The following is a 446,834-nucleotide window of genomic DNA, read 5'->3' as shown; positions in this document are numbered from 1 at the left end:
GGCCAGACGTTGCGGTGCCGTTCGACGTACTCGTCCAGGCGGTCCGGGCGGACCTGGAGGCAGAAGCAGTAGCGATTCACGAAGGAGCCCTCAGAAGTTGAACTTGTCGATGTTGGCGGCGGTGAACTCGGTCGGCGGGCCGAGGACGATCTCACCGTCGGCGCCGACGGTGTACTCGCCGAGCTTTCCGGCCTTGAACTTCTCGCCCTGGGCGCCGGTGATCTGACCGGAGCTCAGTGAGGCGCCGGCATACGCAGCCAGGTACCCGATGTCGGCCGGGTTCCAGAGCGCGAACTTCTTCACCGTGCCGTCCTTGACGAACTTGCGCATCTGGTTCGGCAGGCCGAGACCGGTGATGGCCACCTTGCCCTTGTAGTTCGACGCGCTCACGTAGCGGGAGGCGGCCGCGATACCGACTGTGGTCGGCGAGACGATCACCTTGAGGTTCGGGTACGACTGCAGCAGGCCCTGCGCCTCGGTGAACGACTTCTGGTCGTCGTCGTTGCCGTAGGCGATCTTCACCAGCTTCAGCTTGGCGTTCTCCGGCTTGGCCAGCTCGGTCTTCATCACCTCGATCCAGGAGTTCTGGTTCGTGGCGTTCGGGGTCGCGGACAGGATGGCGATCTCACCAGAACCGCCGGCCAGTTCGCTCGCCATCTTCACCAGGCTCTCGCCGATGCCCTGCGTGGTGGCCTGGTTGATGAACGCGTCCCGGCAGGTCTTGGCCGCGTCCGAGTCGAAGGTGACGACCTTGATCCCGGCCTTGCGGGCCTGGTTCAACGACGGGCAGACCGCGTTCGGGTCGTTGGCCGCGACCACGATCACGTTCTGCTGCTGCTGGATGAGCGTGTTGATGTAGCTGACCTGCGACGACGCGCTGGCGTCGTTCGGGCCGACCAGCTTGTACTCCCCCTTGAGCTCGCCGACCGCGACCTTGCCGCCGCCGACCTCGACGTCGGTGTACGGGTTGTTCAGCTGTTTGGGCAGATAGGCGATCTTCAGGCCCTCTTTGAGCGGGGCGTTCGGATCGGCTTTGGCCGAGGTGTTCGTCGGCGCCGCCGTGTTCTGGCCTTCCGTGCTGGACTTCGTCGTACCACCGCATGCGCTCAGAGCCAGCGCGAGGACGGCCAGCACCGCCAGGTTCTTCCGGTTGGTCATTGGTTCCACCCCTTCAATTACGACGCAGTCGGTTGGCGAGGTTGGGGCCGAGGACCGAGGCGATCAGCAGTACGCCGGTCACCACGTTGAGGGCCTCGTTGGACACGTCGGACAGCCGCAGTGCGTTCTGCAGCGAGCCGAGGAGCACGACACCGGCGACCACACCGGCGAGCGCGCCCTTACCGCCGAAGATCGAGACGCCGCCGAGCAGGACGGCGGCGACCACGGCGAGTTCCAGGCCGGCGCCGTTGTCGGCGCGGGCGCTGGAGTAGCGCAGCGTCCACAACACCCCGGCGAGACCCGAGACGAGGCCGCCGGCGACGTACAGCCAGAACTTCAGCCGACCCGGGCGGACGCCGGCGAACCGCGCGGCCTGCTCACTCGCGCCGACCGCGAACACGGCCCGGCCGACCGGCGTCGCGTGCAGGACCACGCCGAACACGACGGCCAGGACGACGATGATGATCAGCACGTTCGGGAACGGCGTACTGCCGATCGTGCCGGTCACCCAGTCGGTGTACGCCGGCGGAAAGTCGGCGACCGCGCTGTCGCCGAGGACGACGAAGGCCAGGCCGCGGTACAGCGCGAGCGTGCCGATCGTGACCGCGAGCGACGGCAGGCCGAGGACCGTGACGAAGAAGCCGTTCACCGCGCCGAGGACCGCGCCGAGCAGCAGGCAGAGCGGGATGATCGTCTCGATCGGCTGGTTCGCGTTCCACAGGTAGCCCATCACCGCGCTCGACAGGCCGAGTGTGCTGGCGACCGACAGGTCGATCTCGCCGGTGACGATGACCAGCGTCATCGGCAGCGCGATGATCGCGATCGGCAGGACGTCGAGGACCAGGAAGCCGAAGTTCTGCGACGTACCGAAATTGTCGACGGTCACGGCGGCGACGATCAGGACGACGACGGTGATCGCGATGATCGCGACGTTCCAGTTCGCGAACCGCGCCATGCGGGTGGCCGTGAGCTCAGCGGACATGAGAGCTCCGCTTCTTCAGGCTCGCCGCGACCCGGGCGGCGACCAGACGATCGGCGCCGATCGCCAGCAGGATCAGCGCACCGACGATCGCCTGCTGCCAGAACTGGTTGATCTCGAGGACGGCGAGTGCACTGCCGATCGTGGTCAGCAGGAGCGCACCGAGCGCGGCGCCCCAGACGGTGCCGCTGCCGCCGAAGACTGCCACGCCGCCCACCACGACGGCCGCGACGACGTTGAGCTCGTAGCCGGTCCCGGCCGCCGCGTCGATCGTGCCGAACCGCGCGGCGAAGAGCACGCCAGCGAGCCCGGCCAGCCCGCCGCTGACGACAAAGGCACCGACCGTACGGCGGCCGGCCGGGATGCCGGCGAGCCGCGCGGCATGCGGGCTCGAGCCCATCGCGTACAACTCCCGGCCCATCCGGTAGTTGCGCAGGACGACGCCGGTCACCACGAGCACCAGAACCGCCAGCAGTACGAGGTACGGGATCCCGATGGCGGTCGCGTTGCCGAAGTCGAGGAACCCGGACGGCAGTTCGTCGGCGTTGATCTGGCTGCCGCCCGCCCAGAAGTACGTGACACCACGGACGACATACAGGGTGCCGAGGGTGACGACCAGGGCGGGGACGTTGCCGTAGCGGACCAGGACCCCGTTGAGTCCGCCGCACACGACACCGACTCCGGCGCCGACCAGGAGTGCGAGCACCACCGGGAGGTTGTTGCCTTGCAGCAACGTGCCGACGGTGAAGGCACTCAGGCCGAGCACTGAGCCGACGGAGAGGTCGATGTTGCGGGTGATCACCACCACGGCCTGGCCGACCGCCAGAACGGCCAGGATCGCGGTGTTGAGCAGGATGTCGCGGATGCTCTGCCCGGACAGGAAGCGCGAGTTGGACGTCGCCGTCACCGCGACCAGAAGCGCCAGCGCGATGACGATGCCGAGCTCGCGAGCACGCAGTACGGCATCGAGCGAGGAGCGCCGCGGGGCAGGCAGTTCGACAGCGGTCATAAGGCCGCCTCCTGCCCGGTCGCGGCGAACATGACGGCTTCCTCGGTGGCCTCGGCGCGGCTGAGCTCCGCGACCAGGCGGCCCTCGCGCATCACCAGTACGCGGTCCGCCATCCCGAGCACCTCGGGCAGCTCGGACGACACCATCAGCACCGCGACGCCGTCAGCTGCCAGCGACGACATCAGCCGGTGGACCTCGGCCTTGGTGCCGACGTCGATCCCCCGCGTCGGCTCGTCGACGATCAGGACCTTCGGCTTGGTCGCCAACCACTTGGCCAGCACGACCTTCTGCTGATTGCCACCCGAGAGCGTCCCGACCTCGTCGGAGAGCCGTCCGTACTTCGTCTTCAGCCGGTCGGCCCATTCCTTCGCGGACCGTCGTTCCCGGCTGCCGGTGAGGAAGCCGAGCTGCGACAGCGATCGCGACCGGGGCAGCGTGACGTTGCGTTCGATCGAGAGCTCCATCACCAGCCCCTGCTGGCGACGATCCTCTGGTACGAGCGCGACACCGGCCGCCATCGCTCGCTTCGGTGAACCCGGCGGGAGGATCTTCCCGCCCACCTCGACCGTGCCGGAGTCGCGCGGATCGACGCCGAAGATCGACTGCACGACCTCGGACCGGCCGGATCCGACCAGGCCGGCCAGCGCGACGATCTCGCCTGCGCGGACCTCGAACGACACGTCGGCGTACACCGGGTCTCGGGTCAGGTTGCGGACGCTGACGGCGACCGCGCCGGGTTCGACGTCCTGCTTGGGGAAGAGCGCGCCGAGGTCGCGGCCGACCATCTTGCGGACCATCCCGTCGACGGTGAGGTCGCTGAGGAGGTCGGTCGAGACGTGCCGGCCGTCGCGCATGATCGTGACCCGCTGGCAGAGCGCTGTGACCTCCTCGAACCGGTGCGAGATGAACATCACCGCGGCGCCGTCGTCGCGCAGTGACCGCGCGACCGCGAACAGTCGCTCGACCTCGACGCCGGTCAGCGCCGCGGTCGGCTCGTCCATCACGACCACGCGGGCGTCGGCGGACAGCGCCTTGGCGATCTCGACCAGCTGCTGGTCGGCGATCGACAGACCGCGGGCCGGACGGTTCGGATCGATCGACACGCCGAGCCGGGTGAACAGCTGGGCGGCCTGGCGGACCATCGCGGCCCGGTCGATGGTTTTGAAACGACCCAGCGGCTGGCGGCCCATCGCGATGTTCTCCGCGACGGACAGGTCCGGGAAGAGCGTCGGCTCCTGGTAGATGACGGCGATCCCGGCGGCCTTGGCGTCGGCCGGGGTGGTCAGGTCCTGCGGGCGGCCGTCCAGTTCGATCGTCCCGGCGTCCGGGCGGTGCACGCCGGCCAGCATGTTCACGATCGTTGACTTCCCGGCCCCGTTCTCACCGACCAGGGCGTGCGCCTCACCGCCGTACAGGTCGAAGGAGACGTCCCGGACCGCGGCGACCGCTCCGAAGGACTTCGACACCTCTCGCACCCGCAGGATCGGCGAACCGTCGGACATGGTCACCTCCGTCCCGGGCCAGGAGTTTGGATGAAAGGTTTCAAGAGAGTGCCATGACGCTAAGCTCGCGCCCCAGGGGCCGTCAAGAGCCTGCCCGGGATTTGCGGCCGATCCCGGACTGGTACTGCGGAGAATCTGCAGGGAGCGGGTATTCTGCGCCCGCTAAGACGTTTCAAGTGCTTCACGTGCGGAGGGAGGTTCTCGTGTCGGTGGATGACGCGGAAGCCCTGCCCGAGCGCACCCGGCGACGCCGCGCGCCGAAGCCGCACGCGGCCGGGGTGAAGGCGGTCGCCGCGGCCGCCGGCGTCTCGCTGGGGACCGTGTCCAACGTCCTGAACCGTCCCGAGGTGGTCAGCCCGCTGACCCGGGCGAAGGTCGAGGCCGCGATGGCCTCACTTGGCTTCGTCCGGAACGAGTCGGCGCGCCAACTGCGGGCCGGATCCAGCCGGATCCTGGCGTACGTGATGCTCGACGCCGGCAACCCGTTCTTCACCGATGTCGCGAAGGGCGTCGAGGAGGCGGCGCAGGCGGCCGGCCTCTCGGTGTTCCTCTGTACCAGTAGCGAGGACGCCGACCGCGAGGCGGCGTACCTCGATCTTCTCGAGCAGCAACGCGTCCAGGGCATCCTGATCACTCCGATCGATCAGAACTCGTCCCGCCTGCGCAAGCTGCCGTCGCGCGGTACGCCGGTGGTCGTCGTCGACCGCGCGCTCGACGACGCTTCGCACTGCTCGGTCGCGGTGAACGACGTCCTCGGCGGCGAGCTCGCGATCTCGCATCTGCTGGAGCTCGGCCACGAGCGGATCGCGTACGTCGGCGGGCCGAACACGATCGGGCAGGTCATCGACCGCCGCGACGGCGCCCGGCGCGCACTGCGGACCGCCGGGAAGCCGATGTCGAACCTGATCGAGTTGACCACCGGGGCCCTCACGGTCGCCGAAGGTAGGGGCGCTGGGCAACGACTTGCGGGACTGCCGGCGGATCGCCGGCCGACGGCCGCCTTTTGCGCGAACGACCTGCTGGCGTTGGGATTGCTGCAGCAGTGCGTGAGTCTCGGGCTGCGCGTTCCGGAGGATCTCGCGATCGTCGGGTACGACGACATCGAGTTCGCGGAGGCGGCCGCCGTACCGCTGACCTCGGTGCGTCAGCCGCGGCAGCTGCTCGGCCGGACGGCCGCCGAGTTGTTGCTGGACGAGTCGTCGAACCCGGACCACGAGCACCAGCGCGTGACGTTCACGCCCGAGCTGGTGGTTCGCACGTCAACGCGTGGAACCCTCTAGTCCGTAGGCCGCGAGGAACACTTCGGCCGCTTGGTCGGCGAGCTTCTCGAGCTCACCGGGCTTCGGGCGCTGCCGGGTGCCCGCGAACATGGCGCGGTTCATCGGCTTGTACATCACCAGCCCGGCGAACTGGTACGCCGCCAGCGTCGGGTCGTCGAGCCGCTTCAACAGACCGCGGTCGCTCAGGCGGCTCAGCGCCTGCCCGAGCGCGTCGAGGGACTTCTCGAAGCCAGTGTTGAACCAGGCGCCGCATACCTCGGGGAAGCGATCCGCCTCGGCGATCACGAGCCGGCGGAGCTGCAGGACGCTGTCGGCGGTGAGGCTCTGGAGCAGGCGATGCGCCAACGCACGCAGGGCTTCGCGCGCGTCGGCGGCCCCTTCGAGCGTATCGACGTACGCCTGCTGGAGGCCGTCCAGCAGCTGGTCGCTGGTGCCGAGGACGATCTCGGCGAACAGGCGCTCCTTGTTCTCGAACTGCTTGTAGACGGTCTGCTTGGAGACGCCGGCCTTGGCCGCGACCTCGTCCATGCTCGCGCCGAGGTACCCGTGGCTGAGGAAGACCTCTGTCGCCGCGGCGAGGATCGCGCGGCGTTTGCGGGGCGTCCGTCCCTCGATCTCTGCCTGCTCCATGCCGAAAATCATACTAGACAGTCCAGTTCTCTGGCGAGTACTGTACGGTCTAGTTCCCAACCAGTGAGGAGAAGACCATGAGCACCGTGACTTCGGCCGACGGCACCACGATCGACTTCGAGGCGTACGGCGAAGGCAGACCGCTGATCCTGATCGACGGAGCGACCGCGCACCGGGCCGTGAACCCGGTCAACGCCGAGGTCGGGAAGCTGCTGACCGATCGCTACCGGACGTACGCGTACGACCGGCGTGGCCGCGGCGCGAGCACCGACACCGCGCCGTACGCGATCCAGCGCGAGATCGAGGACATCGCCGCTCTCATCGAGACGGCGTCTGTGGAGGGCGGCGGCCAGCCGGCCATCCTGTTCGGCTGGTCGTCGGGCGGTCTGCTGGCGCTGGACGCCGCGGCTGCGGGGCTGCCGATCGCCGGACTGGTGTTGTTCGAGCCGCCGGTCGTGGTCGACGACGTACGGCCGCCGCTGCCGACCGACTACGTGGAGCAGCTCGACGCGTTCGTCGCGGAGGGGCGCCGCGACAAGGCCGCCGAGCTCTTCATGACCGCGGCCGCGATGCTGCCCGCGGAGGCGATCCCGGGCATGAAGCAGTCGCCGTACTGGGCGCCGGTCGAGGAGATCGCGCACACGATCTCGTACGACGGCCGCATCATGGGGACCACCATGTCCGGCGACCCGCTGCCTTCCGACCGCTGGGCCGACGTGAAGGCACCCGTCCTGGTTCTGTACGGCGACAAGACCTGGCCCGCGCTCTCCGCCGGCGCCCAGGCCGTAGCCGCACACCTGCCGACCGCGACGCTGAAGGCGATCCCCGGTGAGAACCACGGAACCGAGCCGGCGACGCTGGCTCCGGTACTGCGGGAGTTCGCGGACTTGACCTAGTCCGCGCTCCAGCTAGTTCGATCTCGTGCATGTTGAATCTTGCGCTGGGCGCGATGGAGTACGGGACGCGGATCGACGAAGAGACCTCGTTCCGGTTACTGGATGCATATATTGACGCCGGCGGTGAGTGGATCGACACCGCGAACTGCTACGCGTTCTGGCAGGACCCGAGCGGACACGGTGGACAGAGCGAGGAGCTGCTCGGGAGGTGGTTCGCGCAGCGGCCCGGCGTACGGGACCGGGTCAAGCTGGCGACCAAGGTCGGGTGCGAACCGCTCTGGCCCGGCAGCTGGCCCGAGCACTCTGAAGGCCTGGGCGCCAAGGCGATCGACGCTGCGCTCGAGACCTCGCTCCGCCGCCTCGGTGTCGATCACATCGACTTGTACTGGGCACACCGCGACGACAGGTCCACACCACTCGAGGAGACCGTCGCCGCGTTCGGCAAGCACGCTGCGGCCGGCACCATCGGGCGCCTCGGCCTGTCGAACTACGCGCTCTGGCGGGTGGAGCGGATGCGCGGTCTGGCGGGTGAGCTGGGCGTAATGGCTCCGAGTGCGCTGCAGCTGCGCTACTCGTACCTGCAGCCCCGGCCGTTCGTCCGCGACCACATCCACGACCACCGCTTCGGCTGGATCACCGACGAGGTCCTCGACTACGCACAGAACAACCCGGAGCAGCAGCTGTTCGCCTACAGCCCGCTGATGTCCGGTGCCTACGAGAACCGCGCCGACCGCCCCATCGACCCAGCGTTCGACCACCCCGGCACCACCCGCCGCCTGGAGGTCCTCACCGACCTCGCCACCAGCCTCAACACCACCCGCTCCGCAGTAGTGCTCGCCTGGCTCACCGGAGGCACCCCCGCCATCACCCCCATCGTCGGCATCAGCACCCCCGCCTACCTCACCACCGCCCTATCCGGCGCCCACCTCTCCCTAACCCCCGACCAACACCAACAACTCGACGAGGTCTGGTAAAGACGCCATCCCTTCACGTTGCGTAACGAGAGGCGTAGGGTGCCGTGCTCAACGGGGTGAACACGGTGACGCGACCTGTGGGGGGTCTGCCGTGGCGAGTTCGTGGGGGATGGCAAATGGCAGAGGAAAGCTGGAATCAGGCACGTCTGATACCGACGTCGGGAATCAACGGCGCCGACGAACAGGAGCGCCGGGCAACCTCCGCTCTGCTCGCCGTGATGTCGTCGGTACGCGAGTTCGGCCGGGTTCTGACGCAGTCGTTGGGGGCACCAGCAGCGCAACTGGAGACGTACATCGAGGTGCCGTTCTACCTGGGCGAGCGGCGCCTGTATCCGGACGGACTTCTGCGTTCGCGGCGCGGCCAGAAAGAATGGACGGCGCTCGTCGAGGTGAAGACCGGCGTCAACGCACTGGACGCGGAACAACTCGAGGCCTACCTCGACATCGCCCGTGAGCAGGGATTCGATGCTGTCATCACGATCTCGAACGAGATTCCGGCCATCGCCGGGGTGCACCCGACCAAGGTCGACAAGCGGAAGCTCAAGCGGGTCGCCTTGCATCACTGGTCCTGGTCGATGGTCCTCGCGCAGGCCGTGCTGCAGAAGGAACATCGGGGCGTCGCCGACCCTGACCAGGCGTGGATCCTCGGCGAGCTGGTCCGCTACCTCGAGCATCCGCGGTCAGGAGCTCTCCAATTCGAAGACATGGGTCCTTCGTGGGTGACGACCCGGGAAGCCGTTGCCTCCGGCACACTCCGCCCCGGAGACAAATGCGCACCCGAGGTCGCTGCTCGGTTCGATGCACTCCTCACGTACGTAAGCCTTCAACTCGGGCGGAAGCTCGGTGACGATGTCACGCCGGCACTGTCCCGAAAGGAACTGGCCGATCCCACACTGCGCTCGCAGTCACTGGTGCACTCGATGAGCACGCACGGGACCCTTCAGGGAGCGATCAACATCCCGAACACGGTGGGACCGCTGGTCGTCACGACGGACCTCCGTGCAGGGGTTGTCACCTGTCACGTCGACATCGCCGCACCGCGGGACGGCCGGGCTACTACGCGGGTCAACTGGCTTCTGCGCCAACTCAGGCACGCACCGGACTCGACGAGGGTCGAAGCCTTCGTGATGCATGGCCGAGGGGCCGGTACGGCGGAGTTGCTGCGTGCTGTCCGTGATCAGCCGGCGTTGCTCATCGAGGACCCGAAGAAGGACCTGCGCTCGTTCCGGATCGCACTCGGATCTCCGATCGGAAGCAAGCGTGGGCGGGGCCGCGGGTCGTTCATCGACTCGGTGGAGAACGCGATCAACTCCTTCTACGGCGACATAGTGCAGGACCTACGGGCCTGGACGGCGGCGCCGCCGCGACTGCGCGAGGTACCGGAGACAGCGGACGAACGACCGTCGCTGACGTCCACCGCGTTGTCCTCACAGGACGGAGCCGAGCCCGAGGACGGTCACGTGCTCCGCCCGGACACTCCTGACGATCCGTTGGACACGGACAGTGCTGGGCAGCCGTCTCCGAGCCTGGCAGGTAGCCGGCCTGGAACGCCTGAGCCATCTATCTGAAGATCATCCTCAATCAACGCTCCCGCTGGACCCGGGGTCGGTGAGATGGTTTGGGGGTGGACAGGGATTCGTTCTGGGGTCTGGTCGAGGATGCGCGAGCCTCGGTGGATGACACCGTGGCTGATCCGGACGGCGTTGCGGACGCGCTGACCAAGGTGCTGGGTACGGCGGAGGCCGAGGAGATCGTCGGGTTCGGGACCGAGCTCGCGCGGTTGCAGGTCGAGTCGTACCGCTGGGATCTGTGGGCGGCGGCGTACCTGATCAACTCCGGCGCCTCGGAGGACGGGTTCGACTCGTTCCGGGGCTGGCTGCTCGCACAGGGGCGGGAGGTGTGGGACGCAGCGCTGGTTGATCCGGACTCGCTCGCGGATGTGGTGGACGAGGACCGGCCGGAGGGGTTCGAGGGCTTCGACGGCGAAGGGATGCTGCACGTCGGCAGTCACGCCTACAAGAACCTGACCGGCGACGAACCGGCGTACTGGAAGGCAGTCGACCGCGACGCCCCGGACACCCCGGACCTCCCGGCCGGCAAGGAGATCGACTTCGACGACGAAGACGCTCTCCAAACCCGCCTCCCGCGACTCGCAGCCCTGTACCTCGACGCCTGACGCCGCGCATCGGCCCCCACCCACCTCAGGGTGGCGTCTGTCATGTCCAGGGCTCTTGTTAGCAACCGCGTTAGTGAGCGCGCTCAGCCGCGATGGTCAGCTTGGAAGTCAGGGGAGCGTAAGCCGACCCGCTGGTCGCGCCGCACCTGCCGTGTGCCTGTGGTCGACCTTGCCGGTGAGTGACCTTGTTGACCGGCGTGTGATCAGCGGCCATTGTCAGCGGATCTCGTTCCAGCGGGCTCCGGTCCAAGGTGGCAAGTCGAGCGAGCGGGATGCCCAGCTGAGGCAGATCACGGCGATACGTTGAAAGACCACGCGGAGCCACTGCGGAGCCTGCGTCTCGTGAGCGGCCCGGCGAGCGCACTGACCGGCGATGTGGGCCGCCCAAGGCCCTCCTTCAGGTAGTACGTCGAACGGATCCGGGCCGCCTTCGAGTGGCAACGTAGCGAGTGCCGAAGCGAGGTCCTGCTGCGGATTCCCACGAATGGCCTGGGCCCAGTCCACCAGCACCACGCGTCGACCGACGAAACACAGATTGTCGCTCCGGACGTCGTTGTGCACCAGCGCATCACCCCCGACTGGGACGTTGCCCTCCGCTTCCACCAGTCCATCGAGCGCAGCGCTGAACCAGGCCTCGCTGCACAGGCCGAGCGCCAGGAAGTCATCCGCCTCGCGCTCGATCAACGGCCACTGCGGCCGGAATCCGTCCCGGGCTGACGGAAGGGATGCCGGCGGGGGCAGCTCACCGACCCGCCGCAGTGCCGCGAACAGGAGATCGAACTGACCGGGCTTCCACGTCACCGGGTCATGGTCGGCCGGCCAATGCGCAGCACGCAGGTCCTCCATCACGAGGACCGGGCGATCTCCGTCCTCGAGCCAGGCCAGCTCCCGAGCGACCAGGTCGCTATCGATACTGGAGACGATCTCATGCTCTGTACGGAGCCCTTTCGCTCCCTGGTCATCGACCGCAGCCTTAACGAAGGCGCTCGAGCCGTCAGCAAAGCCAACCACGAAGGACGCGGCCGACAGCCCGGTGTGCGGTCGATGCCAGTCAATCGGCTCTTTGCCTAGTGCCGACGCAATCAGCGTGTGCAACTCCTGCGTCGGATGCCCGTCCTTTGTCACAGCCATACTGTGCTTCTCCTAGCCGGTTGGATCTTGACTGCTCCGAGTGCGAGGGCCGGTCGCATTCAACGAACGGGATCGCCGGGTCGCGGCGATGCCGGTGTCAGGCAACCGACTCGGCTTGCGGCTTTCGTTCAGCCGACGAAGGCGACTGTGTTGCCGTCTAGCTGGCGCACGGTGAGGTCCGTGCCGCCCCAGGCATGCTTGGTGAGCTTCTGGGCTAGCTCCACGCCTGCCGCGAGATACTCCGCGTACAACTCTTTGACGTTTCGAGCTTCGATGAAGGCCATGATGAGCCCTTCCTCGCGCGCGGTGTCTGCAGCGAGCACCGGCTCATGCACGAACCGCAAGTGCAAGGCAGCGCAGGCACGCGACACCGAGCCATAGAACGGCGGATGCCCGTGCAGAAAGTCGACACGGAGCCCGAGGCGATCGCGGTAGAACTCGGCGGCCGCCCTCAGCGCGGCCCAACTGCCGTAGCCCGCCTCGAGCGCAATGATCTCCTGCGCCTCCGTAAGCTTGAAGTTCAGCGCGAGCGATTCGTGATCCGTCACATCGTGGTATCGCGGCAGCTGGCGGATGCGGCCACCGACCGAGTAGTTGCGGTCGCGGTGCCAGCGCAGGAGTTGCTTGGCCTGCTTCTTGTACGTTTCGAGTATGGGCATGGCGTCCCTCCCAGCGTTGAGCTGGAATAGGTGGGCCTTGCCCTTTCGGCGTCTTGCGCCGTTGCGCCCCGACTAGAGACTAAGCTCGCGCTTTCGCATGAATTTAGCACGGACGATCGCCTTGCAGCGCCCCCACCGCACGCTACCCCCGACCACCCCTCGGAGCGGCATGAAGAGGCCCTAAAGGATGAGCTTGGCCGCCCGATGCACCCAGGGGCACGACCTACATCGGCAACGGCGGACCCGGTGGACCGCGCCCAAACCAGGCCGAAACGTCACCGAAGTCCTGACACATCCATAGTCACCGATGTCCTGATGCAGAATCGTCACCGATGTCCTGAGACATCACACCTCAGGGTGGCGTCGCGGTTTGTCTCAATCGAACAGATGTTCTAATATAGATCCATGACGGCGATGGGGACGGCACAGCCTCCCGGCGAGCGAACACTCGCCGGAATCGAGGCTGCCTGGGCACTGATGCCGCCGGATGACCTGCCCGACCACGCGGACCCACGCCCTCCGCGCTACCTGGGCGAGGAAGACTGGTACGACGACCTGCCGCCGATGTCGCGCGTAGACGGGCTCGAATGGGAGCTGTGGGCTGGGGTGGAGCAGGACGAGGCCGAGCGGGAGATGCTGCGCCGGAAGGCACCGGCGTGGGTGTTCCTGCCGCCGGGTGCCGAGTTGGCGGCGGCGTTGGAGGAGCTGCGGCCACAGTGCGAGTCGCCGATCGCGCTGATCGAGGCGATGAAGGCCGCAGCGCGGATGGAGGCCTGGGCGGCGGCCATCAAAACCTCCGCGATGGCCTCGTTCCACCGCCAACGCAAGGCCCAAGCCACCGAGATCCCCCGCCCCACCCAGATCGACTCCTCCGGGCGGCCTGTCGATCCGGAACGATCCTGGGCCGCCGAAGTCGGCGCCGCACTGCGACTGTCCACTGACACCGCGGCCCGGCACATCGACACGGCACTCCACCTGACCGGGACGCTGCCGGCCACCCACACCGCGCTGCGTTGCGGCGCCCTGAGCTTCGCCAAGGCACTCGCCATCTCTGAGGCCACCCGCACCCTCCCCGACACCGCCGCGCGAGCCGTCGAAGCACACGTGCTGCGCCGCGCCCCAGGCCAAACCCACGCCAACCTCAACGCATCACTGCGCCGCCAGGTCGCCAAACACACCACCCACGACACCACGGAACGGCACCGCGCCGCCGTCACCGAACGCACCTGCAAGATCGTCCCGCTGGCCGATGGCATGGCCGGGCTGTGGGTCGTGCACACCGCCGACAAGATCCAGCAGATGTGGGTCGTCATCCAAGCCATGGCCGACCTCGCCAAACGCGGCACCCCCTCCCCAGCGACGCCCCTCAGGGCACTGCCGACGGCTACGACAGCGACCACACCAGGGCCGGAGCGCCCGCAGCCGCAGACACCGGAACGGCCGCGCACACCACCAGCGAAGCCACGACCACCGAAGCCACTACCGCGGCCGGTGTGACGTCGGGTGGGCGGATCAGGGACGAGCGGACCGCTGAGCAGCGGCGAGCCGACGTCGTGGCTGACGTGTTCGAGCACATGCTGCACAACGGCCTCGACTGGCTCGGCCGCCGGTTACCTGACCATCACCGACGACGGCCCCACATCGAGGTTCTGATTCCGATAACCACCCTCCTCGGGGTGGACGATGACCCCTGCGACCTGAGCGGGTACGGACCTGTTCCGGCGGAAATGGCCCGCCGGATCGCGGGTGACGGCACCTGGCGACGACTCCTCACCGACCCCGTCAATGGCAGCGTGCTCGAGGCTTCTACTCACCGCCATGATCCTGGCGCGTTGGTCACCGAGACGCTGTTGGCGCGTCATCCGGTCTGCGCCTGGCCTGGCTGCAATCGCGCCTCACGCGAATGCGACCGGGACCACGCCACACCTTTCAGGCAATCCGGCCGGACAAGCTTGACCGGGCTGGTGCCCTACTGCGAGTACCACCACGTTGTGAAGGACACCCCGGCCTGGGGCTGGAAGAGCACCGCAAACCCCGACGGCTCGGTGACTCTCACCGCCCCCACCGGTCACCGGTACACCACCGTTCCGCCAGCCCGCGGTCCCATCACCCCACACGCCAGCACGCCCAACTCTGTGAGCCGGTCCCCAGGCGACCCACCACCCTTCTGATCCACACCCGGTTCCTCACCCTTCAAGCGGCCATTCCTTGAAGGTGAGGTCGGCATGGCATCAACCGGGCTGCGCGGCGTGCTGCTCGGTCAGGCGGGCTCGCCACTCAGCCTTTCGATGGCGTTGCGTAGCCGGCGGCGCCACCCGGAGCGGCCGGCCTCTTCGTCTGCGGCGGCGAGGCTGACCAGGTGCTGCGCCGTCTCGAAGCTCTCGTCGGTCTGCGAGTCCACCTCGGTCAGCGCCGACTGCGGCTCGTCGTATTCGTACTCGAGCGATCGACTCGTCCACCCGAAGCCGTCAGGCACGAGCAGTTCGGGTACGAGCGTCTCGTGGCTGAGCGACGTCAGTTCGTTGTCACCGTTTCCGATGCTGAAGATCGTCGTACCGCGTCGCCGTACGTCGCTGATCCGTTCCAGCAGCCTGTCGGCGGGTGCGTCCTCAGCAACGACCAGCAACGACTCACCACGACCTGCGTCGCGCAAGCGATCGAGGCCGATCGACAGGTGCGGGGGTGCGCCCGGCGGCGGCGCCCAGCGGACCAGCGACGGCCGCAGGTCCTCGACGCCCGCCCGGTGCAGCTCGTCGTCCAGGTGTGCGGTCAGGTGCCAGGGCTCGTCGTCGACCGGTCCGAACAGCATGAGCCCGCTGCGCCTGGTGGTGAAGCGTCGCAGCGCATAACCGAACTGCGTGGTCCTGCTACCCAGTTCGGTGCCGCTCAGCATCTCCCGGAGGAGTGAGGCCCTGGTGAGATCCACACATCCAACCTACGCGACCTCAGGTCAGCCGGTCCGCCTTCGACTGCAGGTAGGTCCGCTCCGGCATGCTCGTCGTACGGCGGGCTGCCAGTAGGTAGCTCTCCCGCGCAGCGGCCGCGTCACCGGACATCTCGAGCAGATGCGCACGGACAGCCTCGAGCCGGTGGTTCATGCGGTCGTCCGACTCGAGTGGCTCGAGTATGGCGAGCCCCTCCTTCGGGCCGACCGCCATCCCCACCGCCACCGCGTGGTTGAGCTTCACCATCGGGTTGTCGACCAGTTGCTCGAGTACGTCGTACAGCGCGACGATCTGCCGCCAGTCCGTGTCGTCAGCACGCTCTGCCGTGTCATGTACCGCAGCGATCGCCGCCTGTACCTGGTACGGCCCCAACTGCGTCCGCGACAGCGCATCGCTCACCATCGCCTCCCCCTCGACGATGGCGGCCCGGTTCCACTTGGAGCGGTCCTGCTCGGCCAGCGGGATCAGCGTCCCGTCCGCACCGGTCCGTGCCGCCCGCCGCGCGTCGGTCAGCAGCATCAGCGCCAGCAGACCCGCCACTTCACCGTCGTCCGGCAACAGCTTCCGCACACCGCGCACCAGTCGGATCGCCTCGGTCGTCAGCTCGGCACTGTGCAGCGACGTACCGGACGACGCCGTGTAGCCCTCGTTGAAGATCAGGTAGAGCACATGCAGTACGGCGCCCATCCGCTCGTCCCGCTCCGCCTCCGGCGGCATCTCGAACGAACTCCCCGCCTGCTTGATGCTCCGCTTCGCCCGGCTGATCCGCTGCGCCATGGTTGCCTCCGGCACCAGGAACGCGGCCGCGATCTGCGCGGTGGTGAGACCACCGACCGCACGCAGCGTCAGTGCGATCTGCGACGCCGCCGACAACGCCGGATGGCAGCAGAGGAACAGCAGCGTCAGTGTGTCGTCTCTGCCACCCGGGTCGTCGATCTCCGGGCTTGACGAGACGAACTCCTCCGGAGTGGCAAGCTGTGCCGCGTTCTCCTCACGCCTCCGCCTGGCGGACTCACTCCGAAGCAGATCGGTGAGCCGCCGCGACCCGACGCGGATCAGCCAGCCACGCGGGTTGTCCGGCACGCCCTCCGTCGGCCACTGCTGCGCGGCCGCGAGCAGAGCCTCCTGGACCGCTTCCTCGGCCAGGTCGAAGTGACCGTAGTGGCGGACCAGCGCGCTGAGCACCTGCGGCGTCTGTTCCCGCAGCAGCAGTTCGAAGCTAGTCACATCTCCAGCCCAGACATGTCCATGACCGGTCGCACCTCCACGGCGACGTACTCCGCGTCAGGCATGCGGGCCGCGTACCCGATCGCCTGGTCGATGTCGTCGCACTCCACCAGGTAGAACCCGGCCAGGTGCTCCTTCGCCTCGGCGTACGGCCCGTCCGTCGTGGTCGTGGTGTCGTCACGCACCTGAACGGTCCGTGTGGTGATCGGGTCGGCCAGACCGGCCGAACTGACCAGCAGGCCCTGCTCGGTCAGCTCCCGTGACAGGGCCTCGTGCGCCTCTGACAGGCCATCGCGTTGCTCGGCCGACAGGCCCGCCCAGCTCTCGGCGTTGCTGTAGATCAGCAGCATGTACTTCACAGTCACCATCCTGTACCGAGTGGAGGCCGCTGTGACCCCCAGTTAACAGGTACGTCGAAGCAAGTACGCCGTACTTCGACAGATCCGGAATGTCGAAATGCACCCGGTCGGCGCCGACGTCTCTGCCGAGTGACGCTCAGCCGGGGCGTCCCGCCGTACTGGAGATGCCTGATGGTTTCGCATTCGAAGCGTTGGTTCGCGCTGGCGTTGCTCTGTCTGACCGGATTCATGATCATCCTGGACGCGTCGATCGTGCTGGTCGCCGTACCGTCGATCGAGCGGGAGCTGACGTTCTCGACCGGTGGCGCGCAGTGGGTGCCCAGCGGGTACGGGTTGATGTTCGGCGGCCTCCTGCTGCTCGGCGGCCGGATCTCCGACCTGCTGGGTCGCCGGCGCGTCTTCATCACCGGACTGTTGCTGTTCGCAGGGTCCTCGCTTCTCTGTGGGCTCGCGTGGAGTGGTGACGCTCTGGTCCTCGCACGCGGGCTGCAGGGCGCGGCAGCCGCCGTACTGGCTCCCAGTGCCTTGTCGATCGTCATGACCACGTTCCCGTCCGGGCCGGAACGCAACAAGGCGCTGGGGATCTGGGGCGCGACCAGTGGGGTCGGCGGTACGGCGGGTTCGCTCGTCGGCGGACCTGTCACGGACGGACTCGGCTGGCAGTGGATCTTCTTCATCAACGTGCCGGTCTGCGTGCTGGTCGTCGTACTGGCGCCCGTACTGTTGCTGGACAGCCGCGGACCGGGACGCCGCGGGTTCGACGTGGCCGGTGCCATCACCGTCACCGCTGCACTCATCGTCCTGGTGTACGCCGTCATCGAGGCACCTGAGTCGTCGGCGACGCGGACCGTCCTCCTGGTGCTCGTCTCCGCCGCTCTGTTCGCACTGTTCGTCGCAGTGGAGAGGCGCTCGGCTGCACCGCTCGTACCGCTCCGGATCTTTCACTCACGCGCACTGGTCGGCGGCAACCTCATCACGATCAGCTGGGGCTTGGCGGCGTTCGGACTCAACTTCGTCTACACGCAGTACGCACAGCTCGCACTGGGTGCGTCAGCGATCCGCTACGGCTTCATGTCCGCCGTACTCGCAGCAGCCGCGGTGGTGGCGTCCATGGTCGGTCAGCACCTCGTCACTCGGGTCGGACCACGACGGGTCGCGTTCTTGTCGCTGGTGGTCGCAGGACTGGGGACGACGCTGATGACTCAGCTCACCGCGACCTCTGGGTACTTCGAGCTGGCCTTCTGGGGACTGACGATCTTCGGTGCCGGACTGGGCGCAGGCACGGTCGCCGGATCGATCGCCTCGCTGAGCGACGTCGCGGGCGAAGACGCCGGTGTCGCATCCGGACTCCAGAACGCCAGCTTCCAGATCGGCGGCGCCGTCGGCGTCGCGGCAGTCTCCGCCGTCGCCACGGCCAGTACGTCGGGAGTCACGCCGGTCGCCCTGACCCACGGCTACCGGATCGCGTTCGCGACGGTGTGGATCTTCCTCGCGATCGGCCTGGCCGGCTGCCTCCTTCTCAAACGACTGTTGGAGGTTCGGCCTCCCGAAGGTGGGCACCGGACGTCCGTAGCCGCCACCGTCAGGCGGCCCCGTTGAAGGAGGTTCCATGCTGATCCTCGGACTGATTCTGCTGATCCTCGGGTTCGTGCTGAACATCTCGATCCTGTGGACCATCGGCATCGTGCTGCTCCTCGTCGGAGCGGTTCTGTGGATTCTGGGCTCCACCGGCCGCGCGGTCGGCGGACGAGCACACTGGTACTGATCGCCGAGAGCACGAGAACCCCGCGGCTCGTCCGCGGGGTTCTGTCGGCGCGGGTGACTACCGTGTGGCCATGAAGTACGTCGTGATGATCTTTCGGAGTGTCGACCGGGTGGGGACCGCGGACGACGACGAGGCCCTGAGCCGGTTGATGCGGCTCGAACGGGAGCTCGCCGCCTCCGGTGAACTGGTCAGCTCGGAGGGCCTGCGACCGCCGGAGGACGGCCGGATCGTGCAGATCCGGGAAGGTCAGCAGGTCGTCACCGACGGTCCGTTCGGTGAGGCCAAGGAGCAACTGGCCGGGTTCTTCCTGATCGACGCACCCGACGACAAGCGCGCGCAGGAGATCGCCGGCCGGGTCTCGGCCGCAGTCGGCGACCGGGTCGAGCTCCGCGGCACCCTCATCTCAGCGGGGATGCCAGACGAACTTCGGTGACCGCTTCTGCGTGAAGGCCTCATCCCACGCGCGCAGTCAACCGCAACCACGGCCGCGCTGTGGGTCACACCCACGGACCGCCAGGCCATCACAATTGCTTCTCCAGCGCCGGCCCACGCCTGAAGCGGCGTGCGGTGCGTGATTGTGATGGCCTGGAGGTCCGCGTCAGGCGGCGCGTTTGGCGCGGGACTTCGCGCGGGCCATCCGGAACAGGTACACCGGGGTCGGCGGGACCCAGCCGAGTTGCTTGGCCTGGCCGAGGTCGTCGCGGTTCGCCCAGTGTTCGACGACCATGCCGTCTTCGATCCGGAGCCAGTGCGACTGCGTGACGGCGAAGGTCCTGCCGGTCGGCGGGAACACCGTGTCCACCGAACCGTCGACGGCGTACGCGACGAACGGCGCCACGTGGCGGCCCTTCATGGTGGAGTTCACCGCGACGAGGTTGCCGTCGGCAACCACATGGTCGATCTCGTACGCCAGGCCCTCGAAGGCGGTCCGCAGCCACTGCGCGGTTGCGTAGAAGGCGGCCGGTCCCCGCCCCCGGCCGCCCGCCGGACCCACCACGTCCTCCCGGTTCCTCGCCTCCGGGTGGATCAGTGCGTCGAAGTCGGATCGCTCCCCGTCGGCCATGATCAGGATGCTGCGGACGGCGATGTCTCCGGCCTGTGTTGTCGTACTCATCAGATCCCCCATTAATTAGATACAGTGTGACTGTACTCAAAAGCATCGGATCGGTGATGGCGGAAGTCAAGAGGAACTACGACGCAACCTCGCGCCGCGAGCGCGCCCGGCTGCGGCGGCGCGACGTCGTGGTCGCAGCGCAGGAGCTGTTCGATGCGGACGGCTTTCAGGCGACCACGATCAGTGCCGTCGCCCGGCGCGCCGGCGTCTCACCGGAGAGCATCTACAAGGGCTTCGGCACCAAAGCAGCGCTCGCCAAGGCGGTCTTCGACTTCGTCATCGCCGGCGACGACGAACCCGTCCCGATCGCGGAGCGCCCCGAGGCGCGTGCGATCCAGGACGAACCCGACGTACGGCGGAAGATCCGGAGGTACGTCGACGGTCTCGTGGAGCGGCAGCAGCGGTCGGCCCGCGTACAGATCCTGATCCGCGACGGGCGGCACGGCGACGAGACGCTCCGCGAGACCTGGCAGACGTTGCTCGACGAGCGGCTGACCGGGATGACGATGTTCGGCCGGCACCTGCTCGAGACCGGCGACCTCCGCCCCGGCATCAATCTCGACGAGGTCGCGGATGTCCTGTGGACGTACATCTCGGTCGAGCTCTACGAGTTGCTCGTCCTGCTCCGCGACTGGACCCCGGAGCGGTACGGCGACCACGTGGCGACCGCGATCACGACCGCGATTTGCCGACCAAGCGTTTGATGTCGGGACGGTCACATCCGGATAGCGGGCAGATCACGACTGACGCCAGCCAGTGGATGTTCGTAATGCGTTAAGAGTAGGGGCCGATTCGAACCGGCGCGGCGAAGTGTGCTTGACTCCTCCGGTCGATAACGTTTTGGTCTCGGCAGATTGGGTTCCAGAAGTGGCTGCAGGACGGCATAGACAGGCGCGGCACCGACAATCCCGCGTCAAGATGATCCAGCCAGGTCTCGTGAAGGTAGCGATTCCGGGCGCAGCAGTGGCGATGGTTGCCACCGGTTCGGCCGCCGCACTTCCCAGCCAGAACATTCAGCTCGACGCGTCGATCGCCAGCTCGTCCCTGCAGCTGTCGCGCGACGCCACGATCAGCCGGGACGCTCTGCGTCCGCCGATCAGCACCACGTCGACGACTCCGGCGCCTAAGCCGAAGGCGAGCCCGACCGCCAAGCACCTGAAGAAGCAGGCGCCGATCCCGAAGCCGACCTCGGTGAAGACCCGCGCGGCGCAGGATCTGAACGCGAACGCGACGCCGCCGAAGGTCACCGGCACGAAGTACACCACCACCGACGTGAACCTCTGGTCGCTGCCGCTGACCGGCCTGTTGCTGGACGTGCTGCCGAAGGGCACCAAGGTCTCGGTCACCGGCAAGGTCGACGGCATCTGGGCCGAGGTCGTCAGCGACGGCAAGTCCCGCTGGGTGAAGTCGCAGTACCTGTCCGCCACGAAGCCGGTCGCCAGCGTTGCCGGCGCGATCTCGCAGGCGGCCTGCGAGTCCGGCTCGGCGGTCGAGGACGGCCTGACCCAGGACGCGATCCGGGTGCACCGGGCGGTGTGCGCGAAGTTCCCGGACATCTCGTCGTACGGCGGCCTGCGGGCGGGCGACTCCGGTTCCGAGCACTCCACCGGCCGCGCGCTCGACATCATGGTCAGCGGTTCCGAGGGCCAGGAGGTCGCGGACTGGCTGAAGGTCAACTACAAGAAGCTCGGTATCAGCGAGCTGATTTGGTCGCAGCACATCTGGACGGTCCAGCGCAGCAGCGAGGGCTGGCGCGCGATGGAGGACCGCGGTGGCACGACCGCGAACCACTACGACCACGTGCACGTGAGCGTCTACGGAAACTCCGGCACGGTCTGATCGACACCAAAGAATCGACACAGGAGAAGCGGCCCGGGGCGGGGACCCGGGCCGCTTTTCTATGGGCGGATGTTGGCGTTCAGGTGGAAGAAGTTCGTCGGGTCGTAGGCCCGCTTCACCTCGCGCAGCCGCTCCAGATCCGCCGCGCCGTACGCCGTGTCCGCGCGCCCCGGGTCGCCGAGGAAGTTCACGAACGTCCGCCCCGAGTTCGGGAGACCCACGACCTCGCGGTCGATGATCAGTGAGTACGACGCCTCGCGGTGACCGATCGGACCGGCGCCGGGACCCGGGTGGGCCATCGCGCCGCCCCAGTGACGGATCTCGACCATCGCATCCTCGAGTTCGGTGACCACGTCGATCACCTCGTCGGTCAGCGTGTCCAGGAAGTCGAGGTGGCGAGCGGGCGTACCGCCCATCGCGGCGTCGGCGTACTCGATCGTCTTCAGCTCACCGGCGAGCCGCGGGCCGGCGATCTCGAACAGCGGCTTCAGCAGGTGTTCGGCCAGCTCGGCCGGTCCGGCGTACAGGACCTTGATCGCGACGGCGCGCTGCTCGGTGCCGGGGACGCGGGTCAACACGACCGCGGTGCTGAGTTCGTTGGGGATCGTGGCGGTCCAGTCGCGGTACCGGCGGAGGATCGCGGCGGCGCGGTCGATGCCGTAGTACACGATGCCGGCGTGGACCTCGCGGACCGGGTACAGGCGGAACTCCAGCGAGGTGACGATGCCGAAGTTGCCGGTCCCGCCGCGGATCGCCCAGAACAGGTCCGGGTGCTGCTCGGCGCTCGCGGTGACGGTGCGACCGTCGGCGGTGACGACCTCGGCGCGGATCACGCTGTCGGCCGCGAACCCGTACTTCCGGGCCAGCCACCCCACTCCGCCGCCCAGCGTGTACCCGGTGACGCCGACGTCGCGGTGCGACCCGGACAACGGGGCGAGCCCGAACTGCCGCGCGGCATCCAGCACCGCACCCCACCGAGCACCCGGCGCGACCTTGGCGATCCGGCGCTCGGGGTCGACCAGTACGCCGGTCATCTGTGTTGTCTTGAGCAGGATCCCGCCATCAGCGGGCACCCGGGTGCCGTGGCCCGTCGCCTGCACAGCGATCGGTACGCCGTATTCGCGAGCGGTCCGCACTGCTGCCTGTACGTCGGTCCGCCCGAGCGCCTCAGCGACCACGAGCGGGCGCGAGTCCACCGAGGGGATCACGGAACGCCGCTGCTCGTCGTACTCCGGCTCTCCGGGCAGCCGGACGGCGCCGTTGAAACCTGCCCCCAGCAGTCCCGCCACGAGGTCACTGGCAACCGCTGCAATCGCCTGCGTAGACATCTGATCCCGCTCCTTCGCCGTATCCGCTTCCTGCCCATACGTCGAAGGAGATCGCCGGTGATCGACACGTGCGCCAAACTTTTCTCGATGACTCACTCGGTCGAGATCTCCGGACGCACCCTGACCAAGCGCTACGCGTCGTGGCCGCGCGACGAGCCGGCCCGCGAATGGGCCGCGCTGACCGTGCTGTCCCGCGCAGCACCCGGCCTCGGGCCCACTCCTCTTGAGTTGTTCACAGATCCCCCGCCGTGGCTGAGGATGACGGTCGTCCCCGGCGAACCGCTCGGAGGTTCTCTTACCTCCGCCCAGACCACAGCTCTGGGCGATGCTCTCTCGGCGCTTTGGTCGGTCCCGTCCGAGGGTCTGGCGCCGATCGATCTGCAAGCGCTCGTCGACCGCACCCGATCGGGACTCGTCGCGCTTCGCGACACCGACGGCGTGATCGCCGAGGCGGCCCGTACCTGGCTCGACAACGAGCCGCCCGACCTGACCGCCGTACATGATCCTGTGGTTGCCCACGGCGACCCCAACCTCAGCAACTACCTGTGGGACGGCGCGCGGGTCCGCATCGTCGACTTCGAGGACGCCGGGATGGGTGATCGCACTGTCGAGCTGGCGAACCTGGTCGAGCACCTGGCCTGGCGAGAGACCGACCCGACCCCGTTGGTACGGCGATTCGCCGTGGACCCGGAGCGGTTCCGGGCAGCGCGCGGCCTGTGGGCTGGGTTCTGGCTGACGCTGATCGGGCCGGGCGGGCCGAGCGCCGACCGCAATCCACAGGGGACCGCGGAGGCGCAGGCGCTGCGGATGCTCAGGCTGGTAGCGGGATGACTTCGAGGCGGTCCAGGTCGGCCAGGATGTCGATCTGAGTGATCTTTCCGTCGGTCACGGTGACGGACATGACGCCCATCAAGCGGTCGTTGACCACCGTGATCGCGCCGGGCAGCCCGTTGACCAGAGCGAGCTGGGTGTACGGCGCCATACGGCTGAACATCAGCGCCTGCTCGACGACTGCCTTCGCGCCGCGGACCAGCTTCGATACGGCCGGTCCGGCGAACTCGGCGCTCGCCGTGCCCGCGTCCGCGCGCAGCAGCACGTTCGGATCTAGCAGTGCTAGCAGCGCCTCGAAGTCGCCGCCCCGCGACGCAGCCATGAACGCCTCGACGATGGCCCGCTGCCGGCTGACGTCGCCGTCACTCGCCGGCGCACCCTGGACCCGCCGCCGCGCCCGACTCGCCAGCTGACGCGTCGCGGCCGGCGACTTGTCCACAATCGTGGCGATCTCGTCGAACCCGACCCCGAACATGTCGTGCAGCACGAACGCCAGCCGCTCGGCCGGCGACAGGGTCTCCAGTACGACGAGCAACGCCAGCCCGATCGCGTCCGCCTGGACCGCCTCGTCCTCCGGCCCCAATTCACCGTCCACACGGCCGATGACCGGGTCCGGCACGTACGTGTCGAGTGAGTCCTCCCGCCGGGACTTGCGGCTGCGCAGCATGTCCAGACAGACCCGCGACACCACCGTGGTCAGCCAGCCCGCCAGATTGCCGACATCAGTCACGTCAGTACGGCTCAGCCGCAGCCAGGCCTCCTGTACGGCGTCCTCGGCCTCAGGCAGCGATCCGAGCATCCGGTACGCGACCGCACGCAGGTGCCCACGGTTCTCCTCGAACCGCCGCGCCAGCTGCTCATGCTCGTCCACCGCTACCTCCTCAGTGCCCTGACGGATCAGCCCACCATGATGTGACAAGGCGCCCGATCAGCCGATGATGGGGTCATGACGGACGACTTCGACGCGCCGGCCCTGGACCTGTCGGTCTGGTCGCCGTACTACTTACCGCACTGGAGCTCCCGCGCCGCCTCCGCTGCGACCTACCAGCTGGCCGACTCCTGTCTGACGCTCAGCATCCCTGTAGAGCAGGGTCTCTGGTGCGCTGGCGATCACCAGCCGGACCTGCGGGTCTCTGGGATCCAGTCGGGCAACTACTCGGGTCCTGTCGGCAGCACGGTCGGTCAGCAGCCGTACCGTGACGGTCTGCTCGTTAGAGAGCAGCAGGAGCCGTTCTGGGGCTTGACCTCGGACGGTGGGTACGTCGAGCTCCGGGCCGGCGCCGACATCGCTCCGGGGTCCATGGTGTCTCTCTGGATGGTCGGGCTGGAGGATCAGCCGGATCGCTGTGGCGAGATCTGTGTCATGGAGGTGTTCGGCGACGCGCTCGTTCCCGGTGAGTCCGCTGCGGTCGGCATGGGCCTCAAGACCATCCGCGACCCCGCCGTACCGCAGGACTTCGAGGCGGTGCGGCTGCCGATCGACGTACGGGAGTTCCACACGTACGCGGTCGAGTGGTCCGCCGGTACGGCGACGTTCTCCGTCGACGGCACCGCGATCCGCAGCTGCCAGGGCGCTCCGACGTACCCGCTGCAGCTGATGCTCGCGGTCTTCGACTTCCCGGAGCAATCCGGGCGGGACCATGTTCCGAGCTTTGTCGTCGACCACATCCGGGTGCGCTAAGGTCGGTGGCATGATCCAGCGCGCGAGTATGTGGTGGGCCGTCGACCTGACGGCCTGAATCCGCGCGTACCCACCCGGCCGTCTCCTGCGAGGCGGCCGTTGTCATGTTCTCCTCGTGGGCGACCCAGCACCCTGAGGAATGCCGATGGCAACAACGCTCCGGACGTGGTCCGGTCTGATCTCCGCGCTCCTGGCCGGTTCCGACCTGTCGACGGCGGACACCGGCTGGGCGATGGATCAACTGGTGCTGGGCGAGGTTTCGCCGTCCCAGATCTCCGGGTTCCTGATTGCCCTGCGGGCGAAGGGCGAGACGGCGGATGAGCTGAACGGGCTGGCCGACGTACTGCGTTCGCACGCGACGCCAGTGCGGATCAGTGGACCGTTCGTGGACATCGTCGGCACAGGTGGCGACCGGACCGACGCAGCGAACATCTCCACGATGGCAGCCGTCGTTGTCGCCGCTGCCGGTGTCACCGTGGTCAAGCACGGTGGACGAGCCGCCTCATCATCAGCAGCTGGTTCTGGCGACCTGGTCGAACACCTGGGCGTTCCACTCGACCTGTCCGCAGCCGACGCCGCCCAGATGGCTGCGGAGGTCGGACTGACCTACCTGTTCGCTCCACGCTTCAACCCAGCCCTCCGCCAAGTTGCCGTCGTACGGCGTGAGCTGGCGGTCCCCACCGCGTTCAACGTGCTCGCACCGTTGCTGAACCCGGCCAACCCGCAGTACCAACTCGTTGGCGTAGCAAACCCGCGCATGCTGCCTGTACTTGCCAGTGCGCTCGCCAAACAGGGCCGGTCCGCACTGGTCGCCCGCGGTGACGACGGGCTCGACAAGCTCACGACTACTGGGTACTCGCGGCTCTGGGTGGTGCATGGCGGTTCTGCATCAGAGGTGGTGTTCGACCCGCGTTCACTCGGCTTACGGCCCTCCTCGCTCGCGGAGCTGCGTGGTGGCGATGCTGCGTTTAACGCCGGGCTCTTGCGGGCCCTGGTCGACGGAGAGCACGGTCCGGTGCGGGACGTCGTACTGCTGAACGCTGCGGCCGCGGTGGCGACGCTGTCGCTGGAGTCAGGCCTGGAGCAGCTGGCTGACTGCTTCGAGCGGTGTCGGGAGGCTGTGGACAGCGGCCGAGCAGCAGCAGTACTAGATCGCTGGACTCACCGGTGAGGCTCCTGCGAACCGCAGGATGGTGTCGGTCACCAGCTTCGGTTCGCGGAGGCTCGGGAAGTGGTCCGTGCCAGGTAGCCAAATGAATTCGCAGCCGGGGATTCGCGCGGCAGTGCCGCCGGCCACGGCTGCGAGGATCGGGCGGTCCTTATCCCCGACCATGACGGCGGACGGTACCTGGATCTCGTGCAGCCGGTCGTAGACAGGCGGGTCCGGCTTCAGGTACTCGCCTTGGTCGAACCACGCTGGAACAGCAGCGCGGAGCTGAGCCGCCACAGTGTCGTCAGAGCCCGCTGCAGCCCAGAGCCGCAGGCCGAACTGCACCAGACCTTCCACATCCCGCTCGGCAGCGAGTACGTCGTACTCTGCATCCAGCTCCGGCTCCGCGGGCATCGGGAAGCCGCCGACGCCCGGACACAACAGCACCAAGCCGTGGACTCGTTCTGGGTGGGCCAGCGTGAAGCTGAGCGCCGTACCGCCACCATTCGAGCAGCCGACCAGCAGGACGCGGTCCAGGTCCAGTTGGTCGAGGACTGTCTCGAGGTCGCCGAGCAGTGAGAACTCACCTGTGGGCTGCGGTGAACGCCCGTAGCCGCGGACGTCGTACCGGACGACCCGATGCCCGCTGAGCCCGGGCATCACGAGGTCCCACGAGCGTGAGTCCCCGATCCCCGGGTGCAACAGCACTATCGGCACACCGTCGCCAGCGAGATGCTCAGCCCAGACCGTGTCCTGTCCAACCGGAATCGTCAGTTCCATCTATTCAGCATGCCTGTCCGTGGGTACCAATGCCCGCCAGCCCGCAGGTGCTTGACGAACGCTCTTTGCAGCGTGGTCTCCTGCGGGACGCTGTCGAGGTCCTCGTCGGTCAGCTGATGATCAGGTACTGGGAGGTGCAGTCCTAGCCGCATCAGCTCACGGTCGCCCTCGGTCGGGTCCTCTGGTGTCAGGAGCGGGAGGATGTCGAAGCGACTCTGGAAGCGCATGATGTTCGAGTCCGGGCGCAGGTACTCGGCCAGTTGCGGGTCCAGCAGCCAGGAGTGACAGACAAGCCCCGCGAGCGGCTCCTCCGGGTACCAGCGCTTGAACGACTCGACTGCGGTTGCAATCGACTCCTCCGACCTTTGCGCGTCGAGCGGGCCGCTCGGTGGGATGTGGATGGAGAGCACGTGGCCGGACACTCCATCGCCCAGGCCCATGTGGGTACGGGTGAAGTCATGCCGACCGATCTCGTAGTCAGCACCCCGGAATCTCAGTGGTGGACCCCACAGCGGCATCAGCCCGACGCCCGCACAGCCGAAGATGTGCCGGTGCGTCTGCATCACTCCACCTAGTGCCGCGACTGTTGCGGCAGTCACGGACTCCGGTACGCCCCGCTGCGCGTGGAGCTCGCGCAACCTCGGCAGGTTGGCCAGCAACGCCCACGCCAGCGCGAACAATCCGACCGGCGACGCATTCCGCGGCACTGCCGGCCAGCCCCTGAAGCCTGTGGACGGCAGCGCCAGATCCAGGTCCCGCTCGACCTCTCCGGCAAGCGCCCACGTGATCGCCCACCATTCCGGGTCGCGGTCCGGGTCGGGACGCGCCGCCAGCATCGCGTCACGATCAGCCGGGTGCACACCGCAGTACGCCAGCAACTCCTCGGCGTCCTCGGGCAACTGTGGGTCGGTGCCGACCTCCAGGCCCTCGAACCGCGTCTGGTCCCGCTTGGTGAAGCCCACTCGTTCCGCCGCACTCAGAACGTCCACAACCTGTTCCCTTCGCCGCGCTCGGTCTGTTCCTCGACCCCACCATGGGCCGCCTGTCGCGCGCACGACTTTTGTGTCCTAGGTCACCGTTAAGCTCGCGGCACCGTAAGCGAACCAGGGAGATGGCATGGCGAAGTTCGGGCAGTCCGACGACTTGCAAGGCGCAGAGTTCTTCGAGGCGAACCTGCGCGGGGCTCGGTTCATCGAGTCCGATCTGTCCGGCGCGGTGATGCGCGGAGTCGACATCCAGGGCGCGGACATCGACGCGCCGTGGCTGGCCGAGCCCAGGGCCAGCCTGAAGGTGAACGGTGTCGAAGTCGCGGCGTACGTCGACGCCGAACTGAACCGCCGCTTCCCCGGCCGAGCGGAACGGCGGGCCGAGGACCCCGACGGTCTCCGCGACGCCTGGGCCAAGCTCGAGCAGACCTGGGCGGCGGCGCTCGAACGCGTCGCGGGAATGCCGGCAGGCACCACCGACGTGTCGGTGGACGGCGAGTGGTCGTTCGCGCAGACGCTGCGGCACCTGGTGCACGCGATCGACCTGTGGTTCGGCCGGTCGATCCTCGAACGCGAGGAGTTCCATCCGCTCGGCCTCGGGTACAGCGCCCAGGACGCGCTGACCGACAAGCCGCCGTACGCCGAAGTTGTCGAGGCCCACGCCGGCCGCTTCGCCATGGTCCGCGACTTCATCGCCACCGTCACCCCGGCCGAACTCGACACTCCCCGCAAGAACCCGCACGGCCCCCACCCCGAGACCACACGCTCCTGCCTCCGCGTGATCCTCGGAGAGGGCTGGGAGCACTACCGCTTCGCCACCCGCGACCTCGACACGATCGCGGGTGGCTGACGAACCTAACCGCAGGCAGGCAGGGTCCTGCTGGAGAAGTCACGGACGTTGGTGGTGGAGTACTTCTCGTCGGTGGAGTGGAAGACCCAGAACTTCTCGCTGTCGAACGGCTCGGACCTGATGATCGTGCCCTGGATCTCGATCCGGTCGTCCTTGATGGCGTAGCCGTCGAAGTAGGTCTCCGTCCCGAACATCCTCCACCAGGCTTCCCTGCCGGAGTTGTTCCACACGGAGTACTGGAATCGCGTCGAGCTGTCTTTGCACAGGTACAAGGTGAACCCGACCCTCCACGCCACCGCCTTGCCGTACTTCGCCAGCTTCGCCCAGGTCTGCGGCCCGACCTTGCCGTCGACACCGATCCCGGCGTCGTCCTGGAACGACCGGACGCGACTCTGAGTCCCCGTCCCGTAGATACCGTCCACGCTCAGGCCACCCAGATGCCTCTGGAGCTGTTCCACACAGGTGCCACGGCTACCGACGCTCAGGTAGGTGCTCCTGCATCCGGCGGCATCCGCTTCGGGCGCGGACTTGACGGAAAACACGAACGTGGCAGCAGCAACAGCGAGCGCTCCGGACAATGCCGTCAGCACACGGCCACGGCGACTTGCAGGGACAAGGGACCTGATGGCAATCATGTCGGTGGACTGTAGGGAAACCCATCAACACGCCACTGCCCGTACTCCGCCCGTACCTGCGATATTGCCGCGACGGAATTCGTCACTGCTGGCAAGCTCCAGCAGATGACGCATCTTGGTCCATGGCATCCGCTACAGCCCTCCGAGGTCGCAGAACTGTGGAATCAGCAACAAGAGCGAAAGCCCTGGTGGATCGCCGGCGGCTATGCAATCGAACTGTTCGTCGGCCACAAACTTCGGGACCACGGCGACATCGACGTACTTCTGCTCCGCCAGGATCAACACGTCGTGCACGAGATTCTGCCGGGATGGGACGTGCAGGCAGCGGACCCGCCAGGGCAGCTCCGACCGTGGCCCGCGGGTGAAGTCCTACCGCAGCACGTCCATGACATCTGGTGCCGTGAGAGTCCGTCGGGCCCTTGGCGACTCCAGATCATGCTCGACAACACCGACGGCAACCACTGGTTCTCTCGCCGCGATCCGCGGGTACGCAGGCCGATCTCCGACCTCGCCAGAGAAACCAGCGAGGGATGGCCCTACCTCACTCCGGAAATCCAACTGTTCTACAAGGCCAAGCCCACGAACCAACTACCAAAAGACGAGATCGATTTCAGCGCCGCGCTCCCCCTGCTCGACTCGACGCAGCGCGCCTGGCTCGACAACGCACTCAACCTCACCCTCCCAAACCACCACTGGCGCACCGCACTCCGGTAGGCCGTCGGGTGTCTGCTGGCTGGTTGGTTGGGGACTTCTACTGGTCGTTCCAGGTGTGTAGACCTCCCCGGACCACGCGTCACCCGCGTTCACGGGTGCCGGCCGGAACCACTGGCGCTGGTCGACCGGTGAAAGCTGGGTAACTATTTGTCACTGGGTGACGATTTCTTACCCCGCCGTGGCTTAGTGCGGTCGGCTCGTGCTGGTCAATTGGTGGAGTCGGCTGGGGGCTGCCTTCATGGCACGTATTTGGCACGAGTGGCCGAAACCGCCAGTCTTCAGCCGGACGTAGCCGGAGACCGCCGGACTGTCAGCAGGCAGCTTCCGTGGGTGCGTTTCTGCAGGTCAGCGTCGAGTTGAGCGGAGGGTGTGGGATTCGAACCCACGATGACGGTCACCCGCCATACCGGTTTTCAAGACCAGCGCACTCGGCCACTATGCGAACCCTCCTGGCGGTTGCCGCCGAGGGTTGAGGATACCGGGTGGAAACGGAGTGCGGGGGCGGGGAGCGGCCGGTATGGTCGGCGCAGCGGCGGGTCGCCGCGGTGGGTACGGACGGAGGTGGGAGCAATGTCTCGGTCGTTCGAGGGCATCGCACACGCCGGCCGGTCAGCGCGCTGACGCTCTGACCGGGCGAACCGGCCGGCTGCACAGCCGGCGTCCATCGCTTCGTCATGCCCTCAGGAGTTCCTATGCGTTCCCTCGGTGCGTACGCGTTCCCGTCCGAGCTCGGACCTGATTTCCGCAAGATCTTCCCGGCCGCGATCATCTCCAACCTGGGCGACGGCGCCCTGATCGCCGCCGGCCCGTTGCTCGTCGCCTCCATCACCACTGAACCTGCCGCGGTCGGTGCGGCCGCCTTCGTCCAGCAGCTGCCGTGGCTGCTGTTCGCTCTGTTCAGCGGCGTCCTCGTCGACCGGCTCGACCGCCGGTTGATGATCGTTGCCGCGGACACCTTTCGCGCGATCGTCCTGGCCGCGCTCGGTCTCGCCGTACTGCTCGACACCGCGCCGCTCTGGGCGGTCTACCTCGCACTGTTTCTTCTCGGTACGGCGGAAACGCTGGCAGATAACGCATCCGGTGCATTGCTGGTCAGCGCCGTACCGAAGGACCACCTCGGTAAGGCCAACGCTCGACTGTTCGCCAGCGGCACCGTGCTCCAGCAACTCGGTGGGCCGCCGCTGGGCGCGCTGCTGTTCGCTGCGGGCGCGGGCATTCCACTGGTCTTCGACGCGGTCACCTTTGCCGCCGCAGCGACCCTGATCGCTCGCGTCGCCGTACGTCCTCCGCTACCCGACCACTCCACCCGTGCAGCTCTGTTGCGTGAGGTGCGCGAGGGAGTCCGCTGGCTCTGGCACCACTCCGGTGTACGGACGCTCGCCCTGTCGATCCTGGTCATGAACATCACCTTCTGTGCCGCCTTCGCGACCTGGGTGCTGTTCGCGCGCGAGCAGCTAGGGCTCAGCGAGACGCAGTTCGGTCTGCTCGTGTCGGTCGGCGCCGTGGGCGCTGTGCTCGGTATGCCGACGTACCACTTCCTGGAGCCGCGCGTGGGGTCCGTGACCCTCCTCCGCGCCGGACTGGTGATCGAGACAACGGTCCACCTCGTCCTGGCGCTCACCAGGAACCCGTGGGTCGCCGGCGCGACAATGGCCGTGTTCGGCGTCCACGCGGTGGTGTGGGGCATCGTGTCGACTACAGCGCGTCAGTTGGCCACACCGGACGCTCTGATGGGCAGGGTGAACAGCGTGTACCTGCTGGCCTCAGTGGGCGGTGCCGCGATCGGCTCAGCGCTGGGCGGCGTACTGGCGCAGCAGTACGGTCTGGCCGCGCCGTTCGCGATCGCCTTCATGGCGATGGTGGTGATGACAGCAGTCGCCTGGCGCCCACTGCGGAACGTCTCGGTACGACGAGTGGGCGCGACTGACTGAAATCGGATGGAATGGGCTGGCGAGCGCTTGCTACGGTTCGCCAGCCGCCAAAACACCCGATGGGAGCGCTTTGCCATGCCCGCAGCCGCGTCACTCGGCCTCCCGAACGTCCGCGGTCGGGTCCCACTGCTGGCAGGTCTGGCGATCGACTCGTTCGGTGGCGGCTGCGCCGGGCCGCTGCTGTTGCTGTTCTTCAACAAGGTCGCCGGCATCCCACTCGGGACCGCCGGCGTGATGCTGACCGTCGCAACGCTGTTCTCCATCGCGGCACCGGCCGCTGTGGGTCTGGTCGTCGACCGCGTCGGGGCCCGGAACATTGTCGTGGCTGCGCAGTTCGCTCAGGGCCTGGCGTTCACGGGCTTCTTCTTCGGGCGGTCGATGTGGCTGCTCTTCTTGTGCGCGCTGGTCACGACGACCGGCCAGCGGGTGTTCTGGTCGGCGATCTTCAGCCTGCTTGCGGACGTCGCCGACGAGGGCGAGCGGGACAAGTGGTTCGGCCTGGGCGGGATGATGCAGGCCGGTGGCCTCGCTCTGGGCGCACTGGTGGCCGGCTGGCTGCTGGCGATCGGCGGGGACGCTCCGTACCTGTTCGCGATGGCTCTCAACGCGGTGACGTTCTACCTCGCCGGACTGCTGCTCCTGCGGCTGCACCCGTCGCACCACGAGCGGACCGACCAGGACACCGGTCCGGCGCCGTTGCTGCGCAAGGACAAGACGTTCCTGGCACTGATCGGCGCCAACACGTTGCTAGCGCTCTGCACGATGATGCTCGGCGTCGGCGTACCTGTGTACGTCACTGAAGCGCTGACAGTGCCGAAGTGGCTGGTCGGCGTATTGATCGCGGCGACGGCTGTCGTATTGGCGACCGGGCAGACGCTCGTCGTACGACACACCGAGCAGCGGCGTCGTACGAACGTCATGGTGGTCGCTGGGATCACGTACGCCGTGTGGGCGTTGCTGATGGCGCTGCAAGTACATATCGCGGCCGGATGGGTTGTGCCGGTGCTGGTGCTCGCCACGGCCTGCTACGCGTTCGCCGACGTACTGCACGCGGCGACGAACAACGCTCTCTCGGCCGTGATCTCGCCGGTCGTTGGGCGGGGGAAGTACCTGTCCTACTGGCAGTACTCGTTCACCTTCTCGAGCGTGCTGGCGCCGGCGTTCTTCGCGCAGCTCTTCGAGGTCCAGCACGAGCTGCCGTGGGTGGCGCTCGCGGTGCTCGCGCTGATCGCGAGTCTGACGATCTACGTGCTCGCCCGGGTGGCTCCGCGGTTGAGTTCCGCACGCATCTGAGCGGATCCCTGGGCGGATCTGAGCGACTGATTCCTGACCTGTCAGGATGCGTTGCATCTGATCGAACATCTGTTCTAATGTTGGCTCAGTTCGCGGTTCTCCACCCGGATTGTCCGCCGGACCGAGCCTGCCACCCCCGATGTGGACGGCCCGGAGGACACCGCCGCCCGGGTTGTGAGGACCCGGGCTGTGGAGAGTCCGCACAACCGATTTGGTACAAGCTGGAGCGAGGTGATCACGCGACGAGAGGACAGCAGATGTTGCTGGAACATCGCGGCCGTCGACCGGTCGTGCCCGAATCCGCATATGTCGCTCCATCGGCCGTGCTCTGCGGTGCCGTCGTCCTCGGCGAAGGCAGCAGGGTCCTGCACGGTGCGGTGCTGACGGCGGAGAACGGCGAGATCCGGCTCGGTGAGAACAGTGTGGTGATGGAGAACGCCCTGGTGCGCGGCCGGGCCGACCATCCCGCGCTCATCGGCGACGCGGTCCTGGTAGGTCCCCATGCACATGTCAACGGCGCCACGGTCGAGGACGAAGTCTTCATCGCCACGGGCGCCGCGTTGTTCCCAGGTTCTGTCGCCGGCGCAGGCGCGGAACTCCGGATCAACAGCGTGCTGCACGTGAACTCGCGGCTGGAAGCAGGCGCGGTCCTCCCGATCGGATGGATCGCCGTCGGCGACCCGGCCCAGCTCTTCTCCCCCGACCGGCACGAGGAGCTGTGGCAGATCCAGCGCGACCTGGACTTCCCGGGCACGGTGTACGGCGTGCCTCGCGGTACGTCCATGCGCGACATCATGGCGCGCCAGTCAGCGTTCTACGGCGAACATGCTTCGGACCGCCCGGCAGACCCGGCCTGACCCTTCAGGTGACGGTCAGGCGGTAGTCAGGCTCCGGTCAAGCTGTGGTCAGGCTGTGGAGTTCGAAGTGACGGACCTGGGCGGGAGAGGAACCTGCGCAGGTCAGGCGCGCGTCGACGGTGTCGAGGCGTGCCGAGACTTCGACGGCTATCGGGCCGTTGGTGGATGCGAGGAGGATTCGCCAGCGGTGTTCGCTGAGGACTTCAAAGGATTGCGGGAGGAGGTTGTCGACCACGGGTGAATGACCGGCGGCGCGGGCGAAGTGCTGGGCGGCTTGGACGGGCGGGGCGAACGCACCTGATCCACGGAGGAGATCGGGTACGACGGCACCCTCGTCGTACTGCTTAGCGAGTTCGACGGCGCGGGCTGGTGTGACGTGCCCGTAGAACAGGCCATGCGGCAGCACGACCACGTTCGCGGCGAAGCGGTCACCGCCGATGTGGCTGCATTCCCAGGTGCGTTCTGGGTACGCGGCAGTCAGCATCGCAGCGACCGGGCGTCCGCGTACGGCGCAACATGCGTCGTGTCGGCCGTGCGTACACACGAGGTAGACCGGCGCGTTGCTCACCAGCCCCGAGTCCTTGCCGGCGAGGACGTCCAGCAGGTGTTCGTCCGTCGGCAGGTCGCCCCAGCGAACGAGTTCACGCCCGGGGCGGCAGTCCACCAGTGCCCATCGCCGGGAGCTCGTCGGATCGAGGCGGCCGTACCGGCGGATCAGTACGGGCCGGATCCTCAACTCGCGGCATCGCCGCGCAACCACATCGCCCAGTTCGGCACCGGACGAGCTGTTTCGAAGGGAGGTCAGGGCCTGGCGAGGCCAGGCGGAGCGGGACTCGATCAGGAGCCAGCGCTCGGCGGGCGGGGCGGTCGCGATCAGGGAGTCGCGACGGAGGTCGGCTTGCGCCGCACAGCCGGTCTCCGGTCGGTATCTGATGTCACCGAGGTCCACGCCACCTCACGATACGGTTGCCGACTTCAACTACCAGCTGGTCACCCGCGATTGTCACTGGCCGGTGGCGACCACTACTGCCTCGGTGAGGAGGCGGCGGACCAGGACGAGTTGGTCGGCGTCGTCGAGGCCGGGGAGGTTTCCTACCTTGCAGTCGGCACCCGAGACGAGTTCCGTGACGGCTGCGGTCGTGGCGGGCGGGAAGGTGATGGTTCGGTCGGGGAGTTGGAGGACGAGCGGGTCGCCGGGGACGAGACGGCAGCGGAGGCCGGCGCGGAGGCGGACCGTCGTACCGACAGACAGGGAGGTGATGGACGCGGCGTGTGCCAGCGGTGGGAGCGGAGCTGGGCGGTTGCTGGACCAGGTACGGCGACGGAGGCGGTTGGCCAGTGCGTCCGGCGTCGCCGTACGGAGCTCCTGTGTGAAGAGTTCGACCACCTGCGGCAGTACCTGGGCTAGTTGCTCTGGGTCGCCAGGGTCGAAGCCGAGAGGTAGTGCGGTGCGCAGGGACGCCTGATTCGCAGCTAGTGCGGCCAACTCCTGTACGAGCAGGTAGCGCGTCAGTGTGTGTAGTCCGACGGTCAGGTGTGCGCTCACACCACCCAGTGCCTTGGCCGAGTGCAGGAAGCCGCGGGGTACGTACAGCGCATCGCCAGGCCGCAGGACCTCGTCGATCACCGGTGCCTGGTCGCGTGCCGCTTCTTCAACGGCGAGCGCGTGGTCGGTCCACGGCTGGTTGCGGAGCGGGTCGAGATGCACCGGCTCGTGTACGGTCCAGTGCTTCTCGCCGGCTACTTGCAGTACGAATACGTCGTGTACGTCGTAGTGCGCGGAGAAACCCTGCGACTCGGCTGGGGTGATGTACGCGTTGATCTGCACGGGGTGACCCGCGTCCGCGGACAGCTGGGTGGAGAAGTCGACGAGCGCGGGCCAGGTCCGGTGCAGCGCCTGCAGTACGACGGTGTGCCCGCTGGCGAACAGCGCGGCTACCTTGTCGTCTCGTACCTGGTCCGCGATGTCCGCGCCGACACCGGCCGGTCCGGTGAACTGGCTGTCTCCGACCACCGACCCGTTCTTCGCGATCCGCAGGAACGGCGTCCGTAGGCCGCGGCGGGACAGCAGCTCGTCGACGGCGTCGAGACTGAACAGGTCGTCGTACGGCGCGGGGAGGTCGGGACCTCGGGACAGCAGTGCCCGCGAACCCCAGTAGGAGTTCGCGAACTCGTCCAGATCCCCCGCTACACAGCGCCGGAGTGCCGGGCGCTCGTCTCGCAACTGCTCACCGCCATCGGCCGCCGACTGCGCGGCCGGATGGTTGTTCTGCGGGAACGGCCCGGCCTCCGGCACGGTGTTCACCAGCTTCCGGAGTTCCCGCCGGCGCCGCCGTCCGCGCCTCCATCGGCACCCCCATCAGAACCACCCGCGGCGCCACCCTCGGACTCACCAGACCCCGAGCCTTCGCCGTAGCCGCCGGCGCCGCCGTCTGCGCCACCGTCCTGAGTGCCCTGGGAAGCGCCGCCGTCCGCGGGTCCTTCGCCGCCGGCCCCGCCGTCTGCGCCACCGTCCTGGGTGCCCGGCGCAGCGCCGCCGTCCGCGGTTCCTTCACCGGCCCCGCCGTCAGCGCCACCGTCCTGGGTACCCGGCGAAGCGCCACCGTCGGCCGGCCCCTCGCCGCCGCCCGCGCCACCATCGGCACCACCATCGGCGCCGCCGTCCGAGGACTCCCCGCCGTACCCGCTACCCCCGCCACCGGGTGCAGCGGTCGAGCCGCCGTACTCGCCTTCGCCACCTTCGGACGAGGTGTTCATCTCGTCATCGTTGAGACCCATTGTGCTGCTCCCTTCGCGAACGACCAGAAAGTTGCCCAGGGAATACCAACCGGGGCACTGGTCATCTTGTGCGCAAAGAGGACCTCAGCTAAACCCCCCGTGCGTTACAGCGCCAACTCGATTAGGCGGCAGCAGATCCGACAGCACCTTCACAAACCCGTCGGTCACGTCCTCAGGCCGTACGGCGACCCGCAACCAGTCCGGCCCGAGACCCGGGAACGTATCCCCACGCCGTACCGCAAACCCCTGTGCACGCAGGGATTCCCGCACCTCCACCGCCCCCGGCACGTGAACGAGAACGAACGGCGCCCGTGCCACGCCGTACGTCGAAAGTCCGCTGACCGTTCCGAGACTGTCAAGCAGATGGACACGCTGGCGTTCGATGTCGAGGGCAGCCTGGGCCGCTTCCGCGACGGCGCGCTCGTTGCTGCAGGCAATTGCCGCCGCAAGTGCAGGAGTGGACACCGGCCAGTGCGGCTGTACCGCGGCCAGCTGCTCGATCAGACCCGCGCCGGCGATGACGTACCCGACCCGCAGCCCCGCGAGTCCCCACGTCTTCGTCAGGCTCCGCACCACCACGAGCCCCGGGATCGACGCGCCGGCGAGCGACTCGGGCTCACCGGGTACGGCGTCCATGAACGCCTCGTCGACGACCAGGATCCGGTCGGGTCGCGCCAGCTCGCGCAGGTCGTCGGCGCGGTGCAGCACCGACGTCGGGTTGGTGGGGTTACCAATGACAACGAGATCAGCGTCGGCCGGTACGGCGGACGGGTCCAGCGTGAACCCGTCCTCGGGCCGCAGGATCACCCGGTCGACCAGGTGCCCGGCGGAACGCAACGCCGCCTCGGGCTCGGTGAACTGTGGATGAACCACGACCGGATGCCGCGGCCGGAACGCCCGCGCGATCAGGACGAACGCCTCCGCGGCCCCCGCGGTCAGCAGCACCCGCTCCTCCGCGACACCATGCCGGTGCGCGACCGCAGCAACGGCCGCGTCCTGCCGTGGGTACGCCGCCAGCTCGGTCAGGCTCGCCGTGATCGCGTCGAGCAACCAGGGCGGGGGTGTACCCGCGCGGACGTTGACGGCGAGGTCGACCAGCCCCTCACCGACCTCGAGATCGCCGTGATGCTCCAGATCAAACCCATCCGCCACGCCCAGGAGGCTAACGGGTCAGCGAGTTTCCCGGACCAGCCGGTCCGCGCTCTGGTCAGCGGGGCGTGACCGAGTACCGGCGGTTCTGCAGGGACGGGTTGCGCTTGCGTACGTCGGCCAGTCGCTCGGCTGTGATCTCAGCGAACGCATGTCCGTCCGCCTCACCAACCGACGCCAGCGCGACGCCCTGCGGGTCTATGACCTGGCTGAGACCGCAGTACTTCTTACCGTTCTGTGCTGCCGCTGCGACGTAGCAGGTGTTCTCCACAGCGCGGGCGGTGAGCAGCGTGGTCCAGTGGTGCTCCTTGAGCGGTCCGCGGACCCAGGCGGCCGGAACGACGAGCACCTCGGCGCCGGCGTCGACGAGCGCGCGGGAGAGCTCTGGGAAGCGCAGGTCGTAACAGGTCATCAGACCGAGCGAGTGACCGCCGATCTGGACCACGACCGGGGCAACGTCACCAGGTGTCAGCTGGTCGGACTCCTTGTACCCAAACGCGTCGTACAGATGGATCTTGCGGTAGGCGCCGAGCAGTGCGCCGTCCGCGCCGACAGCCAGGAGTGTGTTGTACGGACGATGCTGGTCGCAGCTGCGTTCGAACATCCCCGCAACAATCGCCACGCCGTTCTCGACCGCAGCCTTCCGGAGCGTCGTGACGAACTCGCCGTCGAGCGCCTCGGCAGCCTCCGCCACCGACTCCCCCTCGACCGCGAAGTCGGACATCATCGCTTCCGGCAGCACCACAAGGTCAGGCCCGCCCTGCGCTGCATCAGCGACCAGACGGCTGACTGCGTCCCGGTTGGCGGCCTTGTCGTAACTGCTGGCGGCCTGCACCACGGCAATCCTCATCTCCCCATGGTGCCGCAGAAGCGGCTGGGAGAAACGGGGCCGGCCGGATGCGAGACTGCTGGGGTGGAGTTCGACGTGGTGGTGCTGGCGGGGGGCGGGTCCACTCGGTTCGGTGGGGTGGACAAGGCGATGCTCGTTCTCGACGGGATGTCGTTGCTGGATCGGGTGTTGACGGCGACGGCGGGGGCCGCCTCGACCGTGGTGGTGGGTCCGGTGCGTACGACGTACCGGGAGGTGAACTGGACGGTGGAGGACCCGCCGTCGGGCGGGCCGGTGGCGGGGCTGGCGGCTGGACTCCAGCACGGGACGGCACCGGTCGTCGTGGTGGTGAGTTGTGACCTACCGTGGATCACCGAGGCCGACGTGACGACGCTCGTCCAAGGGCTCGCGGAGCACGACGGATTCGGGCTGCGCGATACCGACGGCCAGGAGCAGCAGCTCGCGACCGCGTACCGACGTACCGCGTTGGCGCAGGCGATCCACGACGTAGGCGATCCCAGAGACAAGTCGGTACGCCGGACGCTCGCCGGCCTCGACCTCGCCTGGACCGAACCGACCCACGCGGGCGACGACGTCGACACCTGGTCGGACCTGGACGGCTGAAAACCGCTGGACGTCGATCGTAGATTCGACGCATGGATGTCGCGCAACTGGTGAGGGACGTCGTCGGGCTCGACGTCAGCGAGGTTGTGCAGCGCACCGGCGGGCAGTTGAGCACCGTGTACGAGGTGCGCACGTCTGCCGAACCAGTGATCGTGAAGGTCTACGCGCCGGAGTGGCTCTGGAAGCAGGCCAAGGAAGTGCATGTCTACGGGATGCTGGAGCAGGAGCTCGCCGGCTCGATCCCGCGAGTGATGCACGTCGGCGACGGCGTCACGATGCTGTCGAAGGTCGACGGCGTTCCGCTGTCCGAGGCCGAGCCGCCCGACTGGCGGGCGATGTACGCGCAACTCGGCGAGCTGTTGCAGCGCGTTCACCGCATCGAGCAACCGGCGTACGGCTATCTGACCGACCAGATCCTCGACCCGCTGCCGGACAACGATCAGTACATGCGACGGCAGTTCGCGAAGAAGCTGCAGGAGTTCGAGCAGCTCGGCGGTGACCCGAAGCTGCACGCCGAGATCACCACTCATGTCGAACAGCACGCGCACCTGTTCGCAGACAACCCGGCAGCCGTCCTGTGCCACAACGACTTCCACGAAGGCAACATCCTCGTGGACCCCGCGACCTGGCGCGTGAACGGGTTCATCGATGTGGAGAACGCGATCGCCGCCGATCCGCTCATCGATCTGGCGAAGACGATCCAGTACTCCGCCCACGACAACCCCGAGAAGCTCGCCGGCCTCACCGACGGGTACGGCGCCGTACCCGAGGACCGGATCGGCGTCTACCGGCTCTATCACTCGCTCGAACTATGGGACTGGTTCCAGTCGATCGGCGAGACCACTTACCTCGACTCCATCGCGCAGGACCTGGCAAAACTGGTCGAGCGCTGCGGGTAGGTTGGGCAGCATGCGAGCTGTCGTGGTTCATGGTGCCGGCGGAATCGACGTCCTCGGGATCGGCGAGATCCCGGACCCGGAACCGGCGTACGACGAGGTCGTCATCGACGTCGTCGCGGCCGGCGTGAACCGCGCTGACCTGCTCCAGCGGCAGGGCTTCTACCCACCGCCGCCCGGCGCTCCCGGCACGATCGGCCTCGAGGTGTCCGGCCGGATCGCCGCGGTCGGCGCCGAGGTCGAGGACTGGTCGGTCGGCGACGAGTGCTGCGCGCTGCTCGCCGGCGGCGGGTACGCCGAGAAGGTCGTCGTACCCGCTCCGCAGGTGATGCCCGTGCCGGACGGTCTCGACCTGGTCAGTGCGGCCGCGCTGCCCGAGGTCGTCGCGACCGTCTGGTCCAACATCTTCATGACCGCGCATCTCAAGGCGGGCGAGACCCTGCTCGTGCACGGCGGCTCGTCCGGGATCGGCTCGATGGCGATCCAGCTCGGCGTCGCGCACGGCGCGCGGGTGCTGACCACGGTCGGCACCAAGGAGAAGATGGAGTTCTGCACCCGGCTCGGCGCGGACGTCGCGATCAACTACAAGGAAGCCGAGTGGGCGTCCGTGGTGAGCGAGGCGACCAACGGCGCGGGCGCCGACGTGATCCTCGACATCATGGGCGCGAAGTACCTGACCGACAACGTGAAGTCGCTCGCGTACGACGGGCGGCTCGTGGTGATCGGGATGCAGGGCGGGGCGAAGGGCGAACTGGACCTCGGGCGGCTGCTCAGCCGGCGCGGATCGGTGATCGCCACCGGCCTGCGGTTCCGTTCGGTCGCGGACAAGGGCCGGATCATCGCCGAGGTCGTCGGCCACGTCTGGCCGCTGATCGCGGAGCAGAAGGTCCTCCCGGTCGTGCACTCCACGTTCCCCCTCGCCGAGGTCGCGAAGGCGCACGAGACCCTCGAGAAGTCCACCCAGCTGGGCAAGGTCCTCCTCACTCTGTAGGCAGGTTGGCGGCGACCCATTCCGGGTCGGGTTCCACCAGTTGGATCACGTCGATCCAGGTGCCGGCCGGGTCGCGGACGAAGAAGTGGCGTTGGCCGAAGACCTCGGTCTTCGGGTCGCCCTCCAGTTTCACGCCGCCCGCACGCAGCGCGGCGGCGATCTTGTCGGCGTCGTCGACGACGAAGCCGAAAACGTTGGTGCTTTCGGTCTGCGCCGACACCGCTGCCGGGATCGTCGGGTGGCCGCGCTCCATGATCGCGAGCTCCCAGTCCGCCGTGCCGCGGCGAACCGTGATGAACCAGCCGAGATCGATCCCGACCTGCAGGTCGAGGTACTGCGTGTAGAAGGCGGCGACCTCCGAGGGGTGGTCGGTGACGACGGTCGCGCCGAATGCCGCGGGTTGCATAGAGTCTCCTGACTACTACAGCTGTTGTTGTTGTGTACGACAGTTGTAGTGGAACTCTGCTAGCCTTGTCAACATGCCCCGGAATCCGGAACGCCGTACCCAACTGGCCGACGCCGGCCTCGCCGTGCTCGCGGAGGCCGGCGCCCGCGGCCTGACGCACCGAGCCGTCGACGCCGCCGCCGGGCTCCCGGCCGGCACGGCGTCCAACTACTTCAAGACCCGTGACGCGCTCCTCGGCGCGCTCGGCGAGCGGATCTTCGAGCGCCTCGCCCCGGACGAGGCCGTCCTCGAGCCGCTCGCCACTCGGGAGCCGGGCCTCGAACTGATGACGGACTACGTCCACTACATCGTCGAGCGCCTGCTCGGCCGCCCGGAACTCACGCTCGCCCTGCTCGAACTCCGCCTCGAAGCGGCCCGCCGCCCCGGCCTGCACGAGATCCTGTCGCGCACGCTCCGGCAGGGCTTCGACGCTGATGTCGCCTTCAACGCGAATGCCGGACTGCCAGGCGGCGCCGAGGAGATCCGCCTGCTGCATTTCGCCATCGACGGCCTGGTCCTCGACCAGCTGACCCCTGGCACCGGACGCCCGTACGACGTGCAGGCGATCACCGCCCGCCTCGTCCGCCGCCTGACCCACGAGGACTGACAATTTCTTGCCCTTGGCAACCACACACACGGTTGCCAGCCACAACAGTCGCTCTCACCGGCCGGTCGCGGCGACCTCCGGGTAGGCGACGGGGTACGGCGGTGTGCTTGTGATGCGCCATTGACCACAAGCACACCGCTGGTACACGACCAGCCCCTCGCTGACGTGGTGGCTCGAGATCGGGGACCAGCGATGGCGGTGGAGGTCGGTCATGGATCCATCGTGATGTAATGGCATTATGCATCTCAACCCTTACGGCGCGGACGCGGTCCTGCTCGCGGTGAATCTGGTGACCCGCCCGGCGAATACACCGGACGAGCTGGCCGAGCGGTGCGAGGAGAGCGGCGTCGAGAGCCGCCTGGTGCGCGAGCGGCACGTCACCGCCGCGGATCTGGCCGCCGTACGTACGGCGCTCGACGAGTGGCTGCTGGTGGTGGACGCACCGGACGATCAGGCGCGGGTCGACCTGGTGAACGCGATGCTCGCGAAGTACACCGAGCATCCGCGGCTCACCAACCACGCTGGCGACGGCTGGCACATGCACTACCGCCCGGACAACGTGCCCGTCGGGCGGCTGGTCGCGACACTGATCAGCACCGGTACGGCGTTGCACCTGGCCGGCCGTGGCATCACCCGGCTCGGCCGCTGCGCCACCGAAGGCTGCGACAACGTGTACGCCGACCTCTCCCGCACCGGACGCCAGCGCTATTGCAGCCCGGCCTGCGCCAACCGGGACGCCGTACGCCGCCACCGTGCCCGCGCCTCATGACCCCGGCCTAGGATGGGCAGATGAGCGAGAGCAGCAGCGAGGGCCAGGAAGTTCCGATGGCCGGGGCGCGCACCGAAGACGGCAAGGTGCTGATCGTCGGGCCGGACGGCATGGCCGTCGAGGGACCGCCGCGCTCCGACAACGACGACGAGCGCGACGAGGAACCGCGCTCGGTGACCGAGCTGGTCGAACAGCCGGCCAAGGTGATGCGGGTCGCGAACATGATCCGGCAGCTGCTGGAAGAGGTGAAGTCGGCGCCGCTCGACGAAGCCTCCCGAGCGCAGCTGCGTGCAATCCACGAGGCGTCGATCAAGGAACTCGAGAGCGGCCTCGCACCGGAACTGGTCGAGGAGCTGGAGCGTCTCAGCCTCGACTTCACCGACGACAGCACGCCGACCGAGGCCGAACTGCGGATCGCGCAGGCGCAGCTGGTGGGCTGGCTGGAAGGCTTGTTCCACGGCATTCAGACGGCGTTGTTCGCGCAGCAGATGGCGGCGCGTCAGCAGCTGGAGCAGATGCGTCGCGCACTGCCCGGCGGTCAGCAACTGCCCGGCGAAGAGCACCCCGGCTTCCCTGGTGCACCGCAGGCCGGTAACACCGACGGCCCGGGCAGCGGCGGGATGTACTTGTAACGCCTTATTTCAAAGGCTGGAAGAACTCCTCGAGGACGGCGGCGACGCCGTCCTCGTCGTTTGCGGGGGCGATTTTGTCCACCACTGCGAGGACTTCGGGATGTGCGTTCGCGACGCCGTACGACGTTCCGGCCCAGGCGAGCATCGGAAGATCGTTGACCGAGTCACCGAACGCGATCGTCTCAGCAGCCGAGATCCCTTGTGTAGCGGCGAAATCGGCCAGCATCGTGGCCTTCGAGACCCCGCTCGCCGAAATCTCCACCAAACCGTGACCTCCACTGTGACTGGCCGTCACTCGTTGGCCCACCAACGGATTCACCAGCCCGAGCAGCTCGTCGGAGTGCATGCTCGGATGCCGGACGAGCAGCTTCGCGGCCGGCTCCGCGAGCAGTTCCTCCACCGCGGCGATCAAGGTATTGTCCGGTTTCGGCCAGCGATTCAGGTAGACCGGTTCCTGTCCGTAGCGGTCCGGTCGCTCGATGGCGAACTGCACGTCCGGAATCGCCGCGCGAATCGCCTGCGCCACCTCGAGTGCGACCGCGGGGTCGATCAACCGGGTCCGAATCGCCTTACGGCGCAGGACGTCGTACAAAATGGAGCCGTTGGCAACAATCGCGACACCGTGCTCGCCGACCAGGTACGACAGGTCGTGCAGCCAGCGAGGTGGCCGGGCGGTGACCATCACGAAAACACTTCCTGCCTGCTGCGCCGCGAGGACCGCGGCACGGGTCCGGTCGGACACGGTGCCGTCACTGCGGACGAGCGTTCCGTCGAGATCGGTGGCTATCAGGCGGGGGTTTCGCGGGGCCGTCACCGGGTAACGATATCGCCACAGTGCCGTTGCACGAGCCGGTCGCGCACTACCCTTCCAAGTGCCTCGGGCGCAAGCGGTATGGCGTTGGTTTCAGGTCTTTTTGACTTATCTAATTGAGCTTTTGACAACGTCATCAGACCGTTACGGCAGGATGCTGCAAAGGCAGCGAGTTCCCCTGCGCCACCCCGTTGGCGCGTGATTTCATGCGGTGGTCTGGCGGGGAACCGGGGGCTGTTCGTTCGCGTCGTAAGCCTGTTCTGGATCAGCGCGACTGATTCCGCCCCACCTCCGGAAGCACACAGAAGCGTCGAAGAACTGTTGTGGAATTGGCTGCAACCAAAACCGCGGCAGCGACGTCAACAGTTATGGATCGGTGCGTCCCGCGCCCGGGACGACACGGTGGGCAGGCAAGTTGCGCAGGTCCATCAGCTAGCGGATCCGTGCGGACGAACGACGTTCACCGTTCGTTCATTCGGGTCTTGATACTTGGGGAGCCTTGATGATCGTCAACAGCGCCAATCTAGCGGGGCCGGGGGGCAGTAGCTCCCGAGCGGCTGTCGACACATGTTCCAACGGGGAGGGAGCAATGACCGGCTGCATCGCTCGTTCCGACATCTTTCAGCACCGGCTGATGGAGGAGCCGCCGCCGGCGTCCGCCACCCGTCGTACTCGGGAGCGGTACGAGCAGCTTGTCCGCGAGGCCAAGACGCTCTGCGCGTCGTGCCCGCTCTTCACCGACTGCCTGTACAGCGCGGTCGCCGAGCACGACGTGAGCGGCTTCGTCGCCGGAACCACTGCTGTACAACGGCGTTCGATCCGCAACCTGCTCGACGTAGAGGTGCAGGCGGACGACTTCGACCAGCTTGCCGGCGCGCGGGGCACCCGCCGTCCGGTCAGCCACGAAGAAGTTCTGCGGCTGCGCACGCAGTACCCGAACGACAGCCTGGAGTCCCTGGCCATGCGGCTGGGCTGCTCGCTGTCGACGGTCAAGCGGCACCTGCGGCGGGCCCGTCGCGGCCAGAGCCCGGCAGCCAAGACGCCGCGGCCGCGGCCCGAGGTCGGCGCCGTGCTGGACGCGTTCGACACCGTGGTCGACCAGCAGCACCAGCCACGCCGTACGGGCAGCCGGGTCGCCTGATCCGATACTCGGCCCGCCAGCGGACTATCGGACACTGATCGATCGAAGGCCCGGACCCCCTGTAATTACAGGGAGTCCGGGCCTTTCGCTTGCCTCAGAACCAGCGGTTCAGTACCGCGGCGACGCCGTCGTCCTGGACGGACTTGGTGACCTCGTCGGCGGCGACCTTGACCTCGTCCGGGGCGGAGTCCATGGCGATGCCGAGACCGGCGTACGTGAGCATCTCGATGTCGTTGCGTCCGTCACCGATCGCGAGCAGGCCGGCCGGGTCCAGGTCGTACTGGGCGAGCGCGACCTTCAGACCGGTCGACTTGTCCACACCCTCGGGCGCGATGTCCAGCCACGCGGTCCAGCCCACGAAGTAGCTGACCCCGTGCAGGCCGAGGCGTTCCGCCAGGTGGACGAAATCGCTCTCGGACTGGTCCGGGTCCCGGATGATCAACCGAGTCACGGGTTGCGGTGCGAGCTCGTGGTCGCCGACCACGCGGATCTGCGCGTTCGCCCCGAGATCGCCGTCCGGGAACGGCGCGGTGACCAGGTAGCTGCCGTCCTGGTCCTCGACCGCCATCCGCGCGTTCGGCGCGTACCTGCGCACCGAGGTGATCACGGTCGACGGATCGAAGGTCCGCTCGTCGACGACCTCGCCGTCCGGGTAGCGCAGCGTGCGCGCACCGTTGCTGCAGACAACGAATCCGCCGGACCGCAGCCCGAGCCGCTCGGCCACCGGCTTGGTGGTCGACCACGCCCGGCCGGTCGCCAGGATCACAGGCACCTGCTCGGCGGTACGGCGTACGGCGTCGACGACCGCGGGCGACATCCCCTCGTCGTGGTCGATCAGCGTGCCATCGATGTCCAGGGCAACGGCCGTCGGCCGCGGTACTTCGATCATTTGGCGACCGGTTCGAGAACCTCGCGGCCGCCGACGTACGGCTGCAGCGCGGTCGGCACCCGGACCGAGCCGTCGGCGAGCTGGTGCGTCTCGAGGATCGCGACGATCCAGCGGGTGGTCGCCAGCGTCCCGTTCAGCGTCGCGACCGGCTGCGTCTTGCCGTCGGCGTCCCGGTGCCGGATGTTCAGGCGGCGGGCCTGGAAGTCCGTGCAGTTCGACGTCGAGGTCAGCTCGCGGTACCGGCCCTGCGTCGGCACCCACGCCTCGCAGTCGAACTTCCGGTACGCCGAGACGCCCAGGTCACCGGTCGCGGTGTCGATCACCCGGTAGCTCAGCTCCATCTTGTCGAGCATCTCCTTCTCCCAGGCCAGCAGCCGCAGGTGCTCCGCGGCCGCATCCTCCAGGCTGCAGTAGGAGAACATCTCGACCTTGTCGAACTGGTGGACACGGATGATCCCGCGGGTGTCCTTCCCGTGCGACCCTGCTTCCTTGCGGTAGCAGGACGACCAGCCGGCGTACCGGACCGGGCCGTTCGACAGGTCGAGGATCTCGTCCATGTGGTAGCCGGCCAGCGCGACCTCCGACGTACCGGTCAGGTACAGCTCGGGGTCCTCGAGCCGGTAGACGTCGTCGTGCGCCGACAGGTAGCCGGTGCCGCCCATCACCTCGGGCTTGACCAGCGTCGGCGTGATCATCGGGGTGAAGCCGTTCTCCACCGCCTGCTGGACGGCCAGCTGCAGCATGCCGAGCTGGAGCAGCATCCCGACACCCTTGAGGAAGTAGAACCGGGATCCGCTGATCTTCGCGCCGCGTTCCATGTCGATCGCGCCGAGCAGTTCGCCCAGCGCCAGGTGGTCGCGGGGCTCGAAGCCCTCGGCGGCGAAGTCGCGCGGCTTGCCGACCTCCTCCACCACGACGTAGTCGTCCTCGCCGCCGACCGGGGCCTCGTCGGACACCAGGTTCGGCAGGGCGGCGGCGAGCTCGTCGAAGCGGCGGCCGGCGTCGTTCGCGGCGGCCTCGTTGGCCTTCACCTCGGCGGCCAGGGTCTTGGTCCGGTCCAGCAGCGCGGTGCGCTCGTCACCCTTGGCCTGGGCGACCTGCTTGCCGAGCGACTTCTGCTCGGCCCGGAGCGCCTCGAAGGCGGAGATGGACGATCGACGCTCCCCGTCGGCGACCAGGATCTGGTCGACCAGGTCCGTACTCTCGCCGCGCTTGGTCAGGGCGGCGCGCACGACATCAGGGGTCTCACGGAGCAGTTTCGCGTCAATCACACCCTGAGGGTATCGGGGCGTGTCAGAAGCGGCGAAGTCTATTCGGGATGATGGTCTAGGTACACGTGACCATCTAGGGGGATCTGAGCGGGCCATGAACCACCACCCACCCAGTCCGATCGGTCGTGTGCTCACGGTCGTGCTGGGTGCGCTGCCGTTCACGGTGATCACGGTGCTCGTGTTCGGGCAGTGGCCGCCGCTGGCCCGCTGGGATCAGTCGGTTGCCGCTCGAGCTGCGTCGTACGGCGCTGCGCACGAGAGTGTCGTGGACTTCTGGCAGGTGGTCGGGGCGGTCGTGCTGCCCTGGACGTCGCGGGCGGTGATCCTGGTCGTCGCGGCGTACCTGTGGCATCGCCGGGCCCGGTTGCTGACCGTGTGGCTGATCACCTCCGCGGGTGCCGAGCTGGGCCTGGTGCAGGCGGTCAAGGCGATCTTCGAGCGGGAGCGGCCGGCGCTGATGCTGGTCGAGAACGACGGGTTCTCGTACGTGTCCGGTCACGCGACGGCCGCGTTCGTGATGGCCGGCGCGCTCGGCGTCGTCCTGCCGTCGGTGCGGGGCTGGCGTCGGCGGTTCCGGCTGCTGGTGCTGGTGCCGGTGATCGTGGTGGTGTGGATCGCTTCGGCCGACCGGATCGCGCTGAACGTCCACTACGTGTCCGACGTACTCGGCGGCTGGGCGCTCGGGCTGGCGATCCTGACCGCGACGTCGATCGGGTTCGGCCTCCGGCCGGGGCTGCGGCGGCGCCGTCGGCGTACCCCGTCGGACGACGACGGTACGGCGGCTCCGCCACGGGCCGCGGTCATCGTGAACCCGATCAAGGTCGGCGACGGCGTGGCGTTCCGGCGGAAGGTGACGCGGGCGCTCGCGGTCCGCGGGTACGACGATCCGCTCTGGCTGGAGACCCGCGTGGACGACGCCGGAAACGCGATGGCGAAGCTGGCGATCGAGAACGAGTCCGACCTGGTGCTGGTCGCGGGCGGCGACGGTACGGTCCGGGTGGTGTGCTCGGCGCTCGCGCACACCGGGATCCCGGTCGGCGTGATCCCGGCCGGCACCGGGAACCTGCTGGCGCGCAACCTGCACATCCCGCTCGACCTGGACGACGCGCTGGAGCGGATCCTCGAGGGACGCGACCGGCGGATCGACCTGGTCCGGGTCCACGGCGACGAGCTCGACACCGACCGGTTCGCGGTGATGGCCGGGCTCGGCCTGGACGCCGCGATCATGTCCGACGCCCCGCCGCACCTGAAGAAGCAGATCGGCTGGACGGCGTACCTGGTGTCGGCGGCGAAGAACATCAACCACCCGTCGGTCCGCGTCCAGATCACCATCGACGACGCCGAGACCATCGAACGCCGCGTCCGGACGGTCGTGATCGGCAACGTCGGCATGCTGCAGGCCAACATCCCCCTGCTCCCCGACGCCCGCCCCGACGACGGTCTCCTGGATGTCGTCGTGATCGCCCCGCGGCGCGTGACCCAGTGGCCGATCGTCGTGTGGCGGCTCCTGACCCGCACCAACCGCGCCGACATGTACCTGGAACGCTTCACCGGCCGCAAGGTCGAGATCGTCGCCGCCGTAGACGTCCAACGCCAACTGGACGGCGACCCCATCGGCCCCGGCCGCTCCCTGTCCACCGAAATAGAACCCGGAGCCCTCACCGCCCGCGTCCCCAAGCGCCGCTAGGGCTGCTCTGACTCCTTGCGGAGCGTTTCCAGGGCCTCTTCCTCTTCCGGGGAGAGTTTGGATTCGCTGGTGAAGGACTTGATCTCTTTGGCGTAGGTGCGGGCGTCGGCGCGGCTGTTGATCGAGGTGAGGATGACGCCGTCGCCGTGGTCGTCGAGGATTGCCATCGACCAGGAGAGCTTGCCGCCGGTCTCGCCGAAGGCGTCGTACCGGACGACGGCGAGGTGCTGCAGGGTTTCCTTGAGTTCGCCGCGGGTGATTTCGAGGTCCTTGCCCAGCTTGCGCAGCTCTGACTTCACGGTGCCGGGTTTGGCTTCCGGCTGGGCCTGTTGGGGCTCCGGCTCGGGGAGCGCGGCGGGCGGGACCTGATTCGACGAGACCGTCCGGGCCCGGAGGGCCTGGATCGCGAACACCAGGGCAAGCACCGCCACAAAGAGGGCGGTGACCCCGAAGGCACCGGCTAACGTCGAAGACACAGCACGAGAGCCTAAGGCATCGAGTGTTATGCCTGAGTGTTCAGGTGATCGCACAGCGTGCGCGGCCGGGGACGGATGCGGTACCTCGGGCCGGGGCAACGTAGATTCACGGCGTGACACATTTGCCTGATCAGGGCCCACAACCGGGCGTCCACGACCTCGGCTACGCACGGCTCGACACCGACCGGCTCGGACGCACGGGAGACGCCGAAGTTGTCTACGGCGCGGGCAAGACGCCGTCTCAGGTCGTGGAACTGCTGCGGACCCTGCACGCCGCGCACCCCGGTCACGCCGTACTGGCGACCCGGTTGACGGACGAGACCCAGGCGGCCGTGGCCGCGGCGCTGCCGGATGCGGTGGTGGACCCGGTCGGCCGTACGGCGGTGCTCGGCGAACCGCCGGCACTGCGGGGAACTGTCGCCGTCGTGGCGGCTGGTACGTCGGACGCTCCGGTGGCTGCTGAGGCGGCGACGACGGCTCGCGTGTTCGGGGCCGGGGTGGATGTCATCACGGATGTGGGCGTCGCCGGGCTGCACCGGATTCTCGGGGTGCGGGAGCGGCTCGACGGGGCTGACTGCCTGATCGTGGTTGCGGGGATGGAGGGCGCGCTGCCGAGCGTTGTCGGCGGACTGGTCGGGGTGCCGCTGGTGGCGGTGCCTACGTCGGTCGGGTACGGCGCCTCGTTCGGTGGACTGGCGGCGCTGCTCGGGATGCTGAACTCGTGCGCACCTGGGGTGACGGTTGTGAACATCGACAACGGCTTCGGGGCCGGAGTGTTCGCGGCACGCGTCGCGCGGCAGTCGACTCCTCGCGAGACGAAGGAGGCGTGATGAGAGTCGCTTGGATCGACTGCTCGGCCGGCGCCTCCGGTGACATGCTCCTGGGCGCGTTCCTCTCGGCAGGTGCTGACCTGAACGCGGTGAACGCGGCGGTCGCTGCCGTGGACCCGTCGTTGTCCGTCACCGTCACACAAACCGCTCGCCACCAGATCGCCGCCACCAAGGCCAGCGTCGAGGTCAACGGCGAGCCCCACCCGGAAAACATCCCGGACGCTGGTCACGGGCACGGGCACGACGATGCCGGACATGGGCACGGGCACAGTGATGGAGCCGGGCATGGGCCTACTCGGGCTTGGGCTGAGGTTCGGCGGTTGCTCGAGGAGGCGCGGCTCGACGACGCGGTTCGGGCTCGTGCGCTGGATACCTTCGGGCGTCTTGCCCGCGCGGAGGCTGCCGCTCACGGGGTGGAGCCGGACACCGTGCACTTCCATGAGGTCGGCGCCCTGGACGCGATCGCGGACATCGTCGGAGTTGCCGCCGCGTCGGTCTCGCTCGATCTCGATCGCATCGTGGTTTCGACGATCGTGCTGGGCGGCGGCGGTCAGGTGCGCGGTCAGCACGGTGGCATCCCGATCCCAGGTCCCGCGGTCCTCCATCTGGTGTCCGAGGCCGAAGCACCGGTCACCGGCGGCCCAGCGCCGTACGAGATGACGACACCGACCGGCGCGGCCCTGCTGGCGAGCCTGGCGGACGAGTTCGGACCGCTGCCGCCGATGCGGATCGAGCAGACCGGCGTCGGAGCGGGCGGCCGGGACCCGGTGGAGGTGCCGAACATCCTGCGCGTGGTGATCGGTGCGTCAGCCGACGAATTGGCGACTGAGCTCGTGTACGAGACCAACGTCGACGACCTCGACCCGCGGATCTGGCCGCAGGTCCTGGCCCGGCTGATGGAGGCCGGTGCCGCCGACGCGTGGCTGACCCCGATCCTGATGAAGAAGGGCCGTCCGGCGCACACACTGTCGGTCCTGGTCGGCAGTGCGAACGCCGAGACGGTCCGGGCGGTGATCCTGGCCGAGACGTCGGCGATCGGTCTGCGTGAGTTCGGGATCCGGAAGCACGCCGCGGACCGCGAGTTCGCCACCGTGGACGTCGAGGGCCAGTCGATCCACGTGAAGATCGCGCGGTACGGCGGTCAGGTGATCAACGTGCAGCCGGAGTACGACGACGTGGCCGCGGCCGCGAACGTCCTGAAGAAGCCCGTGAAGTCGGTCCTCGCCAAGGCGATCGCAGCGGGCCACGACCTCTGGAGTTAGTGCGCCTCAGCAGCGTTCTCCGGGACGGACTTCTGTTTGCGGCGGGGCCAGTCGTACGGCCACCACTGGGCGCCGTTGCGGCGGGCCCAGACGATCAGGCCGATCAGGACGGCGAGCTCGATCGCCGGGCAGAGGGTGTCGCGGAGGCGCGCGCTGAAGAACTCCAGGGAGTCCGACAGGCTCGCGGCGACCTGGCGTGCGTGCGGATCTCGCCCGGGGACGTACGCGATCGCGAGCATCGTCGTACGGACGACCATCAGGCCGTCGACCTTGGACGCGGCGACCGCGGCGAGGGCGACCCAGGCGATCACGTCGTACCAGGGGAGCGAGTACATCGCGGTCAGCACCCACGCGATCGCGTAGATCGCGGTGTACCGGATCGCGGCCGGTGTCGGGTCGTCCGGATGCGTTTGCGGCACCAGCGACTTCGGGAACACCTGCGTCAGCAGGATCGCGACCACGATCAGGCCGACCCAGGCGAGGATCGCCAGGACGGTCCGCACCAGGCCGTTCGGCAGGAACAGGGTGAAGAAGCTCAGCAGCACCTTGTGCGGCGTACCGGTGGAGATGAACGACGTCTGCGAGCGGGCCTGCTGGAACGCCTGCAGCCCGACGATCGCGTACAGCCCGCCCATCGCGAGCGCGCCGCCACCGCAGAAGTACAGGCACTTACGACGGTCGGCACGTAGCGCCCACAGCATCGCCACGCCGACCAGGCCGATCGACAGCTTGGTGCAGCCCGCGACGCCGATCAGGATGCCGGCCAGGAACACGTGCCGCCGGAACAGCACCAGCGCGATCACCGCGAACATCACCGCGATCGCGTCGTTGTGCGCACCGGCCAGCACCGACCACAGCAGCAGCGGGTTCGCGAGGCTGAGCATGATCACGCGTCGCCTCGCCGGTAGGTCCTTGCCGACCAGCTTGACCAGCAGCAGCCCGGTGACGACCAGGCTGATCGCGACCGACAACTGCAGCATCCACACGGTGAGCTGCGCGGAGTTGCCACCGATCACCGAGGACAGCCACTGGATCCAGGTCGCGATCGGCCCGTACACGCTGCGCGCGCCCTGCCACGGTCGCTCGGTCGCGGTGATGACCGGGTCGTACCCGAGCCGGATGGTGTCCGCCGGCGAGGCCGTGTACGGGTCGCCGCCGAGCGCCATGATCCGCCCGTACGCCGCGTAGATCAGCACATCGCCCGATGCCATGGGTGGCACCACCGTGATCGCCGCCGTCGTACCGATGCCCAAGGCAATCAATCGGTCGACACGCGGCGCCCAGCCGTGCTTCAACGCCTTGGTGGCAAGGAAAACGCCGTACCCGCCGAGTGCGATCGCGACGTAGATCATCACCGACACGAGCCAGTCGTTCGGCTTGGTGTCGAACCAGTACGACGGGAGCCACGCGTGCCGGTTCGTCAGCGTCAGCACGACCACCGACGGACCGAGCAGGCCGACGGCGACGATCAGCGCCGTACAGGCCAGATAGAGAGCGACAGCCCGGCGGCCGTACTTCAGGCCAAGCTCAGTGCTCATTGCGCAGTCTCCGCGGGAACAGACTGCGCAGCGACGGCCCTCCACCGTCCGCGGGCAGCGCACTGCGAGCGGCGAGCGCACGCCGGACGTGCAGGTACTGCTTCGCGCGGTGCAGCTGACCCCGCAGATCCGTCCCGGTCGCGCGGTGCCGGACCTCGATCGGCACCTCCAGGATCCGGAAACCCTTCCGGCCCAGGTCGATCGTCAGCGCGGTCTCGACACCGAACCCGGCAGCCAGCGGTACGGCGGAATCGAACGCGGCCCGGGTGATGCAGCGCTGCCCGGACAACGGCTGCTCCGGCGCCCAGCCGGTCGCCTCCTGGATCCCGGCCCGCGCCAGCCGGACCACGAACCCGTGGCCGCCGGCCTTCGACCCGTCGGCCCGGATCTGCGCCGGCAACGTCCCGATGGTCATGTCCGCGCGGCCGGTCTGCACCGGCTCGATCAGCGGACCCGCTCCGGAGGCGGTGTCGGTCAGGTCGGCGTCGAGGAACAGCAGGTGCCGCGGCCGGGCGCCGTCCCGCTCCGCGACAGCGGCCGCGCCGGTCTCCATCGCGGCAGCCTTCCCGCGGTTGCGCTCATGCCGTACGACGACCGCACCGGCCCGCTCGGCCGCTTCCGTCGTACCGTCCGTGGAGCCGTCGTCGACGACCACGACCAGGTCGACACCGACCATCTTGTGCACCGCGTCGACGGTCGCCGCGATCCGGTCGGCCTCGTCCTTCGCCGGGATCACGCAGGCGACGGCACGCTCGAACGGTTCGGGGGAATGGTCTTCATCGGGCACAGCACCGCAGCCTAGTTCCTCTCCAGCCGATCGACCGCGTCAGCAGCCGCTGCCCGCGGATTTCTCGTCCTTTCGTACGACGGGTCGGCCAGGGCAGGATCGATATCGGCCAGGTGGCAGATGTTCCCGGGTCGCAGCGGCGGCAGGATTTCCGGCGTCAGGGAAAACCGACTGGAAGAGGTAAGAAAATGACCCGCACTGTGACCGCCAACATCTCGCTCTCGCTCGACGGCCGGGTGAACGGCGCCGGTGGCGACTACGACATGAGCTGGATCGTTCCGCACGCGATCACCGAGGGCGCTCGGGACCACATGATCCGGGTGACCGGGCCGGCCACCACGGCACTGCTCGGCCGGAAGAACTACGAGGGCTTCGGCGGCTTCTGGCCGGCGGTGGCCGACGACGAGAACGCGTCGCCGCAGGACCGGGCCTTCTCCCGCTGGCTGAACGAGACCGAGAAGGTGGTCTTCTCGACGACGCTGACCGAGGCGCCGTGGCAGAACTCCCGGATCGCCGACGGCGAGCCCGCGGACGTCGTCAAGCAGCTGCGTGACCAGGACGGCGGCGACATCATCGTGCTGGCCAGCTCGAGCGTGATCCGCGCGCTGCTGGCGGCCGACGAGATCGACCGGCTGAGCATCACCCTCGACCCCGAGCTGGTCGGCGGCGGGTCCCGGCTGTTCGAGGACGGCCTGCCGGCCACGTCGTGGAAGCTCACGGACTCGACCCCCACCGAGTCCGGCGCCCTGTGCCTCCTCTACGACCGGGTCCGCTCCTGACCTCCGATTGGCCATCTCGCGCATATTGTCGGACAATCAGACACATTAGTCAGGTTGTCGTAGCGTGGTGGGCACGGCCAAGCGAAGGGCGGACGGATGACCGAGACGCGACAGGGCAGTACGGCGTACGGCGTCGACAGTGAGGTCGGTCCGCTGCGGACGGTGATGCTGCACCGGCCGGGCAACGAGCTCCGGCGGCTCACCCCGCGCAACAACGACAAGTTGCTGTTCGACGGCATCCCCTGGGTCGGCCGAGCGCAGGACGAGCACGACGCGTTCGCCCAGGCGCTCCGCGACCGCGACGTCGAGGTGCTGTACCTCGGCGAGCTGCTGACGGAGTCGCTCAACAATCCCGAGGCCCGGGCCCAGGCGGTCGCCGGCGCGACCGAGGACCTGCGCCTCGGCGACACCCTGCGCGACTACCTGCGGGCGTCGCTCGGCGATCTGGATGCGGCTGCGCTGGCGGAGGCGCTGATGGCCGGCGTACGCAACGACGAGGTGCACGCAGGCGGGTTGGTCACGTCGCTGCTGGCGCACGAGGACTTCCTGATCGACCCCCTGCCGAACCTGCTCTTCACCCGCGACTCGAGCGTCTGGATCCGGGATTCGGTCGCCGTCACCTCGCTGGCGATGCCGGCCCGGATGCGCGAGACGCAGCTGACCGAGCTGATCTACACGTTCCACCCGCGGTTCGCGGGCGCCGACAAGGTGTACGACCACCAGTTGGAGCATGTGGAGGGCGGGGACGTGCTCGCGCTCGGTCCCGGCGTACTCGCGGTCGGGGTCGGGGAGCGGACCACGCCGGCCGGTGTGGAGCGGCTGGCGCGGCGGGTCTTCACGAAGGGGCTCGCGCACACCGTTCTCGCCGTACCGATCGCTCAGCAGCGGGCGACGATGCACCTGGACACGGTCTGCACGATGGTCGACACCGACGCCGTGCTGATGTACCCGAACATGGCGGAGGAGATGCGGGCGCTCGCGGTCACGACCGACGGCGACCAGCTGCACGTCGCGGAGCCCGAGCCGTTCCTGGTCGCGGCGGCGAAGGCGCTCGGCATCGACACGCTGCGGCGGATCGACACCGGCCTGGACCCGGTGACGGCCGAGCGGGAGCAGTGGGACGACGGGAACAACACCCTGGCCCTGGCACCGCGGGTGTGCATCGCGTACGAGCGGACCGTCGAGACCAATGCGCGGCTGGAGGAGTCCGGGATCGAGGTCATCCGGATCTCCGGCTCCGAGCTCGGCTCCGGGCGGGGCGGGCCACGGTGCATGTCGTGCCCGGTCCTGCGGGCACCGACGGCTACGTGAGCCCTACGACACGCGGAGTGAAATCGGGGCTTGTGGCCGACCACCATCCTGAGTACTCTTCATGCCTAGGCCCAGGCCCTGTTGCTCCCCCGTCAGCAGGACTTGGGCCGTCCACGTTCTGGGCGGATTTTAACGATCATGGCCTAGACCACTCTGAGTGAACAGAACGCCCGGCTGATGATTCAGCCGGGCGTTCTGCTGTTCAGCTGTTCAGCGGATGGTGAGCTGGCGGCTGGCGAGGCCGGCGCGGGCGGCGCGCTCCTCGGTGCTCAGCGGGGCCTCGGTGGCGAGGGCCTTCTCCAGCGCGGTGGCGAAGTCGGCGGCCGGCTTCTCGACGTCGGCGGCCTCCGTACCGGCGGGCAGCTCCCAGACCGGCGCGAGGACGCCGAGGGCGCGGAACGAGCCGATCAGGCGGCTGCCGTCGATGAGCGCGGATCCACCGGCGGCGTGCAGCCGGGCGAGCGCGTCGAGCAGCGTGTCCTCGGTGTGCGGCATGACCCAGCGCAGGTAGATGCGGTCACCGATCTGCGTCCAGTACGCCGCCTCGACCGACTCCAGCCGGACTGTCGGAGCAGCCGCGGCGTTCGCGCGCTCCAGGCCGGCCGCGACCTCACCGGTCGGGTCCTCGACGTTCTCGCCGACCCAGTACTCGAAGCCTTCGTGGACCTTGATCTCGATCGGCCTGCTGGTGTCGATCAGGTCCTGCAGCCGCGGGCCGTCCTTCATCAGGTCGCCGACCTGGACCGGGTGGCCCGGGTCGGTCTGCAGCGCAGTGGTGATTGCGTGGCCGAGGTCGCGGCTCGGGTCGCCGGACGAGGCGTGCGTCTGCATGCCGATCCAGATCGTCTCGTCGTCGCGCACCACGCCCGGCATCGCCATCGGCAGCAGGGTGACGAGGTTGATCACCTTGCCGGCGTTCTCACCGGTGAGCTCGACCTGCACGGTGCCGGACGGGACGATCTCGCGGAACGCGATCAGGTCGCACTCCGACGGCAGCCCCTCGAACGGCCGCACCACGAAGGTGTCGGCGGCCTGTGCCCGGTCCTTGCCGTGGCACTGCTTGAATCGCTTGCCCGAACCGCACGGGCAGGGTTCCCGCGGCCCGACGTCCACCAGATCGGCCGGATCGAGTGTGACGGTCGTCGTCGTGTTCTTCGCGCGCTGCCGCGACTTCTTTCCCATAACCCCGCAGTCTTACAGCCGAGGGTATGTGAGGGCCAACTCGCTAGCTCGGGACGATCGCGTGGACCGTGCGGTGGCGGGCGGCGGTGCGGACGTCCCAGCTGGAGGTGAGGACGTCGACGATGGCCAGGCCGCGGCCGCCGACCGACTCCGGATGCGGGTCGGTGATCCGCTGCGGCTCGGTGTCGCCGCGTCCGTCGGTGACCTCGACATGGATCCCGGCCCGGTCGATCCACCACGCGGCCCGCACCTCACCGGCCGGCAGCGGAGGCGCGTACCGGATCGCGTTGGAGAGCAGCTCCGAGAGCACCAACTGCGCGTCCTCACGCGCGCCTTCGGTGACCCGGTAGCGCTTCAGGTAGGCGGCCAGACGGCGTCGGGCGTCCGCTACCGCGGACACTTCATGCGGCAGTACGACGTCCACAACGCTCACGTCGGCGGGCAGGGTCGCAGAGGACAAGCAGGGTCTCCTCGATGATCGGTTCAGCCACCAGAACTTCTCCCCACGATCCCGGCCCGGAAAACACCCGCGGATATTCCGTTACAAAGACGAGCGAAGATCACGCCTAAACACTCGGAAACCGTGATGAAATCGACGGTATTGAACGTTGCAATAACCGCCCGCATTCGCCTCGCTACGTATCCGGACTGCGTGACACAAGCCACACAATTTTGTCCCGGCGTGTCACAAACCCGCAGGTCAGGTACGGCGTCCTACCTCTTCCGACCCTTCGGCGAGGACCCGCAACGCGACGTCGGGACGGTCGCTGATCACGGCGTCGACGCCGATCTCGTGGCAGTGCCGGATGTCGTTCTCGGCGTTCACGGTCCAAACGTGGACCTGATGTCCGTGCTTGTGCGCGCGATCGACGTACTCAGGGTGTGCGCTGACGATCTCCAGGCTTGGTCCGGCGTACGAAACACCGGTCGGTAGCGAGCCGTCCCGGAAGCGCAGCGGGACGCGGTCCATCAGCAGGACGGTGCGCAGGCCGGGCGCGAGCGTACGCATCCGGCGCAGGGAGAGCCAGGAGAAGCTCATCACCCGGGCCGGCGACTCCGTTCCGACCTTCGGATGCGCCCAGCCGAAGCGGTCGAGGGCCTCGATCAGGCGCCGCTCGACCAGCCCGGCGTACCTGGTCGGGTGCTTGGTCTCGATCGCCAGCTCGACCGGCCGGCCCGCGTCCCGCACGGTCGCGAGCAGCGTGTCGAGCGTGAGCACCTTCCGGACGTCGAGACCGGGCAGTTCGGCCTCGTCGTCGAGCTCGGCCCACGGGCGCTTCCAGGAGCCCCAGTCGTACTTCTCCAGCTCGTCGAGGCTCATCGTGGACAGCACGCCACGGCCGTTCGAGGTGCGCTCGATCCGGCGGTCGTGGACGCAGACCAGATGGCCGTCGGCGGTCAGCCGGACGTCGCACTCCAGCCCGTCCGCGCCGACATCGATCGCTCGTTGGTACGCCGCCAGCGTGTGTTCGGGGTTTACGTCGCTGGCACCGCGGTGCGCGACCACCCGTGGGAGCTTCCCCATGGAAGAAACTCTTTCACACGGCAGGTGATGATTGCCGACATGGACATGCGGGCGATCGTGCTGGACGGGCCGGTGGAGCCGGAAGAACTTCGGGTACGGCGGGTCACGGTGCCTGAGCCGCCGGACGGATGGGTGCGGATCAAGGTGGAGGCGTTCGGCCTGAACCGGTCGGAGTACCACCTCCGCGCGGGGCTCGCGACGAACGCGCGGTTCCCGGTGATCCCCGGGATCGAGGCGGCGGGGACGGTCGACCTGGCGCCGGGCGGCGAGTTCACGGCGGGGCAGCAGGTGGTCGCGATGATGGGCGGGATGGGCCGCGAGTACGACGGCGGGTACGCCGAGTACACCGTCGTACCGGCGTCGTCGGTGGTCCCGGTGACCACCGACCTCGACTGGGCGACCCTTGGCGCGCTGCCGGAGATGTTGCAGACCGCGCACGGCTCGCTCCACACCGGCCTCGGGATCGAGCCGGGGCAGGCGCTGCTGGTCCGCGGCGGTACGTCGTCCGTTGGAGTGGCGGCCGCCGTACTGGCGAAGGAACACGGGCTGACCGTCTTCTCGACGACGCGCAATCCGCAGCGGGTCGACGTACTGCGGGAACTCGGTGTCGACCATCCGATCGTTGACGACGGCAACGTTGCGCAGAAGGTCCGCGAGATTCGTCCGAGCGGCGTTCACGCGGCCCTCGAACTGGTCGGGACGAATGTCCTGCCGGACACGCTCCGGGCAACCGCGGTGCACGGCACGGTGTGTTTCACCGGAATGCTCAGCGACTCCTGGACGATTCCGGACTTCTATCCGATCGGATACCTCCCGAACGGTGTCCGGCTGACGGCGTACGGCGGCGAGAGCTCGGACCTGCCCGCGGCCGCGTTCCAGCGGTACGTCGACCTGGTCGCGGCCGGCAAGCTCCCGATCCGGATCGACCGCGTCTTCACGATGGACGAGATCGGCGAGGCGCACCGCATCATGCAGGACGGCAAGGCGGTCGGGAAGCTCGTCGTACGAGTGAGTTGAGGGTCCCGCCACCTGACGGGACCCTCAACGACGACCTCAGGCAGTCGCTTCCTGCAGCTCAGGAGTCCGGCCGGCGGGCCGCGCCAGGCCGTAGTGCTCGCGCAGTGTCGTGCCGGTGTACTCGGTCCGGAACAGGCCGCGTGCCTGCAGGATCGGGATCACCTTGTCCACGAACGCCGCGAGGCCGGACGGGAGCACCGGCGGCATCACGTTGAAGCCGTCGGCCGCACCGGCCTCGAACCAGTGCTGGATCGCGTCCGCGACCTGCTCCGGCGTACCGGTGAACGTGCGGTGCCCGCGCCCGCCGCCGAGCCGGCCGATCAGCTCGCGGACGGTCAGGTTCTCGCGCCGGGCGAGCGTCACGATCAGCGTGTACCGGCTCTTCGCGCCCTCGATCTCGTCCTCGTCCGGCAGGTCCGCCGGGAGCTGCTGATCGAACGGCAGGTCCTCCGGCGACACCCGCAGCGTCTTCGCCAGCTGCAACCGCGCGTACTCCGGCCGGATCAGCTCGTCCAGCTGCCGCTCCAGGCGCTGGGCCTCCTCGACCGTGGATCCGATCACCGGCACGATTCCCGGCAGGATCTTGATCGTCTCCGGGTCCCGCCCGAGCGCCGCCGTACGCGCCTTCAGGTCCCGGTAGAAGTCCTGCGCGTCCTCCAGCGTCTGCTGAGCGGTGAACACCGCCTCGGCGTACCGCGCCGCCAGCCCCTTGCCGTCCTCGGACGACCCGGCCTGAACGATCAGCGGGTGCCCCTGCGGCGACCGCGGCAGGTTCAGCGGCCCGCGAACCTGGAAGTGCCGGCCGACGTGGTCGATCGGCTGCACCCGGTCCTGGACCGCCCAGACGCCCTCGGCCTTGTCCGCGATCGCGGCATCGTCCTGCCACGAGTCCCAGAGCTTGTACGCGACCTCGAGGAACTCGGCCGCGCGGTCGTACCGCTCCGCATGCGCCGGCTGATCTGCCAGATTGAAGTTGCGCGCCGCCTCCGGACCCGCGGTGGTGACCACGTTCCAGCCCGCACGCCCACCGCTCACGTGGTCCACGCTGGCGAACCGCCGCGCCAGGTTGAACGGCTCGTTGTACGTCGTCGACGCCGTGGCGATCAGCCCGATCCGGGACGTGGCGGCCGCGATCGCGGTAAGCAACACGGTCGGTTCGAGCGAACCGGCCGGGCGCCGCCCGACGTTGCCGAACAGCACCGGCGAGTCCGCGAAGAAGATCGAGTCGAACTTGCCGCGCTCGGCCAGCTGCGCCAGGGCCTGGTAGTGCGCCACCGAGGTATTCGCGAACGGATCGGCCTCCGGCAGCCGCCAGGATGCCTCGTGGTGCCCGGTGCTCATCAGGAACGCGTTCAGGTGCAACTGCCTACTCATACCGAAACTCCCAAAGCGTCGAGAAGCCGCGAACGGACCGCGGCGAATCCTGGATCGGCCGCACTGCGCGGCGCCGGCAACGTGATGGTCTCCTCGGCGACGATCCGGCCGGCGTCGAGCACGATCACCCGATCGGCCAGCACGATCGCCTCGTCGACGTCGTGCGTCACCAGCAGTACGGCGGGTTGATGCGCGGCGCACAACTTCCGCAGCAACACGTGCATCTTCAACCGGGTCAGCGCGTCCAGCGCACCGAACGGCTCGTCGGCGAGCAACAGCTCCGGCTCCCGCACCAGCGACCGCGCCAACGCGACCCGCTGCTGCTCACCACCGGACAACTCGTTCGGCCAAGCCTTCTCGCGGCCGGCCAGCCCGACCTCCTCGAGGCTCTGCCGCCCGCGCTCGTCCGCACCGCTCAGACCGAGCATGACGTTCTCGTGCACTCTTGCCCACGGCAACAACCGGGAGTCCTGGAAGACGACCGAGACGTTCTCCGGTACGGCGAGCTCACCGGATCCTTCGACGTCGTGATCCAGACCGGCCAGGGCCCGCAGCAGCGTGCTCTTACCGGATCCGCTCTTGCCCAGCAGGGCGACGAACTCACCCGGTTCGATGTCCAGGTCCACTCCGTCCAGGACGGCGCGGTCGTCGTACCGGCGTACCAGGTCGCGGACCTGAACGGTTACGAGGCCAACGTTCGTCGCCATGACAAGGCCCTCCTCTGGATCAGGCGGACGACCGCGTCGGACAGCAGGCCGAGGATGCCGTAGACGACCAGGCCGACGATGATGATGTCGGTCTGCCCGTACGTGCGGGCCAGTTCCATCATGTAGCCGATGCCGCTGGTGGAGTTGATCTGCTCGACGACGACCAGCGACAACCACGCGCCGGTCACCGCGAACCGCAGCCCGAGCAGGAACCCGGGCAGTGCGCCCGGCAGGACCACGCGCCGGATGAACTCCCACTGCGACAGGCCGACGGTCTGCGCGAGTTCGACGTACCGGCTGTCGATGGTGCGCAGGCCGTTGTGGGTGTGGATGTAGATCGGCACGAACACCCCGAGCAGGATGGTGACGATCTTCATCGACTCGCCGATGCCGAGCCAGAGGATCAGCAGCGGCAGCAGCGCCAGCGACGGGATCGCGCGCTTGATCTGGATCGGCCCGTCGAGGACCGCCTCACCGAGCCGGGACAGGCCGGAGATCAGCGCGAGGACCACGCCCAGCACGATGCCGAACGCGAGACCGATCAGCGCCCGCTGCGCGGACGTCCACAGGTTCGACTGCAGGCGGCCGTCGGCGATCAGGTCGCCGGCCGTGGTCACCACGGTCCACGGCGCGGACAGTACTCGTTGGTCGATCCAACCGGTGGCGGATCCGATGCTCCAGATCACCAGCAGCAGCACCGGGCCGATCGCGGCCCCGAACCTGATCGGCTTCCCGGGTCCGAGACGCCGGCGCCGTACGACGGGAGCCGAGGCCGTGCGCTGCCGCAGTCCGGGCAGCGTGGTCGCGCTCATTTGGCGCCTCCCTTGATCGCGTCCGCGGCCACGGTCTGGAACCGCAGGTCGTACAGGTCCTTGGCCTGGATCACCTTGTTGCCGGTCTCCTTGGCGAGCAGCTCGATGGTCTGCTGCTGACGCTCGATCGCGTCGCTCCAGTCCGCCGGGATGTCCGGGTGACCGGCGTTGTCGACCAGCCACTGCCCGTCGGCGGCGCTCAGCCCCTGGTCCTTCACGTAGTACCCCTGGATCCATTCCTTGGGGTGCTTGTCGATCCAGTTCTGGGCGACACCCCAGGCAGCGACGTACGCGCGGATCGCGGCGGCTTTCGCCGGGTCCTCGAGGGACTCGACCGGACCGTAGAGGTGGCCTGCGTCGTCGCGCAGGCCGTGGTCGATCGTGCCGGCGCCGTCCTTGCCGTACTTCGCCAGATACCGCTTGATCTGTACGCCGCCGATCGGCGCGACGTCGACCTGCTTGCCGGCGAGGGCCTGCGTGTAGACGTCACCGGTGCTGGGCAGCTCGACCAGCTTGACGTCCTCCTTGGTCAGCCCGGCCTTCTTCAGCACCTTCAGGATCAGCGCGCCCTGCGCCTGCCCAGGGCTGTAGGCGATCTTCTTGTCGCGCAGGTCGCCGAGCGTCTTCACCGAAACCCCCGGCGCGATGCCGAGCTTGTAGATCGGGTGGCCGATCGGGTCCTGCCGGAACTTGGAGGCGACGATCTTGACGTGCAGACCGGTCCAGGTCGCGTGGATCGACGGGATCTCGGCGACCGAGCCGAGGTCGAGCGCATGCGCCCGGAACGCCTCGGTGGTCTGCGGACCGCCGCTCAGGTTGGCGAACTGGACGTACTTCGAGACCTTGTCGTACTGGCCCGAGAGCTTCAGGGCGACCTCGGTGGCGGGATCGCCGACGACGATCTTGGCGCCGTCCGGGACCGTGGTCGGGAGCGGAGCGTCCAGCGAGAGCTTGGCGGCGCCGTCCGCGGCAGCATTACTGCCGCAACCGGTGACGAGCGCGAGCAGGGCGAGGGCGGAGAAGAGGCGTTTTCTAGACATGGTGTGCTTTCGCGTAGCGGCCGTCGTGGTAGAGCAGCGGCTCGTGCTCACGACGTTCGGTATGGGTGGCGAGGCGAGCGACGACCAGGTAGTGGTCGCCGACGGCGAAACGGTGCGCGATCTGCGCGCGGAGGAAGCTCGGGGCGTCGTCGAGCGCGGGCTCGCCGGTGGCCAGCCGCGACCAGCGGGTCGGTTCGGCGAACCGGTCGATCCCGCTGGTGGCGAACCGGCCGGCGATCGCGTGCTGGTCGGCGGACAGGAAGTTGATCACCACGCTGCTCGCCGTACTCACGGTCGGCCAGCTGGAGGCGCTGGTCGCGATCGCGAACGAGACCAGCGGCGGCAGCAGGCTGATCGAGACCAGCGAAGTGGCGGTGAAGCCGACGGGACCGTGCCCGGCGTCCGCGGTGATCACCACGACGCCGGCGGCGTGGCGACGAAACACGGAGCGGTAGACGTCGGCGTCCACCACCCGTTCCTCGGATCGATCGGGTACTACGGCCAGTGCAGGACGATTCAGGGCAGGTACAGACATGTCTCTCCCTCGGAACGGGGCAGGGACCACAGGTGATGTGTGTGAGAGGCGTGATCAGACAGGCCTCATGCAGGCGGCAATGAGAGAACGGGTCACCGACAGGTGGCGCTCGCCGTCCGCAGCAGATCGATGACGCGACGGCGGGTGAGGAGTGTCGTCGTCATGTCAGCTATCTTCGCATCAATGTCTATCGGCTAACTAGACAATCTCGGGATCCGGACTCACACCGGAAAGCCGCGGTGCGTTCTACTTACGTGATGACTCGGGAGAAGGTCGGGTTGCCGCCGTTCCAGGCGCTGATCGACGCACACTGGCGGGATGTCGCCAGGCTGGCGCGGGCGATGGCCGGTCAGGACGGCGACGACGTCGCGCAGCGCGCCTGGGAGAAGGCGTATGCGGCGTACCCGGCGCTGACCTCGGCGAAGAACCTGCGCAGCTGGGTCCTCACCATCACCGCCCGGTGCGCGACCGACGTACACCGGGCGCGGAAACCGCAGCGCCCGCTGGACGAGGCGCCTCCGGTCGCGGTCGACGGACCGGAGGCCGCGGCGTGGCCGGATCCCGACCTGTGGCGGGCGGTCAACGAACTCCCGGAGCGGCAACGCTTCGCGATCACGCTCAAGTACGTCGGCGACCTGGACCACCACGGCGTGGCCGCCGCTCTGGATACCACGCCCGCCGCGTCGCGCCGGCTCGTCAGCGACGCGCTGGCGACCCTGCGCACGAAACTCGGAGTACACGATGACTGATCTCGAGAGCCGGCTGACCCGGCTCAGCACCACTGACCTGAAACCACCCGTCCTGCCCGACGCCGACGTCGCCTACACACTGCACGACACCCCGATCGGGACGATGCTGCTCGCGATCACGCACGGGCTGGTCGTCGCCAGCTCGTTCGACGACGAGGAGACGATGACCACGCGGCTCGCCCGGGCCGTCTCGCCACGGGTACTACGGCAGCCTCGGCCGCTGGACGACGTACGACGGCAACTCGATGAGTACCTGTCCGGCAGTCGTCACGCCTTCGATCTGGAGGTGGACCTCGCGCTGGCGACACCGTTCCAGCGACTTGTGCTCACGGATCTGCCGACACACACCAGGTACGGCGCGACGACGACGTACGGAACTGTTGCCGCCGACATCGACAAGCCCAAGGCGGCGCGCGCGGTCGGTACGGCGCTGGGCGCGAACCCGGTCTGCGTCGTCCTGCCCTGCCACCGGGTCGTCGGCGCGAACGGTGCGCTCACCGGGTACGCCGGGGGCCTCGACGCAAAACGATTCTTGCTGAATCTCGAAGCAAAAAGCTGAGTTTTCCGGAATTGCCGGGAATGGTTTTACACTCGATGAAATAAGGAGCAGATCCCCAATGTGGAGTGGGGATCTGCTCCTGTTGACATGTCAGGAAGTTGCCGGCTGGTGGATCTCCAGGATGAGCCGGCGACGACCGCCCCAGTCACGTTTGTAGACCTTGTAGTCGTCGATTCCGGCGGCCGCGCAGAGCCGGCCGTAGCTGATCTCGTCGTGGATGAAGTGCACGCTGCTGTGGTCGTCGTCGTGCTCGGTGGTGACGATCCGGTGCTCCGGGCCCTGCCGCATCCCGTTGGCGATCTCGGCCGCGGTCGCCGGTCCCCAGACCGGGCCCTCGATGATCGCGATCCCGCCCGGCTTCAGCACCCGGGAGATCTCGCAGATCGTGGAGATCTGCTCGTCCTCGGCGAACAGCTCGTGGAACGCCGTCCACAGGCAGATCACCGCGTCGAACGAGTCCCATTTGTACGGCAGATCGGTCATCGAGCCGATCGCCCAGTCGATCGCGAGCTCCTCCTCGGCGGCCTGCGCGCGGCCGGCCTCGAGCAGGTTGGGCGAGATGTCCAGCCCGCGCACGACCTTGCCGGCGCGGCGCAGCGGCAGCGCGATTCGCCCGTACCCGCAGCACAGGTCGAGCACCGACTCGCGGCCCTCCAGCAGCTCCTGCACCGCCTTGACGATCAGCGCGTCCCGCTCGGGCGACGTACGCGCGGCCAGTCCGTCGGCACCGAGTTCCGCATACTCGGCCCGACTACGCAGTGCGGAGTTCAGCATGACCGCAAGTATCACGGTGATCACGGGTCAGTTCCAGTCACGGTTCGGAAAGCAAGCGGTAATCGCCGTACTCTCGCGCCTCCGCCACGTGCTTACCCACACTCAAAGCATGACGACGTACGACGACCTGCAGGCGCTTTTCCTCAACTGCACACTGAAACGATCACCTGAGCCCAGCAATACCGAGGGCCTGGTGGACGTGAGCCGGAAGATCATGGAGAAACAAGGTGTAGGGGTCGACGTGATCCGCGCCGTGGACCACGACATCGCAACCGGCGTCTGGCCGGACATGACCGAACACGGCTGGCCGACGGACGCCTGGCCGGCGATCCAGGAGAAGGTGATGGCCGCCGACATCCTGGTGATCGCCGGTCCGATCTGGCTGGGCGACAACAGCTCGGTCACCAAGCAGGTGATCGAGCGCCTGTACGGCAACTCGTCGGTCCTCAACGAGCACGGGCAGTACGCGTACTACGGGCGGGTCGGTGGCTGTCTGATCACCGGGAACGAGGACGGCGTGAAGCACTGCGCGATGAACGTCCTCTACTCGCTGCAGCATCTTGGATACACGATCCCGCCGCAGGCGGACGCCGGCTGGATCGGCGCGGCCGGCCCTGGGCCGTCGTACCTCGACGAAGGATCCGGTGGTCCGGAGAACGACTTCACGAACCGGAACACCACGTTCATGACCTGGAACCTGTTGCACCTGGCAAGGATCCTGAAGGACGCCGGCGGGATTCCTGCCTACGGCAACCAGCGCTCCGAGTGGGACGCCGGCTGCCGCTTCGACTTCGAGAACCCCGAGTACCGCTAGGCGGTCGGCCGGCGACCGATCCGGCCGAGGAGAATCGCCGCGACCATCGAGACGATGATCGAGGTGTACGTCGCGCCGAGCCAACCCGGCACCGGTTGGTGATTGAAGAGTGCCTGCTGGATCTTCGTCCAGAACGGGGACCAGCCGGAGACCGTACCGGGGTTCACCAACTGGTAGGCGACGAAGCCGATCAGCCACGCGGCGGTCGGTTGCCAGCGGAACTTCGCCGTACCGGAGACGTCCCACTTCATCTTGCTGACCACGAAGAAGTCCGCGATCGCGACCGCGAACAACGGGATGAAGACCGAGCCGATCAGGTACAGGAACTGGGTGTAGTTGCCCAGGTTGATGAACAGCGCGATGCCGGTGGCAATCACTCCGATCGCAACCGAGATCCAGCGGCGGTCGATGTGGCCGATCAGATTGTGCGCGGACTGCGTGGTCGAGTAGACGTTCGCGTACGCCTCGTCGACCTCGTCCACCAGCAGCACGAGCAGCGCGATCGCACCGGCGGGCAGCGTGACGAGTGCGGTGATCACGTCCTCGCTGTTGGTCTGCAGCGTCGCCACAGCGACGACACCGAGCGCGTAGTACGCGATCGCCGCCAGGCCGTAGCCGAGTGCGGACCCGGAGAACGCGGCCTTGTTGGTCCGCGAGTGCCGCGTGTAGTCCGCGGCCAGCGGCGCGAACGACACGACCCCGGCAGCGGCGAGGTCGACAGCTGGCCAGAAGCCGAACACGCTGTCCTGCGGCAAGGCGTGCGTCGGCTTGCTGAGCACCTGCACGAACAGGTACACCGACGCGAGTAGCACCAGCCAGACCATGAACTTCCGCAGGATTTTCACGCTGCCGAGCGGACGAACCGCCATCGCGGTCGCGATGATTCCGGCGAGTACGACGAACAGCCAGCGCCACCGCTCACTCGTGACCGCAACCGCGGCCTGCGAGATCACGATGATCTCCATCGTCGCCCAGCCGACGTTCTGCGCGATGTTCAGCACGGTCGGCGCGATCGAGCCGCGGCGCCCGAACAGACCGCGCAGGCTCGCCATCGCGGGCGCACCGGTCTGCGACCCGAACACGGCCGCGCCGCCGAGCACCAACGCACCGATGCCACAGCCGACGACGACCGCGAGCAGCCCCTGCCAGAGCGAGCCCGTATACGCCGCCACGAGCGCACCGGTCACCGGACCGAACAGCGAGATGCCGAAGTTGCCCCAGAGCGTGAACTGGTCGAAGAAGCCGAGCGTGCGCGGCGCATCGGTGGTAAGGACGAGCGGCGCCTCGGTGGTACCGGCAGGTCGAACAGCTGTATCGGTCATGAGTGACCCCAATCCCTACGCCGGCATTACCCGGTCAGGTTCAGGCGGTCGGCGACCCAGCTGTCGCCCTCTCAGCCCGCGCATCCTCGGTGCGAGCTCCCGCATAGGTTTGTGTTGCTGCTGAGAGTTTAACTCGTCAGCTACTTTGCGGGAGTGCGGCTGCTCGTTCTATGAGAGCGGCCAGCTCCGGGCCGTTCGTGATGACCGGCATGTGGGCCCCGGAGTCCAGCGTGCGGGCCTCGCCGTGGCTGAGTTCGGCGAGCCGTTCGACCCATTCCGCCGTACACAGCAGGTCGTGCCGGCCGCGGACGAGGACGACCGGCGCTTGGACGTGGGGCATGACCGCAGCTAGGTCGTGGTGCCTCGACGCTTCGCCGGCGCGGGCGATCGACGGCAGCGTCGTACGGGCGTATTGCGGACTGATCCGGACCAGCTTCGGCGCGTCCGGGATGGCCGAGCCGACGAGCCGGACCGCTCGGTCGACCCAGCTCGAGAGCCGGACGTCGCCGGTCGGCGCGGCGAGTACGAGCGCGTGGGCCAGCTCGGGGTAGCGGATCGCCATCTCGACGACAATCTGACAGCTCGCGGAGTGGCCGACCAGCACGGACCGCTCGCGGATCTTCTCGGCCAGCGTTACCGCGAGGGCACGGGGGTGCAGGTCCTCACGGCTGCCCGCTGGTTCGCCGTACCCGGGCAGAGTGACCACGTGGTACGGCGTGACGAGGTGCTCGACCGTCCGCGCATACGACTCCGGGCCGAGGCCCAGGCCGGGCACGAGGACGACAGGTGCGTTCACTCCCAGGGAGCCTTGGCCGGGGCGCCCTTGACGACCGGGTTCGGTACGTCGGGCTTCAGCTCGCGGTACCCGAGGAAGAGGCCGAGGGCGAGGATCAGCAGACCGAACCCACCCCAGCCGTACGCCGTCGGCAGCCGGTGCACCGCGTCGTCGCTGGCACCGAGACCTGTGGACAGCACCATGAGCAGCCAGACCAGGATCGGCACCACGGCGACCGCGACCAGGAGCAGACCGGCCAGCTCGGCCGGGTCGGGCCGACCACCGGCCTTGCGGCGGGCCAGCACGTCGCGGATCCACATCACCAGCCCAGCCGTGCCGACGACCACGAGCAGCAGCTGGCCGATCGCGTCGAGCACGTCGGTGCGGAGCGGGTGGTTGAGCGGCGAGCCCGGCGCCTGCGAGATCTCCCGGAGCGCGACGCGCTGGACGGAGACGACCAGCAGCCCGTAGATCACGGCGATGAACGCGGCGAGGCCGACGACCCGAGCGGCACGCGGGTCACGCGAGTGCTCCCCGCGGCCGTACGTCGGGAGCTCATGCGGCTCCGGGCTCGCGGGAGCGCCGTACGGTGCACCAGGACGGTAGACCGGCGGCTGGTGGTACGCCGGGTTGCCCTGCGCCGGTGGCTGCGTTCCGTAGGCCTGCGGCGGCGCATACGGGAACTGCTCCGGCGGGGCGGACTGACCGGCGCCGTACGTGCCGCCGCCGTACGGCGTGGGTGGCGCGTAGTGCTGCTCCTCGCCAGACCCCTGCTGCTCGGGTTGCTCGTCCCTGCCGTACGTCGGGAAGTCCTGTGACGACATCGAGTGCTCCCTCCCGTCGTACCTAGCTTCTCAGGTCGCCTTGACCGTCGGCCAGGCGTTCGGCAGGCAGCCGGCCAGACCCTTGGTCTGCTGCATCATCACCGGCGCGGGGGTCTTCGGCGTGGTGCAGGTCGAGTGCCCGTGGCCGAGCGCGTGCCCGACCTCGTGGTTGACCAGGTAGCTGCGGTACAGGTCGACCTTCCCGTTGTATGCCGGGATCGCGTAGAGCCACCGCTTCGCGTTGAGCACGACGCGGTCCTCGACGCGGCAGGAGACCTCACCGCCGGTGTCGAGCGGCAGACAGAGCTTGTCGGTCAGGGTCGGCGTGGCGAGGATGATCCGGAGGTCGGCGTCGACGCGGTCCGTGCGCTCGAAACTCACCTCGTGCACCGCCTGCCAGCCGCGCGGGTCCGTCAGCGTCTTGTGGATGGCGGCCGCGACCGCGGCACCGTTCACCGACACCCCTTGCTCGATCTCCACGCGGTACGTCATCTTGTCGCGCACACCGGTCGCCTTGTTGAACCCAGGCACCACGGCCAGCTTCCCGGTCGACACCAGCACGTTCGGCTTCGCACCCTTCGGCTTGCGCGTCAGGGTCGGTGCCGGTCGCAACGGAGTGGTGAACTTCTGCGTCGGCGTGGCAATCGGAACCGGCGTCGTCTTGGGCGTGACCGAGGTCACCGGTGTTTCCTGAGCAACGTCGTTGACTCCCGCAACCGCCTGCGCCGCCAGGCTGTTCCGGTGCGCCACATCCGGATGCGCCACCACCACAGTCCCCAGCACCGCCAACGCAGTCACCACAAGCCACTGCCCCTTGTACGACTTCCGCCGACTGTGCCGCCCACCCCGACGCCGCCCAGACGTGTGTCCGCGCTGGCCGCTCCTCCGGGTGGTCATGACAGTTGACCCTACCGATACGTGCCAGAGCACGAAAGCCCGGTTTCGTTAAGCCGTCCTGGTGCGCAGGAATTTTCCGAAGTGGGGGACGGTGAAGGCGACGGTGCCGCGTTCGGCGGAGAAGACGAGGCCTTTCTTGATCAGGCCGTCACGGGCGGGGGAGAGGGACTGGGGTTTGCGGTTGAGGGTGCTGGCGACCTCGGCGGTGGGGACGGAGCCGTCGTCGACGCCGATGCCGAGCTCGGCCATGGCGCGCATGTACTCGCGTTCCGCGGGGGTGGCGCGTTCGTAGCGGGAGCCGAAGAAGCCGACGGTCAGCTCGGCCGATGCCTCGGGGCCCGCGACGGCGACGTCCTTGATGGTGATGGGCGAGGTCGGCGCGTGGTCCCAGGTCGAGTGCGCGAACGCCTGCACGAAGTACGGGTACCCGTCCGTCTGCGCGTACAGCTCGTCCAGCGCCTCCTCGTCGTACTGCACGCCTTCGCTCTCCGCCGGCACCATGAGCGCCCGGTCGCACGCCTCCCGCGCCAGGCGGTCCACGCGGATGTAGCGGAACAGTCGCTCGGAGTACGACTTGCTGGCCGACAGTACGGCGGGCAGATGCGGCAGGCCCGCGCCGACGACGACCAGCGGCGCGCTCTGCTGCGAGATCTCGTGACAAGCGGCGCACAGTGCGGACAGGTCGTCCGTACTGATGTCCTGCATCTCGTCGATGAACAGCCCGACCCCGACGGTCAGATCACCCGCGAGATCCGCGGCGTCGGTGAACAGCTCGATCAGGTCCATCTCCAGGTCACCGGAGTCGGCCCGGCCCTTCGCAGCGGCCACATCCACCGGCGGGTGCCAGCGGATCCCCTTCCGGTCGTTCGCCGCCGTACGCAACGCGAAGGCCTTCAGTACGGCGCTGAACTGGTCGACCTTCTCGTCGTCGCGGTGCCGGTGCCCCAGCTCCCGCATCGCGGTGTGCAGCGCCTGGGCGATCGGCAACCGGATGCTCTGGTCCGGTCGCGCCTCGATCTTCCCGGTGCCCCACGCCCGCTTGATCGCTTGCGAACGCAGTGTGTTGAGCAGCACCGTCTTACCGACGCCCCGGAGACCGCTGAGCACCAGGCTCCGCTCCGGTCTGCCTGCCGCGACCCGTTCGAGTACCACCTCGAACTGCCGCACCTCGGTGTCGCGTCCGGCCAGCTCAGGCGGCCGCTGACCGGCGCCGGGCGCATAGGGATTCCGGATCGGATCCATGCTTTCACTGTATGAGGCCGTCTAGCGTTTTCCGTAGATTGACCGATCAACGGGCAGAGCGTGTCGCGACAGATCTCTACGGCTTTCTAGTGAAATCACTAGAAACCGATAGACACCACGAGCGACCTCAAGACCACTATGGTTCCGGCATGGTGGAGTGGGTTCCGCAGGCTGGTGCGTTGTACGAGCGGGTGCACCAGCAGTACGTCGGCGGTGCGCGCAAGCTCGAGTCGCTGATCAACGAGCTGATCGGCGAAGAGGAAGGCATCAACTACCTGACCGCCACCGCGCGGGCCAAGGATCCCGAGTCGTTCCTCGCGAAGGCGTCGAAGCCGCATCCCGACGACCCCACGAGACCGAAGTACGACGACCCGCTGAACCAGATCACCGACCTGGTCGCGGCCCGTGTCATCACGTTCCTGGTCGAGGCGGTGGATCGGGTCTGCGAGGTGATCGAGGAAGAGTTCGAGATCGTCGAGCACACCGACATGGGCGCGCACACCCGGGCGCAGGGCGTCTTCGGGTACGCCAGCAAGCACTACCTGGTCCGGCTCAACGATCACCGCCGGGAGCTGCCGGAGTACGCCGTACTGAAGAACCTGGTGATGGAGATCCAGGTCCGGACGGCGGTCCAGCACGCGTGGGCCGAGTTCGAGCACGACATCCGGTACAAGCTGGACATCCCGCCGGACCGCAAGCCCGAGTTCGACCGGCGGTTCCTCCTGGCCGCCGCGTTGATGGAGCTCGCCGACAACGAGTTCACCGAGATCGACCGGCTGTACCGCGAGCTGGCCGCGACCGCGTCGGACAAGGCGCCGCTGGACCTCACGACGGCCACGCTGACGACGTACCTGACCCGCCGGTACCCGGACGCGCCGCATGCGAAGACCACGCACTACGCGTGGATCCTGGGCGTCCTGCTCCGCCTCGGTGTCACCACCGAGGAGCAGCTCACCGAACTCCTCACAGGTATCGACAGCGAAGCAGTGCAGGCAGCAATGACGCACCGAGCCCCGGCCGGCACAGTACGACGCCTCGACGACGACCTGCTCGCCGCCAAGGGCCCTGCCTACCTAGACCTGTTCCCCGACGAGGAACGCCGCCAAAAGATCCTCCGCGGCCGACTGAAAGCACTGGTCCGGGCCGAGATCATCCAGCCCTGACGAGGTCCTCCGCCGTACGACGTGCCCACCGGGACGTGGTGATCAGCCCCAGCACCAGTACCAACGCTCCGCAGCTCGCGATGATGTACCAGCAGAGCAGGGCGGCGTTGACGAAGCCTGTTTCGAAGGAGCCGACCAGGCGGGCTGTGAGAACGGTGCCGGCGACAGCGACGCCCAGTGAGGCGCCGACTTGGCGGCTGGTGGAGGCGATGGCTGCGGCTACACCTGCCTGGGCTCGCGGCATACCGGAGACGGCTGCATTAGTAATAGGTGCGTTCAGCATGCCGAAGCCGAGTCCGAAGACCAGGTAGCTGATCAGCAAATGCACAGTGGCAGTAGTAGTGGTCAACTGCGACAGCAGCAGCCCGGACGCGGTCAGCATGGTGCCGGCCACCACTAGTGGCACCCGTGGACCTCTGTGGCCGACCAGCCAACCGGACACCGGTGCGAACACCACGGTCATCGCAGCCATCGGCAACGTGAGCAGACCGGCGTGCAGCGCAGTGAAACCACGCACCGACTGCAGGTAGAGCGAGTTGAGGAACAGGAACGCCGACAGCGCCGAGAACCCGCACACCGCGATCAGCGTGGCTCCTGAGAACGGTGCACTCCGGAAGAACCGCGGCTCCAGCAGCGGCTGCTCTCGACGACGTTCGTAGTACACGAGCGTCACCAATGCCACCACGCACACCACGAAGCACCCGATGATCAGCGGCGACCCCCACCCGGCGGACCGCCCCTCGATGATCCCGTACGTCAGACCACCCAGCAGCAGTACGACGAGCACCTGCCCGACCGGATCCATCCGCCGCGGCACGGCCGCCCGCGACTCGGGCACGAAGAAAGCAGTCATCAGTACGGCGGCCACCGCGACCGGCACGTTGATCCAGAAGATGAACCGCCACCCGGCCGCGTCCACGAGGGACCCGCCGACGACCGGACCGACTGCCATGCTCAGCCCGACCACACCGCCCCACACACCGATCGCCTGCGCACGCTCGCGCGGGTCCGTGAAGGTGTTGGTGATGATCGACATCGCCACTGGGTTCAGCATCGACCCGCCGACGGCCTGCAGCACCCGGAACGCGATCAGCAGGTCGACGCTCGACGCGACTCCGCACAGCAACGACCCGATCCCGAAGAGCACCAGCCCGACCTGGAACGTCCGCCGCCGCCCGACGCGGTCCGCGGTCGACCCGGAGACCATCAGCAGGCTGGCCAGCACCAGCGTGTAGGCGTCGATCGTCCATTGCAGCTTCGCGACCGAGGCCCCGAACTCGGACCGGATCGCCGGCAGCGCCAGGTTCACGATGGTGGAGTCCAGCCCGACGATGAACAGGCTGGAGCAGCAGATCCCGAGGACCAGCAACCGTCGCCTGCGGCTCAGCTCCTGCACCCGTCTCCCCTCGACGCCCTGCTCTGCACTGTACAAACCGGCAACGTTTCCGGCAGTGTCTCTCACCAGGTGGGAGGACGGTCCGGACCGGTAGCCGAAAACGGTTTGACGGACTGTCGGCGAGGCCGCCTACGCTTGATCCATTCGCCTGGTCAGGTGCCTTCTTTCAACCCTTCTATGCCTCCTTGTGAGACGTCATGTCTTTGCGCCTTGTCCCGTTCGCCGACCCGGGTGTGCCGGACACCCGATCCGGCCTCCGACTCATCCTCTGGCTGGAGCACCAGCAACTGCGTGGGCAGATCCTCGCGGTGTTCTGGGGCCTCGTCTATTTCGGCGGCATCGCAGCCGCTCCGGTCGCCGTCGGTCTCGCCGTTCAGGCGGCGATCGACCTGTCCTGGCCCAAGCTGATGCTGGCCGGTGCGCTCCTGCTCGCCTTCGGCGCGGCCAAGGCCGGCGCCGACTCGTACTTCCACAAGGCCGTGGTCACCAACTGGATCAGTACGGCCTCCCGCCTGCAGCAGCTGTTGTTCCGCAAGGCCGCGGAGCTGGGCTCGCTGCTGACCCGCCGGATCGCCGCCGGCGAGGTGGTCGCCGTGAGCAGCGGCGACGTCGAGAAGATCGGCTGGTTCGTCGAGGTCCTCGGCCGGTTCGTGGCCGCGCTGCTGACCTGTTTCGCCGTCGTGATCGGGCTGCTGTTCTACGAACCGCAGCTCGGTCTGGTGGTCCTGATCGCCGTCCCGGTGCTCGCGTTCTCGATCGTCCCGCTGATGGGTCCCGCGGAGCGCCGCGCGGACGAGCAGCGGGCCAAGGGCGGCCGGGCGACCGAGCTGGCCGCCGACACCGTCGCCGGACTGCGCGTGCTGCGTGGCATCGGCGGTGAGCAGCTGTTCCTGGAGCGGTACCGCGACGCCTCACAGGAGTACCGGAGCAGTGCGGTCCGCAGTGCCCGGATGTGGTCGCTGATCGCGGCCCTGCAGGTGCTGCTGTTCGGTCTGTTCCTGGTGCTCATCGTCTGGATGGGTGTCCGGCTGGTGACGTCCGGCCACATCTCGGTCGGCGAGCTGGTCACGACGTACGGCTTCATCACGTTCATGCTGGTGCCGCTGCAGACGTTCGAGGAGACCGCGAGCGCGTTCATCTTCTCGAAGGTGTCCGCGCGCCGGGCCGCGCGCGTGCTGTCGTTGCAGCGGACGGACGAGACCAAGGGGACCGCTGCGGCCCAGCTGCCGGAGGGCGACGTGCTCGACCCGGTCACCGGGCTGCACGTCCCGGCCGGAAGCTTCACCGCGGTCGTCAGCGGCAACCCGGACGCAGGCGGTCTCCTGGCCGACCGGCTGGGTGGCCACAGCCCGTCAGCCACCGACGAGGCGTCCGTGCTGCTCGACGGTGTCGCACTGGACGACATCCCGCTGGAGTCGGCGCGCACCGTCGTACTCGTGCAGGACAAGGACCCGGTGCTGTTGTCGGGGACGGTGCGCGAGCTGTTCGACGTACCGGCCAGTGGTGCGGTCTCACCCGAGACGGCGCTGGACGCGGCGCAGTGCGCGGACATCCTCGACGTACTGCGGCAGACGCTGCCTGCTGGTGAGTCCGATGCGATGAACGCAGTGCTGACCGAACGCGGGAGGTCTCTGTCCGGTGGCCAGCGGCAGCGAGTGGCATTGGCGCGCTCGCTGTACGTCGACCCGCAGGTGCTGGTGCTCGACGAGCCGACCAGTGCGGTCGACGCGCACACCGAGGCGCGCATCGCGGACGGTCTGCAGTTGCTACGCGCCGGCCGGACCACGGTGGTGTTCACGTCCAGTCCGCTGATGCTGGACCGGGCAGAGCGGGTCGTGTTCGTGCCGGAGGGCCACGTCGACGCGGTCGGCACGCACCACGAGCTGCTGCACACCAACGCGCGGTACCGCGCCGTGGTGACCCGTGAAGAAGAACCGAAGTTCGAGGAGTTCGCGTGAAGCGCCCGGAGTACGACCCGGCAGCCCCGCAGGAGGTAGTGCGGCTCCCGGTGGCCAGCAGCGCGACCGTCCGTGCCTACATCAAGGAGCTGTTCCGCCGGCACCGGCGCCAGTTCCTGTGGCTGACGCTGGTCAACACGGTGGCAGCGCTGAGCGGCATGATCGGCCCGTGGCTGCTCGGCAACGTGGTGCAGAAGCTGTCCGAGGGCCACACCGACGTGGACCTGCCGTACGTCGTGATCGGCTTCGTCATCGCCCTCGCGGTGCAGACGGTGTTCATACGGCTGACCCGCTTGCGCGGTGCGGTGCTCGGCGAGGAGATGCTCGCCGATCTCCGTGAGGACTTCCTGGTCCGTGCGGTCGGGCTGCCGCCGGGCGTGCTGGAGCGCGCCGGGACGGGTGACCTGCTGTCCCGGATCACCACGGACATCGACCGGCTGTCGCACGCGATGCGCGACGCCGTACCGCAGCTGACGATCGCGATCATCTGGGCGTCGCTGCTGATCGGCGCGCTGATCGTGACCGCACCGGCGCTGGCCGTGGCAGTGGTGATCGCGGCGCCGATCCTGATCATCGGCGGCCGGTGGTACTTCCGCCGCGCACCAGCGGGATACCGGTCGGAAGCGGCCGGGTACGCCGCGGTCGCCTCGGCGCTGGCCGAGACGGTCGACGCCGGCCGGACCGTCGAGTCGCACCGGCTCGGTGGCCGCCGGATCGCCGTGGGCGACACCCGGATCGGTCAGTGGGTCGCCTGGGAGCGGTACACGCTGTACCTGCGGATGGTCCTGTTCCCGGTGATCAACATGACCCACACGGTCGCGTTGGCCGCCGTACTGGTCATCGGTGGCGGTTTCGCGATCCAGGGCTGGCTGACAGTCGGTGCGCTGACCACGGGTGCGCTGTACATCCAGATGCTCGTCGAGCCGGTCAACATGATGATCCGCTGGTACGACGAGTTGCAGGTGGCACAGGTGTCGTTGGCACGGCTGGTCGGCGTCCGTGAGGTGGAGACTGCCGCGACGACGAGCGAGGACGAGCCGGACGGGCGGACGGTGCTGGCCGACGACGTGCGGTTCGGGTACCTGGAGGGCCGCGACGTACTGCACGGGGTCACGTTGACGGTCGAGCCAGGTGCTCGCGTGGCGCTTGTCGGGCCGTCTGGTGCAGGTAAGTCGACGCTGGGCCGTTTGCTGGCCGGCATCTACTCGCCACGCGTCGGTGACATCACCTTGGGTGGTGCGGCGCTGGACCGGATGTCTGCCGAGCAGGTCCGTAGTCACGTTGCCCTGGTCAACCAAGAGCACCATGTGTTCGTGGGCAGCGTGCGGGACAACCTGCGGCTGGCCAAGCAGGACGCGTCCGACGCGGATCTGTGGGCGGCACTGCGGTCGGTGGACGCCGACGGCTGGGTGGCCGGGTTCGACAACGGGCTGGACACCGAGGTGGGCTCCGGTGGGGTCTCACTGACGCCGGCCCAGGCGCAACAGGTCGCGCTGGCGCGTCTGGTCCTTGCTGACCCGCACACGCTGGTCCTGGACGAGGCGACCTCGTTGATGGACCCGCGGGCGGCCCGGCACCTGGAGCGGTCTCTGGCGACCGTACTGGAGGGCCGGACCGTGGTGGCGATCGCACACCGGCTGCACACCGCGCACGACGCCGACGTGATCGCGGTCGTCGAGGACGGCAAGATCGTCGAGCTGGGCCCCCACGACGAACTGGTCGACGCCCAGGGCGCGTACGCCGCGCTCTGGCACTCCTGGCACGGCGACCGATGACGGGCGGGGGTGTCCGGCGGAGCACCGTCGGACACCCCCTGGTCGTGTGAGGATGAAGGCGTGCTGCTGACGACGCTCTTCTCTCTGCCCACCACCATGGCCCTGGACGTCGACGACGAGGGCCGCATGCTGGTCCTGTACGACGGCACCGGCACCCGTCAGGTCAACGAGGTCGACCCGGACGGGACCTGGCGTGCACTCACAGATCTCGACGACACCTGCCGCGGCGCCCAGTTCGTTCCGGGCAGCAGCCGCGTGGTCGTCGAGCACGACACCGGCGGCGACGAGCGCGGTCAGCTCTCGCTGCTCGACCTCGACGAACCCGGTCTGCCCACACTGACCCCACTGGTCCACGACGCCGAGTACATCCACCACCTGGTCGCAGCTCGCGCCGGCAGCGTTCTCTACACGACGAACCGCCGCAACGGCGTCGACTTCGACCTCGTCACCCACGACCTGGCCACCGGCCGCGAGACCGTCCTGTACGACGGCGGCGGCTGGGTGATGGGCGTCGACCCGTCGCCGGACGACAAATGGGTCGTGCTCTCGAAGGCCAGCAGCCCGGCCAACTCGATGCAGCTGCTCCTGCTCGACACATCAAGCCGGTCCGTCACCGAGCTCACCGCGGAGGACGCGCACAACGACCAGGGTCCGGTCGCCTGGCTGCCCGACTCATCCGCGTTCCTGGTGTCCAGCAACGCCGACCGCGACCGGATGGCAATCCGCCGGTACGACGTCAGCGCCGCGACCTGGAGCGAGCTACTGGCGGACGACGCCCGCGACCTCGCCGGGTGGCCCTCACCGGACGGCGAGCACCTGTTGGTCGGCGTACTGGAGGACGGGGAGGTCACCCTGGCGTTGCACCGGTTGGAGGACGGGGCGGCGATCGCTCCGCTCGACCTGCCCGCCGGTGGTTGCGCGGGCCTGTTGTACGCCAACCCAGATCCGATCTGGTCGCCGGACGGCTCGTTCGCAGCGATCACCTACAACTCCCCGGTCGTCCCGCCGACCGTGTACCGGTTCGTGCCGGGCGGTGAACTGACGGCGATCCGCACTGTGGAGGTTCCGGCCGAGCTGCAGCACCCGGAGAGCCTGCGCGTTCCGTCGTTCGACGGCGAACAGGTGCCGGTGTTCGTGTTCCGGCCTACCGGTCCGAGCCTGGGGTCCACAGTGGTGCACGTGCACGGCGGTCCAGAAGGCGCCGCGATGCGGATCTGGAGCCCGATCATCTCGGCGCTGGCCGGTGAGGGCCACACCGTCGTCGTACCGAACGTCCGCGGCTCAGCCGGCTACGGCAAGCGCTGGTACTCGCTGGACGACCGCGAGCTGCGACTGGACTCGGTGAAGGACCTGGCCGCGATCAACGCGTGGCTGCCGACGATCGACGGGGACTCGAAGCGCGCTGTGCTCTGGGGCGGTTCGTACGGCGGGTACATGGTGCTGGCCGGTGTCGCGTTCCAGCCCGACCTGTGGGCGGCCGGCGTGGACATCGTCGGAATCGCTTCGCTGGTGACGTTCCTGGAGAACACGTCGGACTACCGGCGGTCGATGCGGGAACGCGAGTACGGGTACCTGGCGACGGACCGGGAGTTCCTGGAGTCGGCGAGTCCGCTCAGCCGCGTCGACGACATCCGGGCGCCGCTGTTCGTCATCCACGGCGCCAACGACCCACGGGTCCCGTTGTCGGAGGCAGAGCAGATCACGGACGCTCTGACGAAGCGCGGCGTACCGTGCCAGCTGCTGGTGTACCCGGACGAGGGCCACGGTCTGGCCAAGCTCACGAACCGCCTGGACGCGTACCCGCAGGCGTTCAGCTTCCTGCGAGACCACTTGGGGTGAGAGTGGCGGCGGTCGCGTCGAGTCGTACCGGCAGTCCCAGCGGTACGGCGAGGTTCAGCGCCTCATGTCCGATCGCCGCACCCTCCACCGTCGGTACGCCGAGTGGCTCGAGCCGCTCGCGGATGGTGTCGCCGAGCCCCTCGCCGCCCTTGCTGAAGTCACCGATGACCAGACCGGTCACCTGCTCGAACCACCCGGCGCGCAGCAGCTGAGTGAGCAGCCGGTCCGCCTGGTACGCCTCCTCGTTGACCTCTTCGAGTACGACGACACCCACCGGTGGCGCGTACGTCGGCGTACCGATGCTTGCCGCCAGCAACGCCAGGTTGCCGCCACGCAGTAGACCCTCGGCAACGCCGTCCACCACAGTGCGTGCCCCAGCTGGTGCCAGCAGGTCAGTGACGGTCTCCGGCTCGAACAGGAGCGCCCGCAGCCGCTCACGCCCCGCATCCGTGTCCAACTGCTCCACAGCAGCAGCCATCGGCCCGTGGAGAGTCACGAGACCACGTGCGTTCAGCGGCTCGTGCAGCGCGGTGATGTCGCTGAACCCGACGAACCACTTCGGTACGGCGACTAGCTCGTCAAAGTCGACGTACTCGAGCAGCCGCTGCACGCCGTACCCGCCCCGTGCGCAGAACACCGCGGCGTACTGCGGATCCAGCCAGGCGTTCCGCAGGTCTTCGGCACGTGCCTTGTCGTCGGCCGCCAGGTACTTGAACCGCTCGTGCCCGGCCAGCACCGACGGCATCACGTCCACCTCGAGTCCCCAGGACCTGAGGTGGACCACTCCAGCGTCGAGCCGCGAAGCATCCACCGGCCCCGACGGCGCCACCACAGCAACCCGGTCCCCATTCCGCAGCCGCTGCGGCACCACCACGTCAGTCACCCCGCCGACGCTACCAACCGACCTGCAACGTCGAGCTCTTGGAGACCCCGTTCACCGTTACACCCAGCTGGGCCGTGCCAGGGCGTAGTGCGGTCAGTACGCCGGTGGACGGATCGTAGGAGGCGACTGCCCAGAACGGGGCGGTCTTTGCCGGGCCGATGTGCAGCGTGGACGAACCCCACCAGTCAGCCGACACCGGGAACGCCACTGGGATCCGCCGGCTCTCCTGTACGACGGTCGCGGCCGCTGCACCAGTCTCGCCGGGGCGCATGGAAGCCGGCGCGGCCAGTTCGAGGGAGTCGACGTGTGGTCGCAGCTCGACCTGGAACCAGGGTTGTGCCGGCGAGGCCACCGTCGCGATGCCGACCAGTGCCCACCCGGTGAAGCCGCCGGCGTCCGGTGCCGCCGCGGGGCTCTTGCCGGAGTTGCCGGTCAGCGGGAGCAGTACGCCGTCGGTCCGGGTCGCGGCGAACGTGCCCGCGTGCGCCGCCATGTAGGCCGCACCCTTGCCGGTCGAGGCGCGGAAGTCGGCGAGCCACTTCACGATCATCGCGGCTTCCTTGCGGTCACCGAGCTGCGAGTTCTGCGTCGGCGACGGGTCGTCGATCGGGTGGTGCGCCATCACCACGACGTTCTTGATCGACTTGTTCGTCGCCGCGTCGGCGAGCTGTTTGCGGAGATCGAGGATCTGGTCGAACCCTCCGGCCCGCAGCGATCCGAGCGACGAGTCCCGCAGTACGAACCGCGTACCCAGGTGGTCGAACGTGCTGGTCGCGTTGCCGAACACCTTCTTCCACTCGGACAGGTCGCCCGGTCCGTAGGTCTCGTGGTTGCCCGGCACGTAGTGCACCGGTACCTTGCCGGCCACCTCCTCGTCGATGATCTGCTTGGCCAGCGCGATGTCCGGACCGAACGCGCGGTCCACGAAGTCGCCGTTGATCACCAGGAACTCGGGCTTCTGCGCGAGCGCCTCGCGGATCGTCCGGCGGGCCTGCTTCACGTAGTCCGAGTTCGGGTCGTCGGAGGTGAACTGCGCGTCGGACATCACCGCGAACCGCCAGCGACCGCTCGTGGTCACGGTCCCGTCGGTGACGACCATCGGGTCGATCACCTTCGCCGGCGGATCCATCGTCACCGGCGGCGCGCTGCGGACGGTCAGGTCGTCGACGACGATCCGGCCCGAGTACTGCCGGGTCGGCGAGGTCTCGACGACGTAGATCCGCCAGAAGCGCAGTGGCATCGTCAGCCCGGACGGGATGTCCGCCTCGACGTACTTCCACCCGGTCCAGTCGACCGTGGGAGCCAGGTTGAGCGTCTGCGCCGAACCACCGGCCGCGTCGTACGCGTTGGCGCGCAACCACGCTCCCTTGCCGTCGCCGTACACCCAGGCGCCGAGCTTTTGCGGCTGCCCCGGCAGTGTCTGCTGCGGAGTCTGCGAGAGGTACGCCGCTCGCGTGGCAGTGCTGCCCGTCAGCGAGTAGTCGAGCGCGATCGCCTGCCCGCCGTCATGCCCTTCCGCAGCGGACCGCGTCGCCGTCGCGGCACCGGCCGGTACGGCGTTCGCTGCCCACTTGGTGACGTCGTCGAGCTCGTCAACCACCGTGCTGGTCAGGCCGGCCGTGATGCTGAGCTGCGTGCTGAGCGTGCCGACGGTCGCGGTCACCACGGCCGAGACGGCCTCGCTGCTCACCGCGGCGACCTCGAAACCATTGCCCTTCGCAACGATCTTCACCAGCGCCGGGTCGTAGCTGAGCTTGACGTCGCGCGGCTCGATCCAGGTGGAGAACCCGTCGGCGTCGTACCCGTCGACCTCGAAGAAGCCCTTGGCGGCGGCGTCGGCGAGCGACACCTGCCGGGTCGAGGGCGCCAGTCGGGTCGGCGTACCGAGGACTGTCATCGGGAACCTTCCGTTCGCCGCACCACGGGTCGCGGTGACGATCGCGTCGCCGGCGCGGCGGCCGATGACCACACCGTGCTGGTCGACGCGGACGTTGCTGCCGGCGTACCAGAACGGCGTACCGGTCGCGGGCGCGTAGGTCTCGTCGTGGCCCGTGGCGCTGAGGACTCGGCTGAGTCCGGTGAGGACGCGGGAGCTGCGGGAGAGGTCGGTGTCGGGGCTCTCCTCGGACGTGCCGACGGCCTCGACGCGGAAGCCCTTGAGCTGACCGGAGCCCTTGACCGGGACCAGGCCCAGTCCGTTCGGGATCAGTCGCTCGCCACCGTCGGACGGGTCGTTCACGACCTCCGGCGCGGCCTTGCCCGGGGTCCGGGCGAGCATCGTCGAGGAACCGCCGCCGTCCAGGTTGAGCGCGTCGTCAGCCCCGAGGCTGATCATCAGCTGGCCCATTTCCTTCAGCGACAGACCCCGCGAACCGGTGGCCCGGCCGTCGACGGTGAGCAGGATCATCCGGCTCCCGTCGGCGTCGAAGCCGATCGCAGTGCGCGGCGCGAGGTCGGCGTCCGGCACGGTGTCCGGGACCTTGCCGTCCTTCGCGAGCTGGTAGTTGCCGCTGACGGCGGCGGCCACCTCACCTGCGTCCGGGCGCAGGCCGTACTCGACGCCGACCTTGTCGCCCACCTCGAACGCGGTGAGCGCCTCGGCGCCGGCCTCGCGGCCGATCAGCGCCTGCTCTCCTGCTGCCAACGGGGTGGTGGCCGGAGTGGTTGCCGAGGAGACGACCACACCGTCGCGAAGGATCACCTCGCGCACGGTCGGCAGGCCGTCCACGGTCCGGGTCCGGGCCGCGTCGCCCCACTCCGGGGTGTAGAGGCCGATCCCGCCGGCGTTGACGGTCGGCGAGTTGAGGTTGGTCAGCTCGAGCTTGGTGGCGTCGTCGTCGGTCGCCGTACCTTGCAGGAACAGCTGGGCGATCCTGCCGAGGCCGTCCTTGCCGATCACCGCGGTGTCGTTGTGGCCGGCGGCGGGCGCGTTGAGCAGCTTGCCGCTCTGCTCGACGCCGACACCGAGCGGCGCGGTGGTGTCGTTGATGTCGAAGAAGTCACCGTTCACGCCGGCGATCGCGCCTTTGCGGGCGAGCTGCTGGCTGAGCGGCTGCCCGCCGGACACCTTCCCGCCGTTGTTGACCAGGTCGACGGTCACGCCGTGCTTGTCCAGGTCGGTGTCGAGGATGTCCCCGCGCTGCCAGCCCTTCGCGTCGAGGCGCTCGAACGACGTGTAGTTCACGCCGGGCGCCACCGGGCTGTCGTCACGTGACGTCAGTACGCCGGTCTCGGCGATCGCGGCATCCGGGATGCCTGTGGTCGTTTCGCCGGCAGCTGGACTGACGAGGACGCCGGCCAACAGGCCACCTACGCCGATCGCTGTGGTCAAGGGACGGATGAGCGACACAGGAGCCTCCCCACGGTGGACGGACGCGGTCATCCGACGCCGCGCGCGCTACCGCCTCATGAGCCGCAGGTGTACGCCGATCAACCGACCGGTGACAAAGTAACCCCTGCGGTCACCGTGTGGAAGGTTTTCTTCTCAGTTCGTGGCGACGGGGCGCCCGGAGGTCTGCCAGGCGTGCATGCCGCCGTCGAGGTTGATCGCCTCGCGGCCGAGCTGGTTCAGGAACTGGGTGGCCATGCCGGAACGGCCGCCGACCGCGCATACGCAGAGCACCTTCTGGTCCAGCGGCACCTCGCCGACCCGCTCCTGCAGCTCGCCGAGCGGGATGTGCGTGGCGCCCTCGATGTGCCCACGGTCCCACTCGTCCGGCTCCCGCACGTCGAGCACGAAGGCCTTCGTCAACAGGTCGTCGTCGAGCTCAGCCACCACGACCGAAGGAATCTCCTGGTTCCGGAACATGCCCCCAAGCATGTCAGACCCGGGGGCAGGCGGCTGCCCGGAGTCCGGATTACACGTTGACAGCGGACGGCGGATTCCTGACTCAGGCGGCTTCGACCTTCTCGGTCTTCTCCTGGGCGTGGAGGCACTTGCCGAGGTTCACGAAGAAGAAGATCAGGCCGAGGGTGATGGTGATGTGGCCCAGGCCGGAGATGCCGTCGAGGGCGGCGCCGGGCTCGTGGCCGAGCACGGTCATGGACCCGCGGACGATCATCAGCCCGACGGTGAGCGCGAGGCCCGCGTTGTAGACCCAGAAGAACGCGGTGAACAGCTTGCCCGCGGTCAGGGTGAAGACCTTCTCGAGCGCGAGCACGACCAGGAAGAACAGCATGCCCAACGCCAGGATGTGGGTGTGGACGACGCTGAGTTGCGTGTCGCCGGTGAAGTCGTTCAGCTTGGTGAACTCGCGGTAGTACAGCCCGCTGAGCAAGCCGAGAATCATGTAGATGTCTGCTGCCACGTAGATCTTCCGCATGAGGAGGGAACCTACTTGAGCAGCTTCGACAACCTCCGGTCGGCCAGCGGTTTGCCGCCGGTCTGGCAGGTCGCGCAGTACTGCAGGGAGGAGTCGGCGAAGCTCACCTCGCGGACGATGTCGCCGCAGATCGGGCACTTCTGGCCCTTGCGGCCGTGCACGCGCAGACCGGACTTCTTCTCCGACTTCAGGTCCTGGACGGCGAGGCCGGCGGAGCGGTCGACCGCGTCCTTGAGGGTTTCGCGCATCGCGTCGTACAGGGTCTGGAGCTCGTCGTCGGACAGGTTCGACGCCGGTTTGAAGGGGCTCATCTTCGCGACGTGCAGGATCTCGTCCGAGTATGCGTTGCCGATGCCGGCGATCACGGACTGGCTCCGCAGGACGCCCTTGAGCTGGACCCGGCCCTGGCGTTTCAGGATCTCGCCGAAGTCCTCGAGCGACAGCGTGAACGGGTCCGGTCCGAGACGGGCAATCCCAGGCACCTCGGCGACGTCGCGCACGACGTACACCGCGAGTTTCTTCTGGGTCCCGGCCTCGGTCAGGTCGAACCCGGAGCCGTCGTCGAGGACCGTCCGGAGCGCGATCGGCCCCTTGCCCGGGCGCACCAGGCCGGTCGACTGCTCGTCCTTCCACCGCAGCCAGCCCGCCCGGGCCAGGTGGATCACCAGATGCACGCCCTGCGCGGAGATGTCCAGGAACTTCCCGTGCCGCTGCACGTCGTCGATCAGCAACCCGACCATCGCCGAGATCGGCGGGTCGTAGGTTTTCAGCGCACTGATCGCCGTGATGTCGGCCCGCACAAAGGCATGCCCAACCGCCCGCTCCCGCAGAAACACGGCCAGCGACTCAACCTCCGGCAACTCAGGCACCCTCCTAGTGTGCCTGACGCCAGGGACAGTTCCGGTGGATCACCCATGGAGGATGGTTGTGCCGGGCGGTAGTTTCGGGGGCAACAGAGTAGGGAGGCCCTGATGGGGTTTGTGAAGACGATGCTCAAGGGAGCTGTCGTGGCCAAGTTGGTTCAGGTCGCGCAGCGCGAACTGAGCAAGCCGGAGAACCAGCAGAAGATCAAGCAGGCGGTTCAGAAGGTGCAGCAGCGCAGGGCTCACTGAGGCTTGTGGGCCTGCAAGGTGTAGGTGGCGGCCAGGCGGTGCGGGTTCTCCGTCAGGCGCCACTCACCTTCGGCGTCCTCGGTCATCAGGCCGGGCAGGGCATTCCACGGTGCGCTGTCGTGCTCGGTGAGTGAGTCGAACACCAGACCGGCCGTCTGGACGGCGGTGATGGTCTCGCCGAGGCCGTGGTTCCACTCGTGCGTCATGGTGCTGTTGAACTCGGCGTCGGTCTCGACGTAGGTCCCACCTTCGTCGACCACGCTCGGGTCCGCGGTCTCGAAATACGGGTACCGCACGTCGGCGTACCGCTCACCCGGCTCCAGGGTGCCCAGCATCGGATGGCCCTCACGGACGAACAGCCGCCCGCCCGGCTTCAGTAACCCGGCGACGACCTGCGCCCATCTGCCAATGTCCGGCAGCCAGCACAGCGCCCCGATCCCGGTGTACACGAAGTCGTACGCCGACGCGCCCAGCACCCGCACCGCGTCGTACGCATCAGCCACGTGGAAGTCGACCGACAACCCGAGCCGTGCGGCCAACGACCGACCGTGCTCGACGGCCGGCTCTGAGAAGTCCAACGCACTCATCCGCGCCCCGAGCCGCGCGAGTGACACGGTGTCAGTGCCGATGTGGCACTGAAGGTGTACGCCGCGCAGCCCACTGACGTCACCGAGCCGCGGCCGGTCGAACCGGACCACTTCGCTGAGGTACGACGGGTCGGCGAGGAAGTCGTCCACGTGGTAGCTGGGCGACGCCACGTGCGCCGGCACCCGCTCGTCCCAGTTCGCCCGGTTGACCTCGCGATAGTCACTCACACGTTTGAGGGTAGAGGTAGCTCTACCTTCGAGGAGGATTCAGCGCGACTGTGCACTCAGGGTTGCCCTGATGTGCTGGAGTGCATGAGCCAGGTACTCGATCGAACGCGGATTCAGGACATCGACGCGCTGCGTGGTTTCGCCCTCCTGGGCATCTTGATCGTGAACATCACCTTCGCCGCCTCCGGGTTCCCGATCCACCTGGCGCAGAATCCGGCGTACGACTCCTGGCTCGACCACGCCGTCCACTGGCTGTCCTCGGCGTTCGTGGACATGAAGTTCTACCTGCTGTTCTCGTTCCTGTTCGGATACAGCTTCCAGTTGCAGATGGAGGCGGCGCAGCGGGCGGGTGCAGCGTTCAGACCGCGCATGCTGCGGCGGCTCGGCGGCCTGTTCGTGCTCGGTGCACTGCACGGTGTCTTCCTGATCACCGGCGACATCCTGAGCGTCTACGCGATCATCGGCCTGGTCCTGCTCGCCATGCGCCGAGTGAAGGACCGTACGGCGCTCCTGGTCGCAGGAGTCATCTACGTGTACCTCTTCATCACCCTGGCTGTCGCTGCGCTTTTCGTCGACAGCACGCAGTTCATGGACCCCACCACGGCAGTAGCAGCCGCACAGGAGACGACTGCGAACCTGGCGGGGTCGTTCAGCGATGTCATCGGCGAGCACGTCCGCGCGCTCCCGACGTACGGCCTCTCGCTGCTGACAGTGCAAGGCCCGACCACGCTGGCAGCGTTCCTGATCGGCATGGTGTCCGGTCGACGGCGACTGCTGCAGAACACGCACGGGGCCGATGCGCTGCTGCGGCTCATCCAGCTGGTCGGCTTCGCGATCGGTATCACCGGCGGGCTCGTCTACGCGTCGGGCGGTAACGGCGATACCAGGGCAGTGCTGATGAGTGTGATGACAGCACCGTTCCTGACTGCGGCGTACGTCGCTTCACTGCTGCGGATCATGCACTCGGACCTCGGGCAGGACATCCGCCAACTACTCGCGCCGGCCGGCCAGATGGCCTTGTCGAACTACCTGGGGCAGTCAGTGGCGACCATGGTGATCTTCACCGGTGTCGGCTTCGGACTGGCGGGTCAGGTGTCTCCATTGGAGACGGTGGGCCTCGCGGTCGGCATCTTCGTCCTGCAGGTGCTGCTGAGCCATGTCTGGCTCAGCAGCTTCCGCTACGGCCGGTCGAAGGGGTGCTGCGGGCGGTCACCAACGCGACCACCCCCAGCTGGCGGCTTCAGGCCGCGTGACGGCCGTGGTGCAAGCGGGTCGTGCGGATGGTGTGCACGGTCCCGGTGGTGGAAGCAGGCTTGTGGTTGAAGGGCTTGGCCGCTGCGCCGAGGGCGAGCAGGTCCAGCTTGGTCCGGGCCACGTCACGATCGTCGGCGATCCAGGCGCCCCGCGGTCCGGCCGCCGGGCCGGTCGAGTTGCGCCTGTTGCTGATCTCCAGAGCCGCGATCACGGCCAGCACGATGACTACGAGAACGATGTATCCGGTCATGGCAGTAATGCTTCCATCTATCAGATCCTGCCACTAGTGGCACTATTGACATAGTCCGACAAATTACTGCCATACTGGCGAGATGCTGCAGAAGATCGCCGTCGTCCTGATGGAGGACGTCGCCCTGTTCGAGTTCGGAGTCCTGGCCGAGGTCTTCGGAATCGACCGCACCGACGACGGTGTGCCGCCGTTCGACTTCAAGGTGTGCTCGACCACGCCGGGCGTGCCGATGGAGACGAGCTCCCACTCCCAGGTGGTCGCGCCGTACGGGCTGGAAGAGCTCGAGGACGCCGACCTGATCGGCATCCCGGCCACGACCTGGCGGCACGCGTACGACGAGCGGATCCTGGACGCGCTCCGGCGGGCCGAGGCGCGCGGCGCGATCCTGCTGACGGTCTGCTCGGGCGCGTTCGTCCTCGGGGCCGCCGGTCTGCTCGAGGGCAGGGCCTGCACGACGCACTGGCGCTACATCGACAAGTTCCACGACCAGTTCCCGGCCGCGAAGCTCGACCCGGACGTGCTGTTCGTCGACGACGGCAACATCATCACCAGCGCCGGCACCGCGGCCGGGATCGACGCCGCCCTGCACCTGGTACGCCGCGAGCTCGGCAGCGCCGTCGCAACCCGGATCGCCCGCCGGATGGTGGTCCCGCCACAGCGCGACGGCGGCCAGCGGCAGTACGTCGACGTACCGGTGCCGGAGTCGTCCGGGGAGAGCCTGCAGCCCGTCCTCGACTGGATGGTCGACAACCTGACCGTCGACCACACCGTGCCCGCACTGGCCCGGCGCGCACAGATGTCGGAGCGCACCTTCGCCCGCCGCTTCGTCGCCGAGACCGGTACGACGCCACTCAAGTGGGTGACCACCCAGCGTGTCCTGCGCGCCCGCACGCTGCTCGAGCAGACCCGGATGGGCATCGAGCAGATCGCCGCCGAGTCAGGATTCGGGACGGCCGCACTGCTGCGGCACCACTTCCGTAGGGTGGTGGGCGTGCCACCACAGGATTACCGCCGCACCTTCCAGACCACCGGCTGATGGTTGCCTACCGCAACGCTTCCGCGACCGACATCGACGCAGTACTGAGGTTCTGGGCGACCGCCGCCGAGGACTCGCACCGCCCGCCGGACTCGGCCGACGCCGTCCGACGGCTGATCGAGCGCGATCCGGAGGCACTGATCCTTGCCGTCGACGGTGACGCGGTCGTCGGCTCGATCATCGTTGGCTGGGACGGCTGGCGCTGCCACCTGTACCGCCTGGCCGTCGCGCCGACCCATCGCCGCCAGGGCATCGGCCGCGAACTCGTCACCCGCGCCGAGGCCCGCTTCCTGACGTACGGCGGTACCCGCGCCGACGCGATGGTGCTCGACGACAACGCGCCCGCGCACCGCGTCTGGTCCACCGCCGGCTACGCGCCGCAGCCCGAGTGGTCGCGGTGGGTCAAACCGCTCTGAGCCGCCCGATGTGAGGTATCCATCACCGTGCGGATTTGCATCGCCACCCCACGCTCTGCCTAAGGTCACAGGGGGGTAACAGCGATGTAGATGGAGTGGTTGTGACGACGCCGGACCGCCCCCCGGGCAGGACCGCACGCCGATTGAGTTGGGACGTGGTGCGTGTCCTGGCGGTACTGGCAGTGATTTTCACGCACACGACGTACATGGGTCCGTTCCTGCACCCTGAGCTCGGCGCACCGCTCGGTCCGTACCCGTTCCAGGTCGGCGCCAGCATCCTGCTGGTGATCAGCGCGTACTTCGTCTGCGTGACGGTCCGGAAGGGCTCGACGTACCGCTGGCTGTGGCGGCGGGTGTGTCGCGTGCTCCCGCCGTACCTGATCGCTGTGCTGTTCACCTACTTGGTCGTGGTGCTGCTCGCGCCCAGCAACTGGATCCTGCCGACGCAGCGCGACCTGTGGAGCAACCTGACGCTGGCCGCCTCGTTCGACCCGGGCGTCCAGCTGATCGACGGCTCGTACTGGACGCTGCCGCTCCAGCTGATGGCGTTCGGCGCCGCGGCACTGCTCTGGCCGCGCGGCCTCGGGCAGCGGATCACCACGCTGCTCTGGATCATGATCATCGCGCCGGTCGTGCTGCAGTGGAACGACCGCATCGGCCACAGCCCGTTCTGGGTGCAGCAGGCGTGGAACGGTCTCGGACTGCATCGCCTGCAACTGTTCGCGATCGGCATCGCGATCTGGCTCTGGGCGCAGCGACGCATCGGTGTGGTGCATCTCGCCGCCCTGCTCGCGGCGACCGTCTTCGCGCAGCACGCGCACACCGCGGACCTGCCGTCGTCGCTGGGCATCGGGGTGTTGCTGGTGATCGTCGCGCTGGCCGCGCGCGGCCCGGACTGGACAGTGCTCTCCAGGTTCCGGCGGCCGATCCAGTTCCTGGCGCGGATCTCGTTCGGGCTGTACCTGCTCAACCAGGTGGTCGGCTACCTGATCGCGTACCGCCTGATGGAGCTCGGCGCGGGCCGGCTCACTCAGATCGCGGGCGCGGTGATCGGTGTGATCGGGCTCGCCTGGCTGCTGACGAAGTACGTCGAGGAGCCGACGTACCGCGCACTCGCCAGCCTCCGCGTCCGCGGCCTCGGGGCGCGGGCGTTCGCCTGGCTGACTACTTGACATCGGATACTCACGAACTAATACTCGATTTCGAGTAATCGAGATCGAGGAGGGCGCATGGCGCGGCGCAAGGTGGCGAACCCGCTGGCGTTCGCGGTGCTCGGGAGTCTGAGCGAGCGGCCGATGCACCCGTACGAGATCTCGACGATGCTCCGGGCCCGCGGCAAGGACCAGAGCATCAAGGTGAACTACGGCTCGCTCTACTCGGTCGTCGCGGCGCTGGAGAAGCACGGCTTCGTCGAAGCGCTGGAGACTGTCCGGGAAGGCAACCGGCCGGAGCGGACCGTCTACCAGATCACCGAGGCCGGCTCTGCCGAGTTCGGCGACTGGCTGGCGGAGCTCGTCGGTACGCCGGCGCGCGAGTTCCACCCGCTGGAGGCCGGTCTCGCGTACCTCCCCGGTCTGCAGCCGGACCGCGCTGTCGAGTTGCTCGAGCAGCGGCTCAAAGCGGTCGACACGGAGATCTCGGAGGTCACAGCGGCTCACGACCACATGGCCTCGTTGGAGTTCCCGCGGATCTTCTGGGTCGAGTCGGAGTTCCGGCTGGCTCTGCTGCAGGCGGAGTCGGCGTACGTGCACCAGCTCGTGGAGGAGATTCGCACGGACACGCTCAGTGGCTCCGGGTTCTGGCGTCAGGCCTGGAAGCTCTACCTGGAGGAGGGCATCAGTCCGGCCGAGCAACTGAAGGACCCCGTCAAGTACTTCGGGCAGGAGTTCGCCTGGATGCAGGCGATACCGCCGGAAGCTCAGTAGAGAGACGGCCCTCGACCCACGGTGCGGCAACACCAGGGTCAAGGGCCGCAGTCCTCGAGTCGGTCCGAAAACCTGGCACCCAAGGGCACAACCATCAGGATAGCCAGCTCGGCCCGGCTCCCAATCCCTTAGGGAGTCATGTGATGGCTACGTATGCCGTCGAAGCGGTCGATCTGGTCAAGACGTACCCGGCCGGCCGCAAGAACCCACCGCTCCGCGCGCTCGACGGCCTGACCGTCAGCGTCGGAGAAGGCGTCGTACTCGGCCTGCTCGGACCGAACGGCGCGGGCAAGTCCACCACCGTCAAGATCCTCACCACGCTGTCCCGGGCCGACTCCGGCAGCGCCCTGGTCGCCGGGTACGACGTGAATCGTTCGCCGGACCGGGTACGGCGCTCGATCGGCTATGTACCGCAGAAGTCCAGCTCGGACCCGATGGCGACCGGTCTCGAGAACCTGGTGCTGAGCGGGCGCATCTTCGGGCTGTCCCGCCAGGAGTCGTTGCAGCGTGCTCGTGAGCTGCTGGATCGTTTCGGCCTCACCGAGCACGGCGACCGTCCGGTGAAGACGTACTCCGGCGGCATGCAGCGCAAGCTGGATGTCGCACTCGGCCTGGTCCATCGGCCGAAGGTGCTGTTCCTCGACGAGCCCACCACCGGACTCGATCCCGAGGCCCGGGCCGACCTGTGGAACGAAGTAGTTCGGCTGTCCGGCCAGGAAGGCCTGACCGTGCTGCTGACCACGCATTACCTGGAAGAGGCCGATCGGCTGGCGGGGCAGCTTGCGATCGTCGACCACGGCCGGATCGTTGCTGAAGGCACACCTGAGGCTCTTAAGGCCTCGTTGCGTGGCGACTCCGTACATGTCGAGCTGGTCGATCCGGACACCGACGGTACGGTCCGGGCGTTGCTCGGGCAGTTGCCCGGCATCGGCGAGATCGTTGTTGAAGGCAACACTTTGCGCGCACGGGTCGATCGCGGCGCAACCGCCGTACCGGCTGTGCTCGGAGCCCTTGAGGACAAGGCGATTCCGGTTGTCGCGGTGACGGTGTCGCGGCCTTCGCTGGACGACGTGTATCTTCAGCACACCGGTCGCTCGTTCCGCGTGGCGGAGGAGGCGGCGTGATTGCGCACACGGGCCTCGTCTTCGGGCGGTGGATGCGGGCGTCGTACCGGCAGCCGGCGTTGATCGCATTCACGTTGGTGCAGCCGGCCATCTGGCTGCTGTTGTTCGGGCAGCTGTTCCAGGGCGTCGTACGGCTCCCGGGGTTCGGCGACTCGTCGTACATCGCGTTCCTGACGCCCGGGATCGTGATGATGACGGCGTTGATGACGAGCGGCTGGAGCGGTACGTCGTTCGTGCAGGACATGGAGCGCGGTGTGATGGACCGGATGCTCGCGTCACCGGTCAGCCGCGGCGGGCTGATGGCGGGGCAGTTGCTCAGCAACGCGACGACCACGTTGATCCAGACGATCCTGGTGTTCGCGATCGGGATCGCCGCGGGCGCGCGGTACGACGGCGGGATCTTCGGGTATCTGGTCACGATCGTCGCGTCGATGCTCGTCGGTACGGCGTTCGGGTCGCTCTCGAACGCGGTCGCGCTGCTCACGCGTCAGCAGGAGGCCCTGATCGGGATCTCGCAGTTCGTGTCGCTGCCGCTGACGTTCATGTCGTCGATCATGATCGACCCGACGGTCGCACCGCACTGGGTGAACGTCGCGGCCCGCTTCAACCCGGTCGACTGGGCCACCATCGCCGCCCGCCAGTCCCTGGCCGCCGCCCCAGACTGGTCCTCGGTGTCCCGCCACTGCCTCTATCTACTGGCCTTCACCCTGATAGTCGGCTGGCTCTCCACCCGAGCCTTCCGTACGTACCAACGGTCAGTTTGACGCATACCAGGGCTTGATCACGTTGTCGATAATCGCGAGGCGTTCGTCGAAGGGGATGAAGGCTGACTTCATCGCGTTGATCGCGAACCAGCGCAGGTCGGGGAGGCCGTAGCCGAACGCTTCCGAGAGCAGGGCGAGCTCGCGGCTCATCGACGTACCGCTCATCAACCGGTTGTCGGTGTTCACGGTCACCCGGAAGCGCAGCTTGGCAAGCAGGCCGATCGGGTGGTTCGCGATCGAGTCGGCCGCGCCGGTCTGCAGGTTGGAGCTCGGGCACATCTCCAGCGGGATCCGCCGGTCCCGCACGTACGCCGCGAGCCGCCCGAGCTCCGCCTTCTCACCTGCATCGTCGTACGTGATGTCGTCGATGATCCGTACGCCGTGACCGAGCCGGTCAGCGCCGCACCACTGGATCGCCTGCCAGATCGACGGCAGCCCGAACGCCTCGCCGGCATGAATGGTGAAGTGCGCGTTCTCGCGCTGCAGGTACTCGAACGCGTCGAGGTGCCGGGTGGGTGGGTAGCCCGCCTCGGCACCGGCGATGTCGAACCCGACCACACCCGCGTCGCGGTACGAGACCGCCAACTCGGCGATCTCCATCGAACGCGCCTTGTGCCGCATCGCGGTCAGCAACTGCCGCGCCACGATCGGCCGCTCGGCAACCGCCATCCCGTGCTCGAACCCTTCCCGAACCGCATCCACGACCTGCTCGAGCGTGAGCCCTTTGGTCAGGTGCTGCTCCGGTGCGTAGCGAACCTCGGCGTACACCACGCCATCCGCCGCAAGATCCTGCACGCACTCACTGGCCACCCGCTTGATCGCCTCAGCGGTCTGCATCACCGCAACCGTGTGATCGAACGTCTCCAGATACCGCTCCAACGACCCCGAGTCCGCCGACTCCACAAACCAGGCCCCAAGCTCCGCCGCATCAGTCCGCGGCAACGCATGCCCAATCTCCCCCGCCAGCTCAACCACAGTCCCCGGCCGCAACCCACCATCCAGATGATCATGCAAAAGAACCTTGGGCGCCGCGTTGAGCTGCTCGGGACTGATCATCCAGCCATCTTCGCAGCCGTCTCGCCGAACTGCGCACCCTCGGTGGGGACTGGGAACAGGCAATTGCGTGTTCCCAGACCCCAGCGGCTATCTCCAGTACCCGGCAAACGTTCAAGACTTGGGGCGGTGGGGGTGTCATCGTGAGGGGATGGTGAGGCGACTGCGGGAGCGGGCCGAGTGGCGGTTCTTTGGGGTGTTGCCGCGGGCGGATCGGGGGCTGGCGACCGCCTGGTGGGTGCTGTTGGTGGCGCGGGGCGTGTTGCCGGCGGTGTTTGCGGTTGCGATGGGGTGGCTGGTGGGCGCGGTGCAGCATGGGGAGTCGTTGGCCGCGCCGTTGGGTTTGATGGGTACGACGTTTGTTCTGCTGCAGGTGCTGACGCCGGTGCATCAGGCCGTCAGCGCCAACCTGGGGAGTCGCGTGTCGGCGTACCTGAACGATGCGCTGGCGAAGGCTTGTGTCGGGCCGCCGGGGATCGGGCATCTCGAGGATCCGGAGCTGAGTGAGGATCTGACGGTGGCGCGGGAGTTCGACCGCGGCCAGACCGGGCCGCCGATGTACCTGAACGTCGACTTCGTCGCGGGGAGTCTGGTCGAGCTGGTCGGCGGGATCGCGTCCGCGGTGGTGCTGTTCGGATTCACCTGGTGGGCGCCGCTGGTGCTCGTCGCCGCCTGGGCCGCGACGCATTGGCTGCTCCGCGAGAGCGGCGTCTGGAAGGACCGGAACACGGCCGAGGTCCGGTCGGCGCAGCGGCATGCGAACTACGCGTACGAGTTGGCCGTTGAGCCGGACGCGGCGAAGGAGCTGCGCCTGTTCGGCCTCGCCGACTGGACCGTACGGCGCTTTACCGAGCGCCGCCGACGCCTGTTCGAACTGCAGTACGCCGCCACGCGCCTGCGTGAACGCCCGATGATCTGGAGTCTGCTGATCGTGGTGGTGGCCAACGGTCTCGTGTTCTGGGCGCTCGGGACGGCAGCGATCGACGGGCGGCTTCCGCTCGACCGGCTGGTGGTGTTCGCCCAGGTCGCGATCGGGGTCGGCATGATCGCCTTCGGCGGGCTGAACTGGGCGTTGGACGGAGCAGCCGCCCCGGTCGCCGCCGTACAGCGTCTGGAGCCCGCGATGGCGCCGGCCGGCGCGTTGAGCATCGGGCACGGTTCGGCCGGCCGGGGTCCGGTCGAGATCGAGCTCCGAGGGCTGAGATTCAGTTATCCACAGGCCGATCGTCAGGTCTTCGACGGGCTGGACCTGACGATCCCGGCCGGCTCGTCGCTCGCGGTCGTCGGTCAGAACGGTGCGGGTAAGACCACGCTGGCCAAGCTGCTCTGCCGGCTGTACGACCCCGATTCCGGAACGATCCGGGTCGACGGCAACGACCTGCGGGAGCTCGACGTCGACGCCTGGCGTACGCGCGTCGCCGCCGTCTTCCAGGACTTCCTCAAGCTCGAGCTGCCGTTGCGGGACAACGTCGCACCAGCCGGTGCGCCCGAGGCCGACATCCGCGCCGCACTGGCAGACGCGGGTGCCGACAACCTGGCCGATCTCGACACCCGGTTGGCTACGGGGTACGGCGATGGAACCGATCTCTCGGGTGGGCAGTGGCAACGCGTCGCGCTGGCGCGGGCACTGTGCGCTGTACGGCAGGGTGCGGGTCTCGTACTGCTCGACGAACCGACCGCCCAGCTGGATGTTCGCGGTGAGGCGGCGATCTTCGACCGGATCCTGACCGCGACCCGCGACGTCACCACGATCCTCATCTCGCACCGGTTCTCCACAGTCCGGCACGCCGACCGGATCTGCGTCCTGGAGCAGGGCCACGTCGTCGAACTCGGAAGCCACGACGAACTGATGGCGCTGGGAGGGCGATACCGGACGATGTTCGACCTTCAGGCGCAGCGCTTCACGGCCGAGGTCGACGAGGAAGGGCTCAGCTATGACACGCTCTGACGACCTGCCGCGCGCACTGCCGGCGATGTGGCGCCTGTGCAAGCTCGGGTACCAACACGAGCCCTGGCTGCTCGTTGCCGCGTTCCTGATGACGCTGCTGGCCGCGGTGCCGGACGCGTTGCTCGCGCTGTGGCTCAAGATCCTCGCCGACGGCGTACTGGACGGCGATCGGCGGGCCGCACTGCTGGCGGCAGGCGGTTTGGCGTTGTCAGTGACGGCGACCTGGCTCCTGCGGACGTTGTCGACACGGATCTCACGACGGTTCCGGGACCGCGTGACGATCATGCTGGAGGCGCACGTCGCCCGGCTACAGGCGTCGGTCGCCACGATCGAGCACCACGAACGCCGTGACTACCTCGATCGGCTGTCCGTACTGCGCAAACAGGTCTTCGTGCTCGACCACATGTACATGTCGTTGTTCTCCACCTGCGGCTGGATCCTGCGGCTCGGCGTGACGGTCGCCCTGCTCATGTCCATCCATCCGGCTCTCGCGCTGCTACTGCTCTTCGCACTGCCAACGGTCGTCAGCTCCAGTTGGCGACCGGGCGTCGAGCGCGAGGTGGAGGAGCAGATGGCACCGCACAGCCGGCTGGCCGATCACCTCTTCAAGACCGCGACCACACCTGCGCCCGGCAAGGAGGTCCGAGTCATCGGCATCGGGCCCGACCTCGTCGCGGGACGTCGCCGCGAGTGGGAGCAGTGGTACGGACCGATCGCCGCCGCCCGCTGGACCAGTGCGGTGTGGCACGGGATCGCGTGGGCGATGTTCGGCGCGGCGTACGTCGGCGCGGTGCTGTTCGTCGCGTCGGGACTGCAGGGTTCGGTCGGTGAAGTGCTGCTCATCCTGGCGGCCGGCGCGCGGCTGTCGGCGTACATCGGAGCGACGGTCGGCGAGATCGGGTTCCTGCGCGGGATCTGGCTGGATGGCTCGCGGCGGCTGGTCTGGCTGGAGAACTACGCGGCCTCGTTCGACAGCACAGCGGATCAGCCTGCACCCGAACGGCTCGTCGACGGCATCCGCCTGGAGCACGTGTCGTTCTCGTACGCCGGAGCTTCGCGTCCCGCTCTGGAGGACGTCGACCTCTGGCTGCCGGCGGGCAGGGTGATCGCGGTCGTCGGTGAGAACGGCGCGGGCAAGTCCACGTTGGTCAAACTGATCTGCAAGCTGTACGAGCCGAGTAGTGGGCGGGTGTTGCTGGACGATCAGCCGTTGGACCGCATCCCCGCGGAGGCGTGGCGCTCGAAGATCGCGGGTGCGTTCCAGGACTTCTTCCGGTTCGAGTTCCGCGCGGCGCATAGCGTCGGACTCGGCGACCTGCCGCGACTGGACGACGTACCGGCTGTCACCACTGCTGTCGGGCGGGCCGGTGCGGAGGATGTACTGGAGCGGCTCGAGTCGGGGTTGGACACCCAGCTCGGTTCGACCTGGCCGGACGGTGCGGAGATCAGCTTCGGGCAGTGGCAGAAGCTCGCGCTGGCCCGCGGGTTCATGCGGGACCGGCCGCTGCTGCTGGTGCTCGACGAGCCGACCGCCGCCTTGGACGCCGAGACCGAGCACGCACTCTTCGAGCGGTACGCAGCGGCGGCGAAGGACAGTTCTGACGGACGGATCACGATCCTCGTCTCACATCGGTTCTCGACGGTGCGGATGGCCGACTTGATCGTCGTACTGGACGGTGCTCACGTCGTCGAGACCGGGACGCACGAGGAACTGATGGCGCTCGACGGTCACTACGCGGACCTGTACCGGATCCAGGCGGCCGCGTATCACTAACTGATCTTGAAAACCGGGACGCCGGGGGCGATGTGGTGGAGGACCTCGTCGGGGGAGTTCTTCGAGACATCGCCGCCGAAGAACGCGCCGACCTCCCAGGCCCACTTCTTCAGGTACAGCCGGAGCGCCGGGATCTTGTCGGCGTCGGCGAGCTCCTCGGCCCGGAACGTCTCGACCTTGCCACCGAGCTGCAGCCTGCCCTCGCCGCTGGCGCGGAGGTTCTTCACCCACTGGGTGTGGCCGCGCGGCGCGACCAGATAGCGCTGGCCGTCGATCACCAGCAGGTTGACCGGCGTACTGCGCCATTCGCCGGACTTGCGCCCCTGGACCGAGAGCACCCGGCTGCCCATCAGGCTGAGACCGAGCTTCGTCAGCCGCGCGACGATCTTGTTGAAGACCCGCATGCTGCCCTCGTTGGCGGTGATCACGCGCTTGCTGTCGTAGGTCTGCTTGTACTCGGTCACGGTGGTTCCTCACTGTTCTTCGAGAGCGGTGCTCTCTGTTGTGATCAGTGAACAGTAGATCGCCGCTCACTGTCAAGAGCACTGCTCTCGTTTCTGTGGCACACTGGCTCCATGAACGCCGGACGTACCGCCCGTGAACGAGCCCGGGCCGAGCTGACCGAGGAGATCAAGACCGCTGCCCGGCAGCAGCTGGCCACCGTCGGCGCCGAGGCGCTGTCGCTGCGGGCGATCTCCCGCGAGCTCGGGATGGTGTCGTCGGCGCTGTACCGGTACTTCGCGAGCCGGGACGAGCTGCTGACCGCGCTCATCATCGACGCGTACGACGCTCTGGGCGCGGCGGCCGAGGCGGCGCCGTCGGGTGGCGATCCGGTGGACGACTGGATCGCGGTTTATGCCGCCGTACGCGATTGGGCGCGGGCCAATCCGCAGGAGTACGCGTTGATCTACGGCTCCCCGATCAGCGGTTACCAGGCGCCGCAGACCACGGTGCAGCCAGCATCCCGGGTGCCGTTGCTGTTGCTGGGGTTGTTGCAGCGCGCCCAGGCGTCCGGGCGACTGGTGACGCCGCCGGACGCACCTTCGCCGTCCGGAGCGCTGGCTCAGCAGACGGAGGTGCTGGTCGCGTTGGCGCCTGACGTGCCGCCGGCGGTGCTGGTGCGGACCGTGATCGTGTGGACGCAGTTGTTCGGGATGCTCAGCTTCGAACTGTTCGGTCAGCTGGTCGGGTCGATGGACCCGGCGGACGAGTTCTTCGCGTCCGCCTCGCGGCAGATGGCGGCGTTCGTAGGGCTCAGCTGAACGCCTTCGGCAGCGGGATCTCGAGCGCCTTCGAGACGCGGCGTACATAGGTCTCCCGCGGGATCGAGACCGCGCCGAGCGTGGCCAGATGATCGGTGACCCACTGGATGTCGAAGACCCGGTCGGCGGCGTACTCGTCGTTCAGCAGCTCGATCGCGCCGGCGACGGCCGCCTTCGAGCCGTCGGTCTTGTGGTGGAACATCGACTCGCCCGCGAACAGTCCGCCGATCGCGACGCCGTACAGCCCGCCGGCCAGCTCGTCGCCGTCCCACGCCTCGACCGAGTGCACCCAGCCGAGCCGGTGCAGCTCGGTGTACGACGCGATGATCTCGGAGTCGATCCACGAACCCGGGCGGCGGGGGTCCGCACACGCGCGGATGACCTGGTCGAACGCGGTGTCGACCCGGATCTCGAACTTCCCGCGAGCCCGCCGCAGCGACCGGGCCGGCCGGTACCCGGCGACCTCGATCACACCGCGGTCGACCGGCGACCACCACAGCACCGAACCGCGATGGTCGGGCATCGGGAACAGCCCCCGCCGGTACGCCGACAGGATCGTCCCCGGCGCCAGGTCGGCGCCGCCCGCGACCACATCACTCGCCCCGGCCACGCCGACCGGCGGGAAGTCCCACTGGGACGGAGCAGGTTCGATCGGCACGACACCATCCTGCACCAGGGCACACCTAGGGTTTGTCCCGAGTGCCGGGGGCCGGGGAGCCACGTACAGTTGAAGCACGTCCGCGTTCTTACGCGTGGGGCCGGGCGGGAAGGAGCACCGTGGCCGGAGTAGCCAGGTTCGTCGCCAGTAGTCTCGCGCCCGCCGCCCAGCGGTTCGCCCCGACGGCAGCGGGCGGTGTGTTGCGCCAGATTCTCGAGATCGCGATCGACGGGTACCAGCGGTTCCCGGGCGCGGAGCGGATCGCGGACACCAAGCTCGAGCGGTGCGACGGCGACGTCACGGACGCGATCGAGGCAGTGATCGACCAGCACATCCGGCTCGCCGGCGTGCAGGGATTCGTCACCAGCATCGGCGGTCTCGTCACACTGCCCGTCGCGCTGCCGGCCAACCTGACGGGTCTCGCGGTCGTTCAGTGCCGGATGGTCGCGGCGATCGCGCACCTGCGCGGGTACGACCTCGACGATCCGCGGGTCCGTACGGCGGTCATCACCTGCCTGCTCGGTGAGGACGGCGTGACGGCTCGGCTACGGAAGTCGAGCCTGGTCTCGTCTCCGTTGGCGATCGCGACAGCGCCGGTCTTCGACCCCGAGCTGGACCGGCAGGTCTCCGGCGAGGTCGTCGCGGAACTGATCGGGCGGATCAGCGGCAAGCGGATGGCGGTGACCTTCACCCGCCGGATCCCGCTGCTCGGTGGTGCCGTGGGCGCCGGCGTCGACGGCTGGACGACGTACCGCGTCGGTCAGTTCGCGGACAAGAGCCTGGTACGGCGCATCCGCCGACCTATCGAGCCGTAGCCTCCCTGCGGGTGAGGTGGAGTTTGGCTCGGGTTTCGTCATCGGCCGGGGTCTCGACATAGAGGACCAGGTCGGGGTGGGCCGACACTGCCAGCTCGGTGACGGTGAGGTGCAGTTCGCCGGCGATCGGGTTGAGGATCCGGCGCAGGCGCGGCGTACACGCTGCCACCTCGTGGCGTGACCACAGCTGGGCGAACTCGGGGCAGATCGACTGCAGGCGCTCGAGGTCGGTCTCCCAGTCCGGGTCGCCGACGTGTTCGCCGTACGCCGAGCGCAGGCGGCCGACGAGATACGGGACCTCGGTGTCGTAGTTCAGCAACTGCTCGCGGGCGGCGGGCTCGGTGATGATGCACCAGAGCAGGTTCTTGTGGATGCAGGGCAGCTGGTGCCAGTCGTGGAACAGGTCGTGGTACGCCTGGTTCGCGCGGACGATGTCGAAACGGGTGTTCGTGATCACGGCGGGCAGCGGGTCGAGCGCCGCCACGATCTCGTCGAACACGGTCTCGCTCGCGCAGTCCGTCGTACGCGGCAGCCGCACCGGCGTCGCCTCGGCCAGCCGGTACAGATGCTCGCGCTCGACCGGCGTCAGCTGTAGCGTCGTCGCGACCGCGTCCAGCACCTGCCCGCTGGCGTTGATCGGCCGGCCCTGCTCGAGCCAGGTGTACCAAGTCACGCCGACACCGGCGAGCAGCGCCAACTCCTCCCGCCGCAACCCCGGCGTCCGCCGCCTCCCGCCGCTCGGCAGGCCAACGTCCTCCGGCGCCACCCGGGCCCGCCGAGCCTTCAAGAACTCGCCAAGCTCAGCTCGCTGCGCACTCACCCGACCAGAGTGACAGGCGCCACCGACACTTTTAGCCGGCCAGGGCCTGGACCACTCGGCTCGGTGACGGTTTGCCGAGTTGTTCGGCCATCCAGGTGCTGGTGGTGACGAGCTTCTCCAGGTCAACGCCGGTTTCGATGCCGAGGCCGTTGAGTTGCCAGAGGAGGTCCTCGGTGGCGAGGTTGCCAGTCGCGCTCTCGGCGTATGGGCAGCCGCCCAGGCCGCCGGCGGAGCTGTCGACCGTGGTCACGCCGTCGCGCAGCGCGGTGAGCGTGTTGGCGAGCGCCTGCCCGTAGGTGTCGTGGAAATGCACCGCCAGCTTGTCCACACCCACCCCGGCCGCTCCGAACCCAGCGATCAGCGCACCCACCTGCCCCGGCGTCGCGACACCGATCGTGTCGCCGAGTGAGAGTTCGTGACACCCGAGATCGACCAGCCGCGCGCCCACCTTGACCACCTGGTCGATCGGTACGTCGCCCTCCCACGGGTCGCCGTAACACATCGACACGTACCCACGCACCGACAGACCCTCGGCGAGCGCACGCTGGATCGTCGGCGTAAACATCGCGAACTGGTCGTCGAGCGTGGAGTTGAGGTTCTTCGCCGCGAACGTCTCGGTCGCGCTCGCGAAGATCGCGATCTCACGGACACCGGCCGCGAGCGCACGGTCGAGACCGCGCTCGTTCGGGACGAGGACCGGGGCGCGTACGCCGTCCGGCAGCTCGAGCTGTTCGAGCAGCTCGGCGGCATCGGCCAGCTGCGGGACCCACTTCGGGTGCACGAAGCTCGTCGTCTCGACCGTCGTCAGACCCGCGTCGAGCAGTCGCCGGATGAACTCGGCCTTGACCGCGACGTCGACGATCGCCGACTCGTTCTGCAGCCCGTCACGGGGCCCGACCTCGTAGATCGTGACCCGGTCGGGCAGTCCGTCGGCCTTCACCAGCTGCGGTTCGCGCATCGTGCTGCCTCCTCGTCGAGCATGACACGGGGTCTCCGTGACAATGCTCGTGATGACATCTCTTGCTGACATTCTGCGGGGCGTCGAGCGCGGCGTGTTCCCGCCCCCGGATCTCGGGCTCACCGTCGTACCCGCGCCGTCGGAGCGGGAGTCGTGCGTGGTCGCGTTCACCGGCCACATCGTGATCGCCGCGGACGTCGATCCGGCCTGGGTCGCGGAGCGGGTCCCGGACGGCGATCCTTTCGCGCCGACGAACCCGCCGTTCCTGGCCGCGCTCGAGGAGTTCACCGACCGCCAGGTCAACGCGATCGACGCGATGCTGCTCGCCCCGGCCCTCACCGACCCGGCCGCGGTTGCAGGCCTGACCGAGCTCACCGACCACAATCATCCGCGGGTCGAGCACGCGTTGCGCTACCGCGACGACGTTCGGGTGTACGGCGACGCGCACGGCGGGCTCGTGGTGATCGGCCGTGGCCTCGCCGGGCGGCTGGAGTGTGCGATCGAGGTGCCACCGGACGCCCGTGGTCAAGGGAACGGCCGTCGGCTGGCGTTGGCGGCCCGGGCGTTGATCCCGCCGGACGCCTCGATCTGGGCGCAGATCACGCCGGGGAACGCGGCATCGCTGCGCACCTTTCTTGCGGTCGGCTACAAGCCGGTCGGATCCGAGGCCCTGCTGGTCAAGTGACCGGCAGGTGAACGCACAGCAGATTGTTGCTGACAGCCCCCAATGCACAGCTGTGGATAACCCTGGGGACAACTGTGATCAGGCGGTACGCCGGTGGTACCGCGGATCCCGGCCGGCGTAGAAGGTCGTGCGGTAGACGCCACGGATGATCTCGGCCTCGTACCCGTCGAGCTCGGGCATCCCGAGGTCGCGGGCGATCGCCAGTTCGGCGTGTGCGTCGTACGGGACATGGACGAACTGGATCGAGTGCGGCGCCGGATCGGGCGAGTCCATGACCCCTTCGAGGATCACGTACCCCGGCGTGGGATCACCGAGACTGTTGCCGACCGAGCCGGTGTTGAAGAGCGTCCGCCCGCGGTCCTCCTCGTAGAACGGGTCGTGAATATCGGCGTGCCCAACGATCGTCGGCACCGGCCCGTCCCCGGTCGCCGGGGTGTTCTCGAAGAAGCTCCCGTACTGCGATTCGTCGTGATCGAACACGATCCGGTGATGAACACTCGTCGACGAGGCGTGGAACAGCCGCACCTGCCGCCCGCTCAACAGGAAGTCGTGGCAGAACGGCAGTCCCCGCAACCACGCCCACTGGTCCTCCCGGAGCTCGTTCTTCCACCACCGCAGACCTTCGCTGTCCTCGGAACGCTCGGGATCGGGCAGGAAGTCGTCCCAGTTCCCGAGGATGTTCACCTCACAGACCTCCCGGCAACGGTCCACCACCGCCTGCCCTCGCGGCCCCTTGCCCACGTAGTCCCCGAGATTGAACACTCGCTCGATCCCGCGCCCCGCAATATCCGCGACCACCGCCTCCAACGCCGTCAGGTTCCCGTGCACATCCGAAATCAACGCAATCCGATCCAGCCCCATGCGGGTCATGCTTCCATCCCGCCAGGTGACTACCAGTTGCCGGAGGGGCCGGTGTCTCCACCGCTCGTGGAACCGGCCGGAACCTTGGGGCTGGGGCTTGGGCCGGTCCGTCCGCCGGCACTCCGGCTGTTCGCGCGACCGCCGCCTGACCGGCTGCCGCTCGACCGAGGCATCGACGCCCCCGAACTGCCACCACCTGCCTCGCCCGCCGAGTGCGCCGCCGCCCCGGCAAACGCACCCGCAGCCTTGCGCGCCGCGGTCGCGGCAATACCCGCCGGCCCAAGCGCCGCCCCACCCGCCGCCTTGACCCCAGTCGTCGCAGCCCCACTCGCCCCCGCACTCGAGGCACCGGCCCCAGATGCCCCACCGGATGCCCCAGCACTACTGCCGCTTCGGGAGGATGGGCCGACGTTGACGGCGCCCGACGCCAATGACCCCATCTCGGGACCAGTGCTCCCCATCCCGGCCGAGCCACCCCCGACGGCCGCTGTTAGTGGCACCGCGAGGCGCAGTAGCGCGGGCAACGCGAAGATCGCGAGCAGCATCATCATCACGCCTGTGAGGGACTGCAGCAGGCCTGAACTCTCCGGGCCGAGCATCTTCTCCTGCTTGAGCTTGATCGCTGCCGCGTAGATCAGGGCCGCTGCAGGCTTGTAGGCGATGAAGCCCAAGCTCCAGGCGCAGTACTTCTTGAACCACGCCTTGCCGACCTCGGTGTTGGTCGCAGCAGCCGCAAGCGGCAGCGTCGAGCCGAGCAGCACCAGCATCGCCGATCGGATCAACATCAACACGATCTGGATCAGCGAAGCCCACGCAGACACCTGTCCGAGAAGCAGCATCATCAGCAATGATTTGTGCACGTTCCCCAGGCCGCCACCGGTATCGGACGGCTCGGTCACCATGTTCTTCATGGCGTCCATGAACGAGTGGCCTCCGATCGCGTCCTGTACGACACTCACGGCGAACGCGTCCGACCACGCGATCAGGAGTTGCATCGCCGCCGTTCCTGCACCGCAGACGAGCAGGAAGGTCAGCATCGCCTTCAGCAGGTCCTGGACCGGCTTGGCTCGTTGCTCCCAGGCCATCCGGATTCCTGCGATGACGATCGCGAGAGTGAAGATCGTCAAGGTCAGCCCGAGGGTCTTCTCATGCACGAACGCGACGGTCTTGCTGTCCGTCCAGGTCTGCCCGCCGTCGGCGGAACTCGCCAGCGTGACTGGTGTGTCCGGCTTGACCCAGAACGTCGCCAGCGAGTTCAGGATCGTCGAGAAGAAGTCCGTCGTAATCCGCTCGAATGTCGCGATTCCGTTGTTGGCGACGGACTGGACGGCGTCCTGAACGTGGCACTTCATGTCCATTGGTGAGCACATCAGATACCACTCCACTTCACGAAGTCGCTCAGGTCGCGGTGCTGGGAGAAGGGGGCTCCGACGGCCTCGCCGGGGGTCGGCGGCTGGAGTCGCCAGTCGCCCTGGTGCCAGACCAGGGTCAGGTTGGCGCTCATGTACACGGACTCGACAGGCATGGCGAGCATGAGGGTCACTCGGTCCGGTCCGGCGTCGATGACCCGGTAGCCCACGACCTGAACCGTCGAGGTGCTGCTCGCAGGGTCTTCGGTGGCGGCTTGGCGGAGCAGGCTGTCGGTCGCCGAACCGGGAACCATGAGCTTCTTGACGGTGGGGACGAGCTTGCTCTGGTCCGCGATCGCCGCGATCGCGCTATACGCCGCGTACACCGCGCCGGTCGGCGAATGCGCGAAACAGTGCCGGAAGCCGTCGGAGTCGGTCGTGCCCGGTCCGTACTTCGAGGACCGCGGTACGACGACCCGTCGGCTGACCTCCCAACCGTCGACCGCCGGCGCCTCGGCAGGAACGGCCTGGTCACCGGCCGGAAGACCGCACGAACCCGTCCGCCGCTCGCCCCCGGAGCTGTTGGTCCGTGCCGGACCACCGTCGGGTGTGGCAGGCGCCGAGGCCGGCTCCTCCGTGGGCTGAACAGAGGCGGCGTCGACCGGCTGCTGGGCCGCGGCGACCGCGTGGGTCGAGCGGCCCCCGCCCGCGAAGATGATGACGATCCCGCAGATCAGGACCGCACCGACGACGATGCACGCCGCGATGAATCCAGCGCCGTACGGCGACTTCTCGTCCGTGTCCTTGCTCATCCGACTCCCCGCTCCGTTGGTCTACAACCTCACGGATCAAGGCTCGCAAAAATCGCCGGACCGCCGCGGAAGTTATCCACAGGCCCGGAAGTTCAGCTCCCGGGGCTCGTGTATCTCGGCATCATCTTGGTGAAGAAGGTGTAGCCGAGGACGAAGACGACAGTGCCGGCGAGTGGGGAGAGGGTGGTCAGCAAGGTGGGGAGCGGGACGTCGGAGGTGCGGCCGAGGAGGACTGTTGCCGGGAGGAAGGAGATGAAGGCCATCGGGAAGAGGGTGCAGAAGGCGTAGAAGGTCGCCCGGCCGAACATGGTCAGCGGGTAGCCGGAGAACTGGGTGATCGAAGTGTCGGCGAAGATGCGAAGGGAGAAGGTGGACGTGGCGACAAACGACAGGCCGCAGAAGAACGTCTGGATGCCGGTTTCGACCAGACCACCGCCGATGACCGCGAGGATGAGGTAGCCGATCTTCGCCGGGGTCCAGTCGACGGGTGCCTGCAAGCCGAAGATGACCAGCGCGCCGAGGCCGAGCAGCGCGTCCCCGAGCGACATCAGCGGGAACATCCGCGTGACCAGTTGCAGGAACGGGTTCACCGGTCGCAACAGGACCCGGTCGAACTCACCGTCGCGGACCATCTCGTCGGTCAACCGCAACGACCCGAACGGGACGACGTACAACGCGTGCGACGCCAGCCGCATCGCGAACACGAACGCGACCTCCGAGAACCCCCAGCCGCCGATCAGGCCGAACTTCCCGAGGAGTACGCCGAGGAACAGCAACTGCGTGCCCTGGTACGCGACCCCGCCCATCAGAGTGGTCCAGAAGTTCACCCGGTACTGCAGCTGCGCCCGCAGTGCAGCGCGTTCGAGGATGACGTACTGACGGAGCCACGTCTGCTCAGCCACCCTGCACCACCACCCGGTACCGCGCCCGTCGCCAGACCAGTTCGAGGAGGACTGTCAGCAGGACCACCCACACCAGCTGTACACCGACCAGCGCGAGCGCCTGACCACCACGCGTCTGACCGAGATAGATCGACACGGGCGTATACACCTGCGCCTGGAACGGCAGCCACTCGACCGACGCCCGCAACCACCCCGGCATGAACCACAACGGAATCAACGACCCCGAGAGGAACGCACTCCCGAACCGGTACACGATCAACGGCCCGCTGACCTCGAACGTCCAGAACGTCACCATCGAAACGATCAGGTTGCACAGCATCGCGACCAGTACGCCGCCGACCGTCGCCACCAGCGAGAGGAGACCTGCAGCCCATCCCGGTGGGAGCGTCAATGCACCGAGGATCGCCGCGGCCGCGAGGCCGATCGCGCCGAGCGGGAGCCGGCCGAGCAGTACGCCGAGGTTCTGCCCGAAGACCTGCCAGATCAGGCCGAGCGGCCGGGTCAGGTCGGTCGCGATCTGCCCGTTGCGGATCCGCATCGGCAACGACGAGAACTGCCACGGAAGGAGCACCGATTGGAGACAGGCCGCGATCGCCGCGTACGCCACGGCGGTACGAGCGTCCACGCCGTCGACCGGCCCACGCCCGGAGTACACGATCCGCCAGACCGCGATCGCGAGGACGACCTGGATCACCAACGTCACCGCGCCGGTGATCAGATCGCCTCGGTAGATGAGGACGGATCGCGTTCCGGCACGGGTCATCCCACGGAACGCCCTGACCTGCTCCGCCGTACTCACGTCAGCAATCCGTCGTACAACTTTGAGATCACGTCGGTCAGCCGTGGATCGACGATCGACAACTCGTCGACCTGGTACACCTGCGACACCCGCGCGATCAGCTCGGGTGTGGTGATCTCCCGTGGGTCGAAACGCAGGACGACGCTGCGGTCCGGGTAGGGCAGGACGGTGCCGACCGCGCTGGTCTCCACCTCGGTCGCGAACGGGATGTCCGCGACGCGGCGGATGCTGCGCTCGGCCAAGGTGAGGACGAGGAAGCGGTACGGCATGAAGCGTTCCTTCAGCCGCGACAGGTCGCCGTCGTACAGGACCGTGCCCGAGTCGATCACGATGATGCGCTGGCAGAGCCGCTCGACGTCTTCCATGTCGTGCGTGGTCAGGACCACCGTCGTACCGGCGGATCGGTTGGTTTCGGCGATGAACTCGGTCAGCCGGGCCTTCGCGACCACGTCCAGGCCAACGGTGGGCTCGTCCAGGAAGAGGATCGACGGTTCGTGCAGCATCGCGGCCACGAGATCGCCCCGCATCCGCTGGCCGAGTGACAGCGAGCGGACGGGCGTGTCCAGGAAGTCGGACAGGTCGAGCAGTTCGGTGAAGAGACCGACGCGGTTGCGGTACGTCGTTCGGTCGAGGTTGTAGAGGTCCGCGAGGACCTCGAACGAGTCGCGGAGCGGGAGGTCGTACCAGAGCTGGGTCCGCTGGCCGAAGACGACGCCGATGTTGCGGGCGTTGCGGGCGCGGTCCCGGGACGGCTCCAGCCCGGCGACCCGGCAGACCCCGGACGTCGGGGTGAGGATCCCGGTCAGCATCTTGATCGTGGTCGACTTGCCGGCGCCGTTCGGGCCGAGGTACCCGACGAGCTCACCGGGCTCGACCTCGAAGTTCACCCCGTTCACCGCGCGGGTGATGTCGCGTTTGGTGCTGAACAGCGCCCGCAGCCGCGGCAGCCTGCCCTCCAGCACGGCCGGCCGGCTGAATTCCTTGACCAGCTCAGCCGCCTCGATCACCGCCATGCGTACCCTCCCCAGCGAGCGCGAACGGTCATCCTCCCACCGATCCACCGTCCCCGCAGTCTGAAATTCACCGTTCTAGACCAGATCTGTCGGAGGTCGCCCGGTTACGCTCAGGGTCTTGCAGTTCTGGGTCGATCTGTAGCCGAAAGGTCACCCCGTGTAGCGAAGTGACCTAGTCAGCTAATAGAGTCCGCGCATGACCATCGCGCCTTCGCTTTGCTCGCCCCTAGCGCTCGCCGATGCAGAACCCACCCGCGCTGCCGAACCCTGGGAAAGCGACGTGCTGACGGCCTACGGCCTGCTGCGAGAAGCAGCAGCCGAGCTGGATCACCTGATGCGTCATTCCCTGAAGCGCAGTGGACTGCAAATGGCAATGTTCGAACTGTTGCTGCGGCTGGCCCGCAGCAACGGGGAGAAGCAGCGTCTTACCTCCCTCGCCCGGGAGTTGACCGTCACCACCGGCGGCATCACCCGGCTGGTCGACCGTGCCGAGAACCTCGGACTGGTCCGCCGGGAGCCTTGTCCTGACGACGCCCGCGGCTCGTTCGCGGTCCTGACCGAGGAGGGAAAGCGGCGGCTGCGCGACGCACTGCCGGACCACCTCCTCGAGATCGACAGCCTCTGGATGTCCCAGTTGGCCGACGAGCAGGACGTCGTTCTCGGCAAGCTCCGTCGAGTGCGGGACAACGCCCGCCGCTGGCCGAACGGCCGCCCGGGGCTCGGGCCCATCACACCCGACCGGATCTGACCAACCTCACAACTACACAAGAGCATTACCCGCGACTAACGGATGGGGCGCCCGACTGGTGTCGGGCGCCCCATCGCGCAATGGTTGAGAAGTGAAGCAAGCCTCGGACCAACTGCCCACCACACGGCGACCTGCGCATCAGGCGATCCGCTGGCGCGCGGCGGCCGGTGGTGTATTCGCCGCCCTCGCCGGACTGGCAGTTGGGAGCGTGGCAGCCGGCATCCTCGGTACGCCGCAGACGCCCGTCGTCGCGATCGGGTCCGCATTCATCGACCGAGTGCCCCCGTGGCTGAAGGACCTGGCAATCTCCTGGTTCGGGACGCACGACAAGACCGCGCTCCGAGCAGGCATCCTGATCGTCGTCGCGGCCGTCGCCGCAGTCGGCGGCATCCTCGCCGTACGACGCTATTGGGCAGGCGCCCTGATCACGATCGCCTTGGCCGGCATCGCCGTCGCCGCAGCCATGACGCGCGCGGACTCCGGACAGACCGGGTTCCTCCCGTCGGCACTCGCCGGCGTGACCGCACTCATCATTCTTCGCCTGTTCAGCCGCCGACTTGAACCGCTACTCGACTTCCCCGATGACGGCGTCAGCCGCCGCGGCTTCCTGCAGTTGTCGGCCGGCGTCGCCCTCGGCTCCGCGGCGATCGGTGCTCTGGGCAAGGTCGTCGGCGGGAACCGCGCCGCCGTGGCGGACGCCCGCAAACAGCTCACCCTTCCACAGCCGCCGACCCTTGACCCGCCCGCCGGCGTCCAGGCCGACGGCGCCGTACCGTGGGCCACGGCGAACGACGACTTCTACCGCATCGACACCGCCCTCTCGGTGCCGCAGATCGTACCTGCGGACTGGAAGCTCCGCATCCACGGCATGGTCGATCACCAGCTCGAACTGTCCTTCGACGATCTCCTGAAACGCCAGGTCATCCACAAGTGGGTCACCCTCACCTGTGTGAGCAACGAGGTCGGCGGCGACCTGATCGGGAACGCGTTGTGGTCCGGCGTACTGCTCAAGGACCTGCTCGAGGAGGCTGGTCCCGCGCAGGACGCGGACGCGATCCAGTCGACGTCGAAGGACGGCTTCACTGCCGGTACGCCGCTGCCTACGCTGCTCGACGACCGGCAGGCGATGCTCGCCTTCGCGATGAACGGGGAGCCGTTGCCGGTGGAGCACGGATTCCCGGTGCGCATCGTCGTACCCGGGCTGTACGGCTACGTGTCGGCGACGAAGTGGCTGGTGGACATCGAGGTGACGCGGTTCGACCGGTTCGAGGGCTATTGGACGCCCCGCGGCTGGTCGGCGCTCGGCCCGATCAAGTTGTCGTCGCGGATCGACACCCCGCTGGGGAAGAAGGTCGAACCGGGACGTGTGACCGTCGCCGGCGTGGCCTGGGACCAGCATGTCGGGGTTTCCAAGGTCGAGGTTCGCGTCGATGGGGGCCCTTGGCAACAAGCCACACTGGCCGCGGATCCGTCGATCGACACCTGGCGGCAGTGGCACTGGGCGTGGGACGCGTCGCGCGGCACGCATGTGTTGCAGGTACGGGCGTTCGACGCCAAGGGCAATCCACAGGTCGAGTCCTCGGCGCCACCCGCTCCGAACGGTTCGACCGGCCTGCACACGGTCAACGTGAAGGTCGGCTGACCGCTTCCAGCACCATCGGCAGGAACGTGTGCTCGAGCGAACCGGCCGGCACCTCGCGAGGCTCGAGCAGGCTCTGTGAGCGCGCGCCCTCGTGCAGCGCCATCACCATGCGCACGAACTGCTCCGCCGGCACCGTGAGCTCCAGCCCGCCGGTCTCGGCGATCTGCTCGACCAGCCGGGTCAGGCTCTCGCGGAACATCGCCCGTTGCTCGTTCAGCGCCTTCGCGGCGTCCGGGTCGCGCAATGCGTGCAGCGTGAACTCGGCCGAGATCAGATGCCATTGCCGCTGGTCCGGTGCGGTCTCGTCAAGCAGACCTAGTACGGCGTCCAGCAGCGTGCCGGGCTGATTCGCCAACTCGGGCAGCAGCGCCTCGATCTGCTCCAGGAGCCGGTCGGTCGTGGCCTGGAACAGGGCGAGGACCAGCTCGTCCTTGGAGCCGAAGTTCGAGTAGAAGGCACCGCGGGTGAACCCGGCCCGCTCGCAGATGTCCTCCACCGACGCGCCGTGGAACCCGCGCTCGGCGAACACCTCCAGTGCCCCCTCGAGAAGTCGGGCCCGGGTGTTGGAGCGGCGGCGCTTGGGCGGTTCCATACGAGTAGGATACAGTTCTGTATTGAATACACAACCGTATTGAACGGGGATGCAGGATGGAGCTCGAGGCCGCCGGGATCAGTGTGCGTGGACCGCACGCACCGATGCTGCACGCCACGTCGGTGTCGGTCGCGGATCATCAGGTGGTGCTCCTGACCGGGTACCCGGGCGCAGGGCACGTCGCCGCGGCGCTGGGCCTGTCCGGGCGGCTGAAGCCCGACACCGGCAGAGTCCGGCTCGACGGCAAGACTGATCCGGCCCTGCTGCGACGCCGCGTCGCCGTGGTCGACGCACCCGGCATCACGGAGCCGGACGACGCACTGCCTGTTCAGACGGTGGTGGGCGAGGAGCTGGCGATCGCCGGCCGCAAGGCGGGGCGCAAGGCCGTGCTGGAGTGGCTGAACGAGCATGACGCGGCAGAGCACGCCGACAAGCGGTTCGAGCACCTGCCGGTCGCCGTACGGACCAGGCTGCTCGCTGAGCTCACTGTGGCGCGTACCGACGTACAGGTGGTCATTCTGACCATGCCGGACCGACATGGTGGCGATCCGCATGGCTGGTTCGAGCTGGGGCGCGGGCTGGCGGCGCAGGGGTACGGCGTGATCATCACGTGTGCTGACGCGTCAGCACGGCTGCTGGACGTCAAGGCCGCTCGGATGGGCGAGACAGATCAGCCCGACCCGGTGCAGGTCGCTCCGATCGCCCCAGTCGAGCCAGTTACTCCCATTGACGAAGAACAGAACGAAGAAGAGGAGACAGAGGCGTGACCGCGCTGCGGATGGCCCTGAGTGAGTTGCGGCGCCTGACGGCCGGGCGGCTACCCAAGCTGGCCGTGGTCGCGCTACTGCTGGTGCCGGTACTGTACGGCGGCCTGTACCTCTACGCGAACCACGACCCGTACGGGCGACTGAACAAGATCCCGACCGCGGTCGTCGTCGAGGACGAGGGTACGACGCTCGCGACCGGCGAGAAGCTCAACGTCGGACCGCAGGTGGCGGACGAGCTGGTGAAGTCGAAGAGCTTCGACTGGCATCAGGTGAACCGCGCGGACGCGACGAAAGGGGTGTCGGACGGGAAGTACGAGTTCGCGCTGGTGCTGCCGAAGTCGTTCTCGTCCGACCTGGCGTCGAGTGCGGACTTCACGCCACGGCAGGCGGAGCTGGAACTCCTGACGAACGACGCCAACAACTACATCGCGCACACGATCGCCAACCAGGTCGTGGCGCAGGTGACAAAGACTGTCGCGTCGCAGGTGAGTGAGACCGCAGCCTCGCAATTGTTGGCCGGCTACAACACCATCCACAAGCAGGTCAGTTCTGCGGCTGCTGGTGCTGCCCAGCTGCAGACCGGGCTGACGTCGGCCGCTACTGGAGTCACCAAGCTGCAGTCCGGTGCTACGCAGCTCAACACTGCGCAGAAGCAGTTGTCAGCAGGAGCGACACAGTTGGCCGCTGGAACTGCACAGGCGTCGCAGGGTGCGTCGTCGTTGGCAACCGGTGCTGCGAAGCTCGACAACGGTCTGGGTACGTTGAAGGAGAAGACTGCGTCGCTGCCGAACCAGACGAAGCAGTTGGCGTCGGGAGCGGATCAGGTTGCTGATGGCAACGAGAAGATCGCCGGCACGGGGCGGCAGGTAGCAACCGCGTCCAGCACGTTGGTGAAGGACCTCAAGACGTTCGACACGCAGCTGGCTGCGCGGTTGAAGCAGCAGGGGCTGAGCCAGCACCAGATCAGGGTGATTCTGCTCGAGACGGCGAAGTTGCGTGCTCCCGTCGTACAGGCGAACACGAAGATCCAGTCGACGTCCAAGCAGCTCAACCAGCTCGCGACCGGTGCGCGGAAGGTGTCGAACGGCGCGTCGGCGCTGGCCAAGGCGACGCCGGCTCTGACGCGTGGAATCAGTACTGCGTCCAGTGGGGCGCATCAGCTCAGCACAGGTGCTGGGCAGCTGAAGACCGGACTGGGCACACTGCAGACCGGCGCGCAGAAGCTTGCTGCGGGCGAGAAGCAGGCTGTCACCGGGCAGGGGCAGTTGCTGACCGGTGTGAACAGCCTCACGACCGGTGTGGGTCAGCTGAAGAGCGGTGCGACGCAGCTGAACACTGGTCTGCAGAACGGCGTGAAGCAGATCCCGAACCCGTCTGCCGACCAGCGCAAGGCGGTCGCCGAGACGCTGGGTGCACCTGTCACGCTGCAGAACATCTCGCAGGCCACGGCCGACAGCTACGGCGCCGGCCTGGCCCCGTTCTTCCTCAGCCTGGCGTGCTGGATCGGCGCGTACGTCCTGTTCCTGCTGGTCCGGCCGTTGTCACCGCGCGCGCTCGCCGCACTACAGTCGCCGTTCCGCGTCGCGCTCGGCGGTTGGTTGCCTCCGGCGCTCTTCGGCGCGATCCAGGCCACGCTCGTCTTCGTCGCGGTCGTCCTGGGGCTAGGTATCCACGCCGCCCACCCGTGGCTGACCGTCGGCTTCCTGATCCTGACATCGTTCACCTTCGTAGCGATCCTGCACGCACTGTCCGCGTGGTTCGGCGCCGTCGGCAAGTTCCTCGGCCTCGTCCTGATGGTCGTCCAACTGGTCAGCGCCGGCGGCACGTTCCCGTGGCAGACCATCCCCGAACCCCTGTACTTCTTCCACCACGCCCTCCCGATGAGCTACGCCATCGACGGCGTCCGCCACCTCATGTACGGCGGCCCCGGCACCTCCCTCGGCCGAGACCTCCTCGCACTGGCAGCCTGGTTCGCAGTCGCCCTGGCCGCCTCCACCCTGGCCGCCCGCAAACAACGGGTCTGGCCGGCCAAGAAGCTCCAACCAGAGCTCGCGCTTTAGCTGTTGACGAAGGTGGCGGTTTCGTGGAGGAGGGTGTTGGTGGCGGGTTGGTCGAAGAAGGTGATGAGGGCTTCGTAGGTGCCGGCTTCGGCTGCGGACGGGTCTACTACGTAGCCGTAGTAGCCGTCGGTGTAGCCGATGACGCGGGTGATGGGGTGTGTGCTGTCGGCCTGGAGACAGGCGCCGTGGACGGCGAAGAGTTCTACCGGGAGGTTGATCCAGCAGACGTCGCCCATGGTGACGGTGCTGACGGGCAGGTCCAGCGCCGGTGGGAGGTCGGCGGCGGCCATCAGCGCCTGGCCGCGGGCACCCTCCAGGAGGGTTTGGGAGATGCGGCCTGAGGGTCCGCCGACGGGCTCGGCGTTGACGCGGCTCTCCACGGCGGACACGAGTTTCTCGGACTCGTCGACGGGTGGGACGGACCGCACTGGCAGGGTCAGAGTGGTACGTCGGATGCTCGGCGCGGACTGAGGTAGTTCCAGGCCAGGGGTGGCCAGCGCCTCACGGACTCGTGAAGCCAGCAGACCGCCCAGCCGGGCGACCTCCGCGGCACCGCGACCTTGGCGAGTGAAGCGAGGGCTGACGTCACCCGCAGCTCCTTGCAGGAAACCGACCACGGCGGGAGCGAGAGCAGCGCGCGCGGCTCCCGGCCAATCGGCCGAGTACTGCAGGTTCTCCGGGCCGTACGTCGTCGGGTGGCACGCGAAGTCCAGCAGCACCGCGTCGAGCGAACCGTCGAGCCCGTGCAGCGCGAGGATGCCGGCGGTGGTGTCGTGCGGACCGTTCTTGCGATGCCGGTTCGTACCGACGCCGATCACCTCGATCGAGTGCCAACTCGCCGTCACCGGGTGCCGCTCGAGCGCGGCCGCCCGTACGGCACCGACCAGCGAGTCGACCAGTGGCCGTTCCCGCTCGGCCGGAATGACGGGATGAATCTCACCGGTCCATCCGGACGGGCCGGAGTGGGTGTGCGACGCGGACACCACGACATGCGACGGCGGGATGCCGGCGGCGGCACCGGCGGCCGCGGCGAGCTCCGATGAGAGCGTGCTCCCGACCGCGATCGCGTCCAGCGTCAGCCACAGGACGCCCAGATCGTCCTCGGTGGACAACCAGATCAGGGTGGCGCGGAGCGGGTCCGCGGCACCGGTCGAGAGCCCGGCGCGGGCGGCGTACCCGTCGAGCCGATGGCCGGGCGGCGGGGTGACGTCGAGGGACGTCGCGGCCAGGAGGAGTTCGTTCACGTGAAGTCTCCAGCTGTCGTACCGGCACTGATCGGACGATGCATGCCAAGATAACGGCCTACACCGTAATTATCGAGGTCGCGCTCGACGGTGCGTGATGATCAGATCGGCATACGTTCCGGCTGGTCCGCTTGCGAGGCGTTCCGCGCCGTCGAGCGAGTTGCCCGCTGCCGGCGTCAGCTTGGCCCGCGACGGCAGCGCCTCGCGGACAGGTGTCAGCAACTGCTCACCGGCACCGTCGAAGAGGCCTCCGACACAAGCGACCGGGACCGGCCCCTCACCGGCCAGTTGGTAGACCGCGGCGCCGATCGTCTCGGCGATGTCGCCGGCCGCGCGGACCAGGAGTTCGAGCGCGACCGGATCACCTTCGGCCGCACACCGCAGTACTTCGGGTGCGAAGCGGGCCACGTCATCGACCAGCGTGGACGACCGGTACAGCGCGACCGGATCGAGCGCGGCGTCCGCGAGCTTCGTCACCGGACCACGGCCGTCCCGAGCCCGCTGTACGGCGACCAGCCCGGCGCGGCCGATCGCGAACGCACTACCGGCATCGCCGAACAGGTACCCGTGCCCGTCGAGCTTGCGCCACGTGCCGTCGCGATCCACGGCGAGACAGACGAGCCCAGTGCCCGCGGCAACAACGACGCCGTACCCGTCCGGCAACGCGCCGGCGTGCGCGGTAACCATGTCCTGGGTGAGACGTACTTCGTCGGCGTTCAGCACCGCACCGACGTCGGCCGCGAACCGTTCCGCGGCACCGTGTGCCTGTGGGTAGCCGGTGAGGCCGAGAGCAACGACCTCGACCGGACCGGTCAGCTCGGCCTCGGACGCGGCAGTGCGAATCGCCTCGAGGAGGTTGGAGACGGCGTCCGGTCCGTGCGTGTAGCCGGGGCCACTCCCGGTACGTCGGGACGGGAGGACACGAAGACGGAGAGCCGACTGGCCGCCGTCGATGGCGATGCGGGTCATTGGGTGGTCCCGGGTGGATAGTCCTGACAATGATGAAAGGCAGCGTACCCACAGGCTCCGGTTAGCGGGGAATGGCTGCCTCGAGGTCGTTCAGGAGGACGTTCAGCGGGACGCCGGTGAGCTGGATGCTCGGCTGCATCCAGTCGTTGAGGATCGGGTCCTCGGTGGCCAGGTGGTCCGAGAACTCGGTCTGGCTCAGTTCGAAGACATGAGCCGGGTTGCCGGTGAGGTCGACGACGGTCTGCATCAGCCGGCCGACCTGGTCCTCCCACAGCACGTCCTCGAACTCGTGCCGGTCCGGACGGATCAGCAGCAGGTCGACGTCACTGTCGAGATCACCGTCACCGCGCGCGATCGCGCCGTACACGCTCGTGTGCACCGGTGGGATCCGCCAGCCGCTGATCTCGTCGGCGAGCCGGGCGACCAACGTACTGCGGAGGTTTGCGAGCTGCTCGACGATCGAGGCGACCAGGTGCTTGCGGTTGAGGCGATAGAGCAACGAGTTGCCCAGATCGTCCACATGCACCAACCCGGTCGCCGCCAGCCGCTGCAGTACGAGCCGCACACCCGCGACGCTTCCGGAGCCGGCGAGCTTGTGAATCTGCCGCCCCGACAGACCGTCCTCGGCCTGGGCCAGCACCTGCAGCACCGGGCCGTCCAACGACGGCACGACCGTGCTGATCGGCGATCCCATATCCACCCACGCACCCTAGTGACGCCCGACCTCCCCCACCCAATCTCCATGACATGTCAGTCACCCCGCCGTCCCCGACCAGTTGGACGCCCACGCAGGCATAAGTCCCGCAACCGCCGGTTTCAGCGGGCAGAACCGCAGTTCTGCCTGCGCGGCGGTCCAGGTCACCAAAAACAAGCACGCTTGATTCTTTTTCCCGGGCGTGGGACGCTCGGCTGCACGAGCCCCTCGCGAGGGAGTGCAGCGTGCAACTGGACGAAGTGCTGGCGGACCTGTGGGCCGAGAGTGCGGAGCTGGATCGGTTGGTCGGTGGGTTGGCCGCCGGGGAGTGGTCGACGCCGACGCCGGCCGAGGGCTGGACGATCGCGCACCAGATCGCCCACCTGGCCTGGACCGACGAGGCGACGCAGCTGGCCGCGACCGATCCCGAGGCGTTCAAGGAGTCCCTCCAGACAGCGGCCGAGAGTCCGACGACGTACGTCGATGACGGCGCAGTGGAGACTGCCGCACTGCCGCCGGACCAGTTGCTGACGTACTGGCGGGAGACCCGGATCGAGGTCGCCGAGGCGCTGAAGAAGGTGCCGGCCGGCGAGAAGGTGCTGTGGTACGGACCGCCGATGAGCCCGACGTCGATGGCGACCGCGCGGCTGATGGAGACCTGGGCGCACGGGCAGGACGTGTTCGACGCTCTCGGCGTACAACGGCAGCCGAGCAACCGTCTGCGGCATGTCGCCCACCTCGCGGTCCGCACGCGCGACTTCGCGTACCTGCTCAACAACCGCAAGCCGCCCACCGAACCGTTCCGTGTCGAACTCACCGGCCCGGACGGCGACGTGTGGACCTGGGGTCCGGACGATGCCGCGCAGCGGGTGACTGCGCCGGCGGTCGACTTCTGTCTGCTCGCCACGCAACGCCGACACCGGGACGACCTGGCGGTGCGGGCCGAAGGCGCGGACGCCGAGGAGTGGCTGGGGATCATCCAGGCCTTCGCCGGCCTGCCCGGGAAGGGTCGTCAGGCAGGACAACATGACTGAGCCGATCCGCATCGGTAACGCGTCCGGCTTCTACGGGGACCGGTTCAGCGCAGTGCAGGAGATGCTGACCGGTGGGCCGCTCGACGTGCTGACCGGGGACTACCTGGCTGAGCTGACGATGCTGATCCTCGGTCGCGATCGCCTGAAGGACCCAGGACTGGGTTATGCGAGAACGTTCCTGAAGCAGCTCGAGACCGGCTTGGGTGAAGCGCTCGATCGGGGTGTGAAGATCGTCAGCAATGCGGGCGGGCTGAACCCGGCTGGTCTCGCGCAGGCGATCCAAGAGTTGGCCGACCGGCTCGGGTTGCATCCGAAGATCGCCTACGTCGAGGGTGATGATCTGCTCGGGCGCGCAAAGGAGCTCGGGCTGGGCGAGCCGCTGACGGCGAACGCCTACCTAGGCGCGTGGGGTATTGCGGAGGCGTTGCAAGCAGGCGCCGATGTGGTGGTGACCGGTCGGGTCACGGACGCCTCCGTGATCGTTGGGCCGGCCGCGGCGCATCACGGGTGGAAGCGGACGCAGTACGACGAACTTGCCGGGGCCGTCGTCGCCGGGCATGTGATCGAGTGCGGGTGCCAGGCGACCGGCGGGAACTACGCGTTCTTCACCGAGATCCGGGACTTCGGGCGCCCCGGGTTCCCGATCGCGGAGATCAACGCGGACGGCAGCAGCGTGATCACCAAGCACGACAACACCGGCGGCGCGGTCACGATCGACACGGTCAAGGCGCAGCTCCTGTACGAGATCACCGACGCCCGGTACGCCGGTCCGGACGTCACCACGCGCCTCGATTCGATCGAGCTGGACGACGACGGTCCCGACCGCGTCAAGATCTCCGGCGTCCGCGGTGAGGCCCCGCCGCCGACGTACAAGGTCTCGCTGAACAGCGTCGGCGGGTTCCGCAACGAGGTCGATTTCGTGCTCACCGGGCTGCAGCTGGAGCAGAAGGCCGAGCTGGTGCAGCGGCAACTCGAGCAGGCGTTGCCGAAGCGGCCGGCCGAGCTGAAGTGGACGCTGGCGTGGACCGAGAAGCCGAACGCCGAGTCCGAGGAGGAGGCGAGCGTCTTCCTCCGGTGCGCGGCGAAGGATCCCGATCCGAAGGTCGTCGGCCGCGCCTTCAGCAACACCGCGGTCGAGCTGGCGCTCGCGAGCTACCCCGGATTCCACGTCACCGCGCCGCCCGGCGACGGTTCGCCGTACGGCGTCTTCCGCGCTGGGTACGTCGACATCCACGAGGTGGAGCACGTCGTCGTACTGCCCGACGGGTCGCGGCAGATCATCGAACCTGCGCGGGAGACGCAACCGCTGCAGCCCGTCGACGACATCGAAGCGCCGATGCCGTTGCTGCAGCTCTCGAGCGGACCGCCGCGGACCCGCGAGGTCCCACTCGGCCGGATCGCCGGCGCCCGCTCGGGCGACAAGGGCGGCGACGCGAACGTCGGCGTGTGGGCACGCGACGAGAAGGCGTGGCGCTGGCTCGCGCACACGCTCACGGTCGAGCTCTTCGAGACGCTCCTCCCGGAGACGCAGCCGCTGATCGTCACGCGGTACCTGCTGCCGAACCTGTGGGCGATGAACTTCGTCGTCGAGGGCCTGCTGGGTGAGGGCGTCGCGGCGCAGGCACGGTTCGATCCGCAGGCGAAGGCGCTCGGCGAGTGGCTGCGGTCGCGGTACGTCGACGTACCGGAGGTGCTGCTGTGAGCGACTTCCGGGAGTCTGTACGGCGATTCATGGCGGCTGAGGTGTTGCCACATCTGGATCAGTGGGAGCGGGACGGCGAGCTGCCGCGGGAGCTGCACAAGAAGGCGGGCGCCCTGGGGTTGCTGGGCGTCGGATTCCCTGAGGCGGTCGGTGGTGGGGGTGGGTCGTTGCTCGACGCGCTCGGCGCAGTTGAGGAAATGCATTACGCGGGCGGGTCCGGCGGGCTGGTCGCGTCACTGCTGACCTGCGGCATCGCCCTTCCACACATCATTGCTGGTGGCAACGAGCAGCACATCGAGCGGTGGGTTCGCCCGACCCTGGACGGTGAGTTGATCGGCGCGCTGGCGATCACGGAGCCTGGTGGTGGGTCCGATGTGGCGTCGATCCGTACGACGGCGCGTCGCGAGGGTGACGTGTTTGTCGTGAACGGCGCGAAGACCTACATCACGTCAGGTTGTCGCGCGGACTTCGTGACGACAGCGGTTCGTACTGGTGAGGCCAGGGCGCACGGGATCAGCTTGCTGGTGATCGAGCGCGGTACGCCGGGGTTCGCGGTGTCGCGGAAGCTGGAGAAGATGGGGTGGCTCTGCTCGGACACGGCTGAGCTGTCGTTCACCGACGTACGGGTTCCGGCCGAGAATCTGGTGGGGGCTCAGGACTCCGGTTTTGTGCAGCTCGCGGTCAACTTCGTGGCCGAGCGGCTGACGTTGGCGGTGCAGGCGTACGCCGGTGCGCAGCGGGCGCTCGACCTGACTGTCGAGTGGTGCCGTCAGCGGGACACGTTCGGGCGGCCGTTGATTTCGCGGCAGGTGGTGCAGCACACGCTGACCGAGATGGCGCGGCGGATCTCCGTGGCGCGGGTCTATGTGCACGATGTGGCGCGGCGGGCTGAGGCGGGCGAGGACGTGATCGCCGAGACGTGTTTCGCCAAGAACACCGCGGTCGAGGCCGGGCAGTGGGTGTGCGATCAGGCGCTGCAGTTGCACGGCGGTCTCGGGTACATGCGGGAGGCCGAGGTGGAACGCCAGTACCGCGACCAGAGGATCCTCGCCATCGGCGGCGGCACCACCGAGATCCTGACCGGCCTCGCCTCCAAACGACTGGGGTTCACTGCATGAGGAACCGTTCGGCGATGTTGGAGAAGCTGGCCGCGCTCGATGCTGAACACGCCAAGGCGCTGGCGGGTGGTGGTCCCAAGTACGTTGAGAGGCATCACAAGCGCGGCAAGTTGCTGGTGCGCGAGCGGATCGAACTGTTGCTCGACCCGGACTCGTACTTCCTCGAACTGTCGCCGCTGGCCGGCTGGGGTTCGGACTTCACCGTCGGCGCCAGCCTGGTGACGGGGATTGGTGTGGTCGAGGGCGTCGAGTGCCTGATCACCGCGAACGACCCCACGGTCAAGGGCGGCGCCAGCAATCCGTGGACCTTGAAGAAGGCGTTGCGGGCCGACGAGATCGCCCGGTCGAACCGGCTGCCGGTGATCAGCCTGGTCGAGTCCGGCGGTGCGGACCTGCCGACGCAGAAGGAGATCTTCATCCCCGGCGGGGCGATGTTCCGGAACCTGACCCGGCTGTCGGCCGAAGGGATCCCGACGATCGCGCTGGTGTTCGGCAACTCGACGGCGGGCGGCGCGTACATCCCGGGCATGAGCGACTACGTGGTGATGGTCGACGGCGGCGCGAAGGTGTTCCTGGCCGGGCCGCCGCTGGTGAAGATGGCGACCGGTGAGGACGCGGACGACGAATCGCTCGGCGGCGCGTCGATGCACGCGCGCAAGTCCGGTCTGGCCGACTACTTCGCGGTCGATGAGCCGGACGCGATCCGGCTCGGGCGGCAGATCGTGTCGCGGCTGAACTGGCGCAAACAGGGTCCGGCCCCCAAGCCGACGTACGACGAACCGCTGCTTGATGCGGATGACCTGCTGGACATCGTGCCGGGGGACCTGAAGATCCCGTTCGATCCGCGGGACGTGGTCGCTCGCGTGGTGGACGGGTCGATGTTCGACGAGTTCAAGCCGCTGTACGGGTCGTCGCTGGCGACCGGGTGGGCGTCGGTGCACGGGTATCCGGTGGGGATCCTCGCGAACGCGCGCGGGGTGCTGTTCAGCGAGGAGTCGCAGAAGGCGGCGCAGTTCATCCAGCTGGCGAACCGTGCCAACACGCCGCTGATCTTTCTGCACAACACGACCGGGTACATGGTCGGGCAGGAGTACGAGCAGGGCGGGATCATCAAGCACGGCGCCCAGATGATCAACGCGGTCTCCAACTCTCGCGTGCCGCACCTCTCGATCCTGATGGGGGCGTCGTACGGCGCCGGGCACTACGGGATGTGCGGGCGGGCGTTCGATCCGCGATTCCTGTTCGCGTGGCCGTCGGCGAAATCGGCGGTGATGGGTCCGCAGCAGTTGGCCGGCGTACTGTCGATCGTCGCGCGGGCGGCGGCCGACGCGAAGGGGCAGCCGTACGACGAGCAGGCCGACCAGCAGATGCGTGCGTACGTCGAGGGGCAGATCGAGGCGGAATCGCTGCCGATGTTCCTGTCCGGCCGCCTGTACGACGACGGCGTGATCGATCCCCGCGACACCCGGACCGTCCTCGGCATCTGCCTGTCCGCCATCCACTCCGCCCCCGTCGAAGGTACGTCGTCCTTCGGCGTCTTCAGGATGTGACTCGAATGATCTCTTCCGTACTGGTCGCGAACCGGGGCGAGATCGCGCGCCGGGTCTTCCGGACTGCTCGTGCGCTCGGCCTGTCCACGGTCGCGGTCTACTCGACGGCCGATGCGCGGATGCCGTTCGTGGACGAGGCGGACGCCGCCGTACATCTGCCCGGGAACACCCCGGGAGACACGTATCTGCGTACCGAGTTGATCGTCGACGCGGCCCGGCGGGCGGGCGCGGACGCCGTACATCCGGGATACGGGTTCCTGTCCGAGAACGCTGCGTTCGCGCAGGCGGTGATCGACGCGGGGCTGACGTGGATCGGGCCGCCCGTCGATGCGATCTCGTCGATGGGGTCGAAGATCGAGGCGAAGAAGCTGATGGCGGCGGCCGGGGTGCCGGTCCTCGCCGAGCTGACTCCGGCCGAGGTGTCGGCGTCCGATCTCCCCGTGCTGGTAAAGGCGTCGGCGGGCGGTGGCGGGCGTGGGATGCGGGTGGTGTCGCGGCTGGAAGATCTTGCCGCCGAGATCGACGCGGCGTCGGCGGAGGCGTTGTCGGCGTTCGGCGACGGGACCGTGTTCTGTGAGCGGTACCTGGCGACCGGGCGGCATATCGAGGTGCAGGTGATGGCCGACCAGCACGGCACGATCTGGGCGGTCGGCGAACGCGAGTGCTCGATCCAGCGCCGCCATCAGAAGGTGGTCGAGGAGGCCCCGTCGCCCCTCGTCGAACGGATCCCGTCGATGCGGGCGGAACTGTTCGACGCGGCACGGAAGGCGGCCGCGGCGATCAACTACGTGGGCGCCGGGACGGTCGAGTTCCTCGCGGACGAGACCGGCAACTTCTACTTTCTCGAGATGAATACGCGTCTCCAGGTGGAGCACCCGGTGACGGAGGAGACGACGGGCCTGGACCTGGTCGAGCTGCAGTTCGCCGTTGCCGCGGGCGAGCGGCTGCCGGTGGATCCGCCTCCGACAGTTGGGCATGCGATCGAGGTGCGGCTGTACGCCGAGGATCCGCTAGCCGACTGGCGTCCGCAAACCGGTACGCTCGCGCGCTTCCGGGTGGTTTCCGGAACATATTCGTCAGCTGGTGGCGGGAATGTTCCGGAAATCCGGGTGGACTCTGGCGTTGAGGACGGCTCGGAGGTTTCGCCGTACTACGACCCGATGCTGGCGAAGGTCATCGCCTACGGCCCCGATCGCACCGCGGTCGCGCGACGACTCGCCGGCGTCCTGGACCGCGCAACGATCCACGGGGTCGGGACGAACCGCGAGTTACTGGCGTGGATCCTCCGGCACCCGGCGTTCCTCGCGGGCGACACCGACACCGCGTTCTTCGACAAGCACGGGGTGGGGCCGGGGACCGATGACGCGATGGTGCGGGTGTCGGCGTTGGCTGCTGCGTTGGCGGATGCGGCCGGGCGAGCTGCTCCGGTGCGGGTGCCGAGCGGGTGGCGAAACTTGGCGTCGCAGCCGCAACGCAAGAGCTATCGCGTGGGCGAGGTGGTGCACGAGGTTGCCTACCGACACACCCGTGACGGCTTGGTTGTCGACGGCAACATCACGCTCCTGGACAGCAGCCCGGAGCGGGTGGTGCTGGAGGTCGACGGCGTACGGCGGTCCTTCGACGTGGCGGCGTACGACGGGATCACGTGTGTGGACTCGTCACTCGGCAGTGTCGCGTTGCACCCGGTGGAACGGTTCGTGGATCCCGCCGATCAGGTCGCCGCCGGGTCGTTGGTGGCGCCAATGCCGGGAACCGTGATCCGGGTCGGCGTCGCGGTCGGGGACGTGGTGAAACAAGGACAGCCGCTGCTGTGGCTGGAGGCGATGAAGATGGAGCACACGATCGCCGCCCCGGCTGACGGGGTCGTCGGTGAGTTGAAGGTGCATGCAGGTCAACAGGTCGAGGTCGGCGCCGTACTGGCCGTGGTTGGGGAGGATGCATGAACGAGCGCAGCGAGTTCATCAGAAAGCACAGCGTGATTCGTGCCTCATCGGCGCCCGGAGCGAAGCGAGGACGCCGATGAGCTTCACCGAGTCCGAAGAGCGCGGGGAGCTGCGGAAAGTCGTCGGCGAGCTCGGCAAGAAGTTTGGCTACGAGTGGTTCAACCGGCAGGCTCGTACTGGCGGTCACACCACCGAGCTGTGGCTGGAGGCGGGCAAGCTCGGGTTCCTCGGCGTGAACCTCCCCGAGCAGTACGGCGGCGGAGGCGGTGGCATGGCCGATCTGTCGATCGTCCTCGAGGAACTCGGCTCGGCGGGCTGCCCGTTGCTGATGATGGTCGTGTCCCCGTCGATCTGCGGCACGGTGATCTCCCGTTTCGGCACCGACGAGCAGAAGCAGCACTGGCTCCCGGGTCTCGCCGACGGTACGACGATCATGGCGTTCGCGATCACCGAACCCGACGCCGGCTCGAACTCGCACCAGATCACCACCACGGCCCGCCGTACCGATGACGGCTGGTCGCTGACCGGGCGCAAGGTGTTCATCTCGGGACTCGACGTCGCGAAGGCGATCCTGGTCGTCGGACGCACCGAGGACGCACGGACCGGGAAGCTCAAGCCGGCGCTCTTCATTGTGCCGGTCGACGCGCCGGGCGTGGAGTTCCGGCAGATCGAGATGGACCTGATCAGCCCGGACAAGCAGTACGCGTTGTTCCTGGACGACGTACAGCTGCCGCGTGAAGCGCTCGTCGGGTCCGAGGACGCGGCGCTGATGCAGTTGTTCGCCGGCCTCAACCCGGAGCGGATCATGGCGTCCGCGTTCGCGATCGGCATCGCACGGCACGCGTTGGACAAGGCAACGGCGTACGTCAAGGAGCGGCAGGTCTGGAAGGCTCCGATCGGCACGCATCAAGGTCTCGCGCACCCGCTCGCGCAGATCAAGATCGAGCTCGAACTGGCCCGCCTGATGATGCAGAAGGCGGCGGCGCTGTACGACGCGGGCGAGGATCTCGCGGCGGGTGAGGCAGCCAACATGGCGAAGTACGCGGCGGGTGAGGTCGCCGTCCGCGCCACCGACCAGGCGGTGCAATCGCTCGGCGGGAACGGCATGACGGTCGAGTACGGCGTGGCTTCGCTCGTCGCCGCGGCCCGGGCGACCCGGATCGCGCCGGTCAGCCGGGAGATGATCCTGAACTTCGTTGCACAGCACAGCCTCGGACTGCCTAAGTCGTACTAGAAGGAGTGGGGCAATGATCATCACCAGTGAGTTCCCGCCTGTCGAGGTGCTCGACGTACCGATCCACGACGCCGTCCTCGGCAGAGCCCAGGAGTACGGCGACCGGCCGGCGATGGTCGACGGTGTCACCGGCAAAGAGCTGAGTTACGCCCAGCTGGACCACCTGACCCGGCGGGTCGCGGCCGGTCTGGCCGAGCTCGGTGTCCGGCACGGCGACGTGATCGCGATCTACAGCCCGAACACGATCCTGTACCCCGTGGTGTTCTACGGCGCCACCCGCGCCGGCGCGACCGTGACCACGGTGAACGCGCTCTACACCGCGGACGAGCTGCACAAGCAGTTGATCGACTCGAAGGCGAAGTTGCTGGTGACGATTTCGCTCTTCCTGCCGGTCGCGACCGCGGCGATCGAGGGCACCGGGGTCGAGCAGATCTTCGTCTGCGACCAGGCCGAGGGGTACCGCTCGGTGCAAGAGCTGTTCGCGTCCACGGGTCCGGAGCCGGTGGTGACGATCGATCCGGCGGTGGACGTCGCGGTGCTTCCCTACTCGAGTGGGACGACCGGCGCGGCGAAGGGCGTGATGCTGACGCACCGGAACATCGCGACGAACATCTCCCAGGCGGAGGTGATGATCCGGCTCGGCGAGGAGGAGCGGATCATCGCGATCCTGCCGTTCTTCCACATCTACGGGCTGTCGGTGTTGATGAACCTGCCGCTGCGACTCGGCGCGACGGTCGTGGTCCTGCCGAAGTTCGACCTGCAGCAGTTCCTGACCACGCTGGACGAGCAGCGGATCACGCGGGCCTTTGTCGCGCCGCCCGTCGTACTGGCGTTGGCGAAACATCCGGCCGTCGACGGGGTGGACCTGTCGCGGCTCAAGTATGTGACGTCGGCCGCGGCGCCGCTCGATGGGGAGCTGGCCGAGGCGTGTGCGAAGCGGCTCGGGTTGCACGCCGTACTGCAGGCCTACGGGATGACGGAGTTGTCGCCGGGTACGCACGCCGTACCGCAGGACGACCAGGATCCGCCGCCGGGTGCGGTCGGGAAGCTGTTCCCGTCGACCGAGATGCGGCTGGTCGGGGCCGACGGCAACGACGCGGACGAGGGCGAGATCTGGATCCGTGGGCCACAGGTGATGAAGGGGTACCTCGGGCGGCAGGCGGAGACGGACGCGACGATCGACGCGGACGGCTGGCTGCACACCGGCGACATCGGCCGGGTTGACGCGCGCGGCTACCTGTACGTCGTGGACCGGGTGAAGGAGCTGATCAAGTACCACGGGTACCAGGTGCCGCCCGCGGAACTGGAGGCCGTGCTGCTCACCGACGACCGGATCGCGGACGCGGCGGTCATCGGGGTCAATGCGGACGGCAACGAAGTGCCGAAGGCGTTCGTGGTGCCGATGCCGGGCGTCACGCTGACGTCGGAGGATGTGATGGAGTACGTCGCCGCGCGGGTGGCGCCGTACAAGAAGATCCGGCAGGTGGAGTTCATCGATGCCGTACCGAAGGCTGCGTCCGGGAAGATCCTGCGGCGGGAGTTGCGGGCGCGTGAGGCCAAGCGTGAGTGAAGTTCTGAAAGCACCTCAGCAGGACCGGTCGCGGGCGACGCGGCAGCGGTTGCTGGAGGCCTCGGTCGAGTCGTTGGCCGAGGTCGGGTACGCCGCGACGACGGTGTCGGTCGTCGCGGCGCGGGCCGGGGTGTCGCGGGGTGCGGCGCAGCATCACTTCCCGACGCGGGCGGACCTGTTCGCGGCGGCGGTCGAGTACATGACCGAGGTGCGGTTGGCGGAGATCCGCGCGCAGGCTGCTGCGTTGCCGAGCGGGGCTGGGCGCACTGAGGCGATCGTGGGGATGCTGGCGGACGTTTACACGGGGCCGCTGTTCCGGGCTGCCCTGCACCTGTGGGTTGCTGCTTCGACCGAGGAGGCGCTGCGGCAGCAGATCGTTCGGCTGGAGTCACATGTGGGTCGGCAGGCGCATCGGGCGCTGCTGGAGGTGCTGGACATCAGTGAGCGGACTCCTGGGGTGCGGGAGACCGTGCAAGGGGTGCTGGATATGGCGCGGGGTCTTGGGTTGGCCGACCTGTTGACGGACGACAGTGCACGCCGGCGCGGCGTCGTGCGCCAGTGGAGCCGAATCCTCGATCAGGCCCTGCGTGAGCCGGGTGTGTGACCGAAGGCGCGCCGAAACGTGTCAATAAACGCACTGGTCGACGCCCAGCCGCATGCGTGCGCTACCCGAGTCACAGAATCCCCCTCCGCGAGCAACCGCAACGCCTCATGCAATCTGAGCTGAGTCCGCCACTGCGGAAACGTCATCCCGAGCTCGACCTTGAACAGCCGACTCAGCGTCCGCTCACTCGCGCCGACCGCTCGCCCCAACTCCGTCAGCGTTCTGGTGTCCGCAGGATCCTCCCGCAACACGTCACAGGCCGCCGCGAGCCTGGCGTCACGTGGTGTGGGCAGATAGGTGGGCCGCTGAGGTGAGCGCCGCAACTGGTCCAGTAGCACTGCACGCAGGCGCTGCGTCTCATCGGGCTGGTTCTCTGCAGGCTCTGTGTACGTGAGGATCAGCTCTCGGAGGAGGGGGCTGACTACCAGGGCTGACGGGGCGTCCAGTTCTAGTGGGTTCTCTTGGAGCCCCACCGTGTGAAGGGTTGTCTCGCCGTACGCACGGTGTTGGTGGAGGGTGCCGGCTGGGATCCAGATGGCTCTGGTGGCGGGGGCTACCCAGCTGCCGGCGTCGGTGGTGACGGAGAGGACGCCGCGGCCGGCGTACACGATCTGGTTCCGGTCGTGCCAGTGCGGCTCGATGCCGCCGCCGGCCTGGATCGGCTGGTGGCCGGTGGTCGCGGGACGTTGGCGGGTTTCCGGCATCAATTGGCATTTTATCGGAAGCCGGACAACCGCCCCGGCCGTGACGATCGAGTGGTGCGGAGACTTCGACCGATCGGACTGATGGCCACCGGCCACGCGTGCGTGGACATCTACCAGGGCTGCGTGCCGGCGCTCGTACCGTTCCTGGTCGCCGAGCGCGGCCTCGGGTACGTCGCGGTGTCGGGCATCACGCTGGCCGCAACTCTGCTCTCCTCGGTCGTCCAGCCCGTGTTCGGCGTACTGACCGATCGCCGTCCGCTCACCTGGCTGATCCCGGTCGCGATGACCACCGCCGGTCTCGGCATCGCCCTCATCGGCGTCGGCCAGACCTACTGGCTCATGTGGTTGGCGGCCGCGCTGTCCGGGCTCGGTGTCGCGGCGTACCACCCAGAGGCCGCCCGGATGGCCCGCGTCGTGAGCGGTGGCAGCCACGTCGGGATGAGCTGGTTCTCGGTCGGCGGGAACGTCGGGTTCGCGCTGGCGCCGGTCCTGGTCACACCGATCATCGCCGCGGGCGGGTTGTCGCTGACGCCGCTGCTCGTCGTACCCGCGCTGGTCGGCGCCGCGATCACCACGTGGGCCGTCCGCTCACGTGCAGCCGTCGCAATCACCCGCAGCGGCGGTGAAGGGACGGACGACTGGCCGTCGTTCCTGCGGTTGTCGCTGATCATGATCTGCCGGTCGATCGTGTTCGTCGGCCTCGGCACCTTCATCGCGCTGTACGCCGGCGAGCGGGTCGGCGGCGGTACGACGACCGGCGGGATCGCGCTGTTCGTCCTCTTCGCCGCGGGCGCACTCGGCACGCTCCTCGGCGGCCGCCTCGCCACCCGCTACGGACGGGTCCGCACGCTTCGGACGTCGTACGCCGTCGCCGTACCCGCGATCGCCTGCCTGGTGTTCGTACCCGGGCCAGCGTTCTTCGGCTTCCTCGCCGCGACCGCGATCGCGATGTCGATCCCGTTCTCGCTGCACGTGACACTCGGCCAGGACTTCCTCCCCGGCCGCGTCGGCACCGCAGGCGGCATGACCCTCGGCCTAGCGGTCAGCATCGGCGGCGTGGCGACGCCGGTCCTCGGCACGATCGCCGAGCACACCTCATTGCGCCTGGCTCTCAGCACACTGATCGCACTCGTCCTGTGCAGCAGCCTGATCGGCTACGCCCTGAACGAACCGGCTTGAACTGAGGCTGAGCGCGATTGGTTGCGGGTACCGGGAGATACAGCGGAAGCGCCGCGGGATGCGGCTGAAGTAGCTGACAGCACACCGTCGGTACAGGCGGTCTTGTCAGGGAGTGACCATGATGCGTCGGCGAGGCGCGGTCCACGGGGACCCCAGAGTCATCGAGGTCGGACTGGACGAGTTGTTGCAGGCCGGCTACGAGCGTACGGAGCAGGATCCCGACCCGGACAGCGATGGGGACGATGCCGATCGGGGCGTCGACGAGTGGCGAGCGGACGAGTCGGGCGTGTCGTTCGGCGTCGCCTTCTTCGGCTGGTTGGTTGCCGGCGGCATCGTCGTACTGCTGCTGGCGTCGGTCGGTGCCGTCGGCACCGTGATCGGCTGGGACAGGCTTGCCGGCTGGGCGGACAGTGAGTGGCTCGCTGTCAGCGCTTGGATCGTCATCGTTGTAGCGCTGGGAATCGGTGCGTTCTCGGGCGGCTACGCCGGCGGACGGATGGTGCCGGCGCATGGTGGACGGCAAGGCCTGGACGTGTGGCTGCTCAGTTGGGGCGCCACCGCCGTGATCGTCGGTCTCGGGTACGTCGCTGTCCACGAATACGACGTCGTCGCGAGGATCGACTGGACGTCCCTACCGATCGCCGAGACCGATCGTACGGCGGCGGCGCTGGTCGGACTCGTCGCGATTGTGCTCGTCACGTTGGTGAGCGCGGTGGTGGGCGGTGCCGTCGGCAGCCACTGTTCCGCGCGGTTGAGTCGGATCAACCAGCAGCACCAAGCTATGCCCTGAACGAGCCGGCTTGAGTGCGGGCTGCGCGTTCTGTGATGCGGCGGTCGACCTTTGCCGCGAGTTCGTCCGGTGTGCACTCGGCCAGGTGGTCGCGGACGAGGAGGTGGATGAACGAGTACTGCGCACGCCCGGTGCGGGCGAGTACGTGGCGGTCGGCGGCGTACTGCAGGAAGGCTCGGCGGTGCCACGGTAGGTACCCGGTCCAGCGGAGTAGCGAGTCGTGCAGCAGCCGGGACAGCGGTCCGGCCAGGACAGGTGGACGACGACGCCACGCCTTTGCTGCGACTGTGCCAACCACGATGCCGGCGACCGCCTCCAGTTGCGGCGACGCCAGGTCGGCTCCAAGGACCAGTGCGACCAGGAACGCGGCAACAGCCCCACCAGCGACCCACGGGTCCATCCGCCACCCCTTGTCGGCTGTGGTGGGGAGGTGGTCGGTCGGCAGCGACTTCACCATCCGGATTGCCTGAGCAACCAGGAGGCCGATCGCCACCCCACAGGCGAAGGCAGTGGTGTCGCCGAGGCTCAGGGTGATCCAGCTCGCCACCACAACCACAGCCAGCCGTACGCCGAGGAGCAGCCGCCGCCGGTTGTCGTGGAACACGAGCAGTTCGACTCCGTAGGCTCCAGCGATCACAACGGCCTCGACAAGGAGCGCGGGCTTGGCGGTGAGCAGCTCGACCAGTCCGAGCGCGGCAACAGTCACAGCGACAGTTATCGCCGTACCTGCGAACAAGATGAGGGCGAAGAGCGGTACGCGATCCTGACCGCTTCCTTCGCGCTTCTGCCACGGGTGCGGCAGGAGATGGACGAGTAGCAGCGCAGCGCCCGCCACAGCCAGTCCGGCGAGTACGCCGTACTGCGCGAGCATCACCAGCGTCACGCCGGCAGTCAGTGCTGCGAACAGTGCGGGCAGGCACACCGCGTGCGTCAGGTAGTCCACCTCCGGCAGCGACAACCCGTACCACCCGTCAGGCACCATCCACCGCGGTACGGCGGTCCGGTCACCGGCACGGCGTCGAGTCCACCAGGCCAGACACCACAGGCGCCGTACGGCGGTCTTCGCGTCGTACTGTCTCGCGGTCTGGCGGTTTCGGGCGAGGACCTCGCAGATGTAGGTGTCGAAGAGCTCCCGGCGTAGGTCCGCGACGCCACGGGCGTTCACGTCCTCCGGTGCTCGACCCTGGTACGCCAGGACCATCACGTTGAGCATCAGCGGCGAGTTGACCAGCTCCCAGAGCGCGTCGTCCTGCTCGATCGCAGCGCGCGCACCGTCGAGTGCCGGTCCGACAGTGGTGAAGTAGTCGAGGACCTGTTCTCTCGTGAGCGGTCTGATGTGCACAGCGCCGAACAGCCTCAGCTTGTGGGGGAGGCGTTCGTAGTCGTTCGTTCGGCACGTGACTGCGAGCTGCCCGATCCGGTAGTTGCGGCGGAGCTCCTCCAGGACCGGTGCGAGCTTTCCACGGTTCGGTTCGGCGATCTCGTCCAGTCCGTCGAGCAGAACTGCCAGCTCGCCGTTGCTCAACCAGGTGCGTCCGACAGCGGGCGGGATGCCGTAGCGGTCGTCCAGCTCGTACAGCAGCCAGCGGACGAAGCCCGCGACCAGTGGGCTGTCAGCAGGGTCGTCGTCGTTCTGGTACGACGACTGTGCGGTCCAGCCGGCCAAGTCGACCACGACAGGGATGGGCTGGTCCTTGTTGGCATGTGCTTGCTTGGCGAGGTTCCGGGCGAGGTCGAGGAGCAGCGTGGTCTTGCCGGCACCAGGTGCGCCGAGGATCAGCATCGAGTCCTGGAGCTCGTCGAAGACACCTGCGATGTCCGCCTCGTTCGGGACGCGCCGCGGTGCGCTGTCGAGCGGCTGGACGACCAGGTCGTACGGGCGGACCACGACGCCGGGGTGCTCGTCGAGGGCCAGGGCGACGCGGGTGCGCGCCGCGAGTGAGCCGGCACGACGTTCGGAGAAGTACCGGTCGATGCGGGCGAGGGCGTTGGGGCGGTTGCGCGGCTGGTCGGCACCGCGGTTGGAGATGATCGGCAGGCGGCGGTCGCGGACCTCGAACAGTGCGGTCAGGACCGCGACGACCCAGAGCACCCCGATCGCCGGCCAGACCCAGCCGACGTACGGCGCGAGAAAGGCCGGTGCGGTGCCGCCGGTGCCGACGTTGATCGCGATCGGCAGCAGCACCAGTGCGAGCGAGACAGTCACCACGAGCACGACACCACGCAGTACGGCCCGCATCCTCACCCCTCGGAGCGTAACCGCCCGTGAGCCCACCGTCCCGGCCGGGCGCGTCGCACCTCCGCCCAGCCTTGCACTCGACCGTCCTGCCTCGTCGTACACAGGGACGTCCAGTGGGCGGGCTACGAGTGGGGAACAGTTGTCGGTTCACATACATTGGTTGGTGATATGACTACGGAACGGATCGACCGGACGGGCGTGGGGCTTCGGTCGGAGCGGGGCCCGATTCTGCTCGCGGTGATGCTGAGCGTCGGGCTGGTCGCGATCGACGCGACGATCCTCGCCACCGCCGTACCGTCCGTCGTCGCCGACCTCGGCGGATTCACCCAGTTCCCCTGGCTGTTCTCGATCTACCTGCTCGCGCAGGCCGTGTCGGTGCCGATCTACGGCAAGCTCGCGGACCAGCGAGGGCGGAAGCCGATCATGCTGCTCGGCGTCGGGCTGTTCCTGCTCGGGTCGGTGCTGTGCGGGTTCGCCTGGAGCATGCCCGCGCTGATCGCGTTCCGGCTGATCCAGGGACTCGGCGCCGGCGCGATCCAGCCGATCGGGATGACGATCGTCGGCGACATCTACACGGTCGCGGAGCGGGCCAAGGTGCAGGGCTACATCGCCAGCGTCTGGGGTATCTCGTCGTTCGTCGGACCGACGCTCGGCGGCGTGTTCTCGGACTTCATCTCCTGGCGGTGGATCTTCTTCGTGAACATCCCGCTCGGGATGGCGGCCGCCTGGGTGCTGGTCCGCCGGTTCGACGAGAAGGTGGCGGAGAAGACCAGCCACCGGATCGACTACGCCGGCGCGATCCTGCTCGCGGTCGGCGGTTCGCTACTGCTGCTCGGGTTGCTCGAGGGCGGCGTGATGTGGGCCTGGGACTCACCGACGAGCATCGTGATCCTGGCCGCGGCCGTCGTACTGCTGATCGCGTTCGTGCTGGTCGAGCGGCGCGCGGCCGAGCCGATCCTGCCGCTGTGGGTGCTCGGCCATCGGGTGCTGAACTCGGCGAACTCGGCCGCGTTGCTGATCGGGTTGCTGATGATCGGGCTGTCGACGTACGTGCCGCTGTTCGCCCAGAGCGTCCTCGGTACGTCGGCCCTCGTCGCCGGGTTCACGCTCGCCGCGATGACGCTGGGCTGGCCGATCGCGGCGTCGCTCGCCGGGCGGATCTACCTGCGCGTGGGCTTCCGTACGACGATGTCGATGGGCGCACTGATCGTCGTACTCGGAGCTGGTGTGCTGCTCACGGTCAGCGCCACGAGCGCCGTACTGCACCTCGCCGCGGCCTGCTTCATCATCGGCATCGGGCTCGGCTTCTCCGCGTCACCGTCGGTCGTGGCGGCGCAGTCGTCCGTCGAATGGCAGACGCGCGGTGTGGTGACCGGGGCGAACATGTTCGCCCGCTCGGTCGGCAGCGCGGTCGGTGTCGCGGTCTTCGGCGCGGTGGCGAACGGCGTTGTCGCAGCTCGGCTGGGAGACGACCACGCGGACCTGGAGAAGGTGCCGGCCGGGATCCTGGCCCCCGCCATCCACGACGTCTACTACGGCGCCGCCGCGGCCGCACTCCTCCTCGTCGTAGCCGTCCTCTTCATGCCCAACCGCATCACCGAACACCCGGTCCGCTAGCTCATCAGCGCCAGCAGTTCGTCGCGACCGCTGACACCACGGGTTAGGTTGGCGGCATGCGTGCGGTCGACTGTGTTGGTGCATTGATCCGGGACGAGCAGCATCGCGTTTATCTGCAGCGGCGTACGGCGGACCGGCGGTTGTTGCCGGGGATCTGGGACATCGTCGGTGGGCATCTGGAGGCGGGGGAGACACCTGAGGAGGCGCTGGCGCGGGAGGTCGAGGAGGAGACCGGCTGGAAGGTCCGCGACATCGTCAGGACCGTCGCGGACTGGGAATGGGAGTGGGAGGGCCGGGTACGGCGGGAGGTCGACTACCTCGTCACCGTCGATGGAGACCTGACCCGGCCGCGCCTCGAGGTCGGAAAGCACGACGCGTCCGCGTGGGCCGGACCGGGCGACCTGGACCTGCTGATGGTGAACCGGACCGACGGCGACCGCCGGCTGCGGGACCTGGTGGCACATGTGGTCCGGACGCGATTCACGGACCGCCTCCGGTTGGAGCCGATCACTGGTCCGAACGGCGTCCTGCCCGGACATTCGGCGGACCTGGTGCGGATGTACGCGGACCCGTGGGTGGCCCGGTGGTACGACGGGTCGTGGTCACCTGAGGAAGCAGCAGCGCGAGCCGTCGAACAGCAGGCGAGCTGGGACCGCGACTCGGTGGGCAAGTGGATCGCGTACGAGCGGGAGAGCGGCGAGCTGGCCGGGCGGGGCGGAATGTCCCGGATCCCCGCCGGTACGCCGACTGCCGAGGCCATCGCCGCACTGGTGGGACCCGAGTGGACAGGCCTTGAACTCGGCTGGGCCCTCGTCGAGTCCGCCCGCGGCCGCGGCCTTGCCACGGAAATCGGCCGCGCCGGCCTGGACTACGCCTTCACCACCCTGAACGCCTCATCCGTGATCGCCTTGACGGAACAGGTCAACACCGCATCCCAAGCCGTGATGATGCGCCTCGGAATGCAATACGCCGGCGAGATCCGCGCAGAGGGCTGGGCCGCTGGCGAACCCGACGTACAGCCGGACGCCCCGTTCGCGGTCTACGTCGAGGTCCGGACCTGAAGCGGACATCTAGCGGTCCAGGGCGGTCACGAAGCGGGTCAGGAGGTTGGCGAAGGTTGCGCGTTCTTCGGGAGTCCAGTCCGCCATCGCGGTCGTGAAACGGGCTTGGCGGTAGACGTGGACTGCTTCTAGCTGGGATCTGCCTGCGGGCGTGAGGGCCAGGTTGGTGCGGCGGCCGTCTGCCTGGTCGGCTTCGCGGCGGAGGAGGCCTGCAGCGACTGCGGTGGCGACCAGCTTGCTGGCGCGGGGCTGGTCTACGCCCAGGGCGGTGGCAATGCCGTTGACGCCGACGGGGTTGGGCTCGGCTGCCTCGATGGCGTCCAGGACCTCCTGGACCGGGTCGGGTCCGCCGGACTGGACGGCGAAGGTACGGCGGGTTTGCCGGCGGCGGATCGCGATCATCGCGGCCTCGACCTCGGCGACCGGGTCGGTCTTGTCCATGCCTGGCTCCAACTATATGCTCATTGACATGTATATGTCAGATGACAACAAGCCTATCGGCTGGTGGCTGAAGGAGGTCGACCGCCTGCTCGAGGAGTCGTTCGAGCGGGTCCTCGCCGACGACGGGCTCACCCGGCGCCAGTGGCAGGCACTCAACGCCGCGGCCGGACCCAGCCCGATCGCCGAGGCGCTGGCCCCGTTCCTGTCCGGCGCGGAAGAGCTCGCTGCCGTGACCGGGCCGCTGGTTGAGCGTGGCTGGCTGACGGGCGAGACACTCACGGCGGACGGTGAGCGCGCGCTGCAGGCGCTGAGCACGAAGGTTCAGGCGCAGCGGCGGCGGGTCACTGCCGGGGTCTCGGACTCGGAGTACCTGGCGACGGTCGGCGTGCTCCGCCGGATGGCCGCCAACCTGGCGTGAAAGGCTCCGAGTGTGACCGCCCAGGCGCGGCGGTCACACTCGGAGCCGGCCACCTCAAGGGGGAGGTTCCCGGTGAGGTGTCGGGAGCCTCCGGTGTCCTACCGCCCAGGACACTCGGCCCTGCCTGGCCCGAGGTGTCGGCCAGGAGGTGGGTTGGAACGGCTGGGCGGCGGCGATACAGGGAACTCAGCCGCCAAGCCCAGCCGGGTCGGGAGGGCGGTGCGGTCCGGAGCTGAGGAGTGCTCCGGACCGCACCTCGGTTTCGTCCGGAACTGAGGAGTGCTCCGGACCTTTCCAAGCGCCGACCCTGAACGTGAGGAGACTCCAGGGTCAGCAGACCGGGTCTGAGGAGGACCCGGAAATCTGCGGTCTTTCAGTCGTTCGAGTCGAGCGGGCCGAGCAGGTCGTTGGTGACCTTGAGACCGGCGAAACGGCGCCGCATCGCCTGCTCGTAGCGGGCCGCCAAGGGCGCCTCCGCGACGTACTGCGCGATCACGTGCTCGCCGAACCAGACCCGGACTCGGCGCCGGTGCTGTCTCGACGTCATTTCCGCGATGGTCACAACCTCTCACCCCGTAACTCTCAGGCCTTGCAACCAGTTGGACTTACTGGTTGTCATGGCAGTAATGGTGCACGAGCCCAACGTGACCGCTCTAGGACCTGGACCGGACCTTTGCCGGACCTCTTCCGGTCCTCTCGCGGACATCTGGGGGACAGCACCTTGTCGTGGGGCACAAGTCGAGACAACGTCTGACTGACGTGAACGGGAGGAACGATGGCGAGTAGGTATGCGCCAAAGACGGTCCTGGCGCACCTGATCCAGCGCCGGAACCAGACCTACTCCGAGATCGTCGCCGAGTTCGTCGAGCTGGGTGGAACCATCACCGAGCGGCACCTGCGTCGCCTCGCATCGGGCGAGCGCGCAGGGACCACTCCTCAGACCCGGCGCACCCTGCAACGTCTGTTCGGCAAGCCGGTCGAGGAACTCCTCGCGCCGTACGTGCCGGAACAGGCCGCCCAGGTGGTGCCGGCACCTGCCGCGAGTGGACGGATCACGACAGGTAATGAGATGGAGGTTCTCGACATGGCTGCCAGCCGCGCGAGGGCATTTGCCCTCGCGGCCCAGTCCGGTCTCGGAAGCGAGGCCATGGAACAGGTGTACGACGACGTACGCCACGCCGCCCAGGCGTACCCGCAGCGTCCACTGCCGGAGATCCTCGGCCAGCTGGTCGAGACGCAGGACCTGGTGTTCGGTCTGCTGGAGAGCCGCCAGCGCCCGGACCACCACCGCCAGCTGTACTTCCTGGCCGGTGTCACCGGCGGTCTGCTCGCCAAGGCTTCCCACGACCTCGGCAACCCGCACGCCGCGCTGACCCAGGCGCGGACCGCGTTCATGTGCGCCGACAACGCCGACCACCACGGCCTGCGCGCCTGGGTGCGCGGCCTGCAGTCCCTGGTCTCCTACTGGGCCGGCAACCCGCACGACTCGGTGCGGTACGCGCAGCTCGGCGCCGGGTACGCCGAGCAGGCCAACAGCACCACCAGCGTCTGGCTCCCGGTCAGCGAGGCCCGCGCCTGGGCCGCGCTCGGTAACCCGGAGGCCACCCGGGCCGCCTTGGAGCGCGCCGAAGAGGCGTGGAACTCGGTCCACAACGACGACCTCGACGACATGGGCGGCCTGTGCACGTTCGGCCGCAACCGTCAGCTGTACTACGCCGCCGACGCGCTCGCTCAGCTTCCCGGTGAGGTCGAGCAGGCCCAGCGGTACTCGAGCCAGGCCGTCGACGCGTACACCGACCAGAACCACCCGGAGTGGGCCTTCGGCGACGCGGCCGGCAGCCACGCCGCGATGGCGATCACCCGGATCGCGAGCGGTGAGCTGGACGGCGCGGCGGACGCGCTGGCCCCGGTGCTGACGCTGCCGACCGAGCGCCGGATCAACGGCGTGGTGCACTCGGCCCGCCGGGTTCACCAGGCATTGCGGCAGTCCGGTCGCGCCGACGACGCGCGCGAGCTCCAGGAGGAGATCGAGACCTTCACCCGGACTCCGATGCAGACCTACCCCCGGTAGCCTGCGCGGATGGAGGCACTCAGCGGACGGCTGACTGTACTGCGGGAATTCCGGACAACGGACCTCGACGACTACCTGGCCATCGCCGGTGACGACCGCGTCACCACCTGGATGGCGTTCGACAGCTACGACCGCGCCAAGGCCGAGCAGAGCCTGGCCGCCATCGTGGCGCGGACCACGCAGGAGAACCGTCCCGACTACATGCTCGCCGTGACCCGGCCGGACGACGATCGCGTGATCGGGTTCGGCCGGATCGCGCCGAGCGGGTCGTGGACCGCCAAGCTCGGCTACGCGATCAGCGCGGACCAGTGGGGCCACGGGTACGCCACGGACGCGGCCCGGGTGCTGCTGGGCTTCGCTTTCGGCGCCCTCGGCCGGCACCGGGTCACGGCCGCGATCGGCCCCGAGAACGAGGCGTCGATCGCGGTCGTCAAGCGCCTCGGCTTCACCTACGAGGGCCACCTCCGCGACCACGTCTTCACCAACGGAGCCTGGCGCGACTCCCTCCTCTACTCCCTCCTCGAACCCGAACATTCACCCAGGAGCCACCCGGAGCCTTGACCTGGTTTGTCAGGACCAGCAAGGTTGCGCGTCATGACGCAACAGGTGCCGGAGTGGGCAGACCCGAAGATTCCGGATCGGGAGCTGGATCCGCAGGGGGTGTCGCGGCGGACCCTGATGCGCGGGGCCGGGCTGCTCGGGGCAGGGTTCGCGGCGGCCGCTGTGACGACCCAGGAGGCGGCTGCGAGTACGGCGTACTCGGAGAGCGATCCTGAGCTCGTCTATCTGGTGGGGGACCATCACGTCCACAGCAGGTACAGCCACGACGCGAAGTACGACTTCAGCCAGCTCGCGCAGCGTGGTGCGCAGTACGGGCTGGACTGGATGGCGTTCACCGAGCACAGCAACTTCGGGCATGCCGACAAGGGTGCGGCGGCCGAGAACGCCGAGGTCCTGAAGGCTCGTGCGGAGAACCCGCGGATGCTGATCTTCCAGGGGCTCGAGTGGTACATCCCCGCCGCCGAGCACGGCACTGTCCTCGTTGCGCCCGGCGCCAACAACGTCTCGTTGCTCCAGCAGTTCGAGCGCGAGTACGACGGCAAGCTGACGGGCCGCTCTGCGGATACACCGGACAACGAACTGCACGCAGTCAAGGCCCTGCAGTGGCTGGCCGCGCAGAAGCAGGCGAAGTACGTCGACGACGTACTGGTGCTCGCCAACCACCCTATGCGCCTCGGCATCGACGCGCCGCACGAGCTGCGCGCCTGGCGGGACAGCGGTGTCTGCATCGGGATGGAAGGCGCACCTGGTTCGCAGGGCGACGCCGACCCGGCGTGGGTCGCGTACCGCGGGTCGACGCGTGCACAGCGCGGTGAGTACGCCAACGCACCAGGCACCGGCAGCTACGTCGGCTACCCGGCTGACGCGTACCGGACGTACGGCGGCTTCGACTGGGCGACCGCGACTGTCGGTGGGCTGTGGGACAGCATGCTCGCCGAGGGCCGGCTGTTCTCGATCACCTCCAACAGCGACAACCACCGGACCATCTGGGACACCTGGAAGGACGGGGAGTTCCCGGCGGGGCAGAACTTCGACAGCCTCGGCTGGAAGCCGTCGCCGACGGACTCCGGCGTACCGCAGCCGGGCAGCGACTTCTGGCCCGGTCAGTTCAGCAGGACCCACGTCGGCGTCACCAGGTACGGCTACCTCGAGGTCATGGCCGCTCTGCGGGCCGGCCGCGTCTGGGTGGACCATGGGCAGCTTGTGGACGGTATCGACGTACGACTCGCACCTGTGGGCTCACGGCAACGCGGTGCGACGCTGGGCGGGCGGTTGCGCGTCCAGAAGTCGCAGGGGCTCGAACTGCGCGTCACCGTGACCAGTGCGTCCCGGCCGAACTACCACGGCCTGTTGCCGAAGCTGGAGCATGTGGACGTCATCCGCGGTGTGGTGACCGGTCCGAGCGTGGACCGGGACAGCTGGAAGGCTCCTGACACCAGAGTGGTCGAGCAGGTCGACGTGCGGCGGAAGTCGGGGACCTATGAGGTCCGCATCCCGCTGGGACGTGCGGAGCGGTCGCACTACATACGGGTGCGCGGCAGCGACGGGAGGCGGAACGGGCCCGGGTACCTGGGCAGCCGCATCGACCCGGCCGGCCCGATTCAGCACCCGGACAACGACGGCGACCCGTGGCTCGATACCTGGCTCTACACCAACCCGATCTTCGTCGACGTGGTCCAGTAGTTGCGTCGTGGGGACACTGGTCGTATGGCTGCCCAGTTGAGCCCGTTGCGCGACGGGCTCGCGCGGATGATTTTGACGAAGGTTGCGGGGCCGGATCCGCAGGCTGAGCGTGGGCGAGTGCATGACACCCCCGGTCCGCGCTGGTTCGCACCGGAGAGCCCGATCCGGCGGGTGCATGGGGACGCGTCGATGTTCGCCGGGGGGCTGCGGGCGTTGCTGCTGCAGTCGTTGCACCCGCTGGCGATGGCTGCCGTGGCGGCGCACTCCGGGTACCGGGGCGATCCGTGGGGACGTCTGCGGCGTACCAGCTACTTCCTGGCGATCACGACGTACGGCGCGATCCCGGACGCCGAGGAGGCGATCGCACGCGTCAGGTCCGTGCACGAGCGTGTGCGCGGGACCAGCCCGGACGGGGTGAAGTACCGGGCGTCGGACCCGCACCTGCTCAAGTGGGTGCACCTGGCCGAGGTGGACAGCTTCCTCACCGCACACCAGCGGTACGGCGCGCATCCGCTCACCGCGGCGGAGCAGGACCAGTACGTCGAGGATGCGGCGCTCGTGGCGGGCAAACTCGGGGTGATCGACCCGCCGACCACGGTGGCCGAGCTGCACCAGCTGCTGAAGGAGTACCAGCCCGAGCTACGCGGTACGACGGAAGCTCGCCAGGCGGCCCGCTTCATGCTGGTGCACCCGCCTGTGCCGTGGGCCGTGCGACCCGCGTACGGCGTACTGACGGCTGCTGCGGTCGGGCTGCTCCCGTGGTGGACCAGACTGCCGCTGCGGCTCCCGTACCTCCCGCTGGCCGAGCAGACCGTCGTACGGGCAGCAGGCGACGGACTCACCAGAACGATCCGCTGGGCCCTCGCCTCACCAACACTGGCAGAAACCGGCGCGGAGGCATGACCGTCCTCTAAGTTGTTCTCGTGCCGCTGCGTCCTCATCGTCCACTCCCGTTGGCCACTCCAGCGGGAGTCGAGGTGCTGACCAAGATCCTGACCCAGGGGCCGATCCCGCGGGTGGAGATCGCGCGCCGGACCGGGCTGTCGCAGGCGGCCGTGACAAAGGCGGTCGCGCCGCTGATCGAGACCGGTTTCGTCACCGACCAGGCGGCCCCGACCGAGGGCGACAGCCAGCTCGGGATCGGGCGGCCGGTGAGCCCGCTGACCGTCGTACCGAGCAGCGTCTCGGTGATCGGGGTCAAGGTCACGCCGACGAGCCTGATCGGCGTCACCACCGACTTCACCGCGGGCATTCTCAACGTGCGGCACGAGGACCTGGACAGCACCGACCCGGAGGCGGTGATCGAGCAGCTCGCCGGGCACGTGAAGGCGCTGATCGCCGCGCTCAAGTCCGGTACGGCGGTGGCCGGTCCGCTGGCCGGGATCGGGATCGCGGTGTCGGGCGATGTCGACGCGGCTCACGGCGTGGTGCGGGACTCACCGCTGATGGGCTGGCGCAGCGTCCCGGTCGCGGAGCTGCTCGGCAAACGGGTCCGCGTACCGATCGTGGTGTCGAACGACGTCCGCGCGCTGACCGTGGCCGAGCACTGGTTCGGGGCCGGCGTGAACGCCGACTCGTTCGCCGTCGTGACGATCGGCTCCGGCATCGGGTGCGGGCTCTACATCAACGGCGAGGTGGTGTCCGGCGCGTACGGCGTCTCGGGCGAGCTCGGCCACCTGCCGCTCGCGCCGGGCGACCTGGTGTGTACCTGCGGCCGCCGTGGTTGCGTGGAGACCGTGGCGTCGTCGGACGCGATCCTGACGCGGACACGGGAGACCACCGGGCAGGCGGACCTGGATCTGGCCGGTGCGATCAAGTTGGCGCACGAGGGCAACGAACACGCGCGCGAGGCGTTCGACCGGGCCGGTGAGGTGATCGGCGCCGCGCTGGCCGCGATGGTCAACCTGGTCGGGCCGGAGCTCGTGATGATCGCCGGCGAGGGCGTCGCGGAGTACGACCTGTACGAGGAGCGGATGCGGCGCGCCTTCGCGGAGCACGCGTTCGGAGCGGCCGGGGACTGCCGGCTGATGCTCCGCTCCCACACCTTCGACGACTGGGCCCGCGGCGCGGCGGCCACAGTGCTCCGCTCGTACGTTCGGGGCGAACCACCCCTGCAACGCTGAACGGAGCACTGCCGACGAAGCCTTAGCTACGGGCCGCGGCGAGGATCTTGCGCCAGACCTTCTTGTAGGACTCGAGGCCGTCGGCCGCGAGCGGTCCCGTCGGCCCGGCGGTGATGGAGACCCGCTCGGGGATGGTGCCCCAGACCGGGATGTTCTCCTCCGCGTACTGCTGCATGGCTTCCTGGTACGACCGCGTGTAGGTCCGCGCCGAGCAGATCACCAGGCCGACCGGGATGTGGTCGGGAACCAGCTCCAGCACCGCCTTGACCCGGGGAGTCTCGACGCCGCCGACCCGCGTCGGAAGGATCACGATCCGGGCCCGTTCGAGCGCCTTGTTGAGCATCCGTTCGTGGGACGGGGGCATGTCGACGATGCCGATACCCTCCGGCGGGACCTTGTCCACCGCCTTGCTCAGCAGGCGCTCGGTCGGCGCCTCCGCGATCTCGATCCTGTTCAGTTGTTCGTCCTCGGACTCCGCGATCCAGTCCGCGGCGCTACCCTGCGGATCGGCGTCGATCAGAGTGGCTGTGCGACGGTTGGAAGATGCCAGCGCGGCCAAGTACACCGACGTGGTTGTCTTCCCGACCCCGCCCTTCAGTGCAGCTGTCACGATGATCATGGGAGAGAATCTACCCGGACAGACCCGAAATCCGGCGTGTCATCGGCGTTGCCCGCCAAGATCGTGATAGTTGCCCCCAGCCCGTGTGTACAAGCTCAACCCCACTTCAGCCTGAATCCTTTCGGCCGGCCGCTGACTCTTACTCCTGAAATCGCATCCGATGAAGGAGCTCCCCATGACCGTCACCCTGATCGTCGCGGCAATCGTCGCCGTCGCGCTGCTCGGCACCTGCAGCGTCGTCGTACTGCGTCGGAGGGCCCGTGGCTGACCTCGACGAACAGCTGATCCGCGCCGCCCAGCACGGCGACGTCGACGCCCTCACCGCGCTGGTCGCGGACTCGCATCCGACCGTACGGCGGTTCGCCCGGACGCTGTGCGCGACGCCGGAGGACGCCGAGGACGCGGCGCAGGAGGCCCTGAAGGCCCTCGGCCTCACGGTCCCCGCCATGAAGTCCCGCCTGCACCGCGCCCGCAGCACCGTGCGCGAATCCCTGGGAGCCCCCACATGACCTTCGCCGGCACCTCCCTGACCCGGCACCTGGTCCGTGGCGTCATCGGCTTCGGCAGCCTGATCGCCGCCTTCGCCTTACTGCTGGCAGTAGGCCCAGCCAGCCTCCTGCTCCTTCCCGTGACCCTCCTTGCCTTCCGCGGCTGCCCCACTTGCTGGGTCATCGGCCTGATCGAAACGATCTCCCGCGGCAAACTCCAACGCGACTGCGTCGACGGCCAGTGCAAGCTGACCACAACGGCCTAGTCGGGCTTCCTGACCAGTTCGACGAGCGCGCTCAGGCCGTCGGCGCCGTACCCCGCGGCGTCTGCACGGGCGAAGGGTGGCCGGCGCGACCGAGGCCTCCGGCCGCGCGATCCCGGACAAGAGCCGGGGTTATCCGCCCGTGTGCAGGGTTCTCCCCTCGCATATCAGTAGAGAACCCACCACGCGAGGGGATAACCCGTCGTCTGCTGGCGGGTGGCGGCCGACCAGGAGAGCCGCTTGAAACTACAGTTGGTTGTTACTTTCCGAGCCAGGCGTTGACCTTGGGCTGGTTGTCCTTGACCCACTTCTCGGCGGCCTGGTCGGGGGTGAGTTTGTCGACGGCGATCATGCGGGCGACGGCGTTCTGGTCCTCGTTGGTCCACTGGAAGTTCTTGACCAGGTCGTACGCCGGGCTGCCGGAGTCGGCGAACTTCTTCGAGACGATCTTGTCGAGGTCGTACGGCGGGTAGTCGCAGGCGATCTTCGCCGGGACCGCGTCGCAGCCGGCCTTGTACGCGGGCAGGTTGATCTTCACCAGCTTGACCTCGTTGAAGAACCACTGCGGCTCGTAGAAGTACGCGAGCAGCGGCCGCTTGTTCTTCTCCGCGTCCCGGAACGCCTGGATCAGCGCGGTCTCGCTGCCGCTCTGCACGACCTTGTAGTTCAGCGCCAGGTTCTTCACCAGCGCCTCGTCGTTCGTCACGTACGACGGGTCGCCGTCGAGCAGCTGCCCCTTGCCGCCGGACTCCGACGTCTTGAACAGGGCGGCGTACTTGTTGAGGTTCTTCCAGTCCGTGATGTCCGGGTACTTGGCGGCCATCCACGGCGGCACGTACCAGCCGATCACGCCCTTGACGCCGGTGGAGCCGGCCTCGACCGCGACCTTGTCGGTGGTGATGTACTTCTTCTTCAGGTCCTCGTGGCCCCAGTTCTCCAGGTTCACGTCCACCTCGCCGGTGGAGAAGCCCTGCCAGGCGATCTCCTCCTTGAGGTTCTTCTTCACCACCTTGCAGCCGAGGTCCTTGGTCGCGACGTACGCCACCACGGCGGCGTTCGCCTCGTACCCGACCCACGGGCTCACGGTCAGGTTGAACGTGCCGCACTCCTTGCCGGCGCTCGGTTGCGGCTGGGAACCGATCTTCTCGCCGCCACACCCGGTCAACGCGAGCGCCACCGCCGTCAGCACACCGGCGTACCGGAGCTTCTTCACCGCTTGTCTCCTCTACTTTGGAAATCCTGGGTACGACGAGCTGCCGCCTGCGTGATGCGGTCGAGCATGACGCCCAGCAGGACGATAGCGAGTCCGGCGGCCAGCCCCTTGCCGTACAGCTCGCTCTGCGCGAAGCCGGCGGCCACGTCGTACCCCAACGCGCCCGCGCCGACCAGTCCGCCGACGACCACCATCGACAACACGTAGATCAGCCCCTGGTTGATCGCGAGCGTGATCGCCCGCCGCGCGACCGGCAGCTGCACCTTGCTGATCACCTGCCAGGCGCTCGATCCGACCGAGTTCGCCGCCTCCACAGTCGCGACCGGCACCGCCCTGATGCCGTCCGCAACGATCTTGGTGGTCACCGGTACGGCGAACACCACCGCGGCCGCGATCGCGGTGAACCGGCTGGTCCCGAACAACGCCAGGAACGGCACCAGGTACACGAACGGCGGCATCGTCTGTCCCGCGTCCAGCACCGGCCGGATCCAGGTGTCGACTCGACGGTTCCGCCCGGCCCACACACCGAGCGCGAGCCCTACGGCCACGACCACGACCGTCGCGAGCAACGTCGACGCCAGCGTGACCATGCTGTCCTGCCACACGCCAGTTGCCACCAGCAACAGGAGGCACACCGCCGCGGGCACAGCGCCCCGCCAACCTCCGAGTACGGCGGCCAACGCCACGACGACCGCGCTGACGAGCCACCAAGGCGAACCGGTCAGGAGCCCCTCGAGCGGGTTCAGCAGACCGATGGTGACCGCGTCCCGCAGGCCGTACGTGAACCCGCCGAAAACGTTCTGCACCCAGTCGGTCACGTCCGAGGCGACCACCGCGATTCGCGAGCCCACGTTGACGTCCGAGGGAAAGTCTGCGGCCCACACGTAGGTGCGGGAGAACCAGACCGCGACGAGCACCGCAAGAGCGCCTGCGCCGAGTAGTACCTTCCGCCGCACACTCGCCGTACGCCAAGGCCGGTCACCCGCCGCCGTCGTCACCCGGTCGAGGACGATCGCGATCACCACGATCGCCAGACCGGCGTTGAACGCGACGCCGACGTCGAGCGTTTGCAGTGCCTTCAGCACGGTCTGGCCGAGGCCCGGTGCGTCGATCAGCGCGGCGACGGTCACCATCGAGAGCGCCGCCATGATGGTCTGGTTGATGCCGACGACAACGGTCGACCGCGACATGGGCAGCAGGACCTTCAGCAGCGTCTGGCCACGGGTCGAGCCGAGCGAGCGCGCGGCCTCGACACTCTCCGGCGGCACCGAGCGGATCGCGTGCGCGGTCAGCCGGACCGCGGGCGGCGCCGCGTAGATCAAGGTGGCGATCGTCGCCGCGGCCGGACCGATCGCGAAGAACAGCGTCAACGGCGCGAGGTACACGAACGTCGGCAGCGTCTGCATCAGGTCGAGCACCAGCGTCGCGACCCGGAACGCGCGGTTCGACAGTCCCGCCCAGATCCCGAGCGGGATCGCGATCAGCAAGGACAGCAACACGGCCGCGACGGTCAGCGCGAGCGTGTCCATGCTCTCCTGCCACAACCCCTGCAACCCGACGAAGCCGAGCCCCGCAGCAGTCAGTACGGCGACCTTCCAGTTGCCGAACGCCCAAGCGCAGTACGCCGAGGTCGCGACCACCCCGAGCCACCCGATCACCGGCACCGGGCGGTCGAACGACGGCTGCGAGATCACGTTCTGCAGCAGTACGACGAAGTGGTCGACCGCGATCCGGATCGCGTCGAAGAAGACGTTGCCCTGACCGACATCGTCGCGGTGTTCGGTCAGCCAGCGATGGAGCGGGGTGGTCTCCTGCCCGCCGAGGACGAGCGTGTCGATGCCGCGCAGGACGAAGTACGCCGCGACCCAGACGACGAGCAGCACGCCGACGACCACGCTGCGCCGCGGCCGACGTACCTCGACTTCCATGTCACTCGTGACGGCGGCCATCAGCTGTCCGCGACGACGGCGAGAATCTCCTCGTCACCGACCACACCGAGCAGTGTGCCGTTCGAGACGACCTTGACCGGCCGGTCGGCCTCCAGCACGAGGCGGGTCGCCTCACGGACCAGGACGTCCGGACCGAGCTCGGGTCCGTCCAACGGCTCGCCGTCGCGCGGTCGCCGGGCGATCCACCGCAGGGTCAGTACGTCGGCTCGCTGGACGTCGCGGACGAACTCGCGCACGTAGTCGTCGGCCGGCGCCCCGACGAGTTCGTCGCCGGTGCCGAGCTGGACCGCGGCGCCGTCGCGCATCAACAGGATCCGGTCGCCCAGCTTCAGGGCCTCGGACAGGTCGTGGGTGATGAACACCATCGTCTTGCCGACCTCGCGGTGCAGCCGGACGACCTCGGTCTGCATCTCGCGCCGAATCAGCGGGTCGAGCGCGGAGAACGGCTCGTCGAACAGCAGTACGTCGGGATCGTTGGCGAGCGCCCGCGCCAGGCCGACTCGCTGCTGCATGCCGCCGGACAGCTGCTCGGGATACAGGTGCTCGTTGCCGGACAGGCCGACCAGGTCGATGACCTCTTGGGCGCGGCGCCGCCGGTCCGGCTTGCTCTCGCCGCGGATCTCCAGGCCGTACGAGACGTTGTCGATCACCTTGCGGTGCGGCAGCAGCCCGAAGTGCTGGAACACCATCGAGAACTTGCTCCGCCGGAGCGCACGCAGCCGCTTCTCGTCGGCTGCGCGCAGGTCCTCGCCCTCGAAGACCAGCCGTCCGGCGGTCGGCTCGATCAGGCGGGTCAGGCACCGGACCAGCGTGGACTTGCCCGAGCCGGAGAGCCCCATCACGACGAACACCTCACCGGGCGCAACGTCGAAACTCAGGTCGCGAACGGCCGCCGTACAGCCGGTCTTCGCGTAAAGCGCGGCGCGGTCCAGAGCAGCGAGCTCGGGCCGGCGCGGGACGCGCTGGGCCTTCGGGCCGAACACTTTCCACAGGCCCTGCACGGACAGCAGCGCGTCAGAATCCTGAATGTCGGGGTATTCGAGCTGAGCGGTCACAGGTAAACCCTCGCATCCCCGCCGGCAGACACAACGTGAACCGGGACTCTACCCAACCCGCAGTTCGCCGAAGCAGCGCCCGTCCGCGACACTGGCACGATCGGACCGACGCAGCCCGAGGAGGCTGATATGCCCGACGAGGAGTCCATCCAGCCCGACGGACCCACTCCGCCCGGTGTTCGGGCGCAGATCCTGTCCACCGAGCACTGGAGCCTGCTGGCCACCCGCAGCCTGGCGTGGAGCGAGAGCTTCAGCCGCGCGAGCTGGTTCGTGACGGTGGTGTCGGCGACGATGGTCGCGCTCGCCCTGGTGGCGCAGAGCACCGACTTCGGCGTCGGGTTCCAGATCTTCGCGCTGCTGGTCATCCCGTTGCTGGTCGTCATCGGCGTGGCCACCGTGATCCGCCTGGTGCAGCTCAACGGCGAGGACGTCGAGCTGGTGATCGGGATGAACCGGTTGCGGCGGGGCTACCTCGCCATCGCGCCCGAGCTCGAGGAGTACTTCATCACCGGGCACCGCGAGGACATCGCTGGGATCATGCGAACCTACGGCACCCGCCGGACCCGGATCCCGGCCACGCAGTACGTGTCGAGTATCGCGCTGCTCGTCAGCGTGATCGTGGCGGTCCTCGTCGGGGCATTGGCCGGCCTCGTCGCGGACACGTTCGGCGCCGGACGCACCGTGGCCGTCATCGTCGGGATCGCTGGGGGCATCGCGGTACTGGCGACCGTCGTCCTGCTGATCGTCCGCCACGCCCGCCGCACCTGGGACCGCAACTAAGGCTGGTACGGCGGTGCCTCGCCCCAGCCCCAGTGCGGGACAGGGGCCTTCGGTGGCGGGGTTGCGCCGGGCTGGGAGTTGGCCAGTGCGATCCGGGTGCCCCACTCGACGTACGCGACGAAGGCGGACCGGAACTCCGGGTCGTCCGGGAGGCCTGCGGGGTCGGCGCTGCTCGCGATCAGGGCGGCCCAGCGGGACCGCTGTTCCTCGGTCAGCTTGAGATTCAGGTGGTGCGACAGCATCGCCGGGTAGCCGCCGAGCTCGTCGGTGTACCGGCTGTGGCCGCGGAACACCTCGCCGAGCCAGATCGCCACGTGCTCGCGGTGGTTCTCGCTCATGTGCGCGAAGACCGGTGCGAGGATCGGGTCCTCGAGCACCTGGTTGTAGAACACCTCGGTCAGCCGGCGCAGCGCCTCGTGCCCGCCGGCCCACTCGTACAGCGTCGGAGTAGTCACGTAATCATGTAATCACACGAGCAGGGCATCGGAGACGGCCTTCAGCTCCGCTTCGATCCGGGTATCGCCGTCGGCGGTGAACCACAGCACGTTCTGCAGGATCCGCCCTGCCGTCCACCCGAGCGCACGGTCCCGGTCGATGCCGGTCACCTCGAGCATGAGGTCGAACCGGTCGCGGATCGCTTGCGAGAGATCGCCGGTCGCCACCAGATCGTCCCACCGGTTCCACACCGCCGGCATGAGTTCGAACGCCGGGTCGCCGGCCAGCGGCTTCGGGTCGATCACCAGCCACGGCTGCCGCTTCGCAGCCATCACGTTGCAGTAGTGCAGGTCCCAGTGCAGGAGGCGGTCGCCGGGTTCCGGCAGCAACTCGGTCACCTGTGCGACGTACCGCCAGGTCAACGCCTGCTCGGCCGGGTCCGCCAGCTTCGGGATCAGGCGAGGAGCGTCCTCGATCATCCCGGCGGCGATGTCCGAGAGGTGGCGGATGCCGGGCGGGGCGGGTACGGCGCTCAGGTGATTCAGGAGCTCGGCGAGGATCTGGGTCGCCTCGACGTGATCGGGAAGGTCGTCGAGCGTTCGCGGTTCGAGCCGTTCCAGCAGCAGCGTCGACGTCTCCGGGTCGTCCTCGAGCACCTCGACGACGTCGTCGTGGTTCCACGTGCGCAGCGCGAGCGCCTCGCCCTCGGACTCGTCGTTGACACTCTGCAGCTTGAGCATCGCCTCGGTCCCGTCACGCCGTACGACGGGGAGGATGAGCGACGCCTCGCCACTCAACGGGTCGCCGGACACGGTCAGCTGCCACTCATCGACGTACCGCTCGACGGCAGCGGGCAATCCGTCCAGCCAGTCCGAGGCCTTCTCGCTGTGGTTCCGGATGAGCTTCGCGGGAATCTCGATCATCCCCCGCAGAGTAGGTGGTTCGGGCAAGGTGTGCTTGGGTTTTGCCGTGGAGAGCAGGCATCGGCGGGTTCAGCGGATCGTGGCGGCGACGTACTTGGGCATTCCCGTGGTGCTGCTGGTGATCGTCGCGTTGATCGCGTCGAGCGGTACGGCGGCGGCGTGGATCGGGTGTGTTGTGCCGGTCGCGATGTTGGTGATCGGGTTCGTGCTGCGGCAGCGGCATCGGTACCAGCCGCGGTGGTGGCTCGGTGTCGCCGGGTTGTTCGGCGGTCTCACCGGTCTGATGGTGACGCTGTTCCCGTTGGCGGTCGGCGTCTGGTGGCCGGCGATCCTCGCGCTGCCCGGCCTGATCCTCGGGATCGTCGCCGGGCTCGCCCTGGCGCGGGCGGCCGACCGTGCGCTGCTGGTCCCGTTCGTGCCCGAGCTCGCCGGTACGCCGTACGAGCTGGTCTTCCGGCTCCGTGGCATCCCGCTCGCCGCCGTCCTCGTCGGCGCGGACTCGGTCACCGTCCAGTCGCACCCGGTCCCGCGCGCCGCGCACCAGTTCCGCACGTATCCGCTGACCGAGATCACCGGCACGTACGAGTTCTCGCTCTCCGGTGCGGAACGGCTCAAGTTCCCGATCGCGGTCACCCACGCGGTCGCGAGCCAGGGCCCGGCCGTGATCCTGCAGGCGAACGGCGAGGACTGGGTCCTCCCGACGAACCAGGCCGGCACGCTCATCGACGTACTCGCCGAACGCCGGGGCAGTTGAGGTCTAGGCAGGTTCTTCGCAGAGTGTCACCCTGCTTGCATGTGGGGGCACAGAGTGGTTGCGGCGCTTCTGGCGTCGGCAGTGGTGGGGACTGGGATCACGGCAGCTGACGCTGCGGTGGATCCCAAATTGACGGTCACGAGCGTCACAGCCGACCGAACGTCGATTGCGGTATCGGGGCTGAACACCGTCCCGGTGAAGCTGACCGTCGCGGCGAAGTACGACACGACCAACCCGGACGACAACAACCTGGTACTGCTCGTGTACATCAAGCGGATCAGTGGGACCGGCCCGATGACCGAGCTGCTCTCGACCGATCTGCCACGCACCTCCGGCACGGTGCAGAACGGGGTCTGGTCCGGCCCGGTGCACATCTCGTCCACCGCGAACGGGACCTACAAGGTGTACGGCGTCTCGTACGGCCCGTACTTCACCTGGCAGGCGGGCGGGATGCTGCCCGACCCGACACCGGTCGACGGCCCGACCCTGACCATCACCGGCACGCATCAGCCGAAGGTCACCGCCAAGGTGACACCGGCAGTCGTGCCGTTCGGCCCGAACTACACGATCACCTGGGCGATCACCGACCGGACCACTGGTAAGCCCTACGGCACTCGCGTCCGGGCGATGCTCGGCGTCGACAACCAGTGCGCCGAGGAAGCCGGCGGGGTCAACGTGCTGACGACGACCGGCGGTCTGATCAGCCAGTCGTACCCGTCCAGTGCCGGCGAGTGGGTCAACTGCCTGCGGATCAAGAGCACCCCGCTCGACATCACCGGTCTCGGTCTCGCCGTCATCCGGCCCGGCGTCGTGTCGGCCGTGCCGTCGAAAGCGAGCGCGACCGTCGGCACGGTCGTGCCGGTCAACGGCAGCGTGCTCGGCCCGGCGGCCTTCTGCCCAGTCCTGCTGCAGCGCTTGTACGGCGCCTCGCAGTGGCGCCAGGTCAGCACCGCGAAGACGCGGCAGAGCGGGCGCTACACGGTGTCCGCGCAACCGGCGTACAAGGGTCTGATCCCGTACCGCGTCTACTTCCCGAAGTGCTACCGCTACCTGGCCGGCGTCAGCAGGGTGTTCTACATCCGAGGGCTCTAGGAAGACCGCTGGCGGGCGGTCTCAGCCTTCTCCGCCTGCCAGCCGTCCTCGTTCTTGCCGAGCCGCCAGTAGCCGGACAGCGAAACCTGGTCCCGGCTGAGTCCACGCTCCTGGAACAGGTTCTTGCGGATCCGGAACACGAATCCGGCCTCGCCGTGCACGAACACCTGCGGCGTACCGTCCGGGAAGTCGAGAGCCTCGACGGCCGCGACCAGACCGTCGCCGCGCTCACCGTCGGCGGTCGCGCGGTGGAACCACTGCACGTCGGCCTCGCCCGAGCCGCCGAACTTCTGCTCCTCGGTCTCGTCCGCCACCTCGAGCAGGACGGTCGCGCGCGCACCCGGCGGCAACTGCTCGACCGCGGCGCCGATCGCCGGCAGCGCACTCTCGTCACCCACGAGCAGATGCCAGTCGGCCGCCTCGTCCGGCGCGTACGCACCGCCGGGGCCGTTGAACCACAGCACGTCACCCGGCTGCGCCGACGCCGCCCACGGACCCGCGATGCCCTCGTCGCCGTGGTGGACGAAGTCGATGGTCAGTTCCCGCGTCGCCTCGTCCCAGCTCCGGACGGTGTAGGTCCGCATGGTCGGCCACTGCTCGGCCGGGTACGTCTCCCGCACCACGCCCATGTCCAGCGGCTCGGGGTACTCGACGCCGTCCTTGCAGAACAGCAGCTTCACGTAGTGATCGGTGAAGCCGTTGTCCGCGAAGTCGTCGGAGGTGAGCACGACCCGGATCATGTGCGGGGTGATCCGCTCGGTCCTCAGAACGACCGCGCGCTTGCAGACGCGATTACGGCGGGGTGCAGGGCTGGTCACTCGACCACGGTCCTCTCGGGCGGATAAGTTAGGGCTACCTAAGTAAGCCTAACTCACCCGCCCGAACAGGTCAGGTTCCGCGGATGTAGAACACCTTGCTGACGCCCGCGACGTACGGACGGCAGGCGGGGAAGTAGACCCGGTACGGGATCGATCCCTTGTACGCCGGTTGCGCGTTGAGCGTGAACCGCCCGGACGCCCGCACCGCGGCGGAGCCGACGGTCCGCCACTGCGAGGCGCCGTACAAGCGCTGCAGGTGCACCGGGCAGTTGAACGGCCCGCCCATGACCGAACCGTTGACACCGACGATCGTGCCGACCGGTGCGCTGGTCTTCGACGGCGCCGCGGACACGATGGCCGGCCGGGCCGGTACGAACGAGAGCCATCCGTTCGCGTCCGGAGTGCCCGGAAGCAGCAGGCAGGTGATGGGTGTGATCGACACACCCGGGTACGCCTTCGTCACGACGCCGTTGGTGTCGGTCGTGTTCGTGTACTTCGGCCCGAAGTACTCGACGCAGCCGCTGTTGGTCTGAAGCGCGACCCGGATCCGGCTGCCGTACGGCTTGCCGGTCTGTGCGTCGCTGACAGCCCACTTGATCGTGTACGGCTGGTTGAACGGCACCACCTTCGGCGTCACCACCGCAGTGATCTTCGGCTGATGCGTCCCGGTGACAGTGATCGACGGACCGGCGTACGGCGTCGGGTCGGTGATCGGCGGGCTGGGCGGGAAGAACGGGCCGGTCATCACGCCGGTGACCTTGAAGGTGCCGTTCGCTGTCGACGGGACGTTGAGCGGTCCGCTCCAGGTGCCGGTCGTCTCGTTGCGGATCAGGTTCGTGGAGAGCAACTGCCGCAGTTGGCCGGTACCGCCGGTGCGTTCGAGGATCACGTTGACCGGGACCTTCTCGTCGGTCGACGAGCCGGTGTCGAAGACGCCCTTGACCGTCACCGTGACCGGCGCCGTGTTGAGCCCGCTGACGGCGACGCTCGTCTTGTTCAGCGCAACCGAGGTGATGTGCAGAGCGGGATCGGGCTCGGCCTGTGCCGCGAGCGGAAAGGCGACCAGCGCCAGCGGCGCCGCGAGCAGGGCGGTGAGTGCTCGGCGCATGATTACAGGCCTCGGATGTAGAAGGCCTTGCTGACGCCTGCCTGGTAGTTGTAGCACCTCGGGAAGTAGACGCGGTACGGGATCAGACCCTTGTACGCCGGCTGCGCGTTGAGCGTGAACTTTCCGCTGTAGGAGCGGATCTTGCCTGCGGGGCTGACCGTCCTCCACTGGGTGGCGCCGTACAGCCGCTGCAGGTACACCTTGCAGGCGGACGGCGCACCCTGGACGACGCCGTTCACCGGGACGATCGTGCCGACCGGTGCGCTGGTCTTCGACGGCGCCGCGGTCACGATGCCGGGCCGGGCGACGTTGAGTCCCTGTCCGCCGATCGACCACGGGTCGCCGGGCAGCAGCAGGCAGTTGACCCATTGGGCATCCGAGGCCGGGTAGGACTTGGTCACCACACCGCTGGTGTCGGTGAGGTTCGTGTAGCCCGGACCCCAGTTTTCGGCGCAGGTGTTGTCGGTCCCGAGGACGACGCGGAGCTTGCTGCCGTACGGCTTGCCGGTCTGCGCGTCGGTGACGGCCCACTTGATCGAGAAGCCGGAGCCGAACGGCACCACCCTCGGGGACACCAACGCGGTGATCTTCGGCTGGTGGGTCCCGGTGACCGCGAGCGACGGACCAGCGTACGGCGTCGGTTCCGTCATGCTCCCGCTACCCGGGAAGAACGGGCCGGTCAGTACGCCGGTCACCTTGAAGGTGCCGTTCGCCGTCGACGGGACCAGCAGCGATCCGCTCCAGGTGCCGTTCGTGAGCCGTGGCAGGTTCGTGGAGAACAGCGTCCGCTCCGAGCCGGTGCCGCCGGTCCGCTCGAGGATCACGTTCACCGGCGTGCTGGTGTCGGCGCCGTAGGTTCCCTTCACCGTCACCGTCACCGGTGCGGTGTTGAGTCCGCTGACGGCGACGCTGGTCTTGTTCAGCGTGATCGAGTCGATCTTGAGGTCGGGGTCGGGGGCGGCCTGGGCCGCGGCCGGGAAGACGGCCAGGACCAGCGGTGCCGCGAGCAGCGCAGCGAGAACTCGGATTCTCATCATCAGATCCCTCGGATGTAGAACGTCTTGCTGACGCCCGCGACGATGTTGTGGCAGGTCGGGAAGTAGGCCCGGTAAGGAATCAGGCCCTTGTACGACGGTTGCGCGTTGACCGTGAACCGGCCGGACTGCCGCACCGTCGCGGAGCTGACGGTCCGCCACTGCGAGGCGCCGTACAGCCGCTGTAGATGCACAGGGCAACTACTCACGCGGTAGACCGAACCGTTGACCGGGACAACGGTCCCGACCGGGGCGCTGGTCTTCGACGGCACCGCCGACACGATCGCCGGGTGCGCGACGAACAGCCACTGGCCGACGATGTAGTACGGGTCGGCGTAGACGTGCGCGCAGTTCATCGCGCCGCCGTCGTACGCCGTGTACGACTTGGTGATCAGGCCGTTCGTCCCGGTCCTGTACATCGGGCTGCCGCCCTCGGCGCACGGCGTGTCGACGCCGAGGCCGATCGGGATCCGGGTGCCGTACGGCTTGCCGGTCGCGGTGTTCGTGACCGCCCAGGTGATCGAGTACGGCGTGTCCCACGGCACCACGCGCGGGTTCACGGACGCGGTGATCTTCGGCAGGTTCGTGCCCTTCACCGTGATCGTCTGGCCCGAGTACGGCGTCGGGTCGACCGGGGTCCCCGGGTCCGGGGCGCCGTACGGGCCGGTCATCACGCCGGTGACCTTGAAGGTGCCGTTCGCCGTGGACGCGACGTTGAGCCGGCCGGTCCAGGTGCCGTTCTGGACCGTTCCGCCGGTCCGCTTCAGGTCGGCGGACACGATGCTGTCCCGCGGTCCGGTGCCGCCGGTGCGCGTCAGGACGACGTTCAGCACCAGGCCGGCGTCCCCGGGCTCACTGGAGTTGTAGCCGCCCTTGACGGTGACGTTGATCGGGTACGTGTTCAGCCCGGAGACCGCGACCGAGGTGCGATCCAGGACGACCTGCGAAATCGTCAGGTTCGGATCCGGGTCGGCCTGCGCAGCACCAGCCGGCAGCAGGCCGGCGAGGAGTACGGCGAGCAGCGCCGCGAGCACTCGTCCGATTCTCATGCACTGAGGGTGACAGCGGTACATGCCGCTTCCAAGCATTTCGGCTCAGGTGTGCGCGATCGGGTCGCGGTGTGTAGACCGGTTGCCGCGAGCCCGTGATTCAACTTCCGGGAGCCGACTGTTAACCGACCGGCCACGCATCGACCGCGTCGGCGACGGCTACGGTCCGCACGCTGGTGCGATGAGCCAGGTCTTCGGAGCAGACGGGCACCCGGCGTACTGGATCACGCGCAGGGACCAGCTCGGTACGCCGCTCTCGTTGAGCGGCGTACTGCCGGAGAGCAAGGCGATCCTCTTCCAGGGCGCGCCCGGCATGGGCAAGACCACCGAACTGAACCGGGTGGAAGATCTGGCCGAGGTCCACGGCTGGACCACGATCAGGGTGACCGCGTCCGAGAACATCCCGCTCGAGCACCACCTGACCACCGCGTTCCGGAAGAAGCTCGACGACCTGCAGGACAGGTTCGGCAAGCGCCAGGTACGCGGCCTCAGCAAGACGGTCCGCGACCTGACCGAGAGCGGCCGCAACACCCGGTGGGGATGGGAAGCGCGGCTCGGCGGCGGTCCCGTACCGGTCGAGTTCGTCGGTAAGCGCGAGAAGGACACCACCGCGCACGACAAGCTCGGCACCACGCTGAACGATTTCGCCGACGAGCTCGGCCGGATCGCCGGCCACGAGAACGAGCCGATCCTGCTGCTGATCGACAAGATCGACGCGGCGTCGGAGCACGACCAGGCGGGCGTGAACGACCTGGCGATCCATCTCGAAGAACTGGATCGTCCCGTCTGGCTGGTCATCGCCGGCGGCACGAAGTCGACGAGCTCGCTGATGCACGCGTCCCGCCGGATGTCCGGCATCGCCACCACGATCACCAACCAGTTCAGTGTCCGCGAGCTCGAGCCGCTGTCCGACGCGGAGCTCGCCGTGTCCCTCACCGAGCCGCTCGACGACGCGCAGATCCCGTACGAGTACGCCGGCATCGACGTACTGGTCCGCGCCGCCAACGGCAACCCGAGCCAGTTGCGGAAGTTCGCCCTGGCCGCTGTCGCGATGCGGGACCCGGAGCGCGGGATCACGGCGGCGGCTGCGGAAGCGGCGACCACCAGGGTCTGGACGGACTCGGAACACAGCTACCAGAGCAAGTGGAACCAGCCGGAGACCACGCACGCCCAGAAGGATCTCCTCGCCAGGGTTGCGGCGCAGGGAACGAACGGTCTGTACATGCCGCCCGAGACCCGGCCAGATCTGTCGGGCGAGTGGCAACAGGTCGACAAGGCGCGCCAGGAACTGGTCGCCCGCGGAATGCTCCGGGAGCACGACGGCCAACTCGTGACGATCCCCGACAAGGGGTTGCGGGACTGGCTCAACCAGCACCTCGACCAGACACCGGCACCGGCCCGCGGGCCCGAAGTCGGCCGGCCTTCCGCCAACCTGGCGCCGGTGCACCTGGCCGGAGACCGGGCTGCGGTCAACCGGGTGTTCGGCACGTCCGATCAGCTCGTCGAGCAGATCGACCGCAAGGACAAGGACGGCCGGCCGATCTCGCTGGACCAGCGACTCCCCATCGGAACAACGGTGTTGTTCACCGGACCCCCCGGCATCGGCACCAGCCAGGAGCTGAACCGGACCAAAGCTCTGGCCGACCGGGAGGGCTGGATCGCGATCCGCTTCAGCGCCTCCCGACGCGAGTCGGTGGAGGCCAGGATCATTCGCGCCGTCCAGTCCGAGCTGGACACCTTCAAGCGGCGGTATCCGGCCGACCAGGTCAAGGAGCTGAAGGAGATCCTGAACCGGATGGCGGTCCGGACCAAGAACTCGATGAACACCGCGCAACTCCGGGCCGGCCTCGCGCCCGGACCGAAGATCGGCGTCCACCGGGCATGGGAAGGCGTCACGAAGGACTCGGTCGGCCGAACCCTGAGCGAGCTCGGCGAACATCTCGGCACGATGGCCGGCCCGCGCCGCGAGCCGATCGTGCTGATGGTCGACAACCTGGACGCCGCCTCGGACAACGATCTGGTCGCGCTGACCGGGCTGTCGGCCACCCTGCACGAGAACCGGAAACCGGCGTTCCTGATCGCGGCGGGCGGCAACCAGATGGAGTCCCGGCTGCTGTCCGCGTCGGGTGGCCGCTCCGGGACGGAGACCGAGCTGAAGCTCGACGTCCGCGAGCTGGTACCGCTGAACGCGGACGAGATGCAAAGGGCACTCGTCCGGCCGCTGTCCAAGTCCGGTGTCCAGTGCGATCCGGGTGCTGTGGACAAACTGGTGGGGGGCGCACAAGGCCACCCGAGCAGGTTGCGGACGCTGGCCGGCGCGGCCCTCGAGCTCGTTCAGGCCGGTGAGAACACCATCACCACCGAGATCGCCGTCACCGCGGCCTCCCGGCTGAACACGCGATCCCAGGCCCTGTACGCCGCTGCCTGGGCCAACTGTTCGAACCACGAGATGGCGTTGCTCGCGAAGACCGCGGCGCACGGGTCTCACGGCGTACCCATCCCGTCCCGGACTACGAGTCCGGATCGGTGGGACCTCGACGACGCGTCCAAGACACTGATCTCACGCGGCCTGCTGACCCGCACCGATTTCCGGATCCACGTCACCGACCCGGGCTTCCAGGACTGGGTACAGACCCGGCTCGGCACGGCCACGGCCCTGACCGGCATCGCCGCACCGGTCAGGTCGCAGGCGCAGCTCACGACGACCGGAGGGCGGACCGTGGACCACCGGCCCGCCCTCGGCGCGAAACACGACGTGCAGCAGAACCGCTGACCCTTACGGCCAGATCGACGCGACCCACTCCGGGTGGTCGATGAACGGGTTCCGGTTGTGCTGGAACTGGCTGTAGATGACCTCGTTGCGGTTCTTCTCGAACGCGTCCGGCGGGTCGGCCGCGGCCCAGGCCTTCAGCACCGAGACCTTGCCGATGTACGGCGCGGTGCCGTTGCCGACCGAGTCGTTCAGCTCGAGGTTCGCGAACCCGTCGTCGCCCTCGTAGCGCACGGCCATGTAGAAGATCATCCGGGCGACGTCACCGCGGACCGCTGCCCGGGGCGCGAACGAGTCCGAGTCCGCCGTACAGCCGGAGCACTGGGCGACCGACGTACCGCCGTTGTCGAAGTCGAGGTTGCCGCGGGCCGAGTTCACCGTCACGTCCTCGGGGCGGAGGTGGTGGACGTCGGTGCCCGGGCCGGTCGCGGTGCCGAAGTCGCCGTGGGACTTGGCCCAGACGTGTTCGCGGTTCCAGTCGTCGGCGTCGCCGCCGTTGAGGGTCTTGCTGATCGAGCGGCCGGAGTAGATCTCGATGACGTTGCTGCTGTTGCTCGGGTCCTGGTCGGTGACCTTCAGCGCGTCCCAGACCTGGTCGTAGCTGAGCTTGGTCTGGCTCGAGATGATCGTGTGCAGCGCGGACTTCAGCGCAGGCCCGGTCTTGCCCTCGGCGCCGGCATAGTAGTCACCCGGATCCGGGCCCGGATCCGTGCCGCCACCGCCGGTGAAGGCGGTCGCGTTCTTCAGGCCGGGGTGCGAGAAGTACGCCGCCAGCGTGCCGGTGACGGTGATCTGCTTGCCGAGCAGGCTCGGGTTGCTCTGCAGTCCGTACGACGCGCGGAACGCGGTCGGGATCTGGACGTAGAGCATCGACGACGTGCTGGTCTGGGACGCCGAGTCGGCGAGCGCCAGCGCGTAGTCGTTCGGGAAGTTGCTACGGACAACGGTGGTGGTGGCGGTCGGCTGACCGACCACGTACCCGGTGACCGAAGCGGTCGAACCGTCTTGACGGCCGATCGCCGTGGCGACCGTGATCGAGGTGGCGGCACTGGACGGCGTGATGCCGAAACCGAGCAGGGCCAGTACGGCGGTGACGAGCAGCGCCGGACGCAAGAGTCGGGACACGGCTACTCCCAGGGGCGGTTGGGGACCGGACGCAGGTCAGTCTGCCCCGGATGCCGAGCCGACGAACCTCCGGCATGCAAACACTTGATGAAGAGTTGAACCGGTGGGGCGATGAACGAGTGAGTGCCGTTCACCACCCCACCTGGGTGAATGGGCCCCCATCAGGCCGAGACGCACAGCCGCAGCCTGCTCTGCCCACGCACCAGCGAGGCGCCACTGGCGGGCGGCACCTCACCGTCGAGGTCGGCGTGGTGCGGACGCCGTTTACGGACCGTACTCATTCCAGCACGCGTTGTCCATGGCTCGTGTGCGCCATCTCACTCTCCGACCGGTAGCATCGCGCGGGTGACCGTGTTGAGGCCGTTGCGGCTGTTCAATTCGCTCGGGCGCCGCGTGGAGGACTTCGCGCCGGCCACGGACGGCGTCGTGCGGCTGTACAGCTGTGGGCCGACGGTCTACAGCTATGCGCACATCGGCAATCTGCGCGCCTACACGTTCGCGGACACCTTGCGCCGGGCCCTGCTCTGGAAGGGCCTCCAGGTCGAGCATGTCATCAACATCACCGACGTCGGCCACGCGGTCGCGGAGGCCGAGCTCGGCGAGGACAAGCTGGAGGTAGCGGCCGCCCGGGAACGCCGGTCGGTCGAGGAGATCGCGGCGATGTACACCGAGGCGTTCTTCGCCGACCTTGCCTCGTTGAACATCCTGCCCGCACACCACTATCCGCGTGCCACGCAGTACGTCGAGCAGATGATCGCGTTTGCGGAACGCCTGGTCGAGCGCGGCTTCACGTACGAGATCGAGTCCGGGCTGTACTTCGACACGTCGAAGGATCCGACGTACGGGCAGCTCGGTCTGATCGACGTGAGCGGTCAGCTCGAGGGCGCTCGGGTCGAGGAGGTGCCCGGCAGGCGGGCCAAGACCGATTTTGCGCTGTGGCGTGCGGAGGCTCCGGGGCAGCTGCGGGCGATGCGCTGGGACTCGCCGTGGGGCTGGGGAGCACCCGGCTGGCATCTCGAGTGCTCGGTGATGAGCATGCTGCTGCTCGGCGAACACTTCGACATCCACACCGGCGGTGTGGACCACCGGCAGTTGCACCACGTCAACGAGATCGCCCAGAGCGAGGCGTACCTCGGCGATGGGCAGCCATGGGTGAAGTTCTGGCTGCACAACGAGTTCCTGCAGCTCGGCTCGGCGAAGATCTCGAAGTCGGCCGGTCACATCCTGACCGTCAGCGACCTGGCCAAGCAGGGATTCCATCCGCTCGCCTATCGGCTGTTCCTGCTCGGCGGTCACTACCGCGCTCAGCTCGAATTCACGATGGCCGGACTCGACAGCGCCCAGTCCACGCTGCGCCGGTTGGTCCGCCGTACGTCGTCGCTCGGTCCGCTGCCGTCCGTGACCACAGCGGACGAGGCTCGTGCGGCGGCTGGTGACGATGCCGCGGCCGTTGCGGTGATCGACCAGATCGACGATGCGATCAGCTCGGACCTCAACACGCCGCGCGTGCTCGCGTTGCTGCAGGACTCGCTGCGTGATCAGGCGCTGTCCGAGGCGGGGCAGCGAGCGGTTGTGGCCGCGTGCGCCGCCGTACTCGGGCTGCCGTTCGGCCAGCTCACCCCGGCGGACGTCGAGCCGACCGCGACCGGGCTGCCGGAGCTCGATGAGACCGCGGTCGAGCAACTGGTCGCTGACCGCGAGACCGCTCGCGCCGCTCGGGACTGGGCCCGCGCCGACGCCCTGCGCGCGGAGCTGACCGAGCTGGGCGTCCAGGTCACCGACACCGCCAACGGCCCGACCTGGACCCGCGTCAGCTGATCACCTTCACCAACGCTTCTCCAGCCAGTCGGACCAGACCGCCAGAGCCTCGTCCGGCCCGCTCCGGCCGAGCCCGACCCGGAAGCGATCCGTCGGGGTCGCGGTCAGCTCCGACGAGTAGATACCCGCCGGAAGCAGCAGCACGCCGGCGTGCTCGACGAGCTCGGCGCACATGGATTCGACCCCGTCAGCGCCGAGGTAGCGCGGATAGCAAACGCATCCGCCGTCCGGGGCGGTGAACTCGAACAACTCCGGATACCGCCCGAAGAACTCCTCGAACAGCGGCAGATTCCGCGCGACAACGCCCCGATTGCGCTCCAGGATGCGGTCCCGGGCGCGCACTGCGATCAGCGCGAGGACCTCACTCGGCCCCGCGTTGCAGATCGTCGTGTAGTGCTTCGCCCGTTCGAGCCGATCCAGGACAGTTCGGTCGCGGCAGACGACCCACCCGATCCGCAGGCCCGGCAACCCGTACGCCTTCGACATCACGTTGAGGGAGATCGCCGTACCTGAAAGATCTGTTGCCTGAGGCAATGGATCCACTTCGAGGCCACGGTAGACCTCGTCGGAGAACAGGATGATGCCGCGCTCGTCGCACAGCTGGACGAGTCGCGACCAGGCGTCCGGCGAAGGAAGCGCCCCGGTGGGGTTGTTGGGGAAGTTGACCGACACCAGCCGGGTGTTCGGGCGCAGGGCGGCTGCTATCGCGTCGACGTCGAGTGTCCAACCGTCGCCTGGCTGCAGCGCCACCCCGGTCACCTCACACACCGACAGCGGGATTGTTTCTGCTGCCTGGTAGTTGGGAGTCAGGACGACGGCGTGATCCGACGGCTCGAGCAGCGTTCGCATCGCCAGGTAGATCGCCTCTTCGGCGCCCGCGAAGCACAGGATGTCGTCGGCCTGCGCCGCGGAGTACGTCGCTGCGATCGCCTCGCGCAACGCCGGCAGACCCCGGGTTTCGGTGTAGCCGAGGGCCAGCGACTCCCACCGCTCGCGGCCGTCGTCGTCGGCCATCGCGAGCAGCTCGGACATCGGCAGCGTCTGCGCGTCGGACGCGGTCAGGTGGTAGCGCGCGCTGAACTCCCACCGTGCGAAGTAGGTCTCCAGGCGGAAATCAGGCAGAGTCGGCATCCGGTTCCTTCCGGGCTTGACCGAGCAGCTGATAGAGCGCGGAGCGCGAGATCCGCAGGGCGCGAGCAACGGCCGGCACCGATCTCCGCTGGCTGAGTACGCCGGCGGCGTCCAGCCGGCCGAGCAGTTCCAGCCGGTCCGCCCTGGTCAGCCGGTCAGCCGCGACCCCACGTTCCCGGACGTAGGAGGCGACGAGCTCGTTCAGCGTCTCGGTCCAGTCGTGCTCGAACAACACCCGCGGCTGCCCAGCCACGGGCGCCGCGAGCGCGGCCAGCAGCCGGCTCGCCTCCTCGAACGCGGTCCGGTCCACGTTCACGCAGAGCACGTACCCCGGTTTGCCATCGTCGTCGCGGACGACCGCGCTCACGCTGGACAACCGCCGGCCGTCGGGGAGGGTCTTCGGGTACGGCCCGTAGACGTCCGGTCCGGTCTCGGTCAGCTCGTCCAGCTCACCGAGCTGCGACGGCTCGCCCGGCTCGCGGCCGGACAGTGGGTTCCAGATCGCGGCGATCTCGTCGGTGCCGGTGTCGTGCAGCACGACCTCGGCGTGCGGCGACAGCAGCCGCGCCAGGGCGTCACCGATGGGCGCCAGATGCTCAGCTTTCATATCTCTGGACATTAAGTCCACACTGGACGATCTGTCTAGATCGTCGCCGGTACCTCGGCCCGCTGCGCGCGCTTGAGGCCGAACAGCAGCAGGCCGATCGAGATCGCGCCGACGACGGCGTACGTGATGCGGCCGCCGATACCGTCCCAGGTGGAGTGCAGCGCGACGGCCAGCGCGTACATGCCGAGGAAGCCGGCGAACCGCTTGCCGGTCGGCTCAAGCACGAACCGCCACAAGCCCCAGCAGGTCAGGCCGGTCCAGGCCGCGTGACCGGCCGGGGAGAGCAGGCCGCGGATGAACAGCGTCTGCTCGGCCGCGCCGACGTTTCCGTTGGACTGCAGCAGCGCGACGAACGCGTAGCCCATCGTTTCCAGTACGGCGAACCCCGTGCCGACCGCGACCCCGATGACGATCCCGCGACCGATCGACGTCCGGTACCGGTGCCCGAAGAACACCACGAGGATCGCCGGTACGACGAGCTTGGCCGCCTCCTCGATCAGCCCGACACCGACCATCGGCAACGTCCCGAGCCGACGCATCGCGTCGTACTCGAGCAGACCGGCGACAACGACCCCGACCACCCCGCCGAACAGCAGGCACCCGCCCAGCGTCGGCCCGTCGATCAGCCACCGCCCGGACCGACCGGCGGCGAACGTCACGAAGGTCAGCGGTACGACGAGCGCGCCGAGCAGGATCATCGTCGGAAACAGATTCGGGTTCCCCGTGTCGGTCAGCACGGCCAGCACGGCCAGATACAGCCCCGCTCCGATCAGGAACGTCCCCGCCCAGGCCCACCGGCGTACCAGCTGTTGTGTCATGCACTGAATGGTGCCGGGTGCTGGCGTCCTTGCGCCATGTCGCAGGGACGGCAGTGATGGACAGGGCGGATTGCTGTGACGTGATTGCAAACTCAGTCGGAAGAAGAGGTGTGCCTGCCCCAAACCTCTCGAAGGAGAATTCCGCCTATGTCCTCCCCCCGACGTGCCGCCGCGCTCACCACAGCGGCGGTGCTTGCCCTCGGCGCGGCAACGGTGATCCCGTCCGCCGCAGCACCACCACCCTCGAACGGCACCACCGGCAAGACGTCCTTGATCACGCTGATCACCGGTGACGTGGTCGAAGTGACCGACGCCGGCGCCGGCAAGAAGGCCGCCACGGTCCGCCCGGCGGCCGGCCGCGAAGGCGTCTCGTTCCACACGGTCGAGGCCGACGGCGGGCTCCGCGTGCTGCCGAGCGACGCCGTACCGTTCGTGTCGAGCGGCGTCCTGGATGTGGACCTGTTCGACGTCGACGAGCTGATCGCTGACGGGTACGGCGAAGCCGCGAGCCTCCCGCTCATCGTCAAGGACGCCCCCGGCGTCCGGTCCGCGCAGGACCTCGCCGGTACGACGACGACGCGGCAACTCCCGTCGATCGGCGGCCGCGCGCTGACCGCCGCGAAGGACCAGCTGCCGGAGCTGTGGAAATCTCTGAAGCCCGGCGTCGGCGCCCGCTCGCTGAACAGCGGCGTCACCAAGATCTGGCTGGACGGCAAGGTCCGTCCGGTGCTCGACAAGAGCGTCCCGCAGATCGGCGCGCCGGACGCCTGGAAGGCGGGGTACGAGGGTTCCGGCGTGCAGGTCGCCGTACTGGACACCGGCGTCGACGCGACGCACCCGGACCTGGACGGCAAGGTCAAGGAGAGCCAAGACTTCTCCGGCAGCCCGAGCGGCACCGAGGACCACTTCGGCCACGGCACGCATGTCGCCGCGACCATCGCCGGGACCGGCGCGGGCGCCGGCGGCACCCGGAAGGGCGTGGCGCCGAAGGCCGACCTGCTGGTCGGGAAGGTGCTCGGCGACGACGGGTACGGGTACGACTCCTGGATCATCGCCGGGATGGAGTGGGCCGCGTCCGAAGGCGCGAAGGTCGTGAACATGAGCCTCGGCGGCGAGGCCACCGACGGCACCGACCCGCTCAGCCAGGCGGTCAACGACATCACGGCGCAGACCGGCACGCTGTTCGTCGTTGCGGCCGGCAACGAGGGCCAGGACGAGACGGTCGGTACGCCGGGCGCCGCGGCGTCCGCGCTGACGGTCGGAGCCGTGGACCGCGAGGACAAGCTCGCCGACTTCTCCAGTCGGGGACCGCGGCTCGGTGACGCGGGCCTGAAGCCGGAGATCACCGCCCCCGGCGTCGGCATCATCGCCGCCCGCGCGACCGGCACGGTCATGGGCGACCCGGTCGACGAGCTCTACACCGCCGCCTCCGGTACGTCGATGGCGACGCCACATGTCGCCGGTGCAGCGGCCCTGCTCGCGCAGCAGCACCCGGATTGGAAGGCCGACCAGCTGAAGAACGCACTGGTCAGCACCGCAAAGACCCAGCCGGAGCAGACCGTGTACGCGCAGGGCGCCGGCCGGGTCGACCTGACCCGGGCCGTCGCGCAGAAGGTGACCGCCAGCGGTGTCGCGGACTTCGGCGTGCAGACGGCGGAGGCGGGCACCCGGACCATTACCTACCGGAACGACTCCGGCAGCGCGGTCACGCTGAACCTGTCCGTCCAGGTGACGAACCTCGACGACAAGCAGCCGGAGACCGACGGCTTCGGCCTGCCGACGACCGTCACGGTCCCGGCCAACGGCACCGCCGACGTACCGCTGACGCTGGACCCGGCCAAGCTCGGCCGCGGCCAGTACAGCGGCTGGATCGTTGCCACCGGCCCCGACGGTGTCGTCACGCACACCGCGGTCGGCGCGCTCCGGGCCGGCCCGAGGCACAAGGTGACGGTTCGTGCGCTCGACCTCAATGGCGAGCCGACCGGCGTCCCGGTGTTCTCGTTGTACGGCGACAACTCGCGGTCCGACGTACTGGCGTGGATCCGGGACGGCGCGTCGTACACCGCCGAGGTCGAGGAAGGCACCTACCTGCTGCACTCGCTGGTGGAGAGCAGCGACCCGCAGAACGAGCAGGCCAGCCTGGTCACCGACCCGAACGTCGTGGTTGACAAGGACACCGAGATCGTCCTCGACGCGCGGAAGGCGGTCCCGATCACCATCGAGACGCCGAAGCCGTCGGAGCAGCAGGCGATCCTGAGCTACTACGTGCACCGTGAGTACGGCAACGGGCGTTCGATCAGCCACGGCGTCATGCACTTCAGCACGGTCAAGCAGGTGAACGTGACGCCGACCAAGCCGGTCAAGGACGGCGCGTTCGAGTTCTCGTCCCGCTGGCAACTGGTCGCTCCGCTGGTCCAGGCGTCGATCCCCGGAGTGTCCGGTCCGCTCGACATCAACCTGCTGCACCGGTCGCCGTCGTACGAGGGCAAGAAGCGCTTCCGGCTCGTGACCTCGCTGCAGGACGCGAAGGGCGCCCTGGTGGTGCTCGACTCCGACGACGAGGACGAGCAGATCAAGGCGGCCGCGGCCGCCGGTGCGGCGGCGGTCATCCTGATCCGGCCGGCCGACTTCTCCGCGTGGACGGTCTGGCGACCGGTCGGTGACCGGGAGCCGATCCCGGCGATGGTGACCACGTTCAAGGACGGTCAGAAGCTCGTCGACCGGGTACGGCGCGGCAACGCGACCATCGACCTCACGCTCACCACGTCCAGCCCGTACCTGTACGACGTACAGCAGGTCTCCACCGGGTTCATCCCGGCGAAGATCCTCTACAAGGTGACGGCGACGAACAGCGCCCGGATCACCACGCGGTACGCCGACAACGGCGGGTTCAACTGGGCCAAGGAGCAGCGGTTCGGGTGGCGCCCGTGGCAGCAGTACTCGTGGAACGACTCCCAGCGGTTCGTCGAGACGCCGAAGGTCCGGGAGGAGTGGGTGACCTCGGGTGACTCACTCTGGCAGCACCGGGTGCACCACCTCTACACGTGGGACACCATGAACCCGCTGGCCGGCGGTATGACGTCCGTACCGCGTAGCTACCGGAACGGTTCGTCGGACGAGACGTGGTTCGGTCCGGTCGTACGTCCCGCGGCTGCGCCTGGCATCCAGTCCACGCGCACCGGTGACCGGCTCTCGCTCCGCATCCCGTCGTTCGTGGACGCAGGCGGTCACTACACGGTCGGTGAGGCCACGAAGGACTCGGCGACGCTGTCTCGCAACGGTCAGGTCGTGGCTGAGCTTCCGGACGCGTGGGAGGACGTGATCACCTCCAGCGACAACGCGGCGTACAAGCTCGACCTGTCCGCCGAGCGCATCGACACGGAAGGCGAGTGGAACTGGGGGACGCGCACGCAGACCTCCTGGGAGTTCCGCTCGGCCAAGCAGGCGGACGACAAGGCAACGCCGCTCGCACTGCAGCAGGTCGACTACAGGGTCCCGGTCGACCTGACCGGCCGGGTGAGCGCCCGGACGCACGTAGTCGGCTTCGAGTCGCCCCGGGCGACCGGACTGCAGGCCTGGTCCTCGTTCGACGAGGGCAAGACCTGGCAGCGCCTCGCGGTAATCGGTGCTGTCGGCCACTACCTGGCCGTCGTCCCCAACGCCCACGACACCGTGTCGCTCAAGGTCGCAGCAACCGGCCCGAACGGCGCGAAGGTCACCCAGACGGTGATCCGCGCGTACGGCGTCAAGTAGTAGTACGGCAACCCACCGGCCTGGCTAGAGCCAGTCGCGTTTTGCGGCTTGGAAGGCCAGGCCGGTGCGGGTGTCGACGCCTGCGAGGGCCATGAGGCGGTCGAGACGGCGTTGGACGGTGCGGCGGCTGATGCCTAGCTGGTTGGCGATCGACTTGTCCGGTACGCCGCCTACGAGCAGAGAGAGCAGGAGCCGCTCGGAGTCGTCCAAGCCCTCGTCATCGTGCTTCTGCTCGGCCTGCAGGCGCACTGGTGTCGCCAGCTCCCAGTAGCTCTCGAAGAGCGCCAGCAGTGCATCGAGGAGCTGGCCGCGGCTGATGATCGCTGCGGACGGCTCTCCGATGCTCTGCTCGTCGTCACGGACCAGGGGGCAGATCGCCGTCGACCGGTCCACGATCGCGATCCGGACCGGCAGTGTCGGCACGACCCGTGCCTCCTCGCCCCAGCTGACGCCTTCGGCGATCGAGTCCAGCTCACCGGGTGTCTCGATCAGTGCGCGCTCGTAGATGGCGCGGTACCGGACGCCGCGGGACAGAGCACCGTACTCCTCGGTGTTGTCGGCGCCCTGCATCGCCAGCGGGTTCGCGCGGCAGAACCAGAGGATCTCCTCGCGGGCCGAGTTCTGCAGGTCACGCAGCCGTTCGCGGAGTGTGGCAGCGCCGACGATCACCTCGACCAGGTGGTGCGCGTCGCGCCGGCTCACGCTGGCCCGGAACTCCTCGCTGAGCGCGCTCACCGTCTTGCGGGCCGCCTCGAGCGACTCCTGGCGGCGGAGCAGCGTCGTACCGAATGCCACGTCCGGCGGCAACGGCCGGAACACCGGATCGTCGGCTGGCTGCGCCGTCACCAGCCCCTTGGCCTGCAACCGCTGCAGCACCTCGTCGGCCTCCGGCTGCGGCAGTTCGGCCACCTCGGCGAGCTCGGCGGCCCGCGCGGCGGACAGGCCGACCAGCAGCCGGTAGGTCTGCTCCTCGCGCGCGTCGAGCAACGAGCCTTCCTGCATCCGCCCCACCTCCGGGCACCACCTAATCAGGGTTCGCGATCCGGAAGCGAGCGCTTTCCCATTGGCACTGGTGAGCCATGGCTCGTCTGTGTCATCACGGAGCCGCTGAGACTCCGTCACTTTCCGGTCAGAAGCCCGCGGAACTCGCCAGCCGCCCAGCGCCACCGCCCTGGAGAAGAGACCCAATGATGAGCTTGACCGACTACGCCGGCATCGCCGGCCTGATCGCCGCGGCCGCCGTCGCGATCTGGATGCTGCGCAACCACCGCACCGTCGCGCCCAACGCGCGGGCCGCGAGACACCGCGGCGCACCCACCCTGCGACTACCGCGCCCGACCCGCCCGGAGCGCGCCTCTTCACGCGCTAGTAGGTAGGCCCCGTACGCGTACATCGACAACCCGATCGCGGCCATCAGCACGATCACGACCCACTGCCACCCCACCCACCCACGTCACCCTGACGGTGTACCCATCCCTCAGCTGCCCGGCTGAGCGGTCATAGGCACGCCAGCGACCGCCGTGTTTTGCGTGGGGAGTTCTACTGGCCATGTCAGGTGCGCTGAATTCCCCAACCGTCGCACCACGAACCACTCGCCGCGGTGCCAGGGCCAGGTCAGGGACCGTAGTGGTACCGGCACGCGATGATGTGGATTCCGTCGTCGGCGATCCGGTAGACGAGCCGGTGCTCCGAGTTGATGCGTCTCGACCAGTAGCCGGCGAACTCGTGCCGCAGTGGCTCCGGCTTGCCGATGCCGTCGTGGCCGTTGCGATCGATGTCCTCGATCAACTGGTTGATCCGCTTGAGGAGCTTGCGATCGTTGGCCTGCCACCACAGGTAGTCCTCCCAACCGCGGTCGAGGAAGACGACCTTCATGCAGCGCCACCCGCCGTGCCTTGGTCATCGGCGGAGTCGGGGTCGGCCAATTCTCGTATGGTGCCGTCACCCGCCCTGTCCTGCTCGATCGCCTCGCGCAACCGCCTCGCGTTGGCCGGCGACCGCATCAGGTAGTCGGTCTCCTTCAGTGACTCGTACTCCGCCAGCGTGACAACGACGACAGGCTCATGCCCGGCGCGGGTGATCACCAACTCCTCCGCGTCATTCTCGACCGCGTCGAGGGCAGCAGCCAGGTTCGCGCGCGTCTCGGTAAAACTCATCGTCTTCACGCTGTACAGAATAACGTACATCGCACAGATTCATGGTCGGAGTCTGGGAACAACCACCGGGGACTGAGCGCCGGCAATACCCTGTTCACCGACCCCAGCGGCTGTCCGCAGACCCGGGCAGGATCCTCCGAAAGGACGAAAGTTGCCCGGGCAACGCAAAAGTCCCGGTCGAGTCGACCGGGACTTCGTTGTGCGCGAGGGGGGAGTTGAACCCCCACGCCCTTTCGGGCACACGGACCTGAACCGTGCGCGTCTGCCTATTCCGCCACCCGCGCGCAGCCGCCTGATACATCTCCTGGCGACGAGAAGGAACAGTAGCACGGGTTCTACCGGTGCTTCACATTGCGGGTTCGGTCGAACCTCCCGATACGATCGATCGTCGTACCCGGTGTGTCCGCCTGACCGGTGGACATCTGTTGGCGTACCGACCGTGGAGGAGGAGGCGTGCGACCGCTACAGCGCTTCGAGCGACGCCTGGAAGGCATTGTGAGCGGTGTCTTCGCGCGCGCTTTCAAGGGTGACGTCGAGCCGATCGAACTGGCCGCCGCCCTCAAGCGTGAGATCGACAACACCGCGCGGATCCTGTCCCGGGACCGCCGGCTGGTGCCGAACCACTTCACCATCGAGCTGGGTCCGGACGACTTCGAGCGACTGAACGCTTATGGCCGGACCCTGAACCACGAGCTCGCCAACGAGCTGCGGGACCACGCCGACATCCAGCGCTACACGTTCTCCGGGCCCATCGACATCGAGCTGGTCCAGCAGGATGATCTCCCGACCGGTAAGTTCCGGGTGGTCAGCGCCACGGTCGGGACGCCCCAGCGGCGCCCGCCCTACGAGCCCCAGCCCTACCAGCAGGAGCCCTACGTGCCGCCGAACGAGCCGGTCGTGCAGACCCCGCCGCCGCCACCGCAGCAGTTCCAGCAGACCCCGCCGCCGCAGCAGCAGGCGCCGCGCCGCGGGCACCCGCAGGTGATGCTCGAGGTGAACGGCCGCCGTCGCCCGGTGAACCCGCCCGGCGTGGTGCTCGGCCGCGGCACCGACGCGGACATCCAGATCAACGACCCAGGTGTCTCCCGGCGGCACGCCGAGATCCGTCTGATGCCGGAGGGCCCGGGCGGTATCCGGGTGGTGATGGTCGACCTCGGCTCCACCAACGGCACGCTGGTGAACGGCCGCCGGACCACCGAGGCCGAACTGGTGGACGGCTCGACGGTCCGGATCGGCAACACCACCATGACGCTGCGTCTCGCGGACGAGCCGATGGCCCAGCCGCCGAGCAGCGGGTGGTGACTGACCTTCCATGTCGGAACTGACCCTGACCCTGATCAAACTGGGGTTCCTGGCCCTGTTGTGGATGTTCGTCCTCGCGGTGCTGTCCGTGATCAGGTCCGACCTGTTCGGCGCGAAGGTGGACAGCCGGGCCGCGGCTGCCGCCGTACCGCAGAACTCCCGTACGCCGAAGGCCGCGAAGCCGGTCAAGAAGCGCAAGGGCCTGCCCGGGTCGGTGACGATCGCGGACGGCCCGCAGGCCGGGGTCGGTGCGTCGCTGGGCGACGAGCCGGTGATCATCGGCCGCGGGTCGGACTGCCAGATCCGGCTCGACGACGACTACTCCTCCACCCGGCACGCCCGGGTGTTCCAGTCCGAAGGCCAGTGGTGGGTCGAGGACCTCGGCTCCACCAACGGCACGTACCTTGACGGCCAGCGGGTCACCCGCCCGGTCCCGGCCGAGATCGGCGGTTCGATCCGGATCGGCCGGACGACGCTGAACATCGCGAAGTAGGCCTGCCTCGATGACCCTGTCGCTCGACTACGCCACTCTCTCCGACGTCGGACGAGTGCGCCGCAACAACGAGGACTCGGCGTACGCCGGTCCGCACCTGCTGCTGCTCGCCGACGGGATGGGCGGCGCGGCGGCCGGTGAGGTGGCCAGCGCGGCGGCGGTCCAGGTGATCCGGCGGCTGGACACCGCGGAGATCAGCGGCGAAGACATGATCGAGGCGCTGGCCGGCGCGGTGCACCGGGCCAACGAGCGCCTGTCCGAGCTGGTCGAGGAAGACCCCGAGCGCGAAGGCATGGGCTCGACGGTCACCGCGCTGATGTTCGACGGCAAGCGGCTCGGCCTGGCACACCTGGGCGACTCCCGCGCGTACCGACTGCGGGACGGGCAGCTGTACCAACTGAGCCACGATCACACCTTTGTGCAGTCGCTGGTCGACGAGGGCCGGATCTCCCAGGAGGAGGCCTTCACCCACCCGCACCGGAACCTGATCCTGCGCGTCCTCGACGGCCGCCCGGACTCCGACCCGGACCTGGAGATGCTCGACGTCCAGGCCGGTGACCGGCTGATGCTGTGCAGCGACGGCCTGCCCGACTACGTGAGCGACGAGGTGATCGCGGCCTCGATGGCCTCCGGTACGCCGGACTCCGTCGTCGTCGACCTGATCACGCACGCGCTCGAGGCGGGCTCGAACGACAACGTCACCGTCCTCGTCGCCGACGTCGTCGAGACCGAGCCCGCGAGCGGCGTGCAGCCGCAACTGGTCGGTGCCGCCGCCGAGCTGGCGCAAGGCAGCACCGGGCGCGGCGAGCCGACGGTCGCGGTCCGCACTGCCGGTGGTGGCGGTCACGGCGGCGGTGGTCACGGCGGCGGGCTCGACCCGGAGGAGCTGCGGTATGCGCCGCGCCCGCCGAAGAGGTTCGCGTGGCTGCGGCGAATCGCCGTACTGCTGGTCGTCCTCGGCCTGATCGGCGGTGGCGGCTGGTTCGCCTACAGCTGGACCCAGAAGCAGTACTACGTCGGCACCGACGGCGACTACGTGGCGATCTTCAAGGGCATCGAGGCGGATCTCCCCGGCTTGTCGCTGTCGAAGGTCTACGAGCGGCAGACGCTGCAGGTCGACAAGCTCCCGACGTACAGCCGGGAGCAGGTCGAGGCCAACATCCAGGCGGACAACCTGCCCGGCGCCCGCTCGATCGTGGCCGAGCTGCAGCACACCGCTGCCGAGTGCGCCGCCAAGCCGACCACGACCCCCAAGCCGTCGACGCCGGTGCCTTCCTCGAAGCCGCCCGTCTCCAAGCCGCCGGTCTCGACACCGCCCGTTTCGAAGCCGCCGGCCTCCTCGCCGCCCCCGTCGACGGCCCCGACCGGTACGGCGTCGCCGAGCACGCCGGTCGACCCCGACGACTGCGACGGGGTCCGATGAGCATCGCCTCCACGTCCGTCATTCAGATCATCCCGCGTACCCGGCGTGGGGTGGAGCTGCTGCTGCTCGTGATCGCGATCGCGGTCTCGGTCGGCGCGTACGTGAACATCGGCATCACCGTGCAGAACGCCGTACCGGCCAGCACCGGGTACTACGCGGCCGGAATCGGACTGCTTGCCCTGATCGCCCACCTCGCGCTCCGCTACCGGGCGCCGTACGCCGACCCGGTGCTGCTGCCCTGCGCCGTGCTGCTGAACGGCCTCGGTGTCGCGATGATCCACCGGGTCGACCTCGGCCTGGCCATCGTCGCCGAGGCGAAGGGGAACACCCCGAAGGCGCCCGCGGCACCGCAACAGATCACCTGGACCGCGGTCGGCATCGTGCTGTTCCTCGTCGTCATCCTCGTGATCAGAGATCACCGCCGGCTGCAGGCGCTCACCTACACCGCCGGCCTGGCCGGTCTGGTGCTGCTCGTGCTGCCGCTGATCCCCGGCCTCGGCGTGAACCTGAACGGCGCCCGGATCTGGATCCGGCTGGCCGGCATGTCCTTCCAGCCCGGTGAGTTCGCGAAGATCTGTCTGGTCGTCTTCTTCGCCGGCTACCTGGTGGTGAAACGCGACGTCCTGACGCTGGCAGGCCATCGCTTCCTCGGCCTCGACCTGCCGCGGGCCCGCGACCTCGGCCCGATCGGGATCGCCTGGGCGGTCAGCCTCGGTGTCCTGGTGTTCGAGAGCGACCTCGGTTCGTCGCTGTTGTTCTTCGGCCTGTTCCTGTTCCTGCTGTACGTGTCCACCGAGCGGGCCGGCTGGCTGATCATCGGTGGCGTGCTGTTCGTCGGCGGCGCGTACTTCGCGTACGCGACGTTCGGCCACGTGCACCGCCGGGTCACCGACTGGCTGGACCCGTGGGCGATCGACGGCGGCCAGGTGAAGCTCGGGCTGATGGGTCAGTCCTGGGGCGGCATCCTCGGCCGCGGTCTCGGCCAGGGCCACCCGGAGGCCACGCTGTACGCCCAGAGCGACATGATCATCTCCTCGTTCGCCGAGGAGCTCGGGCTGACCGGGCTGATCGCGATCCTGCTGGTCTACACGCTGATCATCGAGCGCGGCCTGCGGACCGCGCTCGGCTGCCGGGACATCTTCGGCAAGCTGATCGCGACCGGTCTGGCGATGTCGTTCGCGCTGCAGGTGTTCGTGATCGTCGGCGGCGTCACCGGGCTGATCCCGCTGACCGGTCTGGCCACCCCGTTCATGGCGCTGGGCGGTACGTCGCTGGTCGCCAACTGGGCGATCATCGCGCTGCTGCTGCGGATCAGCGACCAGGCCCGGCGGCCGCAGACCCCGGCCGCTCCGGTTTCCGACGAAACGATCGCGATGGCGGTGCAGAAGGCATGAACTCAGCGATCCGGCGACTGGCCGTGGCGGCGATCATCCTGATGCTCGCGCTGATGGCGAACTCGACGTACCTGCAGGCCTTCCGGGCGAACGAGATCAACGGCCGCAACGACAACAACCGGGTCCGCGACTCGCAGTTCTCGGTGAACCGCGGCCCGATCCTGATCGGCAGTACGCCGGTCGCGCAGAGCAAGGAGTCCGACGACCGCTTCAAGTACCAGCGCACGTACCCCAACGGCCAGGTGTACGCGCCGGTGACCGGGTTCTACTCGTACCTGTTCGGCCGCGGCGGTATCGAGCTGACGATGAACGCCGAGCTGAACGGCTCGGACCCGTCGATGGCGTTCCGGCGGATCATCGACGTGATCAGCAACCGCCCGCAGCAGGGCGGCAGCGTGACCCTGACCCTGAACGCCGCCGCCCAGCAGGCGGCGTACAACGGCCTGGCCGGGAAGACCGGTGCGGTGGTCGCGATCGAGCCGAAGACCGGGCGGATCCTGGCGATGGCCAGCCGGCCGTCGTACGACCCGAACCGGCTCGCCTCGCACGACACCGAGAAGGTCGGCGCGGCCTGGAAGAGCCTGAACGCCGACAAGAGCAAGCCGCTGTCGAACCGCGCGGTGCAGGAGCTGTATCCGCCCGGGTCGACGTTCAAGCTGGTCACCGCTGCGGCCGCGCTGTCCAGCGGCAAGTTCACGCCGGAGAGCAAGGTGAACTCGCCGGCCGAGCTGCCGCTCCCGCAGACCACGGTCCCGCTGGTGAACGAGGACGGCAAGAACTGCGGCGGCAGCAACAATGCGACGCTGACGATCGCGCTGCGCTACTCCTGCAACACCGCGTTCGGCACCGTCGGCATGGAACTCGGCGCGGACGCGCTGAACGAGCAGGCCGCGAAGTTCGGCTTCGGAGCCCGGCCGCTGACCGAGCTGCCGAGCGTGGCCACCAGCCAGTTCCCCGGCGACCCGAACCAGCCGCAGACCGCGCAGTCAGCGATCGGCCAGTTCGACGTCCGCGCCACCCCGCTGCAGATGGCGATGGTGGCGGCCGGGATCGCGAACAAGGGCGAGGTGATGAAGCCGTACCTGGTCCAGAACGTGAAGACCCCGGACCTGAAGACGGTCTCGGAGACCAAGCCGGAGTCGCTGCACCAGGCGGTCACCCCGCAGGTCGCCGCCCAGCTGACCGCGATGATGGTCGACGTCGTCAACAACGGCACCGGCAGGCCGGGCCAGATCAAGGGCGTCCAGGTGGCCGGCAAGACCGGTACGGCGCAGACCACGAAGGAGCGCCCGCCGTTCGCGTGGTTCACCGCGTTCGCGCCGGCCAACGACCCGAAGGTGGCCGTGGCGGTGCTGATCGAGGACGCGAACATCCCGCGCAACGACATCGCGGGCGGCACCTTGGCGGCTCCGATCGCCAAGAAGGTGATGGAGGCGGTGCTGGGCCAATGAACAGCCGATGAGCACCATACGGAATGATGCGATGACAGCGCGTCTTTCCACCGGGGATCCGCGTGTGGCGGCCGCTACCGTGGGCAAGTTGACGGTTTTACTGCAGACAGGTTGGAAGGCTGAGTCATGACATCGCAGGCACGTCTCGTCGGCGGCCGGTACGAAGAAGGCGAACCGCTCGGCCGCGGCGGCATGGCGGAGGTCCGCAGGGGCCTCGACAACCGGCTCGGCCGGAGCGTCGCGATCAAGCGGCTGCGCGTCGACCTCGCGAGTGACGCCACCTTCCAGGCGCGGTTCCGGCGCGAGGCGCAGTCGGCCGCGTCGCTGAACCACCCGACGATCGTCTCGGTCTACGACACCGGCGAGGAGCCGGACCCGAACGGCTCCGGCGTCACCATTCCGTACATCGTGATGGAGCTGGTGACCGGCAAGACGCTGCGGGATCTGATCCGCGAGGGCCGCAAGATCATGCCGGAGCGGGCGCTGGAGATCACCTCCGGCGTGCTCGAGGCGCTCGACTACAGCCACCGGGCCGGCATCGTGCACCGCGACATCAAGCCCGGGAACGTGATGCTGACCCCGCAGGGCCAGGTCAAGGTGATGGACTTCGGCATCGCCCGCGCGGTCGCCGACACGTCCTCCACGATGACCCAGACCGCGGCCGTGATCGGCACCGCGCAGTACTTGTCCCCGGAGCAGGCCCGCGGCGAGACCGTGGACGCCCGTTCCGACCTGTACTCGACCGGCTGCCTGCTGTACGAACTGCTCACCGGCCGCCCGCCGTTCGTCGGTGAGTCGCCAGTGTCGGTGGCCTACCAGCACGTGCGGGAACAGCCGCTGCCGCCGTCGTCGTTCGACCCGGACATTCCGCCGGAGGTTGACGCGGTCGTCCTGAAGGCGCTGGCGAAGGGCCGCGAGGAGCGGTACCAGAGCGCGTCCGAGATGCGCGCCGACATCCACCGGGTGCTGGCCGGCCAGCAGGTGACCGCGCCGATGGCGGCGGTCGCGGAGACCCGGTCGATGGCACCGACCGCGATGGCGCCGACGGCCGCGACCCAGCAGTACCACCAGACCTCGGCGAACGACCTGCTGCCGCCGGGCGGCGACGACCTGGACGAGGCGCAGGACGCGCGGTCCCGCCGCAACCGCGGCCTGGCCTACTTCCTGCTCGGCCTCGCGATCGTCGCGATCGCGGTCGGCGCGTACGCGCTGTTCTCGAACATGAACAAGGACGACAAGGCCGGCGGTCAGACGTCCGCCACCCCGCCCGCCAAGGTCGCCGTACCGGATGTCAGCGGCAAGTCGGTCGCCGCCGCGACCGCGTTGCTCGCCGACAAGGGTCTGAAGTTCGCGCAGGGACCGTCGGAGACCAGCGACACGGTCGGCCGCGGCTCCGCGATCCGGCAGACCCCTCCAGCGGGCACCGAGGCCGAGCAGGGTTCGACGGTCACCGTGGTGTTCTCGTCCGGGCGAAGTGCGTTCCCGGTGCCGGATGTGATCGGCAAGTCGGAGTCCGCGGCCCGCAAGGCGCTCGAAGGCACGTCCGCGAACTTCGAGGTCAAGGACAAGACGATCGAGCAGGACAGCGACCAGAAGAAGGGCATCGTGCTCGCGGTCAGCCCGGACCCGACCGGGCAGTATCCGTCGGGTCAGGAGTTCACCCTGACGATCTCCAGCGGCAAGACGAACGTCGACGTACCGAATGTCGTCACCCAGACGTTCGACGACGCGAAGCTGACGCTCGAGCAGGCCGGCTTCCGGGTCGGGCAGACGTTCGGCAACGACCAGAACCAGGCCGAGGGGACGGTCCTCAACCAGTCCGTGAAGGCCGGCACCAAGGCGCCGAAGGGCTCGCTGATCACCCTCACGGTGAACAAGCTCCAGCCGACCACCACGCCGTCGAGCACTCCGACCGAGTCGGAGTCGCCACCGCCGTCGACACCGACGTCGCCGGCCATCACGATTCCCGGCGGATAGACGACAGAACCCCCGGAGCGACCGCGCTCCGGGGGTTCTTCAGTTCTACGGACTAGCTGACGACCGGGGCCAGGCCGGCGGAGCGGGCGACCGCGTCCGGGTCGCCGCACATCTCGAGCCAGTTCGCGAGCATCCGGTGGCCGCCCTCGGTCAGCACCGACTCCGGGTGGAACTGCACGCCCTCGACCGGGAAGTCACGGTGCCGGGCGGCCATGATCACGCCGGCCTCGGTCCGCGCGGTCACCTGGAGCTCGTCCGGCACGGTGTCCTGCGCGATCGCCAGCGAGTGGTACCGGGTCGCGGTGAACGGCGACGGGAGTCCGGACAGTACGCCGGCACCCTCGTGGAACACCTGGCTGGTCTTGCCGTGCAGCAGCTCGTCCGCGCGGCCGACGACCCCGCCGTACGCGACGCCGATCGCCTGCAGGCCGAGGCACACCCCGAAGATCGGGACCTCGCGGCCCTTCTCCTTCACGATGTCGACGCACGCGCCGGCCTCTTCCGGCGTACCCGGACCGGGGGAGAGCAGCACGCCGTCGTACTCACCGGCCTGCTCAGGGGTGACCTCGTCGTTGCGCAGCACGGTGGTGTCGGCCTGCAGTTGCTGCAGGTACTGCACCAGGTTGTAGACGAAGGAGTCGTAGTTGTCGACGACAAGGATCCGCGGCATGCGGTCCATTATCGCCCGCTGGCGGTCGGGCTTGTCGAGGGAGTCCGCGGGAACCCGGGAACCGTCGCGCTCTGCAGGTCCAGGGTGCCCTCGTACGCCGGCATCGAGATCGACGACTCGTTCTTCACGTCGTACCCGAGCTGGAACTTCACCACGTAGTCCTGCAGGTTCTCGATGTACTGCGAGTCGTCGAGCGCCTTCTGCAACTTCCGCCGGTCCCCGATCGCGGTGATCTTGTACGGCGGGAGGTACGGGACGCCGTGCAGTACGACAGAGTTGCCGACGCACTTGATCCCCGTGGTGGAGATGACCCGGTGGTTCTGGATCGAGATCGCGTCCGCACCGCCGGCCCAGAGCGCGTTCACCACCGCCTGGATGTCCTGCTGGTGGATCACCAGCCAGTCGGCGTCGACGTCCGGGTTCTCCTTGACGACCTCGGACGGCGCGTCCTTCAGCGTCACGGTCAGCCCCGGCCCGGTGACCGGCGTGGTGCCGACCGCGTCGGACAGGTCCTTGAGCTGCTTGGCCAGCGCCGGGTCGATCGACCCCTGCTGCGCCTGAAGCTTCTCGATGTCCTGGGTCAGCGCCGCGTGCTGCCGGACCAGGCTGGCGCTGCGCCGGCTCTGTTCCTCCACGAGACCCGCGAGCGTAGTGTTACGGCTGGGCCGGAGGTCGGTACCCCGGGCGTTGGTGGCGCTGGTCGCGAACAGCAGACCGGCGCACAGCAGCGCCAGCGGCGCGCCTGCACGCCACAGCGAAATCCGCCTCAACCTACGCACCCGTGATCTCCACATTGCTCTCTGCACTACGCTAACCCGGACCGGACCCGCACAGGTCGTAGCGGTCAGCTTATGCGTCCGTCCTTACAAGGAGTTCAGTCGTGCCCGAGTCGAGCAGTCGCCCTAAGAAGAAGACCGAGAAGGTCAAGGCCGAGAAGACCCCGAAGAAGCCCCGTTCCACCAGTCGCGTGTGGGTCGCGCCGCTGATGCTGGCGTGCTGGCTGCTCGGACTCGCCTGGCTGGTCGTCTTCTACGTGGCCGGCCAGGACATCCCGGTGATGAAGGACCTCAACAACTGGAACCTGCTGATCGGCATGGGCCTGATCGCGGTCGGCTTCGTCGTCTCGACCCAGTGGGTCTGACCGAGTTATCCACATCCGTATCCCCAGTTGTGCACACCGATTCCGGTGAGTTATCCCCAGGTTGGGCGATAGTTCTCCACTGAAAGCGACCGAAACTGGCTCGAATCTGTGGATAAGTCAGGTTTGAGCCGGGCAGTTTCCACATCGTTCACGTCGGCAGCGGGCGGTTGTCCACGACCTTCTTCATCACGATCGTGGACGTCAGCCGCTGTACCCCGGGCAGTCGCGCCAGCCGCTCGTCGCGCAGCTTCTGGAATGCGGCGATGTCCGCGGTCACGACCCTGACGAAGTAGTCCGGCTCTCCGAACAGCCGCTCGGCCTGCACCACCTCGGCAATCTCGGCCAGCCCGGCCTCGAACCCGGCGACCGATTCCTCCCGGTCCATCGTCACCGCCAGCAGCACCTCGAACCCGTGCCCGACCGCGGCCCCGTCGACGACCGCGCGGTACCCACGGATCACCCCGGCCCGCTCGAGCTCCCGCAACCGCCGATGACACGGCGCAGCACTCAACCCGACGCGCTGCGCGAGTTCGGTGACGGTCAGCCGGCCGTCTTCCTGGAGCACGGCAAGGATGTTGCGATCAATGGCATCCACAGCAAAGATCTTAGCTCTCAAGGCAGCCAACCGGCATAAAGTCGCACGAAACCGTCGGCGATTCGGCAGTAATCTTGCGCCATGCTCGACCTCCTGCCCGTCATCGCCGCCGCTTTCGGTATCCCGCAGTACCTTCCGCAACTCCTCAAGCTGCGCCGGACCGGTGACACGGCCGGCGTCTCCTGGTCCTGGGCGACGCTGACGAGCATCAACAACGCGGCGTGGTTCGGCTACTTCATGGCGTCGGGCTACTGGACCGCGAGCCTGCCCTCCACCGCCGCGGCAACGCTCGCCGGCACCCTCTCGGTGATGCTGGTACGCCGTGGTGCGCTGAACGCACGCGCCGTCGGCTGGATCGCGTGCTGGGCGGGACTGCTCGCGGTCGGCGCGATCGTCGGCGGCCGCATCGGGCTGGGAACCCTGCTCGCCGCCGCCTCGATCGTCCAGGTGACGCCGTCGCTGTGGACGGCGTACCGAACCGCGCACCCGACCGGGATCTCGCCGGGCACCTGGGCGCTGGTCCTCGGAGAGCTGTCCTGCTGGCTCCTCTTCGGCCTGTCGAACGCCGACGTACGCCTGACCACCCTCGGCGCCACGGGTGTGCTCGCGAGTCTGCTGATGCTCGCTCGGGCACGCACTACCAGCCGTCAGCGGACCGTCACGAATGACCCCATCGACGCCGGGAACGCCCGGGCGTAACGTCGAAATCGCCAGTGAACGATCCGCGAGACAGGGAGGGTTCTCAGATGTTCGTTCAGGTCATTCAGGGGCAGGTCACCGATGCCGAGCAGGCACACACGGCCATGGATCGGTGGATGGAAGAACTGGCGCCCGAGGCGTCCGGCTGGCTGGGGACAACCGCCGGTGTCACCGCGGACGGCAAGTTCATCGCGCTGGCTCGTTTCGACTCCGCCGACGCCGCGCGGCGGAACAGCGACAGCCCGGCACAGGACAAGTGGTGGCACGAGTTCTCGTCGCTGCTCAGCGACGGAGCCACCTTCCACGACACGGAGGACGTGGTCCTCGACACGCACGGCGACCCGGACAGGGCCGGATTCGTCCAGGTGATGCAGGGCGCCGGCAGCAACCCGGACCGCGCGCGGGAGCTGATGGGTCAGCACCGCGACGAATGGGCCGCGTTCCGTCCCGAGCTCCTCGGCAGTGAGGTCGCCATGTACGACAGCGGCGACTACACGATGGCGATGTACTTCACCTCCGAGGCCGAGGCCCGTGAAGGCGAGCAGAAAGAGGTGCCGCCGGAACTGAAGGCGGAGATGGACGAGATGAACAGTCTCTCCTCCGGCCCGCCGGAGTTCTACGACATCGAGCACCCCTGGCTGTACTCACCCAAGTAGACAGCCACCCGAGGCGGCCGCGACGGATCCCGTCGCGGCCGTCTCCTTCTACGTAGGGATATACGTAGACATGTGCGCACCCGTGTGCGTATAGTTCTACGTAGGAGGAGACAAGCGATGCCGAACAAGACGATCTATGTGTCCGATGACGACCTGCCGCTGTACAAGCGGGCCCAGGAGCTGGCCGGGAACCTGTCCTCGGCGATCTCGATCGCACTGCGCAAGTACGTCGAGATGGAGGAAGGCCGGTTCGAGGGGTACGAGGAGATCACCGTGCGGGTGGGCCGGGGCACCGGCCGCAAGCAACGGTTCTCCGGCGTACTGCTCGCGGAAGGCGGCCGGTCGAGCAGTTCCGGGTACGAGGCCTTCAAGGTCTACCGCAGCCGGACCGGCAAGTTCGTCCTGCACGCGGACCGCCGCAGCCAGTTCAAACAGAACGCCGACGACGAGCGCTACCTCACCGGGTGGCGTTCCTGGGTCGGCAACTGGAGCAGCGACCAGTCCTGGAGCATGGCGCAGGGCGAGGCCACGCTGCATGTCGTGGACACGGTCGACGAGCTCCGCGAACTGATCCCCGAGGACCTCTACCAACTCGTCGAGGAGGCCGCCGATCAGCCGGCGGTCGAGGATCTCGACATCTAACTGAACCCACACCACCACTGGACGCCGACCGCCGGCCGTCCGGCTGGTGAGGCACGCCCAAATCCTCCTCCTGCAGACCCGTCAACCACCCCGGGTCAGGTTCACCCTGCCCGAAATCACCCAAGGATCCCTCATGTCAGCAGCGATCGACGTCCGGGGACTGCGCAAGTCCTACGGCGAGAAACTCGTGCTCGACGGCATCGACCTGAACGTTGCCGAAGGCACCATCTTTTCCCTGCTCGGCCCGAACGGCGCCGGCAAGACCACCGCGGTGCAGATCCTGTCCACCCTGGTCGCGGCCGACGCCGGCGAGATCCGGGTGGCCGGCCACGACCTGCACCAGTCGCCCGAAGCGGTCCGCGGCGCGATCGGCGTCACCGGTCAGTTCTCCGCGGTCGACGGCCTGATGACCGGCCGCGAGAACCTCATCCTGATGTCCGATCTGCACCACCTCGGCAAGCAGGAGGCCCGCCGCCGGGCGGACGAACTGCTCGAACAGTTCGACCTGGCGGAGGCCGGCAAGAAGCTCGCGTCGACGTACTCCGGCGGTATGAAGCGTCGGCTCGACCTCGCCATGACGCTGGTCGGCAGCCCGCAGATCATCTTCCTGGACGAGCCGACCACCGGTCTCGACCCGCGCAGCCGGCACCGCATGTGGACGTTGATCCGCGAACTGGTCGCCGGCGGCGTCACGGTCCTGCTCACCACGCAGTACCTGGAGGAGGCCGATCAGCTTGCCGACCGGATCGCGGTCCTCGACCACGGGCGACTGGTCGCGCAAGGTACGGCGGAAGAACTCAAGCGGCTCGCGCCAGGCGGGCACATCCGGCTGCGGTTCACCTCGCCGGAGGAGTTCACGCTCGCCGGTCAGGTGCTGCCGACCGCCGTACCGAATCCCGAAGCACTGGTTCTGCAGGTGCCGAACGACGGCAGCGTGCACGCGCTGCGCGACCTGCTGGCCCGGATCGACGACGCCTCGCTCGAGGTTGACGAACTGACTGTCCACACCCCCGACCTGGACGACGTGTTCTTCGCCGTCACCGGTCAGCCCAAGTCCGAAGAGGTGACCGCACGATGAGCACTACCGCAACCGTCCGCCCGATGGCCGACATCGGCACCATGCTGCGCCGCAACCTGCGGCACGCCCAGCGCTATCCCGGACTGTCGCTCGGTGCCCTCGGGATGCCGGTGATCATGATCCTGCTGTTCGGTCTGGTCTTCGGTGACACCTTCTCCGCTGGGCTCGGCGGTGGCGCGAACGGGTTCGACTACATCGACTTCCTGACCCCGGGCATCCTGCTGATGTCGATCGCGTCCGGGACGATGTCGCCCGCGGTCGCCGTCTGCATGGACATGTCCGAGGGCATCGTGGCCAGGTTCCGGACGATGGCGATCTTCCGGCCGGCCGTGCTCACCGGACACGTGCTGGGCAACGTGCTCGTGACGATTGTCAGCCTGGCCCTGGTGGTCGGCTTCGCGGTCCTGATCGGCTTCCGCCCGAACGCTTCGGTCGGAGACTGGCTCCTGGCGGCCGTCCTGTTGATCGGGTTGACCATCGGCCTGACCTGGTTCGCGATCGCGCTGGGGCTGACCAGCAAGACACCGGAAGGCGCGAGCAACGTCGTACTGCCGATCAGCCTGCTGCTGCCGTTCCTGAGCAACACGTTCATCCCGCTGGAGGCGATGCCGAGCGGCATCCGCTGGTTCGCCGAGTACCAGCCGTTCACCCCGATCATCGACAGCCTGCGCCATCTGTTGCTGGGGACGCCGATGGACACCAGCAGCGGCTGGCTCGCCGCCGCCTGGTGCGTGGCGATCGCGGTGGTCGGGTACTTCTGGGCCCAGTCGAGCTACAACAAGGGGACTGTCGCCTAGGACGGTGCGCCCAGGATGTTCGCGCGGCTGCGGATGTGGGCGGGGACCATCAGGTCGCAGTCCGGGTTGTTCTCCGGTGCCCCGGCGACGAGTTGGAGGGGGATCACGCCTGTCCAGTAGGGCAGGTCGAGGTCCTCCTCGTCGTCGTTGGCGGGTCCGGAGCGGGTCTTCACCGAGGCCTCGGTGAGGGAGAGCGCCAGCACCGAGGTCTTCGCCAGCTCCTTGCGGTTCGGCGGGCGGACGGCGGCCGACCGGCCCGGGACGAGGTGGTCGACGATCCGGTTGAGCGCGTGCAGCTTCTCGTCCGGATCGGTGACCAGCCGCGGTACGCCGAAGATCACCGCGGACCGGTAGTTCACCGAGTGGTGGAACGCGGACCGAGCCAGCACCAGGCCGTCGGTGTGCGTGACGGTCACGCACACGGTCTGCTCCGGAGCCGCGACCACGCTCCTGGCCGCGACCGAGCCGTGCAGGTACAGCTCCCCGTCCGGTCCGCGGTCCAGGTCCACGCCGTACGCCGTCGGCAGCACGAGCGGATCGCCGTCGACCACTACGCCGAGGTGGCAGAACATGCCGTCGAGCAGTACGTCGTACAGCACCTGCCGCTCGGTGGCGGCACGTTCCTTCGAGCGACGCAACGAGGTCCGGGCGGTCGGCTGTAACGGCGTAGTGGTCATGTAACTAGGTTCACCTGCGAGTGGACTGGTGGCACGGGCCATTGCGGCTCGAATCAGCTAGTCCATTCGTGCAGCGGGACGGCTTGGCTGATCACGTGGCGGCGCCGGGTCGGCAGGCCCATCGTCGGGTTCTCTGTGCCCCAGGCGGCGCCCTTGCAGATCAGCTCCTTGTAGACGGCCGCCACGCGTCCGCGCAGAGCCGCGTTGACGGCGCGGTCATCGGTGGTGACGTACTGGATCAGCCCGTCCTTGCGCCCCAGCGAGATGCACTGGTTGAAGTAGAACAGCGGCGCGTGCGAGAACTTGCCACCGGTCAACCGGGCCGCGATGGAGTCGGCGGCCTGCCACGCCATCGGCTGACCCGAGGCGCAGGACATCCGCAGCGGCTTGTTCTTCGAGCCCATCGCGTACGCCGCGTCGCCGACGGCGTACACGTCCGGGTGCGAAACGGATCGCATGGTCTCGTCGACCACGATCCGCCCCGTGTCGCTGACCTCCAGCGAGGTCGCCTCCACGATCGGGTGTACGGCGAACCCGGCCGTCCACACCGTGACTGCGGCCGGGATCGCTCCACCGTCGGCCGTCGTCAGCTGATCCGCGTCGACCCGCGTCACCGCCGCCTTCTCGTGCACGGTGATGCCGAGCCGGTCGACGACCTTGCGGAGGTGCCGGCGTCCCTTGGGCGACAGCCAGTCGCCCAGCTCACCGCGGACGGCGAACGCGACGTCGAGATCCGGCCGCGACTCGGCGAGCTCGGTCACGAACTCCACGCCCGTGAGCCCACCACCGACAACTGTCACGGTCTGTCCGGCGGCCAGTGATGCGAGGCGCTCACGCACCCGAAGTGCACCAGGCCGGCTCGCGATCTCGTAGGCGTTCTCCGCGACACCCGGAACGCCCTGCGGATTCCAGCGACTGCCGAGCGCGTAGACGAGGGTGTCGTACTCCAGCTCCTCCGAGTCCAGCGCGACTGTCTTGCGGTCGACGTCCACCCCGGTGACCTTCGCGAACTTCAGTTCGACGCCGGTCCCGGCGAACATCTCGTCGAACGGACGGAACTTGAGGTCCCGGCCGGTGGCCACCTCGTGCATCCGGACCCGTTCCACGAAGTCGGTCTCGCCGTTCACGAGCGTGATGCTGACCTCGTCGCGGTACACCCGGGCGGCGAGACGGCCGGCGGCGACGGCTCCGGAGTACCCGGCGCCGAGAACTACGATGCGGTGCTTCATATTCGTACTCCTGTCGGATTCGGTGTCTCCCCTTGAACCGGGCAGGCCGCCGATTCATGACAGGTAGGCGATGTGAAGCAGGTCACAGGATCGTCGTCAGCGGTTCCCCGTGATCGGAGGCGGCGAACAGCTCTGTGGCGCGCGCCAGCTTGTCCGGGTTCGCCTGGGTGCGTACGGCGGTCACACCGTCGGCGGTGACCTCGAGGCACATGACTCCGATGACCTCGCCGTTCACGACCACCACGAGCGCGGGTTCGCTGTTGGCCGGCCAGGCGTAGACCTCCGCCGAACCGCCGACGTACAGGCGCTTCGCCTCGGTCGGTTTGAACATTCCGCGCAGGAATCGAGCGACCGCCAGCGCGCCCGCGACCGCGGTGGTCCGGGCCGGGACCTTGCCGCCGCCGTCGCCGATCGAGACGGCGTCGGCGGTGAGCAGCCGCACGATCGAGTCGGTCTGGCCGCTGGTGGCGGCGGCGAGGAACTCGTCCACGATCCGCCGCGCCACGGCCTCGTCGACCTCGGTACGCGCCCGGCCGTCCGCGAGGTGCTGCTTGGCCCGGCGGAAGATCTGCTGGCTGGAGGATTCGCTGATCTCGAGGATCTCGGCGATCTCCCGGTGCGGGTAGTCGAACGCCTCCCGCAGTACGTAGACCGCCCGCTCGTTCGGCGAGAGGCGCTCCATCAGCGTGAGTACGGCGTACGACACCGACTCGCGCTGTTCGACGGTGTCCGCCGGGCCGAGCATGGGATCGCCGTCGAGCAGCGGCTCGGGCAGCCATTGACCGACGTACGTCTCCCGCCGCGCGCGTGCGGAGGCGAGCTGGTTGAGGCAGAGGTTGGTGAGTACCTTCGTCAGCCACGCCTCGGGGACCTCGATGCGGGCGGTGTCGGTGGCCTGCCAGCGCAGGAACGTCTCCTGTACGGCGTCCTCGGCCTCGCTCGCCGAGCCGAGCAACCGGTACGCGATGGCCTCGAGCCGACGCCTCGAGCCCTCAAACCGAGACACGTCCTCTGCGGTCATGGTCATACTGCGATCCTAATGAGGTGCAGAGTTCGCTGCCGCTGACGATCGACCGGGCCGCCGGACTGCCGTTGCACCTGCAGCTCGCGGAACAGTTCCGTGCGGCGGTGCTGGACGGGCGGCTCCAGGCCGGTCATCGGCTGCCGTCCACGCGCGACCTCGCGCGGGAGCTCGGGGTCTCGCGGTCCGTGATGCAGGCGGCGTACGACCAACTGCATGCCGAGGGCTGGATCGAGGGGCGGACCGGCGCCGGCACCTTCGTCACGGACGTCGTCCCGTTGCAACCCGCCGTACGACGACGCACGCAGCACCTGCCCGATGCCGACGCGAAACTCCTGACGCTGCGTCCCGGCATCCCGTACATCGCGCCCACGCCTGATCCGGGCTGGCGGCGAGCGTGGCGGGAGGTGTCCACCCAGTCGCCACCGGGCGGGTACGACGACGCGGCCGGGCTCCCCGCGCTGCGCGCCGCCCTGGCGGACCACGTCGCCCGGGTCCGTGGAATCGCCTGCGGCCCGGAGAACGTACTCGTCACCAACGGAACCGTCCACGGGCTGCGGCTACTGCTCACGGTCACGCGGCAGCCCGGCGACCGGATCGCGATCGAGGACCCCGGGTACCTGAACGCGGTCGTCGCCGCCCGCGACCACCGGCTCGAGATCGTCGACGTCCCGGTCGACGAGGACGGCCTGCAGGTCGACGCACTCACCGAGGCCGCCGCCGTCTACGTCACGCCCTCGCACCAGTACCCGCTCGGCGGCCGGCTGCCCGTTGCCCGACGCAACGAACTCGTCCGCTGGGCACGCCGCACCGGGAGCCTGCTGATCGAGGACGACTACGACAGCGAGTTCCGGTACGACGTCGCGCCGCTGCCCGCCCTCGCCCAGCTGGACCTGGAGCGGGTCGTCCACCTCGGGACACTGTCGAAGACGTTGAGTCCCGCGCTCCGGCTCGGCTGGCTGGTCGCGTCCGAGGCGATGGTGGATCAGCTCGCCACGTTCCGGGCCGACTCCGGCGACTGGCCCGGCTGGCCGATGCAGGCCGCGATGCTCGCCATGCTCCGCGACGGGTACCTCGACCAGGCCGTTCGCCGCGGGCGCCGGCTGTACGCGGACCGTCGTACCCACACATGTGCGGTGCTGTCGCCGTACGGGACGGTCGTCGGCCAGGACGCGGGGCTGCACATCACGCTGCTGCTTCCCGACGACGCCGACGATCTGAAGATCGCGGCCGCGGCGCGTGAGGCCGGCGTCGTGGTCGCACCGTTGTCCGAGTACCGCCGTACCGTGCCGGGACCGCCAGGGCTCGTGATCGGATACGCGACGCCGTCGACGTCCGACCTGCACCGAGCCCTGACGATCCTGACCGAGATCCTCAGTCGCCGTTGAGCGGCTCGTAGGGATTGGTGGCCCACCGGAAGTACGCACGCGGCGGGAACGTGCCGCTGCGGCGGCCGAGGCCGTTGATCACCGTGGACGTGCCGTTCGTGTGGCCGACGGCATACTGATACGCGGTCCGGGTGTCGAAGTCGATCCCGACGAGGAACGTGCCGTACTGGCCGCACTTGGTCGCGACGAGCTTCTCGAACCCTTGCCACGTACGGGTCCGGACCGGCTTCACGACCGGCTTCATCGGCGAGCCGGCCGGGATACGGATCGTGTAGAGCGCGCCGCCGCGGGTGTTGGCCAGGAAGGTGTCGTACGTCGCGGTCTTGCTGATCAACGCCATCGACTTCACCGCGGCGAATCCCGGCGCCGACCCGGTCGCCTTGAACCGCCACGGGACGTTGAGGTCGAAGCTCCACCGCCGCAGGGTCCCGTCGCCGGCCAGTCCGTACGCCGTGTTGCGCGCGGTCGCACCCTTTGCCGCGAACTGCGACACCTCCAGCGCCTTGTACGTCGACCACCCGGAACCGACGGGCTGGGAGCCGCGCGGCAGGCCCGGATCGATCTCAGCCTCGTTGGTGAGCGAGTAGTACCAGTAGGACGCCTTGTCGCCCGACACCGCCCAGCCGGAGAGATCGAGTCCGTACCCGTTCGGCACTTGGGTCGAGGTCGACGCCAGCCGGACCGGACCGAGCCCGGTTGCCGGGTCGCCGTCCGGGCCGAAGGAACTCAGAGCGACGTCGCACGTCGCAGCAGCCCGCTCGGCGGTCGTGCCAGTGGCGTACGCGGGCGACACCGCAGCAGCACCGGCCAGCACCAGCACCGGCAGCGCTCTCCAACTCTTCATGTCAGTCGCCGTTGAGCGGGTCGTAGTAGTCGACCGGGCCCCAGCGGAAGTTCACTGCATCGGCGAACGTCCCGTCGACCTTGCCGAGGTTGTTGATCACCGTCGACGTGCCGTTGGCGTGACCAACGGCGTACAGGTAACCGCTCTTGGAGTCCTTGTCGATGCCGAGCAGGAGCGTGCCGTAGTTGCCGCACTTGTTGGCGACCAGGGTCTCGAAGCTCTGCCAGCCGCTGGTCCGGACCGGCTTGACGATCGGCTTCATCGGCGACGTGATCGGGATCCGCACGGTGTAGAGCGCGCCGCCCCGGGTGTTCATGAGGAACGTGTCGTACGTCGGGGTCTTGGCGATCAGCGCCATCGACTTCACGGCGGAGAACCCGGCGTACGAACCGGTGCTGCGCCACGTATTGCCGCTCGTGGTCCAGCGGAACAGCGTGCCGTCGTTGCGCAACCCGTAGGCGATACTGTGCTCCGGCTTCCCCTGCTCGAGGTGCGCCAGCTGCGCGACCTCCAGGGCAGTGAACTTCGACCAGCCGCTGCCGATCCGGGTGTGCTCGTCCATGCCCAGGTTGAAGTTGTAGAACCGCCAGTACAGGCTGTCGCCCTGCACCACCAAGCCGTACGAGTCCTGCCCCGCGACGCTGGGCTCACTCCGGAACGTCGTGCTGAGGCGTACCGTCCCCGCCTGGAACACGTTCGGAACGGTGTAGGGCTTGCCCGCGGTCGGCGGTGTGCCGGCGGTCACCCCGGTGGCGGTATGCGCACCGGCCGCAGTGACCGACCCCGCACTCAGGCTGCACGCCTCAGCCGCCTTCGTCTCACTCGCCTGCGCTACTGAAGTCACCGCGGTCGCAGCCAACGCCACCGCACCAACCACTCCGACAATGCTCCGTCGCTTCACCATGTCTCCCCAGTCTCGTCGCTTCCACAAACCCCGATGCACGACAGACCGCAAAGGTTGTCCACTAATCGCCGTTGAGGGGGTCGAGGTACCAGACGACGCCCCAGCGGTAGTAGACGGGATCTGGGAAGGTGCCGTTGACCTTGCCGAGGCTGTTGATCACTGTCGACGTGCCGTTGGTGTGACCGACGGCGTACAGGTAGCCGGAGCCGGTGTCCTTGTCGATGCCGAGGAGCAGCGTGCCGTAGTTGCCGCACTTGCTCGCGATCATCGCCTCGAAGCCCTGCCAGGTCTTCGTGCGGACCGGTGTGACGATCGGCTTCATCGGCGACGTGATCGGGATCCGGATGGTGTAGAGCGCACCGCCGCGGGTGTTCGCGAGGAACGTGTCGTACGTCGGGGTCTTGCTGATCAGCGCCATCGACTTGACCGCCGCGAAGCCGGGGGCCGACCCGGCACTGCGCCAGCCGGCACCGACGTTCCAACGGAACAGCGTCCCGTCGCTGCGCAGCCCGTACGCCATCCAGTGCCAGGCCTTGCCGTTGGTCTGCTGGAAGTGCGAAACCTCGAACGCGGTGAAGTTCGACCAGCCGCCGCCGATCCGGTTGGTCTGATCGATACCCGAGTTGAAGTTGTAGGACCGCAAGTACAGTGCGTCACCCACCACTGCGTACCCGGTGTGGTCGAGGCCGGCGATGTTGGGCTCGGCCTCGAACGTGGAGCTCAGACGGACCTGACCGGCCGGGAAAACGGGCGGGCCGGTCGGGCTGGGGGTCGTCATCGTCGGTGGCGTGCCGGCGGTGATTTTGGCGCCGGTCTGCGCGCCCGTCGGTGTGACCGACCCTGGATTCATCGAGCAGGCCTCGCTTGCGGCGCCCGTCGCGGTTTCCGCGGCATTCGCGGATGGCACGAACGCCGCGGCGGTCAACACCACCGCACCGGCCAGACTGAAGACAGCGTTGCGTCGCTTCACGGTCCCTCCCCGGATCTAGTTCTTCCATAGATCTTGATGCGGGAGGGAGCGAGATAGTTACGGATCCAGGGGGTTGTTTGCCAGGGCCGGTTGGACGATCGGGGTGTCGCCGTCCCAGGTCAGGTGCGAGAGCCACATGGTGCGGCCCTTCGGATCGGTGCCGACCTGTGCGGGGTCCCACGCGTGGTAGACGAACCAGTCGCCGAGCACCATGTTGTGTCCTGGCCCGGCAGCATCTGGGCTCGACTTCAGGATTGGGTCGCCGGTCTTCACGCACGGACCGATCGGCGACTCGCACAGTGCGTGGCCGACGGCGTACGTCGCCTTGTCGAAGGCGTTGCCGGAGTAGAACAGATGGAACTTCCCGTTCCGCTCGACCATGTACGGCGCCTCGACCAGGTTGCCCTCCCACGGCAGGTCCTGCTTGATCATCCGATGCACTGGCCCGGTCAGCGTGAGGCCGTCGGCGGACAGCTCGGACACGTAGATCCAGGTGTCGACGCCGATCGCGTTGCCGTCGTTCTTCCAGTACAGCCAGCGCCGGCCGGTCGAGTCCTGGAACGGCGACGCGTCGATCGACCCGCCCTCGTCGGCCTGGCTGATGAGCGGCTTCATCGATTTGTCGACATATGGACCTGTGGGGGTGGACGCCACCGCGACGCCGACGGCCTGCCGGTCCGCCGCGGTATCCCGCGACGTGTAGTACATGACGTACCGATCGGCCGCGTGGACCGCGACCTCCGGCGCCCACACCCGTCCAGGGGACGTCCAATCCGGTACCGACGGCAGCGCGTCACCCACCGCCTCCCACGACACCAGGTCGCGGGAGGTCAGCGTCTGCACGTTGCCCAGCGGACCGTTGGTCGCGAAGGCGTAGTAGTCGTTGCCGACCGCAATGATCTGCGGATCGGCGAAGCTGCCGTCGTACACCGGATTGGAGAAGCCCATTATCTGCTTTCGTAGAACTTCAGGTAGTCGAAGGCGGCGACCGGCGGCGGGTTCGCGCCGGTGAACTCGCCGTGTGCATAGAGACCAATGCGAGCCGCTTCCGGCAGCACCCAGGACGCGCCCCAGGTCCAGTTCTTCCCGTCCACCGACGTACCGGCTCGGTAGACGTGTTCACCGGCGGCGTTCTGGTGGTACGCGAGCCGCATCCACAACGTCGGCGCCGAGCGTCCGATCGCGGCCGCGCCGTACGACGTCGCGCCGTCCGACGGCCGTGCCACGAGTTCCCGCCCGTACTCCGTCTGGCGGGTCTTCCAGATCGCCACGCTGCCGAGCCGGGCGAAGTCGCTGTCGTTCAGATACGCGATCATGCCGGCCTGCTGGTAGTTGCGGACGTCGCCCTCGCCGGTGTCGAGGTGGAGCTTGGTCTCCGCGATCCAGCTGTTCCCGGCCGGTGTGGTGTGGAACAGCAGCCCGGCGTTGTTGGACGAGCCGGTCATATCGGCGTTCTCCAGCGGCCACGACAACTTGCCGTCGGCAACGGTCGCCTTGTCGTCCTGACGGACCCACGACCAGTCCGCACCGAGCGGACCGTTGAATTCGTCGCCGGACAGCAGGTCACCAGTCCGCGGTACGTCGGCCAACTTCGTCACCGGCCGTGCTACCGGGCGGACGGTCAGGTTGTCCACCTCTGCCGACCCGAGCCACCGCACCGGCGCCGCCTTCAGCTGCAATCCGGGCACCTGCAGTTGCGCCTCCGCATAGACATCTCCGAGACCGGCGTCGTTCAGTCGTGCTGTCACGGTTGATCCGGAGACCTGCACGGCCAGCTTGTTCCACTGGGTGCGATCGAAGTCGGGCGGCAGGTTCGCGGAGGTCGTACGGCGGCCAACCGTTAGCGTCACGCGATTGTTCGCGACAGTCGCCACCACCTGATTACCCAGGACCGTGGTGAATGAGCTGCCGAGTCGGACGTCCGCCTCTACTCGGAGCGAGCCGGCGGGTGCCGCGGCGCGCGTTTGGGCTACGCCGTTGATGGTTGCAGTGGGGCCGCCGAGCGAGTCGCCCGGTTGTTTGGTGGCGCCTTGGATACCCGCAGCCGGGTCGGTGGAGTCGATGCCGAGGGACGAGCCGGTGGTCGGCGCCGGGACCGGGCCCTCGGACGGGCCGAGGCCGGCGCGGGTGCGGGGCCAGCCGTTGATCCAGTCGATCTTGTCGATCAGCATCGGCCGCCGGTTGATACCGAACGGGTTGGTCAGCCACGGCGTACCGCGATCGATCGCGTGGTAGACGATGTGATCCTGTCCCGCTGCATCGGTGATGAACGCGTGGTGGCCGGGGCCGATCCACTTGTTGCCGTTCTGCGTGATGACCGTCGTACCGCCGACCCGGGAGTCGGTGAGCGCGGCGCTGTCGGCGTCGACGAACGGGCCGCGTGGAGAGCGCGAGCGGCCGGCGAAGACGGAGTACCCAGTGGTCGGACCGGCGCAGCAGTTCATCGACGAGCCCATGAAGTAATACCAGCCGTCGCGGTAGACGACGTACGAGCCCTCGTAGCGGTCGCCGATCGTGACCTGCGTCGGCTCACCGACCGCGTGCATGCCGTCGGGGCTCAGTTCGGTGACGGAGATGCCGCCGTAGAAGCCGCCGTAGTACAGGTAGCGCTTGCCGTCCGCGGCGGTGAGCATCGCCGGGTCGATAGTGCCGAAGAAGCCGCCGTTGCCGTCCGGCTTCGGAGCGACGACCGGGCCGTCGGTGGCGGTCCACGGTCCCGCTGGGGTCGGGGCGGTGGCCACACCGATCGCGGGATCGCCACCGGGGTTGGCCGCGGTGTCGGTGACGGTGAAGTACATGACGTAGTGACCGTCGAGGTATCGGATGTCCGGCGCCCAGAAGAACGAACCGGGCGCGGCCCAGGCCGGCTTGGTCTGGTCGTTGAAGACCGTGCCGAGGTACTCCCAGGAGCTGAAGTCCTTGGTCCGGGCCGTGTGCATCAGGCCGAACGGGCCGTTGGCAACAAGTGGGTCGGAGGTGGCGTACGCGTACCAGTAGCCGTCGCGGCCCTGGATGATCGACGGGTCGGCGAAGGTGTCGGCGAAGCTGGAGCTGATGGCGTTGGTCGTGGTCACCACTGGTGCGGCGGTCGCAGCGGATGTGCCGGCTGCAACGGCAGCCACAGTCAGGACTGCGGCAAGGAGTCGTTTCGAAGGCACGGGCGGGTCCCCTCTCGAATCAACTGCTGAGCTGGATCACGTGCCACGATGCGGGCGGCAGCGTGGCACGGCAGACACCGTCGACGACTTCGGTGGCGTCGACGGTCCGGGGCTGGACCCGGTCCGGATCGTCCGCTGTGTTCACGGCGGAGCGGTCCTCGTCATAGAGCGCCAGGTGCCGGATCACACTTCCGGTCACCGGGATTTCCAGGTCGATCTTGTCGGTCTCGCTCCGGTTCACCACGAAGATCGCGGTCTCTCCGGTGTTCCCGTCGTACGTCGCTGTGCTCCAGAGGGCCGGGATGCGGCCGAAGGCGGAGGTGTCGAGCTCAGGGCCTCCGGTGATCGCGGTCCGCAGCACGGTCGGACCGGCATACTGCGCGGTCAAGGCGAACGGGTAGAAGATCGTCTGCCGCCATGCGCGCCCACCGGGCTCGGTGCGGATCGGGCCGATCACGTTCACCAGTTGCGCGAGGCAAGCGATCTTCACCCGGTCGGCGTGCCGGAGCAGCGTGATCAGCAGGCTGCCGACGACTACCGCGTCGTCGACCGTGTAAGTGTCCTCGATCAGTGGGCCGACCTCGCGGATCGGCAGGCCTAGCTCGCCGGGGAAGTGCTGCTGGTACCAGACGTTCCACTCGTCGAAGGACAGCGTCAGCTCCTTGTCGCTGCGCTTGAGCGCCTTCACGTGATCGGCGGTCGCGATCACCGCGGAGATCATCCGGTCCATCTCCTCGGCGGCCGCCAGGAAACTCGCCTGGTCGCCATCGTGCGGCTCGTAGTACGCGTGCAGGCTGATGTGGTCGACCAGGTCGTAGGTGCGCTCCAGCACGACGCGTTCCCAGTCGCCGAACGTCGGCATCCCGGCGTTGCTCGATCCGCTGGCGACCAGCTCGAGGCCGGGATCGACGCGGCGCATCGCGTTCGCGGTCTCCTCGGCGAGCCGCGCGTACTCCTCGGCGGTCTTGTGGCCGATCTGCCAGGGACCGTCCATTTCGTTGCCCAGGCACCAGATCCGGATGTCGTGCGGCTCCGGGCTGCCGTTCGCGATCCGGCGATCGCCCAGCGCGGTGCCGGCCGGCAGGTTGCAGTACTCCAGCAGGTCGACGGCTTCGCGGATCCCGCGGGTGCCGAGATTGACCGCCCAGATGGGCTGTACGCCGGCCTTGCGCGACCAGGCGACGAACTCGTCGGTGCCGAACTGGTTGGGCTCGATCGCCCGCCAGGCCAGGTCGAGCCGCCGCGGCCGCTCGTCCTTCGGCCCGACGCCGTCCTCCCAGTCGTAGTTCGAGACGAAGTTGCCGCCGGGGTAGCGGATCGCAGTCACGCCGAGCTCGCGGACCAGCGCGAGCACGTCCTGCCGGAACCCGTCCGCGTCGGCGGTGGGATGCCCCGGCTCGTAGATCCCGGTGTACACGCAACGTCCCATGTGCTCGACGAACGAACCGAACACCCGCCGGTCCAGCGCCCCGACCACGAACGCCGGGTCAACCACGAGCCGAGCCACAGGGCCTCCCCAGAGTCGTTTACAACGTTTAACGTGGATGTCTACAACGATTGACAATCGGTGTAAAGGGCTGAGCAATGGCACACTCGGGCGACGGGACGGCGACAGGAGGTTCTCCGATGGCGACCAGGCTGAGCGACGTGGCCGCACGGGCCGGTGTGTCGGTGAAGACCGTCTCGAACGTGATCAACGACTACCCGCACATCACCGCGCGTACCCGGGCCAAGGTCGAGGCCGCGATCGCCGCCCTGGACTACAAGCCGAACGTCAGCGCCCGGTCGCTGCGCAAGGGCCGCTCGGACTTCATCGCACTGGCCATCCCGGAGATGGGTTCGCCGTACTTCGCCGAACTAGGAGCGGCGATCAGCCGGGCCGCGAAGCGTCGCGGGATCACCGTCCTGATCGACCAGACCGAAGGCGAGTCCGCCGCCGAACGGTTCGTCCTGGACGGCATGCGCGGCCAGTTGATCGACGGCATCATCTTTTCCCCGCTCGCCACCGCCCCGGCCAAGCTCACCTCGGCGGACACCGGGAAGCCGCTGGTCCTGCTCGGCGAACGACCAGCCGGCGGCCAGTTCGACCGCGTCGCAGTCGACTCGGTGCAGGCGTCGTACGACGCGACCATGCATCTGGTCTCGATCGGCCGCCGCCGGATCGCGGCGATCGGGGTCGGCGGGACCAGTACCGGAGCGGTCCGGCGGAAGGGATACCGCAAGGCGCTCAAGGCGGCCGGTCTACCGCACGACCCAACGCTCGAGCTGGCCGGGACCGGGTACCACCGGATCGACGGCGCCACGTCGATGCGCGAGCTGCTCGCGCTGCCGGAGCCGCCGGACGCCGTGTTCTGCTTCAACGACCTCCTGGCCCTGGGCGCGCTGCGAACGCTGGCCGACTCCGGACTGCGAGTTCCGGAGGACGTCGCCGTGGTCGGCTTCGACGACATCGAGGACGGCCGGTACCACTCGCCGACGCTGACTACGATCTCGCAGGACACCGAGTGGCTGGCCGAGAACGCGGTCGACCTGATCCTCCAGCGGATCGCGGGAAACGGCGACGCCGCCCACCGCGACCTCGCCGTCCCCTACACCCTGCAGATCCGTGAGTCGACCGGCGGTTAACGCTCGGGGAAGCCGGCAAGCTGCTTGGCCAGACCGTTCTGGGTCTTGCTGACCCGGCCGACCAGGCTGAGGACGGCGTTGCGCAGCGGGCGGATCGCGCGCGGGACGTTCGCGAGTCGGGTCAGGCGGTGTGCGAGGCCGATCACCCGGACCGCTTCTGCACGGCTGTTCGTGGCGTAGGCGTCGAGGCTCGACTCGTCTCCTGATAGCGCGGTCGACAGGGCGTCCGCCAGGGTGACGGCGTCACGCAGGCCGAGGTTCATGCCCTGGCCGCCGGCCGGGCTGTGCGTGTGGGCAGCGTCGCCGGCCAGCAGCACTCGTCCCGTGCGGTACGCGTCGGCGACCCGCTCGTGGATCCGGAACCGCGAACCCCAGACCACCTCGGTGACCTTCGGGTGCGCCTTCCGCGGACCACGGTCGGCCAGCAACCGCTGCGCGTAGGCGAGATCGGGGTGCTCCGGTGCGTCGTGCACCTCGGCCACCAGACGGAAGCTTCCGTCCGGCAGCGGCGCCACCACGAGCAGCCCGGCGGACGCGAAGTACAGCGCGACCTCGTCGACCGGCAGGCCGCCGTCGACGCGGACATCCACCAGGCTGCACGAGATCTGCAGGGTGTTGCCGGGCATCCGGAGGCCGGCGAGTTCGCGGATCGTGCTGTTCATGCCGTCGGCTGCCACGACGTACTGCGCCTTGATCGCGTCGCCGCTGTCGAGCGTGACCTCGGCGCCGTCGGCGGTCTGGGTCAGGCCGGTCGCGGCGTACGGACGGAGCACCGAACCGCCGAGCTCCTCGAGCCGTTCGAGCAGCACCTGCTCGGTAATCGGCTGGGGGATCATCGTCACGAACGGGTAGTCGGTCGGCAGGTCCGCGAAGCCGACCGGGATCAGCTTGCGGTCGCCGGCGCGGATCGCGAAGTCCTCGAGCTCCAGGCCGAGGTCGACTAGCCGCTTGGTGACGCCGAGCTGCTCCAGCACCTCCAGCGTCCGCGGGTGGATCACGCAGGCCCGTGAGGTGTTCGCCCCCGCGGCCTGCTGGTCGACGACCACTACGTCATGTCCGTGCAGCCGGAGCCCGACCGCCACCGCGAGCCCCACCGGACCCGCACCCACCACCACGATTTCTGCCTGCTTCGGAATCATCGTCGCTCCCTTTGTCAACACCTGTTGACTTTCAAGTTAGGGGTCGGAATGGGAAAAGTCAACAGGTGTTGGCATATGCTGGGGACATGGTGGAGAAGAAGTCCGACCGGACCAGGGCGGCGATCCTCGCGGCGGCCCGCGAGCGGTTCGGCGCGGACGGGTACGAGCGGGCGACGATCCGGGCGATCGCGGCGGACGCGGCGATCGACCCGGCGATGGTGATGCGGTACTACGGCAGCAAGGAGAAGCTGTTCGCGGCGGCAGCCGAGTTCGACATCCGGTTGCCGGACTTCGGCGACGTACCGCTGGAATCGCTGGGGGAGGTGCTCGCGCGGCATTTCCTCGAGCGGTGGGAGGCGGACGACTCACTGCGGGTGTTGCTGCGGACCGCGGTCACCAACGAGGTCGCGGTCGAGCGCATGCGCGGAATCTTCGCGGCGCAGCTCGCGCCGACGCTACGGGTGCAGGCAGTCGACCAACCTGACGTACGGGCCGGTCTGGTCGCGAGTCAGGTGCTCGGCTTCGCGCTCTGCCGGTACATCCTCGGCTTTCCGCCGATCGCGACGATGCCTGACGACGAGGTGGTCGCCTGGCTCGGGCCGACGTTGGCCCGCTACTTGACCGCGCCGGCTCCAAGCCAGGTGTGAACGGCGGGCAGCGTCTCCGCCAGCGACGGGAGCTGCGGGTGCCACTTGAGCTCCCACTCGAGTGAGAGCGGGTAATCGGTGCCGTCGAGCACCGTCAGCAGCTCCTGGATCGGGAAGTCGCCGGCGTCGATCGCGACCGGGCGGTAGTCCTGCTGCGAGTCGGCCTGCTTGAACTGGACCAACGTGAGCCACGGCCGCAGCAGGGCGAACGACTCGGCCAGAGTCTCACCGTGCGACCAGGTGTGCGACGTGTCCCAGAGTGCTTTCACGTTGTGGCCGGGGACGTCGGTGTCGAGCAGCGCACAGAACGCGGCGACCTGCCGGGCCGTCGAGTGAGAGTCGTGCGTCTCCAGCAGGATCGGGACGTCCTTCGGAGCGGTCGTCACGCGGTCGAGCGCGCGGATCTCACCGGCGCTCGGGCCTTCCGGCGTACCCTCACCGGGATCGTCACCGGGGAACACGCGGACGCCGAGGGCGCCGAGGTCCGCGGCGAGTTCGAGGTGGGCCTCGAGCGGCTGCTCCTCGACCGCGCAGAGCTTCACGTAGCTGCTGACCGCGAATATCTCCAGGCCGGCGTCCTCGATCCGGGTCCGCAGCTCACGGCGCTGCGCCGCCGACAGGCCGATGTGCGTGAACTCGTCCGGCGCGGCCCGTAGCTCCAGGCCGGTGAAGTTGTTGCCCTGGGCAAGTTCCAGGACGTCTTCGAGTGCAGCTCCGGGGCAACCGAGGGTGGCGAAACCTAAACGCATGCTGCTATCTGATCAGATCCAGCGGCCACGGCGCGGCTGGGTCCGCGGACTGGTCGGCTGCTCGGGGTCGGTCGGCTGCTGCTGCTCGTAGGCGTACGGCGACTGCTGCTGGTGCTCGGTCTGCTCCGGCTCCGGCGAGTACTGCGACCCGTACGACTCGGTGGCGTAGTTCGGGCTGTAGGTCTCGTAGGACTCGGTGCTGTTGTACTCCGAGCCGCCATTGTTGCCATAGGCGTCGTACTCGTAGTTGCTCGAGTTGTAGGACTCGGAGTTGTACGACGACGCGTAGTCCGAGGTGTACGACGTCTCCTGGTTGGAGTAGCCGTCACCGGACGAGTACGTCGGCTCCGGTCCGTACGACGGCACCGGCGGGAGCGGCTTCGACGGGGTCAGGAAGTCGTCCTGCTCCTGGTAGCTCGGGGCCGGCGTCGGCTCGTAGTACCCGGACGACGCGGTCACGTGCGACGACGGCTGCGTGTGCTCGGACTGTCCGTAGACGTTGTGGTCCGAGTACGACGAGTACGTCTCGTCCTGGGCAGGCTGTGTCGAGTGGCTCGGCACCGCCGGCTGGATCGCCGACGGGCTGTCGACCGCGACCCGAGCGGCCCGGCGGCCGGCGCGCGCAACAGGCGCGGGCTCAGGCTCGGGTGCGGTCTGCGCCTCCGCTGGGGAGGCCGTCGAGGTGTAGTCGGACTCGTACGAGTACGGCTCGGAGTAGCGCGCCGCCCACGGCTCCTCGGCGGGCTGCGGCTGCGGTTCCGGCTGGGGCTGGTAGCCGTACGGGTCGGGCTGTACGACGGTCATCGGGGCGGCCTCGTCACGCCAGTTGCTCGTCGTACCGAGCACGTCCGCGGTGAGCGAGCTGCGGTAGTCCTCCCAGCTCTGCTGCGGCGCCTCGTACGTCGTCTCCTCGACCGGCTTCTCGACAGGCCTCTCGTCCCGCCAGGTCTCGATCGGGTTGAACTGCTCGGTGGCCGGACCGGCCTCGTCGTCCTGCCAGTTCTCGGCGACCGGGGCGAACGGGCTCCACCTCGGCGGTTCGTCGGCCGACGGACCGCCGGCGAACGCGGCCGGAGCGGCAGCGCCGTCACCCGGGAAGCTCTGCGGCGCGAACGGACTCTGTACGGGCGCCTGCGGTGCAGGGGTCGGAGCGAACGGGTTGCCCGCCTGCGGGGCACCGGCCATCTCCAGTTGCGGCTGGCGGACCAGGCCCAGCGCGGGCCCGGCGGCGATCGGCTCGGAGATCGCGGGCTGCTCGTCGGTGTCGTCGTTCGCGTACGACGGAACCTGCGCCACCTCGTACGACGGGACGGCGCTGAGCTTCGGGCCCTGGTCCCACCACGGCACCCACTGGCGCGTGGTCTGCATGTGGTTGATCTTGCGGATCACCATCGTCGCGGCGACCGCGGAGACGACCGTCAGCACGAGGGACGCCGTACCTGCCAGAGCGATACCGCGCAGCGACCCGACGGTGGCTTCCATCCACATCAGGAACCGGCGGACCACCACGTCGAACGCGAGAGCGCCGATCCAGGCGACCCACCACACGGAGGTGAGGGTCGGCGTCCTGAACCGGCGCAGGTCGTCGCTGTACACGGGGGTCTTCGGGTCGCTGGCGAGCCAGACGTCGTCGACGATCTGTTTCGGGTACCAGAGGTTCGGACCGGGGCAGAACCAGCTCGCGAGCACCCAGCCGTGGCTGCGGCGGTGGTCGGCCTGGCAGAACACCTCGGAGTTGACCCGGGCCCGCCAGAGCCAGATGACGAAGACGACCGCGGCGGCGACCGAGATGATCACGTTCGGAATGGCGGTGACCTTGGCGATCGCGTCGGCGCGGTTCAGGTCCGCGTCGTCGACGTTCGGCATCCCGCCGAGGTAGCGGTGCACAACCGAGTACGTGTTCCAGTCGGACCAGGTGGACAGCAGGTGGGTGACCGTTGATGCGCCCAGCAGTCCGATCGCGATCTTGCCGACCGTCCCGACCTGCTGGAACTCTTCAGCCGCGTGCGGCTGCCACTCTTCCTGATCCTCGACAGCAGTCATCAATGCCTGCGGGTGGCTCACGTCTCGCGTCCCTCGCGTTGCTGGAACTCCGTCGTCTGTCCGGCGTCTCTGCCTGGCCCTGCCCCCGCGTGACCGAGCCACATTGATACCACGAAGTAGGTACGCCAGGGCAGTCGGCCCCAGCACAGAGGGTGTCGACTTAACGTGTTCTTTTCGTACGCCCATCACCAGTGGTAACGAGGGAGAAGACGGGGCGTGACGGTTTGGTTTACCGCGCAGGTGGTTGGAAGCCACTGTGCGGTGTCCCGACCGCCCACCACGGCACCCACGGACGCATGCTCTGAAGCTCGTCGATCCGCTGGATCAGGATGACTGCGAGCACAGCCGCGCCGGTGGTGAACAGCGCCGAGACGGAGGACAGTATGACGTTCGTCCGCAGATCTCCGAGCTGCGACGCGCCGACGAGAACACCTCGTTGCACGATGTTCCCGGTGACCAGACCGGCCACCCAGCTCAGCCACCACGCCCAGACCAACTGCGTGCCCGGAACGTCCTTGAGCATCGGGGTCAACGGATCGGTCCGCGGGTCGCTGGCCGCGACGACGTCGTCGACGACCTGCTTCGGGTACCAGAGGTTGACCACCGGCACGAGCCAGCACCCGAGCACCCAGCCGCGGGTGAAGCGGTGCTCGCCGCGGCAGAACATCTCCGCGTTCCAGCGGACCCGCCACAGCCAGACGATGAACACCACCGCGGCCGCGAGCAGCGCCAGTGCGGCGACGATCCCGAGCGAGCCGGAGATCAGGTCGGCCTCGGCCAGTTTGTCCGGGTCGCCGCCGTACACCTTGCGGGTCCGGTACAGGTTCCAGTCCGACCACGCGGTCGACCACGTGGTGACGGTGACGACTCCGATCAGGATCGACGCACCGATACCCATGGCCCGCTCGGAACTGAACCACCGCCCCTGCGGTACTTGCGACGCCCGGCTCGGCATGGATCAGACATAGCACAACAGGGCGTGACCGAGCGAGAACATCACGTTGCGGCCGCTCCGTGGCGCATTCCTGCCAGAAACTGTCGGTGGGGAGAGGAAGGATGGTCGTATGGACTGGTCCGTGGTCGATTCACCGATCGGCGACCTCACGCTCGCGGTCGACGAGACCGGGCTCTGCCGGCTGCACTTCGGCGCGACCGACCGGCCGCTCGGCAGTGATCCGCTGCTGACCGAGGCCGCCGAGCAACTGAAGGCGTACTTCGCCGGCGAGCTCCAGGAGTTCACGCTGCCGCTGTCGGTCCGCAGCGGCTCCGACTTCGAGCGCGCGGTCTGGGCCCAGCTCACCCGGATCCCGTACGGCGAGATGCAGACGTACGGCGACGTCGCGAAGATCGTCGGCGACGCCGGTGCCGCCCGTGCCGTCGGTACGGCGTGCAACCGGAACCCGATCGCGATCGTCGTGCCCTGCCACCGCGTGGTCGGCGCCGGCGGCAAGATGGTCGGCTTCGGCGGCGGCATCCCGACCAAGCGGCACCTGCTCGAACTCGAGGCACGGGTCACCCTCGAGACGCTCTGGACCTGAGACCTGACGAAGATCTGACACTCGGTCTGCGCAGATTCGAGGCGCGGTGGCCACAGAGGGGCACTAACGTTTGAAGCGAGTGATTCAGGCGTCCTCCCACCTGCCTTGGAAGACACATATAAATGAACAAAGCCCGCACCACTGACCACCTCCACTCCGACCTCAGTGCCCTGATGAACAAGAGCGCCGAGGAATGGTCGGCCCCCGAGATCCAGGACGCTGCCCGCGCGGCGCTCCGGATGCACGCCCCCGATCGGGAGCCACTGACCTGGACCAGGCGGCTCAAGGTCGTCCCCTGGCTGCACCGCAACGACGCGGTCTGCCTGAGCTGCGGCGGCACCTACCCGTGCATCACGCACCGGTACGCCACCCAGCTGCTGTCAGCAGGCCGCTACACGATCGCGAAGTCCGACGACCCGGAGCCACAGGTCAACTGACGTCGTTCGCGCAAGGCGACGTCCGGACAGACGAAGGTCCCGAACCCCAGCCGGGGTTCGGGACCTTCGCCGTTGCGGTGGTGTCAGGAGTCGCTGGGCTTGGACTCGCCCGAGCCCGTCGACTTCCTGGTGGTGGTCCTCTTCGTGGCGCCGTTCGAGGCGGCCTTCACCTCGTCCTTGGCCGCATCCGGCTTGGTCTCCGCCTTCGGAGCCTCGGCCTTGGGACCGTCGGCCTTGGAACCGTCCGGCGTCGGGCCGTCGGTCTTGGGCACGTCGGCCTTCGTGGCGTCGGTCTTTGTGGTGTCGGCCTCCGGCTCAGCGTCGGTCTTGCCGTTGGACGACGGGGTGTCGGTCGGGCGCGACGACGTACCCGCCGGGGCGGAACTGTAGTCACGACCGCTGGTCGGGGTGGACTGCCAAGCCGGCTCGGGCGGCGTCAGCAGCTTCTTCACTGCTGCCGCGGCCAGCGCGCCGAAGCCCAGGAACAGCACCACCTTGCGGAGCTTGTGGCTCTTCTTCGGCACGTCGAGCTCGCCCTTCAGCGCGGCCTTGGTGGCCTTGCCCCGGCGGGCGGTCTCCTCGACGACCGGTTCGGCGGCGGCTGCCATGGCCGCCAGCGCGGCGGTCACCTTCGGCAGTACGTCGTCGTTCAGCCGCTCGCGGGCCTTCTCGGCCGCGTGCTCGGTGGCCGGACCGACCTTGGCGAGCGCGTCGTCGAGCACCGGACCGGCTTTCTCCACCGCCTGGTGAGCAAGGTGCGCGCCCCGCTCGACAGCCTTCTCGGCGTACGGCGACACCTTCTCCCGTGCGGTGCCCACAGCCGGCCCGAGGTGGTCACGGACCTGGCCGACGGCCGGTCCGAACTTCTCCGACGCCGACTCGGCGAGTGGCCTGACCCGGTCCTTAGCGACCTCGACCCGGCCCTTGGACTTCCTCAAACCCACGGTTCCCTCCTCGGTGCCGCCCGCCCAGCGGACAGCTCTCCCGCCCATCGGCGACATGGGCTCTTTCTGGTGACGACTCTGGACAAACCCGGCTTCATCTGCATCGTACGACGTTTCCAGCCGATAACCCGGTGCCCCCACGGCACTGTCCGTACACATCCGCGTCGATGCCGGGGTTCTTGGAGTGACATGACAGGATCGAGGGGTAAGCCGTAATCCGACTAGGAGTGACTCCCGTGGCCGAAGAGCTGTACGCGACCCTGCAGACGAACAAGGGCGACGTCGTCATCAGGTTGTTCCCCAACCACGCGCCGAAGACGGTGGACAACTTCGTCGGCCTGGCCGAGGGCACCAAGGAGTGGACAGACCCGGAGACCGGGCAACAGGTCACCAAGCCGTTCTACGACGGCCTCGGTTTCCACCGGGTGATCGACGGGTTCATGATCCAGGGCGGCTGCCCGCTCGGCACCGGCACCGGCACGCCCGGGTACCAGTTCGACGACGAGATCCACCCGGAACTCCAGTTCGACAAGCCGTACCTGCTCGCGATGGCGAACGCCGGCATCCAGTTCGGCCACGGCACCAACGGTTCGCAGTTCTTCGTGACCGTGGTCCCGACGCCGCACCTGAACCGCAAGCACACGATCTTCGGTGAGGTCGCCGACGACGACTCGAAGAAGGTCGTGGACGCGATCGCCACCGCCGACACGGCGCCCGGCGACAAGCCGCTCGAGCCGATCGTGATCAACAAGGTCGTCGTCGAGCGTAAGAACGCCTGATTTTCGGAGCGGGGCCGGGCGCGCGCCCGGTCCCGCTCTCTCATTGGAGGGACGCAACCCGCGTGACCGAGACCGTCTGCTACCGGCACCCGGATCGGCCCGCCGGGGTGCGCTGCCAGCGCTGTGACCGGCCGATCTGCCCGGCGTGCATGAACAGTGCCGCCGTCGGCTTCCAGTGCCCGAACTGTTTCAACGAGGGCGTCCGCTCGGTCCCGCGGACCCGCACGTCGCTCGGCGGCATCCAGCGCGGCGGCAGCCAGCAGGTCATCACCTACACGCTGCTGGCGCTGAACGTCCTCGTCTTCATCGCGGTCCGCACCGGCAGCCCGCAGCTCCTCAGCGACCTGGTGATGGTGCCGGTGCTGACCGAGAGCGAGCCGTGGCGACTGCTCACGTCGGCGTTCACGCACGTGCAGATCTTCCACATCTTCTCGAACCTGTTCATGCTCTGGCAGCTCGGTCCGCCTCTGGAACAGATGCTCGGCCGGCTCCGCTTCACGGTCCTCTACCTGCTGTCCGCGCTCGGCGGCAGTGTCGCGGTCTGGTTCCTGTCGGCCCCCGGCGGCGCGACCCTCGGCGCCTCCGGTGCGGTCCTCGGCCTGGTCGGCGCCCTCCTGGTGATTAGCCGCGCCCGCGGCGGGGACATCACCTGGATCATCATGTACGTCGCCGTCACCGCGTTCCTGTCCTTCGCCATCCCCAACGTCTCCTGGCAAGGCCACCTAGGCGGCTTCGTAGTAGGCGCCGCAGTCGCCTGGATCTACCTACGACTCTCCGACCACCGCCGCAACAAACAATCCGCTTAAATCCCCACGCGGTGCTACGCCCGGCTCCTCCGTCGCCGTTCGACCGATGCGTACACCGGCGGACCGCGCTCGTCGAGCAGACGACGGGTTATCCCCTCGCGTTGTGGGTTCTCTACTGATATGCGAGGGGAGAACCCAGCACGCGAGGGGATAACCCCGGCTGTCCCGATGGCGCTCCTTGGACTCCGGTGTGCAGAACGCCTGCCTTGTCCGGGATCGCGCCGAGTCGTGGCGTTTGGTTGGTCCCAGGACCACGGGGGCCTGCGGCACGGCGGTCGAGAGGTCGCCGGATCAGCCCAACCCACCCTTACATGCATCACAAGAGCTGGTTAATGGTTCGTCTGGTGGGGCAGCTGGGCTGAAGATGAGTGGGATGACTACTACTTCCGCCCGAGCGGTTCGGTTCGTCGAGATGACCAGTACTGCGCTGAGCGCTTTGCTGGCCGACGACCGTCCCGCGGCGCAGACCGAGCTCGGCTTCGAACTCGGCGATGAGTTCCTCAGTGACAGGGCCAAGTGGCTCTGGCAGTACCGCCTCGATCAGCTGGCCCGGGATCCCAGCACCTTCGGGTGGCTCGTCAAGCTCGCCGTGGCCGACGGGATCGTGGTCGGCTACGCCGGTTTCCACGGTCCGCCCGACGAGGCCGGCATGGTGGAGATCGGCTACACCGTCGACCCGCCGTACCGGCGACAGGGTTTCGCCAAGGCGATCGTGACCGCGCTCCTTGAACGTGCGGCGGCCGAACCCGCAGTACGGACCGTCCGGGCCACGATCAGCCCCACCAACCAGGCGTCGCTGGCCACCCTCGCCGGCTTCGGCTTCGTCGAGAATGGCGAACAGTGGGATGAAGAGGACGGCCTGGAGCTCATCTTCGAGCGCCCCAGCCGCTGACCCGAACCTGATGCAACCGGATCCTCCCGCCAGGACTCGTGCAGGCAAAGGGTCTGATCTGGGGAGTGGTGATGGCTGACGGCGACACGGTGCGCGAGCTGTACGAAGGGTGTTACCGGCGGCTGGTCGGGCAACTGTTCGCGATCTGCGGGAACCTGGGCGAGGCCGAGGACGCCGTCCAGGAGGCGTTCGTCCGCGCCGTCGAGAAACCCCAACGGCTCGCCCAGCTCGACAACCCGGAGGCGCGGCTGCGCACGCCAAGAACAGCGGCGTCGGCAACATCTACTGGACCGACGACCGCGGCAAGACCTGGGGCCACTCCGTCATCAGCCCCGGCCGGATGGGTGGCGAACTGGGAGTCAGCTCGGACGGCAAGACGCTGGTGGCGATCCAGGGCAGAAAGCCCGGCAGGATGGATGACCCGGTGCCACTGCGGTTGTCCACCGACCGCGGCGAACACTGGACGACAGTGGCCGCCCGGACCGCCCCGTACCTGTCGTCTCCCGTTGCCTTCGACAACGGCACCGGGCTTGCGCTCTTCCAGGGCAAGAAACGCGAACTCCTCCGGCCCGGTGCCGGTGCGCCGTTCACACCGCCGGCCGACCTGGGCGAGCTGGCAAGGGTCGGCGAGTTCGTCTACGGACCGCAGTACAACGGCGACCAGGCCATCACCAGCACCGATCACGGCAAGACCTGGAAGTACTTCGCGCCGCGCTAGTGAAACTTGGTCGCTAGTGAAACTTGGTCGCTAGAACTCGTGCGTTGGTCTTGAGTCTTGCTTGACGTTGCCCTGCGAGCAGCGGAACCTGTCGTCAAGGCCGCATCTCGCTCCAACCCCTGATGCACAAGGGATCCACGTCGCGTAGGGCGACCGGCCCGGCTCCTCGGGGTCGGGATCTCAGCGCAGTGAGGGTGGCCCGGACAACATGGCCGAGTGACACCGGCGGGGCAGTCGCGTCCGGGACCGGGGCTGCGCCGCAAGTTAGCGTCGTAAGTCCGGCCCGGTGCGATCGCGGCTCCCCGCGCCCAGTCCGCTCAGGCCCTCCACAAGCCTCCCCAAACCGGTTTGGGGAGGCTCTTGCCTCCGACCGGGGAGCGCTACTGCCCGATTCGGGCAGGTAGGTCTCCCCAAACCGGTTTGGGGCCCGGGAGCCAGCGGCTGGCGTGGTCAAGTCCGGCCGACTCCGGACTTAGGGCACGAACTTCGGGCGCGGGACACTAGGCGGCTCCGCCGATTCAAAAAGCAACTAATCGGCCTAGGCCACAATTTCTGCTCAGTTGGATAAAAGGACATGACAGCCGAGGGCTTGTGCTCGTCTAATCAAGTGACGTCCCGACGGGGGACCGAATGGTTAGGACATCGGTATGAGCCCACGTGCAGTGGACAAGCGAGCCCGGCCCGGCAACGAACATCAGGTCGTGCGGCCGTCGGCGCCGGAATCTCCTAGTGCGGTGACGGCGCTTCAGACCACCACCCGCATCTCCCAGCAGAAGCAGCAGCCGGCCAAGGCCTCCTGAGACCTCTGCGGCCGGATGGTCAGCGCAGGATGAGGCAGCTGTCGCCGAACTCGTGCCAGAGGTAGTGCTCTTGGACTGCTGCGTCGTACGCGCGCTGGATCTGGTCGGGGCCGGCTACGGACTCGAGGAGGAGTAGGTGGGACGCCTCGGGGGCGTGCCAGCCGGTGATCAGGCCGTCGACGACGTACGGCTGGCGTTCCGGACCGAGGATCAGATCGGTCCAGCCGTGCGCCGGCGTGACGGTGCCGTCCGGAGTCGTGGCTGATTCGATGGCGCGTACGGCGGTGGTGCCGACTGCGATCACCCGGCCGCCGTTGGCCTTGACCCAGTTGACTAGGCGGGCCGTGTGCGCGGGTACGTCGTACCGCTCGGGCTGAGGCGGCTCGTGGCTCTCCAGTGAGGACACGCCGCAGTGCAGCAGGATCGGTGCGATCAGTACGCCCTGCGACGCCAGGTGGCTCACCAGCTCGAAGCTGAACGGTCTGGCGGCGCTCGGCATCTCCGCACTGCCCGGGTCGCGTGCGAAGACGGTCTGGTACGACGCCAACGGCCACTGCTTGCCGACGTAGTTGTAGGTGATCGGCCGCCCGTGCCGCTGCAGGTACCCGAGTACGTCGGCCGCCGGTGGCTTGGCGATCCACAGGCGATTCGAGCCTTGGTACGGCGCCAGCAACGTCAGTGCACCTTCCGGCAGGTCCACCCGGTCGCCCGCCGTACCGTCGAACATCGGTGCGCCGCCGTTGCGTAACTCGACGACCCAGGTGCCGTCGTCCAGCGGTGTAGAGAAGTGCACGGTGTACGACGAGCTGTCCACAGCTGCGGGCAACGTACTGGAGGTGTTGACCAGCAGCAGGTCACCGGGCCGCAGGTGTTCACCGATGCGGTCGAAGCGGGTGTGCGTGACGGTCGGCCCCTCCGCGACCAGCAGCTTCACGTGGTCCCGCGAGACGCCGCGGGCCTCCGGTGGTTCGCCGGCGTTCAGCGCCTCCGGCAGGTCGAATCTGGTGTGTGGATGCACCATCACGAGGCCACCGCAGGTGCGAAATCAGCCGCCCGGTACCTGCCACTCTCCGGCCGGCTGTCCAGCAACTGCAGGAACGCCGGTACGACGGTTGCGGGCTCAGGCCGGTCGGAGATGTCCTCACCGGGGAAGGCGGCCTGGTGCATCGCAGTACGCAGATCACCCGGGTCAACGGCGTACACCGCCAGTGCTGGGTGCTCAGCGGCCAGGACCCGAGTCGCGTGGTCCAGTGCGGCCTTGGCGGAGCCGTAGCCACCCCAGGTCTCATAGGCCTCCACCGCGGCGTCGGAGCTGATGTTGATCAGCACACCGGACGCTGTAGTGAGTGCGGGAAGCAGGGCCTGTATGAGTGCGATTGGTGCGAGTACGTCGACCTCGTACACGCGACGGAGCTCGTCGAGGTCAGCCGTGGCCAGTGCTTGCAGCGGGCTCTGCCCGAGGTAGCTGGCGTTGTTGATGAGCAGGTCGAGCCGACCGAGCTCGGAGATCGCCTCCACTAGGTCGGCGCGGTGTTCGGGGTCGGTGACGTCGCCGGCCAGCGGTACGACGTCGGTGCGGTCAGCCAGCGCGTCGGCGGTGTCCTTGAGCGCTTCGGCGCCACGCGCGTCGATCACGAGCGCCCAGCCGCGATCGGCCAGCCCGTGCGCGAGTGCGAGCCCGAGCCCGGCGGACGCGCCGGTGATGAGAGCAACAGGACGGTCGGACGGTTCAGGAGTCATGCCGTTACCGTCATACCTCAACTAAACTTGAAGTCAAGCGTTGCCGAGACGGATTCAGTCTTCGGGGATCAGGATGCCTGGGTTCATGACGTTGTCCGGGTCGAGGGTTTGCTTGACCGCGCGCAGGGTTTCGACGGCCAAGGGACCGATCTCGGTGGCGTAGGCGTCGCGGTGGTCGGTGCCGACGCCATGGTGGTGGGAGATCGTGCCGCCGGCGTCGGCGATCGCCTGGTTGGCGGCGAGCTTCGCGGTCCGCCACTGCTCGATCGGATCGTCGGACTGTGCACAGATCACCGTGAAGTAGAGCGATGCGCCGGTCTCGTAGACGTGCGAGATGTGACAGAGGACCAGCGGCGGCGTGGCACCCAGTGCGCCGACGAGCGCTTCGGTGACGGCTGTCTTCAGGGCGGGGATGCGCGACCAGAACGCGGCCGTCTCAAGGGTCTCGACGAGCGCGCCTTCGTCGAGCAGGGGATCGCGGAGGTACGGCGCCCGGTAGCGACCGACCCGCCATGTCTCACCCGGGTCCGCGCCGAGGTTCTTCCCGCCGGCGGCCGTCAGGACGTCGGCGGTCGCCTGGTTGTACGGGCCGTCGAAACCGATGATCGCGAGCACGCCGCCGGATCCGCCACCGAGCACGTCCGGGTCGGCGAGGTTCACCGCAGTCTCGACCTCGTCCGACAGCCGGAGCACCGTCGGCAACGGCCCGTCCTGCGCGAGCCGTCGTACGGCGGCCAGCCCGGTGTCGAAGCTCTCGAACCGCCAGCCCTCGAAGTGCCGCTCGGTCGGTCGCGGCCGGATCCGTACGACGACCGACGTGATGATGCCGAACGCGCCCTCGGACCCGAGCACGAGCTGGCGCAGGTCCGGGCCGGCCGCGGACATCGGCGCGCGTCCGAGCTCGATCGTGCCGCGCGGAGTGGCGAGGGTCAGGCCGACGACCATCTGGTCGAAGCGGCCGTACCCGGCTGACGACTGGCCGCTCGACCGCGCCGCCGCGTAGCCGCCGATCGACGCGCCCTCGTACGACTGCGGGAAATGCCCCAGCGTGTAGCCGCGCTCGGCCAGCAACGCCTCGGCCGCCGGACCGCGGACGCCGGCCTGCAGCGTGGCCGTTCGCGAGACCTCGTCGACGTCGACCAGTTGATCGAGTCGCCGCAGGTCCACGGTGACAAATCGGCGGGACGGCGCGAGGCCGCCGACAACCGACGTACCGCCGGAGTATGGGACGACGACCAGGTCCCGCTCGGCGCAACCGGTCAGCAACTCCTGCACTTCGTCGTGTGAGGCGGGGTAGACGACCGCATCCGGCATGTCCGAAGTGTCGCCTGCGCGGTCCTTGAGCAAGTCCGTCGTCGAGTAGCCGCGGGTGTGCGCCCAGCGCGAGTCCAGGTCCGAGGCCACGTGGTCAGTCCCTACGACCTGACTCAGGAACGACAGTTGGTCAGGCGTGAGCCCTGGCCGGTCGGCCGGAGCGACGGGCTCGGCGGCGGATCGCCGTACGCCGAGGTGCTTCAGGGCGTCGACCGCGGCGGACGGGAGGTCGACCGGGTGGGCGGGGTCGCCCCAGCGGCCGGGCGTGAGTTGCACCACCGGCAGGTCGGATTCGGTCATCTGAGCTCCCGATCAAGAGTCCGGCGAGGTAGCGTCGATGGGAGGTGGAACCCCCTGGCCTCCACCTCCCATCGACAGTTCCGGGATGGCAAAGTCGCTGATACACTCTGACGTGTGATGTCTCAGCGTAGCAGCGAATCCGATCAGGAAACCAGCACCCGTCCCACGCCGGCGAACGCGATCGGCGAGGAGCGGATCCTGGACGCGGCGTACGAGTTGCTGCTCGCGATCGGGATGCGCCGGATGACGATGGCCGACATCGCCCGGCACGCCGAAGTCTCCCGCGCGACGCTGTACCGGCGCTGGCCGAACGTGCAGGCCGTGGTCGCCGCGTTGATGACCCGGGAGTGGACGATCGCGCTGGTGTCCGCGTTCCAGCCGGATGCCGTGGATGGCCGGGCGCGCCTGGTCGAGGGTGTCGTCGAGGTGGTCGCGAAGACCCGGGTGCACCCGTTGATGCGCAAGATCATCGAGCTCGACCCCGAGTTCCTCACGCCGTACCTGATGGAGCGCCGCGGCAGCAGCACCGTCGCCCACCTCGCGCTGGTCGAGGAAGGCATCCGCCAGGGGCAGGCCGACGGCTCGATCCGCGACGGCGATCCGGTGTGGCTGGCGCGGCAGATCATTCTGGTCTCGCTGGCGTCGGCGGTGTCGGGTCCGGTGATGGCGGAGAAGGACGAGTACCCGAAGCTCGACGAGGAGCTGCGGATGATGCTCACCAGGTACCTGACGCCATGATCAGCGTGGGCAACGCGAGCCTGAACGCCGCGCGGCGTTCCCGTGAGCTCGACTCGCTGAGTGCGGTCGACGTGCTCGTCGTCGGCGGCGGGGTCACCGGCGCCGGCGTGGCGCTGGACGCGGCCGCGCGCGGACTGACCGTTGCCCTGGTGGAGAAGCACGACCTGGCGTTCGGGACCAGCCGGTGGAGCTCCAAGCTCGTGCACGGCGGCCTGCGCTACCTGGCGTCCGGGCATGTGGGGATCGCGTACGAGAGCGCCGTCGAGCGCGGCATCCTGATGAAGACCACCGCGCCGCATCTCGTGCACCCGATCCCGCAGATCGCGCCGTGGTTGCCACAGGCAAGGTTCGCGCAGGCGGCGCTGCTGCGGTCGGCGTTCCTCGGCGGCGACGTCCTGCGCACGTTCGCCCGGACGAGCGAGGACTACCTGCCGCACTCCCGCCGGGTCAGCTCGGCCGAGATCCTGCGCTACGCGCCGACGCTCAAGCCCGAGGGGATGCGCGGCGGCTTCCTGACCTGGGACGGACAGTTGTACGACGACGCGCGCCTGGTCGTCGCGATCGCCCGGACTGCCGCGCAGTACGGCGCTCGCATCCTGACCCACGTCGCCGCCACGGAGGTCACCGGCCGCGGTGCGGTCCTGGTCGACCAACTGACCGGGGACCGGCGGTCGGTCGATGCGCGGGTGGTGATCAACGCGGCCGGGATCTGGGCGGATCAAGTTGCCTCCGGCATCAAGCTCCGGCCGAGCCGCGGCACCCACCTGGTGCTGCCGCAGTCCGTGTTCGGCGGGCTGTCCGCCCTGCTGACCGTGCCGGTGCCGGGGGAGCTGCGGCGCGTCGTGATGGCGATCCCGGCGCCCGACGACCGGGTGTACGTCGGCCTCACCGACGAGGACGCGCCGGGCCCGGTGAGCGACGTACCGCAGGCGACCGACGCGGAGATCGACTTCCTGCTGAACACGATCAGCTCCGCGGTGCAGCAGCCGGTGACCCGCGCGGACCTGATCGGCACGTACGCCGGGCTCCGGCCGCTGCTCGACACAGGTCACCACAACGGCGAGAACACGACCGCCGACATTTCCCGGCGGCACGCGGTCATCACCAGCCCGGACGGCGTGGTGACGATCGTCGGCGGCAAGCTCACGACCTATCGCCGGATGGCACAGGACGCGCTCGACAAGGCACTCGCGCAGTCGACGCTCGACGTACGGCGCTCCTGTGAGACACACCGGATCCCGCTCGTGGGCGCGGCCGATCGTGTGCACCTGGCTGCGGTCCGGGCGCCGGCGCGGTTCGTCCAGCGGTACGGCGTGGAGGCGCCGCAGGTGATCGCAGGCCCGCCCGAGTTGCAGCATCCGATCGCGCCGGGGCTGCGGACGACGTACGCCGAGGTGAAGTTCGCCGTCCGACACGAGGGGGCGCTGACCGAGGACGACGTACTGGATCGGCGGACGCGGATCGGGCTGTCGGCGGCGGACCGGGAACTCGCGCTGCCCGCCGTACGGGAGGCCTTCGCCGCGGTGTGACTCCGGTCTTGGGGTTAACTTGGCTGCGGGGAGGTAGAAGGTGACGCAGCCGTACCAAGGGCCGGGGCCGTATCAAGGACCAGGGCCTTACCAGCCGATGCCGTACCAGCCGATGCCGGTGGTGCCGCAGTACCGGCCGTTGCGAGCGCTCGCGATCGTCAGCATCGCGCTGATGGGGGTGACCGCTCTCTGTGCCGTGATCCAGTGCGTGCTGCTCTGGCGGTCGTACTCCGAGGTCAAGCGGTTCGTGTACGGGCTGCTCTCCGACGAGGAGATCCAGCGCGGCGTCGAGTCGATCACCGGCACCGGCCCGCTGCTGAACCTGGTCAGTTACCTGCTGATCGGGACCGGGATCGCGTTCCTGATCTGGCTGTGGCGCGCCCGCGACAACGTCGACTTCCTCTATTCGCCGTTCGCCCCGAACCCGACCGTCCCGACCCACGGCGCGCATCGCCGGGCGCCCGGGTGGGTCGTCGGCTCGTGGATCTGCCCGATCGTGCAGTTCTGGTACCCGCTGCAGGTCGTCGAGGACGTCGCCCGGGCCAGCGAGCCGCGCGACCAACCCGGCATCGCCCGATCCGGCCGGATCCGCGCCCTGCTGTACACGTGGTGGGTGTCCTGGTGCGGCTTCTGGGTCATCATCGTTGGCGGCGGATCGGCCGCGGTGATCGGGTTCGTCATCTGGATCGTCCGGCTGGTCGAGGTGGCGGACAGCGACGCGGAGGGTTCGTACGTCGACATCTACGACCTCCAGGACTACATGGTCCGGGTCGCGCTGGCCGTCGACATCGGGTTCACGGTCGCGACGGTCCTGCTCATCGTCGCGGGGGTCACGGCGTCACTGCTGATGCTCCAGATCGGCAGCTGGCAGCAGTCGCGGCTCGCTCCGCCGCCACCGGTACAGGACTTCGTGCAGCCGCCGCGCCAGACACCGCAGTACGCCCCGCGCCAGCAGCACCCCGGCCCGGGCTTCCCGACCTACGGCCCCTGAAGCAGTACGACGCTCGCATCGTCGTACCGCTTCCAGCCGGGGGTGGTCGACGCGGCGTCGTGTTCCCGCACCAGGTCGATCAGCCGCCGTGGGCCTTCGGCCGTGAGTACGTCGAGGAGCTCCTCCCACGAGTGCCCGTAGCGCTCGGTGAAGCGGGACGCGCCGTCGGAGAGGATCGCGATCACGTCGACGTCGGCCCGGTCCGTCGTCCCGACGACTGCCTCGTACGCCGCTTGGGGTTCGGTGCTCGCCGCCCAGAAGCCGCCTGGCTTGTTGCGCAACCGGCGTACGGACTTGAGGGTCCGCTCCGGGAGAAGCTCGAGCCGGTCGTCGCTGTGGACGGTGACCTGGCCGTCGGATGCGCGCATGACAACAGGTGAGTCGGCCAGGACGAGATGCTCGACGTGGTCCGGGTGGAGCCGAACCATCGAGACTGTGGACGACGGACTGTCGGGATTGCTGACGTCGCAGGTATCAGCATGGGTCGCGCGGACGCCGGCGATCGCCTCGGCGAGCAGGTCGGGAAGAGGTGTGGGCGATCGGGTGAGAAGTGGAGGCGCCAGATGGCTGGCGAGCTGCATGACCAGCCAGGGGACGTCGTGCCGGCAGCCGGACTCGACGCCAGCCGGAGCGGTGGCGCCGTCCAGTACGACGGCGAAGTCGGGCCCGGTCAGGACGAGATCCTCGTTGACGGCCGGCGGTCGCCGATCCGGCGCTGCCTCACTGAGAGCTCGGATTTCCACAGGCCGATTGTGCTAGGTCGGGTCGGCCCAACTGTCGGCGAGGGACTGCTCGAGGGCGATCTTGGGGGACCAGCCGAGCGCGTCTCCGATCAGGGTGGTGTCGGCCTGCTGCCACGGCGCGCCGAGCGCGGTCTCCTGCTCGGTGTCGTCGACGATCGTCGCCGGCTGACCGCTGAGCTCGAACAGCTGCCCGGCGATGTCCCGCGCGAGCGTCGCCCGACCGGTCCCGACGTTCAGCACCGGCGGCAGCTTCCCGTCCGCGAGCGCGACCGCGAGCACCGCCTCGGCCACGTCCCGGACGTCGACGAAGTCGCGCCACACGTCCAGCGACCCGACCTCGATCAGCTGTCGCGCCCGCAGGTCCCGGATCACCCGCCCGGTCAGCGTGCTGTCCGGCGCTCCCGGCCCGATCGCATCGAAGATCCGCAGTACGACGGCGTCCGCGCCGGCCCGCTGCGCCCGAAGCACGAGCTCGGACCCGGCGAGTTTGGTGATGCCGTACGGACCGAGCGGCCGCGGCGCGCTCTCCTCGGACAGGCTGGTGCCGTGCGGGCCCCCGCCGTACTCCGCCGCGGAGCCGAGCTGGACGAACCGGGCATGGCCGGCGTGGTCGCGGACCGAGCCGAGCAGGGCCTCGACGGCGATCACGTTCGCCCGGACCAGGTCGGCCGGCTCGCCGATCGTGGCGCCGACGGCGTTCACGATCACGGTCGGCTTGTACATCCCGATCTGGGTGTCCAGCGCGTACGGGTGCATCGCGGCCAGGTCGCAGCGCCGGTACGGCTCGCTCCGGGTCCGGCTCAGCCCGCGGTACTCGATACCCCGGTCGGCGAGCAGCGCGCAGATCCTGGCGCCGAGGAAACCTCCCGCGCCGAACACCATCACCCGCTCAGTTCCGGTCACCCCTCCATCGTGCGGCCGTTATTTGTCGGTCCGCCGTACGTTCTCCGTCGTCAGCATCACAGTGTCGGCACGGCGTGGCAGTCTGGGGGCTCATCGAGCGAGGGAGAGTCATGGCTGACCGTGTGGGCGGGCGTCCGGCGGCGCAGACCGAGTCGACGATCCGGGAGTGGGACGACGCGGACCCGTCCGGGCAGACGTACCGCCGGGTGCTGTTCCTGGATTCCGACCTGACCGAGGTGGAGAACCGCGCCGGGGTGTTCGAGGAGTGCACGTTCCGCGGGGTCCGGTTCAACGCGTCGACGCACACCGACGCCGCGTTCGTGAACTGCACGTTCGTGCGGTGTTCGCTGTTCGACACGACGTTCACCCGGTGCAAGATGGTCGGCAGCCTGTTCGACGACTGCGCCCACAGCCTGATGAAGGTGACCGGCGGTGACTGGTCGTTCACCGGGCTGCCCGGCGCGGACCTGAAGGGCGCTGAGTTCACCGGCGTGAAGATGCGCGAGGCGGATCTGACCGGTCTGCGGGCCCAGAAGGCCGTGCTCCGGGACCTCGACCTGTCCGGCGCGTCCCTGCAGAAGGCCGACTTCACCGGTGCCGACCTGCGCGGTTCCGACCTGTCGACGCTCGATCCGCTGACCGTCACCCTCAAGGACGCCCGTATCGACGTCAACCAGGCGATGGTCGTAGCCGCCGCGCTCGGCCTCGACGTCCGACCGTGAGCTGTGGATATCCCCAGGTAATCACGCGGTCATCCACGGTCCCATCCACAGCCTGTGGATAACTATCCGGATAACTGTGTATTCGTACTGTGATATCTCGCCGGGCGACCGGCCGGGACCAGGGTTCCGCGCCGATGCCGGGCCGGATGCCGCGGCCGCCGTACGACGAGCATCGCGGCGTGCTCGACCACTGCCGGGCTGACGACCAGGAAGCCCGGCCGGGCGACCAGGCTCCGGGTCAGCGTCTGGAGGCCGGCGGCCAGGCCGACCCCGCAGAAGGCGCCGAGCGAGTTCGCGATCAGGTCGTGCAACTGGCACGACCTGCCGAGTTGCGGCAGCAGGGCCTGCACCGCCTCGACCGCGGCCGACATCCCGATCCCGGCCGCGATGCCGTCGCCCGGGCGGCCGCTGGCCAGCGTGAGCATGCCCGCGGCCGGCACGAACAGCACGACGTTGAGCAGACCTTGGAGCGACGTCAGTCCGCCGGTCGTGGTCAGGTGCGTGCCGCACTCGCCGATCTGGCCGAGGCGATGCGTCGTCGGGCTGAGCGTCGCCGCGATCACCAGCGCGAACGCAGCCGGCAGGCAGAACGCGGCCAGCCGGGGGACGAGGTCGCCCGGGCGGCGAAACGAGGAAAGGGCGATCGGCAGCGTCATGCCGGTCAGTACGAGCCAGGTGTCCAACAGGTGTGGGATTCCGCGATAAGTCTCGAGCACGTGTCCGGACCCTCCCGTGGTCGACCTGACTCGAACTCTTCTGGACTTCGTGTTCCTGAATCGACGATCATCCGGCCGCTCCCACTGCCGCCAGCCCTGTCCGGACATCTGCACGCAGCCGTAAACCGGTCGTGACAGTCTGTGACAGTCCGTGCACAAACTGACACGGAAGAAAGGTGCTCGGGGCAACGATCTTGTGCCTGCCGGTAGTGGGTACCAGTGGATTGGACCCGAGCCGGAAGGAAGAGACGTGGTCGATCCGCAGCTTCGCGCGATGACGTGGAACATCTGGTGGCGATTCGGGCCGCGCTGGCGGGAACGGCAGCCCGGGATCCTCGCCACGATCGAGCGGTTCACGCCCGACGTGATCGCGCTGCAGGAGGTGTGGGGCGCCGACGGCACCACGCAGGCGGACGAGTTCGCCCACGCGCTCGGGTTCCACGCGGTCTTCGCGTCGCCGTCGTACCCGCGGTCCCCAGATCCGGCGTTGGCGCCCGACCACGACGGGGTGGAGCTCGGGGTCGCACTGCTGAGCCGGTGGCCGATCGCCGACCACGAGGCGATCGCCATGCCGGCCCGCCATCGGTCCTGGGATCCGGTCGCCCTGCGCGCCCGGGTCGCTCATCCGGCCGGTCCGGTGCCTGTCGTGGTGGCGTGCCTGGAACATGCGACGACCTTCAGCGACGACCGGCTCGCCCAGGCCGCGCTGCTCGCCGATCTCGGCACCGATCCATCCGCCGACGGCCCGAGTCCGTCCCTGGTGATGGGCGACCTGAACGCTGCGGCGGACAGCGCCGTACTCCGTCCGCTGCGCGAAGTACTGATCGACGCCTGGACGGCGGGCAACGGTGCGCCTGACGTGGTGACGCTGCCGTCGACGCATCCGTCGGCCCCGCTCGAGGCCGGTCCGGAGCTGGTCGATCAGCGGATCGACCACATCTTCTACCGCCCGGGCCACGAGGATCAGCTGGTCAGCGTCGAGTCGGCCGTGATCGCTGGTGACGCCGTCGACGGCATCTACCCGTCCGACCACCGGGCCGTCGTCTGCGATTTCCGGTGGCGCAACCGGACGGATCAACCGATCGGTTGAGGTGGTCTGGCTGAGTGGGCGATGTGCCCACTCGGGACCCGGCGGGACAGTCGGGATATGACTACTTCAGTGAATGTCGGACACCCGCGAAGTACGGCGGCGTTGCGGAGCGTGCAACTGCTGGTGGCCGGCTATCTGGCGGTCAGCGTGCTGACGCTCGTCGCCGTCATCGTCCTGCGCCACCACGCGACCTTGGTCAACGATGCGGTCTGGGTTCGCGGGACGATCGTGGTCGGCAGCGCCCTGCTGACTGTCCTGTTCGCACGCAGCGCGGCGCGAGGTTCCCGGAAGGGCTTCCTGCGGCTGCGGATCGTCTCGGCGGTGATGCTGGTTGCGATCGTGGTCATCATCGCGCTGCCGGGCACGTTCCCGGTGTGGATGAAGGGGGAGCAGGCCATCTGCGGCCTGCTGCTGCTCGGCGTTGCGCTGCTGGTCAACGGCAAACACCTTCGCTCGGTGTTCACTGGGTGACATGGGCGAGCAGGTTTGGCCGCTGCGGGTGACGGTGGTGCCGTACGTGCTGCTCGCGTGCCTCGCGGCCGTCACGATCCCGATCAAGCGCGATCAGCCCGGGTCACTGGCCGTCGACCTGGGGCTGTGCGCGTTGATCGCGCTGTGGACGCTCGGCATGTTCACGCTCCGCCCGGCCCGGCGGACCAACGTTCGTGCGATGGCGATCTTCGTCGCCGGCTTCGTGGTGCTGCTCGCGGTGCTGGTGGTGCGGGATCCGTGGTTCGGCTTCCTCACCCCGGCCGGCTACTTCTACACGTTCATCCTGCTGCCGTGGCCCGGTCAACTGCTCGGCGTCGGGGCGGTCGCGGTCATCGCCGGTACGGCGCAGTCGTACGACATCCCGAAGACGGACGTGCTCGGACTCTTCGGCTACGTGGCCGTGGTCGGGGTGAACGTGGTCGGGATGTGTCTCGCCGCGTGGCTCGGCCACCGCGGCGAGGAGCTCAGCCGGCAACGGAAGGAAGCGGTCGACGCGCTCACCGAGACCAACCGCCGACTCGAAGCCACGCTCGCCGAGAACGCGATCCTGCACGAACAGTTGCTGACCCAGGCCCGCGACGCCGGCGTCATCGACGAGCGGCAGCGGATGGCCCGCGAGATCCACGACACCCTCGCGCAGGGACTGACCGGGATCGTCACCCAACTCCAGGCCGCCGAGAACGCCTCGGATTGGCGTCGGCACGTGACGACCGCGGTCGGGCTCGCCCGCGAGAGTCTGACCGAGGCACGCCGCTCGGTACACGCGCTCCGACCCCAGCCGCTGCAGTCGGCGACGTTGAGCGAGGCGATCGCGGACGTCGTACGGCGGTGGTCGGCGGTGCACGGGATCGACGTACAGCTGACCACGACCGGTACGCCGCGGGTGATGACGCCCGAGGCGGAGTCGACTCTGCTTCGAGCAACTCAGGAGGCGTTGGCGAACGTGGCGAAGTACGCGCAGGCAACTCGCGTGGGGGTGACGCTGTCCTACATGGAGAAGCAGGTCGCGTTGGACGTTCGGGACGACGGTGCCGGCTTCGACCAGGACCGGATCACGTCGTCGGAGACGGGTGGGTTCGGCCTGGTCGCGATGCGGCAGCGGGTCGAGGCGCTCGCCGGGACGCTCGAGGTCGAATCCGAGCCAGGCCTCGGTACGGCGATCTCCGCGACGGTGCCGCTGACGGGACGGCCGGCATGATCCGGTTGGTGATCGCCGACGACCATCCGATCGTCCGCGACGGGCTGAGCGGGATGTTCGCAGCCGATCCCGACTTCGAGGTGGTCGGCGAGGCGGGGGACGGCGCCGAGGCGATCCGGCTGGCCGAGGCGCTGCAGCCGGACGTGATCCTGATGGACCTGCAGATGCCGGGCGTCAACGGTCTCGCAGCGATCGGTCAGCTGGTGGAGCGCGGCGTACGGTCCAGGGTGCTCGTGCTGACGACGTACGACACCGATGGGTACGTCGTACCCGCGATCGAGGCCGGCGCCACCGGCTATCTGCTCAAGGACGCGCCGCGCGACGAGCTCCTCCGCGCCGTTCGGGCCGCCGCCGACGGCCAATCCGTCCTTGCGCCCTCGGTCGCCAACACGCTGATGAACCACGTCCGCACCCCGCCTGTCGCCGACCTGCTCAGCGCGCGGGAACTCGAGGTCCTCCAGTTGGTTGCTGCTGGCAACACCAACCGCGAGGCCGCGCGCCACCTGTTCATCAGCGAGGCCACGGTCAAGACGCACCTGCTCAACATCTACGCCAAACTCGACGTCTCCGACCGCGCCGCAGCCGTGGCGGCGGGCTTCAAACGCGGCCTGCTCTAGACGCGGTAGTCGCTGTCGCGGCGGTCGGTGATGAACATGTAGCCGGGCGCGTGCGTGATCGCGTACGGCGGCCGGGACGCCATCAGCGCTGCCTGCGGAGTCACCCCGCACGCCCAGAACACGGGTACGTCGCCGTCGGCCGCGTCGACCGGATCGCCGAAGTCCGGCTGCGTGAGGTCGGTGATCCCCAACTCGCTCGGGTCCCCGATGTGCACGGGCCCGCCGTGCACCGCCGGCATCGCTCGCGTGATCCGTACGGCGTCGTCGACCCGGTCCGCCGGAATCTGGCGCATCGAAACCACCAGCGGACCGTGCAACCGCCCGGCGGGCTCGCACTCGCGGTCGGTCACGTACATCGCCACGTTCCGCCCCTGATCGACGTGCCGCAGCGGAATACCCTCGGCCGCCAGCGCGGTCTCGAACGTGAAGCTGCACCCGAGCGAGAACGCGACCAGGTCGTCCCGCCACACCTCGCTCGCATCCGCCATCTCGGCCACCAACTCGCCGTCCTGCCAGACCCGGTACTGCGGAAGATCGGTCCGGAGGTCAGCGCCCCGAGCAAGCCGCGTCGTCGGATCGCCCGGATCACTCACATCGAGCACCGGGCAGGCCTGCGGGTTGCGCGTGCAGAACAGCAATACGTCGTACGCCCAGTCCGCGGGGACTGCGATCAGATTGGTCTGCGTATAGCCGCCGGCCCAACCGGTGGTCGGCCCGCTGAAGTCGTCCCGGAACAGTGACCGTGCCTGGACCGGAGTGAGCGATGCAGTCGTCGTCATGAGACCCCCTCTCAGGTGATCTCACGATAGAGATTGTTGAACAATACGACAAGAGGTCAGATGACGATCTCGTGGATCCATTCGGCCGGAGTCTGGGTGTGCAGGCGCCAGTAGTGGTTCGCGATGTCGTCCGGGTCCCAGCCGCTGCCGGGGGAGACGCCGCCGCTGACCGTGACGCTCGCGGCATGGACGCCGGCCGCGCCGTACTGCTGGTGGAGAAGGGTGATGACCGCGCGGACGCCGGCCTTGCCGAGGGAGAGGCTCGCGTAGTCGGGCTTCGGCAGGGGCATGCCGCCGGTGATCAGGAACGACCCGCTGCCACGCTCGGCCATCGCGGGCGCGAGGTGCGCCGCGGTGGTGATCGCGCCGACCACGTTCACCGCTAACGCGTCGAGATGCTGCTGCGCGGTGAGGTCGCCGATCCGGTCCGGCTGGATCAGCGCGGCGTTATAGACGACCGCCTCGGGTACGCCGTACGCCTCGACCACCTGATCGAGCGCCGTTCGGAGGCCGGCTTCGTCCGTCACATCGGCAGTGACCGGCAGTACGCCGGCACTCCCGAGCTCCTCGGCTGCGGCCTTCACCGTCGCCTCCGAGCGCGCGATCAGCCCGGCACTCATCCCCTCCCGGACGAACCGGCGCGCTACCGCGAGCCCGATCCCAGGACCTACTCCCACCACGACAACTCCAGACATGGCGGGAATCGTAAACCTTGCCCTCTAGGTCAAGGTCAAGAAGGGCGGTGCTGGGCGACTGCTGTGGCCGACCGGTCGTCGCCGTCGGCCCGGAGGCCGTCGATCACGCCGTCGACGTCCGCGGCCGGGCGGTTCTGGCTGAGCTTGAACTTGGCCTCGATCCGCTTGATCCCGATCTCCACGCCGACGATCGCCCGCAGTTGCCCGCTGACGTACTTCGCCGGCGCATCGTCCACCGACCACGGCTCCGCCCGACCTGTCTCGTGATGGTCGGACAAGCGCCGTACGACGTTCTCGACCCAGGCAGGGTCGTCGTACACGGTCATCGTTCCGTGCACGTGGGCGGTGATGTAGTTCCAGGTCGGGACGACGCGGCCGTGGTCGCGCTTGGAGGCGTACCAGGTCGGCGAGACGTAGGCGTCCGGTCCGTGCATGATCACCAGCGCGTCGCCGATCACGGGGAGGCGCCAGTGCTCGTTGTTCCGCGCCAGGTGGCCGAGCAGCACGTTCCGCTCGCGGTCGTGGATGAACGGCAACATCGTCGCCGTCAACCCGTCGGGCGTCATCGTCACCAGATCCGCGGCCCCGTGGTGGGCGAGCAACTCCAGAACTGCCTCGTCGTCGGGGGCGAAGTGCGCAGGAACGTACATGAAATCCAGTCTCCCCACCGACGCGAACCCTCGAAAGGTCCAATCCGTGAGGCTTTCGTCAGCCCACTTTCAGCGCGGCGGCCCGGTCGTAGTCGTCGTGCCAGTCACCGGTGGGCGGCAGGATGATGCGCTCGACACCGGCTGCCTCGTACGCGGCGAGCTGCTCGAGCGGATCGCCGTCGAGCTGCGGCGCGACCACGGTCGCCTTCAACTGCTTGCCATCGGCAAGTTCGTTGATCCGCTCCAGGCTCGTCCGCACCTCGTCCGGTGACATCGCGATCGTCGCCCATCCATCGGCGTACGCCGCCGCTCGCCGATGCGCCCGTACACCGTTCCCGGCCACGAAGATCGGCGGCACCGGCGACCCGGGCGCGATCGTCACGTCGAGGTCCGTCCCGAGTGTCGTGGGTTTGCCCGCGATGAGATCCGGGAGTACGGCGAGCGCCTCGTCCGTCAGCCGCCCGCGGTCCGCGAACTCGACACCGGCCGCCCGCCAGCCGACATCACCGTGCGCAGGGTTGCCGGTCCCGACGCCCAGTACGAGCCGGTTGTTCGACACGAGCTGCAACGTGCTGATCTGCTTCGCCGCCCACGCAACCGGCCGCAATGCCAGCAACATCACGTTGTACCCGACCGTGATCCGCTCGGTCACCGCAGCCGCGGTCGCCAGTACGACGGAACTGTCCAGCATCGGCGCACTCGCGACCAGATGATCCGTCGACCACACCGAGTCCAGCCCGACCTCCTCGGCGTACCGCGCACTCTCCCGCACGTCCCCGAGAATCGCCCGCGCCGGATCCGGCGACGACGTCGGCAGAATGACCCCGATCTCAACTGTCATACCCGCCCCAACCTCCCGCCGCACCGAACCTATTCCACATGGGCCTGCCAGTACGGCGCGTTGGCGGCGTACCGTCGGCAACTGGGAGGCTGGAGAATGAAGCTCGGGATTCAGAACGTCGTGTTCGCGTGCCCCGGGAACACGCCTGAGAGTTACGACCATGGGGCCCGGCCGATCGCGAGGTTCTACGCGGAACTGCTGGGAATGCGCGTGATCCGCGAGGACTGGTTCCTGATCGGCGACGATCGACTCAACCTCGGGTTCGGCGACGGGCCGATCGACTACCAGCCGCCACGGTGGCCGGATCCGGCGTACCCACAGCAGATGCACCTCGACATCGCCGTACCCGATCTCGCGCAGGTCGAGGTTCCCGGTGCGACGCTGCTCGACGACTCACAGGCCTGGCAGGTGTACGCCGATCCAATCGGCCACCCGTTCTGCCTGCGCGAATCGGCGACTGACCGGGCGAAGATCGCTCGGATCGTCATCGACTGCCCCGAACCGCAGGCGCTGGCCACGTTCTACAGCGCGCTCCTCGACCTGCCTGAGCGCGAACTCGATAGTCCCGACCGGGTCGTGGTGGCCGACTCGCCGGCGCTTGCCTTCCAGCGTTCCGATGCCGCGGCTCCGCGATGGCCCGACCCGGCGTACCCGCAGCAGGTTCACCTGGATCTCTCCACGGACGATGTGCCTGCTGCGCGCGATCATGCGTTGGCGGTCGGCGCTCAACCGCTTCAAACCACCGGACCGGACCACTACGTGTACGCCGACCCGGCAGGGCACCCGTTCTGCATCTGACGCCGGTTAGGGTCCTGGGATGAGTCGACGGGTGGCGGCGTACGCGGTGTGTGTCGAGGACGGGCGGGTGTTGCTGGCTCGGTATGTCTCGCCGTACGGGGATGGGAGTTGGTGGACTCTGCCGGGTGGTGGTGTCGAGCCTTGTGAGGATCCGTTCGACACTGTGACGCGCGAGGTCGCCGAGGAGACTGGGTACGAGTCGGTCGTCGAGCGGCTGCTGGGGGTCGACTCGCGGATCGTGCCGGCCGCCGTACGTCGTCGTCCCGGGTCCGATGACCATCAGAACATCGGAATCTTCTACGCCGTACGGATCACCGCCGGCACCACGCGCCCCGAACCCAACGGTGAGACCGCCGAATCCGTCTGGACCCCGATCGCCGAGGTCCCGACGCTCCGTCGCGCCGCCCTGGTCGACGTCGGCGTCGCCCTGGCCCAGTCCCGCCCGCTCACCGGTCACGTCCCGCCCGTCGAAGCAGGCGGACTGATCGAGCACTAGACCTGTCGATCTCCGGCCGGCTCAGGCATCGGAGAGGCATGAACGACATCGTGATCGAGAAGATCGTCCGCCACGTCGGTCACGCCGACCTCCTCCGCGAGTCCCTCGACGGCACGACCGGCGAATAGACTCCGGCCCTGCACTCAGCGCAGGTCGCCGTCGCCGCCGAGGACACCGCGGGACGCCCGGTCGGCGAGCTTGGCGATGTTGTGCTCGGCAACGTCCTCGAGCCGGATCTCGAGCCTGGTGCACAGCTCGGACAGGTACCAGAGCACGTCACCCAGCTCGAGCGTCAGCGCTTGCCGATCCGCCTCGGTGATCACGCCTTGCCGATCCCGGAAGATCTTCTTCACCTTGCCGGCGACCTCGCCCGCCTCGTTCACCAGGCCCAAGGTCGGGTACACGATCGGATGATCGGTCGCAACCAGCCCACCGGTCCGCGCCGCCGCCTGCTGATAACCACTGAAATCCATTTCACTCACGCCCACCAGTCTTGCAACACTCGTGACCCATGTACGACCTCCCGGTCCAGAACACCGACGGTTCGGTCCTCCTCACCTTCGACCGCCTCCACGAAGAGGATCTCGGCAGCCTCGAGGCCTCCGTGCCCCTGACCGCCTCACTCGTTGTGCTCTGGTGGGGTCACAAGTGCCTGATGGTCTTCAACCGGTTCCATCAGGCCTGGGAGCTGCCCGGCGGGATGATCGACCCGGGGGAGTCGGCTCGCGAGGCCGCCGTACGGGAACTCGACGAAGAGAGTGGTCAGCGTGCGGACTCCCTCGACTTCGCCGGGGTGGTGAAGATCCGGGTCGCGCCCGACGATCGGCTGGAGTTCCTCGCCATCTACCGCGGGTACGTCGACACGCCCCGGCCGTTCGCGCCGAACGAGGAGATGTCAGAGGCTGTCTGGTGGACCCCAGGCGAGCCGCTGACCGATCTGTACCCGATCGACGCAGCCCTCGCGACCCTGTGCCCACTGGAACGGTGAGATCAATGGGAGAACTCGTCACCGAGACGTTCGAGTACGACGGTGGACGGCAGGTATCCGTCTACTTGCCGGCGGATCCACCGGAAGCCATCGTGTTCGCGGGTGACGGCCAACTGATCACCCAGTGGGGCGGGGATCTCGAGCAGGCCGACGTACCGCCGACGATGGTGGTCGGTGCGTACCGTACGGACGACTCGGACGAGATGGCGCGGATCGAGGAGTACTCGCCGTCGTTCAACGAGGAACGGTTCGCGGCACACGAGAAGTTCTTCGTAGAGGACGTGCGCGACTGGGTGCGCTCCCGCTTCGGCGTCGCGCTGCCGGCCGAACGGACCGCGGTATGTGGCGTATCGGCGAGCGCTGAACTCGCCCTGGCCATGGGCGTTCGACACCCGGACATCTACGGCTCGATCTTCGCCGCCTCACCTGGTGGCGGCTACCGGCCACCGGAGGTCATGCCGAGCCCGCTCCCACGCGCGTACCTGGTCGCCGGCACGCTGGAGCCCTGGTTCATGGAGAACGCCGCCCGCTGGGCCGACGCCTTCCGCGACGCCGAAGCAGACGTGGTCATCACCGAACGCGAGGGAGACCACGGCGATCCCTTCTGGCAGGCCGAGTTCCCGCTGATGGCGTCCTGGGCCTTCACGACCTGAGAGCTATTCGCCCGTCGCGCCGTCGATGCGCTCGCGGAGAAGGTCCGCGTGGCCGTTATGGCGCGCGTACTCCTCGATCATGTGCAGGTAAATCCACCGCAGCGTGTAGTCCTCGCCGGGGCTGACTTCGTCGAGAGCGAGACCTGCGACAGCGGCACGCGACCGGGCGACACTCGCTTGGTAGCTGGCCAGGTCGTCGGCGGCCCGCGTGGGGTCGACATCGAATCCCTTTGCCGCCCCCGGCACGTAGTCCCAGAAGTACAGGTGATCCGGTTGACCGTCGTACTCATGGAACCAGGCCTCGACTCCGGACAGATGCCGAACCAGGCCGAGCAGCGACATCGACGACGGCGGCACCGACCGCAGCACCAACTGCTGCGGCGTCAGCCCACCGCACTTCAGCAGCAACGTCGTCCGCTGGAACTCGAGACGATCTTCGAGCGCGGACCGCTCGTCGATCGGATTATTCGGCGGCTCAACCCGCTCAGGCACACTCCAGATCGACACCCCGGCGAGGCTACCTACGGCCCGATATCTTGACCAGCGAGTTTGTACCTGCCGCGGGGTGGGCGAGCGGGGTAGCTCGCCCATCCGCGCGGGTTCAGATGGTTTCGGTCGGGCGGTTGTGGCGTACGTGGCCGGGGAAGCGGTGGATCTCTTGCGGCCAGTTGAGTACGACGGCCAGGCGGCCGGCCCAGTAGCGGGCCGTCTCGTCGTCCGGTACGTCGACGACGCAGAAACCACCGAGGTGCTCCTTGGTCTCGACGTACGGCCCGTCGCTGAAGATCGGCTCCCCGTCCTTCGCCTCGACGCTGCAGATCGCGGTGGAGGCGTCGATCCCGCCGTTGCTGAAGAGGAAGATTCCGGCCTCCTCCATCTCCGCGATCACTGCCTTCCCAGCGGCGCTCTTGGTGCGCAGGTCCTCCGCCGTCTGGTCAGGCACCCACTCGTCGTTGAACGTGATCAGATATTCAGCCACTGTCATCTCCTCTCGGCGCGGCAACCCGAACGGCCGCCACACCAACTCCACGAACGCCAACACCCCAATCCGACACCATCCCACAACCAATCTGTGCGGCATGCTTGGGAGCGGGGGCGGGAAGTTTCTTCGGGGTCGTGTCGATCCGCGGGCCGCTCGTTCGACCTGGGGGTGCGAGGGCCGAGAGGCGGCCCCGTCGGACAAGGAGTACGTGATGGCGCAGTACATGCTGATCATGCGGGGCACCGACGAGACGAACGCGGCCATGATGGCCAACATCGACGAGATGATGACCACGACGCGCCAGTTCATCGAGGCGATGGACAAGGCCGGGGTGTACGTCGCAGCCGAAGGCCTGGACGATCCGGCCCAGGGCGTCGTCGTGCATTTCACCGACGAGGCGCCGATCGTCACGGACGGACCGTACGGCGAGACCAAGGAACTGTTCGGGGGCTACTTCGTGCTCGACGTCGCCTCGAAGCAGGAGGCGGTCGAGTGGGCCAAGCGGGTCCCGGCGGTGCCCGGATCCAAGATCGAGGTACGGCGGGTGCCCGGCGAGGACGAGGTCCCGCAGGACAGCGCGAAGTTCGTCAAGGAAGACGCCTACCGCCAGAGCAACGGCCAGAGCTGATGGATGCGGCCGGCGTCGAGGCCGTCTGGAGGATCGAGTCAGCGCGGATCGTCGCCGCGCTGACCCGGTTCACCGGTGATTTCGGGTTGGCCGAGGATGCGGCACAGGAGGCGGTGGCCGAGGCACTGGTGTCGTGGCCGGTTGCCGCTCCGGCCAGTCCGGCCGGCTGGCTGATGGCCACGGCCCGGCGGCGGGCGATCGACGCGATCCGCCGCCGTACCGCCCTGAAGGATAGGTACGCGCTGCTGGCGACGGCATCGGTCGTCGACGACGAGATCGACCCGGACAGGATCGACGACGACATCCTGGCGCTGATGTTCATCAGCTGCCACCCGGTGCTTTCCCGCGAGTCCCAGGTGGCGCTGACCCTGCGCGTGGTCGGAGGCCTGTCCAGCGAGGAGATCGCCCGCGCGTTCCTCGTATCCGTGCCGACCGTGCAGGCCCGCATCACCCGGGGCAAGAAGACGATCGCCGCAGCCGGGGTGCCGTTCGAACTGCCTGCGGCGGACGAGCGCCGGGAGCGATTGAGCGGCGTACTGAGCGTGCTCTACGTGATCTTCACCGAGGGGTCGACGGCCACGTCGGGCGAGCGGCTGGTGCGGCATGATGTCGCGTACGAGGCGATCCGGCTGGCCCGCACACTGGCCGCGCTGCAGCCGGACGAGCCGGAGGTGCACGGCCTGCTGGCGTTGTTCGAGCTGACGGCGGCGCGCTTCCCGGCCCGGACCGACTCGGACGGTTCGGCGATCCTCCTGGAGGACCAAGATCGGCGGCGGTGGGACTTGTCGGCGATTCGCCGCGGGCTGGGCGCACTGGTCAAGGCATCGCCCCGCGGCCTCGGCCCCTACGGTCTGCAGGCCGCGATCGCCGCCGCCCACGCATCGGCGCGCTCGGTGGAGGAGACCGACTGGGATCGGATCGTCGTGCTGTACGAAGCGCTCGGCCGGGTCGCGCCCTCGCCGGTGGTCGAACTCAACCGAGCCGTCGCCGTAGCCATGGCCTCAGGTCCGGCCCAGGCCCTCGCGATAGTCGACGAACTGGTCGCCCTGGACCGACTCCCCGGCTCACACCTGGTCCCGACCGTACGAGGTGAACTACTGACCCGCCTCGGCCGACACACTGAGGCCCGCGCCGAACTGGAACTGGCAGCCCGCCTGTGCACCAACCAACCCGAACGCTCAATCCTCCTACGCAAGGCCGCCGCACTGGACTGACTTGTTCACCCCTGTGGGGAAGCCTGTGGACAGGATCACGGGTGATAATCACCCGATGCCTGAAAAGCACTCACGTCCCGTGCCCGGCGGTCGAGCCTTCTACCTGACCGAACGCCTCTGGAAGTTGTCCGAAGGTCTTCCTGTCGAGTCCGTACCGATCGAGGCAATCCCGGACTTCGACGAGGACTGCTGGTTCGGCGGCAGGCCCGTCACCTGCCGAATGGTCGCCCGCCACGCCGCGCTCATTCAGAAAGCCGACCTCAGCTACCCAGTGATTCTGTCCGCAGACGGCCGCCTGATGGACGGCGGCCACAGAATCTCCAAAGCCTGGATCAACGGCCTGACAACCATCAACGCCGTCCGCTTCAAAACCGATCCCGAACCTGACTACTACGAGTGGAACACGCCCACCTGACGCCACGCGAAGGGCGCGGCGCGATGATGAGGCCATGGCCGACGACAACCCGCGAGTCGTGTTCCTCTTCGATGACATGGACCTCTACATGTTTCCGTCACTCGACACCGCCGAAGACTGGATGGAAGCGGTTGACGTTGACGCCGGCGAGTACACCGCCGCGATGACAGAGACCGGACAGGTCATCAGGATGAGGACAGAGGATGGACTCGTCATCCTGGAGTTGACTGCCGAGGCGGACCTGGCGAGGTTGCAGGAGCTCCTGCGCGAGTACGGCGAGCTGATCGGGCAACGAGGGATCGAGCTGGACCCTGACGGCTTCGCCAATCGGTCATGGCAACTCGACTGGGAGAACCGTTGGCCGAAGTGGCCTCGATGGCTGGACAGACGACTCCACCCACACGGCCCGGTCCAGGCATAGAGCCAGGCGTGACTGCGTGAGCTCGTCCAGTTCAATGTCGCTGGTGACTCGCCGAGCCTGTTAACCGGTTTTCGCTAGAGCATGCGGAGGGCGCCATCGAAGAGGCTCTCCGGGTCGTGCAGGATGCGGCAACCGTCGCGAAGAACCTTCGCCGTTCCTGGGTCCAGAGGAGTCGAAAGCCACTCCTCGGTGACCACCCCTAACTCGACAACAAGCCCGCTGCTGAGGCGAACCCTCCGCTCCGTGAGCGGACCCCAGTCCTGGCAGCGAATCAGTCGAGGTCTGCGGTCGATGGAACGTGCCCATTCCATTCCGCTGATGTGGCGGTCCTTGTCTGCGGGAACCAGGACGATGTCCACGTCGCTCGCCATCCGAGGTCGGCCGTATGCGTACGAACCAACCAAGGCGAGCCCCTGTACGTCGGTCTGCACTTGTGCCCAAGCGGTGATGCCGGAGATCGCCGCCTCCGCACAAAGCCGCCTACCTTTGAACCGTGCACTCATCCGGGAAGCCTCGCAGATGGCCCTACCCGACAGGCCGGTCATCGCGGATGAGTCGGGCTCTTAGCGCGTTGGCCTGGTTGTCGCTCAGACCTCCGTGACGAAGGTACGGCTCAACCCCGCCGTACCTGTCTTCGAGGTGCTTTAGTGCTGCGAGCATCGTCTCCGGCCGGGCGGTGAAGGACTCAGCCAGATGGCTCCGCTCGGTGGGATCGTCGATGAGGAGGAGCTGTTCGTCGAGGTGGTCGCGCATGCGGTCGTCCAGGACGGCGTAGTCGGCGGCGACGCATTCAGTCGGTACGCCAGCGAGGCTCAGGGCCAGTGCGACCACGGTCCCGGCACGGTCCTTTCCGGCATGGCAATGGACGACGACTGCACCGCCGGGCGCATCGGCGATCGCCCCGACTGCGGCGGCGAACAGCTCGGGGTGGAGGTCGAGCATCGCCACATACTGCTGGTCGATGCTCTGCGTCGGATCGTAGGGATCGTCTGCGTTGTAGAGCGGCATGTTGCGGTAGAGAGGGTCGGATGCGAAGGGTGACGGGTCACCTTCGCACTCCGGGGGAGTCCGTACGTCGATGATGCGGCTCACAGAAGCGCCCCGCACCGCTTGGACGCCGGCCTCTGTCAACCGTGAAAGGTTGTCGGAACGGATCAACGCGCCAGAACCGATCTGGCGACCGTCACTCGTGGGTAGACCGCTGAGATCGCGGACGTTGAGGCAGTTGGGCCACGTCAGACGCATGGGTGCGGTCACAGTTGTTGAACCTCTTCCTTCCGCCGGCCGAGCGCGGAGTCGTCAGCTGTGCGGACACGAGTCTGCGCCGCTGGACGCCGAAACATAAGTCTTGAAGTTGCGGCCCAAAGCTGCGGAAAAATGGATTGGGAGAACTCACCGTTTCCGCTTGATCATCACGAGGTCGGCGCCGCCTAAGACGGAAGACTTGGTGGGCTCGTCCCCAGGTCGATGGCGACGCGTCAGAGCACGCGGAGGGCACGCCGCCTCTGAACGAGGCAAGGGAGGACGATGGCGTGAGCCGAGAATCGCGCTCTGACCTGCATGAACGCGGTGGTGGAGACGAGGGGACTTGAACCCCTAACCCCTGCCTTGCAAAGGCAGTGCTCTGCCAGTTGAGCTACGCCCCCGTTGGGGTGGTCAGTGGCCCGGGGTTACCGGGTCGGCGACCTCGGCCCAGAGGTCCTTCTCGGCGCGGGACTGCTGGGTCTTCTTGTACACGAAGTATCCACCGACGCCGGCCAGCAGCACCAGCAGGATCTTTCTCAGCACTGGAGACTCCTCGGATGTGGCTGCGAAACAACGTGAGGGTGGGCCTAACTGGACTTGAACCAGTGACCTCTGCCTTATCAGGGCAGCGCTCTAACCGTCTGAGCTATAGGCCCGCATACTGCGGTGTCGAACCCGGGAGAGATTACCGCACCAAGTGCCCTACTCCCAAACCGGTTCCGGCCGGGCCTGGAGCAGGTCCGGCCGGAACGGGAGGTGCCAGGTCAGTCCTCCGACGCCAGCGTGACTTCGAGGCCGCCGAGGAGCGTGGCGGCGATGTTGTAGAGGAACGATCCGAGGGTCGCGAGTGCCGTGATGATCAGCACGTCGGCGCACGCCAGCAGTGTGGTGAAGCCCATCACCTTGCCGGTGTTGACGTAGTTCTCGACCCGGAACGGCTCGCCCGCCGGCGTCCCGAGGACCTCCTGGACGGTCGAGTTGATGTTGTCGAACACCCCGGCCGCACCGATCGCGGACCAGACGATGAAGACCGCGACCCAGGTCACGATCCCGAACGCGATCGCCAGCAGGAACGCCGTCTTCATCACCGACCACGGGTCGATCCGGGACATCCGCAGCCGCGCCTTGCGCGTCTGCGGCCGGCCCGACGCCTTGGCGTCCTTCTCGGCGTGCCGCTCCTGCTTGGCCTCGGCACGCTCAGCCTTGTCGGACTTCACCGCGGCGGCCTTGTCCAGGACGGCCTGACGCGCCGAGCTCATCCGGTCACCGAACGACTCGGTCTTCGCCTCGTTCCCGCCGTACGACGGGGTGCCGCCGACCGGCGTGACGACCGACGGAGGGCTCCACGGCTCCGGGCGACCGGGCGTACTCGGGGCGGGCTGCTGCGGCCGCACCGGTGCGGACCCCGGGGCCTGCGGTCGGTACTCGGACGGCCGCTGGCCGTTCGGTGTACCTGTCCTCTGGCCGTTGGCGCCGGGAACGCCGTTGGAACGACCGTTGGAAGCCGGGTTGGCCGGGGCAGCTGACGGCTTCCCACCCTGCGCGGTGCGCTGGGGGTTGGAGCTGTCGGCCGCACCTTCAGGCCATGTCGGCCTCGCGCGGTTGGTCATCAGTCACCCTCCTGGCCGGCTTCGTCGTCTTCGACGGTAGCCGCGCCGTCCACATCCGTCGAACGCTCGTCACCAGACTGGACGCTCTCAGAGGTGGATTCGGTTGTCGATCCGTCCACATTCTGGGCACCTCCAGCGACGGTACCCTCCTCGGCCGCTTCCGATTCCTCCCCGACGATGGTCAGATCGGTGTTCCGGGCGATCGCGACCACCGCGTCGGACTCGCCGACGCCGGCGAACCGGACGCCCATCGTGTCGCGGCCCTTCACCGGGACGCTGTCGACCCGGCTGCGGACGACCTGACCGCTGGCCTTGATCGCCAGGACCTGGTCCTCGTCGACAACGATGATCGCGCCGACCAGCGAGCCGCGCTCGTCGTTCAGCTTGACCGCCTTGATGCCGAGGCCGCCGCGGCCCTGCTGCCGGTACTCCGAGACCTTCGACCGCTTCGCGTACCCGGCGTCGGTGACCGTGAAGACGAACTGCGTGTCCTCCTCCGAGCCGGCCCGGATCACCGACATCGACAGCACCTCGTCGCCGGACCGGAACTTCATCCCGGTCACGCCGGAGGTGGCCCGGCCCATCGGCCGCAGTTGCTCGTCGTTCGCGGTGAAGCGGATCGACTGACCCTTCCGGGACACCAGCAGCAGGTCGTCCTCGGCGGTGGCCAGGTCGGCGCCGATCAGCTCGTCGTCGTCCTCGCGGAAGTTGACCGCGATGATGCCGCTCTGCCGCGCCGAGTCGTAGTCGCGCAGGGCCGTCTTCTTGACCAGGCCCTTCTTGGTCGCGAGCACCAGGTAGTCGGACTGCTCGTAGTCGCGCAGCGTCAGCACCTGCGCGATCTCCTCGTCCGGCTGGAACGAGAGCAGGCCGGCGACGTGCGAGCCCTTCGCATCCCGCGCGGACTCGGGCAGCTGCCACACCTTGGCGCGGTAGACGCGACCCTTGGTGGTGAAGAACAGCATCCAGTGATGGTTCGTGGTGGCGAAGAAGTGGTTGATCTCGTCCTCGGCCCGCAACTGCGCGCCACGGACGCCCTTGCCGCCCCGGTTCTGCGTCCGGTACAGGTCGGTCTTGGTCCGCTTCGCGTAGCCGCCACGGGAGATCGTGACGACGACCTCCTCGTCCGGCACCAGGTCCTGCACCGACAGGTCTCCGTCGGCCGCGATGATCTCGGTCCGCCGCTCGTTGCCGTACTTGTCGACGATCTCGGCGAGCTCGTCCTTGACGATCGACCGCTGCCGCTCCGGGCTGGCCAGGATGTCCTCGAGGTCGGCGATGACCGCCTCGAGCTCCTGCAACCGCTCGATGATCTTCTGCCGCTCCAGGGCGGCCAGCCGCCGCAGCTGCATGTCCAGGATCGCCTGCGCCTGGATCTCGTCGATCTCCAGCAGCTGGATCAGGCCGGTGCGGGCCTCGTCCACATCCGGGCTGCGCCGGATCAGCGCGATCACCTCGTCGAGGGCGTCGAGCGCCTTCACGTAACCGCGGTAGATGTGCGCGCTCTTCTCCGCCTCGCGCAGACGGAAGCGGGTCCGCCGCTGGATGACCTCGATCTGGTGGTCGATCCAGTGGCTGATGAACAGATCCACGCTGAGCGTGCGCGGTACGCCGTCGACGAGCGCGAGCATGTTGCAGCCGAAGGTGTCCTGCAGCGGCGTGTGCTTGTAGAGGTTGTTCAGTACGACGCGCGGCTGAGCGTCCCGCTTCAGCACGATGACGAGTCGCTGACCGGTCCGCGACGAACTGTCGTCACGGATGTCGGCGATGCCGCTCATCTTGCCGGTGTTCACCAGCTCGGCGATCTTCAGCGCCAGGTTGTCCGGGTTGACCATGTACGGCAGCTCGGTGACGACCAGGCTGGTCCGGCCCTTGGCGTCTTCCTCGATGTCGACGACCGCGCGCATCGTGACCGAGCCACGGCCGGTGCGGTAGGCGTCATCGATGCCCTTGTAGCCGACGATCAGCGCGCCGTTCGGGAAGTCCGGGCCCTTGATGTACTGCAGGCAGGCGTCGAGCAGCTCCTCGCGGGTCGCCTCCGGGTGCTCCAGCGCCCAGTCGACCGCGGCCGCCACCTCACGCAGGTTGTGCGGCGGGATATTCGTCGCCATGCCGACCGCGATACCGGACGAGCCGTTCACCAGCAGGTTCGGGAAGCGGGCCGGCAGGATCACCGGCTCCTGCGACTTGCCGTCGTAGTTGGGCCGGAAGTCGACCGTCTCCTGGTCGATGTCGCGGACCATCTCCATCGCCAGCGGCGCCATCCGGCACTCGGTGTACCGCATGGCGGCGGCCGGGTCGTTGCCCGGTGAACCGAAGTTGCCCTGCCCCTGGATCAGCGGCGCCCGCATCACCCACGGCTGCGCGAGCCGGACCAGGGTGTCGTAGATCGCCGAGTCGCCGTGCGGGTGGTACTGACCCATGACGTCACCGACGACGCGGGAGCACTTGTTGAAGCCGCGATCCGGCCGGTAACCGCCGTCGTACATCGCATAGAGGATGCGGCGGTGCACCGGCTTGAGGCCGTCACGGACCTCGGGCAGCGCGCGGCCGACGATGACCGCCATCGCGTAGTCGAGGTACGACTGCTGCATCTCGGTCTGCAGGTCGAGGGGCTCGACGCGGTCGTGGCCCGGCGTGGTGGGGGTCTCGGTCATGAAAAAGTCCCGTTCAGATCAGTACGTCGGTGAGCAGCGGCGAGATCAGATGTCGAGGAAGCGGACGTCCTTGGCGTTGCGCTGAATGAAACTGCGCCGCGCTTCGATGTCGTCGCCCATCAGCGTCTGGAACGTCTCGTCGGCGCGGATCGCGTCGTCCAGCGTGATCTGCAGCAGCACCCGGTTGGCCGGGTCCATCGTGGTGTCCCACAGCTCGTTCGCGTTCATCTCGCCCAGACCCTTGTAACGCTGGATCGGGTTCTCCTTGGGCAGCTTCTTGCCCGCCTCGTAGCCGGCTTCGAGCAGGCCGTCGCGCTCCCGGTCGGTGTACGCGAGCTCGTCAGGCTGGTTGCTCCAGCGGATCTTGTACAGCGGCGGCTGTGCGGCGTACACGTGGCCGCGCTCGATCAGCGGGCGCATGAAGCGGAACAGCAGGGTCAGCAGCAGCGTGCGGATGTGCTGGCCGTCGACATCGGCGTCGGCCATGATCACGATCTTGTGGTACCGCAGCTTCTCCTCGTCGAAGTCCTCGTGGATCCCGGTGCCGAGCGCGGAGATGATCGCCTGGACCTCGTTGTTCTGCAGGACCTTGTCGATCCGGGCCTTCTCGACGTTCAGGATCTTGCCCCGGATCGGCAGGATGGCCTGGAACTTCGGGTCCCGGCCGCCCTTCGCGGAGCCACCCGCCGAGTCACCCTCGACGATGTAGACCTCGCATTCCTCCGGGTTGGTCGACTGGCAGTCGGCCAGCTTGCCCGGCAGGCCGCCGCCACCCAGCAGGCCCTTGCGGTTGCGGGCCAGGTCGCGGGCCTTGCGGGCCGCGATCCGGGCGCTCGCCGCGGCGGTCGCCTTGCGGATGATCTCGCGGCCCTCGGCCGGGTTCTGCTCGAACCAGGCGCCCAGCCTGTCGTTCACGACCCGCTGGACGAAGCCCTTCACCTCGGTGTTGCCGAGCTTGGTCTTCGTCTGGCCCTCGAACTGCGGCTCGGCGAGCTTGACCGAGATGATCGCGGTCAGGCCCTCCCGGATGTCGTCACCGGTGAGCCGATCCTCTTTCTTCTTGATCATGCCCTGGTCCTCGCCGAACGAGTTGACCAGTGAGGTGAGAGCGGCCCGAAAGCCCTCTTCGTGGGTGCCGCCCTCGTGCGTGTTGATCGCGTTCGCGAAGGTGTGCACGGACTCCTGGAACGAGCCGCTCCACTGCAGCGCGACCTCGAGGCTCATGCTGTTCTCGCCGTTGGCCGCGGCCTCGAACGAGATCACGTCGCGGTGCACGGTCTCGCGAATGCCGGTCAGGTACTTCACGTAGTCGACCAGGCCGTTGTCGGCCTTGAACGCCTGCTCGACCGGGTGACCGTCCTCGGTGTGGTCCGGACGCTCGTCGCGGATCACGATCTCGAGGCCCTTGTTCAGGAAGGCCATCTCGCGGAACCGGGTCGCCAGCGTCTCGTACGAGTACGTCGTGGTCTCGAAGATGTCCTGGTCCGCCCAGAACGTCACGGTGGTCCCGTTCGCCTCCGACGTACCGACCTCGGCGAGGTCCTCGTCCGGGACGCCGTGCGTGAAGGACTGCGTGTACAGCTTGCCCTTCAGTTTCACGTCGACCTTGAGCCGGGTGGACAGCGCGTTCACGACGGACACACCGACGCCGTGCAGACCACCGGACACCTTGTATCCACCGCCGCCGAACTTGCCGCCGGCGTGCAGGACCGTCAGTACGACGGTGACGGCCGGCTTGCCCTCGGACTCGACGATGTCGACCGGGATACCGCGGCCGTTGTCCTCGACGCTGACCGCGCCGTCGGGCAGCAGGGTGACGACGATCCGGTCGCCGTACCCGGCCATCGCCTCGTCGACCGCGTTGTCGACCACCTCGGTGACGAGGTGGTGCAGACCGCGCTCACCGGTGGACCCGATGTACATACCCGGACGCTTGCGCACCGCGTCCAGACCCTCGAGCACCTGGATCGCGCTAGCGTCGTACTCGCGCTCGACGAGGTTCGACGGGATGGTGTCGAGCATCGGGGGGAGTTCCTCGCCGGATGCGGCGGTGCCGATGGGGTCGGCGGACTGGTTGGCGTCGATCTCGGTCGGCTCGTCGGTCACCGGCTGTTGTCCTCCTCGGACCCCGCGTTCGCGAGGCATCGCGGCACAGTTGAGCCGCCCTCTACGGTGATGGCAGAGGCGCGGCTCGCTCTACTCCGTTCATTCTACCCGTCGAGCGAAGCAGAACCTGCCACCAGCCGCCCGAAACTCACCTCAGGGCGTCTTTTCTCCCTCATCTCCATGTCCCCTCTCGCGGGTGGGGGGCCAGAAAGCGCTCACGGGCACTCAGTGGCCTCCGGCTGTTTCGCCACTGACCGTTCCGGCACTCACCGGTCCAGACCGCTCAGGCCCGTTCGAGGCGGCCGGGGACGACGGGTGCCTGGCGCGCACCCACCGCCCCTTAGGATCGCAGCCGTGGAAAGTCTCGACGAGGTCATCGATGCCATGATCGCCGACCGGGTGATTCACCGGCACCGGCGGATCTGGTTGCTGCTGATCGCCCTCATCGTGGCGGCAGCCCTGGTGGTGCTGGCCACCGGCGGCTGGAAAGAGAAGAAAGGCCGCGTCGTCCCGACCATGGAGGCCCCGGCGACGGTGACCGCCGGCCGGTTCGAGTTCAACTTCACCAAGGCTGAGATCGTCCGGAAGCCGAAGACCGACTACAGCGCGGCCGAGACCACGCTGAAGGTGTACTTCACTGCGAAGAACATCGACTCCGAGGAACACACGAGCGACTCGGTGCAGAACAGCCTCCTCGTGTTCGTTCCGGGCAAGGGCGAGGACCTGGTCGACTCCAACGGCGGCGACTGCCATGACGGCCTGAACTGGCAGTTGGTCTACGGGCTGCCGCCGGAAGAGTGCAGCACCAAGTTCAAGGTCGCTCCGGACTTCGCCGCGGACATGGTCGAGATCGGGGTCTTCGAGGAGCACTACGAGGCCGACAACGGCGCACTCGGACTGAGCGAGCAGCCGTACTGGCAGCGCGAGACCCCGGCCGCCGTTGTCCGGCTCAAGCCGACCGTTGTTGTCGATGACGGGAAAGACGGATGAAGCTCTACCGCCCCGCGACCATCCTGGTCGGCCTGCTGTTCGTGCTGCTCGGCGGTGTGACCCGGCTGGCCGGTCCCGACCATGTGTTCGGCGAGGACCAGAACCTGAAGGTCGAGCACGGCACCATCGGTGAGGCGCTTCCGTACGCGGGCAGCGGGTCGACGATGAAGGTCACCCGGATCAAGTTCGCCAAGTCGATCATCCAAGCCGATGCGAGCGACGACGACAAGCCGTTCGAGACCAACGGCGTCTTCGTGGCGGTTGAGTGGGATGCGGTCCGCGGCGTGAAGGACCCGGATTCGTTCACGCCGACGCTGATCACCGACGGCGGCAGCGTGTACACCAAGGTCAGCGACCCGAGCGAGAGCAGGATCGACTTCCCCGACGCCGGCTTCGCGAGTACCGGGTCCGTCGTGTTCGAGGCCAACCCGGCCGATCTGAAGGGCCTCACCCTGAGACTCAAGCCGTCCATGCTCTTCAACGTGTACAACTCCGAGATCCGCGTCGATCTGGGCGTCCCGACCGAGGCCATCGCCCAGCAGATGGTCGACGGCGCCGTCGACCAGTACGTCATCAACGACGACGTCACCCGGGTGGCCTCGTGAACCTCGCGAGCCGGGCCAGCCGGCTGGTCGTTCAGCTCTCGCTGATGGTCGCCCTGCTGGGCCTGGGGGTGTTCACCGTGGTCCATCCCTATCTGAGCGACGACGAGGACCTGTACAAAAGCGGTCGGGTCGACGAGGTCGTCAGCCAGGGCCCGGTGACGGTCCAGGACATCGAGTGGAAGCTGGACTCGATGAAGGTCTATACCTCGATCCTGAACGAGGACGGCGAGGCGATCGAGCTCGACGCACCGGCCGGGTCGACGTTCGTGCTGGCCACGCTCACGGTGACGCCGCGGAAGGGTCTCCAGCTCGACGACCAGGGATTCAGCTGTGACGCGAAGCTGCGGGACAGCAAGGGCAACATCTGGGAGGACACGCAGGCGACCGGCTATCCGCTGCCGACCTTCTGCGGCGACGACGACCACCCGTTCACGATGGACAAGCCGGGCAAGGTCGCCAAGGTCTACATCGTCCCGAAGAGCGTCGTACCGAACCTGATCGGTCTGACCGTCGAGGACTTCTACATCCACCGACGGGTGCTGATCACTCCCTGACGGCGAGCGGGAACCCGTCAGGCGTTGGCGGGAACCGGCTGCTCGGCCGGCGGCGCCTTGGCCTCGGCGATCGCCGCCGCCTCGGCGCGACGCTCGTTGCCGACCGAGATGCACAGGTCGAAGGCTGCGGCCAGGAGCGCGATCCGCAGCGGCTCGAAGAGCAGCGACTGGATCAGGTTGGCGACCTCGTGGTACATCAGGCCCCAGCGCTGCCCGTGGATGCCGAACATCCGCTGGAACACCACGAACGCCCAGTCGTTGCCGAGCAGCCAGAACGTGTAGACGAGGCAGACCACGCCGAGGAACACCGGTCCGACCCGGACCAGGAGGCGGAACGCGTTGATCGCGGGGTAGAACTTCTCCCGCACGCCCGCCAGCAGCAGGTCCGGGGCCTTGTAGGTCAGGCCGGCCAGCCGGCCTCGCTGCGGCGCCTGCTGCTGCTCGGCGTGCGCGCCGAGTCGGCGTTCGAGCCGTGTACCCCGGAAGACACCGCCGCCCGACAGCACGCGGTGACCGAAGACCACGGTGCAGATCGCCAGCCACGTCAGCGGCTCCGCGACGCCCAGCTTGAACAGCGGCCAGAGTGACTCCCAGAAGAAGCCCCAGAGGAACTCGATACCGGCCGGGATCGGGATGTGGATCTTTTCGAAGAAGTCCTTGAGGCCGTCCCACCGGTCCAGCGACCAGTACCAGAAGGTGCGGTCCTTGAACCACTCCTTGCCCTGGGCGATCGCGAACGGCGTGATCACGAACGTGAGCAGCACGAAGAAGGCTTCGGCCCAGACCTGGGCGAACTTCACCGGACGGCTCGGCCACCGGTCGTCGATGGCCTGGAACACCCGGCGCAGCACCAGCAGTACGGCGAGGGCGGGCAGGTAGCCGTGCCAGTTGTGATTGCCGAGCTTGAAGAACGACGAGCCGGCCTGCATCCCGTTCTGGACCAGGTACGTCGCGCTCAGTTGACTGACCTGATCGTCGAAGAAGCCCCACGCCGACCAGACCGCGACCAGTGGCAGCAGCGTGACCGCGAGCAACTCCAGCAGGCCACGCTGCGTCGGGTCGGACGTCTCCTCGGCCTCGTTGCTCGCCGCGTCCCGCCAGCGGTAGAGCGACATCGCACAGGTCCGGATCATGCCGACCGCCGCGGTGATCTGCAGCAGTACGCCGACCGCGAACAGGCCGGTGCCCAGACTCGAGTGCAGGTGCTTGGCCAGCCAGATCGCGCCCTGCGCGCACACCGTGAACCCGACAAAGCCGGCGAGCCACCAGGTGGTCATGGGCAGGAGGTTCTTCCACCAGAGCCGGAAGGTATCTCCGATCAGGTGGACCATCTCGCGAAAGCCGTCAACGAGCGTACGCATCGCGCCTGATCCTAGGGGAGGGCCGGGTCCTCCCAGCAACTCAGGCCGTCATCCGTAAGTATCGCGGGGTCCGCGGCCGCCGCGGACCGTGCGGGGGCCCTTGCGCCAGGTGTAGGTGTTGGGGCCCAGGACCTTCACCAGGGAGACGGTTCCTTCGCCGAGTTCGGCGTTCAGCCGGAAGAGCAGTTGCGGGACCAGCAGATCGAGCTGGACCTTCCACGCGGTCGACGACGTACGGACGGTCAGCACTGTGTCGTCGTACGACTCCGGTTTGCAGTGTTCGGCCATCTCCGGGCCGACGATGGACGGCCAGCGGGCCATCACGCCGTGGACGGCGACATCGACCTCCCAACCCTGGTCGCGCATCAGCCGGCCGAGGGTGTTGGTCAGCTTCTGCGGGTCGCGGTCGTCGGGGCGGGCGCTGCTGATCTGGGCGCCGCCGATCCGCGGCCGTCGGCGGCGTTTGACCGGCATGATGCCGCCCTTCGCCGCCTGCTGCTTCAGCCGGGCCGCCAGCGACTTCGCCAGGTCCAGCCCTTGCTTGTCGTGATCCGGCTCGATCGCTTCGTCGCTCTCGGAGCCGCTCTCAGAGGAATTCGGGGGTTCAGGCACGCTGAACGACCCCCTCACCCACCTCGAAGCGTGCCCCGCTCAGCTCAGTGGGCACGTCAGCGGCGACCGCTGCGGTCACCAGCACCTGCTCGGCCGGCGCGACCAGCTCGGCGAGCCGGTCCCGGCGCTGCGAGTCGAGCTCGGCGAACACATCGTCGAGGATCAGCACCGGTTCACCTCCATCCGCGCGTAACAGGTCGTACGACGCCAGCCGCAGCGCGAGCGCGAACGACCAGGACTCACCGTGACTCGCGTACCCCTTCGCAGGCAAGTCCCCGAGCCCCAGTACGACGTCATCGCGGTGCGGACCGACCAGCGAGACACCACGGTCGAGCTCGTCCTGCCGCTTGTCCCGCACCGCCGCGAGCAGCACCTCGTCGAGTTGCTCCCGCGACACGACACCGGGCTCGAGCAGTACGGATGACTTGTACTCGAGCCGCGCATCACCCTTGCCCCGGGCAACAGCGTCGTACGCGCTGGACACCAACGGGCGCAGCGCCTCCAGCAACTCCAGACGGGTCGCCAGCAGCTCGGACCCGGCGCGCGCGAGGTTCGAGTCCCAGACCTCGAGCGTGCGCAATTGGCTGTCGGCGGCACTCGAGCGGTTCTGCCGGCGTGCCTGCGAGGCGCTCCGGAGCAACGAGTTCCGTTGCTTGAGCACCCGGTCGTAGTCCTGCCGTACGCCGGCCATCCGCGGTGACCGCAGCGTCAGCAGCTCGTCCAGGAACCGCCGCCGCTCGGACGGATCGCCCTTCACCAGCGCGAGATCCTCCGGCGCGAACAGCACCGTGCGGAGCAGTCCGAGCACTTCGCGTGGCCGCGGCACCGGCGAGCGGTTGACCCGAGCCCGATTTGCCTTCCCAGGATTGATTTCCAGCTCGACCACCACGTCGCGGTCGTACTGGCTGCGGATCTCCGTGCGCACGATCGCACGGGTGGCGCCGGCCCGCACCAGCGGTGCGTCGTTCGCCACCCGGTGTGAACCGAGGGTCGCGGTGTAGTGGATCGCCTCGACCAGGTTGGTCTTGCCGTGGCCGTTCGGCCCGACGAAGGACGTCACGCCCGGAGTGAGCTGGACCTCCGCCTGCTGGTAGGACCGGAAGTCGAGCAGACCCAGGGCGGTGACGTACACCTCAGTGCTTGATCGGCGGTGTCGCGTACGACGGGTCGGCTGCCTCGGCGCCCTTCACCGCGTGCCCGCCGAACTGGTTGCGCATCGCGGCGATCGCCTTCATCGCCGGCGAGTCGTCCTGCCGGGACGCGAAGCGGGCGAACAGCGATGCGGCGATGGCCGGCACCGGTACGGCGTTGTCGATCGCGGCCTCGACGGTCCAGCGGCCCTCGCCGGAGTCTTCGGCGTACCCGCGGATCTTGTCCAGGTGGGTGTCGTCCTTGAGCGCGTTCACCATCAGGTCCAGCAGCCAGGACCGGATCACGGTGCCCTCGCGCCAGGACTCGAACGTCTCCGGCACGTTGTCCACGATGTCCGCGGCCTCGAGCAGCTCGAAGCCCTCGGCGTACGCCTGCATGATCGCGTACTCGATGCCGTTGTGGACCATCTTCGAGAAGTGTCCGGCGCCGACCTTGCCGGCGTGCACGAAACCGAAGTCGCCCTCGGGCTTCAGTGCCTCGAAGATCGGCATCACGATGTCGACGGTCTCCTGGTCGCCGCCGCACATCAGCGCGTAGCCGTTCTCCAGGCCCCAGACACCGCCGGAGACACCGCAGTCGACGAAGCGGATGTCCTTCTCGGCGAGCTGGGCGGCACGACGGGTGTCGTCGGTCCAGCGGCTGTTGCCGCCGTCGATGACGATGTCGCCGGGGGAGAGCAGCTCGGCCAGCTCGGTGACGACCGGGTCGATCGCCTGCACCGGGACCATGATCCAGACCACCTTGGGCTGGTCGGTCGCGGTGAGCTTGCCGACCATGTCGGCCAGGTCCTTGGAGTCGGAGATGTCCTGGTTGTGATCGAATCCGACCACGGTGTGGCCCGCGTTCCGGATCCGCTGGCGCATGTTGCCGCCCATCTTGCCGAGACCGACAAGGCCGAGCTCCATCGTGAATCCCCTTGTTCTGTTGGTGTTCAGCTGTTCAGGCGGACCGGCATCAGCACGTAGCGGAACTCACTGATGGGTTCGCCGTCGAAGTCCCTCACACCGGTCAGTTCGGCCGGCTTCGTGGCCTGTGTGAAGGCCAGGTGCGCAACCGGCGTACCGATCGCACCGAGACCGTCGAGCAGGTACGTCGGATTGAAGCCTACGGTCACCGGCTCGCCGACGACCCGCGCCTCGAGCGACTCGGACGCCTGCGCCTCGTCGCCGCTGCCGGCGTCGAGCGTCACGGTGTCCTCCTCGAAGGTCAGCCGGACCGGGGCGTTGCGCTCCGCGACGAGGGCGACGCGCTTGACCGCCTCGACGAGCGTCGCGGTGTCGATCCGGACCCGGGTGGCGATCGCCGCGTCGGTCGGGATGATGCCGCGAACCTTCGGGAACTCGCCGTCCAGCAACCGGGTGGTCGCACGGCGACTGCCACCGGCCACCTCGCCCTCGAAGCCGACGATGCCGTCACCGGTGCCGGGCGCGGCCAGCGAGACGATCACGTCCGAGCCGGTCATCGCCTTCGCGGTCTCCGACAGCACGCGCGCCGGAATCAGCGCGGCAGCCGAAGCATCGGGGGACTGCGGGTTCCACTCCAGCTCACGGATCGCCAACCGGTAGCGGTCGGTGGCCAGCAGGGAGATCGTGGAGCCCTCGATCTCGACCCGGACACCGGTCAGCACCGGCAGCGTGTCCTCGCGGCCGGCCGCGGTCACGACCTGTGAGACGGCCTGGGCGAAGACGTCGGCCTTCACCGTGCCGCTGGCCGCCGGAAGCTCCGGAAGGGCCGGATATTCCTCTGTGGGAAGCGTCTGGAGCGTGAAGCGCGAGCTGCCACAGGTGACCTGGACCTTCGCGCCGTCCACCGCGACGTCCACGGGCTGGTTCGGAAGACTCTTGGAGATGTCGGCGACGAGCCGGCCGGAGATCAGGCACTTGCCGGCATCGGCCACCTGCGCGGGGACCGTGACCCGGACCGAGGTCTCGTAGTCGAAGCCGGACAGGGTGATCTGCCCGTCCTCGGCCTCGACCAGAAGGCCGGCAAGGATCGGAACGCTGGGACGACTGGGCAAACTGCGCGCGGCCCAGGCCACCGACTCGGCCAGTACGTCGCGCTCGACGCGAAACTTCACCGCTGGGTGCCTCCTGTTTCGGCTGTGTGCCAGGCAGATCCTGCCACGGACAAAGGTGCTGTGCGCCCATCGGGCCTGACGTGGCGCTTCGGGCGGGTCGCGTCGGCGTCGTTCCTGTTCGGCCGCGAACTGCTGTTCGCGGTGTTACGGGAACAGCCTGACAGGTCCTGCAAGCCGGCGCGAGATCGGGGTTTTCCCCAGATCGGGCCGCTCGATCGTTTTGTGGCCTTCGATCTCTCTACAGATTCCATAGTGTTCTTCGCACCGGTGGATACTGTGGAAAAGCGCCGAGTTCGCAGGTCAGACCCTGTTTTGGCCTGGGGACGCCGTGTGGACGACGCTCGCTTGTGCTGGGGACGGCCGTGGACGGCGAAATCTGTCCCCACAGGCGATCCACACCCCAACCGGACCTTTCCACGGCGATACCCACAGTTTTCCACAGCTGTGTCCCCAGCCTGTGTGGTTATTGCTGCTTCGCTTGGTGCTTGATTCGGTTGGTCAGTTCGGTGACCTGATTGAAGACGCTGCGCCGTTCCGACATCAGTTGCCGGATCTTCCGTTCGGCGTGCATCACCGTCGTGTGGTCGCGGCCGCCGAACTGCTGACCGATCTTCGGCAGCGACAGATCGGTCAGCTCGCGGCAGAGATACATAGCGATCTGACGGGCCGTCACGAGCACCCGGCTGCGGCTCGAACCGCACAGGTCGTCGATCGAAAGACCGAAGTACGACGCGGTCTGGCCCATGATCATGCTCGCGGTCACCTCGGGCTTGCTGCCTTCGGGGATCAGGTCCTTCAGCACGATCTCGGCGAGGCTCAGGTCGACCGGTTGCCGGTTCAGGCTGGCGAACGCGGTGACCCGGATCAGGGCGCCCTCGAGCTCACGGATGTTCGTCTGCACCTTCGACGCGATGAACTCCAGCACCTCCGGCGGCGCCGTCAGCCGCTCGGTGGCGGCCTTCTTCCGCAGGATCGCGATCCTGGTCTCGAGGTCGGGCGGCTGGATGTCGGTGATCAGGCCCCACTCGAACCGGTTCCGCAGCCGGTCCTCCAACGCCTCCAGCCGTTTCGGCGCACGGTCGGAGCTGATCACGATCTGCTTGTTCGCGTTGTGCAGCGTGTTGAAGGTGTGGAAGAACTCTTCCTGGGTCTGGATCTTGCCTTCCAGGAACTGGATGTCGTCGATCAGCAGTACGTCGACGTCGCGGTACCGGCGCTGGAACTGGGACGCCTTGTCGTCGCGGATCGCGTTGATGAAGTCGTTGGTGAACTCTTCGCTGGAGACGTACCGCACGCGAGCGCCGGTATAGAGACTGCGGACGTAGTGCCCGATCGCGTGCAGCAGGTGGGTCTTGCCCAGACCGGAGTCGCCGTAGATCAGCTGCGGGTTGTACGCCTTGCCCGGTGCCTCGGCGACAGCGACCGCGGCCGCGTGTGCGAAGCGGTTCGAGCTACCGATGACGAACGTCTCGAAGGTGTACTTCGGGTTCAGCCGAGCTTCACCCTGCGCTTCGGTGGCCGACTGCGTCGAGCCGTTCGGCGGCGGGGCGACCGATCCGAGCGGCTGGCCGAACGAGGACTGTTGCGGCTGCTGCTGATAGTGCTGCGGCGCTTGGGCCGGCTGGCTGAACTGGTTGTCCGGGTCGGTCAGGGCGGACTGGATGGTCGGCTGGAACGCGCCGTCGGTACGGAGCGGTTCGCGTACGGCGGGTTGCTGCTGAACCGGCTGCATCGGTTGCTGCTGCATCGGCTGCTGTTGTGGCGCGTGCTGGGAGTGCTGTTGTGGCTGCTGCACCGGCTGCTGGGTGTACTGCGGTTGCTGGGCAGCCTGCTGCTCGCGGAGTTCCGGGTCGAGCGACGGGTCGACGGTGACGGCGATCCGGATGTCGCGACCGAAGCTCTCGGTGAGGATCCGCTCGAGGTCGGGGCGGAGGCGCGTCTCGAGCTGACCGCGGGTGAAGTCGTCGGGTACGGCGACGATCGCGGTGCTCTCGTGCAGCGTCACCGGACGCGAGTTGGTCAGCCAGGCCCGCTGGTTTGGCGGCAAGCCGGCAAGCACCCGAGCCCAAGCGTCCCCAAGATCGGTAACCGCCGCCACCTGCCCCTGCTGCGGCTGCCCCTGCTGGGGTGCGTGTTGCTGAGGGGCTTGCTGTTGCGGCGTCTGCTGTTGCGGGGCCGGCTGCTGTGAGCTGGGCTGCTGCGGAGCTGGCTGCTGGTGACTGGGCTGCTGGGTGTACTGCGGTTGCTGGGCCGGCTGCTGGTATCCGGGCTGCTGCGGCACGTGCTGCTGAGGTGGCTGCTGAGCAGAAGGCTGCGGCACCTGCTGCTGCGGGACCTGCTGCTGAGCCACGTGTTCTTGCTGTGTCACATGCTCTTGCGGTGCGTTGTGCTCAGCCTGCTGCTGGTCAGGCGTGTGCTCGGCGGGCGCCTGCTGAGTCGGCACCTGGAGCTCGGGGACCTGGTGGTCCTGCGGGCGCTGCTCCGGGAGCTGTGCCTCGGGGAAGAGTTGGTCGCTGGCCGGCTCTGGAGCTGCGGGCTCAGGGAGAGTGTTCTCGGCTGGAGGGTGTTCGGCAGTCGGGTGCGCGGCCGCGCTCTCCTGCGTTGGCCGGTTGTCGGGTGACCACTGGTTGGTGGCTGCATCGTCCACACGTGCCTCCCCCTCGATGGGTACCGCGCTTGGTGCATTGCCGCCGCCAGTACCCCAATCCGCCGTACCCCAGGCGTTGCTCGCACCGGGGTACTGGTTGACGGCCGGCGCCGCACCGAAGTACGTCGTACCTGCCGTGGACTGAGGTGGGCCGGACGGAAGATCAGTGGCTGCGCGCTCCAGGTCGGAGCGGTAGCCGTAGGGAGACGTGGGCGGCGCGGGGCGGTACCCCGCGGCCGGCGGCTCGGGCATCGGGATCGGGAGCGACGGGCTCAGATAGTCGCCCGGGTCCATCCGTGGTGTCGGCGTCGGCGTCTGGGCCGGTGCCGGGGTTGGTGCCGGCGGCTGCAGTGGTGTCACCGGTCCGGTCTCGGCGCGAGGCAGCGGCTCCGGCACGGGCCGGACCTCCGTGCGGAAGTTCGCCTCGGGCTCGGGACGGATGTCGGCGTTGGGTTCGGGCCGAAGATCCTGCCGGCCGTCCGCGCCGTACTCCGCCCGGTACTCGGCCGTGAATTCCACCGGTGTGAATTCCGCACTGGCGGAATGGTCCTCGACCACGCGTTGCTCCCCGATTTCGTCGCTGCGGTGGCCGGCGCGATCCGGAGTTGATCCCGAGCTGCGCGACCGTTCGACCCGACCACCGTACGGTCTCTGTCCACACGGTTGTCCACAGTTGTGAACGACCGCCGGAGCAGGTTGGTTACCGATCGCGGGGTGTGGGACCTCTGGTGTGAGGGAGTGACGCTAACAAGTCCGAGCAGGCACCTTCAAGCCGTCATCCACAGGCTATGAACAGCAAATTGGGGGCAACCTGCGGCGTGTCGGGTGGACGCCGGAGCGTAGTCGTGGTTCGAAATCGCTCTCTGTCGTCGTTCCGGTCGGACAGTGACGAACACCGGCCCGATCGGTTGCCCACTATCCTGTCCACAAGCCTGTGGAAAAGTCTGGGGATACCTGGTTTGACCTGTCCACAAGGAGCCACGTACCGTGGATCGGTCGGCTGTTGAGCCGGCCGTTTCGTGCTGCGCTCCCTGCGGGACCTGTTCTCTGGTTCTCCGACGGTGTGCAGGACAGGCACCTTGGACAGATCCAATCAGTGGATTTGTCGACATTTTGTGTTCTCGAGTAACCGGAGTCATTCCAGTGAGCAAGCGGACGTTCCAGCCGAACAACCGTCGTCGGCACAAGAAGCACGGCTTCCGTCTTCGGATGCGTACCCGTGCGGGTCGCGCGATCATCGCCGCCCGCCGTGGCAAGGGTCGTCAGCGCCTCGCGGCCTGAGCGCCCCATTTGACGGTGACCACCTCGTGTTGCCCGCGTCGAACCGGTTGCGCCGGTCCGACGACTTCCGTCGCGCCGTCCGGTCCGGACGGCGCGCGGCGCGACGCGTGGTGGTTCTGCATGTGCTGGCGCAGGCCGGTGAAGCCGGCCCCGCGCGCGTCGGATTCGTTGTGAACAAGGCGGTGGGCAACGCGGTTCTGCGGAACCGGGTCCACCGCCGTCTGCGTGCTGTCATGGCCACGCGGCTGTCCGACCTCCCGGCCGGTAGCTTGACCGTCGTCCGCGCACTCCCGTCGTCCGCTGCGGCGTCGTACGACGAGCTCGCGACCGATGTCGACGGCGCCCTGGGCCGGGTGCTGCGGCCATGATGCGTATCAATCCCGCACGCAGCGGGATCATCGGTTTCCTGAAGTTGTACCGGCTGTTGATCAGTCCGCTGTACGGGCAGGTCTGCAGGTTCTACCCGAGTTGTTCGGCGTATGCCTTGGAAGCGGTCGAACGCCACGGTGCGGTGCGCGGTAGCTGGCTGGCGGGGAGACGACTCCTTCGCTGCCACCCGTGGAACCCCGGAGGCTACGACCCCGTTCCTCCCAGAGATGTCGACCAGCGCGGAGAGTCTCTCTCCGCCAACCAGCCCGGACCGTCAGCCGACGCCGGGCCTGTGCAGCGAGGTGTGTGAGTGACTCTTCTGGCCATCCCCGGGCTCGCGGTGTGGGACGGGATCGTAGACCTGTTCAACACGGTGATGACGCCGCTGTACTGGGCCGTATCGGCACTGCTGGTCGGGTGGCACTGGCTGCTCAGCCAGGTGCTCGACCCGAACGGCGGTTGGGCCTGGGCGCTCTCGATCGCCGGCCTGACGATCGTCATCCGGACCCTGCTGATTCCGCTGTTCGTCCGGCAGATCCGCTCCAGCCGGAACATGCAGCTGCTGCAGCCGAAGATGAAGGAGCTGCAGAAGAAGTACGGCCACGACCGGGAGAAGCTCGGTCAGGAAATGATGAAGCTGTACAAGGAGACCGGGACCAACCCGTTCTCCTCGTGCCTGCCGCTGCTGCTGCAGTCGCCGATCTTCCTGGCCCTGTTCCGCGTGCTCGACTACGCGTCGAAGGGCAAGACGCACAGCAGCATCATGGACCCGCACGTCCAGTCGCTGCAGCACGCGAAGATCTTCGGCGCCGAGATCTCGCAGACCTTCCTGAAGGCGAACGGCGACGGCGCCGGCAACGTCAAGGTCGTCGCGATCGTGCTGATCATCCTGATGACGGCGACGATGTTCACGACGCAGCTTCAGCTGATGCGCAAGAACATGCCGAAGGAGGCCCTCACCGGCCAGGCCGCGCAGATGCAGAAGATCATGCTGTACGTCTTCCCGATCTTCTTCCTCATCGGTGGCTTCAACTTCCCGATCGGTGTGCTGATCTACTGGTTCGTCTCCAACGTGTGGACCATGGGCCAGCAGTTCTACGTGATCCGCCGCAACCCCGCTCCGGGCACTCCGGCGTACGACGCGATGCAGGCCCGCAAGCGCGAGGCGAACGTGCGTCACGGCCGGTCGGCCGACGAGGGCGTTCCGGGTACGGCGGATGCGGAGACCGACACCGACACCACGGACCGTCGTCCGGCGCAGCGGCAGCAGCCGAAGCGGCAGTCGCGCAGCGACCGGAAGACCACCGGTCCGGCGGGAGGTGGCGCGGCGGCGTCGGACAACGGCCAGGCGTCCTCGTCCGCTCCGGAGGACACTCCGCGGCCGCAGGACACTCCGAAGAAGACTCAGGCCGGTGCTGCCAAGAAGCAGCCGGCCGGCAAGAAGGGTACGGGAGCCAAGCGCCAGCCCGCGGCGAAGTCGGCCGCGCAGAAGAAGGCGGCGCAGAAGCGCTCCGGCGGTTCGCGCTGACCGCGTACCCCGAGTCCCCTTTTTGCCTGTGAATGCCCCGGGTCCCCGTGAGGCGGATCCCGACATTGTGAAGGAGTGGCCGTGACTGACGGCATGCAGAACACCGACACGGCGGAGGAGTCCGCCGGTACGAACTCCGGTGACGACCGCCTGAAGGCGCTCGAGGCCGAGAGCGATATCGCTGCGGACTACCTCGAGGAGTTGCTCGACATCGCCGATCTCGACGGCGACATCGACATGGACATCGATGGGGACCGCGCCGCTGTCTCCATCGTCGGCGCCGAACTGAACAACCTGGTCGGCGAGAACGGGAAGGTGCTGGAGGCTCTCCAGGAGCTGACCCGGCTGGCGGTGTACCGGGAGACCGGTGAGCGGTCGCGGCTGATGCTCGACGTGTCGAACTACCGGGCCAACCGGAAGGCCGAACTCGAAGAGGTCGGGCGCAAGGCGGTCGAGGAGGCGAAGGCCACCGGCACCCCGGTGCGGCTGGACCCGATGACGCCGTTCGAGCGCAAGGTCGTCCACGACGTCGTCGCGGCCGCCGGTCTGACGTCGGAGTCCGAGGGTGAAGAGCCCCGGCGCCGCGTGGTGATCCAGCCATGACGATGCCGCAATGAAGGACGTTTCACGTGAAACACCGCCGCTCGTGGACAAGCTGTTTCCACGGGCGGCGGTGCCGCTTTCGGTGTACGCCGAGTTGCTGGCCACCGAGGGGACTCTCCGAGGACTGATCGGCCCGCGGGAGGTGCCGCGGCTCTGGGACCGGCACCTGCTGAACTGTGCCGTCGTCGAGCGCCTGATCCCGGAGGAGTCATCGGTCGCCGACGTCGGCACCGGTGCCGGCCTGCCCGGCATCGTGCTGGCGATCGTCCGTCCGGATCTGCAGGTCGACCTCATCGAGCCGTTGCTGCGACGCACCACCTTCCTCGAGGAAGCAGTCGACACGCTCCAGCTCGAGAATGCGACCGTCGTACGAGCGCGGGCCGAGGATCTGCCGCCGGCGTCGTACGACGTGGTGACCTCTCGAGCGGTCGCTCCGTTGGCAAAATTGGCCAGGTGGTGTCTGCCGCTGTGTGTCGAGGGCGGACTCATGCTGGCGATAAAAGGGGCGTCTGCAGAGGAGGAACTGGACGCCTCAGAGCGCGATTTGATGAAGCTCGGCGCAGAGCTTTGTCATATTCACCAACTCGGCGGCGATGAACTGGCCAACCCCACGACTGTGGTGAGTATTGTGGCCGGACGTGCTGCAGGGGGATCCCGGCACGGAAGACACGGGAGGTGAGCGGGTTGGTGAGTCGTGCCCTCGGATGGCCCGAGAAGAGCACCGGCGTGCCGACGTCCTCACAGGGCATCGGCTGGCCGACCGAACCGGATTCCGCTGTTCGTGTGGTGAGTCAAGAACCCGCTCCCGCCCCGGCACAGACCTCTTCGACACCGGCTGCCGAGCAGCCGCCACTGTCGCCGCCGATCGACACCTCGGGACTTCAGGCCGCTGCGGCAGCCGGTCTCGACAGTCTGGTGAGCGACGATCCGGCGTCCGTTTCACGTGAAACGCCGGACATGCGGGATGATGGTTCCGGGCCCGACTCGGCGTCGCTGGTGGACGTCGAGCCGGACCTTTCGGAGTCTCCACCGCCTGTGGATGACGACCGCATGAAACTGCCCCCGCAGACGGGAATTCGTCCACAGAAGCCTGTGGACGGAGCTGGGGGTAGACCCGCCCCGACCCCTACCGACATCCTCTTCGGGCCAAGTCCCGCACCTATTGGAATGGGCGCTATGACTGCCGCACAGATCGCCGCGCGGGCCACGTCGGACGAGCTTCAGCGACGACTCCTCGAGACTCCGATCGCCGCCGCGACCGAACGGACCCTGCTGGTGAATGAAGGACGCACGATGGGCCGCGAGTTCCCGCTGCCCGACCAGACCCGAGTCTTCGTCGTCGCCAACCAGAAGGGTGGAGTCGGCAAGACCACGACGACGGTCAACGTCGCAGCCGGCCTCGCTCTGTACGGCGCGAAGATCCTGGTCATCGATCTCGACCCGCAGGGCAACGCCTCGACGGCGCTGGGTATCGACCACGCCGAAGGTACGCCGGGGGTGTACGAGGCGGTCATCGAAGGTGAGCCGCTCGGCAAGCTGATCCAGCCGTGCGCGGAACACCCTGGGATCCAGGTGATCCCGGCAACGATCGACCTGGCCGGCGCGGAGATCGAGCTCGTCAGCCTGGTGGCGCGGGAGAGCCGGCTGAAGACCGTGCTCGAGGCCTACCTGGCCGAGACCGAGGCCGCCGGTGAGAAGTACGACTACGTCTTCATCGACTGCCCGCCGTCGCTCGGCCTGCTGACGGTGAACGCGCTGACCGCGGCGCGCGAGGTGCTCGTCCCGATCCAGAGCGAGTACTACGCACTGGAGGGGCTTTCGCAGCTGCTTCGCCACATCAACATGGTGAAGTCGCACCTGAACCCCGGTCTCGACGTGTCGACGATCCTGCTGACCATGTACGACGCCCGCACGAAGCTGGCAGGCGAAGTCGCCGCGGAGGTGCGTGGGCACTTCAAGGACGCCGTACTGCGGACCGCCGTGCCGCGCTCGGTGCGAATCTCGGAAGCTCCGAGCCACGGGCAGACCGTGCTCGCGTACGACCCGGCGTCGGCCGGTGCACTGTCCTATCTCGAGGCGTCCCGCGAGATCGCGATGCGGAACAACGCCTGACGCGCCCGTTTCACGTGAAACGGGACACGGGGGCCGGTACGGGAGTAGCGGAGTCCGGTGTGCGTTGTGGTAGGCCAGCAGTAGCTCAGCAGGATGTCGACCTCGAGGGAGCGCGATGAACACCCGACTCGGACGCGGACTTGGTGCGCTGATCCCCAGCTCGCCGGCGCCTGGCACCACGACTCTGGGCAGCAAGTCGAACTCGATCCCGGGCGCACCCCCGGTGGCGATTTCGACGGAGCCGCAGGGACCGGAGTTGGCCGCGGTCCCCGGTGCCTCGTTCGCGGAGATCGACGTCGACAAGATCACGCCGAACCCGAAGCAGCCGCGGACGGTCTTCGACGAGGAGGCGATGGAGGAGCTCGTCCACTCCGTCAAGGAGATCGGTCTCCTGCAGCCGATCGTCGTACGTCGGCTCGAGGGCGACTCGTACGAGCTCGTCATGGGCGAGCGGCGCTGGCGGGCGACGCAGCAGGCCGGGCTCGCGACGATCCCGGCGATTGTGCGGGACACGTCGGACGACGCGATGCTGCGGGACGCGCTCCTGGAGAACCTGCACCGGAGCCAGCTGAACCCGCTGGAAGAAGCGGCGGCGTACCAGCAGATGCTCGACGACTTCGGGTGCACCCAGGAGGTCCTCGCGACGAGGATCGGGCGGTCGCGGCCACAGATCTCCAACACGCTGCGGCTGCTGAAGTTGCCGGCTTCTGTTCAGCGGCGCGTCGCGGCTGGTGTGCTGTCCGCCGGCCACGCGCGGGCGCTGCTCGGTCTTCCGAGCGGGGACGCGATCGAACGGCTCGCGCAGCGGATCGTTGCCGAGGGACTCTCGGTGCGGACGGTCGAGGAGATCGTTGCGCTCGGCGACATGAACGCCGAGGACCCGACCCCGGCGCGCCGCCGGAACAAGCCGGTCGCGCCGCGGCTGGTCGACTTGGCCGACCGGCTCTCCGATCGCTTCGAGACCCGGGTCAAGGTCGACCTCGGCAAGACCAAGGGCAAGATCACCGTCGAGTTCGCCTCCGTGGACGACCTGGAGCGCATCGTCAGCCTGATGGACCCCAGCAAGTCCACCGACGCCTGACATCCCCCGGGCCTCACAGCTTTGTCGGTGGGCGCTGGTAGACCTTGGTGTCCACCCGTCCAGCGAACCCGGGGGAGGATACAGTGCAGAAGCGACCGCGCGTGGTCGTCAACGTGGGGGCGAGTGTCGACGGCAAGGTCGCGCTCACCCGGAACGCGCTCCTGATGCATCAGCCGAGTTCGGAGCTGTGGGGATCGATGACGCCGGAGGCACCGGATTCGGTCGCGATCGACGTCATCGAGGTGGTCAGGCAGCAGTATGGCTGCAATGCCGTCCTGGAGGGCAGCGGGAGCCTGGTGAGCGAGGAGGAGATCCCCGCTCAGCTGCCCACGTACGACGGCGACCCGATCGGGCTCTACGAGGACTTCCTTCCGGCGGAGGTCATCGAGCAGCGGACGCCGGCGCACATGTGGTTCACGGTCGTCGACAGTCGTGGACGGGTGCGCTGGACGGAACGACATGAGAATTGGGACGCACTGGTCCTGGTGGCGCAGTCGACTCCGGCGGACTATCTCGGGTACCTACGTCGGGAACGGATCTGCTATCTCGTTGTCGGCGAAGAGCGCGTCGATCTGAGCCGAGCGGTGGCCGCGATGGGAACCGAACTTGGCATCACGTGCATTCTGTCGGCGGCGGGCGGTGGCTTGAACGGTGCGCTGTTGCGGGCCGATCTGATCGACGAACTGCACTTGACGCTGGCGCCTGCGCTGGTCGGTGGACTCGGGACTCCGTCGGTGATGGACGGGTCGCCACTCGCGGTCGGTGAGCCTCCGACGCGACTGGAGTTACTCTCGGCGCAGACGGACGCCGCCGGCGCCGTGCGCCTCCACTACGCCGTACGGCGGAGCTGACTTGAGGGCCAACGGGCCGTGATCGGGGTTGCTGGGGGAGCTCTCAGGGGCTTCGGCGTCCGGAATCACAGGGATGTAAGTTCGTCGAAGGCGCTTAGGATCGCGCTCACAGAGCTAGTTCGTAGTGCGAAGTAGTGCAATAGATCGCCAGGGAGATATGTCGACAAATCAATGTCGGCATCGACCAGGCAATGTTTCATGTGAAACATTGCCTGCGGTCCGGACGGACCGCTCGGTGGCTTTAGCGGCCGAGGAGTTCGTGGGTGGTTTTGCGTTCGGCGTAGAACGAGAGGAACGGGATCGTTCCGGCGACGGCCATCAGGACCAGGCGCGGGAAGGACCAGCGGACCCGGCGGAAGAGGTCGAACGTGCCGAGGAGGTACACGACGTACAGGAAGCCGTGCAGCGGGCCGACCACGTTCATCGCGGCGGGGTTGTCGCCCAGGTACTTCAGTGGCATCGCGACGAAGAGCAGTACGAGCAGCATCACGCCGACGACGTACGCGATCACGCGATAGCGGGTCAGCGCGCCGCGGACGGCCGGGGTGAGCGGCTGCGAGCCGGTGGAGGTGGCGGGGTCGGCAGAGGAAGTCACGCTGAAACGGTACCGCTTGACTCCACAGCCTCTCCGGCGCGGTCACCCGAACTCGAATCCTCTTCGTCGGGTTCGCGGTGGGCGTCCAGGACCATGCGGCCCCACATCCAGAGGGTGAAGGCGGCGAAGATCCACCACTGCACGGCGTAGGCGACGTTCCGCAGGCCGGCGTGGTCCGTCGGGGGTGGGGGCGGTACGACGACCGCGGGTGCAGGGGACGGCACGACGCCTGAGTCCACAGCGGACTGCACAACGAACGCGTCGTACACCCGATAGCTCACGAGGTGCACGATCGTCGGGATCCGCAGCGACGACAACACTCGTCCCTTGGCCGCGTCGTCCGACGAGTCCTCGGCCTCGGACGCCACCACGGACCCGCTCAACCGCACCGGGCCGGAGGGCGCCGTGACGGCCGGATCAGAAGGCGAAGCGACCCACCCGCGGACGATCATCACCGCGTCGGTGCCAGACAGCTTCAACGGCGAGACGACCCACAGTCCAGCCCGCCCGTCCTGCAGGCGGTCGGCGATGAGGACCTGGTCCGCGGCCGGACCCCAGGTGCCGTCGACGGTCACTCGGCGACCGACAGCCTTCGACGGAAGCCCTTCGTCGATCGAGAACAACGACTGCAGTGCGACCGGTGGTGCGGCAGCGCGCTGCGCGGTGGCGTCGGCCGTCTTCGAGCGATACACGCCCAGTTGCCACACGCCCATGATGGTCATGACCGATGCGATCGCCAGGGCGAGCAGGAGAAGGCCGGACCACCGAGGTGCCAGAGCCGTCCGCCACAGCGGCCGAGCAGAACCGGGCATGGGTACTTCTCAGCGGGCTGCTGCGGTGGCGAGCAGGTCGCGGCAGAGCACGCCGAGCTCGATCCCGGCTGCCTCGGCGGCCAGCGGGACGAGTGACGTCTCAGTCATTCCGGGCGCCACGTTCACCTCGAGGAACCACGGCACACCGGCCGCGTCCACCACGAGGTCAGTCCTGGACAGGTCGCGCAGCCCCAGCGCCTGGTGCGCCTGCACAGCGGCTGCAGCGCACGCACCGGCGGCCTCAGGCTCCAGTCGCGCAGGAACGATGAACTGCGTCGCTCCAGCCGTGTAGCGCGCCTCGTAGTCGTAGAACCCCGAGTCCGGCCGGATCTCCACAGCAGGCAGCGCCCGCGGTCCGTCGCCGACGTCGACGACCGTCACGGCCACCTCGGTCCCGTCGATGTACTGCTCGATCAACGCGACCGGACCATACGCATAGCAGTTCACCATCGCCGACGGCAGTTCCTCGGCCGATCGCACGATCGACGCACCCAGCGCCGAACCGCCCCGCGCCGGCTTCACGACCAGCGGCAGTCCGACCTGCTGGATCACTGCCTCCATCAGCGCAGCGGCACCCAGTTCGCGGAACGTGTCATGCCCAAGCACAACCGACGCGGGCGTGTGCAGTCCCGCAGCGCCGACGACCGTGGCGGCCACGGGCTTGTCGAACGCCGTACGGCACGCTGCTGCGTCGGCTCCGACGTACGGAACGCCGTACAGGTCGAGGACCTGGCGGAGTGCGCCGTCCTCGCCGGTGACGCCGTGCAGGACGGGGAAGACCGCGTCCGGGGGATCCTGGCGCAGACGATCGACCAGGGACGCGTCGACGTCGCGCTGTTCGACCTCCACGCCGACACTGCGCAGGGCGTCCGCCACTCGGCGGCCGGACCGCAGCGAGACGTCCCGCTCGTGCGACAGTCCACCTGCCAGTACCAGCACTCGACCCAGATCACTCATCACAAATATCCCGATCACTCGTGGGCGACTCCGGCACGGTCGCCGGTCCCGAGGCCCACTGGAACGGTACCCCTACCGATTCACCGACCCCTGATCGCCCGCAGGTCCTTGCGCAACCTTTGCGAACCGGAGCTAGCTCAGTTCTGGCCCTGGGGCGTCGTAGCCGTGGCCGGCGCCTGGTGTGAGCGGGCCGAACGTGTGCCGGAGCTCGAGCTCCTCGTTGATCACCGCGGCGAGCCTGCCGACGCCTTCGGTGATGCGCTCCGGCGTCGGATGACAGTACGACAGCCGCATGCACTGGGAGCCGAAACCGTCGGCGAAGAAGGCCGTTCCGGGCACGTACGCGACCCGCGCCGTGACCGCCCGGGGCAGCATCGCCTTCGCGTCCAGCCCTTCCGGCAACGTCAGCCAGACGTAGAACCCGCCCCGCGGCCGCGTCCAAGTGGTTGCCGCTGGCATCTTCTCCGTCAACGCCGCGAGCATCGCGTCCCGGCGCTCGCGGTACATCTCCCGGAACTGCTTCACCTGGCCCATCCAGTCGTGCCGGACCAGGTACGACGAGATGGCGAGCTGACTGAACGTCGGCGGGCACAGCGTCGCGGACTCCTGCGCCAGCACGAGTTTCTCCCGTACGGCGTGCGGCGCGACGGCCCAGCCGACCCGGAACCCGGGCGCGAACGTCTTCGAGAACGAGCCGAGGTAGATGACGCCTTCGCGATCCGCCGCGCGCAGCGCCTTCTGCGGCTCACCCTCGAACCCGAGCAACCCGTACGGGTTGTCCTCGAGGATCAGCAGCTGGGCCTGCTGGCAGATCTCCAGCACCCGCGCCCGTCGCTCGTCGGACAGCGAAACCCCGGCCGGGTTGTGGAAGTTCGGGATCGTGTAGAAGAACTTGATCCGCTTGCCGGCCGCGCGCACCGACGCGATCGCCTGCTCCAGCGCCTCCGGTACGACGCCGTCGTCGTCCATCGCGACGTGCACGACCTCACACTGGTACGCACGGAAGACGCCGAGCGCGCCGACGTACGACGGAGCCTCGCAGATCACCACGTCGCCGGGATCGCAGAACACCCGCGTCACCAGGTCGACGGCCTGCTGGCTGCCGACCGTGACCACGACATCGTCCGGATGGGCCTCGATACCCTCCAGCCGCATGATGTCGCAGATCTGGTCGCGCAGCGTCGGGTCGCCCTGGCCGGAGCCGTACTGCATCGCGGTGGCGCCGTTGTCGGCCACCAGGTCGCGGACCGCGCCGCCGACCACGTCGAGCGGCAGTCCGCCGATGTTCGGCATGCCGCCGGCGAGGGACACCACCTCCGGCCGGCTGGCGACCGAGAACAGCGCTCTGATCTCCGATGCGGTCATGCCCTTGGTCCGGGCTGCATACGCCTCGACGTAGTTGTCGAGTCGGGTCTGCCGGACATCGGGCACGTCAGCACTCACGGGGGCCACTCCAACGGTGATCGAGGGGGAAGTCACCAGGTTACGTCGACAGACCCCAGTCGGGGCTGGGGATCGGCGTGACCTCTCACTACCATGCCTTATAGGGGCAGGTTCGACCATGCCGGAATCTGGCTGCTGAGACAGCCGGCCCGGCTGGTGCGACCTGAGAGGTGGACTCGGAAGGCGGATCAAGGATGAGCGTGGGCAGGACAGCCGGCTGGACGCTCGGTGGTTTGGTGCTGGGCGTGCTGGCGGGGTTCGCGGGCGAGCTGTTCAGGCGGCAACCCGCAGGGAAGGTGCAGCAGCGGTACGTCGCTCCTGAGGCGACCCGCACCACGGACGCGCGGACTCCGGCCCCCGTCCCCGAACCGGCGGCCGAACCAGCCGCCCGATGAGCGTGCGGGCGACACGCACCGTGACGAAACTAACAGCCTGTACGGCCGATCGGATGCGCTGATGGCCCGACGGGTGGAACCGCTGACGCTCGCCAATCTCGGCGAGCTTCCGGTGCCCTGCCGTGACTGTGTGTTCTGGCAACTGGACCCGGTGTCCGCGCGCCAGGCCGTCCGCAACGGTGACACCGGGCTGGAGAAGGAAGCCTGGCTGTCCCAGCTGCTGCTCGACTGGGGGACCGCCGGGATCGTGCTGTACGTCGACGACGAGCCGGCCGGGTTCGCGGTGTACGCGCCGGGGACGTACCTGCCCCGGATCCAGGCGTTTCCGACCGCACCCGTCAGCTCGGACGCCGTCGTCCTCGCGACGGGCCGGATCCTGCCGCGGTACCTGGGCCTCGGGCTCGGGAAGATCCTGGTCCAGGCGGTCGCCAAGGACGTGCTGAAGCGTGGCTTCCGCGCCGTGGAGGCGTTCGGGGACTCGCGGTGGGACGGGCCGGGATGTGTCTGGCCGACCGAGTTCCTGCGTGCGGTGGGCTTCGCAGTCGTGCGAGAGCACCCGCGCAATCCGCGGCTGCGGCTCGACCTGCGCTCCGCGATCACCTGGCGCAGTGAGATGGAGGCCGCCGTCGAGCGCCTGATGGGCGCGATCCGGCCGGAGCAGGCCCCGTCCGGGCCGGTGACGGTTCGGGACGCCCTGAGATCAGGCCCGGAGTAGCCCGATGGCTGTGCATATGCCGCGACTCCGTCGCGGCGGATCATGGGGCTGGAACTCCCGTCCTTCCCTCGTCGCTCCGGTCGCTTCGCTCCCTCCGCTCCTCAGTCCAGGACGGGAGGCCCCATGATCTGGCGGGCGCTGGCCGACGTAGTGATGATCGTGCACGGCGCCTTGCTGCTGTTCTTCGCAATCGGCGCGTTCCTCGCGTGGCGCTGGCCGAAGCTGATCTGGCTCCACCTCGGCATCGTGGTGTGGAACCTGGTGATCGTGCTGGTCGACTTCGGCTGCCCGGTGACCGCGACCGAGAAGTTCTTCCGCCGGGAGGGCGGCGAGAGCGTGTACACGGGCGGATACATCCAGCACTACCTCGACGGCAGGCTGTGGCCCGACGGTGCGACGCCGATCGCGGAGAAGGTCGGGTTCGTCCTGGTGGTGATCGGGTACGTCGGGTTCTTCGTCGTACGGCGCCGTACGAAGCTCAGGGGTGAGTCAGTGGGACCCCGGACGTGAGGTGGCGGCGGCCTCCTCATACTGGAGACGTGCCCATCGACGAGTACCTGGCTGCCCTGAGCAAGGAGCTCTGGGGGCCTCGGCGCCGCAAGGCGGATCTGCTGGCCGAGGCCCGCGACCACCTGACCGACGCCACCGAGGCCTTCGAGGCGGACGGGCTGGACAGGTACGACGCGGAGAAGCACGCGGTGGCCGAGTTCGGCACGCTCGAAGAGGTCGCGCCGGGCTACCGGGCCGAGCTGGCGGTCAGCCACGGCCGGCGGACTGCACTCCTGCTGTTCATGGCGTTGATCATCCAGCCGATCGTTTGGCGGCAAGGCGTCTGGGCGTGGACCCAGGACACGGCCGCGCCGGACTCGGTGAACCATCTCCTCCAGGTGCTGGTCCGCGCCGTCGGCACCGTGGTGATCGCCGGCTCCGTGCTCGCCGTGGTCGGGACCGGGATCGGATTGCGCCACCCGCTCGTCCGGGACAATGTCAGCCGAATCACAGCGATGTTCTCGCTCGCCGGCGCAGTCTCGGTCGGCCTCATCGGACTCGCGATGCCAGTGACCAGCAACAGCCCGATCGGATCACTTGATTTTGCCGTCGTCGGCGGTGTCGTCGTCCTGCCGATGGCCTTGGTTGCCGTACAGGCCGCCCGCGGCCTACGCCTGGCCCGGGCGTAGAACCCCTTCCACGACAGCGCGGAACGTCACCCACTCCTGCTTGCCTGAGGCAAGCATCTTCGTGCCGGCGCTGGTGAGCTGATACGTACGGCGTTTCCGCCCGCCGACCGTGCTCCACTCGCTGGCCAGGTAACCGGCGCGCTCGAGTCGCCGGAGCGCCGGGTACAGCGTGCCGGTGGGCAGATCGAGCTCGCCGCCGCTGCGCTCCAGCAACGCCTCCATGATCGCGTAGCCGTGCAGCGGTTCGTGCTCGACGACGGCCAGGATCATCGGGTCGAGGTGTCCACGCAGCGCATCCGCCTTCATGTAGCCAGTCTACTCATATGTCTGTTAGTGTCGAGAGGCAACATGTAGCCAATCTACTTATCAAGGATTCGCCATGACCGTGGACACCGAGATCCGACAAGCCAACCGGCCTGGTCTGCTGCACCGGGTCTCCGGGTGGGCGATGCGGCACGCCGGCCTCGCGCTCCTGCTCTGGGTGCTCGTGCTGGCCGCGGTCACCGCCGCGGCGACGGTAGTCGGCGCCAACTACAAGAACGACAACTCGTTGCCGGGCACCGACTCCCAGCGGGTGACGGACATCTTCACGGCGCACCAGCCGAAGGGCGACACAGCCTCGGTGCAGCTCGTCTTCCAGGCCGACGGCGGCCTCGACGCGGAGAAGCCGCGGATCGCGTCGATGCTCGCGGTGGTCCGCGGTCTCCCGCACGTCGCCTCGGTCGCGGACCCGTTCGCCGGTCCGGGCGCCATGTCGACAGATCGACGTACGGCGTATGCGACGGTCGGACTGGATGTCGCGGTGGCGGACATGCCGGTGGACGACGTACGGACGATCATCCATCGGGCGCAGGACTTCGCGCGGCCTGGATTCCAGGTCGAGGCCGGTGGGGATCTGGCGCGGAACGCTGCCGAGAGTTCTGGTGGCGCGTCCGAAGGGGCGGGAATCCTGGCTGCGTTGGTGATCCTGGTGTTCCTCTTCGGATCGTTGCTCGCGGCAACACTTCCGTTGTTGACGGCGGTGTTCGCGGTCGGCAGTACGGTCGCGTTGCTGATGCTCGCCTCGCACTTGTTCACGGTGCCGGAGTACACGACGCCGGTGATGATGCTGGTCGGGCTCGGCGTCGGCATCGACTACGCGTTGCTGATCTTCTCGCGCTATCGCCACGAGTTGCTGAACGGCGAGGCCGACGCGAAGGTCGTTGCCTTGGACACCGCGGGGCGTTCGGTGATGTTCGCTGGCTGCACCGTCGTCATCGCGCTGCTCGGCCTGCTGGCGTTGGGACTCGGATCACTGCAAGGCGTTGCGCTCGGTGTCACGTTGACAGTGCTGATGACGATGCTTGCCGCAGTGACCTTGCTGCCGTCGTTGCTGACGCTGTTCGGGAAGCGGATCGAGCGGAGTGTGCGGAAGCATGCCGCGAAGCAGCGACGTACACCTGGCGATGGTTGGCGGAAACTGGCCGGCGTTGTGCAGCGTGGACCATGGGTGCCGCTGGTGCTGGGCGTGCTCGCGTTGGTGGCGTTGTCGCTGCCGGCGTTGGGGATGCGGCTCGGGTTCGCGGACGCGGGGACGGATGATCCGGCGAAGACGAGCCGGAAGGCGTACGACCTGTTGGCGGAAGGGTTCGGGCCTGGGTTCAACGGTCCGTTGGTCGTGGTGTCGGAGGGGGATCAGGCTGCGGCGCAGGCGCTTGGGCAGACGTTGGCTGCTGATCCTGGGATCGCTGCGGTGACCCCGCCGCAGGTGACGCCGGACGGCAAGATCGCCACGGTGCTGGCGTTCCCGAAGTCGGCGCCGCAGGACGCGGCGACGAGCGACCTCGTGCAGCGGTTGCGCGACGACACCCTGCCTACGCTGGAGTCGCAGACCAAAGCGACGTACCTGGTCGGTGGGTCGACGGCGGCCGCGGACGACTTCGCGGCGGCGGTGAGCAAGCGGCTGCCGATCTTCGTGCTGGTCGTGGTGGGCCTGTCGGCGTTGCTGCTGATGGCCGTGTTCCGGTCGGTGCTGATCCCGTTGAAGGCCGCCGTACTCAATCTGCTCAGCATCGGTGCCTCGCTCGGGGTGATCACGCTGGTCTTCCAGCAGGGCTGGTTCGGTGCGCAGTCCGGGCCGATCGAGGCGTTCGTGCCGGTGATGATCTTCGCGATTGTGTTCGGGTTGTCGATGGACTACGAGGTCTTCCTGGTGTCCCGGATCCATGAGGAGTGGCGGCGTACGGGCGATGCACAGGTCGCGGTGCGGGAGGGGCTGGCGACGACAGGCAGTGTGATCACCGCGGCGGCCGCGATCATGATCGTGGTCTTCGGCGCGTTCCTGCTGAGTCCGGATCGGATGCTGAAGCAGTTCGGCCTCGGCCTGGCGACCGCCGTACTGCTCGACGCGCTTCTGATCCGCTGCATCATCGTGCCGGCCGTACTCCGCCTGCTCGGCAACCACGCCTGGTGGCTACCGAGCAGTCTCGAGCGCGTCCTCCCGAAGATCGCGCTGGAGAAGGAATAGCCCATCACTCGGTGGCGGCCACTCCGATCTTGTGGCCCTGCGCGTCGGCGAACACACCGAAGCTGGTGCCGGGCACGTGCTGAGTCGGCTGGACGATGTGTCCGCCCAGCCCCTCGGCGCGCGCAAGAGTGGCTTCCACGTCCTCGACGGCTACGAAGAACAACACCTCGTCCTCATCGCTCTGCCGCGGGCTGATGGCGACGTACGGGCCGCCCTCGGCTCCGGTGTCGATGAACGTGTACCCCGGAACCGCGCCCTCGGACGCGATCTTCCACCCGAACAACTCCGCGAAGAACTCCCGAGTCTTGTCGGGGTCCGCCGACCTGATCTCGGCATGAACAACTGGATGCGCCATGAACCCTCCCTGAACAGTCCCGGTGCCATCACCGAGCTCATTCAGTTGACGAACAACCCACCCAGGAATCGACTGGCTAGACCGTGAGTTGGCCGAAGCGGAGCATGCCGGTGGCGGCGTCTTGGTCCGGGGGGAGGTAGACGCGCTGGATGGCGACCACGATTGCCTCGGCGATCACGTCGCGGAAGGCTGGGTCGGCGAGGCGGGCGGAGTCGTGCGGGTTCGTGACGTACCCGATCTCGAGGCGCACCGCGGGCATCTTGGTCCGGCGGAGCAGGTCCCACGTCTTCGCGTGGGTGTGGCAGTTCAGCAGGTCGGTGCGGGCGACGATCTCGCGCTGCACCAAGCCGGCGAACTGCTCGCCGACGCTCGACGTGGCGCCGTGCAGGTCGTTGCCGTAGAAGTACGTCGCGACGCCCTGCGCGGCCGGGTTCATCGACCCGTCGGTGTGCAGCGAGACGCACAGGTTCGCGTCCGTCTCGTTCGCGAACGCGGCCCTGGCCAATTCGTCCGGCCCCTGATCGCGGCCACGCGACAAATACGCCCGTACGCCGGTGGCGCCGAGCCGACCCTCGATCCGGGCGGCCAGGTCGTACGCGATGTCGGACTCGCGCAGGCCGTAGCCCTCCCAGCCGTAGTCGAAGCCGCCGTGACCCGGGTCGATCACCACGGTCTTGCCGGACAACCGCGGCCCGGCAGCGCGGACGGCCTCCCGCGCGCGGAGTGCGTCCGGACGGCCGCCAGTCGCCATCGGCCGGATCCGCTGCAGTGCCTTGAACGTCGACGGCCCACAGGTGCCGTCGGCCGGCAGACCCATGTTGCGCTGGAACTCGGTCACCGCGCGCTGCGTGTCCGCGGCGAAGATCCCGTCGATGCGGGCGACCGCGAACCCGAGCTCCTGCAGTTTCGCCTGCAGGCTCAGTACGTCGTCACCACTCATCGGGTGCGACGGGACATACGTCAGCAGCCGGTCGCCCAGCCGCCAGCGCGCGTCGTCGATCGCCCGGTACGTCTGCGGACCGACGACCCCGTCGATCATCAGCCCACGTTCCTGCTGGAATCCCCGGACGGCGTGCGCGGTCGCTTCGTCGTAGACGTCGTGGCCGCCGGTCAGCAGCCCGAGTCGTTGCAGCTTGCCGACGATCTCGGCGACGGCCTCACCGCTGTCGCCGATCCGGTAAACGCCGTGCGGGGATTCCATCAGTCAGTACTCCTTGCCGTGGCGGCGGGGTGGTGCTCAGGCCGTGAAGTCGGAAAGCTCCTTCAGCAGCGCCGCCTTCGGCTTGGCGCCGACGATGGACTTGGCCAGCTCACCGTTTACGTAGACGTTGATGGTAGGGATACCGGTAACGCGGTAGTTGCTCGGGGTAACCGGGTTCTCGTCCACGTTCATCTTCAGGAACGTGAGCTTGTCGCCGTGGTCCTGGGACAGCTCTTCCAGGATCGGGGAAACCTGGCGGCACGGTCCGCACCACTCGGCCCAGAAGTCGACCAGCACGGGCTTGTCGCTCTTCAGGACGGTCTGGTCGAACTCGGCGTCGGTGACGGCCTTCATGTAGGTAGCTCCTTCAGTGATGTGTGAGGTTCAGGTTCAGACAGAGACGGGCTGGGTGGCCGCGGCGGCGGCCGCGGTCTCGGCGTCCTCGAGGGTGGCCAGGAAGCGCTCGGCGTCCAGGGCGGCCGCACAGCCGGTGCCGGCCGCGGTGATCGCCTGCCGGTAGGTGTGGTCCACCAGGTCGCCGGCGGCGAACACGCCGGGCAGGTTGGTCTCGGTGGTGTTCGGCTTGACCAGTACGTACCCCTCGGCGTCCAGGTCGACCTGGCCCTTGACCAGCTCCGAGCGCGGGTCGTGGCCGATCGCGATGAACAGGCCGGTGGCCGGCAGTTCCCGGGTCTCGCCGGTGACGGTGTCCTTCAGGGTCAGGTGGGTGAGCTTGTCGTCACCGTGGATCTTGTCGACCGCGGAGTTCCACTGGAACTCGATCTTGTCGTTGGCGTACGCCCGGTCGGCCATGATCTTCGAGGCCCGCAGCTCGTCGCGGCGGTGCACCAGGTGCACCTTCTTCGCGAACTTGGTCAGGAAGGTGGCCTCCTCGACGGCGGAGTCGCCACCGCCGACGACCGCGATCTCGTGGTCGCGGAAGAAGAAGCCGTCACAGGTCGCACACCAGGACACGCCGTGCCCGGACATCCGGTCCTCGTCGGACAGGCCCAGCTTGCGGTAGCCCGAACCCATCGCGAGGATGACGGTCTTGGCGCGGTGCTCGGTGCCGGCCGAGTCGGTGACGACCTTGATCTCGCCGGTCAGGTCGACCTTGGTCACGTCGTCGGCCACCAGCTCGGCGCCGAAACGCTCGGCCTGGGTGCGCATCTCGTCCATCAGCGCGGGGCCCATGATGCCCTGCGAGAAGCCGGGGAAGTTCTCCACCTCGGTGGTGTTCATCAGCGCGCCACCTGCGGTGACGGAGCCCTCGAAAACCAACGGCTCCAGTGCCGCGCGGGCGGCGTACACCGCAGCGGTATAACCGGCGGGGCCGGAGCCGACGATGATGACGTTGCGGACTGTGGTGGAGTCGCTCATTCAGGCGTTCCTCGTGTCGTCGAGACAGTGACGTCGTACTCAACGGATCCTAGAGGCCGACCATTCCCACGGTACCCATCGCCGGGCCGCCGTACCGCATCGCCGTACGGCGTGTGGACTCATCAGTTGCGCAGCGTGACCGTGGTCTCGAAGAACGAGTTGGGTACGCCGCCGGGGACGCTACATCCGGTGACCGCGTAGACCTGGATCTCATGCGACTTCGCACCCTGCAGCCCGATGATCGTGGATCGCTTGCCGTCGATCTTGGCGGGCTGGACCAGCCGGACGTTCGAATTCGCTCGGCCGGCCGCGAACGACCGGGCGCACGACTGCTCGTCGGTCGAGCCGTGCAGGATCTTCGGGGTGTTGTCGAGCCATCGCTTCGTCGACGAGCCGATGTCCTGGGTGTTGACCGCCACCGCGTCGGCCGGTGGCGTGTTCTGGTCCGCGGATGCGGCACCGTCGTTCGCCTGGTCCTTGGTGGCGATCACCACGCCGACGCCGAGCGCGGCGATCAGCACCACACCGGCTGCGGCGCCGAGCAGCTTCGGCAGGTGCCGGCGCGGCTCCTCGCGGATCTGGGCCAGCGAGTGCACCCCGACGGTCGATGCGCGCAGCACCGACTCGGACACGATCACGGAGTCCAGGTGCTCGGCGACGTCGGCCGGGATCGGGATGTCGCTGCGGCCTTCCTCGGCCAGGTCGGTGGTCAGTTGCAGAAGGGCGTCGTACGTCTGCTGGCACTCGGGGCATGCCTTCACATGCTCACGAGCGCGGTGCGCCTCGGGGGCAGGCAGCAGGTTCTCGATCAGGTCGGCGATCGTGTCCGTGTCCAGGTGCTCGAGGTGCTCACTGGTCGGCAGACCGGGCTCGGTCATCGGGGGCTCGCCTCCTCACGGGAGGTGCGCGGCCGTAGCGGCGTGGTCATAGAAAAACTCCGGTCGAAGGCGTCAGTCGTCCGGTCGCCAGAGGCAGGCGACTTCGCTAGGACGGGGAACCGGGTCATTCGGTTCCCACCGCTTCCGCGGCGGATTTCTCCGGTACGTCGGACTGCCGGGTCGTCTGCCAGTGACGCAGCAGCGGGAGCAGCTTGGCGCGACCGCGGGCGCAGCGCGACTTGACCGTGCCGGGGGCACAGTCGAGGATCGCAGCCGCCTCCTCGATCGAGTAGCCCTCCATGTCGACCAGGACCAGCGCGGCACGCTGGTCCTCGTTGATCTGCTTCAGTGCGTTCAGCACGTCCAGCCGGCGTTCCCGGACCTCGGCCGGGTCGTCCTCGGCCGGCCCGGCCAGCTCGGCGGCGCGATCCTCGTCCTCGGGCAGCGGGTCGGCGGCGCGCACCTGGCGGCGGCGGATCCGGTCCAGGCAGGCGTTCACCACGATCCGGTGCAGCCAGGTGGTCACCTTCGCGTCGCCGCGGAACGAGTCGGCCCGCCGGAACGCCGAGATGAACGCCTCCTGGAGCGCGTCCGCGGCCTCCTCGGGCTCACCTAGGGTGCGGATCGCGACCGCCCACATCCGGTCCCGGTGCCGCTTGACCAGGTACCCGAACGAGTCCGGGTTGCCGGACACGTGCATCCGCAGCAGCTCGTGGTCGTCCAGTTGGTCGTAGTTCACCGGTCCGCTCGCTGGGGCAGGCTGCGCCGCGCCCTGCGGGACCGGCCCGTCCGCGCCGATGCGCGGGACGTCCGGCCGGGGCGGCGGATTGCCCGAGTCCACGTGAGCGGTCATTTCTGGATCGTGACCTCCGAGATCGTGCCCCGGTACTTGCCACCGTCTTCCTTCGGCAGCTTCGTCAGCCAGACGAGCACGTACTGCGTCTCGGTCGGTGCCGAGGGGGTAAGGGTCACCGTACCCTCAGGCTGGTTCTCCTGGGTGGCAACCGGCTTCCAGCCGTCCACCTGCGTCGGCGCGGCGCCGCCGGCAGTCTTCGGGACCATCAGTTGGACGCTGGTGCCGTCGCCCTTCAGCGCGACCTGCACCTTCGACACGTTCGTGGGCGAGCCCAGGTCGTAGTAGATACCGACACCGGGCTTCTCGCCGCCGAGGTTCGGCCGGCTGTACGACATCGTCGTCCAGGTCGTGGTGGCCTTGCCGTCGTAGGTGTTCGCGACGTCGTCCGGATGCTCGTTGCCGTTGCCGTCCGGGTCGAAGTCCTTGGCGGCCGCGATCGCTGCCTTCCCGCCGGTGGGCGCCGACGGGGTGGTGCTGGTCTGCGGCGGGGCACTGCTCTTCGCGCCGCCGTCGCTGCCCTGGTCGTTGTTCATCGCGCCCTTGAGCAGGAACTGCGCCATCGCGATCACCGACAGCAGGGCCAGGATCGCGAGCAGGATCAGGATCCGGCCGCCCCAGCCGCCCTTGGCCTTCGGCTCCTCGTGCCGGCGCCGGCCGTTCCCGTTCGAGGGCGGCGGTGACTGCCGGCGTACCGGACGGGTGTCGGTGGCCGGGTTGTACGCCGCTTGCGGGGGCCGGTAGCCGTTCTGCTCAGCGTCGTACGCCGGTTGCGGGGTCGGGTCGAGCGCCGGCGGCGGGGCCTGCGGCACCACCTGGGTGGCGTCGTCGACGCTGCCGTTCTGCCGGGCGACCTGGACGGTCTCGTCCATCTGGTTCGGCGGCTCGTGCGAGCTGCCGACGACGCCGGACAGCGCCGCGGACAGGCCGGCCGCGCTGGTGATCGGCGGCGCGTGGTGCCGCGGCGGGTCACCGAGCAGGCGGTCGCAGATGTCGTCCAGCGAGCGCGGTACGCCGGCGCGCACCTGGCGCGGGCTCAGCAGCCGGCCGTGCTCGACGGGCGCGGGCTGCATTGCCCAGGCCGGAGCCGGACCGGGCCAGCGGCCGGTCAGCGACGCGTAGAGCAGCTGGCCGAGGGAATGGACGTCCTCTTCCGGCGAACCGGCGCCGGACGACCGCAGGGCCGCCTCGGTGGCGACACCGATGACCTTGATCGCGCCCGCGTCCGTGATCACCACGGTCGCCGGGCTGATCGCTCCGTGCGCGTAGCCGGTGCGGTGCAGGTTCTCGAGGGCCTCGGACACCTCGCGGGCCAGCCAGCCCGCCTGCTGCCCGGTCAGCGGTCCGCTGCCGAGCATCCGCTCCAGCGTCCGGCCGCCTGCCCACTCGCGAACGCAGTACGTCACGCCGTCATGCATGTCGCAGTCGAGCACCCGCAGGAACCGCGGGTCGTTCGCCGCGGCGGCCCGGCGGGCGGCGTCGAAGAGCAGATTGGTCCGGGGATCACCGACCGGCAGGACGTCGACGACGACCGCGCGGCTGAGGACCTCGTCGACGGCACGCCAGACCCGGGCGCCGTCGATCTCCGCGAGCAATTCGGCGATCCGGTACCGCCCGGCCAGGAGAGCACCAGGACTCACGGTCTGGTTCGACACGGTGTCTCTCGCCCTCCTTGATGCCCAGCGGCCTGATCGCAGGCCCCATGTTAGTGCCCCGTTGACCGGACAGGTGGTGCACTAACGCACAAGCGGACCGGATCAGCGGCGGATCGGCAACTTCGATGTGACCATGGACACCACGTCGTTGACCTCGTGGATACGGAGTACCCGTGACACGGCGGCGTACACCGGCAGCATCACGACCGCCGCGGCGGCCAGTTGGACGACGGCGCCGAGGGGTCCGGACCAGTCGATCGCGAGGCTCAGCAGCCAGAGAACCACGCGGCCCGCGCCCGCGCCGGCCACCGCGGCGATCACCATCGCGAGCAGCGGCAGCCCGATCCCGGCGCCCGGGACCCGCGGCACCTTGCGCCGCAGGACCGGCCGGGAGATCAGTACGGCGACCAGGTACGCCAGCGCGAACGCCCCGCCGAGGACCACACCGCTGAACCGCAGGTGCGCCTGGTCCAGCAGCACGCGGACCCCGATCACGGCCGCCGCGATGTTCGTCGCCGCGATCACGCACTGCAGGAAGAATGGCGTACGGGTGTCCTCGAAGGCGTAGAACGTACGGAGCTGGAAGTACTGCACGGTGAACGGCACGATCCCGAGCGCCAGCGTTATCAACGTGTACGACATCAGCGTCAGGTTGTTCTTACCCGAGCCGTACCCGGCGATGATCGTCACGATCGGATAGGCGAACGCGATCATCGCGGCCGCCGCCGGTACGACGATCGCGAGCGTCTGCCGGATCGACCGGGCGGACATCCGCCCCACCTCGGCGGTGTCGCCGTCGGCCGCCAGCGCCGACATCTGCGGCAGGGCCGCGGTCGCGAGCGAGACCGTGACGATGCCGTGCGGCACCAGGATGATCAGCATCGCGGTGCTGTACGCGAACAGACCGGCCTTCGCGCCCGGGTCGCTCGAGGCGCTACCGGCGATCGCGAGCTGGGTGACGACGACCAGCGTCACCTGGTTCACGGCGACGAAAAGTACTGTCCAGATGCCCAATCGGGCAGTGTGTCCCAGACCAGTTCCGCGGAGGCCGAACTTCGGTCGGTAGGTGTGCCCGCTCGCCTTCAGATAAGGCAGCAGCACCAGCAGCTGTACGGCGATGCCCACCGTGTGCCCGAGACCGAGCAGCAGCTCCTCGCCGTGGCTGTACGTCGGCGGGTTGTCGCCGACCCGGTAGATCAGCAGGAAGACCACGATCGACGCGCACGCGACGATGTTGTTCGCGATCGGCGCCCACATCATCGGGCCGAACCGCCGCCGCGCGTTCAGCACCTGCCCGACCAGGACGAACGCGCCGTAGAAGAAGATCTGCGGCAGGCAGAGCCGGACGAACATGATCATGTTCGCCTTCTCGGTCAGCCGGGACGGGTCGTGCAGCTCCTTCGGCAGGTACAGCTCGGCGATCGCCGGCGCCAGCAGCACACAGGCCACCGTGACGATCGCGAGGACGACGAAGCCGAACGTCAGGACCCGGTTCGTGAAGTCCTGGCCGCCGTCGCTGTGGTTCTTGATCGCCCGCACCAGTTGCGGGACCAGCACGGTGTTGAAGACGCCACCGGCCAGCAGGATGTAGAGGCTGTTCGGGATCGTGTTCGCGGCGGTGAAGATGTCGCCGCGCAGCGCCGTACCGATGGCGGCCGCGAGCAGGGCGATCCGGATGAATCCGAGCAGGCGGGACAGCACCGTTCCGGCTGCCATCACCGCCGCGGAGCGCAGGGTGCGGTCAGCCATCCTTCGAACCGACTCCTTCTTTCAGGGACGCATCCGGAGCTTCGGGTACGCCGTTCGCCTCGGGGCGATCGTGGGCGGGATCAAGAGTCGTGTCGGTGGTGCTGTCGGTGGTACCGCCGGTGGTCGCGGCGGCCGTGTTGCGGCGCTCGGTGCGGACGCGGCGGTAGATGCGGACGAACGACGTACCGAACAGCAGGGCGCAGGCGGCGCCGACCAGGATCCAGCCGACGCTGCCGTACTGGCTGGCCTGGATCAGCAGCTCCTGCGGCTTGCCGACCGGCCTTCCGTCCGCGTTGGTCACCTGGGCGTTGGCGCGGATCAGGCCGTTCTGCTCGGCGCTCGCGGTGATCCGCGGCGTCCACTTCTGCCCCGGGGCGAGGACGGCGGTCGGCAGGTCCTTGATCTTCAGGTCGGACCGGTTCGCCGAGCTGACCACGATGCCGACCCGGACCGACCAGTCGGTGTCGTTGGTGATTGTCAGCGGGAACGTGCCCTTGCTCCCGGCCAGGTTGACCTTGATCTCCTTGCGCAGCCCGCGGTCGACGCTCGCGTTGACCAGGTGCACCTTGCCGAGCTGCTGGTTGGCCGAGCCGAGCTCGATCGCAGTGAAGTGGCGGGCCTCTTCCGGGTACCCGCTCCAGCCGGACGAGGTGGACCGCAGCAGCGCCTGCGTCATCACCTCCGGCAACGCGTTCCCGTCGACGAGCAGGTTCTGCATCGTGGTGGTCGCGTCGTCGAGTTGCCTGATGCTGTCCAGCTGCGTTTCGGTCAGTACGCCGTTCGTCTTCGCCGCGGCCGGTGCCTTGGTGGTCAGCGGTCTCGGGTTGGCACCCACCACGCCGGCCACGTCGGTGGCCTTGATCCACGGCAGCGACAGGCTGCCCGCGAGCGCAGCGGTCGCGCGGCCGTCGCTGTCCCAGCCGCGGGGCGGCGCGACGACCACGGACGCGGTGCCCTTGCCGCCGGCCGCGATCAGCGCGGTGACGGCCGCGAACCGTTGCCGGACCTGGAGCGGGCTCTCGGCAGTCTCCGGATCCGGGCCGCCATTGGTCAGGGACGAGTTGGCGATCACCGTGCGGACGATCTGGTCAGGGCCTTCCGGCGTGAGTACGTCGTACACGGGGGTGCTGGTCAGCACCGGGCGGGTCGAGGCCGACCAAGACGAGCTGCTGACCAGGTTCAGGTCCTCGGCGGTGGCACCGGTGAAACCGCCGGATGCCGCGGCGAGGTAGCGGCCAGCGGCGGCGCCGCCCTCGAGCGACAGCCCGTTGGTGAAGCCCGGGGCCAGTTCGCCACCGGACCGCTCGGTCTTCGTGCGGGCCTGCGCGACGAGCTTCTTCAGCGGTTCGCCCGAGTCCAGGAGGCCGGCCACGTCCGGGTCGCCGTACGGCAGCAGCACGACCTGGCTGCCGCGGGTCCGGCTGGCGTCGAACTCCTGAAGCCAGGTGGCCGCGGCGGCCTGTCCGGCGCCGGGTGTGGTCTGGCCGTTCTCGCCAACGACGACGTACCCCTTGGCCAGCTGCCGGACCTCGTCGAGCATCGCCGGGTCGACCAGCCAGGTGACCTGGTGCTGCTTGCCGAGCGCGAGCAGCCGACCGAGTGGTCCGGTCGGAGCCAGCGACGTGGCCAGCGACTCGTTGGCGAAGTTCTTGCCGCCGAGCTGGGTCGGGCGATGCCGCAGCGGTACGACGAGGGCGGTGTTGACCGGACGGGTCAGCGGCTCCTTGCCGAGCACCGGCATCAGGGTCCGGGCCCGGCCGGCCATGATTCGCGAGCTGTTCGGCGGCTGCCCCCGGAATGCGACGCCGATGACGTACACGCCGGTGTGGTCGTCGATCCGCCATTCCTTCCACGGCACCGTGAGCGTGAACTCGACTGATTCCTTCGGCGCGAGCGGCTTGTCGAACGGCTGGAAGGTCTGCTCGTCGTTGGTCAGGTTGCCGCAGCTGTCGCGGTCGTTCATCGGGATGTTCTGCTCGGCTGAGATCGCGTCCAGCGCCGCCGTACTGGCCAGGCGGGTCCGGTCGATACAGGCCAGCGCCTGCGGTTCCTCGAACGTCACCGAGCTGGTGTTCGTCACCCGGCCCTTGATCACGACCTGCTGGCCGGGCTTCGGCGCGGTCGGGCCGAACTGGTCGATGCTGACCTGGACGGCCGGCTCGTCGGCGGGCGCGGCCTCGGCCGGAGCGCCTAGAGTCGCTGCCGAGGCAGCAACCACAAGGCACGCTCCCGCTACCGCGGAGAGCCTCAGTCGCCGTCTGAACACGCCGTCACCGTAACCTAGTTCCCCGTGTCACCCTTTGCCGACCAGTCAGCCTCCGCCGGATCGTTGCCCGCCGCACAGCGGCGAGCCGTCCAGGCCCTGCTGGAACTCGCTCCAGTGGTCGACGAACTGGGCCACCGGTTCGCCGACGCAGGCCACGAGATCGCCCTGGTCGGCGGTCCTGTCCGGGACATTCTCCTCGGCCGGGGGAGCAAGGATCTCGACTTCACCACGTCAGCGCACCCGGACGTGATCGAACGGTTGCTGTCCGGCTGGGCGGACCATGTCTGGGACATCGGCAAGGCGTTCGGCACCATCGGTTCTCGTAAGGGCGAGTGGGTTCTGGAAGTCACGACGTACAGGTCGGAGACCTACGATCCCACCTCGCGCAAGCCGGAGGTGTCGTACGGCGACAGCCTGGAGGGCGACCTGGCCCGCCGGGACTTCGCGATGAACGCGATGGCGGTCCGGCTGCCGTCGCGGCAGTTCGTCGACCCGTACGGCGGGATGGAGGACGTCGCGCACCAGCGGATCCGGACCCCCGGTACGCCGGAGGACTCGTTCTCGGACGACCCGCTGCGGATGATGCGGGCGGCCCGGTTCGCGGCGCAGCTCGGGTTCACGCCCGACCCGGCCGTGGTGACGGCGATGACCGCGATGGCCGACCGGATCACGATCGTGTCCGCCGAGCGGGTCCGCGACGAGCTGGAGAAGCTGATCTGCGCCGACCACCCGCGGATCGGGCTCGACCTGCTGGTCTCGACCGGGCTGGCCGAGCACGTGCTGCCGGAGCTGCCGGCGCTGCAGCTGATGAAGGACGAGCACCATCGGCACAAGGATGTGTACGAGCACTCACTCACCGTCCTCGATCAGGCCATCGATCTGGAATCGCGTCTGACTGTTCCGACGCCCGATTTCGTCGTTCGGTTCGCGGCACTCATCCACGACATCGGGAAACCGAAGACGCTGAAGTTCGAGGGCCCGCGGAAGGTGACGTTCCACCACCACGACGTGGTCGGGGCGAAGCTGGCCCGGAAGCGGATGAAGGCACTGCGGTTCAGCAACGAGCAGATCGAGCAGGTCAGCAAGCTGATCGAGCTGCACCTGCGCTTCCACGGGTACGGCGACGGCGAGTGGACGGACTCCGCCGTACGCCGCTATGTCCGGGACGCCGGCGACCAACTCGCGCGGCTGCACATCCTGACCCGCGCCGACTGCACCACCCGCAACCGCCGCAAGGCAGAGTCCCTCCGCGCCGCGTACGACGACCTGGAATCCCGCATCGAGCGCCTCCAGGAGCAGGAAGAACTGGACGCCCTCCGCCCCGACCTCGACGGCAACCAAATCATGCAGACCCTCGGCATCTCCCCGGGCCGCGAGGTAGGCGAGGCCTACAAGTTCCTGATGGAACTACGCCTCGACCAAGGCCCCCTCGGCGAGGACCAAGCCCGCGAAGCCCTCCTGAACTGGTGGTCCAACCGCTCCTGAGCGGGGTTTTCCACAGGCCTGCGTCTTCGCGTCGATCCGAGGTGCGAAACCCGTATTCTCTTTGTGTGCCGGGGCGTGCTGACCAGCACCCAGAAAGCAGGTATCTCGATGACCGAGTCGCTCTCTCATTTCGGGCCGTGGACCACGGACGATCTCGCCGGCCTGCCCGACGACGGGCAGCGCTACGAGATCATCGATGGGAGTTTGCTTGTGACACCGGCGCCTGCGCCACGACACCAGTTGGTGGCTGGGCGGATTTCCGTCTTCCTGCGCGAATCAGCGCCGGACGAGGCCGACGTTGTGGAAGCGACCAACCTGCAACTGAGCACGGGACGGCTGTTCGTTCCTGACGTGATCGTCGCTCAGTCCTCGGCGCTGCTCACGGACTCCGTCGCGCTGGTGCCGGCGGACGTGCACCTGGTGGTCGAGGTGGTTTCACCGTCGAACGCTGCCATGGACCGGATCTTCAAGCCTCAGCTGTACGCGGCGTCGGGCATCCAGTGGATGTGGCGTGTCGAGTTCGGGCCGGACGGCGTGGAGATCGTCGTTCTCGACCTGAGGTCCGGTTCGCCCGTTGTTCATGCCCGGTCGACCGATGTGCTCCGCGTCGGTCTCCCGTTCACGGTGGAGGTCCCGGTGAACCGGCTGCTGGCTCCACGGCAGTCGTTGAAGGCGGATGAGTCGGCGCGGGCGGACCTTGAGAACTGACCAGCCCGATCAGATGGGTTGGGTGGGAATGCCCGCGTAGGCCTTGGTGATGGTGGTGGCTGAGGATGGGTGTGGGGCGTACGTCGTGGTGCCTGTGGCTGTCGTGATGGATTCGACGGGGAGGGCTGGGTCGATGGAGTTGGTCAGGTAGGCGGCGTCGTACGTCCTGAGGTCGGTGAGGGGGATCGGGGCGGTGTCGAAGGAATTGAGGCCGCGTTGGAGGACCTGCTGGCGGATGCCGGGGAGGATCGGCGCGGTGGGGAAGACGATGCGCGGGCCGCGGGCGAAGCAGATGTTCCAGATGGAGGCTTCGGAGAGCTCGCCCGTTGCGGTGTGGAAGACGGCGTCGTCGTACCCGGCCTGCTTGGCGGCGCGGGCGTAGTACGTGAGGTCGAACGTGCCGGTGTGCTTGAGGTGCGGGGCGGTGCGTTCGTGCTGGTACGCGAGCAGTCGGAGCGGACGGGTGCCGGCAACGACCGGCGGGCCGACTCGGGTCAGTAGGTGGAGTTCGTCGTCGGCGAAGACGTTCACGCGGATCGAGAGGTCGCCGGAGCCTGCCTGATCGAGCGCCGCGCGGAGGTCGGCGCGGACGCGGTCCTCGGGCAGCGGCTGATCGAAGACCTCCCGCGTACTGCGGTCCAGCCGCTCGAAGTGCAGATCGAGCCCGTCGACCTGACCGTCGCGAACCTGCATCGAGGTGAAGTGCCCGTACGACGTTGCTCGCAGCAACACCGGGTCGACCATCGGTAACAGGGCGCCGTCCAGCAACAGGAAATCGCTCACGACGTCTAGTCTCGCGGTGTGGACGTTTGGAGCATCATCGGGTGGGGCGGATCCGCGCTTGTTGTGTGGTCGTTGCTGCAGACCCGGATCCTGCGGTTGCGGCTCCTGAACTTGATCGGGTGCGTGATCCTGGTCGGGTTCAACGCGGTCGTCGGCGTGTGGCCGATGGTCGGTATGAACGCGGTCCTCGCGGTCATCAACGTCGTACATCTCTGGCGACTGCTGCGGCACCGGCACGACGAGGCGGAGTACCAGGTTCTCCCGGTGAACTCGGCTGACGCCTATCTCGGCTACGTCCTGGAGCGGCATCAGAAGGACATCACCCGGTTCAACCCTGGATTCACGCTCGCCGCGAGCCCGTACGCGTTCCTGGTCCAGCACGGCGACCGCACCGTCGGCGTCGTCCTCGCCCACGACGCAGGCACAGGCCGCGCACAGATCGACCTCGACTACGTGGTGCCGAAGTACCGCGACTTCACTCCGGGCGAGTTCGTCTACCGCCGCAGCGACGTCTTCACCGACCAGGGCTTCCACCAGGTCATAGCCCCACCCCGAATGCGCGACTCCACGCCGTACCTCAAAAACCTAGGCTTCCACCGCGAAGGCGAAGACCTGGTCCTGAACCTCTAGAGGTCCTTGGCGTAGCAGACGGAGGCGATCTCGTTCTCGAAGGGTGGGTACGGCGGGGTTGGGTGGTAGCCGTGGTTCGTGTAGAGGGCGATCGCCTCGACCTGCTTGGTGCCGGTCTCGAGGCGGAGTCTGGCGAGGCCTGCTCTTCGGGCCTGCTCCTCGACCACCCCGAGCAGCATGCGGGACAGGCCCCAACCGCGGGCCGACGGTACGACGTACATCCGCTTGATCTCGCCGAGCCCGGGCCCGACCGGCTGTAGTCCGACGCAGCCGACCGGGGTTCCTTCCAGGGTCAGCACCGTGAACGCGATGTCGGGGTGCAGGGCGACGAGCGGCTGGTCCTCGCCGTACATCGCCGCCAGTTCGGCCTGTTGCGCGGTGGTCAGGGCCAGCACTTCCGCGTCGGTCGGCGGCGCCGGCCGCAGTTCCACTCCCTCGATCACCATCCATCGGACGGTAGCAAGATGGCATGACGCTCCTGTTTCCGTTTCCTCTCCGTGGTCTGATGGGCGAGTGAGAACGGTGGAGGAGATCGCGGCCGGGGTACGGGACGGTGCGCTGGATCCGGTGCAGCTGGTCGAGGACGCGCTGGCGCGGGCCGCCGACGCGGCGGACCTGAACGCGATCGTGCACCTGGACGTCGACGGTGCGCGGAAGGCGGCCGCGGCTCACGACCGGACCGGTGCGCTGGCCGGCGTACCCGTGCTGGTGAAGGAGATCATCGAGGTCGAAGGCCTGCCGTACCGCTGCGGGTCCGCGTCCATGAACGAGGTCGGGCAACAGGACGCGGAGGTCGTACGCCGGTTGCGCGCCGCCGGAGCGATCGTGGTCGGGCTGAGCCACACGCACGAGTTCGCCTACGGCTGCACGGGTACGTCGAACCGCGTCGGACCGTGCCGGAATCCGCACGACCCGTCGCGGATGACCGGTGGATCAAGTTCGGGTTCGGCTGCTGCCGTCGCGGCCGGGGTGGTGCCGCTGGCGCTCGGGACGGACACGGCGGGCTCGGTGCGGATCCCGGCGGCGTTGTGCGGGGTCGTCGGCTTCAAACCGTCGTACGACACCTTGCCGACCGATCGCGTCTTCCCGTTGTCCAAGAGCCTCGACCACGTAGGCGTCCTGACCCGCACCGCAGCAGACGCCGCCTACGCCATGACTGTGCTGGCAGGTATGGGATCTGCGACTACCCGCAGCCCTCGCCTCGGAGTGGTAACGAACCCCGAGTACCTGCAACTCACTCCTGAGGCCCGCAGTGCGTGGACTGCTGTATTAACGGGACTCAACGCCGTCGACGTGCGGCTCCCGGACTGGTCGCACAGTTTCTCGACCGCAGCCAACCTCCAAGGACCCGAAGCTGTGGCCAGCCACCGCGGCCGCCCGCAGGACCGGTACCAACCCGACGTCCGTCAGCGTCTGATCGAGGCGGCGCAGGTGAAGCCGGCGGACTATCGACGAGCACAGGAAGACGCCGCCAGGATCACCGCCGAGCTCGACGCGGTCTTCCAGCACGTCGACGCCGTACTCACCCCGACTGTCCTCACCACCGCGCCGCCGTTGACCGCACCCGAGCTCGACGTACGCCGACAGCTCCTCACCAACACGCGCCTCGCGAACCTCACCAGGCACGCGGCCGTCAGCCTGCCGATTCCGGCTGACGGCCTTCCGGTCGGCCTCCAGGTCATTGCTGCGAGCAACGAACAGGCGGCCGCGGTCGCGTGCTGGATCGAGGCTCAGCGGTAGATGCGCAGGTCGGCCAGACTCCACCAGTTGCCTGCGGTGCCGGTCTGTGTGATCCGGACGTAGCGGGCGCTTGTCGGCGGTAGGTCGATCGTCGTCAACTGGCTGCTCGACGTACCGACGGCGACCGTCCGCCAACTGCTCCCGTCGTTGCTGACAGCAACCGACTGACCGTGCGCGTGGTCGCCGAGGTTCCCGCCGCTGTCCAACGCGACCTGCCGGAACGTCTGCGCCTTACCCAGGTCGACCTGCACCCACTGACCAGGCGCCTGCGCCGCCTTGCTCTGCCACACAGTCGACCCGTCCGCGTCGACCAGCAGCCCAGCATCGGCCCCGTTGACGCTCGCCGTCGCGCTCTCAACCGAGAGCTCGTGCGGCACGTCCGCCGAAGTCCGCCCCCAGGTGTACGTCGCGATCGACCCACCCGGCAGCTCGTACTCGAAGGACTGATCGCCGACCGCCACCGCGAACGACCGCGGCTCGTCGTTCTCGTTGTGCACCACGAGCGCCGTCGTACCGTCGGGGTTGCGGAACGCGGCCGACATCAGCTGCCCGTTCCATCCGGTCGTCCCGTACGACGTACTCCCGATCCGCACCGCGCCCGGCTTCACGAACTTCGACAGGTGGCCGATCGTGTAGTACTCCGCATCCGTCGACACCGACCCGTCCGGCTGCAGCGTGACCAGGCCGGTGCAGGTGTCGCAGCCGCCGAGGTGCGGGCCGCCGGTCGAGTCGAGTGCGATGTTCCAGTTGACGACCGACTTCGCCCAGTTGCGCGTCGTACCGAGCATCAACGTGCGCGCGTGCCACGTGAGCGTGCCGCGGAAGATCTGCGGCGGGGTGTCGTTCGGCCCGTGCGAGCCGGAGCACTCGGTGAACCAGATCCCCTTCGACGGGAACGCGTTGTGGAGATCGGTCTGCTTCGACGGGTCGCCGGAGTAGCAGTGGTACGCCGTACCCGCGATCCACTTCGCCGCCGAGGTCTGCAGCAGCTTGTACGGGTAGTCGATCTCCGGGTCCTCACCAGGCGGAGTGGAGGCGACGTCACCGGGGTGCGTGGTCCAGTTGTGGTCGTACCCGAGGATCTTCGTCCGCGGGCTGACCTTCTGCAGCAGTGGACCCAGGGCGGTGATCACTGCTGCTTCCTGCCGGACGGGCAGGTCCGTGCCCGGGTACGCGCTCGGCTTGCGGTTCTGCGGCTCGTTCTGGATCGAGAGGAAGTCGACCGGTACGCCGGCCCGCGTGTACGCCTGGACGAACTTCACCAGGTAGCGCGCGTACGCGTCGTACACCTTGGGGTCGTCCTTCAGCCGCCCGCCGACGAGAGAGTCGCCGGTCTTCATCCACGCCGGCGGACTCCACGGCGTGGCCATCACCTTGAGCGCCGGGTTGAGCTGCTTGGCGCGGCGGAGCAGTGGCAGCACCTGCTGCTCGTCGTGCGCGATGCTGAAGTTCCGCAGCCCGAAGTCGGTCTGGCCGGCGGGTACGTCGTCGTACGTGTAGTGCTCGGCCGCGGCCGTGAAGTCGGACGAGCCGACCGGCTGCCGCAGGAAGCTGACGCCGATGCCCTGCTGCGGGTCGAACAGCTTGCGCAGCGTCTGCTCGCGGTCGGCCGGGCTGAGCCGGTACAGGACACTCGCCGACGAGTCGGTGATCGAGGCGCCGAAGCCGTCCATGGTCTGGTACGTCGTCCGCGGGTCGACCGTGATCGTGGTCCGGTCGCTCGCGCCGTCCTGGAACGAGACGGGCGCGCGCTCGTGAAGCAGCTCGGCGCGGTCGGGCGTGGTGACCCAGACGTTGACCTGAGTCGTCGGGGGATGGGCCTGGGCGGGCCCGGTGAGTGACGCCACCGTGAGAGCAAGGGCGACGCCGAAGGCGGGTGATCTCATCGCACACTCCTCGGGATGAAACAAACGTCCTCAGAGAACGCTCGGCGCTAAGGACTGTCAAGGTCTGGGAGCGTGGAGCTAGAGTGCTGAGTGTGAAACATCAGGATGTAACAAATGCCGCGAGGTAGAGCGACCGTGCGGGACGTCGCTGCCGCGACCGGGGTGTCGATCGCGACGGTGTCCCGCGTGCTCAACCAGCAGGGCAGCGTGGCGCCCGAAACGCGGCAACTCGTCGAGCAGGCGGTCGAGGCCCTGGGCCTGCGTGCGCCCGCACCCCGCGGCGGTACGGCGAAACCCGTCGACGGGGCCGTCTACGTGCGCTGCCCCTACGTGCTGACGGACTACTTCGGACTGATCGTGTCGTCGATCGCCGAGACCCTGGATCGCCACGGCCGGCAGGTCGTCCTCAACGCCGGCGAGGCCACGCAGGAGGATCCCGCGCTCGCGAGCCTGGCGTCCCGCCGGGGGATCGGCGGCGCGATCCTGATCCTTCCGCCGGAGCCGAGCGAGGACCTGGTCCGGCTGAGTTCGCGGCGCTTCCCGTTCGTCGTCGTCGACCCTCGTACGGCGTTGCCTCGGGACATCCCGTCCGTGTCCGCGGCTCACCACTCCGGCGCTCGGCAACTCACGGCGTACCTGACCGGGCTCGGACACACGCGGATCGGTGTGATCGCCGGGCCGCGCGAGTGGCTCGCCGCCGACGCGCGGCTGAGCGGTCATTCTGCTGCGCTCGCGGACGTCGGCATCCTGCCCGATCCGTCGCTGGTCCGGCACGACCAGCCGACCACGCAGCACGGCTACCGAGCCGCCGGCGAGCTGCTCGACCTCGATCCGCGGCCGACCGCGTTGGTCGCGTTCAACGACAAGGCCGCGATCGGCGCGCTGCAGGCCGCTCGTGAACGCGGTCTCTCGGTCCCCGCCGATGTCTCGATCGCCGGCTTCGACGACCTCGACCTTTCGCGTGCGACCAGTCCCCAATTGACTACGGTCCGCCAGCCCTTGCAGGAGATGGGCCGCATGGCCGTCAGCCTGCTGATCCGCCTGCTGGACCGCCACGAGGTCGAGGCCCTCCACGTAGAACTAGCCACCGAGCTCGTCGTCCGGGGGTCGACGGGTCCGCGAGTGTCCACAATCGCCTAGAACACAGTGCGCGAAACGGCTCGGTTGTGGCAGGTTTTAGACATGAACCTTCGGATCGGCATTGCCGGGATCGCTATCGAGTCCAGCACGTTCTCGCCTCACCGGGCCGGCCTTGCCGATTTCGACGTACGGCGTGGGGACCACCTGCTGGAGCGGTACGACTTCCTCGGCAAGGACTGGGCGCAGGGCATCGAGTGGGTGCCGCTCCTGCATGCGCGGTCCCTCCCCGGCGGCGCGGTGCTGCCGGAGGTGTACGACGACCTGTCCGCGGAGATCATCACGCGCCTCGAAGACGCCGGACCGTTGGACGGGTTGTTCTTCGACATCCACGGCGCGATGAGCGTCGTCGGGCGGCAGGACGCGGAGGCTGACCTGGCCACGCGGATCCGGTCCGTGCTCGGTCCCGACGTACTCGTGTCGGCGTCGATGGACCTGCACGGGAACGTGTCCCGCGAGCTCGGTACGGCGGTCGATCTGATCACGTGCTACCGGATGGCGCCGCACGAGGACGCGATGGAGAGCCGCGAGCGGGCGCTGCGCAACCTGGTGGAGCGGCTGCGGTCCGGACTCGGGAAGCCGGGGAAGGCGTGGGTCCAGGTGCCGGTGCTGCTGCCGGGTGAGAAGACGTCGACGCGGCTCGAGCCGGCCAAGTCGATCTATCGGCGCGTGGGCGAGATCGCGGACGAGCCCGGCGTACTGGATGCGGCTGTGTGGGTCGGGTACGCGTGGGCCGACGAGCCGCGGTGTCGTGCGGCCGTGGTTGTTACGGGCGACGACCATGCGCTGATCACCGAGCGCGCCACCGAGTTGGCGAAGGCCTACTGGGATGCCCGCGACGGCTTCGCCTTCGTCGCGCCGACCGGAACGCTGCAGGAGTGCGTCACGGCCGGCCTCGCGAGTGACGCCCGCCCGTTCTTGATCAGCGACTCGGGCGACAACCCGACCGCCGGTGGCGCCGGCGACACGTCCTGGACTCTTGGTCAGCTGCTTACGATCGAGGAACTGACCGCCGGCAAGGCCACCGCGATCCACGCCAGCATCGCCGACGCCGAGGCGGTCGCCGCCTGTGTCGCGGCCGGCGTTGGGAATCCGGTCGAGGTCACCGCCGGCGGCAAGGTCGACTCCGGTCCCGCCGGTCCGGTCGCGCTGTCCGGCACCGTGTTCTCGATCTCCGAGGATCCCGTCGGCGGCACCGTCGCGGTTGTGCAGGTCGGTGGGCTGCACTCGATCCTCACCACCCGCCGCAAGCCGTACCACCACCTCGCCGACTTCACCCTCCTCGGCCTCGACCCAGCGGCCACCGACCTGGTCATCGTCAAGATCGGCTACCTGGAACCGGAGCTCTACAACCTCGCCGCCGACTGGCTCCTGGCCCTGACCCCCGGCGGCGTAGACCAAGACCTCCTCCGCCTAGGCCACCACGGCGTACTCCGCCCCCTCTTCCCCTTCGACCCGAAGATGGCCGACCCGGACCTCCTACCAGAACTCTTGCCCTCGGCCTGATCGCGCCTCGGAGTCAGCGGTTGGGGAGGATTTCCTACCCGGATCGGGCAGTAATCCTCCCCAACCCACCTGCGTCGCGGGCATGCTGCTCGAGCACCCACTCCCAGCGCCGAGAATTCGCCGGCTGGCCTCCGAGGGGTGCAGCGCCTCAGCTGGTTGGGGCGTGGGCGGGCTCGTCGGTAGATGGATGCGCGTGGGAGAGAATTACAGCTTGCGCAGGAGGTACAGGGCCTCGGTCGTGTGGTCGATGAGCTCGCCGGCGGTGTACGGGCGGTCGGACTCGGGGAGGCCGGACCATTCGATCGCCAGGTCCTCGACATACGAGAGCCACGCGTGGATGCGGAGGTACTCGCGGGACGCGGGCTCGTCGGCGACCTCGGGGGTGCCGAGGTAGGTGAGGATGCGCTTCGTCAGGCCCGCGCGCGTCTCGTCGTACACCTTGACCGCGAAGTCGTCGCCGCCGGCGGCACCGCGGACGAACGAGATATAGGCGGCACGGCGGCGTGAGATGAAGGCGACGAACTGGACCAGCATCTCGCGGAGCTGCTGCTCGGGCGCCAGCGTCTCGTCCGGTTTCGTGACCCGGAGCAGGCGGCGGCCGGCCGCGGAGATGACGGCGAGGTAGTAGTCGCGCTTGCTCGGGAAGTAGTGGAACAGCAGCCCGCGGGAGATCCCGGCCTCGCCGGCGATCGCGTCGATGGACAGCTCATGGATCGGTTGGTCGCGAAGCATCATCAGGCCGATTTTGACCAGTTGCTTCTTGCGGTCCTCCGCTGACATCCGGTGATCCATGCCATTGAGCATTGCTTAGGGGCTGAGCTACGGTCAAGGCGAGAGGGAGGAGTCTTGATGGGGTTCGAACCTTCGGCCCGGGCTCAGGATCTTATCGCGCGCGTGGAGACCTTCCTGCGCACCGAGATCGAGCCGGTCGAGGCAGAACTGCACACCGCGATCCGCACCGCCGGTGACCCGTGGCAGCCGCAACCGATGATCAAGGACCTGCAGGCGAAAGCCCGTGACGCAGGCCTGTGGAACCTGTTCCTCCCGCCCGCGGAGCCGGGGAACGAGCAGTACGGCGAAGGCCTCAGCAACCTCGATTACGCCCCGATCGCGGAGCTGACCGGCCGCTCGTTCATCGCGCCGTACATCTTCAACTGCAACGCGCCGGACACTGGGAACATGGAGGTCCTGCTCCGGTACGGCAACGACGACCAGAAGAAGCGCTGGCTCGAACCGTTGCTGGACGGGACGATCCGCTCCGCGTTCTGCATGACCGAGCCGGACGTCGCGTCCTCCGACGCCACCAACATGCAGGCGACCGCCGTCGTGGACGGCGACGAGGTCGTCCTGAACGGCCGCAAGTGGTGGAGTACCGGCGTCGGCCACCCGGACTGCGAGCTCCTCATCTTCATGGGGCTCACCGAGCCGGAGGCGCATCGGTACCAGCGTCACACCATGGTCCTCGTCCCGCGGGACACCCCGGGCGTGAAGGTCGAGCGCCTGCTCCCCGCGATGAGCAGGTACGACGAACCGCACGGCCACGGCGAGGTGTCGTTCACCGAAGTGCGCGTGCCGGCCGCGAACATCCTGGTCGGACCGGGCAAGGCGTTCGAGATCGCCCAGGGCCGGCTCGGACCGGGTCGTGTGCACCACTGCATGCGGCTGATCGGCCTGGCCGAGAAGGCTCTCGAACTCGCCCTGCAGCGCGGAACCAGCCGGACCGCGTTCGGTAAGCCGCTCGTCAACCTCGGCGGCAACCGCGAGCGGATCGCGGACGCGCGGATCGCGATCAACCAGGCACGGCTGCTCGTGCTGCAGACGGCGTACCTGCTGGACACGCAGGGGCTCGTGGGCGCGTTGAGCGAGGTCAGCCAGATCAAGGTCGCCGTACCGCGGATGGCGCAGGACGTCATCGACATGGCGATCCAGTTGCACGGCGGCGGTGGACTGTCCGACGACTTCCCGCTCGCGGCCGCGTGGACGAGCGCCCGCGCGTTGCGGCTGGCCGACGGCCCCGACGAGGTGCATCGTGGGGTGATCGCGAGGATCGAGCTCGCGTCGTACCTCGCAGGCGCTCAGGAGGCCAAGTGAGTCGGGTCCTCGTCACCGGCGCGGCCAGCGGGCTCGGAGCCGCGCTGGTCGCGCGGTTCGTTGCTGAAGGCCACCAGGTGCTCAGCACGGACCTGGCCGAGGACAGTCCCGACGGCGGTACGACGTACCTGAAGCTCGATGTCCGCAGCCCGGACGACTGGGACGCGGCGGTCGCGTGGTGCGAGCAGAACTGGGGCGGCCTGGACATCCTGGTGAACAACGCCGGGATCGCGACCGGCGGGCGGATCGACGTCGAGACGCTCGACGAGTGGGACCGTGTCGTCGACATCAACCTGATGGGCGTGGTCCGCGGCTGCCGCGCGTTCGTGCCGCTCTTCAAACGGCAGCGCTCCGGTCAGATCGTCAACACCGCGTCCGCGGCCGGTCTCGTCCACCCGCCGATGATGAGCTCGTACAACACGGTGAAGGCCGGCGTCGTCGCGCTTTCCGAGACGCTCTCGCACGAGCTGCATCCGTACGGCGTGAGCGTGTCGGTGGCCTGCCCGTCGTTCTTCCGGACCAACCTCGCGGACTCGATCCGCGGCGCGGACAGCGCGATGGGCGCGACCGCGCGCCAGCTGATCGAGAAGTCACCGCGGTCCGCGGACGACATTGCGGCCGCGGTCCTGGATGGAATCAAGAAGAAGCGGTTCTTGATCATCCCCGACCGGCCGGCTGCGTTGGCCTGGCGCACCAAGCGCTTCGCCCGGCCTCTGTACGACCGGCAGATGCGGAAGATCGCGGCGCGGGCACGGCAGCGGGCCGAGGGCAAGGATGGGTGATGGCGCGCGGGCGGTCCGCGAGGAGGACGCGTTCGACGTACCGGCGGTCGACACCTGGCTGCGAGCGCAGACCTCTTTGCCGGATGGGCTTCCCGAGGTCAAGCAGTTCTCCGGCGGAGCGTCGAACCTGACGTATTTGCTGAGATATCCAGGCCATGACCTGATCCTGCGTCGCCCACCGGCGGGGACGAAGGCGAAGAGCGCGCACGACATGGGCCGCGAGTACCGCATCCAGGCCGGCCTCAAGCCCGTGTTCCGGTACGTCCCGGAAATGGTTGCCCACTGCAAGGACGAGACGATCGTCGGCTCCGAGTTCTACGTGATGGAGCGGGTGGTCGGGACGATCCCCGGCCATCACGCGCTGGGCGTCGACCTCACTCCGGTGCAGACCCGACAGCTCGGCTTCACGTTGATCGACACGCTCGCCGAGCTCCATGCGGTCGACCCTGAGGCGGCCGGGCTGTCCGATCTCGGTCGCGGTGCGGGGTACGTCGAACGCCAGGTCACCGGCTGGTCCGAGCGTTATCGCAAGGCGAAGACGTGGAACGTGCCGAGCTACGAGCGCGTGATGGAGTGGCTCGCCGCTCATCAGCCGGCCGACGTACGCACCTGCGTTATCCACAACGACTTTCGGCTCGACAACGTCGTACTGGCGCCGGACGATCCGCTGCGTGTGGTCGGCGTACTCGACTGGGAGCTAGCAACGCTAGGGGATCCGTTGATGGATCTCGGTGGCGCGCTCGCGTACTGGGTGCAGGCCGACGACGACTGGGCGTTCCGCCGGTTCCGGCTGCAACCGTCGGACGCGCCCGGCATGCTCACGCGGGACGAGATCGTGGAGTACTACGTCAAGCGGTCCGGGCTCGAGGCGAAGAACTGGGCGTTCTACGAGGTGTTCGGGCTGTTCCGGCTGGCTGTGATCGCGCAGCAGATCTACTACCGCTACCACCACAAGCAGACCCGCAACCCGCGGTTCAAGAACTTCTGGCTTCCGGTGAATCTCCTCGAGCGGCGCTGCCGCAAGATCATCCGGCAGGCGTGAGTGGCTGTCATCTATCTGATTCGGCACGCGCAGGCGTCGTTCGGTGCACGCAACTACGACAAGCTGTCGGAGCTCGGTGAACAGCAGGCGAAGCGGCTCGGGCAGACGCTCGCTCTTGTGCAGCCCGAGCTGGTGGTGGCCGGCTCGATGCACCGGCACCAGCAGACCGCATCGCTGGCGGGGTTGACTGCGGAGGTGGATCCGGGCTTCGACGAGTTCGACCACCAGGAGGTGCTTGTCGCGCACAAACCGGCGTACAAGCGGCACACGGTGATGGTGGCCCACCTCGCGCGTACCGGGAATCCGAAGCGGGCCTTCCAGGACGTCTTCACCGCGGCAACCCAGCGGTGGATCGACGGTGGCGACGGGTACACCGAGACGTTCCAGGCGTTCTGCGACCGGTCCGAGGCTGCGGTACGGCGGACCGCCGAGCGACTCGGGAAGAGTGAGACGGCGCTCGTCTTCACGTCCGGCGGGCCGATCGCGGCCGTGGTGGGCCGGCTGCTGTCCGGTGGCGACGGGCTGTGGGCGAAGCTGAACCCGGTGACGATCAACACCGCGATCACCAAGGTCGTGTCCGGCCGCGGCGGACTGACTGTGGTGAGCTACAACGAGCATGTCCACGTCGGTGCCGACCTGCTCACGTACAGATAGGACTCCCGATGCGACGGAACATCCTGATCACCGGCGCCAGCTCCGGCCTCGGTGCCGAGATGGCCCGGCAGTTCGCGGCGAAGGGCCACAACCTGGCGCTGACCGCGCGCCGGACCGAGCGGCTCGATGCGCTCAAGGCCGAGCTGACCGAGCGTTATCCACAGGCCACGATCGTTGTCCACAGCCTGGATGTGACCGATCACGACCAGGTGTTCAAGGTGTTCCGGGAGGTCGACGCCGAGCTGCCGCTGGACCGGATCGTCGTGAACGCGGGACTCGGCAAGGGTGCGCCGCTCGGCACCGGCCGATTCGACGCCAACCGCGACACGGCGCTGACCAACTTCGTCGGTGCGCTCGCCCAGGCCGAGGCGGCTCTCGAGCTGTTCCGGGCGCGGAACGCCGGCCACCTAGTGCTGATCGCGTCGATCTCTGCGCTGCGCGGATTCCCGAAGACGGTCACGACGTACGCCGCCACGAAGGCCGGGCTCGCCTCGCTCGGGGAGGGGCTGCGGCTGGAGTTGCTGGGCAAACCGATCAAGGTCAGCACGATCTATCCCGGGTACATCCGGTCCGAGATGAACGAACGGGTGGAGCATGCGCCGTTCATCGTCGACACCGAGCCGGGGGTGCGCGCGATGGTCGCCGCGATCGAGGCGGAGAAGGCGAAGGCGTACGTGCCGGCGCGGCCGTGGTGGCCGCTCGCCCAGGTGATGCGGTTCGCGCCGCTGCCGTTGCTGAAGAGGATGATCTGAATGCGTTGGGGTCTGACCGTCCCGCTGACCGGCGTACCGCTGCGTGATCACCGCGCGCTGATCTCGGAGCTGCACGAGTTGGGGTACACGGATCTGTGGTCGGCGGAGGTGGCTGGCGCGGATGCGTTCACGCCGCTGGTGCTCGCGTCGGAGTGGGACTCTTCCTTGCGGTTGGGGACGGCTGTCGTACCGGTGCACACGCGTGGTCCGGCCGCGCTGGCGATGAGTGCGGCGGCGTTGGCGGATCTCGCGCCGGGGCGGTTCGTGCTCGGGATCGGGGCGTCGTCGGAGACGATCGTGACCGGGTGGAACGGGATCGCGTACGACCCGCCGCTGGCGCGGACCCGCGACGTACTGCGGTTCCTGCGGCAGGCGTTCGCGGGGGAGAAGGTCGACGGGGAGTTCGACAGCTTCACGATCCGGCGGTTCCGGCTGGAGAAGGCGCCCGACGTACCGCCCGCGATCATGCTCGCCGCGCTCCGTCCGCAGATGCTGCGCCTGGCCGCGCGCGAGGCCGACGGCGCGATCACGAACTGGTTGTCGGCCGACGACGTACGCCGGGTTCGCGAGGAGCTCGGCCCGGACAAGGAACTCGCCGCCCGCATCTTCGTCTGCGTCACCGAGGACGCCGAGATGGCCCGCAACATCGGCCGCTTCCTGATCGCGACGTACCTGACCGTGCCCGGGTACGCCGCCTTCCATGACTGGCTCGGCCGCGGCGAGGTCATGAAACCGATGCGCGACGCCTGGGCCGCCGGCGACCGCAACGCCGCCATGGCCGCCATCCCCGAAGACCTCATCGACGCCCTGATAGTCCACGGCACCCCCGCCGAATGCCGATCCCACATCAACCGCTACGTGGAAAACGGCCTCGACACCCCCATCATCGCCACCCTCCCCACCGGCACCAACCTCCTCGAAACCGCCCGCTCCCTGGCACCCAATGCCGCCTGAGACCGCGGATGAGGTCCCCCTGGAGGCGCTGGCGCGGGTTGCGTTGGCGGCCTATGAGCTGGCCGGGCCGGTCGACCTCCGCCTGCACGCCCGCGGCCTCAACACAGTCTTCGATGTGACGGCGGGCAGCGAGCGCTACGCCCTCCGGGTACACCGATCCGGCTACCGCACCAGCGACCAGGTCCGGTCCGAACTGCGGTTCGTCCGATCCGTCGCCGAGGGCTGGGCTGATCAGCCGTTGCTGTTCGTTCCCTGGCCGATCACCGCTCGGAACGGTGACCTTGTAGTCGCGGCCGGGGACGCGGCACTCACGTGCGACCTGATGACCTGGGTAGACGGCGAGGTCCTGGTGCCCGGGCAAGGGCTGACCGAGGACACCGTCCATCGGCTGGGCCAGGCGCTGGCGTCGCTGCACAACCTGTCCGCGCAGTTCCGTCCACCGAGTGGCTTCGCGCTGCCCCGGTGGGATGCCGACGGAATGTTCTTGCCATCGGCATCGCCGTACCAACCGGAGTTCGGGATCGAAGATCTCTTGGATCGGCGGGATCTCCACCTGTACAACGAGATCGCCGATCGCACCCGGGCCGTCTTCACCGCCCTCGACTCCGTTGGCGACTCCTACGGCATCGTCCACGCCGACTACATCCTCGGGAACTGCTTCCTGCAACGGGCCGGCTCTGAGTGGCAGGTCAGTGTCTTCGACTTCGACGACTGCGGCTGGGGCTACTTCCTCTACGACCTGTGCCCACTACTCGGCAACCTCGCTGGGTATCCGGGTGCGATCGCGGACAATCCTGCCTACCCACGGCTCCGAGACGCCTTCCTGGCCGGCTATCGCACCACGCGGCCGCTACCGGCGGGCCTCGAGGAACACCTGCCAACACTCATGGCCGCCCGCAATGCGAATCATTGTCTGCTGACTGCACGCCGCGATGTGTCACCAACGCCCGCCCAGGACGCAACCTGGCGAATGAGCCTGGCCCGCCAATGTCTCGACCTGCCCCACTGACCGGACTGTGCCGGCCAACGAGAGGACGCTGCTTCGCGACGGCTGAGTGGTCCGAGTCGGCGGCGACATCCTCTGGCGTGTACGCTGTGTACACACCACAGGAGGGAGACGGCCATGAGCTCCGGGATCGAGTACCGCAGTGCGCGCGAGGCGCGTGAGCATTTCAAGGAAATCCTCGATGCCGCCGATGACGGTCGTCCGGCCACGGTGACCCGCGACTCGCGCCGGGTTGCTGCCGTCGACGCAGACCGGCTCGTTCACTTCCTGACTCGCGTCCGCCCCGCCGGTGCCGAGGTAGTCGCCGAGAACGACAGTTGGTCGCTCTTCATTCCGGGGCTGCCCGTTGCCGCTGACGGGGTCACCCTCGACGACGCCGTAGCAGAGATGATCGACGCACTCCGCGACTACGCCGAGGAATGGGTCGACCACCTGCGCCTGGCGCCCAACCACGCCGAAAACTGGGGTCTTGTCCAGATCGTCGCGCTCTCTTCGGATCAGCAGCTGCGCGACTGGCTGCTCGCCTGACGTACGTCATGAGCGAGCGACGCCGGCCGGCCACCCGGACGGACCACGAGAACTTCTGCATCACCGAAGGCTGGGCCGAACGCAAACGTGCGACGGGTAAGCGCGGAACCCATCACGTCAACTACGAGTTCGCCCTGCCAGACGGTCGCATCCTCTACACCAGGATCAGTCATCCTGTCGATCGCACCGGCCACGGCCCGTCCATCTGGTCGCACATCCTTCGCGACCAGCTCGCCGTGACCGCCGAAGAGTTCTGGGCGTGCGTCGAGGACAAGGTTCTCCCGGACCGACAGGAGCTTCAGGTCCCTGCCGAGACGATCCCGGTCGGAATCGTCAGAGTACTCATCGTCGAGGCACACGTCCCGGAAGCTCAGGTGCAGGCGATGACGAAGGCAGAAGCCATTCAGCGCCTCGCCGAGTTCTACACCACGGGTCGGTGAGCCTCCGGATCTACGCACCCAACAGTCCGAAGGCATCATTTCTTGAGGTGATGGACGACAAACTCGCACCATGAGCTGATTGCTGCCGGAGCCGCGACTCGATGTGTCCCCGGGAAAGCAATCAGCTGTTTGTCACGCGATCCCAGCAGCTCGAACAATTCGAACTGTCCGACGCGGGGGAAGAGTTCGTCATCCCACTGAACGTGAAACAGAACCGGCACGGTGATCCGGGGTGCGTCCAGGGTGAATCGCGAAGCCATGTTCACCGCGGCGGGCATCGCGGGTGGCTGGCGCATTCCGTACTTGCCGAGTACTGCGCAGCGCAGCTGGCTACCTGCCTCGGCCACAAACGGCAGCCCGAACCGAGTCCCCATCGACAAGCCGAGATAGGCGACGCGGCCGGCATCGATGACGTCCAGGTCGCTGACCGCTTCCAGACATCTGCACCAGTCCTCCACCGTGCTGTCTGTGACCGTGTCGATTCCGACAGCTGCCATCCGCTCCTGGTACGGCGGACCGTCGGCCGGTTCGGTTGCCCGGTCGCCGTGGTACGGACCGTCGATTGCGACGGCTGCGGTCTGTGACTTGCCGGCGAACCACCGACCCAGCAGTAGCTGCCGGTCGGCCCTCTTGTGCCCGCTGCCGCCATGGCCCATGAGGACGAGGGGAACGGGTCGCTCACGGCGCGCGGGCAGCCAGATGATGCCTGGGACAACGCCTTCGTCCCGTATCAAGTTGAACCGGCGCTCGGTGACGCCGTGCTCGGAGACCGGTTCGCCGATCCATTGCAGTACATTCACCCGCCGCTGCTAGCGGGTGGTGGTGATTTGGAAGGCTCGGACGCAGAGGGGGGCTGGGTCGATTTTGTTGATGATCAGAACTCCGGTGACGGCGGCGCCCTTGGAGGTGCCGGACAGGGGGATCACGAACGTCGGTGCCTGACCGGTCGGGGTGCCGGTGGTGAGCTTGGTCGGTGGGCCGACGAGAGTGCGCATCAGCAACGGGATCAGTTGTTCCGAGCCCTCGCAGGCGAAGGCGGCCGCGCCCTTGGCGTTGTTGGCGTTGAGTTGGGTGACGAAACGGCGCGCGAGATCGCTCGCACTCACTGGCCGCGGTGCGCTCGGCCGCGCGGTGGTTGGGCGCACGGCAGTTGGGCGCGCCGCAGTGGGGCGGGTGGTTGTGGTGGGCTTCGGGTTGCCGGCGGTGGAGCGGGGTGCGGCGGCGGCGCTGCCGGGCTCGGGGTCGCTGGTGCGGTGGTCGCTCACGAGGCGGAAGGCGAGTACGCCGACCGCGCCGAGGGCAACCAACACGAAGACGACGATCAGCACGATGATCAGCCCGCCGCGGTTCTTCCGCGGGGGCCGTCCGTACGTCGGCGCCGACTTGTAGTCGCCCGGCTGCGGCTGCCAGCTGTAGTTCGGGCCGGGAGGCGGTGAGCTCACACGCTCAGTGTGGAGCGCGATCAGCTCAATCGGTGCTCTCGCAGCCACATCGTTGCGCGCCTGTTGGAGGCTCGGGACAGCCAGGCGTCCTGGATGACCTCGGTCAGTTCCTGCTTGGTGAGTTCACCCAGCCGGCTGGCTCGGACGAGGACCGACGGGTGGCCGTCGAAGTGCGGGGTGGAGAAGAACGGGTTCGAGTCGTCCGACAGCAGCGCGAGCTTCTCGTTCTCGGACTCGACCCAGATCATGATCACGTCGTCGTACTTGTCCCCGCTCACCGGATCCACCGCGTCGGGTCGCGGCGTACGGAAGAACACGAAGGACTTCCCGCCCACCTGGTACACAGGCCGATCCGTCCCGTCGTCCCGCTCCCACTTGGTGACATGCGGCATCCCCGAGGCGACCTCATGCACATCCCCCACCCGAGCCCTCCGCGCCGCCATCCCCCGAGTCTAGGCGGGGAGCCAGATGGTGAAGGTGGAGCCGGTGTTGGGAGTGCTGGTGACGGATATGTGGCCTTCGTGGGCTTCGGTCAGGTGTTTGGTGATGGCGAGGCCTAGGCCGCTGCCGCCGGTGGTGCGGGTGCGGGAGGCGTCGGCGCGGTAGAAGCGGTCGAACAGGTACGGGAGGTGCTCCGGTGCGATGCCGGTGCCGTTGTCGGTGACCGTGAGGTTGTAACCAGCCTTGCCACCAGACTCCACAGGCCGTACGCCGACCACGACGTGGCCGCCCGTCGGCGTGTAGCGGATCGCGTTCGACACCAGGTTTCCAAGGGCCTGCCGAATACGCGCACCGTCGACGACCGCGGGCGAAGAGCCGGCAACCGAAGCGGTGAGAGTGACCCCGGCCGTGTCCGCGGCGGGCCCGTGGGCGGAGACGACCTGCTGCACCAACTCGGACAGGTCACGTGGTGCCGGGTGCAGGCGGAGCATGCCCGCGTCGGCGAGAGCGAGGTCCTGAAGGTCGGCGACTAGGTGCTCGAGCAGCCCGGTCTCCTCGAGCAGCGACGTGACGAGCGCCTGATCGAGCGGTACGACGCCGTCCTCGGACGCAACCAGGTATCCCTTGATGTTCGCCAGCGGCGTCCGCAGCTCATGCGCCACGTCGCTGACCATCGCCTTCCGCTGGAAGTCGTGCCGCTGGATCGACTCGGCCATGTCGTTGAACGCATGTCCGAGCCGCGCCACCTCGTCCTTTCCGCTCACCGGCACGCGCGCCGCGTGGTCCCCGTTCCGCATCCGCTGGGTCGCACCCGTCAACGCCACGATCGGCCGGACCAGGCGACGTCCGGCGAAGACCATCACCAGCGCAGCGATCAGCAGCACGCCGAGCGCGGTCGCCGCCGTCCGCAACAGTCCCTCACCGGAGAAGACGTTGAACGTGCTCTTCGCCCCGAGGTACAGCTTCGCGGGCGGAGCGACGTACGGCGTCAACGCCTGGACGCGGGCCTGGGTGGTGCAGTCGACGAACTTGTCCGTGAAATCGCCCTTGGCCTTGGGCTCGACCGACTTCAGTCCCTCGAAGTCGTTGATCTGGTACTTGATGCTCGCGGCATCGAGGCAGGCGACCGCGCGCCGGACCTCGTCGTCGTTGACGATCTTGGCCTTGGCGCTCGGGGCGTACAGTCCGGGTGGGTAGCAGCTGTCGTCCTTCGAAGCGGCACCGGGCTTCTCCATCACGCGCGCGCCGGCGAGCGACTGCGTCGACTCGATCATCACCTGCGGGACCGCCGCGCCGGTCTGCGCGACGGTCGCGGGCCTGCCCTTCGCGATGTAGCAGTCGGCTGCCTGCTGGGCGAGCTTTGCCTGGGTCCGCTGCTCCTCCTCGGTCAACCCCCAGTCGGGGGCGCCCACGAACGGCGGGATCGCGTTCGCGGTCGTCACGAACCCGCCTGCCGCGCCGGCCGCCACGGTCTTGCGGGCGGTGTACACGTTCATCACGCTCGAGACCCCGGCCAGCTTCGCGCCACCGGAGTTCCGGACGTCGATGGTTGCCGCCGGCACCGACGGGAGTTCCGGCGCGGCCCCGAGCATCCGGGCCGAGTCCGCGATCACCGAGCCGTCGTCGGCGGTGACCGCGACCCGGCGGCCGAGTTTGTCGGCCAGCTCGTGCACCAGCTTGTCCACACCGGACCAGGTCGGATGATCAGCGGCGTACTTCGACAGCTGGCCGTAGATCTCCCCGTCGACCTGCAATTGCCCCGTGTTCGCGTCGATCTCGCCCTGCAGCTTCTCCGACGTGCTGTACGTCGCGATCACCGCGGTGGCGATCACGGCCCCGAGCGCGACCGCGAGCGACAGCCCGAGGAACCGGACCAGCACGCTACGACGCATGGCTCACCGCCTGGTCCGCGAGTTTGTAGCCCACGCCGTACACGGTCTTCAGGTACGCCGGTGCGCCCGAGGACGGCTCGATCTTCTTCCGCAGGTTCATCACGTGTACGTCGACGGTCCGGTCGAACACGTAGTGGTCGAAGCCGAACGCGTGCTCGAGCAACTGCTGCCGCGAGAACGCCCGCCCCGGCGAGGCCGCGAGACAGGCGAGGATCTTGAACTCGGCCGGGGTCAGCTCGATCAGCTCCCCGGTCAGCCGGACCTCGTGCCGGCTCGGGTCGATCTCGAGCTCACCGACGCGGTACACCTCGCCCTCGGCGCGGCTTCGGGTACGACGTAGTACCGATCGGACCCGTGCCACCAGCTCGCGCGGGTTGTACGGCTTGGTCAGGTAGTCGTCCGCGCCCAGGTCGAGCCCGAGCAGCAGGTCGTCGTCGGTCGAGCGGGCGGTGAGCATGATGATCGGGATATCGCCGTCGGCCCGCAGCACCCGGCAGACGTCCAGGCCGTCGACCTTGGGCATCATCACGTCGAGCACCAACAGGTCCGGGCTGCGCCGGCGGGCCTCGTCGATCGCTTCCCGGCCGTCGTGCACGACGACGGTCAGGTGCCCTTCCCGCTCGAGGTACCGCCGGATCAACTCCGCCTGCTTGAGGTCGTCTTCGGCGACCAGGATCCGCGCTGGCATAGTCCTCAATGTCCCCGAACTTGATGAGAATCCGATGAAGATCGGCTGAGAGCATCAGGTGCAAACGGGACCTTCACAGGTTCTTCACGGCCGCGGCGGCACGCTCCACTGCCATGAAGACCTCACGAACAGCGCTCGCGATGATGGCGGTTCTGGCGCTGGCTGCCTGCGGGAACGACAAGGCGCCGGTCGCGTCCGATCAGCAGAGCGACAAGAGTCCGCTCGCGGAGTACATGGGCGACGGCTTCGTCAGTTCGTCCGGCGGCGGGTTCAAGATGGCGGTGCGGGCCGGGGGCGCTCAGCAACCGAGCGAGGAGGATCTGGCCAAGCAGCGCAAGGTCGAAGACGCCACCGCCGCCTGCATGAAGACGGCCGGCTTCGAGTATGTCGCCGTACCGCCGGAGCAGAACGCGAAGAGCAAGTTCGCGGAGGCGTTCAGCCTGCCACCGGACAAGTTCGCCGAGCAGTACGGGTACGGCGTCAGCACGATCGACTGGTCCAAGGCCGGCGCAGACGACGACTCGAACCCGAACACCAAGATCCGGAGCGCCTTGTCGGCAGCCGCGCAGAAGGCGTACGACAAGGCGCTCAACGGGCCGAACGCGAACGGGAACGGCGCCGTCGTGATCGAGGGCGGCAAGGACGGCCCGAGCTCGAGCGGTCAGCAGGATCTCGGCTGTCGCGGCAAGGCGGTCAAGCAGGTGTACGGCGAGGACCGCGGCATGGACTTCAAGAAGTTCGACAGCCTGTTCAAGGACATCCAGGCGCTGCAGAAGCGGATCGACACCGACCAGCGCGTGGTGGACGCCACCAGCGCCTGGACCGACTGCATGGCCGACGCCGGGCATTCCGGATTCAAGAAGGTCGACGACCCGCGGGAGCAGATCCAGCAGAAACTCGACACGCTGACAGGGAACAAGCCGCCCACGAAGGGTGGTCCGTCCAAGACGGTCACCGGCCCGCCGTCGTTCGACAAGGTCGACTCGGCGAAGCTTTCCGAGCTGCGCAAGTCCGAGATCGCCCTCGCGGTGGCGGACCAGAAGTGCAAGGCCAGTGGGTACGACGACGCGTACAAGAAGGTGCAGTACGCCGCCGAGAAGGAGTTCGTCGACCAGCACAAGGTCGAGCTCGAGGCGTACCGCGACGAGACGGCGAACCGGTGACCGCTTCGCCCAAGTCCCGCCGCCGGGTGCTGGTCGGGGTGTCCGCGGTCGCCACCGTCTCGCTCGGAGTCGGGGTCGCCGCGGGCAGCCGGATCAGCTCACCGGAGGACGCGGCCGCGAAGACCGCGGCACCGAAGGCGTCCCAGATCACCGTGCCGGTGGCGAAGAAGGCGCTGTCCAGCAAGGTGGTCGGCCGGGGTGACGCGTCGTTCGACGGCGCGGTGAACATCCGGGTCGAGACCAGCGGGCTGACGACACCGCCGATCGTCACCGGGAAGGTGCCGGCGGTCGGGTCGACGATCATCGAGGGCAAGGCGCTGCTCGAGATCACCGGGCGGCCGGTGATCGGTCTGGCCGGCGTACTGCCGATGTATCGGACGCTCTCGCCGGGGTCCAAGGGTCCGGACGTGCTGCAGTTGGAGCAGACGCTCGATCGGCTCGGGTACGACCCGGGGACGGTCGACGACGAGTACACGCTGGACACGTCGGCCGCGGTGGAGGAGCTGTACGAGAACGCCGGGTACGAAGCTCCCGAGCCGGACGAGAAGTTCACGCAGGCCGTCGACCAGTCGAAGAAGCAGGTCGACGCGGCGAAGAAGCAACTCCGTCAGGCCCAGTCGCAGCTCAAGGCCGCCAAGGATGCGAAGGCGAAAGACACGTCGGTGCAGCAAGGTGCTGTGGACGACGCGGAAGAGAACCTCGCAGACGCGCAGGAAGCGCAGAACGAGGCCGAGTTCAAGGCCGGTACGCCGCTGCCGGTATCCGAAGTGGTCTACGTGAAGACGCTGCCGCGCCGCGTCGACGACGTGAAGGTCGAGCGCGGCGGAACGGTGAACGGCGTGGTGATGTCGGCCAGCGGTGCGTCGCTGGTCGTCACCGTCAAGGTCGACGCGGAGACCGCTCAGCGGCTGAAGGCCGGCATGGCGGCGACGCTCGATCTCGGTGACAGCGTGTCCGTCGCCGGAAAGGTCCGCCGAGTCACGAAGAACGGGAACCAGTACGACGTGGTGGTCGCGCCGAACGCGTTGACGGCGAGCCAGTTGGCCCTGCTGCGGGACGCGAACGTGCGGGTGACGATCCCGATCAAGAGCACCAGCGGCAAGGTGCTCGCCGTACCGGTGGCTGCCCTGTCGTCCGGATCCGATGGCGCCTCGCGGGTCGAGGTCCTGCGGAACGGGAAGGTTGAGCTGATCCCGGTCACGGTCGGGCTGACCGCGGACGGGTTCGCGCAGGTCACGCCGAAGGGCGACGCGAAGTTGTCCGACGGCGACCAGGTGGTGGTCGGGCGATGAGTACCGCGGTTGCGTTGCCGGCGCCGGTCGTCGAGATGATCGGCGTACGGCGGTTCTTTCCGGGGCCGCCCGAAGTACAGGCGATCAACGGGATCGACCTGATCATCGGGCAGGGGGAGTACCTGTCGATCGTCGGGCCGTCCGGGTCCGGGAAGTCGACGTTGCTGCACCTGCTCGGGTTGTTGGACAACCCAACGGGTGGGGTCTACCGGCTCGACGGCGTGGACACGATGAGCCTGCGCGAGCGTCGGCGCGCCGTACTGCGGGGGGAGCGGATCGGGTTCGTGTTCCAGTCGTTCCATCTGCTCGACCATCGCACCGTCCTGGAGAACGTGGCGCTCTCGATGGTGTACGTCGGAGTGCCGCGACGGCAACGGATGGCGCGGGCGCGGGTGGCGCTGGATCGGGTTGGGCTGTCGCACCGGATGGAGTTCGCGCCGACCACGCTCTCCGGTGGTGAGCGGCAGCGGGTCGCGATCGCGCGGGCGCTCGTCGCGGAACCCAGTCTGCTGCTCGCGGACGAACCGACCGGAAACCTGGACAGTGCGAACGCGGAGGCGATTCTGCAGGTGTTCGACGAACTGCACTCCGAGGGCATGACGCTGGCCGTCATCACCCACGACGACAACGTGAGCCGCCGGGCGCAACGCCAGGTCCGCATCGTCGACGGAACCCTCAAGTGGTAACCCAAGCAGGCCCCCCGGACCCGACCGGCGGGCCGTCCACCTCCCGGCGACGCCGGCTCAGATCTCGTCCCGCTGTGCGGGACCTGCTCGACGAGGCGCTGGCCGGTGTCGCCGCCCGTCCGACCCGACTGATTCTCACCACGCTCGGCACCGTGCTCGGAGTCGCTGCGCTGGTGGGAACGGTCGGGCTCGGGCAGACCGCGGCCGGGCAGATCACGCAGCGGTTCGACCTGGCCGCAGCGACGAGGGTCGTGGTACAGCCGGACGACAAAGGTGGGCAGGAAGGGGAGGCGGCGACGCAACTGCCCTGGGACGCGCCGGACCGGATCAAGCGGCTGAACGGCGTGGAAGCGGTCGGGACCGTCAGCAGCCTGGAGATCGGTGACGACCTGGTCGAGAACGTGACCGGCCTGGACGGCGGTGAGGGCAAGGCTCTCCAGGTGATGGCCGGATCCTCCGGTCTCTGGGACGCCGTACGCGCGGTGCTCAAAACCGGCCGGTTCTTCGACGACGGTCACGACCAGCGTGCCGACAAGGTCGTTGTCCTGGGCAAACATGCGGCGGAGCGGCTCGGTATCAACCGGGTCGACTCGCAACCGGCCGTGTTCATCGGCGACGAGGCCTACACGGTGATCGGCATCCTCGACTCGGTCACCGGCCGCGCCGACCTGAACGACGCGGTGATCATGCCGAACGGTACGGCGAAGCAGGCCTACAAGCTCGAGTCGCCGGACGCGGTCGAGATCCGTACGGCGGTCGGCGCCGCGCAACTGATCGCGGAGCAGGCCCCGATCGCGATCGAGCCGAACAACCCGAGCACCTTGACCGTGGACGCTCCGCCGAAGCAGGGCGCCGTACGCAAGGGTGTGGAGTCCGACCTGAACGCGTTGTTCCTGCTGCTCGGTGCGGTCGCGCTCCTGGTCGGCGGACTCGGCATCGCGAACGTCACGCTGCTGTCGGTCCTGGAACGCATCTCGGAGATCGGTCTGCGCAGAGCACTCGGCGCGGCCCGAAGACACATCGCGGTGCAGTTCCTGGTGGAGAGCGTGATCGTCGGTTTCCTCGGCGGACTGCTCGGTACGGCGGTCGGCGTCATCCTGACCGTCGGCGTGTCCTGGGTCCGCGACTGGACGCCGATCCTGGACAACCGGCTGGCGTTCGGTTCACCCCTGCTGGGTGCGTTCATCGGTCTGGTCGCCGGCACCTATCCCGCCTGGAAAGCCTCCGCCATCCAGCCGATCACCGCGTTGCGCGGCACGTGAACTGAGACGCCCGTACACCAGGGAGCTCACGGCGAAGCCGACCACGATCAGCGCCAGCACCGGGTAGGACTTCCCGCTGTCGGGCAGGATCGCCGCGCCGAGTGCGGCCGCGGAGACCTGCCCGACGTTGAAGATCATGTCGTACAGCGAGAACACCCGGCCGCGGTACACGTCGTCGACACCCGTCTGCACGAGGGTGTCGACGCTGATCTTGATGCCCTGCGCGCAGAACCCGGTCAGGAACCCGCCGACCACCATCGCCGGCTTGGTGTAGAGCCCGATCGGTACGGCGCTCACCACCGCCGCGGCCGCGAACAGCAGCGTGATCCATTGCCGCAGCGCCATCACCCGAGTGCCCCACGGCGTGACCAGCGCGGCGACGAACAACCCGGCACCGACCGCACCGGTTGCGATCGCGAGCCCACCGAACGCTTGATCCAGCTGGCCGGGACCGTAGAAATAGTTGCGGTACAGCAGGATCATCGCGACTGTCATCAGCCCGAAGAGGAACCGCAGCGATCCGATCGCGGCGAGACCGAGCGCGGCCTGCCGGCGCTCCCGGAGGTGCCGGCCGCCGTCGACGAGACCGGACGCGATCGTGCGGAGTGCCTCGGCGATGCCGGGCTCGTCACCGTTCAGGTCTGGGCCGAGCTGGTCGCGCCGCAGTCGGAGGGCGAGGAGAGCGGCGGCCGTGTAGATGACGACGGTCAGCCCGAGGACGACCAGGTCGGAGTCGACGAGCAGCTTCACCCCGGCGCCGATCCCACCGCCGATCAGGAAGGACGCCGTACCGGAGGTCGGGGTGACGGCGTTCGCCATCACCAGTTCGTCGCGCTCGACCACATGCGGGAGACCGGCGGAGAGGCCGGAGAGCAGGAAGCGGTTGACGCCGAGGGTGAGGAGTACGGCGAGGTAGAACAGTGCGCCCGCGTTGCCGGCCGCGACGATCGCGCCGACGCCGATGACGAGCGCGGCCCGGGTCAGGTTCGCGGCGAACAGGATCTGGCGGCGCGACCAGCGGTCCAGCAGTACGCCGGTGAACGGTCCGAGGATCGAGTACGGCAGCAGCGAGACCGCGAACAAGCCGGCGATCGCCGCGGCGTCCGGCGCCCGTTCCGGCGAGAACAGCACGTACGACGCCAGCGCGACCTGGAAGACCCCGTCCCCACACTGAGACGTCAGCCGAACCGCGAACAACCGCCGGAAATCGCGCCGTCGCAACAACGTCCGCAGATCCCGCATGAACCGCACGACTGCACTCTAACCGCAGCCCCCGACGCCCCGGCCAAGCCGCATTTGCTGGGTTGACCAGGCAAATTGCTGGGTCAACCAGGCAAATGAGGGGTCTGTGACCCTGACTCAGGGTCACAAACCCCTCATTTCGGTGGTGGACCCAGCAAATGTGGCGCCGGGGCGAGTTGGGATGCGGTCTGCACTGGGGCTGATTGTGATGGGCTGGAGATCCGTCTAGTCCGCTTGATGCAGGCGTTCAGCGGCGGTGTCTCCGCGTTTGCCGACCGGCTCGACGCCGGTGACCTTGCCGAGGCCGAGGAGGGGCATGTTGCCGTAGATGGTCTCGGTGTTGCCGGCCGGTACGACGTACGTCTCGTGCCAGATGCCGACCGCGCCGCTCTTGAACGAGTTGCGGAAGTACTCGACCCAGGCGGGCCGGTGCGTGCGGCCGGTGTCGTTCGCGAACGCCTGGAGCTTCTCCACCGACTCCCAGTACTGGATCAGCGTGATCCCACGCCACGTCGGCAGCGTCCGGAACCCGAGCAGCCCGCTCTCCTTGTCCTTCATCAGTTCCCGCAGCATCGGCCCCATCGCACGGAATACCGGCATCCACTCGCGCACCTTGGTCAGCGAGTTGACCCGCATCCCGATCAGGAACACGACTACCTCCCCGTCGTACGCCGCCGTCTGCCGCCCCGCAATCACCTCACCCATGCAGACAGTCCACCACGGCAGAACGAGGGCGGGAATTCAATCCTCTGTAAAGGCCAGGGGCGGACGCGCCGGAGCTGGTGGCATGGACGCTCTGGAGCGGTAGTGTTTTTCTGCCCGGTGTCACAGTCCGTTGTGCACCGGTTACGATGGCTACTCAGTTCTGAGCCGCAGCGCGGATGGGAATTTCATGGCTGAATCGCAGGATGCCGACGTCGACCCGCGGATGTACGAGCAGTTGAAGCTCGACCGGCCGCACGGCGCCCGGGTGTACGACTACTTCCTTGGCGGGAAGGACAACTTCGCGATCGACAGGCAGGCCGCCGAGCACTTGCTGCAGGCGTTCCCGGGCTTCCGCACCGCCGCCCTGTCGAACCGGATGTGGATGCACCGCGCCGCGAAGTACGCCGCCGAGCAGGGAATCACGCAGTTCCTCGATGTCGGCACCGGCATCCCGACCAGCCCGAACCTGCACGAGGTCGTCCAGGAGATCACCCCGGCGGCGCACGTGGTGTACGCCGACAACGACCCGATCGTGCTCGCGCACTCCCGGGCGCTGCTGGTGAGCAAGCCGGAGGGCAGGACGGCGTACCTCGAGGCCGACGTCACCGACCCGCAGGCGATCCTGCAGTCCGACGAGGTCAAGGAACTGATCGACTTCAGCAAGCCGGTCGCGCTGAGCATCGTCGGCGTCTTCCACTACCTGCCGGACGCCCTGAAGCCGTACGACCTGGTCCGTCAGCTGGTCGAGCCGCTCGCCTCCGGCTCGCTGCTGATCTTCTCGCACTGCACCCCGGACTTCGCGCCGGAGCTGTGGGAGCGGGCGATGGTCGTCTACAAGGCCGACGGCGGCGACGCGCAGGTCCGCAGCAAGGAAGAGGTCACCGAGTTCTTCGAGGGCACCGAGCTGGTCGAGCCCGGCGTCGTCTCGCCGTTCCGCTGGTACCCCGACGAGGAGACGCAGCGTCTCGTCGACAAGGGCGAGTTCACCGACATCATGTGCAGCCTGTGGGTGGGTGTCGGCCGCAAGCCGTGATCCGCAGCGCGTACCCGCACCACCTCGCGATCACGCTGCGGTGGAAGGACAACGACGTCTACGGGCACGTCAACAACGTCGAGTACTACAGCTTCTTCGACACCGTGATCAACGACTTCCTGATCCGCCTCGGTGGGCTCGACATCCATCGCGGCGACGTGATCGGGTTGTGCGTGGACTCGCAGTGCACGTTCAAGCAACCGCTCGAGTTCCCGGGCGTCGTCGACGCCGGGTTGCGGTGCGGGCAGCTGGGCAACTCCAGCGTGCGCTACGAAATCGCCTTGTTCCGTGAGGGCTCGGACGAACCGGCCGCGACCGGCCGGTTCGTGCACGTCTTCGTCGGACGGCAGGACCTCGTCCCGGTCCCGGTACCGGATGAGATTCGCGCGGCACTCGAGGGGATCACGGGATGATCGTGCGCGGCGCCGTACTGCGGGAGATGGGCCTGCCGGCGCCGTACGCCGAGTCGCGGCCGCTGCACGTGGAAGAGCTGGAGCTCGCGCCACCAGGTCCGGGGGAGTTGCTCGTCCGGATCCGCGCGGCCGGATTGTGTCACTCGGACCTGTCGGTGATCGACGGGTCGCGGCCGCGCGTGATGCCGATGCTCCTCGGTCACGAGGCCACCGGTGAGGTGGTCGCGTCCGAGGCCGCGGGGTTTGCAGTCGGCGACGTGGTTGCTTGTGCTTTTGTGCCCGCGTGTGGTGGTTGCGGTCCTTGTGCTGAGGGCCGAGCAGCGTTGTGTGAACCAGGCGCGGCCGCCAACGCAGCCGGCACGCTGCTGAGCGGCACCCACCGCCTCCACGGCGTACACCATCATCTAGGCGTTTCCGGGTTCGCGGATCATGCGGTGATCTCCGCGCGTTCGGCCGTGAAGATCGATCCGTTGCTCCCGCCAGAGATCGCCGCGCTCTTCGGTTGCGCTGTGATGACCGGCGTCGGCGCGGTGGTGAACACGGCACAGGTCCGGGCCGGACGCAGCGCGGTGGTCTTCGGACTCGGCGGTGTCGGCCTCTCCGCGCTGCTCGGCACCGTTCTCGTCGGAGCGCATCCGATCGTCGCCGTGGACGTCGTACCGTCGAAGCTCGCTCTCGCTCAGGAGCTGGGTGCCACCGCGACCGTGGACGCCCGTTCCTCTGACGCGATCGAACAGGTACGTGAAGCGACGGCCGGCGGCGCCGACTACGCGTTCGAGACGGTCGGGAGCGCGAAAGTCCTCGAGCAAGCGTATGCCGCGACGCGCCGCGGCGGGACCACGGTCACCGTCGGACTGCCGCATCCGTCGCAGACGTTCAGCGTGCCGGCGGTCAGCCTGGTCGCGGAGGAGCGCACGGTGAAGGGCTCGTACCTCGGCTCGTCGGTGCCGTCCCGCGACATCCCGCGGTACGTCGCTCTGTACCGAGCCGGCCGCCTACCCGTCGACCGGCTGCTGACCGCGACGGTCGGGCTCGATGACCTCAATCAGGCCTTCGACGACCTGGCCGCCGGCGCGTCGATCCGTCAGGTGTTGCTCTTCTGAAGGTTCTCGGCGGCCTTCTGGAACGTCTGGTCGTTGCGTTCCCGGGCCTCGTCCGTGTAGTTGTCACCGAAGAATTCGGCGGTGGGAACCGGCCGGATCTCCAGCAGCCCGGAGTTCTCGGGGTCGTCGGTGCCGCGGGCGTCCGCCGCGATACAGCGCCAGCCCCACTCGGCCGCCTCCTCGCGGGACGCGACCTCGATCAGGCAGAACCCGGCGATCAGCTCCTTGGTCTCGGTGAACGGACCGTCGACCACCCGGCGCTTACCGTCGTCCAGCTGCAGCCGGAAGCCGTGCGAGCTCGGCAGCAGCCCGTCGCCCGCGAGCAGAACGCCCTTCTCCGCCATCTCGGCCATCACCAGGCCCATCGCGGTCAGGCCCTCCTCGCTCGGCGGCTGTCCTGCCTCGGACTCTTCGCTGGCCTTGAAAACCATCATGAAGCGCATCGGGACCCTCCCAAGTTGACGTTAAATCCCGAGACGAATCTATACAGCGGAGTGGGCTTTCGGGCAGGCTACGCACAGCGAGTTCGCGTACACCGCTCGTGAGTATGTCAAGTGAGGCACGCCGGAGTACCTGAGGAGTTCCCGCCCCATGCCAAACCGCCCCCGCCCTCGTACCCGCCCCAAGACCCGCCGCATCGCAGGCCTCGCCTGTGCCGGCGCTGTCGTTTTCGGAGCCCTGGCCGTCGTTGTCGGTAACCAGGCCGACGCCCAGCAGCCTGCTCCGCTCCCCATCGACCAACTGCTCGGCCAGGAGCTGCAGGGCAAGGCCGCACTCGGCCGCGTCCAGTCCCGGCTCGCCGAGATCGCCGACCAGAACAAGTTGTCCACAGACCACCTGCGGCAGATCCTGGCGAGCGACCGCACCGCCTGGCTGGACCGCGGCGGCAAGCTGTTCTACCGCGAGCCGGTCGCCACCGCCACCGAGCGGAAGACCGGAGCCGCCGCATCTCCCCGCTGGGCCACGCAGGCGGTCGCCGCCGCGACCGGTCCGGCGTTCGAGCTCCACAGCAAGCCCGGGTCGAACCGGGTGATCTACCTGGACTTCGACGGCCACACGATCACCGGTACGGCGTGGAACACCAACGGCAAGCCGTCCACCGTGAACGTCACGCCGTACGACACCGACGGGAACACCAGTAATTGGAGTACGGCGGAGCAGGACGTCGTACGCGATGTCTGGGCTCGCGTCGCGGAGGACTACGCGCCGTTCGATGTGGACGTGACGACGCAGCAGCCGACCGCGGCGGCGATCACGCGATCCGGTGCGTCCGACCTGCAGTACGGGACGCGGGTGCTGATCGACCCAACCACCTGGTACCAGTCCGGCTGCGGTTGCGGCGGGGTCGCGTACGTCGGGGTGTACGACAACACCAGCAACCACTCGTACTATCAGCCCGCTCTGGTCTTCACCAAGGGCGTCGGGACGGGTGCGAAGAACATCGCCGAGGCCGCGTCGCACGAGGCGGGCCACAACGTCGGCCTCTCGCATGACGGCACCGCGTCCGTCGGGTACTACTCCGGCCACGGCGCCTGGGCGCCGATCATGGGCGTCGGGTACTCGAAGGCGATCAGCCAGTGGAGCAAGGGCGAGTACACCGGCGCGAACAACAAGGAAGACGACTTCGCGGTGGTCGGCCAGAACGGGCTGGCGCTGCGGGCCGACGACCACGGCAACGGCACGTCGGATGCCACCGCGTTGACGCTCGGGACGAGCGTGAAGGGTGTGTACGCCAACGACTCCGACGTCGACACCTTCCGGATCGACCTCGCGGCCGGCACCTTCAACTTCTCAGCCGCCGCAGCCGCGTCCGGTGCGGACCTGGACATCAAGCTCCAGTTGCTGAACTCGTCGGGTGGTGTCGTCGCCACCGCGGACCCGGCCGCCGGGCAGTCCAACTCGGCCACCCCGACCGGGCTGAGCGCGAGCCTCAGCCGCCAGGTCACGGCCGGCCGCTACTACCTCCGGATCGAGAACACCGGGTACGGCAGCCCGCTGAACACCGGCTACTCGACGTACGGCAGCCGCGGCGCCTACACCGTCCGCGTCACCGCCGGCTGACACCTCTCTTGACCACCCGGGGCCGCCGATCCCACCGAGATCGACGGCCCCGGGTCTGAGGGTGTGTCTCCCGGCCCCACGCCTACTGCGCGGCACTCGGCACGGCACCTCGCCGGACCAGTTGCGGCAGACTCTTGCCACCGACAAGACCGCGTGGATCGATGCCGACAGCAAACTGTTCTTCCGCGAGCCCGGTCTGACCGCGGCGCAGAAGGAAGACGACTACGCGGTCGTTGCCTCGAACGACCCGGCGTCCGGACAGAGCGACGCCGGTACGCCGACGGGTCTCGGTGCGAGTGTTAGCGGCAGCCTTCAGCCGGGTAGGTATTACCTGCGGATCGACACGTGGGCTACGGCGACCCGCTGAACACGGGCTACTCGACGTACGGCAGTCGCGGCGCCTACACCCTCGGAGTTTCGCCCTCCTGAACCCTGTGGCTGGTCGGCCTCTGGCGGACCGACCAGCCACAGGCTCCCTCTAGAGCTCGCGGTCGAGTGCCGCGGTCAGTGCGACCGGGCTGACCTCGAGCCGGTCGAAGCGCCAGCCCTTCTCGGTCCGGCGCGCGCCGTAGTGGTGTACGGCGGCTGCGATCGCCTCCGTCTTGTCGTCGAGGACGTAGATCGCGATGTCGTGCGCGCGCACGGTTGCGGTCTCGTCCCTGACCTCGATCACGAGATTCGACTTGTTGTGCAGCGTGCGGGCGTAGTCGTCGTGACGCGCCCGCACCATGTCGACGATCGCCTCGATGCCGATGGCCTCGCCGCCGCGGGACTTGACGACGACGTCCTCGGTGAAGAGGCGGTCGCTCTCGTCGTACCGGTGCTCGTCGATCCACAGGCTGTGGCGGGAGACCAGGTCGGCCAGTTCACTGCGGTCGGCGAGCTCGCGGATCAGGGTTTCGGTGGCGGTCATCTCTGGGCCCCTTGAATAGTTAGTTGGACTAACGTTGGCGATACCAATGAATGTAGATCGTTAGTCCGACTAACGCAAGCGGTATGCTGACGCCATGGAGGACGGCGACGAACTGCGTTTCGACCGTGGCGCGGACACGCCGGAGCGCATCAAGGCGCAGCTGTCACGGTTGGTCGGGCTGACCGCGGCCCAGACCGCCCGCGCCTCCGGCGACGCGCTCCGTGCCGTGGGCGCGCACAAGGACCACTTCGTGGTGCTCGCCGCGCTCGCCGAGTTCGGCCCGGCGAGCCAGTCCGCGCTGGCCGGCCGCGCCCGCGTCTACAAGAGCGATCTCGTCGCCGTTCTCAACGAGCTCGCGGACGGCGGCTGGATCCGCCGTACGCCGGACCCCGCCGACAAACGGCGCAACGTCATCACGATCACGGACACCGGCGTACGGCGGCTTGCCGAGCTGGATCAGGTGCTTGCCGGTGTGAACGCCCACATCACGGCGCCGCTGACCCGCGAGGAGCGCGACCAGTTGTTCGCGCTCCTCAACCGGGTCAACACCCACCTCGCGGGACCTACTTGATCAAGTGCTTGGCGGCCAGCTGGGCCAGAGCGGCCGCCTGGTCACCGAGGACCGCGTCGTCGAACCGGACGAGGCTCGAATGGTTCGACGGAGCGTCCTCCTCCGAGACGTCGTCCGGCCGGGCGCCGACCATCACGAATGTGCCCGGCACCTCCTTCAGCACCATCGAGAAGTCCTCGGCGCCCATCAATGGGTTGTCCAGCTGCTGCACCCGCTCCGCGCCGAACAGGTCGGTGAGGAGGTCCGCGGTTTCCGCCGTACGGCCGGCGTCGTTCACCGTCACCGGGTACTGCCGGTCGAGCCGCGCGTCGACCGTGCATCCGTGCGCCGCCGCGATCCGCTCCGCCAGCGCCGGCAGCTCACGGGTCAGCTGCTCCAGCATCGCGTCCGACAACGTCCGCACGGTCGCGCCGAGCCGGGCCGTGTTCGGGATGACGTTGATCGCGACGCCCGCCTCGAGTTGCGTCACCGTGATCACGACCGGGTCGAACACGTTCACCCGCCGCGTCGCGTAGGTCTGCAACGCGAGCACCAGCTCCGCCACCACCGGCACTGGGTCGATCGTCCGGTCCGGCGACGACCCGTGGCCGCCCTTGCCGTGCACCGCGATGTGCAACTGGTTCGAGCTGGCCATGATCGTGCCCGGACGCAGCTGGAACGTCCCCTTCGCCGCCTGCGACCAGACGTGCAAGGCGTACGCCGCAATCGGCTTGTCGCCCGTGGCGCTCAGCAGACCCTCCCGCAGCATGTACCCGGCACCGCCGAGGCCTTCCTCGCCTGGCTGGAACATGAAGATCACGTTCCCGTTCAGCTCCTCGCGATGCGCACTCAGCAACTGCGCCGCGCCCACCAGTCCCGTGGTGTGCAGATCGTGGCCGCAGGCGTGCATGTTCCCGTTCTCGGCGGCGTACGCGAGCCCGGTCTCCTCCACCACCGGCAACGCATCCATGTCGCCCCGCAGCAGCACCGTCGGCCCGGGCTGGCCGCCGCGCAGTACTCCGACCACGGAGGTCAGCTCCTTGCCGGTGCTGATCTCCAGCGGCAACCCGGCCACCGCGTCGAGCACCAGGGCCTGAGTCTTCGGCAGATCGAGGCCGACCTCGGGAACCTGGTGCAGCTCCCGCCGCAGCTCGATCAGCCCCGGCGCGATCGCGGTGGCTTCCTCGACGAGACTCATCAGTTCGCTCCTTCGAATGCCCATTGGCCGACGTTGGCCACGGTTCCCGGCCAGAACGCGGTCGCTCCGCCCACCGCCACGGACTTGTTGGTCGCGGCGACGGCGTGGTCGGAGTACAGCGTCAGCACCGGCATGTCAGCCTGCCACAGCGCCTGCAACTGGTTGTAGATCTGGTGCCTGGCCTCCGGCTTCGCCGCGGACTTGCCGGCCAGCAGCAGCTTGTCGCTCTCCGGCGAGTTGTACCCGGTCAGGTTGAAGGAACCGGTCGAGGAGTACATGTTCGACACGTCCGGGTCGATGTTGAAGGTCAGGCCCATCAGCACCATGTCGTGGTCCTTCGCCCGCGCCTTGGCCAGCGTGGTCGGGAAGTCGTAGTTGGTCTGCACGACGTTCAGGCCGATCGCCTTGAAGTTCTGCAGCAGGATGTCGGCGGACCGTTCCCGGATCTTGTTCCCGGTCGGTACGACGAAGTTGATCTTCCGGCTGAAGTCCCAGCCCGCCTCGGTGAGCAGCTTCTTGGCCAGGACCGGGTCGTAGCTGAGTGTCTTCAGGTTCTTGTCCAGGAACGGGCTCTGGCTGGTGTACGGGCCGTCGATCACCTCGCCGTTGCCCAGCAGCAGCTCGTCGACGATCTGCTTGCGGTTGATCGCGTGCGCGAGGCCCGCCCGCAGCCGCGGGTCGGCGAAGGTCTTCACGTTGAACTGGATCGTCTGGAACCCGATCGTTGGGTTGACCTTGGTGTTGACGTCCTTGAACGCCTTGACCGTCTTCAGGTCCTGGAACGGGATGTTCCCGATGCCGCCGCCGGAGTTCATCATGATCGACCCGGTCTGCAGCTCACCGGCCAGGTTCGAGGCCGGCATGATCTTCATGATCAGCTTGCCGATCTTCGGAGCACCGCCGTAGTAGTCCGGGTTGGCGGCGTACTCGATACTCGCGTTCTGGGTGTACTTCGTGAACTTGTACGGTCCGCTCGTGACGTCGGGAAGTTGCGCGAACTTGCTGTCGTCGATCTGCGCCGGCGTGCTCTTCGCCAGCACGTGCTCGGGCATGATCACCACCTTGGTGCCGATCATCTCCTTGACGTAGTTCGGGTCCACCGGGGTCTTCGTGGTGAACACGACCGTGGTGTCGTCCGGCGCGGTCAGCCCCGGTACGGCGGCCTGTCCCTTCGGAAGCTTGCCGGTGGCATCGACTCCGGTGAGCGCGGTGACGTTCCCGCCGAGCGTGGTAAGCGAGTCCCGGTTGGCGATCAGGTTGATCGTGTAGACGACGTCCTTCGCGGTGATCGGCTGCCCGTCGCTCCACTTGGCGCCGGCGTGCAGCTTCACCGTGAAGGTCTTGTTGTCCTTGCTCTCGATCGAATCGGCCAGCTTCGGCACGAACTTCAGCGGCTCCGGCTGGTCCAGGAGCGTGTCCATCGCGAACCGTACGGCGAACTGGCCGCCGACGTCGGACTGGTTGATCGGGTTGAAGCTGGCCGGCGGGTTCACCGTGCCGACGTACAGCGTGTCACCTCCACCCCCGCCGCTGCCGGCATTGCCCGTGCACGCAGTCGGTATCAGCAACAGGCCGATCGCGGCCAGTCCGGCGCTGAGCCGGTGTGTGGTCCGTGCAGACATAGCGGGTCCCTTCTCGACAGGATGGGGGTCAGGACTCGGAGCGGGACTCCATGGAGTCACGTAGGCCGTCGCCGACGAAGTTGATCGCGAGTACGGCGAGCAGGATCATCAGGCCCGGCGGGATCCAGATCCACGGCTGGCTGGACAGCACGGTGATCGACTGCGCCTCGCTCAGCATGTTGCCCCAGCTCGCCGCCGGCGGGCGGACACCCATCCCGAGGAAGCTCAGGCCGGACTCGAGGATGATCGCCTGTGCGACGCCGAACGTCGCGTTCACGACGATCGGGGACAACGCGTTCGGCAGGATGTGCCGGAACAGGATCCGCGGCGTGCGGTACCCCAGCGCCACCGCGGCCTGCACGTAGTCGCTGCCCTTGATCGAGAGCACGCTGCCGCGGACCAGCCGGCCGATCATCGGCCAGGCCAGCGCACCGATCACCACGATGATCGTGAGCAGACTCGGCCCGAGCACGCTGACCAGGATCAGGATCACCATGAAGTACGGGAACGACATGAACACGTCGGTGATCCGCATGAGCACCTGGTCCACCCAGCCGCCGTAGTACCCGGCGAGCAGACCGAGCAGGACGCCGATCACGACGTACACAACGACTGCCCCGACGCCGACGCTCATCGACACCCGGGCGCCGTAGATCAGCCGGCTGAGCACGTCACGCCCGACCGAGTCGGTGCCGAGCAGATGTTCACCCGACGGCGACGACTCGAACTTGTCGAAGATCCGGTTCGGGTCGTCAGGTGCCAGAAGCGGCGCCAGCGCTGCCATCAGCACCATCAGGACGACGACCACCAGCCCGACGACTGCCAAGCGGTGCCGCCGGAACCGCCGGATCATCAGCCGGGCGGACGACTGGCCGGTCTCGGGCTCGAGCCGCTTATGCATAGGCAACCCTCGGGTCCACCACCGCGTAGGCGATGTCGGTGAGCAGGTTGGCGGCGAACACGGCGATTGCCGCGATCAGGTTGATTCCCATCAGTACGGCGTAGTCGCGGGCGCCGATCGACTGGATGGTCAGCAGCCCGATCCCGGGCCACTGGAAGATCTGCTCGGTCACGATCGCGCCGCCGATCAGCGCGGACAGATCGATCCCGATCACCGTCACGACCGGGATCAGCGCGTTCCGCAGGGCGTGCTTGTTGGTGATGACCGACGCGCCGAGACCCTTCGCCTTCGCGGTCCGGATGTAGTCCTGGCCGAAGGCGTCGATCATGCTCGACCGGACGTACCGGACCATGCCGGCCGCGACCCCGGTGGCGAGCACGACGACCGGCAGGACGAGATGCGAGACCCGGTCGGCGAACCCGCCTCCGCGTCCCAGGGTCACCATGCCGCCAGTGGGGAACCAGCCCAGGGTGAGCGCGAAGACGTAGATCATCGCCAGGCCGAGGAAGAAGTGCGGCACCGAGATGCCGAGGAACGACGCCCCGACGACGCCGTAGTCGGCCGCAGTGTTGCGCCGGCGAGCCGCGAAGATCCCGATCGGAATCGCGACCAGGTAGGCGATGACGAGCGACGTACCCATCAACAGCAGGGTCGGTCCGATCCGGTCGGCGATCAGCTGGGTGACGGGCTCGCGGTTCTGGAACGAGACGCCGAGGTTGCCGTGCAGCAGTTGAGTGAGCCAGTTGAGGTACTGGACGAAGACGGGCTTGTCCAGACCGAGCGCGGTCTCGGTGCGGGCTACGTCCTCAGGGGTCGCGGTCGGGGAGAGGTACAGGTCGGCGGGGCTACCGGGCGCGAGGTTGATGATCAGGAAGTTGATCAGGGTCACGCCGAGCAGGACCGGGATTCCGATCAGGATGCGCCGGATGAGGTAGGTGACCATCAGCTCGCCTCCTGAGCCAGCGGGAAGTGGCAGGCCACCTGATGCCTGGCACCTCCCGCGGCGTTCAGGGGCGGAGCCTCGGTCCGGCAGATGTCCTGTGCGTAAGGGCAGCGAGTGTGGAACACGCAGCCGGGCGGAGGATTCGCCGGGCTCGGCACGTCGCCCTCGACGATGATCCGCTCCCGGTCGCGCAGCCGCGGGTCGGGTTCGGGATAGGCGTCGAGCAGGATCTCGGTGTACGGATGCCTCGGCCGGGCGAAGATCTCCGCGGTGGTCGCGGTCTCCATCACCTTGCCGAGGTACATCACCACGATCCGGTCGCTGATGTACTTGATCGCGCCGAGCCCGTGGCTGATGAACACGTAGGTCAGGCCGAACTCACCCTGCAGATCCTTGAGCAGATTCAGGACCTGGGCCTGGATCGAGACGTCGAGCGCGGACACCGGCTCGTCGCAGACGATCAGCCTCGGCTCGAGCATCAGCGCCCGCGCGATGCCGACCCGTTGCCGCATCCCGCCGGAGAGCTCGTGCGGGTAGCGGTCCAGGGAGAGCTGCGGGAGCCCGACGGTGGCCAGCATCTCGGCGGCCTTCGCCCGCGCGCCGGCGCGATCGAGGCGCTTGTGCGCGACCAACGGCTCGGCCAGCAGATCGCCGATCCGGATCTGCGGATTCAGCGACGAGTACGGATCCTGGAACACCATCTGCAGTTCGGTCCGCAACCGCCGCATCCTCGCGGTCGACAGCGTCGCGATGTCGGTCCCGTCGAACAGCACCGAGCCCGAGGTCGGCGGCTCCAGCCGTACGACGGCACGCCCGGTGGTGCTCTTCCCGCATCCGGATTCGCCGACGATGCCCACCGTTTCACCGGGGTACACGTCGAAGCTCACGCCGTCGACGGCGCGCACATGTCCGACCGTCCGGGCAATGACGCCTTTGCGGATCGGGTAGTACCGCCGGAGGTCTCGCACCTGCAGCAGGGGGCTGGCGTCTTCCACTGCCGTCATACCGAGACCGCCGTTCCGGTTTCGTCGTACAGCCAGCAGCGGACCGAGTGCGTGCCCTCGCCCTCGCCGAGTGGGCGGAGCGCCGGTAGTTCCGTCGTACAGCGGTCCATTGCGTGTGGACATCGCTCCCGGAAGCGGCAGCCGGTCGGTAGGTGCAGCAAGCTCGGGACGGAACCGGAGATCGGGGTGAGCCGGTCCCCGGCCGGGGTGGTGATGTGCGGGATCGACCTCAGCAGCGCGACCGTGTACGGGTGCTTCGGCTGGTCGAACAGCGTGTAGACGTCGGTCTCCTCGACGACCTGCCCGGCGTACATCACCGCGACCCGGTCCGCCATCTCCGCGACGACGCCGAGGTCGTGGGTGATGAAGATCGTCGCCGTACCGGTTTCCGCGCTCAGCTCCCGCATCAACCGCAGGATCTGCGCCTGGATCGTCACGTCCAGCGCCGTCGTCGGCTCGTCCGCGATGATCAGCTTGGGCCGGCAGCTCAGCGCCATCGCGATCATCACCCGCTGCCGCATCCCGCCGGACAGCCGGTGCGGATGGTCGTCGACGACCGCGCCCGCCCGAGGGATGCCGACCTTCTCCAGCAGTTCGATCGCCCGTTGGCGGGCCTCCGCCTTGGTCAGCCCGAGATGCAGGATCATCGTCTCGGCCAACTGGTCGCCGATGGTCAGCACCGGGTTCAGCGACGTCATCGGCTCCTGGAAGATCATCGCGATCGCGTGCCCGCGGATCCGGCGCAGCTCCGGCTCCGGCAGTCCGGCGAGATCCTGACCCTCGAACATCACGGAGCCCTCGGTGATCCGGCCGTTCCCGGCCAGCAGCCCCATGATCGACAGGGCGGAGACCGACTTCCCGCTGCCGGACTCGCCGACCAGGCACAACGTCTCCCCGGCCGCCACGGTGAAACCGACACCGTCCACCGGCGTGATCGGACCCTGGTCGGTCGTGAACTCGGTCCTCAACCCGTCGACCCGGAGCAGGGTGGACGCGGTGACAGGGGGAGTAACTGACAAGCGATCCTCCGTGGGGCGTCGAAGAACTCACTGTCCGGAGCCGGAATATTGGCTCTGGACATTGGATACTGTCATCCGCGCACTCAGGATGCTCCTCCCTCCGCGCAATCGATCAAATCCTTGTCATGACATCGCAGGGAACTTGCGTGACCGCCGTGACGCATGCGGGGATTTTGAGTTGTGGACGACGTAGATTTCCTGCTGGTTAACGCCTTACAGCACCGCCCGCGCGCGAGCTGGTCCCAGCTCGAGGCGATCGTCGGCGGTGATGCGTCGACCCTGTCGCGCCGCTGGAGCCGGCTCGTCGACAGCGGCCTGGTCTGGAGCTCGTGCTTCGCGGTGAGCCCAGGTGATCCGGACCGCCCGGACGGGCGCTTCGACTCGGTGGTGCACCCGTTGACCGGCGTCCTCGCACTGGTCGAGGTGTACTGCACCGCGGGCAGCCGCGAGAGCGTCATCGCCGGTATCGCGAAGACACCATCGGTGCTGACCGTCGAGTGCACGTCGGGTGGGCCCGACCTGATCCTGACCTTGTCCTGCCCGTCGGTCGCCGAGGTCGATGCCTACGTCGCCACAGAGCTGGCCGCGGATCCCGGCGTACGGCGGACCCGGACCCACTTCACCCGCACGTTCTTCAAGGAAGGAACGAGCTGGCGGCCCGGCATCCTCAGCGAACGTCAGGTCAAGGCGCTGCAGTCGTTTCCGGTGACCGGTATCGACGCACCCGCGATACCGACGCGCCTGCACGAGCTGGTCATCAACGGTCTCGCGGGCGACGTCCGCCGATCCGCGACCTCGATCGCCGACGAGATCGGCCGGAGCGTCGCCACTGTCACGCGGGCGATCGGGCAGATTCTCCATGCGCCGTGGGCGCGGACGCGGGTCGACTTCGCCCACAACCTCGTCGGCTACAACGCGTCTGTGATGGTGTGGTTCAGCGTGCCGCATCATCAGCTGGAGATGGTGGGTGCCGGCCTCGCTCTGATGCCGGAGACCCGGATGTGCTGCTCAGTGGTCAACCGCGCCAACCTGGCCGTCACCTTCTGGCTCCGGAGCCTGCGTGATCTCGACGCCGTCGAAACCAAGATCGCCCGCGCCTTTCCGACGGCGCGAACCGAGGAACGCTGGCTCCTCCCACGCTTCCCCAAGCGCCTGGGCCACACCCTCACCCCCAGCGGTCACCACGCCACCTTCATCCCACCAACCCACCCCCTCACCGCGGGACACTCCTAGCGGACGGCGGGGCCCGTTAGTGGTTCGGGGCGTAGGTCAGGATGACGACACCGTTGCCGACCTCCGTCACGGCGGCGAGGGCCAGTTGGGTTGGCGAGATTCCTGGGAGGAGGCGTTCTCCGGAGCCGGCGACGAAGGGGTGGACCCAGAGCTGGAGTTCGTCGAGCAGGCCTGCGTCAACCAGGGCGCGGCTGAAGGAACCTGTGCCGTACTTCAGAAGCGTCCCCTCGCGGGACTTCTTGAGTTCAGCGACCGCCTCGACGGCGTCGCCGTGCAGGACCTTGGTGTTCCAGGTCGCCTCGGTCAGCGTGCGCGACGCCACGTACTTCGGGAGTGGGTTGATCAGGTCGGCGAGTTCGCCGGGCCGCTCGGGCCACGACACGGAGAAGACGTCGTAGGTCTGCCGGCCGAGCAGCAACGCATCGGCGGTCCCCAGCAACGTCGCGGCGTGCTGGTTGTGAGCGTCGCCCTGGAAACCTTGCTGAGCGCCCCAGAACGCATCGCCGGTCACCATGCCGTCCAGTGAGATGTACGTCGATTCGATGAGTCTCATGGCGACGGAAGCTACCGGCCCGGCTCAGGGACCGTCTTGTACCGAAGCGCAGCGAACCCACGCGTGCCGGCAGCCGCACCTCACAGCCCCAGGATCACGCTGCCTCGCGCCACCTCCGCGGGAGTATGTCCGATGAACCGCCGAAGCGATCGGGTCAGGTGAGGCTGGTCGTAGTAACCCGCCTCCACCGCCACTTCCGCGATCGTCCGGCCCGCGTGCAGCATCCGCACAGCGCGCCTGGCGCGTTCGATGAGTCCCAGCGTGCGCAGCGGTAGGCCGACAGCTCGCACGAACCGGCTCTGCGCCGTCCGCGCCGGCATCGTACGTAGGCCGCCGTACCGCAGCTCTTCGATCATCGGGTCGACCAGTAGCAGTCCCTCCTTCCGGAGCCGATCGATGAACACGTCGATGTTCTGCGGCGTCGGCATTTCCCACGCCCTGCCGTCCAGCAGGATGCGACCGTCCGGCAGCGTCGGCAGCACCGAGTCACGCAGGTTCGTCAACCGCCCTGGCGGGAACATGGGCAGATACGCGCCGACCCGGAAGTCGGCGCCGAAGTACTCCGAGTCCGCCGAACACACCATGGTCGTTGCCTTCGTCGCCGGACCGCGGAGGTGCACGGCCCAGGTCCCCCTGATCCGCGCGAATCCGATCCCTGCCGTCACCGATGCCAGCGAACTGAAGGCCGTCGGACTGTCGCACTCCGCCGACCAGATCTGCGTCAACGGCCCCACCGGTCCACTGACGATGTGACTGTCCAGCCCCATGGACGCCAGTGAAACAGAATTCCCCGCCACGCGTCACCCGGTCACCGCGCTCGCCACCCGCGCGCTGTGACCGCACCGGTGGGTACCGCGTGCAGGCTATCCATGTCTTTCCAGCGATTGCGCGGACCGTGGTGATCTGTGGGTGTGGGCGGGGTGGAGGTGGGTTGCGGATGAAGCGCGGGCAGTTGACGGCAGGGCGGCTGAGGGTAGGGCGGTGCTTGGGGGACTTACTCCGGAGAGGGCTGACTCGTGAGGGGACGGGATGCGGCGTGTGGGAGGTGGGAGGACGCAGGGGTCGGGCTGGCTGAAGGTGTTGTTGGCTTCCGCGATGCGGGTCTCGTGGTCGAGGTGGGCCAGGACTTGGTTGGCAGTGGCGAGGGAGTTGGTGGTGGCCAGGTCCGGCGGAGAGAGCTCGTAGGTTTCTAGGTGGGCGAGGCCGGAGCGGAGGATCGACTCCAGGCGGGATCGGGTATCGGTGCCGGGTGGTTCGAGGTCGGGGAGACGGGCGGCGTTGTAGGTGAGGTCGACCAGGAGCGGGAACTGCCCGGCGGCGGTTTGGCGGTTGAGGAGGCTGAGGCTCTCGCCGGGTGGGAAGCCGTTGCGGGTGTCCAGGTCGGTGGTGATTTCGCGGACGGCGGGGACGAAGGCCGCGTAGTAACCGTTGGAGCGGACGGAATCGATGCCAGGGGCAACCTTGTCGATGCCCAGTCGGTGGATGAAGTCGTCGAGGTGGTCCTGGGCCCAGGCTTCGGTGACACCTTCCTCGAGCTGGCGGCCGCCGAGTTTCGTGAAGGCTTCGCGGGCGGCTTCCTGGGTGGCGTCGGCCGGGCCGAGGAAGTGCGCGTGCTCGTGTAGCAAGGTGGCCAAGGATTCGCGGTAGGCGACGAGTGTCGGAGTCGGACGGCTCGCGCCTGCGTGTTCGTAGAGGTGGCGGAGTGGGTCGACGATCGACTCGCGGTCGAGGTAGAGGGTGCCGTCCCAGTGGGCGAGGCCGAGCATCGCGCTGGAGGACTCGATGATGTGACCGTTCCACGCGGATTGGTCGGCGCCGGCGAGCGCGCGAGCCGTCTCCCCGCTCATCGCCAGCAGTTCGAGGACCGAGGTCGGGTGCGGCGAAACCGCCATCGTCGTCACGGGCGGAACGCGGCCGCGAGCCGGGTGAGGGAGTCGGCGGTGCGGCGAATTCGTACGCGATCGTTCGGGTCCTCGGCCTGCGCCGCGAGCCGGCCGAGTTCGGTGATCAGCCAGTCGGCGCGAGCCTGCCGCGCGGCGCGTGCCTGCGTCGCGGCTCCTGCCTGCGTGGCGGCAGACGGTGGGTCGAGTGGTGCGTGCGGGGTGGCGTTGGTCGGCGTACCGATCGAATGCTCCATGAGATGTCCTCCCGAGTCGTGAAGTCGGCGGAGAACATACGGAGATCAGACCCCGAATCAGCAGGCCACTTTGGAACTGTGGATAACCCCGGACCGGACCGCACCACCCCGACCACAAACACGGGCAGTCCGGCTCTCGTGACGCCAGGTGAGGGTGAGAGCACCGGCGAGACACCGTACGCGCGAACACGATCACGCTCAGGTGCACTACCTAGCCACCCGACATCTCCTGTCCAAAATGCACGCGCCGCCCTGCACGGCAGCACCTCAACCACCCACACATCAGTCAGAAGGGCCGGACAACCGGTCTTGTGCTCGCGGGTTGTCGCGGAGATTAGAAGAGTGTTGGTGGTTCGGATTCGATGGGCTCGGGGAGGGGTGCGAGCGTGGGGACGGCTGCCGCGACGGTTGCGTGGAAGCGGCGGGCGAGGTTGAGGGCCTCGACGTTGTCCGGGGTGTGCAGGAAGATCGTCGGGGAGCGGCCTTCGGAGAGCCAGCCGACGACCAGTTCGACGAGGTACGCCCAGCCGGCGACGGTCTCGTCCACGGAGTCGCGACCGATGTAGCGGACGATCGGGTGGCCGGTCAGGGCGCGGGTCCGGCGGGCGACCCGCGGCTTCTTCATCCAGGCGTCGCGTTCGGCGAGGCTGGTCGGGCGGCGGGCGAAGAGCGTGCCGGTGTCGAACGGGATCCATTCCGCGTTCGCCCGCGCGAGCACGCGTTCGAGGTTGGCTGCGGCGCGAGGATCGTCGAAGAAGTCGCGGTGCCGGACCTCCACGGCGTACCGGTGTTCGCGGGGCGCCTGGTGCAGGAACGCGGCGAGTGCGCCGAGGTCGGTCGGCGCGAACGCGGCCGGAAGCTGGATCCAGACCGCGTGATTGCGCGGGCCGAGCGGCTCGATCGCGGCGAGGAACGCGCGGAGGTCGGCGTCGACGTTGTTGAGCCGGCGCTCATGGGTGATGACCTGCGGCAACTTCACCACGAACCGGAAGTCGGGCGGCGTCTGCGCGGCCCAGGAAGCCACCGTGGACGCGGACGGCGTTGCGTAGAAGGTGGTGTTGCTCTCCACCGCGTTGCACCACGAGGCGTACGAACGCAGCTTGTCCCGCGAAGGCTGCGGCCACGCAGCATGGGTCCACTGCGCGCAACCGACGTACAGCGGCATGCTCACAGCGATCGAACGTACTGCCTGCAGACATGCACACGCGAGAACCGCTCACGCATCGAAGCCTCAGCCGAGATCGGTGCATGCATGAAGGCAGTCACCAGCTGGCCTGGCGCTTCGAAGCCGTCGGCGTCGTCCTGCGAGGACTTGTAGACATGGAGATAACGGAAGTTCTCCGTGAAGCCGGACCGTTGGTACCACTCGTTCGCTGACGCATCCCCGCGCGTCCATGCGTCCAGTACGTCGACCTGAAGCCGAGGAAGAACCGCCTCCAGCAGCCGTGTGGCCAGGCCGTGGCGTTGGTGTTCGGGATGTACGGCGAGTACGTCGATGGTGGCGCGGTCCGTGAAGATCTCGACGTCCATCAGGCCGACCACCATGTCGTCGTCGACGGCCACGAGTCGATGCGCCGGGTTGTCGAACGTCTTACGCTGCACCGCGACGTCGTCGTAGTACTCGGTGCCGAAGAAGCTCAGCAGGCGGCAGCGCAGCCAGCTGGCGGCGTCGGTGTCGCGGTACTCACGGATCTCGGTCATCCGGCGTCATGATGGCACGCCGCCCCGACACCCGGGATGGGTGTCGGGGCGGTCCTTACTGCCTAGGTCAGCGCTCGACCTCGCCGCGGATGAACTTCTCCACCAGGTCGCGGCAGACGTCGTCGGCGTACTGCTCCGGCGGCGACTTCATGAAGTACGACGACGCGGACAGGATCGGGCCGCCGATACCGCGGTCCTTCGCGATCTTCACGGCGCGGATCGCGTCGATGATGATGCCGGCCGAGTTCGGCGAGTCCCAGACCTCGAGCTTGTACTCCAGCGACAGCGGTACGTCGCCGAAGTTGCGGCCCTCGAGCCGGATGAACGCCCACTTGCGGTCGTCGAGCCAGGCCACGTAGTCGGACGGGCCGATGTGCACGTTGCGCGGGTCGATGTCATTGACCAGCTGCGAGGTGACGGACTGGGTCTTGCTGATCTTCTTGGACTCCAGCCGGTCGCGCTCGAGCATGTTCTTGAAGTCCATGTTGCCGCCGACGTTCAGCTGGTACGTCCGGTCGACGGTGACGCCACGGTCCTCGAACAGCTTGGCCAGCACGCGGTGCGTGATGGTGGCGCCGATCTGCGACTTGATGTCGTCGCCGACGATCGGTACGCCGGCCGCGGTGAACTTGTCGGCCCACTCCTTGGTGCCCGCGATGAAGACCGGCAGCGCGTTCACGAACGCGACCTTCGCGTCGATCGCGCACTGGGCGTAGAACTTCGCCGCCTGTTCGGAACCGACCGGCAGATAGCAGACCAGGACGTCGACCTGTGCGTCCTTCAAAGCCTGAACGACATCGACCGGCTCGGCCTCGGACTCGGTGATGGTCTCCCGGTAGTACTTGCCGAGGCCGTCGAGGGTGTGACCGCGCTGGACGGTGACACCGGTCGGCGGCACGTCGCAGATCTTGATCGTGTTGTTCTCACTGGCGCCGATCGCGTCGGCGAGGTCCAGGCCGACCTTCTTGCCGTCGACGTCGAACGCGGCCACGAACTCCACGTCCCGGACGTGGTAGTCACCGAACTGGACGTGCATCAGACCGGGGACGCGCTCGTCGGGCTTCGCGTCACGGTAGTAGTGCACGCCCTGGACGAGCGAGCTTGCGCAGTTGCCGACGCCGACGATCGCTACGCGAATCGAGGTCATCTGGAATCTCCTTGGGTAGGCGGGTAGTGCTGGTCAGGGGGCCGCTGTTGCCGCCGCTCGCCGTCGATCAGCTCGTTCAGCCAGCGGACCTCGCGCTCGGCCGACTCCAGGCCGTGCCGTTGCAGCTCGAGGGTGTAGGCGTCGACCCGCTCCGCCGTCCGGCTCATCGCCGCCCGGAAGTTGGCCAGCCGCTCCTCCATCCGGGCCCTGCGGCCCTCGAGGATGCGCAACCGGGTGGCCGGATCGGTCCGGCCGAAGAACGAGAAGCGGACGCCGAACGTGTCGTCCTCCCAGGCCGACGGACCGGCTTCGTGCATCGCGTGCGCGAAGTAGTCCTTGCCGTCGGCGGTGATCGTGTACACGATCTTGGGCCTGCGACCCGACTCCGGTGTCCCGGGGTCGGCCGTGATCAGCCCGTTGCGGAGCATCGCCTTCAGACACGGGTACAGCGAACCGAACGACAGCACGCGTCCCCAGCCGAACTGGGCGTTGACGCGCTTGCGGAGCTCGTAACCGTGCATCGGCGCTTCGTGCAGCAGACCGAGTACGGCGAGCTCCAGGACCCCACTGCGGTTTCCCATGAGCCACCTCCCTCAGTCTAGTTTGTCATGACGTGATGTATCGGTTCGATACATCGTGCTGCCACTGTAAGCAGACCCGGTGGCTGTGGACAACTCTTGACAAACCCGACCTTTGTCACCTTGGTCGAGCGGCACGCCCAGGAAACCTGTTACGTCAGACGCCGATCTGCGTTAATCGAATGACACCCAGCGTCGTAGCCCGGGAGCGGACGGTAATGACGGCACCAATGCCGCGCCTCCGGCGCGGCGGGTCATTGGGCTTTAACTCCCGGCCTTCCCTCGTCGCTCCGGTCGCTTCGCTCCCTCCACTCCTCAGTCCAGGCCGGGAGGCCCAATGACCGACAGTCATGGGAAGCACGCCAAGTCCGACGTGGAAGCCGAGGGTGCGCTCGCCCGGCTGGCGCTGCGGTTCACCGCGTTCACCGAGAAGTGGTTGCCGGACGCGTTCGGGTTCGTCCTGGTCGGCACGTTCGTGGTGCTGCTGTTCGGGCTTGTCACCGGTGAGCCGCTGCTGAAGCGCCCCGACGACCCGGCCGCGACCAAGGGCTTCGGAATGATCGATGCCTGGGGCATCGGGTTCTGGTCGCTGATCACGTTCACCCTGCAGATGGCGATGATCATCATCGGCGGGTACGCCGTCGCCACGAGCGGACCGATCGCGCGGTTGATCACGCGGCTGGCCCGGATCCCGAAGAGCCCGCGGACCGCGGTCGCGTTCGTCGCCGCGGTCGCGATGCTGGCGTCGTACCTGAACTGGGCCTTCAGTCTGATCTTCGCGGCGATCCTGGCGCGCGAGGTGGCGCGCAATGTGCCGAAGGCGGACTACCGCGCGCTCGGTGCGATGGCGTTCCTCGGGCTCGGAACCGTGTGGGCGCAGGGGTTGTCCGGCTCCGCGGCGCTGCAGGTGGCGAGTGCGAGCAGCAGTCCGGCGCCGGTGCAGGAGGTGATCAAGGCCGGCGGTCACGCCAGCGGCCTGATCCCGCTCAGCGACACGATCTTCACCTGGCAGGCGATCGTGGCGACGTTGATCGTGTACGCCGTCGGTGTCGGGATGGCGTGGTTCATCGCGCCGGGCGAGGGCAATGCGCGGACCGCGGAGCAGATCGGGATCGAACTCAAACCGCTCATCGGCCGCGGGTCGCCGTACAACGGTCAACGGAGCGAGACGAGGAGGCCAGGTGACTGGCTCGAGCATTCACCACTGTTCAGTCTGCTGATCGTCCTGCTCGGTGTGGTCTACCTGGTCCGCTACTTCAGTGGCAAGAGTTTCTTCAACGCGCTGGACCTCAACACGGTCAACCTGATCCTGTTCCTGCTCGCGATGCTCCTGCACTGGCGGCCGTGGCGGATGGCACGTGCGGTGCGCGACGGTGCTCCCGCGGCAGCCGGCGTACTGCTCCAGTTCCCCTTGTACGGCGGGATTTTCGGGATGATCGCCTACACCGGGATCTCCGCGCGCCTCGCCGGGTGGCTGGTGCAGGCGAGCAACCAGTTCCTGTTCCCGCCGCTGGTCGCGATCTACTCGTGCATCCTCGGCATCTTCGTCCCGAGCGGCGGCAGCAAGTGGGTGATCGAGGCGCCGTACGTGCTGCAGGCCGCCAACGAACTGAAGGTCGACGCGGGCTGGATGGTCGTCGTGTACGACCTCGGTGAGGCGAGTGCGAACCTGCTGCAACCGTTCTGGATGTTGCCGACGCTCGCCATCCTCGGCCTCAAGGCCCGCGACATCATGGGCTACACGTTCACGATGTTCCTGGCCTGTTTCCCGGCCGCGCTGATCGCGGTGACATTGCTCGCACCGCACGTCACGGGGTAACCGCTTGCACCGACTTTGGGTGCGGCAGGACCTGCTTGCTAGCATCCGGAGCGGATTCGGGCCTGTTACCACACCCACCGTAGTCTGTGGGGCAATGACTTCAGCGAGATCGTCGAGGATTGCACAGTGAGTGAAGCTCGTAGGAAGGCCGTCCCGCCGCCCCGGCGCAAGAAGCACTGGGCGCTCCGGGTGCTCGGCTGGCTGACCGCACTCCTCTTCCTCGGCATCATCGGTTCGGTCGCGGCCTTCTTCGTCGTCTACCAGACGACCAAGATCCCGGACCCGAACAAGGAGTTCGCCACCAACACGACCACGGTGATGTACGCCGACGGACGCAACCCGCTGGGATCCTTCTACGAGCAGAACCGGCGAACGGTACCGCTGTCGCAGATCCCGAAGCGGGTCCAGGACGCGGTGATCGCGGCCGAGGACCGGACGTTCTGGACCAACCCCGGCATCTCCCCGTCCGGCATGGTCCGGGCGGGAGTGAATATTGCCCGCGGCCAGCAGTTGCAGGGTGGTTCGACGATCACGCAGCAGTACGTCAAGGTCATGTACCTGACGCAGGAGCGGACGGTCTCGCGGAAGCTCAAGGAACTGTTCATCGCCACGAAGCTCGGCCGGCAGCAGGACAAGAGCAAGACCCTCGAGGGCTACCTGAACACGATCTACTTCGGCGAAGGTGCGTACGGCATCGCCGCCGCCGGTGACGCCTACTTCCAGGTGAAGGACCCGAACCTTCTGAGCGTCCAGCAGGCGGCCCTGCTCGCCACCGTGCTGAACAACCCGACTCTGTTCGACGTCAACGACCCGGATCCGCGGACCAAGAAGCGGATCGTCGAGCGGTACCACTACGTCCTCGACGGCATGCAGCAGATGGGCACGATCACCGAGGCCCAGGAGAAGCAGTACGCCAACAAGCTCCCGGACCTGTCGAACATGAAGAAGAAGAGCAGCCGCTACGCCGGTCCTAACGGCTTCCTGCTCGACATGGCGAAGAAGGAACTGGCGCAGCGACTGGCGGCGCTGGGCCTCGACGAGGACGCGATCACCGGCGGCGGCCTGAAGGTGACCACCACCTTCAACTACACCCAGCAGAACAACATGCTCAAGGCCGCGAACAAACAGCCGGAGAAGCGTGACAATCTGCACGTCGGGATGGCGACAGTCCAGCCAGGCACCGGTGCCCTGCTCGCCATGTACGGCGGGCCTGACTACCTGAAGAGTCAGCTGAACTGGGCGACGTCGAAGGCAAGGCCCGGGTCGGGCTTCAAGCCCTTCGCACTGGCCGCCGCGCTCAAGGACGGTAAGAGCATCTACGACATCTTCCAGGGTGACAGCCCGATCAAGATCCAGGGCCAGAAACTCGGCAACGAGTTCAACCGTGACTACGGCGACGTCACTCTGCTGAAGGCCACCGAGCAGTCGATCAACACGGCCTTCTACGACCTGGTCGACAACCAGATGGACGACGGTCCGGACAAGCTCGTCAACGCAGCCGAGGCAGCCGGTATCCCGAAGACGAAGGCCCTCGAGACCGGGCGGCACAATCCGTCGACCGTGCTCGGTCCGGACCCGTACGCGTCGGCGGTCGACATGGCGGAGGCCTACGCGACGTTCGCGGCCGACGGCGTGTACGCGCCGCTGCACGTCATCAAGGAGGTCAAGGGCCCGGACGGCAAGGTGCTGTGGAGCGAGAAGAGCCTGGACAAGCAGAAGAAGCAGGCCATCGACCAGAACATCGCGCGGACCGTGAACTACGTCCTGCAGGACGTCGTCACGAAGGGCACCGGAACCGGCGCCAAGGAGTTGGACCGTGCGGTGGCCGGCAAGACGGGTACGGCCGGTGGTGTTGCTGTCGAGGACCGCGCCGAGAACAAGGCCTGCGACGGCTGCAAGGAGGGCTCGGCGACGCTGACCTCCTGGTGGACCGGGTACACGCCGCAGCTGTCCACAGCCGTGGTGTATCGCGCCGGCAAGAGCGGTGAGTCGGACCTGGATCCGTACAGTGACGACAAGGCGTTCTTCGGTGGGAACTGGCCGCTGCAGACCTGGCTGGCGTTCATGAAGCCCGCCCTCGACGGCGTGCCGGACGCGGAATTCCCCGAGCCGGACGAGGACGCCATCAAGGACACGTCGACCCCGACGTACACCCCGCCGCCGAGCACTCCGCCCCCCAGTACGCCGCCGCCGAGCTCACCTCCCCCGAGCACGCCGCCGCCGAGTACTCCGCCGCCGAACACCCCGACCGGCAGGCCGACGAAGACCAAGCCGACGCAGACGACGACGACCCCGGTCATTCCGTCACTGCCGACCGGCGGGCCATCGCAACCGACCGAGACACCGACGAGGACACCAGGCGGCCAGTAGCACCGGTGCCTGCCAGCCGGGCACGGCGACTGGAACCCGGATGAGGGACGATGGGGGCGTGACTCGGGTGGACTGTGGTGGCCGGCGGTGGGCGCGTGTTTGAGCGCTCGGCTGCCGGCGAGCCCAGGCCGGGGCGGGCTCGGCGAGCCCGGGCGGACCGGGTCGGCTGGCAGCGGTGGATGCCGACGCCGCTGGCCCAGGAGGTGCTCGGGTGGTGGCTGGTCACCCGGGTGGCGCTGTTCGTGCTGTCGGTCTCCGCGCCGCTCATGTTCAACCGGGGCAGCGACTACCCGAACGTGTGGAAGGCCTGGCTGCAGTGGGACGTCTGGCACCTGAAGGCGGTCGCCGAGTTCGGCTACAACAACGGTGAGCCGTCCGGTGCACCCCTGGCCGCGTTCTTCCCGGGCTTCCCGTTGCTGGTCCGGCTGATCAACTACACCGGCATCGGTTACGTTGCCGCCGGCATCGTGGTGTCGGCAGTCGCCAGCGCCGCGGCGGGCGTGTACCTCGCGCGCCTGGCGCAGTACGAGTTCCCGGAGCTGAAAGGCATCGGCCCGAACGCCGCGATGATCTGGTACGGCGCTCCGGTCGGGGTGTTCCTCGCCGCCGGGTACACCGAGGCGCTGTTCTGCGCCTTCGCGTTCCCCGCCTGGCTGGCCGCACGGCAGGGACGCTGGGCGCGTGCCGCCGTCTTCGTCGCGCTGGCGTGCACGGTGCGGGTGTCCGGGCTCTTCCTGATCTTCGCGCTGCTCGTCGAGTTCGTCACCTCGAAGAAGCGTGACTGGTTGTCGCTGCCGTGGCTGGCGTTGCCCGTCATACCGGTGCTCGGCTTCATGGCGTACCTGAAGCAGATTCACGGCTCCTGGTTCGCCTGGCAGGACGCGCAGGAGAAGGGCTGGGCGCGGGAGTTCACCTGGCCGTGGATCTCGCTGATGCACACTTTCGAGGCCGCGAGCAAGGGCCACTTCCCGGCTGACCGCAGCGACTGGACCTGGATGTTCCGGGCCGAGCTGGTCGCGCTGTTCGTCGGGCTGATCCTGCTCGCCTGGCTGTTCTGGCGCCGATCCTGGGGCGAGGCAGCCTGGGTTGCCGCCACGATCGGTGCGTTCTGTACGTCGTTCTGGATCTACTCACTCACCCGGGCCACCCTGCTCATGTGGCCGCTGTGGATCGGCCTCGCGGTCCTGGCCAGACGCAGACCGTGGATCGGCCGCCTCTACCTGGCCGTGGCGATACCCCTGGCAGCCATCTGGGCGGCGGGCTTCTTCACCGGCCGCTGGTCCGGCTGAGTAGTTCTGCTCAGGCGCCGGACCCGCCGCGTACTTACCGTGGTCGCATGGAAGCCCGGACGATCGGCAGGGTCGCCCTGCAGGCGGTCTTCGTCGGCGTGATGGCAGGCGTCGCGTACGCGCTGATGCGTCAGTTCGGTGCGCCGCTGTGCCCGCCGACCGGGGTGAGCTGCGCCGTGGAGAGCGGTGGCGCGCTGTTCGCCGTACAGCTCGGTGGTGTGGCGACGGCGCTGGCGCTGCCCGTGCTGGCGCTCCGGGCCGGTCTCGGGTGGGTGTTCGCGGTCGCCGCGACGGCGGGAGTGCTGGCCGTGAACCTGGTCTGGTTCCTGTCATTGTCCGGCATGTGGACAGTTCTGGGGTGAGGCAACCCTCGGGAGGGTTCGAGCGTCGATAGGGGTGAAGGGGTGGCAGTCCGGGCGGGGACCGCCACCCCTCCTTACTTTCAGTGAAGTGCCGCCGGCGGAACCTCTCAGGGGCAGGCTCCGCCGGCTGGACCACACGAGGGCGACGGCACCGGCCGTCGCCCTCGCGTCATGCTCAGCCGTAGTTGCGGTCGATCGACTGCGACGGGGTCGGGCTCGGCTTGGTCTCGGCGACGCGCTTGTCGCTCGGGTGCGTGCCGGTCTCGACGCCCTTCAGGGTGCCGAGCAACTCGATCTCGGACAGCGTGACGCCGTCGGCGCCCGCCGCCGGGGTGAGCACCAGCCGGTACTGCGTGTACGCCTTGGGCGAGCTGATGCTGAAGGACCTCGTGTACGACGCCCACGCCCAGCTCTCCCCGGTACGGCGGTCGACTGTCGTCCACGTCGTACCGTCGTTCGAGCCCTCCAGCGTCCACGCCGACGGACCAGTGCCGGTCGCACCGCTTGTCAGCGTGTACATGCCGACCGGACGACCCTGTGGCAGGGCGACCGTGACCGTCGGCTGGGCGCCGGTCAGCGTGACCTGTGTCTTCGAGTCGTTGTCGATCAGCGCGGAGACGTCGGCGCCACCCGCACCGATCACCGCGCCGGTGTCGGAGGTCGAGTCCCGCCAGGTCGTCGGGTCCTCGCCCGGCTTGGTGATCGACGGCGGGGCGTCGTTGCGGCCGGTGCCCCACTTGGTCGGCTGGTCGGTCATCTCGAACTCGATCTTGCCGCCGTTCGCGATCAGGTCGTGCGGCAGCGCTGTAGAAGTCCAGTTCTTGCCGTTGACCTTCACGCTCTTCACATAGGTATTGCGAGAGGAGTTCTGAGGTGCGCTGATCACCAGCTTCTTGCCGCCGGCCAGCCGGACCGTCGCCTTGGTGAACAGCGGCGAGCCGATCGCGTACGACGGTGAACCGACCTGCAAAGGGTAGAAGCCGAGCGAGCTGAACAGGTACCACGACGACATCTCGCCGTTGTCCTCGTCACCCGGGTACCCCTGCCCGATCTCCGAGCCGGTGTACAACCGGGACAACGCCTCACGCACGAGAGCCTGCGTCTTCCACGGCTGCCCCGCCACGTCGTACATGTAGGTGATGTGGTGCGACGGCTGGTTGCTGTGGCCGTACTGCCCCATCCGGACGTCACGCGCCTCGAGCATCTCGTGGATCGTGCCGCCGTACCCGCCGGTGTGCAGCGCGTCTTCCGGCGTACCGAAGAACTCGTCGAGCTTCTTCGCGAGACCGTCCCGCCCGCCGTAGATCGCGGCCAGGCCGGCTCCGTCCTGCGGGGTGGAGAACGCCATGTTCCACGCGTTCGTCTCGGTGTAGTCGTGACCCCAGTCGCGCGGGTCGAAGGTGCTCGGGGAGTTGCCCCAGACACCGTCCGGGCCCTTGCCCTGGAAGAAGCCGACCGTCGGGTCGTAGAGCGTGACGTAGTTGCGGGCCCGGTTCAGGAAGTACTTGTAGTTGTCCAGGTACTCCTGCTTGCGCGGGTCGTTCTTCTTCGCCTTGTCGTACAGGGCCTTCGACATGTTCGCGATGCCGTAGTCGTTGATGTAGCCGTCCATCGACCAGCTGAAGCCCTCACCGGTGGTGTTGGCCGTGTAGCCGTTGAACGTGGACAGGTCCATGCCCTTGCGGCCGACGTTCTGCGACGGCGGTACGACGGACGCGTTCTTGACCGCCGCGTCGTACATCGCCTGGACGTCGATCCCCTTGATGCCCTTGAGGTAGGCGTCCGCGAAGGCGACGTCGGACGACGTACCGACCATCAGGTTCGCGTAGCCGGGGGAGGACCAGCGGGAGATCCAGCCGCCGTCCTTGTACTGCTGGACGAATCCGTTGACCAGATCTGCGGCCTCGTCCTGCGCGAACAGCGAGTACGCCGGCCACACCGTGCGGTACGTGTCCCAGAACCCGTTGTTCACGTACGTCTGGCCGGCCACGATCTTCGAGCCGGTCGTGGTCGGGGTGTCGGTGCCCACCTTCGGCGAGGTCGGCGACGCGTAGGTGATGACCGGCTTGTCCTTGGATCCCGTGTTCTCGGATCCGTTGTTCGGGTAGAGGAACAGCCGGTACAGGTTCGAGTACAGCGTGGTCAGCTGGTCGGCCGTCGCGCCCTCGACCTCGATCGTGCTGAGCTTCTTGTCCCACAGCGCCTGCGCCGCGTCCTTGACCTTGCTGAACTTCGATCCTGCGGGAAGCTCGAGTTCCAGGTTCTTCCGGGCCTGCTCGGTGCCGATCAGCGACGTGGCGAGCCGCAGTTGGACCTGGGTGGTCTTGGGGTCGAACGTGTAGTAGCCGCCAACGTTGGCGCCGCCACCGTCGGACAGCTTGCCCGAGGCAATCACCTTCTGGTCCACGACGCCGTACACGAAGAGCCGGCCGGCGCCGGTGGACAGGCCGCTCTTGATGTCGCTGTACCCCGTGACCACACCGGTCGCCGGGTCGAGCGTGAGGCCGCCGCTGTTGTTCACGTTGTCGAAGATCAGCGACGCCTTGCCGGCCGGGAAGCTGAACCGCAGCATCGCGGCGTGGTCGGTCGGCGCGATCTCGGCCGCGTTGCCGTTGTCGAACGTGACGCCGTAGTAGTACGGACGCGCGATCTCGTTGTCGTGGCTGAACGACCAGGCGCGGGCCTTCCGGTCCGCGGTCGGGGTGGCGGCCGTCTGCGTGACACTCTGGGGCATCACCTGGAAGGTCTGCCGGTCACCCATCCACGGGCTGGGCTCGTGGCTGATCGACAGCGCCTGCATGGTCGGCTTGTTCGCCTCGTTGTTGCCCTTGGCATAGTCGTACAGCCAGGACGTCGACCCGGCGTTCGTCACCGGAGTCCAGAAGTTGAAGCCGTGCGGTACGGCGGTCGCCGGGAAGTTGTTGCCCCGCGAGAAGCCGCCGGTCGCGTTCGTGCCGCGGGTGGTCAGCGCGAGGTCCGACGGGTGCTTGGCCGCGGTCTTCTGCGCCGCGCGATCCGGGTTGATCGCCGCGGCGATCCGGACGTCGTCGATCCAGCCGCGGAACTCGGCCGGTCCGGACGGCTTGTCGTACCCGACCAGGATCCGCGTGATCGTCTTGCCGGCGGCAACCTTGCCGAGATCGGCCTCGATGTTGTTCCACTGGTTCGTGTAGAGGGCCTTGGAGTCGCCCTGGCCGCGTGGGCTGAGCTCGAAGCCGTGGTGGTCCTTGACCTTCAGGTCGCTCAGGTAGGTGCCGTCGGAGAACGCCAGGTCGAGCGCGGCGTAGGTGCTCGGGTAGCTGAGGTCGCCCTCGACGTGCTCCGGGAAGATCTTGTACGAGAGGCGGGTGTCCTTGCCCACCTTCAGGTCGACGTCGGACACCTTGTTCCACGTGTACCCACGGCCCTCTGCGTCCTGGTGTCCGGCGTACCGGAAGGACTTCACGCCGGTGAAGCCGACGCGAGCGCGAGCGTTGTAGGCGCTGGTCGGGCCGGAGTCGAGGCGCGACTCGGCGACCGGGCCGGGTGGCGGGAGCGGGGCGCCGTTCGACAGGTACCAGTCGGCGAGCTGGACGATGTTCTCGCCGTGGTTCAGCGTGATGTCCAGCTTGAAATACGTGTACGCCGTGTCGTTGGCGAAGCTGTACTCCTTGGTCTGGAACCGGTTCTCGAAGCTCTGACCGGTCTGGGTGTCCAGCGTGGTCCACGTGGTGCCGTCGTTCGAACCTGAGACGGTCCAGTTCTGCGGGTCGCGGCCGTCCGCGTCGTTCGCCGAGGTCAGCGCGTACTTCTTGATCACCACCGGGGCCGAGGTCTGGTAGACCAGCCAGCCGGTCGGCTCGAACACCAGCCACTTGGTGAACTTGTCACCGTCGGCGACGTTCGTGGCGATCTCGCCACCACCGGTGTTCTCACCGTTCGCGGTCACCTTGGTGACCTTGTCCATCTCGCTGCCGCCGATCCCGGTCGGCGTCGGGCCGCGCACCCCGTCGGTGCGTGGCTTCCCGTCCGGGCCGGTTTCGACGGCGTCGGTGTAGCCCGGCTGCGGCTGGCCGGGCTCGAACGAGGTGAAGTACGACGAACCGCTGATCACCGGCTGCTCCGAGGCAGCAGGTGAAGCGGCATGCGCTGGCGTCATGGCAGTAGACATTGTCATAACGAGCCCGAGCGACGCGACGAGCCCCAGTGGGCGGCGGAGATCCATCTACGCTCCTTGTACGGCCGGGCACACGGGCGCCCGGTTCCACGGCCGACCGCGCACCGAATGATCACGCGGCCCCGATGACAAGGTTGTCAGCCCGCGTTTCGCGGGAATCCTCTCCCGCCGATCACGCCTGGTCAAGACGTCGTCGCCGACAGTCGCGGACCAGAATCTACCCGGCGGTGAACTGCCGGAGCGCCTCCGCGGTCGGTGAGTCGACGGGGAGGAACGCCTCCAGCTTCAGCTCGCTGAGGGTGACGTCAACGGCGGTGGCGAACGTGGTGACCGTTGTCATCAGCCGGAGGTCACCGCGCGACGTCCGCAGTTCCAGCGGTACGGCGAAACCGAGCGTCGCGCTGCCCTGGTCCGGCGGTGGAACGTACGACGAGAGTTCGGCGTACAACGCCGAGTCGCGATCGAGCCGATGGAGGATGTGGCGGGCCCACTCCGCGAGGTTGCCGATCCGCGGCGCCAGGCCGTCCGGATGCAGGGCGAGCCGGTACACGTTCTTCCCGGGCCCGGTCAGGCCGGGGTCGGCGCCCTCGGTCAGCAGGCCGAACGCGCTGTTCGCGGCGATCAGGTCACCGGCGCGGTCGACGATCAGGGCGGGATACGGCAGGTGACTGTCCAGGATGTGTCCGAGCGCTGCCCGGGCGGGCGCGAGGTCGGGGTCCTCCAGACCGCGCTCGGGCGACGCCGGGGCGTAGCCGGCGGTGAGCAGGAGTTCGTTGCAGTCGCGCAGCGGCAGCTCGAGCGACTCGGCCAGCCGGACCACCAGGTTCCGTCCGGGCGCGGACCGTCCGGACTCGAGGAAGCTCAGGTGCCGTTGGGTGGTGCCGGCCCGCACGGCCAGTTCGAGCTGGCTGAGACGCCGCCGGTTGCGGTGCTGACGGAGTGCGGCGGGGAAGTCCACGCACTGGTTATAGCCGCGGCGGCGGTGGGAGCGCCATTCCCGGCAGGGAATTGTGGCGATGCCCGGGGCGCAGGAGCATCCTGCCCATGGACATCGGCATCCTTCTCCCGACCGGCCAGGCGCAGTGGGGCGGTGGCGACCCGCGGGAGCTGATCGCGTTCGCCCGGCGCGCCGAGCGGCTGGGCTTCTCCTCGTTGTTCGTCAACGACTCGTTGATCAGTCCGCGGATCGAGGCGCTGACCATGCTCGCCGCCCTCGCGTCCGCGACCGAGCAGGTGACGCTGGGGACCGGCGCGTTGCTCCCGTTCCTGCGCCGACCGGTCCAGGTCGCGCAGTCGGTGGCCTCGATCGACCTGCTCTCCGGCGGCCGGCTGGTCGTTGCCGTCGGCGCCGGGTTCCCCGGGCGGTTCGGGCGGCCGTTCTACGCGCTGTCCGAGGTGCCCTGGGAGCGTCGCTTCGCCCGGCTCGACGAGACGGTTTCGCTGTGGCGAGCGCTCTGGGCCGGTGAACGCTCGTACCACGGGGAGATTCTGCGCTTCGACGACCTGCCGCCGGCGACCTCGCCGTACCGTCCGGATGGTCCGCCGATCTGGCTCGGCGGCGCCACTCCCGCGGCTCTGGCTCGAACCGGCCGGCTGTACGACGGCTGGTTGCCCTATCCACCCGATCCCGCGGACTACCGCGCCGGTCTCGCTGACGTACGACTGGCCGCCACGGAGGCGGGTCGTGACGGGAACGACATCACTCCCGCCCTGTTCGTCACGGTGCGCGTCGGGGAGGACTCTGTCGACGAGTACGCCCGAGCCACCTACGGCTTGCCGGCAGAGGAACTCGAGAAGATTCAGGCCGTGGTCTCAGGTACGCCGGCACAGGTGCAGCGAGATCTCGCCCGCTATCTCGCCGCAGGTGCACGCCACCTCGTGCTCCGCCCGGCAGCTCTCGACTTCCCCAGCCTGTATGACCAGTTGGAGCAACTCGCTGCACTCATCCCCGCGCTCCGGGCAGAGGTGGCCGCCGGGCTCTCGGCCTGAGACGAGCGCGGGTAGGTTGGAGCGTATGGACGGACGTGTGCTGGTCACCGGGGCCTCGGGGTTCATCGGGCGTGCCGTGGTGGCCGTCCTGCGGGGGCGGGGGGTGTTGGTTACTGCGGTGGATCGGGAGCCGCCGGATTCCTCGTGGGATGACGGGGTGCAGGTGGTGACGGGGGATCTTGCGGAGCAGGAGACCTGTATTGCGGCGTTCGAGACGCGGCCTACGGCGGTGGTGCATCTGGCGGCGTTGACGTCGGTGTTGCGGTCGGTGGATGCGCCGATGCAGACCTTCGCGCAGAACGTGACGATCACGCAGGTGCTGCTGGAGTTGAGCCGCGGTAGTGGCGTGGACCGGTTCGTGCTGGCGTCGACCAATGCGGTCGTGGGTGATGTCGGTACGTCGACCATCACCGCGGACCTTCCGTTGCGGCCGTTGACGCCGTACGGAGCGACGAAGGCGGCGGGTGAGATGTTGCTGTCGGCGTACTCGGGGAGTTACGGGATGGCGACCGCGGCGCTGCGGTTCACCAATGTGTACGGGCCGGGGATGTCGCACAAGGACAGCTTCGTGCCGCGGATGATGCGGGCGGCGCTGAGCGGGACCGGCGTGCGGGTGTACGGCGACGGGAAGCAGCGGCGGGATCTGGTCTTCATCGACGACGTGGTGAACGGCGTACTGCTCGCGCTCGACAGCAAGTACGACGGGCGGGCGATCATCGGGTCCGGGCGGTCGGTGTCGGTGCTCGAGATGATCGACGCGGTGCGGGCGGTGACCGGATGCCCGGTGCCGGCCGAGCACATCGACGCGCCGGCGGGTGAGATGCCGGCTGTGGTCGTGGACATCACCAACGATCTCGGCTACCAACCGACGGTTTCGTTGGAAGACGGTCTGGCCCGGACGTGGCACTACTTCAAAGAGCAGTGATTCAAAGGGTCCTGAGGAAGCACTGGCTGCTGGCCGTCTTCCTGGTGGCGGGTCTGGTACTGCGTGTCCTCGCGACCGTCGCGTACCGGCCCGCGATCATCTACACCGACTCCGTCCAGTACCTGACCAACATGGGCAAGCTGAGCCCGGACCAGCTGAACCCGATCGGGTACGACTTCGTGCTCGGCCCGCTGGTGGCGATCGGCGGACTGACCTTCGTCGTGATCGTCCAGCACCTCGCCGGCCTGCTTCTCGGTGTCGCGATCTACGCACTGGCGCGCAGGCTCACCGTCTACCGCTGGCTGGCCGCGTTCGCCGCCGCACCGATCCTGCTCGACGCGTACCAGGTGCAGATCGAGCAGAACATCATGGCCGAGACCACGTTCGACGTGATCCTGGTGGCGATCCTCTGGCTCCTCCTCGCCAAGGGCGTGCCGAGCTGGGGCCGCGCGGGCGTCGTCGGCGTACTGGTCGGCGCAGCCTTCACGGTGCGCGCGATCGGCCTGGTCCTGCTGATCGCAGTAGTGCTCTACCTGATCGTCGCCTGGCGCAAACGTCGCCTTGATGTCGTACGCCGTACCGCTGCCGCCGTCGCAGGATTCGGTGTCGTCTTCGCCGCGTACGCCGGGTACTACCACGCGGAAACGGGACGTTGGGGGTTCACCGGCGCTGAGAACCAGGTCCTGTACGGGCGGACCGCCACGGTCGCCAACTGCGACAAGCTCCCGCTGAACGAGGGCACGCGGCTGTTCTGCCCGAAGGAACCGCTCGGCCAACGCCTCGGCGTCGACAGCTACGCCCACAACCACTACGGCGACCCGAACTGGCCCGGCCCGCTTCCACCAGGTACGACGAAGCGGCAACTGGCGACTGAGTTCGCGCACCTCGTGATCAAGCACCAGCCGCTGGACGTGACGTGGGCGGCGCTGAAGGACTTCGCGAAGGGTTTCGCGCCCACACGCACCACCTCACCCGACGACGTACCGCTGGACCGCTGGCAGTTCCAGCTGACCTACCCGAACCTCAAAGACCCCAACACCACAGAGGCTGCAGTGAAATGGGGAGGGTCCGAGCCACACGTCTCCCACGTACCTGCGGTCATTCTGCGCGCCTACCAGCTCCACGGCGGCTACACGTCCGGCACACTGCTCGCACTGTGCGTGCTGATCGCTCTTGCTGCAGTAGCAAGGGCTAAGGAGTTCCGGTCGGCCACACTGTTCCCTGTAGCGGCCGGTGTGATCCTCCTGCTCGGCTCAGCTGCGTTCGAGTTCTCCTGGCGCTACCAACTGCCCGGACTGGTGTTCTTCCCGTTAGCAGGTGCCATCGGTCTCCGGGCACTGCTCGGCAAGGACCAGGCACGACCTGCGATGGCGGACTTCCCGGACGCCGTGGATTCCGAAGCAATAAAGGACACACCGAACTTCGCCCCGGTCGTCGTAGTCATCGCCGCGTACAACGAGGCCGACGGCATCGGTCCGGTGCTCACCGACATGCCGCGTACCTGCGCCGGCCTCCCGGTCGACGTCCTGGTCGTCGTGGACGGCGCCACCGACAACACCGCCGAAATCGCCCGTGAACACGGGGCGTACGTGTGTGTTGCCCCAAGCAACCGTGGCCAGGGCGCAGCGCTGCGGCTCGGGTACCACCTGGCAGCACAAGGCGGAGCGCAGTACGTCGTCACAACGGACGCGGACGGTCAGTACGACAACGGCGAGTTGGAGACCCTCCTGGAGCCGATCCTGCTCGACCGGGCCGACTTCGTCACCGGGTCGCGCCGCCTCGGGGCGGAGGACGCGGACAGCCGGCTGCGCTGGGTCGGCGTCCGGGTGTTCGCCGTACTCGCGTCGATCCTGACGCGCAAGAAGCTGACCGACACGTCGTTCGGGTTCCGCGCGATGAGAGCTGAACTCGCGACAGCGGTGACGTTGCGTGAGCCGCAATACCAGTCGTCGGAGCTGCTTCTGGGCGCGCTCGCGCTAGGTGCTCGCGTGGTCGAGTTGCCGATGACGATGCGCCGGCGTGGCGACGGGAGCAGTAAGAAGGGCCCGGGTGTCGTGTACGGCGCGAACTACGGGCGGGTGATGACGACTACGTGGCTACGGGAGTACGTACTTCGGCGGGGTCGGAAACAGTCTTGGCGAACACCAGCCGGTCGAACAGCACGAACTTCACAATGAACAGCACCGCGTAGGTCGCGAGGTACGACCCGGTCACCAGCAGCGTCTGCCACGCGTGGGACTCGATCGGCTGCACCAGGTGGTCGGTCACCGACGTGACCACCGCGGCCATGACCGCCGACCCGACCACGATGATTGTGTACGGCAACTTCTGCCCGCTGCGGCCCCACGTCCAGCGGCGATTCAGCACGTAGTTCGGGATCGCACCGGAGAGCCAGGCGACCAGCGATGCGACGATCGCCGCCGTGCCGAACCAGTAACACAGAGCGAACGCCACCTGGCTGACCACGGTGGCGATCACGGAGGATGCCGAATACTTCGCCCACAGCAACAATCGGCTGCGGGAGAGATAGGCCTTGGTGAGAACGCGCATCGCCGCCTATTGTGCACCCCCGCACCAGCCAGCGGCAGTACGCCGGGAATTCTCAGCCGATTGCCAGCGAATAGGTGGGGCTGGTCACGTTACTGGAGTGGGTACTCGGGATAGGAAGGAGGGTGACGACGTTTCCCGACGGAAGGCGGCCGAACCGTGCGCGTACTCGTCCTGGGCGGTGACGGCTACCTGGGGTGGCCGACAGCACTGCACCTTTCCGACCGTGGCCATGACACGGCCGTGCTCGACAACATGGCCCGGCGTGGTTACGACCGCGAGCTGGGCGTCCAGAGTCTGGTCCCGATCGAGGATCTCGAAAGCCGGGTGGCGGCCTGGGAAGAGGTCTCCGGCCGGCGGATCCCGGCGTACGTCGGGGATCTGCTCGACGCGGACTTCGTCTACCGGGTCGTGCGGGAGTTCGCGCCGGACGCGATCGTGCACTTCGCCGAGCAGCGCGCCGCGCCGTACTCGATGATCGACCGCGAACACGCTGTCTACACCCAGCACAACAACGTGGTCGGCACGCTGAACCTGATGTACGCCATCGCCGAGACCAACCCGGACATCCACCTGGTGAAGCTCGGCACGATGGGTGAGTACGGCACGCCGAACATCGATATCGAGGAAGGCTGGCTGGAGGTCGAGCACAACGGCCGCAAGGACCGGATGCTCTACCCGAAGAAGCCGGGCTCGTTCTACCACCTCAGTAAGGTGCACGACTCGCACAACCTCGAGTTCGGCTGCCGGATCTGGGGGATGCGCGTCACTGACCTCAACCAGGGCGTGGTGTACGGGCAGCAGACCGACCAGACCGTGATGGACGCGCGGCTGGCGACGCGGTTCGACTACGACGCCGTGTTCGGCACGGTACTCAACCGGTTCGTCATCCAGGCCGTCCTCGGAGAGCCGCTGACTGTCTACGGCAGCGGCGGGCAGACCCGCGGGTTCCTGGACATCCGGGACACCGTCGAGTGCATCCGGCTCGCGGTGGAGAACCCTGCGGACGCGGGCGAGTTCCGGGTCTTCAACCAGATGACCGAGAGCTACTCGGTGTCGCAGCTCGCCGGCCTGGTCGCCGAGTGCTTCCCCGGCCCGGTCCAGGTCGAGCACCTGGACAACCCACGTGTCGAGCAGGCCGAGCACTACTACAACGTCAAGCACACCGGTCTGGTCGGCCTCGGCCTCCAGCCGCACCTGCTGTCGGACACCCTGATCGAGTCGATGTTCGACATCGTCTCGGCCAACAAGGACCGCGTCGACGCAGCCGCGCTACTGCCGACAGTTCGCTGGCAGGGCCACCTCAAGCGGTGAAGAAGCAGAAGATGTGACCGACCGGGTCGGCGTACACCCGGACGTCGGGCTGTGGCTGGAACTCCATCAGCCGCGCCCCGGCGTCCATCGCCCGCTGGTGCGCCGACTCCAGGTCGTCCACCAGGATGTCCAGGTGTAGCTGCATCTGCTGGATGTCGGTCTGACTCGGCCAGCTGGGCGGCTGATAGTTCGGCTCCAGCTGGAACGACAAGCCGGTCGTGCCGTCGGGGTCGGTCGCCGTGACCCACGTGTCGTCGTGGGCATTCAGTTTCCAACCGAGCACCCGACTGTAGAACTCACCGAGCGCTCGCGGGTCGGGCGCGTCCAGTACGACGCCTTTCAACGCGTATTTGTGGTCCATCTGCCGCACGCTACCGGCGTCCTCCGACAAGAAGTGTCGGAAGGACGGCGAGGAAGCGGTCCCGGCGGCCGCGGCCGGCCTGTTCCCTGAGCCAGCCGGCGGCGTCCTCCTGGGTGATCAGGGCCTTGTCGACGGCGGCTTCCGCGGCGCTGTTGAGCTGCGGAGCCATCTGTTGGTAATCGGTGACGACTTCTGTGTGTACGGCGACCTCGACGTCGGTGAAGCCGGTGTCGAGGAGAACGTCACGCAGGGTGCGCGTGGCACGCGGAGAGACCGTGCGGGACTCGAGGCCGAGGCGGATCACGTCGGTCAGGTCCTGGTCGGAGCTGTCGATCAGGATGAAGCCGTAATCCTGCCCGCCGAGTACGATCCGCCCGCTAGGACGTAGTACCCGATAGGCCTCGGCCACCGTCGGAGCGGAATCCTCGAGCAGATGGAACAGCCGTAACGCGCGGTAGCCGTCCATCGACTCGTCCTCGAGCGGCAGCTCGTCGGAATGTGCCACGTGAAACACCGCCCCGGGCACCCGCTCCCGGGCCACGTCGATCGCGTCGGGATCGGCGTCGACCCCGGTCACCTTCAGGCCCTTCTTCGCCAGCTCGGCGACCGCATGACCCGCTCCGCACGCGACATCGACGCAGGTCGCGCCGCGTTTCAGCCCCAGCATCCGGTACGACGCCGCACGCAACTCAGCTGCCCCGGGCCGCTCCTCGATCCGCTCCAGAAAGCTCATACGGTCCACGTTGCAACTTCAGGTGGACCTGAAGTCAATCCATCGACACCTTGTCGAACGTCGTGGTGGTGTAGCGGACGTCGAGGTCGACCTCGTCGCCTACCGCGGGCGGGGCGACCGACGACGGGAGGAACAGCATGCTGGCCTGCATGTGGGGCGGTTCGGCGAACCAGCGCTGCTTGCCCTCGATGGTGAACGGCGACAGCGCCATGCCGGCCGCGTCGAGGCTGCCCTTGGCCATCGCGATCGCGCGTTGCCGGACGCTCGCTGCTGCGGTCGGTGCCTCCAGCCCGACGCCGTGCGCCGTACCGCCCGAGACGATCAGGATGTGCCCGTCGCCGCTGACCCGGCGCTGCCGGTAGCCGACGCGCTCGCCGCGGCGGACCGAGTGCACGTCGAGAACGGTCGCCCGGACCGACAGTGCGCCGCGGTCGCCGAGCCACAGCCCGGTGCCCATCCGGAGCTTCACGTCGGGACCGATGTCGGCCAGCTTCTGGGCCGGCACGTGCGACACCCACAGCGTGCCCTTGCGGACGTCGAGGGCCGCCTTCGCCAGTTGCTGAGCCTCGCGGAGGTTGGCCGACGTACCTCCGGCGCCCATCGGGAAGTGCAGCGACCAGCCCTCGAACCGGATCCGGTCGAGCGCGTTCAGCAACATCGTGTGCCGCAGCTCGCGCGCGCCGATGCCGTGCCGGCGCATCGAGGTCATCACCTCGATCAGCACACGGCTGCCGGCCGGGATCGAGACCAGGTCGGCCAGCCGGCTGACCGTGTGGATCACGTTCTTGCTCTGCGGCACCTCGAGGAACGGCCGCCACGGCGACAGGACCACGACGTCCTCGCGTGGATCCGCGGGAACCTCGAAGTACGTGCCGACCGCGACCGTTCGCGCGCCGAGCGCACGGGCCTCTGCGAACAGCCGGTGGTTGCCGAACCCGTACCCGTTGCCCTTGGCGACCGGGACGATGTCGGGGTTCCACGTGGAACGCAGGTGATCACGCCATCGATCGGAATCGACGTGCAGGACTAGGGGCATGGTGTGTCAACGCCGTCTCATGTAGAGGTCGAATGCGGTGTAGAGCGCCTTGTTCAACGGCAGATCCCACTCACCGACGTACTCGACGGCCTCGCCGCCGGTCCCGGTCTTGAACTGGATCAACCCGACATGCGGGTCGTTCGGGTCCAAGGTGTCGGTGATGCCCCGTAGGTCGTACACGGACGCACCCGCCGCGAGTGCGTCCGACATCATGCGCCACTGGATCGCGTTCGATCCGCGGACGTCTCGTTTGGCGGTCGAGCTGGCACCGTAGGAGTACCAGGAGTGACCGCCGACCCGGACCCAGATCGTCGACGCGACCAGGTCGCCCTCGTGATGGGCGTTGTAGATCCGGAAGTCACAGCAATCGGCCGGCTGGTTGGCCATCGCGGCGTACATCTTCTCGAAGTACGGCAGCGGCCGCGGCGTGAAGTGGTCGCGCTCGGCGGTCTCGACGTACAGCTGGTGGAAGGCCTTGATGTCCTCGGTGCCGCCCTGCGTCACCTCGACGCCGGCCTTGTCGGCCTTCTTGATGTTGCGCCGCCAGAGCTGGTTCATGCCCTTGAGCAGGTCGTCCGGGGTGCGGTCGGCCAGCGGCACCTGGAAGACGTACTGCGGTTGTCCGGCCGCGAAACCCTCCGCGATCCGGGGCGCCTTCCAGCCCAGCTTGCGGAGCTTGTCGGCGACGGTGGCGCCGGACGGTTCGATCACGTCCGGGCGGACGTCGCCGAGGCGCGGCTGCTGACCGCCGGCGATGGCGTCCTTGATCGTCTGCGCGGTCCAGCGCCGGGTCGCCACCGGCGGACCCATCCGGATGCCGAACGCGCCGCGCTCCAGCAGGTGCGCGGCCAGCGGGCGCAGGTAGGTGCCGAGGTCGATCGCGTCCCAGTCGATCACCGGGCCTTCCGGCAGGTACGCCAGGTACCGCTTAACTTTCGGCATCTGCCGGTACAGCACCAGGCCGACGCCGACGAGGTTGCCGGGGTTTCCCGATTCGTACCAGCCGAGTGACTCCGCCTTCCACTCGCTCTTCACCGCCGCCCACCCAGGCGTCTGCAGGAAGCTCGCCGACGGCTGGGCCGCGATGTAGGCGGCGTGCTCGTCCGCGGAGATGGTCCGAATGCTCAAGTCACTCACGGTGGGTCAGGTTACCGGCCCAGCCACGTGATCCCTAGCGGCCCTGGTCGGGCACCCTTCGGCGCTTGCGACGCCCAGGCACGCACCTCGCGGCACTTGAGGCCCGTCCACGATGAACACCGCATCGAGGACGGGCCTCAAGCACCGCGATGCACGCACCTGGACGCCGCAATCGCTCGAATGGAGCCCGACCAGGGCCGCTAGCTGAGCCGGTTTCTGATCAAACCTGTGCGAGCAGCTTCTCCGACAGCTCCCACAACCGAGTGGCCGACTCCGGATCGAGCGCGTACTCCGCGACGCCGTGCATCGGATCGCCTTCCGTCAACGGCAGCGCCTCGTTGTTGTCCTCGAAGTAGCGGCCGGTGACACCGTCGACGAGCGGCGAGGCGGCCAGCAGGACCGACGTCGACGCGCCCTGCTCGACGGCCTTCCACAAGAAGCGGTCCCACTCCCTCTGCACGTCCTCAGCCACGTGCCGCTGCAACGCGGTCCGGATCCCGCCCGGCATCAAGGCGTTGGCGACGATGCCGTCACTCGCCCAGCGCTTGGCCGCCTCGACGGCGAACAGGATGTTGGCCGTTTTGGACTGCCCGTACGACGCCCACTCGTCGTACGGCCTGTTCTCGAAGTGGATGTCCTCGAACACGACGTCCGAGGAGTGATGCGCACTGGAGCTGACGGACACGATCCGCGCGGAGCCGGCCGCCGCGAGCGCGCTGTGCAGGCCGAGCGCGAGGCCGAAGTGGCCGAGGTGGTTGGTCGCGAACTGGTGCTCCCAGCCTTCCGGCGTGCGGTTCAGCGGCTCGGCCATCACTCCGGCGTTGTTCACCAGGATGTGGAGTGGGCCGTCCCAGGTGGCGGCGAAGGCGCGCACCGAGGCGCGGTCGGCGAGTTCGATCGGCGCGACGAAGACATGGTTGTTGCCGGTGCTCTCGATGATCTGGGCGGCGACGCGTTCGCCGGCCGCGGTGTTCCGGACGGCGAGGGTGACCTCGGCGCCGGCCGTGGCCAGTACGCGAGCGGTCTCGACGCCGATGCCGGAGGCGCCGCCGGTGACGACGGCCCGGCGACCGGTCAGGTCGACGCCGGCGATGACCTCGGCCGCGGTGGAGTCATGCGTGAAAGGAGTGGTGATCCTGCTCATCAGGTTGATTCCTGTTCTACGAGCTACGCTTTAACCGGAGGAGCCTCCGGTAATCCCAGTTAAGCGGAGGCACCTCCGGTTATCAAGTCCGCTAGGTTGTGGGGTCACGGGAGGTGGGGGAGATGGCCGGCATCAGCGAGCGTCCGCTGCGCGCGGACGCCCAGCGCAACCGGGACCTGATCGTGGCCGCGGCGGCCCGCGCGTTCACGAAGTGCGGCCTGGAGGCGACGCTGGAAGGCATCGCGAAGGACGCCGGGGTCGGCATCGGAACCCTCTACCGGCACTTCCCGACCCGCGAGCTGCTCATCGAGGCGGCGTACCGGAACGAGCTGGTCGCGGTCTGCGACGCGTCCGTCGAACTGCTGGAGCAGCTGCCACCCGATCAGGCACTGCGGGCATGGATGGATCGCTTCATCGACTACATGGCCCGCAAGCGCGGTATGGCCGACGCGCTGCGAGCGGTCTTCGCCTCCGGGGCGAACCCGTACGCGCAGAGCCTGGAACTCCTGGTCGGTGCAGTGCAGCCACTGCTCGACGCGGGCGCTGCGGCCGGTCAGATCCGGTCGGACATCTCGGCCTCCGACATGCTGGTCAGCATCGGTGGTGTCGGCGGTGCCGCCGCCGACGACCGCGAGCAGGCGGGTCGTCTGCTCGACCTGCTGATGGACGGCCTCCGGTACCGCGCATGAAGGTTGCTTTGGTGACCGGATCCGCGTCAGGCATCGGAGCGGCGACCGTACGGCGGTTGGCCGCGGACGGAATGACCGTCGCGGTGCACTCCCGATCCAGCCGGTCCGCCGGAGAATCGTTGGCCGCAGAGCTCGGCGGCTCGTACCACCAGGCCGATCTTGCCGACGACGCGGCCGCTCAGGCCTTGGTGCCGGAGGTGGTGGCCAAGCACGGGCGTCTCGACGTACTGGTGAACAACGCGGGCATCAGCTGGCCGGTCCCGCACGCGGACCTGGACGGACTGACCGCGTCGGACTGGCGGCAGCTGCTCGACGTCAACCTGATCGCACCCTGGCTGCTGTGTACGGCGGCCCTCCCGGCGCTCCGCGAGTACGGCGGATGCATCGTCAACGTGACGAGCCACGCGGGTGTCCGGCCCAAGGGCAGTTCGGTCGCGTACGCCGCCTCGAAGGCCGCGCTCAATCACGTGACGAAGCTGCTGGCTGCCGCGCTCGGACCCGACGTACGGGTCAACGCGGTCGCGCCCGGTCTCGTCGACACGCCACTCACCGAGTCGTGGACCGACGCCCAGGACCTGTGGAAAACCTCGAGCCCGATGCGTCGCGCCGCCCAGCCGGCGGACGTCGCCGACCTGATCTCGGCAGTTGTCCACAACACCTACCTGACGGGTGAAGTCATACTCCTCGACGGCGGCCTGAACCTGCGCTGAATCTGTCGGCGCCGCCCCCTACGATCGCGGGATGTCTTTGGGTCGGGACTTCCGTCGGTTGTGGGTCGCGTTCACAGTCAGCGCCTTCGGCTCGGCGGTAGGGCTCGGCGCGTTGCCGTTGGTCGCCGTACTCGCCTTGGACTCCAGCACCTTCCAGGTCTCGATGCTCGCCGCGTCGTCGGCGGTGGCCGGAGCGGCGCTCGCGTTGCCGATGGGCGACTTCATCGAGCAGCGGCGGAAGCGGCCGGTGATGATCGCGTCCGACCTGGTGCGGTTCGCTGCGCTCGTCTCGGTGCCGGTCTCCGCGGCGTTCGGCGTACTGACTTATGCACACCTGTGCGTCGCGGGCGTTCTTCAGGCGGCCGGGACGATCGCGTTCCAATCGGCGAGTGGCGCGCATCTGAAGGCGCTCGTGCCGGCTGAGGGGCGTGCCGAGGCGAACAGCCGGTTCGAGCAGACGAACTGGGTCTCGCTGAGCATCGGCCCGGCGATCGGTGGTGTGCTGGTCAGTCTCGTCGGTGCGACCGTCACGCTGGCGGTCGACGCGGTCTCGTTCCTCGGATCGGCGCTCGGTATCCGGCGGATCCAGCAGCCCGAGCCGGAGCCGGTGAAGCGAGAGGGCAAGCGCGACATCACGGCAGGGTGGCGGTACATCCTGCGGCACCGCGGGCTGCGTATCCTGTTCTGGAACTCGCAGCTGTTCGGCGGGCCGGTGATGATGACGTCGCCCTTGCTGGCGGTCTTCATGCTGCGCGACCTCGGGCTGTCCGCGTGGAGCTACGGGGTGATGCTCGGTGTCTCCTGCATCGGCGGCGTGATCGGCGCGCGGATGGCGCCGCGGCTCACCCGGCGCTACGGACTGCAGTGGATGCTGCTGGTGTTCGGCGTACTGCGGGCACCGTGGCTGCTCCTCTTCCCGCTGGTGCCGCACGGGTGGGGCGGGTTCGTTCTGCTCACTTTGGCGGAGACGGGCCTGCTGGTGGCAACAGGTGCGTTCAACCCGTCGTTCGCGACGTACCGCATGGAAGTGACCGAGGACCGGTTCATGGCGCGGGTCGTGGGGTCGTGGTCGATCAGCTCGCGGTGCGTGCAGCCTGCGTTCATGGCGCTCGGAGGCGTGCTCGCCACGGTGGTCGGGATGCGCGGGGCACTGTGGGTCGCGGGCATCTGCTGCACGTTGAGCGCCGTACTGCTGCCTTGGCGACCGCCTAAACCAGCTGCATTGCCTGAGCCAGTCTGACGATCGAGCCCACCTCTTCGGGCTGGCCGTCCAGGTACGCCGCCGCTTCGTCGGGCGGCAGCACCAGGACGTCGGTGACCTGTTCGCCGTCCTCGGGGTTCGTCGGCTCCTGCTCGATGACTACGTCCGCAACGTAGTTCGCCCAGTACGAGACCGGGTGCGGGAGGTGTGGGCGGTACGGCCCTGGGCGGCGGTGGTCGGCGCGGTGGGCGCCCAGCCAGGTGAGCGGACCGGTCAGCCGGGCACCGGCCTCTTCGAGCAGCTCGCGGTGGACGATCTCCTCGATCGTCTCGCCCGGTTCGCGGGTTCCGCCGGGCAGGAAACGCCAGCCGAGATCGTTGGTGCAGACAACGATTCCGCCGGTGGTGCGGCCGACGACGTGGACGTTGCTGATCAGCTCGTCCGGCGGCTGCTCGACGGTGTACCGGACGTCGAGGTCGCCCCACTCCCAGTAGCCCGGTGCGAACAGGTCGGGGAACCGCTCCGCCCAGGTCTGCATAACCTCATTCTGCGCTACCGTCGCTGCCATGGTGCACCCTGACCCCGACCCCAAGCCCGCCGCGGCCGCCGACTCCGAGCCGGTCGCAGAAACCGAGGCGGCCGCGAGGGTCGAGGCGGTCGCTGAGCCCGAGGCCGAAAAGGAAGCCGAGGACCTCGGCGACGAGGAGGAGGCCGAACCGACGCCGGATCCCGAGAAGGCCCGGAATGCGGCCGAACGCCTGATGTGGACCAGCGCCTGGCTGACCGTCCTGGTCGGTGTGTTCCTGCTGTCCGGCATGCTCCAGGCCGACGGCGGTTACAACATCCTCGCCTGGCTCGGCGCGGTGGTGGCGATCTCGGGCCTGCTCGCTCTCATCGCCGCGTACGCCGGCTGCGCGCTGAACCGCATCACGCTGCGAACCAAGGTCGTCGGCCCCGCCGACCTGTTCCAGGTCAGCACCCTCGTCGTCGTGATCGTCGTGATCTGCGGCCTGCTCGTACCGACCAACAACAGCGCCGCGCTCGCGATCCTGCTCCCCTGGGCCGTGACCTACTGGCTGCACGGCCTGACGAAGCCCTCGACTACGTGAGGTGCGCCCGCAGATAGTCGAGGTCGGTCTTCTGGCCGTTGTCGGCGTTCGGGGTCTCGACGACGACCGGGGCGCCGGCGGTCTGCACGACCGCGACGATGTCGGCCGGGTCGATGTGCCCGTCCTCGAAGTTGCTGTGCCGGTCCGCGCCGGAGCCGAACTCGTCCCGGGATCCGTTCGCATGCACCAGGTCGATCCGCCCGGTGATCGCCAGCACTCGCTCGACGATAGACGGCAGCTCCTCGCCGGCCGCGTGGAAATGGCACGTGTCCAGGCAGAACCCGACATTCTCCAGCCGGTCGTTGCCTGACGCCTGCACCGCCTCCCAGAGCCGCGCGATCCGGTCCAGCTGCCGCGCCATCGCGTTCTCACCGCCGGCCGTATTCTCGATCAGCAGCGGCACCGGCAGCTCGGCGCGCTCGATGCACTTCCGCCAGTTGTCGAACCCGGCCTCCGGATCGTCCTCGTCGCCGACGTGCCCGCCGTGCACGATCACGCCCTTGACGTCGATCTCGGCCGCCTTGTCCAGCGTCTGCTGCAACAGCTTGCGGCTCGGGATCCGGATCCGGTTGTTCGTGTTCGCCACGTTCAACCGGTACGGCGCATGAACGTAGAGGTCGACGCCCGCGGCCGCCGCCCGCTCCTTGAGCGCGTCCTCGCCGTCGGCATACGCGAGCTTGGGCGCCTTGTAGTCCTGCGGATTCCCCAGGAAGAACTGCACCAGGTCAGCCCCCCGATCGGCCGCCTCGGACAACGGGTCCTCCTGGTCCACATGCGCACCAAGCTTCACAGTCATACCCACCACCCTAGAACCGCCGACCGACAAACTCCTCAGCAGCTCAATCCGCGTCGGTCGACCAGCCGGCGGAGCGGGTTATCTTGCGTTGGTCGGGGGGTGGGGGATGGACGGGGCGGCCTTCGAATTCTGTGGACAGGACGATGTGGGTGTTCATCTCGCCGTGTTCGCCGAGGCGTTCGAAGAGGCCTTCGAGGTGGCGCATCGAGGTGACGCGGACGCGCAGCATCGAGCACGAGTTGCCGCTCAGCTTGTGGATCTCCAGGACCTCGGGGAAGTCTTCGGCGCGGGTGGTCTTGAGCAGGCAGCGGCCCGTCGTACACCGCATCTGGACGAACGCGGACAGCGGCTGGCCCGCCTTCGCCGGGTCCACCTCGGCGCGGTAGCCGGTGATCACACCGGCCTCCTCCAGGCGGCGTACCCGGTCCGCGACCGCGGGCGGCGAGAGGTTGACCCGCTTGCCGAGCTGGTTGAACGACAGCCGGCCGTCGGACTGCAGCGCAGCCAGGATTTGCCAGTCGGTGGAGTCCAGTTCGCGCTCCTGAAAGGTCATCGCCCCAGAACACCTTTCATCCCGGTCGTCCGCAAGGCCGAATGCTTTACATCATGTATTCAGCGGGAACGGGCACCTTTCTAACGTGTTGGCCATGCTCGTTCCTGTCGTTCTCGCCGCCGCGCTGATGAACGCGGCGATGATCGCCGCGAGCGCGGTGAGCACCATCCTGACCGCCGACGAACTCGGCTCCAGCCTGGCCGGCGTCCCCAACACCGCCGGCGTACTGGGCACCGCGGTAGGCGCCATCGCCGTCGGCCGGTGGACCACGCAGCTCGGACGCGCGCACGCCCTCCGTCTTGGGTACGGCGTGGGCGTCGCCGGGGGAGCGTTGACGGTTCTAGCCGCGGTGGGCGCGCCGGTCGCACTGCTCTTCGCCGGCATGTTCCTGCTCGGCGCCGGGAACGCCGCCAGCCTGCTGTCCAGGTACGCGGCCGGCGAGGCAGTGCCCGACTCCAGGCGGGCGTCGGCGATGAGCGCCGTCGTGTGGGCCAGCACGGCCGGCGCCGCGGGCGGGCCGTTCCTGTTGGCGCCGTCCCAGTCCTTCGCGTCGTGGCTCGGGCTGCCCGAGGTCGCTGGTCCGTTCCTGCTCGCCGTGGCGGCTGTCTTCGGCGCACTGGTCGCATCGACCTACATCCGGACCGTGCACGTCGCCGAGCAACCGGCACAGACCCGGCTCGAACCTCCGGCAGCGTCCCGCCGTACGTCGGTTCTCCTGGCTGCCGGCGTGATGATCGCCGGGCACCTGGTGATGGTCGCGCTCATGTCGGCGGTCCCGGTGCACACTCACCACCAGGGCGACGGACTCGGACTGTTGGGCCTGATGCTGTCCGCGCACACGCTCGGGATGTTCGCGCTGTCGCCGCTGACCGGTTGGTGGATCGACCGCTCCGGTCCGCAGCCGGTGATGCTCGCCGGTCTGCTGCTGCTGATCGGGTCGGCCGTCCTGACCACGCAGTCCGGACCGGCCTTCACACCGGCGCTCTTCTTACTCGGCTACGCGTGGAACCTGTGCTATCTGGGCGGCAGTGCCCGGCTGCTCGGCACTCCGTTCGAGAGCAAGGTCGAGTCGTCCATCTGGGCGATCTCGGCGCTGGCGGCCGCCAGTTCACCCTGGCTCTACACACTCGGCGGATACCCGCTGTTGACCGTAATCTCGGTGGTTCTCGCCGTACCGCTGCTGCTGCTCGTGCTCCGGCGTACCGCTCCGCGGATCGCCCAGAAGTGACACAGAGTCACCGCAACAGGCCTGTGGATATGGTCGGTCGGCAGTCCGAACGCTGGTACTCTCTTTGATGTGGCCCGGTCCATCGACCGGGCTCGTTGCTTGGCGTCGGCGGCAAGTGCCGGCGCGGAGCAGTCCGCATCGCCCTCCTGCCACGGAGAGACCGTGGCCGCCAAGTCCGAAGGAGGTGGAGTTCGCGCATGCGTCGTTATGAAGTCATGGTGATCCTCGACCCGGAGCTCGATGAGCGCACCGTGGAGCCGTCCATCGACCAGTACCTGAACATCGTCCGCAAGGAAGGTGGCACGGTCGAGAAGCTCGACATCTGGGGTCGTCGCAAGCTCGCTTATGACGTGAAGAAGAAGTCCGAAGGCATTTATGCCGTCGTCGACCTGACCGCCGAGCCGGCGGTGGTGAAGGAGCTCGACCGTCAGCTCACGCTGAACGAGTCGATCCTGCGCACCAAGGTCATCCGGCCGGACCAGCACTGAACCTCGGGCGTCAGGTGGTCTGGCGTCACACCACCCATCGTCTGCAGTACAGGAGGAAGTTGTCATGGCCGGTGAACCACCCATCACTCTGATCGGAAACCTGACAGGTGATCCGGAGCTGCGGTTCACGCCGTCCGGGGCCGCGGTCGCGAACTTCACGATCGCCTCTACTCCGCGGACGCTGGACCGGCAGAGCAACGAGTGGAAAGACGGCGAAACCCTCTTCATCTCGTGTGCCGTGTGGCGGCAGGTCGCCGAGAACGTCGCCGAGTCGCTGACCCGCGGTTCCCGGGTCGTCGTGCACGGGCGCCTCAAGGCGCGCAGCTACGACGACCGCGACGGGAACAAGCGCACCGTGTTCGAATGTGATGTCGAAGAGATCGGCGCCAGCATGCGCTACGCGACGCTGAAGATCTCCAAGACCTCGCGCTCCGACGGTGGCGGTTTCGGTGGCGGCGGCAACCAGGGTGGCGGTAGCTACCAAGGTGGCGGCAACCAGGGCGGTGGCTACCAAGGTGGCCAAGGAGGCGGCCAGGGTGGCGCCTCGCAGAACGACCCCTGGGCGACCCCGCAAGGTGCACCACAAGGCGGTGGCGGCCAGTCCGCTCCGCAGAACGACCCCTGGGCCAGCCAGGGCGGCGGCACCACGGAGGAGCCCCCGTTCTGATCGGCCCGCAATCCCGTTAGTGACCATTCCGGCATCCGTGCCGGGCTCTGGAAGTAGGAAGAGAGCACCACAATGGCCAAGATCATTCGGAAGCCGAAGAAGAAGGTCTGCGGCTTCTGCAAGGACAAGGCGACGTACGTCGATTACAAGGACACCGCGCTGCTGCGCAAGTTCATCTCGGACCGCGGCAAGATCCGCGCCCGCCGGGTGACCGGGAACTGCGTGCAGCACCAGCGCGATGTCGCGACCGCTATCAAGAACGCTCGTGAGGTGGCCCTGCTGCCGTACACGAGCACCGCTCGCTGAGGGAGGCGCGGACCATGAAGCTCATCCTGTCTCAGGAGGTCGAGGGCCTCGGGGCTCCCGGCGACATCGTCGAGGTAAAGGACGGCTACGGCCGTAACTACCTGGTTCCGCGCGGCCTGGCCATCGGCTGGACCCGCGGCGCCGAGAAGCAGATCCAGTCGATCAAGCGGGCGCGTGACGCCCGGTCGATCCAGGGCAAGGAGCACGCGAGCGAGGTCAAGAACCAGCTCGAGCAGCTCTCCGTCACCCTGGCCGTCAAGGCCGGCGACACCGGCCGCCTGTTCGGCTCGGTCACCCCGGCCGACATCGCCACGGCGATCAAGTCCGCCGGCGGCCCGCTGGTCGAGAAGCGCGCGATCGCGATCGCGTCGCCGATCAAGACGACCGGCAAGCACCAGATTGCCGTCCAGTTGCACCCTGAGGTGGCCGCAACGGTCCGCCTCGAGGTCGCGGCCGGCTGATTTCTGCCTGAACGTTCAAGGCCCGCGTTCCCCGGTGAGGGGGCGCGGGCCTTGTCGTTGCCGGAACGGCGTCAGGTCTTCGTGGGAGTCGGCCAGTCGACGGGCTGCGGCTCGACCACCTGTCCACTGGCCGGCTTGACCTTGGGCCAGTCGACCGGCTCCGGCTCGATGCTGTCAGCGAGCGCCTGGGAGGGCGCCAGCAGAATGCCGACGGCAACCAGTGCGGTCGTGATCCGCGCCGCGCGGCGCGCTCGACGGTTCATTGCGCCGGGTCCAATGCGTAGAGGACGGAGTTGTACACGATGACAGCGCGCTTGCCGACAACACCCCACGGCCGCGTGGTGCCCTCGTTCATCGGGTAGGTGTTCCAGTTCGGCGACACGGCGTACAGCTTGCTGCTGATCGTGCCGTAGAGCATCGATCCGCTGACCGACAGGGGCTGGAAGCCCGGGAGCCGCCTGGTGTTGTTCTTGGTCAGGGTGAAGTTGACGAGGCACTCACCCCAGGCAGCGAATTTGCGGTTCGGGTCGGGGACCCAGTCCCAGCCGTCGGTGTCGCCGTTGCGGACCAATCCGCAGCTCGCGACCATCTTGCCACTCGCGGCCGAGTGCACGGCGGGGATCGTCTCCTCCGGGTTCTTGGCATTGGTCCACAGGGCCTGGACGTAGTCCGGGCTCGCCGAGACCACCTGGATGATGGCACCCGCGCCGCCTGGCGGCTGCAGCTTGACCTCTATCAGCTTCTTGCCGGGTTGCGTCCAGTAGAGCGGGCTGAGGTACTGCGCCATCAGCGTGCGGTCGCCCTCGGCGAGCAGGATCGTGGAGTTTCGCGGCTGATCCGGCGCCGCTTTGAGTTCGCCGCCCGAGATCACCATCGCCCCGGACTCGTCGGACAGGAAGACCAGCGGCGACTTGCCGAGGAACTGCACCTTAGCGCTGTCCGGCAACTCGATCGTCTTCGCCTCGGCGCCGCCGCCCGCCCAGTAGTACAGGGTGTCCGGCGTCGCGATCGCCAGGACCTGCTTCCCGTCGATCGTGGTGTAGACCGGGTTCTCGGCGTCTTTCGGTACCTTGTCCTGCCACAGCACCTTGCCGTTGGCATCGAACACGGCGACCTTCTCGTCGGTCGTCAGGATGGCGACCTCGGTGCCGTCCGGCTTGATCGCCGGTGTGCTGTCCTCGGCGAGGTCGACCGTCCAGCTCGCGTGCGTCGAGTAACCCTTCGGCTGGGTCTTGGGCGCGAACTCGTCCGGGTGCACGTTCGGCCCGGGAAGCTCGGGCAGCTTGGGTGACTCGGTCACCTGCGGCGTGCCTTCGCCGAGCTTGCTGAAGACGGTGATGTACAGCGTCGTACCGGCGATCAGGACGACCGCCACGGCCATCGCGAGCACGATCGGCCAGATCGGCTTCTTGCCCTTGCGGGGGTCGGTGTCGATCGCCTCCACCTGGCCGTCCGGGTGGATCACCAACGGCCAGGAGGCGCCGTCGGCCTCGACCGCGGTCGCCTTCACCGCGCGGCCCAGCTGGGCGGCCTGCTCACTGACGAGCTGGATCGCCGCTGCTCGCGGATCGTGGTGGTTGACCGGGTGACTGCGCCCGGCGATCTTCACCTCGGCGTTGTGGTCGTCGTACAGCCGGATCGTGACCTTCGGCCAGGAGGGGATCTTCTCAGCCACGATGTCCTCTCATTCCCGCCACAGGTCTCCCTCGTTCATCAGCTTCCGGCGTCCACGTTCTAGCATGTCCCCCGCATGAGGGCATACCGGGGATTCCGGGCATGCAGAAACCACGCGGGCCTGTCGGCTCGACTGACCCCGACAAGGGGGTAGAAACATCCTCGCCTGTGGATGGGTCACACAAGTACACCCGGAAAGCGAGAGAATACGGTGGGCAACAGCCTGTGACGAACCGCGAGAGGAGGGGCCATGACGCAGAACCCGTGGACACGAGAGCAGTCTCCGGGCCCGCAGCAGCCGTCGCCGAGCCCCGGGCCTCAGCCGGACATCACCCCGCGGGGGCCGTCGGCGCCCCAGCACGGGGTGCCGGCGCCCGCGGAGGATCAGCGCCTGCCCAAGTTCGCGATTCCGGCGGCCGACACCCTGTGGTGGGTCGGTGTCCACGGTGGCTCCGGCGAGACCACAATGTCGGTCCTGCTGCCGGGGACCCGGGCGTCCAACCACCGTTGGCCGATCCCGCCCCCGCCGGTGCCGACTCCGGTGATCCTGGTTGCCCGGACCCACGGGTCCGGTCTGCGCGCCGCGCAGCGAGCTGCGATCGAGTGGGCCTCGGGTGTCGTCCAGGGTGTCGCCGTGCTCGGCCTGGTGCTGATCGCGGACGCTCCTGGCCGGCTTCCCCGCGTGCTCGACGACTTCGCGGACATCGTCGGCGGAGGTGTTCCGAGGGTCTGGGACATCCCGTGGATCGAGGAGTGGCGCAGAGGGGAGGCTCCCACGCCTGACAACACGCCAGACGAGGTTTTCGAAGTACTTGAATCCATCTACGCACTTCGCGCGTCAAACCCAGCGGACTACCCCGCCCCGTACTGAAAGGCACCAAGACAATGATGTTGCTTCACCACCTGGTTACCGAGCTTCCGAACTCGCTGCCCCTGGAGGCGCCGCCTGTAGAGGTGACGAAAGGCCTGAACAAGGTCCTCGGCTGGGTCAAGTGGATCGCGTACCTGATCTGTGCACTCGGCATCATCATCGCCGGCGGCATGATGGCCATCGGTCAGCGCCGCGGTGAGGGTGGCGAGCACGCCGCCCGGCTCGGTTGGGTCCTGGCGGCCTGCATCGTCATCGGTGCGGCGACCGCCCTCGTCGACGCCCTGAAGTGACCCGGGCGCACCGCGAGTTGCTCGGAGGCTGATCGTAGGTGGGACTGTTCAGCAGGGACACGGACTCCGGCGACGATTCCGACGGCGAGAAGACCAGCTTCCTCGAGGAGCGTGGCTTCATCGCGTCGGCGATCGTCGTCGGAGCTGTGCTGATCTGCCTCGTGGCCTGGTTCATGCTGGGTGGCCGTTCGGACAGTCCGACGGCCAACCCCAGCGAGACACCGAGCACGGCTGTTCCTACCGGACAGCCCACCGAAGAAGAGTCGAACCAGCCGCCACCCGCGTCGCCGACCGAGGTGCCGAGCGCCACGCGGACCACGCCACCGCCGCCCAACAGTCACACCGGCGGCTGCCGCGCCAAGAACCCGAGTCAGGCGATCCCCAGGATCGCCGCCCCGGTCGCGGTCTCGTGGCAGTTCGAGGGAAAGATGCTGATTCCGATCCAGGCAGCGAGCGGGCCCACGAGCACCAGCGCGAACGGTGTGCGCTCGTGCTTCGCGCATTCGCCGACGGGTGCGGTGCTCGCGGCGATGGTCCTGCTCGGCCAGCTCCAGAACCCGGAGGTCGGCATCGCCGCGCTGCACAGCCGGGTGTATCCCGGTCCGGGCCGGGACGCGGCCATCGCCGAGGCCAGGCAGACGGCCAGGACGCCGTCGTCGACCGTGCCCGGTGACATCCAGTTCGCCGGCTTCAAGGTGCTCGACTATCCGCCGAACGCGACCCGGACGATCATCCAGGTCGTCGCCGATCTGGACGGCAAGGCGTACGGCGCGATGCCGGTCACCATGCGGTGGTACCGCAGCGACTGGTACGTCGAGCTGCAGCCTGACGGCAGCCTCAACGGGTCGGTCGAGCCGGACATCCTGACCAGTCTCAGCGGCTACGTCAGGTTCAGTGGTGCGGCATGATCATCCTCGGATGCTCGGGCTGGCCCTGGGACTGGGACGACTGCTTCAAAGAGGGTCTGAAGACCGCGCTGGAGTGGGCCTTCGGCAAGTTCTTCGACTTCATCTTCGAGGCGATCGCCAACGTCGTCATCCATGCCGTCGAGGCGGTCATGAAGGCCGTCGGCCTGCTCTGGGTCTACATCCCCACTCCGAGCATCGAGGGAAACACCCCGGCCCTGTGGATCCAGACCCACACCCAGTTCATCATGGTGTTCATCGCCTCGCTCGCGGTCATCGTCGGCGCTGTCCAGATGGCGATCTCGCACCGTGGTGAGCCGGCCCGGGACATCCTCAAATCGCTGATCACCCTGGTCGTGGTGACGGGGGCCGCGACGGCTTTCGCGGGCACGCTGATCTCGGCCGCGGACGGGTTCTCGACCTGGATCATCAACGCGGCGCTGAAGAAGGACGACCACAACTACGCGAAGAACCTGCTCGACGTGATGGACGAACCGTTCGGCTGGTTGCTGGTGATCTTCGTCGGCATCCTGATGGTGATCACCGCCATCATCCAGCTGGCGCTGATGATCGTGCGCTACGGGATGCTCGTGCTCCTGGTCGGCATGCTTCCGCTGACCGCGGCCGCGACCAACACCGAAATGGGGATGATGTGGTTCAAGCGCGCACTCGCCTGGCTGGCGTCGTTCATCATCTATAAACCGGTGGCGGCGATCATCTATGCCACCGCGTTCAGCCTGATGGGTTCGGAAGGTGCATCGCACATCCTCAAGGTCATCATGGGCGTGACGCTGATGATCGTGGCAGTCGTCGCGCTGCCGGCCATCCTTCGCTTCGTCTCACCGAGGACGTCCTGACGTGATACCGCTCGATGTGATCGACTGGGCGATCGACCTGATGAAGAAGGCCCTCGAGGTTGTCTTCGCCCCCGTCATGGAACTGGTGATGAAGTTCGTGTTCGAGCCAATCCTCAAGGCCATCGGCGCGGCGGTCGGAACTCTGATGAGTACGATCGCCACCTTCTGGGTCTATGTGCCGACCATTGCGGTCGGCAACGACCAGGGCACGCCGGCCAACGACACGGTCGGCTGGGTCTGGAGCCACACGCAGTTCATCGCCCTCTTCATCGCCGCCATCGGACTCATCGCCGGTGCCGTCCAGATGGCCTGGACCCAGCGCGGTGAGTCGGCCCGCGAACTGCTCCGCTCGCTGATCACGCTCGCGGTCGCCGCGGCGTTCTCGATCGCCGTCGCTCAGGCGCTGATCACCGCCGGCGACATGTTCTCCAGTTGCATCATCAGCTCCGCGCTCGACTCGAAGACCACCGGCTGGGTCGACGGCTGCCAGAACATAGGCTCTGGCGACTCGCAGGCCTTCGGCGAGAAGATGGGCGCGGTACTGGGCTTCGCCGCGATCGTCGGCATCGCCGGCTCACCGGTGCTGATCGGGATCATGATCGCGGTCGGCATCCTCTGCGTGATCGCCAGCCTGATCCAGATCGTGCTGATGGTCGTCCGCAGCGCCATGCTGGTCCTGCTGCTCGGCGTCCTGCCGATCGCGGCCGCCGCGACGAACACCGAGATGGGCCGGAACTGGTTCAAGAAGATCATCTCCTGGCTGCTCGCCTTCATCCTGTACAAACCGGTGGCGGCGATCGTCTACGCGACGGCGATCCGGCTGGTCTCGGACAACGGCGCCCCGCTGCACTACGACGCCAGCAACCCGGAGGAGATCGGAAGCATGGTGATGAACGTGGTCACCGGCCTCACGATGCTGGTGCTCGCCTTGTTCGCCATGCCGGCGCTGATGCGGTTCATCGTGCCGATGGTCGGGGCGACGGCGGGTGGAGCCGGCGCCGGCATGATGGCAGCCAAGATGGTCGGCGCCGACAAGGTCGGTGACATGGTGAGCAAGGGCGCTGAACAAGGGTCGGACGACGGCGGCGGCGGTGGCGGTGGTGACGGTCCGTCCGGTGCACAGAACGTCGGACGGGCGTCGCAGCAGGCCCCGAGCAGTGGCGGCGGTGGCGCGACAGGTGGAGCCGAAGGTGCCGCGGCAGGTGGCGAGGGCGCTGCAGCCGGCGGTGCCAGTGGCGCGGCCGGTGGTGCGGCAGGCGGTAGCGCAGCGGGCGGCGCAGCTGGTGGTGCCGCGGCCGGTGGCGCGGCCGCCACCGGGGTGGGCATACCGGTCGCCGTCGCGATTGCCGCGTACAAGGTCGGCAAGGCCGCCGCGGACGGCGCCAAGGAGGTCGGCAACGAGGCCATGGGCGACGGCGGCGAGTCGGGCGCCCAGAGCAGCGGCGGCGGAGGCGGCGGCGATGGCGGCGGCCCCACCGGCAGCAGCGGTGGCGGCGACCCGAACCGCGAGAGAGACCGCGCTCGCGATTACCGCGACGATGACCGAGGCAACCAACCACCACCACCACCACCGGACGGACCAAGTGGCAGCGGCTGAGAACGTACGACGCGCACCTCGCACCTACGGCAACTGGCGAAGGCCCGCCTCGGCGGGCATCGCCGGCCTGGGCATGCTCGGCACCGGCATCATGATGGGTGGCCTGCTGCTGGTCGTCATCGCAACGATGGTGGGCGGCATCAGGGCCGCCCTCGTCAGCCTGCTGATCGTCGGCGCGGCGCTCGGGCTGCTGATCACGAAGGACAAGCACGGGCATTCCACGCTGCAACGGCTCTCGACCCACATTGGATGGCAACGAGCAAAGATGGCTAAGCACAACGTTTACCGCTCCGGCCCGCTCGGCCGGACCGCCTGGGGCAAGTTCCAGCTTCCCGGCCTCGCCGCAGCCTCCCAGCTGAGCGAGTACCAGGACTCGTACGGGCGGCCGTTCGCGCTGCTGTACTACCCGAGCACCCGGCACTTCACCGTCGTCATCAACGCCGAGCCCGACGGCGCCTCGCTCGTCGACGAGGAGCAGGTGGACATCTGGGTGGCGCACTGGGGCCAGTGGCTCGCCTCGCTCGGTCACGAGCCGGGCATCGTCGCCGCGTCGGTGACGGTGGAGAGCGCACCGGACACCGGCATCCGGCTGCGCCGCGAGGTCGGCAACAACATGATGGACGGGACGCCGGCGATCGCCCGCGCGATGCTGACCGAGGTCGTGCAGAGCTACCCCGAGGGGTCGGCACTGGTCTCGGCCCGGGTCGCGCTGACCTTCAAGGGCACCGACCGGAGCGGCAAGCGGCGCAAGGAAGACGACATGGGCCGCGAGCTCGCGGCCCGGCTGCCCGCGCTCACCCAGAGCCTGAACGCGACCGGTGCCGGTGCTGCCCGGCCGGTCAGCGCGCAGGAGCTGTGCGAGGCGATCCGGATCGCGTACGACCCGGCGTCCGCCATGCTCATCGACGAGGCCCGCGGCCAGGGCATGCCGCCCGAACTGCAGTGGACCGACGTCGGCCCGGCCGCCACCCAGGCGTTCTGGGACAAGTACCGCCACGACTCCGCCTGGTCCGTGACCTGGCAGATGTCGCAGGCACCACGCGGTGAGGTGTTCTCGTCGGTGCTGTCGCAGTTGGTCGCGCCGCACGCCGACATCGACCGCAAGCGCGTGACGCTGCTCTACCGCCCGCTCGACGCCGGTACGGCGGCGCGCATGGTGGAGGCCGACAAGCGCAACGCGTCGTTCCGCGCCACCGCGTCCGCACGGCCGTCCGCGCGCAACCTGGCCGAGGCACGGGCCGCCGACCGGTCCGCCCAGGAAGAGGCGCGAGGCGCCGGCCTGGTCAACTTCGGCATGGTCGTCACCGGCACAGTGATGAGCGCCGAGCAGATCCCGGACATGATCGCCGCGGTCGACAACCTCGGCGCCACCGCGCGAGTTCTGCTGCGCCCGGCGTACGGCTCCCAGGACTCCGCGTTCGTGGCGGCGCTGCCGCTGGGCATCGTGGTGCAGAACCACCTTTCGGTACCGGCCGGACTGCGGGAATCCCTATGATTGGGCAAAGCACAGTGGCACCTGGGGAGTCACAGTGAGCAAAAAGCAGAAGAAGCCGGTAGATCCCTCCCGTCGCGGCAAGCGGCCGATGCCACGTGGCTGGCCCGGCCCGGGCGGCGGCTACTCGACGTACCTGCAGGCTCCGCAGGAGTGGCGCGGTACGACGGTGCAGGTCTGCGGTATGTGGCCGTTCGCGGCCGGTACGGGCAGCCCGATGGTCGGCGTACCGATCGGCCGGAACATCCTCTCCGGCGCGACCATGTGCTGCGACCCGATCAGCTGGTTCATGCGGGCCAAACTGATCTCGAACCCGTCGATGTTCGTGCTCGGCAAACCGGGTCTGGGCAAGTCGACGATCACCCGGCGGATGGCGCTCGGCCTGGCCGGGTACGGCGTGATGCCGCTGGTGCTCGGTGACCTCAAGCCGGACTACAAGGACCTGATCGAGGCGCTCGGCGGGCAGGTCATCCAGCTCGGCCGTGGTCGTGGCCACCTGAACGTGCTCGACCCGGGCGAGTCCCGCGAGGCCGCGCTCCGGCTGACCGGCAAGGCCCGCGAGGCGATCCAGGCGGACGCCCACGGCCGTCGGCAGACGATGGTCTCGGCGCTGATCGCGATCATGCGTAACCAGAATCCGAACGACCGCGAGGAGACCATCCTCGACGAGGCGCTCAAGGTCCTCGACGAGCGGTTCCAAGGTACGCCGGTGCTCCGCGACCTGCTGCAGGTCGTGCAGGACGCCCCGGACCGGGTCCGCAACGTGGCCCTGGACCGCGGCAGCCTGGACCGCTACCGGCAGATCACCGAGGGCCTCGAGGCGTCGCTGATCGGTCTGGTCGGCGGTGGCCGGCTGGGCGAGATCTTCTCCGAGCAGACCGACAACCCGATCCAGATGGACCGTCCGGTGGTGTTCGACGTGTCCAACGTCGACGACTCCGAGACCAGCCTGCAGGCCGCCGTACTGCTGGCCTGCTGGTCGTACGGGTTCGGCGCGGTCGCAGTCTCGCAGGCGCTCGCGGACGCCGGTCTGGAGCCGCGGCGGCACTACTTCGTCATCCTCGACGAGCTGTGGCGGGTGCTGCGGGCCGGGAGCGGTCTGGTCGACCGCGTCGACGCGCTGACCCGTCTGAACCGGCAGCGCGGTGTCGGCATGGCGATGATCTCGCACACCATGTCCGACCTGCTGGCGCTGCCGAACCCTGAGGACCGGATGAAGGCGAAGGGTTTCGTCGAGCGTTCCGGCATGGTCATCTGCGGCGGTCTGCCGCGCGCCGAGATGGACAACCTGACCGAGGTCGTGTCGATGTCCATGGAGGAGCAGAACATGCTCGTCGGCTGGCAGGACCCGCCCGCGTGGGACCCCGCCACCGGCAAGGAGGCCGCTCCTCCCGGCCGAGGCAACTTCCTGGTCAAGGTCGGTGGCCGGCCGGGTATCCCGGTGCACGTCGGACTCACCTCCGTCGAGCGCGAGATCAACGACACCAACAAGCTGTGGACGACCGGCAACGACGGGAAGCCACAGAAGGTCGAGGTCGCACCGGACGGGACCGAGCAGGTTGTCGGTGAGTACAGCCTCGACGACCCGATGCTGCTGCCGCCGCCCGATCCGACCACCCGCGTGGGGAGCTGACGAGTCATGGCCCAGGGCAGGAAGAGCACCGGACCCGGCGGGCTGTCGCCCGAGTCGGTCCTGATCTTCGCCATCATCGGCGTGTTCGCGCTGGTGGTGTTCTCGATGTGGATCGCGCTGAAGGTCGCCGCCGCGATCAACGGCTCCCGCCCGGCGGGGAACCCGTTCGACGCGATCGTCGACCTGTCGAAGGGGAACCTGGAGTGGTCGGGCGCGGCCACCGGCATCCTGGTCGTGGAGATCGTGGTGCTGCTCGGCCTGGTCGGCGGCGGTTGGATGTTCTTCCGGAACCGGGAGCGCTCGATCGGCCGGGTCGACCGCCAGGCGCAGTTGATGTCGAAGCGGTCCGAGATCTACAAGCTCACCCGCGAAGGCGCGCAGGAGAAGGCGAACCAGCTCGGCGCCGGGCACGCGGGTCCGGGCATCCTGATCGGCCGGACCGTCCGGGACAACCTGGAGGTCTTCGGCAACTGGGAAGACATGCACGTCGACATCTGGGGTCCCCGAACCGGTAAGACCACGTCGCGGGCTGTGCCGGCGATCCTGGACGCGCCCGGCTGCGTCGTCGCCACCTCGAACAAGCGGGACATCGTCGACGCCACCCGCGGGCCGCGTTCGGAGAAGGGCCCGCTGTGGGTGTTCGACCCGCAGGAGGTCTGCGAGGAGCCGCCGAACTGGTGGTGGAACCCGCTGACCTACATCACCGACGAGACCAAGGCGCGTGAGCTGGCCGAGCACTTCGTCGCCTCGCAGCGCCAGGTCGGCGCCCAGACCGACGCGTTCTTCGACGCCGCCGGCACGGACCTGCTGGCCGGTCTGCTGCTCGCGGCCGCGGTCGCCAAGCGGCCGATCACCCAGGTCTACACCTGGCTGGCCGACCAGCGGAACGACGAGCCCGAGCGGATCCTGCGCAACACCCCCGGTCTGCAGCTGTCCGCGGACGCCCTGTCCGGCGTCATCAACGCGCCGGACAAGCAGCGCGCCGGCGTCTACGGCACGGCGCAGCAGAGCGCCCAGTTCCTGGTCAACCGCAAGGTGACCCGCTGGGTCATCCCGAACGGCCCGAACGACAACCGGCCGCAGTTCAACCCGCACGAGTTCGTCCGTCAGGGCGGCACGCTGTACAGCCTGTCCAAGGAAGGCGCCGGTACGGCGGGCCCGCTGGTCACCGCGCTGACCGTCGCCGTCGTGGAGGCCGCCGAGCAGTTCGCCCGCGGCTGCCCGATGGGCCGGATGCCCAGCCCGCTGGTCGGCGTACTCGACGAGGCCGCCAACGTGTGCCGGTGGAAGAACCTCCCCGACCTGTACTCGCACTTCGGTTCCCGCGGCATCGTGCTGATGACGATCCTGCAGTCCTGGGCGCAGGGTCAGGAGTGCTGGGGCGACCACGGCATGCAGAAGCTCTGGGGCTCGGCCAACATCCGGGTGTACGGCGGTGGCGCGGCCGACGCGTCCTTCCTCGAGAACCTGAGCAAGATGATCGGCGACTACGACATCAGCTCGAGCTCGGTGTCGTACAACGAGGGCAAGCGCGGCACCAGCCAGCAGGTCCAGCGGCACAACATCATGGAGGTCTCCGACCTCGCCTCGATGCCGCCCGGCCGCGCGGTCGTGTTCCCGTCCGGGATCCCGGCCACGCTGGTGAAGACGGTCCCGTGGTTCACCCGGCCGGACGCCGGTGCGGTGAAGGCGTCGCTGGCGAAGTACGATCCGGGAGCGGCGGCGAACGGTCCGGTCAGCAACAACCCGTGGGTGGCTTCGAGCACCCAGGCGCCTCCGCAGCGTGGACCGGAGCGACCGGTCTGGGAGCAGAACGAGGGAGACAACCGCGGTGGATGGTGAGCAGGAGCTGTTCTACCCGCACGTCGCGGCGTTCGTGGAAGACCGGCTCATCTACCTCTACACGCGCCGGCTCGGGCAGCAGTTCATCTGGTGCCCCGAGTGGTACCGGCACGCGGAGGCGCTGAGCCGGCTGGACTCGATCTGGCGTGCCTGGGAGCACCTGCGACTCGACCCGGCGACCGGTATGTCGGTCTGGTGGCGTGACCACGCGGACCCGCACATGATGTCGCTGCTGGACCCGGACGGCCCGTTCGCCGCCTGCCGGAACAACCAGCACACCGACTACCCGATCCCGCCGCTCCCGGTGCAGGAGCCGCCGGCCGGCCTGTTCTTCGACCAACGGCAGCCGAACATCCGCGGGATCTAGCGGATGTGGAGGTGGGGCAACCTGCTGCTGGCCTTCGTCGCCGAGCTGGTTGCCCTAGGCATCTTCGCGTGGTGGGGTTGGAATGCCGGCGGCTCGACGCTCGACCGCTGGGTGCTGGCGGTCCTGCTGCCGCTGGCGACCGCGGTCGTGTGGGGACAGTTCGCGGCACCGACCGCGCCCCGCGGGACGCCGGTGCGGCGATGGACCGTCAAGGTCCTCGTCTTCGGCTTGGCGGGTGCCGCCCTGTGGAGCCTGGGGCACCCGCTGCTCGCCGTCGGGTTCGTCGTCGTGGTCGCAGCGAACCTGCTGATCATTCACACGCAGAAGCTGCAGCCGACGAAACCTAGCTAGATCTCCAGGTCCGGCTCGCTCGCCCGGTTCGGCTTCACGACCTTGCCCTGCTTGTTCCGGACCCGGCCGGGGCCGCGGACGTGGCGGCGCGCCTGGGGGAGCTGAGCCTCCGGCGCCTCCTCCGGTGCCTTGCGGACGGCCTCGCTCGGGTTCGGCTGCGCCTCGCGGAGGTGCCTCCGCGCGGACGCGTCGTACTCCCGGGAAATTTTGTCGTCGCTGACGGTCTTGCGTTCCTCGATGGTGGCGGCGTTCTGGTACCGACGGCCTTCGGCAACCAGCCCTGCCGATCCGGCCTCGTCGCGGTGTGCTGCCGCCTCGTCCAGCTCGTGCCGGCCGTGGGCCCGGTCGCTGATGCCCCGCTGTACGTCGTTCGAGGCGTACTGCCGGTAGCGGTCGCGGGCCTCTTCGTCGGCGTACGCGAGCTGGAACGCCCGAGAGGTCTCCGCGGTGGCGTCGAGGAGCTCCTCGCGGCTGCGCCGCTCCGTGAGCTCCTGCTGCTCCTTGGCCGCGCGCTCGTCGAGCTGCTCCGCGCGCGCCTCCGCGTCTTCTTCCTGCCGGGCCTGCTCGTCCTCCGCTTCCTGGCGTTCGGCTTCTTCCTCCGCCAGGTCGTGGGTCGGGTGCTTGTCGGCCTCTGTCCGTGCTTGGGCGGCCCGCCGCTCGCGCGCGGCCTCAGTGTCGTCGTCGCCCTGCTCCCGCTGTTCGGGTTCGAGCTCGACGGACTGGTCGTCGTCGGTGTCGGGCATGCCGCTCCTTTCCTTCTGATCCACGATGCCGCACCGCAGGGTCAGCGGGTAGCCCCGGTCACCAGCCAGGCGTCACGGCGCTCACGCGTGGTCAGCGTGAGGAATCGCAGCAGCATGTACCCGCCGAACGCCCACCACAGCGCCACGATCCCGCCGCCGAGCCAGAGCACCGCCAGCGCGAGCGGGACGTACAGCACGAGCGCGACGATTCCGGCCGCTGCGAGGTACCGCCCGTCCCCGGCGCCGATGAGTACGCCGTCCAGCACGAACACGACTCCGTTGATCGGCTGCCACAACGCGGACACGATCAGGATGGCGGCGAGCGTACGACGTACCTCGGGGTCGCTGGTGAACCACGGGACGTAGACGTCGCGCAGTCCCCAGAGCGCGAGGCCGCCGATCAGCCCGGAGAACAGGCCCCACCACATCATCCGGCGGGTGATCGCGCGGGTCCCCGCGACGTCGCCGGCGCCCAGCGCGCGGCCGGTGAGCGCTTGCGCGGCGATCGCGATGGCGTCCAGGGCGAGTGCGAGGAACGACCACAGCGTGAAGGCGACCTGGTGGGCCGCGACGGACGTCGTACCGAGGGCCGTGGCGACGAATGTGAGCAGGATGATCGCCGCGCGCAGCGTCAGCGTGCGTACGACGAGCGGTACGCCCATCTGCGCGGAGGCCAGGATCCCGGGTCGATCGGGGCGGAGCTTGGCGCCGTCGCGGCGGGCGCCACGGACCACCACCACGACCAGCGCAACACCGGCGCCGGTCTGCGCGAGCGCCGTACCCAGGGCGGAGCCTGCGATATCCAGATCGAGGCCGTACACGAGCAGGACGTTCAGCCCGATGTTGGCGAGGTTGGCGGTGATCGCGACGACCATCGGGGTCTTCGTGTCCTGCAGACCCCGCAGTACGCCGGTGGCGGCGAGCAGGAGCAGCATCGACGGGATGCCGAAGCAGGAGATCCGCAGGTACATCACCGCGTAGTCGGCGACCTCCGGTGACGGGTCGAACGCCGCGATGGCCTGCGGCGCGAGCACCAGTCCGAGGAGCGCGAGTACGACGCCCAGCAGCAACGCCAGCCACAGCCCGTCGATGCCCTGGGCCAGTGCGCCCTTGTGGTCGCCGGCGCCGATCCGGCGGGCGACCGCGGACGTGGTGCCGTACGCGAGGAAGACGCAGATGCCGACGAGGGTCTGCAGGATGGTCCCCGCGACGCCGAGCGCGGCGAGCTGCGGGGTGCCCAGGTGGCCGACGATCGCGGAGTCCGCGAGCAGCATCAGCGGCTCGGACACCAGGGCGAAGAACGCCGGGACGGCAAGCCGGAGGATCTCCCGGTCCTGTTCGCCCACCCATCGTCGACCTCTCACCGGAGCGAGGTTACCCAGGACTCGCGGGCGCGTCGGAAATTGGTCTCAGACTTTTTCTTCTCCACAGTTGTGAACTAGAGAAACCGCAGGTCACGGGTCTGTTGTGGGTTCTTGTCCCCAGATATCCACAGGGTTGTGCCCAACCTGTGCACACCCCTTCCGGGGGTTATCCACGGGTCGTCCACAGGGGGTGTGGACGACCGAGTGGCCTTTGGTGTCGCGACCGGCGTACGGTCGCGAGGCCTGTCGCCGAAGACTGTCGGTGGGCCTGGCTAGGGTTCGATCAGGTGTTCGAACCGGCCGGCGGTGGCTGGGCAGCAGGCGGACGAGGAGGTCGGACGAAGTGAGCGTGGCGGAGTTCCGCGGGGGCCAGGACGGCGGCCACGAAGAGCGGCGTCCCGAGATGGGCTTCGACCGCACCCCTCCCCAGGATCTCGCGGCCGAGCAGTGTGTGCTCGGCGCGATGATGCTGAGCAAGGATGCGATCGCCGATGTGATCGAGAATCTGCGCAGCACGGACTTCTACCGCCCGGCGCACGAGGCCGTCTTCGACGCGATCACCGACCTGTATGCGCGGGGTGAGCCGGCCGACGCGATCACGGTCGCGGCCGAGCTCAACAAGCGCGGCGAGATGACCCGGATCGGCGGCGCGCCGTACGTTCACACCCTGGTCGCGTCCGTCCCGCTCGCGGCCAACGCCAGCTACTACGCGCACATCGTCCGGGAGAAGGCGATCCTGCGCCGCCTGGTCGAGGCCGGCACGAAGATCGTCCAGCTCGGGTATGCCGGTGAGGGCGAGGTCGACGACGTCGTCGACGAGGCGCAGGCGGAGATCTACTCGGTCACCGAGAAGCGGACCGCCGAGGACTACGCGCCGCTGAAGGACATCATGGAGGGCGCCCTCGACGAGATCGAGGCGATCGACTCCCGCGGTGACGCGATGGTCGGCGTACCGACCGGGTTCACCGACCTGGACGAGCTGACCAACGGCCTGCACCCCGGCCAGATGATCATCGTCGCCGCCCGTCCCGCGATGGGGAAGGCGCTCGCGCTCGACACCCCGCTGCCGACGCCGACCGGCTGGACCACGATGGCCGAGGTCGCGATCGGCGACCAGTTGCTGGACGCCGACGGGCTTCCGACCACGGTGGTCGCGGCGACCGAGGTGATGATCGACCGGCCGTGCTTCCGGCTGTCGTTCTCGGACGGCAGCACGATCGTCGCCGACGCCGAGCACCAGTGGCGCGTCGAGGACGGCGGCCGCCCGGTGGTCTGCACGACCGCCGACCTGTACACGGCGATGTCGGCGAGTCCCGGGCTGACACCGCCGATCCCCGGGTCGGCGCCGCGGCAGATCACCGGGCACGGCTTCCCGGCCGCGCTGCACGGTGAAGGCGAGCGGCGGCTCGAATGGGTCGACCCAGTCGACAGCGTGCCGGTGCGGTGCGTCGAGGTCGACAACGCCGACCACCTGTACCTGGCCGGCAAGACGATGATCCCGACCCACAACTCCACCCTCGGCCTGGACTTCGCCCGGTCCTGCTCGATCAAGCACGGCCTGACCTCGTGCATCTTCTCGCTGGAGATGAGCCGCAACGAGATCACCATGCGTCTGCTGTCGGCGGAGGCGAAGGTCCCGCTGCACCACATGCGCAACGGCAAGATGACCGACGAGGACTGGGCCCGCCTGGCCCGCAAGATGGGCGAGGTCTCCGAGGCCCCGCTGTTCATCGACGACTCGCCGAACCTGACGATGATGGAGATCCGCGCCAAGGCCCGCCGCCTCAAACAGCGCCACGACCTCAAACTGATCGTCATCGACTACCTCCAGCTGATGACATCCGGCAAGAAGGTCGAGTCCCGCCAGCTGGAAGTCTCCGAGTTCTCCCGCTCCATCAAGCTCCTCGCCAAGGAACTGGAGCTCCCCGTAGTAGCCATCTGTCAGCTCAACCGAGGCTCCGAACAACGCTCCGACAAACGCCCCATGGCCTCCGACCTCCGCGAGAGCGGCAGCCTGGAACAGGATGCCGACGTTGTCATCCTGCTGCATCGTGAGGATGCGTATGAACGTGAGTCGACCCGGCCCGGGGAGGCGGACTTTATTGTCGCCAAGCACCGGAACGGGCCGACTGCGGATGTGGTCGTTGCCTTCCAGGGGCACTACTCACGGTTCGTGGATATGGCGCACGACGGGTAATTCAGAGGCGTTCGATTGCTACGAAGACTGCCAGGGCGAGCAGTACGGCGTTGACGGCGACGCTCGAGAATTCGGAGCGGCGGGTGTGGGTGATGATGGCGCCGATCATGACGACGGCCAGGCCGATGGCTGCGGCGGGGACCAGCCAGGTGGCGAGGTCGAAGGCGCGGGGGAGGATCAGGCCGGCGGCGCCGGCGATCTCCGCGACGCCGATGACCTTGATCAGTTCGATCGGGAACGGGGCCGCCCAGCCCATCCGGGGATTGCCGGCCAGCGACGCCTTCGTGGCCGGCACCTTCATCACGCCGGACATCAGAAACATCGCGGCGAGCAGCCCGGAGACGATCCACACGACGACGTTCATGCCGCCACCGGCTCCCCGACGCGAATCTGCTTGAGGGCGGCCGCCCACGACTCGAGCTGGTCGAACAGGACGGTTGCCTGGTCGGCGTACTGCGGTGCCGGCCGGAAGACCGAGAAGTTCTCGAAGTCGGTGAAGAGCGAGAACGACAGCTGCTGACGTACGTCGGCGAGCTGGAGTTCCGCACTGATGGCACGCAGGTGCTCGATCGCCCGCGTTCCGCCGAGCGAGCCGTACGACACGAAGCCGGCGGCCTTGTTGTTCCACTCGGCGTACAAGTAGTCGATCGCGTTCTTCAGTACGCCGGACGTGGAGTGGTTGTACTCCGGCGTGACGAACACGAACCCGTCGTACGCCGCGATCTTCTCGGCCCACGCCTTCGTGCGCTCGCCGGCGTACTGCCCGGCCGACGGCGGCATGGCCTCGTCCAGGTGGGGCAGCGGGTAGTCGACCAGATCGATCAACTCGTACGTCGCGTCGGTCCGGCGCTCCGCCTGGGACAGCACCCAGTCGGCCACCGCCTTCCCGTTCCGCCCGGGCCGGGTGCTGCCGAGGATGATCGCGATCTTCAGGTCGCTCATGGCGACGACTCCTTCAGAGGGATTGACTTGAACATTCATGTCATCAATCACGATACATGAACATTCAAGTCATTGCGTCGATGGCTATGCTGCAGGCATGGGGAAGGAGGCGGCCGAGCCGCGGTGGCTGACAGCCGACGAGCTGGAGACCTGGAAGACGCTGCAGCTGGTCATGGCGCTACTCACGGGGGAGCTTGGCGAGCAGCTGCAACGCGACTCCAACCTGAGTTTCCTGGAGTACTACGTTCTCGCCGGGCTCTCGGACCAGCCTGATCACACGATGCGGCTGAGCCAGCTCGCGATCCTGACCAACTCCGAGCTCTCCCGGCTGTCCCACCTCATCCGCCGCCTGGAGAACCGCGGTCTGGTACGGCGGGAATCCGACCCGGACGACGGCCGCTTCACCAATGCGATCCTCACGTCCGAGGGCCACGCAGAGCTCGTGAAGGCTGCGCCGGGGCATGTCGAACTTGTTCGCCAACTGGTCTTCGACCCGCTGACCGAGACCGACCGCCGTGCTCTGCACAAGGCGATGACGAAGCTCCTCCCGGGACTCCTCGGCGACTGCTAGCGGTTCTTCCAGCGGTCCGCGGAGATGGATTCCTGGGCGAGTAGCCGGAGTGAGGCGATCAGGGTTTCGCCGAGGATGGTGCCGATGACAACTGATTCGGCCAGTTGGTCGCGGGTGGGGTTCGTGGTGACGGCATCGATCTCGAACTGGGTGAAGCGTTCGACCGCGTCGGCGTAGGTGTCGAGGTGGGCGACGAGGTTGTCCTGGCCGAGTGTGCGGAGTGCGGCGACGGTGTCGATGAGCGTGGCGAGCGCGGGTGCCTCGGGGTCGACGGACCAGCCGCGGTCGGCAATCAGGCCGGTGACCTGCGTGGTGGCGGCAGTCCGCGCCTCGTCGGTGGCGGACAGGCGGCGAGTCGGCGTGAGTGCGCGATGGGCGCGGCCGATCTGTTCGTGCAGAGGCTCGGTATCGGAGTCGAGTGACTCGAGGATCTCCTTGACCGTGGCGACCGGGACCTGTGCGAGTTCGATCAGTGCGCGGATCAGGCGGAGCCGGCGGACGTGTGTGTCGCCGTACGACGCCTGGTTCGGGCTGCTGAGTTCGCCGGCGGGTAGCAGGCCTTCGCGCAGGTAGTACTTGATCGTCGGCACCGGGACGTCGGTGGCTTTGCTGAGTTCCCCGATTCGCATCGCTTGCCTTCCTGTTGTCTGTGATGGATAGTATCAGTATCCATAAGCGGATATCTGAACTATCCATAAGGAGGCGAGCCGGATGATCCCGCTCGTACTGATCCTGGGGACCGTCGGCTTCCGGGCCCTGGGCGCGCTCGGCGTCCGGCGGTTCGCGACCTGGCCGCAAGCCGCGGCGCACGCGATGGCGGTGATGCTGCTGCTGACCGCGAGCGCACACTTCGTCCCGGCGAGCGTGACGGTGATGCCCAACCACGCCGACATGGTGCGGATGGTCCCGCCGTTCCTGCCGTACGCCGACGCGCTCGTCTACCTCACCGGCGTACTCGAACTGCTCGGCGCCGCCGGCCTGGTGATCGCCGCGACCCGCATGCTCGCCGGCTACGCGCTGGCCGCACTCTTCGTCGGACTGCTGCCGGCCAACATCCACGCCGCAGTCGCGCAGGTGCCGTTCGCCGGCGGCGAGGCGACCCCGCTCTGGCAGCGCATCCCCGAACAGATCCTGTACCTCGCCGTTGCCCTCTGGGTAGCGCTCACGTCCCGCGCAGCCGCGCCTGTCAAAGAAGAGGTCTACGCATGACCGACGCATCGCGCGTCATCGCCGGCGTCATCCTGCTCACCGTCGTGACGATCGAGTTCGGCGGGTACTTCATGACCAAGATCGTCCGCGGTCAGGTCCCGATGACCGGGTTCCAGAAGTCGTTCGCGCGCGCCGGCCACGCCCACGCCGGCGTCCTCGTGATCTTCAGCCTGGTCGGACTGCTGTACGTCGACCAGACCGGTCTGACCGGCTTCTGGTTGTGGGTCGGCCGGCTCGGGATCCCGGTCGCCGCGATCCTGATGTCCGGCGGCTTCTTCGCCTCGTCCGCCGGCAAGGACCGCACCGCGCCGAATCAGTTCCTCTGGATCCTCTGGGCCGGCGCCACCTCCCTCGCGATCGGCGTCCTGACCCTCGGCATCGGCCTGATTGTTGCCTAGGGGGTGTGTGATGGTTCGACGGCGTGGAACCATCACACACCCCCTAGCGCAACCCGGCGAACGCGTTCGTGAGGCGTTCGCCGGCCTCGGTGATGAGTGCGGCGGTCTCCGGCGTCGCCTGGTCTACGGTGAATGCGCCGAGGTGCGCGATCGCGGCTACTTGCGTCAGCAGCATGCCGGGGGTGTCTGCGCTGAAGCGGACCTTGCAGGACGAAGGGCTGAGCGGTTCGACGATGCCGCGAACGACGCCTTCGAAGGTCGCGGTCACGTCGGAAGCCGGTACGTTGACCGTCAAAACAACCGTGTGCTCGTACTGCGCGGACACGAACGACTCGAGCAGGTACGAGGGCCCGTCCAGCACCCGTGGTGTGAAGCGGTGCAACGCAGGGGTCACAGAAGCGATCCGGTCGACGCGGAAGATCCGCCAGTCGTCGCGCCCGGGGTCGAAGGCGAGCAGGTACCACCGCCACGACAGCGTCAGCAGTTGATGCGGCTCCACCCGGCGTCGCGTCGTACCGCGCTGCCGGCCGTGGTAGTCGAAGGCAACGATCTCGTGGTTCCGGCAGCAGCGCGCGAGTACGGCGAGAACGTCCGGATCGACCTGCGGTACGCCGGGTCGCGGGATCGCCTCCGCTGCCGAACCCACTGCCGCGAGCTGGGGCCGGAGGCGCGCGGGCAGCACCTGCTCCAGCTTGGCCAGCGCGCTCATCGAGCTCTCCGCCATCCCGCTCACACCGCCGCCGGCCGCGCCGACCAGTCCGAGCGCGACGGCGATCGCCTCGTCGTCGTCCAACTGCAGCGGTGGCAGGTGCGTCCCGGAGCCGAGTCGGTATCCGCCCGCGGTGCCAGTCGTGCCGGTCACCGGGTAGTCGAGGGACCGGAGCCGTTCGACGTCCCGCCGTACCGTGCGCTCGGTGACGCCGAGCCGGTCGGCGAGCTCGTGACCGGACCACTCGCGGCGGCTCTGCAGCAGCGACAGCAGCCGCAGCATCCGACCGGGCATCTCCTTGCGAGCACTCATCCACAGATCATGCCTTGAGGACAAGATGTGTCCGCAAGGGTGTCTAACGTGATCTGCATGATGTTGACGACGACTAGTAGGGGATACGACGAGGCGCGGCTCGGGTTCCAGCGGCGGGATGCGCATCGGCCGGCGGCGATCTTTCCGGTGACGAGCGCGGCTGAGGTCGAGGAAGCGGTGCGGTACGCGATCGACCACGACCTGCGGATCGCCGTTCAGGCGGCCGGGCACGGTCTGACGCAGGGGATCGACGGTGGCGTGCTGATCGCGACCGGTGGGTTCAACGGCGTCACGGTCGACGCGGAGCGCAAGACGGCGTGGATCGAAGCGGGCGCGACCTGGCGGGACGTGCTCGACGCGACTGCGCCGTACGGTCTCGCGCCGCTCTCCGGCAGCGCGCCCGGCGTCGGCGCAATCTCGTACACGCTCGGCGGTGGGCTCGGGCTGATGGCGCGACGGTTCGGGTACGCTGCGGATCGCGTCCGCCGGATCGAGGTGGTGACCGCGGACGGCGTACGGCGCAACGCCGAGGAGGACCCGGATCTGTTCTGGGCGCTGCGCGGCGGCGGTGGGAACTTCGGTGTCGTGACGGGGATCGAGGTCGACCTCTTCGACGTGCCCACGCTGTACGGCGGCAGCCTGTACTTCGATCTCGCCGAGCACCCGACGGTGCCCGAGATGTGGCGGGAGTGGACCAGGTCCGTGCCGGAGGAGGTGACGTCGGCGATCGCGATCCTGCCGATGCCGAACATCCCGCAGGTGCCGGCGTCGTTGCGCGGCAAGTACGTCGGGCAGGTGCAGCTCGCGATCCTCGGCGATCGCGGCGAGGAGCTGATCGAACCGCTCCGAGCGATCGGCAAGCCGGCCCTCGACACGGTGGGGGAGCTGCCGTACGTCGACTCGGGGCAGATCTTCGCGGAGCCGGAGCGCCCCGACAGCTACACCTCCCGCAACGCGCTGCTGAAGGACCTCGACGCGCTCGAAACGCTGCCCGAGCTGGCCGGTCCTGGCGCGTCGAGGATGCATGTGATCGGCATCCGGCACCTCGGCGGCGCGCTCGCCAGGCAGCCGGAGATCCCGAACGCGGTCGGTCACCGCGATGCGGCGTACTCGCTGACTGTCCTCACCCCGGGCAAGGGCGACGATGGGCGGGAAGTGCTCGAACCGTGGGCCTCGTCAACCGTTGGCCGCGCCCTCAACTTCACCTTCGCGAAGCTCACCGACGAAGAGGTGGCGGAGGCGTACGACGACCACGAGCGGCTCGTCGCGCTCAGGCGCCGCTACGACCCGACGCGTCGGCTGCACGCGAACCACCAGCTTTAGCGATCAGCTCCTCGACCAACGCGCCCTTGCCGTCGACATAAGCGGTGCGGTCGGTTGTGAGCAGGTGCGCCAGCTCGCGTTTGCGGGCGGCGTATCGCTCGCGATCGGCCGCGTCCGCGCGCAGATGATCGCGCAGCACCACATGGTCCCGATGCGCTTTGTTGCCTTCAACAACGACGTACAGATGGTGGTAATGGACCGCGTCCGGCGGCAGCGCGAACGCTTCCCGGCCAGGGATCCCTTGGTCGCCCTCGTGGCGATAACCAGCGTCCGTGAGCCGTCCGATCACCAGCGGCACCAGCGAGGGAGACGGGACGACGATGTCGACGTCGATGCTCGGCTTCGCCGCCAGCCCGGGTACGGCGGTGCTGCCGACGTGCTCGCAAACGTGCGGGACTTCGGCGAGGTACGGCGTCAGTCGCGCAGAGATGTCTGCGAACCAGAGCGGCCACCGCGGGTCGTAGTCCACAACCTCGGCGGGAACGATCACAGGGCCGCCGTCACGTCGATCTCGACGAGTTGGCCGGTGAAGCCGAGCTGGGCGACGCCGAGCAGGGTGCTTGCGGTCGTGAATGCCGGGGCGAGGGGCGACTCGTTGAGCTGAGTCCACACTGCGCCCAACTCATCGCGATCCGAGCTGGCCACGTAGATCACCGTGCGTACGACGTTTTCCGGCGTGGCACCCGCCGACTTCAGCGCGGTCAGGATGTTCGCGATCACCTGCGCGGTCTGCCCTTGGAGACCGCCCGTTGCCAAGTCACCGGACGCCTGCAACGGGCACTGCCCGGCCAGGTAGATCAAGGTGTCCGCCTGCACCCGCGTCACGTGGTGATACCCAGGCGTCGCATGCAGTCCGTCGGGATTGCTCCGCTCGATCGTCACGCCTCGACCCAACGCGATCCCTCAACTCCGGGTCAACAGATTTAGCACGTACCGCTTCTGCCACGGCGTCTCCACCGCGTGCTTTTCGTAATGCCGTCGTACGTAGTCGACCGCCTGATCCGCGGGCAGCCCGTCCAGTACGGCGAGACACGCGAGCGCTGTCCCGGTCCGCCCCCGGCCGCCGCCGCACGCGAACTCGACCCGCCCGGTCCCGGTCCGCTCCAACGCCTCGCGAAAGGTCGTCAACGCCTGCGGACGATCCACGGGCAGCCGGAAGTCCGGCCACTTGATCCAGTGCGTCTCCCACGGCACGTCCGGCGGCGGCTCCTTGCCGAGCAGGTACACGCCGTACGTCGGAAACGGCTCTGCCGCCGGGCCGTGCCGCAGACCGCGTCCGCGCACGAGCCGACCCGACGGCAGCTCCATCACACCTGGTGCGTCCTTGATCCAAAGGCCCACGAGGCCAAACTACACAAGCCGCTCCTCGGTCGACGTGGAGAAGAGGTGCAGCTTGTCGGGGTCCGGCGCCAGGTAGACGACCGTGCCCTTGTCGTTGTGCAGCCGGGTGCCGACCCGGGCGATGATCTGGTCGCTGGTGTGCTCGGCGGTCCCGTACAGGAACGCGTCCGACCCCAGTTCCTCGATCACCGACACCTTCACCGGCAGACCGTCGTCCGCGAGGTGCAGCGCCTCCGGGCGGACGCCGAGCGTCAGCGTCTTGTCGTCACCGGCCTTCGCCAGTACGTCGCGCGCGATCGGGACCACGTAGTCGCCGACCTTCGCGCCACCCTCGACGATCTCGGCCTCGATCAGGTTCATCGCAGGCGACCCGATGAAGCCGGCGACGAACTTGTTCCGCGGCCGGTCGTACAGGTTCAGCGGGGTGTCGACCTGCTGCAACATGCCATCGCGAAGGACGGCTACCCGGTCGCCCATCGTCATCGCCTCGATCTGGTCGTGGGTGACGTAGACCGTGGTGACGCCGAGCCGGTGCTGCAGCTCAGCGATCTGCGTGCGGGTCTGGACGCGGAGCTTGGCGTCGAGGTTCGACAGCGGCTCGTCCATCAGGAACACCTGCGGGTCACGGACGATCGCGCGGCCCATCGCGACCCGCTGGCGCTGACCACCGGACAGGGCCTTCGGCTTGCGGTCGAGGTACTCCTCCAGACCGAGCAGCTTCGCGGCTTCCTGCACGCGCTGGGCGCGCTCGTCCTTGTGGATGCCCTGCATCTTCAGGGCGAAGCCCATGTTGTCGGCCACCGACATATGCGGGTACAGCGCATAGTTCTGGAACACCATCGCGATGTCGCGTTCCTTCGGCGGGGCGTTGGTGACGTCCCGGTCGCCGATGAAGATCGCTCCCTCGTTCACCTCTTCGAGCCCGGCGAGCATCCGCAGCGCCGTCGACTTCCCGGACCCGGACGGTCCGACGAGCACCATGAACTCGCCGTCGGAGATGTCCAGGTCGAGCTTGTCGACCGCCGCGAGGTCGGTGCCCGGGTAGACCCGGGTGGCTCCCTTGAACGAGACAGTTGCCATGTCGCGCTTCCTTTCCTTCGCCGGCAGGAACGTGCCGGACGATCCGTAGCAAAGGCCCCCAGGTCTTGGGTGTCTGCTTGGTGACGCATCACCGAAGCACCTCGTACAACCACCACCCGCCGACTTACATTCCCGGGTGATGAATGATTGACAAGATTCTTTTTTACGTACAAACTTTTTTGTGTGATGAGAGACGTGATGCATCTGGAGCAGCTCGAGCAGGCCGAGGCCCTGTTCAAGCCGCAGCGGATCGAGGTGCTGCGGCGGCTGGCGGAGCCGGCCACCTGTGGCGACGTGGCCGAGCAGCTCGGCCAGACTCCGCAGCGCGTCTACTACCACGTGAAGCGCCTCGTCGAGGCGGGACTGGTGACCCAGGTGGACGAGCGCAAGGTGCGCGGCATCCGCGAGGGCATCTACCAGGCGACGGCCCGTTCGTACTGGCTGTCCCCGACGCTCGTCGGCCGGATCGGCGGCCTCCGCCGGACCCGCGACGAGCTGAGCCTCGGCTACGTACTGGACCTGATGGAAGAGGTCCAGACCGACATCGCCGCGCTGGATCGGTCGGCTCCGGAGCTGCCGTCCATCGGGGTGTCCGGTGAGATCCGGGTTCCACCGGACCGACGGCGGGAGTTCTTCGAGGACCTGCGCGGCACGCTGCAGGACCTCTTCGAGCGCTACGGCGGCAGTGAGGGCGACGCCTTCAAGCTCGCGGTGGCCTGCTACCCCAAGGGAGACCGAACCAATGACTGAGCCACTTGTCCTGCAAGTGCGCGCCAAGGCCGGCATCGACGACGTCCGGCAGGCGCTGACCGATCCGAAGCCCCTGAACCTCTGGCTCGGCGAGCACTCGACCGTCGACCTGCCCGGCACGTTCGAGTTCTGGGGCCGCTACATCCCCGAGGGCGACGCGCCGCACCAGCGAGTCCTCGGGTACGACGAAAGCACGCTGACGCTGGCGTGGACGCTCGGCGGCGAGGAGACCACCACCGAGATCACGCTGACACCCGACGGCGACGACGCCACGGTGGTCAAGCTGTCGCAGACCGGCTTCGACTTCGCGGACGCGATCAGCGGCGCGAACATCCGCGGCGTACTGCAGACCTTCTGGTCACTGGCGCTCGCGAACCTCGTCGACCAGCTCGAGGGGCGTGAGCTCACCACCAGGCCGGACTTCACCTCGCCGGTCTTCGCGGGCGAGGCGCTGATCGACGCGCCGGTCGCGCAGGTGTACTCGTCGCTGACCGACTCCGAGAAGGCCTCGGCCTGGTTCGGGTACCCGGTCGAGATCGACCTCCGGAAGGGCGGCCGGTTCGCGATGGGCGGGTTCGACGCCGGCCCGGGCGTGGAGATCGTCGACCTGGTCGAGGGCCAGAAGATGTCGATGGACTGGGGTCCGGCCGGGATCAGCACCTGGGAGCTCGCCGAGTCCGACGGGAAGACCCGGCTCACCTTCGTGATGAGCGGGTTCGACGAGTCCAACCCGCCGTACGGCGCCTGGCTCGGCTGGCTCAGCGGTGTCGCCGCCCTCCGCCGGTTCAACGAACTGCCGGACTGGAAGATCTGGGCCACCTAGAAGTACGGACCTTCCGGGCGGGTCGAGTCGCCGATCAGATCGAGCAGGGCGGTCACCGCTCTGCTCGGTCGCCGTCCGGCGATCGTCACCACGGACAACGTCCAGGTGAGCTCGGCACCGGTGATCGCCAGCTTGGCGACGCCAGGCTCCTCGGCCAGCTCGAGATCTGGTACGACGCCGACGCCGAGACCGGCCCGAACGTAGTCCGGGATCGTGGTCAGTTCCGGCACCTCGACCTGGATCCGCCGGGGCATCCCGATCGTGTCGAAGGCCCGGTCGACCATCTTCCGGTTCCCGAAGCCCGCCGGCATGTCCACGAACCGTTCGGTGGCGAGCTCGTCGAGTCCGATGCCGGTGCGCGCGGCGAGCGGATGCGACGACGGGACGAGCGCCACGAACGGAACCGTGGCGATGTCGCGGACCTCAAGGCCGGACAACTCGGGACGCGGCAGCCCGAGCAACGCGATGTCCAGACGACCGTGCCGTACGTCGTCCGCGAGGCCGGTGGATCCGGTCGGCGAGGTCGCGACCTGCACCTCGACCAGCGGGTACTTGCGATGGAACGCGCCGAGCAGCTCGGCCATGTTCACCAGGCTGAGCCGGGCCAGCGTCCCGATCCGGATGCTGCCGCGCAAGCCCGACGACGCCTCCTCGACCGCTGCCCGCGCGCGGTCCAACGCCTCCAGCGCGGCCTTCGCCTCGGGCAGCAACGCCTGACCGGCCGCCGACAGCACGACGCGCCGGGTCGAGCGATCGAACAGGGTGGTCTTCAGGTCGGTCTCGAGAGCGCGTACGGCGGCAGAGACCGTGGACTGCACCGTGAACAGCCGGTGCGCTGCGCGGGTGAAGCTCAGTTCCTCGGCGACGGCGACGAAGTACTCCAGCTGGCGACTGTCCACAGGCCCAATTATCGAGTTTGGCGATAAGAGCGTGCAAGAACTTTCGTTGGACTCGATAGATGGAGCGCGGCACGCTGGAAACATGTCCACCATGACGTCTTCGCGGGCCGGCGCACGGATCCGGTTCGCTCATGCTCCGGGGTTCTGGGTGATCGCGGCGGCCTTCCTCACCACGATGGCCTTCTCGACGATCCCGACGCCGCTCTATGCGATCTACCAGCAGCGCGACGGCTTCCCGACGTACGTGATCACGGTGATCTTCGCCAGCTACGCGGTCGGGGTGATGGCGTCGCTGTACCTGGCGGGGCATGTCAGTGACTGGCTCGGGCGGCGGCGGGTCGCTTTGCTCGCCGTACTCGCTGAGGCGTTGTCGGCGGCGATCTTCCTGATCTGGCCGGACGTGCCCGGGTTGCTGCTGGCTCGGTTCATCTGCGGTGTCGGCGTCGGGGTACTGACAGCGACCGCGACAGCGCATCTGTCCGAGTTGCGGCAGGTCGCGCGTCCCGGTGAGGACCCGAGCCGGTCCGCGCTGATCTCGAGCATGGTGAACCTCGGCGGGCTGGCGTTCGGTCCGCTCGTGGGTGGACTGCTGGCGCAGTACGTGTCGTCGCCGTTGGAGCGTCCGTACGAGATCTTCCTGGTGCTGCTGCTGATCAGCGCGGTGGGGATCGCGCTGGTGCCGGAGACCGTAGAGCGGTTGGAGGAGCGTCCGGCGTACCGGCCGCAGCGGGTGGCGCTGCCCTCGTCCGCCCGTCCGCTCTTCTTCGCGTCCGCGATCGGTGCCTTCGCGGCGTTCGCGATCTTCGGTCTCTTCACCTCGCTGGCGCCGACGTTCCTGGCCGGCGTCCTGCACCACACGTCTCGCCTGCTCGCCGGGGTCGTTACCTTCGCCGTCTTCATCGCCGGCGCCGCGAGCCAGGCCGTCTTCGTCCGCCTCTCCCGCCCGGCTCAGCTCCGCCTCGGACTGGTCGCCATGTCCGTCGGTCTGGTGGGCGTCGCGGTCGGCGGTCTCATTCCCAACCTGTACCTCTTCGTCATCGGCGGGATCATCGCCGGCGCCGGCGTGGGCCTCGTCTTCCGCGGCGCCGTCGCAACCGCAGCGTCGCTCGCGGACCCGTCGTCCCGCGGTGAGGTCCTGGCCGCCCTCTTCCTGATCGCGTACGCCGGACTCGCGATCCCGGTCCTCGCGATCGGCCTGGGTATCGCGCTCCTCCCGGCCCAGGTCGCACTGCTGCTCTTCTCGGCGCTGATCCTGATCCTGGTGAACGCCGCCGTAATCCGGATGCTGGCCGCCCAGCGCGGATGATGTGATGCGGGTGTGGACCTGGAACGCGACTACGGACTGACTGTCTCCTCGCTGGAGCCGCACCCTGGCGGCTTCGCCACCGACGGCTGGGTGGCGGACGGCCGGTGGTTCGTGAAGGTGTGGAAGGAAGGCGAGGAGCCATCGGGGCTCTCGCAGTTGGCGGAGTTGCACGCTCTCGGGCTGCCAGTGGTGGAGCCGTTGCGGACGCTGCAGGGTGAGCTGTCCGCGAAGAACGTCGCTGTTTTCCCCTATATCGAAGGGCGTACGGCGGCCTGGAGCGATCGGCGTGCGGTGGCCCGGGCGTTGCGGCAGGTGCATGAGGCGCCGCTGCGGGTGACACTGCCGCCCGCCGACGTCAGCGAGCCCCACATCCGGACCTTGGGGCGGAACCTCCAGCATCCGTGGATCGCGGATCGGGCGGACGTGGTGGCTGCGGCGATCGCGCGGTTGGACGACGTACGAACGCGGCTCAAGCCGGTGCGCGACGTCCTGTGTCACACGGACCTTCACGGGTTGAACGTCTTGATCGACAACCACGGTGAGGTGGCGGCGATCCTCGACTGGGAGAACGCCGTGATCGGGCCCCGTGAGTACGACGTGTGGGTCGGGGCCGACGGTGATCGGCTGGCGGAGTTCCTCGACGAGTACGGCGCCGACGACCTGGACGTCGACCACCTCGAGTTCGCGCTCCTCGCCCGCGGCCTGCGGGACATGTCCGCCCGGGTGATGTTCGAGGTCGATCGACCCGGTGTGGACACGTGGGGTTTCGACCGGATCGCCCGTGTGGACAGCGACCTCGAGGTGTTCCGCCCGTACTGCAGCTAGGCGGCTGCGCCCGGGCCGGGGAGGATGTCGATGTCGTCGGCGTGCATCGGCTTGCCGCAGTGGGCGCAGGCGAGGTCGACGTGGCTGATCTCCCCGCAGGCGTGGTGCCGGTAGAGGACCGGCGGTCCGGCCTGGCCGGCGAGCCATTTGTCGCCCCAGGCAACCATCACCATCAGGACGTCGAGCAGTTCGCGGCCGCGGTCGGTCAGCACGTACTCGTACCGCGGCCGCTGGTCGTACGGTCGGCGCTCCAGCACGCCACGGTCGACCAGGTGGTTCAGCCGCTCGGTGAGCACCTTGCGGGAGATCCCGAGATCCGCCTGGAGTTGCTCGAACCGCGAGAACCCGACCCAGATGTCACGCAGGATCAACGGCGACCACGGCTCGCCGATCACGTCCAGCGTGCGCGCGATCGAGCAGGCCATCTCACTGAAGTTCGTTCGCTGCATGACACCAGTCTAGCGTTTGGGGTTCCCTAAAGGAACTCCAACATGTTAGCGTTCCTTCAAGGAACCCCAAGGGAAGGTGAACACGATGAGCAAGGTGGTCTGCGCCCTCTCCGTCTCGGTCGACGGGTACATCACCGGACGCGGTTCCGGTCCGGATCACGGGCTTGGCGACGCGCCGATGCTGTTCGACTGGTACTTCGACGGTGACACCCCGAGCCAGGTGTTCGACGGCTTCAAGCTGAGCGCACCGAGCGCACGGATCTTCGACGCGCTCGCCGGCCGGGTCGGCGCGATGGTCGCCGGGCACAAGACGTACGACGACTCGGGCCACTTCGGCGGCGGCAGCCCGCACCCGAAGGCTTCCCTGGTTGTCGTGAGTCACGGTCCGGTGGCGGAGATCAGCGAACGGCAGACGCTCGCCAACACCATCGAGGACGCGATCGCCGCGGCGCGTGAGCTGGCCGGCGGGAAGGATGTCGGCCTGATGGGCGGCGGTGTCGCGACCGCGGCACTCCAGGCGGGTCTCGTCGACGAGCTCGTGCTGCATCAGGTGCCGATCCTGCTCGGCGGCGGCCGGCCGTTCTTCCAGGAGCTTCCGGAGCACGTACGTCTGAACCTGATCGAGGCCGTCCCCGCGCCCGGCGTCACCCACCTCCACTACGAGATCGTCCGCTGAAGGAGCACAGCCATGTTGAAGCCCGCCGTACGTAGCGCCGTCGAGAGCACCTCCATCGCCCACCTGGCCACCGTCCTGCCGGACGGGTCGCCGCACTCCATCCCGCTCTGGGTGAGCTCGCTCGACGACAAGATCATCTTCCTGACCGGCCCGACCTCGCAGAAGGCCCGCAACCTCCGTCGCGATCCCCGCGTAGCGCTGTCCCTCGCCCCGGTCGACAACCCGTACGAGCCGGTCATCGTCCGCGGCCGCGTCGTCGAATGGATCGACGGCGACGCCGGCTGGGAGCTCGTCGACCAGATCGCCCAGAAGTACATCGGCCAGCCCTACGGCCGCGACGTGGAGCGCGTCGTCGGCGTCATCGAGGTGGACCACCAGACGGTCGGCGTCAGCTGACCTTAGGATGCGCGCATGGGTGTGACTGTGACGGTTGGGGAGCAGGACGCTTATCTCGCGCGGGTCGGGCGGGCAGGCATGTTGCTGCTGCCGATGATCACCGGGATCGGTGAGCAGATCCGGGAGTGGGCCGACGAGCTGGCCGGGGAAGGGATCACCGCGCTGGCGTGGGATCCGTTCAAAGGGCGCAGTACGGACAACGCCACCCGGGAAGAGCTCAGCGGGATCCTGCGGGAGATGGACGACGACACCGCTCTCGCCGAGCAGAGCGCGTTGCTGGACTACCTGTTCGACGACCTCGGGTGCAACAAGGTCGGCGTCATCGGATGGTGCCTCGGGGGACGGTTCGCCTTCCTTCTCGGGGCGCGCGACCAGCGGGTGGCGAACGTCGTCGCCTTCCACCCGACCGTGCCGTCGAACCGGCCGCCGCATCACACGTACGACGCGATTGCCGAGGCCGCTGGGGTTACGGCGCCGGTGCTGGTGAGCTACCCGAGCGCGGATGCCGCCGTACCGAATGCGGACTTCGAAACCTTGCAGACCGTGTTGCAGGCGCGGACCGCCGGCGCGACGTTCGCGCAGTACTTCCCCGGTGCGGACCACGGGTTCTCGGACAAGTCGCGGCACGACAAGGACGTCAACGCGGACGCGTTCCGGCTGGCGTGGCCGCAGGCGCTCGCGTTCATGAAGTCGACGGTCGCCTGAGCTCAGCTTCTAGTTGGCGGTGCAGTTCGCCGAGCCGACTGCGGCCGGGAGCGCCGTCGGGATAGCGCGCGAGGACCTCGCGGACCATCGGTGGGACACGTTCGACTGCCCACCGGATGACCGCATCGGCCGCCGCCGGATCTCCGGTCGCCAGCTCCTGCGCGTACGCCGCATACTGCGCCGCCGCGACGATGTGCTTCACCTGAGTGGCCGCCGCGAACGGATGCAGGTACGCCGAACCAGCGGCACCGACTGCTGCCCGCGCAGCTGCCTCCGCGGCCGGATCGTCCATCTCGCCGGCCGCCTTGAGCGCCGCCCACGCGGCGGTCCGGATCGCCTTCGTTCGCTTGCCTCCGGCCCCGAACTTGCGGGCCGCCTCGATCGCTTCCCGCGCCCGCCGATCGCCCGGCACCGCCGCCTCGAACAGTGGCAGTGCCTGCTCCGCGCAATCGGCTGTCCACAGGCTCAGCTGCCGTAGCTCGTCGAGATTCAGCGGGATTTCTTCATGACCCATGAGCCTCAATCGTATCGTTGAACCTGCCGGTTGAAGCTTTCACGCCGCCCGACGATGCGCTGTAGGCGTGACTCCACGGACCCGCTTGAACGCAACGCTCAACGCGAAGGCGTTTGCGTACCCGACCCGCCGGGCGATCGTCTCGACGGTGTCCCGGGTCGATCGCAACTGATCCGCGGCGAGCGCGATCCGCCAGCCGGTCAGGTAGCTCATCGGCGCCTCACCGACGACCGCGGAGAATCGCCGGGCCAACGAAGCGCGCGAGATCCCGACCCGATCCGCGAGTTCGGTGACGTTCCACGGGTACGCCGGATCCTCGTGCAGCAAGCGCAACGCCGTACCCGCCACCGGATCGGTCTGCGCCTGGTACCACCCCGGCGCGTGCGAATCCGGCCGGGCGAACCACGCGCGCAGCGTGGTGATCAGCGCCAGGTCGAGCCACCGGTCCAGCACGCTCTGCTGACCGGGCGCGTCCCGCTGGATCTCGCTGGTGATCATGTCCATCACCGATCCCGCCACCTCGGCCGCGGGTACGACGAGCACCGGCGGGAGCGCGGTGACGAGCCTCCGGTTGACGTCGCCGGCTACCTGGTAGGTGCCGCTGGCAACCATCACCTCACCCGACTTGCGGGCGCCGTACGTCCGCACATCGAGCCGGGCGGAGTAGTCGATCGGTGCCCCGGGCAACGGTTCGCAGATACCGCCGGGATGGATCCGCAACTGCGGTGCGGTGGTCAGGCTGTCGCTGACGACGTACGGCTCCGGGCCGGTGACGATCGCGACGTCGCCCTGCTCCATCCGCTGGGGCTCGAGACCTTCGCGGGTCACCCAGCCGGAACCGCGGATCAGGATCGCGAGCGCCAGCGGCGCCTCGTCCCGGATCTCCAGCGCCCAGGGCAGATCCAGGATCGTCAGGTTGAACACCCCGTCCTGCGCGCGGGTCCCGGCCAGCAGTTCGTCGAGCACGTCCATGCGCCGAGCGTACGTCAGACTGAGCGTTCCGAACATCGAATTGCGGCGTACGGCCATGGTTTGTCTCACCGCGCTCCGGTGGACTAGAGCCATGAACCCGATTCTGATCCTCAGTGGCAAAGGCAAGACCGGCCGTCGCGTCGCGGCGCAGCTCGAGGCGCGGGGCGTCCCGTACCGGCTCGCGTCCCGCTCCAGCGAGCGGCGGTTCGACTGGTACGACGAGAGCACCTGGGCGGACGCGATCCGCGGCACCGACACGGCGTACCTCGCGCCGCCGGTCGGCCCGACGGGACTCGCGCAGGCCGGCAAGTTTGTCGAGCAGGCCGACGGGTTGCGGCGCGTGGTCCTGCTGTCGGGCCGTGGCGTGGGTAGCCCGGGGCGCGACTTCGCTGTGTACGACGGGCAGCTCGATCTGGAGAACGTGGTGAAGGCGAGCGGTCGGGACTGGACGATCGTGCAGCCGGCCTGGTTCGCGCAGGGTTTCAGCGAAGACTTCCTGCGCTACCACGTGCTGGCCGGGGAGATCCGGTTGTCCGCCGGCGACGGCGGCGAGGCGTGGATCGACACCGACGACGTCGGCGACGTGATGACGACCGCCCTGCTCGACGAGTCGTACGTCGGCCAGACCCTCGCGATCTCCGGCCCACGCACCCTCACGATGACCGAGATCGCCGACGAACTGACCGCTGCAACGGGCCGCCCGATCAAGTACGTCGACCTCGACCCCGAGGCCCACGTCGTCGAACTGACCGAGCAAGGCCTCACACCGGAAGACGCCACCGCCGTCCGCGACCTGTTCACCGTCATCCGCAACCACCGCTCCGAGTACGTCTCCAACGGCGTCGAACAAGTCCTCGGCCGCGCACCGCGCGACTTCACCGACTGGGCTCGCGAGACCGCGGCGACCGGGGTTTGGGCGGGGTGATGCGGACGCCCAGCACTCATCAATTGAGGTTCTGGCTGTAGTCGCACGCTCAGCCGGTCGCGCTGAGGGCAATTGATGAGTGCTGGCGGTCCGCCTAGGCGGATCACGGTCAGCGGTGCTGCATCTCGGTCCACTCGTCGTGGGTGAGTTCCTGGAGTTCCGTGGCGGAGGTCTTGGACTGGAGTTCGCTGCCTCCGCCGACGGCGCCGCCGCCGAAGACGATGTTGGCCCAGTTGTTCTGGGCGATCAGGATCGACGTGGTCTTGTCGCCGTTGATGTCGGCGGCCGTGGTGGTGTCGGTGGTGTCGCCGTCGCAGTTCCAGTCGATCGGCTGGTTCGCGGCGCCGGCCGTCGTCTTGGTCGATCCGTTCGGGCACTTCCAGCTCGTCCGGTACCCGGCGCCCAGGCTGCCGAGGCCGACCGTCTCGTCCGGCCGGGCCTCGTTGATCGAGGTCGGTTGCACGCTCGAGTAGCCCCAGTACTTCGTGCCGTCGGCCTTGAGCACACCGCCGAGCTGGAACGAGTAGTTCATCACGCTCAGGTAGTTCGGCTTGTAGTTCAGGTTGTCGGTACCGCCGTGCTTCAGGCCGATGTTGTGACCGAGCTCGTGGATGAACGTGCCCACGTTGATGTCGTCGGTCGCGTTCCAGTTGCACTTCGGGCCGACCGTGACGATGAACGTGTCGTTCGGGATGTTGAAGGCCTGGCCGCTGCTGCAACCGCCGTCGTAGCTGTCGCCCCAGAGCATGTAGTGGAAGACGGCCTTGCGCGCCGACGCGAAGTTGGCCGCCTTGATCGCGTTCGTCTGGGTGGCCGACGGGTTCAGGTCGGCGTCGTACGCGACCTCGTTGCCACCGCCGAGGTTGTACGCCGTACCGCGGGCGGAGCCGGCGTCGAGGTGGATCGTGATCCCGGTGCTGCCGTCCGGGTTGCTGACCGGGGCGGACGCGAACACCTGGACGATTCGGTCGAGGCCAGCCGTGGTGGTGAGCCGGCCGGCCATGTAGTCCATCTCGACGAACAGGTCCTTCTTCTTCGGGTTCGCGCCCATCCCGGGCAGGTCCACGTCGACGACGCCGTCACCGTTCGCGTCGTACCCATTCGTCTCCCAGGTGTCCGGCAACGAGTCGCCGTCGGTATCGGTCGCAGCCACCACACGCTTCTCGGTGTCGGCTTGCGGGAAGGGCGCCGCCACCGCGCTCGAGGCGGCGAGTGCGGTGGCGGCCAGAGAAATCAGTACGGCGAACAAGGCGGGGCGGGGCCTCATCAGATCTCCTTCGGGGGCGGTGGGTGATCTGAGCGCTACCGTAGGTGAATTCCATCGTTGAGAACGGCCCAGCGGGGACACTGACGCAATTGGGTCAATCGGCCGAGCGGAGCATCGCGCGGATGCCGACGGTCAGTCCGAGCGCCGCGGTCACGATCGCCGCGACCCATCCCCAGAGGACCGCGCTGGACAGTACGTCGCCCGAGAACAGGGTTCGCTCCGCGTCGACGACGTACGACAACGGGTTGAACTTCGAGGCGACTCGCATCCAGCCGGGACCGGTCTCGAGCGGCAGCAGCATCCCGGACAGGATCATCAACGGGAACAGGAACGTCTGCTGCACCACCCAGAACATCCAGTCCTGCTTACGTACGGCGATCGCCAGCGCGTAGCCGAACGAGCCGAGTCCGACGCCGAACACCGCTAGCAGTGCCAGCCCGATCAGCGCGCCGCCGAGGTGCAGGTCGAATGCGAACGGCGTCATCACCGCGATCACGACCACCGCCTGCCCGAACAGCGGCACCATCTCCTTCAGTGCGCGGCCGATCAGCAACGAGGAGCGGGACAACGGCGTGACCAGCATCCGCTCGTGCGCACCGGTTTGGAACTCGAACAGCAGGTTCGCGCCGGTGGTCGACGTACCGAACAGCGTGGTCATCACCAGGATCGACGGGACGAACCACTGCCACACGCCGTCGCCGAACGTGCCGCCCATCGATCCGGACAGCAGCGGGCCGAACAGGGCGAGGAAGACCAGCGGCTGGATCATCCCGAACAGCAGGCTGAACGGGTCCCGCAGTACCGGCTTGAGTTCCCGCGCCATCACGATCCGGATGTCGCGGAGCAGGTTCCGGGAGGGCTGGGTCGAGGTCGGGGTCGAGGTTGCCGACAGGGTCAGGGTGGTCATCAGGCTGCCTTTCCGTTCGAGTCTTCGCGCAGGCTGCGGCCGGTGAGATTGAGGAACACGTCGTCGAGGGTCGGTCGGTGCACCTGCGCCGACGCGATCGGTACGCCGCCGCGCTGGGCAGCCGCAACCAGTTCGGGAAGCGCTGCCGGACCGTCCGCGACGCGGACGCTCACCTCGTCGCCGACGGCGATCACTTCGCGGGCTCCCGGCAACTTCCCGGCCAGCTCGGTCAACCGCGCGATTTTGCTAGGAGCAACGGTTACTGCGAGCCGGTCGCCCGCCAGCGTGGCCTTCAGCCCGTCGGCGGTGTCGTCGGCGATCACCTCGCCGTGGTCCACGACGACCACGCGCTCGGCCATCGAGTCGGCCTCGTCCAGGTAGTGCGTGGTGAGCACGATCGTCATCGCGTACTGCTCGCGCATCCGCAGGATGTGGTCCCACAGGTTCGCCCGGTTCTGCGGGTCGAGGCCGGTCGACGGCTCGTCCAGGAACAGTAGCGACGGCGCGTGCACCAGACCCATCGCGACGTCGAGCCGCCGGCGCTGCCCGCCCGACAGGTCCGACACCTTGCGCCGTGCCAGGTCCTTCAGCTCCAGGGCTTCGAGCAGCTCGCCGGCCCGCAGCTTGGCGGTACGGCGGTCGAGTCCGTAGATCACGCCCTGCCCGACGAGCTCGTCGCCGACTCGTTGCGAGTGGCCGGCGCCGTTGCCCTGGCCGACGTACCCGATCCGGCGTCGGACCTGGCTGGGTTGCGTGGCCACGTCGTACCCGGCGACCGTCGCGGTGCCCGAGGTCGGCGTGATCAAGGTGGTGAGCATGCGCAGCGTGGTCGTCTTGCCGGCGCCGTTCGGGCCGAGGACGGCCACCAGCTCACCGGGTTCGACGTCCAGGCTGATGCCGCGGACCGCGTGCACGGTCTCGGTACGGCTCACCACGAAGTCCCGGGTGAGCGCTCTGGTGCTGATCACGATCTCTCCTTCGGTCAGGGTCTCTACGTCAGACATTTCCAGTGAAAGAGGACAGGTTCTGGCCGCTACTCATGGCAATCTGAAGTCATGTCCGAGACCTCAGCCCGACTGCTCGCGCTGCTCTCCTTGCTTCAGGCCCGCCGCGACTGGCCCGGCCAACTGCTGGCCGACCGCCTGGAAGTCAGCCCGCGGACCGTCCGTCGGGACGTGGACCGGCTGCGCGACCTCGGGTATCCCGTGCGCGCGACCAAGGGACCTGACGGCGGCTACCGCTTGGATGCAGGGGCGGATCTGCCGCCGCTGCTGTTCGACGACGATCAGGCGATCGCGGTCGCGGTCGCCCTGCAGACCGCGACGACCACGGTCACCGGGATCGAGGAGGGCGCGCTGCGGGCGCTGGCCACGGTTCGTCAGGTGATGCCGGCGCGGCTGCGGCAACGGGTCGATGCCCTGCAGGTGACCACGGTCGACCGCTACGCGAACCGCCGTACGACGGTCGACTCGGATCAGTTGATCGCAATCGGTACGGCGCTTCGCGCAAACGAAGTACTACGATTCGACTACGCCGCGCCTCGTGCAGCGGAAGAGGAATGGGTGCCGCCGCGGAAGGTGGAGCCGCATCATCTAGTGACGTGGGGCGGGCGCTGGTACCTCGTCGGCTGGGACCTGGATCGCAACGACTGGCGGACGTTCCGGGTGGATCGGATGACGCCGAAGACGCCGACCGGGCCGCGGTTCACGCCGCGCGAGCTGCCGGCGCCGGACGTGGCGACGTACATCTCGAGCAAGTTCCGCGGACAGGACCGCAATCCCTGCCGTGGTGAGGCGATCCTGCAGGCGAAGGCGTCGGATATCGCGCAATGGGCGGGCCACGGGGCCGTCGTCGAGGAGCTCACGCCGACGAGTTGCCGGCTCGCGCTCAGTGGATGGTCGTGGACGGGGCTGGCTGCGACGTTCGGGATGTTCGAGTGCGATCTGGAGTTCGTCGGACCGCAAGAGTTGAAGGATGCGGCGACACAGTTGGCCGCGCGCTATCGGGAGGCTGCCTCGTGACCGCAGAACTGATCGTCGTGGACGCTGCCGCCTGGCTCACTTGGCTTCACGAGCATCACGAGGACTCGGACGGCGTCTGGCTGGTGCTCGCGAAGAAGAACGTGACGACGCCGACGAGCCTGACGTACGACGAAGCGCTCGAGGAAGCCCTGTGTCACGGGTGGATCGACGGGCAACGGCGGGGGCGCGACGAGCAGACGTTCGTGCAGCGGTACACGCCGCGACGCGCGCGGAGCCTGTGGTCGAAGCGGAACGTCGGCCTGACCGCTCGCCTCGAACAGGAAGGGCGGATGCGCCCGGCCGGACGGGCCGAGGTCGAGCGCGCCAAGGCCGACGGCCGCTGGGACAACGCGTACGGCGGGGCGGGGGCGCTCGAGATTCCGGACGATCTCGCGGCCGCGCTGGCCGCGGAACCGAAGGCCCAGGCGATGTTCGAGATCCTGACCAGCGCCAACCGGTTCGCCGTCGTCCACCGCGTCATCAACGCAAGACGCGCCGAAACCCGAGCGAAGCGGGTCGCTTTGTACGTCGAGCAGCTGGCCCGCGGCGAAACGATCTACCCGCAGAAACGGACGCTTTAGGTGGACCTGCGCGCAGGCAGAAGTGCCGTTTCGGGATGCTTTTCACCCCCGTTTGCGGGGGTTCTGCCTGCGTGTGCGTCCGCTCTAGACCAGGTCGAGGGTCGCGTCCTGGCCGGCGGTCAGGGGGAAGTAGGCGAGGAAGGTGACGCCCTCTTCCTCGGTGTCGAAGCGGGCGATCCGTTCGACGGCGGGCTCGTAGAACACGTCGCCGGGGTGCAGGACCTGCGGCTCGGTGTCCTCGGCCTGCTGGTAAACGGCCGACCCCGACACGATGTTGCCGAACACGGGGCCGTTGTGGACGTGGGCGCCGAGCGCGGTGTGCGGGTCGATCGTGATCCGGCGGACCTCGACGCGCTGCACCGGGAGCGCCTCCGGCAGGTGCTGATCCAGGACGACGACGCGGCTGATCGATTCGTTCATGGTCATATCGTACATACCAATAGGTACAGAATGTCTATGAGTATCGGCGGCCGCAGGGCGGAGCCGGTCAGTAGAGGACCGGGTTGAGCGGGGAGGAGATGGTCTCGCCGGGCTGGTTGCCGGGCATCCAGCTGGCCAGGTCGAGCACCTGGTTCGCGTTCGCCGGCTCCGAGATCTCCATCGCGGCGTCGACGTAGATCACCGTCATCACCCGGCGCGGGATGTCGGTCGTGTTCGGCGGCGCGTGATGGAACGTCCAGCCGAGGTGGTAGCTGACCTCGCCGAGCTCGTACGGCTCGGAGACCTCGGGGAAGTTCTGCTCGGCCAGCGCGTCCTGTAGCACCCGCTCCGACTCGTCACTGATCGCCAGATCCCGCCCGTGCTCGAACGTGTGGCTGCCGGCCGCGAACGACAGCGGACCCATCTCCATCGGGGTCTCCTGCAGCGGGACCCAGATCGTCACGCACCGATCGGTCGTGAACGGCCAGTAGTACTGGTCCGCGTGCCACGGGGTGACTCCGCCGCCGGACTCCTTGTAGAGCGCCTGGTCGTGGTACAGCCGCACCGACTGCACACCGAGCAGATGCGCCGCGATCCGCGCGAGCCGCGGCGACGACACGAACTCCAGTACCCGCTCGCTGTCCTGCCAGAGGTTCGTGACCTGCAGGAACGCCTTGCCGTAGGTGTCGCGCTCCTCGAGCGGCTGTTCCTGGGTGTTCAACTCGATCACCTTGTCGGTGATCTCCGGCTCGAACTCCGCGATCGTCTCCGCACTGAGCACGTTCTTCAGCTTCACGAATCCGTGCTGCTTGAAGTGTGCGATGTCGGACCGGCTGAGGGCGTAGGCGGTCTCGAGCTCCGGGCGGGTCAGAGTCATGGGACCCAAGAGTTCATGACCGTTTCATCGCTGTAAAGATCAGTGATCAAATCTTTGCCCGCCATGCACGTGCACCTGCATGCCCCACATACCGGTCAGGCCCGTAAGCCGAAACGGTCCAGAGCCCCGAGGATCAGGTCCTGGGTTCCGGGGCCGCCCGCGCCATGGCCTTCCTGTTCGACCAGGAGCAGTTCGGCATCCGGCCAAGCCTGCGCCATGCGCCAGGCGATGTCAGGCGGGCCGCTGATGTCGAGCTTGCCATGGATCAGCACCCCTGGGATCCCGGCGAGCTTCCCCGCATCCCGCACGAGAACGTCTTCTTCCAGCCAGGCCGCGTGAGCCCAGTAGTGCGTCACGAGTCGCGCGAACCGCAGGCGGAAGACGGGATCGTCGTACGCGGAGTCCGGCCGCCAGCCGGGATGCGTGCGGACGTGAGTGTCTTCCCAGTCGCACCAGTCACGTGCGGCCTTCTCGCGCACGGCTGGGTCTGGGTCGTGCAGAAGGCGGGTGTACGCCAGCGCGAGATTCCCGTCCCGTTGGTCTTCCGGTACGCCGTCCCGGAACCGCGCCCATTCCGCGGGGAAGATCCGGCCCATGTCTCGAGTGACCCACTCGACCTCGCGGCGGGAGGTGTTCGTGACGCTGAACAGGACGATCTCGGAGATCGCCTCCGGGTGCTGCTCGGCGTACGCGAGCCCGAGCGTCGCGCCCCAGGACGCCCCCAGCAGCAGCCATTTCTCGATGGAGAGTTCATGACGCAGCTGCTCGAAGTCCGCGATCAGGTGGGCGGTGGTGTTGGTGCTCAGGTCAACGGTCGGCTCGGCGGCGTCCGGCGTACTGCGGCCGCAGTTGCGCTGGTCGACGAGAACCACCTTGTACCTGGTGGGATCGAAGTACCTGCGCCACGAGGCGCCGGCGCCGGATCCCGGTCCGCCGTGGACGACGAGCGCAGGCTTGCCCTCCGGGTTGCCGCAGGTTTCCCAGTAGATGTGGTGTCCGTCGCCGACGTCGAGCAGGCCGTGGTCGTAGGGCTCGATGTCCGGATGCATCTACAGGACTCCGGTGTAGGTGAGGGCGAAGGTGGCGCAGGGGAGGAGGAAGAGGGTGGCGAGGGTGATGATGCCTTTGAAGGATTGGTGCGGGCCGATCAGTTTGCGGTAGGCCGCGATCAGGACGGGGACCATCACTAGCTCGAGGGGGAGCATGGTGCGGGGGATGATTGTGTTGGTGGCGGCGAGGATTACGGACAGGGCGGCTGCTGCGATCCAGGCGGCGTACCCCATCAGGTACGTCGTGCGGGGGCCGAAGCGGACTGCGATGGTCTGGTAGCCGGCGGCGCGGTCCGCTGCGAGGTCGGCGAGGGTGGTGGGGAGGTAGAGGCCGATCGCGGCGAGGGTTCCTTGCAGGCCCATCAGCCAAGGGAAGTCGCTCAGGTCCGGGTTGATCGCGGCCCAGCCGGCCAGCGGGCCGAAGGCGCCCAGGGCGAGGGCGTTGACCGCGACGTCGAAGCCGGCGCGGGTCTTCAGTCGCACCGGCGGGACGGAGTACGCGTACCCGAGGAGTACGGCGAGCAGGACGCCCAGCGCGAACACGATCCCGACATGCAGGCTCAATCCGACCGCCGCCACCGCCGCCGCGAAGGCCAGCCGCTTCGCCGCTCGCAGCGTGATCCGCCCGTCGAGCAGCGGCGACTTGGCCTTCCGCGGGTTGAGCCGATCGCTCGGCAGGTCGTACGCGTCGTTGACCGCTAGCACCGCAAGCCAGACCAGCGGGCCCATCACGACCGCCCCGACGATCAGCCGCGGCCACTCCTCGAAGGGCGGGATCAGCCGATGTGTCGCGAGCAGAATCCCCGTGTAATAAGGCACGATCGACACCACCCAGAACGCCGGGCGACCGACCGCGACGACGTCCCGTACCCGAGCCGCCGACCCTCGAACCTGCACCACCGTGCTCACATCACCACTGTCCACCTCCGCGGTGCACCGCGTCCTCCCTCCACCGAGTGAACCTGCTCACCCGCCCGCTTGGATGTGAGCCACAGAACCCTTCTCCAGCGCGACCCAAACGGACGTGTCGGCGTGCAGACCGTGCGGTTCGGCGCCTTCAGTAAACGCGACCTGGTCGGTGATGTTGCCCTTGGCATCGAGGTGGACCAATGAGGCCGCCGCCCACAGAGTGAGCCAGCAACCACCATCAGGCGTTGCCGCCGCGGCATGCGGCTTCGAATCGGCCGGAAGGGCGAATTCTGAGATGGACCCGTCGACGCCGATCCGACCAGCCTGGCTCGCGAGCAGTTCGGTGAACCAGACGCCGTCCGGACCCGGCGCTGATGCCGACCGGCCCCGCGGCGGGCGTCGGCAGGGGATAGGTGGTGACCTCGCCATTGATGGTCATCCGGCCGATCGCGTTGGCCTGATTGAGCGTGAACCACAGATCGCCCGCGTACGTCGTGATCATCCCCGGAAACGCGCCCGCCGTACCGATCGGGTACGTCGACACCTCGCCGTCCACCGTGATCCGCCCGATCGCGTCGATGCTCATCAACGTGCACCACAAGGCACCGTCCGGACCGACGCACAGTCCGTACGGCGCGCCCGCGAGCTCGATCGCCGACACCACGCCGTCGTACCCGATCCGCCCGATCCGATCGTCGCCGTTGCGGGTGAACCACACGGCGTCATCGGGACCTTCAACGATCACGCTCGGACGAGACGAGGGCGCGTCGAGGTCGAAGACGCGGCCCGAGACGGTCGCGACGCGGCCGGTGTGGACGAGCGTCGTCCACACCTCACCGCCCGCCGCGACCACGCCGTACGGAGCGCCATCGACCGTGAACTCACTGACTGACATAGGTGTTCTCCTCCAGATCGATGAAGGTGCCGCGCCAGCGGGAGGCGAAGCGGCGGTCGTGGCTGACCACGACGAGTGCGCCGGCGTACCGATCGAGCGCCGCCTCCAGTTCTTCCACCAGCACGAGGGACAAGTGGTTCGTCGGCTCGTCCAGCAGCAGTACGTCGTACGGCGTGGTCAGCACTCGTGCCAACGCGAGTCGTCGGCGTTGCCCGGTCGACAACGCACCGACCCGGGTCTGCAACTGGTCTTGACGGAACAGTCCCAGAGCCGCCGCGCCGGGATGCCGTGTGAGTGCCTCGCGCAACGTTTCATCCGGGCGCGCCTCGGTCACCTCCTGCTGCAGGTAGCCGATCCGTCCGTGGCGATCGACGTACCCGGAGTCCGGCTGGAGTGCGCCGGCGAGGACGTCGAGGAGCGTCGACTTGCCGGCGCCGTTCGGTCCGGTGATCAGGACGCGACCACCAGCGGGTACGTCGAGCGACGTCGGCAGCAGCCGGTCCGTGACCGCGACGCCGACCGCGTCCAGCCCGGCCGGAGCGCCGCTCGTGCGGATCGACGCCTTGAATCGGAGCGGCTTCGCCGGCACCGGCGGCGGGTCTTCCTCCAGGCGGCGCAGGCGTTCCTTGGCGTTGCGGATCTTGCTCCGTTCCGCCTCGTTGACACGACCGGTCGCCCGGTCGTAGGCGGGCTTGTTGTTGTCCTTCATCGGTCGCCCGTATGCGACCCGATCGGCGGTGGTCCGGACGATGGCGCGCATCTCCGCGACGTCGTCCTCCCACTGCTGCCGGGCCTGCTCGAGTCGCGCCCGCTCGGCCGCCTTCTCGTGCAGGTAGCCCTGGAAACCGTTGCCGTACCGCGTGACCCGGTGCGTGTCGCCGTCGACCTCGAACAGCGTCGAGGCAACTCGCTCCAGGAACGCGCGGTCGTGCGAGACGACAACCGTCGTACCGCGCCGGGATCGCAGGTGGTCCTCCAGCCAGGTGGCGGCCGACACGTCCAGGTGGTTCGTCGGCTCGTCGAGCAGCAGGACCTCCGGCGATGACGCGAGTACGGCGGCCAGATGCAACCGCGCCAACTCGCCACCGGACAATTCGGACAACCGGCGATCACCGGGCAGCGTGGACAGTCCGAGGCCGTACGTCGCGCGGGCGAACCGGGCGTCCGCGTCGTACCCCTCACGGATCTCGAACACCGTCTGGAGTTCGCCGTACTCATCCAGGACGTCTGTGTGTCCGTCGGCCAGCAAGCCTTCCAGCGAACGCATCCGCGCCTCGATCCGGCGCAGGTCGGCGAGTGCATGATCGGCCAGCGCCTGTACGTCGAGGTCGAGCGGCAACGGGTTGTCCTGCGCCAGGAAGCCGATGCTCCCGATGGCGCTCACCGTGCCGTCCGTGGCCGGCTCGAGACCGGCCAGGATCCGCAGCAGCGTCGACTTGCCGGAGCCGTTCTCGCCGATCAGGCCGCTGACCTGTCCGGGCGGGAAGGCGCAGGTGACCTGGTCGAGCACCAGGCGGTGGTCGTAGGACTTGGTGACGTCGTGCAGGGACAGCTGTGTAGACATGAGGATCCTCCTGACCTCTCGCGGGTTCGTGGTTGGCGAACGGCGGGTCAGAAGATCACTGGCTACTCCCTAAATGCGACGGACGTTGCGTTAGGATGATGCCATGATCGCTGAGGTCGGCGCAAGTAGGCCGGGAGGACGGACGGCCCGAGTGCGCTCGGACGTGCTCGCGGCGGTGGAGTCCGAGCTGGCTGAGCACGGGTACGACGGACTCACGATCGACGCGGTCGCCGTGCGTTCCGGCGTACACCGGACGACCTTGTACCGGCGCTGGAAGACCGTGCCCGGTCTGCTGGTCGACTTGCTCGCAGCCGGGGCAGACGACTCGTGGGAGCCGGTCGACACCGGCTCGCTCGAAGGAGATCTGATCGCCGTCAACCGCGAGATCCACGCCGCGCTGACCGCTCGGCCGTCCATCACCCAGGCGGTGATCGCGGCATCCTTCCGTACGACGGATGCCGCCGACGCACTCACCCGCTTCTGGGAGGACCGCTACGAGCGCACCGCACTGGTCGTCAGCCGGGCTGTTGCGCGCGGCGAGATCCCGAGCGGCACCGATGCCCATCAACTCCTGCTCACCGCGACCGCACCGCTCTATCACCAGGTGGTCCTGCTGAGGCAGCCGATGTCCCGGGACCAGGCGGATCACCACGCACGGATCGCTGCGGCGTCGGTCCGCTAATTGCTTTGCGGCGCCGATGCGCCGCGCCATACGGTGACAGCCCTAGAGGATTGGGAGATCCGATGAGCATCAACCTCTATGCGCTGTCGGTCGACGCGAAGGATCCCGCTGGGCTGGCGCGGTTCTGGGGCAGCCTGCTCGGGTGGGAGCAGGCCGACGGCAACGAGCTGCTGCCCGACGACAAGACCCCGTTCGGGCTGCGGTTCCTGCCGAGTCCCGTTGAGAACGACCCGCCGAGCCACATTCACTTCCACTTGACCAGCGAGACGCCCGAGCAGCAGCAGGAGACAGTGTCGCGAGCGCTCGAGCTCGGCGGCCGGCACATCGACATCGGGCAGGCGCCGGAGGCAACGTATATCGTCCTCGCGGATCCGGAAGGCAACGAGTTCTGCGTGATCGAGGCGGGGAACAACTTCCTCGCGAACACCGCTTTCTTCGGCGAGGTGGCCACGGACGGCACCCAGGCGGTCGGGTACTTCTGGAGCAAGGCGCTCGACTGGCCGCTGGTCTGGGACCAGGACGGGGAGACCGCGATCCAGGCGCCGTCCGGCGGCCCGAAGGTCGCGTGGGGCGGCCCGCCAGTCAGCCCGAAGCCGCCGAAGAACCCCATGCACCTCGACCTCACGGTGCCGGCCGACGGTGACGTCGACGCCGAGGTCGGGCGGCTGATCGCGCTCGGCGCGACCCGGCTGGAGAGCGGTCAGGAGGGCGCGGACGCGATCCCGATGGCCGACCCGGACGGCAACGAGTTCTGCATCCTGACCGGACCGCGAGAGTAGAAGTCGGCTAACCGGGCATGCCTGGGTTGTAGGCGCAGGCGGAGGTCAGGTCGTTCGCGGCGGGCTTGGGGGTGGTCTTCGGCTGGGCCGCGGTGGACGGCGGCACCGTGGTGGTCTTGCGCGGAGCGGTCGTCGTACGGCGGACCGGGTTGAGGGCCTGCGCCACGATCTCGCGCATCCCGGCGTAGTTCGGGTTGCGGCCGGTCGGGAAGTTCTTCTTCTTGTCGAGGTCGACGTTGGTGATCTTCGCCGTCTTCACCCGCGCTCCCAGGGTGGCGAACGCGCCCAGCTGGTTCCGCGGGATGTCGGTGCGGATCAGCTGCTCGCCGGCCTTCGCGATCGCGTCGTAGTTCGTCAGCACGTTCTGCGGGGTGGCGCGCTCGACGATCGCCTTGATGGTGCAGCGCTGCCGGGCCTGGCGGGCGAGGTCGGCGGTCGGGACCTTGTACCGGCCGCGCGCGAACCACAGCGCGTCGGTGCCGTTCAGCTGCCGGTTCGGTCCGGGTTCGAGGTACCGGCTCGGCGGGATCTTCTTGTCGTCGTTGCCGCCGACCGGGACCGGGTAGTTGATGTTCACCGTGATCCCGCCGAGCGCCTCGACGAGCTGCGCGAACCCGGCCAGGTTGATCTGCACGTAGTAGTGGATCTGCAGCCCCAGCGCCTCGCCGACGGACACCTTGAGGATGTCCGCGCCCTCGTTGTCCGAGGGCCCGAGGATGCCGGGATGCAGCCTCGGGATGTTGCGGTACATGGCGTCCAGGTAGAACTCCGGCTGCTCCTTCGGGTCGTTCGGGTCCCAGAATCCGGTCGGGTAGATCTTGTGCAGCGGCGAGTTCTCCGGGAACGGCATCCGCATGAAGTTCCGGGTCAGCGAGATCAGCGAGGTGTTGCCGGTCTTGGTGTCGATGCTCGCAACCATCACCGTGTCGGTCCGCGTCCCGCCGCGGCCCTCGCCGTCGTCCGCGCCGAGCAGCAGGATGTTCAGCCGCGGCAGCTGCTGCCAGATGTCCTTTTTCGGGGTGATCGTCGGCCGCGTCTGGCTCTTCGTCTCATCACCTCCGAAGACCTTCGTCACCAGGTCCCTCTGCGCCATCAACGTCTGCGCGCCGGTCGCCGTACTTACCGTCATCGCGAAGCAGATCACGCCGATCACCAGCGCGCCGAGCATCCGGGATCCCGGTCCGACGGTCAGCGGCCGGAGCATCTTGTACGACGTGACCAGGACGGCGATCCACACGAGTGCGACGACGGCCAGGCCGATGATCATCCAGTTCAGCACCGACGGGTTCAGCGCCCACGAGATCGCCGCGTCCCGTTTCCGCAGACCGACGTACGCCGCGCCGCCGTACAGCGCGAGGCTCAGCACGATCAGCGTCGAACCGAGCCTGGTCCGACGAGCGACGAGGTACGCCGTACCGGGGAGCAGCACGCCGAGTACGGCGATCGTCAGCGCGGCGAACGCGGACCGCCGTCGGGGGCTCGACCGACGTGCCCGGGTGCCGCGCGTCGCTCTGCTCGGGGCCATGACTCATACGATTCACTGACCCGGCAAAAAGTTGGCATGATCGACCAAGTGACCGACATTCAGGTACGACGAGCCAAGCCCGATGATGCGGAGTCGCTGGTCCATTTACGCGGGTTGATGCTCGCCGCGATGGGCAACGACATCGGCGGGCCGGACGCCCCGTGGCGGGCGACCGCGCTCGAGTGGTTCGCCGGGCAGCTGGCCTCCCCAGACACGTTCGCGGCGTACGTCGTCGACGACCCGAGCGCCGGCGTGGTCGCGGGCGCGGCCGGCAACGTGTACGTGCACCCGCCGGGCCCGCGCGACCTGACGACGGTTCGCGGTCACCTGTACAACGTCAGCACCGAACCGGACTTCCGGCGCCGCGGTCTCGCGCGGGCGTGCGTGGTCGCGTTGATGGACTGGTTCCGGGACGAGACCGGCGTCGGCCAGGTCGAGTTGCACGCGACCGACTACGGCATCGAGCTCTACCGTGGGCTCGGGTTCACCGAGGCGAAGTACCCGACCCTGCGCTTCCGGACCACCAGGGCGTAGCACCGCTGGTGTCGCGGAGCGCGTTGGTCGCGCAGTGCACCTCACCGCCGCCGAGGTGCGCCCAGAAGAAGTCCTCGACCCAGTGCACGCGTACGCCGTTGCGCGCGAGGGCACGCTCGGTTGCCTGCCGGAAGACGTCGCGGCCGTGCAGCCGCGGCCCGTGCGGATCGGGTGCGGCGAACTGGCGGTCGGTGATCGAGAGTCCGTTCACCAGGCCCGGAGTCATTGCCTTGAGCAACCCGTAGCCCGGCACCTTGATGAAGAACACCGGCAGCCGGACCAGTTCGTCTTCGCGCAGACCGCTGGCCTTGAGCAGGATCCTCAGTTGGTCGTCGATGTGCTTGGCCGCGGCCTCGTTGTCGGCGAGCCCCGTGCTGAGCAGTTCGTTCACCGTCGGCTTGTACTTCGCATTCGTATCCGCGAACAGTCTCTGGTCGCCACTTTGATGTTGCACATCGCGCAACAGTTGAACGGCGAGTCGCGGGTCCGCGACCGCGAGCGTCCAGCCGCGGGCGTTGTTCGCGCGGATCACGTGTGTCGTCTCGTCCGCGTGCCCGACCATCAGCCAGGACGTGTCGATCACGACCGGCGGCTGATACCCCTGGCTCGTCACCATCGTGATGAACCTGGCGTCAGGGTGCCGCTCGCCCGACCCGTAGACGATCCGTCCGTGCGGAAATTCGTCGTACGGCGGGAGTGACTCGAGGTTGCCGCCCATGTTCAGCAGGTCGTCGAGGCCGGGGGAGGCCTTGTCGGCGAGCTCCTGGACGATGCCGATGTCGGGTCCGCGCAGGTCGCGGTACAGCAGTCGCCCGGCCGGGCGTGGTGTGTCGGCGCCGGGGACTTCCCAGACGTTGCCGGAGCGGATCAGGATGCGCATCGTGTGCGGGCCACCGACGGCCGGCATGGTCGCGGTCGCGGGCTCGAAGGTGTCCTGCAACCACATGTCCTTCCAGCCATTCGGCGTACCTTTCACGAACTGGACCTTGGTTGCCCGGCGCAACGTTTCGGCGAATCGATTCCACTCGCCGGGTACGCCGTCCTGGTACGGCGGAGTGCCGCCCCACCAGCCTTGTCCCTTGGCGGGCTGGCCGGCCAGGACGGTCTGTGCGCGCTGGAGATCGTTCTGCAGCATGAGCGGGGCCACGCGCAGCCGGACCACGTCGGTGGCGGTGCGGCCGCGATCGGTGACGGACAAGGTCACCGTGATCTGACCGTCCCATTGCTTCGGGTTGCGGACGATGTCACGGCCTTCGAGTTGCAGATGTAGGCCGTGTTGCAGGTCCTTCGCGGTCAGAGTGTTGACGGGGAAGACGCGGGCCTTGTCCGCCGGGGAGATCGTGATCGTGCCGGTTGCGTGATCCGAAAGGTTGCGTTGGGCATCGATCGTGAGTGGTGCCAGATCGGCGGCGTCGCGCAGGCCGTTGATGCGGTCGTCGGCGGCATCGTTGCAGGCGGCGAGCTTGTCGTCGACCGCGCGGCCGGGTGCGTCGAGGTCCGCCGGGTCGACGGTGCATCGGCGCTCGTCGTCGTCCAGGTTGGGCAGGAAGATCGCGCCGCGGGCGTCGGTCCAGGTCGACTTGGCCGTGTCGTCGGCGTGGGTCAGCAGTCCGTCGCGGTTCACGTCGGCGGTCAGCCGCGGTGCCGGCGCCGTACCCCACGCCGTCAAGGGAGTGATGACGGTCAGCAGGGTCGCGATGCCTGCGGTCCAGCGTTTCATCGAAGGCTCCTTATTTGATACAAGTGTGCTTCTTCGATCGAAACTACGCGGACGGATCAGAAATCGGCAGGTGGAAATCCGGTCTCCACCCGTGGACGGAGAAGGGTTTCGGGGCACAGTGGCAAGAAGGAATGAGAACACGCCCGCCCGGGTGTGCTGTGAGGAGCTCGCCGGATGCGCCGCTGGACTGTTGTGGTCGCGATCGCCGTCGTGGTCGCGGGCGGGGTGCTGTTGCCTGCCAGCCCGTTCGGCCGGCACGGGTACCCGGGGCGCGGCGTCGTACCGGCCTCGGTCCAGTCAGACCAGCCTGCCCAGGCCGCACAGTCGGCGCAGCCTGTGCAGCCGCCGGCACGGTCTGTGGTTTCGCAGCGGCCTCCGGAGGCGATCTCGTACCCGGTGGCCGGGACGCGGTCGTACGCCGTACTGCCCGGGGATCCCGCGGTGATCGGGCGGGCGGGGAAGCTGATGCGGTTCCAGATCGCGATCGAGGGCGGGATCACCGGCATCGACCGCGGCGGGTTCGCGCGGTTCGTGCGGGCGACGTACGGCGAGGCTCAGGGGTGGGCGTCGCACGGGCTGTGGCGGTTCCAGCAGGTCGGGCCGGGGACGGTCCCCGACTTCACGTTGATGCTGGTCACGCCCGAGACGCGGGACCTGCTCTGCGGCGCGGCGCCGGACCGGTACACGAGTTGCCGGATCGGGAACCGGGTCGTGCTGAACGTGGCGCGGTGGGCGCACGGTGTACCGAATTACGCCGCGCCGCTGACGACGTACCGGCAGTACATGGTCAATCACGAGACCGGCCACCGGCTCGGCCGCGGCCACGAGCTGTGCCCGGGACCCGGCCAACCGGCGCCGGTCATGCAACAGCAGACCCTCGGCCTGCACGGCTGCACCGCGTACGCCTGGCCTTACCTGAACGGCGCCCGCTACAAGGGCCTTCTAGGTCAGTACGACGACCCCATTCCTCACGCCTGAATGATCGACAGCACGTTCCCTGCCGGATCCTTGAACCAGGCAATCAACGGACCCGGACCGCGGTTGATCCCGAGCTCGTCCTGTTCGTCGACGTACCTCTCGAACACGATGCCCCGCGCGGTCAGCTCCCGGACCGTCGCCTCGACATCGTCGACCGGGAAGTTGAGCACGGTGTACTCCGCCGGCACGTGATTGTCCTTCGGATAGACGAGAACCGTGTTCCCACCACCCGTCCGCAGGTGCAACAACCCGTTCTCTTCGCCGACGTCGATCCCCAGCGTCTCGCCGTAGAACTCCTTCGCCCGCGGCAGATCATCGACCGAGAACCCACTGAACGCCTTGCTGTCCTTCAACATCTGATGCCTCCCAATTCACTCGACACCAGCTACGTCGAGACCGTCAACCCGTTCTCGACACACCTCGGGTCAGTTGTGGATGACCTGGGGGAGGGTGGGGTTCACGGCGGCGGCTACCGAGGCGGACTCGAGGCCGTCGGCGACCGTGTGCAGGAGGCGGACCAGGTGGGCCGCGTCGGTCGGGCCGAGGATGCCGGTGATGACGTCGAGAACCCGGACGGTGAGGCCGTCGAGCTGGGAGAGGCGGGCCTGACCCATCGACGTGACGGTCAGGCCAGGCGTGGTCCGGACCATCCCGAGCGCTTCCAGGTCGGCGATCGCCAGCTCCGCCTCGCCGGCCGTGATGCCGACCTGCTTCGCGACCTCGTCCGCCGACGTGCGGCCGCTCGCGATCGCGCTCAGCACCAGTGCGGCCGGCATCTTGATACCGATCGCTTCCTGCAGACCCAGGATCAACGGGTGCGCGTGACCACGCACGCGTTCCACCGCGTCGAGCAGCCGGAGCGCGTCGCCGACGTCACTGATCAGGTGCTCGGTCTGGACAGCCGCGATCCCCGTCGGACCAGGCCGCACGGGTGACGGTACGACGCCGCCGATGACCCGCTCGGGCACCACGAGGGCATTCGCCACGACCGGCTTGTCCTCGGATCCCCTTTCCGTGGATCCGTTGGTGAGCGGCCTGATACCAGCGTCTTCGATGGTCACGTCTCCCAGCGTACGGAGCCGTTCCGACAGCTTCGGCGTGTCTTACCTGAGGAATCCCTGTGAATCTCACGACATCACTGATCTACGCTCCCGCCATGCAGAAACGAGTACTGGTGATCGGTGGCGGCGGAGGCGGGATCGGTCGGGCGACGACTGAAGCCTTCGGCAACGAAGGGGCTGCGGTGATGGTCGCGGACCTCGATCCGCAGCGTGCTGGGGAAGCCGCTGACGCGGTGCGAGCAGCCGGCGGTACGGCGTACCCGATCTCCGGTGACGTCCGCTCGTTGACCGATATCGAGGCGATGATCGCGGGCGCGGTCGAGAAGCTCGGCGGACTCGACGTACTCGTCACCGTGGTCGGCGGGCAGGTCGCGTTCGTGCCCGCGGTCAAGTTGCACGAGATGGCCGACGAGGACTGGGACACGATCTACGAGGTCAACCTCCGATACGTCGCCCGCGCGGTCCGGGCCGCGCTCCGCGTCTTCCTCGACCAGGGCACCGGCGGCGCGATCGTCAGCGTCGGATCCGTCACCGGGTTCATGGCCGCGCCCGAACAGGCGGCGTACGGCGTGATGAAGGCGGGCCTGCTCAGCCTGGCCCGCACGGTCGCCGCCGAGTACGCGCGGGACGGGATCCGGATGAACGTCGCCGCGGCCGGCGCGATCGCGACCGCCGTCGCCAATGCGAATGTCGCCGCCGAGGTCGTCGAGGAGATCCCGGCCGGCCGGTTCGGTCGTTCCGAGGAGGTGGCCCGGGCGGTGGTCTACCTGGCCTCCGACGCGGCGTCGTACATCACCGGACAGCAGCTCGTGCTGGACGGCGGCGTCTCCGTGCGCGGCCCGTTCGAGTAATCGAACAGATTGGCGAAAGAATTGGATCCTGGCGGGTCCGAAGAAGTTTGGCGGGCGGCCAGAAAATCCGAATCCGGGCGTGACCTCGGCTCTCCGTCCTCCGTTGGAAGTGACGTGACGGTGAACACAACACGGCGCACCGGCACCGCGCTCGCCCGCGTTTTCCAGGCCGTCCACCCTCGAAGTATCAGCCAGGAGGACCAGTGACAACCGCCACCGCCACCCAGACCATTTCGCGTCGTCGCGTGCGTGTCTGGTTCGGTGAGCACGTGATCGCCGACTACAACGCCGAGCCGGCGTTGGCCGAGCGGTACGCAGACGCCATGAGCCGTCGATTCGCCGGTCTTCGGGTCACGAACGACCCGATGCCCAACGTCGACAAGCTCCCCGACCCCCTGCCCGGCGAGCGCATGTGGGACGTAGCGCCCCGCTGAGAAAAACCTCCGGTCCCTTTCGCGTTCCGTACCTCACCAGACAACCCACGCGGAACGTGGCCAAGGTCGAGTCGCCTCACCTCGACCAATCAAAGGAACCGGTGCAGTGCTCTTCCAAGGGCACGCGGCGGCAAGCGAGTGTGGGCGTTCTGCCCCTCGCTTGCCGCCATTTTCTCCCCTGTCAATGCGCCTGACGAAAACAAACCTCGTTCGCACCGGATCCCCCAGCTCCGGTGCGAACGTTTCTCACTTCTGTGCGTAGTACTCCGGTTTCATCTGGATGAGCTGCACGTAATTACCGTCCGGGTCGATCAGCGTCGCGAACCATCCGATCCCGCGGTCCTCCGGGTGCACCAGCCAGTCGACGTCGAGCGTCCGCAGGTGCGCGGCCGCCGCCTCGATGTCGTCGACGGCGAAGTTCACGATGTGCCGCCCCGGTTCGGAGTTCTTGGCCGCCACGTCGTCGCGCTGCTCGATCACCAGACCGAACCCGCCGAGGTCCAGGTTGCCGTACCCGTCGACCTCCGCCCGGAACCCGTCCCGGTACCACGCCTTCAACCGCTCCGCGTCCGCACTACCGAGCAACATGCTGTTGAGAATCACGATCTCTCCTTCCACCTGACACTGACCCCGGTACGTCGGAACAGCAGGCCGACTCTCGACATGACCTGCTCGGCTCGGATGATGAACAGATGAAGTTCACCGCTGAACTGCTGTCCACCGGCAAGAACACCGCCGGCTTCGAGGTGCCCGACACGGTCGTGGAGTCGCTCGGTGGCGGCGGCCGGCCGAAGGTGAGCGTCACCGTCAACGGGTACAACTTCCGTACGTCGATCGCGCGGATGGGCGGACGGTACCTGCTCGGATTCAGCGCGGACCGCCGTACCGAGGCCGGCGTCACGCCCGGCGACGTACTCGAGGTCGACGTCGAACTCGACACCGCTCCGCGCGAACTCGAGATCCCCGAACCGCTGGCAATCGCCCTCGCCGCGGACCCGGAGGCCAAAGCGTTCTGGGACACCCTCAGCTACAGCAACCGCCAGTGGCACACCCTCCAGGTGACCTCCGCCAAAACCGAGGCCACCCGCACCCGCCGCATCGAGAAGTCGATCGCCGCCCTCCGCGAGGGCCGCGCTCGCTGAGGGTCAGCAGTACGAGCGGCAGCCGCGATCCACGCCGTACGCCCGGTGGCTCGCTGCGACCAACGCCACGGGGGACAGTTGACCGCCGTCATGCCAGCTGTTCAGGAACCGCTGCGGTGCGACCGCTCCGCGCCGGACCCACCACATGTTGGGTCCCGTCGGCCAACTGATTCCGAAGTGCAGGTGTGGCGGTGTCCCTTGGGCGCTCCCCGTCTTCCCTGTCCGGCCCAGAGATTGCCCAACCCGCACCTGCACACCTGGTGCGATCCCGGGTTGGATCGCCGAGAGGTGGGAGCCGTAGTACCGAACCCCATCCGCCCCCACCACCGAAACCGACAGCCCACCGCGGTCAGCACCTCGATTGGTCTTCGGATCCCACGAGTCAACCCGCGTCACCTCGTCGACCCGCCCGTCAACCGGCGCAACGAACAGACACCCGACGTGCGCAAAGATGTCCGACGCCGGATAGTCGTGGTGGCTTTGTGAAGCGTCTGCTCGGCAACCACCCACGGGAAATACGTACCGCGGGGCTCGACGCGAAGGCTCTGGGTTAGAAGGCCGTGTCGTGGGCGCAGGGGTGCTCGGGCGCGGCGGAGTGCTTGGGTGCGCCTGTGTGGCCGGCGGCGTGGTGGTGCTCGTTGTTGCCGGTGTGGTGGACGGCTGTGGTGTTGATGATGGTGTTGGTGTCGGGGCGGCGGTGGGTTGGGTGCGGCTGAAGACGCCGGCCGCTGACAGCGCGAACAACCCACCGCCGGCGACGACTACCAGCGCTGCGAGAAAGACTGCCCAGAGGCGCCGCGTCACGGATACCAGAACGCGTTGACTGCTGCAGACGAGTACACGGTTTCACACGGTATCCCGTTCTTGTCCGCATCCATCCGGTCCGGCATGCCGTAGTACCACCAATATCTGACGGCCTCCGCGTACGAGGCACCTCGCGCGGCGAGGTCCCGGCAGTACAACCCCGCCGACCAGAACACGTCATCAGCACCACGAGCCAGGTCAGCAGCACCAGGATGACGCCGACCGCCACCCCTCCAAGGGCTGCCAGCGTCGTGTTGCCGCGCTCGTTCCGCCGGTGACAATGCGTGCGTGTATACGGTTCTCCATTCATGATTCCCCCCGCAGGCCATTGAAGCCTCGTCACTCTCCGTTGTCTACAGCTCGGAGCCGGAACGGTGTTCATCGGGGGAACATCTGGTGGTCATGCAGACGGGTGATGATCGCGCCGAATCCGCCTGGGAGAGGACTGTCGATGGGGCACTCGCACGATCACCCGCATTCGCAGGGGCACGGCCACGACCACAGCCATGATCATCATCAGCCGAATGTCGAGTTGGATCAGGGGACGCTAGCTGCGTTGGACGAGTCGGTGCCGGACAGTGATCTGTCGCCGGCGGAGGTTTCGCGGCGGGGGTTGTTGCGGTCGGCCGGGATTCTCGGGGGTACGGCGGCGCTCGCCGTGACGGGTGCTCAGTTCGCGGCGGCGACGGCGCCCAAGGACGGGTGGATCTTCCAGCACGGCAATCGGCCGAACGTGTGGCTTGCCGGCGACCACCACATCCACACGCAGTTGAGCTCTGACGGCCTGTACCGCGTCATCGATCAGGCTCGCCACGCCACGGCGTACGGGCTGGACTGGCTTGTCATCACGGACCACGGTGGTGCGACCCATGCGCGGATCGGTGTCGACTTGGTCAACCCGCAGATCAAGGCGGCCCGTGCTGAACTGCGCGACACGCTGATCTTCCAGGGCCTGGAGTGGAACATCCCGGCAGCCGAGCACGGCACGGTGTTCGTGGCGCCGGGCAGCCGCGAGGTCGACGTACTGAAGCAGTTCGAGAACGGGTACGACGGCAGCGTGAACAACGCGGGTGCGAACTCGCCGGCCAACGAGGCGCTCGCGGTGTCCGGCATCCAATGGCTCGGTCAGCAGGTCGACAAACGCCGGGTCGCGGACGCGCTGTTCCTCGCCAACCACCCGGCCCGCAACGGCATCGACAGCCCGCACGAGATCCGCAACTGGCGCGACGCCGACCCGCGGATCGCGATCGGCTTCGAGGGCGCGCCCGGTCACCAGGCCGGCGGCCTCCCGAAGGGCATCGGCGCCGGCAACGCCCGCGGTATCTACGGCAACGCCCCGAACCCGAACTCGTTCCCCGGCTACCCGGCCGAGAGCTACCGCACCTGGGGCGGCTTCGACTGGATGACCGCGACCGTCGGCGGCCTGTGGGACAGCCTGCTCGCCGAGGGCAAGCCGTGGTGGATCACCGCGAACTCCGACTCGCACGTGAACTGGAACGAGACGTCCCGCCGCCCCGACGGCTCCAGCCAGGAGCAGTTCGACCGCGACGGCCGGTACATGGACCCGGTCTACGGCACCACCGTCAACTCCACCGCGAGCGACTTCTGGCCGGGCTACTACAGCCGCACCCATGTCGGCGCCGACCGCCGCGACTACCTCGCGGTGATGGAGGGCCTGCGCCACGGCCGCGTCTGGGTCGACCACGGTGCGCTCGTGAAGGGCGTCGAGGTCGAGGTCCGCGAGGTCGGCAAGCGGTACGGCGAACCGCTCGGCGGCGCGCTGATCGTGCAGAAGGGTCGCGCGATCGAACTCGTCGTACGGATCACCACGCAGACCCTGCCGAACTGGGCGAACTTCGTGCCGGCGCTCAACCGGGTCGACGTGATCCGGGGCTCGGTCACCGGACCGGTCGGCGACAAGGACACGATGACCGCGCCGAACACCAAGGTCGTCAAGCAGTGGGACACCGCGGGCAAGCGCGGCACGTTCGAGCTCGTGTATCCGCTCGGTCGCGCCGAGGAAGCGCAGTACGTGCGAGTCCGCGGCACCGACGGGAACCGGAGCCAGCCCGGGTACCTGGGTGCGGCGGTGGACCCGGCCGGTCCCAAGCTAGACGTGGTCGGCGACGCGGATCCGTGGGTCGACCTGTGGTTCTACACCAACCCGATCTGGGTGCTGCCGAAGTGATCGTCGCGGTCGATGCCGACAGCTTGGACACGGCCGCGGCAGATCACCTGGTCTACGCCCTCGTCGATGCTGTCGACCAGCCGGTCGTCGCCCTCACCCACATGGTGGCGGGCGACGACCGTCCGCATGTCGCGGTCTCACTCACGAGTACGGCGGACCTCGCGGAGCCGATCCGCGCGATGGTTGCCGACCACAACGTCGGGCTCGCGGTCACCCGACCCGGCGCGTCCGAGCCGGAGCTGGCCGGGCCGAGCCGCCTGGTCCGCGGCGCGTACGTCGCTGCGGTCGAGGCAGCCCTCGGTACGGCGGGACGCGTGGTCCGCTGGCCCGGTCACGAACAGGCGCACGGCGTACTGCCCGCCGCCGAACTCCGTGTCCGCTGCGGTATCGACCACCTGGAAGCGATCGGCGGCATCCCGATCGCGGACGACACCTTGATCGACACCCTCGACTTCCTTCGCCCCCTCCGCCGCGACGGACGCCTGGTCCTCCAGGTCCAGCCGTCCGCCGGCAACCTCCTCATCCCCTTCGAACTCCAACACCAACAAAACTGCTGCGCCGACCACTAACTCAGCTGTTGGTGTTCCAGGCGGGCGAGTTCTCGAGTACTTCGGGTAGCTCGCCGACGACTCCTAGGCGTTGGGTGCAGCGGGTCAGGGAGACGTAGAGGTCGCGGAGGCCGCGGGGTGATTCGATGACGATGCCGTCGGGGTCGACGACCAGGACGGAGTCGAACTCGAGGCCCTTGGCTTCGCGGGCGGTGAGGACCGTGACGCCGGTCAAGCCGTCGACGGCCTCCTGGATCAGCTCGAGCCGGCTGCGGGACGTGATCACGCCGACCTCGCCGTACGCCGTCTCCTCCGCCGCCATCTTGTAGACGTACAAGGCCTGTTCGGCCGCCAGTACGTCGACGTGCCACGGTTTCACGCCCGTGGAGCGGACCGATTGCGGCGCCCGCGCCGACGGGTCGACCTCGCGCAGTACGGCGTGCGCGAGCTCCATCACCTCGGCCGGCGTGCGGTAGTTCAACGTCAGCTCCGCCAGTCGCCAACGATCGCCGAACGTCTCGCCGAGCGCAGACGACCACGACGTACCGCCGCCGATCGAGCTTGTCTGCGCCACGTCGCCGACCACCGTCATCGACCGCAGCGGACACCGCCGCGCGATCGCCCGCCACGCCATCGGCGACAGCTCCTGCGCCTCGTCGACGATCACGTGACCGTACGTCCACCGCCGGTCCGCGGCCGCGCGATCCGCGAGCGTTCGGTCGTCCTCCGCCTCGAACCGCTCGGCGAACGCCTCGGCATCGAGAATGTCCTTCGCAGTAAGGATTTCCGCCTCGTCGTCCTCGTCGAAGTCGGTCGAGCCCGAACCGGCGAGCACGTCCAAAGCCCCTTGTGCATAAGAGATTGCACGCGCCCTCGCGGCCCGCTCCCGCGCCGCCTCGGACCCGTCGTCACCGAGCAGTTCCGCCGCCTCGTCCAGCAGCGGTACGTCGGACTGACTCCAGTCGTCGCCGTACCGCAACAGGTGTTCGCGATCCAGCGCAGACAGCTGCGGCGCCGCGGACGCGAGCCGGTCCTCGTCGCCGTACAGATCCTCCAGCAGCCGCTGCGGACTGAGCAAAGGCCAGAGCCGCTCGAGCAACGCCTGTACGGCGGGCTCCGCGAGCACCTCGCTGCGCAGTTCGGCGAGGTCGTACTCGTCGAGCAACTGCTCACCGTCGAGCGGATCGGTGCCGATCAGTTCGGCGTACTGATTGGTGAGGTGGTCCGTGATCTCGTTGAGGACGAACGGCCGCGCCTGGTTGTGGGTGAGGTTGCGGTTGCGGACTCGTGCGTGGACGCTCTCGCACATGGAAGGGTCGAGGGTCAGCTCGGTGCGTTCGACGGTCACGTGGACCGGGCGCTCGGGGAGCCACTGCCGATCGGCGACCGCCTTCGCGATCACGTCGGCCATCACCGTCCGGCCCTTCACCTCGGCGCTCTCCGGAGACTCCGGTCGGGTCGCGTGCACGCCCGGGAACAGTTCCGCAATCGTGACGAGCCGGACGCCCTCCTCACCGAGCGACGGGAGCACCTGGCCGATGAATCGCAGGAACGCCGCATTCGGCCCGACAACGAGAATTCCGCGCTTTTCCAGTTGCTCGCGATGCGTGTACAACAGAAATGCCGCCCGGTGCAGTGCGATTGCCGTCTTTCCGGTGCCCGGGCCGCCTTGGACGACCAGGATTCCGGGCAGTTCGGAGCGGATGATCCGGTCCTGATCGGCCTGGATCGTCTGCACGATCGACTCCATCTGGCCGGTCCGGCGAGCCTCCAGCGCCTTCATCAGCACGGCCTCGCCGATCACGCCGGTGCCGGGTTTCGACGCGTCCGCGGCGTCCCGTCCGAGGTCGAGCTGCTCGTCCTGGACATCGACTACGCGCCGCAACCGGGTCTGGATGTGCCGGCGGCGGACGACGTCGTGGTTGGCCACCGCGGTCGCGATGTAGAACGGCCGCGCCGCTGGCGCACGCCAGTCCACCAGCAGGGGTTCGTAGTCGGCGTCGTGCAGACCGATGCGGCCGAGGTGCAGGATCTCGCCGTCGGCGGCGTCCAGGCGGCCGAAGTACAGACCCTCCTCGGCGGCGTTCAGCCGGGCCTGCCGGAGCTTGAGGTCACGGATCCGCCCGTCGCGTTGGTGCAGGGCCTGGGCGTTGCGGGTCTGGACCAGCTGCTCGTCGTCGGCGCGTGCGTCGGTACGCTCCCGCTCGGCGTCCAGCGCAGCGTAGAACGTGATCAGGTTGGCCTGTTCGGTTTCGACTGGATTCGGCAATTCCTGTCCCTTGTGTTAAAATCCGTGCCGTTGGTTCACGCCGCATTTGTGGAATTCTCCTGGCGGCAGCCACAAATGCTTGAGTTTATCTGGTGCCCGGGTTTTCCTGTAGTGGTGTTCCACGCCATCGTCCCGCCGTACCTCCTCGAGCAGCTCGAGCGATCCGCGGGTGACCCCAGCCTTCGTGCCCGGATCAGGCAGTCGTTGCAGCACGACGCCGTACTGCGAACGCGGCCCGCGGCCGGTCGTGAACGCGTGGCCGCGGCGGAGGGCGGCCGGCAGCGCAAGGTGTACGACGGCGAGAACGGGACCGATCTGCCGGGCACCCTGGCCCGCTCCGAGGACGACGACCCCGTCCAGGATCAAGCGACGAACCAGGCGTACGACGGCACCGGCGCGACCTGGACGATGTACAAGGAGTGCTTCGGGCGCGACTCGATCGACGGCGCCGGCCTGGTGCTCACGTCGACGGTGCACTTCGACCGCGGGTACGCGAACGCGTTCTGGGACGGCGCGCAGATGGTGTTCGGCGACGGGGACGGCGAGATCTTCGGGAACTTAACGGCGTCGATCGATATCACCGGCCACGAGTTGACCCACGGCGTCACGCAGTACACGGCGAACCTCGCATACGAGGGTCAGTCGGGCGCGTTGAATGAGAGCATCTCGGACGTCTTCGGGTCGCTCGCGAAGCAGCACGCGCTCGGTGAGAGTGCCGCGGACGCCGACTGGCTGATCGGAGCGGGACTGTTCCGGCCCGGTGTGCAAGGGGTCGCGCTGCGGTCGATGAAGGCGCCTGGGACGGCGTACGACGATCCGCGGCTGGGGAAGGATCCGCAGCCGGCCGACATGTCCGGGTACGTCGACACGCAGGACGACAACGGCGGCGTACACATCAACTCGGGCATCCCGAACCGAGCGTTCTACCTGGTCGCGGCCGAGCTCGGCGGGAACGCGTACGACGACGCCGGCAAGATCTGGTACTCCACGCTGACGTCGGGGAACCTCTCGTCGTCGGCCGGCTTCAAGGACTTCGCCGCCGAGACCGAGACAGCGGCGCGCGACCTCTTCGGCGACGAGTCGCCGCAACTCGCCGCGGTCACCAAGGCCTGGCAAACCGTCGGCGTCCTGGGCGACCAGACCCCACTCATGAACGCCGCCCAGACCAACCTCGAAACCAGCACCCCACCCGCCGCACCGTCCGACCAGCAGCCGTCCGAGCAGCAGGCGTCTGCCGAGTGAAGACGAAGCCCTGGCTCTGGCCCGCCAACGCGATCGGGATGCTGCTGATCGCGGTCGCGGCGATCCTGCAGCCGGTGACGATGCTGTCGATGCCCTGCGACGCGCCGACGTGTGATCCGCACGGCTACGTGGCGATCTTCAGCGTTTTCCCGACGGCGTTCGTGGTGATCGTCGCACTGTTCGCGCTCGGCATGCTGAACGATCGCAGGCGGTCCGGGTTCGGCGTGGCGATCTTTGCGGCCGCGGCCTGTGCCGGAATGCTCCTGCTGTTCGGCGCGATCCTGATCGCGCCGGTGCGCTGGCCGCTCGCGGCGGTGACCTTGGTGGTCCTGGGACTGGCGATCGAGGGTTTGCGGTCCGCACCGGTACCGGCCTCCAGGTGAGACGGTTTGACCTCAAGTCTTGTTGAGGTATTAGCGTCGTTCGTCGTGACAGTTCATCCGCTACGGCTCGTCGTGCTGACGCGCAACCTCGACGCCGAGCGGTTCGGGACGGCGGTCACGCGGTGGTTCGCGCGGGAGGTCGAGCGCGCGGACGAGTTCAAGCTGGACCTGATCGACCTGAGCATGGTGCCGCACACCGAGTTGCCGAGGCGGATCGAGGACGCGGACGCGGTGATGATCGTCACGGCGGAGTACAACCACGCGTACCCGGGTGACGTGAAGACCGCGATCGACGCCGTACGCCGGCCTTGGTACGCGAAGCCGGTCGGTTTCGTGGTGTACGGCGGACGCTCGGGCGGACTGCGCGCGGCCGAACAGCTCCGGCTCGTCTTCGGCGAACTGCACGCGGTGACGATCCGCGACAGCCTCGGCTTCCGCGAAGAGGACTTCACCGACGACGGCGAACCGGCCGACCCGACGACGACAGCGGCCGCCGCCGCCCTCCTCCGCCAACTCGCCTGGTGGGCCCGCTCCCTCCGCGACGCCCGCGCCAACCAGCCGTATCCGGAATAGGTTCGAGCGGGCAGTGGTTGGCAGTTGAACGTGACCGCCGAACCGATGCCCTTGTCCGTGCTCGACCTCTCGCCGGTGCCGACCGGTACGCGGCCGTCGCAGGCGCTGCACGAGACGCTGGAACTGGCCCGCACCGCCGAGGCCGCCGGGTACCACCGGTTCTGGCTGGCGGAGCACCACAACATCCCGAGCGTCGTGAGCACCAGCCCCGAGGTGATGATCGCCGCGGTGGCGGCCGCGACGTCGACGATCCGCGTCGGATCCGGCGGGATCATGCTGCCGAACCATTCCCCGCTCAAGGTCGCCGAGACGTTCCGCGTCCTCGGCGGGCTGTACCCGGACCGCATCGACCTCGGCCTCGGGCGCGCACCGGGCACCGACCAGCGGACGGCGCTCGCGTTGCGCCGCAGCCGCGAGGCACTCGGGGCCGACGACTTCACCGAGCAGTACGCCGAGCTCCGCGCGTACGCCGAAGGGTTCCCGGCGGGGCATCCGTTCGAGCCGATCAGCGCGCAACCGGACGACGTACCGCTGCCGCCGGTGTGGATCCTTGGGTCGAGCACGTACGGCGGTCAGGCGGCCGCCGCGCTCGGGACCGGGTTCGCGTACGCCGGCCACTTCGGGACACTCGATCCGGCCGACGTGATCTCGGCGTACAAGGCGAACTACCAGCGGCTCGAGCACGACGGCGGACCGCACGCAATCCTCGCACTGGCCGCGATCGTCGCCGAGACCGAAGAACGTGCGCAGCAGCTCGCTCGCGCAAACGCGCTCTCCATGCTCCGCCTCCGCTCCGGCCGCCCGGGACCGCTGCCGTCGCCCGAAGAAGCCGAGGCCTACCCGTGGTCCGACGCGGAGGTGGCCGCCGTGGAGGAGTGGGCCGGCCTGGTCTCCGTCGGCACCCCCGACCAGGTAGTCGCCGACCTACGTCGTCGCGCTGACTCCGCCGGCGCCGACGAGCTGATCATCACCACGAACATCCACAACCCCGCGGAACGCCGCCGCTCCTTCCAGTTCCTCGCCGAGTCCTGGGCCTGAAGTCGCGCTAGGTCACCCTCCGCGGACGTGTTCGAAGATGAGGCTCGTTTCCGCGTGGCTGACCGCTGGATCGGCGGTCAGGTGGTCGAGCACGAACTCCCGGAGCGCGTCCGGCGTCGCCGCGGAGACGTGCAGCAGGTAGTCGTTCGCACCGCTGACGTGGAACAGCGACAGCACCCCGGGAAGCCGGGGCACCTTCGTGCGGAAGCGATCGATCTCGTCGCGGGAGTGCGCCCCGATCCGGATCGCGATCAGCGCCTGCAGCGGCTGACCCAGCGCGGCCAGGTCCACCTCGGCGTGGAAGCCGCGGATCACGCCGCGCTCGCGGAGTGACCGCACCCGGGTCAGGCACGTCGACGGCGCGATGCCGGCTGCCTCGGCGAGCGCGTTGTTCGGCATTCGGCCGTCTGCGGTGAGCAGTCCGACCAGCGTCCGGTCCACTTCGTCGAGCCCTTCAGGCACCGGCCTCGGAGCCGGTCCGGGGCTCCGACGATCCTTCGGCATGCCTCCACTGTAGGGCTCATCCACAGAATCCACAGCGTGTGGATGACCCTGTGGACGAATTTTCTTCGGAACTATTGCAGCGACTACGCAGAAGATTCCACAGTCGCCTCACTTATCCACAGGTGGAGGAGGCAGCGATGACCCAGCTCGACACCCGGTCCGTACACGCCGGCCGCGACGACCTGGCCGCCCTAGGCGTCCACGTCCCCCCGATCGACCTGTCCACCACCTATCCGCTCCCCGACGTCCACACCGGCGGAGCGTCGTACGACGCACTCGCGCAGGGCCGCGGACCCGACGGCGGGAGCCTCGTCTACCAGCGCCTGTGGAACCCGACAGTCGCGCGCTTCGAGGACGCACTCGCGGAGCTCGAGCACACCGACGGCGCAGTCGCCTTCGGTTCCGGCATGGCTGCGCTCACCGCGTGCCTGCTCGCCACCGTCGCCGCGGGCCGTCCGCACGTGGTCGCCGTACGCCCCCTGTACGGCGGCACCGACCACCTGTTGTCCACAGGCCTCCTGGGGACAACCGTCACGTACGCCGAGCCGAGCGAGGTCGCCGGAGCGATCCGCCCGGACACCGGCCTGGTGATCGTCGAGACCCCGGCGAACCCGACCCTCGACCTGGTCGACATCGCGTACGTCGCCACCGCGGCCGGCGACGTACCGGTCCTGGTCGACAACACCTTCGCGACGCCGGTCCTGCAGCAACCGGCTCGGCACGGGGCGAGCCTGGTGTTGCACTCGGCAACCAAGTACCTCGGCGGTCATGGCGACGTGATGGGTGGCGTCGTCGCGGCCGGCGTGGAGTGGGTCGGCCGGCTTCGGCAGATCCGCGCTGTGACAGGTGGCCTGCTGCACCCGTTGGCGGCGTACGAACTGCACCGGGGACTGCAGACGCTGCCAGTTCGAGTACGGGCGCAGCAGGCGACCGCCATCAAGGTCGCGGACTGGCTGTCCGCGCAGCCGAACGTGGAGCGGGTCCACTACCCGGGCCTGACCGATCCGGCCGGGCTGATCGGACGCCAGCAGGCAGGGCCGGGCGCGGTGCTCGCGTTCACGCTCAGCGGCGGCTACGAAGCGGCGTCCCGCGTGGCGAGCGGCCTGAAGCTCATCACCCACGCCGTCTCGCTGGGCGGAGTCGACACCCTCATCCAACACCCCGCCGCCTTAACGCACCGCCTGGTCGCGTCGGAGGCCAAACCGACCGACGCCCTACTCCGCCTGAGCCTCGGCCTAGAAGACCCCGAAGACCTAACCGCCGACCTCGCCCAAGCCCTCGCCCTCGCCTGAATCCGTCTTTGAGCACGCACCAACCAAATCTCGGTCGCGAAAATGGTTGGTGCGGGCTCAAAGTTGATTCTGCTGCGGGCAGAACGGTGTGGGGAATCTGCTCAGGGCAGATTCGGGGCGGTGGACCTTCGTGGGGTGGCACACTCGGTACAGGAGATCCGGAGGCGAGGAGGGCCAGACGTGTTGCTACGCCAGGTGATCGGAAGCGTTTTCCGCCGGCTGCGGCGCGAGCGGGGAATCACCCTCCGTGAGCTCGCCGAGCTGGCTCAGGTGTCGGTGCCGTACCTGTCCGAGATCGAGCGCGGTCGCAAGGAGCCGTCCTCGGAGATCCTCGCCGCGATCTGCCGGGCGCTCGATCTGGAGCTGTCCGACCTGCTCGCCGAGGTGCAGTTCGATCTGACCACCGCAGTCCGGTCGACGCTGCCGATCCGTCTGCAGACCGCCGCGATCCGCGTCGAGGACCCCGCGTCCCGCCGCATCCCGTCCGGCCCCCGCGCGTACTCCTCCATCCCCACGGCGTACACGCTCGTCGCCTAGAACCAGCCAGGAAAATCAGTCACGCCCGGCGGCCGATGTCCCTAGCCTGACCTGGTGCCGAACCATGTGAAGCGCCGCGCGCCCGCCGCACCGGGCTCGATCCCGGCTGTCCTGCAGATGTTCGAGTCCGAGGTCCGCTTCTACCGCGAGATCGCGCCCGTCGTCGGCATCCGCGTGCCGGAGTGCTACCAGGCGGAGTCCGATGCGGCCGGAACACTGCTAGTCCTGGAGGACCTCTCCGACTGGACCCCGGGCGCAGAGCCGGCCGCCGGGGCGCGGGCCCTCCGCGAACTCCACGATCGCTGGCGGGGACGAGCGTACGGCGAGTGGGCCTGGCTGAGAGCGCTCGGTGCCGGCGACGAGCTGGTGGCCGAGCTCTACGACCGCACGTGGCCGGCCTTGGCGCGGCGGTCCGATCTGTCCGCGCCGGTGCGTGCGTACGGCGAGCGCCTGGTCGGGCGAGTGCTGCAGGCCGAGGCAGACGTAGCGCGGGCCGGTGAGCTGACCTTGGCCCACGGTGACGCGTCGGCGCAGAACATGCGGACCGGACCCGACGGGCAGGTGGCGTTGCTCGACTGGGAGGACGTGTCGGCGGCACCCGGCGTGCTGGATCTCGCGTGGTTCCTGGTGTCGTCCGTTGAACCATCACGGTGGCCGGAAGCGTTGACGGCGTACGGCGAGGTCGACGGGCTCGACGTGGTGATGCCGTCGGTCATGGTGCAGGGGTATCTGAGTATGTCCGATCTGCCCGATGGTGAGGGTGGCGAGTGGAACGCTCGCCTCGAAGCTGCGGTGGTGATGCTGTGAGGTACGTCGTACGTTTCCCGGTCGACGATCCGGAGTTGTCGGCGTTGCATGCCGCAGCGTTCGAGGGTGAGCCCCACGTGAACCCGTGGGCCGAGCGGCTGGAGCGGTGGGCCCTGACCTGGGTGGGGGCCTTTAGCAACGATCGGCTGGTTGGTCGGGTTCGTGCAGGTGTGCTGGGACGGCGGCGCCCACGCGTTCGTGCTGGACACCGCCGTACATCCGGATCACGGGCGGCAGGGGATCGGCAAGCAACTCGTGCTGACCGCGGCCGAGGAGGCCCGCAAGGCTGGGTGCGAATGGTTGCATGTCGACTACGAGCCGCACCTCAAAGCCTTCTACGAAGATGCGTGCGGTTTCCGCCCGACGGACGCGGGCCTGCTCAAGCTCCGATGACGGTCAGACGTTCGGTCGAGATGCAGGACGTCAGGCAACGCTCCTTCGCGTCGCCGAGCAGGTCGGCGGTCCACGTGGTGAAGCCGCCATCGCCCAGCCCTTCGCCGCCCCGGTCGATGCCGAGCGCGGTGCCGGCGTAGTAGCTCGCGCTCTTGGTCCGCTCGGTGTCCTCGGTGAACGCGACTCCGAGCGCCGGGCGGACCGTGTCCTCGATCCGGTCGCGCAGCGCCGACTCGGTGAAGGCGGTGAACGTGAGCCCGGCCTTGTCGCCGAGTACGGCGTGCCAGAAGCTCAGGTGGTCGATCAGCAGCTCGGCCTCGGTCCGGCACGATCCGGTGTCGCGGGCGCTCGACACCAGCACGAACAGCTCGAAATGCGCGGACACCCCCGGACCGTCGAACGGCTGCGCGCGCACCACCCGCTGACAGGCGGCCAGGTGTACGCGGTCCTGCCCGGCGCGACGTCGTACGGCGGCCTCGATCGCGAGCTCGTTGGTCGGATCGCTCGCGACCTCGGTACCGCGGATCGTGCTGACCACCTGGTGCTGGTTGATCGTCGCAATCGCCGAAGACGTGCCCAGCGGCGTGACCGGAGACAGCTGCACGCCGTCGAACTTCTCCGGGAGCAGCTCCCACAAGCGCTGCTGCGTCTTCACCAGCTCCCGCGGATCGATGGTCGACGGTTGCACGAACCGGTCCTGCTGCCAGCGCTGCAGGAGCCGCGCCGGCGTCACCTTGGCCGCGCGCTCACGCGTCACGTCCAGCAGGACGGACTGCAACTCGGACTGGCTCAACTGGTCCACGAGGGCGTCCCGGCTGCCGTCCGGCAGCTTCGCCCAGAATCGTTCGCTGACGTCTCCCATCGCTCTACTCTGACCGATATTTCCCCTGATCCGCGCCCGATTTATGCCGTATCGTCGTCCCATGACACTTCCGCGCCCGCACCCCTGACCCTCTGACCGAGGGCTGTCGGTCCGCATCGTCGCTTTCGAGGCGTTGCAGGACTTCATCCCGCTCTACCCGCTGTACCAGTTGCTGTTCGCCGATCATGGGCTGTCGGCTGCCCAGATCTCGACGCTGTTCGTCATCTGGTCGGCGACCGGGTTCGTTCTCGAGGTGCCGTCCGGTGCCTGGGCGGACTCGTACTCACGGCGCAAGCTGCTGATTCTCGGCGCGCTGCTCAGCGGCCTCGGGTACGCCGCCTGGATCACGCTCCCGTCGTACGCCGGATTCGCCCTGGGCTTCGTCCTGTGGGGTACGTCGTCGGCGCTGATCTCCGGGACCTACGAGGCGTTCGTGTACGACGAACTCGCGGCACGGGATCGTACCGAGCACTACCCGACGCTCCTCGGTCGCGCGCGATCCGCGTCGTTCGTGATGAACCTGGCCGCGACCGTGCTCGCGACTCCGCTGTTCAACCTCGGCGGTTACACGTTGGCCGGCGTGGTCAGCGTGCTGAGCTGTGTCGTGCAGGCGGGCGTTGCGTGGTCGTTGCCGGAGGCGCGACCGGTCGAGGATGCCCGGGACTCGGACGAGCCGGGCGCACGAGCGGCGTTCGGCAACTATCTCCACATGCTGCGGTCCGGCGTGACGGAGGTGCTGACGAGTCGGCTGGTCCGGCGGTCCGTTGCGTTGATCGCGTTGCTCGGCGGCTTCCTCGCGTTCGACGAGTACTTCCCGTTGCTCGCCCGGGAGACCGGTGCGGCGACGAGCATGATCCCGTTGCTGATCGCGGGAACTGTGGCGGCGCAGGCGATCGGCAGTGCGCTCGCGGGACCGGCGTACAAGTTGCCTGCAGCAATCTTCGCCGCAGCGCTCGGGGCGACCGCGGTGCTGATCGCGACCGGATCGCTGAGCCGGTCGGCCTGGGGGTTCCTGCCGATCGCGCTCGGCTACGGCCTCATGCAGCTGGTGATCGTGGTGTCCGAATCACGGCTGCAGGACGCGATCACCGGCCCGGCGCGGGCGACCGTGACGTCGGTGTCCGGCCTGTTCGCCGAGGTCTCCGCGATCGCGGTGTACGGCGGGTTCGCGCTCGGATCGGTGTGGTTCACGATGTCGATCCTCGTGGCGGCGTTGACGATCCCGGTGCTGCTGACGGCGTTCGTCGTACCGTTCGCGCTGCCGTCCCCGCGTAGTTCGGTGAGCGCCGAAGCGTCCGATACCTAGCCTCACATCATGAGCAGCGAAGGCGTTCTACAGGTATGAGGAAACAGGGTGTGCTCGCCGGCGGCGCGGCCGCGGTGACGGTCGTGTTGTGGGCGTCGGCGTTCGTCGCGATCCGCCACGTCGGCCAGGAGATGTCGGCCGGTGCGCTGTCGCTCGGGCGGCTCCTGGTCGGCAGCGTCCTGCTGGGGATCTTCGTGTTCACTCGGCCGCGGCGTTGGCCGGCACGTGAAGACTGGAAGCTCCTGCTGGTGTGCGGGTTGCTTTGGTTCGGGGCGTACAACCTCGCGTTGAACGCGGCGGAGCGGCACCTGGACGCGGGGACGACGGCGATGCTCGTGAACATCGGGCCGCTGCTGATCGCGTTGCTGGCTGGGGTCTTGCTGAAGGAGGGCTTCCCGCGGCAGTTGGTTGTCGGGAGTGCTGTTGCGTTCGGTGGGGTGGTGTTGATCGGGCTGTCATCTGCGGATGGTGATGCCGAGGCGTGGGGTGTTGTGCTCTGCCTGGCCGCCGCGGCGGCGTACGCGATCGGGGTCGTGTCGCAGAAGCCGCTTCTCGCGCGACTGCCCGCGCTGGAGGTGACCTGGTTGTCGTGCGTGATCGGCGCCGTTGCATGCCTGCCGTTCGGGCCCGCGCTGGTCCGGGAGGTGCGGCCTTCGATCTGGTGGGTGGTGTTCCTCGGCGCATTCCCGACGGCGATCGCCTTTACCACTTGGGCTTATGCGCTGGCTCGGACGACAGCGGGACGGATGGGCGCCACGACGTACCTCGTCCCGCCGATCACGATCTTCCTCGGCTGGCTGCTGCTCGGCGAGAGCCCTGAACCGCTCGCGTACGCCGGTGGTCTGCTGTGCCTGGTCGGTGTCGCGGTCTCGCGTTACCGGCGGCGGACCGTTGCCGCGATACCCGCGGTCAAGGTCGACAGCCCGGACTCGAAGCCGCTGTCGAAGTCGTAGGCGAGGCCGTCCGCGCCGAGGTCGTTGACGATCCGAGTCAGGGTCGGCGCCTTGTGTGCGGGCAGCGCGCGGACCCGGGTGAGCAGGTCGGGGGCGAGCTCGAACGTCTCCGCGCGCACCGACGCCTCGCCGAGGCTGAAGCCGTGGATGAAGTCGATCAGGGTGTTCGCGGCCTCGAAGATCTCGCGCGGTGCGAGGCCGGCCCGGTCGAGGGCCCGGTAGAACGGCTCCATCGTGACCACGACGACGTCCGACACCGCGGCCGTGTCCGACAGCACCTGCAGCGCGAGATTCGGGTGCTGGCGGAGACCGTCGCGGTAGGCGCGGGCGGCCTGCTTGAGCTGCTCGTCCCACGGGACGGAGTCGCCCGGGTCGGGAAGTTCCAGGCCGGCGAACACGAGCTCCGCGAGTCCGGCGAGGACAGCCGCCTTGTTCGGCAGGTGGTGGTACAGCGACATCGGGTTGACCTTCAGCGTGGCGGCCAGCCGTCGCATGGTCAGCGCGTCGATGCCCTCGTCATCGACGATCCCGAGCGCGGCGGTCAGGATCGCGTCCCGGCTCAGCCGCTCCTCCCCGGCGCGGGGTCGCCCGGAGCGCTTGCCGCCATTAACCATACGACGTATGGTACATAATCGTACAACGTATGGATAAGGAGGGCGGCATGCAGCCGTTGGCGGGGAAGGTGGCCCTGGTCGCCGGTGCGACCCGGGCAGCCGGACGAGGAATCGCGGTCGAGCTCGGCGCGGCCGGCGCGACCGTGTACGTGACCGGACGCAGCACGCGTAACCGGCGGTCCGAGATGAATCGGCCGGAGACGATCGAGGAGACCGCGGAGTTGGTCGACAAGGCCGGCGGCCACGGCATCGCCGTACCTGTTGATCATCTGGATCCGGAACAGGTCCGTGCGCTGGTCGAGCGGATCGAGCGCGAGCAGGGCGCGCTGCACATCCTGGTGAACGACATCTGGGGTCAGCACAGTGAGCCCGAGTGGGACAAGACGGTGTGGGAGAGCGATCTCGAGAGCGGTCTCCGGCTCCTGCAGTTGGGCGTGAACACGCACGTGATCACCAGCCACTACGCGTTGCCGTTGCTGATCAAGTCACCCGGTGGGCTGGTGATCGAGATGACCGACGGCACGAACGAGTTCAACGCCGACAACTACCGCGTCTCGTTCTTCTACGACGTCGCGAAGGGCGCGGTCGGGCGGATCGCGTTCGCGTTGGCGCACGAGCTGGACAAGTACGACGCGACCGCCGTACTGCTCACGCCCGGGTGGTTGCGGTCCGAGGCGATGCTCGAAGGGTTCGGTGTCCGCGAGGAGAACTGGCGGGACGCGACCGAGCGGATCCCGCACTTCGCGATCTCCGAGAGCCCGTCGTACGTCGGCCGCGCGGTGGCGGCTCTCGCGGCGGACCCCGACGTACGACGCTGGAACGGCAAATCCACCTCGAGCGGCGAACTGGCCAAGGTCTACGACTTCACCGACCTCGACGGCTCCCGCCCCGACGCCTGGCGCTACATCGTCGAGGTCGAACACGCCGGCAAGCCCGCCAACACCACCGGCTACCGCTAAAGCCGGTACGGCGCACACACCACGTCCCCGCCCGACTCAACCACTACGGGCGAAGCGTCGGCCGACAGCGGGGCGTGTGGGTGTGCGGCTGCGATGGGGATGCCTGTTGCGGCTGCCAGCGCGAGGAGGTCGCGGCGTGAGGTGATGGCGACGGCGGGGTCGCGCTCATAGACGTACGTCAGCTCCGGCCACCGCGCCTGCGCCGGATGCACCAGGACATCACCACCGAGGATCGCCCGCTCGGTCACCACCGACTGATGCCCAGGCGTATGCCCCGGCGTAGGCACCAACCGCATCCCGCGCAGCGCGATCTCCCCGTCGACCACCCGCAGCTGCCCGGCATCCTCGATCGGCCGAATCCGATTCGAGTACGTCGTCCCACCCCGGACATGCTCCAGCTCATCCCGCTGTACGACGTGCTCCGCCCGAGGAAACCCCGGCCGCACCCCGTCGGACACCCACCCCACATGATCCAGATGCACATGCGTCAACACGACCGCATCCACATCCGCCGCCTCCACCCCCACCTGCCCCATCAGCCGAGGCAACCGCCCCGCAACCCCCAACCACTCAGCACCCTCCCCACCAGCCGGCCCAATCCCCGCATCCACCAACACCACACCCGCGTCAGACACCACCAAATAGCTATGAAAATGCAGCAGCCACCCATCCCCCCGAACATTCCCCGGCATCACCCGCCCCGTCCACGCCGCCTCCTCCACGCCCCACCCAGGCAACGCATCGGAAACCCCCTCCGGAAACACAGCCACCGCATCACACAACACCGTCACATCCACGGCCAACGCCCCCATCCAATCGCCGACCGAGTCTGGCTGCCGGCGCAGGTCGGTGTAGCAAGGCATGTGAATTCCCCTGGAACGACGACCAGCCCGTGCCCGGAGGGCAGAGGGGCTGGCCTTGCTACCCAAAGCCTATCGGGATGTGCGGGATACCGCCCAGAGCCACGGGGTTATCCCCTCGAATGCCGGGTTCTCTACGGATATAGGAGGGGAGAACCCCCAACGCCAGGGGTTAACCGCTGCCGCGAGATCGCCCACCTGTGAGTTTCAGGCGAGGAGCATCCAGGTGGCGAGGGTGGTCATGAGGAGGGCTATGGATGAGTCGAGGAATTGCCAGGCTCGGGGGCGGGCGAAGAGGGTGGCTAGTTTGCGGGAGAAGAAGCCTAGGGAGAAGAACCAGATGAAGCTGGCGGTGACGGCTCCTAGGCCGTACAGCCAGCGGCCGTCGGTGCCTCGTTGGTTTGCCAGCGAGCCCAGGAGTACGACGGTGTCGAGGTAGACGTGTGGGTTGAGGTAGGTAAAGCCCAGGCAGGCGAGTACGACGCTGCGCAGGGCGGCCGGGGCGTGGTCGGCGGCTGTGATCGAGCCGGGATTGAAGGCGCGTTTCGCGGCGAGGAACGCGTACGTGTAGAGGAAGGCGGCGCCACCGAACTTGGCGATGTCGAGGGCCAACTGGCTGCGGGTGAGGAGTGCGCCGAGGCCGAGGATGCCGCTGGCGATCAGGAGTGCGTCGGACAGTGCGCAGGTCAGGACCACCGGGAGGACGTGCTCGCGCCGCAGACCTTGGCGGAGGACGAAGACGTTCTGGGCGCCGATCGCCACGATCAGCGACAGTGCCGTGGCGAAACCGGCGAGGAGGGGCATGTCTTCGACGGTAAGCAGGCGCACGGCTTCAATCCAGCTAAAGATTCTGATGCACCATTAGGATTGCTTCATCATGCAGTTCGACTCCGTGCAGCTCGAGACGTTCGTGGCCGTGCTCGACGAAGGCAGCTTCGACGCCGCGGCCCGGCGACTGCGCGTGACCCCGTCCGCGGTCAGCCAACGGATCAAGGCGTTGGAGAGCCGACTCGGTCAGGTCGTGGTGATGCGCGGCAAGCCGGCGCGAGCGACCGCGGCGGGTGCCGCCTTGCTCCGGCTCGCCCGCCAGGTCTCGCTGCTCGAATTGGAGGCGATTGCCGCCGTCCGCGGAACGGTCGACGCGCAGCGGATCCCGATCGCGGTGAACGCGGACTCGCTCAACAACTGGTTCCTGCCCGCGATGCTCGACCTGTCCCGGACCCACCACGCCCGGTTCCTGGTGCACCAGGAGGACGAGGAACACTCGGCGGAGTACCTCCGCAACGGCACGGTTCTGGCGGCGGTGACCGCGGACCCGCGACCGGTCCAGGGCTGCCGCGTCGTACGCCTCGGAAAGATGCGGTACCTGCCGCTGGCCACCCCGGAGTACGCCGAACGCTGGCTCGCCGGGAAGCCACTGCCCGAGGCGCTCGCCGAGGCTCCGATGGTGGTGTTCAACGAGAAGGACGTACTGCAGCACCGGCTGGTCCGCAAGGTCACCCGGCGGAAGCTCGATCCGCCGTTGCATGCGATCCCGGCATCCGCGCCGTTCCATGAAGCGGTCCGGATCGGGCTCGGCTGGGGGATGATCGAGGATCAGGTGGCCGGGCCCGAGCTGGCCGCCGGCCGCCTGGTGGAAGTTGCTCCAGGCAAGTACATCGACGTACCGCTGTACTGGCAGCACTGGAAGCTCGAGTCCGATGTCCTCGACGCGCTCACGGCCGCGGTGCTTCGTGCAGCCGAGGCCGGCCTTCGTCCGTCGTGAGCTCGGGTCAGTCCCAGCGCATAGCCATCGGATTGTCCGGCGGGATCACCCCCTCCGACATCAGTACGGCGCTCAGCGGACGAACGAGATCGTGCAACTCGGCACTCAGCTCGTCGCCCAGTGCTCGCCAGCCCTGATCCGCCAACGAGTCCGTGGTGTCCTCCACCTGCTGCCGCAACGCGCGCCCGCTCTCGGTGAGCCTTCCATCGGCGTCCAGCAGGCCACGACTTCGCAGGTCTTCTGAGGCGGCCGACCATTCCTCATCGCTCCACCGCCGGTTGAGCTGGAAGACCTCCTTCGACGGTCCACCCGCCGTGGAGAGCGTCACCAGCGCCTGGCACGGGCTGAGGCCGGCAGCGACGAGCGCCGCGACATGCCCGTCACCCCGTGATTCCCGCAGAATCGTGGTCGTCTGCCAGAGCACCAGGTGGGGCTCGTCCGGCCACTCCAGCGCAGCGTTCGCCGCCGCGATCGGCCGTCCCGCGACTGGTGCGAGCTCCGCCGCACGCCGCCCCAGCTCGGCCGCCCGAGCGAAGGCTGCCCGCTCGAAATCAGAGTCCGGGAACAGCCGACGTACGGCGTTGTCCACAGCCGTCAAACGCGCCTCGAGGAGCTGGGCCGGAGTGGCGTAGCTCCACGCGTCCGGGAGTGATCGCGCGACCATCGCCGGGTGGAAGTTGTAGAACATCGCGGCCACGATCTCCGGGCCGACCGAGCCGAGAGGCGCCGCGCGGCAGCCGAAGTAGCTCATCCACCCGCCCTTCAGCCCGAGCGCGTCGGTCGCCTTCCGCGTCTCGGGGGAGAAGTACGTGATCGCGTGGTACGGCTCGAGGGCCTTCCACATCCGGCGGGCCCTACTCATGGCAGCGGGCGGTACATCACGTGCAGGCCGACGTACCCGAGCGTTGGGTGGTCGAAGGCTCCCGGGACGGTGCCGGCGATGCGGAAGCCGAGGGACTGCCAGAGACGTACGGCGGGTTCGTTGGTCTCGACGACCGCGTTGAACTGGATCGAGCGGAACCCGGAACGGCCGGCCCACGCGATCATGTCCTCGCAGAGCAGCCGGCCGACGCCCTGGCCGCGGGCCTTCCCGTCGACCATGAAGCTCGCGCTGGCCACGTGCGCGCCGGGCCCTGGACGGTTCGGGTACATGTTCGCGCTGCCGAGAACGGTGCCGTCGGCATCGACCGCGACGGTGGTCCGCGCCAGCGGCGAGCTGGACGGCGACATCCAGAGCCCGCGCGCCTGCTCCTCGGTGAGCGCCGGGTCGTACGTGTACGTCTCGCGGGCGGTGACGATCTCGTGGAAGAACGGCCAGATGGCCGGCCAGTCGTCAGCGGTCGCGTCCCTGATTTCAACAGTCATCTTGCGAGAAGCATCACCCACGGTTCGCCGGTTGCCAAGGGGGATTCCCGATAGGCTGTTTGAGGATGACAAACTCCGTGATCCAAGGGCTGCCGCGCTGGACGTTGGCCGTGCCGCCGCTCGCCTTCGTCGTCCTGCTCGGGACCTGGCATCGCAACCTGGGCGCGGTCCTGCTGATCCTGGTCTGTCTCGGTCTCGGTGCCGCGGTCATCGCCGCCGTGCACCACGCGGAGGTCGTCGCGCACCGTGTCGGCGAACCGTTCGGCACGCTGATCCTCGCGCTCGCAGTCACGATCATCGAGGTCGCGCTGATCGTCACGCTGATGGCGTCGGGCGGCGACAAGGCCGCGTCGCTGGCCCGGGACACCGTGTTCGCCGCGGTGATGATCACCTGCAACGGGATCCTCGGGCTGGCGTTGGTTGTCGGCTCGCTGCGGCATCGCGTGCAGGAGTTCCGGGTGCAGGCGTCGTACTCCGCGCTCTCGGTGACGACCGCGCTGGTCACGCTGAGCTTGGTGCTGCCGACATTCACGACGAGCGCGGAGGGGCCGCAGTTCAGCTCGGCGCAGCTGGCGTTCGCGGGGGTGACGTCGCTGGTGATGTACGGCGTGTTCGTGTTCATCCAGACGATCCGGCACCGGGACTACTTCCTGCCGGTCGCTCCGGACGGTGACGTCGACGAGGACGAGGACCACCACGCGGCCGCGCCGAGCGGGAAGACCGCGCTGCTGAGTCTCGGGCTGCTGTTCGTCTGCCTGATCGCGGTGGTCGGACTCGCGAAGACCGTGTCGCCGAAGCTCGAGTCCGCGGTGGAGTCGGCCGGGGCCCCGCTGGCGGTCGTCGGTGTCGTGATCGCGCTGCTCGTGTTGCTGCCGGAGACGGTTGCCGCAGTACGCGCGGCACTGCGGAACCGTCTCCAGACCAGCGTCAACCTGGCGCTCGGCTCAGCGCTCGCCAGCATCGGTCTGACCATCCCCGCGATCGCGATCGCCTCCATCTGGCTGGACGGACCGCTCATCCTCGGGCTCGGTGGCAAGGAGCTGGTGCTGTTCGCGCTGACGGTCGTGACCGGCATGTTCACCCTCTCGACCGGCCGGGCGACGTTGCTGCAGGGCGCCGTTCACCTCGCGGTGTTCAGTGCGTTCCTGTTCCTTGCGGTAAGCCCTTGAGGTAGTCGATCACCGCTTGCTGGTGATTGTGCTCGGCCCAGCCCAGAGCGTTCCCGTTGTAGTTGGGGTCGCGTACTCCCGGGTCGGCGCCCAGTTCGATCAGCTTCCTCACCGTCTCCAGATGACCGTTGAGCGCGGCGCGGTGGATCGGCGCCGCACCGCCCGAGACCCGGCTCAGGTCGTATCCGAGCCGCTGCAACGGTTCCATCGCCACCGCCCGGCCGACCTCGGCGGCGCGAACGGGAAGGTGCGGGGTGCGGGCGACCGCGCGTGCGGCCAGGTCGGCGTCGACGTCCGGTGTCTCACCGCGCATCGCCGCGGCGTACACCTCATGGATCTCGTCCAGCGGCGCGGCGCCTCGGGCCCGGAGCAGTTCCGCGATCTCGGTGTGCCCTTGTACGGCGGCCAATTCGTAAGGGCGATGGCCGCCGAACACCGGGTGCCTGGTCCCGACGCCCTCCGGATCGATGCCTTGGGCAAGTACCAGTTCGGCTCTGTGCAGCAGGCCGGCCCAGGACGCGAAGACCAGTTCGTCCTCGAGCAGTTGCTGCGGGGTCGGGTGCGCGGTCGTCATCCGTTCGTGCCACGGGCCGCCGTCGCCGCGACCCAATCCGTACTCCAGCAGGAGTTCCAGGTGCACGTCGTCGTACGGCGGGGGACAGCCGGGACCGCAGTTGTACATGGTCTGGCTGTCGTTCGGATCGGCACCGGCGTCGAGGAGGAGTCGTGCCAGCTCGACGCGGTGTGAGTGCGGTGGCTGATCGCCTTCGCCGCGGCCGAAGACGCCGGTGAGCGCGGTGAACGGTGACGGCAGGCCCTGCCAGAGGTAGCCGGCGTTCGGATCGGCGCCGTTTTCGATCAGTAGGCGGGCGATCTCGATCTGATTCGGTGCGTCGAGGCGGTTGTACGTGAGGTAGAGGAGCGGTTCCCAGCGGTACGGTCCGCCTTCGGTGCTCGCCTGCGCGAGATTCGCCCGTACGCCGTTCAGGTCGCCGGCCACGACCTGGGTGTAGATGTTGCTCTGGGCAATCTCCGGGTATCGATTCAGAAGCTCGCGCGCGGACTGTTGCCGGGCCGGATCGTCCTGCCCGTAGTGCAAGGTCGCGAGGCGGAGGAACTCGTCGGCGCGTTGCTCGGGAGTGTCGAGCGGGCCACCGACGGATTGCCGGTGGGGTGAGCGGCTGTAGCGGTCCACTAGCTCGAGATGCCGCACGATCCGCGGCCAGCTGGGGAATCCGTAGCTGCGCGCGATCACCAGCTGCGCGTCCGCCAGCGTCTGCACGGGATGGAACTCGGCGGCCAGTGCGAGCGCTGCGCTCTCACCGGCGCGGACGCCTTTGAGCAGGGTCTTTGCCTGACCGCGCAGGTGGTCAAGGTGCGGGTCGTTCGGAAGATTTCGGGTCGGCATCGCCGACCTCCTCTCTACGAGCCTGCTGTCCGCATCGTCAGGCGAGAAAGGAGGTGAACTGGTGCCACACCACAGCGATCGTCCAGGTGGGCTGAGCCCTTCCCGCGGACCGGTGGCACCCTGAAGCGCCTTCCGGCAGCCTAGCTCAGCGCGGCTTCTCCATCCACCACTCGGTGAACTCGTACGCGCGATCCTTCTCCAGCCGGATCACCCAGAGGTTGCTGAACTCGCCCGGCGGATTGGTCAGGTACGTCGTCCAGCCGCGGACGAACGCGACGCCGTCCCCGAACCCGAGCACCTCGTACTCGAACGTCGTCTCGCCGGGCGCGTCGGCGATCTCGAGCCAGACCGCCACGATCGCGTCCCGGCCGGTCACGGGGTCCTCGTCGGGCCGCCGGTACCAGGTGGCGTCCTCGGTCCAGAGCGCGGCGACATCCTTGGGATCGTTGCTCTCCCACGCCTTCCGGTACCTGTCGACCCAGCGATCGAGATCCTTCTCCTTCACGAGATCCGCCGGTGGTTGAGAACGACCGCGGACGGAGTCGCGAGTACGCCGGGATGCGCGCGCGGATCCACGTCGTACGTGACGAGGTTGCCGGCGCCGCTCAGCCCGAGAAAGTCCTGCGCGCCGGTCGAGGCCGCGGTGATCGCCTGCTCGACGGTCAGCCCGTGTCGGACGAGCTGGTCGATCTCGGCGGCGACGGTGCCGACCACGTCGGATCCGGTCAGCACACGGACGCCGTACCGCTCGGCGAGCGGGAGGATCGACGCGAGGTACGCCGACCGTTCTTCGCGCCGGGCCTTGCGCTCCGGGGTCTCGTCGGGGCTCGGCGTGACGGAGGCGCAGAGCGTCGGCGTCCACGCGCCGCCCCGGGCGCCGAGCGCCTGCAGGTCCTGCTCGGTGAGCGCCGTACCGTGCTCGACCGAGTCGATGCCGACCCGGATCAGCTCGCTGACGTGGTCGGTGTTGACGTGCGCGGCGACGCGGACGTTGCGGGAGTGGGCCAGCTCGACCATCGCCTCGACCACCTCGATGTCGTACGACGGGCTGACCTTGCTGCCGCGGATCGGGCCGTCCGGGCCGACCTCCGGGAAGTCGCCGACCAGTTTCAGCCAGGTCGCGCCGTCGGCGATCTCGGCCTCGACCGCGGTCAGCAGGTCCTCCGGGTCGACCGGCTCGTACGCGTCCGGGAAGTACCGGCCGTTCGGGGCGAGGAACCGGCCGGCAGCGAGGACGAGCGGGCGATCCGGGTCCGCGGTCCGGGCGAGTTCGAGGGTGACCTCGCGGTTCCCGCCGACGTCTCGAACCGCGCTCACCCCGGCGTCGGCCAGCTCCCCGAGTCGCTCGGCGGCGAAGTCCGCGCCGCGCAGGACGGGCCCGTTCGGGCCGGCCGCCAGCGTCAGGTGACAGTGCGAGTCGACCAGACCCGGTACGGCGTACCGCCCGGGCAACTGCTCGCCGGACGGGTCCTGACCGAACGTCAGGCGTGCGGTGTCGCCGGAGGGAAGAACGGTTCCTTCGAAGACCCAGGTCGTCATGGTCGCCATTCTGACCCAGGCGAGATCCAGATCACGTGACATCTGACTTGAACATGTTCAAAAGAGCGGCGTACGGTCAGAACCGGAAGAGTTGAACGTGTTCAAGAGTGGGGATAGAGATGGACATGACAGTCACGACGTACCTGGTCTACCTGCTGATCGCGGTGCCGCTGACGATCTGGGTGGCGCGGACTCTGAGCCGGAACGGGCGGATCTTCCTGGTCGACGTGTTCCACGGCAACGCCGAGTTCGCCGACGCGGTGAACCGGTTGCTGGTGGTCGGGTTCTACCTGATCAACCTCGGGTTCGTGACGCTGTTCCTGCGCAGCGAGAGCCCGGTGGAGGACGCGAGCGGGGTGTTCGAGCAGCTCAGCGTGAAGCTCGGGATCGTGATGCTGGTGCTCGGGGTGGTGCACCTGACGAACGTGTGGATCTTCAACAAGATCCGGACCCGGAGCCGGCTCGACAGCATGACCCGTCCGCCGGTGCCGCCGAACGACAACATCCAGCCGGTCACGATGACCGAGCAGGCCGCCCGGTACGGATATTGACGGCCGCCCGGCCGTGCGTGAGTTGACGGTTCTGTACGACGCCCACTGCGGAATGTGCCGCCGCTTCAAGGACTGGCTGGCGGCACAGCACCCGGCGCCGGACGGGTACGGCGGGGTGGTGCGTCTGCGGTTCGTCGCGGCGGGGTCGACGGATGCGCGGACGCTCTACCCCGCGCTGGATCATGACGCGACGCTGCGGGACGTGACCGTGATCGCCGACGACGGGTCCGTGTACATCGGCGATCGCGCCTGGATCGTGTGTCTGTGGGCCACGGGGGAGCACCGGCACACCGCCGTACGACTGGCCAGCCCGGCGATGCGGCCGGTGGCGCGGGCGATCGTTCAGGCGGCGGCGGGGCTGCGGCGGTTGAGTGGAGGTGATTACGCTGACGGGTGTGACGGACAGTGCGACCGCGAAGGGTGAGCAGACGCGTGAGCTGATCCTGTCGACCGCGTTGCGGTTGTTCCGGGAGCAGGGGTACGGGAAGACCACGATGCGCGCGATCGCCAACGAGGCGGGCGTGTCGGTGGGGAACGCGTACTACTACTACGGTTCCAAGGACCACCTCATGCAGGCGTACTACGACCTGCTGCAGGACCAGCACCGCGAGGCGGTCGAGCCGATTCTCGCGACCGAGAAGGCGTTCGTGCCGCGCTTGGCCGGCGTACTGCGGACCTGGCTGGACGTGTCCGCGCCGTACCACGAGTTCGCCGGCACGCTCTTCAAGACGGCGGCCGATCCGCGCAGCCCGTTGTCGCCGTTCAGCGAGGAATCCCGGCCGGCGAGGGACGCGAGTGTGGAGATCTTCCGGCGGGTCATCGACGGCTCCGACCTGAAGTTGGCCGCCGATCTCAAGGCCGAACTCCCCGAACTGCTCTGGCTGCTCCAGATGGGCGTGGTCCTGTTCTGGGTCCACGACCAGTCCGAGGACGTCCGCCGAAGCCGTGCCCTGATCGACCGCGCCGTCCCGCTCGTGGATCGCCTGCTCCGCCTGACCCGCATCCCCGGCGTCCGAGGCGTCACCAATGACATCGTCGGCCTGATCAACTCGATCAAGCCGTAGGACCTACTCGCCGGTGGCGCCGTCCAGGCGTTGGCGGAGGAGGTCGGCGTGGCCGTTGTGGCGGGCGTACTCCTCGATCATGTGGATGTAGAGGTAGCGCACGGAGTGCAGCGGTTCCTGGCCGGGGCGGTAGAACGTGTCGTCCAGCGAGTAGTTCGCGGCCAGCGCGTCCGAGGTCTTGATGATCTGGCGGAAGTCCTCGAGGTCCTCCGCGACGACCGCCGGATCGACGTGGTCGAAGTCACCGTCGGGGAACTCGGCACTCCAGTACTTCGGGGGCGAGTCGTGGCCGGCCAGGGCGCGATGGAACCAGTACTTCTCGACCTCGCTCAGGTGCCGCACGAGTCCGATCAACGACATACTGGCCGGCTCCACGGCGCGCTGGACGAGCTGCTCGTCCGTGAGCCCGGAGAGTTTCCACAGCAGCGTTCCGCGGTGGTAGTCGAGGAATCCCTGCAGCAGTACCCGCTCGTCGGCGACCGTCGGTGGGTCGACCCGAAACTGTTCCGTCACGAGCAGAACCTACCTGTGTGACGAGCGTCCCGTAAGAAACGGCCCCGCAGTGCCGTAAACTGATTCCGACGGCCCGCCCAGTTCTGCCTCGGGCCGGTGAGCGCAACTACTGTGCGCCAGCAGTCGACCACCACGCGCCGCGGCCCTACCGGCCGCGCCGGGCAGGACGACCCCCGAACTTTTGGAGTACCACTATGGCGGCACGCCGCCTCACGTCTACAACCACGCCCAACCAATCCACCTCCCAGTCCCGCAAGCCTGCCGGCGACAAGCCGGCCAGTGACGCGCGGGCCGGGCAGTCACGGCCGCGGCGCCGGCGCCGTTCCGGTGCCGGACGCAACCAGCAGTCCGCCGGCGCCGAGCAGCAGCTCGAAGTTGCCATCAGCAACGATGACGAGGTGACCGAAACGGTTGCCCCCGACAACCGCAGCTTCGCGGAGCTCGGCGTACCCGATCGGCTGGTGGCCACGCTGGCCGCTGCCGGGGTGTCGACGCCGTTCCCGATCCAGGCGGCCACGTTGCCGGATTCGCTGGCCGGTAAGGATGTCCTCGGCCGCGGACGGACCGGATCGGGCAAGACCTACGCGTTCGTCCTGCCGGTTCTCGCGCGGCTCGCGGCCAGCACCACCAAGCGCCGGCCCAACCATCCGCGCGCGCTGATCCTTGCTCCGACCCGCGAGCTCGCGACGCAGATCCAGGCCTCGATCGAGCCGCTCGCCGACACGTTCGGACTGCGCTCGATGACGATCTTCGGCGGTGTCGGTCACGGCCCGCAGATCACCGGCCTGCGCAAGGGCGCCGACATCGTCGTCGCCTGCCCGGGACGGCTCGAGGACCACGTCCAGGCCGGTCACGCCAAGCTCGGCGCGGTCGAGATCACCGTGCTCGACGAGGCCGATCACATGGCTGACCTCGGGTTCCTGCCCGCCGTACGCCGGATTCTCGAAGCAACGCCTGCCACGGCCCAGCGGCTGCTGTTCTCCGCTACGTTGGACGCCGGCGTCGACGTTCTCGTACGGCGCTTCATGACCGACCCGGTCACGCACAGCGTCGACTCGGCTCGCTCGCCGGTCTCGCAGATGACGCACCACGTCCTGCACGTCCAGCCCGACACCCGCCTCCCGGTCCTCGTCGACCTGACCGCCGCCCCGGGTCGCTCGCTGGTGTTCACCAGGACGAAGTACGGCGCCAAGTCGCTCACGAAGAAGCTGATCGCCCAAGGCGTCCCCGCGGTCGAGTTGCACGGCAACCTGTCCCAGGGCGCCCGTACGCGGAACCTGGAGGCATTCTCCGACGGTTCGGCGAAGACGCTGGTCGCCACTGACATCGCGGCCCGTGGCATCCACGTCGACAATGTGACGCTGGTGATCCACGCCGACCCGCCGATCGAGCACAAGGCGTACCTGCACCGCTCGGGCCGCACCGCCCGCGCCGGCGCCGAGGGCACTGTCGTCACGCTGATGACCGACGAGCAGGTCCGGGACGTCCGCGACCTGACCCGCAAGGCCGGCATCGCGCCGAAGGTCACCAAGCTCGGCGCCGACCATCCGCTCCTCGGAGAACTGGCCCCGGGCGAACGAACCTTCGTCGCGCCGACGGCCCGGCCGGTCCAGTCGGAACGCGTCGCGGGCACGGGCGGCAGCGGATCGGGCCGCGGCAATCGCCGTCGGCGCGCTTCAGGCCCCGCTCAGCAGGCGACTGGCAAGCGGTCAGGCCAAGCGGGTTCTGGCCAAACGGGTTCTGGCCAGGCGACTCGTGCGGCCGGTGGCTCGCGGAGCTCCGGTCGCTCCAAGGCCCGCGCCGGCTCGGGCGGCCCGAAGAGCTACTCCACGAGCACTCCGGGATCGGCGGCTCGTCCCGCCGGAGCCGCCGCGTTCTCCGCAGGCTCGCGCGCCGGCAGCTCCCGCCGAGGTCGCTGATCCACTGAAAGGCCCAGTCATCCCGACTGGGCCTTTCCCTTGCTGTTGGAAGCCGGCCGGGCGACAGTCGGAGACATGGTCAGGCTCGCGGCTGGGGTGGTCGCAACTGGTGGGTTGGCGCTGCTGGCCGTGCGGGCAGACCTGGCATCGCAGGTCGACGGGTGGCGGATGGCGGTCGACGTCGCTGTCGGTGTCGCCTTCATCCTTGCCGGGGCCTTGCCGACCGGGCCGGCTCGTCAGCGAGTGATGGTCGCCGCCGTAGGTGGTGCTTGGCTGCTCGGATCTGTGTTCGTGCAGGCCCTTCCGCTGCATCAGGCGGTGCTTGCGGTGGCGTTGGTGATGTTTCCCACCGGCGTGATCCGCGGCCGATTCGCCTGGCTGGCCGCCGCACTTGCGGGAGTGGTTGCTCTCGGCCTCGTCCCGCAACCGGTGGTGGCTCTGCTCTTCGTTCTGGTCGCCGTCGGCGCAGCGATGCGTCCGCCGAGCGCTCGCTGGTATCCGGTGACGGCAGCCGGGGCGGTGGCGGTGACACTTGGCGTCAGTTGGTCGATCGCCCGAAGCCGGGAGTCGTTCGATCCGGCGCTAGCCCTCCTTGACTACCAGGTCGTCCTCGGACTCGTCGCTGTGACCTTTCCGGTCGCGTACTGGTCGGCGCTACGAGTACGGCGACGGCTCGCCGACGCGGTCTTGGTCAGTCGACCGTTGGCCGGTCTCGACGGCTTCGCCTCCGTACTCGGCGAGGCGCTCGGCGATCCGAGCCTCAGAGTCCACCGCTGGCAGGACTTCGCTGGTGGGCAGGCAGACCGGCAGTTGCTCATGGTGAGTGAGGCAGACGTACCGGTGGCTGTCGTCGCGCATCGGTCGACGGCACTCGAGGATCCGCTGACTGCCCGGGCGGTCGAGACCGCCGTGCGGCTGGCGGTAACCAACATCCGGCTGCAGGACGAACAGCTCTCGCGACTGAGCGAGCTGGAGGCGGCGCGTGCGCGCGTCGTCGCAGCCGCAGACCGTCAGCGGGAGGAGGTGGCCGAAGAGCTGGGGCAGAACGTGGCGGCCCTCTTGAGGGACGCCCAGGCTCAACTGGCCGACGTACATGTCGGGACCGCGACTGCATTGGACATTGTGGAAGCAGAACTCGCAACCGCGATCGCGGAGATCGGCGACCTGGTGGCAGGCATTCCACCCGCGACGCTAGGAGAGGGGAGGCTGCGCGATGCCCTCGAAATCCTCGCGGCGCGAGCTCCGGCCGAGGTGGTGATCAGCTACGGCGGCGACTCTGCCGGTGACGCCGACGCCGAGACCGCGTTGTTCTACGTCTGTTCAGAGGCATTGGCCAACGCGGCCAAGCACGCCGACGCCGGCGTGGTCAAGATCGACGTACGCCGGTACGGCGATCTGCTGCGGGCCAGCATCACCGACGACGGGCGCGGTGGAGCCGACGCGTCCGGGTCGGGGCTGACCGGCCTGTCCGACCGACTGGCTGTACTCGACGGCCGGCTCCGGGTGGAGAGTCCACCCGGAGCCGGTACGACGGTGACTGCCACTGTCCCCTGCCGACGCCGTCTGTCCTAGCCGATCTTCTCCCACGGCTCGAGGATCATCTCCGCCCCCTTCGGGGCGGACGACTCGCTGAGAACGAGAGTGTTGCCGTCGACCGCCCAGGTGAACCGGGCCGGGTGGTCCTTTCCCTCGGGCACGAGCCAGACCTGGTGACCGGTGCCGCGGAGATCTCCTGCGCCGAGCACGCCGTCGGTGATGGTGCCACCGCAGTCATCGCTCGGATCGCCGATGGGCCGGCAGCGGACCTCGAACGTTCCGTTCCGCACAGTCAGGGTCCAGGTCCCCGAGTTTCCGTCGCTGTTGTCCAGACCTGCTGCGTGCACGTCCTCGAGGGTGATTTCCACCCGGTAGACACCGTTCGGCAGCGCGGAGACCTCTTGAGGGATCTTGGTGGCAGGAGCTTCCTTACCCGTCTGCCGACAGGCTTCTGGCACGTTCGGGACATCAGCCACGGGATTGGCCGTCGCGATGGCCTGGATGTCCTTCAGCATCGGCCCGCTGTTCGGGTCGGCCGCAAGCCGGTCGAGTACAGGCTGCAGTTTCCTGCGCAGGCCGGCGACCTCACCTGGTGCGGCGCTGATGAAACGGATGCCGTCGCTACACATCTCGCCGGCGATGGTCGACTCCTCGTAGGTCGCCTCGACAGACGCCTTCGTCGCTCGCTCCGCCGCATCCCGGATCCAGCTTCGCTGCTGCTCGGTCAGGGCCTCGAACCGTTGCCGGCTGAAGCTCAGGACGAAGACCTTCGGCCAGAGCACGACATTGGCGGTGACCTGGAAGGCGAGAACGGCGTCGTACCTGGCGTACTGCGGAACGTCGAACTCGGCGCCGCGAAGACGACCGGCCCGGACCTCGCCGCCCCACTCGATCCCGAAGTTCACCGGCGTACCGCCCAGCGCCCGGATGGCATCTTCCTGTACGGGCGAGTTGTAGGTCCGGAACCGCGTGCCCGTCCAGTCAGCCGGTCCGAGCAGCGGTTTCTTCGCAGCGAACGGCCGGCGAAGCGGTCCGACGGTCAGTCCGAGGCCGACGACTCCGGTGCTGTCCAAGCTGGCGAGCAGGGACTTGGCGACCGGCGCTGTCACCAGCTGCTTCTCCGCGGTGTAGCTGGTGATGGTCATCGGCGCCTCGACGGCCTTCAGGCTGGTGATCCCGGCTCCCGCGAAGGCCCGCGTCGACGGCCAGCCACCGTCGATCTCGCCGGCCGCGATCGCCTTCACGATGGCGGATTCAGCCGTTGCGTCGCCTTCGCCGTAGTTCTTCTTGATCTCGACCTTCAGCTTTCCGCCGGACACCGTGCGGAGGTTGTCGACGAAGGCCTGCGGGCCGAACGACTGACCGTTGTCGTTCACGTCGTCGATGGTGGCCAGCGTCAGTACGGCGCTGTCCCCACCGGCCTTGTCGACTGCCTTCGCACCACTACAGCCGAGCGGTGCCATCAGCATGATGCCGACGAGGCCGTAGCTGAGACCGCGTCTGCGCAGTACGTTCATGGTTTCTCCCCCTACGTCCAGAAGGTTGGACGTTGAGTAACGTCCAGTACTCCGGACGCTACGAGTGGCGCTGTCTTCTGCCGACCGTGTTGGCACGCGGATCGAATGTGGCTACCACTGCACCCAACTGTGACTTCACAAGCGCACAATGGGAAGCGTGACCATGGTGGCGGGGGCAGGTCCGGTGGTAGCGGTGCGCAGTGCAGGTCTGGCTGTGTCCGCGACGGTGCTGTCGGCCGCGGTCGTGGTGCTCTGCGTGCTGCCGTTCGCGTTCGCCAACCCGAACGCAGCCACGGTGCAGCGGCTGCCGGCCTGGTATGTGCTGGTCGTCGCCGTGGCTGCCGCGGTCTCCGTCGCCGGGGCCTGGGCCGCACGCTCGCACAGCGGCCGTGCCTCAGCAGCGCTCGCGCTGGCCGGCGTTGCGGCGATCCTGCCGCTGTGGGCCTCGCAGGAGTGGCTGCCGGACTCGTTGCGCGGCGCTACTCTCGCAACGAGACCGCTGGCCGTGGCCGCGATCGCCGCGACGGCTCTACTCTGGCCGGCCCGAGGAGAGCCACGAGCGGACCGGCTCCTGATCGTCATCGCCGGGATCGCTGTCGTTGCGGCCGGCGTACACGTGCTGGCTTATGACCCGTTCGCCGATCCGGGCTGCGCCCAGACCTGTGCCAACCTCTCGCCACTCCTCGGCGAACTGGTCGGGACCCGCTCCACGATGGCGATCACCACGGCGGCGATCGTCAGCATTGCCGTGATCGGTGGAGTCGCGGTCGCCGCGACTCTCAGGTCCCGTTCGTATCGGTTGGTGAGCGGCGCGGCGCTGGCTGCTCTGATGGCGCTCGTAGGGCTGGCCGTCGTACGGTGGCTGACCTTCGAGAACATCACGCCGTCAGCCGTCAGACTCCCGCTGGAGCCGTTGGCCGTCGCCGCTGTCGGAGCAGCCGTGTGCCTGCTGCACCTGCGTGTTCTGCGGACCCGCGCGGCCGTCGACAGGGTGGTGTCCGGCCTGTCGGCAGAGTCCGTACGGCGCGGAGCCGTCGTCGATGTCCAGTTCGCTGTGCCCGGTGAGGAGCGGTGGCTCGACCCGGCCGGTGCCGCCGTCGTGGACCCGCCTGAACCGGACCGAACCGTGGTTCTGACCGACGGTGCGGAGCCGACCGTTCGGCTCGTCGTCGCGCGCGCCGTGGACCCGGCGGAGGTCCTCGCGGGTCTGTCCCCGGCCACCCGGTTGGCGCTTCACAACGCACAGATGTCGACGGTCGCTCGAGCGCGACTGGCAGAGGTACGCGCGTCACAACGCCGGGTCGTCGCCGCATCGGACGGCGAACGCCGGCGGATCGAGCGCGACCTGCACGACGGCGCGCAGCAACGGCTGGTCGGCGTAGGTCTCCAGTTGCGCATTGCCCGCGCCGACGCCGACCAGGAGACGCGGATCGCGATCGAGAAGGTGGAGAACAAGGTCGGCGACGCTCTCAGCCAGTTGCGTCGGCTGGCGCACGGAGTGTTTCCGAGCGTGCTCGCCGACGAGGGTCTCGAGCAGGCTCTGGTCGAGCTCGTGGCGGCATCCGACGTACCGGCGGAGCTCACGATGCAGGTCACTGACCCGCTCACAACTGAGGTGGCGATGGCTGCTTATGCGACCGTCGCTGCCGCAGTCGGTAGCGTCGTACAACCTTCTGTTGCCACACGTTGCCGGATCGCGGTCCGCCAGGTCGCGGAGTCGCTGATCGTCAGGGTGGAGACGGAGTCCGCGACCATCCGAACGCCGGATCTCACGGCGGTCGGCGATCGGGTCGGTGCGGTCGGGGGAGAGGTCACCTGGTCTGATCCCGAGCCCGGCGGCTACGTCGTGACGGCGGTGATCCCGTGCGAGTCGTGATCGCGGACGACGTCATGCTGATCCGTTCGGGCCTCGCGCGGCTGCTCGGTGACGCCGGCATCGACGTCATCGGTGAGGCCGCTGACGCCGACGAACTGCTCCGCCTGGTCGCACTCGGTACGCCGGATGCCGCGATCGTGGACATCCGGATGCCGCCGACGCACACCGACGAAGGGTTGGTGGCGGCTCGACAGATCCGCGAGCGCTACCCGGACACTGCGGTGGTCGTGCTGAGCCAGTACGTCGAGAGCCGGTACGCATCCCGGCTTCTCGCGGATCAACCCGGCGGTGTCGGCTATCTGCTCAAGGAGCGCGTGTCCGATATCGCCGTACTCGTGGATGCACTCCGGCGGGTCGCCGACGGCGAATGCGTCCTCGACCCGACGATCGTGTCGCGGCTGATGCGGCGAAGGCGCCCGGACTCGCCCCTGACCCAGCTCACGAGTCGGGAGCGAGACATCCTGGCGCTGATGGCGGAGGGACGGTCCAACTCGGCCATCGCCGGTGAGCTCCACATCAGCGAGCGCACCGTCGAGGCAACCTGCGCACACCTCTTCCGCAAGCTCCAGCTGGAACCCTCGGCCGACGTGAACCGCCGGGTCCTCGCCGTACTGACCGCCCTCCGCGGTTGAGCAGACGGTACCTTTGCTGGTGCCGTGACCTGACAGAGAGGTTCTGATGCGGATCCGTACGGTCCTGAACGACCTCGTGCCGGAAGCGCTCGGCGTGACCGACTCACACGACCACCTGTTCTTCCGCTCTGCTGTGCTGCCTGGGCAGGAGCTGGACGACGAGGCGGCAGCGGTTGCCGAGGTACGGGCGTTTGCGGACGCGGGCGGTCAGGCGATCGTGCAATGGACTCCGCACGGGCTGAACCGGCAAGCCAGTCTCCTGCCCGGAATCTCAACCAGCACAGGCGTTTCGATCGTCGCCGCGACCGGCCTGCACCGGCGCGAACACTACCAGGACGGGTACGTCGACAAGGTGCAGGACCATCTGGCCGAGATCTTCGTCCGCGAGCTGACGACCGGTATCGGTGACACCCCGGTCCGCGCCGGGCTGATCAAGGTGGCCGGTGGGTTCCACGTCCTCGACGGACACGCCGAGCTCGTAATGCGGGCAGCGGCCGAGGCTCATCACGCGACCAACGCGCCGATCGCCATCCATCACGAGCTTGGTTCCGCCGCGGACGCCGTACTCGATCTCCTCGTCGACGAACTCGACGTACATCCAGCTGCCGTGATTCTCGGGCACCTCAACCGGTTTCCCGATCACCGTGTGCATCTCGAGTTGGCGCGGCGGGGTGCGTGGTTGGCGTTCGACGGGCCGTCGCGGGCCAACAATGCGACCGATCCACGGCTGACCGATTGCCTCGCGGCGCTGATCGATGCGGGGTACGCGGAACGCCTGCTGCTCGGCGGCGACACCACGACGGCCCGCGCCCGGGCCGCGACCGGAGAGGGTCCGGGGATGCCGTACCTGCTGACGCACCTCAGGCCGCGGATCACGCGGCACTTCGGTGCGGACATCGCCGACGCGGTGTTCCGGAGCAACCCAGCGCGCGCCTTCGCCACGGATTGGCGGGCGTAGCGGTACGTTCCCCTCAGTGTCAGGGTGATGCTGCCGCTCACGCGGTGGTTGGATCCTGAGCACCCGCTGTCTGGCTCTTACGTTCGGTGTCGCCTTCGGGCTGACG

The 446,834-nt window shown here is 68.1% G+C and carries 463 protein-coding genes, 4 tRNA genes, 1 pseudogene and 1 riboswitch (1 of these 469 running past the window's edge); of the genes and pseudogenes, 236 read left to right on the top strand and 232 right to left on the bottom strand.

Annotated features, from left to right (window positions below; all coding sequences use genetic code 11):
- The 5 genes in view from EV649_RS28660 to EV649_RS28640 are tightly spaced (at most 13 nt apart) and all read right to left on the bottom strand, a layout consistent with a single transcriptional unit that may run on beyond the window.
- A protein-coding gene (locus EV649_RS28660) for an L-rhamnose mutarotase (RefSeq protein ID WP_130386712.1) crosses the window boundary here: on the bottom strand, window positions 1-80 show its beginning. Its footprint begins 268 nt before the window's first position; only the first 80 of its 348 coding nucleotides appear in the window; its start codon is at window positions 78-80; its stop codon lies off the left edge, out of view.
- Between the two features lie 10 nt (window positions 81-90).
- Window positions 91-1,158 (bottom strand): rhamnose ABC transporter substrate-binding protein, encoded by a 1,068-nt coding sequence (gene rhaS / locus EV649_RS28655; RefSeq protein WP_130386711.1) that lies wholly within the window; start codon window positions 1,156-1,158, stop codon window positions 91-93.
- A gap of 13 nt (window positions 1,159-1,171) precedes the next feature.
- Window positions 1,172-2,140, bottom strand: a complete 969-nt coding sequence (locus EV649_RS28650; protein ID WP_130386710.1) for an ABC transporter permease — start codon at window positions 2,138-2,140, stop codon at window positions 1,172-1,174.
- Window positions 2,130-3,146: an ABC transporter permease gene (locus tag EV649_RS28645; RefSeq protein WP_130386709.1), complete on the bottom strand. Its 1,017-nt coding sequence runs from the start codon at window positions 3,144-3,146 to the stop codon at window positions 2,130-2,132. The genes EV649_RS28650 and EV649_RS28645 overlap by 11 nt, the downstream gene beginning before the upstream one ends.
- Window positions 3,143-4,648 carry a sugar ABC transporter ATP-binding protein gene (locus tag EV649_RS28640; protein WP_130386708.1) on the bottom strand — a complete coding sequence of 502 codons (1,506 nt, stop codon included), beginning with the start codon at window positions 4,646-4,648 and terminating at the stop codon, window positions 3,143-3,145. The genes EV649_RS28645 and EV649_RS28640 overlap by 4 nt, the downstream gene beginning before the upstream one ends.
- Before the next feature lie 203 nt (window positions 4,649-4,851).
- On the opposite strand from EV649_RS28640, the gene EV649_RS28635 reads away from it, so the two are divergent.
- Window positions 4,852-5,928, top strand: coding sequence for a LacI family DNA-binding transcriptional regulator (locus EV649_RS28635; RefSeq protein ID WP_241998778.1), 1,077 nt, complete (start codon window positions 4,852-4,854; stop codon window positions 5,926-5,928).
- Here EV649_RS28635 and EV649_RS28630 read toward each other — a convergent pair.
- Window positions 5,908-6,558, bottom strand: coding sequence for a TetR/AcrR family transcriptional regulator (locus tag EV649_RS28630; protein WP_130386707.1), 651 nt, complete (start codon window positions 6,556-6,558; stop codon window positions 5,908-5,910). The genes EV649_RS28635 and EV649_RS28630 overlap by 21 nt on opposite strands.
- A gap of 77 nt (window positions 6,559-6,635) precedes the next feature.
- Here EV649_RS28630 and EV649_RS28625 point away from each other — a divergent pair, with 77 nt between their 5' ends.
- The 4 genes from EV649_RS28625 (at window position 6,636) to EV649_RS28610 (ending at window position 10,604) form a co-directional block, all read left to right on the top strand.
- Entirely contained in the window at window positions 6,636-7,454 is an 819-nt protein-coding gene (locus EV649_RS28625; RefSeq protein WP_130386706.1) for an alpha/beta hydrolase, read from the top strand.
- 29 nt (window positions 7,455-7,483) lie between these two features.
- Complete coding sequence (locus EV649_RS28620; protein ID WP_130386705.1) at window positions 7,484-8,428, top strand: aldo/keto reductase; 945 nt, start codon at window positions 7,484-7,486, stop codon at window positions 8,426-8,428.
- A gap of 116 nt (window positions 8,429-8,544) precedes the next feature.
- Complete coding sequence (locus tag EV649_RS28615) at window positions 8,545-9,996, top strand: hypothetical protein (RefSeq protein ID WP_198682746.1); 1,452 nt, start codon at window positions 8,545-8,547, stop codon at window positions 9,994-9,996.
- Window positions 9,997-10,052: 56 nt separating this feature from the next.
- Entirely contained in the window at window positions 10,053-10,604 is a 552-nt protein-coding gene (locus EV649_RS28610; RefSeq protein WP_130386704.1) for a DUF4240 domain-containing protein, read from the top strand.
- A 216-nt stretch (window positions 10,605-10,820) separates the two neighbouring features.
- Here EV649_RS28610 and EV649_RS28605 read toward each other — a convergent pair whose 3' ends face one another.
- Entirely contained in the window at window positions 10,821-11,735 is a 915-nt protein-coding gene (locus EV649_RS28605; RefSeq protein ID WP_130386703.1) for a phosphotransferase, read from the bottom strand.
- A 128-nt stretch (window positions 11,736-11,863) separates the two neighbouring features.
- Window positions 11,864-12,394, bottom strand: a complete 531-nt coding sequence (locus EV649_RS28600; protein ID WP_130386702.1) for a VOC family protein — start codon at window positions 12,392-12,394, stop codon at window positions 11,864-11,866.
- Between the two features lie 405 nt (window positions 12,395-12,799).
- On the opposite strand from EV649_RS28600, the gene EV649_RS28595 reads away from it, so the two are divergent.
- A complete protein-coding gene (locus EV649_RS28595) occupies window positions 12,800-13,891 on the top strand; it encodes a DUF222 domain-containing protein (RefSeq protein WP_130386701.1) in 1,092 nt (363 codons plus the stop codon).
- A 763-nt stretch (window positions 13,892-14,654) separates the two neighbouring features.
- On the opposite strand, the gene EV649_RS28585 is transcribed toward EV649_RS28595, so the two are convergent.
- Genes EV649_RS28585 through EV649_RS28575 form a run of 3 tightly spaced genes read right to left on the bottom strand, consistent with a single transcriptional unit; the run spans window position 14,655 to window position 16,916 of the window.
- Window positions 14,655-15,320 (bottom strand): hypothetical protein, encoded by a 666-nt coding sequence (locus tag EV649_RS28585; RefSeq protein WP_130386699.1) that lies wholly within the window; start codon window positions 15,318-15,320, stop codon window positions 14,655-14,657.
- Window positions 15,321-15,339: 19 nt separating this feature from the next.
- The gene (locus tag EV649_RS28580; protein ID WP_130386698.1) at window positions 15,340-16,566 is read right to left on the bottom strand and encodes a DUF6596 domain-containing protein; all 1,227 of its coding nucleotides are present in this window, start codon (window positions 16,564-16,566) and stop codon (window positions 15,340-15,342) included.
- Window positions 16,563-16,916, bottom strand: a complete 354-nt coding sequence (locus tag EV649_RS28575) for a YciI family protein (protein ID WP_241998887.1) — start codon at window positions 16,914-16,916, stop codon at window positions 16,563-16,565. Before EV649_RS28575 ends, EV649_RS28580 begins: the two co-directional genes overlap by 4 nt.
- Before the next feature lie 180 nt (window positions 16,917-17,096).
- On the opposite strand from EV649_RS28575, the gene EV649_RS28570 reads away from it, so the two are divergent.
- The 3 genes from EV649_RS28570 (at window position 17,097) to EV649_RS28565 (ending at window position 19,123) form a co-directional block, all read left to right on the top strand.
- Entirely contained in the window at window positions 17,097-18,524 is a 1,428-nt protein-coding gene (locus tag EV649_RS28570; RefSeq protein ID WP_130386696.1) for an MFS transporter, read from the top strand.
- Window positions 18,525-18,534: 10 nt separating this feature from the next.
- Window positions 18,535-18,690, top strand: a complete 156-nt coding sequence (locus EV649_RS41270) for a DUF6131 family protein (protein ID WP_198682745.1) — start codon at window positions 18,535-18,537, stop codon at window positions 18,688-18,690.
- Window positions 18,691-18,760: 70 nt separating this feature from the next.
- Complete coding sequence (locus EV649_RS28565) at window positions 18,761-19,123, top strand: YciI family protein (protein WP_130386695.1); 363 nt, start codon at window positions 18,761-18,763, stop codon at window positions 19,121-19,123.
- A gap of 165 nt (window positions 19,124-19,288) precedes the next feature.
- Here the strand turns inward: EV649_RS28565 and EV649_RS28560 are convergent, their stop codons facing one another.
- Window positions 19,289-19,804 (bottom strand): ester cyclase, encoded by a 516-nt coding sequence (locus EV649_RS28560; RefSeq protein WP_130386694.1) that lies wholly within the window; start codon window positions 19,802-19,804, stop codon window positions 19,289-19,291.
- 56 nt (window positions 19,805-19,860) lie between these two features.
- Between EV649_RS28560 and EV649_RS28555 the strand changes: the two genes are divergently transcribed.
- Together EV649_RS28555 and EV649_RS28550 are read left to right on the top strand one after the other, a co-directional pair.
- Complete coding sequence (locus EV649_RS28555) at window positions 19,861-20,508, top strand: TetR/AcrR family transcriptional regulator (protein ID WP_130386693.1); 648 nt, start codon at window positions 19,861-19,863, stop codon at window positions 20,506-20,508.
- A gap of 232 nt (window positions 20,509-20,740) precedes the next feature.
- Complete coding sequence (locus EV649_RS28550; RefSeq protein ID WP_241998776.1) at window positions 20,741-21,643, top strand: SH3 domain-containing protein; 903 nt, start codon at window positions 20,741-20,743, stop codon at window positions 21,641-21,643.
- A gap of 59 nt (window positions 21,644-21,702) precedes the next feature.
- Here EV649_RS28550 and EV649_RS28545 read toward each other — a convergent pair whose 3' ends face one another.
- A complete protein-coding gene (locus tag EV649_RS28545) occupies window positions 21,703-22,971 on the bottom strand; it encodes an FAD-dependent oxidoreductase (protein ID WP_130386691.1) in 1,269 nt (422 codons plus the stop codon).
- A gap of 87 nt (window positions 22,972-23,058) precedes the next feature.
- Here EV649_RS28545 and EV649_RS28540 point away from each other — a divergent pair, with 87 nt between their 5' ends.
- Window positions 23,059-23,802 carry an aminoglycoside phosphotransferase family protein gene (locus EV649_RS28540; RefSeq protein WP_130386690.1) on the top strand — a complete coding sequence of 248 codons (744 nt, stop codon included), beginning with the start codon at window positions 23,059-23,061 and terminating at the stop codon, window positions 23,800-23,802.
- Here EV649_RS28540 and sigJ read toward each other — a convergent pair.
- Complete coding sequence (gene sigJ / locus EV649_RS28535; protein ID WP_130386689.1) at window positions 23,783-24,673, bottom strand: RNA polymerase sigma factor SigJ; 891 nt, start codon at window positions 24,671-24,673, stop codon at window positions 23,783-23,785. The genes EV649_RS28540 and sigJ overlap by 20 nt on opposite strands.
- A gap of 75 nt (window positions 24,674-24,748) precedes the next feature.
- Between sigJ and EV649_RS28530 the strand changes: the two genes are divergently transcribed.
- Window positions 24,749-25,483: a glycoside hydrolase family 16 protein gene (locus tag EV649_RS28530; protein ID WP_130386688.1), complete on the top strand. Its 735-nt coding sequence runs from the start codon at window positions 24,749-24,751 to the stop codon at window positions 25,481-25,483.
- A 145-nt stretch (window positions 25,484-25,628) separates the two neighbouring features.
- A complete protein-coding gene (trpD, locus tag EV649_RS28525; protein ID WP_241998775.1) occupies window positions 25,629-26,654 on the top strand; it encodes an anthranilate phosphoribosyltransferase in 1,026 nt (341 codons plus the stop codon).
- Here trpD and EV649_RS28520 read toward each other — a convergent pair.
- Complete coding sequence (locus tag EV649_RS28520; RefSeq protein WP_130386686.1) at window positions 26,631-27,413, bottom strand: alpha/beta hydrolase; 783 nt, start codon at window positions 27,411-27,413, stop codon at window positions 26,631-26,633. The genes trpD and EV649_RS28520 overlap by 24 nt on opposite strands.
- Window positions 27,404-28,402, bottom strand: a complete 999-nt coding sequence (locus tag EV649_RS28515) for an acyltransferase domain-containing protein (RefSeq protein ID WP_130386685.1) — start codon at window positions 28,400-28,402, stop codon at window positions 27,404-27,406. The genes EV649_RS28520 and EV649_RS28515 overlap by 10 nt, the downstream gene beginning before the upstream one ends.
- Before the next feature lie 127 nt (window positions 28,403-28,529).
- Between EV649_RS28515 and EV649_RS28510 the strand changes: the two genes are divergently transcribed.
- A complete protein-coding gene (locus tag EV649_RS28510) occupies window positions 28,530-29,249 on the top strand; it encodes a DinB family protein (RefSeq protein WP_130386684.1) in 720 nt (239 codons plus the stop codon).
- Window positions 29,250-29,254: 5 nt separating this feature from the next.
- Here EV649_RS28510 and EV649_RS28505 read toward each other — a convergent pair whose 3' ends face one another.
- On the bottom strand, window positions 29,255-29,884 hold the full coding sequence (locus EV649_RS28505) for a peptidoglycan-binding protein (RefSeq protein WP_130386683.1): 630 nt from the start codon (window positions 29,882-29,884) through the stop codon (window positions 29,255-29,257).
- Window positions 29,885-30,016: 132 nt separating this feature from the next.
- Window positions 30,017-30,178 (bottom strand): hypothetical protein, encoded by a 162-nt coding sequence (locus EV649_RS41790; protein ID WP_241998774.1) that lies wholly within the window; start codon window positions 30,176-30,178, stop codon window positions 30,017-30,019.
- Window positions 30,179-30,319: 141 nt separating this feature from the next.
- Here EV649_RS41790 and EV649_RS41785 point away from each other — a divergent pair, with 141 nt between their 5' ends.
- Window positions 30,320-30,598: a hypothetical protein gene (locus EV649_RS41785; protein WP_241998773.1), complete on the top strand. Its 279-nt coding sequence runs from the start codon at window positions 30,320-30,322 to the stop codon at window positions 30,596-30,598.
- Between the two features lie 361 nt (window positions 30,599-30,959).
- Here the strand turns inward: EV649_RS41785 and EV649_RS28495 are convergent.
- Window positions 30,960-31,048: transfer RNA gene (locus EV649_RS28495), tRNA-Ser, on the bottom strand.
- Window positions 31,049-31,290: 242 nt separating this feature from the next.
- On the opposite strand from EV649_RS28495, the gene EV649_RS28490 reads away from it, so the two are divergent.
- From EV649_RS28490 to EV649_RS28480, 3 genes are all read left to right on the top strand, one after another.
- Window positions 31,291-32,529, top strand: a complete 1,239-nt coding sequence (locus EV649_RS28490) for an MFS transporter (protein ID WP_130386681.1) — start codon at window positions 31,291-31,293, stop codon at window positions 32,527-32,529.
- A gap of 75 nt (window positions 32,530-32,604) precedes the next feature.
- The gene (locus EV649_RS28485; protein ID WP_130386680.1) at window positions 32,605-33,822 is read left to right on the top strand and encodes an MFS transporter; all 1,218 of its coding nucleotides are present in this window, start codon (window positions 32,605-32,607) and stop codon (window positions 33,820-33,822) included.
- 257 nt (window positions 33,823-34,079) lie between these two features.
- Window positions 34,080-34,679 carry a gamma carbonic anhydrase family protein gene (locus EV649_RS28480; protein ID WP_130386679.1) on the top strand — a complete coding sequence of 200 codons (600 nt, stop codon included), beginning with the start codon at window positions 34,080-34,082 and terminating at the stop codon, window positions 34,677-34,679.
- A 37-nt stretch (window positions 34,680-34,716) separates the two neighbouring features.
- Here the strand turns inward: EV649_RS28480 and EV649_RS28475 are convergent, their stop codons facing one another.
- From EV649_RS28475 to EV649_RS28455, 5 genes are all read right to left on the bottom strand, one after another.
- On the bottom strand, window positions 34,717-35,628 hold the full coding sequence (locus EV649_RS28475) for a sucrase ferredoxin (protein ID WP_130386678.1): 912 nt from the start codon (window positions 35,626-35,628) through the stop codon (window positions 34,717-34,719).
- 54 nt (window positions 35,629-35,682) lie between these two features.
- Complete coding sequence (locus tag EV649_RS28470; RefSeq protein WP_241998772.1) at window positions 35,683-36,984, bottom strand: cupin domain-containing protein; 1,302 nt, start codon at window positions 36,982-36,984, stop codon at window positions 35,683-35,685.
- A complete protein-coding gene (locus EV649_RS41265; RefSeq protein WP_198682744.1) occupies window positions 36,981-37,457 on the bottom strand; it encodes a hypothetical protein in 477 nt (158 codons plus the stop codon). The genes EV649_RS28470 and EV649_RS41265 overlap by 4 nt, the downstream gene beginning before the upstream one ends.
- A gap of 84 nt (window positions 37,458-37,541) precedes the next feature.
- Entirely contained in the window at window positions 37,542-38,609 is a 1,068-nt protein-coding gene (gene cobC / locus EV649_RS28460; RefSeq protein ID WP_241998770.1) for an Rv2231c family pyridoxal phosphate-dependent protein CobC, read from the bottom strand.
- A gap of 55 nt (window positions 38,610-38,664) precedes the next feature.
- Window positions 38,665-39,456, bottom strand: a complete 792-nt coding sequence (locus EV649_RS28455) for a carbon-nitrogen hydrolase family protein (protein WP_130386676.1) — start codon at window positions 39,454-39,456, stop codon at window positions 38,665-38,667.
- Between the two features lie 63 nt (window positions 39,457-39,519).
- Between EV649_RS28455 and EV649_RS28450 the strand changes: the two genes are divergently transcribed.
- From EV649_RS28450 to EV649_RS28440, 3 genes are read left to right on the top strand one after another with little or no spacing between them, the layout of a single operon-like run.
- Complete coding sequence (locus EV649_RS28450) at window positions 39,520-40,059, top strand: NTP transferase domain-containing protein (RefSeq protein WP_241998768.1); 540 nt, start codon at window positions 39,520-39,522, stop codon at window positions 40,057-40,059.
- 32 nt (window positions 40,060-40,091) lie between these two features.
- Window positions 40,092-40,958 (top strand): aminoglycoside phosphotransferase family protein, encoded by an 867-nt coding sequence (locus EV649_RS28445; protein WP_130386674.1) that lies wholly within the window; start codon window positions 40,092-40,094, stop codon window positions 40,956-40,958.
- Window positions 40,959-40,968: 10 nt separating this feature from the next.
- Window positions 40,969-41,946, top strand: a complete 978-nt coding sequence (locus tag EV649_RS28440; RefSeq protein WP_130386673.1) for an NAD(P)H-quinone oxidoreductase — start codon at window positions 40,969-40,971, stop codon at window positions 41,944-41,946.
- Here EV649_RS28440 and EV649_RS28435 read toward each other — a convergent pair.
- Complete coding sequence (locus tag EV649_RS28435; RefSeq protein WP_130386672.1) at window positions 41,936-42,352, bottom strand: VOC family protein; 417 nt, start codon at window positions 42,350-42,352, stop codon at window positions 41,936-41,938. The genes EV649_RS28440 and EV649_RS28435 overlap by 11 nt on opposite strands.
- Before the next feature lie 73 nt (window positions 42,353-42,425).
- On the opposite strand from EV649_RS28435, the gene EV649_RS28430 reads away from it, so the two are divergent.
- Window positions 42,426-42,998 carry a TetR/AcrR family transcriptional regulator gene (locus EV649_RS28430; RefSeq protein ID WP_130386671.1) on the top strand — a complete coding sequence of 191 codons (573 nt, stop codon included), beginning with the start codon at window positions 42,426-42,428 and terminating at the stop codon, window positions 42,996-42,998.
- Window positions 42,999-43,052: 54 nt separating this feature from the next.
- Here the strand turns inward: EV649_RS28430 and EV649_RS41260 are convergent, their stop codons facing one another.
- Window positions 43,053-43,211, bottom strand: a complete 159-nt coding sequence (locus tag EV649_RS41260) for a hypothetical protein (RefSeq protein WP_198682743.1) — start codon at window positions 43,209-43,211, stop codon at window positions 43,053-43,055.
- 25 nt (window positions 43,212-43,236) lie between these two features.
- Here EV649_RS41260 and EV649_RS28425 point away from each other — a divergent pair, with 25 nt between their 5' ends.
- Window positions 43,237-43,767 carry a CGNR zinc finger domain-containing protein gene (locus tag EV649_RS28425; protein WP_130386670.1) on the top strand — a complete coding sequence of 177 codons (531 nt, stop codon included), beginning with the start codon at window positions 43,237-43,239 and terminating at the stop codon, window positions 43,765-43,767.
- Between the two features lie 20 nt (window positions 43,768-43,787).
- The gene (locus EV649_RS28420) at window positions 43,788-44,399 is read left to right on the top strand and encodes a bacterial proteasome activator family protein (RefSeq protein WP_130386669.1); all 612 of its coding nucleotides are present in this window, start codon (window positions 43,788-43,790) and stop codon (window positions 44,397-44,399) included.
- Between the two features lie 4 nt (window positions 44,400-44,403).
- On the opposite strand, the gene EV649_RS28415 is transcribed toward EV649_RS28420, so the two are convergent.
- The gene (locus tag EV649_RS28415) at window positions 44,404-45,213 is read right to left on the bottom strand and encodes an HAD family hydrolase (protein WP_130386668.1); all 810 of its coding nucleotides are present in this window, start codon (window positions 45,211-45,213) and stop codon (window positions 44,404-44,406) included.
- Window positions 45,214-45,799: 586 nt separating this feature from the next.
- Here EV649_RS28415 and EV649_RS28410 point away from each other — a divergent pair.
- A complete protein-coding gene (locus tag EV649_RS28410) occupies window positions 45,800-46,351 on the top strand; it encodes a WhiB family transcriptional regulator (protein WP_130386667.1) in 552 nt (183 codons plus the stop codon).
- A gap of 94 nt (window positions 46,352-46,445) precedes the next feature.
- Here the strand turns inward: EV649_RS28410 and EV649_RS28405 are convergent, their stop codons facing one another.
- Window positions 46,446-47,240 (bottom strand): HAD family hydrolase, encoded by a 795-nt coding sequence (locus EV649_RS28405; RefSeq protein WP_130386666.1) that lies wholly within the window; start codon window positions 47,238-47,240, stop codon window positions 46,446-46,448.
- Window positions 47,237-48,511: a serine--tRNA ligase gene (gene serS / locus EV649_RS28400; protein ID WP_130386665.1), complete on the bottom strand. Its 1,275-nt coding sequence runs from the start codon at window positions 48,509-48,511 to the stop codon at window positions 47,237-47,239. The genes EV649_RS28405 and serS overlap by 4 nt, the downstream gene beginning before the upstream one ends.
- A 127-nt stretch (window positions 48,512-48,638) precedes the next feature.
- On the opposite strand from serS, the gene EV649_RS28395 reads away from it, so the two are divergent.
- Window positions 48,639-50,198 (top strand): diacylglycerol kinase family protein, encoded by a 1,560-nt coding sequence (locus tag EV649_RS28395; protein WP_241998766.1) that lies wholly within the window; start codon window positions 48,639-48,641, stop codon window positions 50,196-50,198.
- On the opposite strand, the gene EV649_RS28390 is transcribed toward EV649_RS28395, so the two are convergent.
- Window positions 50,195-50,674, bottom strand: coding sequence for a DUF4446 family protein (locus tag EV649_RS28390; protein WP_241998764.1), 480 nt, complete (start codon window positions 50,672-50,674; stop codon window positions 50,195-50,197). The genes EV649_RS28395 and EV649_RS28390 overlap by 4 nt on opposite strands.
- Window positions 50,675-50,787: 113 nt before the next feature.
- On the opposite strand from EV649_RS28390, the gene larB reads away from it, so the two are divergent.
- Window positions 50,788-51,504 (top strand): nickel pincer cofactor biosynthesis protein LarB, encoded by a 717-nt coding sequence (larB, locus tag EV649_RS28385; protein WP_130386663.1) that lies wholly within the window; start codon window positions 50,788-50,790, stop codon window positions 51,502-51,504.
- The gene (gene larC, locus EV649_RS28380) at window positions 51,504-52,766 is read left to right on the top strand and encodes a nickel pincer cofactor biosynthesis protein LarC (RefSeq protein ID WP_130386662.1); all 1,263 of its coding nucleotides are present in this window, start codon (window positions 51,504-51,506) and stop codon (window positions 52,764-52,766) included. The genes larB and larC overlap by 1 nt, the downstream gene beginning before the upstream one ends.
- Here the strand turns inward: larC and EV649_RS28375 are convergent.
- The gene (locus EV649_RS28375) at window positions 52,763-54,304 is read right to left on the bottom strand and encodes a DUF2029 domain-containing protein (RefSeq protein WP_130386661.1); all 1,542 of its coding nucleotides are present in this window, start codon (window positions 54,302-54,304) and stop codon (window positions 52,763-52,765) included. The genes larC and EV649_RS28375 overlap by 4 nt on opposite strands.
- Window positions 54,294-55,091 (bottom strand): glycosyltransferase, encoded by a 798-nt coding sequence (locus EV649_RS28370; protein ID WP_130386660.1) that lies wholly within the window; start codon window positions 55,089-55,091, stop codon window positions 54,294-54,296. Before EV649_RS28370 ends, EV649_RS28375 begins: the two co-directional genes overlap by 11 nt.
- Before the next feature lie 188 nt (window positions 55,092-55,279).
- On the opposite strand from EV649_RS28370, the gene EV649_RS28365 reads away from it, so the two are divergent.
- Complete coding sequence (locus EV649_RS28365) at window positions 55,280-55,870, top strand: dihydrofolate reductase family protein (RefSeq protein WP_130386659.1); 591 nt, start codon at window positions 55,280-55,282, stop codon at window positions 55,868-55,870.
- A gap of 96 nt (window positions 55,871-55,966) precedes the next feature.
- On the top strand, window positions 55,967-57,181 hold the full coding sequence (locus EV649_RS28360) for an arginine deiminase (RefSeq protein WP_130386658.1): 1,215 nt from the start codon (window positions 55,967-55,969) through the stop codon (window positions 57,179-57,181).
- Window positions 57,182-57,391: 210 nt separating this feature from the next.
- Here EV649_RS28360 and EV649_RS28355 read toward each other — a convergent pair whose 3' ends face one another.
- From EV649_RS28355 to EV649_RS28345, 3 genes are all read right to left on the bottom strand, one after another.
- A complete protein-coding gene (locus EV649_RS28355; RefSeq protein WP_130386657.1) occupies window positions 57,392-58,363 on the bottom strand; it encodes a DUF5926 family protein in 972 nt (323 codons plus the stop codon).
- 43 nt (window positions 58,364-58,406) lie between these two features.
- Window positions 58,407-58,823, bottom strand: a complete 417-nt coding sequence (locus EV649_RS28350) for an ATP-binding protein (protein WP_130386656.1) — start codon at window positions 58,821-58,823, stop codon at window positions 58,407-58,409.
- 240 nt (window positions 58,824-59,063) lie between these two features.
- Entirely contained in the window at window positions 59,064-59,888 is an 825-nt protein-coding gene (locus EV649_RS28345) for a glycerophosphodiester phosphodiesterase family protein (protein WP_130386655.1), read from the bottom strand.
- Window positions 59,889-59,927: 39 nt separating this feature from the next.
- Here EV649_RS28345 and EV649_RS28340 point away from each other — a divergent pair, with 39 nt between their 5' ends.
- Window positions 59,928-60,905 (top strand): zinc-binding dehydrogenase, encoded by a 978-nt coding sequence (locus tag EV649_RS28340; RefSeq protein WP_198682742.1) that lies wholly within the window; start codon window positions 59,928-59,930, stop codon window positions 60,903-60,905.
- Between the two features lie 36 nt (window positions 60,906-60,941).
- Here the strand turns inward: EV649_RS28340 and EV649_RS28335 are convergent, their stop codons facing one another.
- The 5 genes from EV649_RS28335 to EV649_RS28315 are packed head-to-tail and all read right to left on the bottom strand — an operon-like array spanning window position 60,942 to window position 65,373.
- On the bottom strand, window positions 60,942-62,279 hold the full coding sequence (locus tag EV649_RS28335; RefSeq protein ID WP_130386654.1) for an LLM class flavin-dependent oxidoreductase: 1,338 nt from the start codon (window positions 62,277-62,279) through the stop codon (window positions 60,942-60,944).
- Window positions 62,276-62,986: an ABC transporter ATP-binding protein gene (locus EV649_RS28330; RefSeq protein ID WP_130386653.1), complete on the bottom strand. Its 711-nt coding sequence runs from the start codon at window positions 62,984-62,986 to the stop codon at window positions 62,276-62,278. Before EV649_RS28330 ends, EV649_RS28335 begins: the two co-directional genes overlap by 4 nt.
- Window positions 62,962-63,798 (bottom strand): ABC transporter permease, encoded by an 837-nt coding sequence (locus tag EV649_RS28325; protein ID WP_130386652.1) that lies wholly within the window; start codon window positions 63,796-63,798, stop codon window positions 62,962-62,964. The genes EV649_RS28330 and EV649_RS28325 overlap by 25 nt, the downstream gene beginning before the upstream one ends.
- Window positions 63,795-64,838: an ABC transporter substrate-binding protein gene (locus EV649_RS28320; RefSeq protein ID WP_130386651.1), complete on the bottom strand. Its 1,044-nt coding sequence runs from the start codon at window positions 64,836-64,838 to the stop codon at window positions 63,795-63,797. The genes EV649_RS28325 and EV649_RS28320 overlap by 4 nt, the downstream gene beginning before the upstream one ends.
- Window positions 64,831-65,373: a flavin reductase family protein gene (locus tag EV649_RS28315; protein ID WP_130386650.1), complete on the bottom strand. Its 543-nt coding sequence runs from the start codon at window positions 65,371-65,373 to the stop codon at window positions 64,831-64,833. Before EV649_RS28315 ends, EV649_RS28320 begins: the two co-directional genes overlap by 8 nt.
- 257 nt (window positions 65,374-65,630) lie before the next feature.
- On the opposite strand from EV649_RS28315, the gene EV649_RS28310 reads away from it, so the two are divergent.
- Both EV649_RS28310 and EV649_RS28305 read left to right on the top strand, forming a co-directional pair.
- The gene (locus EV649_RS28310) at window positions 65,631-66,122 is read left to right on the top strand and encodes a sigma-70 family RNA polymerase sigma factor (protein WP_130386649.1); all 492 of its coding nucleotides are present in this window, start codon (window positions 65,631-65,633) and stop codon (window positions 66,120-66,122) included.
- A complete protein-coding gene (locus EV649_RS28305; protein ID WP_130386648.1) occupies window positions 66,115-66,681 on the top strand; it encodes a methylated-DNA--[protein]-cysteine S-methyltransferase in 567 nt (188 codons plus the stop codon). The genes EV649_RS28310 and EV649_RS28305 overlap by 8 nt, the downstream gene beginning before the upstream one ends.
- A 90-nt stretch (window positions 66,682-66,771) precedes the next feature.
- On the opposite strand, the gene EV649_RS28300 is transcribed toward EV649_RS28305, so the two are convergent.
- Window positions 66,772-67,455: a class I SAM-dependent methyltransferase gene (locus tag EV649_RS28300; RefSeq protein WP_130386647.1), complete on the bottom strand. Its 684-nt coding sequence runs from the start codon at window positions 67,453-67,455 to the stop codon at window positions 66,772-66,774.
- A 109-nt stretch (window positions 67,456-67,564) separates the two neighbouring features.
- On the opposite strand from EV649_RS28300, the gene EV649_RS28295 reads away from it, so the two are divergent.
- Entirely contained in the window at window positions 67,565-68,269 is a 705-nt protein-coding gene (locus EV649_RS28295; protein WP_130386646.1) for a flavodoxin family protein, read from the top strand.
- Here EV649_RS28295 and EV649_RS28290 read toward each other — a convergent pair.
- The 5 genes from EV649_RS28290 to EV649_RS28270 all read right to left on the bottom strand — a co-directional run bounded on the left by EV649_RS28290 (window position 68,266) and on the right by EV649_RS28270 (window position 73,329).
- Entirely contained in the window at window positions 68,266-69,591 is a 1,326-nt protein-coding gene (locus EV649_RS28290; protein ID WP_130386645.1) for a cytosine permease, read from the bottom strand. The genes EV649_RS28295 and EV649_RS28290 overlap by 4 nt on opposite strands.
- Window positions 69,587-69,704: riboswitch (TPP riboswitch) on the bottom strand. It overlaps the preceding gene by 5 nt.
- A gap of 23 nt (window positions 69,705-69,727) precedes the next feature.
- Window positions 69,728-70,387 (bottom strand): alpha/beta hydrolase, encoded by a 660-nt coding sequence (locus EV649_RS28285; protein ID WP_130386644.1) that lies wholly within the window; start codon window positions 70,385-70,387, stop codon window positions 69,728-69,730.
- Window positions 70,384-71,190: a hypothetical protein gene (locus EV649_RS28280; protein ID WP_130386643.1), complete on the bottom strand. Its 807-nt coding sequence runs from the start codon at window positions 71,188-71,190 to the stop codon at window positions 70,384-70,386. The genes EV649_RS28285 and EV649_RS28280 overlap by 4 nt, the downstream gene beginning before the upstream one ends.
- Window positions 71,191-71,220: 30 nt before the next feature.
- Window positions 71,221-72,087, bottom strand: a complete 867-nt coding sequence (locus EV649_RS28275) for a DUF3152 domain-containing protein (RefSeq protein WP_130386642.1) — start codon at window positions 72,085-72,087, stop codon at window positions 71,221-71,223.
- Window positions 72,088-72,135: 48 nt separating this feature from the next.
- A complete protein-coding gene (locus EV649_RS28270) occupies window positions 72,136-73,329 on the bottom strand; it encodes an ATP-binding protein (RefSeq protein WP_130386641.1) in 1,194 nt (397 codons plus the stop codon).
- 149 nt (window positions 73,330-73,478) lie between these two features.
- On the opposite strand from EV649_RS28270, the gene EV649_RS28265 reads away from it, so the two are divergent.
- The gene (locus tag EV649_RS28265; RefSeq protein ID WP_130386640.1) at window positions 73,479-74,492 is read left to right on the top strand and encodes a (p)ppGpp synthetase; all 1,014 of its coding nucleotides are present in this window, start codon (window positions 73,479-73,481) and stop codon (window positions 74,490-74,492) included.
- Here EV649_RS28265 and EV649_RS28260 read toward each other — a convergent pair.
- Window positions 74,479-75,888, bottom strand: coding sequence for an MFS transporter (locus tag EV649_RS28260; protein WP_130386639.1), 1,410 nt, complete (start codon window positions 75,886-75,888; stop codon window positions 74,479-74,481). The two genes, EV649_RS28265 and EV649_RS28260, sit on opposite strands and share 14 nt — an antisense overlap.
- Before the next feature lie 197 nt (window positions 75,889-76,085).
- Here EV649_RS28260 and EV649_RS28255 point away from each other — a divergent pair, with 197 nt between their 5' ends.
- Genes EV649_RS28255 through EV649_RS28245 form a run of 3 tightly spaced genes read left to right on the top strand, consistent with a single transcriptional unit; the run spans window position 76,086 to window position 81,460 of the window.
- Window positions 76,086-77,846: an ABC transporter ATP-binding protein gene (locus tag EV649_RS28255; RefSeq protein WP_130386638.1), complete on the top strand. Its 1,761-nt coding sequence runs from the start codon at window positions 76,086-76,088 to the stop codon at window positions 77,844-77,846.
- A complete protein-coding gene (locus tag EV649_RS28250; protein ID WP_130386637.1) occupies window positions 77,843-79,621 on the top strand; it encodes an ABC transporter ATP-binding protein in 1,779 nt (592 codons plus the stop codon). The genes EV649_RS28255 and EV649_RS28250 overlap by 4 nt, the downstream gene beginning before the upstream one ends.
- 60 nt (window positions 79,622-79,681) lie before the next feature.
- Complete coding sequence (locus EV649_RS28245) at window positions 79,682-81,460, top strand: alpha/beta fold hydrolase (protein WP_241998762.1); 1,779 nt, start codon at window positions 79,682-79,684, stop codon at window positions 81,458-81,460.
- Here the strand turns inward: EV649_RS28245 and EV649_RS28240 are convergent.
- The 5 genes from EV649_RS28240 to EV649_RS28220 form a co-directional block, all read right to left on the bottom strand.
- On the bottom strand, window positions 81,432-82,343 hold the full coding sequence (locus tag EV649_RS28240) for an LD-carboxypeptidase (RefSeq protein WP_130386636.1): 912 nt from the start codon (window positions 82,341-82,343) through the stop codon (window positions 81,432-81,434). The genes EV649_RS28245 and EV649_RS28240 overlap by 29 nt on opposite strands.
- Window positions 82,344-82,353: 10 nt before the next feature.
- Window positions 82,354-85,692 (bottom strand): phosphodiester glycosidase family protein, encoded by a 3,339-nt coding sequence (locus EV649_RS28235; RefSeq protein WP_241998760.1) that lies wholly within the window; start codon window positions 85,690-85,692, stop codon window positions 82,354-82,356.
- A gap of 135 nt (window positions 85,693-85,827) precedes the next feature.
- Window positions 85,828-86,151, bottom strand: coding sequence for a rhodanese-like domain-containing protein (locus tag EV649_RS28230; RefSeq protein ID WP_130386634.1), 324 nt, complete (start codon window positions 86,149-86,151; stop codon window positions 85,828-85,830).
- An 82-nt stretch (window positions 86,152-86,233) separates the two neighbouring features.
- Complete coding sequence (locus EV649_RS28225) at window positions 86,234-86,665, bottom strand: DUF2871 domain-containing protein (RefSeq protein WP_130386633.1); 432 nt, start codon at window positions 86,663-86,665, stop codon at window positions 86,234-86,236.
- 11 nt (window positions 86,666-86,676) lie between these two features.
- Window positions 86,677-87,534: a DNA-formamidopyrimidine glycosylase family protein gene (locus EV649_RS28220; RefSeq protein ID WP_130386632.1), complete on the bottom strand. Its 858-nt coding sequence runs from the start codon at window positions 87,532-87,534 to the stop codon at window positions 86,677-86,679.
- A 102-nt stretch (window positions 87,535-87,636) separates the two neighbouring features.
- Here EV649_RS28220 and EV649_RS41255 point away from each other — a divergent pair, with 102 nt between their 5' ends.
- Window positions 87,637-87,777 carry a hypothetical protein gene (locus EV649_RS41255; RefSeq protein ID WP_165546414.1) on the top strand — a complete coding sequence of 47 codons (141 nt, stop codon included), beginning with the start codon at window positions 87,637-87,639 and terminating at the stop codon, window positions 87,775-87,777.
- On the opposite strand, the gene EV649_RS28215 is transcribed toward EV649_RS41255, so the two are convergent.
- Window positions 87,771-88,592, bottom strand: a complete 822-nt coding sequence (locus EV649_RS28215; RefSeq protein WP_130386631.1) for a class I SAM-dependent methyltransferase — start codon at window positions 88,590-88,592, stop codon at window positions 87,771-87,773. The genes EV649_RS41255 and EV649_RS28215 overlap by 7 nt on opposite strands.
- A gap of 84 nt (window positions 88,593-88,676) precedes the next feature.
- On the opposite strand from EV649_RS28215, the gene EV649_RS28210 reads away from it, so the two are divergent.
- Window positions 88,677-89,915 carry a DUF418 domain-containing protein gene (locus EV649_RS28210; protein WP_130386630.1) on the top strand — a complete coding sequence of 413 codons (1,239 nt, stop codon included), beginning with the start codon at window positions 88,677-88,679 and terminating at the stop codon, window positions 89,913-89,915.
- Here EV649_RS28210 and EV649_RS28205 read toward each other — a convergent pair.
- Window positions 89,833-90,096, bottom strand: a complete 264-nt coding sequence (locus tag EV649_RS28205) for a hypothetical protein (protein ID WP_130386629.1) — start codon at window positions 90,094-90,096, stop codon at window positions 89,833-89,835. The two genes, EV649_RS28210 and EV649_RS28205, sit on opposite strands and share 83 nt — an antisense overlap.
- Window positions 90,097-90,178: 82 nt before the next feature.
- Between EV649_RS28205 and EV649_RS28200 the strand changes: the two genes are divergently transcribed.
- The 6 genes from EV649_RS28200 to EV649_RS28175 all read left to right on the top strand — a co-directional run bounded on the left by EV649_RS28200 (window position 90,179) and on the right by EV649_RS28175 (window position 95,361).
- Entirely contained in the window at window positions 90,179-91,132 is a 954-nt protein-coding gene (locus EV649_RS28200) for a helix-turn-helix domain-containing protein (protein WP_130386628.1), read from the top strand.
- Entirely contained in the window at window positions 91,132-91,548 is a 417-nt protein-coding gene (locus tag EV649_RS28195) for a GNAT family N-acetyltransferase (RefSeq protein WP_130386627.1), read from the top strand. The genes EV649_RS28200 and EV649_RS28195 overlap by 1 nt, the downstream gene beginning before the upstream one ends.
- Window positions 91,549-91,703: 155 nt before the next feature.
- A complete protein-coding gene (locus EV649_RS28190; RefSeq protein ID WP_157996332.1) occupies window positions 91,704-92,720 on the top strand; it encodes an acyltransferase in 1,017 nt (338 codons plus the stop codon).
- A gap of 57 nt (window positions 92,721-92,777) precedes the next feature.
- The gene (locus EV649_RS28185) at window positions 92,778-93,473 is read left to right on the top strand and encodes a PadR family transcriptional regulator (RefSeq protein ID WP_130386625.1); all 696 of its coding nucleotides are present in this window, start codon (window positions 92,778-92,780) and stop codon (window positions 93,471-93,473) included.
- 143 nt (window positions 93,474-93,616) lie between these two features.
- Window positions 93,617-94,597 carry an ATP-binding cassette domain-containing protein gene (locus EV649_RS28180; RefSeq protein WP_130386624.1) on the top strand — a complete coding sequence of 327 codons (981 nt, stop codon included), beginning with the start codon at window positions 93,617-93,619 and terminating at the stop codon, window positions 94,595-94,597.
- Window positions 94,594-95,361, top strand: a complete 768-nt coding sequence (locus EV649_RS28175) for an ABC transporter permease (protein ID WP_241998757.1) — start codon at window positions 94,594-94,596, stop codon at window positions 95,359-95,361. The genes EV649_RS28180 and EV649_RS28175 overlap by 4 nt, the downstream gene beginning before the upstream one ends.
- Here EV649_RS28175 and EV649_RS28170 read toward each other — a convergent pair.
- Complete coding sequence (locus tag EV649_RS28170) at window positions 95,353-96,417, bottom strand: adenosine deaminase (protein WP_130386623.1); 1,065 nt, start codon at window positions 96,415-96,417, stop codon at window positions 95,353-95,355. The two genes, EV649_RS28175 and EV649_RS28170, sit on opposite strands and share 9 nt — an antisense overlap.
- Before the next feature lie 148 nt (window positions 96,418-96,565).
- Here EV649_RS28170 and EV649_RS28165 point away from each other — a divergent pair, with 148 nt between their 5' ends.
- Window positions 96,566-98,362 carry an ABC transporter ATP-binding protein gene (locus EV649_RS28165; protein ID WP_130386622.1) on the top strand — a complete coding sequence of 599 codons (1,797 nt, stop codon included), beginning with the start codon at window positions 96,566-96,568 and terminating at the stop codon, window positions 98,360-98,362.
- Complete coding sequence (locus EV649_RS28160) at window positions 98,349-100,136, top strand: ABC transporter ATP-binding protein (RefSeq protein ID WP_130386621.1); 1,788 nt, start codon at window positions 98,349-98,351, stop codon at window positions 100,134-100,136. Before EV649_RS28165 ends, EV649_RS28160 begins: the two co-directional genes overlap by 14 nt.
- Here the strand turns inward: EV649_RS28160 and EV649_RS28155 are convergent.
- A complete protein-coding gene (locus EV649_RS28155; protein ID WP_241998755.1) occupies window positions 100,133-100,600 on the bottom strand; it encodes a nitroreductase family deazaflavin-dependent oxidoreductase in 468 nt (155 codons plus the stop codon). The two genes, EV649_RS28160 and EV649_RS28155, sit on opposite strands and share 4 nt — an antisense overlap.
- 111 nt (window positions 100,601-100,711) lie before the next feature.
- On the opposite strand from EV649_RS28155, the gene EV649_RS28150 reads away from it, so the two are divergent.
- Complete coding sequence (locus tag EV649_RS28150; protein ID WP_130386620.1) at window positions 100,712-101,398, top strand: TetR/AcrR family transcriptional regulator; 687 nt, start codon at window positions 100,712-100,714, stop codon at window positions 101,396-101,398.
- On the opposite strand, the gene aat is transcribed toward EV649_RS28150, so the two are convergent.
- A complete protein-coding gene (gene aat / locus EV649_RS28145) occupies window positions 101,391-102,056 on the bottom strand; it encodes a leucyl/phenylalanyl-tRNA--protein transferase (protein WP_130386619.1) in 666 nt (221 codons plus the stop codon). The two genes, EV649_RS28150 and aat, sit on opposite strands and share 8 nt — an antisense overlap.
- Before the next feature lie 119 nt (window positions 102,057-102,175).
- On the opposite strand from aat, the gene EV649_RS28140 reads away from it, so the two are divergent.
- Window positions 102,176-102,871, top strand: coding sequence for an EcsC family protein (locus EV649_RS28140; RefSeq protein WP_130386618.1), 696 nt, complete (start codon window positions 102,176-102,178; stop codon window positions 102,869-102,871).
- On the opposite strand, the gene EV649_RS28135 is transcribed toward EV649_RS28140, so the two are convergent.
- Entirely contained in the window at window positions 102,858-103,691 is an 834-nt protein-coding gene (locus tag EV649_RS28135) for a helix-turn-helix transcriptional regulator (RefSeq protein ID WP_130386617.1), read from the bottom strand. The genes EV649_RS28140 and EV649_RS28135 overlap by 14 nt on opposite strands.
- A 31-nt stretch (window positions 103,692-103,722) precedes the next feature.
- Window positions 103,723-104,649: a hydroxymethylglutaryl-CoA lyase gene (locus EV649_RS28130; protein ID WP_130386616.1), complete on the bottom strand. Its 927-nt coding sequence runs from the start codon at window positions 104,647-104,649 to the stop codon at window positions 103,723-103,725.
- Between the two features lie 52 nt (window positions 104,650-104,701).
- Here EV649_RS28130 and EV649_RS28125 point away from each other — a divergent pair, with 52 nt between their 5' ends.
- Complete coding sequence (locus EV649_RS28125) at window positions 104,702-105,334, top strand: GNAT family N-acetyltransferase (RefSeq protein ID WP_130386615.1); 633 nt, start codon at window positions 104,702-104,704, stop codon at window positions 105,332-105,334.
- Between the two features lie 78 nt (window positions 105,335-105,412).
- On the opposite strand, the gene EV649_RS28120 is transcribed toward EV649_RS28125, so the two are convergent.
- From EV649_RS28120 to EV649_RS28095, 6 genes are all read right to left on the bottom strand, one after another.
- The gene (locus EV649_RS28120; protein ID WP_241998753.1) at window positions 105,413-106,204 is read right to left on the bottom strand and encodes a metallophosphoesterase family protein; all 792 of its coding nucleotides are present in this window, start codon (window positions 106,202-106,204) and stop codon (window positions 105,413-105,415) included.
- 20 nt (window positions 106,205-106,224) lie between these two features.
- Entirely contained in the window at window positions 106,225-107,553 is a 1,329-nt protein-coding gene (locus tag EV649_RS28115; RefSeq protein ID WP_198682741.1) for a type IV secretion system protein, read from the bottom strand.
- 11 nt (window positions 107,554-107,564) lie between these two features.
- Window positions 107,565-108,356 (bottom strand): hypothetical protein, encoded by a 792-nt coding sequence (locus EV649_RS28110; RefSeq protein ID WP_130386613.1) that lies wholly within the window; start codon window positions 108,354-108,356, stop codon window positions 107,565-107,567.
- A gap of 92 nt (window positions 108,357-108,448) precedes the next feature.
- Window positions 108,449-109,258 carry an ABC-2 family transporter protein gene (locus tag EV649_RS28105; protein ID WP_130386612.1) on the bottom strand — a complete coding sequence of 270 codons (810 nt, stop codon included), beginning with the start codon at window positions 109,256-109,258 and terminating at the stop codon, window positions 108,449-108,451.
- Window positions 109,251-110,057, bottom strand: coding sequence for an ABC-2 family transporter protein (locus EV649_RS28100; protein WP_130386611.1), 807 nt, complete (start codon window positions 110,055-110,057; stop codon window positions 109,251-109,253). The genes EV649_RS28105 and EV649_RS28100 overlap by 8 nt, the downstream gene beginning before the upstream one ends.
- Complete coding sequence (locus tag EV649_RS28095) at window positions 110,054-111,070, bottom strand: ATP-binding cassette domain-containing protein (RefSeq protein WP_130386610.1); 1,017 nt, start codon at window positions 111,068-111,070, stop codon at window positions 110,054-110,056. Before EV649_RS28095 ends, EV649_RS28100 begins: the two co-directional genes overlap by 4 nt.
- A 196-nt stretch (window positions 111,071-111,266) precedes the next feature.
- Between EV649_RS28095 and EV649_RS28090 the strand changes: the two genes are divergently transcribed.
- Both EV649_RS28090 and EV649_RS28085 read left to right on the top strand, forming a co-directional pair.
- Complete coding sequence (locus tag EV649_RS28090) at window positions 111,267-111,818, top strand: MarR family transcriptional regulator (protein WP_238156732.1); 552 nt, start codon at window positions 111,267-111,269, stop codon at window positions 111,816-111,818.
- Between the two features lie 91 nt (window positions 111,819-111,909).
- Window positions 111,910-113,460, top strand: a complete 1,551-nt coding sequence (locus tag EV649_RS28085; protein WP_130386609.1) for a molybdopterin-dependent oxidoreductase — start codon at window positions 111,910-111,912, stop codon at window positions 113,458-113,460.
- On the opposite strand, the gene EV649_RS28080 is transcribed toward EV649_RS28085, so the two are convergent.
- A complete protein-coding gene (locus EV649_RS28080) occupies window positions 113,441-114,052 on the bottom strand; it encodes a TetR/AcrR family transcriptional regulator (RefSeq protein ID WP_130386608.1) in 612 nt (203 codons plus the stop codon). The two genes, EV649_RS28085 and EV649_RS28080, sit on opposite strands and share 20 nt — an antisense overlap.
- 56 nt (window positions 114,053-114,108) lie before the next feature.
- On the opposite strand from EV649_RS28080, the gene EV649_RS28075 reads away from it, so the two are divergent.
- Window positions 114,109-114,819 (top strand): hypothetical protein, encoded by a 711-nt coding sequence (locus tag EV649_RS28075; protein ID WP_130386607.1) that lies wholly within the window; start codon window positions 114,109-114,111, stop codon window positions 114,817-114,819.
- The gene (locus tag EV649_RS28070) at window positions 114,816-116,879 is read left to right on the top strand and encodes a YhgE/Pip domain-containing protein (protein WP_130386606.1); all 2,064 of its coding nucleotides are present in this window, start codon (window positions 114,816-114,818) and stop codon (window positions 116,877-116,879) included. Before EV649_RS28075 ends, EV649_RS28070 begins: the two co-directional genes overlap by 4 nt.
- Here the strand turns inward: EV649_RS28070 and EV649_RS28065 are convergent.
- From EV649_RS28065 to EV649_RS28055, 3 genes are all read right to left on the bottom strand, one after another.
- On the bottom strand, window positions 116,876-118,123 hold the full coding sequence (locus EV649_RS28065; RefSeq protein WP_130386605.1) for a hypothetical protein: 1,248 nt from the start codon (window positions 118,121-118,123) through the stop codon (window positions 116,876-116,878). The genes EV649_RS28070 and EV649_RS28065 overlap by 4 nt on opposite strands.
- Window positions 118,124-118,192: 69 nt before the next feature.
- The gene (locus tag EV649_RS28060) at window positions 118,193-119,092 is read right to left on the bottom strand and encodes a BadF/BadG/BcrA/BcrD ATPase family protein (protein WP_130386604.1); all 900 of its coding nucleotides are present in this window, start codon (window positions 119,090-119,092) and stop codon (window positions 118,193-118,195) included.
- A 61-nt stretch (window positions 119,093-119,153) separates the two neighbouring features.
- Complete coding sequence (locus EV649_RS28055) at window positions 119,154-119,786, bottom strand: hypothetical protein (RefSeq protein WP_241998882.1); 633 nt, start codon at window positions 119,784-119,786, stop codon at window positions 119,154-119,156.
- Between the two features lie 245 nt (window positions 119,787-120,031).
- On the opposite strand from EV649_RS28055, the gene EV649_RS28050 reads away from it, so the two are divergent.
- The 8 genes from EV649_RS28050 to EV649_RS28015 all read left to right on the top strand — a co-directional run bounded on the left by EV649_RS28050 (window position 120,032) and on the right by EV649_RS28015 (window position 130,541).
- Window positions 120,032-120,820: a TIGR03084 family metal-binding protein gene (locus tag EV649_RS28050; RefSeq protein WP_130386602.1), complete on the top strand. Its 789-nt coding sequence runs from the start codon at window positions 120,032-120,034 to the stop codon at window positions 120,818-120,820.
- On the top strand, window positions 120,813-122,522 hold the full coding sequence (locus EV649_RS28045; RefSeq protein WP_130386601.1) for an acyclic terpene utilization AtuA family protein: 1,710 nt from the start codon (window positions 120,813-120,815) through the stop codon (window positions 122,520-122,522). Before EV649_RS28050 ends, EV649_RS28045 begins: the two co-directional genes overlap by 8 nt.
- Window positions 122,519-123,640, top strand: a complete 1,122-nt coding sequence (locus tag EV649_RS28040) for an acyl-CoA dehydrogenase family protein (protein WP_130386600.1) — start codon at window positions 122,519-122,521, stop codon at window positions 123,638-123,640. The genes EV649_RS28045 and EV649_RS28040 overlap by 4 nt, the downstream gene beginning before the upstream one ends.
- Window positions 123,637-125,190: a carboxyl transferase domain-containing protein gene (locus EV649_RS28035; RefSeq protein ID WP_130386599.1), complete on the top strand. Its 1,554-nt coding sequence runs from the start codon at window positions 123,637-123,639 to the stop codon at window positions 125,188-125,190. The genes EV649_RS28040 and EV649_RS28035 overlap by 4 nt, the downstream gene beginning before the upstream one ends.
- Window positions 125,191-125,195: 5 nt before the next feature.
- On the top strand, window positions 125,196-127,133 hold the full coding sequence (locus EV649_RS28030) for a biotin carboxylase N-terminal domain-containing protein (protein WP_130386598.1): 1,938 nt from the start codon (window positions 125,196-125,198) through the stop codon (window positions 127,131-127,133).
- Between the two features lie 76 nt (window positions 127,134-127,209).
- Window positions 127,210-128,367: an acyl-CoA dehydrogenase family protein gene (locus EV649_RS28025; protein ID WP_130386597.1), complete on the top strand. Its 1,158-nt coding sequence runs from the start codon at window positions 127,210-127,212 to the stop codon at window positions 128,365-128,367.
- A gap of 13 nt (window positions 128,368-128,380) precedes the next feature.
- On the top strand, window positions 128,381-129,937 hold the full coding sequence (locus EV649_RS28020) for an AMP-binding protein (RefSeq protein ID WP_130386596.1): 1,557 nt from the start codon (window positions 128,381-128,383) through the stop codon (window positions 129,935-129,937).
- A complete protein-coding gene (locus EV649_RS28015) occupies window positions 129,930-130,541 on the top strand; it encodes a TetR/AcrR family transcriptional regulator (protein ID WP_198682740.1) in 612 nt (203 codons plus the stop codon). The genes EV649_RS28020 and EV649_RS28015 overlap by 8 nt, the downstream gene beginning before the upstream one ends.
- On the opposite strand, the gene EV649_RS28010 is transcribed toward EV649_RS28015, so the two are convergent.
- Window positions 130,514-131,245 carry a helix-turn-helix transcriptional regulator gene (locus EV649_RS28010; protein ID WP_130386595.1) on the bottom strand — a complete coding sequence of 244 codons (732 nt, stop codon included), beginning with the start codon at window positions 131,243-131,245 and terminating at the stop codon, window positions 130,514-130,516. The genes EV649_RS28015 and EV649_RS28010 overlap by 28 nt on opposite strands.
- Window positions 131,246-131,299: 54 nt before the next feature.
- Here EV649_RS28010 and EV649_RS28005 point away from each other — a divergent pair, with 54 nt between their 5' ends.
- Entirely contained in the window at window positions 131,300-132,424 is a 1,125-nt protein-coding gene (locus EV649_RS28005) for an MFS transporter (RefSeq protein ID WP_241998752.1), read from the top strand.
- Between the two features lie 118 nt (window positions 132,425-132,542).
- Entirely contained in the window at window positions 132,543-133,214 is a 672-nt protein-coding gene (locus EV649_RS28000) for a hypothetical protein (RefSeq protein WP_130386594.1), read from the top strand.
- Here EV649_RS28000 and EV649_RS27995 read toward each other — a convergent pair.
- On the bottom strand, window positions 133,204-135,453 hold the full coding sequence (locus EV649_RS27995; RefSeq protein ID WP_130387164.1) for an NACHT domain-containing protein: 2,250 nt from the start codon (window positions 135,451-135,453) through the stop codon (window positions 133,204-133,206). The two genes, EV649_RS28000 and EV649_RS27995, sit on opposite strands and share 11 nt — an antisense overlap.
- 168 nt (window positions 135,454-135,621) lie before the next feature.
- On the opposite strand from EV649_RS27995, the gene EV649_RS27990 reads away from it, so the two are divergent.
- Together EV649_RS27990 and EV649_RS27985 are read left to right on the top strand one after the other, a co-directional pair.
- On the top strand, window positions 135,622-137,070 hold the full coding sequence (locus EV649_RS27990; protein ID WP_130386593.1) for an MDR family MFS transporter: 1,449 nt from the start codon (window positions 135,622-135,624) through the stop codon (window positions 137,068-137,070).
- A gap of 56 nt (window positions 137,071-137,126) precedes the next feature.
- Window positions 137,127-138,131 (top strand): GNAT family N-acetyltransferase, encoded by a 1,005-nt coding sequence (locus EV649_RS27985; RefSeq protein WP_130386592.1) that lies wholly within the window; start codon window positions 137,127-137,129, stop codon window positions 138,129-138,131.
- Between the two features lie 9 nt (window positions 138,132-138,140).
- On the opposite strand, the gene EV649_RS27980 is transcribed toward EV649_RS27985, so the two are convergent.
- On the bottom strand, window positions 138,141-138,572 hold the full coding sequence (locus EV649_RS27980; protein WP_130386591.1) for a MarR family winged helix-turn-helix transcriptional regulator: 432 nt from the start codon (window positions 138,570-138,572) through the stop codon (window positions 138,141-138,143).
- 28 nt (window positions 138,573-138,600) lie between these two features.
- On the opposite strand from EV649_RS27980, the gene EV649_RS27975 reads away from it, so the two are divergent.
- A complete protein-coding gene (locus EV649_RS27975; RefSeq protein WP_198682739.1) occupies window positions 138,601-138,990 on the top strand; it encodes a MarR family transcriptional regulator in 390 nt (129 codons plus the stop codon).
- 373 nt (window positions 138,991-139,363) lie between these two features.
- On the opposite strand, the gene EV649_RS41250 is transcribed toward EV649_RS27975, so the two are convergent.
- Complete coding sequence (locus EV649_RS41250) at window positions 139,364-139,537, bottom strand: hypothetical protein (RefSeq protein ID WP_166679921.1); 174 nt, start codon at window positions 139,535-139,537, stop codon at window positions 139,364-139,366.
- 228 nt (window positions 139,538-139,765) lie between these two features.
- Here EV649_RS41250 and EV649_RS27970 point away from each other — a divergent pair, with 228 nt between their 5' ends.
- The 5 genes from EV649_RS27970 to EV649_RS27950 all read left to right on the top strand — a co-directional run bounded on the left by EV649_RS27970 (window position 139,766) and on the right by EV649_RS27950 (window position 145,428).
- Complete coding sequence (locus EV649_RS27970; RefSeq protein ID WP_130386590.1) at window positions 139,766-141,061, top strand: XRE family transcriptional regulator; 1,296 nt, start codon at window positions 139,766-139,768, stop codon at window positions 141,059-141,061.
- 9 nt (window positions 141,062-141,070) lie between these two features.
- A complete protein-coding gene (locus EV649_RS27965; protein ID WP_130386589.1) occupies window positions 141,071-141,622 on the top strand; it encodes a GNAT family protein in 552 nt (183 codons plus the stop codon).
- Between the two features lie 33 nt (window positions 141,623-141,655).
- A complete protein-coding gene (locus tag EV649_RS27960; protein WP_130386588.1) occupies window positions 141,656-143,305 on the top strand; it encodes a PHP domain-containing protein in 1,650 nt (549 codons plus the stop codon).
- Window positions 143,306-143,329: 24 nt separating this feature from the next.
- Window positions 143,330-144,208 (top strand): oxygenase MpaB family protein, encoded by an 879-nt coding sequence (locus EV649_RS27955; protein ID WP_130386587.1) that lies wholly within the window; start codon window positions 143,330-143,332, stop codon window positions 144,206-144,208.
- Window positions 144,209-144,282: 74 nt separating this feature from the next.
- On the top strand, window positions 144,283-145,428 hold the full coding sequence (locus EV649_RS27950) for an ROK family transcriptional regulator (protein WP_241998750.1): 1,146 nt from the start codon (window positions 144,283-144,285) through the stop codon (window positions 145,426-145,428).
- 22 nt (window positions 145,429-145,450) lie between these two features.
- Here EV649_RS27950 and EV649_RS27945 read toward each other — a convergent pair whose 3' ends face one another.
- Window positions 145,451-146,047 (bottom strand): ParA family protein, encoded by a 597-nt coding sequence (locus EV649_RS27945; RefSeq protein ID WP_130386585.1) that lies wholly within the window; start codon window positions 146,045-146,047, stop codon window positions 145,451-145,453.
- A gap of 260 nt (window positions 146,048-146,307) precedes the next feature.
- Here EV649_RS27945 and EV649_RS27940 point away from each other — a divergent pair, with 260 nt between their 5' ends.
- Both EV649_RS27940 and EV649_RS27935 read left to right on the top strand, forming a co-directional pair.
- Window positions 146,308-146,556 carry a sigma factor gene (locus EV649_RS27940; RefSeq protein ID WP_198682738.1) on the top strand — a complete coding sequence of 83 codons (249 nt, stop codon included), beginning with the start codon at window positions 146,308-146,310 and terminating at the stop codon, window positions 146,554-146,556.
- Complete coding sequence (locus tag EV649_RS27935) at window positions 146,553-146,801, top strand: hypothetical protein (RefSeq protein WP_130386584.1); 249 nt, start codon at window positions 146,553-146,555, stop codon at window positions 146,799-146,801. The genes EV649_RS27940 and EV649_RS27935 overlap by 4 nt, the downstream gene beginning before the upstream one ends.
- 256 nt (window positions 146,802-147,057) lie before the next feature.
- Here EV649_RS27935 and EV649_RS27930 read toward each other — a convergent pair whose 3' ends face one another.
- From EV649_RS27930 to EV649_RS27920, 3 genes are read right to left on the bottom strand one after another with little or no spacing between them, the layout of a single operon-like run.
- Window positions 147,058-148,011: an ABC transporter substrate-binding protein gene (locus EV649_RS27930; protein ID WP_130386583.1), complete on the bottom strand. Its 954-nt coding sequence runs from the start codon at window positions 148,009-148,011 to the stop codon at window positions 147,058-147,060.
- On the bottom strand, window positions 148,008-149,960 hold the full coding sequence (locus EV649_RS27925) for an ABC transporter permease subunit (protein WP_130386582.1): 1,953 nt from the start codon (window positions 149,958-149,960) through the stop codon (window positions 148,008-148,010). The genes EV649_RS27930 and EV649_RS27925 overlap by 4 nt, the downstream gene beginning before the upstream one ends.
- The gene (locus EV649_RS27920; RefSeq protein WP_130386581.1) at window positions 149,960-151,015 is read right to left on the bottom strand and encodes a glycine betaine/L-proline ABC transporter ATP-binding protein; all 1,056 of its coding nucleotides are present in this window, start codon (window positions 151,013-151,015) and stop codon (window positions 149,960-149,962) included. Before EV649_RS27920 ends, EV649_RS27925 begins: the two co-directional genes overlap by 1 nt.
- 129 nt (window positions 151,016-151,144) lie before the next feature.
- Here EV649_RS27920 and EV649_RS27915 point away from each other — a divergent pair, with 129 nt between their 5' ends.
- Complete coding sequence (locus tag EV649_RS27915; RefSeq protein ID WP_130386580.1) at window positions 151,145-151,795, top strand: hypothetical protein; 651 nt, start codon at window positions 151,145-151,147, stop codon at window positions 151,793-151,795.
- Here the strand turns inward: EV649_RS27915 and EV649_RS27910 are convergent.
- Together EV649_RS27910 and EV649_RS27905 are read right to left on the bottom strand one after the other, a co-directional pair.
- Window positions 151,792-152,250 (bottom strand): group II truncated hemoglobin, encoded by a 459-nt coding sequence (locus EV649_RS27910; RefSeq protein WP_130386579.1) that lies wholly within the window; start codon window positions 152,248-152,250, stop codon window positions 151,792-151,794. The two genes, EV649_RS27915 and EV649_RS27910, sit on opposite strands and share 4 nt — an antisense overlap.
- Window positions 152,251-152,262: 12 nt before the next feature.
- Window positions 152,263-153,153 carry an aminoglycoside phosphotransferase family protein gene (locus tag EV649_RS27905; protein ID WP_130386578.1) on the bottom strand — a complete coding sequence of 297 codons (891 nt, stop codon included), beginning with the start codon at window positions 153,151-153,153 and terminating at the stop codon, window positions 152,263-152,265.
- Between the two features lie 46 nt (window positions 153,154-153,199).
- Between EV649_RS27905 and EV649_RS27900 the strand changes: the two genes are divergently transcribed.
- Both EV649_RS27900 and EV649_RS27895 read left to right on the top strand, forming a co-directional pair.
- A complete protein-coding gene (locus tag EV649_RS27900) occupies window positions 153,200-153,907 on the top strand; it encodes a hypothetical protein (protein WP_130386577.1) in 708 nt (235 codons plus the stop codon).
- A 117-nt stretch (window positions 153,908-154,024) separates the two neighbouring features.
- Window positions 154,025-154,999, top strand: a complete 975-nt coding sequence (locus EV649_RS27895) for a hypothetical protein (protein WP_130386576.1) — start codon at window positions 154,025-154,027, stop codon at window positions 154,997-154,999.
- Here the strand turns inward: EV649_RS27895 and EV649_RS27890 are convergent.
- The 4 genes from EV649_RS27890 to EV649_RS27875 form a co-directional block, all read right to left on the bottom strand.
- The gene (locus EV649_RS27890; protein ID WP_130386575.1) at window positions 154,996-155,817 is read right to left on the bottom strand and encodes a siderophore-interacting protein; all 822 of its coding nucleotides are present in this window, start codon (window positions 155,815-155,817) and stop codon (window positions 154,996-154,998) included. The genes EV649_RS27895 and EV649_RS27890 overlap by 4 nt on opposite strands.
- 70 nt (window positions 155,818-155,887) lie before the next feature.
- Window positions 155,888-156,925 (bottom strand): hypothetical protein, encoded by a 1,038-nt coding sequence (locus EV649_RS27885; protein WP_130386574.1) that lies wholly within the window; start codon window positions 156,923-156,925, stop codon window positions 155,888-155,890.
- Between the two features lie 2 nt (window positions 156,926-156,927).
- Window positions 156,928-157,959, bottom strand: coding sequence for a hypothetical protein (locus EV649_RS27880; RefSeq protein ID WP_130386573.1), 1,032 nt, complete (start codon window positions 157,957-157,959; stop codon window positions 156,928-156,930).
- A 2-nt stretch (window positions 157,960-157,961) separates the two neighbouring features.
- Window positions 157,962-159,008, bottom strand: a complete 1,047-nt coding sequence (locus EV649_RS27875) for a hypothetical protein (RefSeq protein WP_130386572.1) — start codon at window positions 159,006-159,008, stop codon at window positions 157,962-157,964.
- Window positions 159,009-159,189: 181 nt separating this feature from the next.
- Here EV649_RS27875 and EV649_RS27870 point away from each other — a divergent pair, with 181 nt between their 5' ends.
- Window positions 159,190-161,781, top strand: a complete 2,592-nt coding sequence (locus tag EV649_RS27870; protein WP_157996331.1) for an AAA family ATPase — start codon at window positions 159,190-159,192, stop codon at window positions 161,779-161,781.
- 3 nt (window positions 161,782-161,784) lie between these two features.
- Here the strand turns inward: EV649_RS27870 and EV649_RS27865 are convergent, their stop codons facing one another.
- Window positions 161,785-162,903, bottom strand: a complete 1,119-nt coding sequence (locus EV649_RS27865; RefSeq protein ID WP_241998747.1) for an endonuclease — start codon at window positions 162,901-162,903, stop codon at window positions 161,785-161,787.
- Between the two features lie 345 nt (window positions 162,904-163,248).
- Between EV649_RS27865 and cysS the strand changes: the two genes are divergently transcribed.
- Window positions 163,249-164,721, top strand: coding sequence for a cysteine--tRNA ligase (cysS, locus tag EV649_RS27860; RefSeq protein ID WP_198682737.1), 1,473 nt, complete (start codon window positions 163,249-163,251; stop codon window positions 164,719-164,721).
- A 6-nt stretch (window positions 164,722-164,727) separates the two neighbouring features.
- Here cysS and EV649_RS27855 read toward each other — a convergent pair whose 3' ends face one another.
- Genes EV649_RS27855 through EV649_RS27845 form a run of 3 tightly spaced genes read right to left on the bottom strand, consistent with a single transcriptional unit; the run spans window position 164,728 to window position 167,277 of the window.
- Complete coding sequence (locus EV649_RS27855) at window positions 164,728-165,852, bottom strand: pyridoxal phosphate-dependent aminotransferase (protein ID WP_130386569.1); 1,125 nt, start codon at window positions 165,850-165,852, stop codon at window positions 164,728-164,730.
- Window positions 165,836-166,459 (bottom strand): PAS domain-containing protein, encoded by a 624-nt coding sequence (locus EV649_RS27850; protein ID WP_198682736.1) that lies wholly within the window; start codon window positions 166,457-166,459, stop codon window positions 165,836-165,838. Before EV649_RS27850 ends, EV649_RS27855 begins: the two co-directional genes overlap by 17 nt.
- A gap of 35 nt (window positions 166,460-166,494) precedes the next feature.
- On the bottom strand, window positions 166,495-167,277 hold the full coding sequence (locus EV649_RS27845; protein WP_130386567.1) for a PrsW family intramembrane metalloprotease: 783 nt from the start codon (window positions 167,275-167,277) through the stop codon (window positions 166,495-166,497).
- A gap of 147 nt (window positions 167,278-167,424) precedes the next feature.
- Between EV649_RS27845 and EV649_RS27840 the strand changes: the two genes are divergently transcribed.
- Entirely contained in the window at window positions 167,425-171,030 is a 3,606-nt protein-coding gene (locus EV649_RS27840) for a S8 family serine peptidase (protein WP_130386566.1), read from the top strand.
- A gap of 24 nt (window positions 171,031-171,054) precedes the next feature.
- On the opposite strand, the gene EV649_RS27835 is transcribed toward EV649_RS27840, so the two are convergent.
- From EV649_RS27835 to EV649_RS27815, 5 genes are all read right to left on the bottom strand, one after another.
- The gene (locus EV649_RS27835; RefSeq protein WP_130386565.1) at window positions 171,055-172,032 is read right to left on the bottom strand and encodes a helix-turn-helix domain-containing protein; all 978 of its coding nucleotides are present in this window, start codon (window positions 172,030-172,032) and stop codon (window positions 171,055-171,057) included.
- Window positions 172,033-172,234: 202 nt separating this feature from the next.
- Window positions 172,235-172,474, bottom strand: a complete 240-nt coding sequence (locus tag EV649_RS27830; protein WP_130386564.1) for a hypothetical protein — start codon at window positions 172,472-172,474, stop codon at window positions 172,235-172,237.
- A 170-nt stretch (window positions 172,475-172,644) separates the two neighbouring features.
- The gene (locus tag EV649_RS27825; RefSeq protein ID WP_130386563.1) at window positions 172,645-172,905 is read right to left on the bottom strand and encodes a Txe/YoeB family addiction module toxin; all 261 of its coding nucleotides are present in this window, start codon (window positions 172,903-172,905) and stop codon (window positions 172,645-172,647) included.
- Window positions 172,902-173,186, bottom strand: a complete 285-nt coding sequence (locus EV649_RS27820) for a type II toxin-antitoxin system prevent-host-death family antitoxin (protein ID WP_241998879.1) — start codon at window positions 173,184-173,186, stop codon at window positions 172,902-172,904. Before EV649_RS27820 ends, EV649_RS27825 begins: the two co-directional genes overlap by 4 nt.
- Before the next feature lie 200 nt (window positions 173,187-173,386).
- Window positions 173,387-173,470: transfer RNA gene (locus tag EV649_RS27815), tRNA-Leu, on the bottom strand.
- A 169-nt stretch (window positions 173,471-173,639) separates the two neighbouring features.
- Here EV649_RS27815 and EV649_RS27810 point away from each other — a divergent pair.
- The 6 genes from EV649_RS27810 to pknB all read left to right on the top strand — a co-directional run bounded on the left by EV649_RS27810 (window position 173,640) and on the right by pknB (window position 181,226).
- Window positions 173,640-174,488: a DUF3662 and FHA domain-containing protein gene (locus EV649_RS27810; RefSeq protein WP_130386562.1), complete on the top strand. Its 849-nt coding sequence runs from the start codon at window positions 173,640-173,642 to the stop codon at window positions 174,486-174,488.
- A 10-nt stretch (window positions 174,489-174,498) separates the two neighbouring features.
- The gene (locus EV649_RS27805; RefSeq protein WP_130386561.1) at window positions 174,499-174,981 is read left to right on the top strand and encodes an FHA domain-containing protein; all 483 of its coding nucleotides are present in this window, start codon (window positions 174,499-174,501) and stop codon (window positions 174,979-174,981) included.
- Between the two features lie 10 nt (window positions 174,982-174,991).
- A complete protein-coding gene (locus tag EV649_RS27800; protein WP_130386560.1) occupies window positions 174,992-176,404 on the top strand; it encodes a protein phosphatase 2C domain-containing protein in 1,413 nt (470 codons plus the stop codon).
- A complete protein-coding gene (locus EV649_RS27795) occupies window positions 176,401-177,798 on the top strand; it encodes an FtsW/RodA/SpoVE family cell cycle protein (protein ID WP_130386559.1) in 1,398 nt (465 codons plus the stop codon). Before EV649_RS27800 ends, EV649_RS27795 begins: the two co-directional genes overlap by 4 nt.
- Window positions 177,795-179,249 carry a penicillin-binding transpeptidase domain-containing protein gene (locus EV649_RS27790; RefSeq protein WP_130386558.1) on the top strand — a complete coding sequence of 485 codons (1,455 nt, stop codon included), beginning with the start codon at window positions 177,795-177,797 and terminating at the stop codon, window positions 179,247-179,249. The genes EV649_RS27795 and EV649_RS27790 overlap by 4 nt, the downstream gene beginning before the upstream one ends.
- A 126-nt stretch (window positions 179,250-179,375) precedes the next feature.
- Window positions 179,376-181,226 (top strand): Stk1 family PASTA domain-containing Ser/Thr kinase, encoded by a 1,851-nt coding sequence (pknB, locus tag EV649_RS27785; RefSeq protein ID WP_130386557.1) that lies wholly within the window; start codon window positions 179,376-179,378, stop codon window positions 181,224-181,226.
- Between the two features lie 52 nt (window positions 181,227-181,278).
- On the opposite strand, the gene EV649_RS27780 is transcribed toward pknB, so the two are convergent.
- Both EV649_RS27780 and EV649_RS27775 read right to left on the bottom strand, forming a co-directional pair.
- Window positions 181,279-181,896 (bottom strand): aminodeoxychorismate/anthranilate synthase component II, encoded by a 618-nt coding sequence (locus EV649_RS27780; protein WP_130386556.1) that lies wholly within the window; start codon window positions 181,894-181,896, stop codon window positions 181,279-181,281.
- 8 nt (window positions 181,897-181,904) lie between these two features.
- On the bottom strand, window positions 181,905-182,675 hold the full coding sequence (locus EV649_RS27775) for a DUF881 domain-containing protein (RefSeq protein ID WP_130386555.1): 771 nt from the start codon (window positions 182,673-182,675) through the stop codon (window positions 181,905-181,907).
- A 101-nt stretch (window positions 182,676-182,776) separates the two neighbouring features.
- Here EV649_RS27775 and EV649_RS27770 point away from each other — a divergent pair, with 101 nt between their 5' ends.
- Complete coding sequence (locus EV649_RS27770) at window positions 182,777-183,037, top strand: cell division protein CrgA (RefSeq protein ID WP_130386554.1); 261 nt, start codon at window positions 182,777-182,779, stop codon at window positions 183,035-183,037.
- A 148-nt stretch (window positions 183,038-183,185) separates the two neighbouring features.
- Here the strand turns inward: EV649_RS27770 and EV649_RS27765 are convergent, their stop codons facing one another.
- Window positions 183,186-183,632, bottom strand: coding sequence for an Lrp/AsnC family transcriptional regulator (locus tag EV649_RS27765; RefSeq protein WP_130386553.1), 447 nt, complete (start codon window positions 183,630-183,632; stop codon window positions 183,186-183,188).
- A gap of 81 nt (window positions 183,633-183,713) precedes the next feature.
- Between EV649_RS27765 and EV649_RS27760 the strand changes: the two genes are divergently transcribed.
- From EV649_RS27760 to EV649_RS27740, 5 genes are all read left to right on the top strand, one after another.
- Entirely contained in the window at window positions 183,714-184,331 is a 618-nt protein-coding gene (locus EV649_RS27760) for a hypothetical protein (RefSeq protein WP_130386552.1), read from the top strand.
- Between the two features lie 47 nt (window positions 184,332-184,378).
- Window positions 184,379-184,987 (top strand): hypothetical protein, encoded by a 609-nt coding sequence (locus tag EV649_RS27755; protein ID WP_130386551.1) that lies wholly within the window; start codon window positions 184,379-184,381, stop codon window positions 184,985-184,987.
- Between the two features lie 117 nt (window positions 184,988-185,104).
- Window positions 185,105-185,629, top strand: a complete 525-nt coding sequence (locus EV649_RS27750) for an EXLDI protein (protein WP_130386550.1) — start codon at window positions 185,105-185,107, stop codon at window positions 185,627-185,629.
- A 133-nt stretch (window positions 185,630-185,762) separates the two neighbouring features.
- Window positions 185,763-186,707, top strand: coding sequence for an ATP-binding cassette domain-containing protein (locus EV649_RS27745; RefSeq protein WP_130386549.1), 945 nt, complete (start codon window positions 185,763-185,765; stop codon window positions 186,705-186,707).
- Window positions 186,704-187,504 (top strand): ABC transporter permease, encoded by an 801-nt coding sequence (locus tag EV649_RS27740; protein WP_130386548.1) that lies wholly within the window; start codon window positions 186,704-186,706, stop codon window positions 187,502-187,504. The genes EV649_RS27745 and EV649_RS27740 overlap by 4 nt, the downstream gene beginning before the upstream one ends.
- Here EV649_RS27740 and EV649_RS27735 read toward each other — a convergent pair.
- From EV649_RS27735 to EV649_RS27725, 3 genes are all read right to left on the bottom strand, one after another.
- On the bottom strand, window positions 187,501-188,181 hold the full coding sequence (locus tag EV649_RS27735) for a pyridoxamine 5'-phosphate oxidase family protein (protein ID WP_130386547.1): 681 nt from the start codon (window positions 188,179-188,181) through the stop codon (window positions 187,501-187,503). The genes EV649_RS27740 and EV649_RS27735 overlap by 4 nt on opposite strands.
- A 53-nt stretch (window positions 188,182-188,234) precedes the next feature.
- Entirely contained in the window at window positions 188,235-189,410 is a 1,176-nt protein-coding gene (locus EV649_RS27730; protein WP_130386546.1) for an FAD-dependent oxidoreductase, read from the bottom strand.
- Window positions 189,411-189,492: 82 nt separating this feature from the next.
- Entirely contained in the window at window positions 189,493-190,437 is a 945-nt protein-coding gene (locus tag EV649_RS27725; RefSeq protein ID WP_130386545.1) for an RNA polymerase sigma-70 factor, read from the bottom strand.
- Between the two features lie 17 nt (window positions 190,438-190,454).
- Here EV649_RS27725 and EV649_RS27720 point away from each other — a divergent pair, with 17 nt between their 5' ends.
- On the top strand, window positions 190,455-191,819 hold the full coding sequence (locus EV649_RS27720) for a PLP-dependent aminotransferase family protein (RefSeq protein ID WP_130386544.1): 1,365 nt from the start codon (window positions 190,455-190,457) through the stop codon (window positions 191,817-191,819).
- On the opposite strand, the gene EV649_RS41775 is transcribed toward EV649_RS27720, so the two are convergent.
- The 6 genes from EV649_RS41775 to EV649_RS27690 all read right to left on the bottom strand — a co-directional run bounded on the left by EV649_RS41775 (window position 191,806) and on the right by EV649_RS27690 (window position 199,202).
- Window positions 191,806-192,663: a hypothetical protein gene (locus EV649_RS41775; RefSeq protein ID WP_241998745.1), complete on the bottom strand. Its 858-nt coding sequence runs from the start codon at window positions 192,661-192,663 to the stop codon at window positions 191,806-191,808. The two genes, EV649_RS27720 and EV649_RS41775, sit on opposite strands and share 14 nt — an antisense overlap.
- 1 nt (window position 192,664) lies before the next feature.
- Window positions 192,665-193,567: a hypothetical protein gene (locus tag EV649_RS27710; RefSeq protein ID WP_241998743.1), complete on the bottom strand. Its 903-nt coding sequence runs from the start codon at window positions 193,565-193,567 to the stop codon at window positions 192,665-192,667.
- 61 nt (window positions 193,568-193,628) lie between these two features.
- A complete protein-coding gene (locus EV649_RS27705) occupies window positions 193,629-194,537 on the bottom strand; it encodes a hypothetical protein (RefSeq protein ID WP_130386543.1) in 909 nt (302 codons plus the stop codon).
- 57 nt (window positions 194,538-194,594) lie between these two features.
- Window positions 194,595-195,485 (bottom strand): glycoside hydrolase family 43 protein, encoded by an 891-nt coding sequence (locus tag EV649_RS27700; protein WP_130386542.1) that lies wholly within the window; start codon window positions 195,483-195,485, stop codon window positions 194,595-194,597.
- Complete coding sequence (locus EV649_RS27695) at window positions 195,485-197,659, bottom strand: family 43 glycosylhydrolase (RefSeq protein WP_130387158.1); 2,175 nt, start codon at window positions 197,657-197,659, stop codon at window positions 195,485-195,487. The genes EV649_RS27700 and EV649_RS27695 overlap by 1 nt, the downstream gene beginning before the upstream one ends.
- A gap of 55 nt (window positions 197,660-197,714) precedes the next feature.
- A complete protein-coding gene (locus EV649_RS27690) occupies window positions 197,715-199,202 on the bottom strand; it encodes an alpha-N-arabinofuranosidase (RefSeq protein ID WP_130386541.1) in 1,488 nt (495 codons plus the stop codon).
- 119 nt (window positions 199,203-199,321) lie between these two features.
- Here EV649_RS27690 and EV649_RS27685 point away from each other — a divergent pair, with 119 nt between their 5' ends.
- Window positions 199,322-200,320, top strand: a complete 999-nt coding sequence (locus EV649_RS27685) for a LacI family DNA-binding transcriptional regulator (RefSeq protein WP_130386540.1) — start codon at window positions 199,322-199,324, stop codon at window positions 200,318-200,320.
- Here EV649_RS27685 and EV649_RS27680 read toward each other — a convergent pair.
- Window positions 200,317-201,459, bottom strand: a complete 1,143-nt coding sequence (locus EV649_RS27680; RefSeq protein WP_130386539.1) for an NAD(P)/FAD-dependent oxidoreductase — start codon at window positions 201,457-201,459, stop codon at window positions 200,317-200,319. The genes EV649_RS27685 and EV649_RS27680 overlap by 4 nt on opposite strands.
- Before the next feature lie 86 nt (window positions 201,460-201,545).
- Between EV649_RS27680 and EV649_RS27675 the strand changes: the two genes are divergently transcribed.
- Window positions 201,546-202,106: a TetR family transcriptional regulator gene (locus tag EV649_RS27675; RefSeq protein WP_130386538.1), complete on the top strand. Its 561-nt coding sequence runs from the start codon at window positions 201,546-201,548 to the stop codon at window positions 202,104-202,106.
- Here EV649_RS27675 and EV649_RS27670 read toward each other — a convergent pair.
- From EV649_RS27670 to EV649_RS27660, 3 genes are all read right to left on the bottom strand, one after another.
- Window positions 202,073-202,855, bottom strand: a complete 783-nt coding sequence (locus EV649_RS27670) for a TIM barrel protein (protein ID WP_130386537.1) — start codon at window positions 202,853-202,855, stop codon at window positions 202,073-202,075. The two genes, EV649_RS27675 and EV649_RS27670, sit on opposite strands and share 34 nt — an antisense overlap.
- Window positions 202,856-202,867: 12 nt before the next feature.
- A complete protein-coding gene (locus EV649_RS27665) occupies window positions 202,868-204,898 on the bottom strand; it encodes a DUF4328 domain-containing protein (protein WP_241998741.1) in 2,031 nt (676 codons plus the stop codon).
- Between the two features lie 229 nt (window positions 204,899-205,127).
- Window positions 205,128-205,796 carry a DUF4328 domain-containing protein gene (locus EV649_RS27660; RefSeq protein ID WP_241998739.1) on the bottom strand — a complete coding sequence of 223 codons (669 nt, stop codon included), beginning with the start codon at window positions 205,794-205,796 and terminating at the stop codon, window positions 205,128-205,130.
- Between the two features lie 166 nt (window positions 205,797-205,962).
- Between EV649_RS27660 and EV649_RS27655 the strand changes: the two genes are divergently transcribed.
- Both EV649_RS27655 and EV649_RS27650 read left to right on the top strand, forming a co-directional pair.
- Entirely contained in the window at window positions 205,963-206,436 is a 474-nt protein-coding gene (locus EV649_RS27655; protein WP_130386534.1) for a methylated-DNA--[protein]-cysteine S-methyltransferase, read from the top strand.
- A gap of 173 nt (window positions 206,437-206,609) precedes the next feature.
- Complete coding sequence (locus tag EV649_RS27650) at window positions 206,610-206,873, top strand: hypothetical protein (RefSeq protein ID WP_241998737.1); 264 nt, start codon at window positions 206,610-206,612, stop codon at window positions 206,871-206,873.
- Between the two features lie 83 nt (window positions 206,874-206,956).
- On the opposite strand, the gene EV649_RS27645 is transcribed toward EV649_RS27650, so the two are convergent.
- On the bottom strand, window positions 206,957-207,817 hold the full coding sequence (locus EV649_RS27645; protein WP_130386532.1) for a hypothetical protein: 861 nt from the start codon (window positions 207,815-207,817) through the stop codon (window positions 206,957-206,959).
- Between the two features lie 248 nt (window positions 207,818-208,065).
- Here EV649_RS27645 and EV649_RS27640 point away from each other — a divergent pair, with 248 nt between their 5' ends.
- From EV649_RS27640 to EV649_RS40940, 5 genes are all read left to right on the top strand, one after another.
- The gene (locus EV649_RS27640; protein WP_241998876.1) at window positions 208,066-208,596 is read left to right on the top strand and encodes a peptidylprolyl isomerase; all 531 of its coding nucleotides are present in this window, start codon (window positions 208,066-208,068) and stop codon (window positions 208,594-208,596) included.
- A gap of 62 nt (window positions 208,597-208,658) precedes the next feature.
- The gene (locus EV649_RS27635) at window positions 208,659-209,402 is read left to right on the top strand and encodes a rhomboid family intramembrane serine protease (RefSeq protein ID WP_130386530.1); all 744 of its coding nucleotides are present in this window, start codon (window positions 208,659-208,661) and stop codon (window positions 209,400-209,402) included.
- Between the two features lie 373 nt (window positions 209,403-209,775).
- A complete protein-coding gene (locus EV649_RS27630) occupies window positions 209,776-210,294 on the top strand; it encodes a GNAT family N-acetyltransferase (RefSeq protein WP_130386529.1) in 519 nt (172 codons plus the stop codon).
- Window positions 210,295-210,634: 340 nt separating this feature from the next.
- Entirely contained in the window at window positions 210,635-211,012 is a 378-nt protein-coding gene (locus EV649_RS41770; RefSeq protein ID WP_241998735.1) for a hypothetical protein, read from the top strand.
- Window positions 211,013-211,659: 647 nt separating this feature from the next.
- On the top strand, window positions 211,660-211,812 hold the full coding sequence (locus tag EV649_RS40940) for a hypothetical protein (protein WP_157996330.1): 153 nt from the start codon (window positions 211,660-211,662) through the stop codon (window positions 211,810-211,812).
- 19 nt (window positions 211,813-211,831) lie between these two features.
- Here the strand turns inward: EV649_RS40940 and EV649_RS27620 are convergent, their stop codons facing one another.
- The 3 genes from EV649_RS27620 to EV649_RS27610 are packed head-to-tail and all read right to left on the bottom strand — an operon-like array spanning window position 211,832 to window position 215,166.
- Window positions 211,832-212,833, bottom strand: coding sequence for an S-adenosylmethionine:tRNA ribosyltransferase-isomerase (locus EV649_RS27620; RefSeq protein ID WP_130386527.1), 1,002 nt, complete (start codon window positions 212,831-212,833; stop codon window positions 211,832-211,834).
- On the bottom strand, window positions 212,833-213,552 hold the full coding sequence (locus EV649_RS27615; protein ID WP_130386526.1) for an SDR family NAD(P)-dependent oxidoreductase: 720 nt from the start codon (window positions 213,550-213,552) through the stop codon (window positions 212,833-212,835). Before EV649_RS27615 ends, EV649_RS27620 begins: the two co-directional genes overlap by 1 nt.
- Window positions 213,553-213,606: 54 nt before the next feature.
- Window positions 213,607-215,166 (bottom strand): FAD-binding oxidoreductase, encoded by a 1,560-nt coding sequence (locus EV649_RS27610; protein WP_130386525.1) that lies wholly within the window; start codon window positions 215,164-215,166, stop codon window positions 213,607-213,609.
- A 117-nt stretch (window positions 215,167-215,283) separates the two neighbouring features.
- On the opposite strand from EV649_RS27610, the gene EV649_RS27605 reads away from it, so the two are divergent.
- The 3 genes from EV649_RS27605 to EV649_RS27595 are packed head-to-tail and all read left to right on the top strand — an operon-like array spanning window position 215,284 to window position 218,424.
- Window positions 215,284-215,904: a TetR/AcrR family transcriptional regulator gene (locus EV649_RS27605; protein WP_130386524.1), complete on the top strand. Its 621-nt coding sequence runs from the start codon at window positions 215,284-215,286 to the stop codon at window positions 215,902-215,904.
- Complete coding sequence (locus EV649_RS27600) at window positions 215,901-217,433, top strand: glycerol-3-phosphate dehydrogenase/oxidase (RefSeq protein WP_130386523.1); 1,533 nt, start codon at window positions 215,901-215,903, stop codon at window positions 217,431-217,433. The genes EV649_RS27605 and EV649_RS27600 overlap by 4 nt, the downstream gene beginning before the upstream one ends.
- Before the next feature lie 40 nt (window positions 217,434-217,473).
- Window positions 217,474-218,424: a DUF4328 domain-containing protein gene (locus tag EV649_RS27595; protein ID WP_130386522.1), complete on the top strand. Its 951-nt coding sequence runs from the start codon at window positions 217,474-217,476 to the stop codon at window positions 218,422-218,424.
- Here EV649_RS27595 and EV649_RS27590 read toward each other — a convergent pair.
- Both EV649_RS27590 and EV649_RS27585 read right to left on the bottom strand, forming a co-directional pair.
- Complete coding sequence (locus EV649_RS27590) at window positions 218,412-219,167, bottom strand: protein phosphatase 2C domain-containing protein (RefSeq protein ID WP_130386521.1); 756 nt, start codon at window positions 219,165-219,167, stop codon at window positions 218,412-218,414. The two genes, EV649_RS27595 and EV649_RS27590, sit on opposite strands and share 13 nt — an antisense overlap.
- A gap of 12 nt (window positions 219,168-219,179) precedes the next feature.
- The gene (locus EV649_RS27585) at window positions 219,180-220,070 is read right to left on the bottom strand and encodes an NAD-dependent epimerase/dehydratase family protein (RefSeq protein WP_241998733.1); all 891 of its coding nucleotides are present in this window, start codon (window positions 220,068-220,070) and stop codon (window positions 219,180-219,182) included.
- Between the two features lie 110 nt (window positions 220,071-220,180).
- Here EV649_RS27585 and EV649_RS27580 point away from each other — a divergent pair, with 110 nt between their 5' ends.
- The gene (locus EV649_RS27580) at window positions 220,181-220,792 is read left to right on the top strand and encodes a pentapeptide repeat-containing protein (RefSeq protein ID WP_130386520.1); all 612 of its coding nucleotides are present in this window, start codon (window positions 220,181-220,183) and stop codon (window positions 220,790-220,792) included.
- A 62-nt stretch (window positions 220,793-220,854) separates the two neighbouring features.
- On the opposite strand, the gene EV649_RS27575 is transcribed toward EV649_RS27580, so the two are convergent.
- A complete protein-coding gene (locus tag EV649_RS27575; RefSeq protein WP_157996329.1) occupies window positions 220,855-221,508 on the bottom strand; it encodes a VanZ family protein in 654 nt (217 codons plus the stop codon).
- Between the two features lie 250 nt (window positions 221,509-221,758).
- Between EV649_RS27575 and EV649_RS27570 the strand changes: the two genes are divergently transcribed.
- From EV649_RS27570 to EV649_RS27555, 4 genes are read left to right on the top strand one after another with little or no spacing between them, the layout of a single operon-like run.
- Window positions 221,759-222,598, top strand: coding sequence for an endonuclease/exonuclease/phosphatase family protein (locus EV649_RS27570; protein ID WP_157996328.1), 840 nt, complete (start codon window positions 221,759-221,761; stop codon window positions 222,596-222,598).
- Between the two features lie 57 nt (window positions 222,599-222,655).
- Entirely contained in the window at window positions 222,656-223,069 is a 414-nt protein-coding gene (locus EV649_RS27565; RefSeq protein WP_198682733.1) for a hypothetical protein, read from the top strand.
- Between the two features lies 1 nt (window position 223,070).
- A complete protein-coding gene (locus EV649_RS27560) occupies window positions 223,071-224,288 on the top strand; it encodes a sensor histidine kinase (RefSeq protein ID WP_130386517.1) in 1,218 nt (405 codons plus the stop codon).
- Window positions 224,285-224,905, top strand: a complete 621-nt coding sequence (locus tag EV649_RS27555) for a response regulator transcription factor (RefSeq protein ID WP_130386516.1) — start codon at window positions 224,285-224,287, stop codon at window positions 224,903-224,905. The genes EV649_RS27560 and EV649_RS27555 overlap by 4 nt, the downstream gene beginning before the upstream one ends.
- On the opposite strand, the gene EV649_RS27550 is transcribed toward EV649_RS27555, so the two are convergent.
- The 4 genes from EV649_RS27550 to EV649_RS27535 are packed head-to-tail and all read right to left on the bottom strand — an operon-like array spanning window position 224,902 to window position 227,870.
- Entirely contained in the window at window positions 224,902-225,684 is a 783-nt protein-coding gene (locus EV649_RS27550; protein ID WP_130386515.1) for a putative hydro-lyase, read from the bottom strand. The genes EV649_RS27555 and EV649_RS27550 overlap by 4 nt on opposite strands.
- Window positions 225,685-225,740: 56 nt before the next feature.
- On the bottom strand, window positions 225,741-226,379 hold the full coding sequence (locus tag EV649_RS27545; protein ID WP_130386514.1) for an SDR family NAD(P)-dependent oxidoreductase: 639 nt from the start codon (window positions 226,377-226,379) through the stop codon (window positions 225,741-225,743).
- A 35-nt stretch (window positions 226,380-226,414) separates the two neighbouring features.
- Window positions 226,415-227,029 (bottom strand): FMN-binding negative transcriptional regulator, encoded by a 615-nt coding sequence (locus EV649_RS27540; protein WP_130386513.1) that lies wholly within the window; start codon window positions 227,027-227,029, stop codon window positions 226,415-226,417.
- Window positions 227,030-227,087: 58 nt separating this feature from the next.
- Window positions 227,088-227,870, bottom strand: coding sequence for an LLM class flavin-dependent oxidoreductase (locus EV649_RS27535; protein WP_130386512.1), 783 nt, complete (start codon window positions 227,868-227,870; stop codon window positions 227,088-227,090).
- 96 nt (window positions 227,871-227,966) lie between these two features.
- Here EV649_RS27535 and EV649_RS40935 point away from each other — a divergent pair, with 96 nt between their 5' ends.
- Genes EV649_RS40935 through EV649_RS27520 form a run of 3 tightly spaced genes read left to right on the top strand, consistent with a single transcriptional unit; the run spans window position 227,967 to window position 229,292 of the window.
- The gene (locus EV649_RS40935) at window positions 227,967-228,668 is read left to right on the top strand and encodes a VOC family protein (RefSeq protein WP_157996327.1); all 702 of its coding nucleotides are present in this window, start codon (window positions 227,967-227,969) and stop codon (window positions 228,666-228,668) included.
- A 19-nt stretch (window positions 228,669-228,687) separates the two neighbouring features.
- Window positions 228,688-229,164 carry an NUDIX hydrolase gene (locus EV649_RS27525; protein WP_130386511.1) on the top strand — a complete coding sequence of 159 codons (477 nt, stop codon included), beginning with the start codon at window positions 228,688-228,690 and terminating at the stop codon, window positions 229,162-229,164.
- Between the two features lie 38 nt (window positions 229,165-229,202).
- On the top strand, window positions 229,203-229,292 hold the full coding sequence (locus EV649_RS27520) for a DUF664 domain-containing protein (protein ID WP_130386510.1): 90 nt from the start codon (window positions 229,203-229,205) through the stop codon (window positions 229,290-229,292).
- 15 nt (window positions 229,293-229,307) lie between these two features.
- Here the strand turns inward: EV649_RS27520 and EV649_RS27515 are convergent, their stop codons facing one another.
- Window positions 229,308-229,637 carry a nucleoside triphosphate pyrophosphohydrolase family protein gene (locus EV649_RS27515; protein ID WP_130387155.1) on the bottom strand — a complete coding sequence of 110 codons (330 nt, stop codon included), beginning with the start codon at window positions 229,635-229,637 and terminating at the stop codon, window positions 229,308-229,310.
- Between the two features lie 38 nt (window positions 229,638-229,675).
- Between EV649_RS27515 and EV649_RS27510 the strand changes: the two genes are divergently transcribed.
- Both EV649_RS27510 and EV649_RS27505 read left to right on the top strand, forming a co-directional pair.
- Window positions 229,676-230,152, top strand: coding sequence for an NUDIX hydrolase (locus EV649_RS27510; RefSeq protein WP_130386509.1), 477 nt, complete (start codon window positions 229,676-229,678; stop codon window positions 230,150-230,152).
- Window positions 230,153-230,157: 5 nt separating this feature from the next.
- Entirely contained in the window at window positions 230,158-230,805 is a 648-nt protein-coding gene (locus EV649_RS27505; protein ID WP_130386508.1) for an alpha/beta hydrolase-fold protein, read from the top strand.
- A 3-nt stretch (window positions 230,806-230,808) separates the two neighbouring features.
- Here the strand turns inward: EV649_RS27505 and EV649_RS27500 are convergent, their stop codons facing one another.
- A complete protein-coding gene (locus tag EV649_RS27500; protein WP_241998731.1) occupies window positions 230,809-231,312 on the bottom strand; it encodes a DinB family protein in 504 nt (167 codons plus the stop codon).
- Window positions 231,313-231,406: 94 nt separating this feature from the next.
- Window positions 231,407-231,784 (bottom strand): YciI family protein, encoded by a 378-nt coding sequence (locus tag EV649_RS27495; protein ID WP_130386506.1) that lies wholly within the window; start codon window positions 231,782-231,784, stop codon window positions 231,407-231,409.
- Between the two features lie 214 nt (window positions 231,785-231,998).
- On the opposite strand from EV649_RS27495, the gene EV649_RS27490 reads away from it, so the two are divergent.
- From EV649_RS27490 to EV649_RS27475, 4 genes are read left to right on the top strand one after another with little or no spacing between them, the layout of a single operon-like run.
- Complete coding sequence (locus EV649_RS27490; protein ID WP_130386505.1) at window positions 231,999-232,415, top strand: YciI family protein; 417 nt, start codon at window positions 231,999-232,001, stop codon at window positions 232,413-232,415.
- A complete protein-coding gene (locus EV649_RS27485; protein ID WP_130386504.1) occupies window positions 232,415-233,629 on the top strand; it encodes a DUF6596 domain-containing protein in 1,215 nt (404 codons plus the stop codon). Before EV649_RS27490 ends, EV649_RS27485 begins: the two co-directional genes overlap by 1 nt.
- Before the next feature lie 25 nt (window positions 233,630-233,654).
- On the top strand, window positions 233,655-234,044 hold the full coding sequence (locus EV649_RS27480; protein ID WP_198682731.1) for a hypothetical protein: 390 nt from the start codon (window positions 233,655-233,657) through the stop codon (window positions 234,042-234,044).
- Window positions 234,045-234,078: 34 nt separating this feature from the next.
- The gene (locus EV649_RS27475) at window positions 234,079-234,465 is read left to right on the top strand and encodes a hypothetical protein (protein ID WP_130386503.1); all 387 of its coding nucleotides are present in this window, start codon (window positions 234,079-234,081) and stop codon (window positions 234,463-234,465) included.
- Window positions 234,466-234,539: 74 nt separating this feature from the next.
- Here the strand turns inward: EV649_RS27475 and EV649_RS27470 are convergent, their stop codons facing one another.
- From EV649_RS27470 to gyrB, 8 genes and pseudogenes are all read right to left on the bottom strand, one after another.
- Window positions 234,540-234,968: a nucleotidyltransferase domain-containing protein gene (locus EV649_RS27470; protein WP_198682730.1), complete on the bottom strand. Its 429-nt coding sequence runs from the start codon at window positions 234,966-234,968 to the stop codon at window positions 234,540-234,542.
- Between the two features lie 22 nt (window positions 234,969-234,990).
- Complete coding sequence (locus tag EV649_RS27465) at window positions 234,991-235,710, bottom strand: tyrosine-protein phosphatase (RefSeq protein WP_130387152.1); 720 nt, start codon at window positions 235,708-235,710, stop codon at window positions 234,991-234,993.
- A gap of 325 nt (window positions 235,711-236,035) precedes the next feature.
- A tRNA-Ala gene (locus EV649_RS27460) sits at window positions 236,036-236,111 on the bottom strand.
- A gap of 10 nt (window positions 236,112-236,121) precedes the next feature.
- Entirely contained in the window at window positions 236,122-236,250 is a 129-nt protein-coding gene (locus tag EV649_RS41765; RefSeq protein ID WP_327641047.1) for a DLW-39 family protein, read from the bottom strand.
- A 42-nt stretch (window positions 236,251-236,292) separates the two neighbouring features.
- A tRNA-Ile gene (locus tag EV649_RS27455) sits at window positions 236,293-236,366 on the bottom strand.
- 108 nt (window positions 236,367-236,474) lie between these two features.
- Window positions 236,475-237,320, bottom strand: coding sequence for a DUF3566 domain-containing protein (locus EV649_RS41760; protein ID WP_130386502.1), 846 nt, complete (start codon window positions 237,318-237,320; stop codon window positions 236,475-236,477).
- 176 nt (window positions 237,321-237,496) lie between these two features.
- Window positions 237,497-239,977: pseudogene (gyrA, locus tag EV649_RS27445) on the bottom strand (DNA gyrase subunit A); the annotation flags it as partial.
- Window positions 239,978-240,022: 45 nt separating this feature from the next.
- Window positions 240,023-241,999 (bottom strand): DNA topoisomerase (ATP-hydrolyzing) subunit B, encoded by a 1,977-nt coding sequence (gene gyrB / locus EV649_RS27440; RefSeq protein ID WP_130387151.1) that lies wholly within the window; start codon window positions 241,997-241,999, stop codon window positions 240,023-240,025.
- Window positions 242,000-242,437: 438 nt separating this feature from the next.
- On the opposite strand from gyrB, the gene EV649_RS27435 reads away from it, so the two are divergent.
- From EV649_RS27435 to EV649_RS27425, 3 genes are read left to right on the top strand one after another with little or no spacing between them, the layout of a single operon-like run.
- Window positions 242,438-243,073 (top strand): hypothetical protein, encoded by a 636-nt coding sequence (locus EV649_RS27435; RefSeq protein WP_130386500.1) that lies wholly within the window; start codon window positions 242,438-242,440, stop codon window positions 243,071-243,073.
- Window positions 243,070-243,678 carry a hypothetical protein gene (locus EV649_RS27430; protein ID WP_130386499.1) on the top strand — a complete coding sequence of 203 codons (609 nt, stop codon included), beginning with the start codon at window positions 243,070-243,072 and terminating at the stop codon, window positions 243,676-243,678. The genes EV649_RS27435 and EV649_RS27430 overlap by 4 nt, the downstream gene beginning before the upstream one ends.
- Window positions 243,675-244,232, top strand: coding sequence for a hypothetical protein (locus EV649_RS27425; protein ID WP_130386498.1), 558 nt, complete (start codon window positions 243,675-243,677; stop codon window positions 244,230-244,232). The genes EV649_RS27430 and EV649_RS27425 overlap by 4 nt, the downstream gene beginning before the upstream one ends.
- Before the next feature lie 17 nt (window positions 244,233-244,249).
- On the opposite strand, the gene EV649_RS27420 is transcribed toward EV649_RS27425, so the two are convergent.
- The 6 genes from EV649_RS27420 to dnaA all read right to left on the bottom strand — a co-directional run bounded on the left by EV649_RS27420 (window position 244,250) and on the right by dnaA (window position 251,532).
- Entirely contained in the window at window positions 244,250-245,593 is a 1,344-nt protein-coding gene (locus EV649_RS27420) for a hypothetical protein (protein ID WP_130386497.1), read from the bottom strand.
- A 48-nt stretch (window positions 245,594-245,641) separates the two neighbouring features.
- Window positions 245,642-246,205, bottom strand: coding sequence for a DciA family protein (locus EV649_RS27415; protein ID WP_130386496.1), 564 nt, complete (start codon window positions 246,203-246,205; stop codon window positions 245,642-245,644).
- On the bottom strand, window positions 246,198-247,337 hold the full coding sequence (gene recF, locus EV649_RS27410; RefSeq protein ID WP_130386495.1) for a DNA replication/repair protein RecF: 1,140 nt from the start codon (window positions 247,335-247,337) through the stop codon (window positions 246,198-246,200). Before recF ends, EV649_RS27415 begins: the two co-directional genes overlap by 8 nt.
- A gap of 1 nt (window position 247,338) precedes the next feature.
- Window positions 247,339-248,262, bottom strand: coding sequence for a phosphogluconate dehydrogenase (NAD(+)-dependent, decarboxylating) (gene gnd / locus EV649_RS27405; RefSeq protein WP_130386494.1), 924 nt, complete (start codon window positions 248,260-248,262; stop codon window positions 247,339-247,341).
- 26 nt (window positions 248,263-248,288) lie between these two features.
- A complete protein-coding gene (gene dnaN / locus EV649_RS27400; RefSeq protein WP_130386493.1) occupies window positions 248,289-249,434 on the bottom strand; it encodes a DNA polymerase III subunit beta in 1,146 nt (381 codons plus the stop codon).
- Window positions 249,435-249,897: 463 nt separating this feature from the next.
- Window positions 249,898-251,532, bottom strand: coding sequence for a chromosomal replication initiator protein DnaA (dnaA, locus tag EV649_RS27395; RefSeq protein WP_130387150.1), 1,635 nt, complete (start codon window positions 251,530-251,532; stop codon window positions 249,898-249,900).
- A gap of 1,692 nt (window positions 251,533-253,224) precedes the next feature.
- Here dnaA and rpmH point away from each other — a divergent pair.
- The 9 genes from rpmH to EV649_RS27350 all read left to right on the top strand — a co-directional run bounded on the left by rpmH (window position 253,225) and on the right by EV649_RS27350 (window position 259,906).
- Window positions 253,225-253,362 (top strand): 50S ribosomal protein L34, encoded by a 138-nt coding sequence (gene rpmH / locus EV649_RS27390; protein WP_130386492.1) that lies wholly within the window; start codon window positions 253,225-253,227, stop codon window positions 253,360-253,362.
- Between the two features lie 26 nt (window positions 253,363-253,388).
- Window positions 253,389-253,730, top strand: coding sequence for a ribonuclease P protein component (rnpA, locus tag EV649_RS27385; protein WP_130386491.1), 342 nt, complete (start codon window positions 253,389-253,391; stop codon window positions 253,728-253,730).
- Window positions 253,730-254,041 carry a membrane protein insertion efficiency factor YidD gene (yidD, locus tag EV649_RS27380; protein ID WP_130386490.1) on the top strand — a complete coding sequence of 104 codons (312 nt, stop codon included), beginning with the start codon at window positions 253,730-253,732 and terminating at the stop codon, window positions 254,039-254,041. Before rnpA ends, yidD begins: the two co-directional genes overlap by 1 nt.
- 9 nt (window positions 254,042-254,050) lie before the next feature.
- Complete coding sequence (gene yidC, locus EV649_RS27375; RefSeq protein ID WP_241998871.1) at window positions 254,051-255,259, top strand: membrane protein insertase YidC; 1,209 nt, start codon at window positions 254,051-254,053, stop codon at window positions 255,257-255,259.
- A 93-nt stretch (window positions 255,260-255,352) separates the two neighbouring features.
- Window positions 255,353-255,862, top strand: a complete 510-nt coding sequence (locus EV649_RS27370; protein ID WP_130387149.1) for a R3H domain-containing nucleic acid-binding protein — start codon at window positions 255,353-255,355, stop codon at window positions 255,860-255,862.
- Between the two features lie 10 nt (window positions 255,863-255,872).
- Window positions 255,873-256,541, top strand: coding sequence for a 16S rRNA (guanine(527)-N(7))-methyltransferase RsmG (rsmG, locus tag EV649_RS27365; protein ID WP_130386488.1), 669 nt, complete (start codon window positions 255,873-255,875; stop codon window positions 256,539-256,541).
- 497 nt (window positions 256,542-257,038) lie between these two features.
- Window positions 257,039-257,974, top strand: a complete 936-nt coding sequence (locus EV649_RS27360) for an AAA family ATPase (protein ID WP_241998729.1) — start codon at window positions 257,039-257,041, stop codon at window positions 257,972-257,974.
- A gap of 115 nt (window positions 257,975-258,089) precedes the next feature.
- Window positions 258,090-259,055 carry a ParB/RepB/Spo0J family partition protein gene (locus tag EV649_RS27355; protein ID WP_130386487.1) on the top strand — a complete coding sequence of 322 codons (966 nt, stop codon included), beginning with the start codon at window positions 258,090-258,092 and terminating at the stop codon, window positions 259,053-259,055.
- A gap of 83 nt (window positions 259,056-259,138) precedes the next feature.
- Entirely contained in the window at window positions 259,139-259,906 is a 768-nt protein-coding gene (locus EV649_RS27350) for a dihydrofolate reductase family protein (RefSeq protein WP_157996326.1), read from the top strand.
- 241 nt (window positions 259,907-260,147) lie between these two features.
- Here the strand turns inward: EV649_RS27350 and EV649_RS27345 are convergent, their stop codons facing one another.
- The 4 genes from EV649_RS27345 to EV649_RS27330 form a co-directional block, all read right to left on the bottom strand.
- Window positions 260,148-260,501 carry a DUF3817 domain-containing protein gene (locus tag EV649_RS27345; RefSeq protein ID WP_130386485.1) on the bottom strand — a complete coding sequence of 118 codons (354 nt, stop codon included), beginning with the start codon at window positions 260,499-260,501 and terminating at the stop codon, window positions 260,148-260,150.
- Window positions 260,498-261,313, bottom strand: coding sequence for an SURF1 family protein (locus EV649_RS27340; protein WP_130386484.1), 816 nt, complete (start codon window positions 261,311-261,313; stop codon window positions 260,498-260,500). The genes EV649_RS27345 and EV649_RS27340 overlap by 4 nt, the downstream gene beginning before the upstream one ends.
- Window positions 261,314-261,322: 9 nt before the next feature.
- Complete coding sequence (locus tag EV649_RS27335) at window positions 261,323-262,270, bottom strand: D-alanine--D-alanine ligase (protein ID WP_130386483.1); 948 nt, start codon at window positions 262,268-262,270, stop codon at window positions 261,323-261,325.
- A 132-nt stretch (window positions 262,271-262,402) separates the two neighbouring features.
- Window positions 262,403-263,713, bottom strand: a complete 1,311-nt coding sequence (locus tag EV649_RS27330) for a PLP-dependent aminotransferase family protein (RefSeq protein WP_130386482.1) — start codon at window positions 263,711-263,713, stop codon at window positions 262,403-262,405.
- A gap of 194 nt (window positions 263,714-263,907) precedes the next feature.
- Between EV649_RS27330 and EV649_RS27325 the strand changes: the two genes are divergently transcribed.
- The 4 genes from EV649_RS27325 to EV649_RS27310 all read left to right on the top strand — a co-directional run bounded on the left by EV649_RS27325 (window position 263,908) and on the right by EV649_RS27310 (window position 266,001).
- Window positions 263,908-264,108 (top strand): hypothetical protein, encoded by a 201-nt coding sequence (locus tag EV649_RS27325; RefSeq protein ID WP_130386481.1) that lies wholly within the window; start codon window positions 263,908-263,910, stop codon window positions 264,106-264,108.
- 61 nt (window positions 264,109-264,169) lie between these two features.
- Window positions 264,170-264,823, top strand: a complete 654-nt coding sequence (locus EV649_RS27320; protein ID WP_130386480.1) for a GNAT family N-acetyltransferase — start codon at window positions 264,170-264,172, stop codon at window positions 264,821-264,823.
- 123 nt (window positions 264,824-264,946) lie between these two features.
- A complete protein-coding gene (locus EV649_RS27315; protein WP_130386479.1) occupies window positions 264,947-265,333 on the top strand; it encodes a DUF2784 domain-containing protein in 387 nt (128 codons plus the stop codon).
- Window positions 265,334-265,362: 29 nt separating this feature from the next.
- Complete coding sequence (locus EV649_RS27310; RefSeq protein ID WP_198682728.1) at window positions 265,363-266,001, top strand: permease prefix domain 1-containing protein; 639 nt, start codon at window positions 265,363-265,365, stop codon at window positions 265,999-266,001.
- Here the strand turns inward: EV649_RS27310 and EV649_RS27305 are convergent.
- A complete protein-coding gene (locus EV649_RS27305) occupies window positions 265,981-266,307 on the bottom strand; it encodes a helix-turn-helix transcriptional regulator (RefSeq protein WP_130386477.1) in 327 nt (108 codons plus the stop codon). The genes EV649_RS27310 and EV649_RS27305 overlap by 21 nt on opposite strands.
- A gap of 73 nt (window positions 266,308-266,380) precedes the next feature.
- On the opposite strand from EV649_RS27305, the gene EV649_RS27300 reads away from it, so the two are divergent.
- Window positions 266,381-268,507, top strand: coding sequence for an MMPL family transporter (locus tag EV649_RS27300; protein ID WP_130386476.1), 2,127 nt, complete (start codon window positions 266,381-266,383; stop codon window positions 268,505-268,507).
- 4 nt (window positions 268,508-268,511) lie between these two features.
- Here the strand turns inward: EV649_RS27300 and EV649_RS27295 are convergent, their stop codons facing one another.
- The 9 genes from EV649_RS27295 to EV649_RS27255 form a co-directional block, all read right to left on the bottom strand.
- Window positions 268,512-268,862: a VOC family protein gene (locus EV649_RS27295; protein WP_130386475.1), complete on the bottom strand. Its 351-nt coding sequence runs from the start codon at window positions 268,860-268,862 to the stop codon at window positions 268,512-268,514.
- A gap of 76 nt (window positions 268,863-268,938) precedes the next feature.
- Window positions 268,939-270,063 carry an N-acetylmuramoyl-L-alanine amidase gene (locus EV649_RS27290; protein WP_130386474.1) on the bottom strand — a complete coding sequence of 375 codons (1,125 nt, stop codon included), beginning with the start codon at window positions 270,061-270,063 and terminating at the stop codon, window positions 268,939-268,941.
- A 36-nt stretch (window positions 270,064-270,099) separates the two neighbouring features.
- Window positions 270,100-270,417, bottom strand: a complete 318-nt coding sequence (gene trxA / locus EV649_RS27285; protein WP_130386473.1) for a thioredoxin — start codon at window positions 270,415-270,417, stop codon at window positions 270,100-270,102.
- A 36-nt stretch (window positions 270,418-270,453) separates the two neighbouring features.
- On the bottom strand, window positions 270,454-271,443 hold the full coding sequence (gene trxB / locus EV649_RS27280) for a thioredoxin-disulfide reductase (RefSeq protein ID WP_130386472.1): 990 nt from the start codon (window positions 271,441-271,443) through the stop codon (window positions 270,454-270,456).
- A gap of 122 nt (window positions 271,444-271,565) precedes the next feature.
- Window positions 271,566-272,321, bottom strand: coding sequence for a hypothetical protein (locus EV649_RS27275; protein ID WP_130386471.1), 756 nt, complete (start codon window positions 272,319-272,321; stop codon window positions 271,566-271,568).
- A gap of 124 nt (window positions 272,322-272,445) precedes the next feature.
- On the bottom strand, window positions 272,446-273,174 hold the full coding sequence (gene sigM / locus EV649_RS27270; protein ID WP_241998726.1) for an RNA polymerase sigma factor SigM: 729 nt from the start codon (window positions 273,172-273,174) through the stop codon (window positions 272,446-272,448).
- Window positions 273,171-274,829 carry a protein kinase family protein gene (locus EV649_RS27265; protein ID WP_130386470.1) on the bottom strand — a complete coding sequence of 553 codons (1,659 nt, stop codon included), beginning with the start codon at window positions 274,827-274,829 and terminating at the stop codon, window positions 273,171-273,173. Before EV649_RS27265 ends, sigM begins: the two co-directional genes overlap by 4 nt.
- 102 nt (window positions 274,830-274,931) lie before the next feature.
- On the bottom strand, window positions 274,932-276,578 hold the full coding sequence (gene murJ, locus EV649_RS27260) for a murein biosynthesis integral membrane protein MurJ (protein ID WP_130386469.1): 1,647 nt from the start codon (window positions 276,576-276,578) through the stop codon (window positions 274,932-274,934).
- A complete protein-coding gene (locus EV649_RS27255; protein ID WP_130386468.1) occupies window positions 276,571-278,844 on the bottom strand; it encodes a hypothetical protein in 2,274 nt (757 codons plus the stop codon). The genes murJ and EV649_RS27255 overlap by 8 nt, the downstream gene beginning before the upstream one ends.
- Window positions 278,845-278,907: 63 nt before the next feature.
- On the opposite strand from EV649_RS27255, the gene EV649_RS27250 reads away from it, so the two are divergent.
- Together EV649_RS27250 and EV649_RS27245 are read left to right on the top strand one after the other, a co-directional pair.
- Window positions 278,908-280,329, top strand: coding sequence for a CCA tRNA nucleotidyltransferase (locus EV649_RS27250; RefSeq protein ID WP_130387146.1), 1,422 nt, complete (start codon window positions 278,908-278,910; stop codon window positions 280,327-280,329).
- Between the two features lie 108 nt (window positions 280,330-280,437).
- Window positions 280,438-281,037, top strand: coding sequence for a Uma2 family endonuclease (locus tag EV649_RS27245; protein WP_130386467.1), 600 nt, complete (start codon window positions 280,438-280,440; stop codon window positions 281,035-281,037).
- Window positions 281,038-281,046: 9 nt separating this feature from the next.
- On the opposite strand, the gene EV649_RS27240 is transcribed toward EV649_RS27245, so the two are convergent.
- Window positions 281,047-281,820, bottom strand: coding sequence for an aminotransferase class IV (locus EV649_RS27240; protein WP_130386466.1), 774 nt, complete (start codon window positions 281,818-281,820; stop codon window positions 281,047-281,049).
- 18 nt (window positions 281,821-281,838) lie between these two features.
- Here EV649_RS27240 and EV649_RS27235 point away from each other — a divergent pair, with 18 nt between their 5' ends.
- A complete protein-coding gene (locus tag EV649_RS27235) occupies window positions 281,839-282,450 on the top strand; it encodes a YgjV family protein (protein ID WP_130386465.1) in 612 nt (203 codons plus the stop codon).
- On the opposite strand, the gene EV649_RS27230 is transcribed toward EV649_RS27235, so the two are convergent.
- Entirely contained in the window at window positions 282,447-282,896 is a 450-nt protein-coding gene (locus EV649_RS27230; RefSeq protein WP_130386464.1) for a GNAT family N-acetyltransferase, read from the bottom strand. The two genes, EV649_RS27235 and EV649_RS27230, sit on opposite strands and share 4 nt — an antisense overlap.
- Before the next feature lie 67 nt (window positions 282,897-282,963).
- Between EV649_RS27230 and EV649_RS27225 the strand changes: the two genes are divergently transcribed.
- Window positions 282,964-284,190, top strand: coding sequence for an amidase (locus EV649_RS27225; protein ID WP_130386463.1), 1,227 nt, complete (start codon window positions 282,964-282,966; stop codon window positions 284,188-284,190).
- Here the strand turns inward: EV649_RS27225 and EV649_RS27220 are convergent.
- Window positions 284,181-286,076, bottom strand: a complete 1,896-nt coding sequence (locus EV649_RS27220; RefSeq protein WP_130386462.1) for a discoidin domain-containing protein — start codon at window positions 286,074-286,076, stop codon at window positions 284,181-284,183. The genes EV649_RS27225 and EV649_RS27220 overlap by 10 nt on opposite strands.
- Before the next feature lie 114 nt (window positions 286,077-286,190).
- On the opposite strand from EV649_RS27220, the gene EV649_RS27215 reads away from it, so the two are divergent.
- Both EV649_RS27215 and EV649_RS27210 read left to right on the top strand, forming a co-directional pair.
- Complete coding sequence (locus tag EV649_RS27215) at window positions 286,191-287,216, top strand: LacI family DNA-binding transcriptional regulator (protein ID WP_130386461.1); 1,026 nt, start codon at window positions 286,191-286,193, stop codon at window positions 287,214-287,216.
- A gap of 42 nt (window positions 287,217-287,258) precedes the next feature.
- Window positions 287,259-288,719 (top strand): M81 family metallopeptidase, encoded by a 1,461-nt coding sequence (locus EV649_RS27210; RefSeq protein ID WP_130386460.1) that lies wholly within the window; start codon window positions 287,259-287,261, stop codon window positions 288,717-288,719.
- Window positions 288,720-288,923: 204 nt separating this feature from the next.
- Here the strand turns inward: EV649_RS27210 and EV649_RS27205 are convergent, their stop codons facing one another.
- Window positions 288,924-289,499, bottom strand: a complete 576-nt coding sequence (locus tag EV649_RS27205) for a TetR/AcrR family transcriptional regulator (protein WP_241998724.1) — start codon at window positions 289,497-289,499, stop codon at window positions 288,924-288,926.
- A 69-nt stretch (window positions 289,500-289,568) separates the two neighbouring features.
- On the opposite strand from EV649_RS27205, the gene EV649_RS27200 reads away from it, so the two are divergent.
- The 9 genes from EV649_RS27200 (at window position 289,569) to EV649_RS27160 (ending at window position 296,968) form a co-directional block, all read left to right on the top strand.
- A complete protein-coding gene (locus EV649_RS27200; protein WP_130386459.1) occupies window positions 289,569-290,810 on the top strand; it encodes an acyl-CoA dehydrogenase family protein in 1,242 nt (413 codons plus the stop codon).
- Window positions 290,807-291,592 (top strand): SDR family NAD(P)-dependent oxidoreductase, encoded by a 786-nt coding sequence (locus tag EV649_RS27195; protein WP_130386458.1) that lies wholly within the window; start codon window positions 290,807-290,809, stop codon window positions 291,590-291,592. The genes EV649_RS27200 and EV649_RS27195 overlap by 4 nt, the downstream gene beginning before the upstream one ends.
- Window positions 291,585-292,634, top strand: coding sequence for a phosphotransferase family protein (locus tag EV649_RS27190; protein WP_130386457.1), 1,050 nt, complete (start codon window positions 291,585-291,587; stop codon window positions 292,632-292,634). Before EV649_RS27195 ends, EV649_RS27190 begins: the two co-directional genes overlap by 8 nt.
- A complete protein-coding gene (locus EV649_RS27185; protein ID WP_130386456.1) occupies window positions 292,635-293,288 on the top strand; it encodes a histidine phosphatase family protein in 654 nt (217 codons plus the stop codon).
- A gap of 8 nt (window positions 293,289-293,296) precedes the next feature.
- Window positions 293,297-294,040, top strand: a complete 744-nt coding sequence (locus tag EV649_RS27180) for an SDR family oxidoreductase (protein WP_130386455.1) — start codon at window positions 293,297-293,299, stop codon at window positions 294,038-294,040.
- Window positions 294,041-294,994 carry an LLM class F420-dependent oxidoreductase gene (locus EV649_RS27175; protein WP_130386454.1) on the top strand — a complete coding sequence of 318 codons (954 nt, stop codon included), beginning with the start codon at window positions 294,041-294,043 and terminating at the stop codon, window positions 294,992-294,994. It begins immediately after the preceding gene.
- Window positions 294,984-296,003 (top strand): phosphotransferase, encoded by a 1,020-nt coding sequence (locus EV649_RS27170; protein WP_130386453.1) that lies wholly within the window; start codon window positions 294,984-294,986, stop codon window positions 296,001-296,003. The genes EV649_RS27175 and EV649_RS27170 overlap by 11 nt, the downstream gene beginning before the upstream one ends.
- A 114-nt stretch (window positions 296,004-296,117) precedes the next feature.
- A complete protein-coding gene (locus EV649_RS27165) occupies window positions 296,118-296,528 on the top strand; it encodes a type II toxin-antitoxin system prevent-host-death family antitoxin (protein ID WP_130386452.1) in 411 nt (136 codons plus the stop codon).
- Between the two features lie 8 nt (window positions 296,529-296,536).
- Window positions 296,537-296,968 carry a cytotoxic translational repressor of toxin-antitoxin stability system gene (locus EV649_RS27160; protein WP_130386451.1) on the top strand — a complete coding sequence of 144 codons (432 nt, stop codon included), beginning with the start codon at window positions 296,537-296,539 and terminating at the stop codon, window positions 296,966-296,968.
- 35 nt (window positions 296,969-297,003) lie between these two features.
- Here the strand turns inward: EV649_RS27160 and EV649_RS27155 are convergent, their stop codons facing one another.
- From EV649_RS27155 to EV649_RS27135, 5 genes are read right to left on the bottom strand one after another with little or no spacing between them, the layout of a single operon-like run.
- On the bottom strand, window positions 297,004-297,768 hold the full coding sequence (locus tag EV649_RS27155; protein WP_130386450.1) for a hypothetical protein: 765 nt from the start codon (window positions 297,766-297,768) through the stop codon (window positions 297,004-297,006).
- 9 nt (window positions 297,769-297,777) lie between these two features.
- Entirely contained in the window at window positions 297,778-298,410 is a 633-nt protein-coding gene (locus EV649_RS27150; protein WP_130386449.1) for a hypothetical protein, read from the bottom strand.
- Window positions 298,411-298,430: 20 nt separating this feature from the next.
- On the bottom strand, window positions 298,431-298,853 hold the full coding sequence (locus EV649_RS27145) for an MmcQ/YjbR family DNA-binding protein (protein ID WP_130386448.1): 423 nt from the start codon (window positions 298,851-298,853) through the stop codon (window positions 298,431-298,433).
- Window positions 298,854-298,862: 9 nt separating this feature from the next.
- Window positions 298,863-300,743 carry a HAMP domain-containing sensor histidine kinase gene (locus EV649_RS27140; protein ID WP_130386447.1) on the bottom strand — a complete coding sequence of 627 codons (1,881 nt, stop codon included), beginning with the start codon at window positions 300,741-300,743 and terminating at the stop codon, window positions 298,863-298,865.
- Window positions 300,733-301,431 (bottom strand): response regulator transcription factor, encoded by a 699-nt coding sequence (locus EV649_RS27135; RefSeq protein WP_130386446.1) that lies wholly within the window; start codon window positions 301,429-301,431, stop codon window positions 300,733-300,735. The genes EV649_RS27140 and EV649_RS27135 overlap by 11 nt, the downstream gene beginning before the upstream one ends.
- A gap of 113 nt (window positions 301,432-301,544) precedes the next feature.
- Between EV649_RS27135 and EV649_RS27130 the strand changes: the two genes are divergently transcribed.
- The 4 genes from EV649_RS27130 (at window position 301,545) to EV649_RS27115 (ending at window position 305,834) form a co-directional block, all read left to right on the top strand.
- Window positions 301,545-302,594, top strand: a complete 1,050-nt coding sequence (locus EV649_RS27130) for a hypothetical protein (RefSeq protein WP_130386445.1) — start codon at window positions 301,545-301,547, stop codon at window positions 302,592-302,594.
- Window positions 302,591-303,886, top strand: coding sequence for a peptidoglycan-binding protein (locus EV649_RS27125; protein ID WP_130386444.1), 1,296 nt, complete (start codon window positions 302,591-302,593; stop codon window positions 303,884-303,886). Before EV649_RS27130 ends, EV649_RS27125 begins: the two co-directional genes overlap by 4 nt.
- On the top strand, window positions 303,883-304,572 hold the full coding sequence (locus tag EV649_RS27120; protein ID WP_130386443.1) for an ABC transporter ATP-binding protein: 690 nt from the start codon (window positions 303,883-303,885) through the stop codon (window positions 304,570-304,572). Before EV649_RS27125 ends, EV649_RS27120 begins: the two co-directional genes overlap by 4 nt.
- A gap of 74 nt (window positions 304,573-304,646) precedes the next feature.
- Window positions 304,647-305,834 carry an ABC transporter permease gene (locus tag EV649_RS27115; protein ID WP_241998722.1) on the top strand — a complete coding sequence of 396 codons (1,188 nt, stop codon included), beginning with the start codon at window positions 304,647-304,649 and terminating at the stop codon, window positions 305,832-305,834.
- Here EV649_RS27115 and EV649_RS27110 read toward each other — a convergent pair.
- Entirely contained in the window at window positions 305,736-307,076 is a 1,341-nt protein-coding gene (locus EV649_RS27110) for an MFS transporter (RefSeq protein WP_241998867.1), read from the bottom strand. The two genes, EV649_RS27115 and EV649_RS27110, sit on opposite strands and share 99 nt — an antisense overlap.
- Window positions 307,077-307,301: 225 nt before the next feature.
- The gene (locus EV649_RS27105) at window positions 307,302-307,781 is read right to left on the bottom strand and encodes a DUF4188 domain-containing protein (RefSeq protein WP_130386440.1); all 480 of its coding nucleotides are present in this window, start codon (window positions 307,779-307,781) and stop codon (window positions 307,302-307,304) included.
- 187 nt (window positions 307,782-307,968) lie between these two features.
- On the opposite strand from EV649_RS27105, the gene EV649_RS27100 reads away from it, so the two are divergent.
- From EV649_RS27100 to EV649_RS27090, 3 genes are read left to right on the top strand one after another with little or no spacing between them, the layout of a single operon-like run.
- The gene (locus EV649_RS27100; protein ID WP_241998720.1) at window positions 307,969-308,814 is read left to right on the top strand and encodes an SAM-dependent methyltransferase; all 846 of its coding nucleotides are present in this window, start codon (window positions 307,969-307,971) and stop codon (window positions 308,812-308,814) included.
- The gene (locus EV649_RS27095) at window positions 308,811-309,227 is read left to right on the top strand and encodes a thioesterase family protein (RefSeq protein WP_130386439.1); all 417 of its coding nucleotides are present in this window, start codon (window positions 308,811-308,813) and stop codon (window positions 309,225-309,227) included. The genes EV649_RS27100 and EV649_RS27095 overlap by 4 nt, the downstream gene beginning before the upstream one ends.
- Window positions 309,224-310,330 carry a zinc-dependent alcohol dehydrogenase family protein gene (locus EV649_RS27090; protein ID WP_130386438.1) on the top strand — a complete coding sequence of 369 codons (1,107 nt, stop codon included), beginning with the start codon at window positions 309,224-309,226 and terminating at the stop codon, window positions 310,328-310,330. Before EV649_RS27095 ends, EV649_RS27090 begins: the two co-directional genes overlap by 4 nt.
- On the opposite strand, the gene EV649_RS27085 is transcribed toward EV649_RS27090, so the two are convergent.
- Window positions 310,312-310,773, bottom strand: a complete 462-nt coding sequence (locus EV649_RS27085) for a YciI family protein (protein ID WP_130386437.1) — start codon at window positions 310,771-310,773, stop codon at window positions 310,312-310,314. The genes EV649_RS27090 and EV649_RS27085 overlap by 19 nt on opposite strands.
- Window positions 310,774-310,921: 148 nt before the next feature.
- Here EV649_RS27085 and EV649_RS27080 point away from each other — a divergent pair, with 148 nt between their 5' ends.
- Together EV649_RS27080 and EV649_RS41240 are read left to right on the top strand one after the other, a co-directional pair.
- The gene (locus EV649_RS27080; protein WP_130386436.1) at window positions 310,922-312,391 is read left to right on the top strand and encodes a M12 family metallo-peptidase; all 1,470 of its coding nucleotides are present in this window, start codon (window positions 310,922-310,924) and stop codon (window positions 312,389-312,391) included.
- Window positions 312,392-312,452: 61 nt separating this feature from the next.
- A complete protein-coding gene (locus EV649_RS41240; RefSeq protein WP_198682727.1) occupies window positions 312,453-312,758 on the top strand; it encodes a hypothetical protein in 306 nt (101 codons plus the stop codon).
- Window positions 312,759-312,869: 111 nt separating this feature from the next.
- Here the strand turns inward: EV649_RS41240 and EV649_RS27070 are convergent, their stop codons facing one another.
- Entirely contained in the window at window positions 312,870-313,304 is a 435-nt protein-coding gene (locus EV649_RS27070) for a nuclear transport factor 2 family protein (RefSeq protein ID WP_130386435.1), read from the bottom strand.
- Between the two features lie 94 nt (window positions 313,305-313,398).
- Between EV649_RS27070 and EV649_RS27065 the strand changes: the two genes are divergently transcribed.
- Window positions 313,399-313,875, top strand: coding sequence for a MarR family transcriptional regulator (locus EV649_RS27065; protein ID WP_130386434.1), 477 nt, complete (start codon window positions 313,399-313,401; stop codon window positions 313,873-313,875).
- Here the strand turns inward: EV649_RS27065 and EV649_RS27060 are convergent.
- The 6 genes from EV649_RS27060 to EV649_RS27035 are packed head-to-tail and all read right to left on the bottom strand — an operon-like array spanning window position 313,868 to window position 320,541.
- Window positions 313,868-315,052 carry a M20 family metallopeptidase gene (locus EV649_RS27060; protein WP_130386433.1) on the bottom strand — a complete coding sequence of 395 codons (1,185 nt, stop codon included), beginning with the start codon at window positions 315,050-315,052 and terminating at the stop codon, window positions 313,868-313,870. The genes EV649_RS27065 and EV649_RS27060 overlap by 8 nt on opposite strands.
- Window positions 315,052-316,674 carry an ABC transporter substrate-binding protein gene (locus EV649_RS27055; RefSeq protein WP_130386432.1) on the bottom strand — a complete coding sequence of 541 codons (1,623 nt, stop codon included), beginning with the start codon at window positions 316,672-316,674 and terminating at the stop codon, window positions 315,052-315,054. Before EV649_RS27055 ends, EV649_RS27060 begins: the two co-directional genes overlap by 1 nt.
- 28 nt (window positions 316,675-316,702) lie before the next feature.
- Window positions 316,703-317,575, bottom strand: a complete 873-nt coding sequence (opp4C, locus tag EV649_RS27050; RefSeq protein WP_130386431.1) for an oligopeptide ABC transporter permease — start codon at window positions 317,573-317,575, stop codon at window positions 316,703-316,705.
- Entirely contained in the window at window positions 317,568-318,518 is a 951-nt protein-coding gene (locus EV649_RS27045) for an ABC transporter permease (protein WP_130386430.1), read from the bottom strand. Before EV649_RS27045 ends, opp4C begins: the two co-directional genes overlap by 8 nt.
- Entirely contained in the window at window positions 318,518-319,522 is a 1,005-nt protein-coding gene (locus EV649_RS27040; RefSeq protein ID WP_130386429.1) for a dipeptide ABC transporter ATP-binding protein, read from the bottom strand. The genes EV649_RS27045 and EV649_RS27040 overlap by 1 nt, the downstream gene beginning before the upstream one ends.
- Complete coding sequence (locus tag EV649_RS27035) at window positions 319,519-320,541, bottom strand: ABC transporter ATP-binding protein (RefSeq protein ID WP_157996325.1); 1,023 nt, start codon at window positions 320,539-320,541, stop codon at window positions 319,519-319,521. Before EV649_RS27035 ends, EV649_RS27040 begins: the two co-directional genes overlap by 4 nt.
- A gap of 180 nt (window positions 320,542-320,721) precedes the next feature.
- Between EV649_RS27035 and EV649_RS27030 the strand changes: the two genes are divergently transcribed.
- Entirely contained in the window at window positions 320,722-321,774 is a 1,053-nt protein-coding gene (locus EV649_RS27030) for an Lrp/AsnC family transcriptional regulator (RefSeq protein ID WP_130386428.1), read from the top strand.
- 16 nt (window positions 321,775-321,790) lie between these two features.
- Here the strand turns inward: EV649_RS27030 and EV649_RS27025 are convergent, their stop codons facing one another.
- From EV649_RS27025 to EV649_RS26990, 8 genes are all read right to left on the bottom strand, one after another.
- The gene (locus tag EV649_RS27025; RefSeq protein WP_130386427.1) at window positions 321,791-322,327 is read right to left on the bottom strand and encodes a dihydrofolate reductase family protein; all 537 of its coding nucleotides are present in this window, start codon (window positions 322,325-322,327) and stop codon (window positions 321,791-321,793) included.
- A gap of 80 nt (window positions 322,328-322,407) precedes the next feature.
- Window positions 322,408-323,094, bottom strand: a complete 687-nt coding sequence (locus EV649_RS27020) for a helix-turn-helix domain-containing protein (protein ID WP_130386426.1) — start codon at window positions 323,092-323,094, stop codon at window positions 322,408-322,410.
- A gap of 96 nt (window positions 323,095-323,190) precedes the next feature.
- Window positions 323,191-324,228 carry a hypothetical protein gene (locus EV649_RS27015; RefSeq protein ID WP_130386425.1) on the bottom strand — a complete coding sequence of 346 codons (1,038 nt, stop codon included), beginning with the start codon at window positions 324,226-324,228 and terminating at the stop codon, window positions 323,191-323,193.
- Window positions 324,225-324,464: a hypothetical protein gene (locus tag EV649_RS27010; protein ID WP_130386424.1), complete on the bottom strand. Its 240-nt coding sequence runs from the start codon at window positions 324,462-324,464 to the stop codon at window positions 324,225-324,227. Before EV649_RS27010 ends, EV649_RS27015 begins: the two co-directional genes overlap by 4 nt.
- Window positions 324,465-324,798: 334 nt before the next feature.
- On the bottom strand, window positions 324,799-325,629 hold the full coding sequence (locus tag EV649_RS27005) for a DUF72 domain-containing protein (RefSeq protein WP_130387142.1): 831 nt from the start codon (window positions 325,627-325,629) through the stop codon (window positions 324,799-324,801).
- A 2-nt stretch (window positions 325,630-325,631) separates the two neighbouring features.
- Window positions 325,632-326,165, bottom strand: coding sequence for an N-acetyltransferase (locus EV649_RS27000; protein ID WP_130386423.1), 534 nt, complete (start codon window positions 326,163-326,165; stop codon window positions 325,632-325,634).
- Between the two features lie 67 nt (window positions 326,166-326,232).
- Complete coding sequence (locus EV649_RS26995; protein WP_130386422.1) at window positions 326,233-327,312, bottom strand: inositol-3-phosphate synthase; 1,080 nt, start codon at window positions 327,310-327,312, stop codon at window positions 326,233-326,235.
- Window positions 327,309-327,893: a PadR family transcriptional regulator gene (locus EV649_RS26990; RefSeq protein WP_130386421.1), complete on the bottom strand. Its 585-nt coding sequence runs from the start codon at window positions 327,891-327,893 to the stop codon at window positions 327,309-327,311. Before EV649_RS26990 ends, EV649_RS26995 begins: the two co-directional genes overlap by 4 nt.
- A gap of 334 nt (window positions 327,894-328,227) precedes the next feature.
- Here EV649_RS26990 and EV649_RS26985 point away from each other — a divergent pair, with 334 nt between their 5' ends.
- The 4 genes from EV649_RS26985 (at window position 328,228) to EV649_RS26970 (ending at window position 333,730) form a co-directional block, all read left to right on the top strand.
- The gene (locus tag EV649_RS26985) at window positions 328,228-329,709 is read left to right on the top strand and encodes a TIGR00366 family protein (RefSeq protein ID WP_130386420.1); all 1,482 of its coding nucleotides are present in this window, start codon (window positions 328,228-328,230) and stop codon (window positions 329,707-329,709) included.
- Between the two features lie 126 nt (window positions 329,710-329,835).
- Window positions 329,836-332,079, top strand: a complete 2,244-nt coding sequence (locus EV649_RS26980; protein WP_130386419.1) for a transglycosylase domain-containing protein — start codon at window positions 329,836-329,838, stop codon at window positions 332,077-332,079.
- A 95-nt stretch (window positions 332,080-332,174) separates the two neighbouring features.
- Window positions 332,175-333,368 carry a mannosyltransferase family protein gene (locus EV649_RS26975; protein WP_241998719.1) on the top strand — a complete coding sequence of 398 codons (1,194 nt, stop codon included), beginning with the start codon at window positions 332,175-332,177 and terminating at the stop codon, window positions 333,366-333,368.
- Window positions 333,369-333,415: 47 nt separating this feature from the next.
- Complete coding sequence (locus EV649_RS26970; protein ID WP_130386418.1) at window positions 333,416-333,730, top strand: hypothetical protein; 315 nt, start codon at window positions 333,416-333,418, stop codon at window positions 333,728-333,730.
- A 175-nt stretch (window positions 333,731-333,905) separates the two neighbouring features.
- Here the strand turns inward: EV649_RS26970 and EV649_RS26965 are convergent, their stop codons facing one another.
- On the bottom strand, window positions 333,906-337,868 hold the full coding sequence (locus tag EV649_RS26965) for a GH92 family glycosyl hydrolase (protein WP_241998718.1): 3,963 nt from the start codon (window positions 337,866-337,868) through the stop codon (window positions 333,906-333,908).
- Between the two features lie 235 nt (window positions 337,869-338,103).
- Window positions 338,104-338,844, bottom strand: a complete 741-nt coding sequence (locus EV649_RS26960) for a helix-turn-helix transcriptional regulator (protein ID WP_130386416.1) — start codon at window positions 338,842-338,844, stop codon at window positions 338,104-338,106.
- A gap of 86 nt (window positions 338,845-338,930) precedes the next feature.
- Here EV649_RS26960 and EV649_RS26955 point away from each other — a divergent pair, with 86 nt between their 5' ends.
- The 3 genes from EV649_RS26955 to EV649_RS26945 are packed head-to-tail and all read left to right on the top strand — an operon-like array spanning window position 338,931 to window position 342,977.
- A complete protein-coding gene (locus tag EV649_RS26955) occupies window positions 338,931-339,875 on the top strand; it encodes an LLM class flavin-dependent oxidoreductase (protein ID WP_130386415.1) in 945 nt (314 codons plus the stop codon).
- 25 nt (window positions 339,876-339,900) lie between these two features.
- Entirely contained in the window at window positions 339,901-340,800 is a 900-nt protein-coding gene (locus EV649_RS26950) for an NAD-dependent epimerase/dehydratase family protein (RefSeq protein ID WP_241998717.1), read from the top strand.
- A complete protein-coding gene (locus EV649_RS26945; RefSeq protein WP_241998716.1) occupies window positions 340,797-342,977 on the top strand; it encodes a glycosyltransferase in 2,181 nt (726 codons plus the stop codon). The genes EV649_RS26950 and EV649_RS26945 overlap by 4 nt, the downstream gene beginning before the upstream one ends.
- On the opposite strand, the gene EV649_RS26940 is transcribed toward EV649_RS26945, so the two are convergent.
- Window positions 342,889-343,350 (bottom strand): GtrA family protein, encoded by a 462-nt coding sequence (locus EV649_RS26940; RefSeq protein WP_130386414.1) that lies wholly within the window; start codon window positions 343,348-343,350, stop codon window positions 342,889-342,891. The two genes, EV649_RS26945 and EV649_RS26940, sit on opposite strands and share 89 nt — an antisense overlap.
- Window positions 343,351-343,506: 156 nt before the next feature.
- Between EV649_RS26940 and EV649_RS26935 the strand changes: the two genes are divergently transcribed.
- Window positions 343,507-344,661 carry an NAD-dependent epimerase/dehydratase family protein gene (locus EV649_RS26935; RefSeq protein WP_130386413.1) on the top strand — a complete coding sequence of 385 codons (1,155 nt, stop codon included), beginning with the start codon at window positions 343,507-343,509 and terminating at the stop codon, window positions 344,659-344,661.
- Here the strand turns inward: EV649_RS26935 and EV649_RS26930 are convergent.
- From EV649_RS26930 to EV649_RS26910, 5 genes are all read right to left on the bottom strand, one after another.
- Window positions 344,651-345,022: a VOC family protein gene (locus EV649_RS26930; protein WP_130386412.1), complete on the bottom strand. Its 372-nt coding sequence runs from the start codon at window positions 345,020-345,022 to the stop codon at window positions 344,651-344,653. The genes EV649_RS26935 and EV649_RS26930 overlap by 11 nt on opposite strands.
- Before the next feature lie 10 nt (window positions 345,023-345,032).
- Complete coding sequence (locus EV649_RS26925) at window positions 345,033-345,755, bottom strand: methyltransferase domain-containing protein (RefSeq protein WP_241998715.1); 723 nt, start codon at window positions 345,753-345,755, stop codon at window positions 345,033-345,035.
- Between the two features lie 34 nt (window positions 345,756-345,789).
- Complete coding sequence (locus EV649_RS26920) at window positions 345,790-346,791, bottom strand: alanine racemase (protein ID WP_130386410.1); 1,002 nt, start codon at window positions 346,789-346,791, stop codon at window positions 345,790-345,792.
- A gap of 6 nt (window positions 346,792-346,797) precedes the next feature.
- Entirely contained in the window at window positions 346,798-347,928 is a 1,131-nt protein-coding gene (locus EV649_RS26915; protein ID WP_130386409.1) for a peptidoglycan bridge formation glycyltransferase FemA/FemB family protein, read from the bottom strand.
- A gap of 220 nt (window positions 347,929-348,148) precedes the next feature.
- A complete protein-coding gene (locus tag EV649_RS26910) occupies window positions 348,149-349,072 on the bottom strand; it encodes an SDR family NAD(P)-dependent oxidoreductase (protein ID WP_130386408.1) in 924 nt (307 codons plus the stop codon).
- 122 nt (window positions 349,073-349,194) lie between these two features.
- Between EV649_RS26910 and EV649_RS26905 the strand changes: the two genes are divergently transcribed.
- From EV649_RS26905 to EV649_RS26895, 3 genes are read left to right on the top strand one after another with little or no spacing between them, the layout of a single operon-like run.
- On the top strand, window positions 349,195-349,761 hold the full coding sequence (locus EV649_RS26905; RefSeq protein WP_130386407.1) for a TetR/AcrR family transcriptional regulator: 567 nt from the start codon (window positions 349,195-349,197) through the stop codon (window positions 349,759-349,761).
- Window positions 349,758-350,471 (top strand): SDR family oxidoreductase, encoded by a 714-nt coding sequence (locus EV649_RS26900; protein ID WP_130386406.1) that lies wholly within the window; start codon window positions 349,758-349,760, stop codon window positions 350,469-350,471. The genes EV649_RS26905 and EV649_RS26900 overlap by 4 nt, the downstream gene beginning before the upstream one ends.
- A gap of 31 nt (window positions 350,472-350,502) precedes the next feature.
- A complete protein-coding gene (locus tag EV649_RS26895; RefSeq protein WP_130386405.1) occupies window positions 350,503-351,711 on the top strand; it encodes an MFS transporter in 1,209 nt (402 codons plus the stop codon).
- Here EV649_RS26895 and EV649_RS26890 read toward each other — a convergent pair.
- Complete coding sequence (locus tag EV649_RS26890) at window positions 351,680-352,210, bottom strand: NUDIX domain-containing protein (RefSeq protein WP_130386404.1); 531 nt, start codon at window positions 352,208-352,210, stop codon at window positions 351,680-351,682. The two genes, EV649_RS26895 and EV649_RS26890, sit on opposite strands and share 32 nt — an antisense overlap.
- 28 nt (window positions 352,211-352,238) lie before the next feature.
- On the opposite strand from EV649_RS26890, the gene EV649_RS26885 reads away from it, so the two are divergent.
- A complete protein-coding gene (locus EV649_RS26885) occupies window positions 352,239-352,781 on the top strand; it encodes a hypothetical protein (protein ID WP_130386403.1) in 543 nt (180 codons plus the stop codon).
- On the opposite strand, the gene EV649_RS26880 is transcribed toward EV649_RS26885, so the two are convergent.
- On the bottom strand, window positions 352,774-353,577 hold the full coding sequence (locus EV649_RS26880) for a deoxyribonuclease IV (RefSeq protein ID WP_130386402.1): 804 nt from the start codon (window positions 353,575-353,577) through the stop codon (window positions 352,774-352,776). The two genes, EV649_RS26885 and EV649_RS26880, sit on opposite strands and share 8 nt — an antisense overlap.
- Before the next feature lie 43 nt (window positions 353,578-353,620).
- On the bottom strand, window positions 353,621-354,130 hold the full coding sequence (locus EV649_RS26875) for an Lrp/AsnC family transcriptional regulator (protein WP_130386401.1): 510 nt from the start codon (window positions 354,128-354,130) through the stop codon (window positions 353,621-353,623).
- 94 nt (window positions 354,131-354,224) lie between these two features.
- Between EV649_RS26875 and EV649_RS26870 the strand changes: the two genes are divergently transcribed.
- From EV649_RS26870 to rplI, 5 genes are all read left to right on the top strand, one after another.
- Window positions 354,225-355,358, top strand: coding sequence for an MFS transporter (locus EV649_RS26870; protein WP_130386400.1), 1,134 nt, complete (start codon window positions 354,225-354,227; stop codon window positions 355,356-355,358).
- Window positions 355,359-355,555: 197 nt separating this feature from the next.
- Window positions 355,556-355,846, top strand: coding sequence for a 30S ribosomal protein S6 (gene rpsF / locus EV649_RS26865; protein ID WP_130386399.1), 291 nt, complete (start codon window positions 355,556-355,558; stop codon window positions 355,844-355,846).
- Between the two features lie 64 nt (window positions 355,847-355,910).
- A complete protein-coding gene (locus tag EV649_RS26860) occupies window positions 355,911-356,513 on the top strand; it encodes a single-stranded DNA-binding protein (protein ID WP_130386398.1) in 603 nt (200 codons plus the stop codon).
- A gap of 72 nt (window positions 356,514-356,585) precedes the next feature.
- On the top strand, window positions 356,586-356,819 hold the full coding sequence (rpsR, locus tag EV649_RS26855; protein ID WP_012924539.1) for a 30S ribosomal protein S18: 234 nt from the start codon (window positions 356,586-356,588) through the stop codon (window positions 356,817-356,819).
- A 14-nt stretch (window positions 356,820-356,833) separates the two neighbouring features.
- Entirely contained in the window at window positions 356,834-357,280 is a 447-nt protein-coding gene (gene rplI / locus EV649_RS26850; RefSeq protein ID WP_130386397.1) for a 50S ribosomal protein L9, read from the top strand.
- Between the two features lie 71 nt (window positions 357,281-357,351).
- On the opposite strand, the gene EV649_RS26845 is transcribed toward rplI, so the two are convergent.
- Window positions 357,352-357,543: a hypothetical protein gene (locus EV649_RS26845; protein WP_130386396.1), complete on the bottom strand. Its 192-nt coding sequence runs from the start codon at window positions 357,541-357,543 to the stop codon at window positions 357,352-357,354.
- Window positions 357,540-358,955, bottom strand: a complete 1,416-nt coding sequence (locus EV649_RS26840; protein WP_130386395.1) for a hypothetical protein — start codon at window positions 358,953-358,955, stop codon at window positions 357,540-357,542. Before EV649_RS26840 ends, EV649_RS26845 begins: the two co-directional genes overlap by 4 nt.
- A 249-nt stretch (window positions 358,956-359,204) precedes the next feature.
- On the opposite strand from EV649_RS26840, the gene EV649_RS26835 reads away from it, so the two are divergent.
- From EV649_RS26835 to EV649_RS26790, 10 genes are read left to right on the top strand one after another with little or no spacing between them, the layout of a single operon-like run.
- Window positions 359,205-359,825 carry a DUF6668 family protein gene (locus EV649_RS26835; RefSeq protein WP_130386394.1) on the top strand — a complete coding sequence of 207 codons (621 nt, stop codon included), beginning with the start codon at window positions 359,205-359,207 and terminating at the stop codon, window positions 359,823-359,825.
- Between the two features lie 14 nt (window positions 359,826-359,839).
- Window positions 359,840-360,115, top strand: coding sequence for a TrbC/VirB2 family protein (locus EV649_RS26830; RefSeq protein WP_130386393.1), 276 nt, complete (start codon window positions 359,840-359,842; stop codon window positions 360,113-360,115).
- Window positions 360,116-360,153: 38 nt separating this feature from the next.
- Window positions 360,154-361,023 carry a hypothetical protein gene (locus tag EV649_RS26825; RefSeq protein ID WP_130386392.1) on the top strand — a complete coding sequence of 290 codons (870 nt, stop codon included), beginning with the start codon at window positions 360,154-360,156 and terminating at the stop codon, window positions 361,021-361,023.
- On the top strand, window positions 361,020-361,877 hold the full coding sequence (locus tag EV649_RS26820; protein ID WP_130386391.1) for a hypothetical protein: 858 nt from the start codon (window positions 361,020-361,022) through the stop codon (window positions 361,875-361,877). Before EV649_RS26825 ends, EV649_RS26820 begins: the two co-directional genes overlap by 4 nt.
- Before the next feature lies 1 nt (window position 361,878).
- Window positions 361,879-363,474 (top strand): hypothetical protein, encoded by a 1,596-nt coding sequence (locus tag EV649_RS26815; RefSeq protein ID WP_130386390.1) that lies wholly within the window; start codon window positions 361,879-361,881, stop codon window positions 363,472-363,474.
- A complete protein-coding gene (locus tag EV649_RS26810) occupies window positions 363,461-364,969 on the top strand; it encodes an SCO6880 family protein (RefSeq protein WP_198682726.1) in 1,509 nt (502 codons plus the stop codon). Before EV649_RS26815 ends, EV649_RS26810 begins: the two co-directional genes overlap by 14 nt.
- 34 nt (window positions 364,970-365,003) lie before the next feature.
- Window positions 365,004-366,599: an ATP/GTP-binding protein gene (locus EV649_RS26805; RefSeq protein ID WP_241998714.1), complete on the top strand. Its 1,596-nt coding sequence runs from the start codon at window positions 365,004-365,006 to the stop codon at window positions 366,597-366,599.
- Window positions 366,600-366,605: 6 nt separating this feature from the next.
- Window positions 366,606-368,441 carry a TraM recognition domain-containing protein gene (locus EV649_RS26800; protein ID WP_130386389.1) on the top strand — a complete coding sequence of 612 codons (1,836 nt, stop codon included), beginning with the start codon at window positions 366,606-366,608 and terminating at the stop codon, window positions 368,439-368,441.
- The gene (locus EV649_RS26795) at window positions 368,431-368,808 is read left to right on the top strand and encodes a DUF4913 domain-containing protein (protein WP_130386388.1); all 378 of its coding nucleotides are present in this window, start codon (window positions 368,431-368,433) and stop codon (window positions 368,806-368,808) included. The genes EV649_RS26800 and EV649_RS26795 overlap by 11 nt, the downstream gene beginning before the upstream one ends.
- A gap of 3 nt (window positions 368,809-368,811) precedes the next feature.
- On the top strand, window positions 368,812-369,159 hold the full coding sequence (locus EV649_RS26790) for a YrdB family protein (RefSeq protein WP_130386387.1): 348 nt from the start codon (window positions 368,812-368,814) through the stop codon (window positions 369,157-369,159).
- Here EV649_RS26790 and EV649_RS26785 read toward each other — a convergent pair.
- Both EV649_RS26785 and EV649_RS26780 read right to left on the bottom strand, forming a co-directional pair.
- The gene (locus EV649_RS26785; RefSeq protein WP_130386386.1) at window positions 369,156-369,902 is read right to left on the bottom strand and encodes a hypothetical protein; all 747 of its coding nucleotides are present in this window, start codon (window positions 369,900-369,902) and stop codon (window positions 369,156-369,158) included. The two genes, EV649_RS26790 and EV649_RS26785, sit on opposite strands and share 4 nt — an antisense overlap.
- A 41-nt stretch (window positions 369,903-369,943) precedes the next feature.
- Complete coding sequence (locus tag EV649_RS26780; RefSeq protein ID WP_241998713.1) at window positions 369,944-371,266, bottom strand: MATE family efflux transporter; 1,323 nt, start codon at window positions 371,264-371,266, stop codon at window positions 369,944-369,946.
- A 403-nt stretch (window positions 371,267-371,669) separates the two neighbouring features.
- Here EV649_RS26780 and dnaB point away from each other — a divergent pair, with 403 nt between their 5' ends.
- On the top strand, window positions 371,670-373,463 hold the full coding sequence (gene dnaB / locus EV649_RS26775) for a replicative DNA helicase (RefSeq protein WP_130387135.1): 1,794 nt from the start codon (window positions 371,670-371,672) through the stop codon (window positions 373,461-373,463).
- Window position 373,464: 1 nt separating this feature from the next.
- On the opposite strand, the gene EV649_RS26770 is transcribed toward dnaB, so the two are convergent.
- Both EV649_RS26770 and EV649_RS26765 read right to left on the bottom strand, forming a co-directional pair.
- On the bottom strand, window positions 373,465-373,827 hold the full coding sequence (locus EV649_RS26770; RefSeq protein ID WP_130386385.1) for a DoxX family protein: 363 nt from the start codon (window positions 373,825-373,827) through the stop codon (window positions 373,465-373,467).
- Window positions 373,824-374,405, bottom strand: coding sequence for an NAD(P)H-dependent oxidoreductase (locus EV649_RS26765; protein ID WP_130386384.1), 582 nt, complete (start codon window positions 374,403-374,405; stop codon window positions 373,824-373,826). The genes EV649_RS26770 and EV649_RS26765 overlap by 4 nt, the downstream gene beginning before the upstream one ends.
- A 97-nt stretch (window positions 374,406-374,502) precedes the next feature.
- Here EV649_RS26765 and EV649_RS26760 point away from each other — a divergent pair, with 97 nt between their 5' ends.
- Window positions 374,503-374,976 carry a MarR family transcriptional regulator gene (locus tag EV649_RS26760; protein ID WP_130386383.1) on the top strand — a complete coding sequence of 158 codons (474 nt, stop codon included), beginning with the start codon at window positions 374,503-374,505 and terminating at the stop codon, window positions 374,974-374,976.
- Here EV649_RS26760 and EV649_RS26755 read toward each other — a convergent pair.
- Complete coding sequence (locus EV649_RS26755) at window positions 374,973-375,605, bottom strand: MerR family transcriptional regulator (RefSeq protein WP_130386382.1); 633 nt, start codon at window positions 375,603-375,605, stop codon at window positions 374,973-374,975. The genes EV649_RS26760 and EV649_RS26755 overlap by 4 nt on opposite strands.
- Before the next feature lie 82 nt (window positions 375,606-375,687).
- Between EV649_RS26755 and EV649_RS26750 the strand changes: the two genes are divergently transcribed.
- Window positions 375,688-376,185 (top strand): hypothetical protein, encoded by a 498-nt coding sequence (locus EV649_RS26750; protein WP_130386381.1) that lies wholly within the window; start codon window positions 375,688-375,690, stop codon window positions 376,183-376,185.
- On the top strand, window positions 376,182-376,583 hold the full coding sequence (locus EV649_RS26745) for a hypothetical protein (RefSeq protein WP_130386380.1): 402 nt from the start codon (window positions 376,182-376,184) through the stop codon (window positions 376,581-376,583). Before EV649_RS26750 ends, EV649_RS26745 begins: the two co-directional genes overlap by 4 nt.
- A gap of 43 nt (window positions 376,584-376,626) precedes the next feature.
- Here EV649_RS26745 and EV649_RS26740 read toward each other — a convergent pair whose 3' ends face one another.
- Window positions 376,627-377,604 carry a WYL domain-containing protein gene (locus tag EV649_RS26740; protein WP_130386379.1) on the bottom strand — a complete coding sequence of 326 codons (978 nt, stop codon included), beginning with the start codon at window positions 377,602-377,604 and terminating at the stop codon, window positions 376,627-376,629.
- A gap of 57 nt (window positions 377,605-377,661) precedes the next feature.
- Between EV649_RS26740 and EV649_RS26735 the strand changes: the two genes are divergently transcribed.
- The gene (locus EV649_RS26735) at window positions 377,662-378,927 is read left to right on the top strand and encodes an FAD-binding oxidoreductase (RefSeq protein WP_130386378.1); all 1,266 of its coding nucleotides are present in this window, start codon (window positions 377,662-377,664) and stop codon (window positions 378,925-378,927) included.
- Here the strand turns inward: EV649_RS26735 and EV649_RS26730 are convergent.
- The 4 genes from EV649_RS26730 to ugpC are packed head-to-tail and all read right to left on the bottom strand — an operon-like array spanning window position 378,875 to window position 381,348.
- Window positions 378,875-379,417, bottom strand: coding sequence for a GrpB family protein (locus EV649_RS26730; protein WP_157996324.1), 543 nt, complete (start codon window positions 379,415-379,417; stop codon window positions 378,875-378,877). The two genes, EV649_RS26735 and EV649_RS26730, sit on opposite strands and share 53 nt — an antisense overlap.
- Window positions 379,414-379,809: a RidA family protein gene (locus EV649_RS26725; RefSeq protein WP_130386376.1), complete on the bottom strand. Its 396-nt coding sequence runs from the start codon at window positions 379,807-379,809 to the stop codon at window positions 379,414-379,416. Before EV649_RS26725 ends, EV649_RS26730 begins: the two co-directional genes overlap by 4 nt.
- Window positions 379,810-379,830: 21 nt before the next feature.
- Window positions 379,831-380,268, bottom strand: coding sequence for a protein-tyrosine phosphatase family protein (locus EV649_RS26720; RefSeq protein WP_241998711.1), 438 nt, complete (start codon window positions 380,266-380,268; stop codon window positions 379,831-379,833).
- Window positions 380,269-380,277: 9 nt separating this feature from the next.
- A complete protein-coding gene (gene ugpC, locus EV649_RS26715) occupies window positions 380,278-381,348 on the bottom strand; it encodes a sn-glycerol-3-phosphate ABC transporter ATP-binding protein UgpC (protein ID WP_130386375.1) in 1,071 nt (356 codons plus the stop codon).
- 186 nt (window positions 381,349-381,534) lie between these two features.
- Here ugpC and EV649_RS26710 point away from each other — a divergent pair, with 186 nt between their 5' ends.
- Entirely contained in the window at window positions 381,535-382,098 is a 564-nt protein-coding gene (locus EV649_RS26710; RefSeq protein WP_130387133.1) for a helix-turn-helix domain-containing protein, read from the top strand.
- On the top strand, window positions 382,091-382,921 hold the full coding sequence (locus tag EV649_RS26705; protein ID WP_130386374.1) for an SRPBCC family protein: 831 nt from the start codon (window positions 382,091-382,093) through the stop codon (window positions 382,919-382,921). The genes EV649_RS26710 and EV649_RS26705 overlap by 8 nt, the downstream gene beginning before the upstream one ends.
- On the opposite strand, the gene EV649_RS26700 is transcribed toward EV649_RS26705, so the two are convergent.
- On the bottom strand, window positions 382,918-383,820 hold the full coding sequence (locus EV649_RS26700; protein WP_130386373.1) for a LysR family transcriptional regulator: 903 nt from the start codon (window positions 383,818-383,820) through the stop codon (window positions 382,918-382,920). The genes EV649_RS26705 and EV649_RS26700 overlap by 4 nt on opposite strands.
- Window positions 383,821-383,902: 82 nt before the next feature.
- Here EV649_RS26700 and EV649_RS26695 point away from each other — a divergent pair, with 82 nt between their 5' ends.
- A complete protein-coding gene (locus EV649_RS26695) occupies window positions 383,903-385,126 on the top strand; it encodes an MFS transporter (RefSeq protein WP_130386372.1) in 1,224 nt (407 codons plus the stop codon).
- A 12-nt stretch (window positions 385,127-385,138) separates the two neighbouring features.
- Entirely contained in the window at window positions 385,139-385,951 is an 813-nt protein-coding gene (locus EV649_RS26690) for a phosphotransferase (protein WP_130386371.1), read from the top strand.
- Here EV649_RS26690 and EV649_RS26685 read toward each other — a convergent pair.
- A complete protein-coding gene (locus tag EV649_RS26685) occupies window positions 385,948-386,400 on the bottom strand; it encodes a helix-turn-helix domain-containing protein (protein WP_130386370.1) in 453 nt (150 codons plus the stop codon). The two genes, EV649_RS26690 and EV649_RS26685, sit on opposite strands and share 4 nt — an antisense overlap.
- Before the next feature lie 85 nt (window positions 386,401-386,485).
- Between EV649_RS26685 and EV649_RS26680 the strand changes: the two genes are divergently transcribed.
- The 3 genes from EV649_RS26680 to EV649_RS26670 are packed head-to-tail and all read left to right on the top strand — an operon-like array spanning window position 386,486 to window position 388,177.
- Window positions 386,486-387,076: a dihydrofolate reductase family protein gene (locus EV649_RS26680; protein ID WP_130386369.1), complete on the top strand. Its 591-nt coding sequence runs from the start codon at window positions 386,486-386,488 to the stop codon at window positions 387,074-387,076.
- A gap of 12 nt (window positions 387,077-387,088) precedes the next feature.
- Window positions 387,089-387,472 carry a TIGR03618 family F420-dependent PPOX class oxidoreductase gene (locus EV649_RS26675; RefSeq protein WP_130386368.1) on the top strand — a complete coding sequence of 128 codons (384 nt, stop codon included), beginning with the start codon at window positions 387,089-387,091 and terminating at the stop codon, window positions 387,470-387,472.
- Window positions 387,473-387,487: 15 nt separating this feature from the next.
- Window positions 387,488-388,177 carry a dienelactone hydrolase family protein gene (locus EV649_RS26670; protein WP_130386367.1) on the top strand — a complete coding sequence of 230 codons (690 nt, stop codon included), beginning with the start codon at window positions 387,488-387,490 and terminating at the stop codon, window positions 388,175-388,177.
- Here the strand turns inward: EV649_RS26670 and EV649_RS26665 are convergent.
- Together EV649_RS26665 and EV649_RS26660 are read right to left on the bottom strand one after the other, a co-directional pair.
- A complete protein-coding gene (locus EV649_RS26665; protein ID WP_130386366.1) occupies window positions 388,155-388,691 on the bottom strand; it encodes a putative immunity protein in 537 nt (178 codons plus the stop codon). The two genes, EV649_RS26670 and EV649_RS26665, sit on opposite strands and share 23 nt — an antisense overlap.
- Window positions 388,692-388,730: 39 nt before the next feature.
- Entirely contained in the window at window positions 388,731-389,663 is a 933-nt protein-coding gene (locus tag EV649_RS26660) for an AraC family transcriptional regulator (protein WP_130386365.1), read from the bottom strand.
- A 91-nt stretch (window positions 389,664-389,754) separates the two neighbouring features.
- Between EV649_RS26660 and EV649_RS26655 the strand changes: the two genes are divergently transcribed.
- Window positions 389,755-390,588 carry an NAD(P)H-binding protein gene (locus EV649_RS26655; protein ID WP_130386364.1) on the top strand — a complete coding sequence of 278 codons (834 nt, stop codon included), beginning with the start codon at window positions 389,755-389,757 and terminating at the stop codon, window positions 390,586-390,588.
- A gap of 109 nt (window positions 390,589-390,697) precedes the next feature.
- On the opposite strand, the gene EV649_RS26650 is transcribed toward EV649_RS26655, so the two are convergent.
- The 3 genes from EV649_RS26650 to EV649_RS26640 form a co-directional block, all read right to left on the bottom strand.
- Window positions 390,698-391,855, bottom strand: a complete 1,158-nt coding sequence (locus tag EV649_RS26650) for a hypothetical protein (RefSeq protein WP_130386363.1) — start codon at window positions 391,853-391,855, stop codon at window positions 390,698-390,700.
- Between the two features lie 94 nt (window positions 391,856-391,949).
- The gene (locus tag EV649_RS26645; protein WP_130386362.1) at window positions 391,950-392,762 is read right to left on the bottom strand and encodes an ABC transporter permease; all 813 of its coding nucleotides are present in this window, start codon (window positions 392,760-392,762) and stop codon (window positions 391,950-391,952) included.
- A complete protein-coding gene (locus EV649_RS26640) occupies window positions 392,762-393,730 on the bottom strand; it encodes an ATP-binding cassette domain-containing protein (protein ID WP_130386361.1) in 969 nt (322 codons plus the stop codon). The genes EV649_RS26645 and EV649_RS26640 overlap by 1 nt, the downstream gene beginning before the upstream one ends.
- Before the next feature lie 87 nt (window positions 393,731-393,817).
- Between EV649_RS26640 and EV649_RS26635 the strand changes: the two genes are divergently transcribed.
- Together EV649_RS26635 and EV649_RS26630 are read left to right on the top strand one after the other, a co-directional pair.
- Window positions 393,818-394,783 (top strand): WYL domain-containing protein, encoded by a 966-nt coding sequence (locus tag EV649_RS26635; protein WP_130386360.1) that lies wholly within the window; start codon window positions 393,818-393,820, stop codon window positions 394,781-394,783.
- Window positions 394,780-395,364: a YdeI/OmpD-associated family protein gene (locus EV649_RS26630; RefSeq protein WP_130386359.1), complete on the top strand. Its 585-nt coding sequence runs from the start codon at window positions 394,780-394,782 to the stop codon at window positions 395,362-395,364. Before EV649_RS26635 ends, EV649_RS26630 begins: the two co-directional genes overlap by 4 nt.
- 84 nt (window positions 395,365-395,448) lie before the next feature.
- Here EV649_RS26630 and EV649_RS26625 read toward each other — a convergent pair whose 3' ends face one another.
- The 6 genes from EV649_RS26625 to EV649_RS26600 all read right to left on the bottom strand — a co-directional run bounded on the left by EV649_RS26625 (window position 395,449) and on the right by EV649_RS26600 (window position 401,078).
- Window positions 395,449-395,784, bottom strand: a complete 336-nt coding sequence (locus EV649_RS26625) for a cupin domain-containing protein (protein ID WP_130386358.1) — start codon at window positions 395,782-395,784, stop codon at window positions 395,449-395,451.
- 67 nt (window positions 395,785-395,851) lie between these two features.
- A complete protein-coding gene (locus EV649_RS26620; RefSeq protein WP_130386357.1) occupies window positions 395,852-396,661 on the bottom strand; it encodes a phytanoyl-CoA dioxygenase family protein in 810 nt (269 codons plus the stop codon).
- Window positions 396,662-396,756: 95 nt separating this feature from the next.
- Complete coding sequence (pip, locus tag EV649_RS26615; RefSeq protein ID WP_130386356.1) at window positions 396,757-397,710, bottom strand: prolyl aminopeptidase; 954 nt, start codon at window positions 397,708-397,710, stop codon at window positions 396,757-396,759.
- A complete protein-coding gene (locus EV649_RS26610) occupies window positions 397,711-398,619 on the bottom strand; it encodes a UbiA prenyltransferase family protein (RefSeq protein WP_130386355.1) in 909 nt (302 codons plus the stop codon).
- 238 nt (window positions 398,620-398,857) lie between these two features.
- The gene (locus EV649_RS26605; RefSeq protein ID WP_241998708.1) at window positions 398,858-399,514 is read right to left on the bottom strand and encodes a hypothetical protein; all 657 of its coding nucleotides are present in this window, start codon (window positions 399,512-399,514) and stop codon (window positions 398,858-398,860) included.
- Window positions 399,501-401,078 (bottom strand): ABC-F family ATP-binding cassette domain-containing protein, encoded by a 1,578-nt coding sequence (locus EV649_RS26600; RefSeq protein ID WP_130386354.1) that lies wholly within the window; start codon window positions 401,076-401,078, stop codon window positions 399,501-399,503. Before EV649_RS26600 ends, EV649_RS26605 begins: the two co-directional genes overlap by 14 nt.
- 103 nt (window positions 401,079-401,181) lie before the next feature.
- Here EV649_RS26600 and EV649_RS26595 point away from each other — a divergent pair, with 103 nt between their 5' ends.
- Complete coding sequence (locus tag EV649_RS26595; RefSeq protein ID WP_130386353.1) at window positions 401,182-401,760, top strand: TetR/AcrR family transcriptional regulator; 579 nt, start codon at window positions 401,182-401,184, stop codon at window positions 401,758-401,760.
- A gap of 62 nt (window positions 401,761-401,822) precedes the next feature.
- Entirely contained in the window at window positions 401,823-402,539 is a 717-nt protein-coding gene (locus EV649_RS26590) for a VOC family protein (protein ID WP_130386352.1), read from the top strand.
- A 7-nt stretch (window positions 402,540-402,546) separates the two neighbouring features.
- Here the strand turns inward: EV649_RS26590 and EV649_RS26585 are convergent, their stop codons facing one another.
- The gene (locus tag EV649_RS26585; RefSeq protein ID WP_130386351.1) at window positions 402,547-404,064 is read right to left on the bottom strand and encodes an LCP family protein; all 1,518 of its coding nucleotides are present in this window, start codon (window positions 404,062-404,064) and stop codon (window positions 402,547-402,549) included.
- A 48-nt stretch (window positions 404,065-404,112) separates the two neighbouring features.
- Here EV649_RS26585 and EV649_RS26580 point away from each other — a divergent pair, with 48 nt between their 5' ends.
- Window positions 404,113-404,598 (top strand): N-acetyltransferase, encoded by a 486-nt coding sequence (locus EV649_RS26580; protein WP_130386350.1) that lies wholly within the window; start codon window positions 404,113-404,115, stop codon window positions 404,596-404,598.
- On the opposite strand, the gene EV649_RS26575 is transcribed toward EV649_RS26580, so the two are convergent.
- Window positions 404,549-406,318: a protein-arginine deiminase family protein gene (locus EV649_RS26575; protein WP_130386349.1), complete on the bottom strand. Its 1,770-nt coding sequence runs from the start codon at window positions 406,316-406,318 to the stop codon at window positions 404,549-404,551. The genes EV649_RS26580 and EV649_RS26575 overlap by 50 nt on opposite strands.
- Before the next feature lie 174 nt (window positions 406,319-406,492).
- On the opposite strand from EV649_RS26575, the gene EV649_RS26570 reads away from it, so the two are divergent.
- Window positions 406,493-407,296 carry a DUF3152 domain-containing protein gene (locus EV649_RS26570; RefSeq protein WP_130386348.1) on the top strand — a complete coding sequence of 268 codons (804 nt, stop codon included), beginning with the start codon at window positions 406,493-406,495 and terminating at the stop codon, window positions 407,294-407,296.
- Here EV649_RS26570 and EV649_RS26565 read toward each other — a convergent pair.
- Together EV649_RS26565 and EV649_RS26560 are read right to left on the bottom strand one after the other, a co-directional pair.
- Window positions 407,287-407,652 carry a VOC family protein gene (locus EV649_RS26565; RefSeq protein ID WP_130386347.1) on the bottom strand — a complete coding sequence of 122 codons (366 nt, stop codon included), beginning with the start codon at window positions 407,650-407,652 and terminating at the stop codon, window positions 407,287-407,289. The genes EV649_RS26570 and EV649_RS26565 overlap by 10 nt on opposite strands.
- A 69-nt stretch (window positions 407,653-407,721) precedes the next feature.
- On the bottom strand, window positions 407,722-408,357 hold the full coding sequence (locus EV649_RS26560; protein WP_241998706.1) for a MarR family transcriptional regulator: 636 nt from the start codon (window positions 408,355-408,357) through the stop codon (window positions 407,722-407,724).
- 95 nt (window positions 408,358-408,452) lie between these two features.
- Here EV649_RS26560 and EV649_RS26555 point away from each other — a divergent pair, with 95 nt between their 5' ends.
- Window positions 408,453-409,208 (top strand): SDR family oxidoreductase, encoded by a 756-nt coding sequence (locus EV649_RS26555; protein ID WP_130386346.1) that lies wholly within the window; start codon window positions 408,453-408,455, stop codon window positions 409,206-409,208.
- A 203-nt stretch (window positions 409,209-409,411) separates the two neighbouring features.
- Entirely contained in the window at window positions 409,412-409,642 is a 231-nt protein-coding gene (locus EV649_RS26550) for a hypothetical protein (protein WP_130386345.1), read from the top strand.
- Window positions 409,643-409,888: 246 nt separating this feature from the next.
- Here the strand turns inward: EV649_RS26550 and EV649_RS26545 are convergent, their stop codons facing one another.
- Window positions 409,889-410,245, bottom strand: coding sequence for a VOC family protein (locus tag EV649_RS26545; protein ID WP_241998704.1), 357 nt, complete (start codon window positions 410,243-410,245; stop codon window positions 409,889-409,891).
- An 89-nt stretch (window positions 410,246-410,334) separates the two neighbouring features.
- On the opposite strand from EV649_RS26545, the gene EV649_RS26540 reads away from it, so the two are divergent.
- Window positions 410,335-410,784 carry a YdeI/OmpD-associated family protein gene (locus tag EV649_RS26540; protein ID WP_130386344.1) on the top strand — a complete coding sequence of 150 codons (450 nt, stop codon included), beginning with the start codon at window positions 410,335-410,337 and terminating at the stop codon, window positions 410,782-410,784.
- A 3-nt stretch (window positions 410,785-410,787) separates the two neighbouring features.
- Here the strand turns inward: EV649_RS26540 and EV649_RS41755 are convergent, their stop codons facing one another.
- Window positions 410,788-410,931: a hypothetical protein gene (locus EV649_RS41755; RefSeq protein WP_241998703.1), complete on the bottom strand. Its 144-nt coding sequence runs from the start codon at window positions 410,929-410,931 to the stop codon at window positions 410,788-410,790.
- A 1,108-nt stretch (window positions 410,932-412,039) separates the two neighbouring features.
- Here EV649_RS41755 and EV649_RS26525 point away from each other — a divergent pair.
- Window positions 412,040-413,776, top strand: coding sequence for a PHP domain-containing protein (locus EV649_RS26525; protein WP_130386342.1), 1,737 nt, complete (start codon window positions 412,040-412,042; stop codon window positions 413,774-413,776).
- Window positions 413,773-414,345: a hypothetical protein gene (locus tag EV649_RS26520; RefSeq protein ID WP_130386341.1), complete on the top strand. Its 573-nt coding sequence runs from the start codon at window positions 413,773-413,775 to the stop codon at window positions 414,343-414,345. Before EV649_RS26525 ends, EV649_RS26520 begins: the two co-directional genes overlap by 4 nt.
- Before the next feature lies 1 nt (window position 414,346).
- Here the strand turns inward: EV649_RS26520 and EV649_RS26515 are convergent, their stop codons facing one another.
- Window positions 414,347-416,593 (bottom strand): AAA family ATPase, encoded by a 2,247-nt coding sequence (locus EV649_RS26515; RefSeq protein WP_130386340.1) that lies wholly within the window; start codon window positions 416,591-416,593, stop codon window positions 414,347-414,349.
- A gap of 114 nt (window positions 416,594-416,707) precedes the next feature.
- On the opposite strand from EV649_RS26515, the gene EV649_RS26510 reads away from it, so the two are divergent.
- The 4 genes from EV649_RS26510 to EV649_RS26495 are packed head-to-tail and all read left to right on the top strand — an operon-like array spanning window position 416,708 to window position 419,829.
- Entirely contained in the window at window positions 416,708-417,835 is a 1,128-nt protein-coding gene (locus EV649_RS26510) for a M4 family metallopeptidase (RefSeq protein WP_241998701.1), read from the top strand.
- A complete protein-coding gene (locus EV649_RS26505; protein ID WP_130386338.1) occupies window positions 417,832-418,218 on the top strand; it encodes a hypothetical protein in 387 nt (128 codons plus the stop codon). The genes EV649_RS26510 and EV649_RS26505 overlap by 4 nt, the downstream gene beginning before the upstream one ends.
- A 45-nt stretch (window positions 418,219-418,263) precedes the next feature.
- Window positions 418,264-418,791, top strand: a complete 528-nt coding sequence (locus tag EV649_RS26500) for an NAD(P)H-dependent oxidoreductase (protein WP_130386337.1) — start codon at window positions 418,264-418,266, stop codon at window positions 418,789-418,791.
- Window positions 418,792-418,821: 30 nt separating this feature from the next.
- Complete coding sequence (locus tag EV649_RS26495) at window positions 418,822-419,829, top strand: LLM class flavin-dependent oxidoreductase (RefSeq protein WP_241998699.1); 1,008 nt, start codon at window positions 418,822-418,824, stop codon at window positions 419,827-419,829.
- A gap of 12 nt (window positions 419,830-419,841) precedes the next feature.
- Here EV649_RS26495 and EV649_RS26490 read toward each other — a convergent pair whose 3' ends face one another.
- Window positions 419,842-420,333, bottom strand: a complete 492-nt coding sequence (locus EV649_RS26490) for an Lrp/AsnC family transcriptional regulator (RefSeq protein ID WP_130386336.1) — start codon at window positions 420,331-420,333, stop codon at window positions 419,842-419,844.
- A gap of 137 nt (window positions 420,334-420,470) precedes the next feature.
- On the opposite strand from EV649_RS26490, the gene EV649_RS26485 reads away from it, so the two are divergent.
- From EV649_RS26485 to EV649_RS41750, 4 genes are all read left to right on the top strand, one after another.
- A complete protein-coding gene (locus tag EV649_RS26485) occupies window positions 420,471-421,625 on the top strand; it encodes a PLP-dependent aspartate aminotransferase family protein (protein ID WP_130386335.1) in 1,155 nt (384 codons plus the stop codon).
- A gap of 180 nt (window positions 421,626-421,805) precedes the next feature.
- On the top strand, window positions 421,806-422,162 hold the full coding sequence (locus tag EV649_RS26480) for a helix-turn-helix transcriptional regulator (RefSeq protein ID WP_130386334.1): 357 nt from the start codon (window positions 421,806-421,808) through the stop codon (window positions 422,160-422,162).
- Between the two features lie 54 nt (window positions 422,163-422,216).
- Entirely contained in the window at window positions 422,217-422,969 is a 753-nt protein-coding gene (locus EV649_RS26475) for a phosphotransferase (RefSeq protein WP_130386333.1), read from the top strand.
- Between the two features lie 150 nt (window positions 422,970-423,119).
- The gene (locus EV649_RS41750; RefSeq protein WP_130386332.1) at window positions 423,120-423,362 is read left to right on the top strand and encodes a GNAT family N-acetyltransferase; all 243 of its coding nucleotides are present in this window, start codon (window positions 423,120-423,122) and stop codon (window positions 423,360-423,362) included.
- Here EV649_RS41750 and EV649_RS26465 read toward each other — a convergent pair.
- Window positions 423,349-424,224 (bottom strand): hypothetical protein, encoded by an 876-nt coding sequence (locus tag EV649_RS26465; protein WP_241998697.1) that lies wholly within the window; start codon window positions 424,222-424,224, stop codon window positions 423,349-423,351. The genes EV649_RS41750 and EV649_RS26465 overlap by 14 nt on opposite strands.
- A 133-nt stretch (window positions 424,225-424,357) precedes the next feature.
- Between EV649_RS26465 and EV649_RS26460 the strand changes: the two genes are divergently transcribed.
- A complete protein-coding gene (locus tag EV649_RS26460; RefSeq protein ID WP_241998695.1) occupies window positions 424,358-425,530 on the top strand; it encodes an MFS transporter in 1,173 nt (390 codons plus the stop codon).
- A 35-nt stretch (window positions 425,531-425,565) separates the two neighbouring features.
- Complete coding sequence (locus EV649_RS26455) at window positions 425,566-426,483, top strand: DMT family transporter (RefSeq protein WP_130386330.1); 918 nt, start codon at window positions 425,566-425,568, stop codon at window positions 426,481-426,483.
- Here EV649_RS26455 and EV649_RS26450 read toward each other — a convergent pair.
- Window positions 426,405-427,097, bottom strand: coding sequence for a TetR/AcrR family transcriptional regulator C-terminal domain-containing protein (locus EV649_RS26450; RefSeq protein WP_130386329.1), 693 nt, complete (start codon window positions 427,095-427,097; stop codon window positions 426,405-426,407). The two genes, EV649_RS26455 and EV649_RS26450, sit on opposite strands and share 79 nt — an antisense overlap.
- Window positions 427,098-427,144: 47 nt before the next feature.
- Between EV649_RS26450 and EV649_RS26445 the strand changes: the two genes are divergently transcribed.
- Entirely contained in the window at window positions 427,145-428,056 is a 912-nt protein-coding gene (locus tag EV649_RS26445) for an SDR family oxidoreductase (RefSeq protein ID WP_130386328.1), read from the top strand.
- Here EV649_RS26445 and EV649_RS26440 read toward each other — a convergent pair.
- Entirely contained in the window at window positions 428,053-428,748 is a 696-nt protein-coding gene (locus EV649_RS26440) for an MBL fold metallo-hydrolase (RefSeq protein WP_241998862.1), read from the bottom strand. The genes EV649_RS26445 and EV649_RS26440 overlap by 4 nt on opposite strands.
- Window positions 428,749-429,123: 375 nt before the next feature.
- Window positions 429,124-429,720 (bottom strand): LysE/ArgO family amino acid transporter, encoded by a 597-nt coding sequence (locus EV649_RS26435; RefSeq protein WP_130386327.1) that lies wholly within the window; start codon window positions 429,718-429,720, stop codon window positions 429,124-429,126.
- Between the two features lie 73 nt (window positions 429,721-429,793).
- On the opposite strand from EV649_RS26435, the gene EV649_RS26430 reads away from it, so the two are divergent.
- Window positions 429,794-430,681, top strand: a complete 888-nt coding sequence (locus tag EV649_RS26430) for a LysR family transcriptional regulator ArgP (RefSeq protein WP_130386326.1) — start codon at window positions 429,794-429,796, stop codon at window positions 430,679-430,681.
- Window positions 430,682-430,688: 7 nt separating this feature from the next.
- Here EV649_RS26430 and EV649_RS26425 read toward each other — a convergent pair whose 3' ends face one another.
- Together EV649_RS26425 and EV649_RS26420 are read right to left on the bottom strand one after the other, a co-directional pair.
- Complete coding sequence (locus EV649_RS26425; protein ID WP_130386325.1) at window positions 430,689-431,543, bottom strand: hypothetical protein; 855 nt, start codon at window positions 431,541-431,543, stop codon at window positions 430,689-430,691.
- Window positions 431,540-432,046 (bottom strand): GNAT family N-acetyltransferase, encoded by a 507-nt coding sequence (locus tag EV649_RS26420; RefSeq protein WP_130386324.1) that lies wholly within the window; start codon window positions 432,044-432,046, stop codon window positions 431,540-431,542. Before EV649_RS26420 ends, EV649_RS26425 begins: the two co-directional genes overlap by 4 nt.
- A 65-nt stretch (window positions 432,047-432,111) precedes the next feature.
- Between EV649_RS26420 and EV649_RS26415 the strand changes: the two genes are divergently transcribed.
- Window positions 432,112-433,215 (top strand): calcium:proton antiporter, encoded by a 1,104-nt coding sequence (locus EV649_RS26415; RefSeq protein ID WP_130386323.1) that lies wholly within the window; start codon window positions 432,112-432,114, stop codon window positions 433,213-433,215.
- On the opposite strand, the gene EV649_RS26410 is transcribed toward EV649_RS26415, so the two are convergent.
- From EV649_RS26410 to EV649_RS26400, 3 genes are all read right to left on the bottom strand, one after another.
- Window positions 433,181-434,623, bottom strand: coding sequence for an ankyrin repeat domain-containing protein (locus EV649_RS26410; protein WP_130386322.1), 1,443 nt, complete (start codon window positions 434,621-434,623; stop codon window positions 433,181-433,183). The two genes, EV649_RS26415 and EV649_RS26410, sit on opposite strands and share 35 nt — an antisense overlap.
- Window positions 434,624-434,768: 145 nt before the next feature.
- The gene (locus tag EV649_RS26405; RefSeq protein ID WP_130386321.1) at window positions 434,769-435,128 is read right to left on the bottom strand and encodes a nuclear transport factor 2 family protein; all 360 of its coding nucleotides are present in this window, start codon (window positions 435,126-435,128) and stop codon (window positions 434,769-434,771) included.
- A complete protein-coding gene (locus EV649_RS26400) occupies window positions 435,125-436,162 on the bottom strand; it encodes an amidohydrolase family protein (RefSeq protein ID WP_130386320.1) in 1,038 nt (345 codons plus the stop codon). The genes EV649_RS26405 and EV649_RS26400 overlap by 4 nt, the downstream gene beginning before the upstream one ends.
- Before the next feature lie 119 nt (window positions 436,163-436,281).
- Between EV649_RS26400 and EV649_RS26395 the strand changes: the two genes are divergently transcribed.
- From EV649_RS26395 to EV649_RS26385, 3 genes are read left to right on the top strand one after another with little or no spacing between them, the layout of a single operon-like run.
- On the top strand, window positions 436,282-436,713 hold the full coding sequence (locus EV649_RS26395) for a hypothetical protein (RefSeq protein WP_130386319.1): 432 nt from the start codon (window positions 436,282-436,284) through the stop codon (window positions 436,711-436,713).
- 13 nt (window positions 436,714-436,726) lie between these two features.
- Complete coding sequence (locus EV649_RS26390; RefSeq protein ID WP_130386318.1) at window positions 436,727-437,137, top strand: DCC1-like thiol-disulfide oxidoreductase family protein; 411 nt, start codon at window positions 436,727-436,729, stop codon at window positions 437,135-437,137.
- Window positions 437,109-437,777, top strand: coding sequence for a TetR family transcriptional regulator (locus tag EV649_RS26385; protein WP_130386317.1), 669 nt, complete (start codon window positions 437,109-437,111; stop codon window positions 437,775-437,777). The genes EV649_RS26390 and EV649_RS26385 overlap by 29 nt, the downstream gene beginning before the upstream one ends.
- A 3-nt stretch (window positions 437,778-437,780) precedes the next feature.
- Here EV649_RS26385 and EV649_RS26380 read toward each other — a convergent pair whose 3' ends face one another.
- The gene (locus EV649_RS26380) at window positions 437,781-438,290 is read right to left on the bottom strand and encodes a DinB family protein (RefSeq protein ID WP_241998694.1); all 510 of its coding nucleotides are present in this window, start codon (window positions 438,288-438,290) and stop codon (window positions 437,781-437,783) included.
- 194 nt (window positions 438,291-438,484) lie between these two features.
- Here EV649_RS26380 and EV649_RS26375 point away from each other — a divergent pair, with 194 nt between their 5' ends.
- The gene (locus EV649_RS26375; protein WP_241998692.1) at window positions 438,485-440,209 is read left to right on the top strand and encodes a DEAD/DEAH box helicase; all 1,725 of its coding nucleotides are present in this window, start codon (window positions 438,485-438,487) and stop codon (window positions 440,207-440,209) included.
- Window positions 440,210-440,284: 75 nt separating this feature from the next.
- Complete coding sequence (locus tag EV649_RS26370; protein WP_130386315.1) at window positions 440,285-441,781, top strand: ATP-binding protein; 1,497 nt, start codon at window positions 440,285-440,287, stop codon at window positions 441,779-441,781.
- Here EV649_RS26370 and EV649_RS26365 read toward each other — a convergent pair.
- A complete protein-coding gene (locus tag EV649_RS26365) occupies window positions 441,778-443,262 on the bottom strand; it encodes a hypothetical protein (protein ID WP_130386314.1) in 1,485 nt (494 codons plus the stop codon). The two genes, EV649_RS26370 and EV649_RS26365, sit on opposite strands and share 4 nt — an antisense overlap.
- A gap of 163 nt (window positions 443,263-443,425) precedes the next feature.
- Here EV649_RS26365 and EV649_RS26360 point away from each other — a divergent pair, with 163 nt between their 5' ends.
- The 3 genes from EV649_RS26360 to EV649_RS26350 are packed head-to-tail and all read left to right on the top strand — an operon-like array spanning window position 443,426 to window position 446,728.
- Window positions 443,426-445,138 carry a histidine kinase gene (locus EV649_RS26360; RefSeq protein WP_241998860.1) on the top strand — a complete coding sequence of 571 codons (1,713 nt, stop codon included), beginning with the start codon at window positions 443,426-443,428 and terminating at the stop codon, window positions 445,136-445,138.
- Window positions 445,126-445,770, top strand: coding sequence for a response regulator transcription factor (locus tag EV649_RS26355; protein WP_130386312.1), 645 nt, complete (start codon window positions 445,126-445,128; stop codon window positions 445,768-445,770). Before EV649_RS26360 ends, EV649_RS26355 begins: the two co-directional genes overlap by 13 nt.
- Window positions 445,771-445,816: 46 nt before the next feature.
- The gene (locus tag EV649_RS26350; RefSeq protein ID WP_130386311.1) at window positions 445,817-446,728 is read left to right on the top strand and encodes a phosphotriesterase; all 912 of its coding nucleotides are present in this window, start codon (window positions 445,817-445,819) and stop codon (window positions 446,726-446,728) included.
- Window positions 446,729-446,834: the final 106 nt, after the last annotated feature.

This window comes from Kribbella sp. VKM Ac-2569, assembly GCF_004216905.1.
Lineage (GTDB): Bacteria > Actinomycetota > Actinomycetes > Propionibacteriales > Kribbellaceae > Kribbella.
This window is presented reverse-complemented; position numbering and strand designations above follow the sequence as displayed.

Coding starts and splice junctions, on each gene's coding strand:
- rhaS (WP_130386711.1), bottom strand. CDS start 1,158: ATGACCAACCGGAAGAACCTGGCGGTGCTGGCCGTCCTCGCGCTGGCT.
- EV649_RS28650 (WP_130386710.1), bottom strand. CDS start 2,140: ATGTCCGCTGAGCTCACGGCCACCCGCATGGCGCGGTTCGCGAACTGG.
- EV649_RS28645 (WP_130386709.1), bottom strand. CDS start 3,146: ATGACCGCTGTCGAACTGCCTGCCCCGCGGCGCTCCTCGCTCGATGCC.
- EV649_RS28640 (WP_130386708.1), bottom strand. CDS start 4,648: ATGTCCGACGGTTCGCCGATCCTGCGGGTGCGAGAGGTGTCGAAGTCC.
- EV649_RS28630 (WP_130386707.1), bottom strand. CDS start 6,558: ATGGAGCAGGCAGAGATCGAGGGACGGACGCCCCGCAAACGCCGCGCG.
- EV649_RS28625 (WP_130386706.1), top strand. CDS start 6,636: ATGAGCACCGTGACTTCGGCCGACGGCACCACGATCGACTTCGAGGCG.
- EV649_RS28620 (WP_130386705.1), top strand. CDS start 7,484: ATGTTGAATCTTGCGCTGGGCGCGATGGAGTACGGGACGCGGATCGAC.
- EV649_RS28615 (WP_198682746.1), top strand. CDS start 8,545: ATGGCAGAGGAAAGCTGGAATCAGGCACGTCTGATACCGACGTCGGGA.
- EV649_RS28605 (WP_130386703.1), bottom strand. CDS start 11,735: ATGGCTGTGACAAAGGACGGGCATCCGACGCAGGAGTTGCACACGCTG.
- EV649_RS28600 (WP_130386702.1), bottom strand. CDS start 12,394: ATGCCCATACTCGAAACGTACAAGAAGCAGGCCAAGCAACTCCTGCGC.
- EV649_RS28595 (WP_130386701.1), top strand. CDS start 12,800: ATGACGGCGATGGGGACGGCACAGCCTCCCGGCGAGCGAACACTCGCC.
- EV649_RS28575 (WP_241998887.1), bottom strand. CDS start 16,916: ATGCTGCTGATCTACAGCAACGCCGAGAGCTGGGCGGGCCTGTCGGCC.
- EV649_RS28570 (WP_130386696.1), top strand. CDS start 17,097: ATGGTTTCGCATTCGAAGCGTTGGTTCGCGCTGGCGTTGCTCTGTCTG.
- EV649_RS41270 (WP_198682745.1), top strand. CDS start 18,535: ATGCTGATCCTCGGACTGATTCTGCTGATCCTCGGGTTCGTGCTGAAC.
- EV649_RS28565 (WP_130386695.1), top strand. CDS start 18,761: ATGAAGTACGTCGTGATGATCTTTCGGAGTGTCGACCGGGTGGGGACC.
- EV649_RS28560 (WP_130386694.1), bottom strand. CDS start 19,804: ATGAGTACGACAACACAGGCCGGAGACATCGCCGTCCGCAGCATCCTG.
- EV649_RS28555 (WP_130386693.1), top strand. CDS start 19,861: ATGGCGGAAGTCAAGAGGAACTACGACGCAACCTCGCGCCGCGAGCGC.
- EV649_RS28545 (WP_130386691.1), bottom strand. CDS start 22,971: ATGTCTACGCAGGCGATTGCAGCGGTTGCCAGTGACCTCGTGGCGGGA.
- EV649_RS28540 (WP_130386690.1), top strand. CDS start 23,059: ATGACTCACTCGGTCGAGATCTCCGGACGCACCCTGACCAAGCGCTAC.
- EV649_RS28530 (WP_130386688.1), top strand. CDS start 24,749: ATGACGGACGACTTCGACGCGCCGGCCCTGGACCTGTCGGTCTGGTCG.
- trpD (WP_241998775.1), top strand. CDS start 25,629: ATGGCAACAACGCTCCGGACGTGGTCCGGTCTGATCTCCGCGCTCCTG.
- EV649_RS28520 (WP_130386686.1), bottom strand. CDS start 27,413: ATGGAACTGACGATTCCGGTTGGACAGGACACGGTCTGGGCTGAGCAT.
- EV649_RS28510 (WP_130386684.1), top strand. CDS start 28,530: ATGGCGAAGTTCGGGCAGTCCGACGACTTGCAAGGCGCAGAGTTCTTC.
- EV649_RS28505 (WP_130386683.1), bottom strand. CDS start 29,884: ATGATTGCCATCAGGTCCCTTGTCCCTGCAAGTCGCCGTGGCCGTGTG.
- EV649_RS41785 (WP_241998773.1), top strand. CDS start 30,320: ATGCTCGACAACACCGACGGCAACCACTGGTTCTCTCGCCGCGATCCG.
- EV649_RS28490 (WP_130386681.1), top strand. CDS start 31,291: ATGCGTTCCCTCGGTGCGTACGCGTTCCCGTCCGAGCTCGGACCTGAT.
- EV649_RS28485 (WP_130386680.1), top strand. CDS start 32,605: ATGCCCGCAGCCGCGTCACTCGGCCTCCCGAACGTCCGCGGTCGGGTC.
- EV649_RS28480 (WP_130386679.1), top strand. CDS start 34,080: ATGTTGCTGGAACATCGCGGCCGTCGACCGGTCGTGCCCGAATCCGCA.
- EV649_RS41265 (WP_198682744.1), bottom strand. CDS start 37,457: ATGGGTCTCAACGATGACGAGATGAACACCTCGTCCGAAGGTGGCGAA.
- EV649_RS28455 (WP_130386676.1), bottom strand. CDS start 39,456: ATGAGGATTGCCGTGGTGCAGGCCGCCAGCAGTTACGACAAGGCCGCC.
- EV649_RS28445 (WP_130386674.1), top strand. CDS start 40,092: ATGGATGTCGCGCAACTGGTGAGGGACGTCGTCGGGCTCGACGTCAGC.
- EV649_RS28440 (WP_130386673.1), top strand. CDS start 40,969: ATGCGAGCTGTCGTGGTTCATGGTGCCGGCGGAATCGACGTCCTCGGG.
- EV649_RS28435 (WP_130386672.1), bottom strand. CDS start 42,352: ATGCAACCCGCGGCATTCGGCGCGACCGTCGTCACCGACCACCCCTCG.
- EV649_RS28430 (WP_130386671.1), top strand. CDS start 42,426: ATGCCCCGGAATCCGGAACGCCGTACCCAACTGGCCGACGCCGGCCTC.
- EV649_RS41260 (WP_198682743.1), bottom strand. CDS start 43,211: ATGACCGACCTCCACCGCCATCGCTGGTCCCCGATCTCGAGCCACCAC.
- EV649_RS28425 (WP_130386670.1), top strand. CDS start 43,237: ATGCATCTCAACCCTTACGGCGCGGACGCGGTCCTGCTCGCGGTGAAT.
- EV649_RS28420 (WP_130386669.1), top strand. CDS start 43,788: ATGAGCGAGAGCAGCAGCGAGGGCCAGGAAGTTCCGATGGCCGGGGCG.
- EV649_RS28410 (WP_130386667.1), top strand. CDS start 45,800: ATGACCGGCTGCATCGCTCGTTCCGACATCTTTCAGCACCGGCTGATG.
- EV649_RS28405 (WP_130386666.1), bottom strand. CDS start 47,240: ATGATCGAAGTACCGCGGCCGACGGCCGTTGCCCTGGACATCGATGGC.
- larC (WP_130386662.1), top strand. CDS start 51,504: ATGAGAGTCGCTTGGATCGACTGCTCGGCCGGCGCCTCCGGTGACATG.
- EV649_RS28375 (WP_130386661.1), bottom strand. CDS start 54,304: ATGAGCACTGAGCTTGGCCTGAAGTACGGCCGCCGGGCTGTCGCTCTC.
- EV649_RS28365 (WP_130386659.1), top strand. CDS start 55,280: ATGACCCGCACTGTGACCGCCAACATCTCGCTCTCGCTCGACGGCCGG.
- EV649_RS28360 (WP_130386658.1), top strand. CDS start 55,967: ATGACCGAGACGCGACAGGGCAGTACGGCGTACGGCGTCGACAGTGAG.
- EV649_RS28355 (WP_130386657.1), bottom strand. CDS start 58,363: ATGGGAAAGAAGTCGCGGCAGCGCGCGAAGAACACGACGACGACCGTC.
- EV649_RS28345 (WP_130386655.1), bottom strand. CDS start 59,888: ATGGGGAAGCTCCCACGGGTGGTCGCGCACCGCGGTGCCAGCGACGTA.
- EV649_RS28340 (WP_198682742.1), top strand. CDS start 59,928: ATGGACATGCGGGCGATCGTGCTGGACGGGCCGGTGGAGCCGGAAGAA.
- EV649_RS28335 (WP_130386654.1), bottom strand. CDS start 62,279: ATGAGTAGGCAGTTGCACCTGAACGCGTTCCTGATGAGCACCGGGCAC.
- EV649_RS28330 (WP_130386653.1), bottom strand. CDS start 62,986: ATGGCGACGAACGTTGGCCTCGTAACCGTTCAGGTCCGCGACCTGGTA.
- EV649_RS28325 (WP_130386652.1), bottom strand. CDS start 63,798: ATGAGCGCGACCACGCTGCCCGGACTGCGGCAGCGCACGGCCTCGGCT.
- EV649_RS28320 (WP_130386651.1), bottom strand. CDS start 64,838: ATGTCTAGAAAACGCCTCTTCTCCGCCCTCGCCCTGCTCGCGCTCGTC.
- EV649_RS28315 (WP_130386650.1), bottom strand. CDS start 65,373: ATGTCTGTACCTGCCCTGAATCGTCCTGCACTGGCCGTAGTACCCGAT.
- EV649_RS28310 (WP_130386649.1), top strand. CDS start 65,631: ATGACTCGGGAGAAGGTCGGGTTGCCGCCGTTCCAGGCGCTGATCGAC.
- EV649_RS28305 (WP_130386648.1), top strand. CDS start 66,115: ATGACTGATCTCGAGAGCCGGCTGACCCGGCTCAGCACCACTGACCTG.
- EV649_RS28300 (WP_130386647.1), bottom strand. CDS start 67,455: ATGCTGAACTCCGCACTGCGTAGTCGGGCCGAGTATGCGGAACTCGGT.
- EV649_RS28295 (WP_130386646.1), top strand. CDS start 67,565: ATGACGACGTACGACGACCTGCAGGCGCTTTTCCTCAACTGCACACTG.
- EV649_RS28290 (WP_130386645.1), bottom strand. CDS start 69,591: ATGACCGATACAGCTGTTCGACCTGCCGGTACCACCGAGGCGCCGCTC.
- EV649_RS28280 (WP_130386643.1), bottom strand. CDS start 71,190: ATGTCGTCACAGGACTTCCCGACGTACGGCAGGGACGAGCAACCCGAG.
- EV649_RS28275 (WP_130386642.1), bottom strand. CDS start 72,087: ATGACCACCCGGAGGAGCGGCCAGCGCGGACACACGTCTGGGCGGCGT.
- EV649_RS28270 (WP_130386641.1), bottom strand. CDS start 73,329: ATGGATCCGATCCGGAATCCCTATGCGCCCGGCGCCGGTCAGCGGCCG.
- EV649_RS28265 (WP_130386640.1), top strand. CDS start 73,479: ATGGTGGAGTGGGTTCCGCAGGCTGGTGCGTTGTACGAGCGGGTGCAC.
- EV649_RS28255 (WP_130386638.1), top strand. CDS start 76,086: ATGTCTTTGCGCCTTGTCCCGTTCGCCGACCCGGGTGTGCCGGACACC.
- EV649_RS28230 (WP_130386634.1), bottom strand. CDS start 86,151: ATGTTCCGGAACCAGGAGATTCCTTCGGTCGTGGTGGCTGAGCTCGAC.
- EV649_RS28225 (WP_130386633.1), bottom strand. CDS start 86,665: ATGCGGAAGATCTACGTGGCAGCAGACATCTACATGATTCTCGGCTTG.
- EV649_RS41255 (WP_165546414.1), top strand. CDS start 87,637: ATGGGGTTTGTGAAGACGATGCTCAAGGGAGCTGTCGTGGCCAAGTTG.
- EV649_RS28210 (WP_130386630.1), top strand. CDS start 88,677: ATGAGCCAGGTACTCGATCGAACGCGGATTCAGGACATCGACGCGCTG.
- EV649_RS28205 (WP_130386629.1), bottom strand. CDS start 90,096: ATGACCGGATACATCGTTCTCGTAGTCATCGTGCTGGCCGTGATCGCG.
- EV649_RS28200 (WP_130386628.1), top strand. CDS start 90,179: ATGCTGCAGAAGATCGCCGTCGTCCTGATGGAGGACGTCGCCCTGTTC.
- EV649_RS28195 (WP_130386627.1), top strand. CDS start 91,132: ATGGTTGCCTACCGCAACGCTTCCGCGACCGACATCGACGCAGTACTG.
- EV649_RS28185 (WP_130386625.1), top strand. CDS start 92,778: ATGGCGCGGCGCAAGGTGGCGAACCCGCTGGCGTTCGCGGTGCTCGGG.
- EV649_RS28180 (WP_130386624.1), top strand. CDS start 93,617: ATGGCTACGTATGCCGTCGAAGCGGTCGATCTGGTCAAGACGTACCCG.
- EV649_RS28170 (WP_130386623.1), bottom strand. CDS start 96,417: ATGATCAGTCCCGAGCAGCTCAACGCGGCGCCCAAGGTTCTTTTGCAT.
- EV649_RS28165 (WP_130386622.1), top strand. CDS start 96,566: ATGGTGAGGCGACTGCGGGAGCGGGCCGAGTGGCGGTTCTTTGGGGTG.
- EV649_RS28160 (WP_130386621.1), top strand. CDS start 98,349: ATGACACGCTCTGACGACCTGCCGCGCGCACTGCCGGCGATGTGGCGC.
- EV649_RS28150 (WP_130386620.1), top strand. CDS start 100,712: ATGAACGCCGGACGTACCGCCCGTGAACGAGCCCGGGCCGAGCTGACC.
- EV649_RS28130 (WP_130386616.1), bottom strand. CDS start 104,649: ATGCGCGAACCGCAGCTGGTGAAGGCCGACGGACTGCCCGACCGGGTC.
- EV649_RS28125 (WP_130386615.1), top strand. CDS start 104,702: ATGACATCTCTTGCTGACATTCTGCGGGGCGTCGAGCGCGGCGTGTTC.
- EV649_RS28120 (WP_241998753.1), bottom strand. CDS start 106,204: ATGACCCGCATGGGGCTGGATCGGATTGCGTTGATTTCGGATGTGCAC.
- EV649_RS28115 (WP_198682741.1), bottom strand. CDS start 107,553: ATGGACATGAAGTGCCACGTTCAGGACGCCGTCCAGTCCGTCGCCAAC.
- EV649_RS28110 (WP_130386613.1), bottom strand. CDS start 108,356: ATGAGCAAGGACACGGACGAGAAGTCGCCGTACGGCGCTGGATTCATC.
- EV649_RS28095 (WP_130386610.1), bottom strand. CDS start 111,070: ATGGCGGTGATCGAGGCGGCTGAGCTGGTCAAGGAATTCAGCCGGCCG.
- EV649_RS28090 (WP_238156732.1), top strand. CDS start 111,267: ATGACCATCGCGCCTTCGCTTTGCTCGCCCCTAGCGCTCGCCGATGCA.
- EV649_RS28080 (WP_130386608.1), bottom strand. CDS start 114,052: ATGGAACCGCCCAAGCGCCGCCGCTCCAACACCCGGGCCCGACTTCTC.
- EV649_RS28075 (WP_130386607.1), top strand. CDS start 114,109: ATGGAGCTCGAGGCCGCCGGGATCAGTGTGCGTGGACCGCACGCACCG.
- EV649_RS28060 (WP_130386604.1), bottom strand. CDS start 119,092: ATGACCCGCATCGCCATCGACGGCGGCCAGTCGGCTCTCCGTCTTCGT.
- EV649_RS28055 (WP_241998882.1), bottom strand. CDS start 119,786: ATGGGATCGCCGATCAGCACGGTCGTGCCGTCGTTGGACGGCCCGGTG.
- EV649_RS28045 (WP_130386601.1), top strand. CDS start 120,813: ATGACTGAGCCGATCCGCATCGGTAACGCGTCCGGCTTCTACGGGGAC.
- EV649_RS28035 (WP_130386599.1), top strand. CDS start 123,637: ATGAGGAACCGTTCGGCGATGTTGGAGAAGCTGGCCGCGCTCGATGCT.
- EV649_RS28030 (WP_130386598.1), top strand. CDS start 125,196: ATGATCTCTTCCGTACTGGTCGCGAACCGGGGCGAGATCGCGCGCCGG.
- EV649_RS28025 (WP_130386597.1), top strand. CDS start 127,210: ATGAGCTTCACCGAGTCCGAAGAGCGCGGGGAGCTGCGGAAAGTCGTC.
- EV649_RS28020 (WP_130386596.1), top strand. CDS start 128,381: ATGATCATCACCAGTGAGTTCCCGCCTGTCGAGGTGCTCGACGTACCG.
- EV649_RS28010 (WP_130386595.1), bottom strand. CDS start 131,245: ATGCCGGAAACCCGCCAACGTCCCGCGACCACCGGCCACCAGCCGATC.
- EV649_RS28000 (WP_130386594.1), top strand. CDS start 132,543: ATGATGCGTCGGCGAGGCGCGGTCCACGGGGACCCCAGAGTCATCGAG.
- EV649_RS27995 (WP_130387164.1), bottom strand. CDS start 135,453: ATGCGGGCCGTACTGCGTGGTGTCGTGCTCGTGGTGACTGTCTCGCTC.
- EV649_RS27990 (WP_130386593.1), top strand. CDS start 135,622: ATGACTACGGAACGGATCGACCGGACGGGCGTGGGGCTTCGGTCGGAG.
- EV649_RS27985 (WP_130386592.1), top strand. CDS start 137,127: ATGCGTGCGGTCGACTGTGTTGGTGCATTGATCCGGGACGAGCAGCAT.
- EV649_RS27980 (WP_130386591.1), bottom strand. CDS start 138,572: ATGGACAAGACCGACCCGGTCGCCGAGGTCGAGGCCGCGATGATCGCG.
- EV649_RS27975 (WP_198682739.1), top strand. CDS start 138,601: ATGTATATGTCAGATGACAACAAGCCTATCGGCTGGTGGCTGAAGGAG.
- EV649_RS41250 (WP_166679921.1), bottom strand. CDS start 139,537: ATGACGTCGAGACAGCACCGGCGCCGAGTCCGGGTCTGGTTCGGCGAG.
- EV649_RS27970 (WP_130386590.1), top strand. CDS start 139,766: ATGGCGAGTAGGTATGCGCCAAAGACGGTCCTGGCGCACCTGATCCAG.
- EV649_RS27965 (WP_130386589.1), top strand. CDS start 141,071: ATGGAGGCACTCAGCGGACGGCTGACTGTACTGCGGGAATTCCGGACA.
- EV649_RS27960 (WP_130386588.1), top strand. CDS start 141,656: ATGACGCAACAGGTGCCGGAGTGGGCAGACCCGAAGATTCCGGATCGG.
- EV649_RS27955 (WP_130386587.1), top strand. CDS start 143,330: ATGGCTGCCCAGTTGAGCCCGTTGCGCGACGGGCTCGCGCGGATGATT.
- EV649_RS27945 (WP_130386585.1), bottom strand. CDS start 146,047: ATGATCATCGTGACAGCTGCACTGAAGGGCGGGGTCGGGAAGACAACC.
- EV649_RS27935 (WP_130386584.1), top strand. CDS start 146,553: ATGACCTTCGCCGGCACCTCCCTGACCCGGCACCTGGTCCGTGGCGTC.
- EV649_RS27925 (WP_130386582.1), bottom strand. CDS start 149,960: ATGGCCGCCGTCACGAGTGACATGGAAGTCGAGGTACGTCGGCCGCGG.
- EV649_RS27915 (WP_130386580.1), top strand. CDS start 151,145: ATGCCCGACGAGGAGTCCATCCAGCCCGACGGACCCACTCCGCCCGGT.
- EV649_RS27905 (WP_130386578.1), bottom strand. CDS start 153,153: ATGATCGAGATTCCCGCGAAGCTCATCCGGAACCACAGCGAGAAGGCC.
- EV649_RS27885 (WP_130386574.1), bottom strand. CDS start 156,925: ATGCGCCGAGCACTCACCGCCCTGCTCGCGGCGCCGCTGGCGCTGGTC.
- EV649_RS27880 (WP_130386573.1), bottom strand. CDS start 157,959: ATGAGAATCCGAGTTCTCGCTGCGCTGCTCGCGGCACCGCTGGTCCTG.
- EV649_RS27875 (WP_130386572.1), bottom strand. CDS start 159,008: ATGAGAATCGGACGAGTGCTCGCGGCGCTGCTCGCCGTACTCCTCGCC.
- EV649_RS27870 (WP_157996331.1), top strand. CDS start 159,190: ATGAGCCAGGTCTTCGGAGCAGACGGGCACCCGGCGTACTGGATCACG.
- EV649_RS27855 (WP_130386569.1), bottom strand. CDS start 165,852: ATGCCGACTCTGCCTGATTTCCGCCTGGAGACCTACTTCGCACGGTGG.
- EV649_RS27850 (WP_198682736.1), bottom strand. CDS start 166,459: ATGAAAGCTGAGCATCTGGCGCCCATCGGTGACGCCCTGGCGCGGCTG.
- EV649_RS27845 (WP_130386567.1), bottom strand. CDS start 167,277: ATGACACAACAGCTGGTACGCCGGTGGGCCTGGGCGGGGACGTTCCTG.
- EV649_RS27840 (WP_130386566.1), top strand. CDS start 167,425: ATGTCCTCCCCCCGACGTGCCGCCGCGCTCACCACAGCGGCGGTGCTT.
- EV649_RS27835 (WP_130386565.1), bottom strand. CDS start 172,032: ATGCAGGAAGGCTCGTTGCTCGACGCGCGCGAGGAGCAGACCTACCGG.
- EV649_RS27825 (WP_130386563.1), bottom strand. CDS start 172,905: ATGAAGGTCGTCTTCCTCGACCGCGGTTGGGAGGACTACCTGTGGTGG.
- EV649_RS27820 (WP_241998879.1), bottom strand. CDS start 173,186: ATGAGTTTTACCGAGACGCGCGCGAACCTGGCTGCTGCCCTCGACGCG.
- EV649_RS27805 (WP_130386561.1), top strand. CDS start 174,499: ATGTCGGAACTGACCCTGACCCTGATCAAACTGGGGTTCCTGGCCCTG.
- EV649_RS27800 (WP_130386560.1), top strand. CDS start 174,992: ATGACCCTGTCGCTCGACTACGCCACTCTCTCCGACGTCGGACGAGTG.
- EV649_RS27795 (WP_130386559.1), top strand. CDS start 176,401: ATGAGCATCGCCTCCACGTCCGTCATTCAGATCATCCCGCGTACCCGG.
- EV649_RS27790 (WP_130386558.1), top strand. CDS start 177,795: ATGAACTCAGCGATCCGGCGACTGGCCGTGGCGGCGATCATCCTGATG.
- pknB (WP_130386557.1), top strand. CDS start 179,376: ATGACATCGCAGGCACGTCTCGTCGGCGGCCGGTACGAAGAAGGCGAA.
- EV649_RS27780 (WP_130386556.1), bottom strand. CDS start 181,896: ATGCCGCGGATCCTTGTCGTCGACAACTACGACTCCTTCGTCTACAAC.
- EV649_RS27760 (WP_130386552.1), top strand. CDS start 183,714: ATGCTCGACCTCCTGCCCGTCATCGCCGCCGCTTTCGGTATCCCGCAG.
- EV649_RS27755 (WP_130386551.1), top strand. CDS start 184,379: ATGTTCGTTCAGGTCATTCAGGGGCAGGTCACCGATGCCGAGCAGGCA.
- EV649_RS27750 (WP_130386550.1), top strand. CDS start 185,105: ATGCCGAACAAGACGATCTATGTGTCCGATGACGACCTGCCGCTGTAC.
- EV649_RS27745 (WP_130386549.1), top strand. CDS start 185,763: ATGTCAGCAGCGATCGACGTCCGGGGACTGCGCAAGTCCTACGGCGAG.
- EV649_RS27740 (WP_130386548.1), top strand. CDS start 186,704: ATGAGCACTACCGCAACCGTCCGCCCGATGGCCGACATCGGCACCATG.
- EV649_RS27735 (WP_130386547.1), bottom strand. CDS start 188,181: ATGACCACTACGCCGTTACAGCCGACCGCCCGGACCTCGTTGCGTCGC.
- EV649_RS27730 (WP_130386546.1), bottom strand. CDS start 189,410: ATGAAGCACCGCATCGTAGTTCTCGGCGCCGGGTACTCCGGAGCCGTC.
- EV649_RS27725 (WP_130386545.1), bottom strand. CDS start 190,437: ATGACCATGACCGCAGAGGACGTGTCTCGGTTTGAGGGCTCGAGGCGT.
- EV649_RS41775 (WP_241998745.1), bottom strand. CDS start 192,663: ATGAAGAGTTGGAGAGCGCTGCCGGTGCTGGTGCTGGCCGGTGCTGCT.
- EV649_RS27710 (WP_241998743.1), bottom strand. CDS start 193,567: ATGGTGAAGCGACGGAGCATTGTCGGAGTGGTTGGTGCGGTGGCGTTG.
- EV649_RS27700 (WP_130386542.1), bottom strand. CDS start 195,485: ATGGGCTTCTCCAATCCGGTGTACGACGGCAGCTTCGCCGATCCGCAG.
- EV649_RS27685 (WP_130386540.1), top strand. CDS start 199,322: ATGGCGACCAGGCTGAGCGACGTGGCCGCACGGGCCGGTGTGTCGGTG.
- EV649_RS27680 (WP_130386539.1), bottom strand. CDS start 201,459: ATGATTCCGAAGCAGGCAGAAATCGTGGTGGTGGGTGCGGGTCCGGTG.
- EV649_RS27675 (WP_130386538.1), top strand. CDS start 201,546: ATGGTGGAGAAGAAGTCCGACCGGACCAGGGCGGCGATCCTCGCGGCG.
- EV649_RS27670 (WP_130386537.1), bottom strand. CDS start 202,855: ATGCGTTTAGGTTTCGCCACCCTCGGTTGCCCCGGAGCTGCACTCGAA.
- EV649_RS27665 (WP_241998741.1), bottom strand. CDS start 204,898: ATGACTGCTGTCGAGGATCAGGAAGAGTGGCAGCCGCACGCGGCTGAA.
- EV649_RS27660 (WP_241998739.1), bottom strand. CDS start 205,796: ATGGGTATCGGTGCGTCGATCCTGATCGGAGTCGTCACCGTCACCACG.
- EV649_RS27655 (WP_130386534.1), top strand. CDS start 205,963: ATGGACTGGTCCGTGGTCGATTCACCGATCGGCGACCTCACGCTCGCG.
- EV649_RS27650 (WP_241998737.1), top strand. CDS start 206,610: ATGAACAAGAGCGCCGAGGAATGGTCGGCCCCCGAGATCCAGGACGCT.
- EV649_RS27630 (WP_130386529.1), top strand. CDS start 209,776: ATGACTACTACTTCCGCCCGAGCGGTTCGGTTCGTCGAGATGACCAGT.
- EV649_RS41770 (WP_241998735.1), top strand. CDS start 210,635: ATGGGTGGCGAACTGGGAGTCAGCTCGGACGGCAAGACGCTGGTGGCG.
- EV649_RS40940 (WP_157996330.1), top strand. CDS start 211,660: ATGAGCCCACGTGCAGTGGACAAGCGAGCCCGGCCCGGCAACGAACAT.
- EV649_RS27620 (WP_130386527.1), bottom strand. CDS start 212,833: ATGGTGCATCCACACACCAGATTCGACCTGCCGGAGGCGCTGAACGCC.
- EV649_RS27615 (WP_130386526.1), bottom strand. CDS start 213,552: ATGACTCCTGAACCGTCCGACCGTCCTGTTGCTCTCATCACCGGCGCG.
- EV649_RS27610 (WP_130386525.1), bottom strand. CDS start 215,166: ATGACCGAATCCGACCTGCCGGTGGTGCAACTCACGCCCGGCCGCTGG.
- EV649_RS27605 (WP_130386524.1), top strand. CDS start 215,284: ATGTCTCAGCGTAGCAGCGAATCCGATCAGGAAACCAGCACCCGTCCC.
- EV649_RS27600 (WP_130386523.1), top strand. CDS start 215,901: ATGATCAGCGTGGGCAACGCGAGCCTGAACGCCGCGCGGCGTTCCCGT.
- EV649_RS27580 (WP_130386520.1), top strand. CDS start 220,181: ATGGCTGACCGTGTGGGCGGGCGTCCGGCGGCGCAGACCGAGTCGACG.
- EV649_RS27565 (WP_198682733.1), top strand. CDS start 222,656: ATGACTACTTCAGTGAATGTCGGACACCCGCGAAGTACGGCGGCGTTG.
- EV649_RS27560 (WP_130386517.1), top strand. CDS start 223,071: ATGGGCGAGCAGGTTTGGCCGCTGCGGGTGACGGTGGTGCCGTACGTG.
- EV649_RS27555 (WP_130386516.1), top strand. CDS start 224,285: ATGATCCGGTTGGTGATCGCCGACGACCATCCGATCGTCCGCGACGGG.
- EV649_RS27550 (WP_130386515.1), bottom strand. CDS start 225,684: ATGACGACGACTGCATCGCTCACTCCGGTCCAGGCACGGTCACTGTTC.
- EV649_RS27545 (WP_130386514.1), bottom strand. CDS start 226,379: ATGTCTGGAGTTGTCGTGGTGGGAGTAGGTCCTGGGATCGGGCTCGCG.
- EV649_RS27540 (WP_130386513.1), bottom strand. CDS start 227,029: ATGTACGTTCCTGCGCACTTCGCCCCCGACGACGAGGCAGTTCTGGAG.
- EV649_RS27535 (WP_130386512.1), bottom strand. CDS start 227,870: ATGACAGTTGAGATCGGGGTCATTCTGCCGACGTCGTCGCCGGATCCG.
- EV649_RS40935 (WP_157996327.1), top strand. CDS start 227,967: ATGAAGCTCGGGATTCAGAACGTCGTGTTCGCGTGCCCCGGGAACACG.
- EV649_RS27525 (WP_130386511.1), top strand. CDS start 228,688: ATGAGTCGACGGGTGGCGGCGTACGCGGTGTGTGTCGAGGACGGGCGG.
- EV649_RS27520 (WP_130386510.1), top strand. CDS start 229,203: ATGAACGACATCGTGATCGAGAAGATCGTCCGCCACGTCGGTCACGCC.
- EV649_RS27515 (WP_130387155.1), bottom strand. CDS start 229,637: ATGGATTTCAGTGGTTATCAGCAGGCGGCGGCGCGGACCGGTGGGCTG.
- EV649_RS27510 (WP_130386509.1), top strand. CDS start 229,676: ATGTACGACCTCCCGGTCCAGAACACCGACGGTTCGGTCCTCCTCACC.
- EV649_RS27505 (WP_130386508.1), top strand. CDS start 230,158: ATGGGAGAACTCGTCACCGAGACGTTCGAGTACGACGGTGGACGGCAG.
- EV649_RS27490 (WP_130386505.1), top strand. CDS start 231,999: ATGGCGCAGTACATGCTGATCATGCGGGGCACCGACGAGACGAACGCG.
- EV649_RS27485 (WP_130386504.1), top strand. CDS start 232,415: ATGGATGCGGCCGGCGTCGAGGCCGTCTGGAGGATCGAGTCAGCGCGG.
- EV649_RS27475 (WP_130386503.1), top strand. CDS start 234,079: ATGGCCGACGACAACCCGCGAGTCGTGTTCCTCTTCGATGACATGGAC.
- EV649_RS27470 (WP_198682730.1), bottom strand. CDS start 234,968: ATGAGTGCACGGTTCAAAGGTAGGCGGCTTTGTGCGGAGGCGGCGATC.
- EV649_RS27465 (WP_130387152.1), bottom strand. CDS start 235,710: ATGCGTCTGACGTGGCCCAACTGCCTCAACGTCCGCGATCTCAGCGGT.
- EV649_RS41760 (WP_130386502.1), bottom strand. CDS start 237,320: ATGACCAACCGCGCGAGGCCGACATGGCCTGAAGGTGCGGCCGACAGC.
- gyrB (WP_130387151.1), bottom strand. CDS start 241,999: ATGCTCGACACCATCCCGTCGAACCTCGTCGAGCGCGAGTACGACGCT.
- EV649_RS27430 (WP_130386499.1), top strand. CDS start 243,070: ATGAAGCTCTACCGCCCCGCGACCATCCTGGTCGGCCTGCTGTTCGTG.
- EV649_RS27420 (WP_130386497.1), bottom strand. CDS start 245,593: ATGCGTACGCTCGTTGACGGCTTTCGCGAGATGGTCCACCTGATCGGA.
- gnd (WP_130386494.1), bottom strand. CDS start 248,262: ATGGAGCTCGGCCTTGTCGGTCTCGGCAAGATGGGCGGCAACATGCGC.
- yidD (WP_130386490.1), top strand. CDS start 253,730: ATGCGTATCAATCCCGCACGCAGCGGGATCATCGGTTTCCTGAAGTTG.
- EV649_RS27370 (WP_130387149.1), top strand. CDS start 255,353: ATGCAGAACACCGACACGGCGGAGGAGTCCGCCGGTACGAACTCCGGT.
- rsmG (WP_130386488.1), top strand. CDS start 255,873: ATGAAGGACGTTTCACGTGAAACACCGCCGCTCGTGGACAAGCTGTTT.
- EV649_RS27360 (WP_241998729.1), top strand. CDS start 257,039: ATGACTGCCGCACAGATCGCCGCGCGGGCCACGTCGGACGAGCTTCAG.
- EV649_RS27355 (WP_130386487.1), top strand. CDS start 258,090: ATGAACACCCGACTCGGACGCGGACTTGGTGCGCTGATCCCCAGCTCG.
- EV649_RS27340 (WP_130386484.1), bottom strand. CDS start 261,313: ATGCCCGGTTCTGCTCGGCCGCTGTGGCGGACGGCTCTGGCACCTCGG.
- EV649_RS27335 (WP_130386483.1), bottom strand. CDS start 262,270: ATGAGTGATCTGGGTCGAGTGCTGGTACTGGCAGGTGGACTGTCGCAC.
- EV649_RS27325 (WP_130386481.1), top strand. CDS start 263,908: ATGAGCGTGGGCAGGACAGCCGGCTGGACGCTCGGTGGTTTGGTGCTG.
- EV649_RS27320 (WP_130386480.1), top strand. CDS start 264,170: ATGGCCCGACGGGTGGAACCGCTGACGCTCGCCAATCTCGGCGAGCTT.
- EV649_RS27315 (WP_130386479.1), top strand. CDS start 264,947: ATGATCTGGCGGGCGCTGGCCGACGTAGTGATGATCGTGCACGGCGCC.
- EV649_RS27305 (WP_130386477.1), bottom strand. CDS start 266,307: ATGAAGGCGGATGCGCTGCGTGGACACCTCGACCCGATGATCCTGGCC.
- EV649_RS27300 (WP_130386476.1), top strand. CDS start 266,381: ATGACCGTGGACACCGAGATCCGACAAGCCAACCGGCCTGGTCTGCTG.
- EV649_RS27295 (WP_130386475.1), bottom strand. CDS start 268,862: ATGGCGCATCCAGTTGTTCATGCCGAGATCAGGTCGGCGGACCCCGAC.
- EV649_RS27290 (WP_130386474.1), bottom strand. CDS start 270,063: ATGGAATCCCCGCACGGCGTTTACCGGATCGGCGACAGCGGTGAGGCC.
- trxA (WP_130386473.1), bottom strand. CDS start 270,417: ATGAAGGCCGTCACCGACGCCGAGTTCGACCAGACCGTCCTGAAGAGC.
- trxB (WP_130386472.1), bottom strand. CDS start 271,443: ATGAGCGACTCCACCACAGTCCGCAACGTCATCATCGTCGGCTCCGGC.
- EV649_RS27275 (WP_130386471.1), bottom strand. CDS start 272,321: ATGACCGAGCCCGGTCTGCCGACCAGTGAGCACCTCGAGCACCTGGAC.
- sigM (WP_241998726.1), bottom strand. CDS start 273,174: ATGACCGCTCACGTGGACTCGGGCAATCCGCCGCCCCGGCCGGACGTC.
- murJ (WP_130386469.1), bottom strand. CDS start 276,578: ATGGCTGACCGCACCCTGCGCTCCGCGGCGGTGATGGCAGCCGGAACG.
- EV649_RS27245 (WP_130386467.1), top strand. CDS start 280,438: ATGACCGAGTCGCTCTCTCATTTCGGGCCGTGGACCACGGACGATCTC.
- EV649_RS27230 (WP_130386464.1), bottom strand. CDS start 282,896: ATGGTGATCGAGGGAGTGGAACTGCGGCCGGCGCCGCCGACCGACGCG.
- EV649_RS27220 (WP_130386462.1), bottom strand. CDS start 286,076: ATGAGATCACCCGCCTTCGGCGTCGCCCTTGCTCTCACGGTGGCGTCA.
- EV649_RS27215 (WP_130386461.1), top strand. CDS start 286,191: ATGCCGCGAGGTAGAGCGACCGTGCGGGACGTCGCTGCCGCGACCGGG.
- EV649_RS27210 (WP_130386460.1), top strand. CDS start 287,259: ATGAACCTTCGGATCGGCATTGCCGGGATCGCTATCGAGTCCAGCACG.
- EV649_RS27205 (WP_241998724.1), bottom strand. CDS start 289,499: ATGTCAGCGGAGGACCGCAAGAAGCAACTGGTCAAAATCGGCCTGATG.
- EV649_RS27200 (WP_130386459.1), top strand. CDS start 289,569: ATGGGGTTCGAACCTTCGGCCCGGGCTCAGGATCTTATCGCGCGCGTG.
- EV649_RS27190 (WP_130386457.1), top strand. CDS start 291,585: ATGGGTGATGGCGCGCGGGCGGTCCGCGAGGAGGACGCGTTCGACGTA.
- EV649_RS27180 (WP_130386455.1), top strand. CDS start 293,297: ATGCGACGGAACATCCTGATCACCGGCGCCAGCTCCGGCCTCGGTGCC.
- EV649_RS27175 (WP_130386454.1), top strand. CDS start 294,041: ATGCGTTGGGGTCTGACCGTCCCGCTGACCGGCGTACCGCTGCGTGAT.
- EV649_RS27170 (WP_130386453.1), top strand. CDS start 294,984: ATGCCGCCTGAGACCGCGGATGAGGTCCCCCTGGAGGCGCTGGCGCGG.
- EV649_RS27165 (WP_130386452.1), top strand. CDS start 296,118: ATGAGCTCCGGGATCGAGTACCGCAGTGCGCGCGAGGCGCGTGAGCAT.
- EV649_RS27160 (WP_130386451.1), top strand. CDS start 296,537: ATGAGCGAGCGACGCCGGCCGGCCACCCGGACGGACCACGAGAACTTC.
- EV649_RS27145 (WP_130386448.1), bottom strand. CDS start 298,853: ATGGCGGCGCGGAGGGCTCGGGTGGGGGATGTGCATGAGGTCGCCTCG.
- EV649_RS27140 (WP_130386447.1), bottom strand. CDS start 300,743: ATGCGTCGTAGCGTGCTGGTCCGGTTCCTCGGGCTGTCGCTCGCGGTC.
- EV649_RS27135 (WP_130386446.1), bottom strand. CDS start 301,431: ATGCCAGCGCGGATCCTGGTCGCCGAAGACGACCTCAAGCAGGCGGAG.
- EV649_RS27130 (WP_130386445.1), top strand. CDS start 301,545: ATGAAGACCTCACGAACAGCGCTCGCGATGATGGCGGTTCTGGCGCTG.
- EV649_RS27120 (WP_130386443.1), top strand. CDS start 303,883: ATGAGTACCGCGGTTGCGTTGCCGGCGCCGGTCGTCGAGATGATCGGC.
- EV649_RS27110 (WP_241998867.1), bottom strand. CDS start 307,076: ATGCGGGATCTGCGGACGTTGTTGCGACGGCGCGATTTCCGGCGGTTG.
- EV649_RS27105 (WP_130386440.1), bottom strand. CDS start 307,781: ATGGGTGAGGTGATTGCGGGGCGGCAGACGGCGGCGTACGACGGGGAG.
- EV649_RS27100 (WP_241998720.1), top strand. CDS start 307,969: ATGGCTGAATCGCAGGATGCCGACGTCGACCCGCGGATGTACGAGCAG.
- EV649_RS27090 (WP_130386438.1), top strand. CDS start 309,224: ATGATCGTGCGCGGCGCCGTACTGCGGGAGATGGGCCTGCCGGCGCCG.
- EV649_RS27085 (WP_130386437.1), bottom strand. CDS start 310,773: ATGCGCTTCATGATGGTTTTCAAGGCCAGCGAAGAGTCCGAGGCAGGA.
- EV649_RS27080 (WP_130386436.1), top strand. CDS start 310,922: ATGCCAAACCGCCCCCGCCCTCGTACCCGCCCCAAGACCCGCCGCATC.
- EV649_RS27070 (WP_130386435.1), bottom strand. CDS start 313,304: ATGACCGCCACCGAAACCCTGATCCGCGAGCTCGCCGACCGCAGTGAA.
- EV649_RS27065 (WP_130386434.1), top strand. CDS start 313,399: ATGGAGGACGGCGACGAACTGCGTTTCGACCGTGGCGCGGACACGCCG.
- EV649_RS27060 (WP_130386433.1), bottom strand. CDS start 315,052: ATGAGTCTCGTCGAGGAAGCCACCGCGATCGCGCCGGGGCTGATCGAG.
- EV649_RS27055 (WP_130386432.1), bottom strand. CDS start 316,674: ATGTCTGCACGGACCACACACCGGCTCAGCGCCGGACTGGCCGCGATC.
- opp4C (WP_130386431.1), bottom strand. CDS start 317,575: ATGCATAAGCGGCTCGAGCCCGAGACCGGCCAGTCGTCCGCCCGGCTG.
- EV649_RS27045 (WP_130386430.1), bottom strand. CDS start 318,518: ATGGTCACCTACCTCATCCGGCGCATCCTGATCGGAATCCCGGTCCTG.
- EV649_RS27040 (WP_130386429.1), bottom strand. CDS start 319,522: ATGACGGCAGTGGAAGACGCCAGCCCCCTGCTGCAGGTGCGAGACCTC.
- EV649_RS27025 (WP_130386427.1), bottom strand. CDS start 322,327: ATGAGACTCATCGAATCGACGTACATCTCACTGGACGGCATGGTGACC.
- EV649_RS27020 (WP_130386426.1), bottom strand. CDS start 323,094: ATGGGGCTGGACAGTCACATCGTCAGTGGACCGGTGGGGCCGTTGACG.
- EV649_RS27010 (WP_130386424.1), bottom strand. CDS start 324,464: ATGGAGCATTCGATCGGTACGCCGACCAACGCCACCCCGCACGCACCA.
- EV649_RS27005 (WP_130387142.1), bottom strand. CDS start 325,629: ATGCCGCTGTACGTCGGTTGCGCGCAGTGGACCCATGCTGCGTGGCCG.
- EV649_RS27000 (WP_130386423.1), bottom strand. CDS start 326,165: ATGACCGAGATCCGTGAGTACCGCGACACCGACGCCGCCAGCTGGCTG.
- EV649_RS26995 (WP_130386422.1), bottom strand. CDS start 327,312: ATGACCTCGATTCGCGTAGCGATCGTCGGCGTCGGCAACTGCGCAAGC.
- EV649_RS26990 (WP_130386421.1), bottom strand. CDS start 327,893: ATGGGAAACCGCAGTGGGGTCCTGGAGCTCGCCGTACTCGGTCTGCTG.
- EV649_RS26985 (WP_130386420.1), top strand. CDS start 328,228: ATGACCGACAGTCATGGGAAGCACGCCAAGTCCGACGTGGAAGCCGAG.
- EV649_RS26970 (WP_130386418.1), top strand. CDS start 333,416: ATGGAAGCCCGGACGATCGGCAGGGTCGCCCTGCAGGCGGTCTTCGTC.
- EV649_RS26965 (WP_241998718.1), bottom strand. CDS start 337,868: ATGACGCCAGCGCATGCCGCTTCACCTGCTGCCTCGGAGCAGCCGGTG.
- EV649_RS26955 (WP_130386415.1), top strand. CDS start 338,931: ATGGACATCGGCATCCTTCTCCCGACCGGCCAGGCGCAGTGGGGCGGT.
- EV649_RS26950 (WP_241998717.1), top strand. CDS start 339,901: ATGGACGGACGTGTGCTGGTCACCGGGGCCTCGGGGTTCATCGGGCGT.
- EV649_RS26940 (WP_130386414.1), bottom strand. CDS start 343,350: ATGCGCGTTCTCACCAAGGCCTATCTCTCCCGCAGCCGATTGTTGCTG.
- EV649_RS26930 (WP_130386412.1), bottom strand. CDS start 345,022: ATGGACCACAAATACGCGTTGAAAGGCGTCGTACTGGACGCGCCCGAC.
- EV649_RS26925 (WP_241998715.1), bottom strand. CDS start 345,755: ATGAGCTTTCTGGAGCGGATCGAGGAGCGGCCCGGGGCAGCTGAGTTG.
- EV649_RS26920 (WP_130386410.1), bottom strand. CDS start 346,791: ATGCCCCTAGTCCTGCACGTCGATTCCGATCGATGGCGTGATCACCTG.
- EV649_RS26910 (WP_130386408.1), bottom strand. CDS start 349,072: ATGAGCAGGATCACCACTCCTTTCACGCATGACTCCACCGCGGCCGAG.
- EV649_RS26905 (WP_130386407.1), top strand. CDS start 349,195: ATGGCCGGCATCAGCGAGCGTCCGCTGCGCGCGGACGCCCAGCGCAAC.
- EV649_RS26900 (WP_130386406.1), top strand. CDS start 349,758: ATGAAGGTTGCTTTGGTGACCGGATCCGCGTCAGGCATCGGAGCGGCG.
- EV649_RS26895 (WP_130386405.1), top strand. CDS start 350,503: ATGTCTTTGGGTCGGGACTTCCGTCGGTTGTGGGTCGCGTTCACAGTC.
- EV649_RS26890 (WP_130386404.1), bottom strand. CDS start 352,210: ATGCAGACCTGGGCGGAGCGGTTCCCCGACCTGTTCGCACCGGGCTAC.
- EV649_RS26885 (WP_130386403.1), top strand. CDS start 352,239: ATGGTGCACCCTGACCCCGACCCCAAGCCCGCCGCGGCCGCCGACTCC.
- EV649_RS26880 (WP_130386402.1), bottom strand. CDS start 353,577: ATGACTGTGAAGCTTGGTGCGCATGTGGACCAGGAGGACCCGTTGTCC.
- EV649_RS26875 (WP_130386401.1), bottom strand. CDS start 354,130: ATGACCTTTCAGGAGCGCGAACTGGACTCCACCGACTGGCAAATCCTG.
- EV649_RS26870 (WP_130386400.1), top strand. CDS start 354,225: ATGCTCGTTCCTGTCGTTCTCGCCGCCGCGCTGATGAACGCGGCGATG.
- rpsF (WP_130386399.1), top strand. CDS start 355,556: ATGCGTCGTTATGAAGTCATGGTGATCCTCGACCCGGAGCTCGATGAG.
- EV649_RS26860 (WP_130386398.1), top strand. CDS start 355,911: ATGGCCGGTGAACCACCCATCACTCTGATCGGAAACCTGACAGGTGAT.
- rpsR (WP_012924539.1), top strand. CDS start 356,586: ATGGCCAAGATCATTCGGAAGCCGAAGAAGAAGGTCTGCGGCTTCTGC.
- rplI (WP_130386397.1), top strand. CDS start 356,834: ATGAAGCTCATCCTGTCTCAGGAGGTCGAGGGCCTCGGGGCTCCCGGC.
- EV649_RS26845 (WP_130386396.1), bottom strand. CDS start 357,543: ATGAACCGTCGAGCGCGCCGCGCGGCGCGGATCACGACCGCACTGGTT.
- EV649_RS26835 (WP_130386394.1), top strand. CDS start 359,205: ATGACGCAGAACCCGTGGACACGAGAGCAGTCTCCGGGCCCGCAGCAG.
- EV649_RS26830 (WP_130386393.1), top strand. CDS start 359,840: ATGATGTTGCTTCACCACCTGGTTACCGAGCTTCCGAACTCGCTGCCC.
- EV649_RS26820 (WP_130386391.1), top strand. CDS start 361,020: ATGATCATCCTCGGATGCTCGGGCTGGCCCTGGGACTGGGACGACTGC.
- EV649_RS26800 (WP_130386389.1), top strand. CDS start 366,606: ATGGCCCAGGGCAGGAAGAGCACCGGACCCGGCGGGCTGTCGCCCGAG.
- EV649_RS26790 (WP_130386387.1), top strand. CDS start 368,812: ATGTGGAGGTGGGGCAACCTGCTGCTGGCCTTCGTCGCCGAGCTGGTT.
- EV649_RS26785 (WP_130386386.1), bottom strand. CDS start 369,902: ATGCCCGACACCGACGACGACCAGTCCGTCGAGCTCGAACCCGAACAG.
- dnaB (WP_130387135.1), top strand. CDS start 371,670: ATGGGCTTCGACCGCACCCCTCCCCAGGATCTCGCGGCCGAGCAGTGT.
- EV649_RS26770 (WP_130386385.1), bottom strand. CDS start 373,827: ATGAACGTCGTCGTGTGGATCGTCTCCGGGCTGCTCGCCGCGATGTTT.
- EV649_RS26765 (WP_130386384.1), bottom strand. CDS start 374,405: ATGAGCGACCTGAAGATCGCGATCATCCTCGGCAGCACCCGGCCCGGG.
- EV649_RS26760 (WP_130386383.1), top strand. CDS start 374,503: ATGGGGAAGGAGGCGGCCGAGCCGCGGTGGCTGACAGCCGACGAGCTG.
- EV649_RS26755 (WP_130386382.1), bottom strand. CDS start 375,605: ATGCGAATCGGGGAACTCAGCAAAGCCACCGACGTCCCGGTGCCGACG.
- EV649_RS26750 (WP_130386381.1), top strand. CDS start 375,688: ATGATCCCGCTCGTACTGATCCTGGGGACCGTCGGCTTCCGGGCCCTG.
- EV649_RS26745 (WP_130386380.1), top strand. CDS start 376,182: ATGACCGACGCATCGCGCGTCATCGCCGGCGTCATCCTGCTCACCGTC.
- EV649_RS26740 (WP_130386379.1), bottom strand. CDS start 377,604: ATGAGTGCTCGCAAGGAGATGCCCGGTCGGATGCTGCGGCTGCTGTCG.
- EV649_RS26735 (WP_130386378.1), top strand. CDS start 377,662: ATGATGTTGACGACGACTAGTAGGGGATACGACGAGGCGCGGCTCGGG.
- ugpC (WP_130386375.1), bottom strand. CDS start 381,348: ATGGCAACTGTCTCGTTCAAGGGAGCCACCCGGGTCTACCCGGGCACC.
- EV649_RS26710 (WP_130387133.1), top strand. CDS start 381,535: ATGAGAGACGTGATGCATCTGGAGCAGCTCGAGCAGGCCGAGGCCCTG.
- EV649_RS26705 (WP_130386374.1), top strand. CDS start 382,091: ATGACTGAGCCACTTGTCCTGCAAGTGCGCGCCAAGGCCGGCATCGAC.
- EV649_RS26695 (WP_130386372.1), top strand. CDS start 383,903: ATGTCCACCATGACGTCTTCGCGGGCCGGCGCACGGATCCGGTTCGCT.
- EV649_RS26685 (WP_130386370.1), bottom strand. CDS start 386,400: ATGCAGCGAACGAACTTCAGTGAGATGGCCTGCTCGATCGCGCGCACG.
- EV649_RS26680 (WP_130386369.1), top strand. CDS start 386,486: ATGAGCAAGGTGGTCTGCGCCCTCTCCGTCTCGGTCGACGGGTACATC.
- EV649_RS26675 (WP_130386368.1), top strand. CDS start 387,089: ATGTTGAAGCCCGCCGTACGTAGCGCCGTCGAGAGCACCTCCATCGCC.
- EV649_RS26670 (WP_130386367.1), top strand. CDS start 387,488: ATGGGTGTGACTGTGACGGTTGGGGAGCAGGACGCTTATCTCGCGCGG.
- EV649_RS26665 (WP_130386366.1), bottom strand. CDS start 388,691: ATGGGTCATGAAGAAATCCCGCTGAATCTCGACGAGCTACGGCAGCTG.
- EV649_RS26660 (WP_130386365.1), bottom strand. CDS start 389,663: ATGGACGTGCTCGACGAACTGCTGGCCGGGACCCGCGCGCAGGACGGG.
- EV649_RS26655 (WP_130386364.1), top strand. CDS start 389,755: ATGAACCCGATTCTGATCCTCAGTGGCAAAGGCAAGACCGGCCGTCGC.
- EV649_RS26650 (WP_130386363.1), bottom strand. CDS start 391,855: ATGAGGCCCCGCCCCGCCTTGTTCGCCGTACTGATTTCTCTGGCCGCC.
- EV649_RS26645 (WP_130386362.1), bottom strand. CDS start 392,762: ATGACCACCCTGACCCTGTCGGCAACCTCGACCCCGACCTCGACCCAG.
- EV649_RS26635 (WP_130386360.1), top strand. CDS start 393,818: ATGTCCGAGACCTCAGCCCGACTGCTCGCGCTGCTCTCCTTGCTTCAG.
- EV649_RS26625 (WP_130386358.1), bottom strand. CDS start 395,784: ATGAACGAATCGATCAGCCGCGTCGTCGTCCTGGATCAGCACCTGCCG.
- EV649_RS26620 (WP_130386357.1), bottom strand. CDS start 396,661: ATGACTCTGACCCGCCCGGAGCTCGAGACCGCCTACGCCCTCAGCCGG.
- pip (WP_130386356.1), bottom strand. CDS start 397,710: ATGCATCCGGACATCGAGCCCTACGACCACGGCCTGCTCGACGTCGGC.
- EV649_RS26605 (WP_241998708.1), bottom strand. CDS start 399,514: ATGTCAGTCAGTGAGTTCACGGTCGATGGCGCTCCGTACGGCGTGGTC.
- EV649_RS26600 (WP_130386354.1), bottom strand. CDS start 401,078: ATGTCTACACAGCTGTCCCTGCACGACGTCACCAAGTCCTACGACCAC.
- EV649_RS26595 (WP_130386353.1), top strand. CDS start 401,182: ATGATCGCTGAGGTCGGCGCAAGTAGGCCGGGAGGACGGACGGCCCGA.
- EV649_RS26590 (WP_130386352.1), top strand. CDS start 401,823: ATGAGCATCAACCTCTATGCGCTGTCGGTCGACGCGAAGGATCCCGCT.
- EV649_RS26585 (WP_130386351.1), bottom strand. CDS start 404,064: ATGGCCCCGAGCAGAGCGACGCGCGGCACCCGGGCACGTCGGTCGAGC.
- EV649_RS26575 (WP_130386349.1), bottom strand. CDS start 406,318: ATGAAACGCTGGACCGCAGGCATCGCGACCCTGCTGACCGTCATCACT.
- EV649_RS26570 (WP_130386348.1), top strand. CDS start 406,493: ATGCGCCGCTGGACTGTTGTGGTCGCGATCGCCGTCGTGGTCGCGGGC.
- EV649_RS26565 (WP_130386347.1), bottom strand. CDS start 407,652: ATGTTGAAGGACAGCAAGGCGTTCAGTGGGTTCTCGGTCGATGATCTG.
- EV649_RS26555 (WP_130386346.1), top strand. CDS start 408,453: ATGCAGAAACGAGTACTGGTGATCGGTGGCGGCGGAGGCGGGATCGGT.
- EV649_RS26540 (WP_130386344.1), top strand. CDS start 410,335: ATGAAGTTCACCGCTGAACTGCTGTCCACCGGCAAGAACACCGCCGGC.
- EV649_RS41755 (WP_241998703.1), bottom strand. CDS start 410,931: ATGTGGTGGGTCCGGCGCGGAGCGGTCGCACCGCAGCGGTTCCTGAAC.
- EV649_RS26525 (WP_130386342.1), top strand. CDS start 412,040: ATGGGGCACTCGCACGATCACCCGCATTCGCAGGGGCACGGCCACGAC.
- EV649_RS26490 (WP_130386336.1), bottom strand. CDS start 420,333: ATGCCGAAGGATCGTCGGAGCCCCGGACCGGCTCCGAGGCCGGTGCCT.
- EV649_RS26485 (WP_130386335.1), top strand. CDS start 420,471: ATGACCCAGCTCGACACCCGGTCCGTACACGCCGGCCGCGACGACCTG.
- EV649_RS26465 (WP_241998697.1), bottom strand. CDS start 424,224: ATGGGAGACGTCAGCGAACGATTCTGGGCGAAGCTGCCGGACGGCAGC.
- EV649_RS26455 (WP_130386330.1), top strand. CDS start 425,566: ATGAGGAAACAGGGTGTGCTCGCCGGCGGCGCGGCCGCGGTGACGGTC.
- EV649_RS26450 (WP_130386329.1), bottom strand. CDS start 427,097: ATGGTTAATGGCGGCAAGCGCTCCGGGCGACCCCGCGCCGGGGAGGAG.
- EV649_RS26445 (WP_130386328.1), top strand. CDS start 427,145: ATGCAGCCGTTGGCGGGGAAGGTGGCCCTGGTCGCCGGTGCGACCCGG.
- EV649_RS26440 (WP_241998862.1), bottom strand. CDS start 428,748: ATGCCGGGGAATGTTCGGGGGGATGGGTGGCTGCTGCATTTTCATAGC.
- EV649_RS26435 (WP_130386327.1), bottom strand. CDS start 429,720: ATGCCCCTCCTCGCCGGTTTCGCCACGGCACTGTCGCTGATCGTGGCG.
- EV649_RS26430 (WP_130386326.1), top strand. CDS start 429,794: ATGCAGTTCGACTCCGTGCAGCTCGAGACGTTCGTGGCCGTGCTCGAC.
- EV649_RS26425 (WP_130386325.1), bottom strand. CDS start 431,543: ATGAGTAGGGCCCGCCGGATGTGGAAGGCCCTCGAGCCGTACCACGCG.
- EV649_RS26420 (WP_130386324.1), bottom strand. CDS start 432,046: ATGACTGTTGAAATCAGGGACGCGACCGCTGACGACTGGCCGGCCATC.
- EV649_RS26415 (WP_130386323.1), top strand. CDS start 432,112: ATGACAAACTCCGTGATCCAAGGGCTGCCGCGCTGGACGTTGGCCGTG.
- EV649_RS26410 (WP_130386322.1), bottom strand. CDS start 434,623: ATGCCGACCCGAAATCTTCCGAACGACCCGCACCTTGACCACCTGCGC.
- EV649_RS26400 (WP_130386320.1), bottom strand. CDS start 436,162: ATGACGACCTGGGTCTTCGAAGGAACCGTTCTTCCCTCCGGCGACACC.
- EV649_RS26395 (WP_130386319.1), top strand. CDS start 436,282: ATGGACATGACAGTCACGACGTACCTGGTCTACCTGCTGATCGCGGTG.
- EV649_RS26375 (WP_241998692.1), top strand. CDS start 438,485: ATGGCGGCACGCCGCCTCACGTCTACAACCACGCCCAACCAATCCACC.
- EV649_RS26370 (WP_130386315.1), top strand. CDS start 440,285: ATGGTCAGGCTCGCGGCTGGGGTGGTCGCAACTGGTGGGTTGGCGCTG.
- EV649_RS26365 (WP_130386314.1), bottom strand. CDS start 443,262: ATGAACGTACTGCGCAGACGCGGTCTCAGCTACGGCCTCGTCGGCATC.
- EV649_RS26360 (WP_241998860.1), top strand. CDS start 443,426: ATGGTGGCGGGGGCAGGTCCGGTGGTAGCGGTGCGCAGTGCAGGTCTG.
- EV649_RS26350 (WP_130386311.1), top strand. CDS start 445,817: ATGCGGATCCGTACGGTCCTGAACGACCTCGTGCCGGAAGCGCTCGGC.